We start from the raw sequence: 461,373 nt of genomic DNA on the forward strand, positions 1-461,373 counted from the left end.
ACAACGAGGTCGCCCGCATCACGAAGACGTGGGAGGGACTCGCCAAGACGATGTTCACGACCGCGGACAACTACGTCCTCCAGATCCACTACCAGCTGCCCGAGCCGCTCCTGAGCCTCGTCGTGGCGACCGCCCTCACGGTGGACACCGCCCTCAAGCAGGACGCGCGCGGCTTCGGCTGACCGGGCCGGCGTCCGGCGGGCGCCGGTTCACCGCGACGTGGGCTGCTCCAGGCCCGCCTGCTCGTCCGCCCCGGCCGTCGTCCCGTGCGCGGCGGGGACGCGCGGTCCGCCCGCCCGGCGCGCGGCCGGGACCAGCAGCGCCGCGAGCGCGGCGGCGAGGCACAGCGCCGCGAGCAGCGTGAAGCCGTGGGTGTACCCGGAGGCGTAGGGGAGTCCCGACGCCTGGAGGTGCCCCGTGACCAGGCTGCTCATCACGGCGGCGCCGATCGAGCCGCCGATGGTACGGATGTTGGCGTTCATGCCGGTGGCCGCGCCTGTCTGCGCCGCCGGGACGCTCTGCACGATCAGGTTCGCCATGGACGCGAACGCGAGCCCGATGCCGAGCCCGAACGCGCCTGCCGCGAGGGCGACTTGCCACTGCTCGGAGTGCCAGGCGGCAAGCATCGCGCAGGAGACCGCGCCCAGCGCGGCGCCGGTGGTGAGCAGCGCCTTCCCCCCGACGACGGGTTCGAGCCGGCCGCTGAGCACCCCGGCGAGGAACATCGCCACGAGCATGGGGAGCATCAGCAGCCCCGCGCCCGTCACGCTCGCCCCGAAGCCGTACCCGGCGGACGACGGTGTCTGGGCGAACCCGGGCAGGAACGACCACACCGCGTACATCCCCGCGCCGAAGAGCAGCGCGGTCGTGTTCGTCGTCCACACGGCGGGCAGCCGCATGACGCGCAGGTCGATCAGCGGGCTCGCGGAGCGCGCCTCGGCGAGCACCCATGCGGCGAAGAGGACGAGGGCGGCGGCCAGCAGACCGACGACCTTGATCGATGCCCAGCCCCAGGACGTGGCCTGGCTGATGGGCAGCAGCAGGGCGACGAGCCAGCCGGAGAGCAGCACGGAGCCGAGCCAGTTCACGCGTCCGGTGCCGCGCGTCGGCGACTCGGGAACGTAGCGGTACGCGATCAGCGCCGTCACCGCGACGACGGCCGCGGGCAGCCAGAACAGCCAGCGGTAGTCGAGCGCGCCCACGATCGGCCCGGCCGCGACGATGCCCACACCGCCGCCCGCCGCGATGACGGCGGACAGGTTGCTGATGCTGGGGCTGACCCGGTGGCCGGGGAACTCGTCGCGGATGATGCCGAACGACAGCGGGAAAAGCGCGCCGCCGATGCCCTGGACGACGCGGGCGACGATGAGCACGGCGATGCTCGGGGCGAGGGCCGCGAGCACACAGCCCGCGGTCAGCGCGACGAGCGCGGCGACCATGGTGCGCTTCTTGCCGACGAGGTCGCCGACCCGGCCGAGTATGGGCGTGAAGATCGAGGCGGACAGCAGATAGGCGGTCATCACCCAGGTCGAGGTGGCCTGGCTGGTGTGCAGCGCGTGCTGGACGGTGGGCAGGGCCGGGGCGACCAGCGACTGCATCATCGCGAACACGCCGGCACCCGTCGCGAGGACCGCGAAGGTGAGGCGGTTGGAGCTTCTGGGCGCCGGGCTCGGCGCCTTGGCATTCCGGGACATGAGATTCCGGGTCGTGCGAAGGGGCGTCGTGCGATTCCGGTTCAAGGCGGTGTCTCTCTGAACGGAAGGTGGCCGGGCACACCGGCGTGACCTGCGGCAAGGGCCGTGGTCCGCCGGGGCGCGCGAGCTGGGAGGATGGTGGGATCCGGCCGTTTCGGCCGGTCTGACCGCAGCACTGTGCGGCGGGGCAAGGGGTGTGCCGACTGCTAAAGTGGAGGCACCCCTCGACTTGGATAACAATAGCGGAGGGTTGCCTCCGGTACAACCTTGGCAGCCCGCGCTGCCTCACCCCGGGAGTGGCACGCATGACGGACAGGGAACTCGTCGGCGGGATCGTCGCGGCCCAGCGCCCACGGCGCGCGGACGCGCGCCGCAACTTCGACGCGCTCCTCGCCGCGGCCCGCGACGCGTTCGCCGAGAAGGGCGCGGAGGCGTCGCTCGAGGACATCGCCCGCAAGGCCGGCGTCGGCATCGGCACGCTGTACCGCAACTTCCCCACGCGCAGGCACCTCTTCGAGACGGTCTACGCGGAAGAGGTCGACGCCCTGTGCCGGCTCGCCGACGAACTCGCTGACGCCCCGCCGTGGGACGGGCTCGCCACCTGGCTGCGCCGCTTCGTGGACTACACCGTCACCAAGCGCGCCATCAGGGACGCGCTCAGCGGGGAGTCCGACATCTTCATCGCCTGCCGCCGCGCCATGCTCGACGCCGGCGAACCCCTGCTGCTGCGCGCGCAGGCCGCCGGAGAGGTCCGCGAGGACATGTCCTTCGACGACCTGCTCCGCCTGATCTCCGGCGTCACCGGCGCGGCCTACGTGGACACCGAGCAGCGCGACCGGGTCTTCGGCATCGCGCTCGACGGGATGAGGACGCGTCCCGCGCCTCGCAAGCCGTGACGCGGGACCCGTAAAGCGGATCGCGTCATGCGGATCGCTTCAGTGCCGATCGCGTAGTGCGGAGGCCGTGAAGGGGACGCCCTCGGGACGCCTGGAGTGCGCCCGGTGCCGGTTCCGGTTGGGGCGGGATCGACGGCAGGATGACCACCGTGCCCGGCAGTACGGGCATCGGGGGAAGGCTCTGCAGGTCCGGCAGCCCGGGCAGGCTCGCGACCGGGCTCGGCTCCGTCGCGCGGGGCGGCAGCTCGGGCCGCGGTTCGGCCGCCGTGAGCGACGGCCGCGGTCGCGCCTGCGGAGTCTCTTGGGTCTCCTGGTCCTCCTGGGTCTCCTGTGTATCCGGTGACGTGCGCGTGAGGAACAGGACGCCGCGGGCCGCGAGCGTCGCCCCCGCCGCCGCGAGCAGAATCCCCGTGATCCCGCCCTGGAGCCGCTCGCCGAGCAGCGTGACGCCGATGATCGCCGCGGCCACCGGGTTGGAGAGGGTGACCATCGCGAGCGGCGCGCCGAGGCCACCGCGGTAGGCGACCTGGGACAGGAGCAGGCCGCCCGCCGCGAACGCCGCGATGAGCAGCGCCACGACGATCACCTTGACGCTGAGCAGCGGCCCCGTCCGGTCGGTGACCGCGACGGTCACCGTCTGGGCGAGCGCCGAGGCGATGCCCGAGGCGAGACCGGAGGCCGTCGCGTGCCGCAGCCCCGGCTTCGCGCCGCGCCGCGACAGGAGACCGATCAGGGCGGCCGTCGCACCGGCGACGGCGAGCGCCTCGCCGAGGCTGAGCGTGTCGTCGGGGGCCGGGCCCGAGGCCGTGAGCAGGAGCGCGCCGAGCCCGGCGAGCGTGAGCGCGGTGCCGCGCCATTCGACGGACAGGACGTGCCGCCCGGCCAAGCGCGCCCCGAGCGGCACGGCCGCGACGAGCGTCAGCGCGCCGAGGGGCTGTACGAGGGTGAGGGGGCCGTACTTGAGGGCCGCCACATGCAGGAGCGCGGCGGACGCGTTGAGCAGGACCGACCCCCACCACGCGCCCGTGCCGAGCAGGCCGAGGACGCCCGAGTCGGCCCCCGCGGTGCGTGACGCGAGGCGTTCCTGGGCGACGGCGGCAGCGGCGTAGGCAACCGCCGAGACGAGGGAGAGTGTGACGGCGAGAAGGGTGGCGTTCACCGGTGTGCTCCTGACGCCGTGAGGACTGTGCGCCCCGGACGTGCCGCTCCCGAGGTGGCCGACGCGACCGGCGCGTCGACGGCGGACGCGGAGCCCGCCGTCACCGACACCGGGATGCGCGCGAGCACTTCGGACGCGGAGAGGGAGCCGCCGCGCTGATGCGCCGGGGTCCAGGGGGCGGGGATCGCCGCGCCCATGGTCTCCGCGGTCGCCGTGAGCGAGGCCGCGGCGCGCGGGGCGGGCAGCAGGTGCCGGCCGATGGACTGTCCGGGCTTCTCGGCCGGTGTGGTGCCGGGCAGCCGGATCACCGCGAGCGCGATGCCCAGGAGAGCCGTCGCCACGATCGCGTCCAGCCAGTAGTGGTTCGCCGTGCCGATGACGACGAACAGAGTGAGTGCCGGGTGCAGCAGCCACAGCCAACGTAGCCGGGAGCGGGTCGCGGCGATCAGGCCGACGGCGACCATCAGGGCCCAGCCGACGTGCAGGGACGGCATCGCGGCGAACTGGTTCGCCATCGAGTCGGTCTGCGGCGTCGCGCCGTAGACGGTCGGGCCGTACACCTGCCCGGTGTCCACGAGGTGCGCGGCGGCCAGCATCCGGGGCGGGGCCAGCGGGAAGGTGAGATGCAGCACAAGGGCCGCCGCGGTGAGGGCGGCCAGTACCCGGCGCGTCCCTATGTAGTGCCGGGGCCTGCGCAGATACAGCCAGATCAGAAAGGCGGCCGTCGCCGGGAAGTGCACCGTCGTGTAGTAGGTATTCGCGATGCGGACGAGGCCGTCGCTGTGCAGCAGGGCATGCTGCACGGCGCCCTCGCCCGGCAGATGGACAGCGCGTTCGAGGTCCCACACGCGGTGCGCGTTGTGGAACGCCTCGCCGGTGTGGCCATTGGCCAGTTGCCTGCCGAACTTGTAGACGAGGAACAGTCCGACGACCAGCAGGAGCTCCCGGACCAGGGGCGGGCGGGCGACGACATCCGGCTGGTGGCCGACGGCGTCCGTCTCGCGGCCGGCTGTGTCCGGCTCCGGTTCGGCAGGCTCGGTAAGGGAATTCATCCCCCGGCCCCTTTTCATGACGACTGGGTGGTGCGGTGATGCGGAGGTGAGCACGGCGTGAACCGCGCTCATCGATACGCCAGTGTACCGAAACGCTGGCGTACCGGTACACTGGCGTATCGATAGCGAAGATCGCGAGGAGAAGAGCCATGGAGTCCCAGGAGCAGGCAGGCACATCAGTGACCACTTCGCGCCGCTCCAAGATCACTCCGGAGCGCGAGCGGGAGTTCTACGGCGCGGTCCTCGACCAGCTCCGCGAGAACGGCTACGAGGCGCTCACCATGGAGGGCGTCGCGGCCCAGGCGTGCTGCAGCAAGTCCACGCTCTACCGGCAGTGGAAGACGAAGCCGCAGCTCGTGGCCGCCGCACTGCGGGCGGGACGCTGCGTGAAGTTCGCCAGTATCGACACGGGTACGTTCGCCGGGGACCTGCGCTCGGCCGCTCGCGCGGCGGCGCAGCAGGCCGGACGCGACACTCAGCTCGTCCAGGCCCTCGGCCATGCGGTCCTCAGTGACGAGGAACTCCAGGGGGCGCTGCGCGAGGCCCTGGTCGAGCCGGAGCTGGCCGCGCTCGGGGCGATGGTCGACCGGGCCGTGGCGCGCGGCGAGATCGCCGCGGACCATCCGGCCGTCGAGTTCCTGGCCGCCCAGCTGCTCGGGGTGCAGCGCTTCCGCCCGGTCCTCGAGGGCCGGTACGCGGACGCGGACTACCTCACCCGCTTCGTCGACGCCGTGGTGCTGCCCGCACTCGGCCTGAGCGAAGCCACCTGAACGGGAGGCCGCCGTCTGTCGGGATGACCGGACGGCGGTCTGCCCGCGCCGCACCGTGGGGACGGGCGCGGCGCGCACCCCCGGGCCGGACGGGTCCCTCCTTGAGCGGAGGGGGACCCGCCCGGCCCCTGGGCTTTCCCCTGTGGCGCCGACGGGTTGTTACGGGGGCCTACACGGGGCCTGCACGTGTTGTGTGGGGCCCTACACGTCCTGCCCGTTGCCGCCGCCCTCGGCGATCGCGGACTTCTTGATGCCCTTGGTGATCTTGTCCATCGAGGTCACGTCCGGCGCCTTGTCGTTCACGTCGATGCCGAAGCGGACGACGACCAGCGACTTGGGGTTGGCCGGCGCGGGGAAGACCAGCGACTCGACGTAGCCGTCGTCGCCCTTGGCCGTGACGACCTGCCAGCGCACCAGGTAGCCCTTCTGGCCGGCCACGGTGACGGCCTGGGACGCCAGTTCCTTGTGTGAGGTGATCTTCCCGTAGATCGCGCCGCCGTAGGACTCCTGCGCGTTCTTGGAGATGTCCTCCTTGGCCGCGGCCTCCGCGCCGGTCGCCTTGAGCTTCAGCGCCTCGGCCGACGCCGAGAACGCGCCGCCGCGCACACACTGCTGCTTCGTGTCGCCGGGGCAGGCGTACGGGCCGGTCGTCACCCCCGCGTTGCCGCCCTTCGTCGTGCCGCCGGTCCAGCCGTCGAGCACGGGCATCGACACCCCGTTGACGAGGTCGGCGGCGAAACCGTCGCCCGGACCCGGCGCCTGCGGAGCGCCACTCTCGCCACCGGAACCACCGGACCCGTCACCGCCCCCGCTCCCGCCAGGACCGTCCCCCGGCCCCTGAGGAAGTCGCGGAGAAGCAGAGGGACTTGACGAGGAGTCGGCCCGGTCGCTCTTGCCGTCGCCGTCCCCGGACGTCAGCGCGTACACCCCGCCGACGATGCCGCCGAGCACCACTACGGCGACACCGGCGGCGATGGCTATCTTGAGGCCGCGTCTCGGCTTCGGCTCCGGGTACGCGGGGTAGCCCGGGTATCCGGGATGGCCGAACTGCCCCTGCGGCTGGGAGGTCTGCGGATAGCCGTACGTCTGCGGATGCGCGCCGCGAGCCGCCGGCGCGTACGCGGGCGGGGCGGGCGCGGCGCCGGCCTCGGCGGCACGGGTCTGCTCCGTCCACACGCTGCCGTCCCACCAGCGTTCGGTGCGGGGGCCTTCGGGCTTCTGGCCGGGATCGGGGTACCAGCCGGGGGGAGTCACCTGGGTCATGTGCGCCACAGTATGAGGCGTGCGTGAAAGAGGCATGAGAGGGGGCAGGTCCGGTTCCGGAAGGGCACCTTCTCACTTACGGCGAAGACCTGCGCAGACCCCCACCCACAACCCCCAGGCTCCGGCTACTCTCGACGTCTGTACGTCGATTGAGCGACTTCGGGAGGGTACGGGATGACGCAGAGTCGGCCTGAAGGAGCCGCCTCGGCCGCCCTGTGGGAGCGGGACAAGGAGATCGCGGACGTCGAGCGGGCGCTCGGCGAACTCTGCGGGGACGCGGCGTCGTCGGGCAGCCTCGTCGTGTTCAGGGGCGAAGCGGGCATCGGCAAGACCGCCCTCCTCGAAGAGGTGCGCCGCATCGCGGCGGGACGGGCCACGGTCTGGTCGGCCCGCGGCGGCGAGACCGTCACCTCCGTCCCCTTCAACGTCGTGCGCCAGTTGCTGCAGCCCGCCCTCCTCGCGCTCTCGCAGGAGGAGGCCCGCGAGTACTTCGGCGACTGGTACGAGATCGCCGGCCCCGCCCTCGGCATAGCCGAACCGGGCGGCCGCCAGGCCGACCCGCAGGGTGTGCGCGACGGACTCGTCGCGGCCGTGTCCCGGCTCGCCCGGCTGCACTGGCCGCTCGTCCTGCTCGTCGACGACGCGCAATGGGCCGACGAGGAGACTCTCCACTGGCTCGCCGCGTTCGCCGAACGCCTCGACGACCTCCCTGTCCTCGTAGTCGTCGCCCACCGCGACGGCGAGGCGACCGCCGCCTCCACCGGCCACCTCGAAGCCGTCGGCGCCGCCGCCCGGCCCCGCACCACCCTGTACGCCCTCACCCCCGACGCCACCGCGGGCCTCACCCGCGCCAGCCTCGGCGAGCACGCCGACGCCCCCTTCTGCCGCGAGGTGTGGGCCGTCACCGGCGGCAACCCGTACGAGACAGTCGAGCTCCTGGCCAAGGTCCAGGACAGCGAACTCGAACCCGCGGAGGGCTCGGCCGGCGAGCTGCGCGCCCTGAACAAGTCGGCGCGCGGCCGCGGCCTCGTCGCTCGCCTCGAAGGCCTCGGCACCGACGCGACGCGCTTCGCCTGGGCCGCCGCCATCCTCGGCACCCGGATCGCCCACGACCTCGCGGCGCGCCTCGCCGGGATGACGCCGGGCGAGGCCGGCCGCTGTGCCGTGCTGCTGCGCGCCTCCCGCATCCTCACCGACGCGACGTACGAAGACGGCGCCGTGGGGCTGGAGTTCGTGCACCCGCTGATCGCCAGCGCCGTGTACCGCTCCATCCCGGCGGCCACCCGCACCGCCATGCACGGGCAGGCCGCCTGGGCCGTCACCGCCTCGGGCCACGGTGCCGCGGCCGCCTCCCGGCATCTGCTCCAGGTCCACCCGGACGACGACCCCGAACTCGTCGAGCAGCTGCGCGCGGCGGCCGGCGAACACCTCGCGGTCGGCGCCCCGGAGGCCGCCCGCCGCTGTCTGGAGCGTGCCCTCCAGGAACCGCCGCTGCCCGACGTACGGTCCGAACTGCTCTACGAGCTGGGCTGCGCCACCCTCCTCACCTCGCCCGCCGTCACCATCGGCTACCTGCGCCAGGCCCTCGACACCGACCCGGGCCTCGACGGGGACGCGCGCGTGGACGCCGTGTGCCGGCTGTCTCAGGCCCTCGTCCACAACAACCAGCTGGAAGAGGCGCTGCGCGAGATCGACGCGGAGGCCGCGCGGCTCGACCCGGGTCCGGCCCGCCTCCGCCTCCAGGCCATGCGCTACATGTGGGAGGGCATCCACGCGGGCGAGGAGGACTCCCCGGGCCGCTCCCGCAATCTCGCCGCGCTCGCGGGCTCCCTCACCGGCCGGGACAACCCCGAGCGGGTCCTGCTCGTCCTGCGCGCCTTCGACGCGATGACGCGCGGCGAGAACGCGGAGGAGGTGGTCGAACTCTGCGACCGCTCCCTCGTCAACGAACGCCTCGCGCCGGGCCTCGGCTGGACCGACCCCGAGTGGGGCTTCGAACTCCTCGCCATGCTCGGCAGCGCCTATCTCTTCGCCGACCGGCTCGACCGCGCGGAGAGCCTGTTCAGCGAGGCCGTACGCGCCTACGAGACCGCGGGCTGGAGCGGCGGCCATCTGGCGCTCGCGCACGCCTTCGTCGGTTACGTCCACCGCAGGCGCGGCCGCCTCACCGACGCCGAGGCCGTCCTGCGCGAGAGCCTGCGCCTGGCCGACCGCGTCGGCCGCGGCCTGCCCATGCACTGGGACGCCGCGTGCATGCTCATCGACACACTCGTGGCCCGCGGCCGGATCGGCGAGGCGATGGAGATCGCGGACCGCTACTCCTTCGGCCCGCCCTACCCCTCCACGATCGTCCTGCCCGACGCGCACTCCGTCCGCGGACGCCTGCTGATCGCCGCGGGCCGCACCGAGGAGGGCGTCAGCGAGCTGGAGGCGGCGGCCAAGGCGGCCACCGCCCGCGGCGGACACAACACGATCATGGCGCCCTGGGCCTGCGACCTGGCCCGCGCGCTCGCCACCGAGGACCCGAAGCGCTCCAGGGAACTGGCCGCCGACGCCCGGCTCCAGGCCGAGCGCTTCGGCACGGACACGGCGATCGGGGAGGCATTGCGCTGCGAAGCCGCCCTGGAGAGCGGCCAGCGCTCCCTGACGCTCTACGCGAAGTCGGTCACGTACCTCGAAGCGTCGCCCTGCGCGTACGAACACGCGGTGGCCCGCGTCGAGTACGGCATCGCCGCCCGCTCGGTCGCGGAACTCACCCGAGGCCTCACCCTTGCCAGGTCGTGCGGCGCCGAGGGCCTGGCCGCCCGCGCCCGCGAGGTCCTGGACACGGGACGCGGCCTGCGCTGACCGCCGGCGTGTGCGAGGGCTCAGCCTGCCGCCGGGCCCTCGCCGCTCTCCTCGGAGAGGACCCGCTGCGCCACCGCGAACGCCGAATTCGCCGCGGGGACACCGCAGTACACCGCGGACTGCAGCAGTACGGCGCCGATCTCGTCCGGCGTCAGGCCGTTGCGCAGCGCGGCGCGCACATGCATCGCCAGCTCGTCGTAGTGGCCGTGGGCCACCAGCGCCGTCATCGTGATCATGGAGCGTTCGCGGCGCGTCAGCGTCGGGTCGGTCCAGATCTCGCCCCACGCGTAGCGCGAGATGAAGTCCTGGAAGCGGGCCGTGAAGGGGCTCTGCCGGGCCTGCGCGCGGTCGACGTGCGTGTCGCCGAGCACCTGCCTGCGTACCTCCATCCCGCGTTTGACGCCCCCGCCGAGCTGGGCCCGCAGCGCCGTGATCACGGGTTCGGGGCACTGGGCGGGGGCGAGGTGCGAGGCACCCGCGATCTCGACGAGCGACGAGCCGGGCACCGCGTCGGCGATCTCCCGCAGATGCGCGGGCGGCGTCGCCGGGTCCTCGCGGCCCGCGATCAGCAGCGTGGGGGCCGTGATCGAGGCGAGCTCCTCGCGGATGTCGAACGCGGCGAGCGCGTCACAACAGGCCGCGTACGCCTCCGAGTCGGCGGTGCGGTGGTCCTCGATGAGGGCGGGCACCGTGAATCCGGGCGTGAACCAGCGCCGGTCGGCGGTCTCCGCGACCGGGCCGAGCCCCTCGTGGCGTACGAGCCGGGCCCGTTCCTCCCAGGGCTTCGAGCCGCCGAAGTGCGCCGACGAGCAGATCACCGCGAGGCTCGACACCCGCTGTGGGTGGTGGACCGCGAGGTGCAGGCCCACCGCGCCGCCGAGCGACACCCCCGCGTACGCGAAGCGCTCGATGCCGAGAGAGTCGGCGAGATCCAGGACGAGCCCGGCCAGATCGGCGACGGTCGCACCCGGGCCGATCAGGCCTGCCGGGGACTTTCCATGTCCCGGCAGGTCCCAGGGCACCACACGGTGGGTGACGGACAGTTCGGGCGCGACCAGGTCCCACAGGGCGGTGGAGGTGCCGAGCGAGGGGCCCAGGAGGAGCGGGGGAGCGGTGGCGGGGCCTTCGGCGCGGTGGTGAAGAAGGGTGCCGCGGTCGGGGGATGCAGTGCTCAACGTCGCTCCAGGGCACGGTCGGTGAGGGCTCCGGCGGAGCCGGTGTAACGAGCGGGGTCGGTGAGGTCGGCCAGGTCGACGCCCTTGAGGCCGGGCTCGTCGGCCAGGATCTCGGCCAGGGGCCTGTCCTCGGCGCGGGTGCGCCGTGCCGCCTCGGTGAGCAGGGACTTCGCGCGGGCGCGCCCGAGCAGGGGCGCCAGCTCGGCGGCCAGGCGCTCCGAGACGATCAACCCATGGGTGGCGAAGAGGTGTTCACGCATCACGTCCGCGTGGACCTGAAGCCCCTCGGCGAGCTCGGCCGCGTCGCGCGCCGCGCCGCCCACGAGCCGCAGGAGGTCGCGCAGCGGCTCCCACTCCGCGTGCCAGGCGCCGGCGGGGCGCTCGTCCTCGGCCGCCATCGACGCGTAGAGCGTCGCGGCGAGCGCGGGTGCGCGGCGGGCGGCCGCCGCGACGAGCGTGGCCCTGACCGGGTTCGCCTTGTGCGGCATCGCGGAGGAACCGCCGCCCGCCCCCTCCGACAGCTCGCCGATCTCCGTACGGGACAGCGTGAGCACGTCCGCCGTCGGCTTCGCGAGGGCCCCGGCCGTGAAGGCGAGCGCGCCCGCGAGGTCGGCGACCGGGGTGCGCAGGGTGTGCCACGGCAACACGGGTGCGACCAGGCCGAGTTCGGCCGCGTACGCCTCGGTCAGCTCACCGGCGTTCGTGGCGCCGAACACACCGAACGCCGCCAACGTGCCTGCCGCGCCGCCCAGTTGGACAGGAAGCGAAGCCCGCACGGTGTTCAGCCGGTCGCGTGCGTCGAGGACGAGCGAGCGCCAGCCTGCCGCCTTCAGGCCGAACGTCGTCGGCACGGCGTGCTGCGTGAGCGTACGGCCCGGCATGACGGTGTCGCGGTGCGCGGATGCGAGCCGGCCGAGCGCGCTCTGTGTGCGCGCCAGGTCGCCGAGCACCCCGTCCAGTGTCCGGGCCGCGACCAGCATGAGCGCCGTGTCCAGGATGTCCTGGCTGGTGGCGCCCCGGTGGACGTACGGGGCGTGCTCCCCGGCCACGGCGGCCGTCAGGTCGGCGACCAGCGGGATCACCGGGTTGCCCCCGGAGCGGGCACGCAGCGCGAGGTCACGGAGGTCGAAGCGCCCCTCGTCCGCGGCGGCGCGCGTCACCGCGTCCGCCGCGGCCACGGGCGAAAGGCCAAGGGCGGCCTGCGCCCGGGTGAGCCCCGCCTCCGCGTCGAGCAGGGCGCGCAGGACTGCCGCGTCCGAGGTGTCCGACTCGGCGGGTGAGCCCGCCCGGCCGGGGGAGAGCAGCCCGGCGTCGGGATCGGCGTCAGGATCGACGTGTGTCACTGGAACTCCAGGAAGACCGTTTCGCCTTCGCCCTGAAGGCGGATGTCGAAACGGTACGTGCGGTGCGCGTCTTCCTGCGGCTGCGCGAGCAGCGTCGCGCGCCGCTCGGCTGACAGTGAGTCGAGCAGCGGGTCCGCGCCGTCGGAGAGGTAGGCGCGGGTGAACAGGTGGTGCAGCAGACCGCGCGCGAACACGCACACGCTGACGTACGGCAGTCCCGCGTTGCCCGGCGGCAGTGTGAAGAGGGCGTAGTGCCCGTCGGCGTCCGTGGCGACCCGGCCGAATCCGGTGAAGTCCGTGCCGTTGCGGCCGAGATGACCGCCGGTCGTGGGGTCGCGGCGCAGTGAGCCGGGTGCCCCGTCGAGCGAGCCGTCGGGTCCGGCCTGCCAGAACTCCAGGATGGCGTCCGGCACCGGGGCGCCCTCGCCGTCGAGCACGTAGCCGTGCAGGGCGATCGTGTCGGGATGGCCCTTCGGCGCGACCTGCTCGCCCTCGGGGAACGGCAGGGCGTAGCCGTAGAACGGGCCGACGGTGTGCGACGGCGTGGGGAGGAGCTTCTCGGGCACGGAGGTCATCGGCCTTCCTCGATCCAGGTGGCGGAGGGACCGTCGAGGACGATGTCCCACTCGTAGCCGAGGGAGAACTCGGGCTGGGACAGGTCGTGGTTGTACGCCGCGACCAGGCGGTCGCGCGCATCGTCGTCCGTCACCGAGCGCAGGATCGGGTCGTAGCGGAACAGCGGGTCGTTCGGGAAGTACATCTGTGTCACGAGCCGCTGCGTGAACGCGTCCCCGAACAGGGAGAAATGGATGTGTGCGGGGCGCCACGCGTTGGTGTGGTTGCGCCACGGGTACGCGCCCGGCTTCACGGTGGTGAAGGAGTAGCGGCCCTGATCATCCGTCAGCGTGCGCCCCACGCCGGTGAAGTTGGGGTCGAGCGGCGCCGGGTGCTGGTCACGCAGATGCGCGTACCGGCCCGACGCGTTGGCCTGCCAGATCTCCACGAGCTGGCCGCGCACGGGGCGGCCGTCGCTGTCGAGCAGTCGTCCGGAGACGGTGATGCGCTCGCCGAGCGGCTCGCCCGCGTGCTGACGCGTCAGGTCCTGGTCGATGTCGGTGATGTCCGTGGCGCCGAAGACGGGCCCGGACAGCTCGACGGTCTCCGGGTCGCCGCCGTTCACGGCGACGAGCGGCTGCTTCGGGTGCCGCAGGAGCGAGCTGCGGTACGGCGCGTAGTCGCGCGCCGGGTGGTGCTGGGCGGGCGCGCCGCCCGCGCGCGCCTTGTCGTACGCGCTCTGGAGGTCCGCGACCTCGACGTCGATGTCCGACTGGGTGAGTGCCATGGTGGGTTCCTGAGTCCTTAGCGTTCGAGGACGAGGGCGAGGCCCTGTCCGACGCCGATGCAGAGGGTGGCGACGCCGGTGCCGGAACCGGCGGCCGTGAGCTGGTGCGCGACGGATCCGGCGAGCCGCGCGCCGGACGCGCCGAGCGGGTGGCCGATCGCGATGGCGCCGCCGCGCGGGTTGAGGATCGCGGGGTCGAACTCGGGCCACTCGGCCACACAGCCGAGGACCTGCGCGGCGAACGCCTCGTTCAGTTCGAGGGTGGTCAGGTCGCCGAACCCCTTGCCTGCCCTGGTAAGCGCGCGGTTGACCGCCTCGACGGGGCCGAGCCCGAAGTAGTGCGGGTCGATCGCGGCGACCCCGGAGGCCGTCACCCGGGCGAGCGGCTCGCGGCCGGTGGCCTTCAGACCCTCCTCGTCGACGAGCAGAAGCGCGGCGGCGCCGTCGTTGAGCGGCGACGCGTTGCCCGCGGTCACCGTCCCGTTCTCGCTGCGGAACGACGGCTTGAGCTTGGCCATGGCCTCGAGCGACGCGCTCTCGCGCACACACTCGTCACGCGCGACGACGAGCGGGTCGCCCTTGCGCTGCGGCACGGCCACCGGCACGATCTCGGCGTCGAACAGGCCGTTCTTCTGCGCGGCGGATGCCTTCTCGTGCGAGGCGAGCGCGTACGCGTCCTGCTGCTCACGCGTGATCCCGTGCTTGTCGGCGATCAGCTCGGCCGACTCGCCGAGCGGCACGGTCCACTGCGGCTCCATCCGGGGGTTGACCATGCGCCAGCCCAGGGTCGTGGAGTACAGCTCCATGTTGCCCGCGGGGAACGGCCGGTCGTTCTTGGGGAGCACGTAGGGAGCGCGCGTCATCGACTCGACGCCGCCGGCCACCGCGATGGAGATGTCGCCGAGCGCGATGGCCCGCGCGGCCTGGATGACGGCTTCGAGGCCGGAGGCGCACAGCCGGTTGACGGTGACGCCGGGCACGGAGGTGGGCAGCCCGGCGAGCAGCCCCGCCATGCGGCCGACGTTGCGGTTCTCCTCGCCCGCGCCGTTGGCGTTGCCGAAGTACACGTCGCCGATCAGCGCCGGGTCCAACTCCGGTGTACGCGTGAGCAGTTCACGGATGACATGCGCGCCGAGGTCGTCCGGGCGCACGGAGGCGAGGGAGCCGTTGTACCTGCCGACCGGCGTGCGGACGGCATCGACGACGTAGACGTCCTTCATCGGGCTTCCTCCGGGATGCGGACCTTGGCGGCAGTCCTCGCGGTGACGTCGTCGACGGTGACGCCGGGGGCCAGCTCGACGAGTTCGAGCCCGTCGGCGGTGACGTCGAGGACGCAGAGGTCGGTGATGACGCGGTTGACGCAGCCCTTGCCGGTCAGCGGCAGCGTGCAGTCCTCGACGATCTTGGGGGTGCCGTCCTTGGCGGTGTGGGTCATGGCGACGATGACCCTCCGCGCGCCGTGGACGAGGTCCATGGCCCCGCCGATCCCGGTGATCATCTTGCCGGGGACGGCCCAGTTGGCGAGGTCGCCGCGGGCGGAGACCTGCATCGCGCCGAGGACGGCGACGTCGATGTGGCCGCCGCGGATCATGCCGAAGGAGAGCGCCGAGTCGAAGTACGAGGCGCCGGGCAGGACGGTGACGGTCTCCTTGCCGGCGTTGATGAGATCGGGGTCGACCTCGTCGTCGGCCGGGTAGGGGCCGACGCCCAGGATGCCGTTCTCGGATTCGAGGACGACCTCGACGCCGGGCGGCAGGTGGTTCGGGATGAGCGTCGGCAGGCCGATGCCGAGGTTGACGTACTGGCCGTCGCGCAGCTCGCGGGCGGCGCGCGCGGCCATCTCTTCACGGGTCCAGGCCATCAGCTGCTCACCGTTCCTCGTGCCTCAGGCGCGGAGACGGTGCGCCGTTCGATCTGCTTGTCCGTGGCCTGCGCGGGCGTGAGGGGCACGACGCGCTGGACGAAGATGCCGGGCACGTGCACGGCGTCGGGGTCGATGTCGCCGGGTTCGACGAGTTCTTCCACCTCGGCGACGGTGACGCGTCCGGCCATCGCGGCGAGGGGGTTGAAATTGCGGGTGGACTTGTTGAACACGAGGTTCCCGTGGCGGTCGCCCTTGGCGGCGCGCACGAGGGCGAAGTCGGTGCGGATGCCGCGCTCGAGGACGTAGTCCGTGCCGTCGAAGGTGCGGACCTCCTTGGGCGGGGACGCCAGCGCGACGCCGCCCTGGCCGTCGTAGCGCCAGGGGAGTCCGCCCTCGGCGACCTGGGTGCCGACGCCGGCGGGCGTGTAGAACGCGGGGATGCCGGCGCCGCCGGCCCGCAGGCGCTCGGCGAGCGTGCCCTGCGGGATCATCTCGACCTCGACCTCGCCGGACAGGTACTGGCGGGCGAACTCCTTGTTGGCGCCGATGTACGACCCGGTGACCCGGGCGATCCGCCCGGCCGCGAGCAGCACGGCCAGGCCCGAGTCCAGCGCCCCGCAGTTGTTGGAGACCACGCTCAGGCCCGTGGTGCCGCGCTCGTGGAGCGCGCCGATGAGCACGTTCGGGACGCCGACCAGGCCGAACCCGCCGACTGCGAGGGACGCCCCGTCCCCCACGTCGGCGACCGCTTCCGCGGCCGTCGCCACCACCTTGTCCATCCGAGCCAGCCTCTCCACGAACTTGAAATGCTCAGCGCACTGAGCATTTATGTGACTGGCGCTTACGGTGCCACCGCATGCCCAAACCGTCAATAGTTCGGGGATACGACGGTGGGAAGCAGGGGAGTCGACTCGACACGGGCTGCCCTATGGTCGAGTATTGGTCAGTACACACCCGAAAAATTCCGGAGGTCCGCGATGGCCGCGGTGGATCTGACCACCCACCCGGGGCACCTGGCCCGGCGCCTCCAGCAGGCGCACTACCTGCTGTGGAACACGATGGTCTCCGAGGAGATCACCTCACCGCAGTTCGCCGTCCTGAACGCGCTCGTCGCCGAGCCCGGCCTCGACCAGCGCACCGTGGGCGAGCGCGTCGGCCTCGACCGCTCGACCATCGCCGAGGTCATCAGCCGCCTCAGCCGCCGTGGACTGATCGACAAGGTGCGCGACCCGCAGGACGGCCGCCGCTCCCTGCTGCGCCTCACCGGCGACGGGACGCGCGTCCACCGCAAACTGACCGTGCGCACGGCCCGGATGAATCAGATCTTCCTCGCGCCGCTGTCCGCCGACGAGCAGGCCGTGTTCTTCGACCTGATCCAGCGCGTCTCGGACGCGGCGGAGGGGCTTCGCCATCCGACGGAGCCGCTCGCGAAGGCCTGACGACGGTGTCCCGGTGCGAGCCGGGGCTCTCACCGCTCGGCGAAGAGGACCCACACCTGCCCGCGCGCGAACGTCATGCGCTTGCCGCCGCCCGCCGTCGTGAACTGTGTGCCGTCGGCCGCCGAGCGCCGCTCCCACCGGACGTCGTACGCCAGGCCGTCCCGCAGTACCGTCGCCTTGCCCGAACCCACGGTGTCGGAGAACGGTGACGTGTTCCCCGACCGGTCGTGGAACCGCGAGCTGCGGACATCGACGTACTGGACGACGACGGTCGAAGCGTTCAGCATCCCGCCGTCCGTGGTGCGTGCCCGGGTGCCGTCCATCGATACCTGCCAACTACCGGTCTGGGCCGACCAGTTGAAGGTGAAGCGCGCCGCCGGGAAGCGCACGGTGAGGGCGTTCTTCGCCTGCCCGCCCGGCGGGCGCGCCCCGAATGTGACCCCGGCCGCCGCCAGCGCGCCCGCCTGCGGCGTCACGCCCAGCTTGCCGGGTCGGAGGTAGAGGTTGTGCGGCGCAGGCTTGTCGCTGCCGCGGAAGTAGGCGGCGGCCGGGGCCTTGCCGGGCGGGAGCGCGTCGAGCGGGGCCTCGGCGATCAGCGGCAGCAGTTTCGACTGGGCGCCGGAGAACGCGAGCGTGGGGCGGTCGAACTGCCGCAGCAGTTCGAGATCGGTCTCGCGGGCGCTGCGCACCGGGCCGACCACGGGCGGCAGCCGGGTCGCGTACACGGCCATCAGCCGGCTCAGACCGCTCTCGACCTGCTCCGCGTAGATGATGTCGGCCCGGCCGATGCCGGTCTGCGGGCGGGCGGGACCCACGTTGTCGATCTTCACGGCGAGAACGGGGCCACGGCTTCCCCCTCCGGTGGGGCTCGCGGAGTGGCCGTCCGGCGGGTGTCCGTCGCCGACCGTGCACCCGGCGGCCGTAGCGGCCAGGACCGCCGCGACGATCGCGGCCCGCCGCACGCGCCTCACCCGCACCCGTCGTATTCGCACGTGTGGGTGATACCCGCCCGGCAGCGGATCGATCAGTTCCGGTCGAACGTGTTCGACATACTTGGCGGAGCTCACGTGAGCCGACGCTCATATCGGCACGGGGGTGTCCGGCCACGATCCGCCGGACACCCCCTAGCGCAGGACATCCGCCAGGTCGTACCGCACCGGCTCGTCCAGCTGCGCGTACGTGCAGCTCTCGGGCGTCCGGTCCGGGCGCCAGCGGCGGAAGCGGGCCGTGTGGCGAAAGCGTGCGCCGTTCTCCATGTGCTCGTACGCCACCTCGGCGACGAGCCGCGGTTCGAGGGGTACCCACGAAAGGTCCTTCTTGCCGGTCCAGCGGCTCGTCGCCCCGGGCAGGCGGGACTTCTCGTGCGCCGACTCCTCGGTCCACGCGGCCCACGGATGGTCCTGCGTCGACTCGAGGCGCAGCGGCTCAAGCTCCGCGATCAGCTCCGTACGCCGTTTCATTGTGAACGCCGCGCACACGCCCACATGCTGGAGGACGCCCTCGTCGTCGTACAGGCCGAGCAGCAGGGAGCCGACGACCGGGCCGCTCTTGTGGAAGCGGTAGCCCGCCACGACACAGTCCGCGGTCCGCTCATGCTTGATCTTGAACATCAGGCGTTCGTTCTCGCGATAGCGCAGGTCGAACGGCTTGGCGATCACCCCGTCGAGGCCCGCGCCCTCGTACTGCTCGAACCACGTCTGCGCCAGCTCGGCGTCGGTCGTCGACGGGGCCAGGTGGACGGGCGGCGTCGCGCCCGACAGCGCCTCGGCCAGGCGGGCCCGGCGGTCCACCATGGGCGTGTCCATCAGCGACTCGTCGCCGAGGGCCAGTACGTCGAACGCCACGAACGACGCCGGGGTCCGCTCCGCCAGCGTCCTCACCCGGGACGCGGCCGGGTGGATGCGTTCGGTGAGCGCGTCGAAGTCGAGCCGGCCGTCCCTGGCGATCACGATCTCGCCGTCCAGGACACAGCGCTGCGGCAGCCGGTCGAGGAGGGCGGCGACCAGCTCGGGGAAGTAGCGGGTCAGGGGTTTGCCCGTGCGGCTGCCGATCTCCAGGTCGGCGCCGTCCCGGAAGACGATCGCGCGGAAGCCGTCCCATTTCGCCTCGTAACTCATCCCCGGCGGGATCTTCGCGACGGACTTGGCGAGCATCGGCTTCACGGGCGGCATCACCGGCAGATCCATGACCATGAGCCGATTCTGTCGCGATACGCCGTCACCCGCCCGGTATGCGCACGGAGGCCGTTGCGCCTAGCGTGGCCCGCATGGGCAAGTCGAACGGTGCGGCCGTGGAGCTGGAGGCGGGGGAGCGGACGGTACGCCTGTCCAGCCCGGACCGGGTCATGTTCCCCGAGCCCGGATACACCAAGCTCGACCTCGCCCGCTACTTCCTCTCCGTCGGCCCCGGCATCGTGCGCGCCCTGCGCGACCGCCCCACCACCCTCCAGCGCTACCCCGAGGGCCTGGACGGCGAGTCCTTCTACCAGAAGCGCGCCGCCAGGAACCTGCCCGACTGGATCCCCACCGGCACCATCACCTTCCCCAGCGGGCGCCACGCGGACGAGATGTGCCCCACCGAGATCGCCGCCGTCATCTGGGCGGCCCAGTACGGCACCCTCACCTTCCACCCCTGGCCCGTCCGGCGCGCGCGCCCCGACCACCCCGACGAGCTGCGCATCGACCTCGACCCGCAGCCCGGCACCGACTACACCGACGCCGTCCGCGCCGCCCACGAGCTGCGCTCCGTCCTCCATGACTTCGGCGGGCTGCGCGGCTGGCCCAAGACGTCCGGCGGCCGCGGCATGCACGTCTTCGTGCCGATCGCCCCGCACTGGACGTTCGTCGAGGTGCGCCGCGCGGCCATCGCCTGCGGCCGCGAGCTGGAGCGCCGTATGCCCGACCGCGCCACCACGGCCTGGTGGAAGGAGGAGCGCGGCGAGCGCATCTTCGTCGACTTCAACCAGACCGCACGCGACCGCACCATCGCCTCCGCCTACTCGGTACGGCCACGGCCGAACGCCCCCGTCTCCGCGCCGCTGCGCTGGGACGAGGTCGACGACGCGCGCCCGGCCGACTTCGACATCGGGTCGATGCCGGCCCGCTACGCCGAACTCGGCGACGTCCACGAGGACATGGACGAGCACGCCTTCCGGCTTGACGCGCTCCTCGAACTCGCCGACCGGGACGAACGGGACCGCGGCCTCGGCGACATGCCGTACCCGCCCGAGTACCCGAAGATGCCGGGCGAGCCCAAGCGGGTACAGCCGAGCCGGGCCAGACACGAGGACTGACCCGGCTCGACTCGCTCAACTGCCTTACACATACTGCCTGTTACAGCTCCACGACCTGTTACAGCTCCATGGCCTGATTACAGCTCCTTGATGCGGATGTCCCGGTACGAGATGACGTCCGTCGTGCTGTGGACCTGGAGTCCGACATAGCCGGAGGAGTACCGCCGGCCATCCGTGCCCGGGTCGTCCCCGCGCGGCGGCTCGAAGACCTGACCGCCCGTGTTGTCGAACTCGTTGATCAGGACGCCGTTGCGCAGGACCGAGAAGTGCTGGCCGACCACACGGATCTCGTAGTCGTTCCACGTGCCCTTCTGGGTGACACCCGCGCCCGCGAGACCCACCCGGTCGAACCCGTAGATCGAACCGGTCTTGTACATGTCGCCGTCAGGCTTGTCGAGCACCTGCACCTCGTGCCCGTACTTGATGGCGACCCACTCGGGCCGCGACTCCTCCGGGTTGTCGTGGACCCACGGGAAGCGCACGAAGACACCGCCGTTGGCGTTGCCCGTGCCCGGCGCGTCGTCCCGCCACTGGAGCTTCAGCGAGAAGTCGCCGTACTTGCGCTGCGGGAACCACAGCATGCCCATGCCCTCGACCGTGGTGCTCGACGTGATCGAGCCGTCCGCGTTCAGGCCGAACTTGCCGCCGCCGACCTGCTCCCACTTGTCGAGCGAGCCCTGCGTGCCGTCGAAGATCTTGCGGTAGCCCTCGGTCTGGCCGGGCTTGCCGATCCCCGACTGCTTGGCGGCGCGGTTGATCTTGTTGTACTCGCGCTGGTCGATCACGCCTTCCTTGAGGAGCTTGTCGGTGACGGTCTTGACGTGCTTGAGGAAGAGGGCCTGCGAGGTCCACTCCCGCTCGTCCTCGATCAACTCGTTGATCCGGCACCGGTTGTTGGTGACCCGGTTCGGGATGCCCGTGTCGACCGTGCCGACAATCACCGTCAACCGCTCGTCGAACTCGGCGCAGTCGGGCGCCGGGACCCCGCCGCCCGTCGTGACCGTGAAGGCCTCCGACTTCGCCGCCGATGTGTTGCCGGCCTTGTCGCTCGCCCGGTACGCGACCGTGTGCGCGCCCGCCCGGTCCACCACGACCGGCGCGGTGTAGGCAAGGTAAGGGCCCGCGTCGAGCGAGTACTCGATCTTGTCGACCTCCGAGTCGGCGTCCGTCGCGGAGACGGTCACCTTGGCGCTCTTGAGGTACGCGCCGTCGGAGTTCTTCTCGCCGTCGACCTTGGCCGACACCTCGGGCGGCGTCTTGTCCTGCACGGGCGGCGCGACCACGGTGAAGTCGACCGACTTCTCCGCGGCCTGGTTCCCCGCCTTGTCCGCGGCGCGGTAGCGGACCGTGTGCGCGCCCACCTCGTGCACCATCACAGGGGAGGTGTACGGCTGCCAGGTGCCGTCCGAACCCACCGCGTACTCAATGGAGTTGACTCCAGAGCCGTTGTCGGAGGCCGTCACCGTGACCGTCGCCATCGAGAGGTACTCGCCCTTGTCGTTCTTCTCGCCGCTGACCGTCGCCGAGGTCTCGGGAGGTGTCTTGTCGTCCGTCGGCGGCGCGACCACGGTGAAGTCGACCGACTTCTCCGCCGCCACGTTCCCCGCCTTGTCGGACGCCCGGTAGCGGATCTTGTGCGTACCGACCTGGTCGACGACCACCGCGGTCGTGTACGGCTGCCACGCGCCGTCGGCGCCGACCGCGTACTCGACCTTGTCGACCCCGGAGCCCGTGTCCGTCGCCGTCACGCTGACCGACGCCGAACCGACGTACTCCCCTTGGGCGTTCTTCTGCCCGTCGACCTTGGCCGAGGTCTCCGGCGCGGCCGTGTCCTCGCCGCCGCCCTCGGTCACGACGAGGATGCCCTGCATGCCCTCGTGGCCGGGGATCGTGCAGTGGTAGCGGTAACGGCCCGGGGTCAGGGTGACCTCGACCGAGTGCTTGCCGCCCTCACCGTCGTTCGGGTTGGCCAGGATGTTCACCGACACGTCGTTGTTGTACTCGGGGTCCGACGTGTCGAACGTCAGCGTGTGCGGCATGCCCATGGTGTTGCCGGTCGCCGCGCTGTTCTCGAAGACGATCGTTGTCGCGCCCGCCACCGCCGTCGTCGGCGCCGAGGCGTACTTGGTGATGTCGTCGCTGCCGGTCCAGTTCAGGACCTGCTGGGCCGCGGCGACCGGGGCGTCCTGCCCGAACGCGACGGGGGAGCCGAGTCCGAGCATCAGCAGCACGGCGGCGAACAGCGCCGTCCACAGTCTTCGCCGGTTCTTGGTGCGCATCCTCATCACTGCGCCTTCCTGGCCAGGTCACCGGCCGCAGGGGTCGCCTCGCCGCCCGTGTAAGTCACCTTCCACAGGGCCGACTTGGCATCCGAGGTGAAGAAGCCACGGCCGTAGTCGAGGACGTAGAGCGCGCCGTCGGGGCCGAACTTCCAGTCCATGAGGTTCTTGATGCCGTCGTTGCCGACCGGCACGATCTTCTTGAGGTTCTCGGCGTGCACCGGGATGCCGCCGTCACCGGCCGTCTTCGGGTCGGTGATCACCGCGTGCCGCGGCTGCGTGGCGTCGTAGAAGTCGCCGACGAACCACTTGCCGTCCCAGTAGCTCGGCCATTTGTCCGCGTTCGGGATCGACGCGTCGTAGCGGTAGACGGGCCCGTCCATCGCGGCCTGCCCGCCGCCCTTCAGCCACGGCAGGAGGTACTTGGCCTCCTCCTTCTTGTACGAGGGGATGCCGTTGGCGTCGCGCGGGTAGTCCGGTGCCCCGCCCTGCGGCGAGTACCAGATGTTGTTGGCGGTCATCGGCGGCAGGTTGACGAGACCGTCGTTGTTCGGCGACTCGTTCTTCAGGTGGTCGCAGTCGTACCAGCCGAGCGGCTTCGTCGGGTCCGGCAGATTGCGGTCGCGGTAGGGCTGCTTGTTGCCCATGCAGTACGGCCAGCCGCGGTTGGACGCCTTGGTGATGACGGCGAACGTGTCGTACTTCGCCGGACCCCAGGTCGTCGACGGCTCACCGGCGTCCGGGCCGACCCAGCCCGCGTACAGCGTGTCGGTCTTCTTGTCGACGGAGATGCGCGCCGGGTTGCGGACACCCATCACATAGATCTCGCCGCGTGTCTTGCCGCCGCCCTCCGCGGCCTCCTTGCCCGTGAATAGGTTGCCCTCCGGCAGCGTGTACGTGCCGTCGGCCTCCGGGTGGATGCGCAGGATCTTGCCGTTGAGGTTGTTCGTGTTGCCGGCGGTGCGGCGCGCGTCGGCGAACGAGACGCCCTTGTAGTTGGGCTCGGGGTTATTGCCCGAGTAACCGTCGCTGAAGCGGCTGGAGTTGTTGTCACCGGTCGCGATGTACAGGTTGCCCTTGGAGTCCCAGGCCATCCCGCCGCCCGCGTGGCAGCAACTGTGGATCTGCACCGGCCACTTGAGCAGCACCTTCTCGCTGCCCATGTCCAGCTTGTTCGTGTCCAGGTCGAGCGTGAAGCGCGAGACGCGGCGCTCGGCCATCTGCTTGTCGCGGTCGATCTGCGAGTGCGGCGTGTAGTGCAGGTACACCCAGCCGTTCTGCTCGAACTTCGGGTCGAGCTCGATGCCGAGCAGGCCCTCCTCGACCTTGACGAGTTCGTCGCCGCCGCCCTTGTTGCCGAAGACGGTGAGCGCCCCGGCCTCGGTCACCTTCTTCGTCTTCGGGTCGTAGACGTGGATCTCGCCCTTGCCCTTGCCGACGTCGGGGTTGTTCCAGTCGGTGACCACCGGCTGCGAGGAGTCAGCGCCGCCGCGCCCGATGTACAGGACCCGCCCGTCGGGGGCGGTGACCAGGCCGTGCGGCTCACCGATCTGGTCGTTCTGACCGGGCTGGTTGGGCTGGGTGAGGCGCTCGGCCTTGTAGTTGGAGTCGATCGCGGCCTTGCAGTCGGCGCGCACGATGCGGCTCGTCCACAGCAGGGCGCCGCGCAGATGCGACTGGAAGTCGACCTCGTCGTAGCTGGAGGCCGTGCCGCCCATGCCCGTGTAGAAGGAGCGTCCGCCGTCGTAGTCGCGGCACCAGGACACCGGGTGGTCCGCACCGTTGGCGCTCGCGCCCGGCTGGTACGTCGACTCGCGGACCCGGGCCACGGTGTGCACCGAGCCGGACGGGTTCTTCACCCAGTTCAGCCACTGGTCGGGCCGCTTCCACTGCACGGGAAGGTCCTGGGTGGCCGGATGCTGTCGGTCACCGACCTCGACGGTGGCCCGCTGGACGTTCGCCGGGCTTGAGTCCGCCGGGCGCGCGCCGATCAGTCCGGTGAACCAGTCCGAGTACGGCTCGGCACGGGCCGCGTCGTGGATGCCTACGAATCCGCCGCCGGCCTCCATGTACGACTCGAGCCCCGCCTCCTGGTCCGGGTCGAGCACGTCGCCGCCGCCGGTCAGGAAGGCGACCGCGTTGAAACGGCCCAGCTTGGTGGCGTCGGTGAACACGGACGCGTCGTCCGTCGCCGTGATCTTGAAGCGCTGGGCGGCGGGGCCGCTCTGGCCGATCTTCTCGATGGCCGCGATGCCCGCGTTCACTACCGGTGACTCGTCACCACCCGCGGCGGAGCCGTAGTACACCAGGACGCGCACATTCGAGCCGCCGGGAGGCGACGGCAGGGACATCGTTGTCATGGATGGTTCGGGACCCGGACGCGCGCTGGCGGCGGGCCCGGTGAGGAGTCCGGCGGCGACCGCCCCGGACGCCAGGATCGCGGCGACTGCGCGGCGTCGTCTGCGTCTGTCTCTGTCCAACCCTCTTACGCCCAAGGGTTTTTGATGCGGCGTGGACCGCATGAGTTCACCCACCCCTCGTCGGTCACAGGTACGGCGCGGATGAAGCTAGACCTCTTTTCGCGGCTCGCCAATAGGTATGGCCGCAGTGGCGCGAACTTTGTCCTGAGTGTGGATAAACGAAGATCACCCGGTTACCGTCTCTCTGGTCGTCACGCGAGGCCCTGGTGCCACGTCCGCGTAAGTCCCGTACGAGAGTGGGGAGTTCGGCATGGACAGACGCAGCTTCAACCGACGGGTGCTGATGGGCGGGGCCGCCGCCGCGACGACGGCGACATCGTTGTCACTCATCGCGGCGACGGATGCCGCCCCGGCGGACGGCCCGGTGCGCACGGCTCCGGCCGGCGGTGAGGTCAAGCGCATCAAGATGTACGCCGAGAAGCTCGCGGACGGGCAGATGGGCTACGGGTTCGAGAAGGGCAAGGCGTCCGTACCCGGCCCTCTGATCGAGCTCAACGAGGGTGACACCCTGCACATCGAGTTCGAGAACACGATGGACGTGGCGGCCAGCCTGCACGTCCACGGCCTTGACTACGAGGTCTCCAGCGACGGCACCAAGCTCAACAGGAGCGACGTCGAGCCCGGCGGCAGGCGCACCTACACCTGGCGGACGCACGTCCCCGGCCGGCGCAAGGACGGCACGTGGCGCGCGGGCAGTGCGGGGTACTGGCACTACCACGACCACGTCGTCGGCACGGAACACGGCACCGGCGGCATCCGCAAGGGCCTGTACGGGCCGGTCATCGTCCGGCGCAAGGGCGACGTCCTGCCGGACGCCACGTTCACGATCGTCTTCAACGACATGACCATCAACAACAAGCTGGCGCACGAGGCCCCCGACTTCGAGGCCACGGTGGGCGATCGCGTCGAGATCGTCATGATCACGCACGGCGAGTACTACCACACCTTCCACATGCACGGTCATCGCTGGGCGGACAACCGCACGGGCATGCTGACCGGCCCGGACGACCCGAGCCAGGTCGTCGACAACAAGATCGTCGGCCCCGCGGACTCGTTCGGCTTCCAGATCATCGCGGGAGAGGGGGTCGGGGCGGGCGCCTGGATGTACCACTGCCATGTCCAGAGTCACTCCGACATGGGGATGGTGGGGCTCTTCCTGGTGAAGAAGGGGGACGGCACGATCCCGGGCTACGAGCCGCACCACTAGGTGGGCACAGCGCGCCGTGCCTACTGGTCCTGGCGGCGCTCCCCGGGCGGCAGCAGCAGCACCTCCAGGGCGCGGGCGCAGGTCCGTGCCCGGTCAAGGAACCACTCGGTGCGCCCGTCCGTGATCAGCTCGGGCGTCGCCCGGACCGCGAGGGCGAACCGGGCGTGCCCCGCACGGTCGAGAACCGGCACGGCCAGGGTGCGCACGCCGTGCGCCGACTCGCCGTCGTTGAGCGCGTACGCGTCGCGCCGCACGTGCTCCAACTCGGCTGCCAGCGCCGCCGGTTCGACGATCGTGCGGTCGGTGAAGGCGCGCAGCGGCGGCAGTGAGGCGAGGTCCGACTCCCCGGGCCGCCCCCAGGCGAGCAGCACCTTGCCCAGCGCCGTGGAGTGCAGCGGCCGGCGCAGGCCGACCTTCGGCGTGACCGAGCCGCCCGCCACGATCACTGCGTGCGGCCCGCTGCGCAGCGCCAGATCCGCGGTCGCGCCGGTGCGCTCGGCCAGATCGGCCAGTTCCGGAGCGGCGAGGTGCAGCCCGCGCTGGTGGTAGGAAAGCCGCCCGAGCTCCGTCACGGCCGGGCCGAGCCGGTAGCGCGCCGTACGGAAGTCCTGCTCGAGGAAGCCCGCGCCCAGGAGGGTGCGGGCGAGACGGTGTGCGGTGGAGACGGGCAGGGTGAGGCGGCGCGCCAGGTCGGACGCACTGAGGTCGGGCCCGTTGTCGTGGAAGCAGTGCAGGACGTCCAGAGCGCGCTGCACTGCCTGCGCGCCGCCGGGAGTACGGGGCGCGGTGGGGGCGGTCACGGTGGGGGCTCCCTATGGGTCGTACGTGCATGTGCTCGGGCTCTGGGTTCCCACATTACGGCAGCCTCGACGGGCCTCAACGGCGGCCATGGCGGACTCAAATTGCCATCTGAAACACTCCGTTCACACCCGTTCCCACAGGATGGGAAGCGGCTTGCCGGTCCGGCCGACGGCGTGCCACTGTGCACCCGTCACCACCGCGCCACGAGCACGGACCGCACGAACGCAGAGGGGAGCAGCGCCATGACCGGTAGCCTTCGCCGCGCCGCCGCGCTTGCCCCGCCCCTGGTCGCGTCCCTGTTCACGCTGCGCCGGCACATCGACCTGGCGCGCGTCTCCAGCGCCACCTGTCGCTGACACCACAGACCCTCACCGGCAGGCCCGCGAGCCTGCCTCCCCGCGCGGCACCCGCATGCCGCCGCGGCCCGCGTTCGCACTCCCCGCCGCCCCCATGCCTCTCCACCCCGGGAACCCGCCATGACGCATGCCCACGCCCGGACGACGACCGCCACGACCGCCGTCCCGGACACCCTCTGGTTCACCCGCTGTCCCGTGCCCACCGCGACCGGTATCGCCGCCGACCAGCAGTGGCTCACCGCCGAGTTCGCGCCGGACGGCATCGCCGTACGGTCCCTTCAGGACGCCGACCGGGACGTCGACCGCCGCACGCACTACACGCACGCGCTGCCCGGCCTCTTCCGCGAGGGCGGCAACGTCCCAGCCCTGTGGGCCCGTTCGCGCGGCGAGGAGACGCGGCTCGTCGGCCTCACCTGGATCGAGGAGCGCCAGACGATCCTGGTCGCGCCCGGCTCGGGCATCAGGGGCGCCGCCGCGCTGCGGGGCCTGCGCCTCGCCGCGCCCCGCCACCGCATCGCCATCGACTTCTGGCGGGCGATGGCCCTGCGCGGCTTCGAGGGCGCGCTCGCCTCGGCGGGGCTCGGCCTCGACGACGCCACCCTCGTAGACGTACCCGCCGAGGGGCACACCGGACAGTGGGCCGCGGAGCTCGCCGCCCTCCAGCGTGGCGACGTCGACGCCGTCTACGTCAAGGGAGCGCTCTCCGTCGAGGCGGCCCGCCGCATCGGAGCCGAAGTCGCCCTGGAACTTGACGAGTTGCCCGACCGCACGCAGCGCGTGAACAACGGCACACCGCGGCCCATCACCGTCCACCGCCGTCTCCTCGACGACCACCCGGACCTCGTCGACCGCTTCCTCGCCGTGCTCCTGCGCGCCGCCGACTGGGCCGCGGAACGGCCCGACGACGTGGCCCGCATCCTCGGTGCCGAGACCGGCGCGGGCGCCGAGGGCGTTGCCGGCGCCTATCGCTCCGACACCCACCGCACCCTGCACCCCGACCTCTCCGAGGGCCGCCTCGCCCTGCTCGCCCAGCAGTCGGCGGCCCTGCACGCCCACGGCTTCCTGCCCGAGCTCGTCGACGTACGGGACTGGGCCGACCCCGCTCCGCTGCACCGCGCCCGCCTCCTCCACCCCACCCCGCCCGCCTCCAACCGGCCCGCCCTCTAAGGATCCCGTCATGCGTATCCCGAAGACCCTGTCGGCGCTCGCCGCACTCGCCGCGCTCACGGCCGTCGCCGGCTGCGGCACGTCCGAGGCGGACTCCGGTTCCGGCGCTGCGGCCGAGGTCACCGTCCGCATCCCCGACCCCGGGAACTCCGGAGTCCTCGCCCTCGGCAAGAAGGACGGCTCTCTCGCCAAGGCGCTCGCCACGGTGCACACCAAGGTCGAATGGACGGGCAGCGCCGGCCCGTTCGCTCCCGCGGCCCAGGCGATGAACGCGAACCAGCTCGACATCGCGACCGGCTCGATCACCTCCGGCATCACCTCGCTCGCCCAGACCCCCGGCTTCAAGTTCTTCACCGCGACGGCCCCCGACCCGGTCGGCGAGGGCATCCTCGCCAAGAAGGGCTCCGGGATCGAGAAGATCGAGGACCTCGTCGGCAAGAAGGTCGCCGTCAACCAGGGCGGCACCGGCGAGTACCTGCTCCTCAAGGCCCTGGCCGACCACCACATCCCGGCCGGCAAGGTCGAGCGCGTCTACCTCCGCCCCGACCAGACCGCCGCCGTCTTCAACACCGGCAAGGTCGACGCCTGGGCGGTCTGGTCGACGTACGCGGTGGCCGAACTCGGCAGCGGAAAGGCGGAGTTCATCGCCGACGGCAAGAATATCGGCTCCGACAACTACAGCCTGAACGCCGTCCGTACTGGCTTCGCCGACGAGCACCCCGAGGTCGTCAAGGCGCTCTACGCCTACCTCCACGAGGGCAGCGTCAAGGAGAAGAAGGATCCGGCCGCCTATCTGAACGTGAACACCGACGCCGGCCCGCAGGCCGTCACCGGTGAGTCCCGGCGCATCCAGACCGGGTTCAACGCCGAGGGCGGCACCGTCGAGCCCATCACCGACGCCGACATCAAGCGCTTCGAGGAGGTCGCCCGGTTCTATGCCGATCAGAAAGTGACCAAGACGAAGGTCGATGTCGCGGCGCACCTCATCGATGTGGAGAAGCTGTCGTGACGCTCACCGACCGGCGGGCGCGGGGCACGGAACAGGCGGCGCCGCACGGTCTCGTCAGCCCGCGCCCGCCGTCCGGCCGACCCCGCCCCCGCGCCTACTCCGTCACCGTCCGGGCTCTCGGGCCTGTCGTCCTCCTCGTTTTGTGGTGGGTGGCGTCCGCGACGGGCCCGCTGACTCCCGACGTCCTTGCCTCACCGCCCCAAGTCGTCGATGCGCTCGGTGAGTTGTGGGGGAACGGCCAGTTGCCCGACGCGCTCACGACCTCCCTCACCCGCTCCGGACTCGGCCTCGCCCTCGGGCTCGTCACCGGCCTCACCCTCGGCATCACGACCGGCTTCACGCGGCTGGGGGACGAACTCCTCGACTCCTCCCTGCAGACCCTGCGCACCATCCCGTTCCTGTCCCTCGTGCCGCTGTTCATGGTCTGGTTCGGCATCAACGAGACCGCGAAGATCCTCCTCATCGCGGTCGCCACCACCTTCCCCATGTACGTCTCCACGTCCAGCGGCGTCCGCAACACCGACCGCAAACTCGTCGAGGCCATGCGCAGCTTCGGCATGAGCAGGCTCGGCATCGTCAGGGAGGTCGTCCTGCCCGGCGCCCTGCCGTCGCTGCTCGCGGGCCTGCGCCTGTCGATGACCCTCAGCGTCATCGCGCTCATCGCCGCCGAGGAGATCAACGCCACGGCCGGCATCGGCTACCTCATGTCCCAGGCGCAGAGCTACGCGCGCACCGACATCCTGGCCGTCTGCATCCTCGTCTACGGCCTGCTCGGCCTGATCGCCGACGGGGTCGTACGGCTCCTCGAACGCGGACTCATGCCGTGGCGCCGCGCCGTACAGGGGGCCGCACGATGAGCACAGCCGTAAGCATCACCGGCCTGCGCCGCGCCTTCGGTGACCGCGCCGTCCTCGACGGGCTCGATCTCACCATCCACCGGGGCGAGTTCGTCGCCCTGCTCGGCGCCAGCGGCAGCGGCAAGACGACACTCCTGCGCATCCTCGGCGCGCTCGACGGGGCCGACGGGGGAGAGGTCCTCGTCCCGGAGGCCCGCACGATCGTCTTCCAGGAACCGCGCCTCGTACCGTCCAAGAAGGTCCTCGCCAATGTGACGGTCGCGCTGCCGCGTGGGCAGTCCGCGCGCGGCCTCAAAGCCCTGTCCGAGGTCGGCCTCGAACGCCACGCGGACGCCTGGCCCGCCACGCTCTCCGGCGGCGAGGCCCAGCGCGTCGCGCTCGCCCGGGCCCTCGTGCGCGAACCCGAACTCCTCCTCCTGGATGAGCCGTTCGCCGCCCTGGACGCCCTGACCCGCCTCAAGATGCAGGACCTGGTCGGCGAGCTCTGCCGCGCGCACCGGCCGGCCGTCCTCCTCGTCACCCACGACGTCGACGAGGCCGTACGCCTCGCGGACCGCGTCTGCGTCCTGCGCGACGGGCGCCTCGTCACCGACGAACCCGTCGGCGTCGACCACCCCCGCGACCCCGGGGACCCCGCCTTCGCCGCCCTCCGCAGGCGCCTCCTCGCCGACCTCGGCGTCCACAGCCGCACCCCCGCAGAATCCGGAGTGATCTGAATGTCCGTCATCATTGGTGTCCACAACAGCAATCCGTCGCTCTACTACCTCTCGCGCCTGGACTACGCGCAGCAGGAACTGGCCGCCGTCGGTGAGAGCGCCGTCTTCCACTCCTACGTCAACGGCGTACGCACCGGCGAACTGCTGACCCAGGGCGTCATCGACTTCGGCGGCACCGGGTCGACCCCGCCCGTCACCGCCCAGGCCGCCGGCCACGACATCGTCTACACGGCCGTCTCGGCGCCCCGCCCCGACCACGGCGCGCTCCTCGTCCCGCAGGACAGCCCGGTCCGCACGGTCGCCGACCTCAAGGGCGGCACAGTCCACCTCGCCATCGGCTCGTGGCAGACCCACCTCATCGCCAAGGCCCTGGACGACGCGGGACTCTCGTACGCCTCGGACATCACCCCGGTCCGCGGCGACGGGAACAGCGAGAAGCTGCTGCGCTCCGGCGAGATCACCGCATGGGTCGCCCAGGGCGCCCAGCTCGTCGCCGCCCTGCGCACCGGAGGTGTCCGTGTCGTCGTCCGCACCGGCGACGTCATCTCCGACCGTTCCGTCTTCTTCACCCGCCGCGACCTGGCCGAGCGGCGCCCCGAGGTGATCGACGCCCTGACCCGCGCACTCCAGCGCGCCGACGACTGGGCGAAGGAGAACCCGCGCGAGGCCGCCGAGATCGCCGCCGAGCACCAGGGCGGCACCCCCGACGACTGGGAGACCGCGCTGCGCGCGCTGCCGTGGCGCATCGAGGCCGTCACGGACGAGTTCCTCGCCGAGCAGCAGCAGGGCGCGGACATCTTCCACCGCACCGGCTTCATCGAGCGCCCCGTCACGGTCGCCCACGCCGTGGCGCGAAAGGCGGCCTGAACGCCATGGCCGCCGCACCCGAAGTCCTCTGGTACATCATCCCGCGCGAGGGCGCCTACCCCTGGGAGCAGGAAGGCCGCAGGCAGGTCGACCTCGGCTACCTCAGCGGGCTCGCAGGAACCGTCGAACGCCTCGGCTTCTCCGGCGCGTTGCTCGCCACGGACCTGTACGACGTCTGGCCCCTGGGCAGCGCGCTCGCGGCCTCGACAAGCACCGCGTTCAAACCGCTCCTCGCGGTCCACCCCGGCCTGATCTCGCCGACGCTCCTCGCGAAGATGGCGCTCAGCTTCGACACGCTCTTCGGCGGCCGGCTGCGCTTCAACGTCGTCAACGGCTCGACGAAGTCCCTCCAGGAGTACGGCCTCCACGTCGAGCACGACGAGCGCTACGAACTGAGCGCCGAGTACTGGTCGATCGTGAAGCGCCTCACCGCCGGCGAGATCTTCGACCACAAGGGCCGCTTCTACGACCTCAAGGACGCCGGCGCCTCCTTCCGTGACCTGAAGCCCGTCCAGGACCCGCACGTTCCGCTGTGGTTCGGCGGCTCGTCCGCGCCGGGCATCGAGATGGCCGCCGAACACGTCGACGTCTACCTCACCTGGGGCGAACCTCCCCACCTGCTCAAGGAGAAACTCGACCGCGTCCGCGAGCGCGCCGCCGTCCACGGCCGCACCCTGCGCATCGGCCTGCGCCTCCACCTCATCGTCCGCGACACCGAGGACGAGGCATGGGCCGCCGCCGACCGGCTCCTCGACGTGACCTCCGAGGCCACGTACCGGCGGCAGCTCGGCGAGCGCGCGGGCGAGGACGGGGTCGGCTGGCAGCGGCAGTTCCGCCAGCACGGCGGCCGCGTCCCGGCCAGAGCGCGCGAGCTGGAGACCCATCCGAACCTCTGGCCCGGCATGAGTCTGTTCCGTCCGGGACCCGGCACGGCGGTCGTCGGCTCAGCGGCCCAGGTCGTCGAACGCCTCAAGGAGTACCAGGACCTGGGCGTCGACACGTTCATCCTGTCGGGTAACCCGCTCCTGGAGGAGGCGTACCGGGTGGCCGAGACGATCCTGCCTGCGTTGGGGGTGGTGAGGGGGTAGTGCGAAGGGCCTACCGAGGAGTACATCGCGGGTGTACACCTCCAGGGACGGCGGGGATCACTGCACAGCCCCAACCACCCACACCTGGAGTTGAGTTGAGCAAGGACAGCGAGTACGACTACGTCATCGTCGGTGCCGGGTCCGCCGGCTGCGTGCTGGCAGCGCGACTCTCCGAGGATCCGGCCGTGCGCGTCGCGCTCGTCGAGTCGGGCCCGCGCGACCGCAAACCCGAGATCCGCATCCCGGCGGCGTTCCCGAAGCTGTTCCGGACGCCGTACGACTGGGACTACTCGACGTCGAAGCAGTCCGCGCTCGACGGCCGCGAGCTGTACTGGCCGCGCGGCCACACACTCGGCGGCTCCTCCTCGATGAACGCCATGATGTGGGTGCGCGGCCACCGGGACGACTACGACGCGTGGGGCGAGGCGGCCGGCGAGGATTGGTCGTACGACCAGTTCGCGCGCTACTTCCAGCGCGCCGAACGCTGGGCGGGCACCCGGCGGGCCGACTCGCCGCACGGCACCCTGGGCCCGCTCTGGATCTCCCCGCCGCGCGACCCGAACGTGACGACGTCGGCGTTCCTCGACGCCTGCCGCGCCGCCGGTCTGCGCGAGCTGACGGAGCTGAACCACGAGGACCACGGCGGCTTCGCGCTCACCCCGCTCAACCAGCGCCGCGGCCGCCGGTGGAGCGCGGCCGACGGCTATCTGAAACCGGCCGCGCGCCGGCCCAACCTGCACATCCACACCGACGCCCGGGTCACGCGCCTCGACTTCGACGGCACCCGCGTGGCCGGCGTCGTCGCCGAGGGAGTCCCCGGCATCCTGCGCGCCCGCCGCGAGGTGATCCTCAGTGCGGGCGCCATCGGTTCACCGCAGCTGCTCCAGCAGGCGGGCGTCGGTGACCCCGGGCAGCTCGCCGAGGCGGGGATCGACGTCCGCGTCGCGTCCCCCGACGTGGGCCGTCACCTCCAGGACCATCTCTCCTTCGCCGTCACGATGCGCTGCCCCAGGCCCGTCACGCTCACCGGCGCGGACTCCCTGACCAATGTGGGCCGCTTCCTCCTCGCCGGGCGCGGACCGCTCACGTCGAACGTCGGCGAGGCGGTCGCCTTCATCAAGACCCGCCCCGAACTGACCTCCCCCGACATCGAGTTGATCTACGCTCCCGTGCCGTTCGTCAACCACGGGCTCACCCCGCCCGTCGAGCACGGCATCACGATCGGCGTCGTCCTGCTCCAGCCCGCGAGCGAGGGCCGCATCACCCCGGGCGGGGCGGACGCCTCGGCGCGGCCGCTGATCGACCCCGGCTATCTCGCCCGTGACGAGGACCTGCGCACGCTGATGGCCGGAGTGCGCCGCGCCGAGGAACTCCTCGCGGCCGAGCCGCTCGCCCCGTACACCGACGGGCCCCTCGCTCCGTACCCGGGGGCCGTCGGCGACGAGGAGCTCGCGCAGGTGATCCGCGCGGGCGCCGAGACGCTCTACCACCCCGTCGGCACCTGCCGCATGGGCGCCGACGAAGGATCGGTGACCGACCCGCGCCTGCGGGTCAGGGGCGTCGAGGCCCTGCGCGTCGTCGACGCCTCGGTGATGCCGCGCATCACCCGAGGCCACACCCACGCCCCGACCGTCGCCCTCGCGGAGAAGGCCGCGGAGCTCATCCGCGAGGACGCCGGGGCGTGAGTAGTCCGGGACCTACGATCCGACGCTTACCGTGAAGCGCCGCGGGTTGCCGTCGTGCGCCGCGCCGGACACGTCCGGCTGCCCGTCGGGGCGCACGTCGTCGTACGGGAAGGCGTACCCGATGGGCGAGTTGGCGTGCACGACCCGTGACCAGTGGTTGGTGACGCCGCCCTGGTAGTAGTCGGCCGTCGTGGTGCCGTTCGGCTGCTCGGGGTGGGTCAGCATGATGCTGCGGTTGAACCCGGCGGCGAGACGGGCGAGGAGGCCCTTCTTGTCGTCGGGGTCGCCGGGGTTGTTGGCGAACGGGCCGTGGTTGCAGGTGAAGATGTCCTTCGAGGAGGGCTTGGGGAAGCTGTGCCCGCCGTTGAAGGTGAGGGTGTCGCCGCTGACCCGGCCCGTGAACACGCCCCGGCCGCCCTGGAGATCGATCTTCAGGTCCGTCGTGCGGTACTTCTCCCAGACCTGGTCGACATAGCTGTCCCAGACGTCCCGGAACGGCATCTCGTCGGGGCGGTCGAAGTACGGGGCCATCAGGTTCTGCGGCGAGATGACGCGCAGGACCTTGCCGTCGCCTCCGCGGATGACGAGCTTGTCCCAGGGCTGCCCGTCCTTGGCGGTCTGGGCCGCGAGATCCGCGGCGATCCTGTCCACCGCGCCGTCCGGGAGCGGTGCGACGGTGTGCGTGGCATCGCCCTCCAGGGTCAGGCCGATGGGCAGGGCCGTCACCAGGTCGACGTAGCTGATGTTCGCGTACAACTGGTCCGAGTTGAAGGTGAATTCACAGAACGACCAGGTCTTCCCGTAGTTCGCGTCGGTGGAGGTCGCGAAGGCCGGCTCGACGAGCGCGGGGCCCGGATTGAGGAAGAAGTCGAGCGTGTCATCGCGTACGAAGTAGACGCGGGCGCCGTACATCTGAGGAAGCGTCAGGATCTTCGGGGCCGAACCGGCCGCGCCCAGCGGGATGGCGCAGTCGACGGGCAGCGGGGTCTGCGGGGCTGACGGCGAGTCGGGGTGGTAGACCCCGCCGTCGGGCTTGAGCAGCACCCAGCGGTCGGTGCCCTGCTCGTGGCCCGTGACATAGGCACGCACGGTGCCGGGCAACGACTTGTTCTGCAGGGCGAGTTCGCAGGTGGCGGGTGCTGCCTTGGCGTCCGGGCTGAGGGCGCTGCCCCAGGCCGGGTAGGTGAGTGCGGTGGCGGCCGTGGCGGCGCCGGTCAGGAACAGTCTGCGCGATATCACGGAGGACTCCTGAGGTGTGGGGGAGCACCACTGTTGCGAGTGCGGCGCGACGGGTCAAGACTTGTGACGGGGAGCGCTCCCATTTCCGTGGACCGTTCAACTCTTGGCGATGGCTTGGTGATGCTGGGCGTTGGCTGCACGGTGGCACGGTCGCGGCTGGTCGGCGGCTCATCGGCGGCCCATAGGCGACTCGGAGCCGGTCCGGTGCGGCGGCGCGTGGTGACGGGGCGTGGTGACGGCGCGTGGAACGGCCATTGTCAGTGCGCGGTGCCAGACTCGGTGAGGCAGACAACGGGACCCCTGCAAGGGGGGCACCCTCAACGAGGAGGGCACCATGCTCACCACCCGTTTCGTCGACGGCTCGCCGAACTGGCTGGATCTCGGAACCCCGGATCTCGACGCCGCCGTTTCCTTCTACAGCGGGCTCTTCGGCTGGCAGTTCCAGTCGGGCGGCCCCGAGGTCGGCGGTTACGGCCTGTTCCAGCTGGACGGCAAGACCGTCGCCGGCGGCATGACCGTCACACCCGACCAGGCGTCGCCGTCCTGGACCGTCTATTTCCAGACGCGGGACGCGGATGCGACGGTGAAGGCCGCAGAGCAGGCCGGCGGATCCGCGCCCTTCCGGCCCATGGACGTGACGGACCTGGGCCGCATGGCGATCATCGCCGACCCGGCGGGCGCGACTTTCGGCCTCTGGCAGCCCGGCCGGAACAAGGGCCTGGGCCTCGCCACCGACGACTTCTCGCTCAACTGGATCGAGCTGTACACCCCGGACGTCGCCGCGGCCAAGGACTTTTACCACTCGGTGCTCGACTGGGGCACCTTCGACGTGTCGTTCCCCGGCGGTACGTACACGACGGTGAACCCGATGGGCACCGGCGAGGACGACATGTTCGGCGGCATCGTCACGCTGGGCGACGACCCGGCGGAGTCCGACATCGGGGCGCACTGGTCGCCGTACTTCCATGTGCCGGACGTCGACGCGATCGCCGCCCGGGCGCAGGAGCTCGGCGGTAAGGTGCGCTTCGCGCCCACGAACCTGCCGGGCGTCGGCCGCATCGCCAAGCTCACCGACCGGCAGGGCGCCCGCTTCGCGGTGATCAAGGGAGACCCGAACCAGACCTGAGCCGGGTCCGGGCGCGCCCCGCAGGGGCCGGGCGGGTTCAGGCCGAATCCGCCCGGCGCGCCGCGTTGATCAGTCGTTGATCGTCTGTTTTTCGCCACGCGGCACGATCAGTGGCATGTACTCGAACCACACGCTGCGCCCCGTCACGAGCGCTCCCGGGGCCCCCGTCCCCTCATGGCAGGACGAGGCGCTGTGCGCCCAGACGGGCGCCGACTTCTTCTTTCCCGAGCCCGGCAGCTCGGTACGCGAGGCGAAGAGCATCTGCGGCCGGTGCGAGATGCGCTCCGCCTGCCTGGAGTACGCGCTCGCCAACGACGAGCGCTTCGGCGTCTGGGGCGGCCTCTCCGAGAAGGAGCGCCACCAGCTGCGCCGTGGCTGAGCGGGCCACACGCCCGTGACGCGGCACGCCCCGGGCGCGTGGCCCGGGGCGTGCTTGCGTGACGGGGGCGGCTCAGCCCGCGGCGCGGGCCGCCATGCGGGCCTTGCGGGCGGCGAGCTTCTCGTCGAACTTGGAGGCCTCGCTGTCCAGGCCGCCCATGTACAGGCCGAGCTCCTCCTGGGCCTTGAGACCCTCCGGGCCGAGCCCGTCGATGTCCAGGACCTTCAGGTAGCGCAGCACGGGCTGGATCACGTCGTCGTGGTGGATGCGCATGTTGTAGATCTCGCCGATGGCCATCTGGGCGGCGGCGCGCTCGAAGCCGGGCATGCCGTGTCCGGGCATCCGGAAGTTGACGACGACGTCGCGCACGGCCTGCATCGTGAGGTCGGGGGCGAGCTCGAAGGCCGCGCCGAGCAGGTTCCGGTAGAAGACCATGTGCAGGTTCTCGTCGGTGGCGATGCGCGCCAGCATGCGGTCGCAGACCGGGTCGCCCGACTGGTGGCCGGTGTTGCGGTGCGAGACGCGGGTCGCGAGCTCCTGGAAGGCGACGTACGCGACCGAGTGCAGCATCGAGTGCCGGTTGTCGGACTCGAAGCCCTCGGCCATGTGCGCCATGCGGAACTGCTCGAGCTGGTCCGGGTCGACGGCGCGCGACGCCAGCAGGTAGTCACGCATCACGATGCCGTGGCGTCCCTCCTCGGCGGTCCAGCGGTGCACCCAGGTGCCCCAGGCGCCGTCGCGGCCGAAGAGGGAGGCGATCTCGTGGTGGTAGCTGGGGAGGTTGTCCTCGGTGAGCAGGTTGACGACGAGCGCGATCCGGCCGATCTCGGTGACCTTGGACTGGTCCTTCGCCCAGGCCTCGCCGTCCTCGAAGAAGCCGGGGAAGTTACGGGCGTCGCCCCACGGCACGTACTCGTGCGGCATCCAGTCCTTGGCCACCTTGAGGTGCCGGTTCAGTTCCTTCTCGACCACTTCCTCCAGCGCGTACAGCAGCTGGGCGTCCGTCCAGGTGGAGGACGAGCTACCGAGGTGGGGAGAGGTGATGGTCACGAGGGCTCCAGGGGGGACGGGAGTAGTACGAGGAGACGAATCGCAGGCACGAGCGGTTGTACCTACGGTGTCGTAGGTTACGTTGCCGTAGGTTAAACCCTCTGTAAAGGGCCCCCCGGAACCGGCCCCTCCGGCCTCAATGGCCTCTATGGCTTCATTGCGCCTCAGGAGTGCAGCTCGCGGAGCCTGACTGAGAGGCACGTCACACAGCCCTCCAGCTTTTCGAACTCGCCGATGTCCACCAGAACCGGCTCCAGGCCGAGATCCGCGTACAGCTCCGCCGTCCTCGGCGCGCTCGCCGCCATCAGGAGCTTCCCGCCGCCCAGGAGCATCACATGCGCGCCGGCCTCTTCCGGGACGGGCAGGAAGCGCGGGAAGAGGGACGGCACGTCCACCATCGGCTCGTGCCCGACGACCGTGCCGTCGGGCAGGGCGGTCACGGCCGATTTCAGCTTGATCTTGCCAGGAACCCCGGGCGTTTACGCCCGGGAGCAATCGCATCCCGAGTGCAGCGGGCGGAGTCCCGCAGAGTCCGGTACGCTCGCGGTCGGAGACTGCGATGCGAAAGGCACGAACCACTCGCCGGTGGGGACACGGTTGCAGCTTGGACCAGCTCCTTGAGACTTGGGTCGCACACAGGCGACTCGCGGCGACTCCACCACCCCTGGGGTGCGTGGTAGCGGGGCGCAGTCAATCGCCCCTGTACGGAACCCCGTACTGGACGCAGCCATACCTGTCACAGCCAGTGATGGCTCGAGCAGCAAGCCCGGGAATTCATTCCGAATTCATTCCCGGGTAGTTGACATGCAGCACCTTGCTGGCCGTGCGCCCGGAGCGCCGCGACATAGGCCTCCCATTGCGAGAGCGCCAGCGCCGGGTCGACCGGGGTGCGCTCCACGTGCGTGACGAGGCCGTCTGCGAGGCGCGGCCCCGGGCGGCGGATCAAGGCCTTCCGGCTCGGCATGTGCGGCTCCTTGGGGCTGTCGTCCGGTCGGGGCTCACGGCGGGTGGACGGCGGTTCTTGGTCGGGTTTTTACGGCGGCCGGGCGCGAGGGCCCGGCGCGCACATCATGCACAGCCGGGCGCCTACGACGGAACCCCCTGCCCGGTGATGTCCCTCAGTTCCCCTCCTTCCATGAGCAGCGTCCGCGTGACCCCGATGGACTTCAGGAACGGCAGGTCGTGGCTGGCCACGAGCAGCGCGCCCTCGTAGGACTCCAGGGCCGTGGTCAGCTGCCGGACGCTCGCCAGGTCGAGGTTGTTCGTCGGCTCGTCGAGCATCAGCAGCTGGGGTGCCGGCTCGGCGAGCATCAGCGCCGCGAGGGTCGCCCTGAACCGCTCGCCGCCCGAGAGGGTCGCCGCCGGCTGATCGGCCCGTGCCCCCTTGAACAGGAAGTGCGCGAGCCGCGCCCTGACGCGGTTGTTCGTCACCCCGGGAGCGAACCGCGCCACGTTCTCGGCGACGGTCAGGTCCTCGTCGAGCACGTCGAGCCGCTGCGGCAGGAACCGCAGCGGAACATGCGCGACCACCTCACCCGCGACGGGTTCGAGATCCCCGGCGATCGTGCGCAGGAGCGTGGTCTTGCCCGAACCGTTGCGCCCCACGAGCGCGATCCGCTCAGGGCCGCGCACCTCGAACTCGCCCTCCACACGCGCCCCGTAGGCCATCCTCAGCCCGCACAGAGTGAACACGGAACGGCCGGGCGGCACCGCCGTGTGCGGCAGATCGACGCGGATCTCGTCGTCGTCGCGCACGGCCTCCACCGCCTCGTCGAGCCGCTCCTTCGCCTCGGCGAGCCGGCCCTCGTGCAGTTGGCGGTGCTTGCCCGCCGAGACCTGGGCCTGCCGCTTGCGCTGGGCCATGATCGCCTTCGGCTCGCGCTTGCTGTCCCACATCTTCTGTCCGTAGCGCTTGCGCCGGGCCAACTTGACCTGGGCGTCCGCCAGTTCGCGCTTCTGCTTCTTCAGGTCGGCGTCGGCGACCCGCAGCATGCGCTCCGCCGCCTCCTGCTCGGTCGCGAGCGCCTCCTCGTACGCCGAGAGGTTCCCGCCGAAGCGGACGAGGCCGCCCGCGCGCAGATCGGCGATCTGGTCGACCCGTTCGAGGAGTTCGCGATCGTGGCTGACCAGGACCATGACGCCCGGCCACGCCTCGACGGCCGCGTACAGGCGTCTGCGGGCGGCCAGATCCAGGTTGTTCGTCGGCTCGTCGAGCAGCAGGACGTCGGGGCGGCGCAGGAGCAGCGCGGCGAGGCGGATCAGTACGGACTCGCCTCCCGAGAGCTCGCCGACGGTGCGGTCGAGACTGATGCGGCCGAGACCGAGCCCGTCGAGGGTCGCGACGGCGCGCTCCTCGACGTCCCAGTCGTCGCCGACCGCCGCGAAGTGCTCGTCGCGTACGTCGCCCGCCTCGATGGCGTGCAGCGCGGCGCGGGCACCGGCGATGCCGAGGGCCTCGTCGACGCGCAGCGAGGTTTCGAGGGTGACGTTCTGCGGTAGACAGCCGATCTCGCCCGCCACCTTCACGGTGCCGTCCGCCGGTGAGAGTTCTCCGGAGATCAGCTTCAACAGCGTTGATTTTCCTGCGCCGTTGAGGCCGATGAGCCCGGTTCTGCCGGGGCCGAACACGGCCTGAAGACCGTCGAAGACCCGAGTGCCGTCGGGCCAGGCGTAGGTGAGGGAGGTGCAGGTGATGGAGGTGGGGGAGGTAGACATACGGCCTCGCGGTCGCTCGGTGGGAACGGTGGGCAGCGCATGGGGACACCGCGGGCGACCACAGCCGGAAGCAACGAGAGCGCACAGGGCGCGAAGGACAGTCCTGTGCCGGATTCAGGCGGGAGGACGGCTCGGTCATCCGAGGTCGCACACGCAGGAACACGTGGCGCACCGGTGGGGTGCGGCCGCGTGACGCGGTGTCTGAGAACCTCAGAAGAGCAACGTCCTACTCCGATCGACGACAACAGAATCAACGGGAACGCTGTCCACCGTACGAAGGTGGCTGTGGGCCGTCAACGAATTATCGTGAGCCCTCACGCCCTCGCCCCCACTCCGCAGGAGGAGACCCCCGTGCCCCACGGCTCGCTCTCGCTGCCCGCCCGGCTCCTGCTGCTGGGCTTCGACACGGAGAAGGGCAGGGTCTCCGGCGCCCCCGACATCGAGCTCGCCGTCCGCGCCGCCGCCCTCGTCGAACTGGCCCGGCGCCGCATCATCAGCGACGTGGACGGCGTCGTCACCCCGGTCTTCGACGCCCGTACCGGCGACCCCGTTCTCGACGAACTGATGGAGCTGGCCGAGGAGTCGAGGCCGCGCACCTGGCGCACTTGGATCGGCTACCGCGCCCGCGCCACCCTCGACACCGTGCGCCGTCAACTCGCCTCCGAGGGCTATCTGTCGGCCGAGCGCAAACGCGTCTTCGGGCTCTTCCCCGTGACCCGCTACGGCCTGGAGCGCGCCGGTTACGTCGAGGTGCTGCGGGCCGAGGTGCTCGGCGCGCTGGAGGGGGGCGAGCCGGTCGGCCGGGTGGACGAGGACGACGCGGTACTCGCGGTGCTCGCCGCCACGGGCAAGCTGCGCCGGCTGATCCCCGGCAAGGCCAGGCGCACGCACAAGGACCGCCTCGACCACCTCACGGCGCGCGCCGGCGGCATCTCCCCCGAACTGCAGCAGAGCCTGGGCGACATCCGCGCCGCGCTCGCCGCGGCCGTCAAGGCGGCGGAGGCGTCGCGGGCCTCGGCGGGCGGGGGCGGCGGGGGCTGAACAGGGGGTGCGCAGGGTTGAGCATGGGTCACACGTACGTGTCGGATTCCTGCCAGCCATACGCCGGAGCCGGGTGGTTGGCTGTACGGCATGACGAACCGTACGCACCTCAATGACCAGGCCCTGGCCCTCCGTTCGCAGCATGTCGCCGGCCGCCCGCTCGTCCTGCCCAACGCCTGGGACCTCGCGAGTGCCCGCATCGTCGCGGACGCCGGAGCCGCCGCCGTCGCCACCACCAGCGCCGGCCTGTCCTGGGACCTCGGCGCGGCGGACGGGGACCGGCTCGGCAGGGACGAGGCGCTGGACGCCGTCGCGCGGATCGCCGCGGCCGTGGTCGTGCCGGTGACGGCGGACATCGAGAGCGGCTACGCGGACGCGGCCCAGGACGTCGCCGTCACCGTGCGCGCCGTGCTCGACGCCGGAGCGGTCGGCGTCAACATCGAGGACGCCTGGCACGGCGGGAGCGCGCCGCTGCGGCCCGTCGAGGCACAGGCGGAGCGGATCGCGGTGGCCCGTGCCGCGGCGGACGCGGAGGGCGTGGCGCTGTTCGTGAACGCGCGTATCGACACGTATCTGATGGGTCCGGGGGAGCCGGAGGAGCGGCTCGCGGCGACGCTGGAGCGGGCCGCGGCCTACCTCGCGGCGGGTGCTGACGGGATCTTCGTGCCCGGGGCCGTCGACCCGGTGACCGTGAAGGCGCTCGTCGCCGGTATCGAGGGGCCGCTCAACGTGATGGCCTGGCCCGGGGCGCCGTCCGTGGCCGAGTTCGCCGCGCTCGGGGTCGCCCGGATCAGCGTCGGCGCGGGCATCGCGCAGGCCGCGCACGCCCTCGTCCGCAGGGCGGCCCGGGAGCTGCTCACCGAGGGAACGTACGAGAGTCTGGCCGGCGGGCTCGCATACGGAGAGCTCAACGCCCTGCTCGGTGAAGGGAGGTGAGCCCGGTGGAGGGGGCTCTGGTCAGTACGCGTCCCGCATCAGCTCCGCCAGATCGCCGTCCAGGTCCACGTGCAGATGCTCGTCGCCCACCGGCACCATCGCCGCCGTACTGCTGAGGAAGCGGCGCAGCTCGCCGGTCCGGATGTGCACGATCGCGGTGCCCTCGTGGGCGTGGAACTCCAGGACCGTGCGGTCGTAGCCGTACGGCCGTACCCGGACGTCGCCCGCACCGGCCTGCTCCCGCATCCCGGCCGAGAGCAGCTCGCGGGCGAACGTCCAGCTCACGTCGACGCCCTCGAGCGTGGCCGGCGCGGGGAACGACATGCGCACGGCGAAGGGGTCCTGCATGTCGTAGCGCAACGTCGCGGGGATGGTCGACATCCGCGGCGCGGCGGCGACGAGACGGGCCTCTACGGCTTGCTCGATGACGGTGGACAACGCCTGCTCCCTTGTGACGGCTGAACGGACGGCGGTTCGGGCAACAGCTCGGACGGCGGGTCGGTCGGCGAGTCGGACGACGGGTGGGACTCCCCGCCACTTGAAGAGACGGCGGAACGAGGGAATCCGTGCACCGAACGGCCGAGGAAAGGTGAGTGACCTCTGTCACCGGTCTCCGCTCCCTGCGGGGCGGGCCATCTGGACGGGGCCGGGGGAGTGGGCTAGCTTCGCCCGCCATGAGGGGCATGGGGAAGTCGCGACGCATGGTGTCCATGGGGCTGGCCGGGGCGGCGATCGCCCTCGCGTTCGCTCCGGCGGGTCCGGCGCAGGCCGCCGGTGCGCAGGCCGACGGAGGGCAGGCGCGGGCGCAGCCGCACTGGGCGCTGAAGGAATCCGGCACGGACGCGCGGTTCCGGGGACTTGCCGCCGTGAACCGCGACGCCGCCTGGGTGGCCGGGGCCAAGGGCACAGTCCTTCGCACCTCGGACGGGGGCGCCCACTGGCGGAACGTGTCGCCGCCCGGCGCGGGCGAGCTGGAGTTCCGCGACATAGAGGCCTTCGACAGCAGGCGCGCGGTCGTCCTCGCGATCGGTGAGGGCGACGCCTCGCGGGTGTTCCGCACGGACGACGGCGGGTCCACCTGGACCGAGTCATTCCGCAACCCCGACCCCAAGGCCTTCTACGACTGCCTGACATTCTTCGACGCGCGCCACGGCCTCGCGATGAGCGATCCCGTCGACGGCAAGTACCGGATCCTGTCCACGCGCGACGGAGGACGCTCCTGGAACGTCCTGCCCAGCGACAAAATGCCCGCGGCGCAGGAGGGCGAGGCCGGGTTCGCGGCGAGCGGCCAGTGCCTGGTCAGCTCCGGTCCGCGCGATGTGTGGCTGGCCACGGGCGGGGCCGCACGCGCCCGCGTCCTGCACTCGTCGGACCGTGGCCTGACCTGGCGGGCGACCGACGCCCAGATCCCGGCGGGCGACCCGGCGCGCGGCGTCTTCGGCCTTGCCTTCCGTGACCGTACGCACGGCCTCGCGGTCGGCGGCGACTACCGCGCGGACCAGACGTCCCCCCGGGCCTCGGCCACGACGCGCGACGGCGGCCGCACCTGGATGCCGTCCGCCGCGCCCGTCCCCGCCTACCGTTCGGGCGTCACCTGGCTCCCGCACAGCCGGACGAGCGCCCTCGCGGTCGGCCCGACGGGGACCGACCTCACCGTCGACGCGGGCCGCACCTGGCGCACCGTCGACACGGGCTCGTACGACACGGCGGACTGCACGCACGACGGCGCGTGCTGGGCCTCGGGCGAGAAGGGCCGCATCGCCCGGCTCGAACGGTGACCCGCGGCGGGGCCGTCTAGCCGGCCAACTGCTGCCGGAATCGCGCCATTTCGGGTGCCGTCTTCGTCGCGATGAACTCCGTGACGCGGTACGTGCACACGTCGCCGGTGACGAAGGGGTCGGCCGCCGTGATCTTCTCGATCTGCGTGCGGTCGTCCCCGACGGCGAGGATGATCCCGCCGTCGCGCGGGTTCTTGCGGCCGGAAGCGATGAAGACGCCGGCTTCGTACTGCTCGTCGAGCCAGGCGACGTGCGCTTCGAGCAGCGGGTCGACGTGCTCGACCGGGGCCGTGTAGGTCAGTTCGAGTACAAACATGATCGCCAGGCTACCCGTGGCCCGCCGGCGCCCCGGCCCTATGGTGGTCGCCATCATGAGCCACCAACAGATCCTTGCCGACTGGCCCACCGACGAGCGCGCCGCGCGCGCGGTCCAGGACGAACTGCGCGCCCGCGTCGTCCTCGACGAGCCGGGGCCCCCGCCCGGCACCGGACTCGTGACCGGTGTCGACGTGGCGTACGACGACGAGCGCGACCTCGTCGCGGCGGCGGCCGTCGTGCTCGACGCGGCGACCCTCGACGTCGTCGAGGAGTCCACGGCCGTCGGCCGGATCTCCTTCCCGTACGTGCCGGGCCTGCTGGCGTTCCGGGAGATCCCGACCGTGGTCGCCGCCCTGGAGGGCCTCAACTGCGGCCCCGGCCTTGTCGTCTGCGACGGGTACGGCCTCGCCCACCCGCGCCGTTTCGGCCTCGCCAGTCACCTCGGTGTCCTGACGGGGCTGCCCACGATCGGCGTCGCGAAGAACCCGTTCACCTTCACGCACGAGGAGCCGGCGGCGCCGCGCGGCAGCACGGCGCCCCTGCTGGACGGCGACGAGGAGGTCGGCCGGGCACTGCGCACCCGCGACGGCGTCAAGCCCGTCTACGTCTCGGTCGGCCACCGCACGAGCCTCGATACCGCGTGCGCCCACACCCTGAGCCTCACGCCGAACTACCGCCAGCCCGAAACGACGCGCAGGGCGGACGCCCTGTGCAGGCGAGCACTGGCGGAGGCCCAGGAGGGCGCCACGCGCGCGTAGCGACGTGCCGCGTCCCCAGCGCGCACCTACCCCTACCGCGCAGCCGCCACCCGGAACGTGATCCCCGCGTCCCGCAGGCGGGTCGTCAGGGCATCGCCCATCGCGACAGCCGTGGTGACCTGGCCCGAGGTTTCGGGCAGGTCGTCCAGGGCCAGGCACATGGCCGACTCGCCGAGCATCTTCGCCGTCTCGTCGTAGCCGGGGTCCCCGCCCGAGACCTCCGTGTACACGCGGCGGCCGCCGCCCTCGCCGACGAAGCGCACCGAGAACCAGCTGGCCGCGCGCCGCGCCTCGTCCGGGCCGTCGCCCGGCTTGAGCCGATCGGACAACCACCTGCGCGCGGGCGGCAGTTGGGCTGCGGCGAACAGTGCGCCCGTGGCCGCGACACCGCCGAACGCGACGGGCAGGTGCCGCACCGCCGCGTAGTGCCGGTATCGAAAGTCGGGACCGTAGCGCTCCAGGGCCCGCGCGGACCGCTGCACGATCTGCGGATCGATCGTCGGGAGCGGCAGCGCCCACGCGTCTACCTCCTTGGCGTAGCGGGGCGCGCCCGTCGGCGCGTACGCCCTGCGGCCGACGAGGCGTGGCTGGTGCCGCCGCCGGTCCTGCTGCGCGGCCAGCATCTGCCGGCCCCGCGAGAACTGCGTCAGCGCGGACGCGAACGTGCCGCCCGAGAACGTCGCGTTCGACCGCACGAACCCGTCAATGCGCAGCGGCACGTCCTCGGGGAGCTGACCCACCGTGAAGAGCACGCCCAGGTCGTGCGGGATCGAGTCGAAGCCGCACGCGTGGACGAGGCGCGCCCCGGTCTCCCGCGCGCGGGCGTCGTGCCGGACGTATGTGACGTCGACGAACTCGGGCTCGCCGCACAGGTCCGTGTAGTCGGTGCCCTCCTCGGCGCACGCCGCCACCAGGTCCTGGCCGTAGGTGACGTACGGGCCGACGGTCGTGGCCACCACGCGCGTGCGTGCGGCGAGGGCGCGCAGGGACGCCGGGTCGGCGACGTCCGCGCGGACCAGTGGCAGCACGGCGCACGCGGGGTCGATCGCGGTGAGGCGCTCGCGCAGCCGCTCCAGCTTCCCTGTGTCACGCCCCGCGACGGCCCAACGCAGCCCCTCGGGCGCGTGCGCCGCCAGATACTCGGCGGTGAGCGCGCCGGCGAACCCGGTCGCCCCGAAGAGCACGATGTCGTACTCGCGGCCCGCCCTGTCGGCCCTGCCGGGCCTGTCCCGCATGTCCCGGTCCTTGTCGTGCCCGCTGTCCTGCCTGGTCATGACACCCCTCAGCCCTGCGCCCCGCGCCGTTGTCGGTGGCCGAGGCTAGCGTGAGGGGTGAGCGGAGGTTCAGGGGCCCCGCCCGGAGCGGGAGGTCGTCGTGGCCGAGCCGAAGGACCCGTCGCAGCGGGCGCTCACGACGTGGGCGCGCGTACGGGAGTTCGCACGAACACCTTCTTGTTCACCTTCGCGACCGTCTCACCCCACGGGAAGTCCTCCGTGGCACCCGGCACCCCGAGCTCGTCGCCTGGACGCGCGATGAGCGCCGCCCCGGCCGGACGTGACGGCATCCCGGTTCAGGCGAGTTACCCCGAATCCGTACGTGCCTCCTGGCAACACCGCAGCTGTGCGTCGTAAATTACTAAGCGCTTGCTCGCCAGGGGTTGTGCTGAGTGGAACACGTTCTTAGCATCCCTGGTGTTACATCAGTTGTGTCACAGTGCTGGGGGCTCGATGGCAGTGGCAGGGATGACGGACAGCGGCCCGCTCGCCGGGGTGCGCGTGGTCGAACTGGCGGGCATCGGCCCGGGCCCGTTCGCCGCGATGCTCCTCGCCGACCTGGGCGCCGATGTCGTGCGCGTGGACCGCCCCGGAGGCGCCGGGCTCGCGATCAACCCTGAGTACGACATCACCAACCGCAACAAACGCTCCGTGATCATCGACCTCAAGGCGGACGACGGCCCCGCGCGCGTCCTCGACCTCGTCGCCAAGGCGGACGTCCTCATCGAGGGCTACCGTCCAGGCGTCGCCGAGCGCCTCGGCGTCGGCCCCGACGCCTGCCAGGCCCGCAACCCGCGCCTCGTCTACGGACGCATGACGGGCTGGGGCCAGGAAGGCCCCCTCGCGCAGCGCGCCGGACACGACATCGCGTACATCGCCCTCACCGGCACCCTCGGGATGATCGGCAAGCCGGACGAGCCGCCGACCGTCCCCGCGAACCTCGTCGGTGACTTCGCGGGTGGCTCGCTCTACCTCGTCGTCGGCATCCTCGCCGCCCTCCACCACGCACGTGACACCGGCGCGGGCCAGGTCGTGGACGCCGCGATCGTCGACGGCGCCTCGCATCTCGCCGCGATGATCCACGGCATGCTCGCGGCCGGCGGCTGGCAGGACCGGCGCGGCAGCAACCTCCTCGACGGCGGCTCCCCGTTCTACGGGACGTACGAGACCTCCGACGGCCAGTACATGGCGGTCGGCGCCCTTGAGCAGCAGTTCTACGACGAGTTCATCGCACTCCTCGGCATCGGGGACACGGCCCCCGCCCGCAAGGACCTCGCCCGCTGGGGCGAGCTGCGCGACGCTGTCGCCGCCCGCTTCAAGACCCGTACCCGCGAGGAGTGGACCGCCGTCTTCGAGGGGTCCGACGCTTGCGTGGCGCCGGTCCTGTCCCTGCGCGAGGCGCCCGGCCACCCCCACCTGGCGGCGCGCGGCACCTTCACCGACCACGGCGGCATCACCCAGCCCGCCCCCGCACCCCGCTTCTCCGCGACCCCCACCGCCGTCCGCAGCGGCCCCGCGCAGCCGGGCGCCGACACCGCCGGGGTGGCCCGCGACTGGGACGTACCGAGCCTGACGAAGGAAGAGAACTGATGGAGCTGTCCGCACCCCTCGCCTACGCAGCCGACCCCCGACAGGCGGCCGACGACGCCGCCGCGCTCGAGTCGGCGGGCCTCGACGCCGTCTGGGTCGCGGAGGCCTACGGCTTCGACTCGCCCACGATCATGGGCTATCTCGCCGCCCGCACCGAGCGCATGAAGATCGGCGCCGCGATCCTCAACGTCTACTCGCGCACCCCCGCCCTCATCGCCCAGACCGCCGCCGGACTCGACGCCGTCTCCGGCGGCCGCGCCATCATCGGCCTGGGCGCGTCGGGCCCGCAGGTCGTCGAGGGCTGGCACGGCAAGGCGTACGACAAGCCGCTCGGCCGCACCCGCGAGACCATCGAGCTGACCCGCCGCATCCTGCGCCGCGAGATCATCGACCACCACGGCATCACGGACATGCCGCTGCCCCCGGAGAAGGGCGGCAGGCTCGGCAAGCCCCTGAAGATCCTCTCCAAGCCGGTACGCCCCGAAGTGCCGTTGTACGTCGCCTCGTTGGGCCCGGCGAACGTGCGGATGACCGCCGAGACCGCCGACGGCTGGCTGCCCACGCTCTTCATTCCCGAGAAGGCCCACCAGGTGTGGGGCACCCCGCTCGCCGAGGGCGCTGCCGAGCGCGCGCCCGAGCTCGGGCCGCTCCAGGTCGTCGCGGGCGGACTGCTCGCCATCGGCGAGGACGCGGCGGCCGCCCGCGACCTCGCCCGCCCCAACATCGCCCTCTACGTGGGCGGCATGGGCGCGGTCGGCAAGAACTTCTACAACGACCTCGCCGTGGCCTACGGCTACGAGAAGGAGGCCAAGCTCATCCAGGAGCTCTACCTCTCGGGGAAGAAGAAGGAGGCCGAGGCCGCCGTCCCGGACGAGTTCTGCGAGCTCATGAGCCTGTGCGGACCCGAGAGCTATGTGCGTGAGCGTGTCGAGGCCTTCCGCGCCGCCGGCGTCACCATGCTGAACGTCATCCCGGTCGGGCCCGAGCCCGCCCGGCTGGTCGAGACCGTCAAGAACTGGCTGTAGGGGAGGGCACCACGATGGCAATGGAACGGCAGATCTTCACCGAGGAGCACGACGCGTTCCGCGAGACCGTCCGCACCTTCCTCGCCAAGGAGGTCACCCCGCACTACGAGCAGTGGGAGAAGGACGGCATCGTCTCGCGCGAGGCCTGGCTCGCGGCCGGCCGGCAGGGCCTCCTCGGGCTCGCCGTGCCCGAGGAGTTCGGGGGCGGCGGGAACGCCGACTTCCGCTACAGCGCCGTACTCGCCGAGGAGTTCACCCGCGCGGGAGCCGCCGGCCTCGCGATCGGACTCCACAACGACATCATCGGGCCGTATCTGACGTCGCTCGCCACGGACGAGCAGAAGCGCCGCTGGCTGCCCGGCTTCTGCGACGGCTCCCTGATCACGGCCATCGCGATGACCGAGCCGGGCGCCGGATCCGACCTCCAGGGCATCCGCACCACGGCCGAGGACCGCGGCGACCACTGGCTGCTCAACGGCTCCAAGACGTTCATCTCGAACGGGATCCTCGCCGACCTCGTGATCGTCGTCGCGAAGACGACGCCCGACGGCGGCGCCCACGGCCTGTCCCTCCTGGTCGTCGAGCGCGGCATGGAGGGCTTCGAGCGCGGCCGCAATCTCGACAAGATCGGCCAGAAGTCCCAGGACACGGCCGAGCTCTTCTTCAACGACGTACGCGTTCCGAAGGAGAATCTCCTCGGCGAGCTCAACGGCGCCTTCGTCCACCTGATGACGAACCTCGCGCAGGAGCGCATGGGCATCGCCGTCGCCGGGATCGCCGCCGCCGAGTACCTCCTGGAGATCACCACGACGTACGTCAAGGAGCGCGAGGCCTTCGGCCGCCCGCTTGCCAAGCTCCAGCACATCCGGTTCGAGATAGCCGAGATGGCCACCGAGTGCGCCGTCACCCGGACCTTCCTGGACCGCTGCATCGTCGACCACTCGAACGGCGAACTCGACGCGGTGCACGCCTCGATGGCCAAGTGGTGGGCCACCGAGCTCCAGAAGCGCGTAGCGGACCGCTGCCTCCAGCTCCATGGCGGCTACGGCTACATGACGGAGTACCGCGTCGCCAAGGCCTTCACCGACGGACGCATCCAGACTATCTACGGCGGCACGACCGAGATCATGAAGGAGATCATCGGGCGCTCCCTGCTCGGCTGACTCCCCACCGACCTCCCGGCCCGGCCCACCTCATCGCCCGGCCCACCCTCATCGAAAGGCAAGCGAGTGAGCACCGAAGCGTACGTGTACGACGCGATCCGCACCCCGCGCGGACGCGGCAAGGCGAACGGCGCCCTGCACGGCACCAAGCCGATCGACCTCGTCGTCGGACTGATCCACGAGGTCCAGCGGCGCTTCCCGGGCCTCGACCCCGCCGCCATCGACGACATCGTGCTCGGCGTCGTCGGCCCGGTCGGCGACCAGGGCTCCGACATCGCGCGGATCGCGGCCATCGCGGCCGGGCTCCCCGACACGGTGGCCGGAGTGCAGGAGAACCGCTTCTGTGCCTCGGGCCTCGAAGCGGTCAACCTGGCGGCCATGAAGGTCCGTTCCGGCTGGGAGGACCTCGTCCTCGCCGGCGGCGTCGAGTCGATGTCGCGCGTCCCGATGGCCTCGGACGGCGGCGCCTGGTTCGCCGACCCGATGACCAACTACGAGACGGGCTTCGTGCCGCAAGGCATCGGCGCGGACCTGATCGCCACCATCGAGGGCTTCTCCCGGCGCGACGTCGACGAGTACGCGGCGCTCTCGCAGGAGCGCGCGGCCGCCGCCGTGAAGGACGGCCGCTTCGCCCGCTCCGTCGTGCCCGTCACCGACCGCAGCGGCCTCACCGTCCTCGACCACGACGAGTTCCTGCGCCCCGGCACGACCGCCGACTCGCTCGCCAAGCTGAAGCCGTCGTTCGCGGACATCGGTGACCTCGGCGGCTTCGACGCCGTCGCGCTGCAGAAGTACCACTGGGTCGAGAAGATCGACCACGTCCACCACGCGGGCAACTCCTCCGGCATCGTCGACGGCGCGTCCCTCGTCGCCATCGGCACCAAGGAGGTCGGCGAGCGCCACGGCCTGACCCCGCGCGCGCGGATCGTCTCCGCGGCCGTCTCCGGCTCCGAGCCGACGATCATGCTCACCGGACCTGCACCGGCCACCCGTAAGGCCCTCGCCAAGGCGGGTCTGACCATCGATGACATCGACCTTGTCGAGATCAACGAGGCCTTCGCGGCGGTGGTGCTCCGCTTCGTGCGGGACATGGGGCTGTCCCTGGACAAGGTGAACGTGAACGGCGGGGCCATCGCGCTCGGGCATCCGCTGGGGGCGACCGGCGCGATGATCCTGGGCACCCTCGTCGACGAACTGGAGCGCCAGGACAAGCGCTACGGCCTCGCCACGCTGTGCGTCGGCGGCGGCATGGGCATTGCCACGATCGTGGAACGGGTCTCCGGCTAAGCGCCGTCGGGCTGCCTCGTCGTTGCCAGGTGCGGGTTGTCTGTGGCTGGTCACGCCACGCGGCGGAGTCGCAAATCGATACAGCCCCGCCCCCTGAAATGCACGCCGTCCGGGCGGCATTTCCCCGAGAGTGGCGGAGCCGCTCGCCTTCAGGGGCGCGGGGAACGGCGCGACCAGCCCCCACGCACCCGCACCCAGCGACGAAGCACTAGCCCACCCCCACCTCACCGCCCGCACAAGACTTCACGGAGTACACATGACCGCCAGCACCACAATCCGCTGGGAAGAAGACGAGACCGGCATCGTCACGCTCGTTCTCGACGACCCCGACCAGTCCGCGAACACCATGAACCAGGCGTTCAAGGACTCCATCGCCGCGATCGCCGACCGAGCCGAAGCCGAGCGCGAGCGAATCCGCGGCATCATCTACACCTCCGCCAAGAAGACGTTCTTCGCGGGCGGTGACCTGAAGGACATGATGAAGGTCGGCCCCGAGAACGCCCAGCAGGCGTTCGAGACCGGCACCGGCATCAAGAACTCCCTGCGCCGCATCGAGACGCTCGGCAAGCCCGTCGTCGCGGCGATCAACGGCGCGGCCCTGGGCGGCGGTTACGAGATCGCGCTCGCCTCCCACCACCGCATCGCCCTCGACGCCCCGGGCTCCAAGATCGGCCTCCCGGAGGTCACGCTCGGCCTGCTCCCCGCGGGCGGCGGCGTCACCCGCACCGTGCGCCTCATGGGCATCACCGACGCCCTGCTGAAGGTGCTCCTCCAGGGCACCCAGTACACCCCGAAGCGCGCCCTGGAGAACGGCCTCGTCCACGAAGTGGCGGCCACCCCCGAGGAGATGCTCGCCCAGGCGCGCGCCTTCATCGACGCCAACCCCGAGTCGCAGCAGCCCTGGGACAAGCCCGGCTACCGCATCCCGGGCGGCACCCCGGCCAACCCGAAGTTCGCGGCGAACCTGCCCGCCTTCCCCGCCAACCTGAAGAAGCAGACGAACGGCGCCCCCTACCCGGCCCCGCGTAACATCCTCGCCGCGGCCGTCGAGGGCTCCCAGGTCGACTTCGAGACGGCCATGACCATCGAGGCGCGCTACTTCACCGAGCTCGTGACCGGTCAGACCGCGAAGAACATGATCCAGGCGTTCTTCTTCGACCTCCAGGCCGTCAATTCCGGCGCGAACCGGCCGAAGGGCATCGACAAGCGCCCCGTCCGCAAGGTCGCCGTCCTCGGCGCCGGCATGATGGGCGCGGGCATCGCCTACTCGTGCGCCCGCGCCGGCATCGAGGTCGTCCTCAAGGACGTGACCGCCGACGCCGCCGCCAAGGGCAAGGGCTACTCCGAGAAGCTCTGCGCGAAGGCCGTCTCCCGCGGACGCACCACCCAGGAGAAGGCGGACGCGCTCCTCGCCCGGATCACGCCCACCGCCGAGCCGCAGGACCTCGCGGGCTGCGACGCCGTGATCGAGGCCGTCTTCGAGGACCCGGCGCTCAAGCACAAGGTGTTCAAGGAGATCCAGCACGTCATCGAGCCCGACGCGCTGCTGTGCTCCAACACCTCGACGCTGCCGATCACCCTCCTCGCCGAGGGCGTCGAGCGCCCCGAGGACTTCATCGGGCTGCACTTCTTCTCGCCCGTCGACAAGATGCCGCTCGTCGAGATCATCAAGGGCGAGCACAGCGGTGACGAGGCGCTCGCCCGCGCCTTCGACCTGGTCCGCCAGATCAACAAGACGCCGATCGTCGTGAACGACTCGCGCGGCTTCTTCACCTCGCGCGTCATCGGTCACTTCATCAACGAGGGCGTCGCGATGGTCGCCGAGGGCATCGAGCCCGCCTCCGTCGAGCAGGCCGCCGCCCAGGCGGGCTACCCGGCCAAGGTCCTGTCCCTGATGGACGAACTGACGCTGACGCTGCCCCGCAAGATCCGTAACGAGACCAAGCGCGCCGTCGAGGAAGCGGGCGGCACCTGGGCGGGCCACCCGTCGGACGTCGTCATCGACCGCATGGTCGAGGAGTTCGACCGTCCCGGACGCAGCGGCGGCGCGGGCTTCTACGAGTACGTCGACGGCAAGCGTGCCGGGCTGTGGCCGGGCCTGCGCGAGCACTTCACCAAGCCCGGGTACGAGATCCCGTTCGAGGACATGCAGGAGCGCATGCTCTTCTCCGAGGCGCTCGACACCGTGCGCCTCCTGGAGGAGGGCGTCCTGACCTCGGTCGCGGACGCCAACATCGGCTCCATCTTCGGCATCGGCTTCCCCGGCTGGACCGGCGGAGTCCTGCAGTACATCAACGGCTACGAGGGCGGTCTGCCCGGCTTCGTGGCCCGCTCGCGCGAACTGGCCGAGCGCTACGGCGAGCGCTTCCAGCCGACCGCGCTGCTCGTCGAGAAGGCCGGGAAGGGCGAGACCTTCACCGACGCCTGACGGTCACGGGGGTTCCGCGCCGGGGGTCAGCCCTCGGCGCGGAACGCCTCCCGCAGCTGCTCCTTCAGCGACCGCTGGAACGCCGTGACCAGCGCCTGCACCACCATCGGCTGCATATGGGCCGACAGGGACTTCATCGCCGCCACGTGCGCGGGATCCTCGGGGTTCGACTCGCGCTCCCGGTAGGGCCCCCACACCTCGTCGCGGAACAGCCGCGTCAGCTCCTGGGCGGCGTCCCTCGTGTGCTCCATGAGGACGGTGCGCGCCGCGAGGATCGTCTCGTGCGCGATCGGCACCCCGAGCAGCTCCACCCCGAGCCGCAGCAGACCGGGGTCCACGCGGAAGCTGTCGCTGTCCTCCAGGTACGCGACGACACCCATCGCGGCCAGCCGGTCCAGATCCTGCCCGGACAGGGCGCGCCCGGCCCGGCGCTCCAGCTCGGCCCGTGTGACGTCCTCCGCCGAGTCCGGGGCCCAGCTCGCCACCAGCGCGCGGTGGATCGCCAGGTCGTCCGCGCTGAGGTCAGCGGGCAGCTGCTCCAGATACCGCTCGATCGCGGAGAGCGTCATGCCCTGGTGCTGGAGCTCCTCGATGAGCGCGAGCCGGGAGAGGTGGTCACGGCCGTAGTGGCCGACGCGCCGCGGCCCGATCACGGGCGGCGGGAGCAGGCCCTTCGTGCTGTAGAAGCGGATCGTACGGACGGTGACGCCCGCGCGCGCGGCCAGTTCGTCGACCGTGAGCGTCGGCTCCCCGGTGTCCGTCGTCATGCTGCGCCTCGCTTCTCGGGTCCCGCGTCCTGCGTGCTCCGGTTCCGCACACCCGGCAGGTTCAACAGTATTGCTGAGACACCAAAGTTGTGAAAGCGCCGCGGGGTGGAAAGGGCGGGTGTGAAGGGGCTGTTGGGGCGTGAGCAAGCGCTTATACGCCTCGCGGAACCCGCTGTACAGAGGCTGATCATCATGTGAGAAGTGCCGCTATGTGATCTCCGCCACCGCGTGCTCCCTGCCTGGTGGGGGAAGGTGCACAGTCGGTCCGCGCCATGTCAGGAATGTCGCGGGCCGCAGCACATCCGGACCCCGGAGCAATCCGGGCACCACAGAGGGATCCCCCCACGTGAGTAAGGAAGCCGCCAACACGGCTCTGGACGCATCCCGCACAGATGCGTCCCAGGCGCCCGCCGACGCGGGTGACGCCGGCTACAGCAAGGACCTCAAGGCCCGCCACGTCAACATGATCGCGATCGGTGGCGCGATCGGTACCGGACTGTTCCTCGGAGCGGGCGGCCGCCTCCATTCGGCGGGCCCCGCACTCGCCGTCGCGTACCTCGTCTGCGGAGTCTTCGCGTACCTGGTCGTGCGCGCCCTCGGCGAGATGGTCGTGTACCGGCCGTCCTCGGGTTCCTTCGTGTCGTACGCGCGCGAGTTCCTCGGCGAGAAGGGCGCCTACGTCGCCGGCTGGATGTACTTCCTCAACTGGTCGATGACGGGCATCGCGGACATCACCGCGATCGCCCTCTACACCCAGTACTGGAGTGCCTTCACGACCATTCCGCAGTGGGTCCTCGCGCTGATCGCCCTCGCGGTCGTGCTCGGCGTGAACCTGATCTCGGTGAAGTACTTCGGCGAGATGGAGTTCTGGTTCGCGATCATCAAGGTGGCCACGCTCGTCGCCTTCCTGTTCGTGGGCGTCTTCCTGATCGCCACGCAGCACCCGATCGACGGCCAGACGCCGGGCCTGAGCATGATCACGGACCATGGCGGATTCATGCCGAGCGGCACGATGTCGGTGATCCTCGTCATGCAGGGTGTCGTCTTCGCGTACGCCGCCCTGGAGCTGGTGGGTGTCGCGGCGGGCGAGACCGCCGACCCGCAGAAGATCGTCCCGCGCGCGGTGAACTCGATCATGTGGCGCGTCGGCCTGTTCTACTGCGGCTCGGTGGTGCTGCTCGCACTGCTGCTGCCGACTTCGGTGTACTCGTCGGACGAGAGCCCGTTCGTCACCCTGTTCAGCAAGCTGGGCGTCGGCGGCATCGGCGACATCATGAACCTGGTCGTGCTCACCGCGGCCATGTCCAGCCTCAACTCGGGCCTCTACTCCACCGGCCGCATCCTGCGCTCGATGGCGATGTCGGGCTCCGCGCCCAAGTTCACCGCCCGCATGAACCGCAGCCAGGTGCCGTACGGCGGCATCCTGCTCACCGCGGGTGTCGGCGTCCTGGGCGTCGGCCTCAACTACCTCCTCCCGCACGACGCCTTCGAGATCGTCATCGAGGTCTCCTCGATCGGCATCATCGGCACCTGGGTCATGATCATGGTCGCCCACCTGGCGTTCGTCCGGCGGGCCAAGCAGGGCCTGATCAAGCGGCCGTCGTTCCGCCTGCCCTGGTCCCCGGTCACCGAGATCGTCACGATCGTCTTCCTGCTGCTCGTGCTCGGCCTCATGTGGAACGACCCGGACACGGGCCGCAAGACCCTGATGCTGATCCCGGTCATCGCGGTCATGCTCGTCGCCGGCTGGTTCGCCGCCCGCCGCCGCATCCAGCGTGAGTCGACCCAGGAACTGACCAAACTGACCGACGGCGAATAGCGCCGGCCCCCACTGTCAGTGGCAGCGCCTACGGTGGCGTCATGCCGGAAATCACGTATCTCCGGGGTGGCGCCACCTGTCCGTTGCGCATCCCGGCGACGGTGTACGGCCACGGGGACTGAGCCACACGTTGCGAGTGGCGGGTGGTCGGGTAGGTCCATGGCATGGCCCTCGTATCCCTGCCCCTGGAATTCCACCTCAAGGTGGGTCAACTCGGCGCATCCGTTGCCCTGTTCGCGGCGGGGGTCCTCGGCCGGGCGCGGCGGTGGGCCGGGGATCAGGAGGCACCCGCCCCGGGGAGCGAGCAACTGCCTCAGCCCTGCCAGTGCGCTCCCGTCCGGCCCCGCGCGGACCTCGCCGGCGGGCCGCGCGGCCCGGTCGCCGCCGCCGAGACGGACCTGCGCACCTGTGTCTCGGAGCTCGCGTCCGACCTGGCGTCCCGCTTGGGCAGTGAGTCGCAGGGCGGCGGCATGGCGCACCCCTGAGCCGCACCACAGGAACCCGGGGTCGCATACTGGATCACGTACACCCGGGAACCGCTGGGGAGCCGTATGAAGCAGCACGACCTCGATCCCGAGCCACCTGAGCCCGGCGGCATCCTGTGGGACATCGCCGGTGAGGTGCGCTCCCTGCTCGCCCTCCCCTCGGCGCTCACCCTGCAGGTCGCCCACCCGGCCGTCGGCGCGGGCGTCGACGAGCACTCCGTGTTCCGCACGGACCCCTGGGGCCGCGGCGAGCGCTCCCTGCGCTCCGTGATGCTGTGGGTCTACGGCGGTGAGGACGCCGCACAGGAGGGCCGCCGCCTGCGACATCTCCACCGGACCATCCGCGGCACCGACACTCGGGGCCGCAGCTACCACGCGCTCACTCCCGCGTACTACGCCTGGGTCCACGCCACCGGCTTCCCCGTGTACCGGCAGGCCCAGCGCTACCTCGGCCGCCGCCCCTTCACCGAGGCGCAGGAACGCCGGCTCTACGCGGAGTGGCTCCAGGTCGGCCGGATACTCGGCCTGCACGACCGTGACATGCCGCAGACCGTCGAGGAGTTCTGGCCCTACTACCGCAAGGTTCTGGCCGACGAGATCGAGCTGACGGCCGTCGTACGCGAACTCGTCGCCGTCGACGCACCGGTCCCGCCGCCCGACCGCGGGCCGCTGCCCGTCAGGCTCGCGCTGCGCGCACTGTGGCCGCTGCTGCTGCCCCCGCTCGCTCGCTTCCGCCGCTTCCTCACGATCGGACTGATGCCGCCCGACGCGCGGGAGGCCATCGGCCTGCCGTGGACCCCGGACCAGGAGCGCAGACTGCGACGGTTCGGCGCGGTCGTCCGGCGGGTGGTGCCGCTCCTGCCGGAGCGCCTGCGCTATCTGCCGATGGCACGACGGGCGCGAGCCGCCGAAACGGCCCGCGCCCGCTGACCTCAAAAGGCCACTGACCTCGAAAGGCCACTGACCTCGAAAGGCCACTGAGCCTCAGTGGTCGTGCACCGAGTTCGTCGCGGCGATCTGCTTCCACGACTTCGGCTTCGCCGGCGCCACCCCGGCCCGCGCGACCCGGTCCCGCTGCGCCGCGGCCGTGCCAGGCTTCGACGGCTGGTAGAGCCAGGTGTCGAAGAGCGCCGCCAGCGGCTTGCCCGAGACCTTCTCGGCGAACTTCACGAAGTCGCCGACCTTCGCGTTCCCGTACGCGTGCTCCTGCGGCCAGCCCTTGAGGATCTCGGCGAACTTCTTCTCGCCGACCTCGTTGCGCAGCGCCTGGATGGCCAGCGCCCCGCGGTCGTACACGGCGATGTCGAACTGGTTCTCCGCCCCCGGGTCACCGGGCTTGACCTGCCAGAACGCGTCGTCGGCCGGGTGCTGCGCGTATGTGTAGTCCGCGAGCTCCTGCGCCGTGCCCTCGCCCTCCTTCTCCGACCACAGCCACTGGCTGTAGCGGGCGAAGCCCTCGTTGATCCAGATGTCTTTCCAGCCGTCGACGGAGACGCTGTCGCCGTACCACTGGTGCGCCAGCTCGTGCACGATCACCGACACGTTGGAGCCGTTCGCGAACTGCGCGGGGGAGTAGAAGGGCCGCGTCTGCGTCTCGAGCGCGAAGTGCGACGGCACGTTCGGGACGTACCCGCCGAGCGCGTTGAACGGGTACTTCCCGAACTTCGTCTCCAGCCACTCGGCGACCTCGGTGGTCCGCTCGACGCTCGCGCGCGCCGCGCCGTAGTTGTCGCCCAGGTCCTTGCTGTACGCGTTCACGACCGGCAGGCCGTCAGCCGTCTTGTCCGTCGTGATGTCGAACTTGCCGACCGCGAGTGTGGCCAGATACGTCGCCTGCGGCTTGTTGGAGCGCCAGTTGAAGCGCGTCCAGCCGAGCTTCGACGACTGCGACTGGAGCACGCCGTTGGAGATCGCCTGAGTCCCGTCGGGCACGGCCACCGACACGTCGTACGTGGCCTTGTCGCGCGGGTGGTCGTTCGACGGGAACCACCAGGCCGCGGACTCCGGCTCGTTGGCGAAGACGGCGCCGTCCGGCGTGCGCTGCGGGGACGTGAAGCCGTACAGCTTCACGTCGGACGGCTTGCCCGCGTAGCGGACGACGACGGTGAACGTCGATCCCTTGGGCAGGCCCGCCGGAGGAGTGACCTCGAGCTCCTCCACGCCGGACGTGGTGAACTCGGCCTTCTTGCCGTTGACGAGGACCTCGCTGACCTTGAGGCCGAAGTCGAGGTCGAAGCGCGAGAGGTCCTGCGTGGACGTGGCGAGGATCGTCGCCGTGCCCTCCAGGAGGTCCGTCTTCGGCTGGTACTTGAGGCGCAGGTCGTAGTGGGAGACGTCGTAGCCGCCGTTCCCGTAGTCCGGGTAATAGGGGTCGCCGATGCCCGAAGCCCCGGGGACGAAGTCCGCCGCCGATGCCGGGATCGCCAGCATCAGAGCGGCCGCCAGTGCGCCCGGGGCGATGAGTCTGCGGTACACGAAAGCTCCAAGTCGTAGGGCCGTGAACGTTGTTGCCGACCCTATTCAGCCGCTCCCGCCCCGGTCATGTCCATGGCCTCACGTGTCACACGATCGCCATTCGGCCGACATGCGCCATAACGTCCCACGCACCTTTCACCGTCACGTACTGCCCTCTTTTGCACGGGAGTTGACCGGGGTACGTTCCGCCCCATGCCGATACCTGAGAGACGCACGCGTCCCCTGTGGAGGACGCTCGCGACAGCGGCCACCGCCGCACTCCTTGCCGTTCTCGTCTCTCCCGGGGCCGCCCAGAGCGCCGCGCCCCGTGAGTCGAAGCCCGTCTACTCGTACGACAAGGCCATCCGCGAATCCGTCTGGGTCGACACCCGGCTCGACGGCGACGGCGACGGGAAGACCGACCGGGTCGCCGTCGACATCGTCCGGCCGCGCGAACCCGCGCAGCAGGGCCGCAAGGTCCCCGTGATCATGGACGCGAGCCCGTACTACTCGTGCTGCGGCCGCGGTAACGAGAGTCAGAAGAAGACGTATGACGAGCACGGCAACGTCGTCCAGTTCCCGCTGTTCTACGACAACTACTTCGTGCCGCGCGGCTACGCCTTCGTCGCCGTCGACCTCGCCGGAACCAACCGCTCCGACGGCTGTGCCGACGTCGGCGGCCGCTCCGACATCCAGTCCGGCAAGGCCGTCGTCGACTGGCTGAACGGCCGCGGCAAGGGCTACACCAGCCGCACCGGCACCGAACGCGCCAAGGCCGGCTGGACCAACGGCAGAACCGGCATGATCGGCAAGAGCTACGACGCCACCATCGCCAACGGCGTCGCCGCCACCGGAGTCGAGGGCCTGAAGACGATCGTCCCGATCGGCGGCATCTCCTCCTGGTACGACTACTACTTCCAGCAGGGCGCGCCCCTGTACGACAGCGGCCCCGAGTGGCTGTCCGACTACGTCGAGAGCCCCGAGGCCCGCACCCGCTGCGCCGCCGTGCAGAAGCGACTTGTCGACGAAGCGCCCAGAACCGGCGACTGGACCGGCCTGTGGGACGAGCGGAACTATGTGCCCGACGCCGGCAAGGTCAAGGCCAGCGTCTTCGTCGTGCACGGCATGCAGGACCTGAACGTCCGCACCAAGCACTTCGGCCAGTGGTGGGACGCCCTCGCCAAGGCGGGCGTCGACCGCAAGATCTGGCTCGCGCAGACCGGTCACGTCGATCCCTTCGACTCCCGTCGCGCCGCCTGGGTCGACACCCTCCACCGCTGGTTCGACCATGAACTCCTCGGCTACGACAACGGCGTGGACCGCGAGCCGATGGCCGACATCGAGCGCACCCCCGACCACTGGACCACCGACCGCGTCTGGCCGCCCCGCACCACCGACTCCGTGCGCCTGAGCCCTGGCAAGGGCAGCGCGGCCGGCGTCGGCACGCTCGGCCTCAAGGGCGGCTCGGGCACCGAGGCGTTCACCGACGACCCGAAGCTGAGCGAGACCGACTGGGCCGCGCAGATCGACAAGTCGACGCCCGACAAGGCCGGGTTCATCACCGAGCCGCTCGGCAAGGACCTGCGCCTGTCCGGCTCGTCGAAGGTCACCGTCACCGCCACCCCCTCGACCACGACCGCCCACCTCTCGGCCGTACTCGTCGACCTCGGCCCGGCCACCATCCGTGACTACGCCGACGGCGGCGAGGGCATCACCACGCTCACCGACCGCACCTGCTGGGGCGCGAGCACGGCCGGCGACAGCTCCTGCTTCCTGCGGACCGAGGCCAAGACCGCCGACGTCGACCGGACCGTCTTCAGCCGCGGCTGGGCCGACCTCGGCACCTACGCCTCCGATCGCAAGGGCCTGCCGCTCACCCCGGGCAAGCCGTACACGATCACCCTCAGCCTGGCCGCGAGCGACCACGTCGTCCCGGCGGGCCACCGCCTCGCGCTGATCGTCGCGGGCACCGACAAGGACCTCATCGACCCGCCGTCCACCAAGCCCACGCTCACGATCGACCTGGCCAGGACCTCCGCGCACGTCCCGCTCGTCGGCGGCGCCGCCGCGTTCGCGTCCGCCACGGCAGGTACCCACGCCGCCGCGCCGCGCACGTCCGCACCCGACGACCTGGCCGACCCGCGTCCGCTCCGCCCCGTCCCGGGAGGCAGCACTCGATGACATCGCACTCGATGACACCCCGTATCCGTACCCTCGCCCTGGCCGCGACGGCGGCCGCCCTCGCCGCGCCCCTGCTCACTGCCCCGGCCCAGGCCACCTCCGCGCCGCCGCGGACCGGTTTCGAGCAGAGCGACGGCGCCCGCTGGACCGGTCAGCCCGAGGAGCAGGACTTCCTCGCGGCGGTCGACAAGGCGAGCGACCGCGTATCCGTCGAGAAGGCCGGCACCACCAAGCAGGGCAGGCCCGTCCAGCTCGTCCAGATCGGCGAGCACCGGACCCCGAACACCGTGCTGCTCATCTGCAGCCAGCACGGCAACGAACCGTCAGGCCGCGAGGCGTGTCTCACCACGATCCGTGACCTCGCCTACGCCAAGGACAAGAAGACGCAGGCCTTCCTGTCCCGCACCACCCTGCTCGTCGTGCCCACCGCCAACCCCGACGGCCGCGCCGCGAACACCCGCGGCAACTCCGACGGCATCGACATCAACCGCGACCACATCGCCCTGGAGACCGCCGAGGCGCGGGCCATGGCCGCCGTCATCCGCGACCGCAAGCCCGACGTGATCTACGACCTCCACGAGTACGGGGCCACACCCAAGTACTACGACAAGGACCTCTTCGACCTCTGGCCGCGCAACCTCAACACCGACACCCAGGTCCACGACGAGGCGGAGACCCTCTCCACGGCGTACGTCCGTCCTGCCGCCAACGCGGGCGGATACTCCACCGGCACGTACGGCATCTGGACCGACCCGGTGACCGGCGAGCCCGTCAAGCAGACCGCGGGGGACGGGCAGGAGCGCATCCTGCGCAACGTCTCCGGCGTGAAGCACGCGGTCGGACTGCTCATCGAGAGCCGCGTCGACCCCCAGACGGACGCGGAGAAGGCCGACCCGGCGCTCAACAACCGGCGCCGGGTGAAGAGTCAACTCTCCGCGCTCGGCGGCCTGTTCGCGTACACCGACCAGCATCGCGGCAGGATAGAGGCGGCCACCGGCGCCGCCCGCGTGGCCGGATACCGCGACCGCGGACCCGTCTACGTCGGCGGCGCGGACAACGACCCGGCCGAGCCCGCGGAGATCATCCAGAACCCGCCGTGCGGCTACCGCCTCGACCCGTCGCAGTACGCGTCCGTCACGGACAAGCTGGCGCTGCACGGGATCACCGTGCGCAAGGACCGGACAGGGGAAGGGGTGTTCGTGCCGCTGCGCCAGTCCGAACGGGCGCTCGTGACTCTGCTCCTCGACGCGCGTGCTCCGTACCACCTCACCGAGGGGGAGCCCGACACCACGTGCTGAAACCGGGGCGTTCACGTCGTTTGTGGTAGGTCCTGAGGGGTGAAGAACCCCGAAATCAAACCTGCCGCGGAGGCGACGGGGCGACGGAGTCCGGCGACCGACCGGGTGGTGTTCGGCGTGAGCGCCGCACTCACCGTGGCGTTCGTCATCTGGGGCTCCGTCGCCACCGACTCCCTTGAGGACGTCTCGACACGCCTCCTCAACGGGCTGATCCACAACGGCGGTTGGGCGTTCATGCTGGCCGCGTCCGGCTTCGTCGTCTTCGCGCTCTGGCTGGCGATCAGCCGGTACGGGAAGATCACGCTGGGCGACGAGGGCGAGACTCCCGAGTTCAGGACCGTCTCCTGGGTCGCCATGATGTTCAGCGCCGGCATGGGCATCGGCCTGATGTTCTACGGAGTCAGCGAGCCACTCGCCCACTACACCACACACCCGCCGGGCACCCAGCCCGTCGACTCGGCCCAGGCCATGGAGACCTCCATGGCCACGACCCTGTTCCACTGGACGCTGCACCCCTGGGCGATCTACGCCGTCGTCGGACTGGCCATCGCCTACAGCACGTTCAGGCGCCGCCGCCGGCAGACCATCAGCTCCGTCTTCGTACCGCTGATCGGCGAGCGGCACGCGCACGGCGCCTGGGGCCGCGTCATCGACATCGTCGCGATCTTCGCCACCCTCTTCGGCTCCGCCGCGTCCCTCGGCCTCGGCGCCCTGCAGATCGGCAGCGGATTCGAGGTGCTCAACTGGATGGACAAGGCGAGCACGGGCCTCCTCGTCACCATCATCGCGGTCCTCACCGTCGCCTTCGTCGCCTCGGCGGTGTCCGGGGTCGAGAAGGGCATCCAGTGGCTGTCCAACATCAACATGGTCCTCGCGCTGATCCTGGTCGTGTTCGTGTTCATCGCCGGGCCGACGATCCTGGTCCTCAACCTGCTGCCCACCTCGCTGGGCGCGTACCTCGGTGACCTGCCGCAGCTCGTCGGCAGGACCGAGGCGTCCAGCGGCAGGGGCGTCGCGGCCTGGCTGGGCAGCTGGACGGTCTTCTACTGGGCGTGGTGGATCTCCTGGACGCCGTTCGTCGGCATGTTCATCGCCCGTATCAGCAAGGGCCGCACGATCCGCCAGTTCGTCGGCGGCGTCATCCTCGTCCCCAGCACCGTCAGCCTCGTCTGGTTCGCGGTCTTCGGCGGCACGGCGATGAGCCTGAAGGAGGGCGGCGCACTCGGCAACGCCTCCACTCCCGACGCCCAACTCTTCGGTGTGCTCCACGAGTTCCCCCTCGCCACCGCGACGAGCCTGCTCGTGATGATCCTCGTCGGGATCTTCTTCGTGTCGGGCGCCGACGCGGCCTCCATCGTGATGGGCACGCTCTCGCAGAAGGGCGCCCTCGAACCCGGCCGCTTCGTGGTCATCTTCTGGGGCGTCGTCACCGGAGCCGTCGCCGCCGTGATGCTCCTCATCGGCAACGGCTCGGGCAACGCGCTGACGGGACTGCAGAACCTGACGATCCTCGTCGCCGCGCCGTTCACCCTCGTCATGATCGGGATGTGCGTGGCCCTCATGCGGGACCTGCGCCACGACCCGCTGATCGTCCGCAGCGACAGGGGCGACGAGGCCGTCGAGGCGGCGGTCATCGCCGGCCACGAGCAGTACGACGGCGACTTCGAGATCCGGATCGGGCCGGGCCAGGGCACGGAGCGTGAGGGCGACCCGATCGGCTGACCTGTTGTCGCGCGGTCGAACCGCTCAGGAGACGGCGAGCCCTGCCGCCTCCTGGGCGCAGCCCCACGCGACCGTCACCCCGGCCCCGCCGTGCCCGTAGTCCACGAGTTCAAGAGCCGTCGTCAGGCCGATGACCCCGCCGCCGACCACGATCACATCGCTGCTCGCGTCACTGTCCGCGAGCGGACCGTAGCGGAATCGGTCATGCCGTGCTCACATCAGGTCGCGGTGGGAATACTCAGGGCATGTCTGCCGAGTACGCGACCTTCGGCCTGGCACCGGCCATGCGCGCCGGTGGGGTTCTCACGAACGGGGACTACCAAGTCCACCGGGAGTTCCTGGACTTCATCGTGAACGGCTCGCCGCTGCTGTTCCAGCTCTCCGACCTCGACGCCGTCTCCCCGCTTGCCTCCGACATCCCGCCGGCGATCTTCACGGCCCACGTCCGCAGCCTGCTCCTCGAAGCGGACGCTCCGCTCCCCGACTGCCGGTACGTCATCTACGGGTGCCCGGAGTGCGAGGGCCTCGAATGCGGGGCCGTCACCGCGGTCATCGAGGCGGACGGGCCCGACGTCATCTGGCGGGACTTCGCCTGGCAGACCGGGGAGCAAGCCGACCTGGAGCTCAACGGCTACCGCGGCATAGGCCCCTTCCGCTTCCAGGGCGCCGCGTACCGCGAGGCCCTGCGGCCGCTGCTCGACGACGGCGCGGAGCCCGCGCCGGCCCGCCGCGTCCTGCTCATCGGGGCCCGCGTCGCCGTCCTCGCCAAGCTCGCCGCCGCGCTGCGCACCATCGGCATCGGCGCCGAGATCACGCAGGACGCGGCCGGTGTGCCGCCCGACGAACTGCGCACCTACGGCGCGGTCGCCTTCGGCCGCGCCGTCAGCGAGTCCGACCGGGCCGCGGTGCGCGAACAGTTCGAGCGGGCGGGCGCCGAGGCCGCCTACGTGGACGGGCTCGCCCCGATCGTCCCGCTCCTCGTCGCCCAGATAGAGAGCGCCCTGGACCGCCGCGCGGTCCCGCAGCGCCGCCTCACCCGTCTCGTCGCCGCCGACGGGGAGGCGGTCCTGGAGGTCACCTCCGCCTGCCGGGTCCGCCTCACCGCGTACCGCCTCGACCGGCTCTACCGCAGCCACGCCCAGGACGTCTTCGACGCCGTACTCGAACCGGGCCGTCACCGCATCGCCCTCGACCCGAAGGCGACCAGGGGGGAGTCGTTCGTCGTGGCCCGCACCACGGGCAGCGTGCTGGTGGCGCCGATGACCCGGTGAGGGGTGTCTTCCGCAGCCGGGGAGCGGCGGGCGTGGGCGGTCCGTCCGATCGCTAAAATCGGCGGTCTGATGACTGCCACTCTCGTAGCCAAGAACCTCGCCGCCGGGCACGGCGACCGGTCCCTGTTCTCCGGGCTCGACCTCGTGGTCGCGCCCGGGGACGTGATCGGGCTCGTCGGCGCCAACGGCGCCGGGAAGTCCACGCTCCTCAAGCTCCTCGCCGGCCTCGACACCCCCGAGCAGGGCGAGCTGCGGCTCTCGCCGCCCGGCGCGACCGTGGGGCACCTGCCCCAGGAGCCGGAGCGCCGCCCAGGCGAGACCGTGCGCGAGTTCCTCGCCCGGCGCACCGGCGTCGACGCCGCGCAGCGCGCCATGGACGAGGCCACCCAGGCACTCGTCGACGGGGCCCCGGGGGCCGACGACGCGTACTCCGTGAGCCTGGAGCGCTGGCTCGACCTCGGCGGCGCCGACCTCGACGAGCGCGCCGAGGAGATCACCGGCTCCCTCGGCCTCGGCGTCGGGCTCGACCAGGAGATGGCCTCGCTCTCCGGCGGCCAGGCCGCGCGCGCGGGCCTCGCCTCGCTGCTGCTGTCGCGCTACGACGTGTTCCTGCTCGACGAGCCGACCAACGACCTCGACCTGGACGGCCTGGAGCGCCTGGAGTCCTTCGTGCGCGGGCTGCGCGCGGGCACGGTCGTCGTCAGCCACGACCGGGAGTTTCTGACCCGCACCGTCACCAAGGTCCTGGAGCTCGACCTCGCCCAGCAGGAGATCAACCTCTACGGCGGCGGATACGAGGCCTACCTGGAGGAGCGCGAGGTCGCCCGCCGGCACGCGCGCGACGAGTTCGACGAGTACGCCGACAAAAAGTCCGCGCTCGAAGGCCGCGCCCAGATGCAGCGCGGCTGGATGGACAAGGGCGTCAAGAACGCCCGCCGCAAGGCCACGGACAATGACAAGATCGGCCGCAAGTTCCGCAGCGAGGCCAGCGAGAAGCAGGCGGCCAAGGCCCGGCAGACGCAGCGCATGATCGAGCGCCTCGACGTCGTGGACGAGCCGCGCAAGGAGTGGGAGCTGCGCATGGAGATCGCGGCGGCGCCGCGCTCCGGCGCCGTCGTCGCCACGCTGCGCGACGCGGAGGTGCGGCGCGGCGACTTCACGCTCGGTCCGGTCTCGCTCCAGATCGACTGGGCCGACCGCATCGCGATCACGGGGGCGAACGGCGCCGGGAAGTCGACGCTGCTCGGCGCGCTCCTCGGCCGGGTGCCGCTGGACGCGGGGCACGCGACGCTCGGCTCCGGTGTCGTCGTGGGCGAGGTCGACCAGGCGCGGGCCCTGTTCCACGGCTCGGAGTCGCTGCTCGACGCGTTCTGCGCGGCCGTGCCGGACACCGAGCCGGCCGAGGTGCGCACCCTGCTCGCGAAGTTCGGCCTGAAGGCCGATCACGTCCTGCGGTCGGCGGCCACGCTGTCGCCGGGCGAGCGCACCCGCGCCGCGCTGGCGCTGCTCCAGGGCCGGGGCGTCAACCTGCTCGTCCTGGACGAGCCGACCAACCACCTCGACCTGCCCGCCATCGAGCAGCTGGAGTCGGCGCTCGACTCGTACGAGGGCACGCTCCTGCTCGTCACCCATGACCGCCGCATGCTGGACGCCGTCAGGACGCAGCGCCGTCTAGAGGTCGCCGACGGCAAGGTGACGGAGCTGTCGGTCTGAGGTGCGCCGCGTGGGCTGACGGGTGCCGCGTGGGCTGACTGTGCCCCATGGCCTGATGACCCGTGCCGCATGGGCTGACCCGTGCCGAGTGGGCTGACCGGGGCCGCGTGGGCAGACGCGTGGCGCCGGGCTGACGTGTGCAGGCCGCGTTTGCACCGGCCGCCCGCGTTGACGTGCTGCCCGGGGCCGGTCACCTGCGTGGTGACCGGCCCCGGGTGCGTCAGCGCCTCTTCGGGTCGAGCAGGCCCGCGCGGCGCAGTGCCTCGGCCATCTCACTGTTCGCGGGCGCCGGCGCGGACGCGCCACCGCGCCGCTGCCCCTGGGACTGCTGCCGCTGGCCCTGGCCCTGGCCCTGGCCCTGTCCCTGGCGTCGGCCCTGGCTGCCCTGTGCCTGGCCGCCCGGTGCCTGGCCGGCCTGTCCCTGGCGCTGCTGCCCTCGCTGCTGCGGCGGGCGTCCGCCGCGCTCCCGGCGTCCGCCACCGGCACCAGCACCAGCACCCGCCCCGCCGGCGCCCGGCTCGCCCGTCGTCGGCTCGTCGTCGAGACGCAGCGTCAGCGAGATCCGCTTGCGCGGGATGTCCACGTCGAGGACCTTCACCTTGACGATGTCACCCGGCTTCGCGACGTCCCGCGGGTCCTTCACGAACGTCTTCGACATCGCGGACACATGCACGAGCCCGTCCTGGTGCACACCGACGTCCACGAACGCGCCGAACGCCGCCACATTCGTCACGACGCCCTCGAGCACCATCCCGGAGGCCAGGTCGGAGATCTTCTCGACACCGTCCTTGAAGGTCGCCGTCTTGAAGGCGGGACGCGGGTCGCGCCCCGGCTTCTCCAGCTCCTTCAGGATGTCCGAGACCGTCGGCAGACCGAACTTGTCGTCCACGAACTCGGCCGGCCGCAGCCCGCGCAGCGCCGCCGCGTTCCCGATCAGGGACGCGACCTCGCCTCCCGTCGTCTTCACCATGCGCCGGACCACGGGGTACGCCTCCGGGTGCACGGACGACGCGTCGAGCGGGTCGTCGCCGCCGCGGATCCGCAGGAAGCCCGCGCACTGCTCGTACGCCTTCGGGCCCAGCCTGGCCACGTCCTTGAGACCCTTGCGGGACGTGAACGGGCCGTTCGCGTCGCGGTGCGCCACGATGTTCTCCGCGAGGCCCGAGCCGATGCCGGACACGCGGGCGAGGAGGGGAGCGGACGCCGTGTTCACGTCCACGCCCACGCCGTTCACACAGTCCTCGACGACGGCGTCCAGGGAGCGCGACAGCTTCACCTCGGACAGGTCGTGCTGGTACTGGCCGACACCGATCGACCTCGGGTCGATCTTCACCAGCTCGGCCAGCGGGTCCTGGAGGCGGCGGGCGATCGACACGGCGCCGCGCAGCGACACGTCCATGTCGGGCAGCTCCTGCGAGGCGAAGGCCGACGCCGAGTACACCGACGCGCCCGCCTCCGACACCATCACCTTGGTGAGGTTCAACTCCGGGTGCTTGGTGATGAGTTCACCGGCGAGCTTGTCGGTCTCGCGCGACGCCGTGCCGTTCCCGATCGCGATCAGGTCGACCGAGTGCTGGGCCGCGAGGCGTGCCAGCTTGGCCAGCGCCTCGTCCCACCGGTTCGCGGGCACGTGCGGGTGGATGACGTCCGTCGCCACGACCTTGCCCGTCGCGTCGACTACCGCGACCTTCACGCCCGTACGGAAGCCGGGGTCGAGGCCCAGCGTCGCGCGCGTGCCCGCCGGGGCGGCGAGCAGCAGGTCCCGCAGATTCGCCGCGAAGACCTGCACGGCCTCGTCCTCGGCGGTGGTGCGCAGCCGCAGCCGCAGGTCAAGGCCGAGGTGCACCAGGATGCGGGTCCGCCAGGCCCAGCGCACCGTGTCGGACAGCCACTTGTCCCCGGGCCGCCCCTGGTTCCTGATCCCGAACCGGTCCGCGATGATCGGCTCGTACGAGGACGGGCCACCGGCGACGTCGCCCGGCTCCTCCGGCTCCAGGGTCAGGTCGAGGACGTCCTCCTTCTCGCCGCGGAGCATCGCGAGGATCCGGTGGGAGGGCAGCGCGGTGAACGGCTCCGAGAAGTCGAAGTAGTCGGCGAACTTGGCACCCGCCTCCTCCTTGCCGTCGCGGACCTTGGCGGCCAGCTGACCCCGGCCCCACATGCGCTCACGCAGCTCGCCGATCAGGTCGGCGTCCTCGGAGAAGCGCTCGGTGAGGATGGCGCGGGCGCCGTCGAGCGCGGCCTGCGCGTCCGCGACGCCCTTGTCGGCGTCGACGAACGCGGCCGCCGCGGCGGCCGGTTCCACCGTGGGGTCCCCGAGCAGCCCGTCCGCCAGCGGCTCAAGACCCGCCTCGCGCGCGATCTGCGCCTTGGTGCGGCGCTTCGGCTTGAACGGCAGATAGATGTCCTCGAGGCGCGCCTTGGTCTCGGCGGCCATGATCTGCGCCGCCAACTCGTCGGTCAGCTTGCCCTGTTCCCTGACCGAGTCGAGGACCGCCGCACGCCGCTCCTCCAGCTCCCGCAGATAGCGCAGCCGCTCCTCGAGCGTGCGCAGCTGCGCGTCGTCGAGCATCTCGGTCGCTTCCTTGCGGTAGCGCGCGATGAACGGGACCGTCGAACCGCCGTCGAGCAGCTCGACGGCGGCCTTCACCTGCCGCTCCCGTACGCCGAGCTCCTCGGCAATCCTGCCTTCGATGGACCCCGTGATGGGACCTGCGCTGGGTGTTGCCACGATGCCGTACCGCCTTCTCAACTGAGGGTGCGCGGCAATTGTGGCAGGTGGCGCCGACAACGGGGGGCAGCCCACCGGCCTGCCGGCGCCTGGTGGCCGTTCAGGCGGCCTTGCCGATCAGGTCGGCCGGGAACGCGCCCGCGCCCAGGGCGGTGCCCATGAAACCCGTCGCCAGCTCCGTGAGCCGGGCCACGCCCGCCTCGCCCAGGTGCGCGTACGGCTCCCGGTCGAGCCGGTCGGTCTGCGCTTCCAGGTCGCGGCGCAGCGCCACTCCGACGTCGGTCAACTCGCCCTGCGCGTCGAGCACCTTGCGCTCCCGGAGCCGGTCGGCGGCTGCGTCGAAGTCCTCGCGGGTCCAGCCGCGCGTGGCGAGCAGCCACTTCGGGGCCATGCCCTTGCCGGTTGCGACATGGCTCACCAGCGCCTCGACGGGGTCGAGGTCAGCGGCGAGCAGCGCGGCCAGGTGCCCGTCGCCGCGGTCCGGCTTATGAACAGCTCGCATGTCTCAGGCCCTCTCCTGTCTCACGAACTGCCAGGTGAGGACCCAGGGTGATGTACATCGGACCTCGGAGGTTGCTGTCTCAGACCATGCCGAGAACCGTAGCCCGTTCGTGACCTTCGAACCCGCTGCACGGCGCCGACCGTCTGGTGCGGGAGTCAACCTGTTCGGGTTTCGCGGAGTTGCGAACTTCCGCTCGCGCGCATGTCTCCGTCAACGATCAGGATTCAGCTCGGGGATTTCTGAGCGGTCGTTGATCCAAGAGAGGCCTCCGAGGTCGAGTCGTCGGCGTGTACGAGTGACGGCTACGTAGGCGAGGCGCGCTTCGCTGTCGCCAACCGGGGGTTGCGACTTGGCCGGAGCGCGGTCGGGCTCGTTCGGCGGTGGAGGGGGCTCGAAGTCCGAGGCGATCCTCACCGAAGCCCATTCCCTGCCCTTGGCCTTGTGGGCTGTCGACACGGTCACCTCGGCTACCCCTTCCGGGACCAAGCGGGCGACGGCCGACAGGATGGCGTCGGGGCCATGGGTGTCGACCAGGTCGACGAAGGGCTGCAGGTCGCGTGCAGGGCGACCACGACCGGGTCCTCGGGGTACGCCGCGACGAGTTCCTGGGACGGCTTGATGTACGGCCAGGTCGCGCCGACCGCCAGCGGGGTGAGGCCGGTCAGCCGGTACGCGTCCTCGATGTCGAGTTCGACTTGACACCTATATGACTCGCTCAGCACCCCACCCATGCCTGCCCACCAACCGAGTCAAGAAGAAATGGTGTGGGTGGGGTAGTCGGTGTAACCAGTTGCGCCGCCGGTGTAGAAGGTGTCGGGGTCGGGGGTGTTGAGGGGCGCGCCGGCGCGTATGCGCTCGACGAGGTCGGGGTTGGCGAGTGACAGGGAGCCGACGGTGATGACGTCGGCGAGGCCGTCTTCGATGTCCTTGGCGCGGGTGGGGATGTCGGTGCCGGCCCGGTTGAGGACGAGGGTGGTCGGCCACAGCTTGCGCAGGGTATGCAGGAGTTCCTCGTCGCCGCCGTGGGCGAGGACGTGCAGGTAGGCGAGGTTGAGGGGGGCGAGGGCGCGCACGAGTGCCTGGTAGAGCTCGTGGGTGTCGCTCTCCGTGATGTCGCCGAGGTTGAAGGGGTTGCCGGGGGAGATCCGGATGCCGGTGCGGCCGGCGCCGATCTCGTCGGCCACGGCGGTGGCGACCTCCACGGCGAAGCGGATGCGGTTGTCGATGGAGCCGCCGTAGCGGTCGGTGCGCTCGTTGGCGTTGGTGGAGAGGAACTGGTGCACCAGGTAGCCGTTGGCGCCGTGGATCTCGACACCGTCGGCGCCGGCGGCGATGGCGGCCGCGGCGGCGCGCCGGAAGTCGTCGACCGTGGCGGCGACTTCCTCGGTGGACAGTTCGCGGGGCTCCGGCATTTCCTGGAAGCCGGACGCGGTGAACGTGACGCCCTCCGGCTTGATCGCGGAGGGTGCTACGGGCTGTCGGCTGTGGGGGGTGTTGTCGGGGTGGGAGAGGCGTCCGACGTGCATGAGCTGGATGACGATGCGCCCGTCGGCCTTGTGTACGGCGTCGGTGACCTTCCGCCAGCCGGCGATGTGCTCATCGGTGTAGATGCCCGGGGTCACCGGGTAGCCCTGTCCGTCGGCGGAGGGCTGGGTGCCCTCGGTGATGATGAGGGCGTGCGAGGCGCGCTGGGCGTAGTACTCGGCGTTCAGCTCGGTCGGCACGCCTTCCGGGGTGGACCGGCTCCGCGTCAGGGGGGCCATCGCCACCCGGTGCGGCAGGGGGATGTCTCCGGCGGCGGTCGGGGTCCACAGGGCATTCAACATGGGCAATTCCTTAAGTAAGCATGGATTGATGGGGGTTGCGCGGGGGCCTACGGCCAACACCGCTTGCATGCGGCTCATCGGTCGGCCGGTGGGCTCCCGCAGGGCCAGCCGGAAGAGCGAGGCTCAGTTAATGGCGCGCCAAGGCGCCGCACCATGAACGCTCGCGTCACGCCGAGTCGCGGCCGTTTGAAGGGTCACGGGCAGCCAGATGCACAAGCTCCAGCACCTCGCCGTCTTCAATGAGAGCTCTCAGCCCTCATTGAATTATGACCGTAATGTTATGCGTTTGACCGATGGATCGCAAGCGACCTTCTCAGGCGGCGCCGGATCGCGTAGCGGGACACGGTGGAGAGCGCAAGCGAGCGACCCGATAGCAGATCGACGCTCAGGGCGTGAGGACCTGACGGATGCGCCATTCGGCAACCTCAAGGGCGACCCCCCGGTCGGCCTGGACGCGACCACCCCCCTGACCAACGCGGCCCGAGAGCACGCGGTCGGCCATGCAGCCCGTCCCACGGTCGCTCGCCATCGACTCGCCGGGACGACCCGCCCACCAGCTCGAACCGCCTCCAGGTGCGCCGCGCCCACCCTCCGATCTGCGACTCGACACCTAAACGCGTCACTGCTGTTGCAATATACCGAACTGTCGAAACGCACGTGATGCACTTAGCCATCAATGCTGCTACGCTCGAACTTAAGATTACGACCATAATCTAATGAGCTGGGAGCACATGATGGCAACAGCACGACCGGTGGCACTAGTAACGGGTGCCTCCTCCGGCATCGGAAAGGCAACGGCGCTCGCGCTCGTCAAGGAGGGCTTCGAGGTGATCGGGACGAGCCGGAAGGCGCCGGGGCCCGCCCGCCGCGATGGCATGACCTTCCTCACCCTCGACGTGACCAGCGACGATTCGGTCACTGCCGCGGTCGCGGAGGTAATCGAGCGATATGGACGGATCGACGTCCTGGTCAACAACGCCGGCATCGGCTCATCGGGCGCCGACGAGGAAAACTCCATCGTTCAGGCCCAGCGCGTCTTCGACATCAACGTCTTCGGCGTGATGCGCATGACGAAGGCCGTCCTGCCACACATGCGCGCCCAGAGGGAAGGACGCGTCATCAATATCTCGTCCATCCTCGGGTTCATCCCCCAGCCCTACATGGCCGCGTATTCGGCGTCCAAGCACGCGGTCGAGGGGTACTCCGAGTCGCTGGATCACGAGGTTCGCGGCCACGGCGTCCGGGTTCTGCTCGTCGAGCCCGCCGGCACCAACACCCCGTTCGATGCGAACGCCGTGGAGCCCGACATGCCGTTGCAGGTATACGCCGAGCAGCGGCGCATCGCCGACCAGGTAGCGGTGTCGTTCGGCAAGGACGGTGACGCCCCCGCCGTCGTCGTCAAGTCGATCGTCGCGGCGATCACCGACTCCAAGCCGCGGCTGCGGTACGCCGCCAGCCCGAACGCCCGCCGCATCAGCACGGCGCGCCGCCTCGTTCCTGCCCGGGCCTTCGACAAGCAGATCCGTAAGACCAACAAGCTGGCCAGCTGACACTCGTCGACCAGCCGTAAGGAGCGAGGCATCCGCCTCGTCCGCGCTCTTCAGCGTTCCCCCGCGCGACATCGCCGTGCCCGGCAAAGCACGCGCGGCCTCGAACACACCCCCACCAGCAAGAGAAGGACATCATGACCACTTATCTGGCAGACAAGGCCGAGGAACTCACCGTGGAGGGTCCCTCCGCGCGGTTCACCTACCGTCGAATGGGCCGGCAGGGCGGAGTCCCGCTGGTTCTGCTGCACCGTTTTCGCGCGACCATCGACTGGTGGGACCCTGAGTTCCTGGACTACCTGGCCGCCGACCATGACGTGATCGTCTTCGACAACATCGGAATCGGCTACACCACCGGCGAGCCGCGCGACTCTCTCGACGGATTTGCCGAGGGCGTCATCGAGTTCATCGAGGCACTCGGCCTTGCTCGGGCCGACCTGCTCGGCTGGTCCCTGGGCGGCTTCGTGGCCCAGCGCGTGGCCCTGCACCGCCCCGAACTGGTGCGCAAGCTCGTTGTGGCAGGCAGCAGTCCGACCGGCTGGGTTCCGGGTGCGCCGCCCATGAGCGAGAAGGTCCTGGGCATCATGTCCAAGCCCGACGGCGGCGACCTGGAGGACATGCTGTATCTGTTCTACCCCGAGACCGAGGCAGCCCGCGCCTCCGGGCTCACACACGTCGACCACGTCTCCACCCGACTCGCCGCCGGCGGCCCAGGCATCTCCGAAGCGGCGGCCAACGGCCTGCTCACCGCAGTGGGCAAGGTCCTGGAAGTCCCCTTCGAGCAGGTGCGCGCAGAGCTGAAAGCCATTAAGCACCCTGTCCTGTACGCCAACGGCGTCCACGACGTGATGCTCCCGGCCTTCGCCTCCTACGTTGCCGTCCAGCACCTCGACAACGCCACCTTGGTGCTGTACAGCGATGCGGGCCATGCGTTTCTCTTCCAGCACGCTAAGGCTTTCACCACTCAGGTGACCAACTTCCTCGCCGCCTGACGCACCGAACGGAGCGTCGGCGCAAAGGGGGAGGAGCGGCTGCGCCCGACGTCTCTCGACGCGGCCCCGCTCGCCCACCCGCCCTCCGGCGCCACCGTCGGCAGCCACCTTGACCCGCTCGGCGCGGTCCGGTCATCGCGCCCTGAACTGCCCGGTCAACCTGCTGCAGGGGCCCTCGCCGCGGGCAACACCGTGCCTCCCGGTCCCCGCCTCCGTGGCCGGCACCCAACTACCACGCAATGTCTCATATCTGAGCCCCGCCACTCATTGGATTATGCCCGTACTGTAATATGGGGAGCGCTGGTGACGGCGCGGACGGCAAGCAATGCCCACGGGGAGACGGAGAAGCGTGTGGCGCGATACGGGCAAGAGCACAAGGAGGCGACACGGCAACGGATCATTGAGACGGCCGGGCGCCGATTCAAGAAGGACGGCATCGACGGCTCGGGAATCTCGACGCTCATGGGAGACGCGGGGCTGACCAACGGCGCCTTCTACTCCCACTTCGCATCCAAGGACGACCTCGTCGCCACCGTTGTCGCCGACCAGCTGCAGACGCAGAGCGCGCACGTCTGCGCCCAGGCGCCCGGCCGCGCCGGACTTGAGCAGATCGTGCGTGAGTACCTCTCGGTGCGACATCGGGACAACCCGGAGGGCGGCTGCCCTTCCGCCGCCCTGCTCGACGAGATCGGCCGCTGCACAGACGCAACCAAGCAGGCGTACACCGAATGCGTGCTGCTTCTCATCGATGACATCGTCGCCCGTCTGCCCCAGGGCGATCCGCAGGCGGCACGCGTGGAGGCGCTCGGCCTCCTCGCCATGATGGCCGGGACGCTGCAGCTCTCCCGCGCCCTGTCCGACCGGCGGCTCTCGGACGAGCTTCTTGAGCAGGGCATTCGCAATGCCCTCGTCCTGCTGGGCACCGGCCAGCCCAGCTGACGTGCGCATCGTCATTTGTTTTTGGACGCGGTCTTTACGCGGACGGCCCGGTCCGTCCCGAGACGGTCAGCACTGACACTGGCTTCACCAACGCGGAAGCGCGATTCTGAAGGCGGCCGAGCGGGTGCTCGCCCAGGACCCCGGCGCGTCCATGGAGCAGATCGCCGAGGCCGCGGGCGTGGCCAGAACGACGGTGCACCGGCGGTTCGCCAGCCGCCAGGCCCTCAGCGAGGCACTCGCCGCCTCAGCTAAGCGGCAGCTCATGGAGGCCGTAGAGGACGCCCATATGGACACCGCACCGCCGCTCGTGGCGCTGCACCGCGTCACCACGAAACTCACTGCGGATCAAGAGCGTCTGGCGGTTCACACTCGGCCACCCCTTGGCCGATGCCCCGCTCACCGCAGTGATCTGGTCGGAGATCAACGCCGCCGCCCTCGAGTTTCTGGCCCGGGCGCAGAGCGAGGGCTCCTCGCCCCGGACGCGGACCTTATGTGGGCACGGCGGGTCTGCTACGCCCTCGTCGACGAGGCCCTGCACGGGGGCAGCGAGGACATGGACCCGGAGCAGGTCCGACAGAACGCGGACGCACTGGCCATGCTCGTCGTCGACACGTTTCTGCGCGGCGTGGGACCACAGGGCTGAACCAGATGCTGCCGGCGGACGCCAGGCCTCGTCTCGTCTTGCCCTCGGCCGCTCCTCGGACAATCGTGGAGAGTGCCTTGGCACAAGGCAGAAGGGCCAGGTGCACCATGCATCGCACCGGCGGGCCACCCAACCGACGCACAGATCAGCCGGACGAGGCCCAGCTCAACGAGTCCGTGACCATAGCCGTGACAGACGGGAACGGACGTGTGGCCTACTGGAGCCGCGAGGCCCAGGAGCTTCTGGGGTACGCCCCTGCAGAGATCATCGGCCGCCCCTTGGGCGATCTGTTCTCCCCCGACGGGGCGACGTTCCGGCATCGCGATGGCAGCCTGCTGCATACGAGGGCCCACCTGAGCCCGTTGCTCGGCACGACACACCAGCAGCACTTCCTCGTGACGACCGTGCCGTCACCGGAGACAGGAAAGCTGCAGGACCTCATGTGGTGGATGCTGGAGCAGCAGTCCCCATCTCTCTCGATCCACGACCGTGACGGGCGGCTGCTGTGGGCCAACGAGGCCACCCGGCGGGCGGTGGGCTTCGTCCAGAGTGAAGTACGCGGCAGACGTCTCAGCGAGTACCTCCCAGGATCCGCGTTCGAGGAGGCGGAGCGGCGGATCCTCCGGGTCGGCGAGACTGGCGAGCCGGAATACACCGAACTCTTCGTAGCACTCCCGCGTGAACCCAGGGCACATGCCTGGGCTGTGGACGTCTTCCCTCTCAAGGACGCGCACGGCCGGGTGCACGCGGTGGGCCTGGTGGTGAACGACTACTCCGAGCAGTACCGCGGCCGCGAGCGCATGGCCCTGCTGAGCGAGGCCAGGACCCGCATCGGCGCGAGCCTGGATGTGGCGGGCACCGCCCAGGAACTCGTCGACGTGACCGTGGCGGTGTCCCGCTTCGCCGACTTCGTCAGCGTCGATCTGCTGGACGACGTCTTCCGTGGTGAGTTGCCCGGCCCCGGTCCCCGTACGGGACCTGTCTCGCTGCGACGAGCGGCGCAGGGCGGCGCCCACCCTCTCCCGCCCGACGCGGCACGTGGCATCGGCGCGATCCACACCCATCCGCAATCGTCTCCCGTCGCCCGCTGCCAGGCCACTGGCCGTGCGGTGCTGGGCAACGTCAAGGACCCCGACATCGTTCGGTGGCTTGCCGAGGAACCCGTACAAGCGGCGTGCGCCCGCGCCTTCGGAACGCACTCCCTGCTCGCGGTGCCCATCCGGGCCCGTGGCGTGATCCTCGGGGCCGCCCTCTTCCTCAGGCACTCGGCCTCTCCCGACCCCTTCGGCCGCGATGACCTGACCGTCATCGAGGACCTGGTGGCCAAGGTCGGGATCTGCCTGGACAACGCCCGTCGGTTCACCCACGAGCGCGGCATCGCGCTGGCGCTCCAGCGGTCCCTGCTGCCCCAGGGGCCGACCGTCCACCCTGCCGTGGAGACGGCGTCCCGTTATGTGCCTGCGGGCGGCAACGCTGGGGTGGGCGGCGACTGGTTCGACGTGATCCCACTCCCCGGCGCGCGAGTCGGCCTCGTCGTCGGCGACGTCGTTGGGCACGGCATCAGTGCCTCAGCCACTATGGGTCGTTTGCGCACAGCGGTGCGCACCCTCGCCGACATCGACCTGGCACCTGACGAGCTCCTCACCCACCTCGACGACATCGTGACCCACTCCGGGCTCCCACAGGACATCTCCGACGCCGACGACGCCTCGGCGTCGGAGATCCCGGGAGACATTGGCGCCACCTGCCTGTACGCCGTCTACGACCCCGTCTCCGGCACCTGCTCACTGGCCCGCGCCGGCCACCCACCCCCTGTCGTGGTCGGACCGGACGGGACGGCCCATGTCGTGGATCTGCCGGCCGGCCCTCCCCTGGGGCTAGGCAGCCTGCCCTTCGAAGCGGCGGAGCTCACGGTGCCCGAAGGCAGCGTGCTGGCTCTGTTCACCGACGGCCTCATCGAAAGTCGCCATCACGACCTCGACGAAGGCAACCGCAGCCTGTGCCAGGCACTCGCCCGGCCGGAATCCTCGCTCGAAGCCCTCTGCGACACGGTCCTGAACACCCAACACCCCGCGGTCGACGGCGACGACGTCGCTCTGCTGCTGGTCCGTGCCCGGGCCCTCGGCCCGGAGAGCCTGGCTTCCTGGGATCTGCCCAGTGATCCTGCGATCGTGGCCGAGGCACGCAAACGCACCTGCGACCGTCTCACCGAGTGGGGGCTCGAGGAGGCCTCGTTCGTCACGGAGCTCGTCGTCAGCGAGTTGGTCACCAATGCCATCCGCTACGGCACCGGCCCGATCCGACTGCGACTGATCAAGGACCGGACACTCACGTGCGAGGTCTCCGACGGTAGCAGCACCAGCCCCCACCTGCGCAGGGCCCGGCTGAGCGACGAGGGCGGCCGCGGCCTGCTTCTGGTCGCCCAGCTCACCGAGCGATGGGGCACTCGCCATACGCGTACGGGCAAGACCATTTGGGCTGAACAGTTCATCCCCACCACCTGAGCGGCCTTCGGCCACGCCGCGTGACTATGGCTGGGAACGGGAACTGACACTCCCCGGTCGATGTTCGTTACGCCGGGACCGCGGCCTGCGGCTTGTCGTCGGCGGCGGCAACGCGGTGCAGCCCCTTGCGGTCGTACCAGCCCGTCACGCCGAAGCCGAAGAGTGCGGCCAGTAGGAGGCCGGCGGCCATCATGACCCAGCCGCGGGTCAGGCCGGCGTCGCCCTGGGCGTCGTAGTAGAGAATCGAGCGGACGCCGCCGGTGATCTGCCGCAGCGGCTCGAACTCCGCGAGGAGGCGGTAGAAGCCGGGCAGCGCCGCGATGGGGGTGGTGGCGCCGGCCGTCGGCACGGCCATCGCGATGAAGACCAGCGCGACGAGCAGCATGCCGGGTGTGCCGAAGACAGCGAGCAGGGCGAGCGCGCCGATCCCGACGACCGCGATCGCGCACACCGAGTACAGCCACAGCAGCGGCAGGTGGGAGGCGTCCATGCGCATGAGGCCGACTGCTCCTGCCAGCACCAGGCTGCCCATGAGTACCGAGAGGCCGACCATGATGGTGCTGCTGATGGCGAGGGTCTGCACCCGGCTCGCCCGGATCAGTGGGCGTTGTCTGCGAAGCGGCCCCGTCTCGTTGTGGGTGTAGCCGAGGGCGTGGTCGACCTGGCCGCTGATGACGTTGGCGGACAGCATGCCCAGGACCACGAGGACGAGCGCGTAGTAGAAGGCCGTCAGGCCGAAGCCGCTGTGCGAGTCGAGCGGATGGCCGTCCTGCACGTCGACGGCTGCCGGGTCGGCCAGCAGGAGGCGCGCCGCGGAGGTCAGTTTCGTCCCCTCGGCACCGGTCTGCGCGGACAACTGCCTGCCCACCTCGCGTGAGGCGTTCTCGGCTGCCTCCGTCGTCGCCACCCTCGCCAGATTGGATCCCAGGCTGCCGGCGGACTGGTTGGTCAGCACCGTGAGCGTCGGGCGAACCGGCGTCTCGGTAGACGCGGTGTCGGTCAGCGCGATGGCGGAGGAGGAGAAGTCAGCGGGCACGACGAGGGCGCCGAACAGCTTGCCCTGGCCGAGCTTCTCCTTCATCTCCTTCTCGTCCATCAACTGCCAGTCGACCTTGTCTCCACCGGTGGTGGATTGAGTGATCGACTGGGCAGTCTGCGCCCCGAGGTTGACCTGTTTCCCGCTGACGATCGCCCCCTTGTCGGCGTTGACCACGGCTACGGGAAGCTTGTGCAGGTGGCCGGCCGGATCGACGTTGGCGCCGACGTAGAGGACCGCGAACAATAGGGCCAGGACGCCGGCGATGGCGCCGTTGGCGATCCACAGTCCTCGGGCCCGCAGGACGCGAAAGGGATGAATCCCGTCCATGATGAGCGCTCACACCACCTTCACGAAGTCGAGGAACCGAGCGGCGTAGTCGGCGTCGCCGGAAATCCGCAGGTCCCGGTGGCGCCAGTCGGCCCGGTGGGTGGCCCATTCCGGAAAGTCGATGGCGCGTCCGGTGATGGTGGCCGCCGGCTTGTCCGACGGTCCGACGGTCACTACGCCGCCCGGGCCCACGGACCAGCTGCCTCCTCCCGGTCCTTCCAGCTCGATCGTGAGCGGCTGGGTGAACCAGGCCGGCCGCGCCGACCGCAGCTGATTTCTCAGGACGGCGAACATCCACTCGAGCACGGTGGCCATCCGGTTGGCGTCGGTGCCCGGAACCGGCCGCCCCAGAGCGGGAGCGATGTCGTGGCGAAGGTGGGTGTGATGGTCGAACGTCATCGCACCGGCGATCATCAGCCCGCCGGGGAACCAGCCGAGTTCAGCCATCGGCAGGCGCATCCAGTCGAGGGGCAGCCGCGCGGCCACTCCGATCATCCGGCTCCAGCGTTCGTACTCGGCGAGCGTCTGTGAGACCGGCTGGCCTCGGCGCTGGTCGACGAACACCTCGTTGGTCCGCTCGAGGTCCCTCATGCGCATCAGCGTCACCACGGAGGGGGTGAAGAAGGAGCGGCAGGTGGCGCCGATGTGCGCGACCACATCCTGGACGCTCCATCCGGCCGCGTTGCTCGCAGCGCTCCACTCCTTTTCGTCCAGTTCCCCGCAGAAGCGCAGCATCTCCGCGCGCTCGGTGCGGAAGGCTTCCGCTCGATCAGTTCTCATCGGTGGTCCCTTTCGCCGGCCCGGGGCCTGAACCCGCGAGAGGCTGGCGCCCGTCGTGTGCTGAGGTATCGGCTGGCCGGCTTGTCGTCGTGATGGATGTGAGGCTCAGCGCATCGAGCAGCCCCCGGCGGCTCGTTCCGCGCCGGTTCACGTGATCCGTCGCAGCACGCGGTCCTTGCGGCGGGTGTAGGGCGGGTAGGTGACGCGCAGGGTGTCCGGCTTGAGCGGCTTGTCGAGGACGGACTTGGTGTGGCTGAAGGTGTCTAGGGAGTACGAGCCGTGGTAGCGGCCCATACCGCTCTCGCCCACGCCACCGAAGGGCAGGCCGGGCACGGCGAGCTGGGCGGTCGGGACGCCGAAGGTCAGGCCGCCGGAGGAGGTCTCCGCGATCAGTCGCTGCTTGGAGCGTTTGGACGCGGTGAAGGCGTAGAGGGCCAGCGGCTTGTCCCGCCCGGTGATGAAGGAGATGGCCGCGTCCAGGTCGGGGACCCGGATGATGGGCAGGACGGGGCCGAAGATCTCGTCGCGCATCACGGCGGAGTCGGGCTCGACGTCTGCCAGTACGGTGGGGGCGATGTAGCGGTCGGAACGGTCGTGGTCGCCGCCGACGACGGTCCGGCCATCGTTCAGCAGGCCGGCCAGCCGGTCGAAGTGGCGCTCGTTGATGATGCGACCGTAGTCGCCGCTCCGGGCCGGATCGGTGCCGTACATCTCGCGGATCGCGTCGGTCAGGTGCGTCTCGATCTCATCACCCGCCGGGCCAATCGCGAGCACGTAGTCGGGCGCGACGCAGGTCTGGCCCGCGTTCATGAACTTGCCCCAGGCGATGCGGCGGGCGGCCGTCGCGAGATCGGAGCCGGGTTCGACGACGGCGGGGCTCTTGCCTCCGAGTTCCAGGGTGACCGGGGTGAGATGACGGGCCGCGGCGGCCATGACGATGCGCCCGACCGTGCCGTTGCCGGTGTAGAAGATGTGGTCGAACCGCTGGTCCAGCAGGGCGGTCGTCTCCGGTACGCCCCCCTCGACGACGGCCACGGCCTGCGGGTCCAGGACCCTGGGCAGCCAGTGTGCGAGCACCGCGGAGGTTGCGGGGGCGACCTCGCTGGGCTTGAGGACGACACAGTTCCCGGCGGCGAGTGCCCCGATGAGGGGGGCCAGCGCCAGATTCAGCGGGTAGTTCCAGGGACTGATGATCAGCACCGTGCCCAGCGGCTCACGCACGGTCCAGGCCCGGGCCGGCACGAGTGACAGGGGCACGGAGACCTTGCTCGGGCGCATCCATCGGTCGAGGTGGCGGAGGGTGTGGTCGATCTCCCTGACGAGGAAGCCGATCTCCATGACGTGCGACTCGGTCGCGCTCTTGCCGAGGTCGGTGTGCAGTGCCTCCGCGAAGACGTCCTGTTGCTCGGTCAGCAGACGTCGCAGCGCCTGTAGTTGCTGTTTCCGCCAGGCCAGGGGCTTGGTGCGACCCGTGTCAAAGGTGGCGCGCAGGCGTGTGACGGTTTCGGCTGCGTGCTCTGTCGTGGAGTCGATGTCCACGTGAGTGTTTGGCTTCATGCCCTGAAGCATATACGAAACGAAATCATTTCGTTTCGTATGAGTGTACGCTTTGCAATGTGACCCCTCCCACGCATCCCGCGCTCTTCAAACGCCTCAGCGCCCAGGCCCTCCGGCGCTTCGATACCCGTGCGTCCGTGCACGTCTCCGCGGGAGACGGCCGATGACCGGGCCGGCGGCACGCCGGGGACGTCCCCGCGATGCCGCCCGGGACCGTGCGCTGCTGGACGCGACTCTGGCCGTCCTGAGCGAGAGCGGGTACGGCGGACTGACGACCGCTGCCGTAGCGGCCCGCGCCGGAGTGTCTACCGCCACCCTCTACCGCCGCTGGCCGTCCAAGGAGGTCCTGGTGGTCGCCGCTGCGGCGGCGTACGCCCAGGAGCTCACGGCACCTGCGGACACCGGCACCCTCGAAGGCGACCTGCGCGCCCTCCTCCGGGACAAGGCGGCCTCGATGACAGGGAAGGAGGGAGGGGTGCTGAGGTCCTTGATCGCCGAGGCCGGGCACAACGCCCCCTTGGCTGAGGCGCTCACGAACACATTCGTGGCGCCTGTGCGCCGGCGTATGGAGGAGATAGCGCGAAGTGCGGTGGACCGGGGCGAAATCTCACCGGTCGAGCACGCCGATCTCCTCGGCGACCTGATCATCGGCCCCATGATGAGCAAGTTCTTCCTCACCCCCCTGCTCCCGGACGAGGTGGACACGGCCACCGCGGTGGCTACGGCCGACCGCCTGCTGCCCTTCCTTCTGCGCGCGATCGGAGGCAAGGAGAACGCTTGAGACGATTCCTTCCCCAATCGGTCAAGCGCCGACAGATGCCGCGGCGTGGGCTGCTCGCACCGAGATCTTGTCGATCTTGCCGACCGCGTTCTTGGGAATCTCCTCCACCACGAAGTATGCGGTCGGGCGCTTGTAGCCGCTGAGACTGCGCGCACACAGCGCTTCCAGCGCTGCCGTATCGACCGTCAGGCCCGGTCGCGGCTGCACGTAGGCGACGACGACCTCTCCCCACTTTTCGTCGGGTACGCCGATCACGGCCACCTCAAGGACCGACTCATCGCCCGCCAGGACATCCTCGATCTCCTTGGGGTAGATGTTCTCCCCACCGCGGATGATCATGTCCTTCGAGCGCCCGACCAGGGTCAGATAGCCCTCGGCGTCGAGGCGGCCGATGTCGCCCGTGTGCAACCAGCCGTCGACGACGGTCCTGGCGGTCTCGTCCGGACGGCCGAGATAGCCGCGCATGACATTGGCGCCCCGCACGAGGACCTGGCCGGCCTCCCCCGGCGCCAGCTCGGTGCCGCTCGCGTCGGCTATGCGGATCTCCTGCCCAGGGAACGGAAGCCCCACGGTCCCGGCGCGTCGAGGGCCGGCGAGGGGGTTGATGGTGCAGGCGCAGGACGTTTCGGAAAGCCCGTACCCCTCGATGAGCGGAAACCCGTACCGGGCCTCGAACCGGGTCAGCAACTCGGCGGGAGCGGGCGCCGAGCCGCAGATGCCGTAGCGCACGGACGACGTGTCAGGCCGGACAGCGTCCGGCAGGGCCGCGAGCATGTTGTAGATCGTGGGAACAGCGCTGAAGAAGGTGGGGCGCTCGCGCTCGATGGCATCGAAGAACGTGTGCGGATCGAACCGGTCGGCGATGACGACGCTGGCGCCCGCGAGCAGCGGCGTGAGCACGCTCACCACTGTGCCGTTGACGTGGAAGAGCGGCAGGATCAGCAGGCTCCGGTCGGTCGGCCCCAACTCGAGGGCCTTGCGGATCATGTCCGTCATGGCGTCGATGTTGGCGTGGTCAAGTACCACGCCCTTCGGTACTCCGGTCGTGCCGCTGGTGTAGATGAGCAGGGCTGGCGCTGACGGGTGCGACTGGGGTCTGGGGTCTCCCCCCGCCGTCTCTTCGTACACGTCTGCGACGGCGAGTGTGGTGATGCCGCCTTCAGCGGTCGTGCCGTCCTCGACCACGACCAGGCGTGCGCTGGAGTCCTTGAGTTGGCGCGCGACCTCGACCTCGGTCAGCTTCGGATTGACCGGTGTGACGGTGGCGCCGATCCGCCAGGACGCGAACAGCAGAAGAACGAACTCGACGCGGTTCGTCAGCTTGAGGGCCACGACGTCACCAGGCTCGATACCGAGGTCCTGAAGGTGACGTGCCGCCGCTCGGACGCGTTGCAGCAACTTGGCGTTGGTCAGCGACTGACGACCGTCGGAGACCGCGGGTCCGTGCGGGTCGAGTTCGGTGCGGCGGTCGGGCAGCGAGGCGAAATCCATGGCGAGCGTACCTGTTCTGTGTGGCGGGTGGTCAGGTCAAGAAGCCGCGGCGGCCGGAAGCGTACGCGGCCCGGGGCGTGCCAGAGCCGGAAACGGCAGTCCGGTCAAGTCGGTCTTCAGGAAGGTCGGTTGTCGGAAGCGGCCCGCTCACCTTCGCGGAGCAGGTACTTCTGGATCTTCCCGGTGGAGGTTCGGGGCAGCTCACCGAAGACGACCCGCTTGGGCGCCTTGAATCGCGCGATGCGGGATTTGACGTGGTCGATGATGTCCTGCTCGGTGGCGACCGCATCCGGCCGCAGCACGGTGTACGCGACGGGCACCTCGCCCCACTTGGTGTCCGGGGCTCCGACGACGGCGACCTCGAGGACTGCCGGGTGGCTGGCAATGGCCTGCTCGACCTCGATGGAAGTGATGTTCTCTCCGCCGGAGATGATGACGTCCTTGCTGCGGTCCCTCAGCTCGATGTATCCGTCGGAGTGACGGACGCCGAGGTCGCCGGTGCGGAACCAGCCGTCCGGTGCGGCCGCGGCGGTCGCGGCGTCGTCCTTGAAGTAACCGAGCATGAGGTTGTTGCCGCGCAACCGGATCTCACCGATCGTGGTGCCGTCCGCGGGGACGTCGTTTCCGCGGTCGACCACCCGGGCGGTCAGGCCGATGACGTTGGCCACGCCCTGACGGGCCCTGAGCCTGGACTGCTCCGCCACGTCGAGGCCGTTCCATTCGGGGTGCCAGTCGCACAACAGCGCCGGCCCGAACGTTTCGGTGAGTCCGTACAGATGTGTGACGTCGATACGCAGACCTTCCGCGGCGGCGAGCAGGGTGGGGCTCGGCGGCGCCCCACCGGTCAGGAAGCGGATGACACCGTCCGACTCCCGGCTGGCCTCGGGGGCATTCACCACCATGGACAACACTGCAGGCGCACCGCACAGATGGGTGATGCGTTCGCCCTGGATGTGCCGCCAGACCTCCGAAGCCTCCACCTTCGGCAGGCATACGTGTGTCCCGCCGGCGGCAGTGACCGCCCACGGGAAGGACCAGCCGTTGCAGTGGAACATCGGCAGGGTCCAGAGATAGGCGGAGGCCGCGTTCAGCTGGGTGTGCGTGACCATCGCGAGCGCCTGGAGGTAGGCGCCACGGTGGTGGTACATGACGCCCTTGGGACGGCCGGTCGTTCCGGAGGTGTAGTTGACGGACAGCAGCGCTCGCTCATCGGGCGACGGAACGGCTGCCGGCACGGCGGCCGCGAGGAGTTGTTCGTACGCGCCGTCGTCGCCCGGGCCCGCGCGCACGATCAGGGGCGGGTTGGGCATGCCGCTGATCGCCGTGGCCACGAGTTCGTCGAACTGCGGATCCTGCAGGAGCACCGCACTTTCCGAGTGCTCGAGGATGTAGCGGACCTCGGGGGCGGAGAGTCTGGTGTTGACGGTGACCAGGGGTGCACCGGCCCACGGGACGCCGTAGTGGGCCTCCAGCATGACGTGCGTGTTGGGTGCCAGTACGGCGACCGGGTGGCCGTTCGCGAGCGGGGCCAGGGCACCCGCGAGGCGACGGCATCGGTCGTGGAACTGGGCGTAGGTGAAGCGCCGGTCCCCGTCGATCACAGCCGTACGCTCGGGAAACACCGCGGCCGACCGGTCCAGGAAGGAGAGGGGACTCAATGGCTCGAATGACAGGGCGGGTGTCGCCGGGTTGAAGCTCATGGCATCGCTCCTTCACGCTCCGGCGACAGGGGCGCTCGCGCGCTAGATCCCTAGGTACACCGGATAATCGATCTCTGTACCGGACATCAGGTCGAAGGCACGCTCGACCACTTCGTTCCCCCCGAGGGCCACCTGCAAATCTCCCGACTGGACGGCGTCGACGGCTCGCGTGCCGCCGAAAATCAGCTTGAGGAAGGTCCGCACCCGGCAGGTGATTTCAAGGTCGGGGCGAACGGGTGCAGGACCGCTCCTTGTCAACATCCGGCCGTCGGCGATCTCGACATGAAATGTCTCTCTCCCCACGTGCATCTCGTAGATCTCCTTGAGGCCGACGAGCTTGTCCGGCGCGACAACGCTGGAAATGCTGAGGGCGATGAGGTCCACGCGGGTGGTCGCCGGATCGATTTCCGGAGACGGCGGAAGACCCAGGCCCCACCGGCCGAGCGCGACGAGCGGCTCACGAAGCCCCTCGCCCCTCTCGGTGAGCTCATACACGCCCACCCCCGCGGGAGGCGGAAGCGTGGTCCGGCGAACGACCCCGGCGTCTTCCAGACTGCGCAGGCGCGTGGTCAGGCGGTTCGGCCCCAGGGTCGGCAGTGCGTCGACGAGATCTTTGAACCGCTTGGGTCCGAGCAACAGTTCGCGCACGATCAGGAAGGTCCACCGCTCGCCGAGGACGTCCATGGAACGGGCGATCGGGCACATCTGGCCGTATGTTCTTGCGTTTGTCATGCTTCTACTGTACGGCTCGATAACTCCTCACTATATGTGTCGTACATTGCCGCCGATCCCGGTCCGTGCTCCGCCGTCATCGTCGTATGCCCACGGCGTCGGCGAAGGCTTCCAGCTCACGGCGGATGTCGCCGGCGGGTTGGAACACGATCTCGGTGACACCGTTCGCCGCCAGGTCCTGGACCTTGGTGAGGACGTCTCCGGCCGTGCCGGTGAGGGTGACATGCTCGACCAGCGTGTGGGCCCCAGCGTTCCAGGCGGCGGTGTCGGCGTCGTTCAGATGCAGCAGGTGCCCGTTGTGCACCGCGAGGTGGCGTTGGGCCTCCGGTGTGTCCTGCACGACGGCCAGCCATTCCGGACCTCCGGGCAGTGCTTTTACGGCTTCCTCGCCGCCGAGTTCGTAGGAGAAGTGGAACACCTGCGCAAGTCCGGGGCCTGCGGCCGTGCGCAGTCGCTCACTGCTGAGCGCTTCGCCGTCGTCGAGCACCGACCCGACAGCCAGGTACAAGACCTTCTCGAACGACTTGGCCCGGCCCGGGACGCCGCCTCCGGCGACGAACAACCCGTCCCCGAGTGATGCGGCGATCTCCATGCCCTTGGGACCGATCGCTCCGATGTAGACCGGGATACTGCCCGGTGTGCTCGGGAGAGACGCGGCCGTGTGCAGCATGCGCAGCGGGCTGCCCTCCCACTCGGCTGTCTCGCCCCTGAGAAGCGCGCGGAACGTCGCGACGTAGCGAGACAAGTACGCCCAGGAGACGGGCTGTTGCCCCATCGCACGGCGGCCGGTGTATCCGGTACCGAAGGCGACCGCGACGCGCCCGGGGGCCAGGCGCTCGAGAGCCGCCGCCCCGCTGGCGTTGACCATCGGATTACGCAGCGCCGGTACGAGAACGCCGGGCCCAAGTCCGATGCGATGGGTGCGTTCGGCGGCCAGCGCCAGACACATCCACACGTCGGGGCTCTGTTGCGGGGTGTCGTAGAGCCACGCACGCCGGAAGCCGAGCTCCTCGGCGATCCGGACGTGCTCCGGTGTATCCAGCGTGGTCGCGAACGCTGCCGATACGTCCAGGCCCGCCGAGCTGCGGCCGTGAGCGGCGGAAGGCGAAGAGGAGATGCTCATGACTGCCCCAGGGTGTTCGGGAGCCCTGTGACGGGGACGTTGGCCAGCCGCAGCTGGCCGCGGGCGATGAGCTTGCCGTTGTCGGCGCTGGTGAGGGTCACCTGCCACAGTTGCTGGCTGCGCCCCTGCTGGACCGCTTCGGCCAGTACCTCCACCGTCCCGGCGGTGAGCGGCCGGAGGAAGTCCGTACTGTTGGCCACTCCCACGGCGACCTCGCCGCGATCGGCCACCGCGGCCGACGCACCGACAGTGGCGGCGGATTCCACGGCGGTGGTGTAGACCCCGCCGTGCACCACTCCCCAGGGGGTGTGGTGCACGGCGCCAAGCCGTATCTCCCCCCGCACCCGTGTGTTGGTGACTTCGGTGAAGCGCAGACCGACGGCTTCCACGAACGCACTGCGGAACATGTCGAAGCCTGACGTGGGCGCTCCGTCCCGGCCGGCTGACGGGTCGATCCTGGACTGTGTCACTTGTCGCCCCCTACTCGCTCGCGTGGTTCGGGTCGTCCGAGGTCGCTTCGGCGGCGGGGTTTCCGAGGAGGCCGTGCGCGCCGTACCAGACAGGACCGATGTTGAGCCGGTCGGGATAGCGGGCGATGATCTCGTCGAAGAACTGCTGCGGGGTGGGCTTCTCGTCGAGAAGACGTTGCGCGTCACGCAAGTACTGGCGGGTCTGGTCGATGATGGCCGGATCGTCGGGCAGGTCACGGTTCTTGTGGCCGGCCACCACGGCACGGGGATTGAGCGACTCCAGGACGTCGAGTGCTGACAACCACGTCTCGAATCCGCCGTTGGGGGTTTCCAGCAGCATCTGGTGCACGCCGTTGTAGACGACGTCGCCTCCGACGATCAGGCCGATCGAGGGGACGTGAAGCACGGTCGTGTCGTCGGTGTCGGTGTGCCCGACCTCGATCGCCTCGATTCGGTGCCCCTCCAGTTCGAACCCGTCGGCGGGGATCTGCTGGTAGACGAGCGGGGCATCGGGGATCAGGCCGGGAAAGTCCGCGTCCCAGAACTGCTCGCGCCCTTCGACGTTGCGGCGCATGATCCCGATGGTGCCCTCGCTGGCATAGGGGATGGCTTCGGGAAAGCGCTCCAGCAACATGCCGGTGCCGAACCAGTGGTCGCCGTGGCCGTGCGTGGCATAGATGTAGGCGAGGCGCTTTCCGGAGCGCTCCACCCAGTCACCGATCGCCTGCGTCTGTTCGCGGGTGAACGGCGGGTCGACCAGCACGGCCTCCCGGTCTCCGAGGATCAATGTCGTGGCCAGCGGCGACGAAACGATCGGCCCGCCGTCGGGCAGCCGCTCGGGCCGGGCGCGGGGGACACCTTCGCAGACGTACACGTCATAGCTCAGCTCACTCATGTTCGGTGGGTTCCTTTCGGTGCCGTCAGGCGATCTGTCGTACGAGGCGTTCACTTGCCGGCGGCGCTAGCCGAGCGGTGCGAGAAATTCCTTGATCAGAGCCTCCACCTCGGAGGGCCTCTCCCGAGGAGCGAGGTGAGCGACGCGCGGCAGCACCACGAGTTGGGCGCCGACGATGCGGTCGGCCAGGTCATCGGAGTGAGGAGCCTGGGGCAGCGCCTTGTCCTCGGCTCCGGCGATCACCAGTGTGGGAGCGGTGATCCGGTGCAGGGCGTCGATCACCTCGCTGCGGTCTCCCAGCACCGACCGTGTGGCGAGCGCGAGGCCGGCGGTGTCGAGGTTGTTGACCGTTTCGGCGAACCGCGGGGCAAATCCGGTGTCGTGACGGCGGGAGTAGTCACTGAGCATGCCGCCCACGACCAGCCGGCCCAGGCCCCCTGGAACGCCGACCCGTATGAGGAGGGTGATCAGGCGGACTTTGAGGCGGTCGCCGAAGTTCACGCCGCGGGCGGTGGTGTTGGACAGGACAAGGGCGGTCACACGGTGCGGTGCGATGAGCGCGACCCGCAGCGCCATGATGCCGCCCCACGACAGTCCGAGAAACGCAGCCCGGTCGACGCCTGCGTCGTCGAGCACCTGAAGGGCCGCATCACCGCATTCCTCCATGGTGAACCGCCGCGAGGCCGGGGCGCTGCCGCCAGTACCGGGAGGGTCGACCAGCAGAGTCCGCCATCCGAGAGCGTGGAGGCCGGCAAGCTGTGCTCCCCAGCTGGTCTCGCCGTCGCTGTACAGGCTCGGCCACAGCAGTGCCACGGGGCCGTCGGCGGGCCCGGCATCCTGCACGTGGAGCGGGCCCAGCGTGGTCGACACGATCAGTGCGCCGGAGTGTGGTGTGCTCACAGGTGGCTACCCCACCAGGCGAGGGCGGCACGGCTGCCCGGCTCGTACCCGTCGAAGTAGATGCCGTAATGGTCGATGCCGGGAATGACCTGGTAGTCGACGACGCTGTCGGGAATCGTCTCCAGGACTTTCGCCGCGCGGCGTCCGTTGTCGGCGATGGGGAACAGTTCCTCCTCGCCGGCGTCGATGATCAGGGTGGGAATCCGCAGTCGGTCGACCTGCGCGAGCGGGTCGAAGTGCGCCAGCTTTGCCAGGTACGGGGTTCCCGCCATGCTCGGCCACGGATCGACACCCTGGGGAATCGCGTCGAAGTCGCCGCGAGCGGTGTCGATCGCACGCTTGCGGGCCGCTTCCGCCACGGGTCCACTCAGTGGGGCGATGGCGGCCACCTGCACGGCCAGCGCCTTGACACGGTTGTCGTTGGCGGCCAGATGCACGGCGATGCCTCCGCCGAAACTGGTGCCCCACAGCCCGATCCGGGCGGGATCGACATTGGGCTCACCTTCGATGAAATCCACGGCCGCGCGCAGGTTCGCCGTCCATGCGAAGGGATCCACGAGGTCGCGGATGAACCGCACCCGGGTGAGCGCCTCGTTGCCGTCATCGAGGTCGGGGGCGTCGCCGACCAGTTGCAGGGGGGATCCCGAGCCGAACCAGCTGCCCTGAGTAAAGGTCAGGGTGATCATGCCCGCTGAAGCGAACAGTGCCGCGTAGCGTTCCGCGGTGAGTTTGCTGCCGCCCCACCCATGGCACAGCACGACGGCCGGCAGGGCGGCGTCGGGGGCGACGTTCGTGGGTCGGTACAGGTCCGCGTCGAGTGCGATGCCATCGCTCCACACAGTGACCTGCTGCCGGCCGACGCCGTCGGGCATGACCAGCGGCGGATAGACCTTCTCAGCCATGGTTCGCCTCTTCCAGGGCCGATTCGATGGGCCAGGCCTCAGCGAGCCTGTCCTTGTCCGTCGCCGCTGAGTGGATGCCGACCACACGCCAGCCCTTGTCGGACTTGGCCACGCTGAACTGCACCGCCCAGCGCTCGATCTCGCTCTCGTCGGCGCGGCGCCTCGACCAGATCACCTCGACCGCGGCACCGACGGTGTTGTAGACGAGCACGCGCCGATCGGGCACCACGGTGTGGCTGTATCCCGACTCCCGCAGGGGCGCGTAATTGAGGTCCAGGAAGCCGAGCACGCTCGCGTCATCGAGGCACCAGAACGACTGTTCCAGCCCCGTGACGTGCAACGGAGTGCCCCAGTAGTTATGAATGAACTCGGGTCCCTCGTCGGACTTGCCCGAGGCCACGGAGACCCAGCGCGGCAAATAGTCCTCGAAGAACCATTCCGTCACCTCGGCGCGCGTGGCCGCGGTTCGAGTGTCAGACATATCGGCAAATTCCTTCCGAAAGGAGTTCAGTAGCCGGTCATTCCGAGAGCGGGACGGGGAAGTCCGTCTCGCGCCCCACCGCCGCACGAGCGTGGGCACGCTCCCCGGACTGGACGGGTGTGCACCAGCTGCGCGGCCAAGCCAGAAAAGGCGGTCTTCGACACGACTCGCATGAGTGGTGACCAGGAGGGACAGCCGCTCGCGAGTGGCGTGAGCACCCAGACTTGCGGGTCGGTCTGGGTGATTGCCCGCGGAGGTCGGCGTCTCGACGGCCGCCCGACGTCTCGGCGACCAGCACCCATGAGACGCACGATCACTCGCTGGTTCGGTGCCATGCCGGCACCGGCGATCATGGAACGCAATCCACCGAGTGACCTCCTCGCCACATGCCGGAAACGCTAGCAGCGACTATCTGGAATGTATAGCGTCAAGTGGGCGCGAGCTCAACGAGCACAGTCCACGAGCGGCGAGATGCGCCCCGGCATGCCGGATGCGCCGCCTCCTCACCCGCGCCGCCGCCGCGCACTGTCCGACCACCGGCGAGCTCCGCCGCCCCGGACGCCCCCCGTCGACGACCCCGCCTGCGCGAGACAAACGGGATGTCGCCGATACTTGACCTACAGGTCAAATATGCGCATGGTGGAGTCATGGCAAGGCCCAAGGAATTCGATCCGGACGCAGCGATCGAGCAGGCGATGAAGGTGTTCTGGCGCCAGGGATACGGCGCCACCACACCCCAGGGCCTGGCGGACACCCTTCGCATCGGCAAGGGCAGCCTCTACAACGCCTTCGGCGGCAAGCGCCAGTTGTTCGACCTGGCATTGCGCCGCTACCTGGACCTGCAGGTAGCGGCCGTGACGGCGTGGCTGGAGAGCTCCGGTCCAGCGAAGGAGCGGCTGCGCAACGCGCTGCACTTTCTCGTCGAATCCGACCTCGCCGATCCAGATCGCCGGGGCTGCCTGGCGACGAACAGTGCGGTGGAGTTCGGGCGTGCCGACGAAGCCGTGGCCGCACAGGTCCGAGGACTGTTCGACCGCACCGAGAGCACCTTCCAGGTCCTGATCGAGGAAGGTCAGTGCACCGGGGAAATCGACCCGGGGCGGGACGCGAAGGCGCTGGCCAGCATGTTGCTGAACACCATCACCGGCATGCACGTCCTGGCCCGCATCGAGCCTGGGCCTGGCCGTCTCCTCAGGGTGGTCGACGCGACCATCGACCTTCTCTGACCCGCGCCCCCGAGCCTCTGGGGCCGGGCCTGGCCGAGTAATGGCAATTTTGTACCTACAGGTCAAAAATCCCTGTTCCACGAAACGCCGAGCGGAGAAACAAGAAATGGCGAATGAACTGACTCTGAGCGTCTTTACCGTGCCCGCACGTTCGGTGAACGTGCCTCTCCCGGTCCCTGCGCCGCAGGGAGGCTGGACCTGGCCGCCGACGGCAGCGACGCTGATCGCCGGCGAGCGCGAAGCCGTCCTCGTCGACACGGTACCCACAGTGGAGGACGCGCTGAAGCTGGCGGACTGGATCGAGGCAAGCGGAAAGGAGCTGACCACCATCTACATCACGCACGGCCACTTCGATCATTTCCTTGGCTCGTCGACCCTGCTCGATCGATTCCCCCAGGCCCGGTTGGTGGCCACCGAAGGAACCGTGCGCGCGATCGAGGCGGAAGCCGCGTCCGGCAGTGATCGGAAGCTCTACGGCCAGATGTTCGTTGACAAAATCGGCTCGACCGTCGTCGTGCCGGAGGCTCTCACCGATCACCGCCTCGATCTGGAAGGACACGAGGTGATCGCGGTGGCAACCGGCCAATCCGATGTCAGCGACTCCGCGTACGTGTACGTACCCAGCCTCGCCGCTGTCATCGTCGGTGACATCGCGTACAACGACGTACACCCCACTCTCGTGACCAGTGATCACGAGTCACGGCTGGCATGGATCCAGACCGTCTCCCAGATCCAGGACCTGAAGCCGGACATCGTCGTGGCCGCCCATCGGCGCCCGGACGCACCGGACGACGCCCGGGTACTCGCCGACACGATTTCCTACCTCCAGGAAGCGGATCGGGTTCTTGCCGGGGAGCCGAGTGCGGCGCAGTTCATCGAGCACATGCTCAAGGCGCACCCCACCCGACTGAATGTCACCACTCTGCTCTACGGGGCGGCAGCCCTCGGACTGAAGCAGCCGTAGGAGGAATCCGGGCCTTGCCTGCAAGCGGAGCGCTAGCCCTCAGGGCTCGCGCCAGCAAGGCGGAGGGCGAAGTCGCCGTACTGCCAGACGATCGTGTCCTCGTTGAGTTCGCCGTCCTCGCGGTACCACGCCGCCACTCCCATACCGAGGTCGAGGATGGCGTAGGAAACCAGCCGCGCCGAGGCGACCTTGAAGCATCCCTCCGCGACGCCCGCGTGGACAATTCCGCGGAAGCCGGCTTCGTACTCGGCACGCAGGGCCAACACCCGACCTCGATGCGGCTCGACGAGACTGCGGATCTCGCGGTTTCCGACGAACGCCTCGAGCCGGTGCCGGGCGTGGTAACGCACGTGCGCCTCGGTGGCGCGACGAAGGCGTGCCACCGCGCCTTCGCTGCTGGCGACGGCTGCGCGGTGCGCGGTGAGGAGGTCCTCCATCGTGGCGATCATGATCTGGGCGAGCAGGTCCTGCTTGGACGCGACGTGCTTGTACAGACTCGGGCCGCGGATACCCACCGCGCGCCCGATATCGGCCATCGTGGTCGCCTCATAGCCGAGGCGCGTGAACAGCTCCAGCGCCCCGGCACGAATGTCGTTGGCTCGACTCACCTTCGCCTCCCCTTCAGGACTAACAGACGATAGCCGATCGAGAAAGCGACTGTGACATGCGCCATGGTGCATGTCACCAAGCGCCCGCTTAGAGTCCTGGCTAATACCCATTAGCCAGATTGGGAGGCGCCATGACAGTCGACCTCACCCAGGACCCCGTCGCCGCGGACCTCGCGCGCCGCACCGCCGACTTCGTCCGCGAAGTGGTGATCCCGGCCGAAGAACAGCACCGTGGCATCGCGCGCTCCGAGAACGTCCGGATCGGGCTGCAGCGAGCCGCGAAGGACGCGGGTGTCTTCGCGCCGCACGTCGGGGCGCAGTTCGGCGGGCACGGACTGGACATGCGGGGCAGGGCCGCCGTGTTCGAGGAGTCGGGGTACTCCCTGCTCGGTCCGCTGGCGATGAACATCGCCGCACCCGACGAGGGCAACATGCACATGCTGGAGGCCATCGCAACGGCCGAGCAGAAGGAGCGCTACCTGCGCCCGCTCGCGGCCGGCGACATCCGGTCCTGCTTCGCGATGACGGAGCCCGCGCCTGGTGCGGGCTCCGACCCGAGTGCACTGGCGACCCGCGCCGAACGCGTTCCGGGCGGCTGGCGTATCGACGGGCACAAGTGGTTCATCACCGGCGCCGACGGTGCGGGGTTCGCGATCTGCATGGCCAGGACCTCGGGTGAACCCGGTGACCAGGGCGGCGCGACCATGTTCCTGGTCGACGCCGACAACCCCGGCATGAAAACGGTTCGGCACATCGAAACGCTCGACGAGAGCCTCTACGGCGGCCACGTCGAGCTGAGCTTCGAGAATTGCGTCGTACCCGACGACGCGGTGCTCGGCGAAGTCGACCAGGGCTTCCGCTACGCGCAGGTGAGGCTGGGGCCCGCCCGAATGACCCACTGCATGCGGTGGCTGGGCATCGCCCGCCGCGCGCAGGACATCGCCGTCGCCCGGGCCGCCGACCGCCGGCTGTTCGGCTCACAGCTCGGCGATCTCGGCATGGTGCAGCAGATGATCGCCGACAACGAGATCGACATCGCGGCCGCCCGTGGACTGATCCTCCAGGCTTGCTGGGAGCTCGACCAGGGCGGCTCGGCCTCGCAGTCCACCTCGATCGCCAAGACCTTCTGCGCCGAAGCGATCTGGCGGGTCGTGGACCGGGCGCTGCAGATATGCGGCTCACTCGGTGTCTCCGGAGACATCCTGCTCGGTCGGTTCCTGCGCGAAGTCCGCCCCTTCCGGATCTACGACGGCCCGTCCGAAACCCACCGCTGGGCCATCGCCCGCCGCGTCCTGCGCCACCACGGCGAGGCGGCCACACGATGACCGCCCCGGATCGGACCACGGTGGACGGTCTCGACCTGCCCGCACTCGAGCGGTTCTTCGGCGAGCACGTGCCCGGGTTCCGCGGCGGACTCTCCGCCGAGCTGCTGCAGGGCGGACGGTCGAACCTGACCTATCTCGTCACCGACGGGCGGACACGATGGGTTGTTCGCCGTCCTCCGCTGGGCGGGCTCACCCCCTCCGCACACGACATGCAGCGCGAGTACCGGGTGGTCGCCGCGCTCGCTGCCAGTGACGTCCCCGTGGCCCGTGCCGTGGCCTTCGGGGGCGCCGAAGTCCTCGGGGTGCCTTTTGCGGTGGTCGAACACGTCGACGGCAGAGTGATCCGCACCGTCGAGCAGCTAGATGCCCTCCCGGACAGCGAGATCGCACGCTGCGCCTACGGCCTGGTCGACGTGCTCGCACGCCTCCACGCCGTCGATCCCGGCGCGGTCGGGCTCACCGGGTTCGGGCGCCCGCAGGGCTATCTGACGCGCCAGGTCCAGCGCTGGTACGACCAGTGGCAGCGCGTCCGGACCCGCGAACTCGCCGACATGGAGCGGCTGTACACCCGACTCTCCGCCGCCTGCCCGGCGGAGAGCGGCGCGTCGATCGTGCACGGCGACTACCGCATCGACAACGCCATCCTTGATGGCGTGGACGCGGGGATCGTTCGTGCGGTGGTCGACTGGGAAATGGCCACCCTCGGCGACCCCCTCGCCGACCTCGGTCTGCACCTCGTCTACACCGACCCGGCCTTCGCACCCGTACTCACCGGATCGGCCGCCTCCACCAGCGAACGCCTGCCCACTCCGGCCGACCTCGCCCAGCGCTACGCCGAGTCCAGCGGCCGGGACCTCGGCGAACTCGGCTTCTACCTCTCCCTGGGGTATTTCAAGATCGCCGTCATCGCCGAGGGAATCCACGCCCGCTTCCAGCAGGGCCTGACCCGCGGCACAGGATTCGACACCGTCGGGCAGGCCGTCGCGCCGCTCACGGCCGCCGGACTTCGAGCGCTGACACACCTGGAGCCGCAATGAGCAGCGTCCTCGACCTCTTCCGGCTCGATGGCAAGGTCGCCGTGGTCACCGGGGCCAGTTCCGGCCTCGGTGCCGGGTTCGCCCGAGCGCTCGCGGAGGCGGGCGCCGACATCGTCCTCGCCGCCCGCCGCGCCGACCGCCTGGCCGATGTGGCAAGTCAGGTGCGCGACACCGGCCGCCGTGCCCTCACGGTCGCCACCGATATCGGCGATCCGGAGCAGTGCGAGGCGCTGGCACGGGCGGCGATCGACGAGTTCGGCCACGTTGACATCCTGATCAACAACGCCGGCACAGGCACGGCGGTGCCTGCTCTGAAGGAAAGACCCGAGGAGTTCCGCCGCGTCGTCGACATCAATCTCAACGGCGCCTACTGGGCGGCGCAGGCGTGCGGCCGTGTCATGGAGCCCGGTTCCAGCATCGTCAACGTGGCCAGCGTGCTCGGGCTGATCAAGTCCTACGCCCCGCAGGCGGCCTACGCCGCCAGCAAGGCCGGCCTCATCGGCCTCACCCGCGACCTCGCCCAGCAATGGACGGGACGCCGTGGCATCCGGGTCAATGCCGTCGCACCGGGATACTTCGCCAGTGAGATGACCTCCGGGATCCCGGAGGAACAGCTTATGACGTTCATCCGGCAGACCAGCCCGATGGGCAGGCTGGGGCTGCAGCGTGAGCTCGATGCCGCGGTCGTCTTCCTGGCGAGCCCCGCCTCGTCCTACGTCACCGGCACCACGCTCGCCGTCGACGGCGGCATGTCCGGCCACTGACAGTGTGCCCGCCCCCCTTCGCCGGCAGTCCAGGCAGCCGCGAAGGGGGGCGGGCACACGGTCCTCTCACCGCCTTGAACCGCTCCTGGACGCGAGAGCGGGCAGCGCACGTACAGATGTCCCCGAGCGTTTCAGCCCACCATGGGCAGCCGCAGCGCCGCCGGGGCCGTCGCCGGGACGGCGGGGTTGTCCGGGGCCACGGGATTGAGGCGACGGTAGGGCTGCGACGGGGCAGGGCGCGGATCGGTGTCGCCCTTGTTGGGCCAGAACGAGAAGGCACGCTCCGCCTTGGCCGTGATGGTCAGGGACGGGTTCACCCCGAGGTTCGCGGTCAGCGCGGTTCCGTCCACGATGGACAGTCCGGGGTAGTTGAACACCCGGTGGTACGGGTCGATCACACCGTCCTCCGGCGAGGTCCCGATCGGCGCACCGCCGAAGAAGTGCGCGGTCATCGGCCTGTTGAAGATCTCTCCCCACCCCCCGCCCGGGACACCGCCGACGTGCTCGGCCGCGCGGAGGTTCGCCTCGTGCCCCGCGGGGATGAACGTCGGGTTCGGCACGCCGTGCCCCTGTTTCGAGGTGTATCTGCGGCGTCCGAACAGACCGCGCTTGGTGTACGTGGTGATCGAGTTGTCCAGGCTCTGCATCACCAGCAGGATCATCGACCGCTCGCTCCAGCGGTAGCCGTTGAACAACGTCATCGACCTGACCGGCTTCCGCGCGATCGTGCGTAGCATCTGAAGCCACCGCGGCATGGGCAGTGAACCGTCGGTAGCGGCGGTCTGCAGCAGGCCCATCGCGTTGCTTCCCTTGCCATAGCGCACCGCTTGGATGTGCGTGTCCTCGTCCGGGTGGATCGACGATGTGACCGACACGCCACGGGTGAAGTCGAACGCGGGGTCGACCGCGGGCCGGCTGACGCCGACGATCGCTTCCGAGTTCGTGCGCGTCAGCTCCCCCAACCGCGGTGAGAGCTCTGGCAGTACGCCGTTGTCCCGCATCCGGTGCAACAGATGTTGCGTACCCCAGGTGCCGGCGGCCAGCACGATGTGGGGCGCCGTCAGACTCCGCCGGAAGCGCCGCGACCGCTTGCCCGTCCTGTGGACGTCCACCACGAAGGATCCGTCGGACCGTGGTCGTACGGCGTCCACCGTGGTCATCGGCATGACCTTCGCACCGGCGCGCTCGGCGATGTAGAGGTAGTTCTTGACCAGGGTGTTCTTCGCGCCGACCCGGCACCCTGTCATGCAGGAGCCGCACTCGGTGCAACCCGTACGCTGTGGCCCGGCGCCGCCGAAGAATGGGTCGTCGGTGGACTTGCCGGGCTCGCCGAAGTGCACCGCAACTGGTGCCGGTTGGTAGGAGTCCGCCACACCCATGTCGGCCGCGACCTTGCGCATCACCTTGTCGCAGACGGTCTCGGTCGGGTTGGTGACCACCCCCAGCATGCGGCTGGCCTGGTCGTAGTAGGGCGCCAGCTCCGACTCCCAGTCGGTGATGTGCGCCCACTGCCGGTCCTCGTAGAACGGCTTGGGCGGCCGGTACAGCGCGTTGGCGTAGACGAGTGAACCGCCGCCAACACCGGCGCCCCCCATCACTATGACGTCCTTCAGCGGGTGGATGCGCTGGATGCCGAAGCAGCCGAGCGCGGGCGCCCACAGGTAGCGCCTGAGATCCCACGACGTCTTGGCGAACTCGTCGTCGGCGAACCGACGGCCCGCCTCGATCACGGCGACCCGGTAGCCCTTCTCCGTGAGGCGCAGGGCCGCGACACTGCCGCCGAAACCCGATCCGACCACGATCACGTCATAATCAATTTCACTGGCCGTGGGGATTGTCATGAGCGCTGCCCTCCAGTCTCCTCGCCGTTGTCCGTTTGCCGCGTCAGCTCAGCAGGAACGACGAGACCGAGCGCGGTGAACAGGTCAGCGAGCTTGCCGTCCAGCTCCACGCCGACCTCGGCGATCTCCGGATCGTCGAAACTCGAGAAGCGGGTGCTGGGCTGATCAACGGAGAACCGCAGCCGGCCGTCGTGGTCCTCGTAGATGGCGGTGCGCAGGGGCGCGTAGAGCATGACACCGGGGTTGTGGCGATACATGCGCTCGGCGATGGTGTGGTTACCCATGAGGTAGGCGGTGCAGCGGCGCTCGTGCCCGGCCATCCGCATCATCAGGTCGGTCTCGCCGCGCCAGTACAGCAGGAAATCGTGCGGGGCCTGCTGGTCGGTGATCCGGCGGATCGTAGCCCAGTCGGTGCGGCCGAAGGGGTCCGGGTCGAACGGAGGAACCGCCTGCTCGTAGCGCTCACGGAATTCCTCGAACGGCAGATCGACCGCGATTTCGAGCCGGCGCACCTGGTGGGTGACAACGCGCGCCTGACCGGTCATTGTTCGTCTCCCCGCATGATGGATCCGGACGGTGACCACTCGGAGGTGTCGATCATCGAGTAGTCCTCGCCGTGCTTGTCGAGACGTTGCATCCGGCGGCCGTCGAACCGCGCGAGGGTCTCACTGTCCAGCGGTGGGACGAACGCGTTGTTCACCACCGTGTACTCTGCGGCCAGCCGGCCGATCGGGGCAACGGCGCCGGTGTCGATCCGCCCGTTGGGCAGGTAGAGGTCATCGCGGATGTAGAACTGCACGACCCGCCCCACCACGAGGTGGTTGAATCCGTCCGGCGCGGCGACGATCTGTTCCACCACGCACTCGAACGCAATCGGCGCACCCTCGATACGAGGTGGCTTCACGGCGGAACTGGGCACCTTCTTCACCCTGACCATGTCGAACTCGTCCTCGTCGGGTTCGAATTCGCGCGCACTGAGGTGCAAAGGAAGTGCCTGCGGCAGTGTGGCCAGGTGGGTCACGAATTCGCCGGTGTCGCGCATATTCACAAAGCTGTCCTTGAGCGTGACGCCGTCGGACCGGGGCTGGATGGACAACGAAACCATGGGGGGCTTGCGGCCCACCACGGTGAAGAACGAGATCGGTGCCAAGTTTCCGATCCCGTCGGCCGACAGGGTGCTGACCCATGCAATGGGGCGCGGAATGACGCTCCCGATCAGCAATTTGTACGCTGCTTTGGCAGTGAGATTCTCGGCGTCGATGTACATTCAGTGATCCCTTCAGCGACTGGGCCGGCTGACGGCCCCGGCCCTGTTGCCATGAGTGCGGTAGATCGAGAAATCCGGTGGTTGGTTCGGGCGAGTTCTCTTCTTCGCCGTCACCGGTGGCGTCCCGCAGGCAGACGATGAGGATGCAGGCGGGCGGGCCGGCCGCCGGTGAATGAATAACAGCCTTCAGCAGCCTGTGAAGAGGAGTTCAAGGCAAGGAGTCCATATGCGGAGCCTGGCCTTCGATGTGAGTCCGCGCTGGGCACGGGGCGCGCCTGAGCAGAGCGGCCGGTGCCGCGACGCGATGCCCGTCAACGCCCGATCTCGCGTACGAGCCGGGCGACTTGATGCTCTGTCACCGAATTCAGCAGACGTCGGGCGCGGCGCCCGGGCATGGCCGCGGGGGTCCACTCCTCGACGCTCCGCATCGTTTGGCCGGTCGTCCACCGGACGGCACGCGCGCGGGACCAGCACGCGCACATGGCGCCCGAGTCCAGCGTACGCAGTCGGCCGTCCCTGACCACTTGCCTCGCGAACCTCGTGCGCACCGACCGCGCCGGGACCCAGGGCGGCCCCGTTGCCCAGCGAGTGCGGGCCCTTCAGCGACTCCTTCGTCATAAACAGAAACGCTAGCAGCGACTATCGGAAATGTATAGCTTGATGAGCTGCGCCAGCCCTCGTCGATCCCTGGCTGGCGCGGCCACTCGCCTCTCCGGCAGCCCGGCCACCGCACCGTGTACCTCGCCCCGGATGAGCTGACCGATCCCGCGCAGCGGGCGCGGGTGGGCAGGCTGCGGGACGGCTGACGATGGGTGCCTTCGATACTTCCCTGCTGCGGCTCTTCCGCGCTGTGCGCGAGCACTTCCCCCGACATGCGCTCCGGGGAGGGCTCGGACGAACTGTTCGGCGGCTACCGCTGGTTCCCCGCGCGGCTGCCGAAGCAGCAGCGTTTCCCTGGGAGGCGGTCCTGGGGCCGCGCCGACCTCCTCCCCGAGCCGGTACTGACCCGCCGCAAGAGCCCCTACCCGATGGTCCGCTCTCCTTCCCGTCCAGATCTCGGTCTCCCGCGGCAACGGAACGGCATTGTTGCCGCGCTGGCCGATGGCGAGGGAGCCTCGACGACCGAAGACGACGGCGGAGGCGCGAGGGAAGAATTGCGGGCGTAGCCGGCGCAGGTCCCAGGAACCGGTGAAGTCGACTTTGAGCGGATGGTCAGGGTCGGTCCCGTCTCCGGTATGAAGTCGGTCCAGTAGGGGCGGGTCCAGCACGGGGTTGGTCACGACGAAGGCGAACGAACCGTCTACGCATAGGTACTGCTGAACGGCTCGGGTAATGAATAGGCCCGACAGGTCCTGGTGCGTAGCGACCTCGAAGCCCTTCCGCAGGCCGCGGGCCTGCATCGTCGCCTTGAAGGTCTTCCATATCGCCCGGCATGTGCCGGTAGGAAAGCCAGGGCGGGTTGCCCACGAGGACATTGACGCAGTTCTCGGCTCCAGCCCGTGATCGCCTTCGATGACTGCACGGCGTCGCTTGTCCGCGTTCATGCTCTCGACCCGGAAGGTGCGGCGCCGGCCATCGAGCATCCCGCGCACCTTCATCCGCCGCAGGTCGATGTCATCGACGATGAACAGCTCCTCGCGGCGTCTCCACAGAGTCTTCGCCGCGGCCCGCACCTGTGCTGCACGCTCGGTGCGCCGGTACATGTCCAGCTCCCGCAGCGTCGGATCCTGGATCATCACCGAGCGGGGCAGGCCGAATTTCGCGATCGCTTGCAACTGGACCTCTGCCGGGGAAGCATCCCGTCGCGGTAGCCCGACCTCGATATCCAACAGACAGCTGAACTCCTGCAGCCGCATGCCCGTCGTGATGGACAGTTCGGGTGCTGCGCTGTCGCGCAGGGGCGAGCGCCCGCGAAACGTGCGATCAATGCGCCCGTCGGGCAGGTAGCCACGCAGCCCGACCTGCTTGAGGAAGTTCCACTGCCGCCACGTCAGATGCCGGACGTCGAGCTGTGTGGTGGCACCCCAGGACAGCACGTCACGGCCGTTGCGACGGCGGAAGTAGGGGCGCTTGTCGATCAGCTTCTCGTCGTGGGCCCAACCGTAGAAGTTGTTGATCATGGCCCGGCGCCGCTTCCAGGTCGCCGGCGCATCCGGCGACTCGCGGTGCTCGGTGCAGTCTTCCCGGTACGCCAACAGGTCTTCTTCGATGACCGACAACAGATCGACGGGCGGGTCGAGCTCGTCCTCCAGGAAGTCGGTCAAGTCGAGCGCGTCGTATGTGTAGTCCTGCAGCGACTTCGCCTTCAGCGTCTTGGCCATCTCCAGAAAGAAGGAGACCAACGGCTCCGCCGGGCGCATCTGTGAGTCGAAGAAGAACGGAGTTCCTTCCTTCAGCGCCCCCTTTCGCGACACGTACGCGAAGGCGTTGAGATCCACGCCGGGCGGCGCCTCGTAGAAGCGACGAACCGTGCTGCGTGACACAAAGAAGTAGTCCATCCCACACCACCGCGACCATGAGACATCCAGGCGGAGTGGAACCTAACAGCCGCACCTGGGGCCCCATGTCACTCGGGGATCACGACTGAGACATCTGGACTTCCTTTGCATAATGCTCGCGCAGGAGGGTGGCGGCGTGCCAGTACGCGAGGTGCGGCTCCTCGGGCACCGGCAGGTCGGCGTGGGCGGCGTACAGCGGCCGGGCGTGGCGGGTGCAGGCCTGCGTGGCCCGCAGCGCGAGAGCGGCGGCCTCGGCCATCTCCGGGGAGGCCACGATCTCGTCGCCCAGGAGCCTGCGCAGCGTCGAGTCGACGGCACGCGCGCGTGCCGCGAGGACGGTCTCGGGGGAGGCCGTTTCCCACACCGCGGGCACGTGTGCGGCGACGAGCTCGTGCTTGAAGTTGTAGAAGGTCGCCGTCACGGTCCCGGCACCGACGGCCCCCATCGCCGCCGCGCGGGCCGCGAAGTACGCCGCGCTGCGGTGCGTGATCCCGATGGCGCCCAGCTCCTTGCCCAGGTCGGGCGAGAAGTAGTGCGTCGAGTGGAACGGGTTGAGCATGTTGTGGCAGCGGCGGGCGGCGCGGGCGTCCGGGGAGGTCGTCGTCATGCGAGTACGTTACCGACTGGTTGGTACGGGCGGAACGTACGGGGCGCGGACCATTCGCCGGAAGGTTCGCCGAACCATTCACCGAACCGCTCCCACCACGTCAGGCGCGCGATGGCAGGAAAGGTGGGGTACTCGTCATTGCGGCCGTCCCGCCGTGCCCGAAGACTGGCTGTGTGGCCGCCCGCACCGTGCTCATCCTGTTGTTCGACGACGTCCAGAGCCTGGACGTGACCGGCCCGGCAGAGGTCTTCGCCGGAGCCGCCCTCTGCCGGGGCCCGCGCCCCGGGGACACGTACCGCATCCGCACGGCCTCCCTCGACGGCGGGCCCGTCCGCACCTCCAGCGGGCTCACGCTCGTCCCCGACCACGCACTCGCCGACGCGCCCGCCCCGCACACGCTCCTCGTCCCCGGCGGCCGGGGCACGCGCCGCCCGGATCCGCGCCTGACCGCCTGGCTCCGGGAGCACGGCCCGCGCGCGCAGCGCCTCGTCTCCGTCTGCACGGGCGCCATCCTGCTCGCCGAGGCGGGCCTGCTCGACGGCCGCCGGGTGACCACGCACTGGGCGTACTGCGACCGCCTCGCCCGCGACCATCCGGCCGTCGAGGTCGACCCGGACCCCATCTACGTACGCGACGGGAACGTGGCGACCTCGGCCGGCGTCACCGCGGGCATCGACCTCGCCCTCGCGCTCGTCGAGGAGGACCACGGCCGCGACACCGCGCTGACGGTCGCCCGCCACCTCGTGGTGTTCCTGCGACGCCCGGGAAACCAGGCCCAGTTCAGTGCCCAGCTCTGTGCCCAGACCGCGCGGCGCGAGCCGCTGCGCGAGGTCCAGCACTGGATCACCGAGCACCCCGACGACGACCTCTCCGTCGACTCGCTCGCCTCCCGCGCCCGCCTCTCGCCGCGCCACTTCGCCCGCGCCTTCCAGGCCGAGACGGGCATGACCCCGGGCCGGTACGTCGACCTGGTCCGCCTCGAACAGGCGCGCCGCCTCCTGGAGGACACCTCCGACGGCGTCGAGGAGATCTCCCGCTCCTGTGGCTACGGCACCCCCGAGGCGATGCGCCGCGCCTTCACCAGGGCGCTCGGCGCGTCCCCGGCCGAGTACCGCCGCCGCTTCTGCCCACCCGGAACCCCTACAACGGGCCGGCGCCCGTCCGAGCCCACCCGTTCCTGACCGAAAGGCACCCGATGAAGATCGCCATCGTCCTTTTCGACCGCTTCACCGCGCTCGACGCCGTCGGCCCCTACGAGACGCTCGGCAGGCTGCCTGACGCGGAACTCACCTTCGTCGCCGAGCGGACCGGGCCCGTGCGGTCGGACACCGGACGGCTCGCCCTCACTGCCGACAAGACGCTGTCGGAACTGACCGACCCGGACATCGTCATCGTCCCCGGCGGGCCGGGCCAGAGCGCGCAGATGGAGAACGAGGTCCTGCTCGACTGGCTGCGCGCCGCCGACGCCACCAGCACCTGGACGACCTCCGTGTGCACGGGGTCGCTGCTCCTCGCCGCCGCCGGTCTGCTGGACGGCCGGCGCGCGACGTCGCACTGGCTGGCGCTCGACGCCCTGAAGAAGCTCGGCGCCGAGCCGACGGGCGAAAGGGTCGTCGTCGACGGCAAGTACGTCACCGCCGCCGGGGTTTCCTCCGGCATCGACATGGGCCTGACCCTCGTCGGCACGATCGCGGGCGACGAGCACGCGCAGGCCGTACAGCTGCTCACCGAGTACGACCCGCAGCCGCCGTACGACGCGGGTTCGCCCCAGAAGGCCCCCGCGCACCTCGTGGAGAAGTTCCGCGCGGAGAGCCGCTTTCTCCAGGCGTAGTGCACAGAGCCGCCTCCTCCACGCGTAGGCCAGGAAAGCCGTTTCCTCCTGACGCGGTCGAGGCGGCCCGTTTCATCCCGACGTGGTCCATGTGAAGCGCGGCTTCCTGCGCTCCAGGAACGCGGCGACGCCCTCCGCGGTGTCGCCGCTCCCGCGCGCCTGCTCGGCCCAGTGCGCGGCCCGCTCCACGCGGCCGTCGGCGAACTCCTTCGCCGCGGCCTGCGTCAGCTGCGAGCGCTCACCGAGAATCCGAGCGAACTCGCCGACCCGCTTGTCCAGTTCGTCCCCGGCGAGCACCTCGTCCACGAGCCCGGTCCGCAGGGCACGCTCCGTACCGATCAACTCGCCCGAGAACAACAGGTACTTGGCCGTCGCGGGGCCCACCAGAGAGGCGAGGCGGCGCGTCGAGCCCGCCGGGTACACGATCCCCAGCTTCGACGGCGTGACCCCGAAGAGCGCGTCCTCGGCCGCGAACCGCAGGTCGCACGCCGCCGCCAGCTGGCAGCCGCCGCCCACGCAGTACCCGCGCACGGCGGCCAGCGTCGGCTTGGCGAAGGCCGCGAGCGCCTCCTCGGCGGCGACCGCGAGCTCCTGCGCCCGCGACCCCGAGCCGCCGAGCGTGGAGATGTCGGCGCCCGCGCAGAACGTCCCGCCCGCCCCGGTCAGCACCAGCACCCGCACCGCAGGATCGGCGTCGAGGGAAGCGAGCAGCGGCGGCAGCGAGCGCCACATGCCGTCCGTCATGGCGTTCCGTTTGGCGGCGTGGTCGATGACGACGGTGGCGATGCCGTCGGTGACCGAGTGCGTGAGCTGCGGCGGTGTGTGCGACATGCGCCGGATGCTATCCGCATGCCTCGAACGTACGATCAAGAAGGGGTGGCCGGCGAGGAGGCGTCATGGCGCGGTCCGGCCGACGCGTCGTAGGGCTCACGACGCCCGATGGCGCGTCCAAACCCGTACAACCTGAATAGCCTTGGAAGAGGGAACTAGAACGGCAGGATCAGTCGTACACCTGACGCTGTCATACGCCAATGGTCAAATTACGTCGATACTCGCTGACTTCTGGTCAGTCATTCGGTACGGACCAGTGGATTCCCAACACTCGACGTGTGGTGACAATCGAGCGCAAGGGCGGCGACCGGACGATGGGCGACCAGGGATGGGGGTCCCGCCCGAGTCCTCAAGACGCTGGGGGAGTGCCCCCCGACCAGCAACCGGGAAGTCCGCTGCCGTACGAGGGGGTCTGGCGCTTCACGGCGCAGGCCGTCGACGCGTCCGTGCCGCAGGCCCGGCACGCCGTGCGTGACCTGCTGGTCCGTCAGGGCGTACCCGCCTCCGACGACCTCGTTCAGGGACTGCTGCTCATCGTCTCCGAGCTGGTCACCAACGCCGTGCGGCACGCGGCCCTGCTCTCACCCGTCCTCGCGGTGGAGGTCGCCGTCGGCGCCGAGTGGGTGCGCGTCTCCGTGGAGGACGAGCACCCCTACCGCCCGACCGCCCTGGAGGCCACCGACGGGCAGACGGGCGGGCGCGGCCTCCTCCTCGTACGCGAGGTCACCCGCGAGGCGGGCGGTGTGTGCGACGTCGAGCACACGGCGAGCGGGGGCAAGGTGATCTGGGCCGCCCTGCCCCTCAAGCCCGTCGACGCCTGAGCGGCGGACTCACCAGCCGGCGGACGGGCCCGTCAGCTCCCGGATCGCCGGTCGCGCCGCGTCCAGCACGGTCATGAACCACGACGAGAACGGCCCCTGGGCGTGCCGCACGGCCAGCTCCTCCGCCGTCACGTACGCGGTCTCGCCCACCTCGGAGGGATCCGGCCGCAGCGGCGCCTGGACCATCCCCACGAACAGGTGGTTGAACTCCTGCTCCACCAGGCCCGAGTCCGGGTCCGGGTGGTTGTAGCGCACCGTCCCCGCCTCCGCGAGCAGCGAGGGCGAGACCCCCAGCTCCTCGAACGTCCTGCGAGCGGCCGCGGCGAACGGCGCCTCGCCCGGGTACGGGTGCCCGCAGCACGTGTTCGACCACACGCCGGGGGAGTGGTACTTGCCGAGCGCGCGCTGCTGGAGCAGCAGCCGGCCCTGTTCGTCGAAGAGGAACACGGAGAACGCTCTGTGCAGCCGTCCGGGCGCCTGATGCGCGGAGAGCTTCTCCGCCGTGCCGATCGTCCTGCCGTCCTCGTCCACGAGTTCCAGCAAGATCGCTTCTCCGGTGCCGTTCGACGAACTGTTCGCCGCGGTGGCAGGTGTGGTCGGCATACCCATCCTTCGCTTCGGTCCTCGAACCCCAAGTCTGCCGTACCGGGCAGACTGTCCCGGCACTTGGCAGCGCCCGCATGTCCCGCCCGGAGGTCCGGGCGGGACACACACAGGCTCAGACGCCGAAAGCGGCCGGGTAGGTGATCGTGCCTTGCGGCACCTGCCAGGAACTGTCCGCCGCGCCCAGGACGAGCGCCATCATCGCCTCGTCCGGCACCTCGAACCCGGGCCGGATGCCGTACCCGGAGGCGGGCGAGAAGCCGAACGTCGGGTAGTACTCCGGGTGCCCGAGTAATGCGGTGACCTCGCCGCCGGTCTCGGCGGCCAGGAGCAGCGCGGAGCGGCCGGGGCCGCAGCCGAGGTCGAGCACGCGCGGGCGCTCGGGCAGCGGTCCCACGAAGGAGAGGAGCCGCAGGGTGGTGGAGTGGGAGCCGGGGCCCTGCCGGGGAAGTCCGTGGTGCAGGGCGAAGAAGGCGTCACGTACGACGTCGTCGGAGTTGTCGGTCAATGGATTGAACCCTTGGGTGAGAGGGCCCCGCGAACGCGCACTCCTGCTGGGAAAGCGGGAAGGGTCAGGCGTGGGCCCGGAAGGCGGGGATGCACCTGTCGCTGCGCGGGGCAGCGTTCACCGCGACGACAGTCATCAACCCACCTCCTCAAAGATCCATGGCCAACGTAGCACGCAGTGTGCACAACTGCCCCTGGGTGATGGGCAGTCAGTGGCAGAGCTTCGCCTCATGCTCCGCGTGACCGACCGGCTCCAGCTGGAACGTGCAGTGCTCGACGTCGAAGTGGACACCGAGGCAGCCCTGGAGCTCGTGCAGCATCTTCTCGTGGCCGATGGCGTTGAGGGCCTCCGAGCTCACGACCACGTGTGCGGACAGGACGGGCATGCCCGACGTGATCGTCCAGGCGTGCAGGTCGTGGATGTCCAGGACGCCGGGGAGCTCCGTGATGTGGGCCCGCACCTCCGCCATGTCGACGCCCTTCGGTGCGGCTTCGAGCAGCACGTTCAGCGTCTCCCGCAGCAGCTTCACGGTCCGCGGGACGATCATGAGGCCGATCGCGATCGACGCGATCGGGTCGGCGGCCTGCCAGCCGGTGGCCAGGATGATCGTCGCCGAGATGATCACGGCGACCGAGCCCAGGGCGTCGGCGGCCACCTCGAGGAAGGCGCCGCGCACGTTGAGGCTCTCCTTCTGACCGCGCACCAGGATCGACAGCGAGATCATGTTCGCGACGAGACCGATCACGCCGAAGACGATCGTCAGCCCGCCCTCGGTCTCGGCCGGCTCCAGGAACCGCTGGATCGCCTCGACCAGCACATAGCCGCCGACGCCGAGCAGCAGCAGGCAGTTGGCGAGCGCGGCCAGGATCTCGGCGCGGGCGAAGCCGAACGTGCGCTGTTCACTCGCGGGGCGGTTGGCGAAGTGGATGGCGAGCAGCGCCATGCCGAGGCCGAGCGCGTCGGTCGCCATATGGGCGGCGTCCGCGATCAGGGCGAGCGAGTCGGCGAGGAGTCCGCCGACGATCTCGGTCACCATCACGGTCAGCGTGATGCCGAGCGCGATACGCAGCCGGCCCAGATGCGCGGCCGAGGCCGTGCCCGTGGGCGCATGGCTGTGCCCGTGATCGTGTCCGGCCCCCATGGAAACCGCCCTCCGTCCGCTCGTCGGCGCGCCTGGCCGGCCGCCCTCGCGATCACAGTGAACTACGGGTAGGGGGTATCTGCAAACACTGCACTGAACACCGTTGTCATGTGCCCTGACCTGCGGAAATGGCAGCAGCAGGTCAGGGAGTCGCCAGGGTCAGTTGGCGGTGGTCTCCGGATGCCGCAGCCGCCAGCCCGCCCACGCCGACTCGACCATCTCGCGCACCCCACGGCTCGTCGCCCAGCCGAGTTCCTTCGCCGCGAGTTCCGCGGAGGCCACCGCACGCGGGGAGTCGCCCGCGCGGCGCGGCTCGACCACTGCCGCCCGCGGGTCGCCGCTGACCTCGGAGATCAGATCGACCAGTTCGCGGACGGAGACGCCCTCGCCGGAGCCGATGTTCACCGTCAGATCGCCCGTCGCGCCCGGCTCGGTCAGCCGGCGCGCGGCCGCGAGATGGGCCTCGGCGAGATCGGCGACGTGCAGATAGTCACGTACGCACGTGCCGTCCGGCGTCGGGTAGTCGTCGCCGAAGATCCGGGGGGCCTCGCCGCGGCTCAGCCGGTCGAAGATCATCGGGATCACATTGAAGACGCCGGTGTCCGCGAGCTCGGGGGCGGCGGCGCCCGCCACGTTGAAGTAGCGCAGGCACACGGTCGCCATGCCGTGCGCCCGGCCGGCCGCCCGCACCAGCCACTCGCCCGCCAGCTTCGTCTCGCCGTAGGGGCTCATCGGCGCGCAGGGGGTGGACTCCGTGATGAGGTCCACATCCGGGTTGCCGTACACGGCAGCGGACGAGGAGAAGACGAAGCGCCGCACGCCGGCCTCGGCGACCGCGTCCAGGAGCACCGCCAGGCCGCCCACGTTGTCGCGGTAGTAGAGCTCGGGCCGCTCCACGGACTCGCCGACCTGTTTGCGGGCCGCGAGATGCACCACACCGGTCACGGAGTGCTCCGCGCACACCCGCTTCACCAGCTCGGCGTCCAGGGCCGAGCCCCTGACCAGCTCGATGTCCGACGGCAGCCGTTCGGTCACCCCGGTCGAGACGTCGTCGAGGACGACCACGTGCTCCCCGGCGGCGGCCATCGCCCGCGCCACATGTGCCCCGATATAACCCGCTCCACCTGTGATCAGCCATGTCATGGTCGACCACACTAGGCCGTGTCCCCATGTGCCCTCCCGGGCCCTCGCACGAGCGGCAGTTTGTGGGGCGGGGCCTTGATCGACAATGATGACGGGGCGGTCGCGCACACTCAGACCGCTCTTATCGGGCCATGAACGGGCGGTGAACGTCCGCTTCTCATCATCCGATAGCCTCTGCCGACGTGCCGCCCGGCCGCACTCGGCCCGGGGCGCCCCCATCACGCCTGTGCCCGCTGCGCCGGCGTGCAGGCAATCCAAGGAGTGAGTTCGTCTGTCGACCGCCATCGTCACCGGTCAGCCGGTACCCGGGTCGTCGCTCGAGGGCGAGCTGCGGGCACTCGGCTTCGACGTGCGGCTCGCCCCGGACGCCGCACAGGCAGGGACGGCGCTCGCCGCGGTCCCGGCAGGACAGCGGGTCGCGCTCGTCGACGCGGGCTTCGTGGGCCACACCCACGCCCTGCGCCTCGGCCTCACCGACCCCCGCTTCGCCGCCTCGGCCATCCCCGGAGCGCTCTCCGTACAGCCCGCGGCCCGCGAGGCGCTGACCGGCGCCCTGCGTGACTCCGCCCAAGGGCCTTCCCCGACGGACTTCGGTACGCGGGCCGGCACCCTGACCGGCGTGCTCGCCGACCGCGTCGCCGAGCGCCTCACCGCGTCCGGCACCGAGGTGCACCACCCCGAGCTCGGTGAGCTCGTCGCCGCCGTGCCCGCCGACCCGCAGGCCCGCAACGAGGCCCGACAGGCGGTCGCCGCCGTCGACGACGAGGCGATCCGGCTGCGTACGGCGGTCAAGGCGCGCGACGGTTTCTTCACGACCTACTGCATCAGCCCGTACTCCCGCTACATCGCCCGCTGGTGCGCCCGGCGCGGTCTCACCCCGAACCAGGTGACGACCGCCTCGCTGGTCACCGCGCTGATCGCGGCGGGCTGCGCGGCCACCGGCACCCGCCCCGGCTTTGTCGCCGCGGGCCTGCTGCTCCTCTTCTCCTTCGTCCTGGACTGCACGGACGGGCAGCTCGCCCGCTACTCCCTGCAGTACTCGACGCTCGGCGCCTGGCTCGACGCGACCTTCGACCGGGCCAAGGAGTACGCCTACTACGCGGGACTCGCGCTCGGCGCGGCCCGCGGCGGTGATGACGTGTGGGCGCTCGCGCTCGGCGCGATGGTCCTGCAGACCTGCCGGCATGTCGTGGACTTCTCCTTCAACGAGGCGAACCACGACGCGACGGCGAACACCAGCCCCACCGCGGCCCTCTCGGACAAGCTCGACAGCGTCGGGTGGACGGTCTGGCTGCGCCGGATGATAGTGCTGCCGATCGGCGAACGCTGGGCCCTGATCGCGGTACTCACCGCGCTGACGACGCCGCGCGTCACGTTCATCGTCCTGCTGATCGGCTGCGCCCTCGCCGCGGTGTACACCACGGCCGGCCGCGTCCTGCGCTCGCTGACCCGCCGGGCCACCCGCACGGACCGGGCCGCGCAGGCCCTCGCGGAACTCGCCGACAGCGGCCCGCTGAGCGAGCTCCTCCAGCGCGCGGTGCGCGGTGTGCCTCGTCACACGGCCCCGGCCGTCGCCGCGCTCGGCGCCCTGGTCCTCGTACTCGCCACAGCGCTGTCGGGCTACGGCAGCTGGTGGCCTGTCCTCGGCGCCGCCGTCTACGCGCTGACCTCCGCCGCGGCCGTCTCGCGTCCGCTCAAGGGCCCCCTCGACTGGCTGGTCCCGCCCGTCTTCCGCGCCGCCGAATACGGCACGATCCTGCTGATCGCAGCGAAAGCGGACGTAAACGGAGCGTTGCCGGCAGCTTTCGGACTGGTGGGCGCGGTCGCCTACCATCACTACGACACGGTGTACCGCATCCGCGGTGGCACCGGCGCGCCGCCGCACTGGCTGGTCCGGGCGATCGGCGGGCACGAGGGCAGGACGCTGGTGGTCACGGTGATCGCCGCACTGCTCACCGAAACAGGTTTCACCGTCGCGCTCACGGCGCTCGCCGGGTTCGTGGCACTCGTGGTGCTCGCCGAGAGCATCCGCTTCTGGGTCTCTGCTGGAGCACCCGCCGTACACGATGAAGGAGAACCCGCATGATCGGCCTCGTCCTGGCCGCCGGCGCAGGCAGCCGGCTCCGCCCCTACACCGAGACGCTCCCCAAGGCGCTCGTGCCCGTCGCGGGCGAGGGAACCGAGAACGAGCTCTCCGTCCTTGACCTCACCCTGAAGAACTTCGCCGAGATCGGCCTCACCGAGGTCGGCATCATCGTCGGCTACCGCAAGGAGGTCGTCTACGAGCGCCAGGCGGCGCTCGAGGCGAAGTACGGCCTGAAGCTGACGCTGATCGAGAACGACGTCGCCGAGAAGTGGAACAACGCCTACTCCCTGTGGTGCGGCCGTGACGCCATCAAGCACACGGTGATCCTCGCCAACGGCGACACCGTGCACCCGGTCTCCGTGGAGAAGACGCTGCTCGCCGCCCGCGGCAACGGCAAGAAGATCATCCTCGCCCTGGACACCGTCAAGGACCTGGGCGACGAGGAGATGAAGGTCGTCGTGGACCCCGAGAAGGGCGTCCAGAAGATTACGAAGCTGATGGAGCCGTCCGAGGCCACCGGCGAGTACATCGGCGTCACCCTCATCGAGGGCGAGGCCGCCGACGAGCTGGCCGACGCCCTGAAGGCCACGTACGAGCGTGACCCGCAGCTGTACTACGAGGACGGCTACCAGGAGCTCGTGAACCGCGGCTTCAAGGTCGACGTCGCCCCGATCGGCGACGTGAAGTGGGTCGAGATCGACAACCACGACGACCTCGCCAAGGCTCGGGAGATCGCGTGCCAGTACTGACCCGGCTCATGCCGAGTCCGGTCGTCGTCGACATCCGGGCCGGCGCGCTGGACGACCTCGCCACCATCCTCACCGACCAGCGCATCGCCCCCACCGGCAAGCTCGCCTTTGCGATCAGCAGTGGCGCTTCCGGCAAGCTCCTCAGGGAGCGGTTCGCACCGGCGTTCCCGGGCGCGGACTGGTTCGACGACGCGGACGGCACCATCGACGGCGCCGTCAAGCTCGCCGACTCGATAAAGAAGGCAGGCCGCTACGACGCGGTGGTCTCGCTCGGCGGTGGCAAGGTCGTCGACTGTGCGAAGTACGCGGCGGCCCGGGTGGGCCTGCCGCTGGTGGCCGTTGCCACGAACCTCGCGCACGACGGTCTGTGCTCGCCGGTCGCGACGCTGGACAACGACGCGGGCCGTGGCTCGTACGGTGTGCCGAGCCCGATCGGCGTGGTCATCGACCTCGACGTCATCCGGGACGCCCCCGCCCGGTTCGTCCGGGCCGGCATCGGCGATGTCATCTGCAAGATCTCCGCCGTCGCCGACTGGGAGCTCTCGCACGAGGTCAACGGCGAGCAGGTCGACGGCCTGGCCGCCGCCATGGCCCGCCAGGCCGCGCACGCGGTGCTGCGGCACCCGGGCGGCATCGGTGACGACGACTTCCTCAGCGTGCTCGCCGAGTCGCTGGTGATGTGCGGTCTCGCGATGTCCGTGGCCGGGGACTCGAGACCCGCCTCGGGCGCCTGCCACGAGATCTGCCACGCCTTCGACCTGCTCTTCCCCAAGCGCAACGCGCAGCACGGGGAGCAGTGCGGGTTCGGCGGGGCGTTCGCCACGTTCCTTCGCGGTGACCACGACACCGCGAAGGAGATGGTCGAGACGCTGCGCCGGCACGGCCTGCCGGTCCTCGCCAAGGAGATGGGCTACAGCGACCAGGACCTCGTGGACGCCGTGCTCTTCGCCCCGCAGACGCGCCCCGGCCGCTACACGATCCTCGAGCACCTCAACCTCAACGCCGACCAGATCAGGGACGCCTACGCCGACTATGCAAAAGCCATCGGTAGCTGAGCTCCGCCCGGTCGTTCACCCCGCGGGGGTGAAGGACCGGCGGAGCGGCGAGCACTGGGGCGGCCGGCTCTACATGCGCGAGATCTCGCTGCGCATCGACCGCCACCTCGTGAACACCAAGGTCAGCCCCAACCAGTTGACCTACCTGATGACCGTGTGCGGCGTCCTCGCGGCGCCCGCGCTGCTGGTCCCGGGTATCTGGGGCGCCGTCCTCGGCGTCGTCGCGGTCCAGCTGTACCTGCTGCTCGACTGCGTCGACGGCGAGATCGCCCGGTGGCGGGGGCAGTACTCGCTCGCCGGTGTCTGGATGGACCGCGTCGGCGCGTACCTGACCGACGCCGCGGTCCTCGTCGGCTTCGGTCTGCGCGCCGCCGACCTGTGGGGCAGCGGCCGGATCGACTGGCTGTGGGCCTTCCTCGGCACGCTCGCCGCGCTCGGCGCCATCCTGATCAAGGCCGAGACGGACCTGGTCGGCGTGGCCCGCCACCAGACCGGCAAGCCCCCGGTCCAGGAGTCCGCGTCCGAGATCCGCGCCTCCGGAATGGCGCTGGCCCGCAAGGCCGCCGCCGCGCTGAAGTTCCACCGCCTCATCCTCGGCATCGAGGCATCGCTGCTGATCCTGGTCCTCGCGATCGTCGACCAGATCCGGGGCGATCTGTTCTTCACGCGCCTGGGTGTCGCGGTCCTGGCCGGCATCGCGCTGCTCCAGACCGTGCTGCACCTGGTGTCCATCCTGGCGTCGAGCAGGCTGAAGTGAGTACGGCGATGAAGGTCGGCGCGGTGATCATCACCATGGGCAACCGCCCCGAGGAGCTGCGCGCCCTCCTCGACTCCGTCGCCAAGCAGGACGGCGACCGGGTCGACGTGGTCGTGGTCGGCAACGGCTCCCCGGTCCCTGACGTCCCCGCCGGTGTGCGCACCGTCGAACTGCCCGAGAACCTCGGCATCCCGGGCGGCCGCAACGTAGGCATCGAGGCCTTCGGGCCCTCGGGCTCCGACGTGGACGTGCTGCTCTTCCTCGACGACGACGGCCTCCTGCCGAAGACGGACACCGCTCAGCTGTGCCGCGAGGCCTTCGAGTCCGACCCGAAGCTGGGCATCGTCAGCTTCCGGATCGCCGACCCGGAGACCGGCGTCACCCAGCGTCGCCACGTCCCGCGCCTGCGCGCCGCCGACCCGATGCGCTCCTCGCGCGTCACCACGTTCCTCGGCGGCGCCAACGCGGTGCGCACCCGCGTGATCGCGGAGGTCGGCGGCCTGCCCGACGAGTTCTTCTACGCGCACGAGGAGACCGACCTCGCCTGGCGTGCCCTCGACGCGGGCTGGATGATCGACTACCGCGCGGACATGGTGCTGCACCACCCGACGACGGCCCCCTCGCGGCACGCGGTCTACCACCGCATGGTCGCCAGGAACCGGGTCTGGCTCGCGCGCCGCAATCTGCCCGCGCTCATCGTCCCTGTCTACCTCGGCGTCTGGCTGCTCCTCACGCTCGCCCGCCGACCCTCCGGACCTGCGCTGAAGGCCTGGTTCGGCGGGTTCAAGGAAGGCTGGACGAGCCCGTGCGGCCCCAGGCGTCCCATGAAGTGGCGTACGGTGTGGCGCCTGACCCGACTGGGCCGACCTCCCATTATCTGACAAGCTCGTGCCTGAGAGCATTCGGCCCGTACCCCGGTCCCTGGCTCATGCCTATGCCCGACCGGCAGCGCACTTTGAAGACGAAAGTTTCCACTAGTGAGTGAGACAACGCATGACGGCGGTGTCGCGGTGACCGCGCGTCCGTCGCCCGATGAGGGGCTCTCCCCGGCCGACCTGGCCGCCAAGTACGGTCTGACCGTCAGTGGCGCCAGGCCCGGCCTGTTCGAGTACGTCAGCCAGCTGTGGGGCCGGCGTCACTTCATCCTCGCCTTCTCACAGGCGAAGCTCACCGCCCAGTACAGCCAGGCCAAGCTCGGCCAGCTCTGGCAGGTGGCGACGCCGCTCCTGAACGCGGCCGTGTACTACCTCATCTTCGGCCTCATCCTGCACGCCAGCCGGGGCATGTCGATGGACGTGTACATCCCGTTCCTGGTCACGGGCGTCTTTGTCTTCACCTTCACGCAGAGCTCGGTGATGGCGGGCGTGCGGGCGATCTCGGGCAATCTGGGCCTGGTGCGCGCCCTGCACTTCCCCCGGGCCTCGCTGCCGATCTCGTTCGCGCTCCAGCAGCTCCAGCAGCTGCTGTTCTCGATGATCGTCCTGTTCATCGTCGCGGTCGGCTTCGGCAGCTACCCGGGGCTGTCCTGGCTGCTGATCATCCCGGTGCTCGCGCTCCAGTTCCTCTTCAACACCGGACTCGCGCTGATCATGGCGAGGCTGGGCTCGAAGACCCCGGACCTGGCGCAGCTCATGCCGTTCGTGATGCGTACGTGGATGTACGCGTCCGGCGTGATGTTCTCCATCCCGATCATGCTGGCCGACAAGCCCGCGTGGGTCGCCGACATCCTGCAGTGGAACCCGGCCGCCATCTACATGGACCTGATGCGCTTCGCGCTCATCGACGGATACGGCTCGGGTAATCTGCCGCCGCACGTGTGGGCGGTCGCGGCCGGCTGGTCGGTACTGGTCGCCGTCGGCGGCTTCGTCTACTTCTGGAAGTCCGAGGAGCGGTACGGCCGTGGCTGACGAAGACATCCTGGGCAGGAACGCGGGCAAGGGACACATCCCGACCGTCATCGCGGACGGGCTGCACATCGTGTACCGCGTCAACGGCGCCAAGACGGGCAAGGGCAGCGCGACCTCCGCGCTGAGCCGCATCGTCAAGCGCGGCGAGGAGCGCGGCGTCCGCAAGGTGCACGCCGTCAAGGGCGTCACCTTCACCGCGTACCGCGGCGAGGCCATCGGCCTGATCGGCTCGAACGGGTCCGGCAAGTCGACCCTGCTGCGCGCCATCGCCGGGCTCCTGCCGGCGGAGAAGGGCAAGGTCTTCACCGACGGCCAGCCCTCGCTCCTCGGTGTGAACGCGGCGCTCATGAACGACCTGACGGGCGAGCGGAACGTCATACTCGGCGGGCTCGCGATGGGTATGTCCCGCGAGCAGATCCGGGAGCGCTACCAGGAGATCGTCGACTTCTCGGGCATCAACGAGAAGGGCGACTTCATCACGCTCCCGATGCGTACCTACTCCTCCGGTATGGCGGCGCGGCTGCGCTTCTCCATCGCGGCCGCGAAGGACCACGACGTCCTCATGATCGACGAGGCCCTGGCCACGGGTGACCGCAAGTTCCAGAAGCGCTCCGAGGCCCGCATCCGGGAGCTGCGCAAGGAGGCCGGCACGGTCTTCCTCGTCAGTCACAACAACAAGTCGATCCGCGACACCTGCGACCGTGTGCTCTGGCTGGAGCGCGGCGAGCTGCGTATGGACGGACCGACAGCTGAGGTACTCAAGGAGTACGAGAAGTTCACGGGCAAGTAGTCCGGGCGCCCCCCGGGCAACCCTCCGCACCCGTTTTCGCGTCTCAAGGCCCCGCCGGGATATCTTCGGCGGGGCTTTGATGTGCATGTAGGTGGCAATTAATTCCCGCTGCGGTCAAGTGAAGGTCAACTTCCTTGCGTGCAGGGAATCTTGGAGCCAAACGGTGTGTTGTTGTGATCTGCGGGAAACCCGGTCGGGGCAGGGGCGGTTGTACAACGTAAGCTGTACCGGTGCCGATTCGCGGCAAAGGGGCGATAATGCGCGACACCTTGACTCGGGGGTCGGTATGCCGCGCGTAAGGATGGGCGGCGTGTCCGAAATAGGATGTTTTGGGTCAGCGGTGTAGAACGGGAGATGTGACGGCAATGGCTATGGAAACTCTCCAGCTCCACGATGCTTTCGCCGTCCTAGTACCGGGCAGCGCGTGGTGACGGGATCATCGGGAGCGCCCGCCGGGTCCGCGGCCGGAGCGACACTCGACAAGGCCGCCGACGAGAATTTTCCGGTGGCCCCCTTCTTTCTGCCCCGGGACTGGCGCGACGACCTCATGGCGGTCTACGGCTTCGCCCGCCTCGTCGACGACATCGGTGACGGCGACCTCGCTCCCGGCGGCGCCGACGCCCGACTCCTGGGTGTGTCACCCGAACGGGCCGATGACGACCGACTGGCTTTGCTCGACGCCTTCGAGGCCGACCTTCACCGGGTGTTCGATTCCACCCCCCGTCACCCCCTCCTGCGCGCTCTGCAGCCCCCCGTGCACCGCCGCGGCCTCACCCCCGAACCCTTCCTCGGCCTCATCCAGGCCAACCGCCAGGACCAACTCGTCACGCGCTACGAGACGTACGACGACCTGCTGGCCTACTGCGAGCTCTCCGCCAACCCGGTCGGCCGCCTCGTCCTCGCGATCACCGGCACCGCGACCCCCGAGCGCCTCCGCCTCTCGGACGCCGTGTGTACCGGCCTGCAGATCGTCGAACACCTTCAGGACGTCGGCGAGGACCTCCGGCAAGGGCGCATCTATCTGCCCGCCGAGGACATGAAACAGTTCCATGTCCAGGAGTCCGACCTTGCCGCTCCCACGGCGGGCGCGTCGGTGCGCGCCCTGGTCGCGTTCGAGGCCGAACGCGCCCTCGGTCTCCTGAATGAAGGCACCCCCCTCGTGGGTAGCGTCCACGGCAGGCTGAAGCTGCTGCTTGCCGGGTTCGTGGCAGGAGGGAAGGCGGCGGTCACCGCGATCGCCGCCGTTTCGTACGACGTACTTCCTGGACCGCCCAAGCCCACCAAGCTCCGGTTGCTGCGTGAGGTGGGAGCGACTCTGCGAGGAGAGGGGTGAGCCGGACCGTGGAGTCAGACCAGCACGTGTCGGCAGCGGTACTCGCCGCATACAGCTACTGCGAGACCGTGACCGGACAGCAGGCACGCAACTTCGCCTACGGCATCAGGCTGCTGCCGACGGCCAAGCGGCGGGCCATGTCGGCGGTGTACGCGTTCTCGCGCCGCGTCGACGACATCGGCGACGGAAGGCTGCCGCCGGACGTCAAGGCCGACCGGCTCGACGAGACCCGGGCACTGCTCGCCCGGGTCCGTGACGGCGATGTGGCGGAGGACGACACCGACCCGGTGGGCGTGGCCCTCGCGCATGCCGCGCACCGGTTCCCGATCCCGCTCGGCGGCCTCGACGAACTCATCGACGGTGTCCTGATGGACCTGCGTGGCGAGACGTACGAGACCTGGGACGACCTCAAGGTCTACTGCCGCTGCGTCGCCGGCGCCATCGGCCGGGTCTCGCTCGGCATCTTCGGCACCGAGCCGGGCGCGCGCGGCGCCGAGCGCGCCACCGAGTACGCGGACACGCTCGGGCTCGCGCTCCAGCTCACGAACATCCTGCGCGACGTGCGGGAGGACGCGGCGGACGGCCGCACCTACCTGCCGGTCGACGACCTCGCCAAGTTCGGCTGCTCGGCGGGCTTCGACGCCCCGACACCCCCGGCGGGCTCGGACTTCGCGGGCCTCGTGCACTTCGAGGTGCGCCGCGCCCGCGCCCTGTTCGCCGAGGGATACCGGCTGCTTCCGCTTCTCGACCGGCGCAGCGGCGCCTGCGTCGCCGCCATGGCCGGCATCTACCGTCGCCTGCTCGACCGCATCGAGCGCGAGCCCGAGGCCGTCCTGCGCGGCCGCGTCTCGCTCCCCGGACGCGAGAAGGCCTACGTCGCGGTGCGTGGCCTGTCCGGACTCGACGCCCGCAGCGTCTCCCGTCAGTCCTTCAGGAGGCGTGTCTGATGAGCACGTCCGGCAGAGCGGTCCGCACCGACGGGAAACGGCGGGCAACCCTCCACACCGACGCGGCGTCCATGACTTCAGCGGCCTGCCGTGCGTCTTTCAACGATCGCGCGCACACTGACGGAACGGCCGAAGGGGAGGGCGCATGAGCGACGGGAACATGCGGCCCGACGGGCCGGGCGCGAACGCCGCCGACGGCACCGGACGGCAGACCGCGGTCGTGGTCGGCGGAGGTCTCGCCGGGTCCACGGCCGCCCTCGCGCTCGCCGACGCGGGCCTCGACGTCACCCTGCTCGAAGGGCGCCCGAGACTGGGCGGCCTCGCGTTCTCCTTCAAGCGCGGTGACCTCACCGTCGACAACGGCCAGCACGTGTACCTGCGCTGCTGCGCCGCCTACCGCTGGTTCCTCGACCGTATCGACGGCACGGCCCTGTCGCCCCTGCAGGAACGTCTCGACGTACCCGTACTCGACGCCGACAGGAACCGGCTCGGCAGACTGCGCCGCACCGCGCTGCCCGTGCCGCTGCATCTCGCCGCGAGCCTCGCCACGTATCCGCATCTCTCGCTCACCGAGCGCGCCAACGTAGGGCGTGCCGCGCTGGCCCTCAAGGGGCTCGACCTGGGCGATCCGGCCCTGGACGAACGGGACTTCGGCAGCTGGCTGGCCGAGCACGGCCAGTCGCGGCGCGCCATCGAGGCCCTCTGGGACCTGGTGGGCGTCGCCACCCTGAACGCTGTCGCCGGCGAGTCCTCGCTCGGGCTCGCCGCCATGGTGTTCAAGACCGGGCTGCTGTCCGAACCGGGCGCGGCCGACATCGGCTGGGCGCGCGTCCCCCTCGGCGAACTCCACGACACTCTCGCCCGCAAGGCGCTCGACTCCGCGGGCGTACGCACCGAACTCCGAACACGCGTCACCTCCATCTCCCGTACCGAGAACGGACGTTGGAGCGTGGAGGTTCCCGGGGAGCGGATCACGGCGGACACCGTCGTCCTCGCCGTGCCCCAGCGCGAGACGTACGACCTGCTGCCCGACGGCGCGCTCGACGACGCCGAGCGGCTGCTCGCCATCGGGACCGCGCCGATCCTCAACCTGCACGTCGTCTACGACCGCAAGGTCCTCAAGCGACCCTTCTTCACGGCGCTCGGCTCGCCCGTGCAGTGGGTCTTCGACCGCACGGAAGCGTCCGGGCTCACCGAGGGGCAGTACCTCGCCGTGTCGCAGTCCGCCGCGCAGGACGAGATCGACGAGCCCGTCGCCGTGCTCCGCGAGCGCTACCTGCCCGAGTTCGAGCGGCTGCTGCCCGCCGCGCGCGGCGCGAAGGTACTCGACTTCTTCGTCACCCGGGAGCGCACGGCGACCTTCGCGCCGGCCCCCGGCGTCGGCGCGCTGCGGCCCACGGCCCGCACCAACGCCCCCGGCCTGTACCTGGCCGGCGCGTGGACCGCCACCGGGTGGCCCGCGACCATGGAAAGCGCGGTACGCAGCGGTGTCAGCGCCGCCGATGCCGCTCTCGCCGCACTCGACCGCCCACGCGGTCATCTGTTCCGGGAGGCGGCATGAAGCTCGATCTCCAGGGGGCGGACCATCCGGCCCCCGGCGACGCAACAAAAGGAGACCCTGTGCCCGCTGTGCCCTCGGCCGAACCGCCTGCCGACGCGGTGGACGTGACCGCGCTGCTCGAGCGCGGCCGGACCCTGGCCACCCCGGTGCTGCGGGCCGCCGTGGACCGCCTCGCACACCCGATGGACACCGTCGCCGCCTATCACTTCGGCTGGATCGACGCGCAGGGCAACCCGGCCGACGGCGACGGCGGCAAGGCCGTACGCCCCGCGCTCGCCGTGCTGTCCGCCCAGGTCCCGGGCGCGGCACCCGAGGTGGGCGTGCCCGGCGCGGTCGCCGTCGAGCTGGTGCACAACTTCTCGCTCCTGCACGACGACCTGATGGACGGCGACGAACAGCGCCGCCACCGGGACACCGTCTGGAAGGTGCACGGCCCGGCGCAGGCCATCCTCGTCGGCGACGCCCTCTTCGCCCTCGCCAACGAGGTGCTCCTCGAACTCGGCACCGCCGAGGCCGGCCGTGCCACGCGCCGCCTGACCTCCGCCTCGCGCGCCCTCATCGACGGGCAGGCGCAGGACATCAGCTACGAGCACCGCGAGCGGGTCACCGTCGAGGAGTGCCTGGAGATGGAGGGCAACAAGACCGGCGCCCTGCTGGCCTGCGCCTCCTCCATCGGCGCCGTGCTCGGCGGCGCCGACGACCGGACCGCGGACCAGCTGGAGAAGTACGGCTACCACCTCGGTCTCGCCTTCCAGGCCGTCGACGACCTGCTCGGCATCTGGGGCGACCCGGAGGCCACCGGCAAGCAGACCTGGAGCGATCTGCGCCAGCGCAAGAAGTCACTGCCCGTCGTCGCCGCGCTCGCCGCGGGCGGCCCCGCGTCCGAGCGGCTCGGTGAACTCCTCGCCGCCGACGCGAAGAGCACCGACTTCGACACCTTCTCCGAGGAGGAGTTCGCGGCCCGCGCCGCCCTCATCGAGGAGGCCGGCGGCCGCGACTGGACCGCCGAGGAGGCGCGCCGGCAGTACGCCGTCGCCATCGAGGCCCTGGACTCCGTCCAGATGCAGGACCACGTGCGGGCGCAGTTCGTCGCGCTCGCCGACTTCGTCGTCGTACGAAAGAGATGATCGCTATCGGCCTCATATGACTCGCAGTCGCCGGCCGGTGCCCATCCAGGGCATCGGCCGACGGCGGACCCAGCAGAGATCGAGCACTGCACGAAGGGGAAGCCATGACAGCGACGACCGACGGAAGCAGCGGAGCGGCAGCTCCCGGCGCGACCTCGGCCACCACTGCCCGATTGACCGACACGAGCCCCGGGGCGGCCGGGACGCACGACGCCGCCACCCGTTCCGTCCAGCGCGCCACGGACTTCCTGCTCGCCCGGCAGGACGCACAGGGCTGGTGGAAGGGGGACCTCGACACGAACGTCACGATGGACGCCGAGGACCTGCTGCTGCGCCAGTTCCTCGGGATCGGGGACGAGGCGACCACCCGCGCCGCCGGGCTCTTCATCCGCGGTGAACAGCGCGACGACGGCACCTGGGCCACGTTCTACGGCGGCCCGGGCGAACTCTCCACCACCATCGAGGCGTACGTAGCCCTGCGTCTGGCCGGGGACGCCCCCGACGCGCCGCACATGGCGAAGGCCTCCGCCTGGATCCGGGAGCGGGGCGGGATCGCCGCGAGCCGCGTCTTCACCCGCATCTGGCTGGCCCTGTTCGGCTGGTGGAAGTGGGACGACCTGCCCGAACTGCCCCCGGAACTCATCTACTTCCCGAAGTGGATGCCGCTCAACATCTACGACTTCGGCTGCTGGGCCCGCCAGACCATCGTGCCGCTCACGGTCGTCTCCGCGAAGCGCCCGGTACGGCCCGCGCCCTTCCCGCTCGACGAGCTCCACACCGACGCGCACAACCCCAACCCGGCCAAGCCCCTGGCTCCGCTGGCGAGTTGGGACGGTGCCTTCGAGCGGCTCGACAAGGCGATGCACCTGTACCACAGGGTCGCGCCGCGCCGGCTGCGCAAGGCGGCCATGAACTCGGCCGCCCGCTGGATCATCGAGCGCCAGGAGAACGACGGCTGCTGGGGCGGCATCCAGCCCCCGGCGGTGTACTCCGTCATCGCCCTCCATCTGCTCGGCTACGACCTCGAACACCCGGTGATGAAGGCGGGGCTGGAGTCCCTCGACCGGTTCGCCGTGTGGCGCGAGGACGGGGCCCGGATGATCGAGGCCTGCCAGTCGCCCGTGTGGGACACCTGTCTCGCCGTCATCGCCCTCGCCGACGCCGGCCTGCCCGCCGACCACCCCCGGCTCGTCAAGGCCGCCGACTGGATGCTCCAGGAGCAGATCGACCGGCCCGGGGACTGGTCCGTCCGCAGGCCCCAACTCGCCTCCGGCGGCTGGGCGTTCGAGTTCCACAACGACAACTACCCCGACATCGACGACACCGCCGAGGTCGTCCTCGCGCTGCGCCGCGTCCGGCATCCGGACAGGCCACGCATGGAGAAGGCCATCGAGCGGGGCGTGCGCTGGAACCTCGGCATGCAGTCGAAGAACGGCGCCTGGGCCGCCTTCGACGTCGACAACACCAGCCCGTTCCCGAACCGGCTGCCGTTCTGCGACTTCGGCGAGGTCATCGACCCCCCGTCCGCGGACGTCACCGGACACGTGGTGGAGATGCTCGCCGTCGAGGGCATGTCGCACGACCCGCGCACCCGGCGCGGCATCGAGTGGCTGCTTGCCGAACAGGAGCCGAACGGCGCCTGGTTCGGCCGCTGGGGCGTCAACTACGTATACGGAACAGGGTCGGTGCTGCCCGCCCTGACCGCCGCCGGGCTGCCCGCCTCGCACCCCGCCGTCCGCCGAGCCGTCGCCTGGCTCGAATCCGTCCAGAACGACGACGGCGGCTGGGGCGAGGACCTGCGCTCCTACCGCTACGAGGACTGGAAGGGCCACGGCGTCTCGACCGCCTCGCAGACCGGCTGGGCGCTGATGGCGCTCCTGTCGGCGGGGGAGCGGGACTCCAAGGCCGTCGAGCGAGGAGTCGCCTGGCTGACCGAGACCCAGCTGGAGGACGGCACCTGGGACGAGCCGTACTTCACCGGCACCGGCTTCCCGTGGGACTTCTCGATCAACTACCACCTCTACCGCCACGTCTTCCCGCTCACGGCACTGGGCCGGTACGTCCACGGGGAGCCGTTCGCCGATCAGGCGGCCTTGACGGGCAAGGGGAGCTGATGACCGGATCACCGGCGGCCCCGCGCCCGCCGGACGCCCCGCTGCTGGTCGCCTGCGCGCTCGGCATCGAGTACTTCGCCCTGCGCACCGGCGCCCGCACCGGAGCACCGGCCCAGGTCACCGTGCTGCGCACCGGCATGGGACCCAAGGCGGCCGAGCGGTCCGTGGCCAAGGCCCTCGAGGACCCCGCCCTGCACGACGCGGCCGTCGTCGCGACCGGCTTCTGCGCCGGCCTCGCCCCCGGCATGCACCCGGGCGACCTGGTCGTCGCCGAGGAGACCAGCGACCCGTACGGCTGCACGCCGTGCACCGGCACGGAACTCCTCGTCAAGGAGCTGGTCAGGGCGGTACCGGGACGGACCGTGCACACCGGTCCGCTCACCGGCTCCGACCATGTCGTGCGCGGTCACGAGCGCGGTGACCTGCTCGCCACGGGCGCGATCGCCGTGGACATGGAGTCCGCGGCCACGCTGCGCACGGCGGCCGCGCGGGGCCCGCGTCCGGTTGCGGCCGTACGGGTGGTCGTGGACGCTCCAGAACATGAACTCGTCCGTATCAGCACGGTACGCGGTGGAATATCGGCTTTCCGCGTTCTTCGTGCCGTGCTTCCCGCATTTTTCGAATGGCACCGTTCTTTGCTGCTCCCCCGGAGGTGAGCCAGATGGCCATGCCGCTTCGTCAGTCCATCAAGGTCGCGACGTACCTCTTTGAACAGAAGGTTCGCAGGCGCGACAAGTTCCCGCTCATTGTCGAACTGGAGCCGCTGTACGCCTGCAACCTCAAGTGCGAGGGCTGCGGAAAGATCCAGCACCCCGCCGGAGTGCTCAAGCAGCGGATGCCCGTGGCGCAGGCCGTGGGCGCCGTTCTGGAGTCCGGCGCGCCGATGGTGTCCATCGCCGGCGGCGAGCCGCTCATGCACCCGCATGTCGACGAGATCGTCCGGCAGCTGGTGGCGAAGAAGAAGTACGTCTTCCTCTGCACGAACGCGCTGCTCATGCGCAAGAAGATGGACAAGTTCACGCCCTCGCCGTACTTCGCCTTCACGGTGCACATCGACGGGATGCGCGAGCGTCACGACGAGTCCGTCGCCAAGGAAGGTGTCTTCGACGAGGCGGTGGAGGCGATCAAGGAGGCCAAGAAGCGGGGCTTCCGCGTCACCACGAACTCCACTTTCTTCAACACGGACACCCCGCAGAACATCATCGAGGTCCTGAACTACCTCAACGACGACCTCGAGGTCGACGAGATGATGCTCTCGCCCGCCTACGCCTACGAGAAGGCGCCCGACCAGGAGCACTTCCTGGGCGTCGACCAGACCCGGGAACTCTTCAAGAAGGCCTTCGCGGGCGGCAACAGGCGCCGCTGGCGCCTCAACCACTCGCCGCTGTTCCTCGACTTCCTCGAGGGCAAGGTCGACTTCCCGTGCACGGCGTGGGCGATCCCGAACTACTCGCTCTTCGGCTGGCAGAAGCCCTGCTATCTGATGGCGGACGGGTACGTGACCACGTACAAGGACCTCATCGAGAAGACCGACTGGGACGCCTACGGGCGTGGTAAGGACGAGCGCTGCAACAACTGCATGGCGCACTGCGGCTACGAGCCGACGGCCGTCCTCGCCACGATGGGCTCGCTCAAGGAGTCCATCCGCGCCGCCCGCGAGACCGTCTCCGGAAACCGCGGGTGACACCGTCATGACCTCCCCAGAGCCCGTCTCACTGGGGCTCCCTTCGCTGCCGGTCCGACCGATCGCCGACCGCAGAACGAGTCGGCAGATCCACGTCGGGCCGGTGGCAGTGGGGGGCGGAGCGCCGGTGTCCGTGCAGTCGATGACGACGACACGGACCTCGGACATCGGGGCCACGCTGCAGCAGATCGCCGAACTGACGGCGTCCGGCTGCCAGATCGTGCGGGTGGCCTGTCCCACGCAGGACGACGCCGACGCGCTCGCGACCATCGCGAGGAAGTCGCAGATCCCGGTCATCGCGGACATCCACTTCCAGCCGAAGTACGTCTTCGCCGCCATCGAGGCGGGCTGCGCCGCGGTCCGGGTGAACCCGGGCAACATCAAGCAGTTCGACGACAAGGTCAAGGAGATCGCGCAGGCGGCCAAGGACCACGGCACTCCCATCCGTATCGGGGTCAACGCCGGTTCCCTGGACGCCCGGCTGCTGAAGAAGTACGGCAAGGCCACCCCTGAGGCGCTCGTCGAGTCGGCGCTGTGGGAGGCGTCCCTCTTCGAGGAGCACGGCTTCAGCGACATCAAGATCTCGGTGAAGCACAACGACCCCGTGGTGATGGTGAACGCCTACCGGCAGCTCGCCGCTGCCAGTGACTATCCGCTGCATCTGGGCGTGACCGAGGCGGGCCCGGCGTTCCAGGGCACCATCAAGTCCGCCGTCGCTTTCGGCGCGCTGCTGAGTGAGGGGATCGGCGACACGATCCGCGTCTCGCTGTCCGCGCCGCCGGTCGAGGAGATCAAGGTCGGCATCCAGATCCTGGAGTCGCTGGGGCTGCGCGAGCGGCGCCTGGAGATCGTGTCGTGCCCGTCGTGCGGGCGGGCGCAGGTCGACGTCTACAAGCTGGCCGACGAGGTCTCCGCGGGCCTCGACGGGATGGAGGTGCCCCTTCGGGTCGCCGTCATGGGGTGTGTGGTGAACGGTCCCGGCGAGGCGCGCGAGGCGGATCTCGGCGTCGCGTCGGGCAACGGAAAGGGCCAGATCTTCGTCAAGGGCGAGGTCATCAAGACCGTCCCCGAGTCGAAGATCGTCGAGACCCTCATCGAAGAGGCGATGAAGATCGCCGAGCAGATGACGGACGCCGGGGTGGCCTCGGGCGCTCCCGACGTCGCCGTGAGCTGAGGACAACCGGAGAGGGGGCCCGAGCGTGACAATTCTGGAAAGCATCCGGGGGCCGCGCGATCTGAAGGCGCTGAGCGAGGAACAGCTCGTCGAACTGGCCGCGGAGATCAGGGAGTTCCTGATCCACGCGGTCGCGAGGACCGGCGGCCACCTGGGACCCAACCTCGGAGTGGTGGAGCTCTCGATGGCCCTGCACCGGGTCTTCGAATCGCCCGTCGACCGGATCCTATGGGACACCGGCCATCAGAGTTACGTACACAAGATGTTGACGGGACGTCAGGACTTCTCGAAGCTGCGCGGGAAGGGGGGCCTGTCCGGCTACCCCTCGCGAGAGGAGTCCGAGCACGACGTCATCGAGAACAGCCACGCGTCCACCGCGCTCGGCTGGGCGGACGGCCTCGCCAAGGCCAACCAGGTCCTGGGCGAGCGGGGCCACGTCGTCGCCGTCATAGGAGACGGGGCGCTCACCGGCGGCATGGCCTGGGAGGCGCTCAACAACATCGCGGCCGCCAAGGACCGCCCGCTGATCATCGTCGTCAACGACAACGAACGGTCGTACGCCCCGACCATAGGCGGACTCGCCAACCACCTGGCGGCCCTGCGCACCACCGACAGTTACGAGAAGGTCCTGGCCTGGGGCAAGGACGTCCTCCTGCGCACCCCGGTCATCGGACACACCGTGTACGAGTCCCTGCACGGCGCCAAGAAGGGGTTCAAGGACGCCTTCGCGCCTCAGGGCATGTTCGAGGATCTGGGGCTCAAGTACGTGGGGCCCATCGACGGGCACGACCTCGGCGCGGTGGAGTCCGCACTGCGGCGTGCGAAACGGTTCCACGGGCCCGTGCTCGTGCACTGCCTCACCGAGAAGGGCCGCGGCTACGAGCCGGCCCTCGCGGACGAGGCCGACCGGTTCCACACCGTCGGCGTGATGGACCCGCTCACCTGCGAGCCGCTCGCGCCGTCCAACGGCCCTTCCTGGACCTCGGTGTTCAGCGACGAGATCGCCCGCATCGGACGGGAGCGCGATGACGTCGTGGCCATCACCGCGGCGATGCTGCACCCGGTCGGACTCACCAAGTTCGCCGAGGAGTTTCCCGGCCGGGTGTGGGACGTGGGGATCGCCGAGCAGCACGCGGCGGTCTCGGCGGCCGGACTCGCCACAGGCGGCCTCCACCCGGTCGTCGCCGTCTACGCCACCTTCCTCAACCGCGCCTTCGACCAGCTCCTCATGGATGTGGCGCTGCACAACTGCGGCGTGACCTTCGTCCTCGACCGGGCGGGCGTGACCGGCGTCGACGGCGCCTCGCACAACGGCATGTGGGACATGTCCGTCCTCCAGGTCGTACCGGGCCTGCGCATCGCCGCACCCCGCGACGCCGAGCAACTGCGGGCCCAGCTGCGCGAAGCAGTCACCGTGGACGACGCCCCGACACTGATCCGCTTCCCGAAGGAGTCCGTCGGCCCCGAGATCCCGGCGGTCGACCGGATCGGCGGCCTCGACGTACTGCACCGGGCCGACGACCCCGACGTACTCCTCGTCTCCGTCGGCGTGATGGCGCCGGTGTGCCTCCAGGTCGCGGAACTCCTGGCAGCGCGCGGCATCAACTGCACCGTCGTGGACCCGCGTTGGGTCAAACCCGTCGATCCGGACCTCGCGCCGCTCGCCGCACGGCACCGGCTCGTCGCCGTCGTCGAGGACAACAGCAAGGCGGCCGGCGTCGGCTCCGCCGTGGCGCTCGCGCTCGGCGAGGCCGAAGTCGACGTACCCGTACGGCGGTTCGGGATCCCCGACCAGTTCCTCGCGCACGCCAAGCGCGGTGAAGTGCTCGCGGACATCGGGCTCACGCCCGTCGAGATCGCCGGGCGGATCGGCACCAGCATGGCCCGCAAGGCCGAGACGGCGGCCCTCGTGGCCGGCAAGGAGAGCGACGACGTATGAGCAAGGAGTTCGATCTCGCACGACTCCTGGCCGACCGCGGCGCCGAGCGCTACGAGCTGCACGCCAAGTACCTCAACCACCAGCTCCCGCGCATGCTGCGCACCATCGGCTTCGACAAGGTCTACGAGCGGGCGGATGGCGCCTACTTCTGGGACGAGGACGGCAACGACTACCTGGACATGCTCGCCGGGTTCGGTGTGATGGGCCTCGGCCGGCACCACCCCGTCGTCCGCAAGGCGCTGCACGACGTCCTCGACGCCTCGCTCGCCGACCTCACCCGCTTCGACTGCCAGCCGCTGCCGGGCCTGCTCGCCGAACGGCTCCTCGCGCACAGCCCGCACCTGGACCGGGTCTTCTTCGGCAACAGCGGCACGGAGGCCGTCGAGACGGCGCTGAAGTTCGCCCGGTACGCCACGGGCAGGCCCAGGGTCCTGTACTGCGGGCACGCCTTCCACGGGCTGACCACCGGGTCTCTGTCCGTGAACGGCGAGTCCGGATTCCGGGACGGCTTCGCGCCGCTCCTGCCGGACACCGCCGTGCCGCTCGGCGACCTCGACGCCCTGCGCGCGGAGCTCGCGAAGGGCGACGTGGCCGGGCTGATCGTCGAGCCCATCCAGGGCAAGGGCGTCCACGGGACGCCGCCCGGCTATCTGCGCGCCGCCCAGGAGATGCTCCACCAGCACAAGGCTCTGCTCATCGCGGACGAGGTGCAGAGCGGCCTCGGCAGGACGGGCGACTTCTACGCCTACCAGCACGACGAGGGCGTCGAACCCGACCTCGTATGCGTGGCGAAGGCGCTCTCCGGCGGCTATGTGCCCGTCGGCGCGACGCTCGGCAAGGACTGGATCTTCAAGAAGGTCTACTCGTCCATGGACCGGGTCCTCGTGCACTCCGCCAGCTTCGGCTCGAACGCGCAGGCCATGGCCGCGGGCCTTGCCGTGCTCTCCGTGATGGAGAACGAGGAGGTCGTCGCGAACGCCCGGGCGACCGGTGAGCTCCTGAAGTCCCGGCTCGCCGCCCTCGTCGACCGCTACGAGCTGCTGGGCGACGTACGCGGCCGCGGCCTGATGATCGGCATCGAGTTCGGGCGGCCGAAGTCGCTGAAGCTGCGCAGCCGCTGGACGATGCTCCAGGCCGCGCGCAAGGGCCTCTTCGCGCAGATGGTCGTCGTGCCGCTGCTCCAGAAGCACCGGATCCTCACGCAGGTCTCCGGCGACCATCTGGAGGTCATCAAGCTGATCCCGCCGCTGATCATCGGGGAGCGCGAGGTGGACCGCTTCGTCGAGGCATTCACCGCCGTCATGGACGACGCGCACTCGGGCGGCGGGCTGATGTGGGACTTCGGCAAGACGCTGGTGAAGCAGGCGGTCGCCAACCGCTGACCGTTTCGTAAGGGCGCTTCTTAAAGAAGGAAGCCGTTTGCCTCTGGGGCAAAAAATTTGCCCCAGAGGTACGGCTCTGGCTCAATCGACGGTATGAGCCCTGCCCCTCCGGAGCCGGCTCCGGAACCCACGGAGCTGCCGTCCGTCGCCCCGCAGCTGCGCGAACTACGGCGCCGCGCCGCCCTGACCCTGGAGGCCGCGGCCCGTGCCGCCGGGCTCTCGCCCGCGCACCTCTCCCGTCTGGAGACGGGCCGCCGTCAGCCCTCGCTCCCGATGCTGCTCGCCCTCGCCCGCACCTACGGTACGACGGTCTCCGAACTCCTGGGCGAGACGCCCGCCGACAGGGACGCGATCGTGCGCTCCTCAGACATGGAGGCCACCGAGGCGGGCGGCTGGATCTACCGGCAGGCGGGCGCCCCGGGGCGCGGCATGCAGGCGCTGCGCGTCCATGTGCCGTTCGGCGCCCAGGGCGACATCGTGCGCGTCCACCCCGGTGAGGAGTGGCTGTACGTCCTCGACGGGCGGCTGCGGCTGCGGCTCGGGGACACCGCGTACGCGCTCGCCCCGGGGGACAGCGCGCACTTCGACTCGCTCACCCCGCACCGGATCGCCGCCGCCGACCGCGACGGCGCCGAGCTCCTCTTCGTACACACCCTGCTGCAGAGCCCGTCCGCCGCGCTGTGCCTCGGCCCGGCGGCGGGCGGCGGCGAACGGCCCCAGGGAGGCCCTCAATGAGCGCAGAGCCCAACGACGCGACCGAGTCCGAGCGGCAGCCCGCCCGGCGTGACATCGAGGACAAGCTCCCGCGCGGCATCTGGGTGCGCCTGCTCGTCTACGTCTTCGCCGGGCACCTCGTCGCGGGCTTCATCTATCTGCTGTTCACGCTGGGGGCGTCACGCGGGTGACGCCCTTCACCCGGCCTGTCGGTCGGTGACGGTCTCAGTCGAGAAGGCGCTCGCGCAGCCGCTCGCGCTGTGCGGGGGACAGCTTGAGGCCCTCCTCCAGATAGCGGTCGGTGGAACCCCACGTCTGCGTCACCGTCTTGAAGGCGGCGGCCAGGTAGGTGGCGCGGGCGTCGAACAGGGGGCTCAGCAGTTCCATGACCTCGGGGGACATCGCGTCCTTCGAGGCGCTGCTGCGGTGCACCTTGTAGCGGCGGTGTGCCGCGTTCGACTCCAGGTAGTCCGCCTCGATGGCGTCGCGCTCCACACCCACGGCCAGGAGCGTGACCGCTATCGAGAGGCCCGCGCGGTCCTTGCCGGCCGCGCAGTGCATGAGCGCGGGCACGCTGTCCTCGGCGAGGGAGTGCAGCACCTGGCTGTGCTCGGCGGTGCGCTCCGCGATGATCGTCCGGTACGACGTGATCATGCGGTCCGCGGCCTGTCCCTCGGAGAGGGCGGCGCGCAGCTCGTCGAGATTGCCGTCGCGCACCATCTGCCAGAACTCGGCGCCGTCCGCGGGGTCGGTCAGCGGCAGGTTCACGTTCCGCACGCCGGGCAGCGTGACGTCAGGGCCTTCGAGGCGCTGGTCGGCGGCATTGCGGAAGTCGAAGATCGTGTGCAGCCCGAGCGAGGAGAGGAACGCGGCGTCCTCATCCGTGGCGTGCGCGAGGTGACCGCTGCGGAACAGCACGCCCTGCTTGACCCGACGGCCGTCCACGGTCGGCAGACCACCCACATCGCGGAAGTTGCGCACTCCGGCCAACTCGGGCTCGGTGGACGGGACCTGCTGCGTCACGGGGGCTCCTCCCGGTCGGCCGCGGCGCTGCTCGCCTGCGGGCGCCTTCGACGATACGACATGGCTGCCAGGGGCAACCATGTGAGAGACGTCAGGTGATTGCGTGTCTAATGCCCGAAATAAGGCGATAGGTGAGCATTCGCGCCTTACGCCATAACTAGCCCTGAAATGGGAGTAGATGGTCAGCAATGCGTGAGCAGGGTCATAGTCGTGACCGTCCGTGGCGGCCGGGCCGGATGCATTTCCAGTAGGTAGCGCAGTCGCAAAGATCGTAAATCGACGGAGCGTGACGGCTTTTTCCGGAAAAGGGCATTTAAGGATCAAGAACCAGAATATCCAAGGGAATTAGCGCCTTGTCCCCGCGCTCCGCGCTCGCTTACGTTCAGCGCAATCCGGACGGACCGCCTCATCCTGCCGCCGCCCGGAATCCGCACATCGATCCGTGCTCGGCAGGAGCGGGGGACCCAGGTAGACCGCCGTATCCGGCACACCGGCCACGGCTCGGGGTGAAGCCGTGCCCGAAAGGGGTGTGGCCGGGCAGCTCCAGCCCGAACCCGACAGCTCACCTCGCAGGCGACGGAGAGGAATCCCCCATGCCCGCGAAGGGTAAGCACCGCCGTCCCAAGTCCCAGCGCTTCGCGCGCTCGATCGCCGTCGCCGCAACGGGCGGCGTCGCGCTCGCGCTGCCGCTGATGGGTGCCGCCAACGCCGCGCCCCCCGCGGCCGCCCACTCGGTCGCGCAGACCGTCGCCGCTCCCGCCGCGGCCAAGACCTACGCCGTGAAGAGCGGGGACACCCTTGCGAAGATCGCCGACGAGCAGAACGTCAGCGGCGGCTGGAAGAAGCTCTACTCCGACAACCGCTCGGTCATCGGCGGCGACCCGTCCGTGATCCGCCCGGGCCTGAAGCTGACGATCGGCCAGAAGGCCGCGGCCCCCGCCACCCAGGCCGCCGCGCCCAAGGCCGCGGCGGCGACCACCACCGGTTCCAGCTACGCGCTGCCCGTCCAGGGCGCCTCCATCGGTACGGCGTACAAGACCGCGGGCGCCATGTGGTCCAGCGGTTACCACACCGGTGTCGACTTCGTGGTCCCGACGGGTACTCCGCTCAAGGCCATAGCCGCGGGCACCGTCGTGTCGGCCGGCCTTGACGGCGCGTACGGCAACGAGGTCGTCATCCAGCACGCCGACGGCAAGTACTCGCAGTACGCCCACATGTCGTCCCTCTCCGTCTCGTCCGGGCAGACCGTGACCGAGGGCCAGCAGATCGGCCTCTCCGGCGCGACCGGCAACGTCACGGGACCGCACCTGCACTTCGAGATCCGCACCACCCCGAGCTACGGCTCGGACGTGGACCCGGTCGCGTACCTCCGTGCGCACGGGGTCTCTCTCTGATCTCGATGGCGTGATGTGAGCGTGTGACGTGAGCTGTGAAGTGAAGCTGTCTCACTGACGCGTGACGTGAAGGGGCGGGTCCGGTTCCGGGCCCGCCCCTTGGTCGTGACCTCCGCCGCATCCCCGTCGTATTCCTGACATCGCGAAACTGACCGGGTGGGCTATATCACCACCCGTCAACCCCTTCCTACGGTCGCGTAGGTCACATCGCAGGGTGAAAGATGTGTGGTCGTGGCAAACGAATCGAGATCACTCAACGGCGGCACGATTCGGTCCTACGCGGCGGTGGGGGACAGCTTCACCGAAGGCGTCGGGGACCCCGGTCCCGACGGGGCCTTCGTGGGCTGGGCCGACCGTCTCGCCGTCCTCCTGGACGACCGGACCCCCGAGCACTCCTTCCGGTACGCGAACCTCGCCGTGCGCGGCAAGCTCCTCGACCAGATCGTGGAGGACCAGCTCCCGCGAGCCGTCGAACTCGCCCCGGACCTGGTGACCTTCGCCGCCGGCGGCAACGACATCATCCGTCCCGGCACCGACCCCGACGACGTCGCGGAGCGCTTCGAGAAGGCCGTGGCCCGGCTGACCTCCGCCGTCGGCACGGTCATGGTGACCACCGGCTTCGACACCCGGGACGTCCCGGTCCTCAAGCATCTGCGCGGCAAGATAGCGACGTACAACGGGCATGTGCGCGCGGTCGCCGACCGCTACGGCTGTCCGGTGCTCGACCTGTGGTCCCTCAAGACCGTTCAGGACCGCCGTGCCTGGGACGACGACCGGCTGCACCTCTCGCCCGAGGGCCATACGCGGGTCGCGCTGCGGGCGGGGCAGGCGCTCGGCGTCGAGGTGCCGGCGGACCCGGACCAGCCGTGGCCGGCGCAGCCGCCGCGCGGCACGCTGGAGGTCCGGCGCGACGACATCCACTGGGCGCGGGAGTTCCTGGTGCCGTGGATCGGCCGACGGCTGCGGGGCGAGTCGTCCGGGGATCATGTGGCAGCGAAGCGGCCGGACTTGCTGCCGCTCTGACGGGAACGGCGCGCGTGATGGGGGAGCTTGCCCTTGGGGACGGCTCCCCCGCGCCATTCCCCCGGGGCCACCCCGCGCTCGCTGGGGAGCCCGACGTCGCGCCGCCGTCAGCCTGACGTCGTAGTCGTAGTCGTAGTCGTAGCCGTCAGGTCCGCCCGCTCAAGTCCCAGCTCCCGGGCCAGCGCGTCGTCCACCCACTCCTGCATGCGCGCCCGCGAGACCGTCCCCGTGTACGCGGTCATCTGCACCGCGAGCCCGTCGAGGAGCGCCGTCAGGCGCAGCGCGGCGCCCGCCGGGTCCGGGCAGCGGAACTCGCCCGCCGCCACGCCCTCCGCGACGACCTCGCTGAGCGCCGCCTTCCACTGCTTGTCCAGGTCGCGGGTGACCGCCCGCAGCGCGGGCTCACGCAACGCCGCGGACCAGCCCTCGATCCACAGTCGCCACCCCTTGGCCTGCCCCGTCGGCGCGTACCAGCGCACGGCCGAGCGCAGCCGGCGCAGCGCCGTCGTGCGCTTGCCGAGCAGCTTGCGCAGATGCGCCAGGTCTCCCTCGGCGGCGTGCGCGAACGCGGCCGCGACGAGCTTTTCCTTCGTCGAGAAGTGGTACAGAACCAGCGCGTTGCTCACCCCGAGCGCCGCGGCGACGTCGGCGATGCGCACGGCTGCCACGCCCCGCGCCTCGATCTGTTCGATGGCGGCCCCCAGCAACTCTTCGCGCCGCTCGGCCACGCTCAACCGCACTCTTGCCACGCGGTAACCCTACACACGGGCACCGGCGTCGGGTGCCGGGCGACGAACCCGGTGTGAACGCCTCGTGCAGGACTCTTGACACTGCCCAGTGGTGCCCGTCACAGTCTCGCTTACTGACTGGCCGTTCAGTCAATAGGCCGTCTCAAGAACAACTGTCACGCCCGTGCCCAGCCGTGCAGCAGGAGTTTCCCCGTGACCCAAGCGCCGCCGATACCGCCGACCGAGCCGTCCGCCACGGGCGCGCCCGACCTGCCCGACCTGTCGCAGGGATGGAGTGAACAGCGTTCCAGGCTCAAGAAGGACCTGCGCAGGCTGGACGTGCTGTTCTTCCTGATCTGCACCCTGGTCGGCCTCGACACGATCGGCTCCGTGGCCGCGCAGGGTCCCCAGGGCCTGACCTGGATGGCGATCCTCGCCCTCGCCTTCTTCCTCCCGTACGGGCTGCTCGTGGCCGAACTCGGCTCGGCCTTCCCCGTGCAGGGCGGCCCCTACGTGTGGACGCGCCTGGCGTTCGGGCGGCTCGTCGCCGGTGTGAATCAGCTCCTGTACTGGATCTCCAACCCCGTCTGGGTGGGCGGCAGTCTGTGCATCATCGCGCTCACCACGTGGGAGGAGTTCTTCACCCCGCTGCCGGGATTGTGGAAGTACGCGGCCGGCCTCGTCTTCATCTGGGGCGGCGCACTGGCCGTCGTACAGTCCGTGCGGATCGGCAAGTGGGTGCCCATCGCGGGCGCCGTCGCCCGGATCGTGCTCCTCGGGTTCTTCCTGATCTCCGTGGTGGTGTTCGCCGTCCAGCACGGGGTACACGCGCTGCCCGCGGGGGAGTTCGTCCCGACGTACGCCGGTTTCGTGGCGCTGGTCCCGGTCCTGATCTTCAACTACGTCGGCTTCGAACTGCCCAGCTCCGCGGCCGAGGAGATGACGAACCCGCGGCGCGACATCCCCCTGTCGATCCTGCGCTCCGGCTTCGCGGCCGTCCTCCTCTACGGCGGCCCGATCCTCGGCATCCTCCTTGTGCTGCCCAGCCAGGAGATCGGCAGCCTCGGCGGTTTCATCGACGCCTGCAAGGCCGTTTTCACGGTCTACGGCGGTTCGATCGCGGCCGACGGCACGGTCACGCTCACGGGCCTCGGCTCCGTATTCGGCGGGGTCGCCGCGGCGGGCCTGATCATCGGCCTGCTCACCTCGGGCGTCACCTGGGCCATGGGCGCCCACCGCGCGCAGGCCGTCGCCTGTGCGGACGGCGCGGGTCCGGCGTGGCTCGGCCGCATCTCCGAGAAGCACGGGACGCCGGTGCGGGTGAACCTGCTCTCCGCGGTGCTCGGCTCGATCCTCTTCGTGGTCGCCCTCAACCTCACGGGCGGCAACGGCGAGAAGTACTTCGCGGCGGGCCTCGGCCTGACGATCTGCACCACCTTCATCTCGTACGTCATCACGTTCCCCAGCCTCGCCGTGCTGCGCCGCAAGTACCCGGACACGCCACGCCCGTACGCCGTCCCGGGCGGACGCGTGGGCGCGTGGGTCGTGAGCGTCCTCGCCACCGGGTTCGTGGCGTTCACCGTGATCGTGCTGATCTGGCCGGGCTTCGGGGTCGGCTGGTTCGGCTCGGCGGGCAGCGCGGCGGACTCACTGCCTGAGTCGTTCGCCGGTGAGCGCGCCCAGTACACACTGAGCCAGGTGCTGCCCCTGCTGCTCTTCGTCGGCATCGGGCTCGTCTTCTACGCGATGGGCGCGAGGACGCGCAGGCGCGTGAGCAAGTAGAGAGCGCGCTCGCGCGCAACGGAGGGCCTTCCCCGTGGCGGGGAAGGCCCTCCGGCGTGCCGGATCCCGACGGGCGATCTGTCGCGTCACACGCCCACGAACTGGTAGTCGCGCACGATGCGCCCGTCCTCCGCCACGACGACGAACTCCAGACCCCCGCCCGTCACTTCGCCGCTTCGCGTGAGAACCGATTCCCAGCGGAACGTGACGACGTCGTTCAACTGCTGCACGCGCGGCCGTAGCCCTGAACGTGTACGCGCCGCGCGCGTGCTGCTGCATCCGCGCGGCCTCGCGTCGCGGATCGTGAACCTGGACGAGTGGGCCTGGCATGTCATCGACGGACTGCACGACGAGTCCGTCCGCAATTCCAACCGAGCTCTTACGGAGCTGGTCGCCGAACTGGAGGACATGCTGCCGGACCGGCCCCGAAAGGCCGGTCCGGACTGTCTCGGCTTCGCCGTCCCGCTGCGGCTGCGTAGGAACGCGGTGAGCTGCGCCTACTGAGCACGCTCACCCACTTCGGGGCGGCGGTCGACGTCACGCTCGCCGAGCTGAAGCTGGAGGCGTTCCTACCGCTCGACCAGGAGACCGCCGCCCTCCTCGCCGACGCCATGGAAGGGCGTCGGTGAGGTGCCGGCCTGGTCGAGCACTCCGTGCGCGTCCAGAGCGATCGCGCCTCCCGGGTGCACGAGCAGCGGATTGACCTCCAGTTCGGCCAGTTCGGGATGGTCGACGGCGGCCCGCGCGACCGCGCACACGGCGGCGGCGGCCGCCTCCAGATGCGCTCCGGGCGCGCCGCGCCAGCCCGTCAGCAACGGTGCGTGCCGCAGCCGCAGGAGCAGGGCACGCGCGCGTGCGGGTGTCAGGGGTGCGAGGGCCAGTGCTGTGTCGGCGAGCAGTTCGGCGGTCACCCCTCCGACGCCGACCATGACGACGGGCCCGAACGACGGGTCGCGTCGCACGCCGACGATCAGTTCGTGTCCGTACGGCGGTGTGGCCATGGCCTCCACGGCGTAACGGTCAGCACCTGTCGTCGACTTCATACGCGTGAACGCGGCGCGCAGGGCGTCGGCGTCGGAAATCGACAGGGCGACCCCGCCGGCCTCGGTCTTGTGCGCGAGCCCCATCGCCTTGAGGACGAGCGGATACCCCGTACGGTGCTCCGCCGCCTCCACGGCTTCGTCCGTATCGGTCACGAACTCGGCTGCAGGGAAGGCGAGTTGATAAGAGGCGAGCAGCTCCCGCACGCTCTCGTAACCGGCGTCCGCCAGCCGGTACGTCGCCGTGGCCGGCGGATCCTCGCCCACGAGAGCAGGCTCTGTGAGGCGGGCCGCCGCCGCGACGGCGGTCGCGGCCTGCTCGATGCGCTCGTAGACGGGCACACCGCGCTGCCGGAGGACAGTCAGGGCCGGGGTGTCGCGGGCCATCGTGTGCACCACGAGGGCGCGCCCGGAGTCGACGGCGGCGTCCGCGAGGGCGTGTGCCACCTCGCATTCGCGTTCCGTCTGGGCCGGGTTGGCGGTCGCGTAGTCGCCGAAGTAGCCCGTGAGGACGACGGCGTCGGCGTCCCCCGAGTGCAGCAGGGTGCCCGCCACGCGCGCGTAGTTGCCGAGATCGGCCTCACCCGCGCCCGCCAGGTCCACAGGGTTGCCGCACCCGGCCCCGCCCGGGAGCTGCTCCGCCACCGCCTCGCGCGTGCCGTCCGCGAGGGCGGGCACGTCGATGCCTTGAGCGGCGAACGCGTCGGCGGCGAGGGCGCCTTGGCCGCCGCTGTCCCCGACCACGGCGACGCTGCGCAGCTGGGGCGGCGCACCGGCCACAGCGTGACCCGCACTCCGATGGCGTACGCCCTGTGCCAGCAAGTACACCGCCGCGTCCACCAGTTCGCCGGCCGTGTCGAGCAGCAGGGCGCCGGCGTCACGGCACACCGCCTCCACCGTGGCGCGCGCGCTCACCAGGGCGCCGGTGTGGGACGCGGCGGCGCGCCCGGACGCTGCGCTGCGCCCCACGGTCAGGAGCAGGACGGGCTTACCGGCGGCGTGCGCGGCCGCCAGGACCCGCGCGAGACGCCGGCCGTCGCGGAAGTCCTCGATGTACGCGGCGAGCGCTCTGGTGGGCTCGTGCGTGATCAGCGACTCCAGGGCGTCCGCCGCGTCGATGTCCCGCTGATTGCCCAGCGAGACGAACCGGGAGAAGCCCTGCCCGGCGCGCGCGAGGAGACGGCCGATCTCCAGGGCGAGGTTGCCGCTCTGGGACACGAGACCGAGGCCGCCCGAGGGGAACTCGCCCCAGCTGAGGCGCAGTTCGCTCGTCGTGTCCACCACGCCCATGCAGTTCGGGCCGAGCAGCCGCGCTCCCCGGGCCGTGACGAGCTCGGCGAGCGCCCGCTCCTCCTCGGCGGTGGCGCCGCCCGACGTGATCACGGTGAAGCACCGGGCGCCCGCCGCGAGCCCGTCCGTGACCACCGGCCGCACATGGCGGGGCGGCACGGCGACGACGACGTGCTCGGGCGGTACGGGCAGCGACGTGAGGTCCGGCAGGAACGGTTCACCGTCCAGGGTGCCGCCGCGGTGGTTGACGAGGTGGACGGACCGGCGGTCGCGGCCCGAGAGAGCTCCCGACGCCAGCCAGTAGCCCCACTTCTCCGGGTTGTCGGACGCCCCGACGACGGCGACCGACCGGGGGTCGAAGAGCGCGTCGAGGCCCACGCGCGCGTGCGCACCGGCGTCCGGCGGGGGAGGCGTCACCTGTACCACCCGAACCGCTCCGCGATCACCGGCAGCCGGTCCGCGACGATCGCGTGCGCGGCGGCACGCGGCGTCGTCCCGTCGGCCTCGGCACGCGCCAGCATCTGGTCGATCAGCGCGCGCATGGAGCGCCGCGTGTACGCGAACGCCTCGTCCGCGTCGGCCTCGATGTCCCCGAACAATGTCCACCACCACCAGGCGTTCGTACCGGAGTTGACGACGACGTCGGGCAGGACGGTGATGCCGCGCGGGGCGAGCAGTTCCTCCGCCTCGGGCAGTACGGGCATGTTGGCGGCTTCGACGATCCAGCGCGCCGAGATCAGTTCCTGGTTCGCTGCGTCCACCGCGTACGACACGGCGGCGGGGACGAGGACCTCGGCGTCGGCCGACAGCCAGGCGTCGCCCGGCAGTTCACGGTCGGCCTCGCGCAGCGCCGAGCGGTCCACCGTCCCGTAGGCGTCACGGGCGGTGAGGAGCGCCTCCACGTCCAGGCCTTCGGGGTTGGCGACGGTCCCCTTCACATCAGCGACCGCCACGACCCGCAGACCCGCGCGCGCCAGGAACCGGGCGGTCGCCCCGCCCATGGTGCCCAGGCCCTGCACGGACACCCGGGTGCCCTCGTACGGGACGCCCGCGCGGTCCAGGGCCGCGAGCACCGACTCGGCGACCCCGCAGCCGCCGACGAGCTCGTCGAGGCCGATGCCGTCGACGTCGACCGCGAAGGCGTCTGCGAGGCGCCGGCGCGCGGCCGACTCGTCGTCCAGCAGCGGGTAGACGGCCTGGATGGACGAGACGAGCCCGGCCTCCTCGGCCGCCTTGTCGACGAGGTCCTGGGTGAGCCCCAGGTCCTCGCCGGTCGTCCAGAAGGACTCGATGTAGGGCCGCATGGCGCGCAGATAGCGCACGAGGACGCCGTACGCCTCCGGGTCCTGCGGGTCGCAGTCGATGCCGCCCTTGGCACCGCCCAGGGGGATGTAGCGGCCCTGAGGGTTGTAGTGCAGGGCCTCCTTCATCGTCATCCCGCGCGCGAGGCCCGCGACCTCGTCGAGCGTGCAGCCCCGGCGCATCCGCAGCCCGCCGCTGGACACGCCGCGCACCAGCCGGTCGACGACGAGGTAGCCGTGCCTGCCGGTGACGTGGTCGGTCCAGGTGAGCGACATCAGGGGGGTGGCGGGCGCGGTCATGCGGTCTCCTCCTCGGGGACGGTGATCAGGGTGGGTCCGGGGGTGGCCAGGGCCTGGGTCAGGAGCGCGGCGAGTTCGCCGGGGGAGTGCGCGGGGGCGCCCCTGCCCCCGAAGGCCCGCGCGAGGCCGGGCAGGTCCACGCGCGCGTGGTCGACGGCGGCCGGTGTGTCGCCGCGCGCGGCCATCTCGTCGCGGATCTCGCCGTAACCGCCGTTGTCGAACACGACGACAGGGAGCGGGAGTTGGAGCTGTGCGGCCGTGGCCAGCTCCTGCACGGAGAACTGGAGCCCGCCGTCCCCGCTGATCGCGACCACCTGCCGGTCGGGGCAGGCGGTCTTCGCGCCGATCGCGGCGGGCAGCGCGTAGCCGAGCGTGCCGAACCCGGTGGGGTGCAGATAGCGCCCCTCGGGGCCGATCGGGAGGTGCGGGAGCGCGCCGTAGTAGCAGCACTGCGCACTGTCGGAGGTGAGCACGGCATCGGCCGCGAGGACGCTTCTGATCGCTTCGAGATACGGGACCCAACGGGCGTCACGCGCGCGTGTCTCGTCATTTCGGGAGGCGAGCACGGCGGCCGTGGTCCGTGCTGCCGCGTCCGTGGCCGCGGGTCCGGGCACCTTGGCGAGCCGCTCCTTCAGTGCCTGCACCGTGGCCTGCGCGTCGCCCGCCAGAGCCACGTCCGCGGGCACACCCGCGTACATCTGCGCCGGATCGACGTCCACGCGGATCAGCCGGCCGCCGAGCGCCGGCGGCGCGGACCACAGGTCCGACTCGGCGAGTTCCGTCCCGACGGCGAGCACGACGTCGCAGTCGGCCAGCCACTTCTGTACGGAGGCGCTGTGCAGGGACACTCCGAGGGCGAGCGGATGACGTTCGTCGACGATGCCCTTGCCGTTGGCCGTGGTCGCAACCGGAGCGCCCAACTGCTCGGCCAGAGCCCGGCATTGCTCGGCCGCACCCCGTGCGCCACCGCCAAGGACCAGGCCGGGCCTCACCGCACCGGCGAGCAGCGCGGCCGCCGCGTCGAGCGACGCACTGTCGGCCGCACGGGGCGCCAGCAGCGGAGCGCGCCGTACCGGCCCGGCGGGCTCCGTCGCCTCGAGGAGGTCGAGCGGCACCTCGATGTGCGCGGGCCGCGGCCTCTGCGTACGGAACAGGCTGAACGCCCGCGCCACCGCCGCCCCGATCTCCTCCACCGAGGACACCCGGTGGCTGAACGCCGCCACGTTCCGCAGCGCCTCCGTCTGGCTGCGCATCTCGTGCAACAGGCCCGTCGACTGGCGCGGATGGCGCAGCGGCATGCCCGGCGACACCACGAGCAGCGGCACGCTGTCCGAGTACGCCTGGCCCACTGCGGCCGCGATGTTCAGGAGAGCGGGACCCGTCGTCGTGATCGCCACCCCGGGATCGCCCGTCACGCGTGCGTAGGCGTCGGCCGCGTACCCGGCGCCCTGCTCGTGACGCGGCGCGACATGCGTGATGCCGTACGCCGCCAAGTGCCGGTAGATCTCCAGGTTGTGGGTCCCCGGTATGCCGAACGCGGTGGAGACCCCATGGGCGGCGAGTGCCCTGACGAGCGCCTCGCCGCCGGTCGACGTTCGCATCTGCTCAGTCACCGTCGCCTCAGTCACCGTCGCCTCAGTCCCCGTCTTCGCCGTCACAGCGACCTCGAAATGACCAGGCGCATGATGTCGGAGGTGCCTTCCTCGATCTCCTCGAGCTTGGCGTCCCGCATCCACTGCTCGACCGGGAACTCCCGTGAGTAGCCCCAGCCGCCGAGCGTCTGCACTGCCGCCCAGGTGCAGTACGCCGCCGTCTCCGACGCGGTCAGCTTGGCCATGGCCGCCTCGGCGGTCGCGTCAAGGCCGGCGTCCAGGCGCCGCGCGGCACGCCACGTCATCAGTCGGGACTGCTCGATCCGCGTCCGCATGTCCGCGAGGCGGAACGCTACGGCCTGGTGCTCGATGATCGGCTTGCCGAACTGCACGCGCGTGCGCGCGTAGTCACGGGCGTACTCGTACGCGGCCCGCGCCACACCCGTGGCGGCCGCGCCCAGAACGGCGCGCGAGATGTCGAACGTCCGCATGAGGCCGGCGAATCCCTGCCCCTCGTCGCCGAGACGGTCGGCGTCGGGCACGAACACGTCGGCGAAGAACACCTCACGGCACACGATCGCGCGCTGGCCCATCTTGCGCATCGGCTCACCGAACGTGAGCCCCTCGGCGCCCTTGCGCAGCAGGAACGCCGTGACACCGCGCGAGCGCTGCGACGGGTCCGTCTTGGCGAACACGACGTACTGCTCGGCCTCGCCCGCATTCGAGATCCAGGCCTTCTGGCCGTTCAGGAGGTAGCCGCCCGCCGTGCGCGTCGCGGTCGTCACGATCGACGCGGCGTCGGACCCGGAGCCCGGCTCGGTCGTCGCCAGCGAGGTCATCGGGGTGTCGGCACCTGCCAGCGGCGTCAGCCAGGCGCGCTTCTGCTCCTCGGTACCGAGCTCCATGACCGGGTCGGCGAAGAAGCCGTTCGAGCAGAGGAGATTGCCGATCCCCAGGTCGCCCACGCACAGCTCTTCCTGGACGAGGACCTGTGTGAACACGTCGGTGAACCCGCCACCCCCGTACTCCTCGGGCAGCATGAACCCGGTGATGCCGACTTTCGCGGCCGCGCGCCACAGATCCCAGGGCGTCTCCACGTCCGCCTCGTCCACGGCGCGCCCGCGCGGCCGGATCTCCTCACGCGCGAACGTCCTCGTGAGGTCCACGATGTCCCGCTGCTCCGGGGTGAGGGAGACCAGCTCGATGGGGAGCTCTGACACGGTGCCTCCAGAAACTGACGGATACCGACGAGGGGGTCACGACCGGCGCGGGTCACAGACCCGATTACTGAATCGCCAGTCAGTATCCGAGGCGGTGAAGACCAGTGTCAACGCAACGGCTACTGAATGATGGATCAGTTTTCTGACGCCACGGCGAAGACGCTTCCGCCCGCTCCGCGCGCGGGTGGTCCGAGCGCGATACGAGCCGGCTGCCGACCGTGACGCTGAGTGACGTCGGCGCCACGCAACCGGGGCGCGCGTTGGAATTCCTTGTGTTTCCGGCTCCCGGATCGGGCACTGTCAGCGGGGCCGCCCATAATGGAATCCCTGATCGACCCACCGGGAGGCGCTGTGTCACGTTCCCTGAGCTCCGGGCTCCGCCCGCTGCGGCCCGCCGCTTTCGGCGCGGACCCGGCGGGAGAGCGACTCGAGCGGATCCGGAGGTCGCCGAACTTCGCGGACGGCAGCTTCCAGAACCCGGTGGGCGCACGCACCAGGCCCGCGGGTTCCATGATCGAGTTCGCGAGGGTCTTCTTCGCCAAGGAGGGGCGCGTCCGCCGGGCGCCCACGGGCACCGTCCCCGTGCACTCCACGACGCTCGCCGACCTCGCGAAGCCCCCGGCGAGCGGCCTGCGGCTCACCTGGATGGGACACTCCAGCGTCCTCGCCGAGATCGACGGCAGCCGCGTGCTCTTCGACCCCGTCTGGGGCGAGCGCTGCTCGCCGTTCGACTTCGCGGGCCCCAAGCGACTGCACCCCGTACCGCTGCCGCTCGCCGCGCTCGGCCCGGTGGACGTGGTGGTGATCTCCCATGACCACTACGACCACCTCGACCTGCCCACGATCCGGGCGCTGGCCGACACGGACACGGTGTTCGCGGTGCCGCTCGGCGTCGGCGCGCACCTGGAGCACTGGGGCGTCCCCGCGGACCGCCTCCGCGAGCTCGACTGGAACGAGTCGACGAAGGTGGCGGGGCTGACCCTGACGGCCACGCCCGCGCGCCACTTCTGCGGCCGGGGCCTGCGCAACGAGCAGCACACCTTGTGGGCGTCCTGGGTCGTCGCCGGTCCCGAGCACCGCGTCTACCACAGCGGTGACACCGGCTATTTCCCCGGCTTCAAGGACATCGGCGCGGAGCACGGGCCGTTCGACGCGACGATGATCCAGATCGGCGCGTACAGCGACTTCTGGCCCGACATCCACATGCGTCCCGAGGAGGGCATGCGCGCCCACCTCGACCTCCAGGGAGGGTCCGGCGGCGGGCCCATGCTGCCGATCCACTGGGGCACGTTCAATCTGGCGCCGCACCCGTGGGCCGAGCCCGGCGAGGGCACGCTCGCGGCGGGACAGCGGGCCGGGGCCAAGGTCGCGCTCCCGTGCCCGGGCGAGCCCTTCGAACCCACGGCCGAGACGCTGCCCGCCCAGCCGTGGTGGCGCGGCATCGCCACGCAGCCGGCGGAAGGATGGCCCGAGGCGGAGCCGGCGGACCGGCCGGACCCCGGCACGGCAGCCGGCAACGGCGCGGGCGCCGGGGCCGGCTCCGGCGAGCAGGAGGCCGTACCGGCGGTCTGAGCATGTCCACGAGGTTCGGGCTCTTGGGCTCTCAGGCAAGCGTCCTTTGAAACCTCCCCCAGCTAAAGCAGGGGGATTCCTAGCTCACGTCGCCTGATCCCCGGCGGGGATGCAGGTCTTACACGATCAGCACTAGCCGGGACAGAGACCAGCCCGGACGAGCATCACACGGGCCGAGTTTTTGTCCCGAGGCCGGGACACCCCGCACGTGGTGCACGTATACGTTCGTTCTGAGAGAGGCAGCGCGTGCTTGGTTCTCGCTCCGCAGTCTGCGCAGTCCATCGTTGTGTGCGCCGGGTGCACCAGATGCACGGACCGGCCATGCTTACGGCCCATCTCGACCAGGGCTGTCTTGGTCGCGCCGATCGCCGCGTCAGCGGCCTTCTTGGCCATGGTGGACTTCGCGAGGAACTTCGGCCGGAAGTCCTCCACGGCCAGGGCGTCATGGTCACGGACGACCTTCTTGGCCCACTTGCGGGCGGTGTCCTGACGCTGCCGGGCCACCTTCTTGTGCAGCTTCGCCGCCTGCCGCTTCGCCTCGCGGTAGCCCTTCGATCCCGCATGTCCACGCTTCGGCTTACGCCGGGACATCATCCGCTGATAGTGCGCCAAGCGCTGGGCGGCGTTCTTCCCGTGCTGCGGGTGAGCAAGGTCGTGGTCGTCGCTGGTAGTGGTCGCGGTCTCCTTCACACCCCAGTCGATCCCGATCACCCGGCCGGTTCCCGGCAGCGTCTCGGTCATGCCCCGGGCGACGAACGACGCGTACCAAACTCCGGTGCTGTCGCGGTAGACGCGGACGCTGGAGGGCGGCTCGGGAAGAGCACACGACCACACGACCGTCACGACGATGCCGCCCGCCAGGTGCAGACGGCCGTCCTTGAGGCGAAAACCCCGCCGGGTGTAGTTCAGCGACGGGTCGTCCTGGTGCTTCTTCTTGTACTTGGGCATCCCGGCCCGCTGCCGCATCGGCACAGCGGCCTTGATGTCCTTCAGCGCCTTCGCCCGCGACTTCGCGAAATCGCGTATCACCTGCTGCTGAGGAACACTGGAGCCTTCACGCAGCCAGCCCATGCTGGTACGCGCCTCGGTCAGCATCTTGTCCAGCCGGGCCGGACCGCACTTCTCGTTCGCGGCGTGCGCCTTCTTCGAGCGGGCGCAGCACTCGTTCCACAGCCACCGGCACCGCGCCCATTCCGCTTCGAGGGCGCCAGTTGCGGTGGACGACACGCGAAGGCGGAAGGTGTAGCGGGCATGCCCGACACCTGCCGTTTCCTGCGCCGCGGTCGTCATGAACAGCAACCTATCCGGGAGGACTGACAGTTGAGAGCTCTGATCCAACGTGGGCTGCCTCACCACCACGGCGGGTGCACGCCGATCCGCCCCGCCGGCGAATCGGCTTCTCCTGCCCTGCTCCGCAGGAGTCCGATCCCTCCCCGGCCTGAAGGCCGGGGCATCCTCGGAGGAATCCGGTGAGAACCCGGACCTTTGCGCGTGAGAGCCCGGATCTCGACGGGCTGTCCTGGCCCGACTCCTCGAACATCGGGCGTGCCGCGGGCACCGGAACAGGACGCATTTTCGGTTAAAGGAACACCCGTACCCATGACCGGTCGGGCGTCCAGCCCTGTTATCGGTCTGTCGTACGAAGCCTCATACCAGAGCGGGATCTCGGCCGCCGGACTTTGGCAACTGCCCACCGCATGTGAGCCGTGCCCGACTACCGTGTGTGCTCGCTGAGCGACGCAGCGGCGGCATTCCCACCCGCTCCCGGCCGGGAGCGCGATGCCGCCTGCCCGCCTCGCGCCGACCCGCAGGAGCCCCCACGTACGAGGACGCCGAATGTCTCACCTTCGCCCGCCGGCCCCCCGCGCAGACCGCCGAGAGGGCGGTCGGCACGGCAGGCCGGGTGGCCGGTCCGTCCCCCCGCAGCCCGAGACCCACATACGGCCCCAGCTTCTGCGCCTTGGCGTACTGCCCCCGCTCGCCGTCGCGCTGAGCGCCAGCGCGGCCGTTCTCTTCACCATCCGCTCCACGGGTGCCCGCCCCGGGCTCGCCCTCTGGGCCGTCCTCGCCGGAGCGTGCCTCGTCACCCTGGCCGGCATCGTGATCGCCGCGGTGGCCGCCGATCGCGCCGCCAGGACCGTACGCGAACGGGTCGGCGTTTTGCGCCGTGCGAGCGCGCGTGGGCAGGGTGAACTGCGCGGTCTCGTGGAGCAGTTGCGTAAGGGTGAAGGGCCGCCGCCCCGTAGGCAGCCCCCCGTGGTCGCCCCGGACGGCGACGAGTTCGACGCGCTGGCCGCGGACATCACGCGTGCCCAGGACGTGGCCGTCACCGCCGTCGTCCAGGCCTCCCAGCTCTCCAGCCACGCGGGCAGCGAACAGAAGGTCGAGGTCTTCGTCAATCTGGCCCGGCGTCTGCAGTCCCTCGTGCACCGAGAGATCTCGGTCCTCGACGAGCTCGAGAACGACGTCGAGGACCCCGACCTGCTCAAGGGCCTGTTCCACGTCGACCACCTCGCCACCCGGATCCGCAGGCACGCCGAGAACCTGGCCGTGCTCGGCGGCGCCGTGTCCCGCCGCCAGTGGAGCTGCCCGGTCTCCATGACCGAGGTCATGCGGTCGGCCATAGCGGAGGTCGAGCAGTACTCACGGGTCAAGCTCGTCCCGCCGGTCGACGGCACCCTGCGCGGACACGCCGTCGCCGACTGCATCCACCTGCTCGCCGAACTCGTCGAGAACGCCACCGTGTTCTCGGCCCCGCACACCCAAGTCCTGCTGCGCGCCAACACCGTCACGTCCGGTCTCGCCATCGAGGTCGAGGACCGCGGCCTCGGCATGCCCGTAACCGAGCAGAACAAGATGAACACGCTGCTCGCCGACCCGGACCAGGTCAACGTCGCGAGCCTCCTCCAGGACGGGCGCATCGGCCTCTTCGTCGTCTCGCAGCTCGCCCGCCGGCACGGCATCACGGTCCGGCTCCAGAGCAATATCTACGGTGGTGTGCAGGCGGTCCTCGTCGTGCCGCAGAGCCTGCTCGGCGGCGACGAGAGCGAGCCCGCGCCGAGGCCACGGAGCGCCGCGGACGCGACGGACGACAGCGCGCAGACCATGCACCAGCGGCACCAGGCGCATGAACGGCGACTCTCGCAACACCAGAGCCAGCAGGGGCGGCAGCACCAGCTCGAACAGCCGCCCCAGCACCAGCCCCAGCCCCACCGCCCGCAACCGCAGCCCCAGCCACAGAACCAGCTCCACCGTCCCCCTCAGCCCGACCCCCAGCCATACGAGGCACCGCACCAACCCCCTGTGCCCCGCGAGCCCCCGCACGCAGGCGTGGCCGTCGTCCCGCGGCAGCCTCAGGGCGGCGCCTCCGACAGAGGGCATCCCGGCGCGAACGGGATCGCGCCGCCCCTCCCACTGCGTACGGCCAGGGACGAGCGGCGCACACCCGCCGACGCGCTGCCCGGCATCCGGGCCGAGGACCGGCAGGCCGCCGGGGAGCACACGCCCGTCCCCCCGACCCCGGTCAACGGCGCGGTGCGCGGCACCATGGGGCGGCCCCAACTCCCCAGGCGGCGCGTCCAGGAACACCTCGCGCCGCAGCTGAGGGGTGGCCCGGCGCAGCGGCAGGAGCGTCCCGAGAACGAGGCGCCCGTACTGCACGACCCGGGCCTGATGGCGGCGTTCCAGCGCGGCATCGGGCTCGCGGAGGCGGCCGAGACGCGGGACCCGGCCCTCGGCGTGCGCGACCTGCCTCAGGCCGGTCCAGAGCCGGCCGACGGGCCCGCCACCGGGTCACTCGCCGCCTACGAACCGGACTCACGGCACGACGGGGGCGACACCGCCGGATGACGTTCGCCCGCCGCCTGAGCACCGGCCGCCTGAGCACCGGCCGCCCGAGCACCGGCCGCCCGAGCTCCGGCCGCCTGAGCACCCGCCCCCTGAGCGCAGGCCCGCTGTGCACCCGCCACATGCCGCCACCAGTCCCGCACTTCCCACAGTCAACGCACCCCCAGCAGTCCACCAAGGAGTCGATCCCCCATGGCGAGCGATGTGCCGACGGGTCATGTGTCCGATCTCGACTGGCTGATGAGCGGCCTCGTCCAGCGTGTGCCGCACACCCGCAGCGCCGTCCTCCTCTCGTCCGACGGCCTGGTCAAGTCCGTCCACGGCCTCGACGCCGACAGCGCCGACCACATGGCGGCCCTGGCGTCGGGGCTCTACTCCCTCGGCCGTAGCGCCGGCGTCCGTTTCGGGGACGGGGGTGAGGTCCGGCAGGTCGTCGTCGAGCTGGACTCCACCCTGCTGTTCGTCTCGACGGCGGGCTCCGGCACGTGCCTCGCGGTGCTCGCCGGGCGTGAGGCCGACGCCGCGGTACTCGGCTACGAGATGGCCATGCTGGTCAAGAGCGTGCGCCCGTACCTGATGACCGCGCCCCGCCAGCACGCGGCCGAACCCACGGCGATGAGGAACTGAGCATGACGGCCCCGCAGGACGGGCCGTGGCTCGACGACGCGGCCGGCCGCCTCGTCCGCCCGTACACGGTGAGCAACGGGCGGACGCAGCCGACCACTTCGCTGGATCTCCTGTCGCTGGTGATGGCGACCGGGGCCACCCCTCTCGGCTACCTGGGGCCCGAACACAGTGAGGCGCTCAAACTGTGTGCCCACCCCACATCGGTCGCGGAGGTCGCGGCCCATCTGAAACTCCCCGCCGCCGTCACGAAGGTCCTGCTGTCCGACCTCGTCGACTGCGGGGCGATCACCACCAAGCCCCCCACGTTCCACGACAACCCCACTGACCGGTCCCTACTGGAGGCAGTGCTCGATGGACTACGACGACAGCTCTGACGCCTTCCCCACCGCGCTGAAGATCCTGGTCGCGGGTGGCTTCGGTGTCGGTAAGACGACCTTCGTCGGCGCGGTCAGCGAGATCGCCCCGCTCAGCACGGAGGAGCTGCTCACCACGGTCAGCGCCGAGACCGACGACCTCGAAGGCATCGAGAACAAGGTCGAGACGACGGTTGCGATGGACTTCGGGCGGATCACCCTGGATCCGGAACACGTGCTGTATCTGTTCGGCACGCCCGGACAGGAACGCTTCTGGTTCATGTGGGACGAGCTCTCCGAGGGGGCGCTCGGGGCGGTAATCCTCGCGGACACCCGCCGTCTCGAGGACTGCTTCGCCGCCGTCGACTTCTTCGAGGAGCGCGGCATGGGGTTCATCGTGGCCGTCAACGAGTTCGACGGCGCCTACCGTTACGACCCCGACGAGGTGCGGGCGGCCATCGACCTCGACCCGCAGGTGCCCGTCGTGCGGTGCGACGCGCGGATCTCCAGCTCGGGCATCCAGACCCTCCTCACCCTCGTCCGGCACCTCCTGGCGCACGCCCCCGCCCAGACGACGTACGGGGCCCACACATGACGGGGTCAGACGGTGACCGTCCCGCCGTCGGGGAACGTGATCCGCACCTGTCCGCCGTCCCCGGGGTCCGCCACGCATGAGATCGACTCGCGCAGGGCCTGTGGGTGCACGACGTCGCGCGTCAGGACAGTCAGCGTGACGTGCACGCTGGATCCTCCGGGGTGGCCGGCCGAACGGAGGTACGGCGTCGCCGAGTGCGGGCCGTAGGCGTTGGCCTCGACCTCCCGTGCGATGCCGGACTCCTCGTCCCAGCCGTGCAGCGCCACCACCGCGCTCGTCACCCCGGACTCCGTGCGCGTCAGCGACCAGCCTGGGCCTCGCTCGGCGTGGACGCTGGTCTCGTCGGCGACCGCGTAGCCGCCCTCGCGCACCGTCACGCCCGCGGGAGCCTGCACCCGGTGCACGCGGATCTCCCACGGCCCGTGCAGCACGGTCGTCGACTCGATCGGGAACTCCTCGTCGAATCCAGGCAGTTGGGCGTCATGGCGGGACGAGGCGACGCGCCCCTCGCAGGAGACCGGGTGGATCCGGCGGCGGCGCGACGGGGTGCCGTCCGGCGCGAGGAGCGCCACATGGTTGTCGACGGTCCGCTGCCAGGCGTGCGGGGCCGCCTCGGGCGCCGTAGCCGTGGAGTAGGCGAGCTTCGCGTAGTGCGGATCGTCCGTGGCGGGACCGTCGAGCGGGTTGTGATCGCTGCCGTGGTTGATCAGCCGCACGATCCCGTCGTGGGGGGTGCCGTGCAGGAGCCAGCCGGGCGCGGGCAGCGCGGTGTACTGGATGGCCCGCTCGGACTTCTCGACGGGCAGCTGCGCTTCGCGCTCGGTCCACACCGGATGGCCGGCGGGCAGCAGCAGTCCGAGAAATCCCTTGCTCGCCCAGTACGGCGAAGCGGGGCCCGAGTACGCCTGCGTCGTCGGCAGGAACGTCCCGTACCAGCCGAGCGGCAGCAGGCCCCGCTCGTCGGGGACGCCGCGCTCCACGAAGTGCCGCGCCGTGCCCGACGCGAGGCGCCGCGTGAGCCCCGGCTCGAGCGGGGTGCAGTCCGCGAGCGCGCCCATCCACACGGGCGTGGTGGCGGCGAAACGGTACGTCAGTGAGCGGCCCTGGTGCACAGGGGCGCCGTCCCCGCCGAAGAAGTGCGGGTAGGTGGTGAGGAACTGCGACAGACGCTCGCGGTAGACCTTCGCGCGGCCCCCGTCGCCGTCCGGGCCCGCCATCCGCGCCCACAGCAGCGGGTACAGATGCATGGCCCAGCCGATGTAGTAGTCGAAGTTGCGGCCGTCCCCGTCGGTGTACCAGCCGTCGCCGACATACCAGTCCTCGATACGGTCCAGGCCGCCGTCGATGTCGTCCTGACTGTGCGGGGCCCCGACCGAGGCCAGGAACTGCTCCGAAACCACCTGGAACAGACGCCAGTTGTTGTCCCACGTGCGGCCGCCGACGAAGCCGGAGAACCAGTCCACGATCCGCTCCTGCACCCGGGAGTCCAGCCTGTCCCAGATCCAGGGGCGGGTCTCGTGCAGCCCGATCGCGATGGACGCCGCCTCCACCATCTGCTGTGAGCAGTCGGTGAGTTCGGGCCACGCCTCGCCGTCGAGGCCCGTGCCGCGCCCGCGGTCCGTGCCGGTTGTCAGACCCTGCGCGTAGCGTTCTACGAGTCGGGTATCCACGTCCCCGCCCGCGCCCGCTATGCGGAAGGAGGCCAGCAGGAATGACCGCGCGAACCCCTCGAGCCCGTCCGACACAACCCCCGACCAGCTGGCCCGCCCCGGCAGCCGGTACTGCGCGAACCCAGGGGTCGCGTACGGGACGAGCGCCTCCAACTGCCGGTCGGCGAGCGCCTCCCAGTGCGCGCGCGTCCAGCCCGTGAGCGGGGACAGGACACGGTCGGTGGGCGGCAGCGAGAGGTGCGGTGCGGGCATGGGGGCGTGTCGCTCCTTGATCGGAAGTGGCGGGCCGGGGTGACCCTATGCGCGCCTGGGGCGCACGTCGACGGTCGGAACCGTCGGACAGGTACTCATGCCAGCTCGGCCGTGTGGCTGTGTCCGCGTGAACCCGCGACGTCGACCGTGAGAACGGGGCGGCGGCCCGGTGTGAGAGTGATCGTGTCGTCGGCGCGCGTCACCTTGTGTACGGGGAAGGGGAGTTCGACCGAGAGCGTCGTCCCGGTGCGGCCGGGGTCGGCCACGGCGACCGCGATGCCGTCGCCGTGCCGCCGCACCAGGACGGTGGCCGGACCGGACGACGTGAGTCCGGCGGCGCTCCCGGGACCCCAGAAGTGCGCGGCGAGGAGCCCGAGGCGGCGCGCCTCGACGGCCTGCACCGTGGCGTCGTTCGCCACGATCCGCACGGGGCGCGAGTACGCCCACACCCCGGTCGCCACGGCGCTCGCACCCGGCAGGAGCACATAGGCGTACGAGGAGTCGGTGGGGGAGGAGCCATGGTCGAACCACAGGGTGACGTAGCGACGCGTGACCGGGTCGGTGCCGCCGCCGGTGTCCGCACCGGAGTTGAGGGCGCCCCACGTGCCGGTGCGTTCCTCGCGCAGCGCGCGCAGCGGGACGCCACCGGGCGCGCGTCCCGGATGGTCGGGAAAGACGTAGCCACCCGTGCCCTCCAGATGCGCCCAGTCGGCGCCGGACAGCGAGGCGGACCAGCCCTGCTCGCCGGGTTGGCGCCGCCCGTCCACCAGGAGGCGCTGCGCCCCGCCAGTGCGGAGACTGCGGTTCTCGACGACGGTCTCGACCGTGCGGCCGTCGCTCGCGGTGATGCCCGCGCCGAGCGCGACGACCGCGTTGTCCAGGCAGAACCACGCCTTCCGCGCCTTCAGCGTGCTGCCGTCGGCGATGAGTTCCATCGCTGCCGCGCCGTACTGGTCCTGGAGGACGGCGCCGCCCGCCACCGCGTTCTTCGGGCGGTACGTGCCGGTGCCGGCGCCCGTGCCGACATCCGCACGCGCGCGCGTGTCCACGGTCGTGCCCGGCAGCCGGTACGGGTCGACGGTCGGCCAGAACCCGTCGCCGAACTGGCCGAGGTCGTCGCCGTCGTAGAGGTACGTCATGCCGTCGCCGGTGTACCAGCCGTGCAGGTTCTCGCCGTTACCCGCCTCGTACGCCGCGATGCGCTTCGAGGAGAGCGACAGGGCGAGCGCCCAGCCGGGGCGCCGGTGCACCACGCGGTCCATGTCGGCGAACGAGAAATGACCCGTGAGACGCTCCGCCGCCGGTATCGCGTGGTCGTCGAGGACGGTCTTCGCGCGCGCCAGAGCGGGGATGCCGACGAGGCCCGCGTACGGATGGGCCTTGTTGCGGCTGATCCACCCCTTGGCGAGCGCGCGCCAGCGCTCGGCGTACGGGGCCGGGGCGCCCGCGGCGAGCCGGAGGATGTAAGTGAGCGTCACGGCACCGTCGTTGTAGTCGCGGGCCCGCTCGCGCGAGATCGCCCGCCCGCGCAGCGCGTCCATCATCAGCCCGTCGAATATGACGGGCGAGAAGGACCGCTCCACCGCCTCGTACAGCACCGACACCTTCGGGTCGTTCACGGCCCACTCCGACCCGGCGAGCAGCGCGATCAGCTGCCCCGCGCTGCCGAGCAGCACACTGCCGTACGTCCCTGTGTAGGCGACGCTGTCGTGCTGGACGAACGACCCGTCCTCGTAGAAGCCGTCGCCCGAGGTGACGTAGGTGAACAGGCTGCGGCGCCCGCTGTCCCGTACGTCCGAAAGGCCGTCACGGGCCAGCGTGACCGTGGCCGCGTCCCGGGCGAGCAGCCCGCGCAGGGCCACGATGACGGCCTTGTCGGCGCGGTTCGCGCCGGTCTCGGAGAGGGAGGGCGAGTTGGTGCGCCGGTCCGGGTTCGGGCAGAACTTCGCGACGGTCGCGACGTGTCCGGCCAGGTCCGCAGCCGGCAGCTTCGACCGCAGGAGTACGCAGGTGTCCATCAGCGCCCGGGGCGCGCCGATCTCCCAGAACCACCAGTTGCCGGACTCGGCGCGGGCCGGGTTGTAGCCGGTGCCGCCCAGGAAGCTCAGCGCCGCGACGAGTGTGTCCGCGACCTCCGGGCTGCCGGTCAGCGAGGTGCCGGGGGTGGCCCAGGCGGTGGCGATTGTGCGCAGGCGCGGGTAGCTCTGGCCGAACATTGCGGGGTCCGACGCGGGGGAGAGGTCGGCCCACAGCGCTTCCCTGCCCGCACTCCGGTCGAGGTCCTTCCACCAGGCGGACGCCTGCGTGTCGAGGGCCTTGACTGCGGCCGCGAAGTCCGGATCGGCGGTGTCGAACGCGCCGCCGGTGAGCTGCTCCTCGGCGCGCGCCAGCAGTACGTCGAAGGCGTCGGCGGCAGGGGCGTCCGCCGCTTCCACGGCATCCGCCGCCGTCGCGACGCCCGTTGTCAGGGGGAGCGCCGCCGCGGCGGTCGCGCCCGCGAGGGTCAGGGTCTGTCTGCGAGTGAGGTCCATGTTCGGTGGGTCCCTTCCGGGCCAGTCAGGTCAGGGATGTCAGTCAGGTCGGGCAAGTCAGTCGGTCAGCGTGGCCGGTTCGACGGTCGGCCTCGGCAGCCGGAGGCGCTCCGTCTCTGCGGAGGGACGTGCGGTGAGCGGGACGGTGACTCCTATGGGGATCAACAGCATCGGAGTGACGTGCGGGCTGCGCGCCAGCATGAAAGCGGTTGCTATCCCGCCGCAAGAGGGCCCGGCAAGTTTCTTTCTGTTACTACGGCTTGAGGGAGGAATCCGATGAGCAGCGCCGGGCGGAAAGCCGTAGAACGCTGCCGGCGGAACGCCGGCCGGAGCCCGGCGGCTCACGCCCGGCGCCGCCGCACCCCACGCGGCGCCGCCACGGAATCGCGTACCACCAGATGCGTACCGAGGCGCAGCGTGCCCGTCGTCGGGGCCCGCCAGTCGTCCTCGTCTCCGCCCGCGAGGGCGACGCGGACGGCCTGGCGGCCCATCTCCTCCAGCGGGATGTGCACGGTGGTGAGGCGCGGCCGCAGCTCCTGCGCCACGGGCACGTCGTCGTAGCCGACCAGAGAGACGTCCTGCGGCACCCGCAGCCCGGCCTCCTCCAAGGCCTGGGCCGCGCCCGCCGCCACGATGTCGTTGGCCGCGAAGGCGGCGGTGAACTCCGGCCCGTCGCACAGCAGTTCCGTCATCCGGCGGTGGCCGAACTGGCGGCTGAACGCACCGGGCTGCACGAGCGCCGGATCACGCGGCAGCCCGCGCTGCTCCAGGGCGCGACGGTGGCCGGCGATCCGTTCCTTGGTGGTGGAGAGCCCCGGCGGCCCGCCCAGGTACAGGATCCGCTCGTGCCCCTTGGTCAGGAGGTGGTCGGTGATCGCGAAGGCGCCGCCCTCGTTGTCGTACTCCACCCCGACCGTGGGCGCGTCCTTGTCGAGCGAGGGCCGGCCGCACAGCACGAGCTTCGACCCGCCGGCGTCCAGTTCCCGGGCGCGGCGGGCGAGTTCCGTGCGGTAGCCCCGGTCGGCGACGCTGCCGCCGACGAGGATCACCGCGTCGGCGCGGCGCTCGTGCATCAGCTCGATGAACGCCAGCTCGCGCTGCGGGTCGCCCTGGGTGCTGCAGACCAGGCAGAGCCGGCCGCCCGCCGTCGCCTCGCGTTCCACGCCGCGCGCGATGTACGCGTAGAAGGGGTCGACCACGTCGCTGATGATGATCCCGACCGTGCGTCCCGAGACACCGGCCAGGGCGCGGGCATGGGCGTTGACCACATAACCCAGCTCGCGCATGGCGTCCTCGACGCGCTCGCGGGTGGCGGTCGCGACCGGGTAGTTGCGGTTCATCACGCGGGACACAGTCGCGGTCGACACGCCCGCGAGCCGCGCCACGTCCACGACGGTCGCGCGCCGTCCGTTCGCCGTCGAGCCCTGCCGGGGCATCCGGACCTCCCCCTGGTCGTCGTGCTTGTTCTGGTTTTCCTGACCGTCCTGGTCACCGGTCTGCGCGGCGGATGCCGCGACCCGTCCCGCGCCCTCTCCGTGCGCAGAGCCTATGACTTCCGCCGTGCGCCGGTTCACGCGATCCGCTCCAGTTCCTCCAGGAGTACGGGGTGGTTGAGCGGCACCCCGCGCGCGTAGCGGGCGAGTTCGTCGACCGCGAGGGCGCCGAGCCGTCCCACCTCGTTGCCCTGCGCCCCCGCCATGTGCGGGGTGATGAAGACGTTGGGCAGGTCCCACAGGGGGTGACCGGCGGGCAGCGGCTCGGGGTCCGTGACGTCGAGGACGGCGTCGATCCGGCCGCTGACCAGGTGCGCGGTCAGGGCCTCGGTGTCGACGAGCGGGCCGCGCGCCGTGTTGATGAGCAGGGCGCCCGGGCGCATCAGCGCGATGCGCCGCTCGTCGAGCAAGTGGTGCGTGAGGGGGGTGGACGGCGCGTGCAGGCTCACGACGTCGCTGGTGGCGACGAGGGTGTCGAGGTCGGTGCGGGTGACCCCGAGCAGCTCCGCCTCGGCGGCACTCACGAACGGGTCGTGGAGCAGCACGTCCGCGTCGATCGAGCGCAGCAGCTGGATGACCCGACGGCCGGTGCGTGAGGCGCCGACCACGCCGACGGTGATGCCGTGGGTGCCGAGCCAGTGATGGCGGTCGAGGTCGGCCGCGGTGCGGTGGGAGCGGCGGGAGCGGAAGAGGTGGGCGAGCGGGAAGGCCCGCTTGGCGCCCATGATGATCGCCGCGAGGGTGAACTCCGCGACGGGTACGGCGTTGGCGGCCGCGGCGGACGACACCGCGATGCCGCGCCCGTATGCCTCGGGGGTCAGGAACGTCTTGACCGTGCCCGCCGAGTGGATCACCGCGCGCAGCCGCGGTGCCCGGTCGAGCACGTCCGTTTCGATGGGCGGGCAGCCCCAGCCGGTCAGCAGGACCTCGCACTCGGCGTGGAGCCGGCGGAGTCGGCCTGGACCGGCGACTCGTCAGTGGTACGCACCCTGCCTCCGGACAGTAAACGTGTTCTATGAAGTCACCGCACGCTAGGGATCACGAGGGGTGAGCGTCAAGCGTGCCGACTCTGACCCTGGCTCGCCTCAGCGCGAGATAGCAACAAATACTCGTTACCAACAGGCAGTTGAAAACTCGGCCAACCCAGGTGTTGCCCAGACCGGTTGCCCAGACCTATTGACGCGAGGGGTAACCGCTTACTAACTTGCCGCCCCATGGCTGACACAATGCCCGTCCCGCCACGGGCAGTTCACCGGCTCTCGCTGGGGCAGCGGCTCAAGCGGGACAAGGTCATGCTGCTGCTGACCCTGCCGGGCCTGCTCTATTTCTGCGTGCCGTTCCGAATCCGAGGACGCCGCCCAGAAGGGAACCAAGTGACCCGCACCGTACGCGCCGCGATCGCCACCGTCGTGGCCGCCGCGACCCTCGCCGTGGCCGCGCCCGCACAGGCCCACCCGTTCGACCCGAAGCCCGGCGCGGACGGTGTCGGGGACCCGCTCTTCCCGACGCTCGGCAACGGCGGCTACGACGTCCGGCACTACGACCTGTCGTTCGACTTCACGCCGGTGACGTACGACTTCACCGGCACCATGAAGATCAGCGCGAAGGCCACCCAGGACCTCTCCTCCTTCAATCTCGACATCGACTCGCTCGCCATCGACGCGGTGAAGGTCAACGGCAAGGACGCGGCCTTCGCCGTATCGCTCGGCAAGAGCGGCCAGGAGCTGACGGTCACCCCCGCCGGCGGCCTGCACGACAACCGCCCCTTCGAGGTCGCCGTCACCTATCACGGCAACGGGAAGACGAAGCCGGTCGGCGTCCCGGGCTGGCGCTACATGAGCGACGGAGGGTTCGCCTCCGCGGCGCAGTCGTCCCGCGCCGACACGTTCGCCCCCGTCAACGACACCACGAGGGACAAGGCGAGCTGGACCTTCCACCTCACCGCCCCCGACGGCTGGACGCCCGGTGCCAACGGCACCGCGACCGGCATCCGCCCGGCGGGTGAGGGGAAGACCACCTCTGACTTCCGGCTCGACGCGCCCATGGCCTCCGAACTCCTCGGCATCTCCGTGGAGAAGCAGACCCTGCTGACCGGCAAGGGGCCGCACGGAGTGAAACTGCGCCACTACGTCCCCGACGACCAGCTCGCCACGTACCGGCCGATCGTCGAGCAGACGGGCGGCCAGATCGCGTGGCTGGAGAAGACCCTCGGCGTGGGCTTCCCGTTCGACACCTACGGGATGCAGATCGTCCGCGACGGCTACAGCGACGCGTTGGAAAACCAAACCCTGTCACTGTTCGGGCCGGGCTGGTTCAAGGACGCGTCCACGTCGACGACGTACACGAACGTCATGGTCCACGAGATGACTCACCAGTGGTTCGGCGACTCGGTCACGCCCACCACCTGGCAGAGCGCCTGGCTGAACGAGGGGCCCGCCGTCTACTACGCGGCCCTGTGGGCCGACCAGCAGGGCACCGCCTCCATGGAGGACAAGATGCGGACCGCGTACGGGAAGCTCGACACCGTACGCAAGACCGACGGGCCGCCCGGACTGCCCACCGAACTCGGCGGGTTCAACATCTACGACGGGGCCGCCGTCGTGCTGTACGCCCTCAACCAGCAGGTCGGCCAGGACGACTACGACGCGATCATGAAGTCCTGGCTCACGAAACACCGGCACGCCAACGCCGACTCCCAGGACTTCATCGACAACGCGGTACGGGTCACGCACGACCCGTCGCTGCGGCCCTTCCTGGAGGACTGGCTGTTCAGCAAGGACAACCCGCCCATGCCCGGCCACCCCGACTGGAGCTGACGCCGACCATGAACGGCACCCGCATCGCCGTCGCGCTCGCCGCCACGGCCGCCCTGCTGTCCACCGCCCCCGCCGCGCACGCCGAGCCGTCCGCCCGCGTCCTGCACGCCGCCCCCGACGGCTCCGGCACGGCCTGTACGCACAGCCGCCCCTGTACCCTGGAGGGCGCTCGCGACGCCGCCCGCACCGTCGAGGGACGCGACATACGCGTCGAACTCGCCGACGGTACTTACACGTTGAGCGGACCTCTGGAAGTCGGCGCGGCCGACTCCGGGCGCGACGGGCACACCGTCACCTGGACCGCCGCGCGAGGCGCACACCCCGTACTCTCCGGCGGCAGGCCCCTGAAGGGCTGGACTGACAACACCGACGGGACCTGGACCACGCACGTCACCGACGGCGTCACGCCCCGCCAGCTCTTCGTCGACGGGGTACGGGCCGTGCGCGCACGCGGCGCGTCGTGCGCCGCCTCCGTGTGCGACGCCACCAAGGCCGGCATGACCGGCGCGAAGGCCACCGGCATCGCTGCCTGGGCCCGCCCCACCGACGCCGAAGCCGTCATCAGCGTCCGCTGGCGCAGCTACCACTGCCGCATCGACTCCGTCACCGGCGACGTCATGACGTTCGCCCAGCCCTGTTGGACCAACTCCGTATCCGGCACCAACCGCACGGGCCCCGCCTGGGACTCCACCACGGTCGACTCCTCGCGCTACGCGAAGGTCAAGTACTTCGAGAACGCTCCCGAACTCCTCGACCAGCCAGGCGAGTTCGTCTGGAACTCGGACGCGCGCACCCTCACCTATCTGCCGCGCAAGGGCGAGGACATGCGCCGCGCCAAGGCCGTCACCCCGGCCACCGAGCGGCTCCTCGTCCTCGACGGAGCCCACGACGTGCGCGTCGAAGACATCGCGCTCCAGTACGCGGCCTGGCACCAGCCCTCCACCGACGAGGGCTACGCCGGCATGCAGGCGGGACTCGTCCTCACCGGCGCCACCGGCCCCGTCGACCACGCGGGCCGCTACTACACCAAGCCCTCCGCCGCCCTCACCGTGCGCGGCGGCAGGCATGTGACCGTGAACCAGGTGGAGTTCAGCCGGCTCGGCGGCGCCGGAGTCGTGTTCGAAGCCGGTACGCAGGACTCGAAGGTCACCCGGTCCCGCTTCACCGACCTGTCCTCCGGAGCCGCCTACATAGGGGACACGGAACCCATGCCGACTCCTGAACTCGTGGGTGCGCGCAACACGGTGGCGTACAACACCATCCGCCGCACCGGAGTGGAGTTCACCGACGCCGTCGGCCTCTGGGCCGGCTACGAGGCCGCCACCGTCATCGACCACAACACCCTCGACGACCTGCCCTACTCGGGCATCTCCGTCGGCTGGGGCTGGAACCAGCCCGAGGCGCAGAAGTCCGTCCTGCGCGACAACCGGATCACGAACAACCGGATCACGAACGTCATGCGCGTCGAGCACGACCAGCACGACGGGGGCGCCATCTACACGCAGGGCGCCCAGCCCGGCACTGTCATCTCCGGCAACTACATCAACCGCAGCGCCTTCGGCAACACCGAGCGCGACGGCAACGGCATCTACCTCGACGAACAGTCCAGCCACATCCGCGTCGAGGGCAACGTCCTCACCCGCCTCGGCTACAAGTGGGTCTCCAACTGGGCCGACTACGGCATCGACAACCATGCCACCGGCAACTGGACCGACACGGACGCACCCGCACTCGCCGGCACCGGCTCGGCCATGACCGACAACCACACCAAGCTCGACCGGCTCCCCGCCGACGCCCTGAAGGTCGCCGCCGCGGCGGGCGCCCAGGGCCACGCCCGGGTCGAACAGCTGCGCCCAGACCTCGCCCGCACGGGCACCGCCTCGCAGTCCTCCACGGACGGCACCGCCACCGCGGCCGCCGCGACCGACGGCGACACCTCCACCGACACCCGCACCCTGTCCGAGCCGGGCGCCTGGTGGCAGGTCGACCTCGGCTCCGTACAGGACGTCGGGCAGGTCGAGGTCTGGAACAACACGTCGATGACCACGACCGGCTTCGACGTCCAGCTGGCCCGCACCGCGGACTTCGCCGACGCCACGACCCTCCACGTCCCGGGCAAGGCCCTGCGGCCCACCGTCCTGGACACCGACAAGGGCACCCAGGCCCGCTACGTACGGATCGAGCTCACGGGAACGGGACGCGTGGCACTCGCCCACGTACTGGTCCACCCGTAGCCCGCACCAGTGGTGGCCTGAAGGAAACCTGCGGCGGCGCTTAAGAAATCCTCGATGGACCACGGGCGCCGCCGTACGGCAGATTTGCTTCCGTCGGCAGCAGGCGCCGCAGCCGCACCAAGGCGCCCGCCCGTGCCGTCACTTCACTCTTCCCCTCGCACGGCTGCCGGTCCCGGCATGCCGTGACGCGGGGTGCGACGACGGGAGCCGTGCGTTGAAGGCGCTGGTCAAGGAGAAGTCCGAGCCGGGACTGTGGCTGACGGACGTGCCCGAGCCGGGCATCGGCCACGGAGATGTGCTGATCAAGGTCCTCAGGACCGGGATCTGCGGCACCGACCTCCACATCCGCAACTGGGACGGCTGGGCGCAGCAGGCGATCAGCGCGCCGCTGATCGTCGGCCACGAGTTCGTCGGCGAGGTCGTCGAGACTGGCCGTGACGTGCCGGACATCGCCATCGGCGACCGCGTCAGCGGCGAGGGCCACCTCGTCTGCGGCAAGTGCCGCAATTGCCTCGCCGGGCGGCGCCACCTGTGCCGGTCCACGGTCGGCCTCGGCGTCGGCCGAGACGGCGCGTTCGCCGAGTACGTGGCTCTGCCCGCCGCCAACGTGTGGGTCCACCGCGTGCCCGTCGACCTCGACGTGGCCGCGATCTTCGACCCGTTCGGCAACGCCGTGCACACCGCCCTGTCGTTCCCGCTGGTCGGCGAGGACGTCCTGATCACCGGTGCCGGGCCCATCGGTCTGATGGCCGCGGCCGTCGCCCGGCACGCCGGCGCCCGCAATGTCGTCGTCACCGACGTCAGCGAGGAGCGGCTCGACCTGGCCCGCAAGATCGGCGTCAGCCTCGCCCTGAACGTCGCCGAGTCCACGATCTCCGAAGGACAGCGAACGCTCGGCCTGCGCGAGGGCTTCGACGTCGGCCTGGAGATGTCGGGCAACCCCGTCGCCCTGCGCGACATGCTCGCCAACATGACCCACGGCGGCAAGATCGCCATGCTCGGCCTGCCCGCCGAGGAGTTCGCCGTCGACTGGTCCCGGATCGTCACCTCGATGATCACGATCAAGGGCATCTACGGCCGCGAGATGTTCGAGACCTGGTACGCGATGTCGGTCCTCCTGGAGGGCGGCCTCGACCTCGCCCCCGTGATCACGGGCCGCTACAGCCACCGCGACTTCGAGGCGGCCTTCGACGACGCGGCCAGCGGCCGCGGCGGCAAGGTCATCCTCGACTGGACCCTCTGAGCACAGCCCGCCAAGCCCCGACCTCCTGACCGACCTCTTCTTTTAAAGGAAGTCACCATGTTCGACTCCGTACGCGACGGTCTCCAGGCCACCCTCGACGAGATCGCCGCCGCGGGCCTGCACAAGCCCGAGCGCGTCATCGGCACCCCGCAGTCCGCGACGGTCGCCGTCACCGCGGGCGGCCGCCCCGGCGAGGTCCTCAACTTCTGCGCGAACAACTACCTCGGCCTCGCCGACCACCCCGAGGTCATCGCCGCCGGCCACGAGGCGCTCGACCGCTGGGGCTACGGCATGGCCTCCGTCCGCTTCATCTGCGGCACCCAGGAGGTCCACAAGGAGCTCGAGGCGCGCCTGTCCGCGTTCCTCGGCCAGGAGGACACGATCCTCTACTCCTCCTGCTTCGACGCCAACGGCGGTGTGTTCGAGACGCTCCTGGGCGAGGAGGACGCCGTCATCTCCGACGCGCTGAACCACGCCTCGATCATCGACGGCATCCGCCTCTCCAAGGCCCGCCGCTTCCGCTACGCCAACCGCGATCTCGCGGACCTGGAGCGGCAGTTGAAGGAGGCGCAGTCCGCGCGCCGCCGCCTCATCGTCACCGACGGCGTCTTCTCCATGGACGGCTACGTGGCGCCGCTGCGCGAGATCTGCGACCTCGCCGACCGCTACGACGCCATGGTCATGGTCGATGACTCGCACGCCGTCGGCTTCGTCGGCCCCGGCGGCCGCGGCACCCCCGAGCTGCACGGCGTCATGGACCGCGTCGACATCATCACCGGCACTCTCGGTAAGGCGCTCGGCGGCGCCTCCGGCGGCTACGTCGCCGCCCGCGCCGAGATCGTCGCGCTGCTGCGCCAGCGCTCGCGCCCGTACCTCTTCTCCAACAGCCTCGCCCCGGTGATCGCGGCCGCCTCCCTCAAGGTCCTCGACCTCCTGGAGTCGGCCGGTGAGCTGCGCGAGCGGCTCGCCGCGAACACGGCGCTCTTCCGCACCCGCATGGGCCAGGAAGGCTTCGACATCCTGCCCGGCGACCACGCCATCGCGCCCGTCATGATCGGCGACGCGTCCGTCGCGGGCCGCATGGCCGAGCTGCTCCTGGAGCGTGGCGTGTACGTGATCGGCTTCTCGTACCCGGTCGTCCCGCAGGGCAAGGCCCGGATCCGTGTCCAGCTCTCCGCGGCGCACTCCACCGAGGACGTGAACCGGGCCGTGGACGCCTTCGTCGCGGCGCGCGCGGAGCTCGACGCGGAGTCCGCCGGGGCCGCGAGCTGACCGGGGGCCACCGGCCCCCGGTTCGGACATCGGCGGCACATTTGGGAGAATCGGTCGCATGATCGAAGCGCGGCGGCTGCACATCCTCCGGGCGGTGGCCGACCACCGCACCGTGACGGCGGCTGCCGCCGCGCTCTATCTGACCCCGTCGGCGGTCTCCCAGCAGCTGACCGCCCTGGAGCAGGAGACCGGCCACCGGCTCGTCGAGCGGGGCGCGAGAGGCGTCCGGCTCACCCCGGCGGGCGAGATCCTGCTCACGCACACGAACGTGGTCCTTGCCCAGCTGGAGCGGGCGGAGGCCGAGCTCGCCGCGTACAGCTCGGGGGCGGCCGGCACGGTCACCGTCGCCGCGTTCGCCACCGGGATCGGCCTGGTCGTCGGCCCGGCCCTGGCCCGCCTCGCGCGGACGGCGCCCGGCATCCGGATCCGCGTCCAGGACGCCGAGGGCGACGCGAGCCTGCCGATGGTCCTCGACCGGCAGGTCGACGTGGCGGTCGCCGTCGAGTACCGGGGCGCGCCGGGCGCGGACGACGCCCGCCTCACGCGCGTACCGCTGTACGCGGAGCCGTTCGACGCGGTGCTTCCCGCCGCGCACCGGCTCGCGGCGTCCGACCGGGTGCCGCTCGCCGAGCTGGCCAAGGACACCTGGATCGGCCCGTTCCCCGGCAACCCGTGCCACGACGTGGTGGTCCTGGCCTGCGAGCACGCCGGTTTCCAGCCGCGCGTCGAACACTCCTCGGACGACTTCCGCGCCGTCGTCGCCCTCGCCTCGGCGGGCGCGGGCGTCGCCCTCGTCCCGCGCTCGGCGCTGCGCGGCATGGACCTGTCCGACGCGGTCGTCCGCCCGGTCGACGGGGTGGCGCCGACCCGCAGGGTCTTCGCGGCGGTCCGCTGCGGAGCGGAGGAGCACCCCCTGATCAGGCCGGTCCTGGAAGCGCTGGGGGAAGCGGCCGAGTAGCCGGGGCATCCGCCTTCGGGTCGTCCCGGCGCCCCGTGCTCGCCCGTATCCGCACCTCACCCACGATCCGCTCCACCCGCGAGCGCGGCCCCCTCGGTTCGCGCAGCGCGAGATCGAGGGCGGCGCGGCCCATGCCCGTCAGGGGGAGGGCCACCGTCGTGAGGGGCGGGGTCAGCTCGCGGACCAGCGGGATGTCGTCGAAGCCTGCCAGTGCGATGTCCTGAGGGACGCGCAGTCCGTGGTCGCGGAACGCGGCGAGCGCCCCCACGGCCATCACATCCGTGACGGCGAAGACGCACGTGGGCCGCGGGCCCCGGCGCAGCAGCTCGCTCGCCGCCGCGTAACCGCCGTCGCGTGTGAAGGCGCCCTCGACCACGCACTCGTCCGCAAGGTGCACCCCCGCCTCGGCGAGACCCTGCCGGAATCCGGCCAGCCGGTCCGCGACGGTCGTCAGCCGCACGGGCCCGGCGAGCACCCCGAACTCCCGGTGCCCGAGGCCGAGCAGCGCGCGGGCGAGCGCCGCCGCCCCCGCCCGGTTCTCCGGCAGCACCGTGTCGACGCGCAGACTGCGGTGCCGGCTCACGACCGCGACCCGGCCCCCGCCGCGCAGATAGGGAGCGATCTCGGACTCCAGCGAACGCTCCCACGCAGGATCCTGGAAGCCCGAACCGATGAGCACAATCGCGCGGGTCCGCTGTGCTCGCAGCATGGAGATGTACGCGATCTCGCGCTCGGGTGCGCGGAACGTGCTGGACAGCATCACAAGGAGACCGCGCTCGGCGGCCCGCGCCATGATGCCGCTGGCGATCGCGGCGAAGTACGGGTCGCCCACGTCGTGGCAGATGACGCCGACCGTGTTGTTGGAGGCGCTGGCAAGGGCCTGCGCGTGGGCGTTCGGGATGTAGCCGAGTTCGTCGGCCGCGGCGCGGACCCGGCGTAACAGGTCGTCGCGGACGCGGGTGGTTCCGTTCAGGGCGCGGGACGCCGTCGCGGGGGAGACCCCCGCCGTGCGGGCCACCGCGTCGAGAGTTACGTGCGGTTCTTGCGGGTGCCCGTGCGGTTCGCTCACTCTGCCCCCTCGGATTCCGGTCGCGGCACCGGTCGCAGGAAACTTCGGAACGGCCTATTGACCCTGTGCTCCACGAGTCATTAGCGTGGCTGACATCGTACCAGAAAGCGCTTTCTGAAAGCGATTTCTCCTCTTCGTTACCGTCCCACCTGTTGTTCCGTTACCTCGCGAATTCTGTTACCTCAGCTCTCCTCAACTGCCTCCCGATTCCGTAGGAGTTCATCGTGAGTCAGAGCACACTGCCCGCAACTCCCGCCAAAACAGCGGGAGTCGCCGACCGGCAGGCGCCCAGTCTTGGCCGGCGTGCCGCGGACGTGGCCGAGCGGAGCTGGCGCCCGGTCGCGCTGCTCGTCGTCTGTTTCGTCGCCTGGTGGGTGATCGCCGCGGCGGAGCTGGTCGAGCCGTACCTGGTGCCGTCACCGGGCCGGACCCTCGACGTCATCCTCGACAAGCCGGACTACCTCTGGCAGCACACCTGGGTGACCACGTACGAGACGCTGCTCGGCTTCGTCATCGCCGTGGGCGTCGGGATCCTCTCCGCCGTGATCATGGTCTACTCGTCGACCGTCGAGAAGACGCTCTATCCGATCCTGCTCTTCGCCCAGGTCGTCCCGAAGATCGCGATCGCGCCGCTGTTCGTGGTCTGGCTCGGCTTCGGCATCGCGCCGAAGATCCTCATCGCCGTACTCATCGCGTTCTTCCCGGTCGTCATCTCGATGGTGACCGGACTCAAGGCCGTAGACCCGGAGATGCTCCAGCTCTCCGCGACGATGGGCGCGAGCCCCTGGCAGACCTTCCGGAAGATCCGCTTCCCGGCTTCCCTGCCGCACCTGTTCTCCGGCCTCAAGGTGGCCGTCACGCTCGCCGTCACCGGCGCCGTCGTCGGTGAATTCGTGGGCGCCAACGAGGGGTTGGGCTACGTCATCCTCCAGGCCAACGGCAACCTCGACACCCCGATGCTCTTCGCGGGACTGCTCGTCATGTCCTTGATCGGTGTCGTGCTGTTCGTCCTCGTCGAGATCGCCGAGAAGCTGCTCCTGCCGTGGCACGCGAGCCGCCGCGACGTCGCGGCGACCACGGCGTACTGAACACCGGCACCCCGGGAACCTCCCCGGACCACTCACCGACCGTCGCGAGAAGGGCCGCCCCATGCACGCGCGCAGACTCCTGACCGGACTCGTCCCCCTGACGCTCGTCGCCCTCACGGTGACGGCGTGCGGCGACGACTCCGGCGCCACGTCGACCAGCGACTCCGGCAAGAAGCTCGACAAGGTCACACTGACGCTCAACTGGTACCCGTACGGCGAGCACGCGCCGTTCTACTACGGCAAGAAGCAGAAGATCTTCGAGAAGCACGGCATCGACCTGGAGATCCGCGCGGGCCAGGGCTCGCAGAAGACCGTGCAGGCCACCGGCGCGGGCCAGACCGACTTCGGCTGGGCCGACACCCCCGCCGTGCTCGCGGGCGTGGACCAGGGCGTCAACGTGAAGAGCCTCGGTGTGTTCCTCCAGACGACGCCCGCCTCGGTGCAGTCCTTCGCGAGCCAGAACATCAAGTCCCCGGCGGACCTCAAGGGCAAGACCATCGCGGGGACGGCGGGCGACGCGCTCTCCAAGACGTTCCCCATCTTCCTCAAGAAGAACGGCCTCGCCGAGTCGGACGTCAAGGTCCAGAACACCGACCCCGCCGGCAAGATCGCCGCCGTCATCTCGGGCAAGACCGACGCCCTCCTCGGCTACGCGAGCGACCAGGGCCCCACCATGCAGGACAAGGCCAAGAAGGACGTCTCGTACCTCCGCTTCTCCGAGCACGGCCTGAACTTCTACTCGAACGGGCTCATCGCCGGCCCCAAGACCCTTCAGGGCAAGGGCGACCTGGCCAAGCGCATGGTCGAGGCCGTCAGCGAGTCCTGGGCCGCAGCGGAGAAGAGCCCCGAGCCCGCCGTCGCCTCCATGAAGGGCGCCTCCGAGCAACTCCCGCCGGAGACCGTGCTGTCCGAGCAGTTCAAGACGACCCTGACCCTCCTGCACACGGACGCGACGCAGGGCAAGGCGCCCGGCGCCAACACCGAGGCCGACTGGCAGCAGACCATCGACGTCTTCGCCCAGGCGGGCATGGTCAAGAGCCCGAAGCCGGTGGCGGACTACTGGGATTCGGCCAACGGGATCAAGGGCTGAGCACCCGTCCCGTACAGCCCACAAGGAGAGCTGCACCATGCCGAAGGACGCGACACTGAAGAAGGCCGGCACAGCGAGCGCACACGTCGGGCCCGCCGTGCGCGCGGCGGACGTCGACGTCCGCTTCCGTACGAAGAAGAAAGAGGTCACCGCCCTCACCGACGTCTCGCTCGACGTCGCGTCGGGCGAGTTCGTCGCCATCGTCGGACCGTCCGGCTGCGGCAAGTCCACGCTCCTCAAGCTCGTCGCGGGCCTCCTCACGCCGTCGTCGGGCGAAGTCCGCCTGCACGACGAGCTGGTGCGCGGCCCGCGCAAGGACATCGGGTACGTGTTCCAGCGCGCCGCCCTCCTGGAGTGGCGCTCGGCGCGCCGCAACATCCTGCTCCAGGCGGAGATGCGCGGCATGGCCACCGCCCAGGCACGCGCGCGTGCCGACGAACTGATCCGGATGACGGGGCTCACCGGCTTCGAGGACGCGTATCCGCACGAGCTGTCGGGCGGGATGCAGCAGCGCGTCGCCCTGTGCCGGGCCCTGCTGCACGAGCCGCCCGTCCTCCTCATGGACGAGCCGTTCGGCGCGCTCGACGCGCTCACGCGCGAGCAGATGAACGTCGAGATGAACCGCATCTGGCGCCAGACGCGTACGACCGTGCTCCTGGTGACCCACTCCATCCCGGAGGCCGTCTACCTCGCGGACCGCGTCGTCGTCATGAGCCCGCGCCCCGGCACCGTCACCGAGATCATCGACGTCGGCCTGCCGGCCGAGCGGGACTACGCACAGACGCTCGCGACCCCCGAGTTCCGCACGGCGACGGGCCGCATCCGCGAGCTCCTGGGGGCGGTCTCGGCGCACGACTGACCGCCCGCGCCCACGACAGGGACCCCCGTACCCCGAGACGACGCTCGGGGTACGGGGTCCCACCCACGTACCGCGTCAGTACCGCAGCGCCGCCAGATACTCGTAGCTGTTACGGGCCGTCGCGAACGGGTCCTTCGGGATGTCGTGCTCCACCAGCCACTGCCGGACACCTCCCGTGTCCGCGTCCTGGAACATGGCGGCGAAGTCCAGCGTCCCCGACCCCACGTCGGCGAAGCTCCCGTCGGGCGCCATGTCCTTCACGTGCAGGGCGGGGAAGCGGTGTGGGTGCCGCACGAAGTACGCGGCAGGATGGGCGCCGCCCTTCGACGCCCAGTACACGTCCAGTTCGAAGGCGACCAGATGCGGATCGGTCTCGCGCACGAGGATGTCGTACAGGTTCTCCCCGCCCACCACGTCGTGGTCGCCGTCGTGGTTGTGGAACAGGACCGGGCCGAGACCCGCCTCGCGTGACGCGGTCCCGATCCGGTTGAACTCCCTTGCCGCTTCCCGGTATCCGGCCGGGCTGTGCATCGAACCGGGCAGACTGGGCACCACCGGCCACCTGGCGCCCAGAGTGTGCAGATCCTCCAGCGCCTGCGGCAGGACGCTGCCGGTCAGCGTCGTATACGCGACATGCTCCAGGACCGCACGCAGGCCGGCGGTGTCGAGCATCCGCCGGATGTCCGCCGCCCCGTACCCGTGCCGCCCGCTCACACCGACCGTCGCGTACCCGATCTCCGCGAGCTGCTCCACGGTGCCGGCGAAGTCCGCCGCGAGGACGTCACGCATCGTGTAGAGGTGCATGCCGATGCCGCCGCGCGGGATGCGCCGCCGCTGCCCGGCCGACGCGGGCAGCGCCGTACCGACCGCCGCCGCGAGCCCCAACGACGTACCGAGAAAGGCCCTTCTACTGCTTCTCATGCCACTCCTCACCCCTCACTTCACCGTGATCCGGACCGAGCCGGTGGTCGTGTCGCCCTTGTCGTCGGTGACGGTCAGATGCGCCGTGTACGCGCCCGCGCGCGCGTACGCGTGCTGGGCGTCGGCACCCTCCGTACCGCCCGGCTTGACGTTGTCCCCGAAGTCCCAGTGGTACGAGGCCGCGGTACGGCCCTCCGGGAGCTTCACCGTGCCCTTGAGCGCGACGGTGAGCGGCGGGGCCCCGCTCTCCGGTGTTGCGGCCACCGTCACCTTGGCACCGGCGTGCTTCTCCACCCCCGGCCCGTTGAAGTGCAGCCAGTCGACCGCGAACAGGTCGGGCTTGTCGGCGCTCCACTGCGGGTTGGTGAAGACGGCGTACAGCGGGAACGTGCCGTCGTAGTCGGCGAGTTGGGTGGTGGGGGACACCATGTTGCCCCAGTCTCCCGTGTTCGGGACGGACACCTTGCCGAGCAGCTCGCCGGTCGGGGAGCCCGCGCGGAACTCGACGTCGCCGCCGATCCCGCCCGACGCGGCGCCCACGGTCACCGAGTCGACGCCCTTCAGATGCACGGGGTCGAAGGAGATCCAGTCCCCGTTCTCGATCTCGGTGAGCCGCTTGCCGCCCGACGCGTCCGCGCGGCTCGCGACCACGACGCCGTCGTGCGCGCCGCCCGTCTTCGTGTAGTGCTCGGCCTCACGGAACGACGTACGCAGCGAGAGCGACGCCGACCCCGTCAGCGCGGGCACACCGCCCGAACCGCCCTTGTCCTCGTACTGGGCGCTGATGCCGTAGTAGAGATTCTGGCCGGGACCGTGGCTGTCACCCGCGTCCGTCACGATCTCCCCCGCGCACCCTGTGTAGTTGTCCAGCGGATGCAGGTGGGAGTCGTGGCCGAGCTGCGACTGGGCGACGACGCGCGAACAGTCGATCGGACGCCCGTCCTCCCGGTCCGTCACCTTGATCTCGAACGGGATCGTGTCGCCGAAGCTGAACGTCCCGCCGTCCGGCGGCTGTTGGATCGTCACCTCGGGCCGCGTGTTCCCCACGGTGATGTCCTGAACGGCGCGTCCGGTGAGCCCCGTCGGTCCGGTTACCGTCAGCCGCGCCGTGAACACGCCGTTCTTCGTGTACGTGTACTTCGGGTTCGCGTCGGTCGAGTCGGTGGTGCCGTCCCCGTCGAAGTCCCAGGCGTACGTGACCGGTTTGTCGTCCGGCAGGCCCGAGCCCTCGCTGGAGAACGTGACGGCGAGCGGTGCCGAGCCGCTGTCCGGCGCCGCCGCGACCCGCGCGTCCGGGAGCCGGCTGTCGGCGACATAGTCGATCCGGTAGATGCCGGCGCCCTCGTTGCTGCCGCCGCGGCCCGTCCCGCTGCCGAGCCCGAAGTCGATGACGTACAGCGCCCCGTCGGGGCCGAAGTCCGCGTCGAAGGGCTGGTTCCACTTCATGTCGCCGAACACGGAGTTGATGGACTGCAGATCGCCGGCCTCGGCAGGCGCGAACCGCGGATCCGTGAACGTCTGGTCCTTCTCCTGGATCGAGAAGGTCTTGAACCACTGCCTGGTCAGCTCGTAGTTGAACCACTTCCCGTCGAAGTACTCGGGGAACTTGGTCTTGTTCGGGTTCGCGGGATCGTAGGCGTACACGGGGCCGCTCATCGGGCCACCGCCGCCGGTGCCGAGCTCCGGGAACTGCTCCGACGCGGAGTAGGCGTACCAGACCGACGCCGCGTGCGCGGGCGGTAGGTCACGCAGGCCGGTGTTGTTCGGCGAGTCGTTCACGAGGTGACCGCAGTCGAACTTCGCCCCGGACGTCTTCGACTCGAAGTCGTAGTCGTTGAACGGGGTGTTGTCGCCGATGCAGTACGGCCAGCCGTAGTTCCCCGCCTTGGTGATGCGGTTGAACTCGACGGTACCTTCGGGACCGCGGTCGGCCACCGCGCTGCGCGCGTCGGGACCGTAATCACCCACGAGTAGCGCGCCGCTGACCGGATCGGTCGTGATCCGGAACGGGTTGCGCAGGCCCATCGCGTAGATCTCCGGGCGCGTCTTGTCGGTGCCGGGCGCGAACAGGTTCCCCTCGGGGACGCCGTACGTCCCGTCGGTCTTCGGAGTGATTCGCAGCACCTTGCCGCGCAGGTCGTTCGTGTTGCCCGCGGTGCCCTGCGCGTCCCAGGCGCGACGGCCCTCGCGCTCGTCGATCGGGTTGAACCCGTCCGACGCGAAGGGGTCCGTGTTGTCGCCCGTCGCGATGTAGAGGTCACCCTTGTTGTCGAAGGCGATGGAGCCCGCCATATGGGAGTTGGCGCGCCCCTCGCCCCGCCAGGTCGGAAGGGTGAGCAGGCGTTTCTCCGACGCCGGGTCGACCTTGCCGCCCGACTCCGTGAACCGCGAGAGGTTGATCCGTTTCTCGGTCTTGTCGGAGTTCAGGAGATAGATCCAGTGGTTGTCCCGGAACTTCGGATCGAGCGCGAGCCCCAGCAGACCGTCCGACTGACTCGTCATCTCGGGCGTGTAGGCGAGGTCGAGAGCCGTGGTGACCTTCAGCGTCTCCTGGTCGATGATCTTCAGCTTGCCGGTCCGCTGGATGAAGAACACGCGCCGGTCCGGGGCGACGGCCAGCTCGAAGGGGTCGGCGAGATCGGCCGTCGCGAGCGGGGTCCGCTGGAAGCTGCCGGTCCTGGTCGCCGAGCAGTCCCCCGGCTTGTCGCCGGCCGCCCACTGGATGCCGCCGAGGATGTGCTGGAGGAAACCGGCTTCCTGGAAGGCCGTCTTGTCGTGTCCGCCCGCGGTGAACCAGGAGCGGCCGCCGTCGTAGTTCTGGCACCACGACCACGGGTGGTCGACGCCCTCGTCGAGGCCGGTGACCCCGTCACGCACCTTGATCTGTGCGAGCGTGTGCACCTTCCCGGTGGGGTTGGTGCGCCAGTTGTACCACTCCTCCGTACGCTCCCAGAGCTCCGGAAGCCCCTTCGTGGAGGGGTGCGCGTGGTCGAGGACCTTGATCCGGCCCGTCTGTACGGCGGGATGCTGGTCGAAGATGGCCCCGACGAGCCCCTCGTACCAGCCCCAGTCCCGCTCGCTGGCGGACGCGGCGTGCAGCCCGACCCAGCCGCCGCCCCCGCGGACGTACTTCTGGAGGGCCGCGCGCTGGGCGGCGTCGAGCAGATCGCCCTTCTCCGGCGTCGAGTTGGTGTTGTTGAAGACGATCGCCTTGAAGCGGGCGAGGTTCTCGTCGGTGAACGCGGCGGCGTCGTCGGCCGCCTCGACGTCGAAGCCGTTCTCACTGCCGAGCTTCTTGATCGCGTCGATGCCCGCCGGGATCGAGTCGTGGGCGTAGTTCGTGACCTTGGAGAAGACGAGTACGCGATACGAGGCGGCGGCCTCGGCGCGCGGCGGAGCCGCCAGACCGAGACCGACGACGAGGGCGATCAGCGCGAGGAGGACGGTCCATGGCGAGCACCTGCGCGGGCGCCGCGGACCGCGCGGGCTTCGCGCGGTGGAGGTGCTGGGCGCGGGAGGACCGTGTCTCCCAGACGGTACGGGTGTGGCGGAACTCGTAGAACTCATGGCGCTCCCTGGGCTGTTGGCCGGTGGGCCGACTCGGGCGTGCGGTGAGTGCTGCGGGAATGCCGGAGCGCCTGGAAGCCGAAGCTTAGAAAGCGCTTTCCCGATGGCGTCGTTCAGCGTAGGTTCCGGGCGGAGAGGGGTCAATGGGTCGGAACGGGCCGGGGGATTCGGAGAGGGCCAGGGGGTGCGGAGGGGGCGCAGCGATCGCCGGGGACCGGGGGCGGTTGCCTCGCGGGGCCCGGGTGACGGTCGCCGTTGAAACGGTGGAGCGGGTGGCTGCCGCCTTCGAGCCGGTGAAGTGGAGGGTCTCGTTCGCGGGGACGCGGGCCCGGTGGCGGGGGCTTGAGCGGGTGGGTCGGCCGGCCGTCGTTCGCCGGGGCCCGGTGCCGGTGGCGCCTGGTGCGTTGTGCGCGGAGACGGAGGCCCGGCGCCCGTCACGCCCGAACCAGTGGGCCGGCTGTCCCGCGTATGCGCTCCGACCGGCGGTTGTCAGTGGCCTTGGCTACGGTTTCTTCCATGCAAGACGCCGACGACGTACGTTCCATCGCCCTCGCCCTGCCGGAGGTGACGGAGAAGATCGCCTGGAGCATGCCGACGTTCCGGGTCGCGGGGAAGATGTTCGCCACGATGCCCGAGGAGGAGACCTCCGTCGCCGTGCGCTGCCCCAAGGTGGAGCGCGACGAACTGGTTCTCGCCGAGCCGAAGAAGTTCTGGATCGCGGACCATGAGGCGGGCTTCGCGTGGGTGCGGGTGAGGCTCGCCGCGCTCGACGACAGCGACGAGCTGCGCGACATCCTCACCGACTCCTGGCGCCAGGCGGCCCCCGGCCGACTCCTGGACGCCCACCCGGAGTTGGGCCCTCCGGAGCCGACAGACTGAAATTCCCGGGGCGATGTCAGTGCCGCGTGGCATCATCCGGCAGGGGTGGGGGACGCGGAGCCACTGGGGCCGCCGCGCCGCCGGGGAGGGTACGGGCAGGCATGGGCGGGTTGTCGAAGGAAGAGCCACGGGGGTCGGGGGAGGAGCGGGAGCGGGCCGGGGATTCGACTGGAGGGTCGAATACTGGTCCTGGTGAGCCCAGGCGGCCGCGGGATTCGGCTGGGGGGTCGATTCCTGGTCTCGGTGAATCGAGGCGCCCGCGCGGCGGTATCTGGTCGCGGGACTTCGGACTGTTCTTCTCGGCGCGTGCCGTGGCCAAGCTGGGGGACACCATGCTCCCGGTCGCGCTGGCCGCAGGCCTGCTCCAGCACGGGTACGGCGCGGGCGCCGTCGGCCTCGCGATGGCCGCCTCCGTGGCGTGCTTCGCGGGGCTCGTCGTCTTCGGCGGTGTCTTCGCGGACCGGTTCAGCACGCGACTGCTGATGATCGGCGCCGACGTCACGCGCCTCGTCACCCAGTCCCTCGCCGCGGTCATGTTCTTCTCCGGGCACGTGGTGCTCTGGGAGATCTGCGTGATCGGTGCGGTGAACGGCGCGGCGTCCGCCCTCTTCCAGCCCGGCGTCGCCAGCACTGTCCCGCGCCTCGCCGCCGACGTGCAGGCGGCGAACGGCGCGATACGCGTCGCCGAGTCCGTGGCGCAGCTCGCCGGCCCGGCCGTCGCCGGCCTGCTCGTCGCGTTCGCCTCGCCGGGCGTCGTCTTCGCGGCCCACGCGGGCACGTACGGGCTCAGCGCACTGTGCCTGCAGCTGCTCCGGCTGCCCGCGGCCCGGCCCGGCACCGAGGCGATTCGCGGCAGCGGGTTCCGGGCTGATCTCGTCGAGGGTTGGCGGGAGTTCAGGTCGCGCACCTGGCTCTGGGGCGTCATAGCGATCTGGTGCGTGCTGATGATTGCCGCCTGGGGCCCGGCCGTCCCGCTCATTGCCACCCAGGTCGTCCAGGAGCACGGCCCGCGCGTCTATGGCCTGGTCAACTCGGCGCTCGGCCTCGGCACCGTCATAGGCGGCGTGTTCGCCTTGCGGCTGCGCCCCCGCCGGATGCTGCGCGCCGGGGCTGTCGCCCTCTTCGGGTTCAGCCTGTTCCCGGCGACGGTGGGCGCCGGGTTCGGCGTGGAGTGGATGGCGGCGGGCGCGGTCGTCGCGGGTGCGGGGATGTCGTTCTGGGGCGTCATGTGGGCGACCAGCATCCAGACCCAGGTCCCGGGCGACGTCCTCAACCGTATACACGCCTACGACGTCGCGGGCTCCCTCGCGATGACACCGGTCGGCCAGGCCCTCGCGGGGCCCGCCGCCGGAGTCTTCGGCACCCGGCACGTGCTGCTCGCCGGTGGAGTGACGACCGTCCTCGTGGCGGCGGCCCTGCTCTCCGTCCCCGCGATCAGAGGTCTGATACGGGTCGACAGCACCGTGCCCGGCGGGAGCCCGCGCAAGGCGCCCGCTAGCCGCGAGCCCGCCCGCCGAGGAAGCCGCTGATCCGCTCCCGCAGGGACGCGGGGTCGAGGCCGTGCGCGGCCACATGCTCCTCGATCTGTCCGTACCGGCGCAGCTCACGGCGGCCCACACCGAGCCCCAGCACCCGGTGCGGCAGGTCGGCGAACGCTTCGTTGGCGGCTGCCGTCGACGTATCCGCCAGATACGGTTCGACGATCACCACATCGGCGACGTCGGCTGCGCCCGCGGCACGCCGCAGCGCCCCGGCGTCGAAGGGCCGCACTGTCGTCGCGTAGAGCACGGTCAGGTCGAGGCCCTCCGTCGCGGCGAGGACCGCGTCGAGCATCGACCCGACCGCGACCACGACGCCGCCCTGGCCTTCGCGGACGGTCAGGAATCGCTCCGCGTCGACGGCGAGTGCCTCCCTGTTCGACTGCTCCGAGAGGCGGACGTACACCCGGTCGTCACCGGCGCCGACCGCGTGCCGCAGCAGAGTCTCGGCCTCGTCCGGGTGGCCCGGCACATGCACGGTCCAGCCGTCGAGGGTGTCGAGCAGCGCCACGTCGCCCGGCGCCATGTGGGTGAAGCCGCCGGACGGCCAGTCGAAGGAGGCGGCGGCGCTCACCAGGACCCCGCCCACGTCCTGATGCCCGAGGTCGAGCTTCACCTGCTCGAAGGGGCGCTCCACCAGGAAGCTTGCGAAGGTGTGCATGACGGGCCGCAGTCCGGTCAGCGCGAGCCCCGCGCCCGTTCCGATGAGCAGCTGCTCCCTGATGCCCACGTTGATCACCCGGTCGGGGTGCCTGCGCTCCGCCTCCACGAAGCGGTCCCTGCCGATCTCCGCGAGGACGACGGCGACCCGGGGGTCCTCGTCGAGCAGCCGGGAGACGACAGGGGCGAATCGATCACGCATGGTGTCCATGACGCGGGTGTCCTTCCGGGGAAGAGAAAAGAGAACAGGAGAGAGGGGGGGCGGCGCGCGGCTCAGGCGCTCTTGGGCTCCACGCGGGCGACGACGACGCGAGGCCTTCCCGGGTGCGGCGCAGTGAAGGCTTCGTACAGGGCCTCGTGATCGCGGCCGTCGGCGGTCGCTGCGGACCAGCCGGCCGCCTCGAAGCGGGCGGCGATACCACCGGGCCTGGAGTGGCTGGCCGAGGAATTGTCGACGACGACGGTGTGCAGCCGGTCGAGGGCGGCCGGCCCGGCGAAGGCGATGGCCTCGTGGTTGCTGCCCTCGTCCAGCTCGGCGTCCCCGATCAGCGTCCAGACCGCCGGTTCCGCGAGGCCCTGCGCGCGGAGTCCGAGCGCGGTCCCGACGGCGATCGGCAGCCCGTGCCCCAGGGACCCGCTCGCGATCTCCACGCCGGGGACGAGTACCCGGTCCGGATGGTGCCCGAGCGGGGAGTCGTACGACCCGAAGCCGGGCAGCCACTCCTCCGGCACGAAGCCCTTCGCCGCGAGCACCGCGTAGTACGCCATGGGGCCATGGCCCTTCGACAGCAGGAACCGGTCACGTTCCGGATCCCGCATGCCGTCGGGCGTCACCCGCAGCACCCGGTCGTAGAGCACCCAGAGGACATCGAGGGTGGAGGTCGCCGCCGGGCCGTGCTTCTCGTCGCCGGTCATGCGTCCCATGAGGGCCGGAAGGTCTCCGTAGCCGTAGGAGCCCGCCGCTGTACGTGCCGCTGTCGTTGTCATGACAGGAGCGTGCAACCTCAAGCCAACTTGAGGTCAAGAGCGACCTGCCGCGCAGTGGCCACGGAAGAAAGGAGTGCGCGACCACCGCTCCGAGTGCGGTATGGTTTCCGTGCGCGTTCGGCCAGGGGAAAGCCCAGGTCAGACGAGCACCGGGACGTGGCGCAGCTTGGTAGCGCACTTGACTGGGGGTCAAGGGGTCGCAGGTTCAAATCCTGTCGTCCCGACAGTTCGAACGTATCGAACGTCGCAGGTGAAGGGCCGTTTTCATAACGGCCCTTTTTCTGTTTCCGGGCCCGCTCCCTGGGAGCAATGGGAGGGAGCACGCTCCCTCCCGGTCCCCTTAACGAATTGCTCCCATTCGAGCCGCTGCGCACATATTCGATTTCTTGCCCACGTGTTCACATTCGTGTCCGTTTTGTGACTGCTGGCTCCCCGTCGTTCGGGGGGTCTTATGGGTATGAGCTTCCGCTCTTCACGCAGGTCACACTCGCTCCCAGTGGGAGCAGGGCTGGGAGTGGCGTCCCCATAGCCGGAACGGACGGTATGGGGCCATGCGAAACCTTGGCCCCTTGTCCGATTTCGGCTGGGTAGTATGTCGGATTTCGTTGGTGGGCATTGCGGGCTGCATGGAGATGTTGAACGCAGGGATGGCCAGTTCGGCAACCTTCGGGGGCTTGGGTGGCTGGGGGCGCTGGTTGCAGTCGGAACGTGGCCATTGGCGCAGGCTCAGCGCGCTGAGCGGACGATGGCCCCAGTCCCGGACGTAAGTGCGGCATGGGTAGGGCGATGGCTGGACAAAGAAGGCACGGCACCTGGCAGGGCAACGATGAGCGCCGGGCTGCGCTGCTACTCCGTACGTCCCCTTGTGACCGGTCGTCCCCTTGTGGCCGGTGTGGATCTCTCGCGGATCTCCTTGATCAGGGCGTCGTCGACCGTCTGGCGTACCTCGTGGGCTTCCGTGCCGGCGAGTCGTCGGTAGTAGCCCGAGCGCGAGACCTGAAGCACCCGGCATGTCCGCCGCACCCTGAAGTCGACGCGGTTTGCAGGAGGTGAAGTCCCAGTCGCGGGGCATGCTCTCGTCTTCCTTGGCGAAATGCCGGGGTCGAAGATCTCCCGCTCGGGCGACCGTTCCTTCTCCGCCTCGCGCAGCCTGGCCAGCTCCTCACTCCGGCTCTCCACAGCTTCGTCGCTGCGGCTATGACTGCGGCCCGCCAGCTCGTCGGCCTGGTGTACCCAACTCTGCAACGTCTCGCCGGTCACCCCACATCCGCCGCGACCATTGCTTACGTGCTCGCTCTGCCTCTTCTCGAAGCGGGCGACGAGGTAGGCGACCGGCCTGGTGGCCCAGTTCCTTCGCGATAACGCCCCCCAAAAAAAGGTGCGTACGCAAGGCGATTGCGCTCATGCTCACTGCCTGAACGGCTACAACCGGGAAGCACTGGTGTGTAGTTGGGCAATGCAGATAGAGGGTGGCCAAACTGCTGTCACGGCACGGCCTGGCGCCGGACCCACCTTGTGAAGATTTCCAGCCCGCTGGCCAATATGTGACGTGACGTCAAGTAGCCGTTGACGGCGCAAGCTTCCCTTGGTGCAATGCCTTGTCTACGAAGACGCGAGGGTGGGGAACGGGCACGTGGCAGGGCTGGACAGTGCAAATCTCAAGACGCTTCTCGGTGACGTCGCCTCGGGAAGGCTTCAACTCCCCGACTTCCAGAGGGATTGGAAGTGGGACGACGACCGGATCAGGGCCATCATCGCGACCGTGACGCTCGACTACCCCCTGGGTGTCACGATGACGCTGGAGACCGGTGGCGCCTCCCGATTCCGTACCAGGCCGCTCACGGGTGCGGAGTCGGTCGCCGAGCGGGATCCCAGTCTCCTGCTGTTAGACGGTCAGCAGCGTCTGACGTCGCTTTTCCAAGCCCTGTACGTGGCCGATGCGCCGGTCCGGACCGTGGACACACGGGGTAAATCGGTCCGCCGCTGGTACTACGTCGACATAGCGAAGGCGACCGGTTCACCGTCCGACCGTGACGAGGCGATCGTCTCCGTGCCGGAGGACCGCATCCTGCGCAGGGACTTCGGGCGCAAGGTCGTGCACGACCTCAGCGACACCGCGGGTGAATGCGCTGCGGGGCTGTTCCCCCTGCGGATCGTCTTCGACACCCAGAGGGTCAACGCATGGCGTCGCGAGTACGAGAGGGCGGACGAGGCGCAGAACTTCGATCTGTGGATCAAGTTCGAGGACCAGGTGTTGCACCCCGTCAGGTCGTTCCAGGTGCCGATGATCAATCTGTCCTCGTCGACGTCGATGGACGCCGTCTGTGCTGTCTTCGAACGGGTCAACACCGGAGGCGTCCCGCTCAACGTCTTCGAATTGCTGACCGCGACCTATGCCGGGGATCGTGAGTACACGAGTCACACGGGCGATTACTACGACCTGCCCTCCGTATGGCGTTCGATCAAGGAGCATGTGGCGGAGCGGTACCCCGTGCTCGGCCGCCTGGAGGTGGATCTCGACGACGGTCTGACCAACAGCGACTTTCTCCAGGCAGTGGCCCTGGTGCGGACGTGGAACCGCAAGCTGCTCGATTCCACGGTGGGGGTCTCCTGCAAGCGGCGCGATCTACTGGAGCTCCCACTGGAGGACTTCCAGGAGCTCGCCCCCCGTCTTCGAGATGCTTTCGCATGGGTCGGGGATTTTCTGTTCACACAGTGCATCGTCCAGGCCGCGGACCTGCCGTACCGGACGCAGGTGGTTCCACTGGCCGCGGTTCGGGCGATTCTCGGTGCGGATCTCGATACCCCGGAGGCGACTCAGAAGGTCACCCAGTGGTATTGGTGTGGTGTCCTCGGTGAGATGTACGGCGGCTCGACCGAGACCCGTTTCACCCGTGACGTGGAGCAATTGATCGCGTGGATCCGTGACGACGGCGAAGTCCCCGATACGATCGCCGACTCCTTCTTCGACCCCCAGCGCCTGTTCACTCTCAAGACCCGCAACAGCGCCGCATACAAGGGCATTTTCGCGCTCCTGATCCGCCAGGGCGCTGTGGACTGGCATTACACCGAGAGCCCGATGGCCCCGGGCCGGTTGGTGGAGTACGGCGTCGACGTGCACCAGATCTTCCCGAAGAACTGGGTGCGCCGGAATCTCGACGAGCGCTACCCGGCCAGCTCCATCATCAACAAAACGCCCTTGTCACTCCGGGCGGCCCAGGCCCTCAGCGGTGCCCCGGCTGCGTACCTGGAGCCCCTTGCGGCGGCGGCCGACATGCGCTCCGAGTGGTTCGACGACGTGATCTCGACCCATTTCATCGATGCCAAGGCGCTGCGGGCCAACGACTACGTCGCGTTCTTCGAAGCGCGCGCCTCTGCGCTGGAGGACCTGGTCTTCCAGGCCATGGGCAAGCGCACCAAAGTCGTCCGCGGCGCTGCTGACGAAGAGGGGGAGCGCTGATGAAGAAGCCGACGACGGCAGAGCTGATCGCCCTCAAGGGGGCGGAACTCGCGCTGTCCGAGCTGCTGGCCCTCTACGAAGTGCGGGTGCGGCAGACCGGGATCATCCGGGAGATGAACGAGTCACTGGCAGCTGCCGGACTGACGACGCTTCCCGACTTCTCCTCCTGTCCGACCCTTGCCCGGGTGCGGCTCGTGCCGGTCGCGACCACCACGACTGTGGCACCAGAGGAAGATCTCGCCGTGCCGGCCGATCCGCTGCCGCCGGGAGCGCTGCCCCAGCGCCTGCTGCTGGGGGAACTGCCCTCGGCCGTGGTCGGCCTCAAGTGCGTCCCCCCTGGTGCCGAGCTGAGCCAGGCCACCTATCTCATGCGCTACGAGGGCTACAACCAGATCCCCGTGGTCAGCAACATGACCGAGCTCCACGGAGTGGTCACCTGGAAGTCGATCGCCCTCATGTACGAGAACGGCTGGGCGACGACGTTGGAGAACGCCATGCAGCGGGAGTCGCTGCCGGTGTTCGACAGCAGGGAGGACCTGTTCAGCTGCCTGCCCATGCTCGTGGATCACGGTTACGTGCTGGTACGGGGACAGGACGGCCGAATATCGGGCATCGTCACGTACCAGGAGATCGTCCGCCGGTTCCAGAACACCGCCCGGCCGTTCTTCCTTCTCGGTGAGATCGAGTCGCTGCTCCGCCGCTGGCTGGGAGCCCGTCTGGACGCAGAAGCGGTCATCGCCGTGCAGGCGACCAACCGTAAGCCGGAGCACCGTACCGGCAAGGTGGAGGACCTGATGTTCGGCGACTACGTCCTCCTCCTGGACGGCGCTCAGCGGAGGACCGCGCTGGCTCAGCGTGCCGACGCCAACTGGGTCGCGCTGGGCCGCCCGGCACTGGACCGCGGCCAGTTCGTCCACCATCTCCAGCGCGTGCAGGCCATCAGGAACAGGATCGCTCACTTCGACGACGATCCGCTGCCGCCGGAGGACATGAGGGACCTGACCTCGTTCGCCCGGCAGCTTCGGGACTGCGTACGGTGAGCAGTGGTCCGAAAGCGGGCGCCGTTCCTGGTCGGCTCCGCGTTCGCCGATGTCAGAGGCCGCGAACCCGATGACGGCACTCCGGCCGCAGCGATAGGGTGAACCTTCGGTGAAAGTGTGACGTGCCGGGACAGGTGGTCACGAGAGGGTGACGCGGCAGAGATGACTGAGGTGCCCGCGCAGATCGGCCGGTACACGGTTGAGCGCGAGCTGGGCGCGGGGGGCATGGGACAGGTCTATCTGGCCTACTCGCCCGGCGGCGACCCGGTCGCGGTGAAGGTGATCAGGAACGACAGACTCGATCAGGCGACCCGAGCGCGGTTCGAGAGGGAGGCGCTGATCGCCCGGACGGTCGTCGGAACCAACCGAGTGGCCCGTTTCCTCGACGCCGACCCTTACGCCGACGAGCCGTGGATGGCCGTCGAGTACGTGCCCGGACTGACCGTCCACGAGCAGGTGGAGAGGGCAGGAACCCTCCCGGTGCCGCTCGTCGCCAGCCTCGGCGCGCTGCTCGCCGAGGGACTGGAGGCGGTGCACGCCGTCGATCTGCTGCACCGCGACCTCAAGCCGCAGAACGTGATGCTCGGCGAGTACGGCCCGATCCTGATCGACTTCGGGCTGGGCGCGTTCCTGGACGCGGGCAAGGACACCCTCACGCACGACGGCATGATCATCGGCACGGTCCGCTGCATGCCGCCGGAGCAGGCACTCAGCCGCTCCCAGGTGAAGAAACCGGCTGACGTCTACGGTCTGGGCACGGTTCTGCTGTACGCGGCGACCGGCCACTACCCGTACGACGGACGCGGCTGGCCGGCGATCGTCGCTCAGGTGACCGACGAGACCCAGCCGCCGGACCTCGCAGGGCTGCCCAAGGCGCTCGTTCCGTTGGTCATGGCGATGCTCGCCCACGCTCCGGAGGACCGGCCCGTGCTCGCGGAGGTCACGGACCTGTGTGTCGCGCTGATGAAGGACGCGGGGTTCACCCCTGTCGAGGCGCGTTACGCACTGATCGACGTAGCTGTTCCCTTCGGCGGAGGGGACGGTCGTACCGGGCCCTCGCCATCGGTGTGGGAGCGCATCGCGGTCCAGTACGGCGATGCACCCGACGTGCACACCCAGGTCGTGGACGAGGACGGCGTCGACAGCCCGCTGGACCGCCCAGCCCGCCCCGACGCTGCAGAGGACGGGGCGGAATCCGAGCCCTCCGGTGCGGCAGGGGCGGACGCGACCCACACCGGGTCCGCGGTCGTACCGTCGGACGGCGGTGCGGATCGTGGAGACGCCGCCCGTCCCACGGAGCGGACGCCCGCCGATCCGCCCCGCAGGCCCGGCCGGAAACCGGCGTCGCAGAAGGTGGCCGAGGAACTGAGAGCCCGGTACGCGATGCAACCAGCCCTGTGACATGCGGTGTGCGGGCAGAGCGGTTCACAGGAGTGCCGAGGCGGTGCGTCAGCGCCGGCGGCGGGGCGAGAACACCGGAGAGCGGCAGTGGGAAACGGTATGCGGGACGACGAGGGAACGGAGCGGTTCGTGAGTGGTGCGGGGGCGAGCGACGGCACGACGGTGGCGGGACAGGGGACTTTCGATTCGGTAGACGGCTCGGTCCGTGAGCAGGCCGCACCGGACTCCCTGTCCGAGGCCGGGCCGCGCTCGCGCCGTCCCAGGTTCGCCCCTGGATCCCAGGTCGTGGTGCGTAACGAGCAGTGGCTGGTCAAAAAGGTCGCCGACACCACGTACGACGGCTGGATGGTCGAGGTCACCGGCGTCTCCTCCCTGGTGCGCGGCATGGACGCCGTCTTCTACGAGAAGCTGGACCACATCGAGCCGATCGACCCCGACAAGACCCGCCTGGTTCCCGACGCCTCGCCGAACCACCGCAAGGCGCGCCTCTACTTGGAGGCCGTCATCCGCAAGACCGCGCTGCCGCAGACCGAGCACGGGCTCGCGCTGGTCGGCAACTTCCTCATGGACCAGCAGACGCATCAGCTCCGCCCTGCCGAGCTGGCCCTGTCGAAGGACAACCCTCAGCCGCGCGTGCTCATCGCGGACGTGGTGGGTCTCGGCAAGACCCTGGAGATCGGCATTCTCCTCGCCGAGCTGATCCGCCGGGGCCGAGGCGAACGCATCCTCGTGGTCACCCCGGCGCACGTCCTGGAGCAGTTCCAGCGCGAGCTGTGGACCCGTTTCTCCATCCCGCTCGTCCGCCTCGACTCCACCGGCATCCAGCGCATCCAGCAGGACATCCCGGCCGGCCGGAACCCGTTCGCCTACTTCAAGCGGGCGATCATCTCCGTGGACACCCTCAAGAGCGACGTCTACGCCCACCACCTCGAAAACACCGAGTGGGACGCCGTCGTCATCGACGAGTCGCACAACCTGGTCAACCGGAACACGAAGAACAACGGCCTGGCCCGTCTCCTCGCCCGCCGCAGCGACGCCTTCGTGCTGGCATCCGCCACCCCCCACAACGGGGACGGCGAGTCGTTCGCCGAACTGATCGGCATGCTGGACGACGCGGCGATCGCCGACTCGTCGTCGTACGACGTGAAGGACCTCAAGCACCTGTACATCCGCCGGACCAAGACGGACCGCGAGGTGCGCGACTCCCTCAAGGGCGAATGGGCGGACCGCGGCCCGTCCAAGCCGGTGTTCGCCGAGGCGACCGAGAGGGAGGAGGCGGTCCTGACGGAGCTCGCCGCGCGCTGGATCCCGCGCGACCCGGCGGCCTCCTCCGTGTGCGTGGACTCGATGGTCGCCTACAACCTGCTGAAGGCGTTCCTCTCCTCGCACCGCGCCTTCCAGGTCTCCGTCGCCGCCCGGACCAAGACCCTTGAGAAGCCCCTGAAGGTCCGCAAGGGCCAGGACCCGGCTCAGTTGGAGGCGGCGCGGCAGATCGAGCGGAAGGCGATCGTCGACCTGGCGCGCCTCGCCGACGACCTCGGCGACGACGACTCGTCCAAGCTCGAAGCCCTGGTCGAGGTCCTGAAGGAGATCGGTGTCGGTCCCGGTTCGGACACCCGGGTCGTGGTCTTCTCCGAGCGCATTCCCACCCTGAAGTGGCTGGCCGAGACCGTCCCGGCCCGACTCGGATTCCCGCGGGTGAGGCAGTCGGACCCGGGCGAGAAGGAATCCAAGCCCTGGAAGGCGTACGGCGGGGTCGTCGAGGTCATGCACGGCGACGCCACCGGCGAGCAGGAGCAGCAGCGCATCGTCGAGGAGTTCGGCCTGGCCACGAAGCCCGTCCGGTTGCTGTTCACCGGCGACGTGGCCTCCGAGGGCGTCAACCTGCACCAGCAGTGCCACGAGCTGATCCACTACGACCTTCCCTGGTCGCTGATCCGCATCGAGCAGCGCAACGGCCGCATCGACCGCTATGGGCAGAAGAAGTGCCCCCGGTTCCGGGCCCTGGTGCTCACCAGTGATGTGGAGTGGCGCACCGACGACGCGACCGGTGAGCCCCTGCCGCTCGACGACCGCCTTGTCGGCGCGAAGCTGCTCGCCCGCGAGGAGGAGGCCCACCGCATCGAGGGCACCGCGGAGGCGGTCACCGGGATCTATAAGGCGAAGGAGGAGGAGGACAGGCTCACCCGCGACCTCATCGCCGGACGTACCGTCGAGGAGTCGATCGAGCAGTCGTCGTCGACGTCGGGCGGCGGAGCGAAGGCCATGCTGGCCAGGGCGATGGGCAACGTCGGAGCGAAGAAGCCGACGGACGACGTGCCGCGCGCCACCGTGCCCGGCCTGTTCGGCACGGTCGGCAGCGCCACCGCTACCTCCGACTACTTCGACGAGGCCCTCCGCCAGGTCTGCCACCCCAGCAGCCCCGAAAACGCCCTCAAGCTCCGGCGTGAAGGTGACGGCACCTTGGCCTTCCAGCCGCCGCCTGACCTTCTCCACCGTCTGAAGGCCCTGCCCAAGTCCTATCTGACCGAGCAGGAGATCCTCCCCACGGCGAACAAGGAGGGGCGCATCCGCCTCACCTTCGACAAGGGCCTCGCCGCCAAGCGCCTGAAGGTGGCCCGCGAGGAGTCCGACAGCCAGTGGCCGAACGTCAGTTACGTCTCTGACGTGCACCCCGTCCTGGACTGGGTCACCGACAAAGCGCTCGCGGCGCTGCGCCACGACGAGGCGTTCGTGCTCGCCTTCGACCCGGACCGTGACAAGGCGGCCGACATCGATCCGGAGCTGCCGGCCGCGCTCGACGGCCCGGTCTACCTCCTCCAGGGCATCTACTCGAACAAGGCCGGACGTCCCACCGTCGTCGAGTGGATGGCCGTCACCGGCCTGCCCGACGCCCCGCGCACCCACCGCATGGACGACGCTTTCCTCGCCGCCTGCCGGGTCGGCCCGAGCATGCCGGGGCGTAACGCTCCGGTGAACAAGGACGCGCTCCAGCGCTGGCTGCCGGCCGCGGTCGCCGAGGCGCGGCGCTTCCTGGAGGTACGTGAGGCCGCCTACGCACAGCAGATCGAGGCCGTGCTCGCACCGTTCGAGAAGCGTGTCACGGAGTGGAAGCAGGCCGCGCTGTTCACCGCGGAGGCCCGCCGCTCCCAGAAGAAGAAGAACGACGTGAACCTCACGGCCGACCGGCGCCGGACGCTGATCCGCTCCCTGCGCACTTCGGGCGCTCCGCTGCTGCGGCTCCTCGCCGTCCTGGAACCGCTGGCCGCCACCCCCGCACCGCACACCGGCGAGTCCGCCGCGACCGACCTGCCCGACGCCGGAGAGACGAGCGCCCGATGAGCACCGACTTCGACTCTTTCTCCAACCGCGGCGAGTACCTGTCCGCCCACTACTTCGCCGAGCAGCTCGCCGACGGCCTGAAGAAGGGCGTGTTCGCGGCCTGGACGGACCGCGAGTCCGACGACAACGACAAGCGCCCCACACCGCGGGTCGCACTGCGCGGCATGCGCTCCGTCTACCTCGACGAGAAGTTCCGGGGCTTCTTCGCCGAGCAGGCCAAGGCGGACGCGGAGGACGACGAGCACCCCGACAAGGAGGGCTTCGAGGAGCGCCTCAACACCTACGAGGACGAGGAGTGGTGCGGGCGCGTCGCCGAGTGGCACCGCAAGGTGCTCACCGCCCTCGGCTACGCGGGAGTCGACGCCGAGACCGATGGCCCCCGCGAACTGACCGTCCACCGCGCCGGACGCGACCACACGGTCGAGGTCGCCTGGCACGGAGACGGCATCGTCGCCGTCGACTGCGGCTGGTCCGCGAGCAACGACACCGCCCTGGACGCCGACGGCTACGGCCGTCTGCTTCACCCCCTGCGGACGGTGGGCAACGGCGAGACCTACGAGTCGGGTCATGCGCTCGCCACCTGGCTGTTCCAGAGCGAACTGGGCGGCGAGGGCGGCAGCACCCCGCGCTTCGTCCTGCTGTTCTGTGGCGGTGTGATCGTCCTCGCCGACCGGCAGGCATGGGGCGAGGGCCGCTACCTAGCCGCCAACCTCGACGCCGCCCTGGAACGCTACGACCGCCGCCAGACCGGCGAACTCGCCACCATCGCCGGTCTGTTCAGCCACGACGCGCTCGCCCCGGCCGAGGACGGCAAGGGCCCTGCCATCGACGCCCTGGTCAAGGCGTCCCGGGACAACGCGGTCGGGGTCTCGGGCGAGCTGCGCCAGGGGCTCCAGAAGTCCGTCGAGATCATCGCCAACGAGGTCCTGGCCCGGCTGGAGCAGGCCGGTCTCGAACCCCGCGACCTCGAAAGACCGGGGGAGCCCTTCGCCCGCCAACTCACCCGTGAGGCGCTGCGCTACCTCTACCGCATCCTGTTCCTCCTGTACGCGGAGGCCCGCCCCGAACTGGGCATTCTCCCGGCCGACGACGGCACGTACGAGGCCGGCTACTCGGTGGCCCGCCTGCGCGAGATCGTCGAGCGGGACGCCCAGCTCACGGACGAGACCGCCCGCAACGGCACCCACCTGCACGACTCCCTCGACCTCCTCTTCAACAAGGTCAACTACGGGCACCGCGAGTACGGCACCGAACCGTGGGACGAGCTGGACAGCGACGACGCCGAGACCCGGAAGAAGAAGGCCAAGCAGCGCAGCGAGGGGCGCGGCCTGCGCTTCGAACCGCTGCGGAGTGAACTCTTCGAACCGGCGGCGGTACGGCTCATCGGCCGCGGCACCCGCGACCCGCGCCACGACGAGGACAGCCCCGACGGCCCGGTCTGGCTCGACCTGTGCCTACGCAACAGCGCCCTGCACGAGGTGCTGCGCCTGCTCACCATGAAGAAGGCCAAGCGGCGCGGTGAGCGCGGTGGCTTCATCTCGTACCGCAACCTCGGCATCAACCAGCTCGGCGCGGTCTACGAGGGCCTGATGTCGTACACCGGCATCATCGCCGAGGAGGAACTGAGCGAGGTCGCGAAGGGCGGCGATCCGGAGAAGGGTTCCTGGCTCGTCCCCGCGCACCGGCTCAAAAAGGAGTACGACGAGAAGACCTGGGTCCTGTACGACGAGGGGGACCGCGAGGAGAAGGGCCTGCGCGGGCCGAAGAAGTACCCGGCGGGGACGTTCGTCTACCGCCTCGCCGGCCGTGACCGGGAGACCTCCGCCTCCTACTACACCCCCGAGTCGTTGACGAAGGTCACCGTCGAACTGGCCCTGAAGCACCGCCTGGACCAGGAGAGGGACGAGGCCGGAAACGTCGTCAAGACCCGTGCCTCCGAGCTGCTGAAGTACCGCATCTGTGAGCCGGCGCTCGGTTCCGGGGCGTTCCTCAACGAGGCGATCAACCAGGTCGCCGAGGAGTATCTGCGGCGGCGGCAGGACGAGTTGGGCCGCTCCATCCCGACCGCGCAGGCGTTGACGGAGAAGCAGAAGGTCAAGGCGTACATCGCGCTGCACAACGCGTACGGCGTGGACCTGAACCGGACAGGCGTCGAGTTGGCGGAAGTCTCGCTGTGGCTCAACACCATGCATCCGGGGATGCGGGCGCCGTGGTTTGGGCTGCACCTGCGGCGGGGTAACTCGCTGATCGGCGGGCGGCGGGCGGTGTACGCGGCGGGGGATGTCTCGCCGCACAAGGGCAAGCCACGCTGGCTGGTGGACAAGGACACCCTGGCCCCTACCCGGCTGCCGTTCCGCGACAACGAGGCAGGCGGGCAGGAACTGCCGCTGCCGGACGGTGCGGTGCACCAGTTCCTGCTCCCGACGCCGGGCTGGGCGGCGGTGACGCGGGCGGGCGGTGACGCGAAGAAGCTGCTCGGGCAGCTGGCCGGGGACGGCGTGGAGCAGCTGAAGGACTGGAAGAAGGGCGTCCTCCAGAAGCCGGAGCGGAAGTACACGCAGGCCGGTACGCCGAGGATCGACCGGAAGACCGGTGACGAGGCTGCCTCCCAGTACACGCGGCTGCGGGACGCGTCGCGGCGCGCGGAGTTCCTGTGGAAGCTCGTCGTCAAGCGGATGGAACTGTCGGAGCGGGAGATCGCCCGCAGCATCGACGTGTGGAAAGCCGACCCGAAGGACGAGGAGTTCGCGTTCCTGCGCCGGGCCGAGAACGGTGCCGGTGCGACGCGGCTGTCGAAGGAGAAGGTCTACGCGGATCTCTTCAACGCTGTGGACACGCCGTACTGGCGGCTGAAGCAGGTGATGGACGCCTGGTGCGCGCTGTGGTTCTGGCCGGTGGACAAGGTCAGTCTGCTCGACGGCACGGACGGGGAGTACACGGCGGAGTCCGTTGACGTGGAGGAGCTGCTGGGCGGGTTCGGCGAGCCGGAAACGCCTCAGGAGGCCCCGGAGGAGGCGCGGCCGAGCAGCGAAACTGCGCCTGCCCCTGTTCCTAGGGTGAGCGGGCCCGTGCCCCGGTTCGCTCAGGCGGGGTTGCTCTTCCAGATGGCCGGTGATCAGCCTTCCCTCGACGACGCGGGCATGGAGGCGGAGGGCGAGTATTTCTACGAGGTGCAGAAGGCTGGTGGCGTACCGAAGCAGCGCAAAAAGCCGACGGGCCCCGCTCCGACGCGCCGCCGCCCGGTCATCCCACTCAAGGACCTGAACGACTGGCTGGACTTCCTGGAGTCCATGCTCGGGGTGGGCCCGGTCCCTGAGGGCAGTATCGGATCCGACCTCGACGATCTCAAGGACTTGGGGGAGTACGAGAAGCTGCTCCTGGACGAGATGTGGATGGACCGCACCGACCCGGAGGCGCGCTACCCCTGGATGGGGGTGGTGAGGGAAATCGCGGAAGAACAGGGCTTTTTGCATTGGGAGCTGGACTTTGCACTGGCGTTCGCGGAGGGTGGGGGGTTCGACCTTCAGGTCGGGAATCCGCCGTGGGTTCGGCCGCAGTGGAAAGAGGACCCGGTGCTCGCCGAGTCCGATCCGTGGTTCATGCTCACCGAGAAGCCGCAGGCGGCCGAAAAGCAGCGGCGGCGCACGACTGAGATGGCCGAGGCGGAGGTGGCGGCGTACCTCCTGCAGGAGGTGACGGCCACGGTCACGATGGCCGACTATCTGGCAGCGGCACAGGCATATCCGCTGGTCGCTGGCAGCAAGCCAGACCTATACCGAGCCTTCATGTGCCAGGTGTGGGATCACACGGCGGCATTTGGTTGCGCGGGGTTGATCCACCCCGATACCCACTTCAATGGTGACACCGAGGCCAAGCTCCGGGAGGCGGCCTACCGTAGGTTGCGAATGCACGGCGACTTCGTGAACGCAGGTAACCGGTTCTTCCCTCCGCCAGTCGGCCGGTCCAGCCACTTCGGCGTGCATATTTACGGCACCCGTGGAGAGATTGATTTCCAGCACCTATCCTGGCTCTTCTCCGTCGATGCCCTGCGCCTCTCCTCGGTGCATGATGGCAAGGGTGACGCGCCAGGTGTCAAGTTTGATGGGGACTGGGATGAGCGTCCGCACCGAGAGCGAATCATTCACGTTACGCCGCAGACGTTGAATAGGTGGCGACAGCTCTCAGGGAGTTGGGACATTCCTGTGGAGCAGACCTGGATTTTGACGCCAGTCAGTAATCTCGAAGAGTCTGCTATTAGCGCACTCTCGGCCTACCCGGTGCGACTTGGTGCAGAAAAACATCAGATTAGTCCAGGATTCAGTGAAAGCGTAGTGAAGCAGCGAAAGTTCGGCCCGGCGGGGGATAGTGCGCTGATTGACTACAATAAAGGCAGTGAGGGGTTTCCAGACTACCGTGCGGACTCTTGGTCTGAGGTGATTCTTCAGGGGCCGCAAATCGGCGTGTCCAATCCTCTGTTCAAGCAACCTAGTCAGGGTGGTGGCGAGGTGCGTGGGGTTGACCACATGGTCATCCCTGTTGATTTTGTTCCGGAGTCTGAATTCGTTCGTACTGTGGATGATTCAACCTACAAGCAGCAGCAGGATCTCTGGGTGCATTTGGCTGGTGTCTCTGGTTCGGTAAGGAATCGGGAGGAGGTAGCTGACTCGCATACCGGACCTCTGGCAACATACTCGTCTTTCTATCGGCTCGCGTGGCGAGAGTGGATTGCCATGGATACGGAACGCAGTCTGTATGCTGCTATTATCCCTCCGGGGCCCACTCACTTGCTAACCGTTTTTAGTGCGACCTTGGTTGACAGGGAGTCCACTGCGTTGACTGTGGGATTCTGGTCATCCATTCCTCTCGACTACATGTTGAGAATCACTGGAACGAAACATCTACAGCCATCTCCTGCTCGGCGGATGCCAGTTCCTCGGGCTGACCATCCGCTAGCCCCCGCCCTCCTCCTCCGCACCCTCCGCCTCAACTGCCTCACGACCGCCTACGCCGACCTCTGGAAGGAACTCCACGACTCCACCTGGGCTGACAAGGAGCCCTGGGCGCGCTCCTGGCCCCTGATGTCCACGCGACTCAACGACACAACCCCCACCTGGCAGCGCGACACCCCCCTCCGCACGGAGTACGCCCGCCGCGCAGCCCTCGTCGAAATCGACGCCCTTGTGGCCGTATGGCTCGGCATCGACGCCGACACGCTCGTCACCATGTACCGGGCCCGCTTCCCGATCATGCAGGACTTCGACCGCGTGACCTGGTTTGACGCCACCGAGCGCAAAATCGCCGGTGACCGCTACACCTACGGCCACGGCCAGGACAAAGACCACTGGAAGCAGTTCGAGAAGTACCAGGCCGACCCCGCCAACAACCCTGCCCCCCAAACCCCCGCCCCCGACGGCTACACCGCCCCCTTCTACAAGGCCAACCGCGAGACCGAGATGCGGGAAGCTCACGCCTACTTCCGGAAGCGGCTGGACGAGGCCGTCGCCGCCGGTAAGTGGGACCCGGTGAAGCAGGAGGTGCCGAAGCCGTGAGGCCGACGCTCGAAGCCGAGGGGTTGAAGGAGAGCCTCCTTCAGTACCTCTCCACCACCTACGCGCTGACCGATGAGGGCGCGCGAAAGGCGCTGCACAGGTTCCTGGGGGACGACAACTCCGGCATGTTCCGGGGGCCATTCCTCCGGCTGCGCACGCCCTTCGTCCAAGCCGACGCGTCGTGGGAGGCGTACCTCGACTGGCGACGCACGGACGGCTGGACGCCGTACGCGCACCAGGCCGTGGCCTTCGAGCGGCTCTCCTCCGCGGGTGGTCGGACGCCGCGGCCGACCCTCGTCACCACCGGTACCGGATCCGGCAAGACGGAGTCCTTCCTCTACCCGGTGCTCGACCACTGCGCCCGCGAGCGGGCCGCCGGGCGCGGCGGCGTCAAAGCCGTGTTCCTGTACCCGATGAACGCCCTCGCCACCGACCAGGCGCAGCGCATCAACGGGTTGCTCACCGACCATCCGGAACTCAGCAAGGTCCGGGCCGGTCTCTACATCGGTGAGCGCGCGGCCACCCGGTACGGGCGGGTGTACACCGACCGGTACGACATGCAGGTCACGCCGCCGGACATCCTGATCACCAACTACAAGATGCTGGACCTCCTCCTCCAGCGTGCCGACGAAGCCGCGATGTGGGCGGGCTCCGACATCCGGTACGTCGTCGTCGACGAGTTCCACACCTACGACGGTGCCCAGGGCACGGACGTGGCGATGCTTCTGCGCCGGCTCGCCTCCGCCGTCGGGGCCTCGGAGAAGGGGCGGCCGCTCGGTCGTATCTGCCCGGTCGCCACCTCGGCGACCCTCGCCTCCGGGACGGACGCCGACGGAGCGCGGCAGTTGCTCGACGTGGCGACCCAGGTGTTCGGCACCGAGTTCACCGCCGACGCCATCGTCGGCGAACAGCGGCTGACCGTGGACGAGTTCGTGCCCGGCGGCGACTTCGATCCGATTCTGCCCGTGCCTACCCCCGACGAGCTGGCCGCCCTGCCCGACCCCACGCTCGGTGATGAGGAGTTCGCCGTTCTCGCCGAGGTCGTCACCGGCAGCCGGGACACCGATCCGTTCACGCTCGGCCGGGTGCTGAAGCGGCATCCGCTGACCGCCGCCGTGCTGCATGCCCTGGACGGGCAGGTGCGTTCCACGCCCGAGGTCCTCGACCTGATGTGGCGCCGTGGCGCCCAGGCGTGGGGCCGCACGATCACCCTGCGCCCCGAGGTGGCGGCGAAGGCACTCGCCCGCTTCGTCGCGCTGCTCTCGGTGGCACGTGCCCCGGCGTCCACGCCCGAGGAACCGCGTCCCTTCGTGCAGGTCGAGGTCCACCAGTGGGCCCGGTCAGTGTCCCGTCTCGTGCGGGGCGTACTGCCGTGGCCCAAGGCCGAGTTCGAGTGGGACACGGCCGGTGCGCCCGAGACCTCCGAGGAGGCGGCGGCGCGCACCGCGCCCGTCACCACGGCGACCGAGGGGCAGTCGGCGAACCTCTTCCTGCCCGCCGTGTACTGCCGTGACTGCGGGCGCTCCGGCTGGGCGGTCTTCACCCCGGAGTCCGACGACCTGGACGTCGAGGTCGACACGCACAAGATCCGGCGGGCTTCGGTCAGCCAGGACAAGATGCGGGTGCGCAATCTCATCGCCGCCACCGACGGCGAGGCCCGGGAAGGTTCCGGAACCGCACCCATGGAGGGGGCGGGCCACGCCGCCCAACGTGCCGACGCCAACGCGCTCAGTGTGGCCGGGGCGGGTCAGCTCCGCGTACTTGACGGGCCGAGGCGCAGGCTGCGGCTGCCCGACCCGGTGGCCGACTACGACCCAGAGACCGGGAGCCCCCGGCTGGCCGGCGCCGACTCGGCGTTCGTCCTCGTCTACCTGGGGGAGACTGCGACCACCGCCGCCGAGGAGGACTGGTGTCCGGCCTGCGGCTCGCGCAACACGATCCGCTTCCTCGGTACCGGCGCCGCCGCGCTCGCCGCCGCCTCCGTCACCCAGCTGTTCACGGGCGGGGAACTGGACGAGAAGCAGGGCGAGACGAAGACCCTGATGTTCAACGACTCGGTGCAGGACGCCGCGCACCGCGCCGGCTTCGTCGCCAGCCGCTCGTACACGTTCTCCCTGCGCGCCCTGTTCAAGAGCCACCTCTCCGAGGACGCCCCGACCGCGCTGAACGACCTGATCGCGGACGTGGTCGCCGCGACCACCGACCGCACGACGCTCGCTGCCGTCGTCCCCACGGACCTGCACGACATCAAGGGCGTCAAGAAGCTCCTCTCCGGTCAGGGCCGGGGAGGGGACTACAAGACCTGGCAGCTGATCGGGGAGCGGTTCGCGTTCGAGGCCCTGATGGAGTTCGGGTTCCGCTCCCGCAACGGCCGCACCCTGGAACTCACCCGTACTGCCGCCGCTCAGGTACGCATAGCCGACCCGACGGCCGCCGTCGACATCGTCCGCACCGCGCACACCGCCCCGTACGGCAAGGGCGGCCAACTGCCCGTACCCGACGCACTGGACGACGACCGGTACCTCGGGTTCCTGCGGATCTTCCTGGAGCGGCTGCGGACCCGCGGCGCCACGGGCCACCGCTGGCTGGACGGCTACCTGAAGGAAGCCGGCACCAGCCGCTACTTCATCTGGGGCAAGCGGCCCGTCGGCATGAGGGCCTTCCCCAAGGGCATCGCCGCGCCCGTCTTCCTGCTGAGCGCGCCGAAGTCGAGAAGCGAGTTCGACTTCGCCACCGGGCGTCTCTCCTGGTACGAGCGGTGGGCGCAGCGCAGCCTCGGCCTGCCCCGCGAGCAGGCCGCCGAGTTCTGGTCCCGACTGCTGCCCGAACTCGTCGCCGCCGGACTGCTCGCCGCACGCACGCCCGAGGACAGCAGCCTCAGGATCTACGGGCTCAAGCCGGGCGCCGTCGACGTACAGCTCCTGAAGGACGACGAGGTCAACGAGGCGTACGTTCGCTGCCCGTCCTGCTTCTGGGAGCAGACCGTCCACCCGTCCCTGCTCGGCCAGTGGGACGGCCAGAAGTGTCCCGCCTACCGCTGCCGCACCGGCCGTCTCGTCGCCGGCACCCGGCCGGAAGGGCTCGGCCGACACCAGCGCGACCGCGACTACCGCGAGGACTACTACCGCAGGCTGTACCGCAAGGCCGGCACCTACCAGGTGATCACAGCCGAGCACACCGGCATGCTCACCCGCCCGGAACGCGAACGGGTCGAGGCGGCGTTCCGGGACGGCAGCGGGTTCAAGGACCCCAACGTGCTGTCCTGCACGCCCACCCTGGAGATGGGCATCGACATCGGCGACCTGTCGGCCGTCGTGCTCGCCGCCCTGCCCCGCCGCGCCGCCAACTACGTCCAGCAGGTCGGCCGTGCGGGACGGCGTACCGGCAACGCCTTCCTCCTCACCATCCCCGACCGCAGTCGCCGGGACCTGTACTACCTCGACCAGCCCCGCGAGATGATCGCCGGGCAAATCGTGCCGCCGGGCAGCTACCTGTCGGCCATCGAGATCCTGCGCCGGCAGTACCTCGCCCACCTCCTCGACCTCGCCGCGCAGGGTCGGCTCAAGCGCGCCGACGGGCGGACGCTCGCCGCGATCCCCCGTGAAGCGCCCGCCCTCTTCGGCCCCACCGGATACCTCGAAGACCTCGTGGAGGCCGCCCTCGCCGGTGCCGCCGAACACGTGGAGGCCTTCCTCGGCCTCTTCCCCACCGGCGTCAGCCCCCAGGCCGCCGACGAACTGCGCACCTACGCCCAGCGCGAGCTGCGCGGCACCGTCGAGGAGGCCGCACGGCAGTGGAAGCGCGGGGAGGAGGAACTGCGGCGCAGACTCACCTTCATCGACGAGGCCGTCCGCGAACTGCACGAGGACGACGACGAGCAGCGCGTCCGAAAGGCCGAACTCGAGGCGGAGCACCGGGCCGTCGGCCGACGCCTGATGAAACGCGGCAACGTGACCGCCCAGCAGGCCCTCTGCGACCTCGGCCTGCTGCCGAACTACGCCCTCCTCGACGCCGTCACCACGCTCAACGCCACCCTGTACTGGTTCGACGGCCCCGACCCGAAGACCGGGCGAGAACGCTTCGACTCCAAGGTGCGCCCGTACGAGCGGCCCCAGCGCTACGCACTGTCCGAACTCGCCCCCGGCAACACGTTCTACGTCAACGGCTACAAGCACCAGATCACCGGCATCGAGATCGGCAGCTCCACCCGGCCCGACTGGACGCCCTGGCGGTTCTGCCGAGAGTGCGGCTACGTACGTACCGAGGACGCCGCCGAGGACCGCAGCCCGTGCCCGCGCTGTCACAGCACCGGCATCGCCGACGACGGCTCCTGCCTCCACCACGTGATCGAACCGACCGTCGTCACCTCCCGCGACAAGCGTGACGACGCTCGCATCGGAGACGACAAGGACGACCGCGAGCAGCGCTTCTACACCGTCATCGACGCGGTCGACTTCCCGGCGGAGCACATCCAGGCCAAAGCGTCCTGGCGGCACACCCGTGAGACCTTCGGCGTCGACTACTCCCGCAAGGCGGTCATCCGGAGGATCAACGTCGGCCCGATGCGGTTCGACGCCCGCGCCGAGGAGGAACTGGCCGGACACGACGTCCGGCTGGCGCCCTTCCACGTCTGCACCGCCTGCGGGGCGGCGAGTGCCGACGGCAAGCCCGTCTTCGACCACGAGACCGACGCCCTCGATACCTCCGCCGTACGCAACCCCGCCGTCAAGCACCACCAGCCCTGGTGCCCGCTGCGCCGGGGCAAGAGGGGGCCGGACGCGCCGAAGCAGGAACCGGTGCTCCTCGCCCACCAGCTCACCACCGAGGCCCTGCGCGTCCTGCTGCCGGCCGCGACCGTCCTCGTCGACGAGAAGGTCCACTCTTTCCGGGCCGCCCTGAGGCTGGGTGTCGACCGGCACTTCGGCGGCGACCCCGTCCACCTGGACACCACCCTCGCCACGATGCCCGACGCGGCCACCGGCGAGAGGCGGCACTTCCTCGTCCTGTACGACCGGCTGCCCGGAGGCACCGGCTACCTGGACCGGCTCAAGAAGCCCGACGCCTTCCGCGACACTCTCGCCGACGCACGACAGATGCTGATGGCATGCCCTTGCAAGGAAGAGGGGCGGCGGGCCTGCCACCGCTGTCTGCACCGCCACGCAGAGGAGCGGCACCAGGACGTGGTCTCACGCAAAGACGCGCTGGAGATCATCAACAGTCTGCTCGGTCCCGTCGACGAGGACGGACGTCCGCTCACCGACGACGAGGGAAACCCGGTCAGCCACTGGGCCACCAAGGAGATTCCGACGACCGCGGCGATCGGCCTCGACCGGCAGGTCGAGTCCGATCTGGAGGCCCGTTTCCTCGCCGCCCTGCGCAGCTGGAGCACCGGCCAGGACGACGCCGCCCTGGAGGAGAGTGGCGCGCACAGCGGCCTCCTGCGGTTCGCGGGGGCCACGGCATGGCGCATGACAGCCCAGCGCGACGAGGAGTTCACCCGGACCGACTTCACCTTCGAGCGGACCGACGGCACACCCCAGAAGGTGCACGTCTTCCTCGACGGCCACCGGTTCCACGCCACCCGCGCGCACAACCGGATCGCTTCCGACTGCAGGAAGCGGGACGAGCTGCGAGCCGGCGGAGCCCTCGTCTTCCAGGTCACCTGGGACGACCTCGAACTCTTCGAGAAGGGCGAACGCGCCAAGGCCCGCCCAGTATGGCCGCCTTACCGGCGCACCGGCCAGGACACCGCCAAGGACTGGTACGAGGAACTCGGCGGCGACCGCGCCGACCTCGCCGACGCCGTATTCGCCAACCCCATCGATACGCTCCTCGGCTACCTCCGCGACCCCTCCCGCGCCCGCTGGGGGCGCCGGGCCCAGGCGCTGGTCGGCGGACTCCTCAGCGCGCCCGAACCGCTGGCCCAGAACGTCAGCCCCACCCAGGCCCGCGCAACCCTGCGCAGCGCCCTGGGCTCCCTCGCGAAGGGCGGGAACCCGGCGGCCGACGTCGAACCCCTCACCGGGAACGGCGAGATCCTCGTCCTGTCCGCCACCGACGAACACGGCCTGCCGCTGCTCTACACCGTCGACCCGTCCGGCGGACCGGACGGCACCGCCGGGGTCGGCTGGGGCGCCCTCGCCGTACTCGACGACCAAGACGGCGACCAGCTCGGTACGGCCGCACACAAACTCCGGTGGCGATCCTGGCTCTACTGGTCCAACCTCCTCCAGTTCCTCGCCTTCACCGGCGGCGACGGCGTGCAACTCGCCGGCAGCCTGGCCGCCGACTTCGCCGTGGAGGCACTGCGGGTCGGAGGCGGCCCTGGTGAGCTGGAGACGCTCATCGCGCGGCTGCACCCCGAGACGGCCACGACGGGCCCATCGGCGGACGGTGCCAGGGCCGCGGCGGAGAGCACCGGGGCGGCAGCGGCGCCGGACCGGGCCTCGACCTCCTCCTCGCTGGAGCAGGCGGTGGAAGAGCTGCTCCGGGACGCGGCCTGGGACGAGGACATCCTCGAACTTCTCGAAGAGGACGAGCCCGACTCCGACCTCACCCGGCTGGCCAAGGCACTCGCCGCGCGGGGCAAGAAAGCCCCGGTCTTCGGCTATGAGCTGGGCGATCGCGGCTGGCAGGCCGACTTCGCCTGGCCCGGCGCCGCCAAGGTGGCGGTGTTCGTCGACTCCGACGCCCACGACAGCGAGGAACGCCAGAAGCGGGACGACGCCTACACCGGCGACGGCTGGACCGTGCGTACGGCAGCCGACTGGCTCGACCACCTAGACACCCTGCTCACCCTGCTCCCGGACACGGAAGGCGCCACCCACCGATGACCGCACGGCTCAGCCTGTACGAGAAGGCCGAACAGGAGCTGTACAAGCTCGACCGCTCGGTCAAGGGCAAGTTCTACGACTTCTGCCACCGCTTCCGGCAGAACCCCGACCACCCCGGTCTCGACCTCAAGCCGCTCAAGGGCGACGGCCGCGTCTACCGCGCCAAGATCGACCAGTCCTACCGCGCCCTCCTCGCCAAGATCGGCATCGACGGTGCCGGCCGCGAGAAGTGGCTGGTCGTCGCCGTCCGCCACCGCAAGCACGTCTACGAAGAACTCTCCGTCGCGATCAACCGCATCACCGGAGAGATCGAGTTCGTCGACCTCTCCGTGGTGGGCCAGAGCGTTCTGCAGCGGGCCGGGATGACGCTCACCCCGGCCGAGCAGCACGAAGCCGCGGACGAGCCGGAGACGTCCGCCCCCGAACCGGCCACCGCCGAACCCGCGGACGGCACGACCGCCGTTCCCCCGGCCGAGCGGCTCCTCGCCGACGTCACCGCCGAACACCTCCGTGACCTCGGCGTCGCCGAACAGCTCATCGACCTCGCCCTCGCGGTCACCGAGAGCACCGAACTCGACGCTCTCGTCTCCGGCGCCCCCCTCCTCACCAAGGACATCCTGTACGGCCTCGCCGCAGGCCTGTCCATCGCGGACGTGCGCAAGGAGATCACCGCTCCCGTCGACGTCGAGCTCGACGAATCCGAGCGGAACGACCTGGACGCGGCGCTCGCCCGCACCACGGTCACCACCATCGACGACGCTCTCAAGGACATCATCGAAGAGGGCGACTTCCGAGCCTGGAAGGTCTTCCTCCACCCCGCCCAGGCCAAGCTCGTCGACCGCCGCTACAGCGGCCCGTTCAGGGTGTCCGGCGGCCCCGGCACCGGCAAAACCATTGTCGCCCTCCACCGCGTCAAGCACCTCGCCGAACAGCTGCCCCCCGGCCACAACAAGCCGATCTTGCTCACCACCTTCACCAAGAACCTCACCACCGACCTGCGTGCCCGCCTTGCCTCCCTGCTCGAACCCGAGCAATTGGCCCGCGTCGACATCACGCACATCGACCAGCTCGCCGCTCGCGTCCTCAACGAGAACACCGTCGCTGGCGCTGGCAAGCAGCGCATCTACGACAGCGTCGCGCTGAACACGCTCCGCCAGGTCCTCCTCGAACTCGACGAGAAACGGTGGGACGCCGAATTCCTCTACGAGGAATGGGAGCAGGTGATACTCGGCCAGTCCCTCGGCACCCGCAAGGCGTACTTCGACGCGCGGCGAGCCGGACGGGGGCGGTCCGTCAACCGACCCGACCGGGCGCAGATCTGGAAGCTCCTGGAGCAGTTCACCACCCGTCTCGACAAGGAGGGCCGTGAGACGTGGGGTCAGGCCGCCGAGCGCGCCGCCCGATTCGAGATGCAGCGTGCTGCCAAGATCGAGCATCGTCATGAGTACAAAGACGAGATCGGCGGCAAGGACCTCATCCACCGCGATGACAGCTCCGGCATGTACTACCTGGGTCACCGTTACAAGCACGTCGTCGTCGACGAGGCGCAGGACCTCAGGCCCGCCCACTGGAAGATGCTTCGTGCCATGGTCGCGCCGGGCGAGGACGACATGTTCATCGCCGGCGACACCCACCAGCGCATCTACGACCAGCAGGTCACCCTGGGGACCGTCGGCGTCAACATCCGCGGTCGCGCGGCCCGCCTCACCCTCAGCTACCGCACCACCCGCGAGATCCTGAACCGGGCCATGGAGGTGGTGAGTCCCAAGAGCAGCCAGATCGCTTTCGACGACCTCGACGACGGCACGGACAACCTTGACGGCTACCGATCCGTTCTACGTGGCCCGGCCCCCGACTTCGTCCGCTGCGAGAGCTGGGACGACGAACTCGCCCAGCTCGCCGCCACGCTCCGGGTCTGGCGCCAGGAACTCGCTACCGGCGGAGCCGACGGCAAGGCCCGCGACCCTCGCGGCAACATCGCGGTGTGCGTCGCCGACCGTGAAGCCGTCAACCAGGTCATGTACTACCTGGCGACCGAGGCCGAACTAACCGTCGCCGAACTCACCAAGGAAGGTGCCAAGGGAGACGGCGACATCCACGTCGGCACCATGCACCGCTTCAAAGGCCTCGAATACCAGAGGCTCGCCATTGTCGGTGCCCGTGACGGTGTCATCCCTCGAGCCTCCGTCGTCCAGCGCTACCGCGACACGGACTCCCGGCGCCTCGCCCGGGAGGAACTGAAGGCCCGGTCACTGCTGTTCGTCGCGGCCACCCGCGCTCGCGACACCTTGCGCATCAGCTGGTACGGCAAGCCGAGCCCGTACCTGCCGAGGTAGGGATGTGCGAGAGCTCTGCCGCTCGCCAAGGGTTGCAGGGCTCTCGTGGCCATGCACGACAGTCATACCGGCCAACCCACACCCACGTCGACGAATGGATGATGGGTGTGCTCGCCCATCGTGAAGGTGTGAACCCCTGTCTGTTCTGACGGACCGGTTTGGACGTCAGCCGGACTCTGACTCGCCTCAGCCGAGGTCCGCCGTCTGCTGGATGCTCACCCGCGGTTCCGTCAGGGCCATGTCTGTGTGGGCCTGCGGCGCAGGCGACCCGATGCGTCACATGGATTCGCCTGCGCCAGCATGTCAGCGGCGATAGACGGATGCGGCGTTCGGGGTACGTGGATTGAAGACCCAGATTCCCTGCGAGTGCGTGGCCCCCGTTACTCGCCCGGCTGCGCGGAGCCAGGGGTTTGCCTTCTGGAACGGGGCGAAATTGTCGTTGGAGACGATGACCCCGCCCACCTCGGCTGCGATGCTGATCACGAGTGCGTCGCCGCGACCCTCGGTCCCGGCCGGAGGTTGTACGACGGTGCCCGCGGCGATGGCGGCTTCTACGTCGGGGCGCTCCTCGGCGGAGACGTCGTGTCGCAGGGTGGCGTCGAGACGACGTGGATGTCACGGTCGGGGTGCTTGAAGCGAAGCGACCTGATGGCTGCTTCGAGGGCGGCGAAACTCGGCTTGCCTCCGGCGGCACGAGGCGGCCGGCCGTTCCAGGCGAGATTTGATCCGTCCACGACGAGCGGCGTCGTCACCGCGGCGGCTGCGGGCGCAGACGCGTGAGAAGGCTGCCCGGGAACCGGCGCCGGCCGGTGGGCGGGAGGGGAAGAGCTGTTATCCGCCGTCCCACGGTTCTGGTGTGGATGTGTCGGCGTCGCTGCCGGGCGGGCAGTCGGAGTGAGAGCGTTGAGGCGGTCGAGCTCCTGCTTCACTTCCGGCAGGACGTTGCCGTCACCGAAGACCTTCACTTCTCCCTCAAGAACAGGTTCACCCGTCTTCTGTAGGGTCGCCTTGACGGTGAGGAGGCCCTCCTTGCTGTAGGTGTACTCCAGGTCGAAGACACCGTCCTCGGCCTTGGATCTTTGTGGATAGGTCAGAACAAGATCGGTCAGCTTGACGTTGTCCGGGTGGTCGATGGGGCGGTCCGGGTGCCCTTCCCATACCTCCACGGTGAGGTGGGAGACGTTGTCTCTGGTGGGTTCGTACGACTTGACTCGTTGCTGAGGCAGGCGTTGGTTCCGGTCGATCAGGGAGCTGAAGCGGCGCTTCCCGTCGCGGTCCTTGGTAACCGTGCCCAGCGCGTGGGTGTTGACCACACGGACGATGCTCGTCAGCTCACCGTCCATCGCCGCAGCGCAGATTGCTGCCCCCTCGGAGACGGCTGTCATGGGGTTGCACAGTGCGGTGTCGACGAGTTCGCAGTCGAGCGCCTCCGATACCGCGGCGCGCACCGCCGGGATCTGGCTGCTGCCGCCGATCATCAGCACTGCTGTGAGATCGTGCGGATCGATCCGGGCCTGTTCCAGGCATTGCTCTACCGGGTCGAGCGCACGGTTGATCAAGTCCTGGATGGCTTTGGAGAATTCGTCCTGACCGATCTCGACCACGACCGAATCGGGGGTGACGATACGGACCGATTCCTGCTGGGAGAGCAGGATTTTCGCCCGTTCGATGTCCAGATTGAACTGACGCTTCTCGGAGTCGCTCCACCGGCCCTGGGCGGGAGCCCGGTCAAGGACGATGCGCCGCAGTCGTGCGTCGATCTCGAGTCCGCCGAGACGGTTGACACCTCGGCTTGCCTTCTCGTCGAAGAACCCGCCTTCGTGTAGGAGCAGGGTGGCGTCCATGGTGCCGCCACCCCAGTCGAAGACCAGAAATTCGCCGTCGAGCTCCATCTCGTGTGCGTAGGCGATTGCGGCCGCTGTCGGTTCGTTGAGCAGTGTCCGGGCCTTGATGCCCGCGGCGCGGGCGGCCTCGCGCGTGCGGAAGCGGGCCGCTCCGGTCGCGTTGGCGGGCACGGTGATGACGGCCTCACGGATCTCGGTGGCAGCCTCCTCCTCAGCCGCGCCGACCATGGCGCGGAAGACCCCGGCCGCCGCGGTGGTGGCGGCGAACCTCTCACCGCCCAACGTCACGAACGGCTCCTCGCGCAGCATCCGCTTGCATGCCTCAACCGCGGTTTCGGAGCGGAGCTTGGCCTCCCAGCCGAACAAGGTGCCGGGCCGCAGGGAACTGGTGCCCACCACCGACGGGTAGAGCAGGTCGAAGCCCGGTCGGCGCCAGTCGGCGTCGAGCCCCTGGCCGCCGATCTCCAGTACCTCGACGTACTCGCCGTTCCACTGGGCCACCACCGAGTTGGTCGTACCGAAGTCAATGCCCGCCGCTGTCATGCTTCCTCCCCCGCCGCCATGCCCTTGGATGCGGACACTCGCCGCAGCTGTCCTGCCAGAATGACCTTTCCGGTCAACTCATCGACATACGCCGGACGCAAGAGCTCGAAGAGCTCGCCTTCCCCCTCGGTGACCACGAAGCGGTCGCTCTCCTCCGGCTCCGTCAGCCTCAGCAGTCGCAGTTCACGCAGGTGAGCTGTCATCGCGCCCTCAACCGTGTCGCCGCCGTGGGATTCCTGGGACCACAGCAGGGCGTCGATCTCGGCGAGCCGTCCGGCGAAGAGGGCGCGGGTGCGGAACTCATCCAGAACGGCCTTGCGCACCGCTGAGTTCAGCACGGAAGGCGGAGGGCAGTCGCCGAGTCTGACGCCTTCTATGGCTTCCGGTACGCGCGCTACGACCCCCTTGATGATCGTCACCGCGTCGATCGGCGGAGGGCTCGTCGGCGGTTCGGCGGTCTGCACGGCGGCTGGTGCCGTGGGAGCCTCCAACCGGTGCACCTTGCGGCCCTTTGCACCGCCTGGTTTGCGCGATGCGGCACTTGCCTGGGGACCGGGTTGGGTCTGGCCGCACTGCGGGCACGGCCGGTGCGGTCGCTGGCCCTTCGGGATCTTAGGGATCTTGGGGCCGCGCTTCGCGCGTGTGTTCTTCGGATTCATCAGGGTTCTGCCTTGTTGGATTCGATTGACCGGTCTGTGAACTGACGCATCACCGGGTGTGGCTGTGGCGGTCGAGATGCGGGGCCGTAGTGCGGAAGTCGTCCAGGAGTTCGACGGCGGCCCGTGCTCGGATGGCCTCGAGATCCGCGCCACTGGTCACCGAGGTACGACGCCGCAGGGCCTCCAATGGCGGCACCACGTTGCGGGGTACGACACAGGGCATGGCGTACTGGGATGAGTCGAGCGGAAGCTGGAAGAAGACGTCCCAACCCGCTTCACTGCGCAGCGCGTCCCGGATACGGTCCTCGGCTCGGTTCAGCCCTGCCTGGGCGACCGGATCACCCTCATGGTGCCGGAAGATCGCACGGCAACGCTCTTCCCAACTACCGTCACCATGGCCCAGCCCAATGTCCAGAAAAGGGTTGGTTACCGGACCGCGATTGTTCTTCGTCGTCCTCTTCCAGGCGCGGACAAGCGCAAGGTTACGTTCGGCGATATCCCCGCCCGTCGCCGCCGCCTTGCCGGCGTGCTCCTCGGCTGTGTCGAGATCGCCCATTGCCGCAGCCGAGTACGCCGCAATGGCATGCGCCTCCAGTACCAAACCAGTTGGGACTTTCCGAGTGCTGCCGCCCTCGCGGGTAAGAGACCGCGACTGATGAGCCGCCGCCTCCAGATCACCGGACTTCGCGAGGTCATACGCCCGGTTGAGGGCGACGAGCGCATAGAACGGGCTACGTCCGGCGTCGACGGGCTGCCGTGGTGTCCACAGTGCTGCCATCAGCAGCCACAACCCACGATCCGCGGTCATTTCGACGGGCCACTGGCCCGAGAGGGCCCCCGACTTGATATTGCGCAGCTCGATCTGCTGCACCCGGGGCAGCGCGGCGTCGAGCGCTCCGAGGGCCGACACATCGCCATCCATAGTCACGTCATACAGCAGGTCCCAGACGTCCTCGGGCTCTTGCCGCAGGAGCGTATGGCCCTTGAGGAAAGCGTGCCTGCGCAGGTAGAAGTGCCATTCGAGCTGCTCGGCCTGCTCCAGGGTGAGCGTTCCCGGGGCGAGGCGCGCTCGAAGGTACAGCCCTTCGTCGTCGTCACGCGCTTGCCACGGTTCGTCCTCGGGCACCAGGCCGCCGTGCTCGATTAGATCGTCGAGGACGGAGAGGGGAGCCCAGGAGAGGAGGGCCTCGAGGAAGCGGTTGGGTAGTGGGATCGCGCCGCGGGTGGCGGCGGTGGCGAACAGGGAGAAGGCGGCGCCGCCCGAGATGGTTTGCGAGCGCTTGCTGACGAGCTCCAGGCCCGGCGCGGTCGAGCACAGCACTCGGCACCGTTCCAGCCCTGTCTCGTTGAGCCAGTGCACGTTGGTGGCCCCACAGGGCGCGCAGGTGAGTCAGAACGGAGCCCGGCGGAAGAAGGCCCAGTCCAGTGCGGATTGCCGGAAACAAGGTCTCACGGTCAGGCGCGCCTTCCAGCGCTTGGGAGAGTGCGGCCCGCTGGGCCTCGGGCAGACCAGGGACGGATGTCACCTCCGTCAGCATGGCGAGAACCGCTTCGACAGCCTCACTGCCGCCGACCCCGAGCCATCGCCATTTGCGCTGTACAAAACCGCTTACCCCCGTAGGGCCCTGGCTTTGGCGGCGTTCCAGGGCGCGCGCCAGACGCTCTCGTTCTGCGGCCTTTGCCGCGCGCCGAGAGGCGGCTGGGTCCGTTATGTCGTACACCCCCATAGGCTATCTGCACGGTCGGACAATCCCCATGGCCTGGCGGATATCGTGAAGTTGAGATGAGTAGGCCATCGTCGGCGCATCTGACTGGTCGGCCTGGTTGGGGGTGCGACCCGGGGCGCGGAAGTCGACGGAGCGGATGTCGCCCGCCCATCCGGACAGGACCGATACCTGCGCCCCGCGGTTCGGTTGATCGCGCGTGAACGGAGATGCGGGCCTCGGAGCTGGTGTCTTCGGCTGGGCAGTGGCGGAGGCGCGTCATCGGCGGCTGGGTTCGGCGCCGACTTCGCCCCGGTTGGTGCCTCCTGCGTGAGGCGATATCCGTTGGCCATCATGGCGTGCGCCGCCTGCTGGAGGTCTCCGCGAGCCATTCCGCTAGGAAGCGGCCCCAGCCGCCGGCGGTGGGTTCGCAAGCGAGCGGCGGGTGGTATAGCCCCGTCGCCGGGACCGGCGTGGTGAGTTCAAGTTGGTGCACGGGTCCTTGGATTCGTCAGCACAGGGACGTCGCCTTCCCCCAGCGGCTTGACCGAGGATGCGGCGAACCTGATCGCTGCGGTGACCTCGTTAGAGTCGCCATGCTGCGTGGTCATTGTGAGTATGTGGCCACGTACTCACGCCCGTCCTGCTCGGGGCTCGTCATGTTGGGAATCCTCGCCGCCTCGCCCTACGCGGGGTTGCCCTCTGCACCCCCATCCGCCTCGAGACCAGGCGTGGCCGCGCTCCTGAAGCGGCATCACCTGTCATTGTGTCCGATCAGTTCGAGCAGAGCGGACGGTACCCGGTCACTGCTGACGTCGATGCCTCTTTTGCTCATCACTCGCTGTGCCCCAGCATTGGCCGCGAGTCTGGTTCGCATGAGCGACGTCATTTCCTTCGAAGTGGCAATGAGGAACGCGGCGCAAGTGTTACTTCGCGCCTTGGTCGTACGAGACTTCCTCCCTTCCCGGGTCGCCGCGCAACGCGCCCACGATCCGGGAGGGAAGTTGTCCGTCGACGACCGCGAAGCGCTGATTATCAAACAGCGGGACATCAGCATCGCCAACCGCATTTGCATGGCCCGCACCGATCACGGCCACCAGTACCGACCCCCAGGGCACGCCACGGTCGCCACGACCATCGACCGCGCAACCGAACTGATCATGCGAGAGCTCGGTCAGGAGCACGCTGCCTCGGATCGGACCCGTCGCGGCGACGCTCCCTCCAGCGCCGCTGGCGGGGACGGGAAGAAGAGTAAGAGCCGTCGTGGCGGAGAGGAGCGGCTCCCGGAGATGGCGTTCATGACCGTTCACGAAGTCGCCGTGGCAGTCTGGAAGGACATCGGAGTGCCCAGCATTGAGGCAGCTGAGATGCTCATCCGCGATGAGCACGCCCTGCGCATGGCCACATACGAGGGTAGGCCCGCTCGTGTTTGCCCTGTCACGGGCGCCAAGTGCCATCCCCTGATTGAGAGTGCGGAATGTCCCCGCTCGTGACGAAGGCACTCGTGCTGCTGTCGCGGGGCGCGGTTTCCAGCATCTGTTCGTCCGAAAACTGGGAGACGTGCCAGAGACGGGTGCGCGCAGCTGGCTGGAGGCCAGAGCGGTCATCACAGGCCTGCTGGTCAATCGGCTGGATCATGAGAATGAGAAGCACTCCCTGGTGGCCTCGACCGAGCTTGGACCGGCAGGTTTAGCAACATGCGGATCCTTCTCCTCGGTGGTACCTGGTTCCTGGGACGCGCCGTCGCCGACAACGCCACGGCCCGTGGCTTGGAGGACACCACCTTCAACCGCGGCCGCAGCGCCCCCGACCTGCCTGGCGTCGAGGCTGTCCACGGTGACCGGACGAACCCCGACGACCTCAGGCGGCTCGCGGCGCTGGGACAGTGGGACGCGGTGGTCGACACGTCTGCCTCTGAGATGGCTCCCCGCCAAGTTCTCGACGGCGCTGCCGTACTGGCCGCGGCCGCCGACAGGTATGTCTACGTCTCCACGGTCAATGCATACACGGGCTGGCCCCACGAACCCCTCACCGAGGACAGTGCTACTTACGACGCGCCGGCGGACGCCGACCGCGATTACGGCGCCGACGACGGCACCACGGTCCACTACGGCAAGCAGAAGGCTGGCAGCGAGGCCGCCGTCCTGGCCACTTCGCCGGGCGGGCGACGATCTTGCGGCCGGGAGTGATCCTTGGTCCCGCCGAATACGTGGGCCGCCTGCCCTGGTGGCTGAGCCGCTGCGAGCGCGGCGGCACGATCCTCGCCCCGGGCCGACCCGGCCAGCAGATCCAGCCCGCCGACGTCCGCGACGTGGCCGAGTTCACGCTGACCGCCCCACGCGGTACCTACAACGTCGCAGCGCCGCGCGGTCGTGACACCGTGAGCGACCTTTTGGCCGCCTGCCTGCATGTCACCGGTAACGGTGGCCATTTCGCGTGGGCGGGGGACGACCTCCTCAAGCGCCACGGGGTACGCGAGTGGACCGAACTCCCACTGTGGCGTACCACCAAGGGCACATGGGCCGTCGATTCGGCCCGCGCCCAAGAGGCGGGTCTTCAGTGCCGTCCTCTCGCGGACACCGTCGTGGACACATGGGCCTGGCTTGAGGCGGGGGATGGGCCGGTGGCCCATCCGCGCTGGGACGACCACGGCATCAGCCCCGCAAAAGGAACAGGAACTCCTGCGTCTCCTGCAGAGCTAGCCCGGACAATGCCCTTGTGGCCGGGCGGAGCACAACATGACCGATGACGAACTGTCATCAGGCAGCACCTCTTGGGCGCAAAGTCCGCGAGGGACGCTGGAGCGCATCGGCTCTATTACAAGATGGCCGATCGAGGCATGGCCTGGAAGGACGGCAAGACGCCGGACGAGCCCTGGGACAACTGGCCGGAAGACGACGACCTGATCGACTACAACAAGTGGCACTACGTCTGGTGGTCGGACAACCATGAGAGACACGGAAGGCCGACTATCCAGAATGGGTATGTACGTGGTGCTGTCGCTATGTTCATTCAGCTGGTGGACTGCACGATCGCAGCGGTGCAGCACCAACATGAGTGGTTCGACAAGCCCAGTCGTCTGCCTCGCCAGTGGTTCCGGCCGGTCATCAACGAGAACTCGCTGAACGATGCTTCGTTCTGGTTCGGCGAAACGCTCCATCGCGGCAGGTGAACCTAAGCTCAACCCTTCACCGCTCGACATCGGCTCGCCCCTAAGGGCTGAGCCATCTTCACATCGCCGCACCCGCGTCACCCTTGGCTCAAGGAGGTGAGCCCTCATGGCCGACGCCGTTACGGAGGCGGATCGCGAGGAAGTGCTCCGCCTGCACGGCGAAGGGCTGCCTCGCAGTGCCATTGCTCGGCAGATCGGCCGCAGCGCCTCCACTGTCTCCAAGATCGCACGACAGGAAGGGCTGCGCTACGACGGCGGCGCCCGGATGAGGGGCGCTGCGACGGAGGCCCGTCGCCAGGATTTGGCAGCGGTCCGCACTGAAGCCCAGCACCGCCTCTACGCCCGCGCGCTCGCGAACCTCGCCCGCGTGGAAGCCGACCACTACGTACGCACCGAGCTGCTGCCCAACGGCCACACCGTCCAGGTCGTCAGCGACGACGCTCCGGCCCAGAACGAACGACACCACTCCCAGGCCATCGTCTCCTACCTGGCCACCGCGCAGCGCCTTGCCGAGGTCGACGTCGGCCGACACGCGGACGGTGTGCGCTCCGCCCTGACTGAGCTCGGCGCTGGGATTCGGCGCCTGTTCGCCTCCGAGTTGAGCGACGACAATGTGCCTCGCAGTGGTGAGGAGGAGAGGAGCAACCGCGTACCGGAGTCGGAACGATGGGACGTCCGGGAGTCCGGGGAGGGCGACAGGTGAAGCTCGGTACGGACTCGTCGGACGATATCCGACGTCGGTATCCCAGGGGACCCGAGGTGCGTCGGGCTGGCGTGCGTCGCCGATGAATGCGCGCCGATGACCCGGAACGGGGCACGCGACGACAGACGCCCAGTGTCGGCGGTCGCCTGTCTCACCTCGGGTAGCGGCAGATCTGAGGGGGGTTTGAAGTTTTCAAGAGTGCGCCCAGCTGCGGGACTCCGTGGAGGTAAATGTCGGGGCCTTTAGCGCCGGGCAGGAGGCGACGGAGGGAACGGGTGGCAACGTCGGCGAGCGTTGCGCCTACATCGGTGCCGAGCGCAACGCTTAGCGTTCCGATGAGTTCGACTTCGTGATCGTCCCACTCGTCGACGTGGACGGTGAGGAAGTCGATGGGCGCAGACTCCCGCCTCGCGACGAGGAGCAGTTCGCAGATGTGCACGACGTTTGACAGGTCGTAGTGGAATTGAGCTGTGAGCCTTGATGCTCCGGGTTCTAGAGAGTCAAAGTGGATATCGAGGCTCTCAGCATCGTCGGGGCCGACCGTGAACCGCAACAGCGCGGTTCCGCGCCGGAGAGCGGTCTCGGCTGCTTGGAACTCGCAGGTGTCGTCTATGGCGATCGACCACCACGGGAGTGGGCCCCATGTGCCGTGAGTTGTCAGGTGGTCAGGCACGTAGCCGAAAACTTGGGACCTGTTCAGGAGGTACTTCTGGAAGGTAGTGAGGCAACCGTCTTGGAAGTGTTCGTCCTCGCTTCGCTCGCGAAGGAGGTCGAATTCGATGGCGCTCATGCCCTCTATGGCCAGCCCGATGTGATCCAATTGCTGCTGGAGCATCTCGGTGGCGCGGGTGATGACCCCGTGAAATTCATGACCCGGTGGCGTCTGGTCGCTCAGGCGATCGATGACTCGCAATCCTGCCGGGACCCTTGCGAGATCTCCACCGAGGTGCACCAAGTGGCGCGCCTTCAGAGTGCTCCACGGGCGCGTGGACATCCACCGGCTCCAGGCGCGGTCACCACTAGGCCGGCCGATCGCGAGGGAGCCGAGGTTGCCGACGCGCACGTCCGACTCAGCTGCCAGTTGTTCCCCTAGATCGGGGTACGTCTCCAGCGGAGCGGCTGGCAGGGACGAGAGTGCTGAAAGGACCTTCGGATCCATTGTGTCCCAGAGCTCGCTGAGCTCGTGTTGCACGCGCGAACGAGGCCTTGTGCGGCAGCGCTGGGCGGCCCAGTGCTCGATGAGCAGCATGTATGTACCCTCGGGGCTCCACGGGAGGAGCCCCAGGCCACCGCGGATCGCCATGGAGGTGGCGAGCCCGTCTCGTTCGAAGCCGAACCGGACTTTGCTCACGAGTGCTGTGAGTTCGGCGACATCCGGGACTGGCGTGGCAAAGACTCCACTCGAAGTGAGCAGTTGAACAATGTTCGACGTGGTCTCACCTTTGGCGAGATGCTGGGCGATGCGTGCAACCAGCAAAGAAGCAACGAGAGTTGGCTCACCGAGATCGCTGCGCAGTCGACCGGCGCCGAGCGCAGAAATGTCTTCCAAACCCCAGAGAAGTCCCTGTTGGATTTCGCGGAACCATTCTTCGCGTTCCGCCGCGAGCGTCGGCGGTGAGGGGCTCTTCGCTGCCCGGTTACGGAAGAGCGTGATGGTCTGACCCAGATTCCTGGCGCGCTGTTGCGGTATTGGAAGCCCTCGCGATTCCAATCGGCAGCGCACGTTCCGATAGAGCGAGTCCATGTCAAGTGGATCTGGGGCACCTGTAACCCCCTCGTTGATGACTTCCAGGAGTGCACCAGTGAACGAGGTAAATTCCGAATCCGCAGGAGCCCTAGCTGCCTGAGTCGCAGCCGAGGCCGTCATGACACAGGTGCCTACGATAGCGGTCTGGTCCGCGAACTCGTCAGGTACGCCCATGTAACCTTCCAGGGCGGCACCGCTGTAACAGCAGTCGAGGATCACTACCTTTTTCGGCGCGAGACAGTCGGCTACTTCGGCACGCAGATCGCTGTAGGCGATTGATTCGTACAGCTTCGTGCTGGGCTCGGAGTTCCGCAGCGCGAGGCGGAGAGTGCCGTCGGAGGTGGCACGCAGGCCGTGGCCGGCGAAGTACACAACCAACGTGTCCGTTGCCTCGCTCGCGGCGCGGTTCACCGCGTCGAGGGCGTCCTTGACTCCAACCGGGTTGAGTAGCGTGACGCAGTGATTGACAGAGAGGCTTCCGCTGAACTCAGCCCTAAAGAGTTCACCGAGCCTCTCGATGTTGTTTCGGACCGACGGCAAGCTCGGGAGGTTCTCGTACTCATCCGCCCCGATCAGAAGCACGCGACTGCCGCTGACATCAGGCAGAGCCATCAGGACCTCCGGTCGCCGATGACACCGAAGGCTGTTCTGCTCTGGTGTCCCTGTCGGTTTCGCTCGGGGGCGTGGTGGCCAAGAGATCCCTGACTCGGCGAAGGGTCTCGTCCGACGTGTCGTGGACGGTCACTGTCGTGTTCCCGCGGCTAAAGGTGACCTTTCGGGGTGGTGAAGGTCGAGCTGCTTGCCAGGCGACGACGATGTTCACCGCCAGGCTGGCGGCGGCGATGCTGTTGCTGACCACCATGTTGATGATCTCGCCTGTACTCATGCGTTCGGAGGTGCCAGAGGGCAACGCCAGATCCACGGTGGCGTGACGCCGGAGCTCACGATCTTGCCTGAGCCAGTCGTATAGAACGTGGGCCGCTCCATCGTCATCTGGTGCATCGACGGCGATGTGCATGTACACGATGTCTCCTCAATACGTTGGCGTCACCCAGTGCGCACCGCTCTTTGTGCGCAACACGATACGTCGTCAACTGGCGGAACCTGTCAAAGCAATCAAGGCAGGTAGATCGTTCTAACGCTGTGCTGGGATCAGTGGGCCGTCTGGTGCCGGCTGGTTGATCCAGGCCGTTGCGGGGACCTTCGGGGGCTCCGGTGGCTTGCGGACGAAGCGTTCGGGGTGCTTCGCGTAGACCGCCTGGAGGACGTCGGCACGCATCTCGCGGAGCTGCTCGGCGAGACCGAAGTGCACGTCGTAGGGCGTGTGCAGGCCGATCCCGGAGTGCCGATGCTCCTCGTTGTACCAGGTGAAGAACTGGGTGCACCACGCCCGGGCATCCTCGAGGGATCCGAAACGCTCGGGAAAGTCGTGCCGGTATTTCAGGGTCTTGTACTGGCTCTCGCTGTACGGGTTGTCGTTCGACGTCTTCGGCCGCGAATGCGACTTGGTGACGCCGAGACCGGCCATCATCTGGGCGACGTTCTGCGCGATCATCGGGGAACCGCGGTCCGAGTGGATCGTCAACTGCCCTGGTTCGATGCCGTACTTGGTGATCGTCTCGGACAGGAACCGCTCGGCGAGGTCCTTGTTCTCGTGGGCGGCGATCATCCAGCCGACCGTGTAGCGGCTGAAGATGTCGATGATCGTGTAGAGGCAGTAGTAGACGCCCTTGACCGGCCCCTTCAGCTTCGTGATGTCCCAGCTCCAGACCCGGTTCGGGCCCTCGGCGACCAGCTCGGGAACGGTCCGGGGTGGGTGGACGGCCTGGCGGCGGCGTTCACGGACCTCGCCGTGCCGTCGCAGGAGCCGGTACATCGTCGACTCCGAGCACAGGTAGACACCCCGGTCCAGGAGGACCGCGTAGATCTCGGCGGGCGCCATGTCGGCGAACTCCGGGGAATGGAGCACATCGAGGACCCGTATCTCCTCCTCGGGTGCGAGAGCGCGCGGATGTCGACGCCGTTCCCGCCGCGGCTTGGCCGGGGCGGGGCTTCGGCGGTGTTGGCGGTAGTAGGTGGCACGGCTCACGCCGAGCGCAGCGCATGCCTGGACGCGTCCGACCAGCCCGGTGAGCTCTTCAAGGGCCTGATTGCGGGCGGTGTTGAACGCCACGGCCGCGAACTGGGCCCCGGTCACTGGTTCTTCTCGCCGTTCCTGTTCGGGGCGCTGTCCGTGGCGAACTGGTCGAGCAGCGCGGAGAGTTTTCCCTGGACCTCGATGACGGTGCGGGCCTTCGCGAGGTCGGCTTCCAGGCGGGCCTTCTCCGCCTTCAGCTTCGCGATCTCCTTGTCCCTGGGGTCCGCCTTCGGCTGTCCGGCCGACGCGGCGAGCGCGTCCAGGGCGCCCTTGTCCCGCTGCTGCCGCCACGTCGTGATCAACGACGAGTACAGGCCCTCCCGCCGCAGCAGAGCGCCCTTGCCCTTCTTGTCCAACGTCTCGTACTCCGCGAGGATCCTCGCCTTGTACTCCGCGGTATACCGGCGCGGACCGGTCGAACGGGCTTCTACCTGCGGATCAGGGGTCCCGTGGTCATTCGTGCTGGCCACCCGGGCACTACTCCTTCTCCGCCCTCGACTCAATGAATCATCCAGTATGCCCGACTCGATCTACTTTGACAGAGAGGGTGGCGTGCAGTGACGTGGAATTCAGCAGTGGATCACGCTGTCCTTCAGGGGTGACACCAGGCAGCGGTGATGTGCCTGTTCGCCTGTGCCGCGTCACCTCGGCTGCGCCGGAGCCGAGAGTCTCCTTGGGGCACGGACCTCACCCTGTCAGGGCCCGAAGGAGAGGGCCGGAACTCTGGCCGAAACCGGCATGGACTTCTGTAACGGGGGTCTCAGCCGGCGCGCTCACTCGACGCCGGAGAGCGGGGCGACGTCGTGGGGAACGCGATCCACAGCTGCCCTCCCTACGCGTGCGTTCCTACCTCGGGGAAGGAGTGAGCCCGACTGGCCACAACCGATTCGCTACTACTGTCCCGCAAGCGCAGGGCTCGGGGGAGCATTCGGGCCAGGGCGGCGAGTAGCGCCCGGTCTGACCAGCCGGGCGTGGGCGCGGTGACCTGTCGGCGGAGAACCGCGAGCTCGTGGCGCGCGTTCTTGGCCGCAGAGGATCGGGACAGTAGGACGAGCCACGCGAAGATCCGCATGGTGATCAGGTAGGCAAGTCGTACCAGCACGAGCACTGATCATGCCGGAGAGATGGTTGCCACGCGCATTCCCCGAGGTCAGGGCCGGTGAACCCATTCTGGAGCGCTACGGAGGAGCAAGTATTCGGGCGGAGTGTTCGATGGACGAGAGGTCCGGTGCACCGTCGCGGAGCGGGGTCGGCACCGCGATGACCGCGACGTCGAACCCGGCCAGGTCGTTCGCGTTCGCGTTCGCGGTCGGGGTGTAGGTGCCGTTCGTCAGGGCGGCGGCGACCTGGCGGTCGGGGATGTCCGGGGACGGGGACTGAGCGGCCCGTAGGCGCTTCACTCGTATGTCGTCGGTGTCGAATCCCACCACGCGGTGGCCGGCGTCTGCGGCCCGGATGGCCAGGGGGAGGCCGACGTAGCCCTGGCCGAGTATGGCCGTGCGACATGGTCTTGCGGAGGCGGGGTCAGGAGCGGTCATGGGCGATCACTCTTGATCGGCTGGGGGAGGTCGATGGCCAGGAGTCGTTCGTGGAGTTCGCCGAGAGCCGTTCGGTTGCTGTCGAAGTGCAGTACTTCGTGTGCGGTGTCGTAGTCGCGCCACTCCAGGGCGGTGTGGTCGTGGGAGATCGCGGCCTCAATGCCGGTGAGGTCGATGGCGAAGGAGTACTCCGGGACGACGTAGGTTCCGGCCGGCCAGTGGACGCGGTCGGCGAAGAAGCGCGCCGGGACGCTGGCTGTGGTCTGCAGCGGATAGAGGGGGGTGGGGTGGTCGAGGCCGAGTTCCTCGGTGGCCTCGCGCAGTGCGGCCTGTTCGGGGGTCTCGTTGTCCTCGCCGCCGCCGGCCACGGCCTGCCATACGTTCAGGTCCTCGCGTCGGAGGACGGCGAATTCGAGTTGGTGGCCGACGTGGCGGAAGGGAACGACGAGGACCTGGAACGGAGCTCGGGGCATGTGGGTGTCCTTGGTCAGTGTGCGGTCGAAGCCGGGGGAGCGGGCGGGTGCTGGCGGTTGTCGTAGATCTTTTCCACGGCTCGTACGACGTCGGCGAGTTCGGTCGGATGGTCGAAGAGCATGCTGGATCCCGCGGCTTGCCCGAGGAGGGCCAGGGATGCGCACGCTGTGCGGGCCTCGGCGGCGGAGGTTCGGCAGGCGGAGTAGTCGCGGCTGGTGGGATCGGCATAGAGCGGTTCGTCGGGGCAGGCGGTGAGGGTCCGGACGGAGACAGGGATGCCTTCGGGCTGTTCGGATCCGTGGACACGACCCTGTTCAAGAAGTCCTCGACGAGGAGCCGAAGGAGCGACGGGGTGAGCTGGGGCCGATGGTCCTGGAGATCAAACGCCCACGTCTTCCTTCTCTGTGGTCGCTTCTCAGGAGGAAGCCCTCGTCCTGGACGCCCAGGGCATCGCCATCTTCAAGGAGCTGCTGGCTCTCGTCCGCCCCAAGCCTGACAAGGACGACGGCGAGGACGAGACGCCGCCGTCCGCGACGGAGATCCTGGACCACATCAAGGCCGCCCACCGGAGTCCGGGAAGTACACCACTCTGGCGGAGCGGATCAGGCTGTTACGGGACCGGATCATCCAGAACTCCCAGGACGCGCTTGAGTTCCTGTCTGAAGCACTCCGGATTGCGCGCGCCATCGTAGATGCCGAGGAGTACCCCGACCAAGCCGTCGTCGTGCTGGACGATGACCAGGTGGGTGACCTGTCGCGGATCACCCGCGACCTCGCACCGTCCGGCCTGGCAGTCACAGAGCGGAAGCTGGCCGAGGAGATCGATCGGGCGGTCACACGCGCTCTTGGCTGGTCATGGGACAACACTGACGCTCGCAACCGAGGCGCCCGCCGCGCCACCGTTGAGGTCTTCCGCCGGTACATGTTGAAGCCGGTGGGGGAGCCGTATGACTCCACCGTCGCCTACAGCGAAGCGCACTACCTCGTCGACTGACGAATGCACGGAGGCCCGGCAATCGGTGGCGGTTGCCGGGCCTTGTCAGCGTTGCACGGGCTCGCATCTATCCCCTGGGCCACACCTGACGGCAAGCTGGCACCCCAGTGAGAGATGCGGACGAGCCAGCTGGTCGTAGGCCTTTCGCGGTTTCGTCGTGTTGATGCCCGTAGGGCGGCCAGCCAGTGCGAGGAGCCAGCGGTTACGGACTGCAAGTTCAGTGGGAACGACGAGTTGTTCCACGAATGGTGAGAAGCCGCCAAATGGCGTCGGACTCCAGCGCTGACCGTGTCGGTGAGTGCGAGGGATGTGCCTGCCCAGAGCGGCGTTCAGAGCCCTCTGTCACCCAGCTGGCCTGCGGAATTGCGTGGGCCGTGCTGTCTCGTGTTGGTGGTTCCTGGACTTCCTGAAGGTTGAGATGCCAGCCGCTATCAGCCACTGCGCGTGCCTGAACCCGTGGAGGCTCTGCAGGGGATGTAGGGCCCGGATATCGTGCTCAGGTTGCATCTGTTACAGATGGGAACATCATGAAGCACCTCGGCGGGACTGGACGTATGCCGAGGGGCGGGCTCTACGGGGAGGGACAGATCGTGTCGGACGGCACGGGGGATGCGCCGCAGTCGGCAGTGGCCGGGATCGGCGCGGCGGCGGGGAGCTTGGCTGCGTCGGTTCTGGGGGCCGTCGGTGCGTCTGTGGCGCAGGCGATGCGGGTCGAGGGAGAGACGCTGACGGCGTTCAAACGCCGCGTCGACACTTTGCTGCGGGACTTGGAGAAGTCGCACGCGGCGCCTTCGAAGATCGCCGGAGGAACGCTCGGGGCGGGCCGACTGGGGGCGTTCGACGAGGCGGATCTCCTGCACTCCTCCTACACGCACGTGCACACTCAGCTGGAGAACCTGTCCAAGATGCTGGCGCTCCAGATCGAGGCGTTGGTCGTCACCGTGGATGCGTCGAAGACCGGCTACGACAACCTGGACGAGGACGTACGCGCACGACTGAACCGCATCCGCACTGATGCCGACGCCTTGGTCGACGGGGGGTCGGACACCAAGCAGGCTTCGGGCAAGGGTGGTTCGGACGGCGAAGAGCCCAGTGAGCCGCGCCCCCAGGCGACGGACACGGAAGCGGGCGGACTGTGATGCGGCGGGCGACTGATGCCGTAACTGCTGCAGCAGAGATCGCTCTGTTCAAGGGACGCAAAGACGAGGGCGGAGCATGAGCGACGGCCTGGGATCGCGCATGTGGGGCATGGTCAAGCAGTACCGCTTCGCCGTGCACACCCCTGAGGAACTGTGGACGATGGTCGAGCCGGCGGACGGCTCGAAGCCTGCAGATCTCGGCGTGTTGCTGACGGCGGCGGCAAAGACGATCAAGAGCATCGGCGACGACCTCAAGACGCACAGCACGGCGGTCGAGTGGGACGGAGAGGGCGGCGAGGCGTTCCGCAAGTGGGTCCATCAGGCCGCGCTCGCGACCCTGGGCCTGGGCGACTACAGCGAGTCCGCCGGCAAGTGGATGGCGCATGCGGCGGACACGCTGCACGAGGTCAAGCCGCAGCTGGAGATTCTGAAGAACTCCAGTGCCTCGGCACGCTCGATCCTGGACGCGCACGCGGCCAAGGCGACGGATGTCGGCAACCACGACGGCGGTTCGTCGGAGTCCTCCGTGAAGTCGGCCAAGTCGCAGTACGACAACGACCGTACTGCAGCAGCCCAGTTGATGATCAAACTGGCACAGTCGTACACGGCGTCGACGGAGCAGATCGATGCGCTGAAGGCCCCGAAGTTCCCGGAACTTCCCAAACAGTTCGTGCCGGAGAGTCGCGACGATCTCACCCACCGCCCGGGCGCGTCTTCCGATGATGCATCGAGCACTGGGACGGCGGCTGTGGCGAGCGGAGTGGGCGTTGCTGCAGTAGGGGCTGCAGCAGTTGGCGAAGCGGCGCGTGGTGCCGCACTGGCCGCAGGAGACCGCCACACAACCTCAACTGCCGTTCCGTCAAGAACAGTTCCGGATCTGTCCCCGGGCGAGGCGAACATCGCCCTCGACAGGGTCGGCACGCTCCCGCCTCCCACCGCTCCGACTGCAACACCCTCCGCGTCGCCGCCGTCCGCGTTGCCGGGCGGCACCTCAGGCATCGGGCCCCCGGTCCCGGGTATGTCACCGCCGGCGTTCGGAGGCACAGGCCGATCCGGTGCTCCGCAGCGCGGAGTGAGCGGCGGCCGTGTCTCTGCTGCCAACGGTCTCCGCGGACCGTTGGGCACACCGACGGCCCCGCGTGCCCCTGGTACTGCCCCTGGTACCCCCGGCGCGTCGCGGGCGGTTTTGCCGGGGCGCGGAGTTCCCGGGGTGACGGGCACGCCGAGCGGCTCCGCGTCGCGTGTACCAGGACCAGGTGGTGCGAGCCCGGGGCGTCCGTCCAACGGGATTGCAGGTGGGCGTCCGGTTGCACCGCAGACGGGCCGTGCGACAGGTGCGATTCCGCGGGGCACGGTGGTCGGCGGTTCCCCGACTCAGCAAGCACCAGGAGTCCGCGGTAATGCCCCCGTGGGGGCACGCGCCGGAGCAACACCGAGCCGCGGCGCTGTGCCTGGCATGGGACGTGAGAGCGGCGTGGCCGGTGCACGGATGCCCGCGCACTCCGATGGTGTCGTCGGTGGAAAGCCGCAACCCTCGAAGACGAGCCGGAACCCGCCGACCACGACCAGAGCGGCGGGTCCCGTACGCGGAACGGAGAGCCGTACAGCCCAGGTGCACAGTGGTGGACCCGCTGGAGGCTCCTCGCAGACGGCACGTAAGGATGGCACTCGGCCTGCTCCGGAGGAGCGCTCGCGTGACGAGCGGCCTGTGCGTGAGGAAGCAGAGACGGATCAGACCGAGCTACCACAGCCTCCGCTGCGGCTGCCAGGCCTGCCACCGACGACTCGGCGCGACAACGAAGGATGACGATGGGTTCCCGTACCAAGCAGGTACGCAGGCTCCGGCTGGCGTCGGCCCTGTCCGGCGTCGTGCTCGCGGGCGTTGCCGTGACACCCGCGCACGCCGAGACCGTCCGGGACCAGCAGTGGTACCTGGACGCCATGCGCGCCGAGCAGATGTGGAAGACCAGCACCGGTAAGGGCGTTACGGTGGCGGTCATCGACTCGGGCGTCGACCCCGATCTCGCCGACCTGCGTGGACAGGTACTGCCCGGCAAGGACTACTCCCGGCACCCTGGCGACGAGCACTCGGACTACGACGGGCACGGCACCCGCATGGCCGTACTGATCGCGGCCACCGGCGCGAAGGGCGACACGCAGGGCTCGTACGGGCTGGCTCCCGGAGCCAAGATCCTGCCGATCCGGGTGCCGGACTTCATCGAGAAGAGCCGCAAAGACGGTAACCCCGACGACTACCCCACCTATCTCTCCAAGGCCATCCGGTACGCCGCGGACTCCGATGCCCAGATCATCAACATCTCGCTGGGCAGTGAGGACCACGCACAGAAGCTGGACGACGCAGTCGCCTACGCGCTGTCGAAGAACAAGCTGGTCTTCGCGGCCGTGGGCAACACCGGTGCCGGAACGAATCGGGTGGAGTACCCGGCAGGGACACCTGGAGTGGTCGGCGTCGGTGCGATCGACAAGAATGTCAAGGCGACGAGGGAATCCCAGCACGGCCCGCAGGTCGACCTGGTTGCACCCGGTGCGGACATGGTCGCCGCCTGCAAGGGGGGCAGCGAGCTGTGCGATTCTCACGGTACGAGTGACGCCACCGCGCTCGCTTCCGCCTCCGCGGCGTTGATCTGGTCGAAGCATCCGGACTGGACGAACAACCAGGTCCTACGGGGCATGCTGAACACTGCGAGCGGAGCCGTGAGCGGGAAGAAGCGAACCGACTCCATCGGGTATGGCGCTGTGCGCCCCCGGATCGCACTCACCGAGCCCGGGGCCCCAGGCCAGGCCGACGACTACCCGTTGCCCGACTACAAAGACGGGGCCTCAGCGGCGGCACAGGGAGGCGCAACCGCTGAGCCGTCCGCGGGCGCCTCGACGTCCCCCTCCGCGGCGTCTTCTGATGACGAGTCGAGCGCACTGCCGTGGATCTTGGCGGGAGTGGGCGGGCTTGTGCTGGTCGGAGCTGGTGGCGGGGCCGTCGCCCTGCGCAGCCGCAAGCGCCGCCGCGAGGCATTGACCGCACCGCTGCCGCCGTCGCCGCAGCAGGGGTGGACGCAGCCGCCTCCCCCCGGCACGCAGTCGGGGCAAGGGCAGCCGTGGCCGTACCAGGACACCAACCACACGGGCACGCCATGACAGGACGAGGATCGAGCGGGGGCGAGATTCCATGACGGATACGACCGGGGAACAACACACGCCACACAGCGGGCCGGAAAACATGGTCGGTATGCGGCTGAACCATCTTCCCGACGACGCGCGGCCTGCCGGCGGCGGTCAGGAAGACCTGGCGTCGAGTCCGGCGGAGAAGAAGGCCGCCGCACGGGCCATTGAGGAGCACATCCAGCCGGATACCCGTAAGGCAGGCGACTGGGCGGACATCGACACCGGTGCAGCCGTTAAGGAGTTCCGCGATGGATGGCTCACGTCAGGGGCGTTAAAGAAGGCCCACAAGACCTGGGGCGAGCAGGTTCACAACCTGTTGAACCGCCTCTCGTCGGAGAAGGCGGCGTTGCGGGGTGCCAACAACACTCTGCAGGGCACCGATGGCGAGGTAGGTGCGCGTACGCGCTCTCTTTCGGCACTGGACGGCTTCTGACGCAGATGGGCAGAGCCCATTCCTGAACGTCACTTCGACCAGCAGGACGCCACAGCAGGACCACGGGGGAACCATGCCGACGTACCACGACATCATGACCGTCGACCTGTCCACACTCACCACGGCCGCGGACCGTTGGGACGGGATGGCGAAGGAGTTCCATAAGCAGGAAGTCGCCTACGACCGCGATGTTCACGGCATATCCATGGGGCAGGCCTGGACGGGGCTGAGCGCGGATGCCGCCAATCGACGGTTCGACATCACGCTGAAGGAATTTCAGAAAGCCCAGACGGAAGCCAAAGCGGTCGCTTCCCTGCTGCGGGACGCACACCACCAGTTCAGCGAGGTGCGCAAGAGACTCAGGTCCGCCCACGCGGACGCCATCAAGGCCCGCATGGCGGTCTCCGACGAGGGCGTGGTGTCCTTCGACACCACCGATCTCACCGAAGGTGAACGTAACGCCCTCCATCACGACCCCTCGTACCAGGAATCCGTGGGGACTGCTGTCACGGCGTGGCAGGACCACCTCGATCAGATCGTCAAGGACGCAGAGAAGACTGACCATTCCGTCCAGATGGCACTCAAAGCGGTGGTCATCGACTCCAACTGGAAGGACGGGACACTCGAGGGCTTCAACGGAGACGCCAAGGACCACCTGAAGGACTACAGGGCCGCAGGCAAGGGCGGCAAGAAGTCTGGCGGATGGAAGGGCGACGGGGACTTCAAGCTGGACTGGTGGTCCCCGTCCTTCAGCGCCTCGGCGGATCCCAAGTACGGGAAGGAGGGCTCGGTCAAGGCGGCTTTCGATCTCGTCCACATGACCGGAAAGGGCTCGCTGACCAATGGCGACTGGAAACTCTCCGGGATCGGCGACGCCTACGCCGGTGTTCGCTCTGGCGCGAACTACGGCTTCAGTGACAAGGGCATCTCGGGCAAGGCCGAGGTGTCCGCAGGCGCAAGAGCACTGATGGAAGGACGGGCCGAGTACGGCGACTGGGGCGGTGTCTATCTGCGCGGCGACGGCTTCGCCGGCGCCGAAGCCGGAATCTCGGGCAAGGTGAACAAGGACGAGGTCGGTGTCAGCGCCAAGGCCTTCTACGGTGCGAAGGCCTCGATCGGCGGCGGCGTCGAGGCGGCCGGGATCGGTATCGGCGGGAACTTCGAGGTCGGCGCCGGCGCGGGCGTCGAGGCCAAATTCGGCGTCAAGAAAGACGAGCACGGGTGTGTGGAAACTGAGCACCGGCGGTTTCGCAGCCGTAGCCGTGGGTGCAGGAGCAGGAACCGAGATCACCTTCGACCCCAACAAGTTCGGCAAGACCGTCGACAGTGCGGCTGACGCGGTCGGGCTTGGTGGCGCCGTGGACACAGTGGGCCACGGCCTCAAATCCACCAAGGACACCGTCGCCGGCTGGCTCGACTGACCAGCCCGATGAGAGGAGCAACTGAGTTGCCCAAGCTACTTCCGGTGGCAGTCGAGTTCCAGCTGCCTGACGGCTGGGCCCCGGCCTCACCTGAGACCATCGACACTTTCGGCGTGGCCTTCGCGGCCCTGCATCCCCACCCCGATGCCGGATTCGCCGCCAACATCACCATCGATGGAGAGATTCCGCCCGACGACGTATCACTGTCGGACCTTGCCGACGCGTCCGTGGAGCGCCTTGAGCAGGCCGCTGAGTCCGTGCAACTGGTGGACCGCCGCGAGGTCGGTCCCGACGACGCGCCCGCTCTCGTGCAGCGTTTTCTCCTGTCGGCCGCCGTTAACGACGAGCTCCGCGAGCTCGCCCAGGTCCAGGTGTACCTGCCCCTTGCCGACACCGTTGATCCGCACAAGTATGCGGTGATCAAGCTGGCACTGACCGCCACCACCGAACAGCTTCCCGAAGTCCTCAAAGAGTTCCAGGACTTCGTACGCACCGTGCGACCGAGTACCCCGGAAGGAAACTAGCAATGGGCCGCTTTCGCGATTGGCGGACGGGAACCCGATACCCGGACGAGGGTGCCGAGCCGTTGGCGCGCTCCCACGTGGAGGCGGCCTTGTTCGCGCTCAATGGCCCGGACAAGCCCTACCGCGTGCGCACCGCGCTTGCGGAGGAGAAGGCCGACGTGGTGGCAGAGTGGCACATGCTCGAGCCGGGCTGGGGCAGCGGGATGGGACGCCGGCAGGTGGAGCGGACGTTCAAGTTCCGTATGCGTCTGGACGGTGGGGCCCACGAGGTGCGGGTCTGCGCCGATGTCCGCGAGACGACGCGCGCCGGCGACCCGCCCACCCGCGTTGTGGCACGCAGGCACGGCAGGGGGCCTCGCACCCGAGTGAAGTCTTGGCGCGGAAGCTACAAGAAAGGCCCGGACGGTCGGCGCCAGCGCGTTGACGACTTCCGCTTCGACTCGAACGATCTGAGGGACCCGTTGCAGGAGGTCGTGCTTGCCTCGGGTTGGACGTGGCGAGGAACGCACAAACCGTGACTGTCCCGTACGACATTGAGCGGAAGCCGGTTCTCTGTGAACTCTGATCGCTGATCACCGTCGGCTTAGCATGCCGTTGTCGACGAATTGGAGGAACCTGCATGCCAGGACCACACAGCTGCGCACCTACACGGTCAAGGAGGGCCTCCTCGATGGGTGGGTAACGCGGTGGAGGGACGAAATCGTGGCGCTGCGTCTGGAGTTGGGCTTTGAGATCGGTGGAGCCTGGGTTGACCGGGAGCGGAATCAGTTCGTGTGGCTGATTGCCTACGAGGGTCCCGAGTCGTTCGCCGAGCGCAACGCCCTCTACTGGGCCTCGCCGCAGCGGAAGGCGATGGACCTTGACCCGGATGACTATCTGGTGTCCACCGATGACCGCACGGTCGAGCCCAAGCAACTCTGATCACGGGGCGGCAGGGAGCATGTGCTGGCGCCGCTCGTCGTCGTTGAGGATGCGGAAGACTCGGCCGCGGGCGGTCGCTTCCAAGTGGTCGAAATCGGGGCAGATGGGCCAGATCCGGGCGGGGCCGTCGAAGGAGGCGGTGAGCAGCTGCGTGCCGTCGGGGGACCAGGCGACGGAGGACACCTTGTCCTGATGGACACCCACGATGGCGACCTCCTCGAAAGTGGCCGTGGACCAGATGCGTACGGTGCAGTCGTCCGAGGCGGTGGCGATGCGACGACCGTCGGGGGACCACGCGATACCGCGCACACGGACCTCGTGTCCTTTGAGGATGTCGATGCGCCGTGAAGGGTGCCAATATTCGCGCACGGTTGCTGGCCTGCGGTGATTCGGTCGGCGTGTGATGGGTCGTCAGACTGCGCGGTGGTACTCGTTGATGAGTCCGCCGAGGATCTCGCGACGTCGGATCGTGCCGATCGGCAGGGGAGTGACGTTGGTTGCGTCGCAAGGCGCTCTCAGCTCCAGTGATCGGTGAGGTCTGCCCCTGTTGTAGTGCTCGGTGTACCGGTCCAGGACGGTGTGCAGGTGGCGTTCGCCGGCGATGAGCATGCGGTCGGTGCATTCGGCACGGACGGTGCGAACCCAGCGTTCCGCGAACGCGGTTGCCCGTGGGCAGCGTGGAGGGATCTTGACGACCTCCACGTCCTCTGCGGTGAACACGCCGTCGAAGGCGGCGGTGAACTTGCTGTCGCGGTCTCGGATGAGGAAGCGCAAGCTGCTGCCGGACCGGTCCTGGCGGGTCATTGGCGAGTACGGAACCCACGTTCGCGGGTGGGACCAGAGAGGCCTCGCCATACGCGCTGGAGCCGGTGGAACTGCCCCCTGACGGCCCGGCGGGTCAACCATGCAGCTGGGGGGAGTGGGCTGCCTCCTGACACCAACCGCCACGCCATCTCGCTCCGTCGTCCACAGCCCAACCAGGGCGAGACAAAGGGAGTCCCAACGGCCGGTTCGCCCATGTCGGTCATCCAGTCGAGAGCGGGAGTGCCGCGCAGGCTCACGGTGAGGACGGTGGAGGAGAGGGCATCCCCTGAGGAGGCCAGCCGAGGCCTAGGTCTCGCGGCGCCATTCGGCTCCGCTGCCGTCCGGGAAGCCGGTCAGGGCGCGGACGCCGGAAAGGACGAGGGCGGCGAGCGGGGTGTCGTCGTCGAGGGCGTGGGCGTCTGAAAGCGTGCCGGCGGCGAAGGCGGGCAGGGACACGGCGGGGTCGGCGGGCAGTGCCCGCAGGGCCGTCGTGGTGTCGGCGAGCAGGGCCTTCGCCGCGGGCCGGGTGCCGGCCAGGCGGCGCACGAGGCCCCTCGCAACCGGTCGGCCCAGTTGGCCAGTTCGCCCGGTATCCCTGGGCGGTGCGGTGCTCAAGGATCGCGCCAGGGGTGGGCAGCCATTGTCCGTCCCCACTGACGTTTCGCTCTTGGCCGCGTAGCCACTGAGTACGGCGACGACGGCGCCGACGGCAACTGCCGACCAGGCTGGACCCTTCAGAATCCCCCCGGCCCCTGCGCAGGTGAGTCCTGGGCTGAGCATAGGGCGAACTTCGCTCCGAGGATGCGCTGTCGCCGCCCGCGGAAAGCCCCGCGACGCCGTCGATTCGCCTTGGGTACCAGCCATCGATCGGTGGCCACGCGGAATGAGCCATTGAAGAACCGCTGTCCACCGTCCAGTTACAGCCTGTTGCTCCACAAGTACCCGCGATATTCTGCCCCGTGCCCTGTACGGCACAACCGGCGAAACACGAGGGGGATCGTGGACGGGCGCGACGTGCGCGGGCACTACGAGGGGTTGGCAGCCGAGTACGACGAGAACTGGGTCTACGGTCCGGACTACGTGCCCTGGATGTCCGGCCGGATCGTTGAGGCGCTGCGGCTCGGCCCTGCGGACCGGATCGCCGACATCGGCTCCGGTACGGGCCTCTTCACCAGGGAGGTGGCCCGGCAGCTCCAGCCCCGCAGTCCGATTCTGTGCGTCGATCCTTCCGAGGCGATGCTCAGCCAGCTAGAGACGCCGCCTCCGGCCGACTTGGCGCCCATTGTCGCCTCCGCCGAGGACGTCGCCGAAGGACGCACCCACCTGCCATACGAGCACCTCGACGCGATGTGGCTGAAGGAGTCGGTCCATCACGTCGCCGACCCGGCGCACACGCTTCGCGGCCTGGCCGACCGGCTGGCGCCCGGAGGCCGGCTGCTGGTGGTGATGCTCCCGGCCACCATCCAATACCCGCTGTTCGAGGCAGCCCTCGCGCGCTTCGAGGAGCTCCAGCCGGACCCGGCCGTCATCGAGGGACACCTGCGGGCTGCCGGGCTGGAGGCCGAGCTCAGCCATGTCGATCACGAGCTGCACATCGACCGAGACAGGTATCTCGGCATGGTGCGTGCCCGCTACATGTCCTTGCTCTCCACCTTCCGCGACAGCGAACTTGAGAAGGGCATCGAGGAGATGCGGGTCGCTCATCCGGAGCCGGTGCTGGTGTTTCCGGACCGGTTCGCGTTCGTCCTCGGCCGGCGAGGTGGGGAGTCTTCGTGAGCACCTTGGTCGATGAACGGCTGCGGCGCCTGCAGAGGGAACTCGACGATCACTCGCGGATCGCCGATCGGCTGGGGCTTGATCTGGAACGGCCGTTACGGTCCCTCAACGACGGCTATCCCGAGAACGCGGTTGCCCTGGTCGGGAAACTGACGGAGAAGCTACTCAAGGAGTTGTGGCGTCACCACGACGTCGAGGGCGACCCCTCGACGAAGGCTCTCAACGACCTGGTCAAGCGCTGCCGTCCGTACATCCGCAGTAGCACGGTCGTGGATGCGCTCGAGGACATTCGTCGGCTGCGCAACCGGTCCACGCACGATGGGTACGACATCAGTGACGAGGACGGGCTGCTGGCGGTCCGCAGGCTCGTGGAGGTGCTGGTCTGGTTCACCAACACCGGGAGCGCGGCGCTGCTCGGGGGCGAGCCCGACATGGCGCCCGAGGTGGCGCGCCGCTGTGAGTTCCTTGCCGGGCTGTACGTCACCCTCGGCTACCGGCAGGCGAAGCGGTTCGTCCTCAGCCCGGACACGGTGTACCAGCTGTTCTGCCGCGAGGTGGGGATGCGGCTGGAGTACGTGGAGTTGATGCTTTCCCGCGATGCCGACGACCTGAGGACCGTCCTGGCCGCCAGCGGTGGGGAGTTGCTGCGCACCCGGCTGCCCAAGCTCACCCGGTTCGTCGTCCTGGAGGACGACGGCGGTGCGGTGCCTGGCGCTCTCCACCCCATGTTGGGGCTGGACTTCCGAATCGTGCGTTACGACGGCTTCGTCGACACCCTCGTCAATCTCGACGGCCACCTCGCCGCTCTCACCTCCGCCGCCGACCCGGAGGAACCGAGGACCGCTGTCGCCGCCGCGGCCCTGACCACTGACCCGCGCACCGGCGAGTCGAAGATGGAGCAGTCCGGCGACGCAGCGGAGCTCCTGACGCGCCTGGCCCGCGGCAGTGCGAACATCCTGGTCACCGGTCGTCCGGGGAGCGGCAAGAGCACGCTGCTGCGCTCTCTGGCCGCCAACCCGGAGCTCCGCCGCTTCCGTTTCTACTTCGACCTCGGTCTCAAACTGAAGGACGAACCGTTCTCCGAGTACGCGGGCCGCCTGCTCGCGCCGGCCATGACGGCGGATCGCTCGCGAGCCTACGAACTCTTCCTCTACCTCATCCGCTCGGGGACAGCGCTGTGTGTGCTGGATGCCGTCGACGAGGGCGTTGACGAGGCAAGCCCGGCCGGTTTCCTGCGGCTCTTCGCCGATCTCGCGGCCGTACTGTCCGCCGAGTCGGCGGTGGTCATGAGTTCACGGGTGTCCTTCCTCGCGGACTCGCCGCAGATACGTCAGCTGCTCGACAGCGGTGCGGGCCGCTCCGAGCAGCTGGTCGAGCAGATGTACGCGAACGGCGTTGACCCGTCCCGCGTGCCGCATTTCCACGTCGTACGCCTGGTCGAACCCGAGGCAACCCCGCTCGAGACGCGCCTCACCACGGCGCTGAACCTTCCGGCGGGCAGGCCGCTCGCGGACATCCTCAGCACTGACATCACGCGCACGCTGGGCGAACGTGGCCAGCCCGAGCTTGAGCAGCGGCTGCCCGCCGCGTTCGGGCATGCCTTCCTCGCCGACCGCACTGTGTTCTCCCTCCTCGATATCCACCGGCAGCTTGGGGCCGACGCCTTCCCGGACGGGCGTCTCGATCTCGACGCGTGTGTGCTTGCTCCGCTGTTGCGGTCCGCCGGGCCCGATCATGTCGCCTTCGTGCACTCCGCGTACCAGGAACTACTGGCGGCCAGGTTCCTCGCCGAGCCGGCGAACCGGGACCTGGCGGCGAACCTGCCCGGCGGCGCCCTCCTCACCGAGCAGGTTCGCGCCTTCCTCGCTGGCATGCCCGGCGGTCGGGAGACGGACGACTGCGTGCTGCCCGCCGGGGCGTACCTGGTCGGTCCGGCCGACCGGCTGCTGATCCGCCGCGTCGAGCGTCCCGTACGTTTCGACCGTCATGCCGTGACCGTGGCGCGCTACCGCGGCTTCCTCGACGCCCTTGACGCGGACGGCACCTCGCAGTGGGACCACCCCGATCAGCCGGCCGACGTCACCCACCGCCCCTGGACCGACCGGCTGCGGCACCCCGACTACTACGAGAACCCGCGTTACGACGCCCACCCGGCCGTCTGCGTCAACTGGTGGAGTGCGTACGCCTTCGCCGCCTTCGGGGGCAAGCGGCTGCCGACCTCCCTGGAGTGGGAGGCCGCCGCCCGAGGCACCGACGGGCGCCTGTTCCCCTGGGGCGACACACCTGACAGCACCCGGGTCAACTGCGCTGACACATGGGTCGGCCGGCCTGTGGTGACGTACCAGGCGTGGTACCGGGACTTCGCAGGCGACGCCGTCCGGCGGGCCGGGGCGGCACCCGTCGACGAATGGCCGGGCAACCGCTCCCCGTTCGGCGTCCTCGACATGGTGGGCAACTGCTGGGAATGGACATCCACCAGCCTGGACGATCCCGGCGAGGCCGTCATCTGCGGTGGCAGCTACGACAACCCGATGCGCGCGGTGCAGACCAGCAGCAAGGGCATCTACCGCAAGCGCGGTGGGAGCAACGCGGTCGGGTTCCGATGCGTGCAGGACCTCGAGACACGAGAGATATCCGGGACAGAGGGGGCGACGGCATGAGCAGCGGCGGGCCGCGTCACGGAACCATCGTGGACCGGCGTCCCAGCGGCGGAGGGCTGAGCGGTGCGCTCGGCACCTATGTCGTCCGGGACGACGAGGACGAGTGCTACTACGGCTTCGACTACCGGCAGATCGTGACCGAGGGATTCCGCACCATCCGCACCGGCGAACGCGTCCGCTTCCATGTCAGCACCGAAAGCCCCGACCGGGCGGAGTTCGTCATCCGCCTCGACCAGCCCGACCCGACCGAGTACTACCGGTGACCGCCTCCGGAGCTCCGCTGCTCGAGGACGCCACGGGGGCACGCCAGGAGCTGACCCTCGTCCTGCCGGTGCGGCTGCTGCGCATCCCGAACTGGCCCGAAGGACCCTTCCCGTTCGAGCTGGGCAGTCGCCGCACCGACGCCCAGACCCGGTCCACCTACTTCGCCCCCGCCTCCGCCCGCGCACTGTACGGGGCACCCGGACGAGCGCGTCGCTGGCATCTGCCGCTGGACGTCAAGCAGGACGGGCTGCACCTGCTGGGCATGGAACTTCTCCGCGCGGCCACCGCCCGCAACCCCGAACACGCCCTCGTCGTCCTGCACTTGAGCGCGGAGAGACCGCTGCTGCCCATTCTGCGGGCCCTGGCCGGGCGGCGACCGAACTCCGCCGAAGAACTGCTCACCGGGCCCTTCGACCCGGCAGGACTTCTCGCCAACATCGCCGACGTCCGTACCGCCGATGCGCCCTTCGCCATAGCCCGCCCCTACACCATCGCCTTCATGACCCCCACGGCGTGGCACACCCCCGCCCTCCGCACCGGCGGCGAAGGGGCACTGCCCACCACAGCGGACCATTGGCTGTGGCAGCTGGCGTCACGCTCCACACCTCAGGACTTCCCGTTGCCGCCGGAGACCGCCGCCGAACAGCTCAAGGACGCCGTCAGAATCTCGGCAGACTGGAGCGCTTTGGTGCTGCGCCAAGGGGCCGCCTTCCTCGGCCACCGCCCCGACACCGGTGCGGGCGACTTCTTCGAGTTCGGCGCGCTGCACTCCCGTACCGTCTATCTCGACGCCCTGCTCCTCGGCTCGCTCCAGCGTGACCACATCGACGAGCTCACCGACGAACTCTCCGAGGTGTTCAACTCCTCACGGCTGGCCCGCCGCGTCGCTACCCTGGAGCGGAACATCGCCGTCTTCCGCAGCACCTACTGGCGACAGCACCTCACCGCACACGGCGCGGCCAACGATCTGCTCCTCGCCTTCCAGAACCAGCACCGGCTGCCCGCACGTTTCGGTGAAATCCTCGTGGAAGCAGCCGACTACAGCAGGCTTGTGCAGACTCAGGAAAGCCAGCAGATCAGCGGCGCCTTGGGCGTTCTCACCATTCTCGGCCTGCCACTCGGCACCGCCCTCAGCATCCTGCAGGTTCTCGACGACCACTCCACGGCCCACCTGCTCATCGCGCTCGCACTGTCGGTCGCCGCCACTGCCGGAGCCCTCACCACACGGTATGGGCGACTGGTTCTGTCGTCCTTGCGGGGCGGGAGCGGCAAGGCGTAGGACACCGCCGATCTGCGTGACTCCGCCGTCAGTGTTTGTGCGGAAGAACGGTGAACCGTACCGGCTCGGCGAGTGTGAGGCGGGCACCTTCCTCGTCCGCAGGGGGGACGACGGGGCGGACCGTGCACGCCGTCTGTGCACGGGCCGCCCCTGACTTAGGGCCGGACAGTGCCCGGCTCGGCGGCGAGATCCACGATCTTGCACCGCCGAAGATCCCGGATGAGCTGCCCGGCGACCGTCCACTGCAGCCGCGCGGAGTCGAGTTCGACGACCTCGCGGCGGTTCGGCACGATGCGCCCGCGCTCTATGGCGTAGTGGCGGCCGTAGACCGCGACCGGCTCGGACTCGCCCACCCGCACCACGACGTACCCGTCGACTAAGTGGGGGCAGGCGGTGACCGCCTCGCGGGCGTGCGGCAGGCAGATCGGCGGGTGCGTCGTCATCAGCTCGTTCGGCCAGTCTGGCCAGTCATTGCGGTTGTCTTCGAGCAGCCACAGCACGCCTCTGTCGTCCTGGTCGGCGGGCTGCCCGCACACCTGGCAGCCGAGATCGCGCATCGCCGCGAGCTGCCGCCGAGGATGGATGTTGCCGAACTCGGGCCGACCGACGCCGGGCGAGCTGCCGCGGCGGTTCCACAGCGCCCCGAACGCGCGGTCGTCGGGCTGCTCGTCGGTGTACGCGAGCACGCCGTGCAGGGTCGAGCAGACGAGGTACTGCGCCGGGGTCGCCTCGCTGCTCCATGGTGCGATGAACGGGACAGTCGACGTGAGGGCGAGCGAGGCGGTCATCGTGCACCCCCGAGAGGCGCGGGCACCGGGCCGTCGACGATGCCGGCGATCGTGGCGAACAGCCGCGAGGCGCCGCGGCCGCGTTCGAGGTAGTCGTCGATCTCTGCGCGGCAGGCGATCGGCGACAGCTCGTCGAGCCCGATGACGAGCAGTACGCCGCCGAGGTTCGCGAACACGCGGGCGAGGCGCGGCTGCCGTACGCGTAGCGCGGTCGTGCAGTGCGCGAAGTGCACGAGGACGTCGGTACCGACGCGACGTACCCATGATCCGTCGGCCTGCGGCGGCTCGTCGGGTAGACGAGCGCCAGCGGCCGCGACGAGTCCGCGCATCTGCTGCTCGACGAGCGCCGGGTCGGCGTCGTCGAACTGCGGGGCGCGGTAGGTGATCAGCAGCACCCCGAACACGTCGCCAGCGGCGGTCTGGTCGAGCCACGTGTGCGTGCCGAGCGAGGCGATCAGTCCGGGCGTGGGTGTGCAGGGCGCGGTACGCGCGGGTGCGTGCATCATGGCTGCACCTCCGCGGCGGCGCGGCTCGCGAGGGTTGCGGCGTAGCACTCGTACAGGTCATCGGCCCGAGTGGTGCGCGATTCGTTCGACGGCGCGACAAGCCACGACGTCGCCCGGATCGTCATTGGTGCGATCACCTGTGGGTCGGGAACGATGATGTGCGCGCCCTCGGCGAGTACTTCGCTGCCCGGTAGGTCCCATGCATCCGCCGATCCGGGGGCGACGAGAAACTCGACGCCCCGCGCCGTCAGCAGTACCGGTCCGAGCGGCTTGCCTTGGGCCTGTAGCGCCCGCAGTACCTGCCAGCCGGCACCCGTCGGGATGCGGACGGCGTCCCATGCGCGGCCGCAGGGCAACGAGGCGAGTTCGTGCTGTTCCCATGCCATGGTGACGGCGACCGTTGATGCGCCGGCTCGTTGCAGCCAGAGGTACGGAGGGAGTTGGCTCAAGGGGCGCATGCGATCACCTCACACACGTTTGTGAGACCGAGCAGGAAGGACAGTCGTTCGGCCGTGGCGGTCTCGTCGCCCCATACGCCGACCTCGTAACCGCCGTCGATGAGGTACGCGCCGTTCAGCACCTCGACAGCCTCGGATACGTGCGGATTCAGCGGGTTTATCACGCTTACTGTGCCGTCGTTTTGATCAGTGACGGACAGCCCGCGTGCCCGTAGCGTCTCGACCAAAATGGTCGGTGCGGTGTTCGCGTCCATAAAACGATCTCACCGCGGCGCGAGGCTGTGCGACATCTGACAAGCTATGACACGGAGTTGATCATGCCCCTAGCTGTGGCTATTACTGGCACCCGGGCGACGGGACACCGCGAAGCCTCATGGTTCGCCGAGCTGTTCGGCACCTATCTCGGGCCGTGGGCTACCGACTCGACGCAGTTCTACATCGGGGGAGCGAAGGGCATCGACAGCCTGTCGCTACTGTGGCTGGCCGGGCACTCGAAAGCTGCGATCACGGTTGTGGTGCCCGGCACGCTCGCACGGCAGCCCGCAGACGCCCGGCAGGCGGTGCAGCGCTGCCGCGACCGCGTCGCGGAAGTAGTCGAGTTGGGTGCGGCCGAGCTCCGCAGTCCGGCCTACCACGCGCGCAACCGATACATGGTCGACCGGGCCGACATGGTCATCGGGTTCCCTCTCGCCGACGGCGACGAATCGTCGGGAACCTGGCAGACGATCACGTACGGCGCTGAAAGGGGGAAACCTCGACTGATCGTACCCGTGTGAGCAGTTGAGCGGGCATCATGAGGTCATGACCGCGCACGACAGACTCGTCGGTGCCGCCACCCTGCACCGACTGAGGCAGTGCCGCGGCTTGTCCCTGCGAGGAACCGCTCGTGCTCTCGTCAAAACGGCGTCCCGACTTGGGCAGCCCCTCGACGCGAGCGTCGAGAGCGTGCAGCGGTCCGTCGCCCGCTGGGAAAGCGCCAAAACTCCTGTCCTTCCCGCCGAGCGATATCAACTGCTGCTCGCGCACCTGTACGCCCGCGGCGCCGACGGTCAAATGACCCTCGGTCCGGGCAGTGACTTTTCCGAACTGCTCGACGCGTTTGCCTACTTGGGAGAGAGCGAGCCTCGCCTCGCTGAGTTGCGCACCATTCTGGTACGCACCACGACCGACGCCGGCGACGGACTGCTCGCGTTGCTGGGGGCGAACGCGCAAGTCGCCCTTGCGGACGCTCTCACGGATCCCTCGCGGATCGACGAGGCGCTGCTCGTGTCGATGCGCGGGGCAGTGAGAGAGGTGAACGGGCAAGTCAGCAGTGTGCCGTTCGTGCGCCTGCAGCTCATGCTCGCGCCGCTCGTCGAGTCATGTCGCCGGCTACTCGACGTCGACGAGTCGGTGCCCGAGCCGTTCAAGCCAGGCCTGCAAGCTGTCGCCGCGCAGGCATTCACGCTCGCTGGCCGGTTCGCGTTCGAGACACGCGACGACGAGGCTTCGAGGGCGTTCTACGCGGCCGCCACACAATCGGCCGGGCAGATCGGCGACCCGTGGCGGCGCGCCACGGTGCATATGAGTCACGCCCTCGTCACGTTGTACTCGACGCCCGGTCTAGAGCCGGCGAAAGCGCTCGTCGACGCTGCTGTGCGCGACGCCCGAGCCGGTGAGAGCGTGACCGTGCGGGCGCGGGCACATGCTCTACAGGCTGAGATCGCAGCCCGCGCGGGGGCAGAGAAACACGCTCGTGCCGCCCTTGCGCTCGCGTGGTTCGACATGGAACGACAGGGCGACGGCGACCCCGCCCCGTCGAGCTTCTCGCCGGCTCATCTGCGCGGGTTCGAGGGCGTGACCGCGCTGTACGTCGGCGATGCCGCGGACGCGCACGACTACTTCGCAGGCTCGGCGGCATCCCTTAACGCGCCGCGCGAGCGAGTACAGCGTGTCATTGTGTCGACCGATCAGGCGCTAGCTCGTATCCGCCTCGACGCCCCCGAGGCGGCGACGGCTCTACTGCATGAGTGCGTTGATGCCGCTTCGGTGACGGGCGGCCGCGTCGCTGCGATCCGCCTGCGTGACGCCCGCCGTAAGCTGCGCCCATGGCGGCACGAGGACTTCGTCGCCGACCTCGATGATCACCTGATCGAGTCGCTCGGCGCGTGACTGGCCGTGGCGCATCACGCGGGCACTACTTGCCCTGCCTGCGCTCCATTTCATGGCCCAGAGGGCTGCTCCCACACACCGATCGTGAACAGATGCCCGTCGGACAACCGGTAGCCGAATAGCGCCGTCGCGTCGGTCACCCCACGCGCCCGCTTCCGCGAGCCGTCGAACCCGAGCACGATGCGATCGCCGGGCTGCACCTCGCGGCCGAGGTCGGACGACGCCCGCACCTCGGGCTCGGTGAGCCATGCGTCGGGCGCATGCGTGATCTGAGGTCGGGGTGATCGCTGCTGTCGCCGTACGCGTACCGCAGCCCGGCGACGAGCGACCGTTCGTCGGTCATGTCTGTCTCGGGCGGCGCCTCGCGGTGATCGGTCGCGGTACGTCGACCAGGTCACCGGGTCGGTGCTGCTCGCCGAGGCCCGCGGCGGGGGTTTCGGGCTGCTCGGACGGGTCGCCCCGAGCTGCAGACTGGGGCGCACGGGTCGATCATCGCCGTATGGCCTTCCATCGACCCGTGATCGTGAGCCCGCCGTCGACAAGCGGCGGCCGCCAGGTGCGCGTCGACGGCGAGATTCTCGGGCTCGCGCACAGCCTCGTCGACGTCGCCGAGTTCCTGCGCCGAGCCGGCCTCGAAGGGCTTGATGCGAGCGGCGTTGCCGAGTCCGAACTGATCGAATGGCGCGGCGGCGGCCCCGATGAATGGGGGCCGCCGCCTGTGTGAGGGTGCATCGCAGCTACATGGCGCCGTCGCCGTCCTTGAGCGTGAAACTCAGCACGCTGAGACCGGGCGAGTTCAACTGGTCGATGCAACACCGGCTTGTTGAAGCGAGCGTAGTTGCTCCTCGAAGATTTCAGCGGGCGTCTTCCACCCGAGGATCTTTCGTGGCCGGCTGTTGAGCGCGTGAGCGACGGCCTCGAGTTCGTCAGCGGACCAGCGCGACAGGTCGGTGCCTTTGGGGAAGTACTGCCGCAGCAGACCGTTAGTGTTCTCGTTCGTCGGGCGCTGCCACGGTGAGTGCGGGTCAGCGAAGAACACCCGCGTCCCGGTCTCCAGCGCGAACTGCGCGTGGCCCGAAAGCTCCTTCCCGCGATCCCACGTCAGGGTCTTGCGCAACTGGTCGGGCAACTTGGTCATCGACGCCGCGAGTGCGGCGTTCATCGCGACGGCCCCGTAGCCGCCGAGCGACGGCCCGTTCTTCACATACGGCTTCTCGCCCCAGCCCTCCATGCGTGGCAGGTGGACCAGGAGCGTTGAACGGCTGCTGCGCTCGACAAGCGTGCCGATCGCGGACCTGTCCGTCCCGATGATCAGGTCGCCTTCCCAATGCCCGGGCATGGCCCGGTCGTTGGCCTCGGCGGGGCGCTCGCTGAGGACGACATCGGCGGTGACATGCCCTTGGGGCTTGTTCCGTGACCTGGCCCTCGGCTCCCGCAACGCTCGCCCCGTTCGGAGACAAGTGACCAGTTCACGCTTGAGCGCACCACGCCCCTCGATGAACAGCGACTGGTAGATGGCCTCGTGGCTGATGCGCATGGACTCATCATCGGGGAAGTCGACCTTCAGCCGATGCGCGATCTGCTCTGGGCTCCATGCCGTCGACCACCGTCGGTCTTGGCGATGGGGCTTGTTCAACCCCTTCCACGGCGGTGTCCTGGGGCCCGGGACGATCGTGCCGTCATGCCTACGGACGTTCCCAGCGAGCCGGTCTTGCACGTACTCACGCAGCCGCTCGTTGCCCACCAGCTTCGCCGTCTTCGGACGCTTTGCGGCCCGCTGTGCCTTCCACTGCGCCACCACGGCGCGGTAGACCGGCTTCCCGCCCCTGGTCGCAGCGTTTCGGCGCAGTTCACGAGACACGGTCCCGGGGTCGCGGCCGATCGTGAGAGCGATCTCGCGCACGCCCTTCTCCTGGGCCTTGAGCAGCGCGATCTCCTCACGCTCGGCGAACGACAGGTACCGGCCAGTGGGCTCGTCCAGGCTCAGCGGGGTCATCCCGCCAGCGTGTCGAAACCATCGGATCCCGACCGGTGCCGACACGCCGACCCCCTCGGCGGCCTGGACCGTTGTGACCCCGGACGCGATCAGGCGCCAGAACTCCCGTTGCACAGCGCGCGACGGCTCCGGTCGGCCGGGCGAGCGCATCGGCGCCCGCATCGCCCGATCCGCGGCCCACTGCCGTCGCGCCCCGGCCGGCGCCTGCGGCATCGGCTTCTTCGCTCGTCCCATCCAACACCTCCGTCATCAAGGTGTTGCGACGACCAGTTGAATTCGCCCCGGCCACGAGCGTCACTATGAACGCTCCGCTGCCGGTCGCAGTGGCTGCGTACGTCGACAGGTTGCCGACGCTCGCCGCGAAGATTCCGCAGGCGAAGGCGACGTCACCGCAGCCGAGAATCAGCAGGGTGACGAGGATCGCCCTTGAAACCCTGGGTCTCGGCTGCGGGGCGTGGGTAATGTCCAACGTAGGGTCCGTTCTCGTTATGGCAGATCTGACCTGTTAGGGCTCGACGGCAAGCTGTGGTAGGTGCGCCGTCGGGCCCTTGTGCTTGGGTGAATCTTGGCGTCACTCGTCCCTCAAACGCCAACAAGAACTGGCTAGTTGAGAGCCATGTCTCACTCGCCCTATAGGTGGACAGATCGGGCATTTCTCTTCGAATTTGGGGACGGTCGTGGCTACTTTCCCCGAGCAGCCCGACGTATCCGCATGTCAGGGGCCGCTCGCCGCGATTGCCGTTGCTACAGGTCGTGACGTCGCCTCGACAAAAGTCGCAGCCACACGTACGGAAAATGGGACACCGGCAACGGCATTTAGACGCGCGCCGCGGCCTGTTGGCGGCGCTGCGCTGCTGCCCGCTTGCGTCGCCACTCGGACTTGTCGAGAGCGACTTGAAGGGCGGCGAGTTCCTCGGGCCGCGACCAGGTACGCCGCCCGCCCTCGACCATCACGGGCGCGGCGCAGCCGAGGCCAGTGTCGCAAGTGACCGTGTCCGGCTCGCCGCCGCGCGGTGCAGGACCAACTCGCCCTTGCAGTACGGACACGGGCGATCGTCGAGGGTGACGACGTACCGGTCGCCGACTCCGCCGATCGTCCGCTCGATCCTGCGGGCAGCCTCGCGGGCGACGAATGTGATCGAGGTGCGGTGCAGGCTCGTGATCGGCTTGCAGTACCCGAACCCGCCGTCGAGGCGGGCGAGCAGCCACTCGGCGGCGTGCACGGCGCTGCGGTCGCCCATGGAACGACCAGCGGTGCAGGCTCGCGGCGTCCTCGGCGGCGATCCCGTCGCGGCGCACACGGTCGTCGGCGCCGATCCGCGCCTCGCGGGCGCTGCGGTAGTCGGTCCGCTGGCCGATCGACGAGCCGACCGGCGGCAAGCCCGCGAGACAGCCTGCGGCCCCGCGCGGAGGCGGCTGGGAACGTCAGTCACCAGCAAAGGCCGTTGCCCAGGCCCCTCATCTGGTCGACGGTCACGGGACCGCAGGCCTCGTGAAGCCCCTTCACACATCCGGCGGGGCCGGGCATTACGCGGCCGAACTCCTGGCGGGTGGTGCCGAGGTAGTCGGAATCGACGGCAGCGCAACTCTGCTGAATCACGCGCGGGAGCGATTTCACGACATCCCTGGCAAGGGCTCACAGCGACTGACGGCAGGTCCGAGGACAGGGTTGACCTCTCGCTCGCCGGGGGCTCGTTGGCAGTCCACTACCAGCGCATGCCGCTGGAAACGTTCCTGAACGAGCTGCTGGCCGCCGGTTTCATGCTTGAAAGACTCGTCGAGCCTCGCCCGACGCCCGGCCTGCGAGAACTCGACGAAACGGCCTACAACAAGCTCCACCAGGCTCCGTGCTTCCTTGCTGCCAGGCTCCTTCGGCCCTCACAGCACGCAATCCCTGCCTTCCGGCGAACGCGCACAGTCACTGCCCCGTCTCCCAAGCGCCAGAACTGGCGACACTTGAATACGCGAGCCCACCAGTATTCAACGCCCGTGCCGCCCAAGCTATTGGTTCTTGGAAGACCTGGGTGAGGGGTGGTCCGCTCTTCGTAGATCCACGGTGTCGTGGTCGCGTCCCAACCGCGATCACCGTGGAGGTCTCAATCGTGGTCCCCCTTCTGGTTACCGCCATTTTGCTGTTGCCGTCCGTAGCGCTGGCGGGCCCCTTCGCCGTCGTCGAAGCGCGTACGTGCATGAGACCCGGTCCTGGCCGTCACCGCCGCATTACCCGAGGGCGGCATGCGGCGAGGGGAGGGCGGCGATGAACCGTCCGCACCTGCCCCGCCCCCGTCCTCCGTTCTCGAACCCCTGCGTCGTGTTGCGTTGGACCAGTTGCACTCCCAACGCGTCGGCGCAGGCCCGGGCGGCATTACGCCGGACCCTTGGCCAACTTGGCTTGCGCGGTGAGGCGATCAGCGACGCGGTGTTGGTCGTGTCCGAACTCGTGGCCAACGCAACCGAGCACGCGCCGGGACCGTACGAGATGAGGCTGCGGCTCACCACGGCTGAGTACGTCTGTGAGATCGAGGACAGAGATCCGCACGTCCCTGAGATTCCAGCATTTCCCTCGGATGCCCCCTTCGCTCCCGACCCCGAAGGGCGCGGAGGAGGGCTGGATGCCCTGCTGGATCTACTCGCCGAGCGAGGCCGAGGGCTCTCCATCGTGAACGAACTCACCCGAGGAGCCTGGGGTTTCAAGTGCACACGCACCACCAAGGTCGCGTGGGCGCGGTTCCCGGCAAACATGCCGCCGCTCCTCACAGAGATCGTCACGCGACCGGAAAACGGCGCTCGCGATGAGGCATCCGAATGCGCCGAGCGTGCCTACGATCTGGATCCTTGAGACAGAAGAGTTGGAGAGGGATTGTGAGGGCTGATCCACACGGTGTGCGCCCGACCCGGGAGGCCGGTCCCCACCGAGGCCCGGGTCGAGCCGGCCGTCCCCGCGGGCGTGGAGGTAGGCGCCCCGTCGCCCGGCTCCGAACTCGGGCCTCCCCGATGTTCGCAGTGTCTGCAGACGCGCCCTCTCCGAAGCACCCACGGCTGTTCTCCGGAGGCCGCCGTCCATCGGACTTTGAGGCGCTTTGCTCAGCGGTTTGACGGCATGGTCCGCAGGTGCGCTGCTGCGGCGGCGGACTCCACTGCCCGGCTCCAGGTTGATCGACACGTCTAATTCCGAACCCATGCAGGTGAATTGGCGTGACAGCGAGCAGTGAGATCGCCGGTTACTCGCACCGTAAGAGTGAACGGGACGCGAATCTTCTGGATCTTGTTTGTCTCGCCAGAATCCTGGGGCATGACGGTTGCAGCGGTGATGGTGACGAACGAACCACGTTGCGTAATGCGTAGCAGGTGGGAACGGGGGAGACGTGAGAGCAAATACTGTGAGCACGGGGGCGGTTGTGACCATCGCCGTAGTCTTGGCATGCGGGTTGGGGGCGTGCACTCACAGTGCGCGCGGTCCGGAGAGCGGGAAAGGTTCCCAAGCTTCGGAGCCTCGAGCCTCGGTGTCCCCCTCTGCGACCGGCGAGGCCGATGGTGAGGCCGTGGCTGCCTACAAAGCTATGTGGGAGGACGCCGCCGAAGCCTCCCGGACCTCGAACCCGAAACACCCACGCCTTGATGACCACGCGACAGGCAACGCTCTGAGCCTGTTGCGATACATGATGGAGCAGAACCAAAAGCGCGGTGTGACGGGTAAGGGCGCGGCGAGCGTTGGTCCTGTCGTGGTGAAGTCGAGCAAGACCAAGGTCGAGCTGCAGGACTGTGTTGATGGCTCGAAGTGGGTGCAGGCCAAACCGAGCGGCTCTTCCGCGGGCATTTCGGGCGGGCACTACCGCACTGAGGCAACGGTTGTTATGGCTTCGGGCAAGTGGTGGGTCTCCGAGTTGTACAACGGGGAGGCTGGGTCATGCATGGGCTGAGGCCCGGTCTCCCGGCGTTCCCTGGAGCGATGGTCGCGACGCTGGCGTTATCGCTTCTTGTGCTGTTACCCGGCATGAGTTGGGCTGACGACGGGGGCTCGTATATGGGTGTAACCACGGGGGTGAAGTGTCGGCAAGGAAAGTGTGGTGTCGGCGCGAGCAGCAACGCGCGTCCGGCACGTGCTGGGAAGCCGAAGCGGCCCTCTTCGCAAGGTCCTTCGGCAGGAGCAGGGCACGGCGGCGGTCCGAAGGGGCCACCGACGATTGAGTCGGATGGCTGGGAGTACGACCTCGGAAACGGGATGGGGATCCTCCCTAGATTCGACGGTGCCAAGGCGAAGCCGCGGGGACGCGATGTGGAGCCGAGGCCGGACCCTGCTGTGGTTGCGCAGCAGGTGATGCGCGAGTTGGTGTTGCCCGATCCGGTGATCCGGACCAGCCCCGATGAGAAGCATGCGCAGTTGGTGAGGGTGCCGACGTGGATGTGGTTGGACCGGGCGATGTGGAAGCCGGTGTCGAAAACCGCGAAGGTGCCGGGGGTTTCGGTGACGGCCACGGCGATACCGCGTTCGGCTACGTGGCGCATGGGCGACGGTGAGACAGAGGTGTGTGAGGGCTCTGGGACGCCGTACTCGCCGAAGTTCGCTGCGGATTCGAAGTCTCCGGACTGCGGGCATACGTACGTGCACTCGTCGGCGGGGCAGCGGGATGAACCGTTCCGGGTTCGATCGAGACTCTAGGCTGTGACTGTGACCTGGGGTTTCGTGGTTGCTCGGTAGTAGTTGTTCTCGTATTCGACGGGTGGGATGTGCCCGATCTCACCGTGGAGTCGGCGGTGGCAGTACCAGTCGACCCACTCAGCAGTGGCCAACTCGACCTCGGACAGCGTCTTCCAAGGTCGGCGGGGCTTGATCAGCTCGGTCTTGAAGAGTCCGATCGTGGACTCCATCAGGGAGTTGTCGTACGCGTCGCCGACCGATCCGATCGACGCGGCGATGCCGGCCTTCTCGAGGTGCTCGGCAAGTGCGAACGATGTGTACTGCGACCCGGCATCGGAGTGATGTATCAACTCGCCCTTCCGATAGGAGTGTTGGTCGCGATCACGTTGCCACAGGGCCATCTCGAGAGCGTCCAGGACGAGCCGTGTCTCCTTCGAGATGGCCGCTGACCAGCCGACGATACGGCGGGAGAAGGTGTCCACGACGAACGCGACGTAGACGACGCCGGCGAACGTGGCGACGTGGGTGAAGTCGGCGACCCAGCAACGGTTCGGGGCCGGGGCGACGAAGTCACGGTCCACGAGGTCCGGGGCCCGCTCCGCGCTCACGTCGGGAATCGTGGTGATCACCCGCTTGCCGCGGACCGCGCCGGTGATCCCGAGGTCACGCATGAGGCGTTCGACGGTGCAGCGGGCCACCGCGACATCCTGGCGGTTCAGGTGCCGCCAGATCTTCCGGGCACCGTAGACACGGTAGTTGGCCTCGTACGTCTGGGTGATCAGGTCCTTCAGCTCGGCGTCGCGGAGGGTGCGGGCCGCAGGCTTGGCCTGGCGTTTGTGGTGGGCGTAGTAGGTGGACGGGGCGATCTTGCAGTCGTGGTCGGTGAGGACCCGGCAGATCGGCTCGACGCCGCCGAAGCGGCCCTTGTACTCGTCGATGAACGCTACGAGCGTGTGTGTGGCCGGTCGAGCTCGGCCGCGAAGAAAGACGCCGCAGCCTTCAAGATCTCGTTCGCCCGCTTGAGTTCGGCGATCTCCTTCTTCATCGCCTTGACCTGCGCGGACTCCTCCGTCGTAGTGCCCGGACGGGCACCTGCATCGATCTGGTCCTGCCGCACCCACTTGCGCAGCGTCTCGGTCGTGCCGATGCCCAGTTTCTGGGCGACCGCTTTCATCGCGGCCCACTCGGTTTCATACTCGGGCCGCACCTCGGCGACCATCCGCACCGCACGACGGCGCAGCTCAAGCGGGTACTGGGAAGGACGTGCCATGACTCGATCCTCTCAAATGATCGAGTCCCTATCGAACCCGGAACGGTTCAGGATGACGCGTACACCGTGTCGGTGACGGTCACTTGGGATGTGGAGTGGCGCGGCGGCGGGCAGCAGGGCCTCATTCCTGGGCTGCAGACCCAGGCGCAGATGCCGCTGCGGGTGGCTGAGGCGCAGGCGTTGGTCGTGGCCTGATCGCCGAGCGGGGCGACGGTACCGGGGCCGGATCGGTGCCGGGCCTCATTTTCTTGAACGAGATCGAGTGGGGTGAAGTGTGGGTACCTCTTTGTCTTCTTCCAGGCCAGCGGGTGTCAACGGCGCGTGGGCGCGGATCAAGCCGCCACGGCAGTCGGCGGAGGGTCCGCCTGCGGGTGGCGGTCCGGTTGGGGCGCCGCGGCGGTGGCGGCCGGGGCTGGTAGCGCTCGGCCTTGCCGGGGCCATCGCGTGTGCGTGTGGTGCCGCGTGGGCGGTAGGCAGTGCGGGGGAGCGGCAGCCGGTGCTGTCCGTGGTGCGTCCGGTGGCTGCGGGTGAGGCGATCGAGGCGCGAGATGTGGGTGTCGTGCGACTTGGTGCGGACGACGCCACGCAGGTGGTGCCGGCGGGGCAGCGGGGCGCGGTGATCGGGCGGCGGGCCGTGGTGCCGCTGGTGTCCGGGCAGTTGCTCGCGCCCGGACAGCTTGGGGACGCGGCCGGGTTCCCGCCCGATGGGCTGGCCCTTGTCGTAGTGGGTGTGGAGCCGGGGATGCTGCCCGCTGGACTGGCGCAGGGGCAGCGGATTGCCGTGGTGCCCGGTGCTGCGTCGGGCCGGCGCGGGGCGGCTGATGAGGACGCGCAGGAGCCGGATCCGGTGCTCGGTGTGGTGAACGCGGTAGGGCGTGCGGAGTCGGCGTCCGGTAAGGGGGCTGTGACGGTGCTCGTGGATGCCGGGGCGGTGCGCCGGGTGGCGCAGATGAGTGACCCGAGGGTCGCGGTGCTGAGTTCGTCCGTGAAGGCGGTCTCCTGATGCGGCAGATCGTGGCGCTCGGTTCCCTCAAGGGAGCGGCCGGTTCGAGCACGCTGGCTCTGGCACTGGCCGCGGCATGGCCGCGCCCCGATGGAGTGCCGCCGGTGGTGGTGGAGGCCGATGCTTCCGGCGGCGATCTCGCTGTGCGGTTCGGGCTGTCGGACATGCAGGGCCTGCTCGCGTTGGCGGCCGGCGCACGTCAGATCGAGCAGGAACAGGACCTCGATGCCTGTACGCAGCCGGCTGCGGGAGGGCTGAAGGTCGTGGTGGCGCCCACGGGAGCGGACCAGGCCCTGCCGAGCGTCGCGGAGGTAGCGGCATGCCCCTCCGTGCTGCGCGGTGAGGATGGCAGCACGGGGGTGGTGCTGCTCGATCTCGGGCATCTTGGCTCGGCTCCGTCGCGGGAGCTGGCGCGGGCCGCGGATCGCTTGGTGCTGGTGGCCAGGGGTGGCGCGGACGCGCTGGCCCATGTGGCTGCCCGCCCCGAATGGCTGGAAGGGATCCGGCCGGACCTGGCCGTGGTGGGGAAGTGCCGTTACTCCGAGTCGGACATCGCCCAGGCGCTGGACATGGAGCGGGACCAGGTCCACTTGCTGCCCTGGGATGTTCGGTCCGCGGACGCCTTCGCCGGAGTGACGGGCGTGGCCGAGCGGCGGTGGCGCCGGTCGCCGCTGGCCAGGGCCTCCTTCGTCCTGGCACGACGGCTGACCGGGGCCGACAAGGGTGTATCGCGCGGCGGGCTGCGCGCCGAATTGGCTCAGTTGGGCGGGTGTGCTCTGCCCAGACCTCTGTCGGGGCGGCCGGGGGCGCTGCGATCCCTGGAGAAGGGCGGGACGCCATGACGGACCACGCCCGGGCCGCCGATATGTTGCGGGAGAACATCGCCGCGAACCTGACGGGCTTCGCGCACTCCCGCAGCGAGGCCGGACTGCCGGTGCAGAGCAGCGGTGAACGGCGCACTCTGGCCAGGAAGCTGCTCGCCGATGAGATCTCCTCCCACAATCAGGGCCGACTCCGCGTGGGCCAGCCGGCGTTGAGTGACGGTGAAAGGGAGGTACTCGAGCGCTCGGTGATGGAGGCACTGTTCGGTCTCGGTTCCCTCCAGGAACTGCTGGAAGACGATCGGATCGAGAACATCCAGATCAACGGAGCGGACCAGGTCTTCGTCCGCTACGCCGACGGAACCGAAGAACAGCGTGCCCCCGTGGCCGCCTCTGATGGTGCACTCGTTGATCTTGTACGGCAGATCGCGGCTCGCTCGGGCCTGGAGGAACGGCGCTTCGATCGTGGGTCGCCGAGCTTGAATGTGTGTCTGCCGGACGGTTCGCGCCTGTTCGCGGTGATGGCGCTGTCGCACCGGGTGGGGCTGACGATCCGCCGCCATCGCTTCAAGCGCGTGTCCCTGGACGATCTGGTCGATCGCCTCGGTGTGTGCGACCGGCCTCTGGCGGCGTTCTTGAGGGCGCTGGTGCGGGCTCGGAAGAACATCATCATCGGCGGCGGCACCAACGTCGGCAAGACCACCCTGGCCCGCGGACTGGCCTCGGTCATCCCTTCCTGCGAGCGGCTGGTGACCATCGAGGACACCTTCGAACTCGGGCTGCACCAGGACACGCTCGCGCACCCGAACGTCATGGCGTTGCAGGCCCGCGAGGCGAACCTGGAGGGCGAGGGAGCCGTCGACCAGGCGGAGCTGGTGCGCTGGGGACTGCGGATGTCCCCGGACCGGGTGATCGTCGGGGAGATCCGGGGGCCGGAGGTCGTGCCGATGTGCAATGCCATGAGCCAGGGCAACGACGGCTCGCTCTCCACGATCCACGCTTCCACCTCACGCGGGGTGTTCACGAAACTCGCCGCGTACGCCGCCCAGTCACCGGAGCGGCTGTCGCTGGAGGCGACGAACCTGTTGGTCGCCTCGGCCGTGCACTTCGTCGTGCATGTGGGCTGGGCCGCGGACGGGCGGCGCGTCATCGACTCGATCCGCGAGGTCGTGGACGCGGACGGCACACAGATCGTCTCCAACGAGGTCTACAAACCCGGCCCCGATGGGCGCGCCGTGCCAGGGGCACCTGTGCGCACCGAGACCCTTGACGAGTTGGTCGATGCCGGCCTGGATACGGCTCTCCTGCGCGGCGAGCGATGGAGGCGGACATGACCCACGGAGCGCTCATCGGGCTGTTGTGGGGAGCGGGGCTCGCGCTCTTCCTGTGGCTGACCGTGTACGGCGTCCTGCCACGCGAGCGTGGCCGGCGCACTGTGCGGCTATGGCGGCTGCCGCTCAAGGCAAGCGGGCGGCAGTGGCTGGCAGCGGTGGTGGCCGCCGCCCTGACCGTGGCGCTCACAGGTTGGCCGGTCGCCGGGCTCCTCGCGCTGGTGGGCGTGCTGACCCTGCCGCGGCTGCTGGGACGAGACCGCGATGCTGCGGCCCGCACGGCCCGGCTGGAAGCCGTCGCCATCTGGGCGGAGATGCTGCGCGACACCCTGTCCGCGGCCGCCGGACTGGAACAGGCAATCCTTGCCACAGCCCCCGTCGCCCCGCCCGCCCTGCGTGAGGAGACGGCCCGCCTGGCAGCACGCATCGACGACGGGCAGCCGCTGGGCCAGGCCCTGCGGGCCTTCGCCGACGATGTGGACGACGCAACCTGCGACATGGTCACGGCCGCACTCGTCATGGCCGCCGAACGCCAAGCACGCCAACTTGCAGGACTGCTCGGCCAGTTGGCTGCGGCGACTCGGGAACAGGTGACCATGCGGCTGAAGACCGAGGCCGGGCGCGGGCGGGTGCGGACCTCGGTGCGCGTCATCACGTCCACGACGCTGGGCATGGCCGCGGGACTGGTCGTCCTCAACCGCGCCTACCTGGATCCCTACGCGAGCGCCCAGGGACAGTTCGTCCTGGCGCTGGTGGGCGGCCTGTTCGCCGTCGCGTTCTGGTGGCTGATGAAGATCGCCACGGTGGAGGAGGAGCCCCGGGTCCTCAAAGGTGCGGCACGTACGACGGCGGGGGAGGCGGGGGTTTGATGACAGTGATTCTGCTCGGGCTCGGACTTGGCGGCTTCCTGGCGCTGACCGTGTACGGCATCAACCCGCCCCGCCCTTCACTCGCCGACACCCTCGCCCGCCTAGGCACGCCCATCACTGCATCGTCTCCGGCGTCCGCGGCGGGTAAGGGGGAGGGTTGGGCGTCACGGCTCGGGTGGCGGGCCGTGCCGGCACTGAAGGCCCTCGGTCTGCCCACCCGGAATCTGCGCGACGATCTGGAGGTCGCGGACGTGCCGGTCGAGCGTTTCCTGGCCGAGAAGACCGGTGCTTTCCTCGCCGGGCTCCTCGCGCCGAGCGTCGCCTCGCTCCTGCTGTGGGCACTGACCGGGAGTGGATTTGGTGTGCAGCCGACGGTCCTCGGCTCACTGCTGACCGGGACGGTGCTGTTCTTCACCCCGGACCTGTCGGTACGGGCCGAGGCCCAGCGGCGCCGCAAGGAACTACGCCACACCCTGTCCGTCTTCCTCAACCTCGTGGTCATCGCCCTGGCGGGCGGCGCCGGCATCCACCAGGCCCTCGTAGACGCAGGAGCCAACCCGCACGGATGGGGCGCCGCCCAACTACGCCGCGCCCTGACCGCCTCGGAGGTCGGGCGGACCAACGTATGGCACGAGCTGGGCGCACTCGGCGCCCGCACCGGGGTGCGGGAACTGGCGGAACTCGCGGCGACGGTCTCGCTCGCCGGCAGCGAAGGCGCCAAGATCCGCGTCTCGCTGGAGGCCAAGGCCGCCGCGATGCGCACCCGCAGCCTGGCCGAATCCGACGGCGCCGCGCAGTCGGCAACCGAACGGATGTCGCTGCCGGTCGTCGTCCTCTTCGCGGGATTCCTCGTCTTCATCGGCTACCCGGCCCTGCAAAACGTCCTCGCCGGGCTGTAGGCCGCAACCACCCACTACGGAACGGAGCTTGCCGTGAGCATGCGCCCGATCGTCATCCGCACCCGCACCTGGTGGCGGCGCGCCCAAAGAGGGATGGCCCAGGATGCCGGGTACTCCACCGAGACCGTCATCGTCACCGCTCTGCTCGTCATCATGACCCTCGCGGTCATCGGCGTCATCGCCGCCAAAGTGACCGCCAAGGCGGGCGGGATCGACCTTGGCTAAAAGAAGCCAACTACCGCGTACGAAACGGCCAGCGGACCGTGGGGCCGCGAGTACCGAGCTCGTGCTCGTGGTGCCGCAGCTGATGACCCTGCTGCTGTTCATCGTGCAGTTCGCTCTCGCCCTGCACGCCCAGCACATCGCCCAGACGGCCGCCTCCCGCGCCCTGGCCGCGGCCCGGGCCCAGGACTCCACTGCCGCGGCCGGCAACGCACGCGCAGCGGCCACACTGCGCCTACTGGGCGGGGCAGTACTCAAACACCCAACGGTGAAAGTCAGCCGCGGAACGCAGAGCGTGGCGGCACATGTGGAGGGCGAGGTCCTCGTCGTCGTACCGGGCCTGCATCTGCGGGTGGCCGGGAACGCCGCAGGGCCGACCGAGAGATGGGCCGCAGACCCTAGTGGGTTCGCGAATTCTGAAGTGCCGTGGCGCGCGAAGCGAAGTGTCGGTGCTGAGCAGTGAGCGCGCGAGGGGACTTGGGCTCAGGATACGTGCGTCGAGCGTGTTCGAGCCCTTGCCTGACAGGTTGCTCGTGCGGTGCGCCAGATGGCCTCGAACTCTTCGACGGTGAGGTCCTGCGGCTCGTGGGCGTCCCACTCTTGGACGGGAACCTCCGCCGTGCCACCGAACGTCGCTTCATAGTCTGCGAGGCTCCCGGTCTGCTGGGCCGCTTCCCATTCGGCCAACGAGGCTGCGGCAATGGGCCTCTCGAGAGGGCCTTGAAGTTCAACCTGGCGAGTGACACAACCGTCGGCGTCGACCTCAAAGTAGAACCAGGTGTCTTCCTCGGCCCAGTAGCTGCGAAACCAGCGCGTCATGACGTCATTGTCCTCGATGCCGTGACGGTCTCTTCACATGCCCTGCGTCCAGACCCCGACAGGGGCGTCCGTCGGGTGCAGCGACAGCCGGGTCGGCTTTCCGACACAGACAGGGTGACCGGATGCGCATGACCCAACAGTTACACCGGCCACGCGATAGCGGGTCGGCGACGACGGAACTCGTCTTGGTGACCCCCTTATTGATTTTGCTGGCGCTGGTCGCCGTCGCCTTCGGCAAGCTCGTCGGTGCGCGCCTTGACGCCGACGAGGCCGCCCACCAGGCCGCCCGCGCCGCCTCCCTGGCACGCTCCGCCGACGCCGCCAGGGCCGAGGCCAGCGGGGCGGCCACTCGCAGCCTGACCGGCGCGGGCTCCTCGTGCACGGGCCCCCGGGTCACTCCTGAACTGGGCGACTTCTCCCCCGGGGGTGTGGTGCGGGTGACGGTGACCTGCCGCGCCGTCCTCGACCTGCCGGGCATGCGCGGTGTGGACGTCACCACGTCGGCAGCTTCCGTAGTGGATCTGTATAGGGGAGTGGAGCCATGAGACGCAGAAACCGACGAGGTGCGCCGTGCGGCGACTCGGGGCAGGTCACCGCGGTCGTCGTCGTGTCAGTGGCCGGGCTGTTCCTCTTCGCGGGACTTGTCATCGACGGCGGCCTCGCCCTGGCCGGGAAGGTACGCGCCGCCGACACCGCGCAGGAAGCAGCACGCGCCGGATGCCAGCAAGTCGACCTCGACTACCTGCGTGCCACGCACCGCACGAGACTCAACGCACCCGAGGCCGGCGCGGTGGCACGCGCACGCGTGGCCGCCGTCGGTGACACCGCCCGCGTAACGGTGCGCGAGGACCAGGTGCAGGTCAGTGTCACTCACGTCCAAAGGAGCCAAGTCCTCTCACTGGTCGGCGTGGACCGGCTCACGACTACCGCGTCCGCCACCGCCCACATCGAACTCGGAACCAGCACCCCCTGGGGCGACGGAACGCAGGGAGGGCCCTGATGCCAAGACCAGCTTCGTCTCGCCACACCGCGCCGCGGTTGATCGCCGCCGTACGTCTCATCGCCTCCACTGGCACGCTCGCTGGCGCAGTGGCTGGCATCCCGTACGTTCTGCTCACGGCTGTCGGCGGGCCCTGGCCCAGTCAGGTCATTTCGCTGAATGACCTGCTCACGCGGATCGGACAACCGATCAGCGACCCCTTCGTCCTGCAGGCCCTCGCCCTCGTGGGGTGGGCCTGCTGGGCGTACTTCACCGCCACGGTGCTGCGTGAAGCGCTCTGGCTGCTGCGGCGCCTGCCCACGCTCATGCGGGACACGGCACTGCTGCGGCGCCGGACTGCGACGCTGCCCGCCCACCGGGCCGCCGCCGCACTCCTCGTTGGCACCCTGCTCATCGCCCTGATCGGCCTTTGGCGCCTGCCCGTCGCGCACGCCACAGCGCCTGCCATGAGCCCCGCCGCAGGGCCAGTTGCGGCTGTCGCGCCCCTGCAGGTGCCACCCGCGCGAGCCGACAATGCAGAGCCCGCCACGTACGTCGTGCAACCCGGCGACACACTGTGGGGCATCGCGGAACAGCACCTCGGCGACCCCCTCCACTGGCCCAAGATCTACCAACTGAGCTGCGCCATCCGGCAATCCGACGGCGAGCTGCTCTCCGACCCAGACCACATCCAACCGGGCTGGCGCCTGCACCTGCCCGTACACAACGCTCCCGCACCCCCTCCGCCCCAGCCGCCCGCCAAGCCGCCGCCCAGCACACCCACTCCGGCCCCCGCACCCCACGAGAGCCAGCCCCCCGGCCGCGGGGGTCACGGCGACGAGCAGCGGCACACAGACCGTCAGCAGCACGATCACCACCAGGCCCAGGAACGCCGCCCGGTGGCTATCGGGTTGGGCGCCGCCTCCACGATCGGTGTCACCACCGCAGCCGGGATCGCGGCAGCCATCGGCTTCGCCCGGTGGCACGCCACTCGCCGCCGCACTCCCCGCCTCGATGCCCTCTGCGAGCCGTTGGAGGACGACGACCTGCTGCTCGGCGAGGCCCTGCACCGCAGCAACCAAGCCCACCTGGCAAGCCGTGCCACCCGCCACCACAACCCCGACATCATGGCGCGGCGCACCGCCCCGGCCGAGGCCGGGCCGCCGGGCACGGTCACCATCGCGGAGCGCGCCGGACGGGAAGTCAGCATCGATGCCCTGACCGCACCCGGCGGCGTACACCTGGCGGGGCCGGGCGCCGAGGACACCGCACGCCACCTCCTGATCGCCATCGCCTCCGCGGCCCAGCGCCTTCGACCCGCCCCACCACGCGTACAGCTACTCGCCCACGAGGCAACCGTGAGCCGCCTGCTGCCCGGCATCGACGCACCCCTCCCGGCGTGGACGCTCACCGGCAACGCGGCCGAAGCGGGCCAGGCAGCCGAGCACGCGCTGCTGGAGCATTTCCGCCACGAACAGCGCCTGGACTCCGAAGCGTTGGTACAGGATGCGCCCGCCTTCCACGTGCTGCTCCTGGACGGCCAGAGTCCCGGGGAGGACGACGGCCGGCTGCGGGCCCTGGCCGCACGGACCGGCGCCGGCCAGCTCGCCGTCGTGACCCTCGGCGGTCAGCGCGACGTGGCACAGCACCAGCTCGCCATCGCCGCCGACGGCACCTCCACAGGCCCTCTCGCCGCCCTGGACGGCGCCACGATGTTTCTCCTCACCCCCGACACGGGCCACGAACTCGCCCAAGGGCTCCTGGCCGCCCACGGACACCACACCGCCCCACACGCCCCCACCGCCCCCACGGATACTCCGGGCCCCGACCCTGACCCCGCCCCACTCGAGGCCATCGATGCCCTCGCCCCCGAACCGGCCGGCGCCCCGGCGCCGCAGCGCCCCAATGACCCCCGCCCCAGCCCTGAGTCTCTGGCCCCGCCCGCCGCGCTGAAGACCGGGCCGCCTCGCCCGGTGCACCTGGCCCTCCTCGGAGGATTCAAACTCCTCGTCCACGGCGAAGAATGCACACTCGCCGACACCAGGAAAGAAGAGACCCGGGAATTTATCGCCCTCCTCGCGGCCCACCAAAGCGGTCTGCGCGGCGAAGAAATCGCCGAGAAAATGCAACTGGCCGACGACCCGACCGAAATGAAAGCGGAACTTGAAAACCTGCGGCGCGCCGCCCGGCGCGTCTTCCGCAGCGCCACCGGAAAGAAGGAGGTCGCCTTCGTCACCCTCAGCGGCCCTATCCACCGCCTCGACCCGCAATACATCTCCACGGACGTCACCGCGTTCACCGATGCCCTCACCCAGGCCACCCGCGCCGACTCCCCGTACGAACGCGCCACAGCCCTCCAACGCGCCACCACCCTCTACACCGGGCAGCTATGTGAAGGCGCCGACTACCTGTGGGCCCAGGGCTTCAGGATCGCCCTGCACCGACGCGCGCTGGACGCCCTGATGCTGCTCGCCGAACACACCGCACAACAGTCCGCCGACCCCGAACCCGCCCTCGCCCTGCTCAACCAGGCCGCCGACCTCGACCCGGAAAACGAACGCGTCTACCGGCGCATCATCCAGCTCCAGATCACCCTGGGCCGTGACGATGCCGCCCACCGCACCCTGGCCCTTCTCACGGACCGTCTCGCCTCCATCGACGAAGCCCCCGAAGCCGCCACCCTCGCACTCCTCAACCAGGCCCCACCCCTGCGCCGGGCGCCGGCAGGAGGCACACCCACCCGAAGGTGAAGTCCTCCCGCTCGTCCCGACCCCCGTCCTGCCACCGGGGTCCATCCCGCCGTCCCGCTTGCACAGGAGCACCCTGCGCGGGCATCCGCCCAGGCCACGGCCCGATCCGCCACCGCGGACCGGGCCAGCCTGCATATCGGTACGAGAAACTGTCCCGATCTGCAGGCACCGGCGGCCCACCCCCACTGCTTCCCCTATACGCAGCTCACTCATTGCCTGCACCTGTTCTCACCTGCTTCTTCCCATCACCCCACCCCTTCTCTCTTCCTTCCTTGTTTGAGGCAGTTCGCCGACCCCTCAGCCGGGTGAGGCGGGCGCCCAGGCGAAGCCGGAGGCGCCCGCCGTGCCGCCGGGGCCGTGCCGCCGGGGCCGTGCCGCCGGGGCCGTGCCGCCGGGGCCGTGCCGCCGGGGCCGTGCCGCCGGGGCCGTGCCGCCGGGGCCGTGCCGCCGGGGCCGTGCCGCCGGGGCCGTGCCGCCGGGGCCGTGCCGCCGGGGCCGTGCCGCCGGGGCCGTTCGAGCGCGCGCTCGATTTCCCGGTTCCGCCGGCGCCCGCAGGGGCCTTGATTTCGGTCGCCGGATCGCGGGGTCACGACAACAAGCGTCGCGACGCCCCGAATTTGCCATTATTCGCGTCGTGAATTCACGAGAATTCCAGCATTATCAAGCCTGAATGCCGACTTCACTGCACCCTCGAACCGAGCTATATTTAAATTGTTCCCGAAAGGGACGGAACGGGAAAGGCGAAAAGGGCCCGGCGGAGGATTCTTCGAATGGGCGGCCGAATGCAGAAAGGTGATTCGGGTGGGCGGCTATAAAGTGAATGCGGTAGAGCTGTGTCAGGCGGACGCGCTGAACTGGATCGAGTTCGAAACGCTCGTGTGTCATGACGAATGGGAAGAACTCGGTTTCGGCGAGTTCGGGACGCGAGTGAAGTTCGGCGGAACGCTGATGGCGGTCGAAAACGGGCACACCAAGGGCCGGGCCTGGTCCCGGGTCCGGGTGCGCGTCACCGCCCCCGCTACCGGCAAGCCCACCGAGATCACCTCGGTGCTCGGCAGCCACATCACCGTCACGCTGACCGACCGCGAAGGCTGACCCCGGACTCCCGGCACCGCGCCTCTGGACACACCACGTATTGCGGTGCCGCCCGGCGCTGACACTCAGCCCGGGACGGCGCCGCCACCCCCACCACACACGCGCCTCGGCACCTCGATGCCCAAATCACGCCACGGCCCTCATCACCGGCCCGCTGGCCGACCGGCCTGCCCGGTAGCCCTCGGTGACCGCTGAGCGAGCGAGGGCTGGCGCGAACCCCCACCGATTTCTCCTTAAGACAGTGAGAGGAAGGCTTCGCCATGGCCGCAAGTACCCCTGCCCCCTCGACCTCCGCGCCCGCCGCATCAGGCAAGTCCCGCCCTGGTGAACTGCGGGCCCGGATCGCCGGGATCCTGGCAACCAGCCCGCAGGGCCGCTACACGGTGACCGAACTGGCCAAGCAGCTGGGGCATTCGGGCGGCGCGGTCGGTAACGCCTGCGAAACCCTCGTCACCCGGGGTGAGGCGGAGCGGCTGGGTGACAAGCCCCGTACCTACCGGGCGACATCGACCACAGCCGCCGCAGCCCAGCACATCCCGGCCGCCTCACCCCCGAGCGCACCTAGGCCCCGTCAGGCGGGCGCGGTGCCCGCACCCGCACCGCCGCCGAGCGGGCGCCCCGGCCCAGTCACCCGTCCCAACGGGCAGCGCTACCACCCCAGGGCGCTGGCGAACCTGCCCGATGTGGAGGCGCTCCAGCGCCTGCGCGAGGCCAGCGTCCCGGTCCTCCTCTACGGGCCGCCGGGCACCGGGAAGACCTCCCTGATCGAGGCCGCCTTCGGGGACCTGATCACCGTGGCGGGGGACGGGGACACTACGGTCGGCGACCTGATCGGGGAATACACCCAGGACGACCAGGGCGGATACGAGTTCATCTACGGGCCGCTGGTCACGGCCATGCAGGAGGGCCGCGCCCTCCTGCTCGACGACGCGACCCTGATCTCCCCGAAGGTCCTGGCGGCCCTGTACCCGGCGATGGACGGGCGCAGGCAGATCCAGGTCAAGGCACACAAGGGCGAGACGATCACGGCGGCCGACGGGTTCTACGTGATCGCCGGGCACAACCCCGGCGTGCACGGCGCGGTCCTGACCGAGGCCCTGGCCTCCCGGTTCAGCATGCAGATCCAGGTCGGCTCCGACTACGACCTGGCCGCCTCCTTGAACATCAACCGCACGGCCGTGAGGGTCGCCCGCAACCTCGCCACCCGCCAGGAGGCCGGAGAAGTCGGCTGGGCCCCGCAACTGCGCGAGTTGATCGCCTTCCAGAAGATCGCCGACGTACTCGGCACCGCAGTGGCCTTCGCCAACCTGGTCGGCATCGCGCCCCTGGAAGACCGGGACACGGTCACCGAGATCGTCACCAAGGCCATCGGCAGCCCGGTCACCGCCCTCGCCCTGGGCCGCCAGCTCTAACTCGCCACCCTTGCCTGCCGGTTGCCGTACCGCCCCGGCGGTACGGCCCGGCCGCCCCCTCCGCGCAACAGCTTCGAAAGGACCCTGCGATGACCACGCTTGCCCCCGCCCACGTGCACCACCACCCGCCCGCCCCGACCGGGACGCAGGAGGCGCTCGCCCGCTGGGAGGACGACGGCGGCCCGCTGTATGACCCGGCGCCTCGCCCGGAGGCGGTCGAGTGGCTGCGGATCTCGGCGGAACTGACCGAGCGCCTGCCCGAACTCGCCGGACGCCAGGACATCCTGGTGACCTGCGCCCCGGGAACCCTTTCCGGCGCCCCGGCCGCGTTCTTCCCCGCCACCGCGAACCTCGAGATCGACGCGGCCTTGTTCACCCCGCATCGCCCCCGCACTCTGCACCCGCAGCGGGCAGGGGACGAAGAACGCTACCCGGTGGCCTGGGGCGCGATGATCCACGAAGCCGCGCACGCCGCCCACTCCCGGTGGCTCACCCCAACCGTGCCTAGCGGTACCGCTCAGCGTGCGGCGGCCGAAATGCTGGAGGAGTCCCGCGCCGAGGCCGCCCACCTCGCGCGCCGCCCCGACGACCGACGCTTCTTGCGGGCCACGGTGCACACGGTGGTGATGGCCGAGATGATGGACCAGGCCCCCGCCGACCGATGGCAGGCCGCCTTCGTCGCCGGACTCCTGCTCGCACGCCGCGATGCCGGAATCCTCGACCCCGACGAAAGCGAACCGGTCGAGCAGGCGGTCACCGCGATCCTCGGCCCCGACCTCCTCGCCCAGCTCTCCACGATCTGGACGGCCGCCCACGCCACAGCCGATGACGACACCGAGGCGATGCTCGGTCACGGCCAGGCCTGGTGCCAGGCGCTCGACCAAAAACCCCACGCCCCCGAGCCACCCCCGATCCCCGGCTCCTGCACCCCGCCACACGGCGCACCCGGTGCCCTGGCCGAGGCAGTTGGCCAGACGGTCCGCGCAGTGCGCCGCAACGAACAAGCCCAGACCCAGGCGCGCCAGCAGGCCGATGCCGCCCGCCAGGAACGAGCGCGGGCCAAAGCCGAACAGGCCCAGCAACAGCGGCAAGCCGCCCAGACCGCAAGCCAGGTGTTCACGCCCGGCGCCCGCCCGGTACTGCCCGGCAGGCGCCCGCACCCGCGCAGGAAACTGCGCTCACCGGTGACCGGCACCCGCACCCCCACCGGGCCGGAGAAGGCGGCAGCCGGACGCCTGGCCCGCGCCCTGCGGGCGGCCGCCTACCGCGAGCGCACCGCCACCATCACCGCCTCGGCGGCGCCGCCCGGCCGCTTGAACATGCGCCAGGCCCTGTCCCGCGACGCCCAGCAAGCCGCCGGAGCCGTACCCACCGCCACCCCCTGGATCCACACCCAGCGCAAACACACCCCCACCCCACCCCTCAGGGTCGCCATCGCGGTGGACGTGTCCGGCTCCATGGGCTCGGCAGCCGGACCCATCGCCTCGGCCGCTTGGATCCTGGCCCGGGCCACAGCCCTGACCGACCCCGACTCCCGCAGCGCCACCGTCGCCTACGACCGTGCCCTGACCGCGATCACTGCCCCCGGACGCACCCCGGCCCGGGTCACCGAGTTCGACGCGAGCGGCAGCGGCCACCGTCTGGCCGAAGCCATCGATGCCCTCACCGCCGGACTCAACCTGAACCACCCCGGAGCAGGCCGCCTCCTGGTGATCGCCTCCGACGGCCACTACTACCCCGAAGAAGCCGCCAACGCCGCCGCACGTATCACCGCCCTGCGCGCGACCGGCTGCGCAGTCCTCTGGCTCGCCTTCGCCCCCAACGCCCGCCCATTGGACGGCGCAACCTTCCTCGAACTGACCGACCCTGCCCAGGCCGCCGCCGCAATCGCAACAGCCGCGAGCGCCGCCCTGACCGCCGCCACCCGCACCTGACCACCCCCGGGCCGCACCACCCGCGGCCGCGCTACACCCCGAGCCCTGGGCCGCCCACCTGCCGGGCGGGCGGCCCCACACCGCTCACGGGACTAACTCACGCGAAGGAGCACCCCCGTCATGGCCTCGATCACCGAACGCGCCCACTCCGCAGCCGTGTTCATCCGCCACAACATGGCCGTCAGCCCGCACGGCCGCTACCGGGGCGAGGAACACGCCCGCACCGCGATCCGCCTGGCCGCCCTCCTCGGACTGGGCCTGGACCAGATCACCACCGAACCCGACTGGCTCCGTCGCCGCACCACACCCGGCGAACCGGTACTGGCCACCGCCACTTGCCCCGAAACCAACGAGACGTATCGCTTCCTGCTCCGCTACCCCGTCTACGAAGACGAGCCCTTCGAGCTGCTCGGGCCCTGCCCGGAATGCTTCGCCGACGTCCCGGCCGCGACGATCCGCCACCTCGCCGACCTCGGCGACTACCTGGCGCACGGCCCCCTCCAGATCGCGGACTGCGACCGGCAGGGTGGCACCCCCGACACCTTCGACCGCGACCAGGGCCACACCGACACCTGCCGCTACGGCGAACACCTCTAACGCCATCCCGCCCACCCCACGGCACGAAAGGGCAACCGGTCATGACCAACCCGCCCAGCCGCGTACGCGGCACAGCCAAGACCGCTCCGCACACCACGGGTTCAACGCCTGCCGCACCCCAGGGACCCGGCGAACAGGCCGTACACGACCTCCTCGGCCGGGACGCCAACCAGCGTCTGCGCATCCAGACCCAGGCCGACGGCCCTCACGCTGCCCTGGCCCAACTGGTCCTGGAATCAGCCCGGGAGGCCGACCGGCTCTACGAACGATTGCGCCTGCAAGCCGCGTACTCCCGCGACCGCCTCACCGAAGCCCTCGACGACCGCCGCACAACGGCCTTCATCCCGGTCAGCGGCCTGTTGGGTCCATGCGGGCACAGCACCGACCTGCTCGCAGCACGCTGCGCCCAACAGCTGAACCAACTCGGCCTCGTCCTCGACACCTACCGAACGGCCTACCAGACCACGCCCTGACAACCACTTCACGTCGCATCCCCGGCGCCCAGCCTCGGGTCCCGGGGGTGCACGGCTCGGCTGGTACTGGATCCTGTGGCGCAGACCGAGCCCCGGTGCTGCCCTCGTCCTCCCGGAAAGAATGCTACCCATGCTCCGAATACACCTGTCGTGCCACTGCGGCGGCTGCGGCCATGCGGGCTGCAGACGACGGCGATGGGCAGGCACCATCTCAGCGTTGGGCTTTAAGGTCTAAAGGGCCCGGATACCAAGTACCTCCCCGATACGTTCCTGCTGGCTGTTGTGCAGATCACGAGGGCGCCCAGGCGCAGGGCTCCCATCGTTCCGCGCGACAGGTTGGTCAAACCTCGAATCGGCTGGGGAAGGGGAAGTACGACTCGAGGAAGGTGTGGAGCTCGGCGGTGATGCGTTCCTGCTCGGATTCCGGGGTGCTGACGTCGTTGAGGCAGAAGAAGTCATAGCGCCGGGTGCGGGCGAGTTCAGCGAGTCCAGCTGTCGCGTCCGGTTGTGCCACGTCGATGTAGCGCAGGTTGTACTTGCCTGGCACGGCTCGGCCGGTGACGTAGGCGTGGTGGTGGTGCAGGGACGCCGTCATCGCGATGTCCGTCACGGAACGGAAGCGGGCACTGCTGGTGCGTGCCACGTCCTCGGCGAAGCGCTCCTCGAGCTCCTCCATCACCGCGCGGATCTGCGGTTGGGGAGTGTGCATGAACTTGTTCGTGGTGAATCGTCCGTGCGCGGCGAGCAGCAGTCTTCGTACGTTCTTGCCGGCCGAGTTGGGTGCGGGCTCGTCGGGGTGAGGTTCACCGAGGCCCAGTTGGAAGGGTGAGAAGGGGATCTTGGCCACGCCGTTGCCGTGGAAGAAGTGGCTGGCAGTTACGGGGCGGCCGAGGAAGAAGTCGTCGTTGAAGTACAGATAACGCTCAGACAGGCCAGTGATGTGGTGCAACTGTGCTTCGATGGCATGCGAGTTGAAGACCGGGAGTGTCGTGGGGTCGGCGAAGATCTCCTTGTGGTCGACGATGCGGATACCCAGGGCGTCGGGATCCAGCCAGGCAGGTGTCTGTCCGTCGGTGACGATGTAGACGTTGCGAACGAACGGGGCATACATGTCAAGCGATCGCAGGGAGTACTTCAGCTCGTCGTGACTGGTGTACCGGGAGGCGCCGGTCTCGCGGGCATGGATTCGCGGTGCGCCCACGCGATGTGACTCCCTCCTGGCCCGCAGATCGGGGTCGGAGCCATCTACCCAGGTGTATACGACGTCGATAGGGAAGTCGACCGCGTCCACACGTGGTTGGAGAAAGTCGGCGTAGGTGGGGTGCTCGCGCCCTTGTATCTCGCGTACGGCTGGTAACCGCGCGGCGGCGGGCAGCACGTCAGTGACGGAGTTGAGGCGCGGTGCGACCAGCGAGTCCACCAGTACCTGCTGCGGAGGTTGGGTTCGTAGGGTGACGGCCCGCTTGGAGCCCACGACTTTCGCACCGTCACGCCAGAATTCCACGTCACAGCCGAATCCCAGGTCGGCGAGCAACTGGCCGTCAGGGCCGAGCAGCAGCTCGCCGAAGCGGATCGTGTCTTGGCGCTTGAGGTCCTCCGGCAGCGCTCCGTCCGCGTACAGAACCGCGTCCTGGGGTATCGGATCGCTGCCCGGTCTCATCGCGTACATCGGGGTAGAGCCGTACATCTTTCGCAGTGCGTCCAGCAGTTGCTTGCGGTCGCTGTGGCGCATGCCCACGACGTGGCGGATGCGGGAACGGCCGGGGACAAGGAAGTACTCGACGCCAGCGTGCTCCAGCGCGTCGCTCACCAGACCCAGGTTATGGGCAGAGGCGCCGGCCGCAGTGAAGGTTCGTACTACTCGTCCGTAGAACGTGCGGCCCTCGACGGTCACCGTCCGCACATCGCCATCGGAGTCCAGCAGGGCACCTCGCCGCGCTGCGATCCGCTCCTGGCGCTTGCGTTCCGTGGCTGCGGCCTGAGCGGTGGCGCGTCGCCCGGCGCGCTCTCTTCGTATCCGAGCCGGCAGCATGCGCTCTGCGAGCGCTTGGACGCGTGAGGGCATGAATGCTCTACCTGATCTTTTGTCGGAAACATACTGGTTGTGCAACCGCGGGACGGATAGCGCGGGAGTCGGCTGAGGCCAAGACGGTCCGGCTGCCCGATGACGAGCTAGGTATTACGCGACCTGGGGTCGCGGCCGACCTTTGAGGCGCTCCTTTTGAGCCACTCCGCGACTGGAATGGCTGCAGCCTGCCGACTCGGGTGGGGGCGTCGAAAATCGGCCACCCGGCGACCGGAAAATCCTGGCCTACGCCTTTCTGTGAAACGTCTTGTGTCGATGGGGCGGGCGGAATTTCGAGGCGGATATTCGTCGCGCGTATTGGCGATTTTCGGTTCGCTGGATGAGTCGTTTCGCCTCACTCGGCTACGTCGCTGACGGTCGTGCGTGAGGGGCGGCAAACCGGCGAGCATGCCACACAAACCGCGAGGTCATCCAGCAGATGCTTCACGGAGTCTTCACGATCAACGCCTGTCGCGTCGAGGGTGATTCGTCACGGTTGCCGCTTATCTTCCCTCGCGGACTGGCCTGATGGAGGTGGACGGTGTCGAGGCTCCGAACTTCCTGGGTGTGCAAAGTAAAGGGACTATGAAGCACTGGCTGACCCTTCGTCAAGTTCCCGCCGTACAGGTTTGCCCGACTTGGCGATCATTTAACCGGAAGGCTCTAATCCGCTTCTTTGAGGGATTTGGGTTTGCGCTTGACATGCGAGTATGCCCTCCGGCTAGTTTTACGGCCGCTCGGCTGTGCGGGTGGGTGCGGATTCTTTAATTCGTGCTGCATGGACCTGAGCGGTGCGACAAAACGGAATATGAGGGGTGGGGTGGGGCACTCATGCTCAGACGCATGAGCGTGGCCGGAATGGCCGCAGGGGCGGCAATGGTTCTTGCGGCGACCGGGGGGCTGGTTTCGCTCGGGCACTCGGCGGCTGCGGCCGCCGCGTGCACGGGCGGAACCGCGACAGACTTCAACGGCGACGGCGTCACGGACACCGTCGTGGGTGATCCGAACGCGACCGTGAGCGGCGCATTGCGGGCCGGGTTGGTCAGGGTCGTGCTGGGTGGCGGCAAGGGGGTCTTCGAGATCTCCCAGGCCACCAGCGGGATGACCGCTACTCCGGAGCGTGGCGACCAGTTCGGGGCTTCGCGCACCGCGTACGACGCCGATGGTGACGGTTGCACGGACCTGGTGGTGGGTGCGCCGTTCGAGGACGTGACGAAGGACGGCGCTGACCTGCACGATGCCGGCGCGGTCTACGTCATCCACGGCACACCCACCGGCATCGGTGTCGGATCGGCCATCGAGACCTACACCCAGGCCCAGTTCGATCCGAACACAACCACAGAGGAATACGACCGCTTCGGCTTCGCCTTGCAGTCGGGCACCACCTCAACCAGCCTCCCGTACCTGGTCATCGGGGCGCCGGGAGAGAACGTCACCAGCGGTGGCAAGGACTACGCCGACGCCGGCTGCATCCACTACATGCAGGGCACGACCAAGACCACCGCCAACGAAGACGACGCCGGGGTCCCCGGAGTCGTCGAGGCCCATGACCGGTTCGGCTACTCGCTGACCGGGACGAACCGCTTCTTCGCGGTGGGCGCCCCGGGCGAGACCATCGGCACCGACGCCTCGTTCGCGGGTGCGGTCACCGTGTTCAACCACACCATCGCCGGTGGCGTGCCCACCGCGCTGGTGGGTCTGGATCAGGCGGATGCCGGCGTCGGCCTGGCTGGCACCGCGGAGCCCAACGACCAGTTCGGCACATCGATCGACATGACGAACTTCCGCCCCAGTGACCAGACGTACAACTCGGATGCCCTGCTGGCGGTCGGTACACCGACTGAGTCGGTCGGCTCGGTGACCGACTCCGGCGCCGTGTCGGTGATCCGGATCCAGCCCACGGGTGCCTACATAGAGCTGGCGGCGATCGATGCTTCCGCCGACGGGGTCGACGGGTTCCCGACGAAGGGCGACTTCTTCGGCCAGAGGGTGGCCATTGCCAACACCGACACCTCGGCAGTGAGCAGCGATGCCACCATCCGGCTTGCGGTGGGCATACCAGGACGCGATGTCGCGGGTGTGAAGGACGCCGGCGCAGTGCAGATCCTGCGCCCCCTGGACGTCTCGATCGGCGCCAACGACAAGATCATCACCCGGGCGGTGAGCGGCAGTGTTCTGCCTGGAACCGCGACCACACGCGACTACACCGGCATCAGCCTGACCGCGGGGAGCGCCAACCTCTATGTCGGCGTGCCTTACAGCAAGGCCTCCGACACCCCCAAGGGCGCTCTCTACAGCATCCCGTGGACGGACATCTCCGGGTCCACCACGGCGGGCACCACCACGTTCAAGCCGGGCGCAGGCGGAATTCCTGACGCAGGAACCTCCTTCGGCGTGGTCGGGTGACGGGCGACATGGCAAGAGAGAAGAACTCCAACATGAAGCGCCATGCCATAGGCAACGGCGGGCGGAGCCGCGCCGCCGTCATCGCCGCCACCCTCACCGCGCTCCTGGCCACCGGCCTCGGCGTCATCCCCGGCCTCGGCGCCGAGCCTCAACCGGCGGCCGCCGCGACACATGACCCGCAGACCGCCGCTGGAACGGCCGAAGCCCAGGCCAAGGCTGCCAAGTCCGGGAAGAAGGTGGAGGTACTCGCACTGCGCGACGAGCGCAGCACCACCGTCGCCAACCCGAATGGCACCTTCACGACCACCGAGTATGTCCAGCCCATCCGTACCCGCAAGGACGGCAAATGGACGGGCATCGACACCACGCTCGTCAAGCAGCGCAACGGCACCTTCACGCCGAAGGCGGCCCTGACGGCCATGACCTTCTCGGGCGGCGGTGACAAGACCTTCGCCGGGATCGAGAAGGACGGCCGTTCCCTGACCCTGGACTGGCCGCACAAACTGCCCAAGCCGAAGATCGACGGGGCCACCGCGACGTATGCGAACGTCCTGCATGGTGTCGACCTCCGAGTCACTGCCAGTGCCGAGGGCTTCTCGCACGTCCTGGTCGTCAAGAATGCGAAGGCCGCAGCGAACCCCGAACTTGCCCAGCTCGACTTCCCGGTGGACACCGGCTCCGTCAAGCTGAAGATGACGCAAGACGGCGGTCTCGAGGCACAGGACAGCGGCAGCGGGGGCACGGTCTTCGAGGCGCCCCAGCCGATGATGTGGGACTCCAGCCACACGAGCGAGGCTCCGGACTCGGCCACCCAGACACCCTCCGCATCCCCGTCAACTCCCACAGACGCCAGTACCGGGACGGACGGCACGGTGACGCCGCCGGACGGCGCCCAGGTCTCCGATGTCGCTGTGGACACGGCCCGGGACACGGTCACGTTGACCCCCGACGCTGCCCTCCTCAAGGGCAAGGACACGGTCTACCCGGTCTACATCGACCCCGTGTACAAGACCGCCAACCGCACCGGCTGGACCATGGTGTCCTCGTACTACTCCTCGTCGGAGTTCTGGAAGTTCAGCGACGACGAGGGCGTCGGCCGGTGCCCAGCGGACGTCTCCTATCGATGCACTAGCAGCAGCGATGTCAAGCGGCAGTTCTTTGCGATTCCCACGGGGACCTTCGAAGGCAAGGGCATCGTCTCTGCCGAGTTCGCGGTGACGATGGTGCACACCTACAGCACCTCCGCACGTGAGGTGCAGCTGGGTCGGGTCAACTCGAGTGGGGCGAGCGCGATCAGTTCCTCGACGAACTGGGGCAACCAGCCGTCTCTGAAGGACGCCATCACTTCGCAGTCACCCACTAATCCGGCGGGTTCCTGTACGTCCACGAACCAGAACGTGCGTTTCAACGTAAAGAGCACTGTTCAGAAGGCCGCGGACAGCGGCTGGGACACCACGACGTTCCGCCTCAAGGCCGGTGACGAAGGCGACTACTCCTACTGGAAGCGGTTCTGCGGCAACGCCCACCTCGAGGTCACCTACAACCGACCGCCCCTGCAGCCGGCCATGGATGACCTGAAGATGACGCCGGGCGCCGACTGCGAGTACGGCAACGCGGGGGAGCACTATGTGTCGGAGGCCCCCAGGCTGATCGCGTCCATCAAGGACCTGGACCACGGGGACGCGGGCAAGGGCAGCTCGGAGAGTCTGCAGGCAGAGTTCCACGTGTTCTGGACGGTCGGTAGCACGACGTACGACCACTACGCAACGACCGCGGCCCAAGGTACACACAACGCGTCCACGAGCGGCCAAACCGGCGTGGCCACCTTCTCCACGTACGTGGTGGGGTCGGATATCGCAGGCGATGGCCAGCCGGGCTTCACCATTCCGCAGAACGTGACCATCGGCTGGGCGGTACGTGGCAAGGATGATGGCCCCTCGACGACCAACACTGGCCCGTGGAGCCTGGAAGGCACACAGACACGCTGCGAGTTCATCTACGACGACAAAGCCCCCAAGGCGCCGGTGGTCACCTCGACGGCATACCCGAACGATGATGCGTATCACGCAGGCATGGGCGACTACGGTAGCTTCACCTTCGATTCAGTGACAGCAGACGTGAAGCAGTACAAGTACCGCTTCACGGGCGACTGTGCAGTCCCGACGACGGACTGTTGGAAGACCGTCGACGCCGAGTCCTTGGGCGGACCGGCCACTGTGCGCTGGATGCCACCAGACGAGGGGCCGATGTATGTAGAGGCCAAGGCGGTTGATAGCGCAGGTAATTCGCAGAAGACTCCGACCTCCTATGTCTTCCTGGTCAGCGACGGTAGGGCCCCCGCCGCGGGCTGGACGCTCGGTGACGCCAAGGGTTCGGCCACCGCGGCTGGAATGAGTGGTGCCCCCGCCGCAACTCCTGGCTCTGGTGTGGCATTCGGTGATGCGGGGCCTCTTGGCCCCACGGACACCGCCGCTGCCCTCGACGGCAGCGCGAACGCCTACCTGGACGCAGGCCAGCCCGCGGTCGACACCAGCGGCACGTTCTCGGTGAGTGCCTGGGTCAACCTGCCGGCGCGCCCCACGGACGACGTCACCATCGTGAGCCAGGACGGCACGGCCAACCCTGGCTTTGACCTCGGTTACGACGTGGACACGGAGTCGTGGACGTTCCGTACCCCGTTCAGCGACATGGAGTCGATGGGTTCATGGAAGGTGTCTGGTGCCACCGCGGTGCCGGGCAGCTGGACCCACCTGATCGGCGTGTACGACAACGAGCTGGGCACGCTCAGCCTCTTCGTCAACGGTGACCTGATCAAGGAAGACGTCCAGAAGCGCCGCACCACATGGAACGCGACAGGCAGCCTCCAGATCGGCCGCAAGCTCTCCCTCGACGGCTACACCAGCAACTTCAAGGGCAGCATCGCCGACGTCAAGGTCTACGACCGCGTGGTCCCAGAGGCCGAGGGCCAGGAGCTCGGCGGGGTCTCCGCGAGCCAGCTCGCCTACTGGCAGGTCGACAGCGCCACCAGCGGCGTCTCCCCGGAGGACGCCGCAGGCACCGGCCTGACCCTGGGTGGCGGCGCGGCGATCTACCTGCCGGACGACTCGTGCGACCCGGCGGTGGACCCGGACTGTGTCCCGCCCGCCGAACCCCTGTGGGGGGATGGGCACCTGGCGCTGAATGGCACCGACGCGTACGCGACCCGCGCGGCCGGACTCCTGGCCAAGGAGGACAGCTTCACCCTCACCGCCCGGGCCCGCCTCGCGTCTGCCGGGTCGACCAAGGACCAAACGGCCCTGTCCCTTGCCGGAACCAACGGCAGCGCTGTCACCGTGAAGTACCTGGCCTCCGCCAACCGCTGGCAGCTGGCGGTCACCGACAAGGACGCGGCCGGCTCGACCACATCGGCGATCAACGCCGGCGCTGTCGTGCCCAGCAGCGAGGGCGACGGCGATCACCTGGCCCTGGTCTACTCCGCGGTCTTCGGCGACGTGCTGCTGTACGTCAACGGCACCCTGGCCGCCCAGGAGCCGTGGGACAACACGTGGGACTTCACCACCGCCTCGCTGCAGGTCGGACGGAGTTTGACCGGCGCCGCCGCATCCGGCTACTTCGCCGGCGCCATCGACGAACTGCGGATGTACCGCGGGGCGCTGGACGCGAGCATCGTGCCCACGGTCACGGTGCTGCCCGCCGGCGCGAGTATCGAAGAGACCGTCACCTGACGGGCTGAGTCAGAGGCGGGCGCCCCGCAACGCGAGTCCACACGACTCGGGTCGCGGGGCGCCCGCCCTCTTCGCTTTCCACCAATCCACCTTTCCTCATTCACCATCTCTCCCTACGGAGTTGTCATGCGCTCGCCCTACCGGTCCCGGTGGCGCATCCCGGCCCGGAGCACTGTGCTCGGGCTAGGGGTCGCCCTGGCCGTCGGCCTGTTGCCGCAGTACGCGCCACAGGCCACGGCCAAAGATGGCGGTCTGACCAGACCCGCCACGCAGAAGAACCTGGACGATCCCGTCCACGGCAAGAACGCCAAGGCCCGCAAGTACGGCAAGTCGGACCCTGCCGAGAAGGCGGCGGTGAAGTCCGCGGCCACCAACCGGCACTGGCCCAAGGCCGCCGCCGACGAGGTCACCCTCGGCAAGAAGCCCGCCAAGGCCGACGGGCTCCCGGTCAAGGTCGCGGCTACCGGCAAGACCAGCCCCGCCTCCGTGCGCGTGGCCGTGCTCGACCAGAAGAAGGCCAAGGCCGCCAAGGTCGACGGCACCCTGCTCACCGTGGCCCGCGCCGACGGTGACACGAAGACCGGGCCGGTCCAAGTCACCCTCGACTACGCGGACTTCGCCGGCGCCTACGGTGGCAGTTACGGGTCCCGTTTGCGGCTGGTCCAGTACCCCGCGTGTGTCCTGACCACTCCGCACAAGAAGACCTGCTCCACGCCCAAGCCGCTGAAGGGCAGCAATGACGCGGCCGCGCAGACCCTGACCGCGAAGGTGTCCGCGGCCCCGGAGACCTCCGGCACGTCCACCCAGCTCGGCACGGAGACAGCCGGCGCGGACGAGGCGGCCTCGTCGGCCACGGTGTTTGCGGCCACCGCTGGAGCCTCCGGCGACCAGGGCAACTTCGGGGCCACGTCTCTGAAGGCCTCGTCTGAGTGGAGCGTGTCCAACTCCTCGGGTGCGTTCAACTGGTCATACCCGATCACCGCCCCGCCCGTGCCCGGCAGCCTGGCTCCCACTGTCTCCCTCGGCTACAGCTCGCAGTCCATCGACGGGCAGACCGCGACTACCAACAACCAGGGTTCCTGGGTCGGCCAGGGCTTCTCCTACGAGCCCGGCTACATCGAGCGCCGCTACAAGCCGTGCGCCGATGACGGCCAGGCCAGCAACCTGGGCGACCAGTGCTGGGGCACCGACAATGCCACCATCTCCCTGGCCGGCGGCGCCTCAGGCGAGCTGATCAAGGACGACACCACCGGCGAGTGGCGCGTCAGCTCCGACGACTTCAGCAAGGTCGAGAAGCTCACCGGCACTACCAATGGCGACAACAACGGAGAGCACTGGAAGGTCACTGCCACCGACGGCACCCAGTACTTCTTCGGCCTGAACCAGCTCCCCGGATACGCCACCGGTGATGAGCAGACCGACTCCACCTGGACCGTCCCGGTCTACGGCGACGACTCGGGCGAGCCCTGCTACGACGCGACGTTCGCGAGCGCCTTCTGCACCCAGGCATGGCGCTGGAACCTCGACTACGTCGTGGACGCCCATGGCAACGCGATGTCGTACTTCTACAACAAGGAGACCAACTACTACACGCAGGGCCTGAAGACCGAGGAGAACGGCAAGGCCTACATTCGCGGCGGCTACCTCAAGCGCATCGACTACGGCCAGCGCGCCGGCACGGTGTACGACACGAAGCCGTCCGCCCGTGTCAACTTCACCACGGCCGAACGTTGCATCGGCGCTCTGACCGACTGCTCCACCGGCGCACTCACCGACGCCACGGCCGCCGACTGGCCCGACGTCCCCTGGGACAGCAACTGCGCGGCCAGCACCAAGTGCCCGGGCAAGAACTCGCCGACGTTCTGGACCCGCAAGAAGCTCTCCAAGATCACCACGCAGATCCGGACCGGCGACGCCACGTACGACGACGTCGACTCCTGGACCCTGAAGCACGACTTCACCGACAACGGTGACGGCTCCAAGTCGCTGTGGCTCAACACCATCGACCACACCGGCCTCGTCGGCACCGACGTCGCCGTCCCCTCCGTGAAGCTGTACGGCAAGCAGCTGGCCAACCGCGTTGACGTGGCCGGCGACAACATCCAGCCCTTCATCCGCTTCCGGATGTCGGCCGTGGAGAGCGAGTCCGGCAGCGTCCTGTCCGTCAACTACGCCGCCACGGACTGCACCTCCACGAACCTGCCCACCCCCGGCAAATCCACGGCACGCTGCTACCCAGTCAAGTGGAACCCGCCCGGCGTGACCGACCCGATCACCGACTGGTTCCACAAATACGTCGTCTCCTCCGTGGTCGAGACCGACCTGGTCGGCGGGAGCCCCGACCAGGTCACCTCCTACACCTACCTCGGCGACGCGGGCTGGCGAAAGAACAGACCCGACGGACTCACCAAGACCGAGTACCTCACCTGGGGCGACTGGCGCGGCTACGGCAAGGTGCGCGTCGAGACCTCCGACGGCACCAACAACGCCTCCAACACCAAGACCGAGCACGTCTTCTTCCAAGGGCTTGACGGAGACGTCAACCCCGACGGCGGCACCAAGACGTCATCGGTAACCGACTCCAAGGGCGTCAGCTACCCCGACTCCGATTGGAAGTCCGGCTTCGAGCTCGAGACCACGACCTACGACGGCACCAAGGTCGTCCAGAAGTCCATCAACACGGTCTGGACCAAGGTTACATCGACCAACGCAGCGAGCTGGGGCACGGACTACGCCCGCTACGTCAGCCCCCTGCGCACGGACAACTACGAAGCACTCGCGGCTGGCGGCTGGCGCCAATCGGCGTCCGTGAACACCTACGATCCCACCACCGGACGTGTCACCCAGGTCGCGGACTACGGCCAGGCAGCCGTCGCCGACAACAAGTGCACAACTACTGAGTACGCGGACAACGCGACCAAGCACATGTACAGCTTCGTCTCCCGCGTGGAGACGGTCAAAGTGGACTGCGGTGGCACCGTTGACCGCTCCAAGGACGTCATCTCCGACGACCTGACCCTCTACGACGGTGCGACCGTCCTCGGAACCGCCCCCACCCTGGGTAACCCGACCACCATCAAGCGGCTCGCCTCCCACGACGGCCTGATCCCCACCTACCAGACGGTCTCGGACACCACCTACGACGAATTCGGCCGCCCCCGGTCGGTCAAGGACGCCGCCGGAACGCAAAAGACCATCGACTACACCGACACCTACGGCCTGGCGACCGCCAAGACTGAGACCAACACCCTCGGCTGGACCACCAAGACCGAATACGCCCCCCAGTGGGGCCAGGTCAACGCGCAGGTCGACGTGCACGGAAAGCGCACCGACCTCGCCTACGACGGCCTGGGCCGCCTCACCTCGGTCTGGCTCCCGGACCGCCCCAAGGCGTCCAACTTCTCGGCATCCCTGAAGTACGCGTACGGCATCCGCACCACCGCTCCCAACTACGTCCTCACCCAGAAGATCGAGAACAGCGGCACCACGTACGGCAGCGAGTACACGCTGTACGACGGTCTGCTGCGCCCGCGCCAGGTGCAGACCGACGGGCAGGGCGGCGGCCGCATGATCGCCGACACGTACTACGACGGCTCCGGCCGCATCGTGAAGACCAACGACACCTACTACGCCAGCGGCGCTCCGAGCTCCACGCTCTTCCAGCCGCTCAATGCCGACATCGACGCGCAGACGGTGACGGAGTTCGACGGCGACGGTCGCACCACGGCCTCAATCTTCAAGGTCGCGGGCACGGAGAAGTACCGCACCACCTACACCTACGGCGGCGACCGGGTCCACATGGATCCACCGGCCGGACAGACCGCCACGACGACGATCACTGACGTCCAGGACCGCACGGTCGAGCTGCGTCAGTACAAGGGCGACACCCCGCTGCCCGCGGGCACCGCCGCGGACTACGTCGCGACCAAGTACGGCTACACCCCCTCCGGCCAGCTCGCCAAGGTTACCGACAACAGCGGCAACATCTGGTCGTACGAGTACGACCAGCGCGGCCGCAAGACCAAGGCCGTCGACCCGGACACGGGCACATCGACCTTCGGCTACGACGACCTGGACCAGCAGACTTCCGTCACCGACTCGCGCTCCAACACCACGACCACCGTCTACGACAAGCTGGGCAGAGCGACCGCCACCTGGCAGGGCGCGGCTGACACAGGCACCAAGCTGTCCGTGACGAAGTACGACACGGCCGCCAAGGGCGAGCTGTACGGCGTCTACACCTACAAGGACGGTGCAGTCCACGACTCGGTGACCTATCCGGTCCTGGATGCGGACAACGACTACAAGCCGACCTCGACGAAGTACTACCTGTCCCCGACGGCCGAACCCGAGCTGGGCGGCACCTACGAGTTCAACACCCAGTACAACGCGGACGGCACCGTCCAGGGACAGAACTTCCCCGCGGCGGGTGGCCTTTCGGGCGAGGCAGTCTCGTACCAGTACGACTCGCTGCAGCGCCCGACGGCACTGAACAGCTCGCTCGGCGGCGGCAGTTACGTCTCCAAGACGGCCTACTCGCCGACCAACCAGCTTGAACAGCTGGAGCTCTCGACGGGTGGAGCCTCGGACAAGAAGACCTGGCTGACCTACAGCTACGAGCAGGGCACCAAGCAGCTCACTAACTCTCGCGTCGACGTCGAGGGGGCCTCGGCGGTCGCCTACGACGCCGACTACACCTATGACGCGGGCGGCAACGTCCAGTCCATCGTCGACAACCCCACCGGCGGCACGCGGGACACGCAGTGCTTCGCCTACGACAACCTGCGCCGCATGACGGACGACTGGACATCGTCGGTCACCCCCGACGGCGCCGTCGGCACGGGCAGCACGGACGCGGCCTGCAAGTCCGCCGCGTCGTCGACGACGGTCGGAGGAGTAGCCCCGTACTGGCACCAGTACGGCTATGACGCCACCGGTAACCGCACCTCCGAGACAGACCACGGTATCGACGGAACGGCGACCTCAACGAAGGCGTACACCTACGGTGAGAACGGCGAGGGCCCGCACCAGCTGACCAAGGTGGTCACCGACACGACGGCGACGCCCACGACGCCCGCGGTCACGTCCCAGGACACCTACAGCTACGACCCGGCCGGCAACACCGACACCCGGGTTCTGGGCGGCGATACCCAATCGTTGGTCTGGGACAAGCAGAACGACCTGACCAAGGTGACGAACGCGGACGGCAGCGAGTCGTCCTACGTCTACGACGCCGCGGGCAGCCGACTCCTGCGCAAGGCACCGTCCGAGACGACGTTCTACCTGCCCGGGATGGAGCTGCACCTCAACAAGTCCACGAAGGCCGTCACTGCCACCCGCTACTACTCCCTCGGCGGTCAGACCGTCGCGGTCCGCGACAGCGGCGGCGTGACATTCCTGGCCGGCGACAACCACGGCACCGCCCAGCTCGCCATCAACGCGGTCACCGGACAGACCCAGCGCCGTCGGCTCGACCCGTTCGGCGAGGGCCGCGATAGCGCATCGTCGGACAACTCGAAGTGGGTGGACGACAAGGGCTTCGTCGGCGGCTCGAACGACGAGACGTCGGGCCTGGTGAATCTGGGGGCCCGCGAATACGACGCGTCCACCGGACGCTTCATCTCCGCCGACCCCATCGTCGACTACACCGACCCGCAACAGGTCAACGGCTACGCCTACAGCTACAACAACCCGGTCACCTTCTCCGACCCCGACGGCCTCAAGCCGGCCGAGTGCGACGAGCCCGGCATGACCTGCAGGGTCAACGACGGGGGAGGCTTCGACCTCAATCCGACGGCCAATTGGTACAAGTGGAGCGGCGTGAAGGCGCCCACGGAGACGCCGGCCAGCTACAAGGCACGGCAGGAACGCAGGAAGGCCAACGCGGCCAAGGAACTCGCAATTGCGATCGCCAAGGAACTCGGCAAGATCGTCGCCGACGAACTGGGCATCACCGACGCACTGGACTGCTTCACCACCGGCAGCCTGGGCGCCTGCGGCGCCACCGCAGGCAACATCGTCTCTTCACTGATCGGCGGCGGCCCAGCCGCCAAGCTGGTCATGAAGTACTGGAACAAGATCGACAAGGCGTACGCGCTGGGCAAGCGCATCGTCGGACTCGGCAAGAGGCTCTGGGGGGCCTTCAAGGACTGGCGCAAGAGCAGCAAGGCGGCCAAGGCGGCAAAGTCCTGCAATAGTTTTACGCCCAGCGTCAGGGTACTGATGGCCGACGGTTCAACTCGGGCCATCAAAGACGTCGACATCGGAGACAAGGTCCTTGCCGCGGATCCGGAAACCGGTGCGACGAAGGCCGAGACAGTCACTGCCGAGATCAAGGGTCAAGGCCTGAAGCACCTGGTCAAGGTCACGATCGATGTCGACGGCAAGAAGGGCTCGAAGACGGCCTCGGTCACGGCGACCGAGGGGCACCCGTTCTGGGTTCCCGAGGTCGGCGAGTGGATTGACGCCACGAACCTGCGAGCAGGCGCCTGGCTGAGCACGAGGGCTGGACTGCGCGTACAGGTCGCCGCTGTTAAGCGGTGGACAGCACAAACAGCTGCAGTTCACAACTTGACCGTTGCCGAGCTTCATACGTACTACGTCCTCGTTGGTGCGGCGCCAGTACTGGTTCACAACGACCCGGTAGACGTCTGCATCTTGCCTTCCCACGGCATCGATGCGTCGAGATACCCTGAGACAGCGCAGCACGTCGAGGATGCGCAGGCAAATGGCAAACCGAGCCTGTTGACCATTGACCGTGCAGGCGCGAAGCAGAACCGTAAGGACTCTCTGCGAGGCATTAAGACGCAGAAAGGAAAGGATCGAGACGAATACCCGCCAGCAATGTTCAAAGAGGGCGGATCCGGGGCAAGCGTGCGTCATATCGACCAGAGTGACAATCGTGGAGCAGGATCCACAATGGGTAGAGCGCTCGGCGGATTCGTGGATGGGACAAAGGTGATTATTTATGCTGCACGCTGAGGGTGCAGTCACCCATTCGGGGGCGATCGACCGGTTGATTGAGATCGCTTCCCCTCCCATAGTGGAGGAAGGTGAGGAGGTTCACGAGCTCCTTTCAGAATTGCTTGGTCGGAAGAACGGATTCTACGCATTTCTGGGAGCCTTGCACGTCCTTCCTTCGGCTCCCAGTGAAGGCGAGTTTTCGCTAACTCAATGGAATTCGTCAGGGCTGTGGCGATCGCTTTACCCTCAAATTCCGACCAAATCTGTTGCGTTCGCCGAGGACGTTTTCGGTGGCCAATTCCTGATTTCCCATCAAGGGGTAAGTCTGCTTGACCCTGAAACTGGCGAGATCGAGGATGTGGCTGAGGATTTGGAAGGGTGGTGTCAAGAAATTCTGGACGACCCAGAAGTTCTCACCGGGTATCCTTTGGCGGAAGAATGGCAGAGGTTGAACGGGAGGATGCCCGTGGGGGAGCGGCTTGTTCCTGTGCGCCCGTTCGTCTTGGGCGGAGAGTACTCCTGTGAAAATTTGATGTCGATGACATCGAGGCGCGGACTCATGTATCGCGCTGAATTTATGGAGAAAATCCGAGGCGTTTCGGACGGTGGAAAACTCGTGATCAAGAACTACGACTCCGGACGGTAGCGCAGACGAGGTTTGCTCTAGGCTGGCGACACTCAGTCACCGGCCTAGAGCGACCTGACTAGGGTGGCGAACGCGGACCGCAGTGACCACCTAACATTCCAACTGCCGTCGATCGGCAGCACAACGAGCCCCGCCACGAGTAGCCCGGAGCTCCGTCGGACCTGCCGAGCCTAGGGTGAAGCTCTGGCATGCTTGGGCGGTAATGTACTGGCTTGGAAGTTCGTGGAGTACCCACCGCATCCTTTGGTGTGCAGAAGGAAGCCTCCCGGCGTGCGGCCTTGCGCGGGCGTCAGCGATAATGCCCTCGTGGCGACCAACCTTGAACTCTTTGCGGACTACTTCCAGATTCATATCCGAGATGAAGGCTCCAAAGCTGATCTCGGCGATGTATGGACGGAGCAATCCGTCCTGGATGGGCTCGGGGTAGCTGAAAGCGCCCTCGCCATCGGCACCGCCGACAACGGCATCGTGGCGGTCAGTGTCCATGTTGCTTCGTGCCCGCCGGGAGATGACAGTGACGATTTCGATCACGTCGTCGAGGCCAGCATCCAGGTGTCTTCGGGGCAGCTCGTCGTGCTGGGCAGTACGGACTACCTCCCCGATGCGGCACGATTCGGCATGCCGGCCGGTTGGGCCAGGGTCAGAGCTTCTCGCCGGAACCTCGCTGCTGCCGTCCTCCTCGACTCCGAGGAGGAGCCCGAGGGGCAAGAGGAGATTCGGCTGCAAGCCTGGTCTGCCCCGTTCTCGGAGCCTCGCATCATCAAGCGGTGGGCGCAGCCGGAGGCGTAGTTTCACTGGCGAGTTGATTCTCCGCCTCGAGTCGGTTGATCCGTGTGGTGCACGGGTCCGGGTCTGGTCGTGGCGATGGCGTGCGACGGCTTGGTAGCGGCGTCTCCACCTCGACCATCTCGGCGCGTGAACAGCCCCCTGCCGTTGAGATGTCGGTCGGGGATGGCGAGTTGCCGGCAGTGTCGGGATTTCCCCCTTGCGATGGCCGCGGTAGCCCGGCCGAGGTCATGCCCTTCGTGAGGAACTCGGTGTCGTCGATGATCGATATGCCATCCGACTGGCCGAGCTTCTCGACGAGTATCCCTGCAGCCCACCGCGGATCTCTTCGGGATCCCATCGGCCCCGGCCAGGAGCCGTTGCAGACTGTCCGGCGCGCTGTGGTGGGCGAAATTGGCGAGTTGTCAGCCGTTCTTACCCCCGGCAGGCTCCAGTGCCCACCGTTCCAAGATCCTTGATCACACCAGGACCCAGCGCACTCCGAGCGGCCGATCGGTTCAACCGGCTTACAGTGTCCAAGGAATGGAATTATGCGGCATGGTAGAGATTCGCGACATCCACGACCTCTCATCTTCAGAGTGGGGTGACCTTCCCTCTGATTTGGTCGGGCGGGTGGTTGACGTCAAAATTCTGTGCGTCCACTCCTTCGGGGTCGGAGTCGAATTCGCCGGGTTCGGCGCTTATGGCCATGTCAATTCTCCTCGTGTGACGGATGGTCGGTTCACGGTTGAGGAGTTGTCAGGGCATGTCGGTGAAATTCGGCGAGCGAAGGTACTCTCGGTAGTCCCCGGCCGTCAGGCGACTCTGACGCTTCGCTCGTCCGAATTCTCGACTGAATGATGTGCGTGCTGACCTGTTCTGAGATCAAGGTAGGTCAGCACGCTTCCGCCTGGGGCGCACGCCTACCGCCGTCGGCTCGTCGACTGGCTGCGATCGTGGCGCTCGCGGCCCGAGTGTCACGCCTGTCCAGACCGGTGCCAGCATCCGTAGTAGCCGGGACGGTGAACGCGGCCTTGCGGGTTTTCAGAGGCCAGCGGGAAAGTGGCTGCCGTCATGACGGTTTCATGGCGGAGTGTTCTTGGCCCCGTTGTGCAAGTGGCCTTTCCAAGTCGCCTCCGCCCACCGGGGCTTCGATGTGCCACCAGTCTTCCATCGCTTTCTCCATGGACGAGTTCGGGCTCAACCTCGAGCCCCACCCTGGCCGGCGATGGGCCGCACGCGGCGTCCGGCGCGAGGGTGGGGCCCCGTCGCGGCCTTGGGCCGCCGCCGGTCGTTCTACAGCCGCCCGCACGGGGCCCGGTTCGCTACGACCTGGCCAAGGGCCAAGTTCTACGAGCACGTCAAGAAGACGAAGGATATGGCGGTGTCCGCCGCCATTGTCGTCCGGCTGACAGGGGCGGCTGTGTGCCTTGCGAGTGCGGTCACGGTCTCTCGGCGGAGATGGAGGTGTGCGAGTAGAAGGCCGCCGTGACGCCGATGTGGTGTGGTCAAGCTGTTCCTTGACCACGACGAGTTCACGCAGGCTTCGTCGTCACCGTGATGAAATCACTCAAACCGGTGAAAGCATCCTCGTAGGTAATCAAGTCTGGCTGGCGGGTGAAAGACTCGCGGCGCCCCTCGCCCCAAGGGGGCTGAACCCGCAGGAAAGGGAGAGTTTGTTGCCCCACCGCTGATCGCCATGTCAGCCCCCGCAGTTGCTGCCTCGCCAGTGCATGCGCCTGGGGCAGCGGCGGCAGCCAAGAAGGACTTCTGTCGCATTAGGGCGTCGTCGGCCACGGTCCGCACCGAACCACGCATGAGCGCCGCGGCTGTCGGTACGGCGTATAGGGGCGACCCCTGCACAGGGCATGGCTGGGCCGGGGGTGACAGCACGTGGGTCAAGGTCACGATGAAGCGCACCGGTGTCACCGGATACGTGCGCTCCTCCCTGATTGCCTGGGGCAAGGAGGAGCTCACCCAGACCGGGTCGTGACTGTTCGGTGCCGTGAGGTCCGGCGGCGGGCACCCCTTCAAGGGGTGCCCGCCGCCGCGTTGGTGCTGGCCTCTACTCGGTAGCCGTTTCCGGGGTCGCCAGGCGGTAGGTGCGCGGTGCTTCGCTTACCTGCTCGGCGATGCCCTGACGGGCCAGGACGACCAGCGCGTTCGCGATGGCACCCGAGCTCCTTTCGATCACTCGGCTGATACGGGTCGCGGTGAACGCGTTGTCCGGGTGGGCCTGGAGGTGGTCGATGACCCTCTGCCGCAGCGCGCCCGGCGCCATCCGCATCTTCGGGGCAAGCACTGCCACCGGCTCAGTGGCTGCAGTGCGAGCGGGGGGCTCGGCCGAGCGCTTCGCATCTTCCGCGTCCGAGCACGCGTCGTCCGGGCCCGGAGCGCCCGTTTCCTTGTTCGTCTTGGGCACGCTGGGTGCTTCAACCCGTGCGGGGGTTTGCGCCGCCGCCCCTACGACGGGCTCATCGGCCGGGGTCGGGGAGGCGTTGGTTTCCGCGACTTCGTCGGTGCCTACGGAGGCCATGGCCGAGGCCTCGTCCGGGGTGGCGTTGACGCTGTTGTCGGTCACCTCCAGTTCGTCGCTTTCGGTGTCCTCGCTCTGCGCGGACCGCCAGCGGTCGGGGGTGCGGCGGGGGCCGGTTCGTTCGCCTTCCTCGCGGATGGCCAGGCCGTGCTCCTCGAGGGTGATGAGGGCCTTGCCGGCGGTGGAGCGGCCGATGCCTGCGGCCAGGGCGAGTTCGGCGACCGTTGCGCCGGGGGAGGTGATGAGTTCGGTGTAGATCGCGGCCGGTGCTCCTGTCAGGCCAGTCTGGGGTTCGGGAATGGGGACGGCGTGGAGGGTGCGGGTTTCGTTGGTGGTCTCGGTCATGTTGGGGCCTCGTTTCAGGGAGTTGATGGTGGGTGAGGTCCCCGGCCGGGGTGCAGCCACTGGGCGGTTGCGGGTTCGGCGAGCCGCGTGCGCAGCGCGGAGTTCTCCCGCCGGCCCGCCCGTCGGGTGTCCGAATTCGTGAATTCGTGGCCCGGTGGGCGGACCACCATGGACGCTCTGGCCCTGGTCGAAGTCAAGCCGCTTACCCCGCTCTCCGACCGAACTCAGAATTGCCGATCGGTGCTGGTCACGAGAGTGGTGGTGCACCATCGGTGCGCCGCTTGATGAGCTGGGTGTGGATCTGTTTGGCGCGATCCGGGCCGAGGTGCAGTTCGGAGCGCAGCCGCCATACGCTCACCGGCCCGCCGGTCGCGGTGCGCACGGCATCGTCGATCGTCACGGCGTGCGCCCACAGTGCCGCGTCGATCCCCCGAATGCTGCGGTCGGGGCCCGTGGGCGCGCCTGGGGGCGTGGGGGACGGACTGTTGGCGGCGTGGGGCCCAACGGCGGCCGCTCCCTCACCCGCGGCTTGCGCCGGTGATCCCAACGGTTGGGAGGGTGTGGCTGGTTCGTCGGATCGGAGGGGTCTGCTCGGATCGGCTTTGGGCGTGGGATCGGTGGCGGCGATCCGGTCGAGGAGTGGGGCGACGGTCCGGCGGTAGGCGGCGATGGTTTCGGTGAGAAGGATCAGGAGCACGGTCGGTACGCCGTGTAGGACCACGCCGGCGAGATCGGCGTGGATCGGTGTGCCGATCTGTCGGTTGGGCCAGATCGAGTCCCAGGTGTTCATCAGCGTGGCGGTGATGCCGGTGAACCAGCGCAGTGCTGCCGACCAGTGGGGTGGGCGGATGCCCCAGGCGGCGAGCCGGGCGTCCGCGTACAGGATCGCGGCGAGTGCCAGGGCCACCATTGGGTCGAGGAGGATGGCGATGGCGGGGGTGACGCCGCGGCTGGTGGCGAACAGAGTGACGTTCACAGCGGTGAAGATCACTGCGAGGACGGCGACTCCGGCCAGGGCGCGGGTGAGCGCGGTCAGCAGGGCCTGGGCCTCGGCCGGTGCGGGAGCGCTCATCGTGTACTTCCTTGGCCGGCGGGGCGGGTGGCGCCCTGGAAGTCGGCTCTGCTGGTGGGATCGAAGGCGCGTTCGCGGACGACGGCTCCGGGGTGGGGTGCGTCGATCATGCGGCCCGGTGCGCTGTAGATGCCGACGTGGGTGATGTGGGTGGGGCTGGTGCCGAAGAACAGCAAGTCGCCTGGTGCGAGAGGTGACTTGGCCGGGAGGTGGGGGCCGGCGGCGTACTGGGCCTGGGCCACGCGGGGGATACTGATTCCGGCCGTGTGGTAGGCGGCCTGGGTGAGGCCGGAGCAGTCGAAGCCGCCCTCGGTCGCTCCGTCGCCGCCCCAGACGTAGGGCTGGCCGAGCTGGGAGCGGGCGAAGCTGACGGCCTTCGCGGCGGCCGCAGTGGGTGCGGGGCCGGCGGCCTCGTACCGGGCTGCGATCTTCAGGACCTTGTCCACGTACCAGTCGGCATGGTTGTAGCTGAAGATCGCCGAGCGCAGGTTGCGGCCGTTCTTCGCGCCGTTGGCGCACAGCATCCTCGCTGCCGCGAACACGGCGTCGACCGGGTCCCACGGGGTGGGCGGGTTCTTCCCGCCGGGCGGGACCGGGTGCGAGTACTGCTTGAAGGTGGACGGCAGGAACTGCATCGGTCCCACCGCACCGACCGAGGAGATCATGGTCGGGTGCCGGCCGTGGTCGGTTTCGACCTTGCCGATTGCCGCCAGGATCGTCCAGGACAGCCCCGGGCATTCGGGCGCGGCCCGCTGATAGAGGGCCAGCATGGTCCGCGGGATGTCGGCGAGCGCGTGCTTGCTGGGCGAGGCGGCCGCGCCACTGGTGCCGGGGATCGCTGAGCTGATCAGCGCGGCGACGACGAGAGCGGCGAGCAGCGGCAGGGCGAGGACGGCGCAGCCCACCCCGGCGGCCGTTTTGGCGAGCGTGCCCACGGTCAGCTGCTGGGGGTCGGCGGCTGGGGCGGAACAGGATGCCACGGCAGGGCTGTGGGGCGGCCGGGCGAAGACAGAGCTGTCTCAGGTGTGAGCGCGGGGATGAGGCCCTGCCAGTGGGCGGCGAGCTGGGCGGGGGTGAGGCGCCCGGCCGGGGCGGGGCAGAGGGGGAGCCAGGCGGCGTCGGCTGGTTTGGCGAGCTGGGTGTTGCCGGTGGCGATGGGCAGTTCGAGGCGGTCCGCGCTCTCGGCGATGCGGTGGCGCAGGGCGGCCTCGCGGCGTGCGGTGGCGGTGTGGATGAGGAGTGGGGTGCGGGTGCCGGTGGTGGAGGCGAGGGCGGCGTAGCCGGGGAGTTTGGCTTCGACGCGGGCGAGGTTGTAGGACCCGGTGTCGTACTCCAGGAAGAACGGCAGGAGTTGATGGCCGGCGGTGGTGTGGTGGGCGTAGGCGTCGGGGCGGATCCAGTCGCCCCAGAGCCGTGTTGCCGAGCGCTCGGACAGCCACTCGGTCAGGCCTCCGGTGGTGGCGAGTTGGATAAGGAGGGTGTTGACGCCGAGGGTGTGGTCGAGGGTGGGGGAGAACGCGGTGCGGGCGCAGGTGTCCTTGCGCCAGCCGGTAGCTGCGAGGTCGGTGCCGGCGCGGGCGGCGAGGAGTTCGGCGCCGGCGCGGCCGAGGGTGTAGTGCTCGGGGGCGGAACCACGCTGGCGCAGGGGGCGGAACGAGTCGGTGACGCCCATGAAGTACAGCTCGCGCAGGCGGCGGTTGGCGGTGCGGTGGCCGGTGAAGGCGAGCGCGGTGATGTGGTGTGAGGTCAGCACTTTGTGTTCGTAGAGCATTTCGATGAGCCACACATCGCGTGGGGTGAGGCGGGTCGCGAGCTGCGAGAGGTCGGTGCGGGCCCGGGTGGGCTGGAGGGGTCGGCGCCGTCGGGAGGCGGCGCGGGGGACGTAGCCCGGGTTCGGACTGGTCGTGGGCATGACCTTCTCCTCGTAGAGAGCTCGGCGCGCGGGGGACCTCGGGTGGGGTTTTATAGGGGGAGATAGCGGGAGCGGCTGGTGGTGCCGCCGACCCGGGCGGCAGCGGCGGCCCGCAGCTCGGCGGATCGACCCGGCACAGGTGGACTCAGGGGCCGGGTGGTGAGGGTGAACGCCGAGGATTCCGCGCCATGGGCCAGCAGGTGGGCGGCGGCCTGGTAGGGGCCGAGGTGGGCGAGGTCGTGGGCGCCGAGGGTGGGCAGGGTGTGGCGCTCCAGGGCGCTGGCGTCCTCGGGGGAGGCGTTGAAGAAGACCTTGTTGCGGGCGTTGGCGGAGATGCCCTCGCGCAGGTCGCGGGGGAGTTGGGCGAGATGTTGATGGGCGAGGACCATGGACAGGCGGTAGCCGCGGGCCTCGGCGAGCATGTCCTCCAGCGGGTAGGGGAGGGTCAGGAAGTTGTGGGCCTCGTCGACGTAGAGGGAGGCGTCGATCCGGTCGCGTTCTGAGGTGCGGGCGCGGGCGGTGGTGGCCTGCCAGGTTTTGGCGACGATGAAGGAACCGAGCAGCCGGGTGGTCTCCTCGCCCAGAGCGCCCTTCGGTAGGCGGGCCAGGAGGATGCCGCCGTCCAGGACGTCGGCCAGGTCAAAGGTGGACTCGCCGGAGGCGATGGTCTGGCGGGCGAACGAGCGCAGCAGGAAGGCGCGCAGCTTGTTCATGATCGGTCCGACGACGGCGGCGCGGGAGGGCTCGGACAGCGACTCGTACCAGAGCCAGAAGCCTTTGAGGACGGGGTCCTTGATGGTGGGGATCATGCGGATGCGGTAGGCGGACTCGCCCAGGAGGCGGGGGATGTCGGCGAGGGTGACCAGGCGGTTGGTGGCCTGGGCGTGACGCAGCAGGGTGAGGCAGGCGGCGCGCATGATGTCGTCGGTGCGCGGTCCCCAGAAGGCACTGAAGATGCGGCGGAAGATGCCGGTGATGTTGTCGACGACGACGTCGATGTCCGCGCCGTCCAGGACATTGAGGCATGGCGGGGTGTGGGTGTCGTCGGGGTCGATGACCACGAGCTTGTCGGCGCATGAGGGCGGGAGGCGGTGAAGGAGGTCGGTGATCAGGTCGCCCTTGGGGTCGATGACGATCGCGCCACGGCCTGCGGTCACGTCGTCGAGGACGAGCTGGGCGACGAGAGTGGATTTGCCGGAGCCGGTGGCGCCCATGAGGTGGAGGTGGTGGCGGGCGTCGGGGACGGCCAAGCCGACACCACGGCGGGCCCCGGTGTCCGCTGTGCCGAGCGGTTTGACGCCGGAGCCTGGGGCGGGGATGGCCGGGGGCGGTGCGATGGACCGGGCGCCGGCCCGGGCCAGGCCGGGGGCGTCGGGATCCACGGGGAGGTGGGCGAGGGCGGCGAGTTCGGGCACTGACAGGAGGTCGCCGCGGTGAAGGAAGCGGCGGGTGCTCAGCGCCTCATGTGGTTCGCGCAGACGGTGGCGGGCCAGCCAGTTCCGTGCCGCGTAGAGGGAGAAGGAGGAGGCGATGGCGTGGGCGCGACCGTGCAGCCGGGCCTCGGCCTCCTGCGCTTTCGCCGGGAGGGCGATGGCGTAGCGGATCTGAACGTCCCATTGCGGGCCGGTGAGTTTGCCGACGCTCTGGCGCACCTCGACGCCGTGCGAGGGGTCGGCGGCTGCGGGCGAGGTGCGCTGTGGGGCATGGGTGAACAGCCGGAAGACGGAGGAGAGGCGGGGTGCGGTGTGCCCGGCTTTGAGCCGACGGGCCATGCGCTTGGCGCGGCGCAGTCGGGCGCCGGTCGCGGGCCGGGCCAGGACCTGCACCAAAGCGTGCTCGTCCTCCGCCATGCCTGTGGCCGCTTGGAGCAGTGCGCGCAGCGGATCGTCCTTGTGGTCCGTGCGCAGAGGCAGCGCCTCCATCCGCGCCAGGCGGAGGCGGCCCGACGTAGTCAAGTGACGTGAAGGGAAAGGTGGTTCGGCATCAGTGACAGTGGTGTGGGCCCCGGGCCAGGAGGCCTCGACAGCGCGGCGGACAAGGGTGGTGGGGATGGAGCCGGGAAGCCACAGTCGCACGGTCAGTCCGCCGGTGTTCCACTGGTACTCGAAGGCGATGTGCGGCTGGCCGTGCAGGAGGCGCCGGTACCAGGGGCGCAGCAGCCCGGAGAGCTGCGCCCACAGCACTTCACCGCCCTTGGCGGGCACGGTGGGCGGGGCGAGGATCGTGACCAGTCGGGCGCCCACGGCAAGAGAGCGCTGCCGCCCGCGATGCACCCGTGTGCGCAGACCCACGACGCCGACGCAGGCCAGCACGGCCATGGGCGCCAGCCACGGCCAGGCGCCGACGAGAAAGCGCCAGTTGGGCGCCAGCAGAGCGGGCCAGGAGTGGCTGGGATCCGTCAGGAACGTGCCCAGCGGCCCGCCGGGGGACGGGGCGGTCACAGCTCGATCCCGGTCAGGTCGGGGAGCCCGTACGGATCGTTCGCCTCGCCCTGCGCGGCGTTCTCGGCTTCGTAGAGTTCGACAGGGTCGGTGGTGATCAGCTCGTGCTCCGTGTCGGAGGCGATCGGGCTGAAGGAGATCTTGGTCCGGCCGGACAGCAGGAGGGCACATCCGCGGGGCGCGGCCAGCAGATGATGCCGTTCGCCGCGCGAGAGGCGGAACGCGGTGGCGATCTGGTCGATCGACTGCGGAGCCTGGCGCATCAGGAGCTGGGTGGCGGCATTTGCCACGATGGCCCGGCCGAGTTCGGACGCCAGGACGTCGTCGGCGTCCTGAGTGACCACTGCGAGCCCTGCCCAGTACTTCCGGGCTGCTTTGGCCATCTGGAACAGGAAGCGTGCACCGTGCGCTTCGCGCATCAGGCGCCAGGCCTCGTCGACGACGACCAGGCGTCTGCGCCGGTTGCCGGTGTGGGCGACCTGGCGCCAGATTGCGTCCAGTGCGAGGAGCATGCCCGCGGTTTTCAGTTCCTCGGGGATCTCGCGAAGTGAGAAGACAACCAGGTGGCCGGCGGGGCGGGTAGTGCTGGGACCGGCGAACAGCTGCCGGTGGGAGCCGGTGATGTAGGGCTCCAGGCGCGTCGCCAGTTCGCGGGCGGCCGGGTCCTGCATTGCGAGCAACTGGGCGGACAGGTCGGCGAGTAGTGGCGCGGGTCGGGACCACGTGGCCGGATCGGAGGTGATGCCCGCCTGTTCGTAGGCGGCGAGTACGGCCTTGTCCAGGACCGCACGTTCGGCCGTGGAGAGTTCCCCGCCGAGCAGCACGGTCAGGAAGGTGTGCAGGAAGAGGACGCGGCGCGTGAGGGCATCCGACTCCGTGCCGCTCTCGTGCGGCAGGTCGAAGGGGTTGAGCCGTACGGCGGGGTCGCCGAGACGGATGACGGTGCCGCCGACGGCTTCGGCGAGGCGGACGTATTCCTCTTCCGGGTCGATGACCATGGCTTCGGTGCCGGTGAACAGCAGTCGGAGAAGCTCGAGTTTGGTCAGGTACGACTTGCCGGCCCCGGAGCGGGCCAGGAGCACCGAGTTGTAGTTGTCCTGGGCGAAGCGGTCCCACAGGACCAGGGAGCCGCTGGCCGTGTTGACGCCGTACAGGACGCCGCCCGGGGCCATCGCCACGTCGGCCGGCAGGTCTGGGGAGGCGAAGGGGAAGCAGGCGGCCAACGCCTCGGTGTCGAAGGTGCGGCGCACGTTCAAGGTGTCGATGCCCAGCGGGAGGGTGGCCAGCCAGCCCGGGAGCGCCCGGTAGGTGGCGGGAGCGGTGGACACCAGCAGGGACTCGGCGATCGAGCGGACCAACGCCACTTCGTTGGCGAGGTGTTCCTCGCTCTCGCCGTAGACGGTCATGTACAGGCCGAGGCGGAAGAGTTTTCCCTCACCGCGCGCGATCCGGTAGGCCAGTTCGGCCGCATCCTGCGCGGCTGCCTCGGTGTCAGGGTCATCCAGCCGTCCCCGGTCCGATCCGGCGCGGCGGGAGGATTCCAGGCGGGCGCGCTGCTTCTTGAGCTGCTGCGCGGCGAGCGCGCTCGTGACGGGCTCGATGTGCAGGGCGACATCGAGGCGGCCGGGGTAGGTCAGCAACGGATCCAGCCACCCCGGCACCACCTCGGCGGGATACCCGGTCACGACGAGAGTGGCGGCAAGGAAATCGCCGACGGCGAGGGTTCGGGCGTGTACCTCGATGGCGTCGGGGCCGAGGTGAGCGAACTCTTCGCGCCCGTTGACCAACTCGTCGTGCGCAGCGGAGCGTTGCGGGAAGCGGAGCTTCATGCCCCTCCCATCGGTGTGGCGTCGGGGTCGGCTGCGAGCCGGAGCGTGTGGGCGGTGGCCTCTGCATCCAGCACGGTGACGGTGATCTCGGCACCCTCCAGGGCGCGTGTTGCTTCGGTGAGGCGGTGGCCGGCCCGTGCCCCGCCTGAGGGGGACGGTTCGCGGGCCACGAGCAGGACCTGGCGGGTGAGCAAGTCGCGTTCCGCGGCGAGTTGATCGAGGAAGCCGGCGTGGGCGAGCGCGGCTTGCTCGAGCGCCGGATGCGGAAGCTGCGGTGCCTCGTCGGTCAGTTCGTCGACGAGTGGGGCGACGTCCAGACGGTGGGCGCGCACCAGGATCTGGGTGGGGCCGGTCAGGGCGTTGAGCCAGCGGGCGAACGCCTCGGTCAGCGCCTGCTGTTCGCCTCCGGTGCGCAGGTGAAAGTTGATCGTGCTGCACACCGCGAGCGCGGACCGGCCCTCGTGACCGAGGTCCAGCACACCCGTGTCGCTGACCTCGCTGCACGGCATCCGCAGAGCGGCCGGTTCCCGGCCGGCCTGCGCACGCCACGCGCCGGGGACGAGGCCCGGCAGCCGCCGGACTCCCTCAGGGGCCGGTACACACCGTTTCGGCGTGCGATGGAAGCGGACCGCGGCCAGCAGCAGCCGGTCCATGCCGATGCCGTCCCGCCGACCCACCGCGACCACGGTCACTACGACGGCGACGGGTGCGACGAGGGCCAGGTAGGCGAGCGGTGCCATGAACGAGCGCGTTGCCCAGTACCCGGCGTACAGCAGAAGGCCAGCCACGGCCAGGATGGCGCTCTGACGCGCGGTGAGCGGGCCCAGCACCTGATCCGACTTGCTCACGTCGGCCGGGATACGAGCCGAGGCGACGTACTCGTCATCCAGATCGGTCACAGCGGATTCACCTCCGGGAGGCTGGGGGAGTGGGCGGTTCCAGGGGCAGGCGCAACTGCACTGGGCGTGCCGGGCGTTTGCGGACGCGGGCGGCCGGCACGGGCAGGGCCAACTGCTGCGGCCTCCGCCTCGGACTGGCCGTGGCGGCAGGCGCGGCGGCCACGCTCGGCTGCCCACCCGGCCGCACGATGGGCTGGACGCCCGGTCCGGAACTGCCCGTGCGGGGAACACCGCCAGGGAGAGCGCGTGCAGTGCGGGGAACACGCTGGGCTGCGATCGGCAGACGCAGCTGAGTCGGCCGCCCGGGACGAGCGGGGACACGTTTCGCGGGGATGGGCAGAGTCAACTGCCGCTTATGCCGCGCCTGCGCGGGGTGGATCACGGAGCGAGGGCCTCCTGCCGGTCGCGATGGCCCGGACGCGGCACCGCCGCGCCGAGCAGCAGCGCTCTGTGCGTTGGTCTGCCCTCCGGGTGCCGCACCGGAGCCAGAGGCGACCTGGGTGGCGCGTGCCCGGAGCCCGGTCAGCAGGGCCCTACCGCGGCGGACGGCGAACCCGGCGACGCCCCCTGGCCGCGGCGGGCCGCCCCCGCCGGGACCTCGGCCAGGTCGTCCGCCGCCTCCGCCACCGCGTGGCCCTCGAGGGGGCGGGCCACCGCCACGAGGGCGCCCACCGCCGCCTCCGCCCCAGCCGCCGCCTCGGCCGGCCCCGGCGGGACGCAGAGCGCCCAGTCCGGGCGCCGCACGGTTCAACAGCCGCCACATGGCGACGGACTGGAGCATCCGCAGCGGCGCAGGGGCATTGAGGCTTACGGGGGTGGAGCGCAGGACGGAGCGCAGACACCAGCCGGGAATCTTGAAAAGGATCCAGAACAGGGCCAGGCCGGCGAGCGTGGTACCCAGCTGGCTCGGCTTGGGAAAGCCCAGCAGGCTGGAACCCGGGGCGAAGAACAGCTTCAGCGCGACAACGAACGTCATCGACTGCGCCACCTGGATCGCTAAGCAGCCCGCGAGCCCCCGCCACCACATGCGCGCCAGCGGATCGGTGACCGGATGCGCATGACAGGACAGCGCGAGCGGCGCCGAAACGGCGAGGAGCGCGATCACGGCCACGCGCACGATGTATCCGATGAGGACAGCGACGATCAGCACGACCATGATGACGGTGAGCATCAGCAGGTAGAGCTGCAGCCCTGCGACGCCGAATATCGCGAACGGGATGACCCGTTCCACCAGCCCCTTGCCGGCGTCCGACAGGTCAGTGCCCATCACCACGTATGACAAGGCGTTCGCGAGGCTGATTGCTTTGCCCATCACGGTCAGCGACATGGAGGCGGCGATCATCCCGATCAGCAGCCGGGGAGCGATCTGCTTGAGGGCGTAGCGAGTCTGGACGGTCTCGTAGCCCATGACCGTGATCCCGCCCGCGGTCACGAAGAGCACGTAGATCCCGGCCGCGATCCCCAACGATCCGGTCCACAGGCGTTTGATGTCGGCCTGCCGGGTCACGTCCGGGGTGGCGAGCAGGGTGACGGCCAAGAGTTCGCGCACTGGTTTCATGACCTGCTCGACGAGCTTGCCGAGGAACGAGGTGACCGCGTTCACGATCATTCCGGGGACATCGAGGAGAGCGCCGAAGCCTTCGCCCGGAGTGCAGTCGGTGCCCTCCACCTCGCAAGCCGGCGGAATCAGACCAGGGGCAGGTTCGGGTGCGGAGGGCGGCTTGGGTTTGGGGTTGGCGCGTCCAGGGGCGGGCGAGGGACCAGGTGAGGGCGAAGGTTCAGGCTGCGCCGGCTCCAGAGGCGGATCGGGAGCAGGCCCGGGCGTGGGACGAGGCTCCGGATCGGCCAGCGTGACCGGCGCATGGCGCGGGGCCGCCACGACGTACGGGGAAGACAGCGGCCCGAGAGCGAACCCCAGGGAGACGAAGAGCAGCAGCAGGACGCCGGTGACGCGGCGCGAAGAGGTCATTGGCCGCCCCCGCCGCCAGCGCCGACGATGCCTTGAAGCGCGGTAACCAGGACGGGGGCCATGATGGCCAGCCCATATCCGATGGCCGCGGCCTTCAAAGCCCGCTTGGCCGACTCGACTTCGCCCGGGTCGCCACCGGCCATCAGGTAGCGCAGGCCGCCGAACGTGAGGAACAGCGTGGCAAGCCCGGCCAGGAGACCAACGATCCAGTTCCGCAGATTGTTGATCACCGTGGGGACGTCCGCGACAGCCCACGACGACGGCGGATCGGACACAAGCGTGACAAGCGCGAAGGCCACGACGAAGAGCAGCCGGGCCGCGATCACGCCCACACGGCGCCGCCGGGCATGTCGGCGGGCTCCGGCCCGCGGTGGGCGCAGACGTACGAGCACGTGCACACACCTCCTGGAGCGGCACAAGGGGAGAAGACAGGGGAAGGAGCGGGGGAGAAGTGGTGCCTCGTCCCCGGGGGCGGGCTGGCCCGCAACAGCGCTTCACCTCCTTCATGAGGGAAGGCGAGCTACTGGAACGCGGAGGGGCGGAGCCGAGTGTCAGCACGGGACGCCGTGCCCGAACCCCCAGGGACAGATGAGGCAGAAGGAGCCCTACGGAACGGGAGTTGCCGCAGGTGCCTTCACACTTCTAAGGAGGAAAACCGGACGCGATCGTGCCAGAGACCGGATTCAGAACTCCTCCGCGGCCAGCGCAGCGGCCAGACGCTGCTCAGCCGCGGACCGACGCCGGAAGGCAGCGCGCACACTCATGCCCACCTCGTTGGCGGCCTGCGCCATGAGCCGGCGCTCCAGCCGTGTCTGTGCGATGAGTTCGGCCTCCTCCTTCCCGAGAACCCCAGCACCCACGGCCCGCTCCAGGACCTCGAACACCTCCGCGTGACCGACGGTGGGAAGCGGCCGTGCGACGGTGTTCTCGTCCAGCGGCACGGGGGCCGTGCGCCGCGCCCGTTGCGCGGCGTACAGCAGGCGGTGCGCGGCCCGGTCCCCGGCCCGCAGCAGCCGCAGTCCGGCCTCCTCCGTCCCCACCGGCATGGCCGTGAGCTCGGTGGCCACCGCGGTCAGCACTTCCTGCTCCAGCTCGCATGCCTCGACCTCTGCCAGCCGGGGCAGCCGCGCCAGTGCTCGCCGCAGCCCGGGAATGGCGAGACCAACTGCCACGGTGCCCCACGGCTCACCGTGCGCCTGGCGGCGGCGCAGCACTTCCCGCCATACACGGGCACGGGCCTGAGCGGTGCAGCTGGGATGAGCCATCCGCGAGCGGACGCGGGTCACCGCCAGCGCCCCGGCCTCTGGATCGGGCAGCAGCGAGCCCGGCAGGGTAAGCGGAAACGGCGATGAGGCCAGAGCGAGGAACGCGGACTCGACCTCTTCCAGAGGGGAGACGGACACCAGACAGGCGGGGCGGAAGTTCGTACGTCGCATGACGAGGCTCCTTGCGGCGATGAGCTGCGAAGCGGACGCCGCCCATCCCGCCAGTCACCCCCGTCACGACCCCGCCATCACCGAGCCGTACTCGCGACCCCTCACCGCCACGGCCCCGCCACATCCCGGCCCCGCTATGGCAGATCTGCCACCGACCTGCTCCTTTGCCGCAGCAGACCGCCGAGAAGATTCGCTGAAGAAATACCCAGCCCGACCCTGACTCCACGGACACAGGGTGCCGCGTCGGTTCACCGCCCGGGGTGCCGCCGTAGTGGCAGATCACGCGCTGACCAGTACCTTCTTTGTCTACTGGCGGTATGAGAGATCATCTCGATTGGCGGATCGAGATGCAGGTGCCCTGGAGGGTTGAGACTCCGAGTACTGCTGTGACGATGCAGAGATGCGCGAGATCAATGAGTTGATCAACGTCCACGATCTCCCCTGGCCGTTCCTCCTTCTGTCACTCCCGGCCTTCCAGCCAGCAGCAGCTGGACCGCCTCCCATTCCGCGTCCATCATGTCGACGGATACCGCCGAACCCGTTCGGGATGATCGGTCGCGTTCTCCGAACCTGTGCGCGACTCAACCACAGGATGGATCAGCCGAGTTGCATGCCGCTGGGCGTGAGCGCGTAACGGTGGCGTCACCGCTTCACCCTGCCCCGGATCGCGAGAGCCGCGAGACCGAGCAAGACCGGCTCGGAGAAGCGGGATGCCATTTCGATGTACCCGCCGGCCGTCGTCAAGTCCTGTCCGCTGGACCGGAACACGACCGAGTTGAAGGTGATACTCAGCGCCTCGTCAAAGCGTTCGCCGGTGAAGTGGCTTCCGGTGGGGTTGCGTGGGTCTTCCTTGTCGATCTCGAAGGTGACCCTGCCCCCGCCGGGCGGCACCGTGCCCGTGGCTTCCTGCTTGGGGGAGTCCTGCGGCAGGCCGAACCCCATCATGAGCAGGATGGTGGTCATCATCGCGAGGGCGAGCCAGCACAACGCCCGTGAGGCGCGTAGCCCGTACCCGGACAGCAGCCAGTAGGCCCACAGGAGGCTCCGTTCGCTCCTTGGGATGTCATCAGCGTGGCGTCGCATCTCCATTTCGCCGTAGTAGAAGTCGGCTGCGCCAGGTTCGTGCTTGCCGTCTTCGAGGATCTTGCGTAACTGTCGATATACCGGCGCCAGCGTGATTGGCTCTAGTACCTCTACGCGTCTCGGTGCTGGCGTCCAGCCGTCTGCGGTCGGGCCGCGGCTTGCACGCCAATGCTGTTCTTCAGCCAGTGTCCGCCGGGGCGTCCAACGGACCGGTCGCCAGCCGTGCCAACGCGTTCCGGAGGGAACGAGAGGGAGGGAGTGTCGCCCCTCAAGCCGGAGCTGATCGAGGTGAACTGCGCCAGCGAAACGGCATTTGCAGAGGTCAACGTCAGTCACGGTAAGCATGGCGCAGTCGATTCCGCGAACTGATAGAAGACTTGCTTTGCCGAACCCTTTGAGTGAGATCGGCTGCTGAGGCACAGAGTTGGTAAGGTCCACTTCGGCGTCAGTGACGCGAAGAAGTGACGGCCACTCCCATCGAGCCCGAGTAAAGTCTGTCCCGTTGGCTACTACTTCTATGGTAATGGGCGCGCCGAATGAGGCCTCAATAAAAGAAACTCTCCCATCTGCCGAAAGGTCGAGTGATCGCGCGGTGTGAAAGCTTACCCTGGAGAAGATGATGTCATCCTCTGCGTGTGATCGGGACCAGTCAACATCGTTCTGGAATTCGCATCCCGAAAATTCAACCTTCTCTTCAGTGAAGTTTGTGCAATTGAAATCGGTCGGACCCGAGAAGGAATTGCCGAGAAATAGCGTCATTCCGATGAACTGAGCGCTCTCGAACGTGGTATAGTCATGGAATTCAACGTCAGAGAATACGGCGCCCTGATTAAATTTGGCGCCGGTAAAGAATGTACGCTTCTTGAATTGGCAGCCTCGAAAGTTTCCAGTAATGTGGAAATTTGCACTAGAGAACGTCGCGTCACCATTGAAGCAAGCGGGCTCGAATCTGGCCCACTCGAAGTCGGCGGCGTAGAAGTCCACCTCCCCGAAGGCTGCCACCCCGGTTGCTGGGTCACGGACTGCGTCGAGGAGTGCTTGAAGCAGATCGTCGCTGAAGTGGGTCTCGCAGTGGTTGACGGAGGACCCCGGATGTAGGGAGGAGAAGTACTGGGTGCGCTCTACTTCCGAAAGGTGCCACAAGCACTGCTGGAACCGGTCGACTTGATGCCCTTGGCATCCGAGTGGATCAACCTCTGGGCTTGCGCCATGGCCACAGTATGGCCAGTCCGGGGGGATCGGATTTGCTCTGTTCATGCCACAATCGATACCGCATCTGCCCCCGAAGGTCAGGGTGTTGAGGGAATCCCGTGAACTTGATCAGCTGTGCGGTCGTCTCCTGGCGTGCTCGAGCGGCAGGTCCGCGGAGGGCGAAGCCCTGGGGTGTCGTGAGGGTTGTGCCTATTTCACGAATCCCGGTTGTTTCGGGCGTGCCGGAGACCAAGTGAATCACGAAACGGTAACGGCGGGCGGGCAGGGGAGTACCCGCGTTCGGTCGGACCGTGGGTGCACATGCAACGGAACGGGGGAGCTGTCGGGCCCCGAACTCCTGCGCTTCGAGGGGGTTAGGGAAGGCACTCGTCCCCCGGGGTGTGTACGGCTGGTGAAGGTGCTTCCGAACCGCGAGCAGGGGGTCGGCGAGTTCCGTTGTTGGGTGGCCGTGGGGCCGCTCCACATGGATGCGGGCTCGGTCGATGACGGTGGCGAGGCCGTCGATCACGAGCGGCGGCATGGGTGTGAATATGTCTCCGATCTCCGGCACTCGCTGCGCGATCGACCGAATGGCTGGCACGATCGTCCACCGAAAACCTCCTTAATAGAGTGTCAGCACACCTCGGCGCCACGCCCGTTCAGCGCGCCCACCCATGACCCAGCCACGCACTCCGACGAACTCATTGCCGCTGCCGGCCACCGTCTGGATGCCCGGCCCCCGCGACACCGAGACCGCAGCCTCTGCCTCGTCCGTCTTGCCCTCTTGGGCCATCGATAAGATCCGCGCGGAGTTCACCCACCGACCGGGACGCACCCCCGCCCCGCTCCTGCGCCTGGCCATCAGTGACACCGATGCGGGCATGGACGCCCGTAGCTCCTGCACCCAGGACACCACCCCCGGCGACCCGTACAAGGCTTCACGTACTACGCCGGTGATCCTCGCGGAACTCCACCCCGCCGCCCTCCCCACGGCAGCCGTGCACAGCCACTACGGCAGCGATGAACAAGGCGCCATCGACGACGCCTGGCCCGGCTTCTTCCACCGCGCCCACCGACTCCTGCGCGGCAACGGCCTCCTGCTGCTCGCCACCCGCCAGCGCCGTGACGCCGAACGCCTGACCGACCCCCTCGGCCACCTCGTCGCGGGCGCCCGAACCGCCGGATTCCGCTACCTCCAGCACATCGTGATCGTCCACGGCCACCCGGTCGGTGACCGGATCGTGCCCGCCCCACCGGACGACAGCTCGCCCGGGCTCATGCACAGCGACCTGCTGGTCCTGCGTGCGCAGGGGAGCCGACCGTGAACCCGTGCCCGCTCTCGGTGTGGAACACCGCCCCCACCTCCGCCCCCGCCCAGCGCAAGGGCCGCTACGTGCCCGGCTCCGCGGCCCACCCGGCCAAGATGCTCCCCGCGATCGCCACCCATGCCATCACCACCTACACCCGGCCCGGCGGCCTGGTCCTCGACCCGATGTGCGGCATCGGCACCACCCTTGTCGAAGCCGTCCACCTCGGCCGCCACGCCCTGGGCACCGAATACGAACCACAGTGGGCCGACCTCGCCGACCGCAACCTGCGCCACGCCGACCTCCACGGCGCTACCGGCGCCGGGTCCGTCTACCGCGGCGACGCCCGCCGGCTCACCACACTGATCCCGGGCGCGTTCCACGGCCTGGTCGACCTCGTGCTCACCTCACCCCCGTACGGGGCGAGCGTCCACGGCCAGGTCCGCTCCACCCGGGAGAGCGGCGAACGCGGTGTCGTCAAGAAGGACTACCGCTACAGCCGAGACCCCGCGAACCTCGCCCACGTCGGCCTCGAAACCCTCCTTGAGGCGTTCACCGAGATCCTCACCCAGTGTCGCCACCTTCTCCGCCCCGGCGGACACGCCGTGATCACCACCCGCCCCTGGCGCGAACGCGGCGAACTCATCGACCTGCCCACCGCCGTCCTGGCAGCCGCCGAAAACGCCGGCCTCACCCCGGTCGAACGCTGCGTCGCCCTCCTCGCCGGCATCCGTGACGGCCAACTCATCACCCGCCCCTCCTTCTTCCAGATGAAGAACGTCCGCGACGCCCGTCGCCGTGGCCTGCCCGTCGCCGTCATCCAGCACGAAGACACTCTCGTCGTACGACGACCCACGCACCCCGCCCCCGCTCAGCGCACCGCACGCCCCGCGGGCGGTCCCCCTCACCCGGCGCATGACACGCACCGCCCACCTCTCGCCTGGGCGGGACGGTGACCTGGCCGATGGCTCACTGCGCCGCCCACCGTCACGAAGCCGGTCTGCGCATCGGCAGCCTCTGCTCCGGAATCGGCGGCCTGGATCTCGGCGTCCAGGCCGCCCTGGGCGGCGACATCGCCTGGCACGCGGAGAGGGACCCGCGGGCAGCCCAGATCCTTGCCCGGCACCGGCCCGACGTTCCCAATCACGGCGACATCACCACGGTCGCCTGGGCCACGGTCGAACCCGTCTGCGTCCTGACCGCCGGATTCCCCTGCCAGGACCTGTCGGTCGCCGGCCCCCGCACCGGCCTTGCCCCCGGCACCCGCTCCGGCCTGTGGCACACCGTCACTGAGGCCATCCGTGCCCTCAACCCCTGCCTGGTGGTGATCGAGAATGTCCGCGGCCTGCTCTCCACCCGAGCCGGAACCCACGCCCTTCGCCACGTGGAACCCTGCCCGCGGTGTATGGGAGACCCACCCGTACAACCCGACATGCGGGCACTGGGCCTGCTACTCGCAGACCTGGCCGACCTCGGGTACGACGCGACGTGGTGCTGCGTACACGCCTGCGACGTCGGCGCCCCGCACCGCCGGGCGAGAGTGTTCCTCGCCGCCTGGCCAGCAACCCCGGTGCCAGGAACGGCTGTTGAAGACGCCGACGGCGAACCTGGGCCGCAACGGCGGATCCCAGCACCCGGACAAACGCAAGGCCGGTGGCCACGGCCCCACCCTGGCCGACGAGGTCGAGCATCTGCTGCCCACCCCGCGAGCGAGCGACGGCGCCAAGGGCTCACCGAACCAGTGCTACAGGAACGGCAGCGCCACCCTGGCCTCCACCGCAGCCGCCCTTGCTGCCGCGACACCACGGGGCGGAACGTCGTGGCAACCGCAACCTGCTCCGCCACCCCTTGTCGGCACGCCGACGGCTCTCGGGCACGGTGTCGCCGCGGCGGTCGAGGAGGTCAAGTACCTGCTGCCCACCCCGACCTCGTCGGACGCACATGGCGGTGCGGGCACCACCCCGAAACGCAGGGGCGGCATGAATCTGCGGACGGCCGTCACTCGCCTGCCTGCTGGTGGGGCGAGTTCCTGCCCGCCATCCGCCGATGGGAGCACGTGAGCCGACGTGCCGCGCCCAGCCCCACCCAGCCCGGCACCCGCAGACTCTCCTCCGAATTCGTCGAGTGGATGATGGGCCTGCCCGCCGGCTGGGTCACGGAAACCGACACACTTTCCCGAGCCGCCCAACTCCACCTCTTGGGCAACAGCGTCGTTCCCCGCCAGGCCGCACACGCCCTCAACCTCCTGCTCCCCGACGGCATCCCGCCCCACACCCACCGCCTGTGAGGACGCGGGACCAGGCGGGAGGCGAGGAATGACGCGCCCGCCCCCCCCAATCACGGACTCCAGGGAACGGGCGTGACGACATCGCCGCACCGGAGCGTCCACGGTCGACGCACGGTTCGGCATCTCCACCGCCGCCACGCGTGCGCACAGCCGTCCACGATCCGGGGCCCTGAAAGGCACACGACCTTCCGGCCGGGGCCGGCGGGTGAACCGCGACGCGGCCCGACTGGCCAACTCTTCCCCGCATCCCGGGACCAGTGCCGCACGATCACGCAGAACGCCCCGACCCCCGATTCCCGCCCGTCACACATCGTGTGGACCTGTGCCGACGCCCTCGGCGCCGCGTGCCGACGCCCCGACCACGGCCCGTACTTCCAGGAGCGCGACATGAACTCCGAACCTGCCGAAGAACCGCCTCAGACCGACCGTACAGATGTGGACCTGACCTACCTGCTCGCACTGCCCCCGGACGAGGCCCCTGCTTCCCCGGACCGGCCCCCGCCGCCCACCAGCACCGCGGCTCGCGTCGAAGACCGCGCGACTACAAGGCCGAGGCAGGACCGGCGAGAGTCACAGCCCCCTCATCACGAGCGCACCGCCCAGACCGATCCGGCCAACACCGGGGCGGACGCCAACGACGGGGAGGTGCCGCGGCTGTTCACCGCAGAGCAGGCAGCGCGGGTGCTGCAGGTACCGCCGTCGTGGCTGCGGAAGAAAGCCGCGGCCGGCGCCATCCCACACACGCGCATCGGCCGCCATCTGCGCTTCAGCGCACATGACTTGCACCGTCTCATCGCGGCGGGGCAGCGCGGACCCACCGACGCCCGGCACGGGTGACAACCCGAACACGCGATCCGCTTCCCCTCCGGTAGCCGATGGAGCGTCGATGGTCCAGCGCCCGATGGCGCACATAACCGGGCACCCAACGTCGGGAGCGTCCGCATGTGGTGCACATGCAGACGCTCCCGGGCGCCCATCACACCTCAACCCTGGTGCGGCTACGTGCCGCTGGGGCTGAACGAGCAGTCAGGAGAATCCGATGGCCTGGGTCGAACGCCGTGGCAACCGCTATCGAGTGCGCTACTGGACACCGGACGGCCGTGCCGAAACCGCCGGGGTGTTCCCCACACATGACGCCGCCACCGAGCACGCCACGACCCTCGCCCCGGTGCCCCGAACCATCACCCCAGCGCCTGTCGCGCTGCCTGTCGCTCCGACGGTTGCAGAGGGGGCCGTACCCGGGGACTTCGGGGCCGTCCGATCCGATATTGCCAATCCGCTGGCCTACGCGGTTCTGCAGGTGCTCCAGCCGACGCAGCAGGCCCACGGTGCGCATACACCCGCCTCGTGGCCGCCGCAGATGCCCGTCCACAGTGTCGGCATCGCAGCCCACCCGAGCGACGCCGGCAATCCCACCCTGGAGCAGGGGAGCGCACCGACGGCCGCAGTAGTCAACATCCCACCGCGCGCCCTGCCACCCCACCCCGAGCTTGCTCGGACCACACGCGCCAGCCATCGGGATCTGTCACCGCTCGCCCTGCAGCGTCCCGCCGTCGCCCGCATCTCGCCAGCACCGCCGCTCACCGCGACGGCGGTGCTACCTGCGCGAACACCGTTCGAGCCAGTCGAGACACTGCTCACGGACTGGGTTCACCGTTGGTGGCTCACCATCGACGTCGGCCCCAACACCGCCTCCCACTACCGCAGCCTCCTCAAGAACCACATCCTGCCCCGCTGGGGATCCCTCCCCCTGCACCTCATCGCCCCCAGCGACGTCACCGTGTGGCTCAAGTCGCTCCAGCAGCGCTACGCCCGCTGCACCACCACTTCGATCGGCAAACTCCTCGCCCTGGTCATGGCCGCTGCCGTCACCGAACGCCTCATCCCTGACAACCCCGTCCGCATCCCCCGCCAGCGCGGCCGCGAACGCCAGGGAGAGGACCAACTATGGGCCACCGAACACGATGTCATTGCCCTGGCCCGACGTGTCACCCACCTCGCCGGCCCCACCCAGGGCCTCCTCGTGATCACCGCCGCCTACACCGGCATGCGCTGGGGCGAACTCGCCTCCCTGCGCCGCCCCGCCCACGACCCCCAGGCCGCGACGCTGACCATCCACCCCGACACCGGCAACCTCCTCGAAGTCGACGGCCGACACGGCTACGGCCCGCCCAAAACCGCGGCCTCCGTCCGCACCGTCACCCTCCCGCCCTTCCTCAACGCCCTCCTCCAGCAAGACCTCGCCCGCCACGACCGCGAACACCTCTTCACCAGCACCAAGGGCAAACTCCTGCGCCGCTCCACATTCGCCCGCCGAATCTGGGCACCAGCCTCCCGCGGCACCACCCTGCCCGACGGCACCACCTGGCCCGCGCTCAAACCCGGCCTCACCTTCCACAACCTCCGCCACACCCACAAAACCTGGCTCATCGAGGACAACATCCCCGAAGTCGCCCAGGCCCGCCGCCTCGGCCACACCCTCAAAGGCATCGCCGACGTCTACGCCCACGTAGCCGACAGCGTCGACGCCCGCCTCCTTGCCGCTCTGGAAGCCCGCTGGCAACGCTCCCTCACCCACCACGCCTTGGCGCCCGTCGCGGCTGCCCAGGACACATGACAATGAACCAGGGGTGATCGGGCCCGAGGAGTGGGCCACCGGTTCGGATGACGCCACGCACTTGACGCAGTCATATCTATCCCTCGCCGGAGTGATCATCGTCGAGGAGGCCGTTTCCACATGATCGGCATGTGGGTTAGGGCGATCATGCGAAATGTGATCAAGGCCGGTCTGACGGCCGCTTCCATTGTCTTGCTGCTCGCTCCCGTCTCCTCGGCGTCAGTGCCGATGAGTGGGGACGACACCGACGGGTCGGTTTCCATCTATGTCGAGGGGAAAGGACTGCACGTTGACCGTATTACTGTGTCGTCCGACAAGCAGCGCAACGGTGAGAAGTTCCGCGTGTACAAGCACACGGGCAGCTCGGCCAGCAGCTCTAACGTCACCCGCTGGAAGCTGGCCAAGTTCACCAGCGCCGGCATGACGAAGTTCGCCTCGGCCTCGTGGAAGATCAACCGGAAGTTCCCGAACGGGACGTGGCTGTGCGCTGTGGCCACCAAGTCGTCGGGGAACCCCTGTATCAAGGTGCACCGCTGACCGGTGCGGCCGCTCGCGGACGGGTATGAACCAGGCGGCCCGGGCGGATGTGATCCGCCCGGGCCGCCTGATACATGGACGGCGTCGTCCTGCGCTCGAAACCAGCCGAGTTTGGGCTCGCCAAAACGGGGATCAAAACCTGCCGCGAACATGACCACGCCCGGCTGCGGTCATATGTTCTCGACCCCGTGTTCTTCACAGTGCGATGTCACGAGAGGCGGGCCCTCTTCGCAGGCGTCGGGAACGGCGTCGGCGGAGACGGTTGTGTCCGCGCCCGTGGCGGCGAAGCCGGCGAGTATACGGGTGGTGGGGCATGCCGGTGGGGGCGTGTATGACGTGATGCTGAGGTACTACAAGAGCGGCTCTGCGCGTGTCGTGGAATCGGTCTTTGCCGGCAAGAACACGCGCAACAAGGCCGCGGTAGCTGCACGGTGGGTTTGTACACTGCGCCTGGCACGCGGATGCGTGTGGGGGCCGGCTGGCGTAAGCCGAGCGGCCGCTGGAGCGGGGACACCTGGCGAGGAGTGAAGCTGGGGTGCCAAGGGTCACAACGGTCCAAAGATCCCGGCGCACTCGCGACTGTGCACGCAGTTCAAGGGCTCTTCCACCCTGGCGTGCGTCAAGATGAATGACGCACCTGTTCGCCTCGAGGCGCGTGGGTGTAGGCCGACCTTGTCTGCCTACGCCCCGCGCTGCGCCGAGTCGCTGTGATCCTTCGCAGACCCACTCCATATCGGGTCATCTCGATAGGCGGGTGGTTCGTCGCACCGCCCAGCTGGTGGCACGCACGGTGCGGTGCGGCGATGCGGGTGTTTGTACGCGCTTCTTTGGGCACCAGCGCACCAGCGTTTCGTGGCTCCACTGACGTACCAAATTGATCTGGCCCGACCGGTATGACAGGGCAATTCATGCAGAGTTCCGGAGGGTCTGTGCACCGTGTCATCCGCATGATCAAATAGGGGGGGATGACTTCGTTCTGGACTGGTAAGCGGGTATGTCTGCGCGGTATCGAGCCCGAAGATTGGTCGGCGTTCATGGGCTTCGCCGTCGACGAGGAGCGGCTGGGAGACCTGCTGAACCCGCCCCGGTCTGCCGAGGGGTTCCGCGCCTGGGCGAATGAGCAGGCCGTCGCGAAGTCCGAGGGCGACTGCTTCGGGTTGGCCATCGAAGCCGTGGACACCGGGCAGATCGTCGGGGCTGTCAGCACGCGCCACGCAGATCCACATGCGGGACGGTTCGAGTACGGCGTCACGATGGGTGCTGGACACCGGCGCAAGGGCTACGCGGCAGAGGCTGTGGGGATGCTGCTGCGCTTTATGTTCGCAGAGCGGCGATACCACAAGTGCGAAGCGCGGATCTTCGCGCACAACGAGGCATCGTTGGCACTGCATCGTCGGCTCGGCTTCGCCGAGGAAGGCCGCCTGCGCGATCACATGTTCTTTGCTGGCCGTCACCATGATCTCGTCGTGATGGGCATACTCGCCGACGAGTTCGCGCAGATGCACTCGATCAGCGAGCTCGCGTGAGCGCTCCGCTCCTCCGCTCCTTGGGCCGCGGAACCACCCGATCGAAGTGGAGCCAAAACATCTTGGAACAAGGGGCGCACGAGGCAAGACGCACGCCCCCTACGACCCTGCGGGTGCCGATTAATCATCCGGCCTGCTCAGGCGGTATGTTGGTACTCGTGGAGGGTTCCGCCGAGTCGGTCTCGTCGGCGGACCTTCAGGTGCGTGATGTGCGCTGGTGCGTTGATCGGTTCGGGTGGTGGGCGAAGGGGCGCGGCTTGCTTCAGCGTTCGGTGCGGTCGATGCCAGTTGTAGAAGGATTCGAACTCGCGCAGCGCATCCAGAAGGTGGTTCTGGTTCCAGATCAAAGTGCGGTCCAGGTGCTCACGTCGGCAGGTCTGTATCCAGCGCTCCATGAGGGAGTTCATTCGCGGTATCTGGATGCCGGTGGTGACGACCTTCACCCCGGCGTCGGCCAGCAAGGCGTCGAAGGCGGTGGTGAACTTCGAGTCTCGGTCGCGGATCAGGAAGCTGGCACTGCTGCCTGCCTCCTCCAGGTTCATGAGGAGATTGCGGCCGAGCTGCACGATCCAGTCCGCAGTCGGGTGTGCGGTGGCGCCGAGGATCCGGACGCGCCGGGTGGAGTGCTCGATGACGGCGAACACGTACAGGCGTGCCCCGGTCAGGGTGCGGGTCTGGAAGAGATCGCAGGCGAGTAGTGCGGCGGCCTGGCTGCGCAGGAAGTCGGCCCAGGTCGTGCTCTGCCGTTCGGGGGCGGGTGGGATGCCGTGCTCGCGGAGGATCTCCCAATCGGTGGAGGCGGCGACCTTGATGCCGAGGGCTGCGAGCTCGCCGTGGATCCGGCGATATCCCCACGAGCTGTTCTCGCGGGCCAGGCGCAGCACCAGGGCGCGGATCGAGGGGACGGTGGGCGGGCGCCCACGACGCTTGGGCAGGCAGGCAGGCAGGCAGGCAGGCAGGCAGGCAGGCAGGTCGCGGCGTGGCGTCGCTTGAGCAGGTTGCGGTGCCTGTGCAGAAGTGTGTTCGGGGTGTACCAGCAGCAGGAGGTGCCGCAGCTTGTTGGTGGGGAGGTGGTGGAGCAGGCCGGCGAGGACAGCGCGGTCGGTGTCGGTGAGCGTGGGCTTGCCGGCTTGGCGTTGCACGACTAGTAGTTGGTGACGCAGTGCGAGGATCTCGATGTCTTTGTCTCGGTCACTCATCGGCAGCAGGCGCAGGAGCGCGAAGGTGTTGGTAGCGGCGAGGTAGGCCAGGCGCAGCAGCACGACAGATCATGATGCCGCCCGTTGCTGTCCACGTGAAGACAGCGGGGCGATCGGCGGGCACAGCCAGAGAACGCTGATCAAGACCGTCACCTGGGCAGATGATTTATCGGCACCCGCAGAGATCGCCCGCGTCGCCGGTAACCCCGCACTGGAGCCACTGCTCACTGTCTTCCGGACGCGTTCGCGGCGTCACCAGATCTTCACCCTGCCCGAAGGGCCGGAGATCAAGCGGGTCAGCGACGCGAGGCACCGGGAGATCGCCGGGGCGATCACCCAGCGTGACCCGGTGGCGGTCGCAGCCGCGGCATCCGCGCACATCGCGCATTCCGAGAAGTGGGTGCGCCATCTCCTGGAACTGGAGCGGGACTGAGATGCCAGGCGCAGTAACCGTCATCTACGACATGGACGTACGCGGCATCCCCATCCTCTGCGTCGAGGTGTGACGTCCTCCCCCTGGAACGGATGACGGCGTGTGATGTCGACCGGGAAAGGTCGTGGTCCGAGAGACCCTGCCGGAGGGTGAGATCCGGCAGGGCCCCTCGGACGTGGTGCATGACCGAGGGGCCGGGGCTCACTCCGCCCGGCGCAGGCGCAGCGTCACGATCTCGAACGGGCGCAGCGACAACGGCACCTCGCCCCGGCCGTCGCCCTGCTGGAGCGTCAACGGCTGCTGGGGCAACGGCCGTTCGAGCAGGTCCGTCACCGTTACGTCCGCCGTCGCGAAGCCCGTGCGCAGCGATCCGTTCGCGCGACCGCCCAGGGACTCGTACACCCGGACCACGACGTCGCCCGAGCCGTCGTCCGCCAGCTTCACGGCCTCCACCGTCAGCCCCTCGCCGACCGTCGAGACGACGGGGGGTACCGGAGGCGCCGTGGCCGTGCGCAGCGGCAGGTTCAGGGCGTAGCCCTCCGCGACCGCGTCCGCCACCGTCGCGCCCGGCAGGAGCGCGTAGGTGAAGCGGTGCCGGCCCTGGTCGGCCTCGGGATCGGGCACGCGCGGGGCGCGGACCAGGCTGAGCCGGACCGTCGTCGTCGTGCCGCCGTCCTCGCGGGTGGTGCGTGTGACGTCGTGGCCGTACGTCGAGTCGTTGAGCACCGCGACGCCGTAGCCCGGCTCGCCGACATGTACCCAGCGATGGCCGTACACCTCGAACCGCGCCGATTCCCAGCTGGTGTTGGTGTGTGTGGGCCGCTGGACGTGGCCGAACTGGACCTCCGCCGAGCTGTGCGGCGCGCGCACGTCCAGCGGGAAGCCGGCCTTGAGAATCTTCTCCGCCTCGTGCCAGTCGATATCGGTGGCGAAGTCGACGCGGCGGCTGCCCGCGCGGACCGTGATGGTTTGCGTGATGCGCGAGCCCTTGCCGAAGGCGCGGGTGACACGGATCGACGCAAGGAGCGGGCCCTCGTCGACCACATCCACCGACTCGGCGTCGAGGAGGTCCGTGTAGCGGTTCTTGTAGTGCTTGTCGATGTCCCAGGCGTCCCAGTAGTTGGGCAGGTCGCTGTGAAGACGCAGCAGGTTGCCCGCCGCGTCCGGCGCGATCACCTCGCGGTCGGCCGCCAGGTCCCGCACAGAGGCGAGGGTGCCGTCCTCGGCGACCTCGACCCGTACGAGGCCGTTGTCGATGACCCTGCCCGTCACTGTCACGGGCAGCGAGTCCTGAGCCGAACCGCCCGACCCGCCCAGCGCCGCCGCCCCGCCCGCGGGTACCGCGACGTGGACCGCGGTGTTGCCGTCGGACAGCTTCTGCCCCTCGGCCGCCGCGCCTGCGGGCACGGCCACGACCTCCGCGCGGTCACGCGGGCCGGTGTTGAAGACCGCGGCGCCCGATGCGGTGCCGAGCGCCGCGAGCGCCCCGGCCGTCAGGGTGTCGACCTCCGCCGCGACCCGCGCGTACTCGGCCTCCGCCTCCCGGTGCACCCAGGCGATCGACGAGCCCGGCAGGATGTCGTGGAACTGGTGCAGCAGCACCGTCTTCCACAGCCGGTCGAGATCCTCGTGCGGGTACGTGTATCCGGGGGCGTGCAGCGCGGCCGTCGTCGCCCACAACTCGGCCTCGCGCAACAGGTGTTCACTGCGTCGGTTGCCCTGCTTGGTGCGGGCCTGCGAGGTGTACGTCGCCCGGTGCAGCTCCAGGTACAGCTCGCCGGACCACACCTGGTCCTTCGGGATCTCCTTGCGGGCCGCGGCGAAGAATGCGTCCGGGTGCTCGACCTTCACCTTCGCTGAGCCCTCCAGGTCGGCGAGGCGGCGGGCGCGCTCCATCATCTCGCGGGTGGGCCCGCCCCCGCCGTCGCCGTGCCCGAACGGGGCCAGGGAGCGTGAACCGACGCCCTTGTCCCGGTAGTTGCGTACCGCGTGCGCCATCTCCTGGCCGGAGAACTCCGCGTTGTACGTGTCCACCGGCGGGAAGTGGGTGAAGATCCGGGTGCCGTCCAGGCCCTCCCACCAGAACGAGTGGTGGGGCAGCTTGTTCGTCTGGTTCCAGGAGAGCTTCTGCGTGAGGAACCAGTCGTTGCCCGCGAGCTTCGCCAGCTGTGGATACGCGGCGTTGTAGCCGAAGGAGTCGGGCAGCCACACGCCCTTCGTCTCGATGCCGAAGTGCTCGATGAAGAACCGTTTGCCGTGGATGAGCTGGCGGGCGAGGGCCTCGCCGCCGGGCAGGTTGCCGTCGGCCTCCACCCACATGCCGCCGACCGGTGCCCACTGCCCGGCCCGCACGGCCTCCTGGATGCGCGTCCACACATGCGGGTAGTGCTCGCGCACCCACGCGTACTGCTGGGCCTGGGAGCAGGCGAAGACGAACTCGTCGTACTCCTTGGCGAGCGCCGTGACGTTGGAGAAGGTGCGGCTCGTCTTGCGCTTGGTCTCGCGGATCGGCCAGAGCCACGCCGAGTCGATGTGTGCGTGCCCGGCCGCCGACAGGACGTGCGCGCTGGCGTGGGCGGGCTTGGCGAGGGCGGGGCGGAGCACGGCGCGGGCGTCGGCCGCCGTGCCGCTGATGTCGTCCAGGTCCAGGGCGTCGAGGGACCGGTCGAGCGCTACCATGATCTCGTGGCGGCGCGGGTCGGACTCGGCGAGCTCCCGCATCAGTTCGTGCAGCACCTGCACGTCGAGCGAGAGGTGGAAGACCTCTTCGTCGAGGATCGCCAGGTCCGCGCTCTTGAAGGTGTAGAGCGGCTTGTCGCCGGCCGTGAGGACGTCGCCGAGCGGAGTGGGGGCGGCGAAGTCGCCGGCGAGGATGTCCGGGTTGGAGGCTGCCTCCACCAGGTAGTGGATCTCCTCGCCGCCCGTCGCCGGGTTCGCGACCGGGACGTACTGGTTCTGCGGGTTGACCGCCTTCAAGGGCGCGCCGTCGGGCAGGTGGACCAGGGCCTCGGCCTGGTTGCCGGGCCAGTCGCCGACGAAGCCGAGGTCGATGACGGTCTCCACGCGGCGACCCGCCCACTCCCGTGGGACGCGCCCGCGCATACGGAACCTGTGGGGTTTCAGAAGTCGGCCTGGCTCTATGACCAGTAGCGATGGGTGGAACAGTACCTTCAGGGAATGATCTCGGCGTGTCGCTACGTTTGCTCTATCTGATCTTCAGCCGACTGCTCGGCTGGTTCGCATTGCTCGCCCGTTCCTCCGCGTCCAAGGACATCGAGCTGCTGGTCCTGCGCCACGAGGTCGCGGTGCTGCGCCGCACGAACCCCAAGCCGCGCTTTACCTGGACTGACCGCGCCTACCTCGCCGCCCTGATCCGACAGCTACCCAGGGTGCTGCGACAACACCGCCTGGTCACGCCCGACACGATTCTGCGGTGGCACCGCCGACTGGTGACGAAGAAATGGACCTACGCGAACCGGACCGGCCGACCTCCGATCGACCAGGCGATCGCCGCGCTCATCGAACAACTCGCCCTGGAAAACACCGCGTGGGGATACCAGCGTATCCAGGGTGAACTTCTCAAGCTCGGCCACCGCGTCGCTGCTTCGACCATCCGTAGAGTTCTCAAGCGCTTGAAGATACCCCCGGCACCCGAACGATGCACCGACACCACATGGCGGCAGTTTCTCCGCGCCCAGGCCCAGGCCATGCTCGCCGTCGACTTCTTTCACATCGACTGCGCGGTTACCCTGCGGCGGCTGTACGTGTTCTTCGCAATGGAGGTCGGCACCAGGTACGTGCATATCCTCGGCGTGACCAGCCATCCGGACGGACCCTGGACCACGCAGCAGGCCCGCAGTCTCCTGATGAAACTCGACCACCGAGCATCCGAGTTCACCTTCCTCGTGCGCGACCGGGCCGGCCAGTTCAGCAGGTCGTTCGACGCGGTCCTCGCCAGCCAGGACATCCAAGTCGTGAAGATCCCTCCGCGCTGTCCGCAAGCGAATGCGTACGCGGAGCGGTTCGTGCACACGGTCCGCTCGGAGGTCACCGACCGGATGCTCATCTTCGGTCAGCGCCACCTGCGCACTGTGCTGGACGAGTACGCCCAGCACTACAACGGGCGAAGACCGCATCGCGGACAACAGCTGCACCCGCCGCGGCCCGACCACCCCACCGCCGACCTCACCCACGAGAGGATCAAGCGCCGTCCAGTCCTCGGCGGACTCATCAACGAGTACGAAAGGGCAGCCTAGATCTGCAGGTCAGCACGATGCCCCTGTTCTGGAACCCCACAGGGGCCGGACTGCGTGGTACGGCGGTCGCGAGTGGGGGCTGAGCCGTGGTGATGCGCACTCCGCTGGTGGTCCGGCCCGGTGACCGGGTCCGGTTCGACGCCACGTCCGGCTGCACCTGGCGGCAGCTGCCGCCAGGCTTTGGCGCTACCTGGAGTACGGGGCGGCGGTACATGCTTCGCTAGACGCATGGAAGTCGTTGCCACGAGCGTCATAGCCGTGTTCGGAACGCTGCTTGGCTCAGCGGTGACCTACCTGTTTCAGCGGCGCACCGTGCTGACGCGTGCGCACAGCGGACGGACCTGCCCCTTCGGCCGAACGCGGGCCCCGCCAGGACCGAAAGCGCGGGTTCGGCCGGTGGAACGGCCACTCGGCCGAACAGGGCGGGGCTCACCGCGTCGCGTCGTACCAGTGCCCCACGCACTTGCGGGTCAGCCGACCGAAGGCGGTGAAGACGGCGACGCCGAGCAGGGATGCCACCAGGACCGCGGCAAAGAGTTCCGGGGACTGGGCGCGGGCCTGGTAGCGGCTGATGAGGGCGCCGATGCCGGGCTCGCCCTGGCGGAAGAAGAAGTCGGCGACGATCGCGCCGACCACCGCGAGGCCCGCCGAGATGAGCAGGCCCGCGAAGATGGCCGGCAGTGCGGCGCGGAGTTCGAGCTGGGTGAGCACCACCCAGCGGGATGCGCGCTGCAGGGCGAACAGTTCACGCTGGGCGCGCTCCACCGACCGTAGACCGAACAGGGTGTTGGAGACCATTGGGAACAGCGCGATCAGGACGCAGACGACGGTGCGGGCGAAGAAGTCGAAGCCGAACCAGAAGCCGACCAGCGGCACGAGGGCCAGCACCGGGATGCACTGCAGCATGACTGCGTACGGGAAGAGCGAGCGCTCCACCCAAGGGGCGTGGTTCATCGCGATGGCCCACAGCACGCCGATGACCGCCGCGACGGCGAGTCCGGTGAATGCCACCTGCGCCGTGCTCCACAGCCCGTCCCCGATCTCGCCGCGTACGGCGGCGTCGAAGAGGGCGTCGGTGACGACCTTGTGCGGGGCGGGCATCAGGAAGCGTCGGGCGGGATCGAGGACGGCGTACGTGATGAGGTACCAGACGCCGATGAGCACGGCGGCGACGAGGATCGGGGGGCCTGCGGAGCGGAGCGGGGCGCGTTTGGCTCCGCGGCGGGGCGTCGTCTGCGCCGCCGACTGGACGGCTGTCCTCGCAGTGCTCTGTGTGGACTTCTCGGTGGGCTTCTCGGTGGACTCCCGGGCGATGCTCATGCCGCGTATCCCTCCCTCAGTGCGCTGCTGATGCGCTGCGACAGCGCCCCGAATGCGGGCGTGAAGCGCAGTTCTGGCTCCCGTTCGACACCGAACGGCACGTCAACGGTGTCGATCACCCGGCCGGGGCGTCCCGACATGACGATCACCCGCGTCGAGAGGTAGAGCGCCTCGGTAACGGAATGGGTGACGAACACTCCGGCGAACCGCAGGTCTGCGAAGAGGCGCCGCACCTCCTCGCCGAGGCGCTGGCGGGTCAACTCGTCGAGGGCGCCGAAGGGTTCGTCGAAGAGGAATAGGTCCGGTTCGAGGGTGAGGGAGCGGGCGAGCGAGGCCCGCATGCGCATGCCGCCGGACAACTGGTGCGGCAGATGGTCCTCGAATCCGGCGAGCCCGACCGTGGCCAGGGCCGTGCGGGCCCGTTCGCGGCGCGCGGCCTTGGCCGCCCCGGCGAGCCGCGGGAAGAGCGCCACGTTGTCGAGCACGCTCAGCCAGGGCAGGAGAGTGGCCTCCTGGAAGACGTAGCCCACGCGCTGCGCGTCGATGAGCGCCTCGCCCTCGGTGGCCTCGCCGAGCCCGGCGGCGATGCGCAGGAGGGTCGACTTTCCGCAGCCGGAGGGGCCGACCACGGCGACGAACTCGCCGCGACCCACCTGGAGATCGACGGATTCGAGCGCGGTGGTGCCACCGGGGTAGGTGAGGGAGACGTCGCGGAAGTCCAGCATGAGATCGGACATCGTCATGTCACCCCTTGCCGTTCTCGTGGAGGCCGATCGACGGGTCGAGGAACGCGTTGGTCGCCACGTCCGCCGACTTGAGGTCGGGCGCGGGTGCGGTGTGGTTGCGGGTGAGGATGGGCTTGGTGATGTCCAGGATCTTCTGCACCCTGGCCCGGTCGAAGTCGCCGAGGGTGCGATTGCCGCCATTGCTGACGATGCCCTCGGCAAGCTGCCGCTTCGCGGAGTCGGCGGCCTGCCCCTTCGTGTAGACCCAGCCGGTGTCGAAGGCGTTGACGGCCTTGACGATGAGCTTGTTCACCGGGGCGGGGTCGGCAAAGTAGTCAACTGTTGACTGCTGCACGACGGGAATCAACTTCTTGAGACACTTCGACGATGCGTCAACATCCTTGCTGCGTACGGACAGTGCCACCGCGTACAGCGGATATCCGGTGTCGTTGATCAACTGGTGGGCGACCGGCTTGTGCCACTCCTTGAGGTCGTGCTGGTACAGGTACGGCTCCACGGTCGCGAAGCCCTGCTGGGCGTCCTTGCCGCCGGACGCGAGGAAGGCGGCGGGTGAGCCGTCGTAGCTGGCGTCCACTTGGCCGCGGCGCAGGATGTGCTTGCCGAGCAGGTAGTCCATCCACGTCGCGCCGTCGAAGTAGCGCACCTTCGCGTTGGTCCTGCCGAGGTCCTTGATGGTCTTGACCTTGGGGTACGTCGCAGGGTCCCACATGATCATCCATGGGGCCTTGTCGAAGGTGGCGAAGACCTGGGTGACCGGCTTGTCCGCGGAGTTCTGTACGGCCTCGTCGGTGTTGACCCAGCCCAGGAGGATGTCAGGGTCGGTGTACATCTGCACCGGCACCGGCTGGTTGCCGATCGCGGGACCGCCGGCCCGGATCTCGACGTCGACGCCGGTGTACGCGCCGTGTGCGAAGAGCGGCCCGCGGACCTGTTTCGCAGAGGCGTCGACGACGGGGTGGGGGCCCAGCAGCCGGTAGAGGCCGCCCTGTTCGGCCTGCGGGTTCCAGTCGGTCTGGATGACGACCTTCTTGGGGCAGACGTCGGACAGATCGGTGGGGCCGACCGTGTACTTGGCCGCGCTGCCGAGGTCGTCGGACCTGGCGCCCGCGCCGGAACCGCAGGCGGTGGCGGACAGCAGCAGCGCGGTCGCGACACCTGCCGCGCGCAGAGCGGGGCGGGCTTTCGTCGTACGGAGCATCCTGGTGACTCCTTCGAAGGGGCGGGTCACAGCGAGTCGAGCTCGGTGCGGTGGGCGGGCGGGTCCGTGTTGCCGTCGTTGGTGGTGGTGCTCAGGGCGAAGCGGTCGCGGGTGGTCACGTAGAAGCTCGCGCCGAACCGGCCCACCGGGTGGTAGTCGGCGAGCCGCACATGCCAGCGCTCCGGGTCGATCAGGCCTTCGCGGGCCCACAGATGCTCGATGCGGCCGAAGTAGATCTCCCGGCTCGCGGTCTGCAGCCGCTCGTGGAGGGTGCACTCGAGGGCGACCGGCGCCTCGGCGATCCGCGGTGCCGCGACCTGGGCGCTGGGGACGGCGGTCAGGCCGACCTGCCGCACCTCGTCCACTTCGGGCGGATGAGCGAACCCGCAGTCGTGCATCTGCTGGGCGATTGCCTCGTCGACAAGGTGGACGACGAATTCGCCGGTCGCGTCAATATTGACCGCCGTGTCCTTGCGTGTACCACCTGTCCGCCGGTCAAGACTGATCATCACCAGCGGCGGATCCTCGCCGACCATGGCGAACATGCTGAACGGGGCCGCATTGACCACACCGTCCACACTGACGGTGGTGACGAACGCGATCGGACGCGGGACGATCAGGCCGGCCATCAGTTTGTAGCGCTCGTAGGCGCTCAACTCGCCCATCACCACATGCGTTTCACCTGTCGCACCGCCCACAGGGGGAACGTGCGGGTGCGTGACCTGCTCAGCCATGGCTGGCCACCCACCAGGACAGCAGCACGTCACGCAGCGCCGCCGCGTCGTCGTCGCCGTAAAGATCCCGGCGGCGTACGGACTCCAGAGCGGCCAGCTCCCCCTTGCCGAGCTCGACGGCGACCTCGGCCGTCCGCACCGGCGTGCGCGGGAAGTCCTGCACGTACGACGGATCGCGCTCGAGTCGGCGCTCGGTGCGGATGTGCGGCTGCCGGAACTGGCGGGGCGTGCGCTGGGTGTCGTACGCCAGGACCTCGGGCACCGCGTCGACCTCGGCGCGCGTGGCCGTGGACAGGACGGCGAGCACCGGCGCGAGCGTGTAATTGCTGGTGCTCATGATGTCGTTGCCGCAGATGTTGGGGATGGCGAGAACGTCCATCAGGGCGAGCAGTTCGACGTGGTCGCCGGGTGCGGTCTGCTGGCGGACGATCTCGGGCATGCCGTCGACGACCCGGGTCGCCATGAAGAGATTGAACGAGTCGTGCACGTCGTCGGGGGTGAGCCCGTACTCGCGCTGGGCCTCTGCCTGGATGTCGGCACAGTTGGTGTGCAGGGCGAAACCGTGCAGCGAGTCGTACATGTTGGCGCTGCACCGCGGGAACAGCGTGTCGTTCAGTCCCGCCGTGTCGGTGAGCAGATACAGCATGGCGCGCTCGCGCGGCGGCGCCGACCACAGGAAGTCGCCCTGGCTCGGGTGGAGTCCGTGCAGGGTGCGCGTGCGGCCCACGTGCAGGGCCTCGCGATAGTCGTGCAGGTTAAAGGCGTTGAGGTCGACGCACTGGTTGCCGTCCACCTGCTCGACGCGCAGGACGTGTCCGGCCGGCACCTCGATGGCCTGACCGGTGCCCGGGGCGATCTCCCAGCGAGCCACTTCCTTGCGCTCGGCCAGGGGCTGCTCGGCGAGCGCGTCGTACCAGCGCCAGGGGCGTCCGGTGGTCCGGGGATGCGGGCGCCTGCGGACCTCGGTGGCCGACTCGGTCAGCGCGAGGCGCACCACGTCACCACGGGAGGCGGCCTCTGCGGCGGCCACCGAGGCGTCGACCAGTTCGAGCTGCTGGTCGGTCAGGGTGAGCACGACGTGCGGCATCCGGGCTCCTTGCTGTACGGGAACCGGCCCTCCGCGAGCCCGTTCGGTATACGGAAAAGCTTGATTTCCGTATACGAGCAGTGGGTCGTTGCCCCCGAGTCACCTCGTGATTTCAGCCGTGTTGCCAGCTCAACTCGTCGTATCCGCCCGTGCGTTCCGTATACCGAGACCCACAAGTCCCGTGCTTACAATCCCCGCATGCACCCGACACCCGACCGACCCGCCCAGCGGGCCGAAGCTGCCTTCGTGAGCCTGCGGACCGCCATCGTCGAGGCCGCGTTGCCGCCCGGCACCAAGCTCCCCGAGGACGCCCTCGCCGCGCAGTACGGAGTCAGCAGGACCCTGGTGCGCGCGGTACTCGCCCGCCTGGTCGCGGCCGGGCTCGTCGACTCGGGCAAGGCGAAGTCCGCGATGGTCGCGAACCCGGACGCCGAGGACGCCAAGGCGGTCTTCGAGATGCGCCGCTGCCTGGAGCAGGAGGCGATCCGCCGCCTCGCGGCCCACTGGGACCACACCGCCGCGGCGACCCTGCGCGCCCATGTCCGCGCCGAACGGGCGGCGGCCGACCAGCGCGACCACCGCCTGTCCGGCAGGCTCGCCGCCGAATTCCACGTCAAATTGGGCGAGTTCAGCGGCAACCCGCTCCTGGAGCGCTACCTGACCGAGGTCGTCTGGCGCGGCTCGCTGATCCTCGCGATCCACGGCCATGCACACGACCAGCTGCAGTCCATCGCCGAACACGAGGAACTCATCGACCTGTTGGACGCGGCTCGTGCCGAGAAGGCGGGCCACCTGGTGGGCCGCCACATCGGCGCGGTCGAGGCACGGGCACTGCAACGCACACCGGAGGCGGCGCCACCGGACCTCGGCGCGATTCTGAGCCGGTACTGATCTGCGCCGCCACTGAGGCCGGGGGCGGAGGGGCGGCCTGCTCGGGGCGTCGCTCGCTACCGCGACGAACCGAACCCGCAGCCCACGGGAGTCCGGCCATACCGCTCTGCCGGACTCCCGTCCCCCCAACGCCCAAAGGCGATCGGAATCGGACCTGCCGCCGCCCCGCCATCAGCCCTAGGTGCATGGCCAGCGACTCGGCCCAGGTGGTGGCGGCCCGGTCTGGCGCGGGGTCGATGCCCTCGGGGGTGAGGATTTCCCAGACGGTGGAGGCGGCGACTTGGTTGCCGAGGGTGGCGAGTTCGTCGTGCACCCTGCGGTAGCCCCAGGACGGATTGGGCGGAGGGTCAGCACGCGGATTGAGCGGACCGTGGGCGGCCGGCCCGGACTTTTCGGCCGGCCTGTGCGGGCATGGCGCCGCTTGATCAGGTCGCGGTGCCGGCGCAGGACGGTGTCTGGCCGGACCAGTAACCGGAGTGGGCGCAGGACCTGACGGGGTAGGGGTGCCAGTAGAGCGGCAAGGAATGCCCGGTCTTCCGCAGTGAGTTTCACCCGGTCCGCGCCGAGCTGCCGCTCCAAGACGGGGAGTTGGTGGCGCAGGGCGAGGATCTGCGCGTCCTTGTCGCGGTCGCTCATCGGCAGGAGCCTGTGCCGTTCGGAAACTCGTCGCTGCTGGTCAGGCTGCGTATCCGTACTCGTTGATGATGCCGCCGAGTACTCGGGTGCGGAGGAGTCGACGCGCGGCCAGGTTGGTCGGGGGCGCTGGGTGCTTGTGGGCGAGGGGTGGAAGCTGTCCTCGGGCCTGGTGCGGGCGATGACGGTTGTAGTGCCGGGCGTAGGCGTCCAGGGCCCGTCGGGCGCGGGCCTCGCTGCATATCAGCAGGTGGTCGAGGACCTCGCGCCGCAGGGTGCCGATGACCCGTTCGCAGTGCGCGTTCATCCGAGGAGCTCGCGGCGCGGTTTTCACGACCTCGATGTCGTCGGCCGCGAAGACTGCATCGAAGGACTCCGTGTACTTCGCGTCCCGGTCGCGGAGCAGGAAACGCAGTGATCAAGGCCGTCACCTGGGCGGATGATTTATCGGCACCCGCAGTGTTCCAGCCTGGGGCTTGCTCAGGCGCACGGCTCCGGGACCAGTGTCCTCATGCCTCCCACGAGCCGATCCCGTTCCAGACCCGCGCCACCACATCCAGCGCCCCCGGGGTCTGGCACAGCGCACTCGCCAACTTGGCCACCTCCCGCATCAGCGTCTTGCCTCCCTTGCGATCAAGTTCGTGCCCGAGCCGTCTGATTTCGACCTGGCTGTGGATCCACTCGTCGGCTGGCCGTCCGGAGCGCAACACTTCCTCCAAGTGGGGCCCCTTGAGCCACAGCCGCTGCTGCTCCCGCGTCAGCCGGGATTCCCATCGCTCACCTTCTCTCAGCAGGGTGAGCAGTCGCTGGGCATACCCGTCCACCTCTTCTTGCGACTCACCCGCGCTTGTCCGGCCGGGTTCTTCGAATACCGGGATCGGGATCGTGAAGCCGGCCCCGGAGAGGGGGTTGGTGGTGTCGTCGATCAGGCTGTCGTAGTAGGACCGGGGCGGGTCGATCCGATGCACGTCCGACAGCTGGTCGGGAGGCCACACGACCGGCCGGAGCGGCGGCCGCAGCACCTTCGCTAAGGCGAAGGGGACGCCCTCGGCATCGGTGCCGTAAACGACCTCGGTGTGGTCGTTCGTCCCGGCCCCGGTGTGCCGTTCGCTCACCAAGAGCGCGATGTCGGCCAGTTCTCGCCCGTCGCGGGCGCGGACGATGTGGGTGCGGTGCACCGGAACCTCGTTGATCAGGAGATCTGGGCTCGCCCCGAGCAGTGCGGTCCGCAGCCAGTCGTCTTCCATGACCGGGACCGGACCGCTGCGGACGAGGAACGCCGTCGAAACCGGTGTCTCCGGCATCACATGACCCCAAGGCCGTGTGCGACCGGTCGCCTTGGCCCACGTCATTCGTTGCCGGCAGTCCGGGCATGCGAGGGTGTCGAGACCGTAGGAGAGCGGCTTGTTGGCCCCGGCAGCCGTCCGGCACGGGCCGCAGAGGGTGAGCGCGCAGTTCACACACTGTGCGAATGCGGTCGACCCCATGTTTCCGCCCGGAGAGGTGCCGGCCAGAACGGTCGCGCCGAAGGCCAGCCAGCTCAGGCTGCGGCAACGCCCGCATTCGACACGGATCGGGTCGAACCGAGGGTCCTCGTAGTCCAGTTCGGTTGGCGGCTCAGGCGCTTTGAGCAGGTCTTCCCTGCTGGTCCAGAACACCAGACTCGCGAGCTTCAGTCCCAGGACGTGGTTGCGTGGCAGCACGTACCGGACGATGTCGAGGGCGCTGTGAAACCGGCCCTTCTTGCACTCTGCCTGGACCGCCGTGATCTCCTGGTCCCGCTCCTTCTCGCTCTCGTGCCCGGGTAGAGGGCCCTCCCTCAGCGCCCAGGGGTCGACCCCCGAGAACCGAGTGACATGCCCCGTTGACGGGAACACCTCGGCACGCGGCGCGCCGGGGACGGCGTCCAGCGCGAGGTGCGGGGACGCGTCCGTACCGACACTCAGAGACCTCAGGGCCTGCGCGTGCTCGGTCAAGCCGCGGTCATCGAGAACATCCGCGCCGAGGCCGAGCGCCTCGGCCCGGGTGCGGGCGTCCGTCCCGGAGAACAGGACGGCGGTGTTCACCGCATTCAGCGCTCCGTCCTCGTCGCCCTCCCGCCACAGGACGTGAGCCCTGGAAAGAGCGCGACGGGCGGAACGGTCTTCTCCCGATGCCGGTGGACGGTCGGGCTCCGTCCGCGCGGGCACCCCGAGGCGTCCGATTGCCTCCAGTACTGCCCAGAACGTCTGTATCCGTTGGTCCGGTTCGTACGCAAGGCATGACGCCAGGAAGCTCCGCACATCCTCGTCCGGCACGTGTGAGGCGAGGGGGTGGTCGCCGAACGAGAAGTCCAGGAAGAAGGATCGACCCGCCGGCGATCGGTAGAACTGTGCCTGATCGACGTCCTGGTCGCCGGGCAGCGATCCGGTCAGCATCTCCAGGGCGATGAGGCCGAAGGAGTACACGTCGCAGCTCTGGCTCACGTTGCCGGTCGCCAGGACGACCTCTGGGGCCTGGTATCCGAGTGTCCCGGTCGTGGCGGCAACCGAGGGGTACCGGACCCGTTCCACGCGTATCTTCCGCAGAAGTCCGAAGTCCGCCACTCTGGCGGCGGTGTCGACACTGGTGAAGAGGATGTTCTCGGGCTTCAGGTCGAGGTGCGCGACCTCGCCTGACCGGTTGGCGTGGGCCATCCCTTCCGCAATGTCCCGCAGCACCGGCAGAGCCATCTCTCGGGCCCAGGGGCTGCCGTGCAGTCTGTCGCGCAGCGTCCCCGCGTCCATGTACTCCAGGAACAGAAACGGCTGCTCACGCCTGTCCAGCTCCACCGCGACGACGGGCACCACGTTGCGGTGCCGGGGCAGGACCATCTGCCGCAGGACCTCACGTTCCAGGAACGCCGAAACGCCAGTCGTCGGAAACTTCAACGCGTAAGGCTCTCCGGTCGCGGTGTCGCGCACGCGGTACACCTTGCTGGACGCGCCGCAGCCGATGAACTGCTCGACCGTGTAGGTCCCGAAGAGGATCTCGCCAATCTTCGGTTCCCGCGCCGGATCGTCACTCACGAAGGCCCCCTGTGCCGCGTAGGTACGTTCAGTCGATGGATAGGGAGACACGCTCGGTCAGCTGCACCTCGTCACCGCTGCGCACGGGAGCACTGTCCCCTCGCTCCAGCCGGGCCACCGGAGCCCCGTCACGGACGATGGTGGACGCCCCTGCGGCGCTTCTGTGCACGTACGCCCAACCGTTGTTGTCCAATTCCAGTGCGCCGTGCGAACGGCTGATGTCCGGGCGGTCGATGTCGATGTCCCGGTGACTGCGGCCGACGGTCACGTAATCGCTGGCGGTCGTGTATGACGAGATCTCGGCTCCATCGACGGTCACCCGCAGGTCGAGGCAGTTCCGCAGCGTTCGGCGGGGGGTGTCCCGCGGACGCTCGTAGGTGATGTGCAGGGGCCCGGCGACATCAGTGCACAGGACGTCGCCGTTCTCCAGGAGGACGGACTGCTCGTGACTCCGCACCTCTCCGCCGGCCCGCTCCAGCACGACGGGGCCGGGAAGCGCCGGGAGCCAGAGATACCCCGGCCGGCCGTCGGTGTCGTCGGACCAGCGCAGTACGCCCGCGGCGCCGTCCCGGCCGGTCGTCCGCACGAGGAAGCAGTGGTCGGGGCCTGGCACGAGCGCCATATTGAGCGGACGGCCGACGAAAAGCGGCCGGGCGCCGGCAGTCCGCCCTTCATGGAGTACGAGCGTCGCCGGGGCCTGCGGCGCCGTGTCAGCCAGCAACGGCGCGTGTCCTGACCCCGGCCGGGGTGTCCGCCACGACCTCGGGCGCAGCCCTCTCGCAGTCCGCAGCTCGGCCCGCACCTCGACCCAGTCGCACGAGTTCGTGCGCCACGGAACAAGGAACCGGAACTCCTGACTGCCGGGCAGTTGTCTGCGCCGGCCGGAGACGGTCCACTCCAGGCGGCTGGTGCCGACGCCGGTCACATCGCGGACCAGTTCCTGCCCAGCGCGTGTGCGTCCCAATTCGCCGCGCACCTCGATCACGGCAGGTTTCAGGGAAACGGAACCGGACTTGGTGAGCTGCACATCGGTGTAGTCCGCAGACGGCGACGGCCGGCAGGCCACCGGGGGGTGATGTCCTCGGGGCGCGCACAGTTCGGCCGTCACCAGGAGAACGGCGTCCGTCCTGGGGGCTGGGAACCGCACAGACACCGGGACCGTGACTGCCAGGTAGGGCCGCGCCGCTTCCGCGCCTGACAGGCCAGCGGCTTCCAACGTGTGCTGTGAGGCCGCTTCGCAGGTGATCCGCCCAACCTCCGCCCAGGGCACCAGCGTTGTGTTTCCGGATACTCCGTCAGCTGTCGACACAGGATCAGTCTCGCGCATGCAACACCGGCAGACTCGGCCTTCGCACTTCTTCTGACCGCTTCTCCCTGCTTCACTGGTGCCGCCGCAGAGACCAGCCAGCTGATGGACTGCATGGCTGTCAGGCCGGGATGTTCCCCTCGAGGAAGGCCGCGGTGTCGTTCTGGAAGGTCTCGATCCACTGGCCACGTCCCTCGCGCAAGGGTGGCCAACCTTGGGGATTCCACGACGGCACAGGTCGCGCAGATCGAGTGCCGTGACATCGTCCCCGTACTGCAGTCCGCTGGCTGCCCGTCAAGTGTCTGACCTGCGACCTTTCCTGGATCTGCTGCCCGATCCCCGTGCGAGGCGGGGCCGCTGGTACTCGCTGACCGCGATCCTCCTCGCCTGTGCCTGCGCGGCCGTGTCCGGAGCGAGGAGCGTCGACGAGATCGCCGAGTGGGCTCAGCGGGCCTCGGACACTGTGCTGACCGCCGTCGGGGTGCGCCGGCATCCGCTGAAGTGGCGCCGTGCTCCCTCGCGGACCACGATCGGCCGCGTGCTGGTGGCCGTTGACTGTGACGCCCTGGACCGGGCGGTCGGCGCCTACCTCGCCAACCGGAACGAGGCGGGAACGGCTTCGGGACAACGGCAGGTGATCGCCGTCGACGGCAAGTCGCTGAAGGGATCGGCTCGCCTGTCCGCCGGCCGCAGGCACTTGCTCTCCGCGGTCACCCACCACCGGGCGGTGACCCTCGCCCAGGCGGAGGTCGGCGCGAAGACGAATGAGGCCGCGCACTTCCAGCCCTTGCTCCTTCGACGCGCTCCACTCGGTCCGGGCGAATGTAACCTGGCTGGTCGGGACGAAGAACGCCCACTACATTGCGATGATCAAGCGGTCAGCCGACCGCCTACCGGCAGCTCGCGGGCCTGCCCTGGCCGGACGTCGCCATCCAGCACACCGCCTCCTTCGCCGGACACGGCCGCCGTGAGTCCCGCTCCCTCAAGACCTGCGGCATCGCCGACGAACTCGGCGGGATTGCCTTTCCTCGCGCCCGCCTCGCCCTCCGTGTTCACCGACGCCGCTGGCAGACCGGCCGGCGCGAGAGCCGCGAGACCGATTACGCGGTCACCAGCCTCGACTCCCACCAGGCCACACCCGCCGAACTCGCCGTCGCCGTCCGCGGCCACTGGAGCATCGAGGCCCTGCACCACGTCAGAGACGTCACGTTCGCCGAGGACGCCTCCACCGTCCACACCGACACCGCACCTCGGGCCATGGCCACCCTCCGCAACCTCGCCATCGGCCTGCTCAAGACCCTCGGAGCCACCAACATCGCCAAGACCACCCGCGCAATCCGAGACCGAACGAGCCCTCCCACTCCTGGGCATCACCAACAACCCCGACCCTCACGGAACTTGATCAAGCCCTGCTTGGTAGGGGAGTTGCTCTATAGGCGCGTAGCGCCTCAGACGGACGGCAAGAAAGTCGAAGAGTCGCTGTCTGTGCTTTGCGGCCTCGAAGGGCTGAAGAAATCTCTCGAACGGCATTTACTGAACTACCATTTGAAGGCAGTGGCGCTCAACGGACAACACAACTCATGGGGAGCGACCCGCACTTGACTTGGGGGTCAAGGGGTCGCAGGTTCAAATCCTGTCGTCCCGACAGAGATGTCAGTTAAAGCCGCAGGTTAGGGGCCATCTTCGGATGACCCCTAACGCGCGTTCGGGAGCGGAGTGGGAGCGGCGTCAAGCGTGGGTTGACCCGAGTCGCCGAAATGCGGCATTCCCGCCGAAGGCGTTGGTGCTGGTAGAGGCGCGATTCTCGGTCAAGGGGTCGAGATCCACGACCCCTTGACGGATTTCTGGACAAGGGGTCGTCGAGAACACGACCCCTTGACTGCTTTCGATGACCCCTTGACCGGGCGGGCTCCGGGTCTCGGTGGCCAGTCCCTCCAGTTTTTGAACGCGGGGAGAGTCGTTCGGGCAGGTCACGCGCGAGGGCGAGGGGTTCTGTGGTGCTCCTTCGTGAGCACATGTCTGTTGGGAGCACGCAGTCGGGAGCCGTGGAGCGCTCTCGCACGCTCCTCGAGCTGCCACGAGCCCCCCTTCGCCAGGCTGTGCAGGCGGCCGCGGGTCGTTTCCATCCGGGCCGGAGCCGAGGTGTCCTCGCCTATTGCGCCGCGATTCTCTGCGCTCTCACTCCCCGCCCAGCTGTCGCCAGCACCGACAGGATCCGTCGACGTCCCTCACATCCGGGGATCACTGCGCGGCCGTTGACACTGGTCCGGGCCTGTCCTGAGATCCAGGCCTCGTGCAGGCCTGACCCTCACTCGTGGCGAAAGCGCGCGGGTGAGAGGTCTAGAAGATCGCGATGGGGTTGACGGGGGAGCCCACGGCCCCGGAGACCTTGATCCCGATTCCGGTCAGGAAGAACTCCCATGTGCCCAGGCGCGCGCACGTCTCGGACAGGTCTTCGAGGTTGAACATCTCGCCGAGGGTCATGCCCAGGTCTCGGATCAGGACCATGTGTACGGGTGCCAGCACGCCCTCGATTCCACTGGGCCTGACCTCGACGGCGAAGTTGTCCGCAGCGATCGCGGCCACCTGGTGTTCGTGCAGCCACGCGCACGTCGAGAAGCCCATCCCGGGTTCGTCGGGGCCGAGGAAGGTGTCGTGGTTGCCGTTCAGGAAGTGCTGGTACCAGCCGGTGCGCACGAGCAGGATGTCACCTGGCCGCACTTCCACCCCCTGGGCGCGTGCCGCCCTGTCGAGGTCGTCGGGGGTGATCTCGTCCCCGCCCTCCATGACGTCGACGCCCCTCAGCCGGGCGATGTCGAGCAGGACCCCGCGTCCGACGATCCGGTCCACCACACGGTCGAACGAATTCTTCGTCGCACCGTCGAGCGCGGTCATCGACGTGGCGGGGTAGCCGTTGTAGATCTCGCCGTCGTAGCCGACATGGGACAGCGCGTCCCACTGGGTGCCGGCCTGCAAGGGCATGCTGACGACGTCGTCGGCTGCCATGGCTCCTGCGGGAAATTCGACGTCGGTCAGGATCTGCGTCATCCGATGGATCGGATTGAAGCGTGCGCAGAACCCTCGGCCGTTGTGCGGTCCATTGGCGTCCAGTGGCATCCCGAGGTCGACGGTCTCCCCGGTCCTGATCATCTTGGCCGCTGCGGCCCGCACCTCCGGGGTGATGAAGTTGAGCGTGCCGATCTGGTCGTCTGCTCCCCACCGCCCCCAGTTGCTGAGCTTCGCCCCGATCTCCTTGAACTTATCGTCAACGGTCTTCGCTATCGACATGTCGCTCCTGAGAGTTGGTTGGGTGCAGCTGTGTTCAGACGTTGCCGCTGTGTTCGGGCAACTGCCTCGGGGCCGGCTGTATATGGGCCCTTCTGCGGGTCGCCCGGCGTACGAGCAGGTGGGTTACTGCGGAGAGGATCATCGCGCCGATCATGGCGACGAACGCCGGTGCGAAGGAGTCACCGCTGACCAGTACACCGATGACGATCGGGGCTGAGAAACCCGCGATCTGCGGAGCCATGTTGACCGCACCCATGTAGGTCCCGGCGCCCGAGGTCGGGACTGTGTCCAGCGGCAGGGAGAATGCCGGGCCCATGATCATGTAGGCGAAGAAGAGGCCGCAGATCAGGAACATCTCCGCGATGACGGTACTCTCGGCGATCCAGACACCCGCGACGCAGAGCCCGGCGGCCAGGAGTCCGGCGACAATGAATTCCGTGCGTCGCTCGGCGAGCACCCTGTTGCACAGGAACGAGCCGATGACCATGCCGAGGACGCCGGCGATGTAGGGAAGGCTGGAGTACGACGCCAGGGTCGACAGGTCGAGGTGCCGGTACGTGACGAGATAGGTGGGCAGCCAGGCGTTGAGGCCGTACAGCGTGAAGGCGAGGAAGAAGATTCCCGCGAACTGGCCGAGCAGATGAAGGGACATGAGGTTGCGCAGCTGAAAGCCCTTGTCGGACTGCACCGATCGCGCCGCGGCTTGCGGCGCGTCGACCCGGTCCCGTGAATCGCGCATCAGCAGCAGCACGAGAGCGCCGACGACGATTCCGGGCACCAGGGTCAGGTAGAAGACCCAGCGCCAGCCGGCGTCGCGGATGATAGGTGCCGCGATCAGGGGCGCCAGCGCAGGGCCGATCGCAGCGGACGTCAGCATCATGCCGAGGGCGAAGGTACGGCGGCCGTGCCCGAACCAGTTGGCGATGACGCGGTACCCGGTCGGCGGCGCGATTCCTTCGCCGACGCCCATCGCGAAGCGGACGAGCAGGAGCATCAGGAACATCTGCGCGACGAAGCCGCTCAGTGCACTGAACACGGACCACGATGCGATGCCGACGAGAAACCAGCGCCGCTGTCCGAACTTGTCGCCGAGCCATCCGCCCGGGATCTGGACCAGCGTGTAGCTCAGGAACACCGCCCCGCTGATCAATCCGATCTGGGTCGATGTGTAGCCCAGTTCGGTCGACATGAACGGCGCCACGAACGCCATGGCCTGCCGGTCGAAGAACGAGAGGATGTTCGCCAACCAGATCAGGCCGATGATCACCCAGGGATACCAGGCGCGCGTCGCCCATCGGTCGGTCCGGTGACTGGTGCGGTTCATGGTCACTCCCCTGCCGGCGTTGTCGCCGGGGTCGGGCCGTCGGTCCGGGAAAGCTGGCCCCTGGGCTCGGAGAGTTGTCTCCGGCGGCCGGACGTGTCGACGAAGAGGAGGTCGCGTCCGGCGTCGGCCGACGCGATGACGCGAGCGAGCCAGATCTGGTCAGCGGTAGTCTTCGGCACGGGCGGCAACTGTTCCTTCCGAGTGGTGGGTGGGAGGCGGTCATGGGGTGGCGACGAACTCCGGCCGACGGCACGGGATGTCCGCGTACTGCTCACGATGTGAGGCAGGTCCGGTGACGGGCGGCACCTCTTCCGGCCGCTCGGAGCGGATTGCGCGGCGCGGCCCCGGCGAATTGCCTTCCGGCGGCCCCCGGCGGGTCGCCTACCGGCGTCAATGGGGAGCGGAGAGGTGCCGGGCGAAGAACGAGGCCACGTCGCCGAATCCGAACACAGCGTCCTGGCTCTTGCCCGTCGCGCCGCCGTGGTGCCGCGCGGCAGCGGCGCCCTCTGCGGCCAGGCGCCCGCCGTCCAGCAGGGCGTCCGCCGCCAGATCGCCGCGCCGGGCGGCGTTGAGCGGTAGCCGTCGAGAAGGTACAGATCGCTTTCCGCGCCGGCTGCGACGAGTGCCGTGTGCAGGTTCCAGCTGTGGCACCACGAGACCAGGTCGTCGGCCGTGCCATGGCAGATCTGGAACGGTGGGGCGTCGGGCCGGAGATGGTGGAGCGGGCTTGCCGTTCGCGCGAGCTCCGGAAGCTCGTCGGGGGAACCTCCGAGGAAACGGTCCGTCCAGGAGGGGCCGTTGAGGCCCGGGAGGGTGGTCAGTTTCGGCGGGGGCGCAGACGTCGTCATGCCGGTGGGGGCGTACGCATCCGACACTGCGCGTACAGAGACGTCGCCGTGGAGATCGCCTTCGCCCGGCAGCTGTGCCCTGTGGCCCAACAGGCCTGCCAGTGCGGCGAGATGGCCGCCGGCCGATGCGCCCCAGAGGTCGAGTGCGTCGGGGGAGATGCCCAGGGTGGAGGCGTGGGTGCGCAGGTACCGGGTGGCGGCGCGGACGTCGAAGAGCTGGGCGGGGAACGTCGCCTCGTGGCTCAGGCGGTACTCGATGCTCGCCACCGCAATGCCCCGGGAGGCGAGGGCACCGTGTTGCTCCGGCATCTTCTTGCGGTCCCCGCGGACGAATGCGCCGCCGTGGATCCATACGACAACCGGGCACGGACCTGCTGCGTCGGCCGGGATGTACAGGTCGAGCATCAGGTCCCGGCCGGGATGCCGGGCGACGACCAGGTCCGGACGGACTTCGGTCCTGCCGTCGCCGTGATGCCGGTGAGAGCGCGTCATGTGAGCAGCGGGGTCAGGAGCGAGGTGACGAAGAGGACCAGGGTCCCTCCGACACGGTTCGCCACGGTGGCGAACGGCATGAGGTGCATGCGTTCGCTGGCGGAGAGGACGGCGACGTCGCCGGATCCGCCGGTGTCGGCCATGACCAGGCCGGGTGCGATGGCTGCCTCGATGAAGTAGAACTTGGCCAGCCATCCCAGTGCACCTGCCGTCATCCCGGCGAGCAGCACGGTGGCGACCGTGAGGACGACGAACCGGGGGTCGCTGAGGGAGGTCAGGATCTCGGAGATGCCGATGGTGGCGATCGAGATCCCGACAAGGAGGGGTGGTACGAACAGGGTGGTGGCCAGACTTCCCCAGGCGGCCGTCGCGTCCTCCAGGTCGGTCGGAAGCAGGCGGAAGATCTTGACGGTGACGGCGAGGAGGGTGGTCCAGGCGTAGGCGTGCAGGCCGGGGGCGAGGTGTTCGAGCATGGTGCCGGCGACGAGAAGGGTTCCCGCGATGAGCAGCCCCTGGCCCAGGGCGAGGAGGTTCGCCTGGGTGACGGACTTCGGCGGTGCGAACTTCTCGGAACCGTTCTCGATGCGGAGGAGCTTGCCGTCCCCGTTGAAGCCGACGAAGGGGCGGATCTTGCGCTTGCCCAGGCCGTTGAGGAGGGAGGCGCAGAGGATGCAGACGATGTTGGCCAGGAGGACGGTGGAGACCAGGCTGCCGAGCAGGCTGCTCGCTTCGACGCCGAGCCGTTCGCCGTACATCTCGCTCATGGGGAGGGCTCCGAGCGGCAGTCCACCGGCCATGATCGGCGCCGCGATCATCAGCATCGCGTCGGCGAAGCCGTAACCCATGGCCGCGCCGAGCAGGCCGATCACGATGAACACGACAGCGATGGTGCCGACGACCGGGACGGCGAAGCGCACACCGGCATTGATCAGCAACGCACGCGGCATGCCCAGAATGGCGCCGGTGATGACCGCGATGAGGACGAAGTCGGAGAACCCCTCCTTGTCCACGAACGTGGTTACCAGATCGACGACTTCCTTCGGCAGCACACCCGCGTACACCAGGAGGGCAGGCCCGAACACACAGAGCAGGATGGGCAGTCCGAAGTCCCGCAGCACGGGCACGCGGCCGCCGATCCAGGTCAGCAGCCATCCCATCGTCATGGTCACCACGAAACCGGAGACCATCCCGGGCGGCAGGCTGTCCGTGTACACAGCGGCGATCACCGCGGCGAGGATCGCCGCGAACACCCACACCGGCATCCCGCCGATACGGAGACGGCTCGTGCGTGACGTTCCTTGTCCGTCGTCCCCGTCGTCGGTCGGGGCGCTGCCCTCGGTAGGTGATTGATCGGCGAGGGCCCGTTTGCGGATGAGCATGATGGTTCTCCTGGGTGGGAGTCGGCCTGCGCGGGGGAGGGGGCGTGGATCAACGAGGCCCGGCGGCGGGGGCCGAGGAGTGGTCCGAGAGGCGGTCGAGGTCGGCCCGGGCCCTGGTCAGGTCACTGCGGTACGTGGCGACGTTGGCGACCTTGATCTGCTCGTAACCGCGTACCCGGTCGGGGAGTTCGGCCAGCTTGAGGATGGTGGCCAGGGTGTCCGGGTGCAGGTGGGGGAGGGCGTGCTCGATCGCGGTGCGGTATTCGGTGATGAGGTCGCGTTCCATGCGCCGTACCGGATGCCATCCGAAGACGTCGAGCTTTGTGCCGCGCAGCCGTCGGGCCGCGCGGAGTGCGGTGAAGACGGGGCGGGAGGCGGCGCCGAAGCCGATCTTCTTCTTCATGCCCAGGGCGCGCAGGATCGGCGGGTGGAGTTGTACGCGGTAGCGGGCGTCCACGCCGAACTCCTGCGAGACCGTCTCGTCGAGACCGGCCTGGAGGACGAGGCGCGCGACCTCGTACTCGTCCTTGTAGGCCATCAGCTTGTAAAGGTGGCGTGCCACCGCCTCGGTCACGGTCGTCGATCCCGGTACGGCCGCGCTCTCGCGGACCCGGACCTGCTCGACGAACTCGGCGTAACGGCGGGCGTATTCGATGTCGGAGTAGTCGATGAGGTCCGGTACGCGGATGTCGAGGAGGCGGGCGAGTTCGGTGCCGGGGACGGCGTTGACCAGTTCACGAACACCTGTCGCATCAGGCAATGCGGGGGAGGGCGCCTGTGGCCGCTGCGGACGTATGAGGTTCTCGACCGCTGCCGGGTCGCTGACCAGCTGGCGGCCGCGCCGGAAGGCCTGGATGTTGGTCTTCGCCGCGGCGCCGTTGAGCGAGATGGCGTGCTCCAGGGCCGTGGCGCTGACCGGGAGTTGGCCGAGCTGCCAGGCGACACCGACGAGCAGCATGTTGGCGTACTGCTCGTGACCGAAGAGCCGCTCGGCCATCTGAGCCGCGTCCACGCCGAGATGCCTGCGGGCGGCCGATGCCAGGGAGTCACGGACCTGGTCGACGTCCGGGAAGCGGATGCCGGTGTCGACGACCATGTGTCCGGTGGGAACCTCGGCAGTGGAGGCGACCACGGTGGTGCGCGTGGGATCGGCGACCTTGAGGTGCGTCGGGTCGGTTCCGACAAGGGAGTCACAGACCAGGTAGAGGTCGCAGCCGGATGCCGGGATCTTCGAGGCGACCTCGCGGTCGGTGATCCTGATGTCGGACACGACCGCACCGCCCTTCTGCGCGAGGCCGGTCTGGTCCAGGCTCCGTACGGAGCGTCCGTCGATGACGGCGGCCGTGGCGACGATCTGGGCGACGGTGACGACGCCCGTGCCGCCGATGCCGGTGATCCGCAGACTGAAGTCACCGCCGGTTTCCTGCACTTCGGGTACGGGGAGGCCGTCGGCCTCGATGTCGGCGGCCCTGGCCCGCCGGGGCTTCTGCTCGCCCACGGTGACCGTGACGAAGGAAGGGCAGTCGCCCTTCAGGCACGAGTAGTCGAGGTTGCACGAGGACTGGTGGATGCGGGTCTTACGGCCGTACTCCGTCTCCACCGGGTGCACCGACAGGCAATTGGACTTCTCGCCGCAGTCGCCGCAGCCCTCGCAGACCCGCTCGTTGATCATTACGCGAGTACGGGGCGTCTCCGCCTTTCCGCGCTTACGCTTGCGCCGCTTCTCCGCCGCGCACTCCTGGTCGTGGACGAGCACCGTGACGCCGGGCACCGCCGCCAACTCTTCCTGGATGACTACGATTTCGTCGCGGTCACGGATCTGCACCTGCGAGGGCAGGCCCTGGCGGCGAGTGCGTCGTACATCCTCGGACGTCACCACGACCTTGCTGACGCCCTCGGCGAGCAGCAGCCGGACAAGCCGGGGCAGCGAGAGCTCGCCGACCGGGTCCTGGCCGCCGGTCATCGCGACGGTGGAGTTGTAGAGGAGCTTGTAGGTGATGTTGGCGCCCGAGGCGACCGCCGCACGCAGGGCGAGGCTGCCGGAGTGGGTGAACGTCCCGTCGCCGATGTTCTGGATGAAGTGGTTCTCGGCGACGAACGGGGCGATGCCCAGCCACTGGGTGCCCTCGCCGCCCATCTGGGTCAGCCCGAGCACCTTGCCGGTCTGCTTGTCATCGGTGAGGAGCACCATGCCGTGGCAGCCGATGCCGGCACCGACGACGGAGTCGTCGGGGACCTTGGTGGAGCTGTTGTGCGGGCAGCCGGAGCAGAAGTACGGCGTCCGCGTGAGCAGGGGCAGTGCGGTACGCGTACGCGGGAGCTGTTCCTTCCAGGCCCGTACGGACTCGATGCCGTGGACGTCGCCCAGTCGGCGGGCGAGCGCCTTGGCCACCTGGTCGGCGTCCAATTCGCCGACCGGACTGACGAGTTCGTGCCCATGGTCGTCATGCTTGCCCAGGACCAGAGGGGAGTCGGGGAAGCCGTAGAGGAGGTTACGGACAGCGTCCTCCAGGAAGGGGCGCTTCTCCTCCACCACGATGATCTCTTGCAGGCCTTGCGCGAAGTCGCGGATCTCGGTGGGGTCGAGCGGCCAGATCATGCCGAGGCGGAGGAGGCGGATTCCCCGGCGTTCCAGCTCGTCCTGGTCGAGGCCGAGGCGGCCGAGCGCGTCGCAGACGTCGAGGTAGGTCTTGCCGGCGCAGACCAGACCGATGCGGTCGTCGGGTGTGTGTGTCACGACCCGGTTGAGTCGGTGGGCGGCAGCGTAGGCGAGTGCGCGCGGCAGGCGTTGGGAGATCTGGCTGCGCTCGAGGTTGATGAGGTTGGGGGCTGCGAGTATCGCGTCGGGGCGGTGGTCACCAGCCTCAAGGGTGGGGGGAGGTGGGGTGCGCACTGTCGCGGTGCATGCGCCGTCCGCCACCGCCGTGGTGATCTTCATGGCCGACCACAGGCCGGAGTGGCGCGACATCTCCACCGCGTGCCGCCCCATCTCGAGCACGTCCTGCGCGTCGGCCGGATACAGGGTCGGCATCTGCAGATCGGCCAGGGTGTACTCGGAGGCGCACGGCAGCGAGGAGGACTTGCCGGCCGGATCGTCCCCGGCCAGGGCGACGGCGCCGCCTCGCGGATGGGTGCCGACCAGGTTGGCGTGGCGCAGCGCGTCGGAGGCCCGGTCGAGACCGGGGGACTTGCCGTACCAGTAGCCCGTGACGCCGTCGACCTTCAGGCTGCCGGCCTGGTCGGCGAGCTGGGAGCCCATCACCGAGGTGGCCGCCAGCTCCTCGTTCACACCGGGGAGGTGGACGTGGTCGAGACCCTCGAACAGGGCTTTGCGGCGGGCGAGTTCCATGTCGTAACCGGCCAGCGGGGAGCCCTCGTAACCGGAGACGAGCGAGCCCGTACGCAGGCCGCGCTCCCGGTCGGCCAGGGCGTTGTCGCGCACCATCCGCACCAGGGCCTGGATACCGGTGAGGTACGCGGTTCCCTCGCGTACCGTGTAGCGATCGTCGAGTGAGAAGTCCATGGGTGCTCCCCGGGTCAGTCCGCTACGCGGGTCGTGCGCAGGGCGCGGACCAGCTCTTCGAGATCGGTGGCGGCGGCGATGGCCGCGGTCAGTTCTTCCTCGCCGGCATGGGCCGACAGGCACCGCTCGGCCACGGTGGGCACGAGCGCGTGGGGGACGATGCAGATGCCGTCGGCGTCGCCCACGATGTAGTCGCCCGGCCTGACCGGTCGGCCTGCGATGTTCACGACGTCATTGAGGGCGACCGCTTCCACCCGGTGGCGCGCCGCCAGGGGGCTGCTGTGCCGGCTCCAGACCGGGAGTCCGGATTCGACGATCGCGGTGGTGTCCCGGACCGCGCCGTCGACCAGACAGCCGGCGACACCGGCTTTCAGCGCCCACTGCGCGGAAAGCCCGCCCATGACGGCGGAGTTCGCGCCCCCGCAGTCCATGACGGCGACGTCGCCAGGCCGCGCGACGGCGTACAGGTCGCGGTCACCGGCGAGGACGGCGGCGCGGGCGGCTCGGTGGGTGGCGGGCTCGCCGTGCACACCGACATAGCGCACGGTCACGGCCGGTCCACACATCCGCATCCCGGGCGCCAGCGGCGCAAGGGCGTCGGTGCCGAGCACGGCGCCCGCCCCCACCTCGTCCAGCGCGTCCGCCACCAGCGAGCTCAAGCCGGGGAGCGCGGCCCAGGACTTCAACGGGCCCGGGTCATGGCGCGGCACCTCGGTCGTATGGATGCGCTCCGGATCGACCTGGCCGAAGAGCCGGCGCCGGATGCGTTCGGACTCGGAGGTTGTCGTGACGCTCATCGGGCGGCCCCGTCCGTCACACGCGGCATCGTGGGGCGCCGCCGCGACTCGAAGTCCGCGATCTCGTCGGCGTGTTCGAGGGTGAGGGCGATCTCGTCGAGGCCGTGCATGATCCGCTGCCGGAAGGGCTCGGGGTAGTCGAAGTCGTAACAGGACTCCCCGCAACGGACCGTCCGCTGCTCCAGGTCCACCTCGATGCGCGTGCCCGGTGCTTCCTCCAGCCGGTCCCACAGCTCTTCGATGTCCGCCTCGCTCATCTCGGCTGCGAGGAGGCCGTTCTCGACGGTGTTGCCCCGGAGGATGTCGGCGAAGCGTGGCGCGAGCACGACACGGAAGCCGTAGTCGACGAGCGCCCACACCGCCCATTCGCGTGAGGACCCGGTGCCGAAGTCGCGGCCGGCGACGAGGACCGAAGCTCCTTCGTATGCGGGGTTGTTGAGTACGAAGTCGGGGTCCTTGCGCCATTCGGCCATCAGCGCGTCGGCGTGGCCGGTCCGGGTGAGCGGGATGTTGAAGATGCGCTGGGAGGGATAGAGCTGGTCGGTGTCGACGTTGTCGCGTCGCAGGGGGACGGCGATGCCGGTGTGGGTGATCAGCGGTTCCATGGTCATCCTTGTCTTCGTCGTCATCCTCAGAGTTCGCTCGGTGCGGCGAGGCGGCCCGCGACGGCGGTGGCTGCCGCGACGGCGGGGGAGACGACGTGTGTCCGTACGCCTGGTCCCTGTCGGCCCTCGAAGTTGCGGTTGTTGGTGGAGGCGGCGCGCGTGCCGGGGGCGAGGACCTCGCCGTTGATCGCTACACACATCGAGCAGCCGGGGGCGCGCAGCGGGACTCCGGCCGCGGCGAAGATCTTGTCGAGACCCTCGTCAACCGCCTGTCGGCGTACCGCTTCCGAGCCCGGTGAGAGATGCACCCGGAGGCCGTCGGCCACCGTGCGCCCCCGCCAGATGTCCGCGACCTGGCGCAGGTCCTCGATCCGCCCGTTGGTGCAGGACCCGATGAAGACCGCGTCGACCGGGATCGATCCCATCGCAGTGCCCGGCTGGAGATCCATGTAGGCCAGGGCCCGTTCTGCCGCCGCCTGTTCGACCGGGTCGGTGAAGGAGTCGGGGGCAGGGACGGCGCTGGTCAGCGGGACGCTCTGGCCGGGGTTGGTGCCCCAGGTGACGCGTGGGCTGAGCGTGCAGGCGTCGAGATGGACCTCGCGGTCGAAGACGGCGTCCGGGTCGGAGACGAACTGCGCCCAGTGCTCCTTCTCCGCCTCGAAGGCCTCGCCCGCCGGGACGTGCCGGCGTCCGGCGAGGTAGGCGAACGTGACCTCGTCGGGGGCGACGAAACCGGCCCGGGCTCCCGCCTCGATGCTCATGTTGCACAGCGTCATCCGCTGTTCCATGGACATCGCCCGGATCGTCGAGCCCTGGTACTCGATGACGTGCCCCTGGCCCCCGGCCGTACCGATCTTCTCGATCAGAGCCAGGGCGACATCCTTGGCCGAGACACCGGCGGGCAGCTCGCCCTCGATGGTGACCCGCATGTTCTTCATCCGCGTCATCGGCAGGGTCTGGGTCGCCAGGACGTGCTCGACCTGGCTGGTCCCGATGCCGAAGGCGAGAGCCCCCAGGGCGCCGTGCGTCGAGGTGTGCGAGTCGCAGCACACGATGGTCGTCCCCGGCTGGGAGAGCCCGAGTTCGGGGCCGATGACGTGCACGATGCCCCGCGACGCGTGGCCGAGCTCGTACAGCTCGATCCCGAACTCCTTGCAGTTGCGGCGGATGTGCGCGACGAAGGGCTCCGCGATCGTGCCCGTCAGGTCCTGCGCGGTGTCGATGGTGGGGGTGACGTGGTCCTCGGTCCCCAGGGTGAGGTCGGTGCGGCGGACGGTGCGCTGCTTGGCGCGGAGGTTGTCGAAGGCGACCGGGGTGTTCGTCTCGTGGATCAGGTTCAGGTCGATGTACAGCAGGTCGCGGCCGGCGTCGTCGGTCCTGACGACGTGCGCGTCCCAGATCTTGTCGGCTGCGGTCTTCGGCACGTTGCCACTCACTCCTCATCGACAGGTGGCACCTCCGAGCACCGATCGGCTCAGAGATATATCTGTAATACTCTGGAGATGTGCGTGAACTATGCCGAGCGTCACACCAGGCGTCAAGAGAGATAACCTGGCCTTCCGAATTCCGGCCGCATACCGGGTCCCCTGGCCCGGGTCCATTGCGAGCGAAAGGCAGATCAGTGGCGCAGAGCGAGTCCGCCCTCCCGCCGCAGGCAGGTGGTGCACGCCAGTCCATGACGGAGCGCGTCTACGAGGCCCTCAAGCACGACATCCTCACCGCGCGCCGCCGCCCCGAGAGCCTGCTGCTCGAGCACGAACTGGCCACGGAGTACGGGGTGTCCAAGACCCCGGTCCGCGAAGCGCTGCGCCTCCTCGTGCACGAGGAGTGGGTCCTTGTGCTGCCCCGCAAGGGCTACATGGTGCAGCCGCTGCGCTTCGACGACGTCCGGGAGATCTACGCGATGCGTCAGCTGATCGAGCCGTATCTGGTGGTGGAGGCGGCGAAGCGGGCCATGCCCGAGGATTTCGACCGCCTTCAGGGCCTCGTGGACGTGCAGGAGGCGGCCACCGATGTGGATGCCGCCCTGGACGCTGCTGCCGCCTTTCACGTGGGCATCGCCGAGCTCGCGGGCAACCGGCGGGCGGCGCGAACGCTCAAGGGGTTCGTCGAGGAGGCGCGACGGATGTACCACCTGGCGCCCCATATGGACCGGCGCCTGCACGAGCAGGCCGAGTTGACCGACCACCGTGCGCTGGTCGAGGCGATGCGGCGGCAGGACACAGCGCAGGCGCATGCCGTGATGGAACGCCACTTGCAGGAATCGCTGCGTCAGAAGCTGGAGGGGCTGACCAACTTCTGACGGGCGGGGTGCGGGGTGCGGGTCGGTATCCCGTGGTTACTCGCCCTGCGGGAAGTCCGTCGACGCGGCCAGGGCATCCTGGGTGCGGAAGCCGGCCAGGCGGTGTTACAGGTGGTCGATGGTGCTGGTCAGGGCCTGGGAGCTGAGGACCATGCACAAGGGTGCGAGGTGCCGGTCGACGGTGCGCTTGCCGAAAACCTCATCCGCGCAGGTTAGGGCGTGTCCCGGTTTCCGTGTATGCCCCGCCTCAGAGTGCGTTGTGGACAATCACGCCGTCGGCCATGGCCAGGTGTCGCTTCTCGCCGAACAGTTCGGCAAGCATCATGCCGGGGTGCTCGATGGGGTCACCACGTCCCTCCAACGGCACTCGCGCCCGCCACACCGTTCCGTCGTGCTCGACAGTGATGTCGGCCCACTGTCGTGAAGGGGCTTCGATGGCGATTCCCCCCGGTAGGTAGACATCATGGACACTGGGCCTGAGGGTCCGGAGAGAGTGATGTCACCGATGGTGATGAAGGTTTACTCCTCGGAGTTCAAGGCGGATGCCGTGGCTCTGTACGCGTCGGACCCCGACCTCACGATCGCGCAGGTCGCCCGCGATCTCGGGGTGAACGCGGAGACCCTGCGGAACTGGATCCGCAAGGACCGCACGACCACCGCGGGCGGCCGCACGGCAAGGAAGAACATGACCACTACCACCGGGCCCGACGGGGCCGGCCGGAGCCTTGAGGAGCTCCAGGCCGAGAACGACGCCCTGCGGGCGGAACTGCGGGCGGCCCGGAAGGAGGCAGCCACGGCCACCGAGGAGAGGGACATCCTGCGCAAGGCGACGAAGTTTTTCGCGCAGGAGATGAGCTGGTGACCAGCCGCTACCAGTTCATCGAGGATCAACGCACCGACCATGAGGTCACGCGGCTGTGTCAGGTGCTCGGCGTGAACCGCTCGGGCTACTACAAGTGGGCCGGCGCCCACGAGGCCCGCGTTCTGCGCGAGCGTGAGGACGTCGAGCTCGCCGGGAAGATCAAGGAGATCCATGCCGCCTCCGGCGGCGCCTACGGATCTCCCAGGATCACCGCCGAGCTCCGCGAGGCCCCCGACGCCGGGATTGTCAACGAAAAGCGCGTCGCCCGGGTGATGCGCAAGTTCCGCATCGTGGGGACCCACCTGCGCAAGAAGATCCGCACCACCGTGCCCGAGCCGTCCGCGACCCCGGTGCCCGACCTGTTCCAGCGGGACTTCACCGCGACCGCACCGAACCTGAAATACATGGGCGACATCACCTATCTCCCCCTCGGCGACGGGAAGTTCCTCTACCTGGCCACCGTCATCGACTGCTTCAGCCGACGCGTCGCGGGTTGGTCAATCGCCGGCCACATGCGCGCCGAACTCGTCGAAGACGCACTGAAGATGGCTGCCGCTACCCGCGGCAACCTCGACGGGGCGATCTTCCACAGCGACAACGGCGCCCAATGCGCATCGAAGGACTTCGCCAAGCTCTGCCGGAAACTCGGCGTGAAACGCTCCCGCGGCGCGGTCGGCACCAGCGCGGACAAGCGCTTGTCCGCGCTGGTGCCGACTGATCCGATACTCGCCGCGAGGCCGGCGGCGTCGAGGTGTTCGGCCAGCTTGAACGACGTGTATTGACCGGATTCAACCGGTCGTTGCAACACCAACTTGTTGAAGCAACTGTAGCTGCTCGTTGAACGCCTCGGCGGGTGTCTTCCAACCGAGCGTCTTGCGGGGTCTGCTGTTGAGAGTGTGAGCGACGGCCTCGACTTCCTCGGCGGACCATCTCGAGAGATCGGTGCCTTTCGGGAAGTACTGGCGCAAGAGCCCGTTGGTGTTCTCGTTCGTGCCACGCTGCCACGGACTATGCGGATCGGCGAAGAAAACCGGAATGCCCGTCTCGACTCTGAATTGCGCATGGGCCGACATCTCCTTGCCGCGATCCCAGGTCAGCGACCGTGCCAGCTGTTCGGGCAGCGTCGACATCGTATTGGCGAGGGCGGTCTTCATCGTGATCGCCCCATAACCGGCCAGCGCAGGACCGTTCTTGACCGATTGCTTGTGCCGGTACCCTTCCTCGCGCGGCAGGTGAACCAGCATCGTGAATCGAGTTGACCGCTCAACGACAGTGCCGATCGCGGACCGCTCCAGCCCGATGATCAGGTCGCCTTCCCAGTGGCCAGGAACGGCACGGTCCTCGACTTCGGCAGGCCGTTCACTGATCAGCGCTTCGGGCGTCACATGCGCCCAGGTCTTGCGGCGCGAACGAGCGCGCGGGGCACGCAGTGCGCGGCCCGTGCGAAGACACAAGATCAACTCTCGCTTCAGCGCCCCACGGCCCTGAACGTAGAGAGCCTGGTAGATCGCCTCGTGGCTGATGCGCATGGACTCATCATCCGGGAAATCAACCTTGATCCGGTTCGCGATCTGTTCCGGACTCCACGCCTGCACCCACGCGCGGTCCTTGCGGTGCGGCTTGTTCCGCCCCGTCCACGCGCCTGTCGAAGGTCCTGCGATCGCCCTGCCGCCAGGCGTGCTGATCTCTCCGGACAGCCGCTCCTGGACGTATGCGTGCAACCGCGGATTGGCGACCAGCTTCGATGTCTTCGGGCGGCGGGCGGCCATGTCCGACTTCCATTGCGCGACCGAGGCCCGGTAATCGAGCTTCCCGCCCCTGGTGCCCGCGTTGCGCCGCAACTCGCGGGAAATCGTCCCCGGATCACGGCCGACTTGCGAAGCGATTTCACGAACGCCCATGCCTTGGGCGTTGAGGAGCGCGATCTCCTCCCGCTCAGAGAACGACAGGTACCTGCCCGAATTCGGCTTCGGATCGAACGGTCGCATGCCGCCACACTGCCGAAACCAGCGCGTGGCCACCGCCGGCGCCACGCCGATAACCCCGGCCGCTTCCTCCGCGAGGAGACCTTTGGCGATTTCATCCCAGAACGCTGCTTCGATATGACGCTGAAATTTCGGATGCCCCGGAGACCTCAACTTTGGCCGGATCGCCCGATCGGCTGCCTGCTGACGACGAACCATCCCACACCTCGCTGATCATGAGGTGTTGCGACGACCGATTGAATCCGCCTTGTGATCCCGCATCCGAGTGATGGATCAACTCCCCGCGCACATAGGGATGTTGATCGCGGTCGCGTTGCCACAGGGCCATCTCGAGTGCGTCCAGGACGAGTTGGGTCTCCTTCGTCATGGCCGCCGACCAGCCGACGATGCGGCGGGAGAAGGTGTCCACGACGAAGGCGACGTAGACAACGCCGGCCCAGGTGGTCACGTGAGTGAAGTCCGCGACCCAGGTGCGGTTCGGGGCGTCGGCGACGAAGTTGCGGTCGACGCGGTCCGGGGCCCGCTCGGCCTTCTCGTCCGGGATCGTTGTGATCACCCTCTTGCCGCGGACGGCGCCGGTGATGCCCAGCTCGCGCATGAGCCGTTCGACGGTGCAGCGGGCCACCGCGAGGCCCTGGCGGTTCAGCTCGCGCCAGATCTTTCTCGCCCCGTAGACACGGTAGTTGGACTGGTAGACCTCGTTGATCCTCTCCTTCAGCTCGGTGTCCCGCACGACCCGGGCCGACGGTGAGCTGCGGCGTTTGTGGTGGGCGTAGTAGGTGGAGGGGGCGATCTTGCAGTCGTGGTCGGTGAGGACCCGGCAGATCGGCTCGACGCCTGAAGGGTGTCAAAATCTCCAAACATGCTGTGAGCTGGGGTTTTCCTGCTGGGGAGTGATGGTTCATCAGGAGGCTCGGTGGTACTCGTTGAGGAGTCCGCCGAGGATCTTTCGGCGTCGGACGCGCCCTGCGGGGAAGGGGATGACGGTGGGGTCGTCGCCGGGAGCGCGAAGGTCCAGGCTTCGGTGGGCCCTTGCGGTGTTGTAGTGCGTCGCGTACTGGTCCAGCACGGTGCGCAGGTGGCGTTGACCGAAGATCAGTATCCGGTCGGTGCACTCGGCTCGGGCGGTGCGTATCCAGCGTTCCGCGAAGGCGTTCATCTTCGGTGCTTGTGGGGCGGCCTTGAGGACCTGGATGCCGTTGCCGGCGAACACCGCGTCGAAGGCCTGGGTGAACTTGGCGTCGCGGTCCCTGATCAGGAAGCGGAACGGGTGGGCGCGGTCCCCGAGTTGGAGGAGAAGGTTGCGGGCCTGCTGGGTGACCCAGTCGCCGGTTGGTTGCGTGGTAGCGCCGAGGACGTGGACGGTCCTGGTGCCGACCTCCATCACGAAGAAGACGTACAGGCGCTTCAGGTTGATCGCGCAGTCGACGTGGAAGAAGTCGGTCGCCGGCAGGGTGTCGGCCTGCGTGTGCAGGAACGCACGCCAGGTGTGCTCGGTCGCGCGGGTCGGCGCGGGTGGGATCTTGTTGCGGAGCAGCACTCGGCGGATGGTCGCGGTGGCCCAGGCGGCGCAGTTCTCCCTGGACCCGGACGTATCCCCAGGTCGGGTTGTCGTGGGCCAGACGGAGGATGAGTGCGGTGAGTTCCTCGGCCAGCGGCGGTCGGCCCGACTTGGCCGGTTGCTGTCGCCACTTGCGGCGTACCAGGCGGCGGTGCCAGGTCAGGAGCGTGCCGGGGGTGACCAGTCGATGGCGGCGGAGCAGGGCGGGCAGGCTTCGGGCCAGGGCGGACAGGATCGCGCGGTCGGCCACCCAGAGCGTGAAGACCTCCACCAATGTGCCCGTGACCAGCCAGGGAACCGATGCCGCCAAGAAGATCGTGGGCAGGAAGCGCGGCATCCTGACTGACACGCTCGGCCTCATCCTCGCTGTGACCGTCACCGCAGCCGGCCTCTCCGAGAACACCCTGGGAATACGCCTCCTCGACCAGGCGAAGGAGGCGTACCCGACCATCTCCAAGAGCTGGGTCGACACCGGGTTCAAGAACGCCGTCGTCGAGCACGGAGCCCAGCTCGGAATCGACGTCGAAGTCGTCAACAGAAACCCCGGAGTTCGTGGATTTCACGTCGTAAAGAGGCGCTGGGTAGTGGAGCGGAGTATCGGGTGGATCATGATGCATCGACGCCTCGCCCGCGACTACGAAACCCTCACAGCCAGCTCCGAAGCCATGATCCACGTCGCATCCATCGACAACATCGCCAAGCGCATAACGGACGAGACCACGCCAACCTGGCGAGGAACCTACTAGGACAGAAAGGGCAATCTGCCTAGATCAAACGCCCTCTGAGGGCTGTCGGCTGCCTGTCCTGCGGTCAGGACGAACGACAACGGACGGCACTTGCGGTCTGCTGCGAGATGAACCTTGCTCGTCAATCCGCCACGGGACCTGCCGAGCAGGGCTTCCTTCAAACGGAGCTTGCGCCGTCGCCTGATGTGCCGCCGCTCTTCCCGGCCAGGGTCGTCACTTCCGTCGTGTCCGTTCTGTTCCGGCGGGCCGCCCCCTTTTGCCGGGCCCGCTCCTGGTCGGCGGCGGCTTCCTCAAGGGCGTCCATGACCTCCTTGCCGATGCACATCCCGGCGGCGTCGTGGTGGGCGCGGGCGGTCGTGGAGTCCACGCTGACCAGGGACAAGTCCGTCTTCCCCTGCCGGGCGGCCTCGGCGATCACACCTTCCAGCAGTGTGGTGAACACGCCGGCGTCCCTCCAGACCCGGAAGCGACCGTAGACCGTCGGCCACGGGCCGAACTCGCCCGGCATCTCCCGCCACTGACTGCTGGTGCGGAACCGCCAGATCACCCCTTCGAACTGCTCCCGCAGCCGCTCGGGGTACGGGCCGTACTCGCCTATCGGCAGGAACGGCTCGATCAACTTCCATTGTCGGTCGGTGAGTTGCCTTCGCGTCACGACTGTCTTCCTACCGGATCCGCCTTCCAAGTGGATCCGGTTCGACAATGTTGATCACGACATCACACAGGCCCAAGTGCGGGCACCCCGCCGGGAGCGGCACCGGCTGCCGCACCCGCCCCAGCACTTCAGGAGGGAACCATGTCCTGCTGCACACCCGGCCGAGGGCAGGCCGCGCCCCAGGCGATCCAGACGGCTGTCGTCCTCACGGATCCGGCTGCGCTCCGGGTCGCCAGGCCGCTGATCGACCTGCCCGGCGGACGCTTCCTGATGGGCACCGACGACCCGGACGGCGTCCCCGCCGACGGCGAGGGCCCAGTCCGCGAAACGGAGATCGGTCCCTTTCGGATCGCCCCAACGACCGTGACAAACGCCCAGTTCGCCTCCTTTGTGAAGGCCACCGGCCACATCACCGAAGCCGAGGAGTTCGGCTTCTCCTACGTCGTCGACGTATTCCTCCCCGACCGGTTCGCCGCCACCTCACCACCGATACCTGGGACCCCGTGGTGGCGAGCAGTGTCCGGCGCGACCTGGCGCCATCCCTCAGGCCCCGGCTCGTCCTTCGAGTCCCGGCAGAACCACTCCGTCGTCCACGTCTCGTGGAACGACGCCCAGGCCTACTGCTCCTGGTCCGGCACCCGCCTGCCCACCGAGGCCGAGTGGGAGTTCGCCGCCCGCGGTGGCCTGGAGCAGCGTCGCTACCCCTGGGGCGACGAACTGGCGCCCGGCGGCCGGGATATGTGCAACATCTGGCAGGGCGAATTCCCCACCCGCAACACCGGGCCGCACGCCCGCTTCGGCACTGCCCCGGCGAAGTCGTACCGCCCCAACGGATACGGCCTGTACAACACGGTTGGCAACGTCTGGGAATGGTGCGCAGACTGGTTCAGCTCCGACTCCCACCGCACCGGCCTTCGCCAGGACCCGTCCGGCCCACCCACCGGCACGAGCCGCGTCATGCGCGGCGGCTCCCATATGTGCCACGACTCGTACTGCAACCGGTATCGCGTCGCGGCCCGCAGTTCCAACACCCCCGACAGCTCCACGGGCAACATCGGCTTTCGCGTGGCTCGGTGATCTTGTCAAGGGGCTCCGGGGTCGGGAGGTGCTTCAGGTACCGCCCGCCCTTGTGGCGTGAGGAGCAGCGGTCGGAGCCATGCCGAACAACTCCAGCTGCACCACCGGCCGCTGTTCGGCAGAGCCGCTTCGGACTCCACCGCCCATCGCACCCTGGCCGCTCTGGATGAAACCGCCCTGGACAAACTCGCGAAGGCCCGCCGGAAGGTGCGTCGGCATGTGTGGTCGCTGCTGCACCTCCGACCCGGCGGCTTCCCCTGGCTGAACGTGGCGGGCAAGCGCCTGACGGGCTGGATCGTCATCGACATGGACGCCACGCTCATCACGGTGGCCTCCAAGAAGACCGGGGCGGCCGTCACGTTCAAGAAGACCTTCGGCTTCCACCCGCTGGCGGCCTGGTGCGCGAACACGGGCGAATCGCTGGCGATGCAGCTGCGGGCGGGCAATGCCGGCGCGAACACGGTGGCCGACCATGTCCGGGTCCCGGCCGCCGCGCTGGCTCAGATACCGCACTCCTCCCAGGCCAAGATCCTCATCCGCGTCGACGGCGCCGGTGCCACCCATGGCCTGCTGGAACGCCTCGAAGCGTTGAACACCGCCCGTCGCCCGGTGCGTTACTCGGTGGGGTGGAAGATGACCGACGCTGACGAGAGGGCCATCGCGAAACTGCCCGTGGACATCTGGGAGACCTCGCTGAAGCACAAAGGAGATCTCCAAGAGGGCTACTTCGTCGCCGAGTTGAGTGATCTGAACACCCGCGACGGCTGGCCGGAGGGGATGCGACTGATCGTGCGCCGGGTCAGGCCGTCGGGGCGGCAGCTGGGGAAGCTGACCACCTTCGAGGAGAAGACCGGCTGGCGCTACAGCATCACCGCCACCAACATCTGCCACATGTGGGGCATCGCCGGCTCCCACCAGAGCCAGTTCCTCGACGTCCGGCACCGCTCGCATGCCGGGGTAGAAGATCGGGTGCGGACGAACAAGGCCATGGGCCTGCACAATCTCCCGTACAAGTCCTGGGAGATGAACCGCGGTTGGATGCTGGGCGCGAATCTCGCCGCAGATCTGGACGCCTGGGTCCGGCTGTTGGCCCTGCACGACATCGATGACCTCGCGGACGCCGAACCCGACACCATGCGTTTCCGCCTCTATCACCTGCCCGCACGCCTCACCACCCACGCGGCGCCGCTGGCTGCGAATCGATTCCACCTGGTCCTGGGCGACGACGTTCACCACCTGCTGGCAACGGCTCACCGACCTGCCGGCCGTCACCTGACGGCCAGACACCGCCCCGACGAAGTCCAGGAAGGAGGAAGACCAGCAGCACTCCGGGCCCGTGGAACCCGGCGCGCCCGCAGCGTCATTCGACGGCCCACCTCGAATGGCGCGAGGACATTACGGGCGAACCGCCGAGCCGATCAGCGACCGACCCCGCTGAAGAATCGAGGTTGACGTGATCACGCATCGCTTGATTGTCTTCCGGTATGTATCCGGGAGCATTTCTGACGGCGCGGCGCCATGTCGACTTTGTTCGACTTTCCGCCAGCCTGTGTAGGCCCTTGGTGGCCCGCGTGCGCACGTCATACACCCGGATCTCACGACGCACTTGCAGGTGAGCGCATGCGCCTCACCTCAGGCAGAGTCGCCCGAGACTCATGACGCGACGGTTGGCGCCCTTTCCCGGCGCATGACGATCGACGCGGCAGCCGACAAATAGGCGGCGCCCGCCTGGTGTTTCCGCTTTCGCCACGCTGAATTGAAGTGCGGAACCTGTCGGGCATGTGCCCGCTTTTTCATTCTGTCGAACCGTGACACCCGGCAGTCGATTTTCCACCAGCCCGTACTGCTGCCTGCCCATCCGGGCCGACACGGCCCGAGGGCTTATCCCGACCCCAGGAGACCTGTATGCCTTCCGCTGACCCCGGCCGTTCACGGCCGAGACGACTGCTCGTCACGGCCCTCACCGCGGGGGTGATCGCCGCCGCGGCAGCGGCCCCGGCGAGTGCCACCGGCTCGGTTTTCACACCGGTGCCGCCGCACAACCCCTACGCCGGCCCGGACGGCACGGCCACCATGCACGGGGACACCGGTTCGTCGGACACGACGCCTCTGCCCGGGCCGGGGGCCGGCACCCTCACCTCGAAGCGGGTGGCGCTCGCGTCGGCCTGCCCGACGGTGCTGGTCGGCTCGGACGGCTATCCGGTGGCACTGTGCACGTCCATCTTCGGGCAGGTCCCCACAGTCCATCTGCTGGACCCGGACGACGGCAGCTCGATCGCCGAACTCACCCTGACCAAGGGGTCGTTGCTCGGCGGGGTGTATGCGTACATCGATCAGGACGACCGGCTTGTCGTGGTGGACGGGAGCAGGTCGCTCCTGCGGATCGGCCATCACCAGGACGCGGACGGTGACTGGACCCTGACGGTAGATCAGAAACTGCCGTTGACTTCAGCGATACCCGAGGGCGACGCCGTGACCGGGCTGTCGCCGGACTGGCAGGGACGGGTGTGGTTCGCGACCGGCAACGGGCTGGTGGGCACCGCCGACGACCGCACCGGCACCGTACGCACCCTGCAACTGCCCGATGGGGAAAAGGTGGCGAACAGCATCTCCACCGCGCCCCAGGGCACGCTCGTTACCACGACCCAGGCGACCTACCTGCTGACCGCAGACGCTGACGGCATCCCACGTATCTCCTGGCGGCAGGCGTACGACCGCGGTTCGGCGCGCAAGCCGGGGCAGCTCAGCTGGGGCAGCGGCTCCACGCCCACCTTCTTCGGGCCCGGTGACGGGACGGACTACGTGGCCATCGTGGACAACGCGGACACCCAGGTGAAGCTCCAGGTGTACGAGACGTCGACCGGCCGGCGGATCTGCTCCACACCGGTGCTGCTGGCCGGTGGGGCGGGCAGCGAGAACTCCCCGATCGGCGCGGGCCGCAGCGTCTTCGTGGCCAGCACCTACGGCTACCCATACCCGGCGGTGCCGGACGGCGCCGGGGACAGCGTGCCCGCATCGGCTGACTTCACCGGCGGGCTGACCCGGGTGAACGTCCGCGCCGACGGCTTGGGCTGCGATCTCGTGTGGGACAACACACTGCGGTCGGCGGCCGTGCCCAAACTGTCGCTGGCGGACGGCAAGCTGCACACGGTGCTGCGCGACCCGCTGATCCCGGGCACGTCCGGCACCAGCCTCCTCGACCCATACCGCTATGCGGAGATCGATCCGGACACCGGAAAGGTCACCCGCAGTTCCCAGGTCGGCATCGGCTCCCTCTACGACACCCTCCAGATGGCCGGCACGGCGGCACCGGGTGGGGTCTACTACCAGGGGACGGTCACGGGCGTCCTGCGGATCACCGCCGAGTGACGAACACCGTCCAGTGATCGACACCGCCGGGTGACGGGCACCGTGAGGATCCTGGGAGGCCCCCGTCGAGGGCCTCCCGAGATCCTCGCCGTCCGTCGTCCGAGCAGGTCCCCGGCGCACACCTCCGCCGTGGGAGGCATGCCCCTCGAACGTCCGTCGTCCTCACCAGGGCCATCCCCTTTGAACAGGCCTGGCCGGAAAGGCATCCTTACTGCGGTGCGGATGGACCAGCTCGAATACGTCGCCGCGGTCACACGGCTGGGGTCGCTCCGGCGCGCCGCCGAGCAACTGCATGTGTCCCAGCCGGCGCTCAGCGAGACCGTCCGCAACCTGGAGCGCGAACTTGGCGTGGACCTGCTGGAGCGCAAGCGTTCCGGGGCGAAGATCAGCGACGAGGGCCGCGAACTGCTGCCGCACATCATGAGCGTGCTGGATGCCGTCGATCGGCTGCGCGGCGCGGCGGGCGACCAGCACCGCATCAGCCGTATGGTCCGGCTCGGCACGGTCAACACGGCGACCGTCCCCCTGCTCATCCCCACGGTCCGCGAGTTCCGCGCAGCCCATCCGGTGACGCAGGTCGAGGTGGTCGGTACGCAACAGACCGAGATCCACCGCGGACTGAAGGAGGGCGCCTTCGACCTGGGCCTGGTGAACTACCTCGAGGGCGACGACGTGCCGCCGGACTTCGAGACCATCGAACTCCTGCGAAGGCGCCCGGTGATGTGCGGTCCAGCCCCCGGCCCTGACGGCCGAAGGACGTTCTGCGGTACTGGAGTTGATGAACAGCGCCGAGTACGCTGAGCTGCCGCCCGCACAGATCTGGGCCCGCGAACTGGATGCCAGGCGCTATCACTGCTCCGTCTCGACGATGTACCGGATCCTGCGCGGTGCCGGAACTGGCCGCCACCGCGCCGTCGCAGGTGTTCACCTGGGACATCAACAAGGCGGCCGGGCCCGCCAAGGGCGCCTGGTATCACGCCTACGTCATCATCGACACCTTCAGCCGCTACATCGCCGGCCACACCGTGGAACGGGCCGAATCGGCCAAGCGGGCCGAGGAGTTGATCCGCGAGACCTTCGAACGCAACGGCATCGTGCCCGAGACCGTGCACGCCGACCACGGCACCTCGATGACCTCGAAGAGGGTCTCCCAGCTGCTGATCGACCTCGGTGTCACCAGGTTGCACTCGCCGGCCGAAGGTCAGCAATGACAACCCCTTCAGCGAGGCGAACTTCAAAACGATCAAGTACGCGGCGGACTACCCCGCCCGGTTCGACTTCCTCGCACTGCCCGGGAGTGGTTCGACGCCTTCATCGCGTACGAGCACCGGCATTCGGGCATCGGCCTCCACACACCTGCCAGCGTACACTTCGGCACCGCCGAAGAGGTCCGTGACCAGCGGGCCGTCACCCTCGCCGAGGCACATGCCCGGCATCCCGAACGCCTCGGACGCCGTCCCAGACCACCCGAGATACCGCAGACGGCATGGATCAACGACCCGGCCAAGCGCAAAGAGCCCGCACCACAGACCTCGTAGCATCACGACCTCTCACTGGACTTGAAATCTTCCGCGCCCACAGCCTGCGCCACTGCCGATACCACGACATCGCAAAGACCCACGTCCAGCATGTGCTCACCGCCGCCGGAATCAACATCATCCGCCTCAGCGCATGCCTCCCGCCCGGCACCACCCCACCGCGTCCAATCAGACCAGCCAGCCATTTTTTCGGCGCCTCTGCCGGAGCTTGGCCATCTGAAGATCACCAACAGCATCCAGAACGAGTGCCAGAGCCACGACTCAACGACAGGGCCGGCCAACAGGCGTCACACGGTGGCGAGGAAGTCGGCCGGGTCGATGTGCCGGCCGTCCTGCCCTTCCTCCAGGGCGAGCGCCACGGCGAAGGCGAGGTCCCCTTTGTGGGTGAGGGAGACCCGCACCTCCGTGATGCCCGCCGCTGCGGCCCGGTCGGCGGCTGCGCCCGTCAGACGGACGAGAGGTGCGCCCTCGTCCGTCCGCAGGACCGCCACCTGACAGGGGCGGACCCCGCCCGTCACCCCGGTGCCGAGCGCCTTCAGCACGGCCTCCTTGACGGCAAAGCGGCCAGCCAGGAACTCCCGGCCACGGTCTGGTCCGAAGCCGGCCGCAATCGCCAACTCCCCGTCCGCGTAGGCGAAGGCACGGAACCACGGGCGGGCCAGCAGCCGGTCGAGTTCGCCGAGGCGGAGCAGGTCGACGCCGATCCGCATCAGCCGGTGGCCGGCGCGGTGGTGAAGACCGCGTGGTGGCTGCGGCCGGTGCGCGGGTCGGTGTCGCGCAGGACGACCGTGCGGTAGCCGTGCTGCCACTCCTGCCAGTGCGAGGCCAGCTCCAGCCACACCCCCGTGCAGTAGGTGCCGGACGGCGCGAGGTGCACATCTGATGCTTCCGGTACGTCCCCCTCTGTCGAGCAGGGGCCGAGGACGTACAGGGTGCCGTCCCCGTCCGGCCCGTCGGGCAGGGGACCCGATCCCACCCGGGCCAGTCGCAGGCCTCCGGGGCCGGATGCCGCCCGCAGCACCAGGGCGGCGGCCGAGTCGGTCAGCCCCTTCTCCTGGACCAGGGGGACCTCGGTGGGCAGGGTGGTCTGCTCCAGTACGGCGAGCACCACCTCGGCGGCCCGGCCGGAGTGCGCGAAGGCTGCCGCGATGCGCAGCGCCGTGAACGGAGCCGCCAGCCCCTGCTGGGCGAGGGCGAAGTTGACCGCCTCACCGCCGAGGAGCTCGGTGAGATGGGGTGCCACGGCGGTGAACGGGACCACGTCCGGCAGGGCATGGGCGACGATCAGCAACTGGGGACGGGCGTCGCGCACACCCTCGGAGTCAGCCAACCGGTCAGCGAGTTGACGATGGGTCACATGTCGCCCAGTGGCGAGGAGTTCCTCGTCCGGCTTGGCGCCGAAGGGCCCGAGGAGGTCCTCGAAGAAGCCGAGATGGTCCTGGATGGCGCCGGCCCCTGGGCCCTCGGGCGAGCGCACGGAAGCGGTGGCTTGGAGTACGAGGCCGGTCATGGTCCCTCCTCTCCCGCGCTCAGCAGCCCCTCGACGTAGTCGGCGAAGGAGCGGACGGAGCGCAGGTGGTCGATGTCGAGGGTCTCGGGGTCGACGGCGACACCCGTGGAGTCCTCGACCAGGAGCAGGAGTTCGAGCACGGACGAGGAGTCGAGGCGGAGGTCGTCGAAGAGGCGGGTGTCCTCGGTGAGGTCGGTGATGTGCCGTTCGAGGACCTCACCGAGACCCTTCTCGATCGCCGAGATCACCTCCTGGCGGGCGGTCATGCCGCTGCCGCCTCCTTCCCGCGGGCGCGCTGGCTGCGATGGGTGATCACCATCGCCCCGAAGGTCGCGCCGAGGCCGACCGAGACAAGGACGTAGTGGGCGCCGTCGGTCAGCCGTCCCTCGTCGCGCAGGGTCGTGTAGTTGACGAAGACGTCGGAGGCGAAGGTGTGGCTGTAGCGGGGCACGTTGTCCAGGAAGACCATCTCCGCGGGCACGTCGAGGGCCTTGATGGTCTGGCGCCACGCCAGCATGTTGACGTTGTGCGGGATGATCAGGTCGATGTCGGCGAAGCTCAGGCCGGCCTCGTCCACCGCCCGGTGGATGACCTCGGCGATCCGGGTGCCGTACTGCTCGCCGAACTCGGTGTTCTGCTCGGGAGTCAGCTCCAGCCACTCGGCGTACTCGCCCAGGGTGCGGGTGACGAACGAGCGCACCCGGTCGCCGGTGCCGTCCAGGGTGACAAGGCAGGCGGCCGCGGCATCCGCCATGATCGCGGTGTTGGGGATGTGCTGGACGACCGGCGAGTAGGCGCGTTCGCCCGTGACCATCAGGGCGTACGCATTCTCGTCGCCGTCCGCGCGCAGGAGCTCGCCAACCACGTCGAGGGCGCCGAGGCTGGAGACGCACGCCTGGTGACTGAGCCCGAACGCCTCTGCATCTGTCAGTCCCAGGTCGTCGCGGACGACCTGGGCGACCTCCACATCGGGGGGTGCGACGGCCTGGGTGGTGTGGGCGTAGACCAAGTAGGCCACGCGTGCGCCCTCCGGGAGGGCGTCCAGGGCGCCGCGGGCGGCGGGCAGCAGCAGATCGAACAGGTTCAGCTCCGGATCGAAGCGCAGGGTGTCGAGTCCGTAGAACTTCCGGAAGACTCCCAACGCGGCGCGGCGCAGACCGAGATGCTCGCCGAGCTCCTCGATCCGCAGGCTCCGCTCGGGCAGATACGACTCGATGCGCTCGAGGGTGGTGTGTGTGGCCATCAGCTGGCCACGGTCTCGGCGCGGATCAGCCACAGACGGTTGGCGCCGCGCCGGCTTCTGGGCTGGACCTGGTAGGGCCAGCGGCCCTCGCCGGCGCCCGGCTCGCCGGGCTCCTTGAGGTCGGTGACCTTCCAGCCGTTCGCGGTGAGGAACTCCTCCGGCTCGTCGGTGCCGAAGATCCAGGGGGTGCCGTCCGCGGCCAGGGTGTCCAGGAAGCGCTTGGTGAAGGGGGAGCGCAGCAGGGCGCGGCCGAGGATGTCGAAGGCGAGGCGGCTGCCGGGCGCGGAGGCCGAGGCGAGCAGTTGCAGCAGTCCCGCCGCCTGCTCCTCGGTCAGGAAGAACGTCAGCGCCTCCGCGACCCACAGGGTGGGCTTCGTCGGGTCGAAGCCGGCCTGCTCCAGATCGGGCAGCCACTCACCGGTCAGGTCGGCGGAGACCTCCCGCCGGTCGGTGCGCGGGGTGGCGCCAAGGGCGTCGAGCCGGCGGCGCTTCTCTGCTATGAGCGGGCCGTGGTCCACCTCGAAGACCGTGATGCCGTCGGGCCAGTCCAGGCGCAAGGAACGGGTGTCCATGCCGGCGGCGATGAGCACGACCTGGGTGATCTCGCCCTCGGCGACGGTCGACTCGATGGACTCGTCCAGGTACTTGGTGCGGATCGAGATGAACGGCAGCAGTCCGCCGCCCTCGTAACGGTCGATGAGTTCGAAGCCCTTGGGCGCCGCGAGGTCACGGGCCAGCGGGTCGGTGTAGAGCGCGTCGTCGCGCTCGGACTCCAGGGCCCGGGCGGCGGCCATCCACTGGGCGGTGTACGAGACTGCATGCATCGTTCGTCCTCTTTCGGGGTCGTCGTCGATCAGGAACGCGGTCGGGAGCGCGGTCAGGCGAAGAAGGCCTCCTGGATGGTGGCCAGGGTCTGGAAGTCCTCGACGTCGATGGTGTCGAAGTCGATCTCCCTGCCGCTGGCGTCCTCGATCGCGTAGACCAGCTCGACGAAGGCGAGCGAGTCGACCAGGCGGTTCTCGATGATGTTGACGTCGTAGGCCAGCTCGGTGCGGTCCGGGTGGCGTCCGAGGATCCAGTCCCTGACCTTGTCGATACCGGTGGTGTCCACGGCGGAGCTCATGGTGTTTCCCTTCGGGCGGTGGTGGCTTGGGGGAGTGCTTGTGCGTGCTGTGGGGCGGGTGGGGTGGCGACGGCTGCCGCCACGGCGACGGCCCAGCCGGCGTCGTGGCTGATGCTGATGTCGATAGGTCCGAGGCCGGCCTGTTCGGAGAGTCGGGCGGCCCGGCCGGTGAGCCGGAGCATGGGCCGGCCGCCGGGGCCGGGAAGGATCTCGGTGGAGAGCCACGGGACCGGCCCCGAGGCCGCCCCGAAGAGCTTGAACACGGCTTCCTTGGCGGCCAGTCGGCCGGCCGCGCCAGCCTCGTCGGACAACTGCCGTTCCGCGGGCGTCAGCATGCGGTGCAGGGCCGGTCCCGACTGCGGCTCGAGCAGTTGCGGGATCCGGGAGAGGGGGACCAGGTCCACGCCTATACGCGGCCGAGCGGCAGCGGCGGGACCGGTCATGCTGATGGCGCTGGGCGTACGGCAGCGGCGGCGCCGCGTACGGCCTCGAGGGCGGCGGCCAGATCGGCGTTGTAGGCCTCGGAAAGGACGGCCAGCCAGCGCTCGAGGCCGAAGGCCACACAGGAGGTGAAGGCGTGCTCGCCCGCCGCGAGGCGGATGTCGCAGCGCTCGCCGAAGAAGTTGCGGTGCGTGTTGACCGAGGCGATGGCCAGGTCGCCGTACTGGAACTCGTACTTGACCGGGCTCAGCTTGGCCATCAGGGCGCGGGCGCCGTCGTTCTTGAAGAACGGGTCGCTGGCGGCCTCCCGGGTGAGGCCGAGGCCGAGTTTGCCGGCGAAGGCCTCGATGCGGTCGGTGAAGCGAGCGATGACCTGTTGGGTGTGCTCGTAGCTTCCGAGGGCGACGATCTCGCGCATCTGGAAGCTGGCCAGACGGCGCAGTCCGCCGTAGTGGTCCTCGTTGCGGAAGCAGCGGTTGACCAGCGTCACCAGGGTGTCGCCGGGCAGGCTCGTGCCCTCGTGGTAGAGATACGCGCCGTAGCAGGTGGCGTGCGGCAGGCCGTAGCGGACCTCGCGCACCGTGGACGGGGCGAATCCGCCGTCCACCGGCTTGACCTCGCCCTGGTCCAGGTCGAGTCCGCCCGCGACCCAGGCGAGCTGCGGGAAGTTGGCGTAGACGTCGAACTTCTCCAGGTCGGTCACGGGATACAGCGGCGGCGGGCTGATCTCCTCCGCGCCCGCCTCCACCCCCCAGCCGCCGAAGATCTGGTCGAGCTCGCGCACGAGCCGGGTCGCCTCCGGGCCGAGGATGGCCAGGGCGCGCTCGCCGGAGCTGCCGGTCAGCCGGTTCACCGGATGATTCCCGTCTTCTGGAGGAACTTGGCCGTCTTGCGGAAGGTCTGCTCCTCGGCCCGTTGCCGGGCGGGTGAGGCCAGCAGCGTGCGGCGTGCCTCGTGCGGGTTGTCCAGGCCCGCGTCGCGGTAGACCTGAGGGTGGTACATCGACTCGTAGCTGTGGGTCATATAGCGCTTCAAGTAGGCGGAGATCTCTTCCAGTTCGGCCTCGGTGGCGGTGGCCTTGACGTCCTGGAAGAGCAGCTGGACCAGTTCGCGGCCGAAGGCGATGTGCCGGGACTCGTCCTGGTGGTGGATGCGGTTGATGGCCCGGATGGTCTCGTGCAGGCGTCCGTCGGCCGCCATGGCGGAGTTGTAGTGGTCCACCAGCTCCTCGAAGATCATGATCCGGGCGAAGACCAGCAGGCTCTCCACCTTCGCCGAGGGGACCGCGCCACTGCCGCCGGCCGGCTGCCGGTAGATCTTCCCGTTTCCGTAGCGCAGGCAGAACTCGGCGAAGAACCACATGTGTTCGTTCTCCTCACCGATGAAGTGGTGGAAGAACTCCGAGGGCGCCTCGAAACCCTTGGTGTGAATGCGGTTGACCACTTCGACGAGGAGCTCCCGGATGCCGTGCACATTCAGGCTGTAGAAGTTGATGCTCTCGTAGCGGGAAAGCGCCTGAAGTTGCTTGACGCTCAGCGAATCGGCGAGTTCGGTGCCATGGGTGGTGGTGAGTTCGGGGCTCATCCACCACATGTCTTCCGGTAGTTGATCGGGCCACTCGAAAAGCCGGTACGGATTATAGTAATCGTCGATCGACTTCGCGCTCAGGCGGCCCAGTATTCCCTGGAACCGTTCACTGCGGTCGATGACCTCGCTGACCATGGAGTAATGGCCTCCGATCGGCTCGGGACTGTGTCGTCGACGAATGTAAGGCGGCGCTCGCGCGGGGCTCAACGGCCGGAAGCGGCCTGGCCTGGACCGGACAGTGCTCCCGATCCATGTCCAGGAGTGGTCTAGACCCGCTACCGTCGAGGGACGGCCGCTCCGTCGGCGTCGATGTGCGGCAGTGCTGAGGGATTCGCGCGAATTGATCCGGTCGAGTTCCGGACCGGACGGGATCTCAGGGAGGGACCAAGCCCCGTGAACGGTTCGATTTCCATGGGTCGAAAAATCCAGTCACTGCGCAGACGGGCCGGGTTGAGCCAGCGCGAGTTGGCGGCCAGAGCCGGTATGAGTGCCCGTGCGCTACGTGATATCGAGCGCGGTCGGGTGGCGCGCCCGCAGCTGCGGACCGTGCAACGGCTCGCGGCGGCATTGGAGTTGCCCGGGACGGAGGTCCTTGAATTGCATGCGGCGGCCCGGCAGGAACCGGTCAGGAGTTCCGCCAGATTCAGGGTGCACATTCTCGGGACGCTTTCGGTCCAGCGCGGCGACACCCAAATTCCGGTGACCCGGCCGATGCTCAGGCGGCTGCTCGGTCTGCTGGTGTTGCGGCATCCCCAATCCGCAACACATCAGGAGATCATGGATGTGCTGTGGCCATCGGGGCCGCCGCAATCCTCCCGGAGTTTGGTCCATACCTATGTCAGTCAGGTGCGTCAACTCCTGGAACCGGAAGGGGCTTTGGGAAACGCCGGTGACAACGCAGGTGGCGCGGCTCAGAGCGTGGAGCGCGTACCGGGCGGATATCGGCTGCGCGCCGAGGGCGGCCAGACGGATCTGGGCCGCTTCCAGGATCTGGTGGCGCGCGCGAAGCGGACGTACGGCACCGGCGACCTCGAGGTCGCCCACCAGTCGCTCGCGCTCGCCCTGCAGTGCTGGCGGGGACCGGTGCTCAGCGATGTGGATCCGCACTTCGGACAGCACCCGAGCGCGGTCCTCGCCACCGAGCGGCGGGTGGAAGCCGCACTCCTCTACGCCGATGTCTCCCTCACCCTGGGCTGTCCGGAGCCGGCCGTGCCCGTGCTGTGGGAACTGTCCGGCAGCGAACCCCTGCACGAGGGCGTGCACGCCCGGCTCGTACTCGCCCTGGCCGGGTCCGGCGAGCAGGCGGCGGCGCTCAATGTGTACGGGGCCTTCTGCGAGCGCCTGGACGACCAGCTGGGCATCAGACCGGGCCGGGAGCTGCAGGAGGTGCAGCTGCGAGTGCTGCGGCAGCAGATCCCGGGGACCCGGCGCTCGGGCCCCAGCCTCGTGACCGCCCCGTCCAGCGACCCCGGAACCGGTCCGGGCAAGCCCTCCCAACTGCCCGCCGGCACCTCCGCATACGTCGGCCGCGAACGCCAACTCCGGGAGCTGGACGGCCTGCTCGGCACCGGACCCTCGACCCACGCGCCCACCCACGCCACGGTGATGACGGTCGTCGGCCCGCCCGGTGTCGGCAAGACCGCCCTGGCCATCGAATGGGCCCAGCTGCGCCGGGACCACTTCGAGGACGGCCAGCTCTTCGTGGACCTGCGCGGTCACTCGCCGCTTCCGGCCCTGAGCCCCGCGGATGTCCTGGCCCGCTTCCTGCGCGCCCTCGGTGTGCCCCCGGACGGTGTGCCCACCGGTGAGGAGGAAGCCGCCGCGATGTACCGCACGCTGCTCGCCGGGCGGCGCATGCTCGTCGTCCTGGACAACGCCGGCGGTGTGGACCAGGTACGGCCCCTGCTGCCGGGCAGCAGCAGCTGCCGGGTGGTCATCACCAGCCGCAGCCAGCTCGCCGGCCTGGTCGCCACCGCAGGGGCCCAGCGCCTGGGCCTGGACGTCCTCAATCTCTCGGAGGCCCATACGCTGCTCGGCCGGATCCTCGGCGCGCAGCGCGCGGCCGCCGACCCGGACGGGGTGGTTCGCCTTGCCCAGCTGTGCGGCTGGCTGCCGCTGGCGCTGCGGATCGCCGCGGCCAACCTGATAGCCAACCCCACGCTGAGCGTCGCCGCCTACTGCCAGGAGCTGGCCGGCGGCAGCCTGATCGGCGGACTGCAGGTGGAAGGCGACGAACGCTCCACCGTCCGGGCCGCGTTCGACCTGTCCTACCTCGCGCTCCCGGAGGCCGCGCGCCGCACCTTCCGGCTGCTCAGCCTCGTGCCCGGCTCGGACGTCACGGTCCAGGGCGCCGCCGCGCTGATCGGCGTGGAGACCGCCCGGGCGGGCCGGCTGCTGCGCCAGCTCGCCCATTCCCATCTGGTCCAGGAGCCCACGCCGGGCCGGTTCGGGCTGCATGACCTGCTCCGGTCGTACGCCCGTGAACTGGCCGGCGACGAGGAGCCGGAGGCGGTCGGGCGCCTCCTCGACTGGTACCTGGCGCGCACCGAGGCCGCCGCGGAGCTGCTGTACCCGGACGATCTGGCGCACACCGATGCGGCCGGGCGGCGACGGATCGAGTCGGGCCCGGACGAACCGGCCGACGCCGCGCAGGCCGGCGAGTGGCTGACGACGGAGCGGGAGAACCTGGTCAGCACCGTCCGGTACGCTGCCGAGACCGGGCGGCACACGGTGGCCTGGCGCCTGGCCGAGGCCCTGCATGGCTTCCTCTCGCTCGGCATGCACACCGCCGACCGGCTCGCCGTCGCGGCGGCCAGCCTTGCCGCTGCGGTCGCGGACGGCGGGCCGCGGGCCGAGGCGGCCGCGCGGCTGCGCCTGGCCGACTGCCACTGGGTGCGGGGCCGCAACGCCGAGGCCGAGGAGGAGTACGCCCGCGCCCTGGACCTCGCCGAGCGGACAGGCTGGAGCGACGGACAGGCCATGGCGCTGAGGCGGATCGGGGCGGCGCACCAGGAGAACGGCGCGATGGGCAAGGCCTCGCAGTTCCTCTCCCTGGCCCGCGACCTCACCCCCCGCAGCACCGGGCACGGGGCCACCGAGGACCTGATGAACCTGGGCTTGATCTGCTGGAAGATGGGGCGGCTGTACGAGGCCGCGGAGCACTACACGCAGGCAGCCAGGCTCCGCGACGAGCTGGGCTCGGTCGGCGGAGCGGCGATCGCGCGCACCAATCTGGGAGTCGTCTACCGGGCGATGGGCCGCACTGCCGAGGCGATCGAGGTGCTGAACGGGGCGCTTGCCGTGCATGCCGAGGGCGGCAACAAGGCAAGCGCGACCGTGGCGCTGAGCTGTCTCTCAGCGGCCCATTCGGACCTGGGCGACCACGTCCGCGGACTGTGTCTCGCCCAGGACGCCGTCGCCTCCGCGCAGGCCCTGCAGGACCGGCGCCTGGAGGCGAACGCGTGGTTCGCGATGGGGGCCGCCCAGGAACGGGCCGGGGAACAGACGGCGGGGGACAGCTACCGCTTGACGCTGCATCTGGCCTCACTGGTCAACGACCGCTTCCCGCAGGCCGCCGGGCTGATCGGCCTGGCCGCCGTGGCGGTACGGCGCGATGAACCCGAGGAGGCCCTGGACGCCGCGGGCCAGGCGCTTGCGCTCGCCAGAGAGGCGGAGTTCCGGGTGCTCGAGGCCAGCGCCCTGCAAGTCGTCGCCCTGGCCCGGGTGCGGCTCGGCGACGCCGAGACGGCGATCGAGGAGGCGGGGCGGGCGCTCGCGATGCACCGGCAGACCGGCCACCGGCCCGGAGAGGGCCGCAGCCACCTGGTCCTCGCCGGCGCGTACGCGGCGCGGGGCGAGCAGGACCTCGCCTTCGGGCACCGACGCCAAGGGCTGCTGCTCTTCCGGGAGATGGGGATGCCCGGCTACCGGGACTTTGCCGCCCGCCTTGCCGACCACGCCGGTCCGGGGGTGCGGCGAGCTGCCGGGGGGAGGCGTTGAGTTTTCTGCCGCCACGCCCGGGCCGGCTCCGGGCGTGGCGGCGTTCGGGCAGGTCAGCGACGTAATGACAAGGCAGAAACGGCAGCCTCGTACCGCCTGCGCGTTATAGCCACACTGTGGCCGGGTGTCCAACAGCCCTCCGTACGCTCAAGGTTGATAGGTACAGACCATTCCGGAGAGGTACAGGCCACTGAAGGGGCGGGTCGCGTGGAGATCACCAGCGCCACACGGACGGGGAGAGGCATGGGTGTCAGCGAGGACCTTGTTGTCACCGGAGGCCACTTCGCCGTCCTGCTCGACGGAACCGGCCCCGCCCAGGACGGCTGCGGCCACGGCGGGCGCCGGCTGGTGCAGGAGCTCGGCAGCCGGCTGGCCCAGGATCTGATCCGGCACGAGGACGCGCCCCTTTCCCAGCTGCTGCGTGATGCGCTCGGCACCGTCCAGGACACCCACCGCCAGCAGTGCGAGCACTCTCCCGGCCCAGCTCCGGCCGTTGGCGCAGTGCGCGAACGCGGCGGATTCCTCGACCTGTTGATCCTCGGCGGCATGGCCGCCCTGGTCCAGTTCCCCGACCTGACCGTGAATGCCGTACGCGACGTCCGCCCGCTCGGCGGCGGCGCATCCGAGGCGGCGGCGAGCGCCGTCGTCGGCAGTCTGCCCGCCAAGGACGTCCACCAGGTCTGTCTGCTCACGCCAGGCGCGTACCGGCTGGCCGAACCGTACACGAAGAACTGGCCGCAACTCCTCGACCGGTTCGCCAGCGACGGCCCGGACGCCTTCCTCGCCGCGACACCGTACGACGATGCGTCCGTGGCGCTCTGCGTGCAGCAGCACTGACGTCATCCCCGCGGGAGCGGGCCCAGGTCCCCTTCCGAGTATCACGTCTGCCACATCCGCCACCCCATACGAGGTGACCCCTTGCCCCAGCTCACGGTGCCCTTCTCCGGTCTGTCCCGCCGCAGTGGACCGTTGTCCTTCGGGCACGCCAACATCGTGCGTGCCATCACCATCGACGACGACCCCACCCGCCTCAACCTCGCGATGGTCTTCGACGCGCCGCCCACCAGCGGCCTGGACCGGATCGCGGAGCTCGTGCGCACCCTGGTCGAACGGCATCAGTCGCTGCGTACCACCTATCGGTTCACCACGCCGCCCGAACAACAGGTAGCCGGTGAAGGGGAGTTCACCATCCAGGTAGTGGAGGTGGACGGCGACCCGCTGACCGCCGCCGAGCAGACCGCGCGCAGCCTGCGGGCCCGCGTCTTCGACCTCGTCGCCGAACTGCCGTTCAGGGCCGCCGTGGTGACCGAGGGCGGCACCCCGCGCCATCTGGTGTGGGTCGTCACACACGCCGCGATGGACGTCGCCGCCTGCGAGACGCTGCACAGCGAGTGGAGCGCACTGGCGGCGGGCCGGCCGCTGCCGCCGGCGGTGCTGCAACCCGTGGACGTGGTCGAGCTGGAGCGCAGCGCGAGCATCCGCAGGCTCGGCGAGGGCGCGCTGCGCTACTGGGAGACCCTGCTGCGCAAGGTGCCGCAGGCGATGTTCACGCCCTCGCACCATGCCCCGGCCAAGACGTCCTGGCTGCATGCGGGGCTGAGCATCCGCTCCCGTACCACCCCCGGCCATCTCGAGACGATCGCCGCGCGTACCGGTGCCAGCACCTCCGCGGTGGCACTCGCCGCACTCACCGCGCTGCTCGGGCACCGCACCGGGCACCGCACGGTGGTCACCACCTCCCTGTCCGGGAACCGGGTGGTGCGCAAGCTGCGCGGGTTCTTCGGCTCACTGGCCCAGGACGCGCTGCTTCCGGTCGAGTTCGACGGCCTGGAGAGCTTCGATGACGTCGTACGCAAGGTCCGGTCCGCGGCACTGCCGGCGTACCGCAGCAGCTGGTTCGACCCGACCGCGGTGTGGCAAGTGATCAATGGCGTCAGCGGCGAGCGTGGCATCAGCTTCGCCCGTGACCTGGTGTTCAACGATATGAGCGCGCTCGCCACCGCCGCCGAGTCGCCCGACCAGTCCGCGCGCGGCCGGCTGCCCGGGGTATGGATCCCCGGCCATCAGCCGCCGCCCGAGGGGGACGCGGAGCACGGCGACAGCAGCATCGGCTGGCTGCCCGCCGAGGACATCCCCTGTCGGTTCTTCGCCTGCCTGTACCGGATGGATCAGGAGTTCGAACTCGCCCTGTGGGTCGACCCACAGACCCTCGACAAGGCCGAGGCCGAGGAGTTCGGCCGGGCCCTGCTGAAGCTCCTCCACGTGGCGGCCGAGGGTGATCTGCCGCTGAAGGACCTGCCGTCGCTGACGACGCTGCCGCCCGTGGAGCGCGGCGAGGGCTGGATCCTGAGCGATCACTCGTGGATCGAGCTCGACGCCGTACAGGCACTGCTTTCGGACGTCATGGGGGACGACCCGCATCTGGTCACCGCCGCGCCCGACGAGGAGCTCGGCCATCGCCTGGTGTGCCATCTGGTCGCGCCGGCCGACCCGCGGGCCGTCCACGAGCGCACCCTGGTGGCGCTGCCCGGCCGGGTGACCGCGATCGCCCCGCACCACTACCTGGTCCACCCGACCGCACCGGACGGCGAAGGGTCGGACCCCGCGGCCTGGGCCGGACTGCCCGTGCTCGCCGAATCCACCGGACGCCTCCAGGAAGGTGACGCAAAGTGAGCGCCGAGACCGAACTCCGCACGGATGAGGCGGACGCGGTCGGCGGACCGCTGTGGACCACCAACTTCCGCCTGTACTTCGGCGCCCGCACCAGCTCGCTGCTCGGCGACGCGATGCTGCCGGTCGCACTCTCCGTCGGCCTCCTCGAAGCTGGCTACGGCAACGCGGGCGTCGGCTACGCGCTCGGTGCCTGGATGGGCGCACTAGCTCTGTGCATGCTGTTCGGAGGGGTCCTCGCCGACCGGTTCACGCCCCGCCGCATGATGGTGATCGCCGACCTGGTGCGCCTCGTCATCCAGGCCGTGATGGCCGTCATGTTCGTCACCGACCACATCTCGCTGTGGGCCGTGGTGGGGCTGCAGTTCCTCTCCGGCTGCGCCACCGCCCTCTTCCAGCCGGGCGTGGCGAGCATGGTCCCGCAGGTCGCCGGCGATGTGCAGCGGGCCAACGGAACCCTGCGCATCGCCGAGTCGACGGTCGGGGTGCTCGGCCCGGCGCTGGCCGGCGCCCTGGTCGGGTTTTCCGGAGCCGGCACCGTCTTCGCCCTCTACGCCGCCACCTATGCGATCAGCGGCGGCTGCCTGCTCGGCCTGCGCCTCAAGGTGACGCAGGCCGAGCGCGCAGAGTCCATGCTGCGCCAACTGGCAACCGGCTGGGCGGAGTTCCGCTCCCGCCCCTGGCTGTGGGGCGTTATCTCCACCTTCCTTCTGTACGGCTGCTTCGTCGCCGGTGTGTCCCTGCCGGTCGGCGCCGACCTGGTCGTCGACCATCTCGGCTCGACCGGCCTCGGCATCGGCATGGCCGCGCTCGGCGGCGGCGGTGTGATCGGAGGCATGGTGGCCATCAAGGTGCGCAGCAGCCGTCCGCTCGCCGCGGGCTCCGCCGGCTGGGCACTGTACGCGCTGTTCCCGGTGGTGACTGCGGTGCATCCGAACATCGTGGTGCTCTCGCTGGTATGGGCGGTGGCTGGTGCCGGGCTCGCGTTCTGGGCGGTCATCTGGACCACCACCGTGCAGACTCAGATCCCCGCCGACCTGCTCAACCGCGTCTACGCCTACGACGTGGCCGGCTCGCTGGTCTCCATGGCGCTTGGCCGTTCGCTGGCCGGCCCGCTCTCGTCCCTGGTCGGTGCACGCCCGCTGATGGTGCTTGCGACCGTGCTCGGCCTGCTCTGCAGCGGTCTGCTGCTCGCCGTACCCGCCATCCGGCAGTTGCGTGCCGCCGTATCCGACGGCCCGCGGACCGCCGGAGCCGACCGGAGGAAGTGACGTTGTACACCATTCCCGCACCGGATCCGGTGCCTGCGTCGGTCGACGCCTTCGCGGTGCAGGTCTACGAGTACCTCCTCGCCCAGGGCGGCGTCACCCGCGCCACCGTGGGGCGGGCCCTGGACGCTTCCCGGCAGCGTGTCGAGGAGGCCCTCGGTGTGCTCCGCGGACTGCAGCTGGTGAAGGAAAACGGGGCCGGCACCGGGGAGTTGGTGGCCGTCGATCTCGCGGCGGCCCAGAGTGAACTCCTGGTCCCGCTGGAGCTCGCAATCCATGACAACCGGCGCAGACTGGCCGGGGTCAAGGGGCAACTACAGTCCTTCATGAAGGCCTTCGAGGCCGGCCGGCGCGACCGGCCGCGCTGGGAGAGGGTGGTCGTCACCGACGACCCGGACGAGATCGAACTGCGACTCCTCGAGGCAGCGCAGCGCTGCACCCGGGAGATCCTGCTGATGCAGCCTTGTGTGGCGCAGGAGCACACCGAGCTGCGGCAGGCCCATCCGCTGGTTCTGGACGCGCTGCAACGGGGCGTGCAGGTGCGGGTGTTGTACCCGCACACGGCCCGCGGCGACGCCGGCACCCGCTCCCGAGTCTGTGACCTGGTCGCCGCGGGCGCGGCCGTACGTACCTCGCGCGAGGTGCACGGGCGGTCGCTGGTGTTTGACCGCAGCACCGCGTTCGTCCCGGCGGAGGGCGCCGGCGAGAGCGGCACGGGAGTCACCGTGGTGTTTGAGCCGACGGTGGCGAGGTTCCTCGGTGGTCTGCACGATCTGGTGTGGGAGTCCGCGTTCCCGATGGAGCGCGGCGCGGTCGGCTACGCGGGCGCCCGCGACGACCTGCGGGCCACCATCCTGGAGCTGCTCGCGGCGGGCATCAAGGACGAGGTGATCGCCCGCCGGATCGGTCTGTCCGAGCGGTCCTTCCGTCGCCATATCTCGGCGATCATGCAGGACTTGGCGGCGAGAAGCCGCTTCCAGGCCGGGGTCATGGCGGCGCAGACCGGGCTCGTCGGCTCGGGCCGGGCGGCCTTGCCGGGGGCCCTCGGAGCGGAGTTACCCGGTCCTCACGGAGCGGAAGTGCCGCGCCCTCGCGGAGCGGGTTTGCCGGCCTCTCGCGGAGCCGAGCAGACGGCGAGGCCCGCATGAGCCGCTACGCCCACCTCGCGTACACGCCGACGGTACGCGAGGTCCAGGCCGAGATGGGCAGCGCCCTTGCGGCGGGCCGCCGCCTGCGCGCCCCGGCCGACCGGTGCGATCCGCTCACCTCCGTCGAGGCGGGCTTCATCGCCGGCCTCGACGGGTTCCTGCTCGGCAGCGTGGGGGAGACCGGCTGGCCGTACATCCAGTTCCGCGGCGGCCCGCCCGGCTTTCTGCACGTCCTGGACGAGCGGACGGTCGCCTTCGCGGACGTCGGGGGCAACCGGCAGTACATCACCACCGGGAATCTCCGTGGTGATGACCGGGTTGCGCTCTTCCTCCTGGACCATGCGCGGGGTGCCCGGCTGAAGATGTACGGGCACGCCACCGTCACCGGCGCGGGCGAGCGGCCCGAACTGGCCGAGCGGTTGGGGTCGCCGCGGACCGAGGGCCGGGTGGAGCGTCTGGTCACCATCGCGGTCGAGGGCTGGGACTGGAACTGCCATCGTCACATCACCCCGCGGTTCAGCGAGCGGGAACTTGCCGATGCGCTGGCGCCCACGAGGGATCGACTGGACCGCCTTGAGCGGGAGAACGCCGAGTTGCGGGAGGAACTACGGGCGCTGCGGGGGAAGTTGTGAGCGACTGGCCGGGTGCGGAATGGCCGCGGCCCGGTGCGCAACGTGCGCGGCCTGCCGGAGGTGTGCTGCCTCCGGCGGGCGGGTCTGCGTGGGAGTTCAGGTGCTGTGGGCCAGGGGCCGTGGCAGGTGCTGGGCGTCAGGCACCGCGGCGCTGAGCGAGCAGCCAGTCGTAGACCTCGGGGTTGTCGTACGCCCGGGTCCACGAGTCGTGTCCGACGCCGGGATAGCGGGTGAACCGTGCCTGGTTGCCGCGCTCGTGAAGTGCGTCGACGATCTTCTCGGTGTGGCTGATGGGGATGTTGTGGTCCTCCTCGCCGTGGAAGGTCCACACCGGGAGCATGCCGATCCGGTCCGCGGCCTCGGGCATCCAGGATCCACAGATGGGCACGGCGGCGGCGAACCGCTCCGGGTAGCGCGCGGTGATCGCCCAGGTGCCCGCGCCGCCCATGCTCAGACCAGTCACGTACACCCGGTCCGGGTCGATGCGGTACTCCTCGGCGACCCGGTCGAGGAGGGCATACACCCCGGAGATCTCGGCTGCCCAGGTGCTGTAGCCGGGACACTGCGGGGCCAGGACGACGAAGGGCAGTTCGGCGCCCTGCGCCAGTTGCTTGACCGGGCCGTGCGCGGCGAGGTCGAGGGGATTGTCGCCCCGCTCCGAGGCGCCGTGCAGAAAGAGGAGCAGCGGCCAGCGGACCGTCTCGTCCTCGCCGTATTTCCGCGGTACGGAAAGGATATACGGAAGGTCGTTCCCGGCATGGTCAACTTTGAATGTGTGGGTTTGCAGATCGGCGGTCACAAGCACCTTCCCGGACAGTGGATGAAATGTGCGGGGCAAACATCCCGCTGCCGCATACGCGGTGTCAATGAACCTTCAGGAAACCGGAAGTAGTACCTCCGGCAACTCCCTCGAAATGTGCTGCCAAAACTGCCGTATGCGCGTGCCGCGTACCGGCAGAAATGCGCATGTGTGCAGTTCAGGCGACGCTTCAATGCAGTGATCGAGGCTGTAGAAATCTGTGGTTTCTCTATAGCTTTCCGCCTACCAGCTTCCGATACTGTTCCCCCATTCATTCGTCCCGGCGGAATCCGTGCAAGGGTTTCGTGGGTATTTTCGGAGCATGATCTGTGGAGGTTTCATACATGATCGCGCGCGCGGCAGGAAACCCGTTCGGAGTCCGGGAAACGGACGGTCTGGAAGTCGTCGTCTTCGACGGCGGACTCGGCGACCAATATGTCCTGGACACCGAGGACCGCTATCGCGCGGCATTCCCCGGGGCGCAGGTCACCCACACCGCCGTCGAGGACATCCAGGCCGTGCTCCGGCCCCGCTTCGACGACGGCACCCCGCCCGACCTGGTCGACAACACCGGCCCCGGCTCGCTCCCCACCGCGGCCCTTGCCGCGGCCGGCCAACTGACCGATCTGCGGCCGCTCCTCGACGCCCCCGCCCTCGACGATCCGCAGCGCACCGTCGGCGAGACGCTGATCCCGGGAGTGGCCGCGAAGGGCCGCTTCGGCGGCGAGCAGGTCTGGGCGCTCAACTACGCCTACACCGCCTTCGGCATCTGGTACTCGCAGCAACTCCTCGACAAGCACGGCTGGTCGTACCCGAAGACCTGGGACGAGATGCTGGCGCTGTGCGCCGAGGCGAAGAAGGAGGGGATAGCCGGGTGGACCTACCCCGGCGCGTACCCGTACTACCTCCAGTGGACGCTGTACCCCTTCATCGCCAAGATCGGCGGCACGGACGTACTGAAGTCGATCGACAACCTGGAACCCAACGCCTGGAAGCATCCGGCGGTGCGGCAGGCCTTCGAGGCGTACCACGAACTCACCGTCCGCGGATATGTGTTGCCCGGCACTCCGGAGCTCGACCACGTCCAGTCGCAGACGGCGTGGACGAAGGGCGAGGCGCTGTTCATTCCCAACGGCACCTGGGTGGAGAAGGAGACCGCGGGCGCCACCCCCGAGGGTTTCGGGATGACCGTCGCCCCGCCGTCCGGCCTCGACGCCTCGGACGCGCTGTCCTTCGCCACCGTGTGGGCCCAGGTCGGTGAGGCGTATGTGATACCGCGCGGCGCGCGAAACCCCAAGGGGGCCCTGGAACTGCTGCGCCTCATGCTCGGCCGGCAGTCCGCGCGGGACTTCGCGCTGCACTCCTCGTCCCTGACCACCGTGCGCGGCGCGCTGGAGGACATGGACCTGCCTTCCGGACTCGCCTCCGCGGACGCGATGCTGGCCGCCGCGGGCAGCAACATCATTGCGCCGCGCACCGACTGGTACCAGACGCTCAACCGGGAGGTGATCGCCGGTCTCATCGGTGAGATGATGGCGGACCGCATCAAGCCCGCCGAGACGATCGACCGGATCCAGCGAGCCGCGGACGACACGGCCCGGGACCCGGAGGTCACGAAGTACCGGCATCCGTGATGGTTTTCGGTCTCGCAGGCCAAGGCCGAGGCGCCTGCGGAGCTGATAGGAGCCGAAGGCGTGAAGCGCTTCCGCCAGGCGCATGTTGCGCGCGTAGGTTCGGAAGAGGGCGATTGGTTCTTCCCCGGGCGGCATCATGCGGCGCAGTGCTGATGCAACGTCAGGAGAGTAGGGGGCAGGGACTGGTGGGATGCGAACAGTCATGAGACCTCCCCATGGATGCTTCTGTTTTAGAAGCGCCTGGCGGGAGGGTACTGTTTCTGAATCCGAAGCGCCATCCCATGCAGATCGGCAGGCTTGATGACGGCAGCTCCAGTACCTCGACGCCCAGTCCGCGGCTCGTCCACGGGCCGTCCTCTCATGGCCGCCCTCGACCTGTTCGGGCGACGCTGGACCTTGCGCATCTTGTGGGAACTTCGAAGTGAGGCGCTTGGTTTCCGGCCGTTGCAGCAACGCTGCGACGGCATGTCATCCAGCGTGCTTCAGCAGCGTCTCACGGAACTGCAGGACACCCGCCTCGTCGAGCGCGCTGCTCAGGACGGCTACCGTCTGACGGCTCTCGGCAAGGATGCCTGCGCGCAGCTTCGAGGACTGCACCGCTGGTCCGAACGCTGGGCCGGTGAACTCGACCAGGAACCGTCTGGCGGTTCAGGTTCGTAGCCACAATCGGATCGAGGCGACAGTGACCGTGCGCCGTGGAAGATATAGGCGCGCTTGTCATACCGCGTTGCCACGGCACGGAAGCCCTTGAGCTGATTGATCGTTCGCTCGACTTCGTTCCTGCGGGCATACCGTGCCCGGTCGAATCCGGCAGGTCTGCCGCCCTTGCTGCCGCGGCGCTTGCGGTGGGCCCTCTGGTCCCGGCGCTCGGGAATGGTGTACCTGATCTGCCGGCGGCGCAGGTATCGGCGGTTGCGACGAGAGCTGTACGCTTTATCGCCACTGAGGTGATCCGGCCGTGTGCGCGGGTGCCCGCCTGCCAGGCGCGGGACGCGGACCCGCTCCAGGACCGGTATCAGTTGCGGCGCATCACCCCACTGGCCCGGCGTGACCAACAGGGCTAACGGCCGCAGCCCACCCTCACCAGCCACATGGATCTTCGTGCTCAACCCGCCGCGCGAACGGCCAAGGGCTTCATCGGCGCGATGCTCAACGGGCCGGGCACGTCTCCGAGGTTTCCGCGGCGCTTGCTTATGAGCGCCGCGGCGTGCTGGTGGGCGCGACACACCGTGAAGTCCGCACTCACCATGGACCAGTCGATCCGGCCCTCCATATCAGCGTCGGCTAGAAGGTCAGTGAAGATCTTGGTTGTTGGAGGGGCGTCCCGGCCGGGGCGCCCCTTGTTGCTATGCGGTGGTGGGGACGATGGTCCAGGTGGTGCCGGTGTGGGTGAGTCCGAGGTTGATCATTCGGCGGAGGCTGAGGGCGGCTGCTCGGGTGTGGAGCCAGGTGTTGTTGGTGATGGTGCCGCGGTAGCGGAGTCTGCGGTTGCCGCGGTGGACGATCCAGGCGACGGCCCGTTCGACCGGTGGTCTCCAGCGGCGGTAGTCGGCCTGCCAGCCGGAATCGGTGGCAGCCTGGCGGCGGGCGGCTGTCTGGAGGTCGTGGTGCGGCCGGATGGTCAGGATGCGGCCGGCTTTGGCTTTGCTGCACCGCTCGCGCAGGCGGCATCCGGTGCACAGACCTTTGAAGGCGGCCGTGCGCTGCTGGTGCTGTCCGCCGGGGCCGGAGAGGGCGACGGTGTGGCCGGCGGGGCAGGTCACGGTGGAGGCGGTGGTGTTGATGGTGAAGTCGTCGGGCCGCCCCCTTTTGCCGGGCCCGCTCCTGGTCGGCGGCGGCTTCCTCAAGGGCGTCCATGACCTCCTTGCCGATGCACATCCCGGCGGCGTCGTGGTGGGCGCGGGCGGTCGTGGAGTCCACGCTGACCAGGGACAAGTCCGTCTTCCCCTGCCGGGCGGCCTCGGCGATCACACCTTCCAGCAGTGTGGTGAACACGCCGGCGTCCCTCCAGACCCGGAAGCGACCGTAGACCGTCGGCCACGGGCCGAACTCGCCCGGCATCTCCCGCCACTGACTGCTGGTGCGGAACCGCCAGATCACCCCTTCGAACTGCTCCCGCAGCCGCTCGGGGTACGGGCCGTACTCGCCTATCGGCAGGAACGGCTCGATCAACTTCCATTGTCGGTCGGTGAGTTGCCTACGCGTCACGACTGTCTTCCTACCGGATCCGCCTTCCAAGTGGATCCGGTTCGACAATGTTGATCACGACATCGCACAGGCCCTAGCGGGATGGGCCGAGTACGGCTACTGCGCCAGTCACTCGCGGTTCTTCTGGGGACTGCGGCTGCACCTGGTGTGTACGCTGCACGGCCTGCCGGTCGCGTTCGCCCTGACTGGTGCCGAGGCCGACGAGCGCGAGACGCTACTGGGCCATGCTCGACGTCGAGCCCGCGCTGGTCACCAACCGCCCCGGACAGACGCTGATCGGCGACAAGACCTACTTTGGCCGGGACTTCGAGCACCGACTGACGGAGCTGGACATCCGGCTGCTGCGGCCCGCCCGCAAGGGCGAGGCCCCGCGGCCCGGACCGCAACTGTTCAAGCCGTTGCGACAGGCAGCCGGTGCAGCAGTGCCGCCAGAAACGCCCGGTCACTCGGGCTGAATCGCACCCCTTCCTTGCCGAGTTGGCGCTTCAGCACCGTGATCTGATGGCGCAGGGCGAGGATCTCGACGACCTTGTCCCGGTCGCTCTTCGGCAGCAGGCGCAGCATCGCGAACGCGTTCGTCACACCCAGATAGGCAAGTCGCAGCAGCACGGCGGACCATCATGCCGTGTTGATTACCAACTTCACCAGCACGTGATCCCGCCCGACCGCGATCAACTCGTGCACCCCCTCCCACCAGGGCGGATGAGTTTTCGGCACGGGCAACGTCCCGGACCGCCTCCAGCAACGCCGGCAGCAAATCAGCGCTGCACAACTCGTTGGGAGCGGCACCGAGTTGTTGGGCGCGCGTTGGCGGGCAAGTCGGACGGGATGACATGCGGGCACGACCTTCACGATCATGCTGACGGGAATCAGCGCGATCACGAACCGTCGCACCCTTCAACCTCGCTCTTTCGGTTGGGTCGATGAGGCGTCGCTGAGGGGCAACTGTCGGCTGGCCGAGGCGATTTCGGCGTTCGGATATGGCGGAGTCCCGGCGCGGTGGTCGGGTTCTCCAGGGTCCTTCGGGTCGTGGGTGGGCAGGGGATTGTTGGTCAGCTGGCGGGGCGGGGTAGGGCGGCGAGGCGGTGGAATGCTTCGGTGAGTTGATTTCTCCAGGGCCAGGTCGCCGATATCCGCAGGCGGAGGCGTCGGCCTCCGCGGGTGAGGCGGGCGGCGACGTGCAGGAGTCGGTATCGGAGCTTCTTCGGTTCGGCGTCGGCGAGTTCGCTGTCCAGCAGCAGGACGCGGGTCCAGGCGAGCAGGTCGATGGCGGCCAGGGATAGCTCGAGCCAGGTGGCGTTGACGTGGAACTGCCGGGAGGGGAAGCGGCCGAAGCCGGTGTCCTTGCCCGTGCGGATGTGGTCTTCGACGGTCGCGTGGCCGCGCTGGCGGACTTCCAGGAACTGGGCCGAACCGCCGCCCAGATAGGGGGTGTCGGTGAGGAAGACCTGGTGGCGCAGGCCCTCGTCCTGGTCGAACAGGGACAGCTGGGCGCCGGGGTGAGGGCGTTCGCGGCGCACGATGATGCGGGTGCCGGCCGGGTAGCCGGCCAGGTCGACCATGCCGGTCAGCTCGGTGACCTCGGCGCCGTCGCGGAGGGTGCCGTCCTGGTTCAGTGCCGGGTGCCAGAGCCGGTCGGGGACGGCCCGGATCGCGCGGCGGACCGGCTCGGTGACCGCGTATCCGACCGAGAAACGCAGGTCCAGGCCCTGCTCGCGGCGGTTGCGGATGTGGGTGAGGAAGGCTTTCGCGGATCCGGCGCTGTCGGCGCGGACGAGGAGAGCGGTGCCGTGCCGGTGAGCGTCGGGGATCTGCGCGAGTGCCTGGTCAAGCACCGTGATGTGATCGGTGGCGGTGTTCGCTCCGGCGTTGCCGGGACGCAGTCGGCCGGACAGTGCCTCGCCCGTGTTGGCCAGGAAGCACAACAGAGGGTGGAAGCCGAAGCCGCCCTTGTAGGTCGGGGCGGCCTGGTCCTTCTCGGAGTGGCAGGTGACCAGCGTGGCGTCGAGATCCAGGACCAGACCGGGAAGCTCATCTCCGCCGGCCCGGGCCGCGGGGATGCCCTCACCGTGCTCGGCGGCCTGCAGCCAGGCGACTTCCCGGGCCCGGGCGCGGGCCGACGCCAGCGAGAGGAGCACCCTCTCATCGGTGTCGGCGAGCAACCGCCAGGCTGTCGGTGTGGAGGCGACTGACCCGAACACCTCGCCCTGGTCCCGCAGTACGGCCAGGTCTGTGATGGTCTCACCGCCGTCAGCGAGCATCACCGCCAGATCGGTGGCGATCCGTCCCGGATCATGTCCGGTCCCCCGAGGCCGCAGCGGTTTGAGTGCGGTCGACTACGCCGTGGTCAGGCCCGTGGCCTCGGCGAGATCCGCGAGCAACCGTGCCCCGGCATGACCGACCACCCCCGAACCGTCCGCCGAGACATGGAGCCTGGGACGCGAACCGATAGCCTGCACGCAGAAAGTGCCTTCCGCTTGGACCGACAGAACCCCTCGACAAGGTTCATCGTCCCTGCTCAGAAGGCACTTTCGCGTCTACGGTATGGGTGACCGTCCCCGCCCCAGCGAAAAGCCGAGGTTAATGACCGACGCCGCGAACACTCCGTCCGCCACCCGCGCCTCCCGCGTGATCTCGATCGGCGCCGTCGTCATCGGCGTCGCCTACACAGGCTTATGGGCCTACTACTGCCTCGGCGCTCCCCTCGCCAAGATGGAGGCCGACCTCGCCCTGCGGGGCCCTCTTCGACGCGTTCCCCGACCTCGAACTCGCCGTGCTCCCAGGCGAGTTGAGGCCACAGGAGTCGTTCATCGTCAACGGTCATCAAGAACTTCCCGCCATCCCGGCAAAGCCCGCCCGTACGCCGAGCGCACCTGGGTAAAATCCCGATTCGCCGTCCAGCCGACCGACCTCACTCGGACACAGGGGACATTCCATGCCTGCCAGCATTTCCCGCTCTTCGCAGAATTTACGTCGGCAGCTTCCAGGGTGCGCATTCGGCTCGACAAAGGCTCGGCTGGCCGTGCCTGTCCTGGCTCTCATGGTGATCTTCGCAAGCGGGTGCGCAGGCGGCACGAGCACGCCGGCCCACTCACCGGCACCGGCTCCCCCACGCGCCTCGTTCCCGGCCAAGCCGCCCGCCTCCGCGAAGTGTTCAGGAAAAGTGCTGGATCACCGGGACATCAAACATCCCGACCTCGGAGAGGTCCGCGTATTCCTGGTCAGGCGAGCCGTCGCCCTGGACCCGAAAGGGTGCGTCGCAGCCGTCACCGGTAATGGTCACGCACTCAAGACAATCGACGTGGACATCTACGAGAACGAACTGCGCTTCGCCACACCCGAATCCGACACCACCAAGAACACCTTCGTGATCTACAACCCGGGCCGCTACGACGGGGTCCTGGTCCTGGTACCGAACAAGGAAGGGTTCGAGGACATCGGCTGGTCGAGCCCTGAGGATCACTACAGGAGCGCGAAGCTCGCCTACTACAGCGCGCGGCTCGTCGGCCCTGGTGGAGACGGCCGGTACACGATCGTCAAGTCCGAGAATTCCTGCGTCCCCAGCTGCGCCGAGGGCTCCACGACAAACGTCACGCTGCACTGGAACGGCCACGAATACCTGCCGGCCGCATGACGTTCGCCTGGCTGCGGTCACGGGTTGTCCGCCAGGGACGGATCAGGACCGAACTCGGGTACGGCGTCTTTCTCTCGTACAGCGGGGATCGCGACCGGCAATGGCTTCCGCACCTGCAACGGACCATCGAAAGGCAGTCCCGCCCCTGGTACAAGCCGCCTCGGATCAGAGTGTTCCTCGATGACAGCGGAGTATCGATCGGACCGCAGCTCTGGGGGAAGATCGAGGCCGGTCTTTCCCGCTCCGAATGGCTCGTGGTCATGGCGTCGCCGGAGGCGAAAGCATCGTCATGGGTCGACCGGGAAATAGAGTGGTGGCTGGAGAACCGGTCGGTCGACAGCATCCTTCTCGTCGTGTCCGACGGACAACTGGTGTGGGACGAGCAACGCGGCGACTGGAACCCGGAGTTGTCGACGGCACTCCCCACCCGATTGTCCGGACGGTTCGAGCAGCAACCGGTCTGGAAGACCGTGGACCTGCGCCACCCCAACGACGGCGCGGATCTGCTGCCCGATGTAGACGGCGTCGCCCTCGGCATCGCATCCGTCGTGCGTGGCCTTCCCGAGGGCGACCTCAAGTCGGAAGGCATGCGCGACACCCGGCGCAACCTGCGAACGGCCAGGATCACCGCCGCGATCTTGGGGTTACTCCTCCTGGTCACGAGCACGGTGTCGGTGATCGCGCTCGTCCAACGCGCCGAGGCCACCCGCCAGCGCGACCATGCCGTCGCACAGCAGCTGATCAGCCAGAGTTCCTTCCTCGCGACCCGTGACCCGCTCGGCGCCCGGCTGAAAGCGCTGGCAGCCTGGCAGATCGACCCCACTCCGGAATCCCATCTCGCGGTTCTCAACGCCGCCGTCAACCCGGAAACAGGTTTGCTCGCGCACTCCTGGCGCGTGGGATCGGTGGCCTACAGCCCGGACGGCAAGACCATCGCCTCCGGAGGCGGAGACGGCATCGTGCGGCTCTGGGACGCGGCCACACAGCAGAAGGTCGGTGCCCCGTTCATCGGGCACAACCAAGGCATTTCGTCGGTGGCCTTCGGACCGGGCGGGCGGACCCTGGCCAGCGCGAGCGCGGACGGCACTGTCCGGCTCTGGAACGTCGCCGACCGCAGACAGATCGGTGACGCGCTCAACCCCCGTTCCGGGGCGATCAATTCGGTGGCCTTCAGCCCTGACGGCGGGACTCTTGTCACCACTGGCGACCACGACTCCGGGGCGGCCGTACGCATGTGGGACGTGGCAGCACATCGCCAGATCGGCAAGCCACTCGGCGGTCGGGACTCCTTCGTCGACGGGGTGGCCTTCAGTCCCGACGGCAGAACGTTCGCCACCGCAGACGCTGACGGCGTACAACTCTGGGACGCCCGCTCCCGTGTGCCCCTCAGCAAGAAGATGGGCGTACACGGCATCAGCGTCACGTCGGTCGCCTTCAGCAAAGACGGCAGGACCATCGCCGCCTCCGATTACGACGGCAGCGTCCGGCTCTGGAACACCTCGACCCGAAAACCAGCTGGGAAGCCGTTCACGGCCAATGGCTGGTCGGCCAATGGCTGGTCGGCCGATTCGGTGGCCTTCAGCCCCGACGGCACGATGTTCGCCGCCGCCTACAGCAACGACAGCGTGCAACTCTGGAACGTCGCCCAGCACAGTCCGGTGGGAGCACCCTTCACCGGCCACACGGGTCCGATCGAGGACATGGCCTTCAGCCTGGACGGATCGACCCTGGCAACTGCCAGTAATGACACCACAGTTCGGCTGTGGAATATCCGCGCACAACGGCAGACCGGACCGTCGATCGATACGGGGGAGCTCAGTAAGACAGTTGTCAGCCCGGACGGGCGGACCCTGGCCGTTACTCGTTCCGACGTCGTGCGCTTCTGGAACGTCGCCACACGCCGCCAGATCGGTGGCCCCTTGGACTTGGGCCGGACGCCCACGGACCCCACGATCGCTTTCAGCCCCGACAGCAGGGTGATCGCGACCGCCAACACGTATGGAACAGAGTCCGGGGTGAGGCTCTGGGACCTCAAAACCCGACGTCAGACAGGCAAGTTGCCAAACGACGGCCGCACCAGTGCCGATTACGCCCTGGCCTTCAGCCCCGATGGCAAAACCCTTGCCACCTCCACCAGGGACTCCATACGCATATGGAATCTGGCGACACATCGTCAGATCGGTACGGTGCCCGGTGTCACCGGATGGACGCTCACGTTCAGCCCTGACGGTCACACCATCGCCGCCAACACCCAAGACGACACAGTGGCGCTCTGGGACGTCGCCACACGTCGCCGCATCGGCGAGACGGCGCCCGGCCACACGGCAGACATCATGGCCGTGGCGTTCAGCCCCGACGGCAAGGTGATCGCCACCGCGGACCGCGACAACACCATCCGGCTCTGGAGCGTGGCCACGCGCAAGCAGGTCGGGGAACCGTTGACCGGACATCTCAGGGGCGTGAACTCCGTGGCGTTCAGCCCCAACGGGAAGGTGCTGGTCAGCGGCGGTATGGATCAGACGGTCAGGCTCTGGGACGTAGGTACCCGGCGCCAGATCGGCGAGCCGCTTCAAGGGCACAGCGGTGCCGTCGCCGGCGCGGTCTTCGATCCCAGTGGCAGGACGGTCATCAGTTGGGGCGAGGACAAGACGGTGCGGCTGTGGGGTGTCGATGCGACGGTGGATCCGGTGCGCTCGCTGTGCTCATGGGCACGGGGTGCGTTCACCGCCGGCCGATGGCGCGCCTACGTACCCGCAGGCCCCGCCTACCGGCCGCTCTGTCCGAAGTCCGGAGCAAAGTGAAGTGGCGCCCTCACGAGGTGACGTGAGTGGTGCCCGGCGTCAGCCGGTCGCCGTGGCGGTACCAGACCGTGGTGGCGTCGCCGGTCGGGCAGCAGTGCGGGTCGTTCGTGCGGTACCACTTCTCGTGGGCCACGATCCGGCCCGTCGAGAAGTCCAGTCGCACGAGTGCCGTGCCGTACACCGCGGACTTCTTGCGCGGGGTGATCGTGCCGATCACGGCGAGGTTCTTGCCCGCGTGCGTGTAGACCGCGTACGCCGCCAGGATCTGGCCGTTCTGGGTGACGCCGTCACCGCAGCCGAGGTATACGGCGGCCTCGTCACGGTGGTCGCCGTCGGTGTCGCCGTACAGGACCGTTCGTCCGCGCATGAGGCTCACCTTTCCCCAGACGGTGGACTTGGCCGTGGCCTGCCCTTGCGCGTCGAATCGGACGAGGTCCGGCACACCGCAGAACGCTGCGCTTGCCGGAAACCTCATCCATCGAGGTCAGGCGGCGTGGTGGTACTCGTGGAGGATGCCGCCCAGGCGATCGCGTCTTCGTATGTCGAGGCGATTGAGCTCCTCCGGATCGGCGACCGTAACGGGCAGGGGACGTAGCGGGCGGGCGTTCGCAATGCCCTGATGAGGCCGATGGGAGTTGTAGAACTGTTCGAACTCGTGCAAGGCGTGGAGCAGATGCCGCTGATTCCAGATCAACGTGCGGTCCAGCAGCTCGCGCCGGCAGGTCTGCACCCACCTCTCCATGACCGAGTTCATCCGCGGCATCCGGACGCCGCTGAGGACGCTCTCGATCCCCGCATCTCGCAGGACGGCGTCGAACAGCTCGGGGAACTTGCCGTCCCGGTCTCGGATCAGGAACTTGGCCTTGAATCTGGCGTCTTCGAGGTCCATGACCAGGTTCTTTGCGGCCTGCGTCACCTAGAGAGCGGTCGGGTGTGCAGTCGCGCCCAGGATCCGGATCCGTCGGGTGCTGTGCTCGATCACCGCGAACACGTACATCCGCGCCCCGGACAGGGTGACCGTCTCGAAGTAAGTCGCACGCCAGCACGGCCTCGGCCTGGGAGCGCAGGAAGTCTGCCCAGGTACTGGAGTTCCGTTCGGGCGCTGGGTTGATCCCGGCCTCCTTGAGGATCTCCCATACGGTGGAGGCAGCCACCTTTACGCCGAGGATTAGCAGTTCGCCGTGGAGGCGCCGGTAGCCCCAGTTGGGATTCTCCCGGGCCAGGCGCACGACCAGAGCGCGGATGGAGTGCACGGTGCGAGGCCGGCCTGGTCGCTTCGGGCGCGACGCGGCAGCGAGGCGGCGTGTGGCCAGGTCGCGGTGCCAGCGCAGCAGCGTGTCCGGCCGGACCAGCAGTCGCAGCCTGTGCAGCGCATCCCGCGGAGGCCCTGAAACGGCACATGGTCGCGCGGCTTGTCGTATGTCGTGCTCGCCGCGTGATGAAGCATTGCATCGGAAGGACGCGGTGTGAGGGGGAAGAAATTTTCCCCGGCACGCAATGCACCGGGGATCCGGTTGATCCCTCAGTGAGAAGGAAAAGCGCAGAACGGCGAAGCAAAAGCACGGGGGCGCTGCATTCATTATGGGAGCGCAGGGCTCAGCCCTCGGAGGCGTTCCACAGCTCGCTGAGTTCTGCCCAGTCCGGAGCCGGGCTCTGCAACGCGGTGGGCCCATCGGTGGTCGACGTGCGCAGTCCGGCGAGGATCAGGTCCAGGTACCGCAGGTGGAGCGTGGTGGCGCGTTCGTCGGTGACGGGGATCCGCGCGGTGAGGTGTTCTAGCAGCAAGGGGACGTCGGCGGAAGTGAAGTCGGCGCGCAGTACGCCCGCGCGGTGCGCGCCGTCCACCAGGTCGTCGAGGGCGGCCCGGAGCCGGCTGGAGGCGGCCACGATCTCATCGGTGGCCGGCAGTCGGCCGCCCATCAGCGGGAGCAGCGGACCGACTGCACCCTGGGCCGAGAGCGCGTTCCGCAGGAAGCGGGCGAAGGCCGCCCAAGGGTCCGGCTCCTCGGCGAGGGCTGTGCGGGCCTGGGCGACGAGCTGTTCCATCCCCATGACGCGCATCCGCTGGGCCAGCAGCTCCTTGCTGGGATAGCGGCGGTAGAGGCTGCCCATGCCGATGCCGGCCCGGCGGGCGATCTCCGAGACGGGGGCGTCCCAGCCAAGCTCGGCGAAGACTTCGCGCGCAGCCTGCATGAGGCGGGCGTCGTTGCGGTCCGCCTCCCGCCGGCGGCCGCGCGGTCTGCCGGTCTGCGTGTCACCCATGGACAGGTATTTTCCCCTACCGGCGTGCCACGCCGTACCCACCGTCGACGGTGAGCACCTCGCCGGTGACGAAGTCGGCGTCCTCGCCGACGAGCATCGCGATCGCCCGGGCCACGTCCTCCGGCTCCGCGACCCGCCCCAGGGGCGTGTTCTCCGCCAGCCGCCGCTGGAACTCCTGCGGCATGCGCGCGCTGCTCTCGGTGCGGACGTAACCCGGCGCCACGACGTTGACGTTGATGCCGAGCGGACCGGCCTCGTAGGCGACGAAGCGCGCGAAGGTGTTCAGGGCGGCCTTGGCGGTGCCATGGGCGGCCATGCCCGGGGCGGGCGGACCGTCGGCCACGGCGCTGGAGACATACACGATGCGGCCCTGTCCCCGGGCGCCCATGAGTGTCAGCGCTTGCTGGGTGAGGGTGTAGACGGAAGCCAGTTCGTCCGTCACCTTCGTCCTGAAGTCGTCCCAGGCGAGGGCTTGAACCGGGGTGGGAATGAAGCGGGCGCCGGCGTTGCAGACAAGAACATCCAAGCGCCCGTCGACCGCGGAGCGCTCCAGCAGTTCGGCAGCCTGGGTGGGGTCGTGCACGTCGGCCTGCACGGCGAAGGCTTCCCCGCCGTCGGCCTCGATGAGCTTGACCACCTGGTCGGCGGACTCGCGGCGGGAGAAGTAGTTGACGGCTACGCGGTAGCCGCGAGCCGCCAGTTCCCGTGACGTGGCAGCGCCGATTCCCCGGCTGCCGCCGGTCACCAGGGCCGTGGGCTTGGTCATGGCGTTCATATGTCCTCCCGCGTCGGGTGATCGACTGCCCAACTTATCGGAGCGGAGCGCTCCGTTCAAAAAAGTGACCGCGATGGGGAATCGGGCCTTCCGGCACCGCGTTGTCCCCTGACATGAGCGAAGTAGTAGTAGCGCGTGCTTACGGTGGTCCCGAGGTGCTGTCGGTGATCGATGTCGCCGTAGCGGAGCCCGGGCCGGGTCAGGTGCGCATCGAGGTCCGCGCCGTCGGCGTCAACCCTTTCGACCACAAGATGTACAGCGGTGCCTTCGGAACCGATCCGGCGAACCTGCCGATGCGGCTCGGTGCCGAAGCGGCAGGTGTGGTGACCGCTGTCGGTGCCGACGCGACCGGCCCCGCCGGTCCGATCCAGATCGGCGACGAGGTGATCGCGTACCGGGCGCCCGGCGCGTACGCCGCCGAACTCATCGTCCCGGCCTCGTCGGTGGTGCCCAAGCCCGCCGCTCTCTCCTGGGAGCAGGCCGGAGGACTGATGGTCACGGGCGTCACCGCTGTGCACGTTCTCGAAGCGATCGGCCTACGTGAGAACGACTCGGTGCTGGTCCACGGCGCGGCGGGTGGCGTCGGCCTGATGGCCGTGCAACTGGCCGTCGAGCGCGGAGCCAGGGTGCTGGGAACGGCGAGCCCGGCCAAGCACGACGTACTGCGCGACCTGGGGGCGATTCCGATCGCGTACGGGCCGGGTCTGGCGGACCGGGTGCGCGCGGCAGCACCGCAGGGAGTCCACGCGGCTGCCGACCTGGTGGGCACCGACGAGGCGGTGGACGTCTCGGTGGAGTTGGTGGCGGACCGGTCCCGCATCGCGACCGTCGCGGCGTTCGAACGCGGGGCCCGAGCCGGCATCAGGCTCCTTGGCGGCGGGCCCGGCGCGGACCCCGGCACGGAAGTCCGCGCCGCTGCGCGCCTACAGCTCACCGAAGCCGCGGGGGCCGGGCGACTGCGCGTCCTGATCGCCGCCAGCCATCCGTTGCGCGAAGCCGCCGCCGCGCATCGGCAGATCATGACCGGGCATACGACGGGGAAGATCGTCCTCGTCCCGTGCCCCGGCCCCTGACTGCACCGGCAACTTCGTTCGGATGGCCGTGGCCGGCCGACGCACGAGTCCTGATGCTGGTGTACCCGTGACGTCATGACGCAGTGAGAAGAGAGGAGGGAGCGTCCGAGGCGAAAGCGGAGGGCGAAGAAGCTCTACCCCGTTGCTCGCGGTGGTGGGGACCGCTGGAAGCTGCGGCACCCACCTGCTTGAGGCGGCAGGGCGCGCCGTTCAGGATCCGTTCCGCCCTGCACGGATTGACCGTGCGTGGACGAGATCGCCGTGCCGATGTCGACCTTGAGGCGAGGGCGGTGGACTGGTCCTCGAGCGAGTGGTCGCTGCTTTCGCTGCGGGCTGAGCGGTGCCGCGGTCGGCTGGAACCCCGCTGGCGGCGGCATACGATGCGCCGAGACCGCCGGGGGAGCGGGCGGTGTGCGCCGTGCCTGGGCCACCGACGCGCCAGCCTGTCCTTGACCGGCCGACGAGCTCAGGCGTTGCGCACCGTCTTGCTCACCTGGTCGAGCAGCGTCCGTAGCTGCGCGCTCTGGTCCGGTCCCAGGCCCTCGGTGATGTGACGCTCTACGTCGGCGATCACCTGGTCGGCCGCGCGCAGCGCCTCCCGCCCGGCGTCGGTGAGGTGCAGTTCCTGCACGTGCCGGTGGCGCGGGTGCTCGCGCCTCTCCAACTGGCCGCGGCCCTCCAGGCGTGCCACGAGGGAGGCGACGGCCTGAGGGGTGACGTTGAGGCGGCGGGCCAACTCGGCGCCGGCCAGCCCTGGTTCGCTGTGCACCGACATCAGCAGGGTGTAGTGCGCGGCGGCCATGCCCAGCGGGCGTAGCCGCTGTTCCTTGAGCGTCTGCACCGCCAGTTCCGCGCGCCGCAATGCCCAGGTCACCCGGTCAAGCGCGCCGAGCCCCACAGGCTCCTCATCATCACGTATCACCTGCCAAGGGTACGACACTTCATAACCATCAAGCGTTTGACGCTAAGCTAACGGTTGAGGCATGCTCGGCGTATGACTCGCACGATCGCTCTCATCACCGGAGCCTCCTCCGGCATCGGCGCCGAATACGCCCGTCTGCTGGCGGATGACCACGACCTCGTCCTGGTGGCGCGCCGCGCGGACCGGCTCGGCGACTTCGCAGAGGAGCTCCGCGCCTGGGGCGCCGCCGTGGAGGTACTGCCCGCCGATCTCGGCACCCACGAGGGCATCACCGCTGTCACCGGCCGTCTCGCCGCGGGGGACGTGCGCCTGCTGGTCAGCAACGCCGGCGCCGGCGGCTACGCCCCGCTCGTCGACGTCGACCCCGCCGACATCGACCGCCTGCTCACCCTCAACGCCGTGGCCCCCATTCAGCTGGTCCGCGCCGCGCTTCCCGGAATGCTCGCCGCCGGAGAAGGCGCGATCATCACGGTGGCCTCGCTGCTGGCCTTCAGCTCCGGCCTCAACGATCCCCGCGCACCACGACGCACTCTCTACGCGGCGACGAAGGCCGCCACCGTCGCCTTCACCCGGACCCTCACAGGTGAGCTCGCGGACACGCCCATCCGTACGCAGCTGCTCCTGCCCGGCGTCGTGGCCACGGAGTGGAACGAAGGCGTCGGCCGCGACATCCCCTGGGCGATGACCCCGCAGGACGTCGCCTCGGCCAGCCTTGCCGGCCTGCGCCTGGGGGAGACCGTGTGCACACCCGGTCTGGAGAACCAGGCCGCAGCCCTTGACGCCCTGCTGGCTGCGGAGTCCGCTCTGCTCACCGGCGGCAACCAGCCCACCCCCGCGGCTCGCTACCGCAACCCGCACGCGTAGCAGCGGGCGCCTCCTCGGCGCCGCCCCCGACCCGGCCGCGGTCGCCCTCCGGCGGCTGCGCCACAATCCGCCCGCCGAGAGCGCTTCCGGATATGCGGCCACCCGTGCCCAACTGCCAGACGTTCGGCATGGCACACGTTCTCAATGATCTCGTCCGTGCGGTGCTCATGTCGGCCCGCGCCGACCGCAGTCCAGCGGCCATTCGTGCCGAAGACCACGTCCGCCACCTGCCCTTACCCACGGGTGCGCCTCACGCGGGCGGACGTAAGAAGGACAGGGGAAGACCCATGACCGACAACATCCCGACGATCACACGTGACGGTGTCATCGGATACGACGCGACCGAGATCGTCACCATCGACCAGGCCACCGGAGCCGAGTTCGCGCGATACCCCGTGGCCGGCAAGGAAGAGGCGGCCGCGGCCGTCGCCGCCGCACGCTCGGTCACCGGGGCCTGGTGGGACCTCGGCTTCGAGGGCCGCGCGGAGCGACTGCGCGCGTGGCGGCGGCAGATAGCTTTGAGCGGTGAGGAGGGCGCCGCACTCATTCACGCCGAGAACGGCAAGCCCCTCGACGACGCCCGCGTGGAGGTGCTCGGGACTCTCGAGCACCTGCAGTACGCCGCCGACAACGCCGCGCGCGTCCTGGACCGCCGGGAGGTTCCGGCCAGCCCCACCACGCCCAACCAGCGTGCGTGGGTCGAGTACCAGCCCTACGGCGTGGTCGGCGTCATCGGCCCGTGGAACTTCCCCCTGCTCACTCCCGCGGCCATCCTCGTCGACGCGCTCGCGGCCGGGAACGCCGTGGTCCTCAAGCCCAGCCAGATCACGCCCGGCGTCGCTGAATGGCTCGTCCGAACCTGGCAGCGTGCCGTTCCGGAGCTGCCGGCCGTCCTGCAGAACCTGAACGGATACGGGGCCACGGGTCAGGCGCTCATCGAGGCCGGCCTCGACAAGCTCGCGTTCACGGGCAGCGTCGCCACAGGCCGGACGGTGGCCGCCCAATGCGCGCAGACCCTGACCCCCGTTCTGCTGGAACTCGGCGGAAAAGACGGCGTCATCGTCGCCGAGGACGCCGATCTGGACGAAGCCGCCGCTCACATCGTGTGGGGCGCCATGCAGAACACCGGACACGGTTGCATCAGTCTCGAAGTGGCCTACGTAGTCGAGTCGGTGCACGACGAGTTCGTCGAGAAGATCAGCGAGCTCGCCGGGCAGGTACGCGTCGGCAGCGACGAGGACGCGGAGATCGGGCCGGTTCCGCTGCCGAGCCAGACCTCGATCATCCGGGAACACATTCAAGACGCCCTGGAGCGCGGCGCGACAGCCACCGTCGGTGGCCTCGACGCGGTGGGCGACCGCTATGCCGCGCCCACCATCCTGGTCGGAGTGGCCCCCGACGCCCTCGCGGCGACGGAGGAGACGTTCGGGCCGACGCTGGCGGTCGTCAAGGTCGCCGACGCCGATGAGGCCGTCGCTCACATCAACGCCGGCCGGTACGGGCTGGGCAGCGCCGTCTTCAGCCGCGACCGCGGCGAAGCCATCGCTCGTCGCCTCCGCGTGGGAATGACCAGCATCAACGATGCTCTGGTGTTCTCCATGAACCCCGCCGTGCCGTTCGGCGGTCGGGGCGACAGCGGTTACGGGCGCAAGCAGGGGGAGGAGGGACTGCGGGAGTTCGCCTACGCGCACTCCTTCACCGCCAAGACCGGCCCCGCCCGGTTCTCCGCCTCGACCTTCGGCAGGCCGCAGGGAGCCATGGAGGGAGCCCTCGCCGGCGCCCGTAACAGGATCCTGGCCGAGAGCGGCGAGAAGTCGGACTGATTCAACTCACGGGCGCCCACGGACGTTCCGGACCGAGCTAGGCCCGCCGTACGTGCCCTCACAAGGCGGGCCATCGGCCTGCCCAGCACCCGGGTTCGAGACGCTGCACCGTCTTGGACCCGGGTCCCGGACGCCGCGCCGATGTCGGGGCGCATGGGAGAGCTGCGGTGCGCCGGCCGCGGGTGCGAGCGGTGAGCGATGGATGGCCGCCGGGCATGCGGCCGCCTGGCGATGGTACGGAGCGCTGGACCGGACATCGGAGGATGCCGGGCCCAAGGCAGCGTCGACTCCCATCAGGCGGGGCCCCCGCCATTTCGCCTGAACCTCGACGCCTGACCCCCTTCGGTCCGGGCCTGAGCCCGCTCACCCGCGGGTCAGGCCCAACTCGCCCGCGCGCACCCCGGCCTGGAAACGTGAGCCCGCGTCCAGGGCGACGAGGAGTTCGGCGACTCTGCGGCGGTAGGTGCGCAGCGACATGCCCAGTTCGCGGGAGGCTGACACGTCGGTCACTCCGGAGCCCAGTGCGTTACAGCACCTCGCGGGCTCGCGCGTCGATCCGGGGCCGGTCGGGGTCGAAGAAGGCCGCCAGTTCGGTGGCCGTCTCCCACGCTGCTTCGAACAGCGCGTACGCCCCGCTCACCAGGGCGGGTTCGGCACTCATCCCGGCGGCCAGCAGTGGGAAGACATTGCCGGCAGCGAGGACCAGGTCGAAGTCCGCCGCGATGCCGAGCAGGGCCGGATCGAACTCGGCGAGATCGGCCCGGAACGGGCGGGCTGCTGGTCGCGGGCTTCGGCCTCGACGCCGCCCACCTGCCCGTGCCGCCCGGCATCACGTTGCCGGAGTACGACGCGAGTTGTACTGCGGCGGGCCTCGCCCTCGTCGACCGGTTTGCCGCCTGGGACGCCGACGCCTACGACGGCGGTGGCTACGCCGTCAGTATCCATCGCGCCAGCCCCTGACCCGGTCGTTCAGGTCCATGACCACCGGGGTGAGCGCCAGGCCCGCTGCGGCGGAGTTCTCAGGGCTGAGAAGAAGCCAGCGCCCCCTGCTGGGGGTCAAGGGGTCGCAGGTTCAAATCCTGTCGTCCCGACTTGTGTTGGCGCAGGTCGGAGGCCGTTCTCTCGTGATGGAGAGGGCGGCCTTTTGTGTTTCCGGGGGCGTGGTGGTCGCAGTGTGGTCGCACACCTTGGGTGCGGCTGGTTCACGGCGGTGCTGAAGGCGGGCGGGGCAGGCTTCCGCAGCCGGCGGAGGGCTTCGCGGAGGCTGCGGATGTGGTCGCGTGGTGATCACGGCAGGGTCGGCCGGTTGGTTCGAAGGCTGGTGGTCTCGGCCTGGGTGAGGGTGTGGTCGATGGTGTCGACGGCTTCGCGTGCGGCCTGTTGGGTGAGGTGGCTGTAGAGGTTCGCGGTGGTGGACAGGGTGGAGTGTCGCAGGGTCTTGGAGACCACCGTGAGGGGGACTCCGGCGGTGATGGTGATGGTGGCGGCCAGGTGTCGCAGGTCGTGAACCGTGACTCTGGGGACGCCGGCTTCGTCGGAGAGACGGTGGAACCGGTCGAGCACGAGTTGTGGTCCGAGGGGGCGGCCGTCGGGCCGACAGAAGACCAGTCCGGCGAACGGATCGGCAGCATCGCTGTGGGTGCGAGGAACCGTACGTGCCCGATGTCGCAGCGCTGCGGCGACGCGGGGCGAGATGGCGACCCAGCTGCGGCTCGATCGGGTCTTCGGGCTGGTGAGGGCGAGGTGGTTGTTGTCGATGGCGGAGAGTGTGGAGCGTACGTAGAGGACGCACTCGTCGAGGTGGACGTCGTCCCAGTGCAGGCCGAGGGCTTCGCCCTTGCGCATGCCGGTGCCGATGAGGAACTCGAACAGGTCGGCCATGTCGGGGTCGGCCTGGTGGCAGTAGGAGAGGAAGAGGGCGGCCTCCTCTGGGGTCCAGATCCGCCGCTCCGGTGAGGGCGGTCGGCGCACGATCGGGGGACTGGCGGGGTTGTGGGGGAGGCGGTGCTGGCGGACGGCGTCGCCCAGCGCGCTGGAGAGGGTGGCCAGACACCTGGAGAGGGTGACTTTGCCGCGGCCGGCGGCGAGTTGGCTGGTGGCGAAGGCGGCGATGTGCCGGTGCCCGAGCTACTCGAGCTTGAGGGTGCCGAAGCCGGGGATGAGGTCGTTGCGGACGTAGTCCCGGTAGCGGGCCATGGTGGTCGGCTTGAGCACCAATGCTTTCGCGGTGAGCCAGGCATTGAGGTAGTCGGCGACCGTCTGGTTGGGATCGGCGTCGAACCCGCCCGCCTCGCCCTCGAGGAATCTGAGGAGCGCAGTCTCGGCGCTGTCCTGGCTGGGGAAGCCTCCGCGGCGGATGGTCGTGCGACGGTGATCCGGGGTGGGGGTGTCGACGGCGAAGGTCCACGTCCCGTGTTCGCTGTCCGTGACCAGATGTGGGCAGTGTGCGCCGAGCTGGTGACGGCGAATGTCTCGGCAGCCGCAGCGGCGGTAGACACGACCGCGGCCGGCGGTGGTGGTTGTGCGCATGGGGATCGCCTCCAGCGTGCGGCAGGGTATGCCACACATCCAGCCTCCGTCCGATGCGACCACCAGGCGACCATCATGTCCTCGGCGTGGACTCTGACCTGGTCATATCCCTTGATTGGGCGAAAGGTGAAGTAGTTCGGCGGTGAGGGGCCCTCCGCCCACTTCCGGCGAGAACCCGGTGTGTGCAGTTACCGGCGCGGAGTACTTGTCAACTTCTCCGACGGCTCGCTGGCGAGGGGTTGGATTCGGTCAATCCTCGTCAGGCGCAAGGATGCGCGCGCAATGTGGCGTTTGTGATCTAGTGGTCTGCGCCGTTCACGATAAGGATGCCCCGACGTATCGGAGAACGGGGGCGGCTGTATGGGGATGGGATGGGGGCTGCGTGTCCGGGGGCGGGAGGGCACAGAGATGGGTGGGCTCCCAGGAATACCAATCCAGGCGGGACCGGGATCGGCCAGCGTCGGTGGTGACGATCAGGCGGATCCCACCTCGTCAGAGGTGACCAGGCTGTTGTGTCAGGGCGTCTACGCCCGCCCTGACCGGGTGAAGCCGGTCAATGCGTGGTGGCGCAAGATTTGCGGCAAAGGCGGGAAGGCTGACAGGCCCCGGCGCAGCGCACGAAGGCGTATCTACTTGGATGGCAGCGACGACTGCCCGCCCCTGGGCGAGCCGATGGCGCAATGGGTCGTCGACCATGTGCTGCACGGGCCGCCGCTGCCTGTTCCGTCATACGGATTCGATGTTGTGCCGGTGGTCGCGCACGGTCTTCGTGCCCGGCGCCGTCGATGGGCGCGGCGCACTGCGATGTTCCTGATGGCCGCGGCCATCGCGTATGTGGCTCCTTGGGCGGCCGGGGTGTGGGGTGGTGCTGTCTTTCTGGCTCTGGTGATGCGTTGGGCCGCGGCCCGGGCAGCGCGCCGGCTCAAGAAGTCGCGGCTGGCCTCTTCGCCGCGTGTCGCGTACCTGGTTCTGTGTATTCCGTGGTTGTTGGCCGTCATTCCCTATGCGCCCATTGACAGTGAAATGGTCAGCCTACGGGCCGAGTTGATCCTGCTGCCGTTCGCGCTGCTCGCCGGCGGCGCGGTCGCGTTCGCTATAGACCGGCTCGCGGCCCGGGCATCTCTGGACCGGCTCGTCAAAGGAGAGGTCGCGGCGGGCCGACTGCCTTGGACGGCGGCGAGGGGAGAGCGCCGGATGGCCATCCTGAGTGAGAGGCAGACGCGAGCCGAGCTACCCTACGACGATCCGGAGCGGTTCGTCGGTGCCGGACGCTACGTGTGGGGCATCGCGGACATGAATGTCCCGCTGAAGCCCAAGGACATGGAGGTGTCGGTCAAGCCGTTCGAGGACCAGGAGTTGCTGCGCCGGATGGGTGCGGCATTGTGGGACCTGGGGCGAGGTGCGCGAGAGATCACTGAACCGCTGCCGGGCTTCTCGGTGGTTCAGGTGAAGGGCCTGCCGTCGGCGTTGTGGCTTCGCCGTACGCGTGCGGCGAAGCTGGAGGACCCCGATCTTCGTGGCCGCGGCAGACGATCGCCTTCGAGCGTTCCCGATCGGCTGTATCTGCGCGCACAGTGCGTGAGTTGGGACGGCCAGGTCGTTGTCAGCGTTTTCGTCCATGCGGCCTTGGAGGCGGGGGAGCTTCATCTGACAGTGCGACCCCATGTCATGACGCCGCTGTACAACGAGCTGCGAGTGACTGACGCGTCGTTGGCCCGCCGCGGTACCCGGCTCCTCGGCTGGCTCATCGTGCAGACGCTGCTGGATGCCGCAGCGGGGCCACTGGCTCTGTGGCGGTTCGTGGCCCGGCTGGGGCGCGGACTCGCAGAGCAGCAGAGTGAGGATGGCGACGGCCGGGGTGAGGAGAAGGACCCGGTGAGCGTGCGTGACCGCTACTCCACCGAGGAGGTCACCGACATGCACCAGAGCGACGACGCCAAGAGGCATGTCGTCCTCATGCAGACCTGCATCTTTAGGGCCGTCGCCGAGTATCTCGAGGAACTGGGCGTCGACACCGCACCGTACGAACAACAGGTGGCCGCCGTGATCACCAACATCCAGGTGTACGGCGACAATAACGCCCCGATCCAAAGCGTCGCGGGCAACAACATCAGCGGCGTGGGGCAGAGCAATGCGCCCCAAGGAGGCAAATGATGATCGGCGGACGACGGCGGCCTGAGCCGGACCCCGGACACGGCTCGGGCATCAGCATCGGCGGCAACAACAACGCCCCGAATCAGAACGTCGTGGGGCAGAATATCTCCCACGTGCACCAGTCGGCATCGGTTCAGAGCACGCCCGACATTGAGGATGTACGGAGCCTACTCACCGCGTTCCGCGCCGACCTGGACCGGAATCAGAGTGGCCTCGCCACTACGCCGGTGCTCCGTAGCATGACGGACACGATCGATACGTCGCTTGCTGCGCAGGCCCCTGACACGGGTGCGCTGCGGCAGATCGCTCAGGCCCTGCCCGCGCTGGTCGTGGGGACTGTGGTCCAGCAGGGTGGGGAGGCACTCGCCAATGCCCTTACCGGGTGGCTTGGTTGATGTAGCGGGAGCGAGTTGTCCGTCGGTAGTTCGCCGGGGGGCACCGTTTGTCGACCACGGTTGCTGCCGTTGGATTGAGGGCGTAGTTTCCGTTCGCCCCTGTCCAGACAGCCGCCCGCCTCCGCGAACCACGCTATGGGCCACCTGTCGGTCCTGGACGTTGGGTGGCAAGCAGTCCCTTCGTGGGGAGCTGATGGGGAGAAAGACTCGGCCATCGTTAACAGGAGGTGATGGACGGCCTACACCTCTGGGCGATCGCTTGGCACAATGCACAAATGGATCTAGGGGGAACAGCTTCAATCGCCGCTGCAGTGGCTGTAGTTGGCGCGGGTCTGGGTGCCTTCGGGGCCGTCCGTGCTGCCAGGGATGCAGGTAGTTCACAGCGGCGCTCACAGCATGAGCACTGGCGTCGGCAGACTCGGGCCGATGCCTACACCCAGTTCGCCGGTGCGGTAGAGGAACTGGCGCCGGCGGTTTCTGTGCTCACCCGCGCTGGGGATTCAGTACTTCCGGACATCGAGGAAAGGGTCTCTGAAGCGCGACGGCTCATGTCAGCGCTCTCGAAGGCCGAGAGCGCAGTGGGGCTGGCGGGACCTGACCGTGTGGCTACGGAAGCCAAGTCAGTGGCGCGGGGGTACGGGTTCATCCTGCGTAGCGCCCTCGTGGGGCTGGGGTTTGAACCAGCCAGACGAGGCGACCCGCCATCGTTCACGCCTGCGCATTGGCCGAACCTGAATCATTTCCGGGAGCTGGCCCGATCCGCCCTGGACGATCCGGACGGCGCCCTCGAACGCCAGTGACGGGTGTTGAGCCGCAGCAGCAGCGCAGGCGGGGGCGTCGGCGACTCGAGCGCGCCGGATCCTGCGTCGCGAGGACCTCGAACAGCAGCAGTGCGCCTGCCGAAAAGTCCATCCACGCAGTTCAGGCGGCATGTTGGTATTCGTGGAGGACTCCGCCGAGGCGGTCTTTTCGGTGTACGTCGAGGTGGGGGATCTGTGCAGGGGTGAGCGGTTCGGGGACGGCACGCAGGGTGTCCCGCTCGAAAATACGATTCTCGGCTGTGGCCTGCACGTTTGTTGATCCCGGCGACGCGGCGTCGACTGCCCTGCGACGATCTGCAGATGTCGCTGTCGGTCGTCGCCGCGCTGGTCCGGAATCTGATCGCGGTGCCCGCTGCCGTGCTGCGCAGCCGCATGGCCAAAGATGCGGAAGTGTTGGCGCTACAGCATGAGAACGCGGTGTTGCGCCGTCAGATCGCCCGGGTCCGCTACCAGCCGGCCGACCGGATCTGGCTCGCCGCACTTTCTCGGTTGATCCCTCGTGGCCGTTGGCGCCAAGTCTTCGCGGTCACCCCCACCACACTTCTGCGCTGGCACCATCAACTCATTATCCAAAAATGGACGTTCGGACAGACGTGCCGTCCAGGCAGACCCTGTGGGGCTCGAAAAGTCATCGCTGCAGTTCAAGCGGCATGTCGGTACTCGTTGATTGCTCCGCTGAGGATCCGGGTGCGCAAGAGCTTGCGGGGCTCGAAACCATCCAGGACTGCTGGCTGTTCCTGGGCCTCGGGCGGTCGTTGATCGCGGGATCGGTGCGGCCGATGTCTGTTGTAGTGGTCCTGGTACTCGGCGAGGACCTGCCGGGCGTGGGCCTCGTTCAGGAGCAGAACGTGGTCGAGTGCCTCGCGGCGGATCGTGCCGATCACGCGCTCGCAGTGGGCGTTCCTGCGCGGTGCCTGGGGTGCGCTGAGCAGCACGTCCATGCCTTCGGCTTCGAAGACGGCGTCGAAGGAGCCGGTGTACTTGCTGTCGCGGTCGCGGAGCACGAAGCGCAGCGACTCGACGCGGCTGCCCAGGTCATCGGCGAGATTGCGCGCCTGCTGGGTCGCCCACTGTGCGGTGGGGTGGGCGGTGACGCCGGTGATGTGGAGTCTGCGGGTGCCGTGTTCGAGGAACGCCAGCGTGTACAGCCGGCTGCCGGTGATCGTGTCGACGTGGAAGAAGTCCGCCGCGATGATCCCCTCGGCCTGCGCGGTGAGGAACTCGCGCCAGCTCGGGCCGGTGCGGCGCGGGGCGGGGTTGATGCCGGCCTTGTGCGGGATCTCCCAGACCGTGGACGGCGCGATCGGGTGCCCCAGTCGGGCCAGTTCGCCCTGGATCCGCCGGTGGCCCCACCGCGGATTCTCCTGCGCCAGGCGCAGCACCAGCTTCTTGAGCGCGGCCGCCGTGGGTGGACGCCCGGTGCGTCGGCGTCGGTCGGAGTAGTCCCACTTCTTGGCGATCAGCCTGCGGTGCCAGGCCAGTAGCGTCTCCGGCGTGACCGGGAAGACGCTGCTCCAGCAGCGGCGCGGTATCAGCGACGACAGCGCGGCCAGCCAGAACCGGTCCGCGGGCTCGTAGCGGACCGGGCCGTTGAGTTGTCGTCGCAGCACCGAGTTTTCGTGCTGCAGCACCAGCAGTTCGGCGTCCTTGGCCGTGTCCCGGCGCAGCAGGACCGCGGGTATGGACAGCAGCGCCCGGGTGGCCCGGTACAGCATCGAGATGATCACACGCGCAGCATCCCAGCCACCGCGGAGGGCCTGGCGCGTAGGCTCCCACCTGCAGCGATGACTTTACGAGCCCCACAAGATACACAGCCTGACCAGCAGCGACGAGTTTTCGAGCCCCACAGGATGATTTGTCGGCACCCGCAATGTTCTTCCATTGCCGATTTGCCCGCGATTTCTGGTGCTCAGGGTGACAAGAGTCGTGTAACGGGAGACTGTTACGCACGGTTCTGTGGTAGCCGGAGGGGAAGTTCCCTCCGGCTACCCGACCGTCACGTCATCAAGGAGGCTGTCGAGCACCGCTTCCTCCTCCACACGGACGCCGAATCGGCCGATCTCGACGGCGAGTTCCGGATCCCACGGAGAGTCGGCCGGCGTGCCGCTCAGGGGAAGCGTCGCGTGGGGAGCGGCCGCTCGATAGTCCGCGGCGGTGTAACGCCAGGGCTCCCAGGGGACATGGGTGCGCAAGGCGGTGGCGATGCGCAGGCCGCCCCAGTCGAAGTCGCCGTGGTAGCGCAGCCGGGTGCCCCGGCCCGCGAGGTGGCGAAGGAGGGCGAGGGCGGCAGCCGAGGGCTGGCCTTGTCCGCAGATCAGCGGCGGGGCGGCGGGGTCTCGCGCATCAGCGGCAGCGGTGAGGACGGCCGGGTTCTCGCAGACGTAGGCGAGGGCCGGAGCGGCGATCGCGACAGCGGGTGCGGCAAGTTGGCGTAGCGTCAGGATCGCCGGTTCGCCCTGGTCGGCATACCAGTCCAGGGCCGGGTTGCCGCGCAGCCCCAACGTCAGGACGGTGGAGGAGACTTCGTCGCGCAGCAGGCCTGCCGCGGCCCACGCGGCACGTCGCCAGGCCGCGCCACTGCCGTCGGAGTGCCCGGTGAGAGCGCGCACGCCGGACAGGATGAGCGTGGCGGTCGGGGTGCCGTCGTCCAGGGCGTGGGCGGAGCCCAGGGCGCGGGCGGCGAAGGTCGGCAGGGAGACGGGCGGGTCGGCGGGGAGCGCGGCGAGGGCGTGTGCCGACTGTTCGGCCAGGGTGCGGGCGGCGTCGGGGGTGCGGGCGAGACGGCGCAACCGGCCTTCGGTGCGGACGCGTTCGGCCCAGGCGGCGAGCGGTGCGGGGAGTCCGTCGAGCGGGGCGTGCGCGTGGGCCCATGCCAGGTCCTCGGCCTCGCGGGTGGCGCGGCGCGGGGTGACGGGTCCGGTCAGCGCGGTCACCGCCGCGGCCAGGCCGTCCGGGCTCGCGCCGCTGGTGCGCAGGATCGCGTCGACCGCGTCGAGGCGGACAGCGAGGGTGGCGCCGGTCGGGCGGGCGCTGGGGCGACGGCCCAACAGGCGTTCGGCAGCGCGGCGTTGTAGGTCCGTGGGCTGAGCGAGGGTGAGGGTACCGGTGAGCGGTTCCTCGCGTTCCATGCGTCGTCGTACGCGCTGCACCAGCCAGTCGAGTTCGGGGCCGCCGATGAGGCGCCGTACGCGGTCCAGTTCCAGCGGAGTGGTTGCGGTCATCGTGCCTCCAGGGCGGGGGCCGGGCGCTGGGGGCGGATCCTTGCGGCGCCGTCCCACTCCCAGCGGGTGACGAGGACGGCGGCGATGTCGTCGACGCGGGAGAGCTGGGCGATGGCGATGCCGGGGACCTCCGGGTAGCAGGCCCATTCGCGTTCGCTGGTCATGACGACGTCCAGGTCGAAGGCCGAGAGCAGGCCGAGGCACTTGGCGCGGGAGTCGTCGTCGACGCCCGCGAACGCCTCGTCGAGGGTGACCAGGCGCGGGGCGTACGGGTTCGTGGCGGTGGCGTAGTGCGAGGACGCGGCGGCGAACAGGGGGACGGACACGGCGAGAACGCGTTCGCCGCCGGAGGCCGGTCCGGTCGCGGGCACCCAGGCGCCGTGCTGGTGGCGTTCGATGCCGAACTCGTGCCAGGCCCTGTAGTCGAGCGCGGCAGTGAGGTGCTCCAGCCAGCTGCCGGAGTCGTCGGCACTCTGCTGCTGCGCGATCTGCTCCTGGAGGAACACGCCGACCGCTGCCCGGTCCTCGGTGCTCCAGGCGTCGGCGGACTGCAGAAGCAGCTTGCGGATCCGGGCGAGCCCGGTGGGAGCGCGCTTACGCGAAGGCCGCCAGACGAGCCGGAGGCGCATTCCCGTGGACGTGGGACGCTGCTCCAACTCCAAGTTCATCGCAGCGACGTGATGCTCGGCCTGACCGATGAGCTCCTGTAGAGTGCCCGCCACCTCGGTGATCAGATGGGTTTCGAGGATCTCGCGTTCGTGGGCGGAGAGGATGCGGGTCAGTTCGGCGACCTCGGTGGCCAGCGCCTCGGCGAGTTCGGGTACGGCTCGCGGGCGGGCCTGGTAGACGATATCGACGACCATGCCGTCCTCGACCATGCGGGCGGTGGCCGAATGACCGTGCCGGGACAGGGCGTTCTGGAGGGCTGTGAGCTCTTCGCTGAGCCGCTTCTGGACACGTTCCCAGGCCGCGTCCGTGTCGTCGGTTCCGGACAGGGCCACCTCGGCGGCGCGGGCGAGGGCGATGGCCGGGGTGGTGGCCCAGGGGCCGGATTCCAGGGGCGGTACGTCGAGGTCGGGGGCGGCGACCGCGAGCAGGCCTGTGCCGGTGAAGCGCTGGAGGGCGGCGATGGCGTCGGCGCGGCGCTCGGTGGCGCTGGCCACGTCCGCCTCCAGTTGCTCGATACGTCCGGTGGCGCGGCCCGCGGCGTCGATCGCCGTGCGGATCTCGGTGTCCGCACGGTCCTGCTCGGCGTCGCACTCCGTGAGGGCGCGGGCGGTGTCGGCGAGGCGGCGTTCGAGTTCGGCGACGGCCGAGCCCACGGTGTCGCGCAGGGTGGTGTGCCGTTCATCGGCGGCCACCGCGCGGCGGACGGCCTCAGCTGCGCGCGCGGAGAGCTCGGCGACCTGCCTCCCGGCATGGTCGGCTTCCTCGCCTTCGCGCCCCAACGTCCGTTCGGCTTCGGACAGTTCACGACGTACGGGCCACAGCGCGGCCAGCGCCGCCCCCAGGACTGCGAGCGCGTCACGGACGGCGGCCAGGCCCGGCCGGTCGGCGGGCAGGCCGACGGCGTCGGCGCTCTCGGTGAGTTCGACGCGGGCCTCAGCGGCGTGGGCAGCGGCCTCGGCCGCCTGCTCGGCGCGCTCCTGGTGCCGTTCGCTCGCGCGGACCATGGCGCGGGCGGCGCCGGTCACGCGGGTGTGCTCGGCGCGCAGCGGGGCGTCGTCGGGAACGGCGGCGAGTTCGGCATCGAGGGTGCGGCGCCGGCCGTCGACGGCCTCGACGCCTAGCTGCAACTCACCCAACTCGCCCTTGATGGCAGTGAGTTCGGTGGCGACGGCCGTCATGCGCTGATGCCGGGCCGCCTCCCGGGCGCCCGCGCCGATGTACTCGGCGGCGGGCTTGGCCCAGCGCCCGGTGAGGACGCCCACGCGGAAACGGCCGTCGGCGGCGATCCAGGTCCCGTAGGCAGGCAGGCCACCATCGGCGGACGCCGCGTATCCGATCGCCTCAAGGATCTCCAGGACGCGCAACTCGTCCACCGCGCGCGCACGTTCGTCCCCGGGATCGACTGCGGGCCGCGCCACGCTGTCCAGGCAGGGGCCTGCCGGGCGGGGTGACGAGGCCGGGTCGAGGACGGTGTCGTGGCGGCCGGGGCCGAGGAGGGCACCTCCGGGGGTGACCCAGGCGTCGAGCAGTCCGGAGGCCTCCAAGGCCGCCTCGACACCGGCACGGGTAGCTGCCTCGGCGTCGTCGCGGAAGTCGATGAGACGCCACAGGGGCGCACCGGGAGTCGCCTGACGCACGGAGGGATTCCGGGTGTGCGGCGGGCGCGGGGCGTGCACCTGTCCCTGCTCCAACTCCTGCCACTCCAGCCGCAGTTCATCACGGCGGCCGGTGAGGACCTGGGCGCGCTGGGTGAGGTGGGCGCGAGTGTCGGCGAGGTCGGAGGAGCAGGCGGCGTGCGCGGCACCGGCCTGCGCGCGAACCGGGTAGGGACCCGACAGGGTCCGGGTCCACTCCTGCAGCGAGTCCAGCAGTGCCTCGGGCGCGGTCCAGGTCAACTCGCGGCAGATTCCTGCCTGTTCGCGTACGGCATCGAGCAGGGCGCGGGCTGAGTCGGCCCGCGTGTCCTCGGCCCGTGCCTGGTCGTCCTGCGCGTGGGCGAGGTCGGCGGCCGCCTCGTCGGCGCGGCGGGCGGCCTCCCGCCGGGCGCTGTCGCGGCGTTCGGCCTCGTCGGCCAGGGCGGTGACGTGGTCGAGGGTGCGGCGGCGGCGCGCCACGGCCTCAGCGGCCTCTTCGGTCTGCGGCGGGTCGGGCAGTACGACCCGGGCGGCACCAGCTGCTTCCCGTACCGCGTCCTCGGCCTGCGTGGCACGGGTGCGGGCACTCTCCTCGGTGCGCTCGGCGGCGGTGCGGCGGCTCAGGAGGCGGGTGTGCCGTTGGGCCGCCTGGTCGCGGTCGGACTCGGCGCGGGTCTGGTCGCCGGCGGTGCGGCGTGCGCCTTCGGCGGCCTGTTCGAGGGCGCGGGCGTCGCGCATCTCGGGACCCTCGCGCAGTGCGGCGTCCTGGGCGCGGAGCCTGGCCTCGTGTTCGCCGAGGGCGACGAGCCGGGCCTGTGCGGCCTCCCGCCGCTGAAGCTGCTCGGCGCGTTCGTGCTGCGCCTGGGCGAGGTCGCGGTGCAGGGACTCGTACTGGGAGTGCTCGGCGCGGGGCAGCCGCGCCCGGCGTCGGGCGGCGACACGGGCGTAGCGACGGTAGTACTCCAGGAACCGGTTCGCGGCCCTCTCCGCCTCGGTGGCCGCCCGCAGCTCCTCCTGCTCGTCGTCCAGGGACCGGAACGCCTCGGCGGCGTCGGTGACGACAGCCTGGTCCATGGGCGGCAGCGCCTCGGTGAGCGCCTTGGACAGGGCCGCCTCGCTGGGGCGCTTGGACAGCTGCGGCTGGCGCAACTGGATCAGCAGGTCGACGAGGGCCGCGTAGCGCTGCTCGCCGAGTCCGAACAGCGCCTCGTCGACGGCGCGCCGGTACACCTTGGCCTGGTCGTACACCGCGCCGTGCCCGGCGACCGCCTCCGCGAGCCGGTCGCGGGAGAGGGCGGTTCCGGTGGCGTCGAGGAAGCCGAATCCGGCCCCGACGCGCTGGTCCGTGACGGCGTACCAGTGGCGGGCGATGCCGCGCCCCGCCACCGCCTTGAGGCCGCAGGCGAGCGTACGGAAGTGCTCCTCGCCGGTGGCGTCGTCGCGGCGGCCGAACTCGATCCAGGTGTAGCCGAGCCGCTCGGGGTGCGGGTGCTGCCCGCCGAGCAACAGGTTCCACTCCATCCGCTTGCCGGGGTCGCCGTCGGGTTCGACGCGCCGCGGGTGCAGATCACCGTCGAGGAGGAACGGCAGGGTCAGAGCGAGGACCTTGGACTTGCCAGTGCCGTTGTTGCCGCGCAGCAGCAGCCGCCCGTCCCGGAAGGCGAACTCCTCGGTGTCGTAGTGGAACAGGTCGACGAGCCCGATACGCAAAGGCTGCCAGCGGGACCTGTGGGGGCGCGGGAGGCCATCGGCCATCGGGGGGCTTCCTCTCGTACGTGCTGCGGTGCAGGCGCCTTCTTGGCGCCGGGCTCGGTGATGACGGCCTCGCCCACGGCGTACCGGCCAAGGGCGGGCCTTGCCCGTACTCCGCCCGGCGTGCGCTCGGCCAGCGACAGCGCGACCAGACGGGCAAGCGCCTGCTCGACGAGCTCACCCTCCGCCCCGGGTTCGCGGGCGGTCTTGGACCAGAAACCACCATGAATATCGGCCAGTTCACGGACGCGAGTCTTCAGGTCGTCGATACTCAGCTCGCCCCCGGCTCCGGCGAGATGCTCGGCGAGCAGGAGCGTGATGTGGCCGTGCGTGCCCTGCTCGGGCATACGTAGGTCAGTGAGATCGTCGTCAGGGTCGACCATGGCGATGCCCTCGGCCCTGACCTCCGGTACGAGGCCGGTGAGTTCGGTGATGCGGGCGGTGAGGAAGGCGCGCTGCCGGGTGAGGTAGCCCAGTTCGGCATCGGTGAGCGTGTCGTAGTACAGGACCGGGTCATCGAGGAGGCGCCGGGTGAGGCCGCGGCGCATGGCGCGGAAGCGCAACTCCTCACTGTCGAGGGAAGTTTCGGCGCTCAGGGCGGCCGAGCGTTCCTCGAATGAGGTCACGGTGATGAGGGAGGGACCGTGGCGGGCGGCGAGCAGTCCGGCGAGGACGCGCCGGTCGACGTCGTAGAGCGCGTCGCCGGTTCCGCCGACGTAGGCTTCCTCGTCGCCCGCGACGCGGCGGAGCACTCCGTACGCCAGCAGGAGGCGTACGACGGCCGCGAGGTCGAGGCGTTCGTCGCGCCGTTCCAGGGTGAACTCCACTCCTGCCGCGGCGAGTTCGGGATCGGCCGCGTCGAGGAGAACCTGTTCGGCAAGCCGCCCCAGGGCTATCTGTGCCTCGCCCCGCTCAAGCGCTGCGAGGGCCAGGCAGAGCAGGACGTAGCGGCGGCGGGTGAAGGGGGCACCGGATCGGGCGGCCTCGCGCGCCGGGTGGGTGGCGTCGTCTAGCGTGCCGGGGGCCTTGACCAGGCGCGCGGACTGGGCGTCCACGCGCAGCGCCCACCCCGTGTTCCGATCGAACCACTCCCGCAGTTCACTGCTATGGCGCCGCACGAGGCGGAACGCGTCGCCGTACGGACCCGAGGCGAGCAGCAGCGGGCGGGCGAGCAGAGCGCGTGCGGCCCGCCGCACTTCGGCGGCGTGCTCGCCGTCGAGGACGTGGGCTCGGGCGTCGGGCACTGCGGCGCGGGCGTCGGCGGGTTCGGGCGTCATCGGGCCTCCAGATCGACGATCTCGATCAGATGGTCGGGCCCCTGGAACACGCCACCTGGGGTGCGCACCCGCGCCCGCGATCCGTCGTCCAGCGCGGTCAGCCGGATCTCCATCGAGCCGTCGTTGCTGGTGGCGGTTGTGGTGGTGAGGCCGGGCCGCCAGGTGGCGAGGGCATCGCCCAGCAACTGCAGGAACAACGAGAAGGCGAGCGGGTCGAGTTCACTGAGGTCGCTGAGGCGGGTCGAGCCGTGGGTGGCGAGGCGAGCGCGGGCGGCGGCGGTCTCGGCGGCCTGCTTCTGCGCGATCTCGGCGAGCCGGCGCAGCCTCTCGGAACGGTCCTGGACCCGGCGGGGCTTGCCGCGCCGCTCATAGCTGCCGGTGCGCCGCAGCTGCGGGCTGATGCGCAGCGGCTCGGCCTGCGCCCAGGGCGTGGCGGCGGGCACGGGATGCCGTTCGCGCGCGGTGAGCGTGTCGGCGTCGACCGTGAGATGACGGGCCGGGTACAGGCCGAAGGCGCTGCGCCAGAGCCGGTGCCGGGCGTCATCGTCGGGCGCCTGCGCGAACCAGCGTGCCAGCGTACGGAAGTCGGCCGAGCGGTCACTGCGTCCAGCGCGACGCTCCGTCAACGACCGTACAACAGCGAGGAGTTGCGGGATCGCGCCCAGCGCGCGGGCGCGCAGCAGCCGCGCCTGCGACACTCGTCCGTCCACGCCCTGCCCGCTGACGAACCACGCGGCGAGCCCCGCCCAGCGCGCCTCCCACCGCGCATACGCCGCCGCTTCGGCCTCCGCGACCTCGTCCGGCGCCGCGTCGGCGGCCTCACGGGCGGCGGCGACGGCCAGCAGCGGCCGCACCAGACCGCCGCCCCTACTGCCGCCCTTCACGTCCTCCAACTCCGCGATCAGCGCGGCGATCCGCCCGCCGAGCGTGATCAGGTCCTGGATGAACCGCTCCAGGTACTGGATGAGCCGGTCCTTGTACGCGAGGAAGGCCTCCTCGGAGACGTCATGCAGGTCGATGGTGCGCTGCAGCGACCCCATGAACGCCCGCGCATTGTCCGCGAGCGCCGTGAACCGGCTGGCCAGCGCGTCAAGCGCCAGATGTACCTTGGCCGGGTCGGGCTTGTCATCGGCGGCGATCACGAGCAGCGCCCGCAGCTGCGTGACGATGTCGTGCAGTGCGACGGCCTGCAGCGCACCGCGCCGCCCGAGCGCCTCGTCGTACGTGGACAGCGCCTGCTCGGCGGCCTCGCCGGCCTGCGTCAGCTGATACACGAACCGCTTGCGGTAGAAGTCCTCGACCGCGGTGACACGTGCCGTGTCCGGATCTGCCCGCAGATTCCCCCAGCCGCTCTGCGCGAGCGCGTCCATCGACGAGGCCACCTCGTCCACGGACGCGGGCCGCACCCCGGCCGGCAGGGCCGCGAACACGTCGTCGGGCCGCAGATGCACCGCGTACCGCTCCTTGGCGGCGACGAACGCGCCCATCACCTGCCGGTGCAGCTCGGCGCGCGGCGTGGTGAGATGCGCGAAAGGGCCGTAGGCGGGCGTTCCGGGCTCGGCGGGTGGGCTGGGGTGCGGCGTGCTCATCGGGTTCATTGTCCCTGATAGGACGGTGTGCCCGAAGGGACTTTCGGCAGGTTGCCGCCGATAGGCGAGAGTGCCCGCGACCGCCCTGCCACCGCAGGCCCGTCGCATCAGACCTGCACGGGAACGAGACACTACCGAGTGTGCACTCGGCGGGGGTGACGGTAAGCGTGCCGAGCCGGAGCGGATCGGCTGCCGCACGATCGTGCGGCAGCATTCGGTCCTCGGCAGGCTGAGCCGGCGGACCGTGGTTCTGCCGGACGTTCACTCGGATGAAGCGACCCTCCGTCTCGTAACGCTTTGTCATCAACTCCTCGCCACACCGGCGCAAATCCCCTGCTCGCCCGCCGCGGCCCAGGCCTACGTTGCGGTCCCGTCCTGCCGGAATCCGGATCGGTCCCGGCAGGACGCCGGCCGGGAATCCGGCACATCATGGAGGCACACGGAGGAATCACTGGGTGAGCGGGGGAGCCCCAGCACCGGCCGTGCGCCGGGACGTTTTCGCTCGCATCCCACTGGCCTCCGCCTTCAGCGCTCTCGCAAGGACGGCGGAGGAACTCGGACGCCCCGGGACCGTTGGCTGGGCCCTGGATGTGATGCGCGCTGCCGTGTGTGACCGCCCCGCGCTCGTCACCGAACTGATCACCTGCCTGCGCGCGGCCGATCTCCGTGCAGAGGCTTGGGGGACGGCGGTGGAGCATCTCGACGATCTGTCGATGTACACCCTCCAGACGCTCGTGGAGGAGCGGCGCGGCACTCATCCGGGCAGCACCGTCCTCCCCTATCGGAAGCTGGTCGACCTCTACCTCACCGACACCGGCAACAAATACCGCTACCGGCACGCCGTACGTCACCTCAAGGCACTCCGTGACATCCACCGCGGCCTGGGGACCGAGCCCGAGTTCCTGCTGTACCTGGAGGAGCTGCGCGCCCCGCACCGTCGCAAGACCAGCTTTCTCACCCTCCCCGACAAGGCCGGTCTCGGCGGAACACACCCGGAGTGACGTCGACCCTCGTGATCCCTTGCACACGATCCGGAACGAGTGGAGCGGATCCGGGACAGTCGCGTCCGTCAGTGGAACCCCATAGCCATCTGCACGACGGCCTTGTTGTATATCATTGAAGACATGACCGAGGTGACGATCTTCCAGCAGCTCAGCGACCACGCCGACCTCCTGAATACCCGCGACGCGGGCTTCAGCGGTGCCGAGATCTCCCGCGGCCAGGTGGTCATGATGATGAGCCCGTCCGGAATGCACGGCCTCACCGCGACCCGAATCCGCCAGCAGCTCGACCCGCAGGTCACCGCGAACGCCCCCGATCACGTCGTCGGCCTCGACATCGAGGTCGAGAACCCCGGCATCGGCGTACGCCGCACACCCGACATCATCGTCATCACCGAAGACGCCCTCGAAACCATGGACCGCCCCGACCCCCAAGGCGCACTCCTGGCCGTCGAGGTCGTCTCCCCCTCCAACCCGGACAACGACTACGTCGGCAAGCTCCGCGACTACCCCGCCATGGGCATCGACCGCTACCTGATCGTCGACCCCCGCGATGGAACCGTGCACCACCACTGGAACATCAAAGGCCACGGCGACGGCGCCACGTACGCCAACCACACCGAGCATGCCTTCGGCGAAAGCGTCGACCTCGGCGACCATTTCACGCTCGACACGTCCGTCCTCAAGCGCTACCCGCAGTCGTGATCGGCACACAGGTCGCCGCGCTGCGCGCCGCCCGCGGCTGGACACAGGCCCAGCTCGCCGAGGCCGCCGGTACGACACAGGCGCAGGTCTCGCGGATCGAGCAGGGTGCCGTCACCCCGACCCTGCCCGTCCTGCGACGCCTCGCCGCAGCACTCGGCGCACGCCTCGACGTCGTCCTCACCCCGGTCGAGTAGGCCCCGCACGCCGGCTGTGTGCGGCGCCCGGCTTGTCGCCCGCGGGCAAGAGACCGGGTGGCCCAGTCCTCTGCGCGCTCGGGCCAGTGCCTGTGGGGCTCGAAAAGTCATCGCTGCAGTTCAAGCGGCATGTCGGTACTCGTTGATTGCTCCGCTGAGGATCCGGGTGCGCAAGAGCTTGCGGGGCTCGAAACCATCCAGGACTGCTGGCTGTTCCTGGGCCTCGGGCGGTCGTTGATCGCGGGATCGGTGCGGCCGATGTCTGTTGTAGTGGTCCTGGTACTCGGCGAGGACCTGCCGGGCGTGGGCCTCGTTCAGGAGCAGAACGTGGTCGAGTGCCTCGCGGCGGATCGTGCCGATCACGCGCTCGCAGTGGGCGTTCCTGCGCGGTGCCTGGGGTGCGCTGAGCAGCACGTCCATGCCTTCGGCTTCGAAGACGGCGTCGAAGGAGCCGGTGTACTTGCTGTCGCGGTCGCGGAGCACGAAGCGCAGCGACTCGACGCGTCTGCCCAGGTCATCGGCGAGATTGCGCGCCTGCTGGGTCGCCCACTGTGCGGTGGGGTGGGCGGTGACGCCGGTGATGTGGAGTCTGCGGGTGCCGTGTTCGAGGAACGCCAGCGTGTACAGCCGGCTGCCGGTGATCGTGTCGACGTGGAAGAAGTCCGCCGCGATGATCCCCTCGGCCTGCGCGGTGAGGAACTCGCGCCAGCTCGGGCCGGTGCGGCGCGGGGCGGGGTTGATGCCGGCCTTGTGCGGGATCTCCCAGACCGTGGACGGCGCGATCGGGTGCCCCAGTCGGGCCAGTTCGCCCTGGATCCGCCGGTGGCCCCACCGCGGATTCTCCTGCGCCAGGCGCAGCACCAGCTTCTTGAGCGCGGCCGCCGTGGGTGGACGCCCGGTGCGTCGGCGTCGGTCGGAGTAGTCCCACTTCTTGGCGATCAGCCTGCGGTGCCAGGCCAGTAGCGTCTCCGGCGTGACCGGGAAGACGCTGCTCCAGCAGCGGCGCGGTATCAGCGACGACAGCGCGGCCAGCCAGAACCGGTCCGCGGGCTCGTAGCGGACCGGGCCGTTGAGTTGTCGTCGCAGCACCGAGTTTTCGTGCTGCAGCACCAGCAGTTCGGCGTCCTTGGCCGTGTCCCGGCGCAGCAGGACCGCGGGTATGGACAGCAGCGCCCGGGTGGCCCGGTACAGCATCGAGATGATCACACGCGCAGCATCCCAGCCACCGCGGAGGGCCTGGCACGTAGGCTCCCACCTGCAGCGATGACTTTACGAGCCCCACACGACTCGGCGGCATCCTTCACGAGTACACAAACGCGGCCTGATCTGCTCGGACGTAATAATCGGCACTCACAGGATCACCACCCCGTTCAACTCCGGCGTCAACGAAGGCCGCATCACGGACCTGAAGCTCCACAAGAGGATTATGGCCGGCCGCGCCGGGGTTCCGCTCCTCCGGCACCGAGTCATCCTCATGGCCAGACTCCGGCGCCACTATCGTGGCAGAGCGTCACCGGCGCATGGTGGCACACCCCCGCTTCAGGAAAATCTTGCCAGGGCCAGCTTAGGCCGTACGCCGACACGAGTACCGACGTGCCGCCTAAACCGGCCGGATGTTTCATCGGCACCCGCAGCGTCAGCCCACGGTGAGCACCATCCGGAAGCGGGCCTTGCCGGCGAGCATCTTCTGGTAGGCCTCATCCGCACGGTCCAGTGGCACGGTCTCGGTCATCGGTCGGATGCCGTGCAGGGCGCTGAACGCCATGGTGTCCTCGACGTCCTGCGAGGTGCCGGCCGGGTGGCCGCGGACGATGTAGCCGCTCATGAGCAGCTGGGCCGGGCTGATGCCAAGCGGCTCGGTGTCCGCGCCGATAACCACGAGCTCCCCGCGGGGGGCCAGGCCGTCCACGGTGGCCGTGATGGCTGCGGAGTTCCCGGCGGTGGCCAGGACGACCTTGGCGCCGCCGAGGGACTGCAGGGCTTCGGCGACCGGGGTGTCGGAGGTGCTGTCGACGTAGTGATGGGCGCCGAGTTGTTTGGCGAAGTCGGCCTTCTCGGCACCGCGTGCGATAGCCACGGTCTCGAAGCCCATCGCGATCGCGTACTGCACCCCAAGGTGTCCGAGGCCGCCGAGTCCGAGCACCGCGATGAGATCGCCGGGCCGGGCGGAGCTGCGCCGCAGCCCGTTGAAGACGGTCACGCCCGCGCAGGCCATCGGCCCCGCGTCGATCGCCGACACCGCGTCGGGGATCCGGGCCAGCGCGTCGACGGGCGCGATCACCTTCTCGGCGAATCCTCCGTCGTATGCCCATCCGGGGACCTTCAGATTCGGGCAGACGATGAAGTCGCCCTCCCGGCAGGATTTGCAGTGGCCACAGCTGCCGCCGAACCAGCCGACCGCGACCCGGTCACCGACCTGCCATCCACGGTCCTGAGCGCCTTCGCCCAGTTCCTCGATGCGCCCGGCGATCTCATGCCCGGGTACCTCGGGGAACGACACCCCTGGTAGTCCAGCGCTCACGAAAAGTGCGTCGGAGTGGCAGACACCGCATGCCTCCACGGCGATCCTGACCTGGCCGGAACCCGGCTGTGCCACCTCTCGCTCGGCGAGTTCGAACGTGCCGTTGGGTTCGTTCACCTGCGCGACTCGGTAGGTACTCATCGTCAGCGCTCCTCGGGGAAGTTGTCTCCGTACATCGGTAGGCCGCTCAGGGATTGTTTTCGGGAGGCTTCCTCCTCGATCACATCCCAGTGCTCCGCCAGGATGCCGTCCTCCATGCGGAGGAAGTCTGCGGCGATCCACGGGGCGGGCTGCACGTGCCCCGAGAAGCGCCCGCGCACCATGACCGTGTCCCCTCCCGGCCGGGCTCGATGTGAGCGCTGTGCTGGATGTAGTCGGGGGACCAGAACCGCTCGGCAGTGGCGTAGTCCCGCTTGTTGAACAGAGCGTCGAAAGCTTCACGGACGATGGCCTTGTTCCTGTCTTCGACGGTGCTCATGAGGTAATCACCTTCTGTCTGCCGCTTGCAGAAATGGGCGCAAGCACCCTGAAAGACCGGCCGGTCAAGCCGCGCACCGCCGACCGGATGTCGCCTGAGCTTGGGATTTGCTCCGATCAGTCGGGTATTCAGTCCCTGCCGAGGAGCTTCCTCGCGGTCCGTACGATCTCCTGGTTGGTGTAGGCGTGCGCGCCGATGCCCCAGCCGCAAGGAACGGTCACGGTCAGTGATACCCAGGTGCGCTCTGCGAGGGAAGCGTCTCCGGCGGCCTTGGCGATGAGCGCGGAGATGTCTTTCACCAGTCTGAGTTGCTGCTCGCGATTGTGCACGCCCGCGTTGGTGGTCACGTGGACGCGCACGCTGTTGCTGCCGCCCCCGGCGGTGGAGAACGCCTCCGGCTCCAATTCGTGGATGAAGGCGGCGGCCGTTGTCGGTGAAGAAGGGAATCGATGGCACCTTCCCCCAACTTATGATGGTCTCCGCGAGCTCCTTGGCCAGAGCGTGCTAGTAGGACTCCGTTAGGTCGCTCTGGATCTTGGGTTCTGGCTGGTGGTGGGTGTTCTGGGCAGGGGGCGGTGGCAGGTGGTGCAGGTGCCGGTCCAGCAGTTCAGCAGGTCTTGGATGGTGTCGAGGATCTGGTAGAGGGTGAGTCCGGTGTATCGGCTTTTGGGGCCAGGCGTTGTTCGGTGAGGAACGCGTGGGCGGCGGTGACCAGGGTGACGTGGTGGTGCCAGCCCATCCAGGAGCGTCCCTCGAAGTGGTCCAGGCCGAGGCCGTGTTTGAGTTCCCGGTAGTCGTGCTCGATGCGCCAGCGGAGCTTGGCGAGGCGGACCAGTTCGGCGAGGGGGACCGTGTCGGGCAGGTTGGACAGCCAGTAGTCGGTGGGTGCTTCGGCTGTGGCGGGCCATTCGACCAGCAGCGTGACCTTGGGCAGGACACCGTCCCAGAAGCCCTCCTGCGCGGTGGCGGCGGCCTGGGCCAGGCGGCGGGCCCGGACTCCGGCGGGCCGCACCCGCAGCGCCAGGAAGTGCGAGCGCATCGGTCCGCGGGATCCTTCCCGCCAGGTCACCTCGGTGAAGGCCTGCCGCCCGTGGCCGGTCGCCAGCGCGGCCACCGAGGACGCCTTGTCGCGGTAGCGGGGCTGCGGCTTGCAGCCGTTGCCGGACCACGCCGGGGCGGTGGGCTGCGCGTCGTGCGGATGGACGGTCACGTCCGAACGGACCGCCACGACATATTTGATGCCCCGCTCGCTCAGGCAGTCGCGGAAGTCGGCGTTGGCCTTGCCGAAATTGTCATCCGTGCACGTCATGCGGCGTGTTCGTACTCGTGGAGGATGCCGCCGAGACGCTTGCGTCGTCGTATGTCGAGGCGGGTGATCTGTCCCGGATCGGTGATCGTTTGGGGGAGTGGGCGCATCGGGCGGGCATTGGCGATGCCCTGATGCGGCCTGTGCCCGTTGTAGAACTGTTCGAACTCCCGTAGGGCATAGGAGAGATGGCGTTGGTTCCAGATCAGCGTGCGGTCCAGGAGTTCGCGCCGGCAGGTCTGCACCCACCTCTCCATGATGGAGTTCATTCTCGGCATCTGAATGCCGCTGAGTACGACCTCGATGCCGGCGGCGTGGAGGATGGCGTCGAACAGGGCGGGGAACTTCCCGTCACGGTCCCGGAGTAGGAACCGAGCCCGGCAGCCGGCGTCTTCGAGGTCCATGACGAGATTCTTCGCCGTCTGTGTCACCCAGGATGCCGTCGGGTGGGCGGTGGCTCCCAGGATCCGGATACGCCGGTTGGCGTGCTCGATCATCGCGAACACGTACATCCGCGTCCCCGACAACGTGACGGTTTCCAAGAAGTCGCAGGCCAGTAGCGCGTCGGCCTGGGAGCGCAGGAAGTCCGGCCACGTGCTGGAGCCGCGCTCGGGTGCAGGGTCGATCCCGGCGTCCTTCAAGATCTCCCACACCGCGGACGCAGCTACTTTCACGCCCAGGACGAGCAGCTCGCCGTGAATCCTGCGATACCCCCAGCAGGGGTTCTCCCTCGCCAAGCGCACCACCAGCGCCCGAACGGAGTGGACCGTCCGTGGGCGCCCCGGGCGTTTCGGCCGGGAGGCGACAGTATGGCGGCGAGCGACCAGATCGCGGTGCCAGCGCAGCACCGTGTCCGGTCGCACCAGCAGCCGCAGACTGCGCAGCACATCGAAGGGCAGGCGGTGCAGCAGCGAAGCCAGGAACGCCCTGTCGCTCGCAGTGAACCGCGCTCTGTTGTTGCCGAGTTGACGTTCCAGCACAGTGATCTGATGGCGCAGGGCGAGGATCTCCGCGTCTTTGTCCCGATCGCTCATCGGCAGCAGGCGCAGTACCGCGAACGCGTTCGTCACACCCAGGTAAGCCAGTCGAAGCAGCACGGTTGATCATCATGCCGCGGCGACCTCCAACTGCGCGAGAGTGCAGACTCCAGCAACCGATGTCGACATCGGCGAAACCGGGCACACTCGCTCTCACCAGGGCGGATGAGGTTTTCGGTAGGCGCACGTCCGGTGCGGCTGCGGCGTGCGCTGTAGTCCCACTTTGCCGCTATGAACTTGCGGTGCCAGGCCAGTAGCGTGCCCGGAGTGACGGTCAAGGCCCCTCAGTCGTACTGCCACTGCTTGTTCTCTCGGTCCAGGTCGGGGATGGGGCCCAGGAGGGTCCAGCCGGGGCCGAGGGAGCGGGTGGTGCGAAAGCCGCGGGCGTCCGCGTACGACTCGGTATCGGTGTCGGCGGGGGCGTGCATGAGGGTGTAGATCGGGGGGTCGTTTCCGTAGAAGCGGAAGAAGACGCGGTTCTTGTCGTGTGACTGGTGCAGGATCACGTCGGTGCCCCAGAGGGCTTCGTACGTGGCCTTGTCCTTCGGAGTCGTCGGATCGCACTCCTCGGGACGTCCGGGGTCACGGACGCAGATGCGGGCCTGGATCCAGGTGATCACTTCGGCCTTCGGGTGGGCAGCCGCCAGCTGTCGCATGCGGGCGTCGGCCTTGGCGAAGGCGGACTGCCGGTGGTCGATCTGCTGCTCCAGCTTATCGAAGCGCCGCTCGTCGAAGCCGCTGCCGAAGTGCCACCCCAGCATGGCGAAGACGGCGACCCGCCAGGCCAGGACTACCGCCGCCACGACGATCAGCGTGACGAGCAGGATCCGGCCCGGCGAGCGCCGCCGAAGGCGGCGACGCTCCAGCTCGAGAGCGTCAGAACGAACCACTGATGGGCACCTCGACGTCTGCCTGGGCGATCGGCGGGGTGTACTTCCCGTCGAACCGGTCGTAGTGCTGCAGCGTAAACCAGTCGATGAAGCCGTACTGGGTGATCTCGTCGTCCGGGTCGAGACCGAAGTGGTCGTAGGAATGGAAGAGCAGTGTCCCGGAGAACGTGTTCCCGCTGACCGTGTAGTCCTTCAGCTGGATCGTGTGCCCGTGGAACTGGTGGATGGCGATGGACAGCGCCCGCTGGTTGTCGTCGGTGGCGGAGAAGTCGTACACCGGGTACTTCAGGCCCGTGCGGTTGAACTCCTGGTACAGCAGGTTCTGGTCGAGCTTGTCGTTGACCGTGAACGGCGCCGTGTCACCACGGTTCTCCTGGAGGAGCCGGGTGATGATCCCCTCGGCCTTCTCGAGGTACTGCTGCTCTTGAGGCGATGCCGCGACCGCCCGGGACAGGGCGGTGCCGGAGCCGACCGTCTGGAAGCGGGCCGGGTCGAAGTTGTCGTCCACCGTGACGGTGCCCGCGCTCTGGCCGTCGCGGCCGTAGCGGAATCCGTTGTACAGGTCGACGACCGCCTGCTGGTGGTCGTAGTCCGCTCCCGCCTTTCCGGCGTTCATGATGCTGTTGAATTCGCCCCACATCCAGGACTCCGGGGTGAACGAAGCGACGTAGAACTGCCAGCTGAGATCCGTCAGCTCGTCGTAGGTGTAGTCGTTGAACGTCAGGTCGTCCGCCACCAGCGGGTTCAGTGGCACCTTGACGTCACTCGGGTCGGCCTCCTTGCGGTGCCCCTCCCGGTTCGCGGACTGGTGGATCAGCATGTCCGTCGGCACGACCACCATGGGCTGCTTGTCGGCGCCGTCGCGCTTCCCGTCGCCGTCCGTGTCCCGCTTCAGCGGATTCGAGGCGAGCTTCGCGTAGACCTGGTCCGCCGCCCCGTTCAGCTTTCCGGTGACGACCTGGATCTCCTTGCCGTCCACGACCGAGTCGCCGTCCGAGTCCGGGTTGTCGGGGTCCAGCTTTCCGACGGGCAGCCCATTGCCCGTCAGGATGCGGCCGTCCCGGATCTGCCGCTCGTCGTAGTCGCTGATCCCGTCGTTGTCGGAGTCCTTCGACTGCTGGGCGTCCTGGGTGGCATGGGTGCGGGAGCCCTGCTCGACCGCCTTGTCGAAGGCCCGGCTGTCGAGCACGACGTACTTGGCCGGGTCGCCGGCCGTGGCCGTGATGGTGTTTCCGTCGAGCCGCTGGGCCGCCACCTTGACCAGACGCTGGGACTCTTCGTCGTAGCGGTAGACGGCCGGCTTGATACCGGGACCGGTCCGCTTCGGGTCGATCGCGAAGGAAACCTTCGCCCGGCCGGATGTCCCGTCGGCCGAGAGCTGGTAGCCGTTGCCCAGATAGCCCGGCGTGGACTTCGGGAACTGCTTCTGGTCGGCCGGGAGCTTGGTGATGTCGAAGGCCTGCACCTGATCGGGACGCAGGCCCTCGACCGCAGCGGAGGCCTCGGTGACGCCGCCGTCCGCCGTGCGCGTCACGTCGAAGGCGGACTCGGCGGTGCGCGGGTCGGAGCCGATACGGTCCTCAGCGCCGTCCTCCACGCCGTCGCCGTCGGTGTCGGCCTTGACCGGATCGGTGTGCTGGGCGAGCTCCTTGCCGTCCGCCAGGCCGTCCGCGTCGGTGTCCGGGTTGCCTGCGGCGGTCTTGAGCCGCAGCTCACGCAGGTTGGTGATCGTGTCCCCGTCGGGGTCCTCCTGGCCGTCGGGGACGCCGTCGCCGTCGGTGTCGCGCTTGAGCGCGTCGCTGCGGTTACCGAGTTCGACGAAGTCGGTCAGGCCGTCGCCGTCGGTGTCCTTGGCCTTCGGGTCGAGCTTGGCGCGCTGCTCGATGTCGTCCGTGAGGCCGTCGCCGTCCGTGTCCTTCGTCGGACTCGCGCCGTCCTTGGCGAAGTTCGCCCAGGTCGGGGTGTGCGCGCTGCCGTCGGGCCGGGCGCTGTACCAGAGCGTGGAGGTCTCGCCCGGCTCGATCACCTTGTTCGCCGGGGTGCTCTGGAAGGTGGCACGGTCGCCCTGCCCGGAGTCCAGCCGTACCGCGTCGGTGGCGGTGATCCGGTCGGGTAACTCGAAGGTCAGGGACCAGTCGTTGATCTCGTGCTGGGAGAGGTTCTCGACCTGGAACTGCGCGAGGTAGGAGCCCTTGGGCGTCTTCTCGCGGAACGTCGGCGGCACCTTGCTCTGCAGCGGGTCGCCGGCGTCGAGCATCCGGTAGGAGATCTTGACCTCGGTGTCGCGGTAGAGCGTTTTCCCTGAAGGTGAGCCGCCGCCGTCGGCGATGACCGACGGTGTTGCGGCCCCAAGCAGAAGTAACACGGCGCTGAGTGGAATCGTGACGCGTCTGAACATGGTGCCTCCCACGTATGGAAAGTTACCTGTCGTCGCGAAGTAGCCCCCGTTTCACGGCACTTCACCGGTCTGACGGAGCAGCCTACACAGCTGTGAGTGACGGACATCCGATGGTCCGGAGGGGATATTGGGGAGGAAGTTATGACTCCGTTTAGGTCGGTTCGCGACCGGTCGGCGGCCTGTGCCCAGGCCGCAGGGGAACCTTGCCCTTGCCGAATATCTCGTCCGCCCTGGTGGGAGCGGGTGTGCCAGGGTTTGGCGGATGACGGCCGCGGTCGCTGGAGGCGGCGCTCTCGCGCAGCTGTCGACCACGCGGCAGGATGATCGACCGTGCTGCTGCGACGACTGACCTACCTGGGTGTGGCGAACGCGTTCGCCACGCTGCGCCTGCTGCCGATGAGCAACCGGGAGAAGGAATTAGAGATCCTCGCCCTGCGTCATCAGATCACGGTGCTGCGGCGCCAACTCGGCAAGGAAAGGGTGCAGTTCATCCCGAGTGATCGGGCATTCCTGGCGGCGCTACTGCACCGGCTGCCACGGCAGGTAATCCGCAGAATACGGCTGCTGGTGCGCCCTGAAGGGTGCCAATATTCGCGCACGGTTGCTGGCCTGCGGTGATTTGGTCGGCGTGTGATGGGTCGTCAGGCTGCGCGGTGGTACTCGTTGATGAGTCCGCCGAGGATCTCGCGACGTCGGATCGTGCCGATCGGCAGGGGAGTGACGTTGGTTGCGTCGCAAGGCGCTCTCAGCTCCAGTGATCGGTGAGGTCTGCCCCTGTTGTAGTGCTCGGTGTACCGGTCCAGGACGGTGTGCAGGTGGCGTTCGCCGGCGATGAGCATGCGGTCGGTGCATTCGGCACGGACTGTGCGAACCCAGCGTTCCGCGAGCGCGTTTGCCCGTGGGCAGCGTGGAGGGATCTTGACGACCTCCACGTCCTCTGCGGTGAACACGCAGTCGAAGGCCGCGGTGAACTTGCTGTCGCGGTCTCGGATGAGGAAGCGCAAGCTGCTGCCGGACCGGTCCTGGAGGGTCATCATGAGGTTCCGGGCGAGCTGCGTGACCTAAGCCCCGGTGGGGTGCGCGGTGACGCCGAGGACGTGGACGTAGCGGGCCCCGACCTCCATCACGAAGAACACGTATAGCCGTTGGAGGGTGACCGCGCAGTCGACGTGGAAGAAGTCGCAGGCGAGCAGGGTGTCGGCGTGGGCGCACAGGAAGGTCCGCCAGGACGTGTCGGCACGCTGAGGGGCGGGCGGGATCCGATGCCGATGCAGGATCCGGCGGATCGTGCTCGCCCCGACGCGGTGGCCCAACCGGCGCAGCTCGCCCTGGATGCGAATGTAGCCCCAGGTGGGATTGTCACGAGCGAGTTGTTGGATCACGACCCTGAGCGCGGCGTCCAGTGGTGGCCGTCCTGGCCCTTGTTGGGGGTATGTCCATTTGCGGGAAACCAGCTTGCGGTGCCAGGACAGCAGGGTGGCCGGGGTGACGATCCGGTGCCGGCGCAGCTCGTGGGGGAGTTGCCGGGTTAGAGCGGCGATCAGCGCCCGGTCCGCCCACGACAGTCTCGGTCGCTTTACCTGCCGTCGCAGTACCGCGAGCTCGTGGCGGAGTACGAGTATCTCCGCCTCCTTCGAGGCCGCACTTCGTAGCAGGAGGGCAAGCCCGCCGAGGAGTCGCCGGAAGAGCCAGTACAGCAGTCTCAACGCCATGAGAAGGGATCACGGCTCACCTGGGGAGCGAGTGAACCAGCAGGTCAAGACAATGCGCGAATAATGGCACCCTTCACGCTGCCCAGCGCGTGAAGGCAGTACGGACCACCTTTGCCCAGGCCAGGGATGTCAGATGAGCCGGCGAAATCAGCAGCGCCATCCAACTGCGGGTTTTCGCGAGTCCTTGGGACGTGTTCCCGATGACTCACCATGCGGAGCGCGTTGCCACCCCGGCTCCTCGGGTGGCTGCTGACTTCCGTGCCCGACCTCGATGCTCGCGGGGCCGCGACCGGAACCGGGGACCGTGCTGCCGGGGCTCAGGCGTCGATGATGACGGGGATGATGAGGGGCTTGCGGCGGTGGGTGCGGAACGCCCAGTTCGCCACAGCGCGGGCGAGGAGCTGTTCGAGTTGGCGCGCGTCCCCGACGCCTTCCTCAGCAGCGGTGGACAGGGTCTTCTCGATGACGGGGACGACCGACTCGAAGGTGGTGTCGTCGTGGACGAAGCCGCGGGCCAGGAAGTCGGGGGCCTCGGCGAGGGCGCCGGTGTCTGCGTCGACGATCGCCACCACCGTGACCACGCCTTCGGCGGCGAGGGTGAGGCGGTCCTTGAGGGACGCTTCGGTGGCGCCGCCGACTTCCATGCCGTCCACGTAGACGTTGCCGGCGGGGACCTTGCCGGTGATGGACGCGCGCCCGTCGACGAGGTCGACGACGACGCCGTCCTCGGCGATGACGACCCGGTCTGGGTCGACACCGGTACGGATGGCGAGGTCGCCGTTGGCCCGCAGGTGGCGCCATTCGCCGTGCACGGGCATGACATTGCGGGGTTTGACGATGTTGTAGCAGTAGACGAGTTCGCCAGCGCTGGCGTGCCCGGAGACGTGGACCTTGGCGTTGCCCTTGTGGACCACGTGGGCGCCCCACCGGGTAAGTCCGTTGATGACGCGGTAGATGGCGCTCTCGTTGCCGGGGATGAGGGAGCTGGCGAGCAGGACGGTGTCGCCCTTGCCGATGCGGATCTGGTGGTCGCGGTTGGCCATCCGTGACAGCGCGGCCATTGGTTCGCCCTGGGAGCCGGTGCACACCAGAGTGATCTTGTGGTCCGGGAGCTTCTCCAGCTCCTTCGTGCTAAGGACCAGACCGGACGGGACCTTCAAATAGCCCAGTTCACGGGCGATGCCCATGTTGCGGACCATCGACCGGCCGACGAAGGCGACCTTGCGGCCGTGCTGGTGGGCGGCGTCCAGGACCTGTTGGATGCGGTGCACATGGCTGGCGAAGCTGGAGACGATGACCCGGCGCGGCGCGGTGCGCATCACCTGCTCGATCGCCGGGTTCAGCTCACGCTCGGAGGTGGTGAAGCCGGGTACTTCGGCGTTGGTGGAGTCGGTGAGGAACAGGTCCACGCCCTCCTCGCCGAGGCGGGCGAAGGCGCGCAGATCGGTGATGCGGTCGTCGAGAGGGAACTGGTCCATCTTGAAGTCGCCGGTGTGCAGCACCATCCCGGCGCCGGTGCGGATCGCGACCGCGAGGCTGTCCGGGATGGAGTGGTTGACCGCAACGAACTCGCAGTCGAAGGACCCGAAGCCGCGCCGGTCGCCCTCCTGCACCCGCACCGTGCGCGGCCGGATGCCGTGTTCCTTGAGCTTGGCCTCCAGGAATGCCAGCGTCAGCTTGGAGCCGACGACGGGAATGTCGGACCGCTCGCGCAGCAGGTACGGCACGCCGCCGATGTGGTCCTCGTGGCCGTGGGTGAGTACCACGGCCACGATGTCGTCCAGCCGGTCCCGGATCGAGGTGAAGTCCGGCAGGATTACGTCCACGCCGGGCTGGGTCTCCTCGGGAAACAGCACGCCGCAGTCGACGATGAGCAGCTTGTCGGCGTGTTCGAAGACGGTCATATTGCGGCCGATCTCACCTAGGCCGCCCAGGGCGATGACCCGCAGCCCTCCTTCGGGAAGGGGCGGGGCGGCTTTCAGCTCGGGGTGCGGATGACTCATACCTTGACGTTACCCGGAGAGTGGGACGGGGTGATCCACTGCCTGTGTGATCTCTTCTTCCCGACGGAGCGGGGCACCCGCAGCGGCTGCCGTGGGTCAATCGGATTACGCCGGCGGCCGGCACAGGGGGCAGTGAAGGCGGCACTACCGGGCGAGCTCCAGTGCCCTGACCCTGCGTTCATAGTCGCCTGACTCCCGGTGCGGCTTACTCCCCGTGCGACCTCTGGATGCTAAGTCACTGGTGGGCTGGGGGTTGGCCTCCGCGCGGGCAATGGAGCGTTTGCTCCACGCAGCACCCTGGACGACATCGCCTCGTTGAGTGCGGGTACGGGATTGATTTACCTGTGCCCATGACATCTTGCCTGGGTAGACAGCTGCGACGGTGTAGTTGGCGGTGTCCCATTGCAGGGTGACGCGCATCCTGCGGGCGAGGGCAGCGCGGTCTGCGTGCAGCTTCGCGAAGGCTCTGTCCGCGGCGGCGGAATGCCGCTTGCGCAACCGAAACTCCACGACCAGATCGCCCTGTCGAAAGGTCAGTAGACATGCGCCGTCGGCTAGCGACTCGAGAACGGCGCTCTGAGCTCCGTTGACTGTCTTGGGGCGGTGTTGGAGGACGCGGCGGAAGAAGGCACGGCGTCCAGTCTCGTTAAGCATCATCCCCAGTAAACGTCTCGTGCCGCCTTCCGCGCAGAGATTCCAGCCTCGCGCAGGCGTCCGCGCCATCTGACTAACCGAGGGCGGTTCGGTTCGGATCACGGGCGAGAACCTGAGGAAGGTGAGGTTGGGCTGTCGGTCGTGGGTGACAAGGCCCGGGTGAGCGCGCCGTTTTGGCTGCACTGGCCCTCCTCCAGGACGAAGTTGCCGTCCTGGACCGCGATGGGGTTCTTCTGTACGCGGATGACGGAGGCCGGCAGGTTGGGCGTGCGGACGTAAGGAGGGACGGTGCCGATGCCGGCACGACCACGATTTGTTCGTCGAGCGCGGTGAAGACGTCGGCGACGAGACGTTCGGCCATCCTGGGTGCCTTGGGGCGGATCAGGCTGACCAGGGCGTCGTCGTCCGCGCTTCCTCAACTGGCCTGGTGAGCCGTACTGTTCGAGCATCAGCAGCACGGCCGGGTGGCGGATGCGCGGCCCCAGGACGCGTTCCAGCGAGGGATGGATCTGGGTGAGTAGACCGTGCAGCCGATGGGCGATGCGGGTGGTTTCGCCGGTCAGGTCGTCGTCGAACCCGACGATCATCTCCAGTTCGGCGATGGTCTCGTCCTCTAGCTCGATGGACCGCAGGGTGTGGAGCATCGAGCGGGCGGCGTCGGCGATGATGAACGCGTCCCTGGCGTCGGTCTTGGCCTCACCGGGATAGAGATCGGCGATCCGCCGCATCGTTAATCCGGGCAGGTAGACACCTCAGGCACTCAACGTGTCAAGCGGCAGCGGCGAGTTCGGTGGGGAACGCGGTCTGCTCTTCGAACAACTCGTGGTGCTGGAGGCAGTAGTAGAGATGGCCGAGCATGCGGTTGAAGAGGTTGCGTTGGGCGGCCGCGTGCCAGTCTCCGTGCTCGTCCCGGCGCCGCCGGTAGTGGGCCTTGGCGCCCGGCGAGGCGGTGATCGAGGCGAAGGCCCAGAGGTAGCCGGCAGCGTTGAGGCGGTCGTTCTTGACCCACCGGCGAGTGATGCTCGACTTCTTGCCGGAGGCCCTGGTGATGGGCGAGGCACCGGCATAGGCCTTCAGGCCGCGGGCGTCCGCGAAGCGGGTCTTGTCGTCCCCGATCTCGGCCAGCACCCAGGCGCCGAGCTGGAGGCCGAGACCGGGGAAGCTGAGGATGATCTCAGGATTCTTTGTCGGGAGCGATCCTAAGTGGTGGTGCGATCGCGGCGGCGTCGCGTGAACACATGAGGATGCGTCATGACGCAACGCTCAGAAGAGGGCCGTGGCGAAGCGGTGCGCCCCATCGCGAGGACCGTCCGGGTGCCACAGCCGCACGGGTGCGCGGGGTCGGTCGCCGACTTCCTCGCGACGCTGACGTGCTCGGAAGCCAGTTGACCGATGCCGGTACGCTCCTTCACCACAGCAAGATCGGTACGGAGAAGGGAAGTGGGATGGGGCGTAAGGCGTGGTTATCCATAGCAGCAGCCTTCCTGCTGGGTGTGGGAACCGCAGTGACGGTGTCCGAGCTGGTCGAACCGTCGGGCGTGACGGTCAGCAGCAGACCGCCGGCCGATGAGATCCCTCGCACGCGGCAGGCTCTGGTCGCGAAGTGGGAGAAGTCGCTGGCCGACGCTGGCCTGAAGCTTCCCGAGGGCTGGGAGAAGATGTCGACGGTCCAGATCCGGACCGAGTACATGAGCCAGGAACTGGCCAACGCGGGCCCGCCGCCTACGGGCGCCGCGCTCGACCCCGACTTCGGCGGCCCGGACGACTGACTGACGTCAAAGAGGCGGGCACCAGCCCGAGTTCGGCTGGTGCCCGCTTTCTGCTGTCGTGCGCGTGCTGCTAGCTGAACGTGCCGATCCGGTTGATCACGTCGATCGCGTTGTCGGCGTGCGCCGAGCTGTACAGGACCGGTTCGACGATGTTGCCCGCTCCGTCGTCGATACCGTGCGAGTTGGCGCCGACGATCTGACCCTCCGGGGTGGACATCGGGCCGCCCGAGGCGCCGTGGCCCATGTCGCAGTCGAACTTCAGCCGGTCGTCCACGGGGAAGAACGGGGTGGCGTCCTCCGCGTTGCCCGTGCAGTAGAACTGCGTGTAGCCGTCCATGTCGGTGCGCTGGTAGCCGTCACCGGGGAAGCCGGAGTCGATGATGTCCGGCCAGTCCGGGCCCGAGCCGAACTTGTAGCCGAAGGCGCCGACGGAGTCGGTCAGGTTCGTGTAGCCGGTCGGGGGAGTGACCGTGAAGGCCGCCATGTCGCCCCAGAAATAGTCCTCGTCCGCGGTCCAGGCGGTGGGCGCGACCTTCGCGTTGGCGGCCCACTCGCCCCACGGGGCGTCATAGCCCTTGGGGGCCATGTCGTTCTTCTTGTAGCCGGGGATGAAGAGGATGTTCTTGTAGAAGCCCTCCGGGCCCGTGCCGTCACCGGGGTGGATGCAGTGGCCCGCGGTCCACACGGTGTTCTTGTTGGCGGTGACGATGGACGATCCGCTGCAGCCGTGCGTGGTGCCGTCCTTAGCGGTGAACAGGATCTTCCCGACCAGGACGGCGGGCTGCGACTGCGGGAACGGGACCGGCTGGGCGTGCGGCATCTCCGGCACGACCGAGGCGGTGGTGAGAGGCGCGAGCGTCTTGCCGGTGACCGCGGGCGCGGACTTCGCCGGCAAGGTCTGCTTGACAGCCTTGCGCTCGCCGCCCTGGGTCGCGGCCGATGCCTTCTTGTCGAAGGCGGCCTGGTCCTTCTTCTCGTTGGCGACGGCACTGCTGACGCGCTCGGCGGTCCAGTAGTCCCGCACCTTCTGCGGGTCGGTGGTCTGCTTGCCGATGGTCAGCTTCGGCTTGGGTAACGGCGTCTCGGCCTGTGCAACGGTGGCGGTGGCGAGGGTGGCGGGGAGGAGCGCAAGGGAAAGCAGCGCGGCTGCGGTTGCTCGTCGGGTCGCACGTATGTTCACTGTCTACCCATCTGGTCGAGATGTTGATCTTGAGCTGAGAGTGAAGCACGCAGATGAGGAGGGCCGGTGAAGCCCGCGTGAGGGAATCTCCCTGCTTCAAGAGCGGAGTGAGGACGATCGTGCGGCACTCTTCCCAGCTATCAACTGCCGCTGGAACCACGGAAGTTATGGTCGGACGTCACCCGTTCGTGAGGAGAGCGAATCGAGCGTGCTCGCGCCCGCCGGGCGAGGGGACCGCGCGCGTACGCCCGGACGGAAGCCCAGAAGTCTGACACCAACCGCTCACGCCACCAAGAAGAGTTCGGTCGTATCTCCGCTGAGCTGGAGCGACGCAGGCGGGGCCTGTGCCGCTCGAAAATACGATTCGGTGCTGTGAGCTGCGGCGAAGGGGCCGTTCGGTCAGGCGGTTCTCTCGTACTGGTTGATCAGGCATCCGAGGAGGCGTTGTCGCCGGATCTGGTGGGCCTGGAGGTTGGTGACGGTGGCCGGGGTGGCTGGTTCGGCGCTGTCCGGGGGCAGTTGCTGTCGGGACTGGTGGGGGCGGTGCCCGTTGTAGTGCCTGATGTATTCGGCCAGGACTGCGCGGGCATGGGCCTCGTTGTAGATCAGCATGCGGTCGAGGAGCTCGCGGCGGAGGGTGCCCACGACTCTCTCGCAGATCGCGTTCGCTTTGGGCGCCTGCGGTGGGCTGAGCAGGATCTCCACGTCGTTGGCGGCGTCGAAGGTGCGGGTGTACTTGCTGTTCCGGTCCCGGAGGAGGAAGCGCAGCGAGTCCAATCGGCGCCCCTGCGTTATGGCAAGGTTCCTGGCCTGCTGAACGGTCCACGCGGCGGTGGGGTGGGCGGTGACGCCGGCGAGGTGGACGCGGCGGGTGCCGTGTTCGATCAAGATCAGGGCGTACAGGCGCTTGAGCGAGATGGTGTCCAGGTACGGGAAGTCGGCGGCGATGATGCCGTGGCCTGGGTGGTCGTGAACTGTCGCCAGGTCGGGCCGGAGCGTGCGGCGCGGGGGCGATGCCGGCTGCGTGGAGGATCTCCCAGACTGTGGACGGGGCGATCGGGTAGCCGAGGCGGGCGAGTTCGCTCTGTATCCGGAGGTGGCCCCAGCTGCTGTTCTCCTGGGCCAGGCGCAGGATGAGCTGTTTAACGGCGGGCGCGGTGGAGGGTCTGCCGGGGCGGCGGTGCCGCGTGAACATCCGTTTTCTGACGATGAGTTGGCGGTGCCAGGCCAGCAGTGTGGTGGGGGCCGGGGTGATCGTGAAGGTCTGGCGCCAGCGCTCGCGTGGGACGCACCGCGAGAGTGCGGCGAGCCAGATCCGGTCTGCGGGCTCGTAGCAGACGCGGGCGTTCTGACGGTGCAGCACCGTGTTCTCATGCCGTAACGCGAGGACTTCTGCGTCCTTGGCCACGCGGCTGCGGAGTACGGCAGAGGGTACCTTGATCAGATTCCGGACCAGCATGGTGACGATCGACAGCGACATCGAAGGGTCATCCCAGGCGCCATTGAGGCTGTTGCCCCGCGTGGAGAAGCTGCAGGCCAGAGCCGGAATCGTATTTCCGAGCGGGACAGGATGAGTTATCGGCAAGGGCAGCGGCCAGCCAGAACCGGTCCGCGGGCTCGTGGCGGACCGGGCCGGCGATCTGACGGCGTAGCACCGCATTCTCATGGCGGAGGACAAGCAACTCGGCGGCCTTGGTGCTGTCGCGACGCAACAGCACCCTGGGGACGGACAGCAGCTCGCGGGCGACTTTATACAGCAATGAGACGATCACGCCGGCATGGTTTCAGTTCAGACCGCGCGATGGTTGCGACCTGCAGCGATGATTTTCCGAGCCCCACAGGATTCAGGGAGCGTTCTCGTCGTTGTGGGTGCCGAAAAGGTCATCCGAGCTGGTCAGGCTGCATGGTGGTATTCGTGGAGCGTTCTGCTGAGCCCGGATCCACCGGCTTGTTTTGAGAGTGATCGTTTCGGGGGTGTTCGGGCTGGTCCGAGGTTGATCTGCGGGTTCGGGCATGGAATGGCCGCTGGTCTGCCCAGCTCTTCCACATGTCCGTAGGTCTCGGGCCCTTTCGGGCGGGTCGGTCAGGGCGTGTCAGGCCGTGGACGGTGGCGCGTGCAAGACGGTGATCAGCTGCATGAAGTCGCCTCGCCAGGGCCAGCGTTCGGGTAGATGGAGGGTGAGGCGGCGGGCTGTGCGGGCCAGGCGGGCGGGCACGTTGATGAGGTGGTCGCGGATCGTGGCGGTGGTCGCTCTGGCGTGGAAGGTTCCGGCCAGAGTTCCGGCGGCACGGGTCAGGTTGTGCGCCACGGCGGCCAGGGTGAGCCAGGCGGCGTTCGCCTGGAAGTAGCCGGAGGGGGCGTGCGCGAAGGCGCTGTTCTTGACGTCCGCGATCACTTGTTCCACGACAGCGTGCCGCCTGTGATCACGCTCGGCGTCCACCAGCGAGAGCGGGGAGTTGGTGAACGCGGCGTGGTAGCGCCAGGTATCGAAGAGCGTGCCCTGACCGGCGGGGACGGTATCGGGGGCCAGACGCTTGACCCGCCGCACGATCAAGCGGGCGATGACCTGCTGCTGCTTCGGCTTGGAGGTGAAGGCCGTGTAGTCGATCTCGGCTATCTCCGCGTCCGAGATCCAGCACTGGCCCTCCTCGTCCCAGGTCGCTTTGGGGTACTTGATCGCCGTCCAGGCGTTCTCGTCGATGCGCGCGATGGCGGCCTTGATGGAGGCGTTCATCCGCACCGTGATCGAGAAGCGGGCGTCCAGGGTCCGGCAGGCGTTCACGACATCGGCGCCGTAGAACGCGGAGTCGGCCCGCACGACCAGCAGGCCGCTCGCGCCGCAGGCGCGGGCGGTGCGGATGGTCTCGGTCACGAACGCGGCTGCCCCGCGCGCGGAGTTGGACGGTCCCTTGCGCAGCCGGGTGGCGGCGATTACCGGGGCGGCAAGGGGTGTGGAGACGATCCCCAGCAGCGCATTGAGCCCCTTGACCTTGCTGTATCCGTATCCGGCGCCCTGCTTGGCGTAGCCGTAGGTGCGGCGGATCGTGTCGTCGATGTCCACATAGGCGACCTGATCCGCGCCGGGCAGCAGCGGGGTGTGCGCTGCGAGGCGGGGCAACAACCGGCGGGCCACGGCGTGCAGTTGCTTCACATGCCCGTGGGTAAAGGAGCGCAGGAAGTTGCCCAGCGTGGACGGGGCCCGCACCCCCGAAAACAAACGACCGAGTCCGCCGTGCCGCAGCCGGTCCATGTCCTCGATGCTGTCCGCACCCGCGACCATACCGCCCACCAGCGACATCAGCTTCGCCGCGGGGAAGGCCCCGGTGCCGTCCTTCGACTTCGGAAGCCGGATGAGCTCATCGGCCAGCGTGGGCAGGCCGCATCGCTCGGCCAGGCGCACCACTGGCTCAAGCCCGCCGTACGCGATCAGATTCGGGTCATCGAACGCGGACGAGACCGCCGTGGCGGCATGGGAAGATTGCATCTCGGAAGTGCCTTGCCGATCGTGCCTGATGTGGTCCTAGAGAAACCCCATCATCGCAGGTCACAAGGCACTTCCTCGTTTCCGGAAGAACTATCCACAGGCGGCAAGCCGGTGGATCCGGGCTGAGGCGGTCGCGTCTGCGTATGTTCAGGTGGGCGATCTGGCCGGGATTGGTGACCGGCTCGGGGTGTGAGCGTAGAGGTGATGCTTGGCCGAGTGCACGATGCGGGCGGTGGTTGTTGTAGTGGTCTTCGAACTCTCGAAGGGCGCAGAGGAGATGGTGCGGGTTCCAGATCAGTGTGCGGTCGAGTAGTTCGCGGCGGCAGGTGCGTACCCAACGTTCCATGATCGCGTTCATCCGGGGCATGCGGATGCCGGTGAGCACCACTTTGATTCCGGTATCCGCGAGGATCGAGTCGAACAGTTGGGGATACTTGCCGTCCCGGTCGGGGATCAGGAATCGTGCATGATGACCGGCGTCCTCCAGGTCTATGACGAGGTTTCGTGCGGCTTGCGTGACCCGGGCGGCGGTCGGGTGCGCGGTGGCGCCCAGGATCCGGATCCGGCGACTGGCGTGCTCGATCACCGCGAGCACATGCAGCCGGGTACCGGTAAGCGTGACGGTCTCGAAGAAGTCGCACGCGAGGAGAGCATCTGCCTGTGTGTGCAGGAAGTCAGCCCAGGTTGTGGTGGAGCGCTGCGGAGCCGGATTGATTCCGGCGGCGCGCAGGATCTCCCAGACGGTGGAAGCCGCGATCTTGATGCCGAGCATGGCGAGTTCGCCGTGGTTCCGTCGGTAACCCCAGTTCGGGTTCTCTTTCGCGAAGCGCAATACCAGTTGCCGGATGGAGCGCACGGTCCTTGGCCGGCCGGTGCGCTTAAGGGCGTGAGCGGGCTGCGTGCCGACACTTTGTCAGGTCGCGGTGCCAGCGCAGCACCGTGTCCGGCCGAACCAGCAGCCGCAGCCTGCTCAGGGCATGTCTGGGCAGACGATGGAGCAGGGCGGCGAGGAACGCACGGTCCTCGGGAGCGAAGTTCGGTCGGGCTGTACCGAGCTGCCGTTCAAGGACTGCGAGCTGGTGCCGCAGAGCGAGGATCTCCACGTCCTTGTCCCGATCGCTCAACGGCAACAGCCGCAGCGCGGCGAAAGCGTTCGTGACGGCCAGATAGGCCAGGCGTAGTAACACGATCGAACATCATGCCGGAGCTGAGCTGGCGGGAACGGTCGATCAGCCCTCCGGACCCGATTGTCCAGCCAGGCCCTTTCACCAGCGCGGATGGACTTATCGGCACGCACAACGTGCTGCGTGAGTTCGAGCGGCACTATAACGAACACCGGCCACACCGGGCCCTTGGCCAGGCCGCTCCGCTGCATGCACTGCCCGCACCGGTCACCGAGCCGGACCGGATCACCCGCCTCGATGTTCGCCGACGCGACCGGCTCGGCGGCACCCTCCACGAGTACCGACATGCCGCGTGACCTGTCCGGATGATTTATCGGCACCCGCACGGTGGCCGCGTCAGCGCGGTGCGGCGGCGGTGCGGGCTGCGACCAGAGCGGCGACGGGGTCGGCTGTGGCGGGGGCACAGGGCCACCATGCGGCATTGCGGCCTTCGCGGGTGTAGGGATGCCATCGGTTGTCGGGGCCGAAGCGGATCTGGACGCCCTCGTCGTCGGCGGTGAGGCGGTTGCGCCAGGCACGCAGCCGTGCGGTGCGGGCGGTGTCGTCCGCGGTGTCGGGGTCGGTGAGGGCGGTGCGGGCGGCGGCCATGGCTGCGGGGTCGGGGACGAGGGGTGCGCGGGCGACGGCGATGCCCGCGGGGCCGCCGTGGCGAAGGGCGCGGACCAGGAGGGCGAAGTCGAGCGCGGGCACGCCGGCGGCGCGTACGAGCTGGTGGAACCAGTCCTCGCCGATGCCGGTCGCGGCGAGGCGCACGGCGTCCTCCAGCGGGGCGCTGGTGAGGGATGCGGTGTGCCCGGCGGCGAGGTGGCGGGCGCGCTGAGCGGTGTCGCGGGTGAGCGCTTCGAGGTCGTCAAGGGTGAAGGGGGCGCCGGGCGGGGGCGCGGTGGTGACGGGAGAGGGGGCTGTGTCGGCTTCGCCGTGCGTACTCCCGGCCGGCTCGCGGGCCGGCGGGGTGAAGCTGCCGTTCCAGGAGGCGAACGCCTCGCGGGCGGGCACGCCCCGGCCGCGGGCCGTCTCGCCGGTCTCGGGCGCGGTGTCGGTGAGGGCCTGGCGGCGGGTGCGCAGCGCGGCGAGGACGGCGTCCTTGGTACGGCCGCGGAGGGTGAAGAGCCAGAAGGGATCGTCGTCGAGATGGGCGGCGGTGGCATAGCACAGGGCGGCGGCGTGCTTGCAGGGATAGCCCCAGTCGGGGCAGGAGCACTCCGGGTCGAGTTCGCTCGCCTCGGGCAGCAGGGGGACACCGGCGGCGCGCGCGTCGTCGACGAGGTCGGCGGGCATCTCCCCGTCGAGGAGGGCAGCGGTGCGGCCGGCTTGCGCGGCGATGGCGCCGAGGAGGGTCTCCCACTGGGCGCCGGTGAGGACGCGCAGGTGCAGCGCTGCGTCGTACGGCCAGGGGGCGCTGCCCTCGACCTCGGCGCGCAGCAGGCCGGGGGTGGTGGTAACCGGGCCGACCATGCCCTTGCGGGCGTAGGTGCGGCCGCGGGAGAGGCGGCCGGCGTCGAGGGTAGAGGCTTCCAGGGCGTCCACCCAGGCCTGGCCCCACCAGGTGGCGGCGAAGGCGCGGCTGCCGGTGCGCGGCGCTTTGCGGGAGGGGGTCATGCCTCGAACTCCTTGGACAGTGCGACGAGTTCGGCGAGGTCGGCGTCGGTCAGTTCGGTCAGGGCGGCCTCGCCGGAGGCGATGATCTGGTCCGCGAGGGCGCGCTTGGCCCCGAGCAGGCGGGCGACCTTGTCCTCGACGGTGCCCTGCGTGGTGAGCCGGTGGACCTGGACGGGGCGGTCCTGGCCGATGCGGTAGGCGCGGTCGGTGGCCTGGTCCTCGACGGCGGGGTTCCACCACCGGTCGTAGTGGATGACATGGGTGGCGCGGGTGAGGTTGAGGCCGGTGCCGGCGGCCTTAAGGGAGAGCAGGAAGATGGGGAACTCGCCCTGCTGGAAGGCGGCGACCATCTCCTCGCGCCGGGGGACGGGGGTGGCGCCATGCAGGTAGCGGGCGCGGATGCCGCGGTCGGCGAAGTGCCGCTCCAGGAGTCGGCCCATCTGCGTGTACTGGGTGAAGACCAGGGCGCCCTCGTCCTCGGCGACCAGGGTGTCGAGGAGTTCGTCGAGGAGGTCCAGCTTGCCCGAGCGGCTGGGCAGCGGGCCGGTCTCGCGCAGGTAGTGGGCGGGGTGGTTGCAGATCTGCTTGAGTGCGGTGAGGAGTTTGAGCACCAGGCCGCGGCGGGCGATGCCGTCCGCCTTCTCGATGAGGATCATGGTCTCGCGCACCTGCGCCTCGTACAGGGCGGCCTGCTCACGGGTGAGGGTGACGGGGTGGTCGGTCTCCGTCTTGGCCGGGAGCTCAGGGGCGATGCCCGGATCGGACTTGCGGCGGCGCAGCAGGAACGGGCGGGTGAGCCGGGTGAGTTGCTCGGCGGCCCGCCGGGCCTGCTCGGCGGTCTCCTCGTCGCCGTCCGCGCCCAGCGCGCCGCGCTCGATGGCCTTCGCGAAGCGGTCGCGGAAGGCGGACAGCGGGCCGAGCAGACCGGGGGTGGTCCAGTCAAGCAGCGCCCACAGCTCGGAGAGGTTGTTCTCCACCGGGGTGCCGGTGAGCGCGACGCGGGCGCGGGCGGGCAGCGCGCGCAGCTCGCGGGCGGTCGTGGCGTACGGGTTCTTGACGTGCTGGGCCTCGTCGGCGGCCACCAGCGACCACTTGACGGCGGCCAGCCGCTCACGGTCCCGGCGCAGCACCCCGTAGGTGACCAGGACGAGTTCGTCACCGGCGAGGTGATCGAGGGTGCGTTCGCCGCCGTGGTAGCGGCGCACCGGGACGGCGGGAGCGAAGCGGGCCGCCTCGCGCTGCCAGTTGCCGAGCAGCGAGGCCGGGCAGACCACGAGGGCGGGGCCTGCGGTGTCGGGCTGCTCCTGGCGGTGCAGGTGGAGGGCGAGCAGGGTGACGGTCTTGCCGAGGCCCATGTCGTCGGCGAGGATCCCGCCGAGCGTCAGGCGGGTCATGTCCGACAGCCAGGCCAGTCCGCGCTTCTGGTAGTCGCGCAGGGTGGCCGTCAGGCCCCGAGGCACGCGGACGGCGGCGCGGCCCTCGCCGGCGCGCAGCCGGTCGACCAGTTCGCCGAAGGCGCCGGCCGTCTCCACCGCGACGCGTTCGCCGTCCCATTCCACCTCACCGGTCAGCGCCGCCTGGAGTGCCTCCAGCGGGGCGAGTTCGCGGCTGCGCTGCCGCTTGAGGCGGGCCACCAGCTTCGGGTCGGCGACCACCCACTGGTCGCGCAGCTTGACCAGCGGGCGGCGGGCCTCGGCGAGCAGGTCGAGTTCGGCCTCGGTGAGCTGCTCGCCGCCGAGCGCGACCTGCCAGGAGAAGTCGAGCAGGGCGTCCCTGCCCAGCAGGGTGTCCACGGTCGCGCCGGGCGCGGTGGCCGCCCCGATCTCCGCCCGCATGTCGAGGGCCTTGACCAGCTCGCGCGGCCAGTGCACGCGCACGCCCGCCGAGCGCAGCGCGTCGGTGGCGTCCCCCAGCAGCTGCATGGCCTCCTCGTCGTCGAGCCGCAGCGCGCTCGGTGTGGCTTCGGCGAGCAGGCGGGTCAGGGGCTGCCAGGCCCGTGCGCCGCGGCGCAGCGCCAGCAGCGTCTCGGCCTCGGCGTGCGGGCCGAGCAGACGCTGCGCGAGGTGCGGGTCGGCCCACAGCTCGGCAGCGTCCAGGACCAAGGACGGGTCGGCCGCGGTCCGTAGCTGCAGCACCGCGTGGAAGACGCGGCGCCGTCCGGCCGGGGGCTCGACCCGCAGCTCCACACCGACCTGCGCGGCCCGCTCGGCTGCGGCTTCGGCCGCCCACTGGGCCAGGCGCGGGTGCAGGGCGGTCGCGCGGTCGGCGTACGGGTTGCCGGGCGCGGCCCAGCCGGCGGCCGGGGTGCGCGGCAGGGTGTCCGCGATCGCGTCACAGAACTCCCGTACCAGGGCTGCCGGTTCGGCGATCCGTACGGCCTTGTCGTCTGCCGGGGGCGCGGGCAGATTGTGGGCGTACGGGGGCAGAGCGGCGGCCAGCGCGTCCAGGTCCCGCTTGCCCCGCTGGCCGGGCGGCCCGAAGCGCCAGGTGGTGTACGTGTCGGAGGTCAGCGCCGGATACAGACGCCCCTCGCCGAGCAGCTGCAGGGCGTGGCGGGCGACGGACGCCCAGGCGGCGAGCGACCGATGGATGCCCGTCTCGGGCAGGTCGAGCAGGAGGGCGAGCGCGTCGCCGGTGCCGAGCGCCCAACCGTCGACGCCGCGGGTGCGCACCCCGGCGCCGTGCGGCAGGACCAGCTCCAGCCGGACCCGCTCCACCGTCTGACGTGCGGCGGCCGCGGCGGGTACGCGGCGGGCACCGGCGGTGGGCCGGTAGAACACCAGGCGGCCGAGCCGGGCCGGCTGCCCCGGCTCGGCCGGCGCGAACACGGCGGCCCAGCCGTCCGCGGCCAGGTGCTCGCGCGCCCAGGCGATGGCAGCAGGGTCGGCGAGCGGCGCGGCCTCGGCAGTGAGCTCCCTGAAAACTCGGCTCATTTGGCGTTTCCCGCCTTGAACGCGGCCTTCCGCAGCCGTTTGGCCAGGGCCTTGTCGAGGGGCCTGACGGCGTCGGCCAGCGCGCCGAGCACCTCGCCGGTGTGCGGGTGGCCGGCGCGCCACAGTTCGTCGGCGCCCTCGGCGAGCTGATCGAGCGGACGCCTCCCGTCCCCGGGACCCGCCAGCAGCCTGTCGCGCAGTGCCTGTTCGCCTGCCGCGGCGAACGGCAGCGCACCGTCCACCAGCATCCACTCCAGGCCCCAGGCTGCCTCCCCCTCGGCGGGCTCGTCGATCCGGCGCAGCATGGAAGCCGCCGCGTGCGCGCAGCCGGTGATCTGGGAGACGGCGGCCTTGCGCAGCACCGTCTTCGCCCTCCCGGTGAGGTCCGCATCCAGTACGGCGGCCAGTACGCGCGGGGCCTCAAGGCGGCGCAGCGCGTCGGCCGGCTCCGTACCGTCGCAGGCGTCCACCACCTGCACCGCCGCGTCCGCCGCGGAGCGCGCCGCGAGCCAGGCCGCCACCTCCGCCGCCGCATCCGCCTCGGCGGGGTACGAGGGGAGTGCGGCCAGCAGTTCGCGGGCGTCCGCCCTGGCGAGCGAGCCGATCACCGGCGCCGGGATACCTGCCGTCACCAGCAGCGCGCGCAGGCCGGAGCGGCCCAGCGCCGTGAGCCGGAAGCGGTCGGCGGGCAGCATGCCCTGCCCGCCGCCGTCGAACAGCAGGGTGAGGACGGCGGCGTCCGCCCGCGGGTCCTGGCCGTCGCGCTCGGCGGCGCCGAACAGCTCCAGCGTCCCGGCGATGTCGTGGTACTGGTCGGCGAGGAGCGCCGACACCAACTGTCGGGCCGGGCCCTCGGCCAGTCCTGACAGGCCGTCGGTGAGGAAGTCGGCGACATCCACCCACTCCCCGTCGGGCAGCCCGTACGCCGCGAGCAGCATCAGGAACACCAGCGGCGGGGCCGCGTCGGTCAGCTCCTGCAGCGGTGCCAGCTCGCCCAGCGGCCCGTCCAACGCGGGGAAGATGAGCGCGAGTTCGGTCACCGCGCCCGCCACCGCCTCCTGCCAGGCGGCCAGCAGCGCTGCGTCGTCGTCCTCGTTCGGCAGCTCGGCGCCGGCGTGCGCGCGGTTGCCGTCCACGTCAATGAAGCCGCAGTTCAGCGCCCATTCCCAGGGCAGGTCCACCGGCTCCATATCGGCCGCGCTGCGGATCTTCGCCAGCTGCGCGGCCCGCTGCTCGGGATCACCCCATTCCTCGGAGTCGAGGCGCCACAGCTCGGCCTCCTCCACTGCCTGCCGGGCGAGCTTCGGCCGCAGCAGCCCCTTCGGAGTCAGCTCCCGCCCGCCGCCGCACCAGTGCCCGAGCCGCACCGCCGCCATGAAGGCGGGCACCTCGCGCACGGTGTGGGCCAACTCCGCCGCGCCGGGCAGCCGTACGGCCGGGAGCCGGACGTCCGCGGCGTCGAAGAGACCGGCTGGCGACGCCTCTTCGCCCATACCGTCGTCGTCGGCGAGCGGGACCGCGCCGCCGGGCAGCGAGTGGAACTCGCCGCACTCGCAGCGGTACGTCCCCTGCGGGGCCTTGCGTTCGGCTCGCTTGCCACGCCGCCCGGCTCGTGTGACCGCCGCCCGCCGCATCGGCACCTGTGCGAGGGATCGGGTGAGCTCGGCAGGGTCGAAGGCAGCCGGGTCGAAGCCCTCCTCGTACAGGCCCGCCAGCACCTCGTCGTGCAGGCCCTCGTGCCCCACCCACTTCTCACCACCGCGCCGGACGGGAGTGGGGCTCGGGTGCTCCCCGTCCGCGTACCGCTCCAGCAGCTCGGCCAGCCCCCATCCGCCGCCGAGGTCCTCGGCGGGCGGCATGGCCCGCCGCCCGCCCGTGCACACCGCACGCTCCCCTTCGCCTCCTTCGGCGGGGCGCACCCCCTCCACCGTGATCCGGTGCAGCCAGTCGTCGCCGAAGTCGTAGGTGTAGTCCATACGGTCGCCGGTGCGCGGCAGGACGTCCGCGAGGACGGCCTCCTCCTCGTCGAAGACCGGGATGTCGAGGTCCTCCGGCGGGGCGTACCGCCCGCCCATGCGGTCCTCGAAAGCGTGCAGGTGTATGTCCTGCCATCCGAACGCCATCTGGATCACGTCGTGTAGCGAGCCCAGCGTGACGTCCGAGGGAACCACCAGACGTCGCCACACCGGCGGTTTCATCCCCTCCAGACCGACCTTGAGCTGGTGGACGGAAGGGAGGTGCACGGCGGAGCTGCGCTGGGCGGTCATGGTTGAGGGCTTCCCACTGGTCGGAGGCATACGCGTCGGGCACGCCGCGAGCCCGTCGCCGTACGCCGAACGGCTGACCCGGCCATTCTCGCAGCCCGAAGCAGTCGGCCAGGTCGTTCGGCTCAATCCCCCTGATCCTCGCGGTTCATCGAGCACCGGCAGGCCGGCAACCAATCCGTGCCGGCCGGCCACTGCACGGTATGGAGGCGGTGGCGGGTTCTCCCGGCGCCGTGACGATCTGGAGGTAGAGATGTCGGTAGGCAGGTGTCGCAGCGCAGCCGCAGCAGCCGCCCTGAGGGCGGCTGTTGTCGCGTTGGTCTCCCCGGGTTCAGGGGCCACCCCTGCCCCGGCTGTCGATGCTGCGGTGGCGTTCGACGGACAGTCAAAGGCGGCGGAGGGCCGTCACGTGTCTGGAGTGGTCCTGAACCGCCGCGCGGAGCGTAGCGCCGCCGTCAGTGCCCTGCCACATCGCAGAACGGCTGGGGGTCAAGGGGTCGCAGGTTCAAATCCTGTCGTCCCGACTTGTGTTGGCGCAGGTCGGAGGCCGTTCTCTCGTGATGGAGAGGGCGGCCTTTCGTGTGTTCCGGGGCGTGGTGGTCGCAGTGTGGTCGCACGCCTTGGGTGCGGCTGGTTCACGGCGGTGCTGAAGGCGGGCGGGGCAGGCTTGCGCAGCCGGCGGAAGGCTTCGCGGAGGCTGCGGATGTGGTCGCGTGGTGGTCTCGGCCTGGGTGAGGGTGCGGTCGATGGTGTCGACGGCTTCGCGTGCGGCCTGTTGGGTGAGGTGGCTGTAGAGGTTCGCGGTGGTGGACAGGGTGGAGTGTCGCAGGGTCTTGGAGACCACCGTGAGGGGGACTCCGGCGGTGATGGTGATGGTGGCGGCCAGGTGTCGCAGGTCGTGAACCGTGACTCTGGGGACGCCGGCTTCGTCGGAGAGACGGTGGAACCGGTCGAGCACGAGTTGTGGTCCGAGGGGGCGGCCGTCGGGCCGACAGAAGACCAGTCCGGCGAACGGATCGGCAGCATCGCTGTGGGTGCGAGGAACCGTACGTGCCCGATGCTGCAGCGCTGCGGCGACGCGGGGCGAGATGGCGACCCAGCTGCGGCTCGATCGGGTCTTCGGGCTGGTGAGGGCGAGGTGGTTGTTGTCGATGGCGGAGAGTGTGGAGCGTACGTAGAGGACGCACTCGTCGAGGTGGACGTCGTCCCAGTGCAGGCCGAGGGCTTCGCCCTTGCGCATGCCGGTGCCGATGAGGAACTCGAACAGGTCGGCCATGTCGGGGTCGGCCTGGTGGCAGTAGGAGAGGAAGAGGGCGGCCTCCTCTGGGGTCCAGATCCGCCGCTCCGGTGAGGGCGGTCGGCGCACGATCGGGGGACTGGCGGGGTTGTGGGGGAGGCGGTGCTGGCGGACGGCGTCGCCCAGCGCGCTGGAGAGGGTGGCCAGACACCTGGAGAGGGTGACTTTGCCGCGGCCGGCGGCGAGTTGGCTGGTGGCGAAGGCGGCGATGTGCCGGTGCCCGAGCTGGTCGAGCTTGAGGGTGCCGAAGCCGGGGATGAGGTCGTTGCGGACGTAGTCCCGGTAGCGGGCCATGGTGGTCGGCTTCAGCACAAGTGCTTTCGCGGTGAGCCAGGCGTTGAGGTGGTCGGCGACTGGCTGGTTGGGATCGGCGTCGAACCCGCCCGCCTCGCCCTCGAGGAATCTGCGGAGCGCAGTCTCTGCGCTGTCCTGGCTTGGGAAGCCGCCGCGGCGGATGGTCGTACGGTGGTGATCCGGGGTGGGGGTGTCGACGGCGAAGGTGCACGTGCCGTGTTCGCTGTCCGTGACCAGATGTGGACAGTGTGCACCGAGCTGGTGGCGATGAAGGTCTCGGCAGCCGCAGCGGCGGTAGACACGACCGCGGCCGGCGGGGGCGGTTGTAGGCATGGGGATCGCCTCCAGCATGCGGCAGGGTACGCCGACACATCCAGCCTCCGTCCACTGCGACCGCCAGGCGACCACCACGGCCTCGGCATGGTCTCTGACCTGGTTATACCCCTTGAGAGGGCGTCGTCCGGCGGTGAGAATGACCCCGCCGCCGACTTTCCGGAAATATCCCAGTTGGGCAGCTAGCGGCGCAGAGCACTTGTCAACTTCTCCGACGGCCTGCAGGCGAGGGGCTGGATTCGGTCAATCCTCGTCAAGCGCAGGGATGCGCGCGCAATGTCGTGTTTGTGATCTAGTGGCCTGCGCCATTCACGATAAGGATGCCCCGACGTATCGGAAAACGGGGGCGGCGGTATGGGAATGGGATGGGGGCTGCGTGTCCGGGGGCGTGAGGGCACGGAGATGTGAGGGGCCTCGCATTTTCCGGACAGGCGTCTGACTGCCTATTTCACGCGGCGATTCGCAACTTCTCGTATTCGGCGTGAACTTCGCGCGGAGGGCGGTAACCCACTGCCGAGTGGAGGCGTTTGTGATTGTACCAGAATTCGATGTACCGAGTGATGTCCTGGCGGGCAGCCGCGCGCGTCAGGTAAGTCACCCTGGATACACGCTCGTTCTTCAGGGTACCGAAGAACGATTCGGCCATGGCGTTGTCGAAACAGATCCCGGTGCGGCCGGAAGATCTGCGGAGCCCGAACCGGTCGAGCGTCTTCCCGAACTCGGCTGACATGTAGTTACTTCCACGGTCGGAGTGAAATATCGCGCCAGCGGAGAGGTTCCTGTTCCGCGCTGCGTTGCGGATCGCTCTGGATATCAGTGGGGTTTGATAGTTATCGTCCATCGCGTAGCCGATGACTTCCTTCGTGCAGCAGTCGATGACCGTTGCGAGGTACAGCCAGCCTTCCCCTGTCGCGATGTAGGTAATGTCACCGACGAGTTTTTCGCCGGGTGCGTCAGCGGTGAAATTGCGGCCGACAAGGTCCGGCACCTGGCCGGCCGTGGCCTGGGTGAGGCTGAACCTCTTCGGCTGCGGCTGGCAGGGCTCAAGGCCCAGATCACGCATGAATTGGCGGACCAGTTCCAGTCCGGCGGTGACACCCCAGCGGTCCAGCTGGGCCTGGATGCGCCGGTGGCCGTAGGTGCCGTCGGACATGTCGAAGGCCTTCTCGATGAGCAGTTTCAGTTCTTCGCGCCGCCGGGCCGTCGCGGATTCCGGGCGGGATCGCCAGTCGTAGTAGCCGGATCTGGAGACGCCGAGCCGGCCACACATGAACTCGACGCTGTACGCGTACTTCTCGGTGTCGAGCCGCATCTCGTCGATGAACTCGTACTTGCTTGCTACCGGGGATCCTTCGCGAAGTACGCTGCGGCTTTTTTCAGGAAGGTAACTTCCATCTCCAGCTCACGGTTACGTCGTTCCAGTTCCTTCAGACGCGCCCGCTCGTTCACTGTCAGTTCCGCGTCGGGAGCCGGTTCCTGCTGCTTCTGGTGCTTTTTCACCCAACCCCGGAGCGTCTCTGGGTTCAGCTCAAGATCCCGGGCGACTTCAGAGATCGTCTTGCTTGATGTCAACGCGATCTGGACGGCTTCCTCGCGGAACTCCGGCGAGTACTTACTGGGTGGCGCCACTTCTTCCTCGTTTCCTGTTCAGGACAACCCTATTGGATCCCTGTCCGGAAACTTCGTGACCCCTCACATGTCGCGGCGTGACGATGTTTTAGGAAGTTGCGGTGCCAGCGCAGGATGGTGTCCGGGCGCACCAGCAGGTGGAGCCGTCGAAGCTTGTCCATCGGCAGGTGGTGGAGCGGCCCGGCGAGCAGGAACCGGTCGCCCGGCGTAAATGCTGGTTTCTCGACCTGGCGTTGCAGGACGGTGAGTTGGCGCCGCAGCACCAGGATCTCGATCTTCTTGTCGCGGTCGCTCATCGGCAGCAGGCGTATGAGCGAGAAGGTGTTCGTCATGGCGTGGTAGGCCAGGCGCAGCAGCACGGCAGACCATGGTGCCGCCGTCCACCATGTGCTGGAACAGCGCAGTCGTGGGCGGCGTGACCGCCCACGCCTGTGCTCGACGATCAGGGCCTTCACCTGCGCGGATGATTTATCGGCACCCGCGCTGTCCATCGACGGCTGCCTCGTCACCGCGCTCGACGGCGAGTCGGACGAGATGAAGCGCTGCCTCGACGACCACGTCCTGGACGCGGTCCCGGTGAACACCACGGTCGTGTACCCCGGCGACTCCCTCTTCGCCAAGCCCGTCCCGCTCCTCCTGGGGAAGACCCGCCTGATCCTGGAGTCCGGCTCGGCCCCATCATCGCGGTCTACGCCGACGTCTCCAACGCCGACCGCTACCTTTTCAAGAGCGGCCTGCTGAGCCCCGGCCAGCTGTGGTGCGTCCTTCCGGGCCTGCCCGGCTGCAACCCCATGGCGAACCCGCGCCAGATGGTCGACGGCCTCCTCCGCTTCGCGTCCCTCATCTACGACACCGACCCCGGAGCCACCATCCTCGTCTGCGCGGCCGGCTGCGCCTCCATCTACCTCGCCACGGTCGCGGCAGCGCTCGGGCTGCACATCCGGGTCGGCATGGAGGACACGGTCTGGAAGTACCCGCACAAGCAGGAGAAGCTGACATCGAACCTGGAGGCGTTCCGGGGGGCGAAGCAGCTGGCGGAGGTGCTGGGGCGGGAGGTGGCGACGCCGAGCGACCGTCGGCGGATCACGGGGCTCGGCGACGCCTGAACGCCAGTTACCGAGGCCGCGCTGGTGCTTCAGCAGGATCTCGCCCCACTCCCGGCCTTGGGCGAACACCCGGGTCGGACGGTGAGATCCTGCTGAAGCACTGAGGATGCCGGCAACGTCGGGCCGGCGCGTCACCCGCCGACGACGGCGCGCAGTGTCACGTACAGCAGGGACGGACCGAGCAGACAGCCGACGCCGGTGTAGAAGGTTGCTGTCATCGCGCCGTAGGGCACGAGTCGCTTGTCGGTCGCCGCGAGGCCGCCGGCCACGCCGGACGTCGTGCCGAGCAGCCCGCCGAACGCCATGGCGGACTTAGGGTTGTTGAGGCCGATCAGCGGGGCCACGAGCGGCGTGCCCACCATCACCACCACGGACTTGACCAGCCCGGCCGCCACCGACAGGGCGATCACGTCGGAGCTCGCGCCCACCGCGGTGCCGGTCACGGGTCCGACGATGTACGTGGCCGCGCCGGCACCGATCGTCGCCATCGACGCGGCGTCCGTGTAGCCGAACAGCGCGGCGACGACGGACCCGACGAAGAACGACACCAGCACGCCCAGCAGGATCGACAGCACGCCGGTGAGCCCGGCCTGCTTGATCTCGCGCAGGTCGACTCCGTACGCGGTGGAGACGATCGCGAAGTCCCGCAGCATGGCGCCGCCCATCAGGCTCAGGCCCGACAGCGCAGTGAAGTCGGCGAGGCCACCCTCGCCGCCCGTCGCCTGCCCGCCGACATAGGCCAGCACCAGGCCCAGCATGATGGCGATGGCGGAGCCCTGCAGACGGCCGCGGGTCAGGACCTTGGACAGCCACGCGGACAGCAGCATCAGCCCACCGATGAGGGCGAACGCCACGATCAGGCCGTTGTCCTTGCAGACGGAGATGAGTACGTCGACGTCCATGTCAGGCCCCCTGCTGCTGCGTGGCGGTGTCGGTCGCCGCGGCGATCTCCTCGCCGTCGGCGGTCAGCGGCGGGAGCGGCTGCGCCGGCTCTCCGATCCGTGTGAGGACGGGCACCAGGGCGCCCGTCGCGACGACCGCGCCGAGGCCGGCCAGGAGCGCCATCGGGCCCCCGGTGACGGCCTTGGCCACGTTCTGAGTGGAGGCCATGGCGATGACGATCGGTATGTACATCGCGCTCCAGAAGAGCACGCCCTGCTCGGAGGCCTTGGGGAACTTGTCTTTCCGGCGCAGCCAATGGGTGACGAGCACCAGCATGATCATGGCGAAGCCGACTCCGCCGATGTTCGCGTCGACGCCGAGGGCGTCGCCGAGCAGTTCACCGACGAGCGTGCCTGCGAGCATGCACGCAGCCAGTGCTGCCACTCCATAGAGGACCATCGTCTACTCCACACTGAGAGACTTGGGGACTTGGGGACTTGGGGACATGAGCAATGCGGGGGGTGGCGGGAGAGCCGGGGAGAGCCGGGCGAGGGAGGTTACGCGTCCACCGCGGTGAACAACTCGTTGTACTGCTTGCGCAGTTCGGCCTTCTGGACCTTGCCCATGACGTTGCGCGGCAGGGCCTCGACGATCCGTATGGCGCGCGGGTGCTTGAACCGGGCGAGGTCTCCGGCGATGGAGGCGAGAAGCTCGTCGGCCTCGGGCTCCTGGCCCGGCTGCCGGACGACGACGGCGACGACGGTCTCGCCGAAGTCCGGGTGGGGCACGCCGATGACGGCGGACTCCAGGACCTTCGGGTGGGCGTCGAGCAGTTCCTCGATCTCCTTCGGGTAGATGTTGAAGCCGCCGGAGATGATCAGGTCCTTGCCGCGGCCGGAGATACAGAGGTAGCCGTCCTCGTCGATCCGGCCGAGGTCACCGGTGATGAAGAACCCGTCCGCGCGGAACTCCGACGCGGTCTTCTCGGGCATCCGCCAGTAGCCGGTGAAGACGTTCGGGCCGCGGACCTCGATGCTGCCGACCTGGCCCTCGGGCATCACCTCGCCCGTCTCGGGGTCGACCACGCGGATCTCGGTGCCGGGCAGGGGCATGCCGACGGTGCCGGGCTTGCGGGGGCCGCCTTCGTAAGGGTTGGTGGTGTTCATGCCGGTCTCGGTCATCCCGTAGCGCTCCAGGATGGCGTGGCCGGTGCGTGCTTCGAACGCCTCGTGGTCGGCGGCGAGCAGTGGGGCCGAGCCGGAGACGAAGAGGCGCATCGAGGCGCAGGTCTCCGGGGTGAGGCGGTCGCTCTTGAGCAGGCGGGTGTAGAAGGTCGGCACGCCCATGAGCACGGTAGCCTCGGGCAGCAGGTCGGGGATCTTCTCCGCGTCGAACTTCGCCAGGTAGTACATGGAGGCGCCCGCCGTCAGCGTCATGTTGGCGGCGACGAACAGGCCGTGCACATGGAAGACCGGCAGGGCGTGGATGAGCCGGTCGTCCTCGGTGAAGCGCCAGGCCTCCAGCAGGGCACGGCAGTTGGAGGCGAGGTTGCCGTGGGTGAGCACGGCGCCCTTGGAACGGCCGGTGGTGCCGGAGGTGTAGAGGATGGCGGCCGGTTCGTCGGCCGTCGCCTCGTACAGGTCGTCGTGGTGGTCCTCGCCTTCCAGCAGGGTGCCGTCCCCGTCCGTGCCGAGGGTCTCGACGACGAGACCGGTGCCCTCGCGGTGGGCGTGCTCGGCATGGCGCTGCGGGGAGCAGACCAGGACGCGCGGTTCGGCGTCGCCGATGAAATACTCCATCTCGGCGCCGGTGTAGGCGGTGTTGAGCGGCAGGAACACCCCGCCGACGCGCAGCGTCGCCAGATACAGGGCGATCGCCTCGGGCGACTTGTCGACCTGCATGGCGACCCGGTCACCGGGGACCACCCCGTCGGCGACGAGCCGGGCGGCGATCCGTGCCACGACACGGTCGGTCTCCCGGTAGCTGATGGACCGCCCGTCGGGCAGCTCGAAGAGCGCCTTGTCCGGGTGCCGTGCCACCTGCTCGGCGAAGGCCCGGTGAATCGTCGGGAAGGGTGCCGTCGGGGTTCCCATCGGGGTCGTTCCTCTCTCGTTCTTTCCTGTTCGCAGCGCCTGCGTCGCGCGCATGGGGCCGTCCACGGCGACGGTGCGGTGCCGGACGAAGTCCTCGTGGCGGCGCTCCAGCAGCTCCGGCTCGTAGCGGTAGTTGATCATTGCGCCGTAGGACTGGCGCCAGGCCTCGGGCGTGTTGTTGGCAGGCCAGTTCAGGCGCCAGGCCGCGGCGCCGTTGCCCAGGTGGAAGCGGGCGACCGGGTCCAGGGGGCGGCCGTCGTCGCGGCGCTCGACCGTGATGTAGCGGGTCAGCGCGGCGAAGAGCCGGGGGCGGATACGGTCCGCCCGCGCGGCGCCGACGTCCGGCACAGCCGCGTCAAAGACTGCCAACTCCGTGGCCAGGGTCTGCAGTTCGGGATCGCGCCCGGCCTGATCCTCCAGCCAGCGTCGGAATCCGGGGATGGGCGAGAGTGTGGCGAACTGCGTCAGATGCGGAAGCTGCTCGCCGACTTGCTCGATGACTTGCTTGATGAGGAAGCTGCCGAAGGAGACCCCGGCGAGACCGTCCAGGGCATTGTTGATGGAGTAGAGCGCAGCCGTGTCGGCCAGGGCCGGATCGAGCGCCGGTCCTGGTTCGAGCAGCGGGGCCATGCTGTCCGGCAGTCCGCGGACCAGGGCGACCTCCACGAAGATCAGCGGGACGTCGCCGGTGGCCGGATGGAAGAAGGCGTAGACGCGGCGGTCCTCCGGCTCCAGGCGGCGGCGCAGTTCCCCGCGGTCGGCCATGGGGTGGACCTGTTCACCGCGCAGCACATGTGCGTGGAGTTCCTCGGGGGCGTCCCAGGTGACCTCGGCCATGCGCAGGAAGCCTCGGTTGAACCAGGATGTCAGCAGGTGCTGGAAGTCGTGGTCCAGGGGCCGCAGTTCGGGGGTGTGGCGCATCAGACGACGCAGGTCCGCGCGCATGCCGACGAGGGCGAGCGTGGCGTCCGGCGCGTGGTTCATCCGGCGCAGCAACTGCTGGCGTGCCGGTTCGACGGCGTCGAAGAGGCGGACCAGCTCCGATGCGCCCCGGGTGTTGGACTCGCGGGCCGCCTCCCAGCTGCGGTACGCGGTGCGGACCTGGTCGGCATCGGCGTCGTAGGTCCGGGTGATGTGCCTGAAGAAGGCGCCCTTGGCCTTGTCGTCGAGCGGGTCGTAGGCGGCGAGTGCCTGGGCGGCGACCGCGCGCATCGAGGCCTCGCCGACGTCGCTCATCAGGACTTCACACGCGGAGAGCAGTCGGCCCAGCGGGCTGTCGGGGCCGGCGCCGTCGGCCGTCGCGTCGTCGAGGGCTCGCTGCCCCAGCGCCTGTCGCAGATCGGACAGCAGCCAGCCGTCGCCGCGTTCCGGGGCGCACCCCGGACGCTGCCGCGGATGACGTTCCATCTCCGCTCCCTCCCGGCACCGGGATCACGAAACAAATATGCATCGTGGTCCGTGATGTATATAACAGTGCACCGTAGATCACAGACGTGCGGTGCACCACCCCTTGGAGGTGCCGGATAATCTGACCGTTCGGAGGTGCACATGGCTCGAGTCCCGGAAGCCCGGCGCGTGCGGGACGCGTTGGAGAACGCGGTGGTGGACGGTCGCTACCGCCCCGGCGAGCGCCTGGACCCGGCGCAGCTGGAGCGGGAGTTCGGCTGCTCGCGCACACCCGTCCGCGAGGCGCTGCAGGCCCTGGAGCGCTCGGGCCTCGTCCAGATCCGGCCCAAGCAGGGCACGTACGTGACCGAGCTGAGCGTCCATGAACTGGCCGAGCGGTTCGAGGTCATGGCGGAGCTGGAGGGGATGGCGGCACGCCTGTCCGCCCGCCGCATCGAGCGCTCGGCGCTCGACGAGTTGGAAGACGCCCTCAAGGAGTGCGCGCAGCACGCGCGCGCGGGCGACGCCGATCCCTACTACTACGCCAACGCGCGCTTCCACGGCATCGTCTACGACGCCTGCGGCAACGCCTACCTGTCCGACCAGGCACACGCCCTCAAACGGGCCCTCCAGCCGTACCGGCGACTGCAGTTGAGGGTGCCGGACCGGATGCGGCGCTCACTGGCCGAACACCGTGAGATCGCCGACGCCATCGCCACGGGTGATGCGGAGCGCGCCGAGAACGCGGCCCGCGACCATGTCCTCGTCCAGGTCAAGGAGTTCAGTCAACTCGTGCGCACGTGGCGGCACTTGACCGAGCAGCCTCCGGTCGGAACCGGCTGACCTCGTACCGCGGACAGCAGCGGGCACGATCGCGGGGATCGCTGATTAGAGCAGGAGCTCCCGCTTCAGCCGGCGAACCTCGGCTTTTCCGAGTCCGAACGCCCCCTTCTCGTACGCAGTGAAGGACCCGAACGTGTCCCGGACCTCGTCGAACCCGACGTTGAGGTATTCGACTCCGAGTCCTTCGTGACGTCACGCCGCAGCAGCAACGCGGGCAGCGACTGCAGGCGGCGCGTGACGGCGTACACCATGGACAGGATCACGAAACATGATCCCAGACTCGGCAGAGCCGCTGCTCAGGGTCCTGTGCTCCCGGTTCTTTGCGGCGACGGGCTTCAAAGCGGGACGACGATTCGTGTTTTTGAGCCTCACAGGGTGCCGACGCAACGCCGACGGCACCTCACGGTAGGCCCCGGCCGCCGCCTCGTGCGTGCGGGACGCGGCCTCCGACTGCGAGAACCATGACGTCTGCGCCCTCGAGTGGGGCGCGCTGCTACGTCTGGTCGATCGGACCGCGCCGGACTGCAAGGACGGCGGCCTCCCGTCCGCGGCCGCGCGAAAAGATCGGATCTATTGCTTCAAGACCCCTTGTGGCTAAGAGGTGTTGACTGCATCATTCCCGGGACGCGGGTTCACCTCCGAGTATGGGAGTCACTTATATGAACGAGAGGCATATCTCGGCCGCACCCTCCCGCCCCTCCCGGCGGACCGCTCTCACTCTGGCCACCGGAGTGGGCGCAGTCACGCTTCTCCCGCAGACCGCCTCCGCCTGGGCCGCTTCTGCCGCCACCGTGGGGGCGAGCGCGCATTCCACCGATGTCTCGCCCCATGAACGGGTCGCGCGCGACGCCTCGTTGCGTTGGCGCACGCTGCCCGCCGACTGGAAGGACGGCGCACTGCTCGGCAACGGGCTGCTGGGCGCCGTCGTCTCCAAGGGCGCCGCCGCGAACACCCTCCAGGTGATGCTCAGCCACACCAAGGTGCAGGACCAGCGCGGGCAGTGGCGTGCGGCCATCGGCTACTCCCGGCTGCCGATCGGCTGTCTCACCCTCAGCCTCTCCGGCGAGATCACCGCCGTCGACTGGACCCTCGACCTGTACGACGCCGAACTGCGCGGCACCATCACCACGGCCCGGGGCAGTGTCGCGTTCAGCATCCTGGTGCACAACTCCCGTGACGCGCTGGTGGCGTTCACCGAGCCGAGCCCGGGGGAAGAGGACGCGGCCTGGTCCTTCACCTGGATGCCCGCCACCACGTCGCGCACAAAGGACAAGCCCGCCGACTACGTGGGCAACCCGGACCCCGCGACCGGCACTGCCGAGGGCACCTCCTATGTCGAGCAGCCGCTGATAGCGGGCGGCGGCTGGACCACGGCCTGGCGCGAGCGCCGCGACGGCACCCGCCGGGTGCTGGCCGCCCATGTCGTCTACCGGCACCCGGAGGAGCTGAGCGGCACCACGCGCCTCGCCCTCGCCGCGGTCGACCGCACCCTCGCCGCCTCCACCGCGGGCCTGCTGAGCGAACACCGATCCTGGTGCCACCGCTACTACCGCCGCAGCTTCGTCTCCGTACCCGAAAAGCGAATCCAGGACTTCTACTGGATTCAGCTGTACAAGCTCGCCAGCGCCACCCGCGCGAACGGGCCGTCCCTGTCCGAGTGGGGGCCGTGGTATCCGGAGACCGGCGGCAGCTGGACCGCCGTCTGGTGGAACCTGAACGTGCAGATCGCCAGCTGGCTGCTGCAGGGCTCCAACCATCCCGAACTCGACTCCGTCACCTCGACGTTCAAGGCCTTCGAGGCAGAACTCCCCACCTCCGTCCCCGCGGAGTACCGTGACGGCGATACTTACGCTCTCGCGCACCCCTCGGACTGGATGCTGCGCACCGGCGGCAAGACGGTCGGCGTCCCCGGCACCGCCTCCAAGACCGACAACACCGGCAACCTGCTGTGGGCGCTGCACAACATCTGGCTCAGCTACCGCCACTCCATGGACCTGGCGATCGTCCGCGACGTGCTCTACCCGATCCTCACCCGCGCGGTGAACTTCTACGACCACTTCCTGTACGAGGGTTCAGACGGCGCCCTGCATCTGCCGCTGACCCGCTCACCGGAGTGGGCCGACGCCGAGGACTGCACCTACGACCTGTCCCTGGTGCGCTGGGGCTGCACCACCCTCCTGCAGTGCCTGAAGCTGCTGCGCACGACGCACCCCAAGGCGGCCCGCTGGCAGGAGATCCTGGACCGGCTCACTCCCTACCCGCAGGACGCGACCGGGGTGATGGTCGGCGCGAACAAGCCGCTCACCGAGTCGCACCGGCACTTCTCGCACATGCTCTGGCTCTTTCCGCTCGCCGAGTACGACCGCGCGCGCCCCGCCGACCGTGCCCTGATTGACACCACCTTCGACCACTGGGTCAAGGACCGTACGCAGTGGGCGGGTTACAGCTTCGCCGCCGCGTCCTCGATGGCCGCCCGTATCGGCCGTCCCGAGCAGGCCCTCGACCTGCTGACGTACTTCACCGATGGCAACGTGTTCCGCAACTCCCGGATGACCGAGAACACCATGTACGTCGAGGGCGGCAACCTCGCCGTCGAATCCCCGCTCACCGCAGGCCAGTCCGTGCTCGACATGATGATCCAGAGCCACTCCGGGCCGGTGCGGGTCTTCCCCGGTGTGTCGGCGAGCTGGCCCGACGCCAGTGTCCAGGGCCTGCGCGCCCAGGGCGCCTTCCTCATCGACGCCGACCGGGCCGACGGCGCCACCCGATGGGTACGGGTGCACAGCGAGGCCGGCGCGCCGCTCGACCTGGAGCACGGGATCAGCGGGGACATCGACGTACGGGACGAGCAGGGGCGACGTTTGCCGTACCGCACGACGGGTGTCGGGCGCGCTGTGATCCAACTCCCGAAGGGCGCCGTGGTGTTGGTGACCCCTGCTGGCAAGAGGATCACCGGTCCCGCACCGCGGGACGTGCCCGCACTGTCGGCGCGGCGCCCCTGGGGACTGCCGGACTGAACGCGGAGTCAGTGCACCGGCGCGGCGGACTCGGAAGTGATGTTCTTGTTGAAGCGGAGCAGGTTCTCAGGGTCCCAGGCGGCCTTGACGGCGCCCAGCCGTCCGTGCTTGGCCTCACTGCCGTGAACGGTCCGGCGCCACTGCGGCCCTGGTCGTCGGTGAGGTTGGTGTAGCCGTTCGTCAGTGAGTGAGGGCGCATCGCCTCGTCCATCGCCGTCGCCCACTGCTCGTACAGAGCGTCGTGCTCGGACGTGTCCCACATGCTGACCGCCTCCCACAGCCAGGCGGCGCCCTCACGGGAGAAGGCCATGGCGTCCTCGGCTGTGTCATCGGAGATGGCGCCGCCCATGCACCAGATGTTGATGGTGGTGGCGCCGGGGTTCGCGGGTGCGGCGGCGTTCGCCAGCACGGTGGTGATGGCGTCGGTGTCGAGCGCCGGCAGATAGCCGCCGCGCAGGTTCATGCGCTTGCCGTAGGGCGCGACGGCGTCGAGCATGCTGTTCGCCTGCAGCCAGGGCATGGCGGTGACCAGGTCCGCCACCGGGCGGCCGAGCGTGGCGAGCGGGTCGATGTCCCGGCGGGCGGTGGCGACCTCGCCGTTGTCCACCGGGGACGAGGACAAGCACCGGTCGGCCGTGGGCCTGCGCGGGCGGGGACGGCAGCGCGGGGGCCCCGGCGACGGCGGCGAGCAGGCCCAGCTCGCGCGGGGCGGCGGCCACCACCGCGGGCAGTCCGGCGAGCACGTCGGCGGCCTGCTCGATCGGGAAGATCAGCTGCCCGGCCACCACGTCGGGGCCCACCGGGTGCGCACGCACCATCTACCGGCACTTCCCGAACAAGGCCGTCCTGGTGGAGCGCATCGCGATCCATGCGATGCAGGAGAGCCTGGCGCAGGTGCGCCGCGCCCTGGCCGCGGAGCCGGGTTCCTGGAGCGCATTCACTGGGTGGTGCGCCACATGATGGGGCTGCGCAGCAGTCAGCTCTTCCCAGTGTCACGGGGGGCGTGCCACTGAGTCGGTGCCCGAACTGGTCGCGATCCGTACAGAACTCCTCGATGCACTACAGGAGTTGGTGACTGCCACGCAGCGGTCGGGGCGCGAGGACGCTGCGTTGGCTGGGCTCCTTGGCTGAGCAAGGACATGCCTTCGCCCTGTGGTCGGTAAGGAGAGGGCGCGGTTCACTACGAGCGATCGGGCGTTCCTGGCGGCGCTGCTGCACCGGCTGCCACGGGACGTGCTCCGTAGAGTGCGGCTGCTGGTGCGCCCGGATGCACTGCGCTGGTGCCTGGAACCTGAGAGGCGTGGGGACCTGGCAGTGCTCAACCCGGCCGCCGAGCTGCTTGAGCTGGGCCGCAGCCCGTCCACCATCAGCCGGGAGATCCGCCGCGACCGCCACCCGGTCAACGGCCACTACCGCCCGCACGCGGCCCAGGCCCGTGCCGATGCCCGCCGGCCCCGTCCGAAGCCCGGAAAGATCGGCCAGAACCCGCAGCTGCGGGACTTCATCCAGGACCACCTGGACATACGGTGGAGCCCGGAGCAGATCTGCCAGGCTCTGCGGGCCCAGTTCCCCCGGCAGCCGGAGATGTTGCCGAGAATGTTGATCTGGTCGCCGGTCACCGACTCGAAGACCACGGAGAACGCGCCGTACACGCCGTTGTAAACGTACGCCCATAGCTGCGCGGAGACGACGGTGATCACCGCCCAGGGCAGCAGGAGCAGGGCCATCATCCAGCCGCGGGCGCTGGTGAGGCGCTCCAGGACGAGGGCGATGAGGGTGCCGAGGACGACTTCCACGACGACTGTGCCGAGGGTGTACAGGACGGTGAACAGGAGGGCCTGGCGCCAGCGGTCGGAGGCGAGGAGTTCGGCGTAGTTGTCGCCGGTGAACGCGCCGAGCCGGAAGCCGGATCCGGTGCGCCGGTCCGACGACCGGTACTGGACGCGACGCGGGAGTTGGTCCTGCGCCTGGCCGATCCCGGGGGCATCGGCGCGTCCAGGGGGAGCTGGCCCCGGCTGGGCCTGATCGTCTCGGCGGCTGTGGTCCGGGTGGTGCCGCGCCAGGGCAAGGTCCCGCCGACGCCCCAGCGAGCGGGCGTCACATGGTCCTCCTTCTTGCGTGCTCACGTGTCCGGCCTGTTGACCTGCGAACTTTCCATGCGTGCACCGAGTCCTGCAGGAAGTCCCGAACGTGTTGGAACGGTCCAGTCGCGCTGACCGCGCGGGCGGCGCACCCCTCTGCCTCCGGGCAAGGCCGCACGATCCGGCCGTCGGAGTATCCTGAAATGAGCTTTCGATGGTGAGCGGCGATGACTGTTGTCGATGCCCAGGTTCACTCCCGCCCTGGTCACGGGCCATGCTGAGAGCGGCCCCCGGGTGAGTCGGGCCGCTTCGGGCCCCCGTCCGGGAAGGAAGTGATCCCGGTGCCGGACATCTGGGGTGACCGAGACGCCATGGCCCGCAACCGCGAGCGGGTCTTCGCCGGCGAGCCGACCGTGACGAGCCTGCGGGGCCCCATCCTGAACTCATGGCGGCGCTGCCAGTCCCTGGGCCTGTCACCGGATCTGATCGAGCCCCCCTACCAGGTGGAGCTCGACTTGGCGGGCCGCCTGTTCAGGGCGGCCGCGCCGGTGCTGGAGCGGCTGGAGTCCGAGGCGGCGGGCACGCATGTGGGCGTGGTCCTCGCCGACCGGAACGGCGTGATCCTGCACAGCCGTGCCGGGGACAAGACGCTGTACAAGCACCTCGAGGCGGTCCGGCTGGCACCGGGATTTACCTACACGGAGCAGTACGTCGGCACCCACGGCATCGGCACGACGCTCGAGGAGCGATGCGATGTCCGCGTCTTCGGTGCCGAACATTTCGCCACCGCCCTGCAGCCGTTCATGTCCGTGGGTGCCGCCGTCCGGGACCCGCTCAGCGGATCCCTTGAAGGCGTGGTCGGTCTCACGTCCTGGTGCACCGATGCGAATCCGGCCATGGCGGCCATCGCCCACAAGGCTGCCGAGGCCATCGCCGGGCGGCTGTTGGAGCAGCACACGGAGGGGGAACGCGCCCTGTACCGGTGTGCTCTGCAGGTCGAGCGCAGTGTGCAGGGAGCGATGACGGATGTGGAACAGGGTCTGGCCGGCTCGGTCGACACCGTTCTCACGGACAGCGACCGGCTCACACTGCGGGAGAAAGCCACAGAACTGATCTCCGCAGCCCGCAGCACCGCCGTGCAGGTACCGCTGGCCGGGGGGCGGCTGGCGACTCTTGTATGTCGGCCGGTGGCGGCTGACACAGGCGAGGACGGTGTGGCCGTCACGGTCAGCCTCGCCAGCGACGCACGGCAGCATCGCGTGGGGCCCGTGCCTCCCGGGCGCACCAGCGTCCAGCCGGACGGAGCGCAGATCGCGACGCCCCCGGGCATACCTCGCGCGGCATCTCCCGCCCCGCCCCCGGAGACGGCCGCCTCAACGGCCGGAGAGCCGGAACCGGAAGGCGCGGGGACGGTGGGGGACACCGACAAGTCCGCGGTGACAGATACCCCCGACGAGTGGCTGCTGTCGGTGGGGCACCCCGAGATGGGGCAACTCGCGATGGCCGCGCGGGAGCGTCTTGAACTGCTGTACGACGCAGGGATCCGGATCGGCACCACCTTGGACGTCACGCGCACTGCGGAGGAGCTGGCCGAGATGGTCGTGCCGCGGTTCGCCGACGTCGTCACGATCGACCTGCTCGAACCTGTGCTGCGCGGAGACGAACCGCTTGCCCTGGACGTCCCGTTGCAACGGGCAGCGATGAGCGCCCCGCACGGCGACTCGCCGTTCTGCCCGGTCGGCGGGCGGATCAGCTTCGCCTCCTCTGCGCCGCAGGCCAAGTGCCTAGCCAACGGACGGGCGGTCCTCGAGCCGGATATGGGCGCGGTTCCCGAATGGGCGGCCCAAGATCCCGACCGCGTCGGTCAGTTGTTGCAGTACGGCATCCGCTCCCTCATCTCCGTTCCGTTCAGCGCCCGCGGGGTCACTCTCGGCCTGGCCACCTTCTACCGCTCCCAGGAGTCCAGGCCCTTCGAGGAGGACGACCTGCAGCTGGCGGAGGAGCTCATCGCCCGCGTTGTCATGTGCATTGACAACGCCCGCCGCTTCACCCGCGAGCAGACCATTGCCCTCACCCTGCAGCGCAGCCTGCTGCCGGGCGTCCTCCCGGAACAGAACGCCGTCGAGGTCGCCCACCGCTACCTGCCCGCCCAGGCGGGTGTGGGCGGCGTGGGCGGAGACTGGTTCGACATCATCCCGCTGTCCGGAACGCGCGTGGCGCTGGTTGTCGGCGACGTCGTCGGCCACGGCCTGCATGCTGCCGTCACCATGGGCCGGCTCCGGACCGCGGTGCACAATTTCGCCGCCCTGGACCTGTCCCCAGACGAGCTCCTCGGACGCCTCGACGACCTGGTCATCACCCTCGACCAGGAGGAGGCCTTCCGGCCCGGCGGAGGCGACATCATCGGTGCCACCTGTCTGTACGCCGTCTACGACCCGGTCTCCCAGCGCTGTACGGCGGCCCGGGCCGGCCATCCCCTGCCCGCAGTCGTCGACCCCGATGGCGCCGTGCACTTCCCGGACCTGCCGGCCGGCCCTCCGCTCGGCCTGGGCGACCTGCCCTTCGAGACCGCCGAACTGGACCTGCCCGAAGGGAGTCAGCTGGTGCTCTACACCGATGGGCTCATCGAGGACCGCCAGTGGGATGTCGACTACGGGCTCGAGCGGCTGCAGCGCGCCCTGGCCTACCCCGGGCGACACCCCGAACTCACCTGTGAAGCGGTTCTGCAGGCATTGCCGGGCCAGCGGGTCAGCGACGACGTCACGCTGCTCGTCGCCCGCACCCGGGCCTTGAGCGCCGACCAGACGGCATCTTGGGATGTGCCCTGCGACCCGGCAGCGGTCTCCGGCCTACGAGCGGCCGCCGCCCAGAAGCTGAGTGAGTGGGGGCTGGACGCCTGCGCCTTCACCGCCGAGCTCGTTCTGAGCGAGCTGGTCACCAACGCCATCCGGCACGCCAGCGGCCCCGTCCAAGTGCGCCTGCTGCGCGACCGCACGCTGATCTGCGAGGTCTCCGACGGCAGCAGCACCTCCCCCCACCTGCGCCGTGCCGCCGACACCGACGAGGGCGGGCGCGGTCTGTTCCTCATCGCCCAGCTCGCCCAGCGCTGGGGTACCCGATACACCCCCAGGGGCAAGGTCATCTGGGCCGAGCAACCCCTGAGCCCGACGACCACTCTGGAACTGCATTCCTGGTAACCCTTTTTGGTACGGACACACCAGGGGATCCACGACAGCAAGAGGTGATCACATGCAGGCCGAGGAGCGCCAGCGACAGATCGTGGCTCTGGCACGCCAGGAAGGACACGCGAGCGTGGACCGGCTGGCCGCGGCGTTCTCGGAGACGCAGGAGACAATCCGGCAGGACCTGGACCTGCTGGAACGTCAGGGCCTCCTGCGCCGGGTGCAGGGGGGAGCCATCCCGCTCGTCCGGCTCGGCTTCGAGCCGGACCTGCCCACCCGTGGCGGCGTCATGGAGGAAGAGAAGAAGAGGATCGCCGAAGCCGCGCTGGCGGAGGTGCCCGACGAGGGGGCGATCCTGCTCGACGCCGGGTCCACCACCTCCCACTTGGCCGAACTGCTGCCCGGCGGCCGCGAGCTGACGGTGATCACCAACAGCCTACCGATCGCCCAGCTGCTCGCGGGGCAGCCGGGGCTTACGGTCATCACCCTGGGCGGCCGCGTACGGGCCCGTACGCTCGCGGAAGTCGACGTGATCGCCATCCGCACCCTGAGCACCTTCCTCATCGACGTGACCTTCCTGGCGACCAACGGGGTTTCGGTCGAACACGGCCTCACCACCCCGGACCTGGCAGAAGCGGAGGTCAAGCGGACGATGTGCCAACGAGGGCGGCGGCGGGTCCTGCTCACCGACAGCAGCAAGATCGGGAACGACACCTTCTGCCGGTTCGCCGACGTCCGCGACTTCGACGTCGTGGTCACCGACACCGGGATGGAGGAGGAGACCGCCGCGGACTTCGCCGCGATGGGACCGCGCGTCGTCCGCGTCTGACTGGGGTCAAGGGGTCGCAGGTTCAAATCCTGTCGTCCCGACAGAGATGTCGGCCAGACCACGGCTGCCACGGCTCAGCTGGACCCTTGGCCGCCCAGAGCGTGTCGCTGCATCAGCCGGGATATGTCCTTCGCGGTGACGATCCCCGCCAGATGGCCCGCGTCCACCACGAGGATGGGCATGCCGGTACCTGGGCCAAGTCCGTCGAGGACCTCGCTCAGAAGATCGTTCGGCGCGGCAGCCGCGTACTGGGCCGACGGCGTCGCCACCTCGCATACGCGCAGCCCCTCCCGGCGTGCTCCCGGGATCGCCGTCAGCCGACGCACCTGCACGATTCCGCTGGGACGGCCCTCGAAGTCGAGCAGCGGCAGGGCGGAATGCCGGGATTTCACCGCCACTTCGTCGATGAAACGCTGGACAGTCAGCCAGTCGGGACCAGTGGTCACCGGGCTGGACATGGCATCGGCCACGCGCACACCCTGTATGGCCGTCTGGAGAACAGCGCGCTGCCGTTCCGCGCCGGCGACGACCGCGATGAAGCCGCCGACGAGGACGAGCCACAGCCCGCCCGGCGTCCCGCGGAGGAAGGCAATCCATCCGACGGCCGCCAGCAGCACTCCCATGACCTGACCGCTGCGGGATGCCGCCCGGTCCGCACGCTGCCGGTCCCCGGTGCTCCACCACAGCAGCGCCTGCAGCACCCGTCCGCCGTCGAGCGGAGCAGCAGGCAGCAGGTTGAACACGCCCAGGAACAGGTTCGCCCAGCCGAGCCACACCAGGACGGCTGCGGGCACCGCCCAGCCGAGCAGCGCGTACAGCCCGATTCCGGCTCCGAGCGCCACGCCTCCGATGGCCAGGCTGGTGAGCGGCCCGCTGACCGCCACCGCCAAGGCGGCCGCGGCGGTCTGCGGTCGCCCCATCCTGGTCATCCCGCCCAAGGCCCACAGCGTGACGTCCTGTACCGAGATCTCCCTCCTGCGGGCGGTCGCGGCGTGTGCCGTCTCGTGGAGCAGCAGGCTGCCCATGAGCAGCATGGCCCCCACGACACTCGCGAAGGCATACACGGCATCCGAGCGTCCCGGAGCCAATGCGGGGAGGGCCTGGAGGCCGAGCCCGTACGCGAGCAGCACCGCCAGCAGCGGAACGCTCCAGTGCATGCGCAGCGGTACCCCGACAACACGTCCGACACGGACGGAGCCGTTCATCGTCGTCTCCTGCCGGCTCGGCAGCCGGTCCATCCGGGCAGGACCTGCGACCTGTGCTCCGTGAACGACCGGCACGGCACTCACCCCCATTGTCACTCTCGGAATCTCCGACGGTCGGCCGGTGCGGCCTGGGGCGTGACCGCAGCGGTCAGACGCGAGGTGGTGACCGCCACCGGCTGGGTGGATGCTCGCGGGCTTGGTGGGTCGCGTCGTTGGCGCTGAATCCCCGAACCCGTCACCGGTACTCCAGCTGTGCTGCCAGTTTTTCGGGGAGGGCGTGCCGGTTCGCATGCGTCACGACGATGAGTTCGATGCCGGCGCGCTGTTTCAGGGCGTCGGTGAACGGGTCGCTGTGCGCATGAACGGTCGCGACCACATCGATGTCGGCCTCGAAAACGGACCGGACGGCCGCCCTGAACGAGGCGGAGGCCAACTCCATCCGGCCGAGCTCGTCGATGAGCGCAAGCTGACCGGGAACAGGATCCGCCGAAGCTGCCGTCAGCGCCGGTAGCGCCACCCGGTCCATGACGCCCAGGTCGACTCCGTACCGCCCGACCTTCGGCGGCCCCGGGAAATCGACGTGGGCGAGCACGGCGCGGTGTCCCGCCGCCGTCTCCAGGGCGAAACCGACCCGGGTCCCGTCCTGCCGGATCTCCTCCGTGGTGAAGCCGACGATGCCGCGGCCGTGCAGCAGCGAGGCCAGCCGGCGGATGACGGTCGTCTTGCCGACGCCGGGGCGTCCCTCCAGCAGGATCCTCGTCGGCATCTCGTACTCCGTTCCGGGTCGGCAGCCCTCCACCAGGTTCTCAGCGAAGAGGGTCGTCGCAGTTCCGACTCGGCCGATCGGGTGCTTGCAGCGCTCGCTCGGTGATGTTCATCGCGTTCACCGGGTACAGCGCCGTCCATGACCGCAATTGAGCTCAGCAGCACGGCGTTCGGCGACCATCAGGCGATCCCACGCCATCACAGTGGGGAGGGCGACGACGTCTCGCCCCCCTTGACCTGGTCGGCGGCACCGGAGGGTGCGGCCGAGCTGGTTTTGGTCTGCGAAGACCCCGACGCACCGGGAGGGGCGTTCCTCCACTGGCTCGTCACCGGTATCGACCCGGGGAGCTCCGGCGTGGACGAGGCCGAGACACCTCGCGGCGGCCGCGCGTGGCCCAACGACTTCGGGCGCGTGGGCTGGGGTGGGCCCATGCCTCCCCCCGGGCACGGGAAGCACCGCTACTTCTTCCGCCTGTACGCCGTGTCCGAGCCGCTCCCGCTCCACGGCCGAGCGGGCTCCGACGCGGTGCACCGGGCCCTGAAGGGCAGGGGCCTGGCCAGTGGCACCCTGGTCGGCACGTATCAGCGCTGACCGTGTCCAGGGGCGCCGTGCAGCCGGACGAAGCAGGCTGACACGACCGTCCCGCTGTGTACGAGGTCGTGGCGTTGCTGACTCGGCCGAGGTGTAGAAGACGGCCTCATTGGGGGAGTCCAGCCGGCCCAGCTCCTCGGCCAGCAGCCCGAACGCCGCCTCCCAGCCGATTGCCTCGTAGTGGTCCGAGCCGGGCCGCTCGACCATGGGCACTCCTGCCCGGTGTCGGCACGTTCCACCCGCCGCGCGAGCCGGAACCGCGGTATGCGTCCGCGTCAGGTCGGCGTCCCGAGGTCGGTGTACCGCAGCAGCGCGCCCACACCCTCGTACAGCCTCAGCTCGCTCTCCGATACGACGACCAGTTCGGCACCGGTGCCGACGAGGGTCCGCACCAGGGCCTCGTCGGCACGCTCCTCGCGGGGTGCCCGCACGCCGAAGGAGGCCAGCTCCGCCTCGGTCAGGGCGAGCTGGGTGGGCTGTGGGCCCACCCAGAACCGCAGGGAGGGCGCGGGCGGGTGGTGGAGGAGCAGCGCCGCGACCTGACCGCGCTGAAGGGCAGCGACGGTGGCGGACAGCCCCTCCGTCGCGGCCAAGTGCAGTGCCCGCCGGCCGATGAAGATGTCCACGAGCGCCCGGTCGTGCGCGGCCATGCGGCCGCGGAAGGCGGTGTTCAGCTGCGGCTCCAGAAGGGCGCGCCGGGTGTCGGTCGGCGTGGGACCCCCTACGCGTACGACCCTGTCCCGCAGGGCGTGCGGGAGACGGCGAATCAGTACGTTGGACGCCCATTCGTCCCCGCCTATGACGACGGCGTCGGCGCCGACGCGCCGCGCCCATTCGTACAGCCGGTGGCCCAGCCGGACCGCGGTGTGATGCCAGGTCGCCACCGTGACCCTGCGGTGCAGCCGCTCACCCGGGTGACATTGGACGTCGGCCAGGTCCCGGTCTCCGCGTCCAGCGTCACCCACCCGTGAGTCTCGGCGGTCGGCAGCCCGCCGTAGTGCACGGTCACGGCCAGGTAGGGGATCTCCGGGATGTGCTGGGTGACGAGGGGCATCGCATCCGGCAGCGTGCCGTAGCGCGCGCAGTCGTGCGCAGGAGGCCTGGGCAGCTCCCCGTCCAGTACGAGCGCTCCGTGCGCGGCGAAAACGGCCTGCCCGTGGATCCCCGGTACCTCCGTGTCGGCGCCGACCACCTCCTCCATCACCTTGAGCAGCGCCCGGTCCGCGCCCTGACGGGTCAGTTTGTCGCGCAGCCGCCGCCAGCGCAGCGCGATCGCCCGCTCCGGATGCTCGACGTCACGCGAGGTGTCCAGGTACACGGAGGCGAACGGGCCGGGCTCCACGTACAGGGGCGCCAGGAACGACAGCTTCATCGCCACTCCTCGTAGGAGGTCTCCCTACGTTCGATGATGCGCGTGTGCCGCTCGAAAACTCATCACTGCTGGTCAAGCGGCAATCGCCGCGCAGCGTATGAGGCTCAGGCGACTTGCTGATAATCGGCGAACGGGAAGGCGTCCTGTGTCGCGTCACGCGCCGCACCGGGCGATTCGAGTACCGGGCTGCTGCCCACCGAGGTGAAGGCCGAGGACGTGCATGCCACCCTTGAATCAAGGGCTGAACCACCGCTCCCACAGGGGCACGATCGACGGGTGCGGACGGCTGATCCTCGATCCGCACCCACGCGACCGCGTGGGTGACCAGCCGAACGGGGTCCGCACAACCCCTTCGACGCCAAGCTGTACTTTGTGGCAGGAACACGCCGACCATGATCTCTGGATGGCCATGACCACCGGGCCCGGGCGTTCGCTGCGCGGTCATCGCACTGTTCCGCACACCGGTGATCTGCGTGTCGAGGCCTGGGCACCGACACGCGAGGAGTGCATCGCCGAGGCAGTGCGAGGCATGGTCGGCAGCTTCGCCGAACTGCCCGCGGAGGCCTCCTGCGTGGCGCGGGAGTGTGTGGTGGCGGTCGGAGACGACGGCCGGCTCCTGGTCGCCGTGCTTGAGGAAGTCATCTACCGCATGGATGCGTCGGACGAACTCCCTGTGGACGTCACGGTGACGCCGGAGCCGTGTGGCGTACGCGTGCAATTCACGATGGCCGACAGCGCGACAGCCATGCAGACCGGGGCCGTACCCAAGGCCGTCGCGCTGCACGGCCTGCGACTGGCCCATGACGCGCACGGGTGGGCGTGCCGAGTGACGCTCGATGTGTGACCCCGTCCCGGCGTCTCGCGCCGGAACGCCTCGCAGAGGAGGCCGAACCGAGATGGATATCCGGCTTGTGGCAGACGGACCCTGGCGGTTCCGCATCGAACAGACCGGCGCCATGCGCGTACCCGGAGTCGTCCTCGCCCCACGGGAGCTGCTACCGGACGAGCCCGGCGACCAGGCCCTTCAGCAGGTGGCCCATGTGGCTACGCTCCCCGGCATCGTCCGTGCCTCGTACGCCATGCCCGACATCCACTGGGGCTACGGCTTCCCCATCGGCGGCGTGGCCGCCACCGAAGTCGCTGACGGCGGCGTCATTTCGCCGGGCGGGGTGGGCTTCGACATCTCCTGCGGGGTACGCCTCCTCACCGCGCACGTCGACCGCACCACCCTGCTGCACAGGCTGCCCGCGCTGATGGACCGGCTGGACGGACTGATCCCACGCGGGCTCGGGCCCGGCGGACTGTGGCACCTGACGGGCCGGGCACAGCTGCACGAGATCCTGAGCGGCGGATCCCGGTACGCGGTCGAGCAGGGCCACGGCGTGCCACGCGACCTGGAGCGGTGCGAGGACTGCGGAGCCGTCGGCGACGCCGATCCCACCCAGGTCGGCGAACGCGCGCTGGACCGCGGCGCCAGGCAGGTCGGCAGCCTGGGCTCGGCCAACCACTTCCTGGAGATCCAGGCGGTCGACACCGTCTACGACGAGACATGCGCGCGGGCATTCGGCCTGCGCCCAGGCCTGGTGTGCGTCATGATCCACTGCGGCTCACGCGGCCTGGGTCACCAGATCTGCTCCGACCACGTACGGGCCATGGACACCGTGATGCGGCGCTACGGCATCGACGTACCCGACCCGCAAATGGCCTGCGCACCCGTCGACTCGGCCGAAGGCCGCGCCTACCTCGGCGCGATGGCCGCCGCAGCGAACTACGCCCGCGCCAACCGCCAGCTGCTCGCCGACGCCGCCCGCAGTGCATTCCTGCAGCTGACCGGCTCGGGCCTGGATCTGCTGTACGACGTCTCGCACAACCTGGCCAAGCTGGAAACCCACCCCCACCATGACGGCGCCCGGGCGCTGCTGTGCGTCCACCGCAAAGGCGCCACCCGGGCCCTGCCGCCGGGCCACGCCGATCTGCCGGACGCCCTGCGCCGCTTCGGCCAGCCGGTGTTCGTGCCCGGCACGATGGGCACGGCCTCGTATGTCATGACCGGCAGCACCAGCAACCGGGCGTATGACTCCTGCTGCCACGGCGCGGGCCGCGTCTGGAGCCGACACCGCGCCCACCGCGAGACATCCGCCCGGCAGCTGCGCCACGAGCTGGCCGACGCGGGGGTCGCGGTGCGCCCCGCATCCTGGCGCAGCGTGATCGAGGAAGTGCCCGAGGCGTACAAGGACGTCGACGCTGTCGTAAGGGCAAGCGAACACAACGACCTGGGCCGCCTTGTAGCGCGCCTGGTGCCGCTGGGTGTCCTCAAGGGCTAGCAGGGGGCCAGGGCTGATGTGTTCTCAGGTTGTGAGACGAAGCAGCTCGCACGCTTGGGCAGGGCGTAACCGGTAGTGGTCACGTGGACCGAACCGTACGAAGACGTGTCAGCCACCGTGTACGAAGCCGGGCCAGAGCGCCCGGGTGGGTTGTGCTCACCCGTTGGCTGTGGCCGTGCCGGATAATCGGGGCGATCTCCGACCGCTCGGGAAACGAACCTGGCCTGAGGCTGAGTTCCCTGGATGAATAAGTCCGATGTCTGATCTGGTGGTTCTTGAACTTCCCGTGCGGCGGTCTGTGATCCTGGAGGGACTACGACGGAGGGAACTGCGCGTATGTCGTCCGGGTATGGCTTTCACCCGTTGTCTCTCGGTGTGAGGTTCGTGTTGGAGCTGGTGGCTCTGGTGTGCTTCGGGCTCTGGGCATGGGCTGTGGTGCCTGGTTTCCTGCGGTATGTCTGCGTGGTTGCCGTTCCCCTGATCGTGGCCGTGCTGTGGGGAGTCTTCGCCACCCCGGACGATGCATCCCGGTCCGGGGGCACGGTGATTGCGACACCTGGTCCGCTGCGGTTCCTGCTGGAGCTGGCTGTGTTCTTCGGCGGTGCGGCCTCGTTGTACGCGGCGGGATCCCGCACTCTCGCCGTGGTGCTCGCCGGCGTGCTGGTCGTGTACCACCTTCTGTCGTGGGACCGGGTCTTGTGGCTGGTCAGGCATTGAGTCCGCCCCAGCCCACCCTCGCGGTCGCGCAGGCGCTGCTCGGCGTGCATCCCGAGGCGCGCTGGTTGCGGTACGCGCACACGCACTTGGCCGCGATGTTCCCGTACCTGCCGCAGCAGTCCGGGTACAACAAGCGCCTCAAGGCGGCATTGCCGGGCACAACCCCCAGGGAGGACCTTGCTACCGGCTGTCGGCCGCCACGCGGAAGCCGATGTTGGCCGTCGAGCTGTCGGGGGTGTTACGGCTGCGGGCCGCGACGCGGTAGCGGTTGCAGTACGAGTCGTGGCACAGGTAGGAGCCGCCGCGCATGACGCGGGAGATGTCCGGGACGAACCAGTCGGCCGTCCACTCCCAGACGTTTCCCACGGTGTTGTAGAGGCCGTAGCCGTTGGGGCGGTAGGACTTCGCGGGTACGGTGCCGGGTCCGCCGGGACCCGTGTAACGGGCGGGGAAGTCGCCCTGCCAGATGTTGAGCATCGTCCTCCCGCGCGGGGCCAGTTCGTCACCCCACGGGAAACGGCGCCGTTCGAGTCCGCCGCGGGCCGCGTACTCCCACTCGGCCTCGGTGGGCAGGCGTGTGCCGGACCACTCGCAGAAGGCCTGGGCGTCGTTCCAGGAGATGTGGACGACGGGGTGATTCTGGCGCGATTCGATGGATGACCCCGGGCCTTCGGGATGCCGCCAGGTCGCGCCGGCCACCGCCCGCCACCACGGCACTTCGGCAACGGGCTCCGCCGTGTCCGCGAGTTCCTCGGGGAGGAGGCCGCAGAAGACGAAGGAGGAGTTGAAGCTCTCGGCCTCAGTGGCGTAGCCGGTCGCCTTGACGAAGCTCGCGAACTGGGCGTTGGTCACGGTCGTGGGGGCGATCCGGAAGGGGGCGACCTCGACCTCGCGGACCGGGCCCTCGTGGTCGGCCGCGATGCCGTCGGGGTCGTCACCGCCCATGAGGAACCGGCCGCCGGGGAGGCCGATCAGCTGCTTGGCGATCCGGAGTGCCGTCTCGGAGCGGGGCGGTGCGGTGGACGCGTCCGGCGCGATCGTGAGAGTGGCCCGGCCGGGTGTGCAGCAGGAGGAGGACATGACATCTCCGAGGTTCGATGGTGAGGTCGGCCGGGTGCCCGTGAGAGACGGGCACCCGGCCGGATGGTGCGGACCGGCCGGCGCCGGGCCGGCCGGCGCGGCCAGTACGGCTAGCTCACGCGGTCGGCGGCGAGCTGGTCCCTCAGGGCCGGGATGCCCAGAGCCTGCTCGTCCGCGGAGGTCGCCCCGTAGAGCTTGTTGGTGAGTTGGTACGGGTCGTTCGTGAGGTCGTAGTACTCGCGGAACGTCACCTCACCGGTGCCGACCACATTGCCGTTGGTGTCGGTGTGGAGCTTGTAGTACTCCGTGTACTGCTTGTCCTTGGCGACGTACGAGGACCACGTGTGCGGGCTCCCCGTCTGGTGGACGCCCTGCTCCCACCACTCGACCAGCAGGTGGTCACGGCTGTAGGTGCCGAGCAGCGACTTGCCGTCCTGCGGGGTGTTCGCGGTGATCCCGGCCGCGTCGAGGATGGTGGGTGCGATGTCGATGTTGGCGACGATGCGGTTGTCCGTGGTACCGGCGCCAAGGCCGCCGGCCGGCCAGGACAGGTAGAACGGCACCTCGTGGGACGGGGAGTAGGGCACCGACTTCTTGGACCATCCGTGGTCGGCCCAGGTGTAGCCGTTGTCGCCGAGGTAGATGACGAGGGTGTTGTCGAGCTGGCCCAGGGACACCAGCCTGTCCTTGAACGCCTGCACAGCGTCGTCGACAGACAGCAGGGTGCGCAGCTGCCGCTGCCGCAGCGCCTGGCCGTCGGCGAGGGTCTGGCTGGCGTTCTGGATGTAGTCGGGCTTGTCGCTCTTGTCGGTCTCGAAGACGGACGGGCGGCCGTTCCACTCCGGCACCACGGTGTTGGCGTACTGCGTCTCCGGGGTGTTGGGCTCGTGCGAGGCCTTGGGGGTGACGACCGCGAACCAGGGCCGGGTGTCGGTCGCGGCCTTGTCCAGGAAGGCCAGGGTCTTGTTCTTGATGATCGTGGTGCTGTAGCCGGCGATCGTGTGGACGGTCCCGTTGTCGTTGTACGTGCCGTCGTTGTAGACGACCGGGTCCTCCAGCACCCACTCCTCGAAGTGCGGCGGGTTGTCACTGACGTTCCAGGCGTTGAGGTACTTGCCGAACAAGCCGGTGCGGTAGCCGGCCCGCTTCAGGTAGCGCTGCACCGTGGTGTTCTGGTCGAGCTTGTACGGGTGGCCGTTGTCGAGCACGCCGTGGTTGTGGGCGTAGCGGCCGGAGAAGACGGAGGAGCGGGAGGGGGCGCACAGCGGCGTGGCGACGTGGCCGTCGGTGAACTTCACGCCCTGACCGACGAGCCAGTTGATGGTCTTCGAGGTCGCCCAGTCAGTGTGCTTGGGCTGGTCGTCCGTGACGATCAGCAGGATGTTCGGGCGGGTGGCCGCCGCGGCCGGAGTGCCGGTGGCCAGCTGGGCGGCCGCGGGGACGGCGACCGCCGCGGCAACCGCGGCCGAGCTCGCGAGGAAGCCGCGTCTGCTTACCTTCGACTGCTCGTGCTCACTCATTTGGTTTTCCCTTTTCTGTTTTGGGCGGGGTGAATTCCACTCGCCAAGTGAATGAAAAAGGCGCGCAGAATTCCCGGAGTCCTCGTTTGGGATATACGGGGATTTGCGAATGAGGAACGGGAGGCGGGAAACTGTGGCCCAGTCGAGGCGCGATCGGCCGCGGCTGGTCGGAGCCCGATGTCCCGTTGAATGATGAGGCGTTGACCGGCTGCTCAGGGCCCGGACGAGCGGCGTCCGAGCCCGGCGGTCACGCCGCGGCGGCCTTACAGAGCGTACTCGCCAGCCGTCCGAAGTCGACGTGCCGACGAGCAGCGAGAATCACTGCTGCCATGGCTGTGAGAGTAAAGGGGCGAGTGAGGTCTGGGCAATGGGGTCAGGATGAATATTTTAGAACCCGGCCCTATTGTTGCGGGGATATTGCTGGTGCAGACCTGAGCGTTGTCCCCTAATCGCTGGTCATGCGTCGCCAAACTCCACATGCCCAGCGAGACGGCTGTCCGCAACGGGGTGTTCGAGCTGGAGGCCGGCGGGGGATCCCCTGCCGGTGGGTCGGGTCAGAAGGCCCGGCGGAGGACGACGGCCTGCCGAAGAGCTGGACCCGGATCTGGTGCCCGCCCTGCTTGGCCTGGTTGAGCTGGATGAGCGCGGTGATCCGATGTCGCCGCTGCGGTGGACGACCAAGTCGCTGCGCAACCTGGGAGAGATGGCCTCGCACGGACCCGAATCGCCATGTTGATTCCTTACGGCCTGGCTACGCGAGGAACTTGCTGAGCCAGGTTCCCAAGTCCGCCCAGCCCTGGGTGGCCACGCTGCTGCGGACCGTGTTCGAACAGCCCGACGCCGACGCGGTAACGGCACAGATGCGGCACGTCCTGGACGCTTTGGAGGCCAAGTTCCCCAAAGCTGCAGCCCGCTTGGACACCGCGCAGCACGATCTGCTGGCCCTCGCCGCCTTCCCGCGGGAGATCTGGCGGCAGTCTGGTCGAACTGTGAGGCTTGCTGGGCAACGCTCTCGTGTCGTGGTCTGGCCCGTGGTCTAACTGGCAGTGCTGCCTACGGCCCTGGCCCGCCTCTGCCGACGGATCTCTGGCGCAGGAGGCTAACGCAAGAGTCCCCGTACGGCGTCGAACGCCGCTGCCACCGTCGCCGGATCCGCCCCCGGGCGGGCCAGCGCGCTCATGGGGATCGGGGTGACCGGGGGCAGCCCCCCGTAGGGGGTCAGGCCGTCCGGTGCCGGGCCGACCGCGGCGAGCAGGGCCACGCCCTGGCCCGTGCGGGCGATGTCGAGGACGCCGGCCAGATATCCCGCGTCGCCGACGACCGTGGCCTGCACCCCGTGCGCGGCAAGCGTCGCTATGGCCCGGCGGCGGATCGCGCAGGGGTCCTCGATGGCGACCAGCGGCACGGGAGCCGGCGCGGTCGGCGGCTCCCAGCCGGGCGTTGCGTGCCAGAGCAGGGGAAGGCCGCCGACCGGCGTGCCCTCGGTGGCCGCGGCCTCCGTTACGTACACCGCGACATCCACGCTCCCCCGCTCCACGGCCTCGACCAGCCGCGCCGAGCGGTCGATGCGGAACCGCACCCGGCAGCCGGGCCGCACCTCCTGGACGGCCGCGGTGAGGCGTGGCAGGAACTGGTCGGCGGCGTGCTCGGTGGAACCGATCGTGACGGTGTCGCCGTCCACGTCGAGCAGGGCGCGCACCGCCTCGTCGTGGACGGCGAGGATGCGCCGAGCCTGCTCGACGAGAAGGCGCCCCTGAGGGGTGAACCGCATGCCCCGGCCCTCACGTTCGACGACCGGGCCCCCGAGCGTCTTCTCCAGCCGGCGTACGTGCTGGCTGACCGCGGACTGGCTGAGCGCGAGGGAGCGGGCCGCGCGGTGGAAGCCGCCGCAGTCGGCTATCGCGGTCAGGCTGCGCAGGGCCACGATGTCGAGGACAGGTTGGGGCATACGGCGACCGTAGCCCGTATCCGGCATCGATCGCGATTGCTGATCGGTTTCGATGCGGAATCGTCGTTGGACGTGGTCCGTCCCGGCCGGTCATGATGAGCGCATGGTTCCCGCGACCGCTTCCGCTGCCCTTCTGACGCAGCGCCGAGTCATCGACTTCGGCGTGGCGTGCAGCGCGCGCTGTCGTTGATCTCCGCCGCGTACCGGCGTTCCCGTTCTCCACACCGGCGCTCTCGCCGGGCCTGAGCTGATCACGTCTCCTTTGTTCTGACACGTGTCGGCGGGCCCTCCTGCTCTTCACGTGTCCATTCCCCCTGCCCCGAAACAGGAGTTGCTTCCCCATGCCCTCCTCTCTTTCCCCCTCTCCTTCCTCCTCCTGGGACGAACCCGAAGACCTCGCTGCGCGCGGCACGCTCATCGTGCTGGCCGGACGGGGCGAGCACGGGGGCGTGTACGAGCGGTTCGGCCGCCGTCTTGCCTTCGACGCCTACCGGGTGCGCGCCCTCGGCGACGCCTCCGCGGATCCCTCCGCGCTCGACGAGGCGGCCAAGCTCCTCGCCGACGAGTCGCTGCCCGGCCCCAAGGTGCTCGTCGGTTCGGACACGGGCGCCCGGTATGCCGCTCGGCTCGCCGCCGAGCAGATCGCGGGCGTCGACGCGCTGATCCTGGCGGGTCTGCCCACCGGCCCCTGGGTGTCCGGAAGTTGGGAGAACGAGGTCGAGGCACGTACCGCCTGCCCCACCCACCAGGGACGCCTCACGAACGACCCACGCTTCCGGCGCGGCGCTCTCGACGAGCCCCCCGTTCTGCCAGAACTGCGACTGGATCTCGCAGGCGTACCCGTGCTGGCCCTGCACGGCACGGACGACGCGGTGAGCCCGCTCGACCGGGCGCTCAGCGCCTACGAGGGCCACCCGGGCATACGGGTCGTGACCTTCAACGGCGGTCGGCACGACGTCCTCAACGACGCGCTGCACCGCACAGCCGCCGCCACGGTCGTGCTCTTCCTGGAGCGGCTGCGCCTCTCGCCCGAGCTGCCCGCGATCGCGGAGGGTCTCGTATGAGCGCCCGTGTGACGACAACGGTCACTGAGCTGCGCGAGCTGCTCGTTTCGGACCGGCCGCCGGTGGTGCTCGACGTCCGCTGGGCGCTCGGTGACCCGCACGGCCGCGATCACTATGCCCATGGGCACATCCCGGGCGCGGTGTACGTCGACCTGGACACCGAACTCGCCGCGCCACCGAGCCCGCAAGCGGGCCGCCATCCGCTGCCGGGCCTCACCGAGTTGCAGACCGCGGCCCGCCGGTGGGGCCTTCGTGACGGTCAACCGGTCGTCGTCTACGACGACGTGGGCAACACGGCGGCGGCCCGCGCCTGGTGGCTCCTGCGGTACGCCGGAGCGACTGACGTGACGTTGCTGGACGGGGCGTTGGGGGCCTGGCGGGCGGCGGGACTGCCGCTGGAGGCCGGAGTGCCGACCGCTCCCGCGCCGGGTGACGTCGTGCTGAAGCCGGGCGGACTGCCGGTCACCGATGCCGACGGCGCATCCGAACTCGCCAGTGACGGCCTGCTGTTGGATGCCCGTGCCGCCGAGCGGTACCGGGGCGAGGTGGAGCCCGTGGACCCGCGGGCGGGGCACATCCCGGGGGCGATCTCGGCGCCGACCGGGGAGAACCTCGCGGCGGACGGGACGTTCCTGCCGCCCGAGGTGCTGCGCAAGCGGTTCGAGGAGCGCGGCGCAGGTGCCGGGTCCCGTATCGGCGTGTACTGCGGTTCCGGCGTCACCGCCGCCCACCAGATCGCCGCGCTCGCCCTCGCCGGTTTCGAGGCGACGCTCTTCCCCGGCTCCTGGTCCGCCTGGTCCGCCGATCCCGCCCGTCCGGCCGCGACCGGTCCGCTGCCGTCCTGAGGCGACGAGAGAGGAATCCCCGCACATGACGACGAATCCGCTCGACGCGGCGGCCACCCCGGCCCTGCCACGCCCCCACTCCCTGACCGACAAGGCGCCGCCGGCTGCCCGGGTTACCATCCGGGGCACCGCCCGCACCACCCGCCGCTTCCGGATGCCCCGCTCCGTACGCCGGACGGCCGGACCCGTGGGCCTGGTCCTCCTCTGGTTCCTGACCTCGGCCACCGGTGTGCTCCCCGAATCGGTCCTCGCGTCCCCCGTGGACGTCGTGAAGCAGGCCGTCGAGCTGACCAGGAACGGCGACCTCCCCAGCGCCATAGCCGCGTCGGGGCGCCGGGCGGCCATCGGCTTCCTCATCGGGTCGACAGTCGCCCTGAGCCTCTCCCTGCTGGCCGGGCTGTTCCGGCTCGGCGAGGACGTCATCGACTCCTCGATGGGCATGTTCCGGGCGATCCCCTGGGTGGGTCTGATCCCGCTGTTCATCGTGTGGTTCGGCATCGAGGAGACCCCGAAGATCGCGCTGGTCGCGCTCGGGGTCACCTATCCGCTGTACTTCAACATCTACGGCGGCATCCGCTCCGCCGACTCCCAACTCATCGAAGCCGCACGGATGATGGGGCTCGGCCGACTGGGCCTGATCCGGTACGTCATCCTGCCGAGCGCGCTGCCCGGGGCGCTCGTGGGGCTCCGGTACGCCCTCTCCACCGCCTGGCTCGCCCTCGTCTTCGCCGAGCAGATCAACGCGGACGCGGGCCTCGGCTATCTGATGAGCAACGCGCAGCAATACTTCCGCACGGACATCATCGTGCTCTGCCTCGCCGTCTACGCGCTGCTCGGCCTCGCCTGCGACTTCGCCGTACGCATCCTGTCGCGCCGTCTGCTGACCTGGCGGGCCAACTTCGAGGGTGAGGCATAGGAACATGACCAACAGTGTGGAAATCCGCGGGCTTTCACGGGCCTTCGACGGCAACACCGTCCTGCACGACCTCGATCTCGACATCCGGGAGGGCGAGTTCGTGGCCCTGCTCGGGCACAGCGGCTGCGGCAAGTCGACGCTGCTGCGGATCCTCGCCGGGCTGGACGACGAGATCGGCGGCGAGGTCACCGTACCCGCGCGCCGCAGCGCGGCCTTCCAGTCGCCGCGGCTGCTGCCCTGGCTGAAGGTATGGCGCAATGTGGTCCTCGGGCTGCCCGGCCGTCCCGACCGGTCGCGCGCCGAGAGGGCGCTGGACGAGGTCGGCATCGCGGACCGTGCCACGGTCTGGCCCAAGACCCTCTCCGGCGGCCAGGCCCAGCGTGTCTCGCTGGCCCGCGCCCTGGTCCGCGAGCCCGAACTCTTGCTCCTGGACGAGCCGTTCGGCGCTCTCGACGCCCTCACCCGGGGCAGGGTGCAGCAGCTGGTCGCCGAACTGTGGCAGCGGCACGGCTGCGCGATCCTCCTCGTCACCCACGACGTGGAGGAGGCGCTGCTGCTCGCCGACCGCGTACTGGTGATGGACGAGGGCCGGATCGCCCACGACCTGACCGTCGGCCTGCCGCGCCCCCGCGACCTCACCGCCCCCGAGTTCGTCACCCTGCGCGCCCGGCTCCTCGGCTGGCTCGGCGTCACCCCCACCCACACCCCGGCCGATGCCAAGGCCCTTGAAGGGACCCTCTCGTGATACGCACCATCGCCGCCGCAGGCCTCAGCCTCTCCGCCCTCCTGGCGCTGACGGCGTGTGGCGCCGACTCCTCCGCGGACACCGCCAGGAGCCAGGACGAGGTCACCCTCACCATCGGCGACCAGGCCAAGACCCTCCAGACGATCGTCGCCGCCTCCGGCGCGCTGAAGGGCGCCGAGTACAAGGTGAAGTGGGCGGAGTTCGAGGGTGCGGCCCCGCTCTACCAGGCCGTACAGGCGGGCGCCGCCGACACCGGGTACTCCGCCGACCTGCCGGCCCTCCAGGCGCTCAGCGGCGGGGTGAAGTTCAAGAACGTGGCCGCGCTCAAGAACGACGGCAAGCACGTCGGGATCGTCGTGCGCAAGGACTCCGGCATCGACAGCGTCAAGGACCTCAAGGGTCAGAAGGTCGTGGTGTCCTCGGCGAAGGGCAGTGTCGCCGAGTACCTGCTCGCGAACGCCCTGAAGCAGAACGGCCTCACGTACTCGGACGTGAAGGTCCAGTACCTGCTGCCGACCGACGCACAGGCCGCGTTCGCCTCGGGGAAGGTCAAGATCTGGGCGACCTTCGGCGTCTACCAGGCCGTCGGTCTGGAGCAGGGCGGCAAACTCCTCGTCGACGGCGCCGACGGGCGCGTCAGCGGCTACGGCTTCATCGGCGCCTCCGACAAGGCCCTGGCGGACAGGCAGAAGAAGACCGCCCTCGGTGACTTCCTACGTCGCCTCGGTACGGCCCTGAAGTGGACGAGCACGCACCAGGCCGCGTACGCCAAGGCCATCGAGCAGCGCAACGGCGCCGACGCCCCCGTGGCGAAGACGCTCGCCTCGGCCGCGTACAGCCAGGTTCTGCCGATCGACTCCGACGTGAACAGGACCGTCCAGGGTGTGGCCGACCTCATGAACGGCATCGGTGTCCTGGAGCCCAATGTCGACGTGGCCAAGTCCGCCGACGCTTCCGTCCTCAAGTGACGTACGCAGAACTCAACTGACGTTCCGAGAAAGGGAGTTCATCATGCCCGTAGAGTTCATCAGCGCCGTCCACACCGACTCCGGGGCCTCGGGCCCGGCCGCGGCGAGCCGGACCGGCTTCGACCCCGACTACCTGCGCAAGTACGCCCGTGCCCTGGACGACGGCGGCTTCGACCACACTCTGGTCGCCTATCACTCTGCCTCGCCGGACGCTTTCCAGGTCGCCCAGTTCGTCGCCACCCACACCGAACGCGTCCGCCCGATCCTGGCGCACCGGCCCGGCGTCGTCTTCCCCACGCACGCGGCCCGCGCCCTCGCGACCCTAGATCAGATCAGCGACGGCCGTCTGTCGCTGCACATCATCTCCGGCGGTAGTGACGAGGAGCAGCACCGGGAGGGCGACTACCTCAACAAGACCGAGCGGTATGAGCGTTCGGATGAGTACATCCA

The 461,373-nt window shown here is 69.3% G+C and carries 361 protein-coding genes, 1 tRNA gene, 36 pseudogenes and 1 riboswitch (2 of these 399 only partly in view); of the genes and pseudogenes, 205 read left to right on the forward strand and 193 right to left on the reverse strand.

The features are described from left to right. On the forward strand, positions 1-182 hold the 3' portion of the coding sequence (locus tag ACY0PA_RS34135; protein ID WP_473081301.1) for an LURP-one-related family protein. Its footprint begins 766 nt before the window's first position; only the last 182 of its 948 coding nucleotides appear in the window; its start codon lies off the left edge, out of view; the stop codon is at positions 180-182. 27 nt (positions 183-209) lie between these two features. Here ACY0PA_RS34135 and ACY0PA_RS34140 read toward each other — a convergent pair whose 3' ends face one another. Further along, positions 210-1,694 carry an MFS transporter gene (locus ACY0PA_RS34140; protein ID WP_473081302.1) on the reverse strand — a complete coding sequence of 495 codons (1,485 nt, stop codon included), beginning with the start codon at positions 1,692-1,694 and terminating at the stop codon, positions 210-212. 305 nt (positions 1,695-1,999) lie between these two features. Here ACY0PA_RS34140 and ACY0PA_RS34145 point away from each other — a divergent pair, with 305 nt between their 5' ends. Continuing rightward, positions 2,000-2,590, forward strand: a complete 591-nt coding sequence (locus ACY0PA_RS34145) for a TetR/AcrR family transcriptional regulator (protein ID WP_473081303.1) — start codon at positions 2,000-2,002, stop codon at positions 2,588-2,590. Positions 2,591-2,615: 25 nt separating this feature from the next. On the opposite strand, the gene ACY0PA_RS34150 is transcribed toward ACY0PA_RS34145, so the two are convergent. Together ACY0PA_RS34150 and ACY0PA_RS34155 are read right to left on the reverse strand one after the other, a co-directional pair. After that, positions 2,616-3,749 carry a DMT family protein gene (locus ACY0PA_RS34150; protein ID WP_473081304.1) on the reverse strand — a complete coding sequence of 378 codons (1,134 nt, stop codon included), beginning with the start codon at positions 3,747-3,749 and terminating at the stop codon, positions 2,616-2,618. Beyond that, positions 3,746-4,801, reverse strand: a complete 1,056-nt coding sequence (locus ACY0PA_RS34155; protein WP_473081305.1) for a phosphatase PAP2 family protein — start codon at positions 4,799-4,801, stop codon at positions 3,746-3,748. The genes ACY0PA_RS34150 and ACY0PA_RS34155 overlap by 4 nt, the downstream gene beginning before the upstream one ends. 149 nt (positions 4,802-4,950) lie before the next feature. On the opposite strand from ACY0PA_RS34155, the gene ACY0PA_RS34160 reads away from it, so the two are divergent. Next, on the forward strand, positions 4,951-5,571 hold the full coding sequence (locus tag ACY0PA_RS34160; RefSeq protein ID WP_473081306.1) for a TetR/AcrR family transcriptional regulator: 621 nt from the start codon (positions 4,951-4,953) through the stop codon (positions 5,569-5,571). A 201-nt stretch (positions 5,572-5,772) separates the two neighbouring features. Here ACY0PA_RS34160 and ACY0PA_RS34165 read toward each other — a convergent pair whose 3' ends face one another. Further along, a complete protein-coding gene (locus ACY0PA_RS34165) occupies positions 5,773-6,834 on the reverse strand; it encodes a DUF2510 domain-containing protein (protein ID WP_473081307.1) in 1,062 nt (353 codons plus the stop codon). Between the two features lie 174 nt (positions 6,835-7,008). Between ACY0PA_RS34165 and ACY0PA_RS34170 the strand changes: the two genes are divergently transcribed. Further along, positions 7,009-9,681, forward strand: a complete 2,673-nt coding sequence (locus tag ACY0PA_RS34170; protein WP_473081308.1) for an ATP-binding protein — start codon at positions 7,009-7,011, stop codon at positions 9,679-9,681. Positions 9,682-9,701: 20 nt separating this feature from the next. On the opposite strand, the gene pcaDC is transcribed toward ACY0PA_RS34170, so the two are convergent. The 7 genes from pcaDC to ACY0PA_RS34205 are packed head-to-tail and all read right to left on the reverse strand — an operon-like array spanning position 9,702 to position 16,184. Continuing rightward, positions 9,702-10,856: a bifunctional 3-oxoadipate enol-lactonase/4-carboxymuconolactone decarboxylase PcaDC gene (pcaDC, locus tag ACY0PA_RS34175; protein ID WP_473081309.1), complete on the reverse strand. Its 1,155-nt coding sequence runs from the start codon at positions 10,854-10,856 to the stop codon at positions 9,702-9,704. Continuing rightward, entirely contained in the window at positions 10,853-12,199 is a 1,347-nt protein-coding gene (gene pcaB, locus ACY0PA_RS34180) for a 3-carboxy-cis,cis-muconate cycloisomerase (protein ID WP_473081310.1), read from the reverse strand. The genes pcaDC and pcaB overlap by 4 nt, the downstream gene beginning before the upstream one ends. Next, positions 12,196-12,774, reverse strand: a complete 579-nt coding sequence (gene pcaG, locus ACY0PA_RS34185) for a protocatechuate 3,4-dioxygenase subunit alpha (protein ID WP_473081311.1) — start codon at positions 12,772-12,774, stop codon at positions 12,196-12,198. The genes pcaB and pcaG overlap by 4 nt, the downstream gene beginning before the upstream one ends. Further along, positions 12,771-13,541, reverse strand: coding sequence for a protocatechuate 3,4-dioxygenase subunit beta (pcaH, locus tag ACY0PA_RS34190; RefSeq protein WP_473081312.1), 771 nt, complete (start codon positions 13,539-13,541; stop codon positions 12,771-12,773). Before pcaH ends, pcaG begins: the two co-directional genes overlap by 4 nt. 17 nt (positions 13,542-13,558) lie before the next feature. Further along, positions 13,559-14,761 carry a thiolase family protein gene (locus ACY0PA_RS34195; RefSeq protein WP_473081313.1) on the reverse strand — a complete coding sequence of 401 codons (1,203 nt, stop codon included), beginning with the start codon at positions 14,759-14,761 and terminating at the stop codon, positions 13,559-13,561. Continuing rightward, positions 14,758-15,402, reverse strand: a complete 645-nt coding sequence (locus tag ACY0PA_RS34200; protein WP_473081314.1) for a CoA transferase subunit B — start codon at positions 15,400-15,402, stop codon at positions 14,758-14,760. The genes ACY0PA_RS34195 and ACY0PA_RS34200 overlap by 4 nt, the downstream gene beginning before the upstream one ends. Then, a complete protein-coding gene (locus ACY0PA_RS34205; RefSeq protein WP_473081315.1) occupies positions 15,402-16,184 on the reverse strand; it encodes a CoA transferase subunit A in 783 nt (260 codons plus the stop codon). Before ACY0PA_RS34205 ends, ACY0PA_RS34200 begins: the two co-directional genes overlap by 1 nt. A 198-nt stretch (positions 16,185-16,382) precedes the next feature. On the opposite strand from ACY0PA_RS34205, the gene ACY0PA_RS34210 reads away from it, so the two are divergent. Beyond that, positions 16,383-16,844 (forward strand): MarR family winged helix-turn-helix transcriptional regulator, encoded by a 462-nt coding sequence (locus tag ACY0PA_RS34210; RefSeq protein ID WP_454396339.1) that lies wholly within the window; start codon positions 16,383-16,385, stop codon positions 16,842-16,844. Between the two features lie 29 nt (positions 16,845-16,873). Here ACY0PA_RS34210 and ACY0PA_RS34215 read toward each other — a convergent pair whose 3' ends face one another. Together ACY0PA_RS34215 and ACY0PA_RS34220 are read right to left on the reverse strand one after the other, a co-directional pair. After that, on the reverse strand, positions 16,874-17,836 hold the full coding sequence (locus ACY0PA_RS34215; protein ID WP_473081316.1) for a DUF3048 domain-containing protein: 963 nt from the start codon (positions 17,834-17,836) through the stop codon (positions 16,874-16,876). 132 nt (positions 17,837-17,968) lie between these two features. Beyond that, positions 17,969-19,030 (reverse strand): ATP-dependent DNA ligase, encoded by a 1,062-nt coding sequence (locus tag ACY0PA_RS34220; RefSeq protein ID WP_473086519.1) that lies wholly within the window; start codon positions 19,028-19,030, stop codon positions 17,969-17,971. 80 nt (positions 19,031-19,110) lie between these two features. Between ACY0PA_RS34220 and ligD the strand changes: the two genes are divergently transcribed. Next, positions 19,111-20,136 carry a non-homologous end-joining DNA ligase gene (gene ligD, locus ACY0PA_RS34225; RefSeq protein ID WP_473081317.1) on the forward strand — a complete coding sequence of 342 codons (1,026 nt, stop codon included), beginning with the start codon at positions 19,111-19,113 and terminating at the stop codon, positions 20,134-20,136. A 77-nt stretch (positions 20,137-20,213) separates the two neighbouring features. Here ligD and ACY0PA_RS34230 read toward each other — a convergent pair whose 3' ends face one another. Continuing rightward, a complete protein-coding gene (locus tag ACY0PA_RS34230) occupies positions 20,214-22,415 on the reverse strand; it encodes an OmpL47-type beta-barrel domain-containing protein (RefSeq protein WP_473081318.1) in 2,202 nt (733 codons plus the stop codon). 5 nt (positions 22,416-22,420) lie between these two features. Next, positions 22,421-24,937 (reverse strand): ThuA domain-containing protein, encoded by a 2,517-nt coding sequence (locus tag ACY0PA_RS34235; protein WP_473081319.1) that lies wholly within the window; start codon positions 24,935-24,937, stop codon positions 22,421-22,423. Positions 24,938-25,145: 208 nt separating this feature from the next. Here ACY0PA_RS34235 and ACY0PA_RS34240 point away from each other — a divergent pair, with 208 nt between their 5' ends. Then, positions 25,146-26,102, forward strand: a complete 957-nt coding sequence (locus ACY0PA_RS34240) for a multicopper oxidase domain-containing protein (RefSeq protein WP_473081320.1) — start codon at positions 25,146-25,148, stop codon at positions 26,100-26,102. 20 nt (positions 26,103-26,122) lie between these two features. Here the strand turns inward: ACY0PA_RS34240 and ACY0PA_RS34245 are convergent, their stop codons facing one another. Next, positions 26,123-26,902, reverse strand: a complete 780-nt coding sequence (locus tag ACY0PA_RS34245; protein ID WP_473081321.1) for an IclR family transcriptional regulator — start codon at positions 26,900-26,902, stop codon at positions 26,123-26,125. 243 nt (positions 26,903-27,145) lie between these two features. Between ACY0PA_RS34245 and ACY0PA_RS34250 the strand changes: the two genes are divergently transcribed. From ACY0PA_RS34250 to ACY0PA_RS34285, 8 genes are all read left to right on the forward strand, one after another. Continuing rightward, on the forward strand, positions 27,146-27,259 hold the full coding sequence (locus tag ACY0PA_RS34250) for a putative leader peptide (RefSeq protein WP_473081322.1): 114 nt from the start codon (positions 27,146-27,148) through the stop codon (positions 27,257-27,259). Between the two features lie 120 nt (positions 27,260-27,379). After that, on the forward strand, positions 27,380-28,426 hold the full coding sequence (locus ACY0PA_RS34255; RefSeq protein WP_473081323.1) for an ABC transporter substrate-binding protein: 1,047 nt from the start codon (positions 27,380-27,382) through the stop codon (positions 28,424-28,426). Positions 28,427-28,436: 10 nt separating this feature from the next. Then, positions 28,437-29,435, forward strand: a complete 999-nt coding sequence (locus ACY0PA_RS34260; RefSeq protein ID WP_473081324.1) for an NrtA/SsuA/CpmA family ABC transporter substrate-binding protein — start codon at positions 28,437-28,439, stop codon at positions 29,433-29,435. Then, positions 29,432-30,292 carry an ABC transporter permease gene (locus tag ACY0PA_RS34265; protein WP_473081325.1) on the forward strand — a complete coding sequence of 287 codons (861 nt, stop codon included), beginning with the start codon at positions 29,432-29,434 and terminating at the stop codon, positions 30,290-30,292. Before ACY0PA_RS34260 ends, ACY0PA_RS34265 begins: the two co-directional genes overlap by 4 nt. Beyond that, positions 30,289-31,008, forward strand: a complete 720-nt coding sequence (locus tag ACY0PA_RS34270) for an ABC transporter ATP-binding protein (protein WP_266557756.1) — start codon at positions 30,289-30,291, stop codon at positions 31,006-31,008. The genes ACY0PA_RS34265 and ACY0PA_RS34270 overlap by 4 nt, the downstream gene beginning before the upstream one ends. Then, complete coding sequence (locus ACY0PA_RS34275) at positions 31,009-31,875, forward strand: ABC transporter substrate-binding protein (RefSeq protein WP_473081326.1); 867 nt, start codon at positions 31,009-31,011, stop codon at positions 31,873-31,875. Between the two features lie 5 nt (positions 31,876-31,880). Further along, positions 31,881-32,963 (forward strand): LLM class flavin-dependent oxidoreductase, encoded by a 1,083-nt coding sequence (locus ACY0PA_RS34280; protein WP_473081327.1) that lies wholly within the window; start codon positions 31,881-31,883, stop codon positions 32,961-32,963. Positions 32,964-33,058: 95 nt separating this feature from the next. Continuing rightward, positions 33,059-34,648, forward strand: a complete 1,590-nt coding sequence (locus tag ACY0PA_RS34285; protein WP_473081328.1) for a GMC family oxidoreductase — start codon at positions 33,059-33,061, stop codon at positions 34,646-34,648. A gap of 12 nt (positions 34,649-34,660) precedes the next feature. Here ACY0PA_RS34285 and ACY0PA_RS34290 read toward each other — a convergent pair whose 3' ends face one another. Beyond that, a complete protein-coding gene (locus tag ACY0PA_RS34290; protein ID WP_473081329.1) occupies positions 34,661-35,887 on the reverse strand; it encodes a glycoside hydrolase family 64 protein in 1,227 nt (408 codons plus the stop codon). 334 nt (positions 35,888-36,221) lie between these two features. On the opposite strand from ACY0PA_RS34290, the gene ACY0PA_RS34295 reads away from it, so the two are divergent. Beyond that, on the forward strand, positions 36,222-37,013 hold the full coding sequence (locus ACY0PA_RS34295) for a VOC family protein (RefSeq protein WP_473081330.1): 792 nt from the start codon (positions 36,222-36,224) through the stop codon (positions 37,011-37,013). A 115-nt stretch (positions 37,014-37,128) separates the two neighbouring features. After that, positions 37,129-37,392 (forward strand): WhiB family transcriptional regulator, encoded by a 264-nt coding sequence (locus ACY0PA_RS34300; RefSeq protein ID WP_473081331.1) that lies wholly within the window; start codon positions 37,129-37,131, stop codon positions 37,390-37,392. Positions 37,393-37,464: 72 nt separating this feature from the next. On the opposite strand, the gene ACY0PA_RS34305 is transcribed toward ACY0PA_RS34300, so the two are convergent. From ACY0PA_RS34305 to ACY0PA_RS34320, 4 genes and pseudogenes are all read right to left on the reverse strand, one after another. Continuing rightward, the gene (locus ACY0PA_RS34305) at positions 37,465-38,442 is read right to left on the reverse strand and encodes an acyl-ACP desaturase (RefSeq protein WP_473081332.1); all 978 of its coding nucleotides are present in this window, start codon (positions 38,440-38,442) and stop codon (positions 37,465-37,467) included. A 164-nt stretch (positions 38,443-38,606) separates the two neighbouring features. Further along, positions 38,607-38,897: pseudogene (locus tag ACY0PA_RS34310) on the reverse strand (N(G),N(G)-dimethylarginine dimethylaminohydrolase); the annotation flags it as partial. 365 nt (positions 38,898-39,262) lie between these two features. After that, positions 39,263-39,406: pseudogene (locus tag ACY0PA_RS34315) on the reverse strand (N(G),N(G)-dimethylarginine dimethylaminohydrolase); the annotation flags it as partial. A 122-nt stretch (positions 39,407-39,528) separates the two neighbouring features. Further along, entirely contained in the window at positions 39,529-41,157 is a 1,629-nt protein-coding gene (locus ACY0PA_RS34320; protein ID WP_473081333.1) for an ABC-F family ATP-binding cassette domain-containing protein, read from the reverse strand. 306 nt (positions 41,158-41,463) lie between these two features. On the opposite strand from ACY0PA_RS34320, the gene ACY0PA_RS34325 reads away from it, so the two are divergent. Beyond that, complete coding sequence (locus ACY0PA_RS34325; protein ID WP_473081334.1) at positions 41,464-42,198, forward strand: GOLPH3/VPS74 family protein; 735 nt, start codon at positions 41,464-41,466, stop codon at positions 42,196-42,198. A gap of 90 nt (positions 42,199-42,288) precedes the next feature. Beyond that, the gene (locus ACY0PA_RS34330; RefSeq protein WP_473081335.1) at positions 42,289-43,134 is read left to right on the forward strand and encodes an isocitrate lyase/PEP mutase family protein; all 846 of its coding nucleotides are present in this window, start codon (positions 42,289-42,291) and stop codon (positions 43,132-43,134) included. A gap of 21 nt (positions 43,135-43,155) precedes the next feature. Here the strand turns inward: ACY0PA_RS34330 and ssgD are convergent, their stop codons facing one another. Further along, positions 43,156-43,572: a spore wall synthesis regulator SsgD gene (ssgD, locus tag ACY0PA_RS34335; protein ID WP_473081336.1), complete on the reverse strand. Its 417-nt coding sequence runs from the start codon at positions 43,570-43,572 to the stop codon at positions 43,156-43,158. Positions 43,573-43,817: 245 nt separating this feature from the next. On the opposite strand from ssgD, the gene ACY0PA_RS34340 reads away from it, so the two are divergent. After that, complete coding sequence (locus tag ACY0PA_RS34340; protein ID WP_473081337.1) at positions 43,818-44,912, forward strand: WD40/YVTN/BNR-like repeat-containing protein; 1,095 nt, start codon at positions 43,818-43,820, stop codon at positions 44,910-44,912. A 16-nt stretch (positions 44,913-44,928) separates the two neighbouring features. Here the strand turns inward: ACY0PA_RS34340 and ACY0PA_RS34345 are convergent, their stop codons facing one another. After that, positions 44,929-45,228 carry a YciI family protein gene (locus ACY0PA_RS34345; RefSeq protein WP_473081338.1) on the reverse strand — a complete coding sequence of 100 codons (300 nt, stop codon included), beginning with the start codon at positions 45,226-45,228 and terminating at the stop codon, positions 44,929-44,931. Between the two features lie 55 nt (positions 45,229-45,283). Between ACY0PA_RS34345 and ACY0PA_RS34350 the strand changes: the two genes are divergently transcribed. Further along, complete coding sequence (locus ACY0PA_RS34350; protein WP_473081339.1) at positions 45,284-45,988, forward strand: endonuclease V; 705 nt, start codon at positions 45,284-45,286, stop codon at positions 45,986-45,988. Between the two features lie 32 nt (positions 45,989-46,020). Here the strand turns inward: ACY0PA_RS34350 and ACY0PA_RS34355 are convergent, their stop codons facing one another. Further along, on the reverse strand, positions 46,021-47,223 hold the full coding sequence (locus ACY0PA_RS34355) for a saccharopine dehydrogenase family protein (RefSeq protein WP_473086520.1): 1,203 nt from the start codon (positions 47,221-47,223) through the stop codon (positions 46,021-46,023). Between the two features lie 203 nt (positions 47,224-47,426). Further along, positions 47,427-47,552, reverse strand: a pseudogene (locus ACY0PA_RS34360) (MmcQ/YjbR family DNA-binding protein); the annotation flags it as partial. A 163-nt stretch (positions 47,553-47,715) separates the two neighbouring features. Between ACY0PA_RS34360 and ACY0PA_RS34365 the strand changes: the two are divergent. From ACY0PA_RS34365 to ACY0PA_RS34385, 5 genes are all read left to right on the forward strand, one after another. Continuing rightward, entirely contained in the window at positions 47,716-48,852 is a 1,137-nt protein-coding gene (locus ACY0PA_RS34365; protein ID WP_473081340.1) for a CaiB/BaiF CoA transferase family protein, read from the forward strand. Continuing rightward, a complete protein-coding gene (locus ACY0PA_RS34370; protein WP_473081341.1) occupies positions 48,852-49,877 on the forward strand; it encodes an LLM class F420-dependent oxidoreductase in 1,026 nt (341 codons plus the stop codon). Before ACY0PA_RS34365 ends, ACY0PA_RS34370 begins: the two co-directional genes overlap by 1 nt. A 20-nt stretch (positions 49,878-49,897) precedes the next feature. Beyond that, complete coding sequence (locus ACY0PA_RS34375) at positions 49,898-51,040, forward strand: acyl-CoA dehydrogenase family protein (protein ID WP_473086521.1); 1,143 nt, start codon at positions 49,898-49,900, stop codon at positions 51,038-51,040. Positions 51,041-51,106: 66 nt separating this feature from the next. Then, complete coding sequence (locus ACY0PA_RS34380; protein ID WP_473081342.1) at positions 51,107-52,327, forward strand: acetyl-CoA C-acetyltransferase; 1,221 nt, start codon at positions 51,107-51,109, stop codon at positions 52,325-52,327. 256 nt (positions 52,328-52,583) lie between these two features. Next, the gene (locus ACY0PA_RS34385; RefSeq protein WP_473081343.1) at positions 52,584-54,755 is read left to right on the forward strand and encodes a 3-hydroxyacyl-CoA dehydrogenase NAD-binding domain-containing protein; all 2,172 of its coding nucleotides are present in this window, start codon (positions 52,584-52,586) and stop codon (positions 54,753-54,755) included. A gap of 26 nt (positions 54,756-54,781) precedes the next feature. Here ACY0PA_RS34385 and ACY0PA_RS34390 read toward each other — a convergent pair whose 3' ends face one another. Next, positions 54,782-55,522, reverse strand: coding sequence for a MerR family transcriptional regulator (locus ACY0PA_RS34390; protein WP_473081344.1), 741 nt, complete (start codon positions 55,520-55,522; stop codon positions 54,782-54,784). 346 nt (positions 55,523-55,868) lie between these two features. Between ACY0PA_RS34390 and ACY0PA_RS34395 the strand changes: the two genes are divergently transcribed. From ACY0PA_RS34395 to ACY0PA_RS34405, 3 genes are all read left to right on the forward strand, one after another. Next, a complete protein-coding gene (locus ACY0PA_RS34395) occupies positions 55,869-57,341 on the forward strand; it encodes an amino acid permease (RefSeq protein ID WP_473081345.1) in 1,473 nt (490 codons plus the stop codon). A gap of 164 nt (positions 57,342-57,505) precedes the next feature. Next, entirely contained in the window at positions 57,506-57,826 is a 321-nt protein-coding gene (locus ACY0PA_RS34400) for a hypothetical protein (protein WP_473081346.1), read from the forward strand. A 66-nt stretch (positions 57,827-57,892) separates the two neighbouring features. Beyond that, positions 57,893-58,756, forward strand: a complete 864-nt coding sequence (locus ACY0PA_RS34405) for an oxygenase MpaB family protein (protein ID WP_473081347.1) — start codon at positions 57,893-57,895, stop codon at positions 58,754-58,756. Positions 58,757-58,810: 54 nt separating this feature from the next. Here the strand turns inward: ACY0PA_RS34405 and ACY0PA_RS34410 are convergent, their stop codons facing one another. Further along, on the reverse strand, positions 58,811-60,301 hold the full coding sequence (locus ACY0PA_RS34410) for a M1 family metallopeptidase (protein ID WP_473081348.1): 1,491 nt from the start codon (positions 60,299-60,301) through the stop codon (positions 58,811-58,813). Between the two features lie 192 nt (positions 60,302-60,493). Between ACY0PA_RS34410 and ACY0PA_RS34415 the strand changes: the two genes are divergently transcribed. From ACY0PA_RS34415 to ACY0PA_RS34425, 3 genes are all read left to right on the forward strand, one after another. Continuing rightward, positions 60,494-62,461 (forward strand): Xaa-Pro dipeptidyl-peptidase, encoded by a 1,968-nt coding sequence (locus ACY0PA_RS34415; RefSeq protein ID WP_473081349.1) that lies wholly within the window; start codon positions 60,494-60,496, stop codon positions 62,459-62,461. 11 nt (positions 62,462-62,472) lie between these two features. Then, complete coding sequence (locus ACY0PA_RS34420) at positions 62,473-63,759, forward strand: M14 family metallopeptidase (protein ID WP_473086522.1); 1,287 nt, start codon at positions 62,473-62,475, stop codon at positions 63,757-63,759. 108 nt (positions 63,760-63,867) lie between these two features. Then, positions 63,868-65,481 carry a BCCT family transporter gene (locus ACY0PA_RS34425; RefSeq protein WP_473086523.1) on the forward strand — a complete coding sequence of 538 codons (1,614 nt, stop codon included), beginning with the start codon at positions 63,868-63,870 and terminating at the stop codon, positions 65,479-65,481. Positions 65,482-65,505: 24 nt separating this feature from the next. Here ACY0PA_RS34425 and ACY0PA_RS34430 read toward each other — a convergent pair whose 3' ends face one another. Beyond that, positions 65,506-65,637, reverse strand: coding sequence for a hypothetical protein (locus ACY0PA_RS34430; RefSeq protein ID WP_473086623.1), 132 nt, complete (start codon positions 65,635-65,637; stop codon positions 65,506-65,508). Between the two features lie 89 nt (positions 65,638-65,726). Here ACY0PA_RS34430 and ACY0PA_RS34435 point away from each other — a divergent pair, with 89 nt between their 5' ends. Together ACY0PA_RS34435 and ACY0PA_RS34440 are read left to right on the forward strand one after the other, a co-directional pair. Further along, positions 65,727-66,752, forward strand: coding sequence for an oxidoreductase (locus tag ACY0PA_RS34435; RefSeq protein WP_473081350.1), 1,026 nt, complete (start codon positions 65,727-65,729; stop codon positions 66,750-66,752). Positions 66,753-66,821: 69 nt separating this feature from the next. Continuing rightward, entirely contained in the window at positions 66,822-68,465 is a 1,644-nt protein-coding gene (locus ACY0PA_RS34440) for an ABC-F family ATP-binding cassette domain-containing protein (RefSeq protein ID WP_473081351.1), read from the forward strand. 220 nt (positions 68,466-68,685) lie between these two features. Here ACY0PA_RS34440 and ACY0PA_RS34445 read toward each other — a convergent pair whose 3' ends face one another. The 5 genes and pseudogenes from ACY0PA_RS34445 to ACY0PA_RS34465 all read right to left on the reverse strand — a co-directional run bounded on the left by ACY0PA_RS34445 (position 68,686) and on the right by ACY0PA_RS34465 (position 73,524). Next, positions 68,686-71,196, reverse strand: coding sequence for a Tex family protein (locus ACY0PA_RS34445; protein WP_473081352.1), 2,511 nt, complete (start codon positions 71,194-71,196; stop codon positions 68,686-68,688). Positions 71,197-71,296: 100 nt separating this feature from the next. Beyond that, positions 71,297-71,674, reverse strand: a pseudogene (locus tag ACY0PA_RS34450) (SCO6745 family protein); the annotation flags it as partial. A gap of 234 nt (positions 71,675-71,908) precedes the next feature. Further along, a pseudogene (locus ACY0PA_RS34455) lies at positions 71,909-72,256 on the reverse strand (3'-5' exonuclease); the annotation flags it as partial. Next, on the reverse strand, positions 72,166-72,429 hold the full coding sequence (locus ACY0PA_RS34460; protein WP_473086624.1) for a hypothetical protein: 264 nt from the start codon (positions 72,427-72,429) through the stop codon (positions 72,166-72,168). The gene ACY0PA_RS34460 and the pseudogene ACY0PA_RS34455, both read right to left, overlap by 91 nt. 18 nt (positions 72,430-72,447) lie before the next feature. Beyond that, positions 72,448-73,524, reverse strand: a complete 1,077-nt coding sequence (locus ACY0PA_RS34465) for an alkene reductase (protein ID WP_473081353.1) — start codon at positions 73,522-73,524, stop codon at positions 72,448-72,450. Positions 73,525-74,258: 734 nt separating this feature from the next. Here ACY0PA_RS34465 and ACY0PA_RS34470 point away from each other — a divergent pair. From ACY0PA_RS34470 to ACY0PA_RS34490, 5 genes are all read left to right on the forward strand, one after another. Continuing rightward, positions 74,259-75,074: an oxidoreductase gene (locus tag ACY0PA_RS34470; RefSeq protein ID WP_473086524.1), complete on the forward strand. Its 816-nt coding sequence runs from the start codon at positions 74,259-74,261 to the stop codon at positions 75,072-75,074. A 134-nt stretch (positions 75,075-75,208) separates the two neighbouring features. Beyond that, positions 75,209-76,063 carry an alpha/beta fold hydrolase gene (locus ACY0PA_RS34475; RefSeq protein WP_473081354.1) on the forward strand — a complete coding sequence of 285 codons (855 nt, stop codon included), beginning with the start codon at positions 75,209-75,211 and terminating at the stop codon, positions 76,061-76,063. 351 nt (positions 76,064-76,414) lie between these two features. Next, entirely contained in the window at positions 76,415-77,002 is a 588-nt protein-coding gene (locus ACY0PA_RS34480) for a TetR/AcrR family transcriptional regulator (protein ID WP_473081355.1), read from the forward strand. Positions 77,003-77,108: 106 nt separating this feature from the next. Beyond that, on the forward strand, positions 77,109-77,645 hold the full coding sequence (locus tag ACY0PA_RS34485) for a TetR/AcrR family transcriptional regulator (RefSeq protein ID WP_473086525.1): 537 nt from the start codon (positions 77,109-77,111) through the stop codon (positions 77,643-77,645). A 107-nt stretch (positions 77,646-77,752) separates the two neighbouring features. Beyond that, positions 77,753-80,149 carry a SpoIIE family protein phosphatase gene (locus ACY0PA_RS34490; RefSeq protein WP_473081356.1) on the forward strand — a complete coding sequence of 799 codons (2,397 nt, stop codon included), beginning with the start codon at positions 77,753-77,755 and terminating at the stop codon, positions 80,147-80,149. Positions 80,150-80,216: 67 nt separating this feature from the next. Here ACY0PA_RS34490 and ACY0PA_RS34495 read toward each other — a convergent pair whose 3' ends face one another. The 3 genes from ACY0PA_RS34495 to ACY0PA_RS34505 all read right to left on the reverse strand — a co-directional run bounded on the left by ACY0PA_RS34495 (position 80,217) and on the right by ACY0PA_RS34505 (position 83,852). Next, entirely contained in the window at positions 80,217-81,515 is a 1,299-nt protein-coding gene (locus ACY0PA_RS34495) for a YhgE/Pip family protein (protein ID WP_473081357.1), read from the reverse strand. A gap of 9 nt (positions 81,516-81,524) precedes the next feature. After that, complete coding sequence (locus ACY0PA_RS34500; protein ID WP_411088892.1) at positions 81,525-82,295, reverse strand: maleylpyruvate isomerase family mycothiol-dependent enzyme; 771 nt, start codon at positions 82,293-82,295, stop codon at positions 81,525-81,527. Between the two features lie 147 nt (positions 82,296-82,442). Then, a complete protein-coding gene (locus ACY0PA_RS34505) occupies positions 82,443-83,852 on the reverse strand; it encodes an aldehyde dehydrogenase family protein (protein WP_411088893.1) in 1,410 nt (469 codons plus the stop codon). A 163-nt stretch (positions 83,853-84,015) separates the two neighbouring features. Between ACY0PA_RS34505 and ACY0PA_RS34510 the strand changes: the two genes are divergently transcribed. Then, positions 84,016-84,633, forward strand: coding sequence for a TetR/AcrR family transcriptional regulator (locus ACY0PA_RS34510; protein ID WP_411088894.1), 618 nt, complete (start codon positions 84,016-84,018; stop codon positions 84,631-84,633). A 21-nt stretch (positions 84,634-84,654) separates the two neighbouring features. On the opposite strand, the gene ACY0PA_RS34515 is transcribed toward ACY0PA_RS34510, so the two are convergent. The 9 genes from ACY0PA_RS34515 to ACY0PA_RS34555 all read right to left on the reverse strand — a co-directional run bounded on the left by ACY0PA_RS34515 (position 84,655) and on the right by ACY0PA_RS34555 (position 93,327). After that, a complete protein-coding gene (locus ACY0PA_RS34515; RefSeq protein WP_473081358.1) occupies positions 84,655-86,124 on the reverse strand; it encodes a class I adenylate-forming enzyme family protein in 1,470 nt (489 codons plus the stop codon). 116 nt (positions 86,125-86,240) lie between these two features. After that, entirely contained in the window at positions 86,241-87,824 is a 1,584-nt protein-coding gene (locus ACY0PA_RS34520) for an AMP-binding protein (protein WP_473081359.1), read from the reverse strand. A 42-nt stretch (positions 87,825-87,866) separates the two neighbouring features. Next, entirely contained in the window at positions 87,867-88,556 is a 690-nt protein-coding gene (locus tag ACY0PA_RS34525) for a winged helix-turn-helix transcriptional regulator (protein WP_473081360.1), read from the reverse strand. 76 nt (positions 88,557-88,632) lie between these two features. Then, a complete protein-coding gene (locus ACY0PA_RS34530; protein WP_473081361.1) occupies positions 88,633-89,679 on the reverse strand; it encodes an LLM class flavin-dependent oxidoreductase in 1,047 nt (348 codons plus the stop codon). Further along, positions 89,676-90,149, reverse strand: a complete 474-nt coding sequence (locus ACY0PA_RS34535; RefSeq protein WP_473081362.1) for a PaaI family thioesterase — start codon at positions 90,147-90,149, stop codon at positions 89,676-89,678. Before ACY0PA_RS34535 ends, ACY0PA_RS34530 begins: the two co-directional genes overlap by 4 nt. Before the next feature lie 10 nt (positions 90,150-90,159). Continuing rightward, positions 90,160-91,044, reverse strand: a complete 885-nt coding sequence (locus tag ACY0PA_RS34540) for an MBL fold metallo-hydrolase (RefSeq protein WP_473081363.1) — start codon at positions 91,042-91,044, stop codon at positions 90,160-90,162. Between the two features lie 66 nt (positions 91,045-91,110). Continuing rightward, entirely contained in the window at positions 91,111-91,944 is an 834-nt protein-coding gene (locus ACY0PA_RS34545) for an alpha/beta fold hydrolase (protein ID WP_473081364.1), read from the reverse strand. Next, the gene (locus tag ACY0PA_RS34550) at positions 91,941-92,846 is read right to left on the reverse strand and encodes an alpha/beta hydrolase (protein ID WP_411088902.1); all 906 of its coding nucleotides are present in this window, start codon (positions 92,844-92,846) and stop codon (positions 91,941-91,943) included. Before ACY0PA_RS34550 ends, ACY0PA_RS34545 begins: the two co-directional genes overlap by 4 nt. Then, positions 92,839-93,327, reverse strand: coding sequence for a DUF6841 family protein (locus ACY0PA_RS34555; RefSeq protein WP_411088903.1), 489 nt, complete (start codon positions 93,325-93,327; stop codon positions 92,839-92,841). Before ACY0PA_RS34555 ends, ACY0PA_RS34550 begins: the two co-directional genes overlap by 8 nt. 647 nt (positions 93,328-93,974) lie before the next feature. On the opposite strand from ACY0PA_RS34555, the gene ACY0PA_RS34560 reads away from it, so the two are divergent. Together ACY0PA_RS34560 and ACY0PA_RS34565 are read left to right on the forward strand one after the other, a co-directional pair. Next, positions 93,975-94,553, forward strand: coding sequence for a TetR/AcrR family transcriptional regulator (locus ACY0PA_RS34560; RefSeq protein WP_473081365.1), 579 nt, complete (start codon positions 93,975-93,977; stop codon positions 94,551-94,553). Between the two features lie 40 nt (positions 94,554-94,593). Further along, entirely contained in the window at positions 94,594-95,517 is a 924-nt protein-coding gene (locus ACY0PA_RS34565) for an MBL fold metallo-hydrolase (protein WP_473081366.1), read from the forward strand. Between the two features lie 32 nt (positions 95,518-95,549). On the opposite strand, the gene ACY0PA_RS34570 is transcribed toward ACY0PA_RS34565, so the two are convergent. Then, positions 95,550-96,125 (reverse strand): TetR/AcrR family transcriptional regulator, encoded by a 576-nt coding sequence (locus tag ACY0PA_RS34570; protein ID WP_411088906.1) that lies wholly within the window; start codon positions 96,123-96,125, stop codon positions 95,550-95,552. 131 nt (positions 96,126-96,256) lie between these two features. On the opposite strand from ACY0PA_RS34570, the gene ACY0PA_RS34575 reads away from it, so the two are divergent. The 3 genes from ACY0PA_RS34575 to ACY0PA_RS34585 are packed head-to-tail and all read left to right on the forward strand — an operon-like array spanning position 96,257 to position 99,251. Next, positions 96,257-97,450: an acyl-CoA dehydrogenase family protein gene (locus tag ACY0PA_RS34575; protein ID WP_473081367.1), complete on the forward strand. Its 1,194-nt coding sequence runs from the start codon at positions 96,257-96,259 to the stop codon at positions 97,448-97,450. Further along, positions 97,447-98,487 (forward strand): phosphotransferase family protein, encoded by a 1,041-nt coding sequence (locus ACY0PA_RS34580; protein WP_411088908.1) that lies wholly within the window; start codon positions 97,447-97,449, stop codon positions 98,485-98,487. Before ACY0PA_RS34575 ends, ACY0PA_RS34580 begins: the two co-directional genes overlap by 4 nt. Beyond that, positions 98,484-99,251 (forward strand): SDR family NAD(P)-dependent oxidoreductase, encoded by a 768-nt coding sequence (locus ACY0PA_RS34585; RefSeq protein ID WP_411088909.1) that lies wholly within the window; start codon positions 98,484-98,486, stop codon positions 99,249-99,251. Before ACY0PA_RS34580 ends, ACY0PA_RS34585 begins: the two co-directional genes overlap by 4 nt. Positions 99,252-99,382: 131 nt before the next feature. Here ACY0PA_RS34585 and ACY0PA_RS34590 read toward each other — a convergent pair whose 3' ends face one another. From ACY0PA_RS34590 to ACY0PA_RS34610, 5 genes and pseudogenes are all read right to left on the reverse strand, one after another. After that, positions 99,383-101,092, reverse strand: coding sequence for a GMC family oxidoreductase N-terminal domain-containing protein (locus ACY0PA_RS34590; protein ID WP_473081368.1), 1,710 nt, complete (start codon positions 101,090-101,092; stop codon positions 99,383-99,385). Continuing rightward, positions 101,089-101,637, reverse strand: coding sequence for a DUF302 domain-containing protein (locus ACY0PA_RS34595; RefSeq protein ID WP_411088911.1), 549 nt, complete (start codon positions 101,635-101,637; stop codon positions 101,089-101,091). Before ACY0PA_RS34595 ends, ACY0PA_RS34590 begins: the two co-directional genes overlap by 4 nt. Continuing rightward, positions 101,634-102,359 carry a flavin reductase family protein gene (locus tag ACY0PA_RS34600; protein WP_473081369.1) on the reverse strand — a complete coding sequence of 242 codons (726 nt, stop codon included), beginning with the start codon at positions 102,357-102,359 and terminating at the stop codon, positions 101,634-101,636. Before ACY0PA_RS34600 ends, ACY0PA_RS34595 begins: the two co-directional genes overlap by 4 nt. A gap of 629 nt (positions 102,360-102,988) precedes the next feature. Next, entirely contained in the window at positions 102,989-104,857 is a 1,869-nt protein-coding gene (locus tag ACY0PA_RS34605) for a hypothetical protein (RefSeq protein WP_473081370.1), read from the reverse strand. Between the two features lie 112 nt (positions 104,858-104,969). Further along, positions 104,970-105,464, reverse strand: a pseudogene (locus ACY0PA_RS34610) (SCO6745 family protein); the annotation flags it as partial. 173 nt (positions 105,465-105,637) lie between these two features. On the opposite strand from ACY0PA_RS34610, the gene ACY0PA_RS34615 reads away from it, so the two are divergent. After that, positions 105,638-106,645: a GlxA family transcriptional regulator gene (locus tag ACY0PA_RS34615; protein WP_473081371.1), complete on the forward strand. Its 1,008-nt coding sequence runs from the start codon at positions 105,638-105,640 to the stop codon at positions 106,643-106,645. A gap of 14 nt (positions 106,646-106,659) precedes the next feature. Then, positions 106,660-107,295: a DJ-1/PfpI family protein gene (locus ACY0PA_RS34620; RefSeq protein ID WP_473081372.1), complete on the forward strand. Its 636-nt coding sequence runs from the start codon at positions 106,660-106,662 to the stop codon at positions 107,293-107,295. Between the two features lie 72 nt (positions 107,296-107,367). On the opposite strand, the gene ACY0PA_RS34625 is transcribed toward ACY0PA_RS34620, so the two are convergent. Next, positions 107,368-108,126 carry an enoyl-CoA hydratase/isomerase family protein gene (locus tag ACY0PA_RS34625; protein WP_473081373.1) on the reverse strand — a complete coding sequence of 253 codons (759 nt, stop codon included), beginning with the start codon at positions 108,124-108,126 and terminating at the stop codon, positions 107,368-107,370. Positions 108,127-108,440: 314 nt separating this feature from the next. Between ACY0PA_RS34625 and ACY0PA_RS34630 the strand changes: the two genes are divergently transcribed. Beyond that, the gene (locus ACY0PA_RS34630; protein WP_473086526.1) at positions 108,441-108,947 is read left to right on the forward strand and encodes an ATP-binding protein; all 507 of its coding nucleotides are present in this window, start codon (positions 108,441-108,443) and stop codon (positions 108,945-108,947) included. Between the two features lie 9 nt (positions 108,948-108,956). Here the strand turns inward: ACY0PA_RS34630 and idi are convergent, their stop codons facing one another. The 4 genes and pseudogenes from idi to galE all read right to left on the reverse strand — a co-directional run bounded on the left by idi (position 108,957) and on the right by galE (position 112,342). Continuing rightward, positions 108,957-109,550 (reverse strand): isopentenyl-diphosphate Delta-isomerase, encoded by a 594-nt coding sequence (idi, locus tag ACY0PA_RS34635; RefSeq protein WP_473081374.1) that lies wholly within the window; start codon positions 109,548-109,550, stop codon positions 108,957-108,959. A gap of 288 nt (positions 109,551-109,838) precedes the next feature. Next, positions 109,839-110,058 (reverse strand): annotated as a pseudogene (locus tag ACY0PA_RS34640) (class I SAM-dependent methyltransferase); the annotation flags it as partial. A 208-nt stretch (positions 110,059-110,266) separates the two neighbouring features. Then, entirely contained in the window at positions 110,267-111,199 is a 933-nt protein-coding gene (locus tag ACY0PA_RS34645) for a cation diffusion facilitator family transporter (RefSeq protein ID WP_473081375.1), read from the reverse strand. Positions 111,200-111,358: 159 nt separating this feature from the next. Continuing rightward, a complete protein-coding gene (gene galE, locus ACY0PA_RS34650; RefSeq protein WP_473081376.1) occupies positions 111,359-112,342 on the reverse strand; it encodes a UDP-glucose 4-epimerase GalE in 984 nt (327 codons plus the stop codon). Between the two features lie 271 nt (positions 112,343-112,613). On the opposite strand from galE, the gene ACY0PA_RS34655 reads away from it, so the two are divergent. From ACY0PA_RS34655 to ACY0PA_RS34750, 20 genes are all read left to right on the forward strand, one after another. Then, positions 112,614-114,428 (forward strand): DUF5941 domain-containing protein, encoded by a 1,815-nt coding sequence (locus ACY0PA_RS34655; RefSeq protein WP_473086527.1) that lies wholly within the window; start codon positions 112,614-112,616, stop codon positions 114,426-114,428. Then, on the forward strand, positions 114,425-115,177 hold the full coding sequence (locus ACY0PA_RS34660; RefSeq protein ID WP_384670890.1) for a phosphocholine cytidylyltransferase family protein: 753 nt from the start codon (positions 114,425-114,427) through the stop codon (positions 115,175-115,177). The genes ACY0PA_RS34655 and ACY0PA_RS34660 overlap by 4 nt, the downstream gene beginning before the upstream one ends. Then, entirely contained in the window at positions 115,165-116,232 is a 1,068-nt protein-coding gene (locus ACY0PA_RS34665; protein ID WP_473081377.1) for an iron-containing alcohol dehydrogenase family protein, read from the forward strand. Before ACY0PA_RS34660 ends, ACY0PA_RS34665 begins: the two co-directional genes overlap by 13 nt. Next, a complete protein-coding gene (locus tag ACY0PA_RS34670) occupies positions 116,210-116,989 on the forward strand; it encodes a CDP-alcohol phosphatidyltransferase family protein (protein WP_473081378.1) in 780 nt (259 codons plus the stop codon). The genes ACY0PA_RS34665 and ACY0PA_RS34670 overlap by 23 nt, the downstream gene beginning before the upstream one ends. A gap of 8 nt (positions 116,990-116,997) precedes the next feature. After that, complete coding sequence (locus tag ACY0PA_RS34675) at positions 116,998-117,870, forward strand: glycosyltransferase family 2 protein (protein WP_383081764.1); 873 nt, start codon at positions 116,998-117,000, stop codon at positions 117,868-117,870. A gap of 96 nt (positions 117,871-117,966) precedes the next feature. Further along, positions 117,967-118,896 (forward strand): ABC transporter permease, encoded by a 930-nt coding sequence (locus tag ACY0PA_RS34680; RefSeq protein WP_473081379.1) that lies wholly within the window; start codon positions 117,967-117,969, stop codon positions 118,894-118,896. After that, on the forward strand, positions 118,889-119,686 hold the full coding sequence (locus ACY0PA_RS34685; protein WP_356271473.1) for an ABC transporter ATP-binding protein: 798 nt from the start codon (positions 118,889-118,891) through the stop codon (positions 119,684-119,686). The genes ACY0PA_RS34680 and ACY0PA_RS34685 overlap by 8 nt, the downstream gene beginning before the upstream one ends. Positions 119,687-120,113: 427 nt before the next feature. Beyond that, complete coding sequence (gene hpnC, locus ACY0PA_RS34690) at positions 120,114-121,019, forward strand: squalene synthase HpnC (protein WP_473086528.1); 906 nt, start codon at positions 120,114-120,116, stop codon at positions 121,017-121,019. Beyond that, entirely contained in the window at positions 121,016-121,966 is a 951-nt protein-coding gene (gene hpnD, locus ACY0PA_RS34695; RefSeq protein WP_473081380.1) for a presqualene diphosphate synthase HpnD, read from the forward strand. Before hpnC ends, hpnD begins: the two co-directional genes overlap by 4 nt. Beyond that, on the forward strand, positions 121,966-122,115 hold the full coding sequence (locus ACY0PA_RS34700) for a DUF6380 family protein (protein ID WP_473081381.1): 150 nt from the start codon (positions 121,966-121,968) through the stop codon (positions 122,113-122,115). The genes hpnD and ACY0PA_RS34700 overlap by 1 nt, the downstream gene beginning before the upstream one ends. After that, a complete protein-coding gene (hpnE, locus tag ACY0PA_RS34705; protein ID WP_473081382.1) occupies positions 122,112-123,527 on the forward strand; it encodes a hydroxysqualene dehydroxylase HpnE in 1,416 nt (471 codons plus the stop codon). The genes ACY0PA_RS34700 and hpnE overlap by 4 nt, the downstream gene beginning before the upstream one ends. Further along, positions 123,524-124,654: a polyprenyl synthetase family protein gene (locus ACY0PA_RS34710; RefSeq protein ID WP_473081383.1), complete on the forward strand. Its 1,131-nt coding sequence runs from the start codon at positions 123,524-123,526 to the stop codon at positions 124,652-124,654. Before hpnE ends, ACY0PA_RS34710 begins: the two co-directional genes overlap by 4 nt. Before the next feature lie 104 nt (positions 124,655-124,758). Further along, a complete protein-coding gene (gene shc, locus ACY0PA_RS34715; protein ID WP_473081384.1) occupies positions 124,759-126,768 on the forward strand; it encodes a squalene--hopene cyclase in 2,010 nt (669 codons plus the stop codon). Continuing rightward, positions 126,768-127,424: a phosphorylase family protein gene (locus tag ACY0PA_RS34720; protein ID WP_473081385.1), complete on the forward strand. Its 657-nt coding sequence runs from the start codon at positions 126,768-126,770 to the stop codon at positions 127,422-127,424. Before shc ends, ACY0PA_RS34720 begins: the two co-directional genes overlap by 1 nt. 5 nt (positions 127,425-127,429) lie before the next feature. Continuing rightward, positions 127,430-128,452, forward strand: a complete 1,023-nt coding sequence (gene hpnH / locus ACY0PA_RS34725; protein ID WP_473081386.1) for an adenosyl-hopene transferase HpnH — start codon at positions 127,430-127,432, stop codon at positions 128,450-128,452. A gap of 7 nt (positions 128,453-128,459) precedes the next feature. Continuing rightward, entirely contained in the window at positions 128,460-129,626 is a 1,167-nt protein-coding gene (gene ispG, locus ACY0PA_RS34730) for a flavodoxin-dependent (E)-4-hydroxy-3-methylbut-2-enyl-diphosphate synthase (protein WP_473081387.1), read from the forward strand. A gap of 25 nt (positions 129,627-129,651) precedes the next feature. Next, the gene (dxs, locus tag ACY0PA_RS34735; RefSeq protein WP_473081388.1) at positions 129,652-131,565 is read left to right on the forward strand and encodes a 1-deoxy-D-xylulose-5-phosphate synthase; all 1,914 of its coding nucleotides are present in this window, start codon (positions 129,652-129,654) and stop codon (positions 131,563-131,565) included. Then, on the forward strand, positions 131,562-132,947 hold the full coding sequence (locus ACY0PA_RS34740) for an aspartate aminotransferase family protein (protein WP_473081389.1): 1,386 nt from the start codon (positions 131,562-131,564) through the stop codon (positions 132,945-132,947). The genes dxs and ACY0PA_RS34740 overlap by 4 nt, the downstream gene beginning before the upstream one ends. Positions 132,948-133,040: 93 nt before the next feature. After that, positions 133,041-133,682, forward strand: a complete 642-nt coding sequence (locus ACY0PA_RS34745) for a helix-turn-helix domain-containing protein (protein WP_473081390.1) — start codon at positions 133,041-133,043, stop codon at positions 133,680-133,682. Continuing rightward, on the forward strand, positions 133,679-133,852 hold the full coding sequence (locus tag ACY0PA_RS34750; RefSeq protein WP_473081391.1) for a DUF6126 family protein: 174 nt from the start codon (positions 133,679-133,681) through the stop codon (positions 133,850-133,852). Before ACY0PA_RS34745 ends, ACY0PA_RS34750 begins: the two co-directional genes overlap by 4 nt. Before the next feature lie 34 nt (positions 133,853-133,886). Here ACY0PA_RS34750 and ACY0PA_RS34755 read toward each other — a convergent pair whose 3' ends face one another. Beyond that, positions 133,887-134,684 carry a tyrosine-protein phosphatase gene (locus ACY0PA_RS34755; RefSeq protein ID WP_473081392.1) on the reverse strand — a complete coding sequence of 266 codons (798 nt, stop codon included), beginning with the start codon at positions 134,682-134,684 and terminating at the stop codon, positions 133,887-133,889. 408 nt (positions 134,685-135,092) lie between these two features. After that, a riboswitch (cyclic di-AMP (ydaO/yuaA leader) is annotated at positions 135,093-135,273 on the forward strand. A 4-nt stretch (positions 135,274-135,277) separates the two neighbouring features. On the opposite strand from ACY0PA_RS34755, the gene ACY0PA_RS34760 reads away from it, so the two are divergent. After that, positions 135,278-136,078, forward strand: coding sequence for a LysM peptidoglycan-binding domain-containing M23 family metallopeptidase (locus ACY0PA_RS34760; protein WP_473081393.1), 801 nt, complete (start codon positions 135,278-135,280; stop codon positions 136,076-136,078). 231 nt (positions 136,079-136,309) lie between these two features. Further along, on the forward strand, positions 136,310-137,101 hold the full coding sequence (locus tag ACY0PA_RS34765) for an SGNH/GDSL hydrolase family protein (RefSeq protein WP_473081394.1): 792 nt from the start codon (positions 136,310-136,312) through the stop codon (positions 137,099-137,101). A 107-nt stretch (positions 137,102-137,208) separates the two neighbouring features. Here ACY0PA_RS34765 and ACY0PA_RS34770 read toward each other — a convergent pair whose 3' ends face one another. Then, positions 137,209-137,850, reverse strand: a complete 642-nt coding sequence (locus ACY0PA_RS34770) for a TetR/AcrR family transcriptional regulator (RefSeq protein ID WP_473081395.1) — start codon at positions 137,848-137,850, stop codon at positions 137,209-137,211. A 192-nt stretch (positions 137,851-138,042) separates the two neighbouring features. On the opposite strand from ACY0PA_RS34770, the gene ACY0PA_RS34775 reads away from it, so the two are divergent. Beyond that, positions 138,043-139,611, forward strand: coding sequence for an APC family permease (locus ACY0PA_RS34775; RefSeq protein ID WP_473081396.1), 1,569 nt, complete (start codon positions 138,043-138,045; stop codon positions 139,609-139,611). An 86-nt stretch (positions 139,612-139,697) separates the two neighbouring features. On the opposite strand, the gene ACY0PA_RS34780 is transcribed toward ACY0PA_RS34775, so the two are convergent. After that, positions 139,698-139,841 carry a hypothetical protein gene (locus ACY0PA_RS34780; protein ID WP_473081397.1) on the reverse strand — a complete coding sequence of 48 codons (144 nt, stop codon included), beginning with the start codon at positions 139,839-139,841 and terminating at the stop codon, positions 139,698-139,700. 37 nt (positions 139,842-139,878) lie between these two features. Between ACY0PA_RS34780 and ACY0PA_RS34785 the strand changes: the two genes are divergently transcribed. Next, entirely contained in the window at positions 139,879-140,115 is a 237-nt protein-coding gene (locus tag ACY0PA_RS34785) for a hypothetical protein (protein ID WP_473081398.1), read from the forward strand. Between the two features lie 65 nt (positions 140,116-140,180). Here ACY0PA_RS34785 and ACY0PA_RS34790 read toward each other — a convergent pair whose 3' ends face one another. Genes ACY0PA_RS34790 through ACY0PA_RS34805 form a run of 4 tightly spaced genes read right to left on the reverse strand, consistent with a single transcriptional unit; the run spans position 140,181 to position 146,354 of the window. Then, positions 140,181-142,358, reverse strand: coding sequence for an acetate--CoA ligase family protein (locus ACY0PA_RS34790; protein WP_473081399.1), 2,178 nt, complete (start codon positions 142,356-142,358; stop codon positions 140,181-140,183). Beyond that, positions 142,355-143,542 (reverse strand): glutamate dehydrogenase, encoded by a 1,188-nt coding sequence (locus ACY0PA_RS34795; RefSeq protein ID WP_473081400.1) that lies wholly within the window; start codon positions 143,540-143,542, stop codon positions 142,355-142,357. The genes ACY0PA_RS34790 and ACY0PA_RS34795 overlap by 4 nt, the downstream gene beginning before the upstream one ends. Beyond that, positions 143,539-145,143: a 5-guanidino-2-oxopentanoate decarboxylase gene (locus ACY0PA_RS34800; RefSeq protein WP_473081401.1), complete on the reverse strand. Its 1,605-nt coding sequence runs from the start codon at positions 145,141-145,143 to the stop codon at positions 143,539-143,541. The genes ACY0PA_RS34795 and ACY0PA_RS34800 overlap by 4 nt, the downstream gene beginning before the upstream one ends. A 53-nt stretch (positions 145,144-145,196) precedes the next feature. Next, complete coding sequence (locus ACY0PA_RS34805; RefSeq protein WP_473081402.1) at positions 145,197-146,354, reverse strand: acyl-CoA dehydrogenase family protein; 1,158 nt, start codon at positions 146,352-146,354, stop codon at positions 145,197-145,199. A 318-nt stretch (positions 146,355-146,672) separates the two neighbouring features. Here ACY0PA_RS34805 and ACY0PA_RS34810 point away from each other — a divergent pair, with 318 nt between their 5' ends. Then, a complete protein-coding gene (locus tag ACY0PA_RS34810; protein WP_473081403.1) occupies positions 146,673-147,926 on the forward strand; it encodes an MBL fold metallo-hydrolase in 1,254 nt (417 codons plus the stop codon). 62 nt (positions 147,927-147,988) lie between these two features. Here ACY0PA_RS34810 and ACY0PA_RS34815 read toward each other — a convergent pair. Beyond that, positions 147,989-149,216: pseudogene (locus tag ACY0PA_RS34815) on the reverse strand (RNA-guided endonuclease InsQ/TnpB family protein). Between the two features lie 546 nt (positions 149,217-149,762). Here ACY0PA_RS34815 and ACY0PA_RS34820 point away from each other — a divergent pair. The 4 genes from ACY0PA_RS34820 to ACY0PA_RS34835 all read left to right on the forward strand — a co-directional run bounded on the left by ACY0PA_RS34820 (position 149,763) and on the right by ACY0PA_RS34835 (position 153,347). Beyond that, positions 149,763-151,775, forward strand: coding sequence for a sensor histidine kinase (locus ACY0PA_RS34820; RefSeq protein WP_473081404.1), 2,013 nt, complete (start codon positions 149,763-149,765; stop codon positions 151,773-151,775). A 189-nt stretch (positions 151,776-151,964) separates the two neighbouring features. Next, positions 151,965-152,399 (forward strand): roadblock/LC7 domain-containing protein, encoded by a 435-nt coding sequence (locus tag ACY0PA_RS34825; protein ID WP_100591713.1) that lies wholly within the window; start codon positions 151,965-151,967, stop codon positions 152,397-152,399. Positions 152,400-152,401: 2 nt separating this feature from the next. Beyond that, positions 152,402-152,773 carry a DUF742 domain-containing protein gene (locus tag ACY0PA_RS34830; protein ID WP_473081405.1) on the forward strand — a complete coding sequence of 124 codons (372 nt, stop codon included), beginning with the start codon at positions 152,402-152,404 and terminating at the stop codon, positions 152,771-152,773. Beyond that, entirely contained in the window at positions 152,751-153,347 is a 597-nt protein-coding gene (locus ACY0PA_RS34835; RefSeq protein WP_100591715.1) for a GTP-binding protein, read from the forward strand. Before ACY0PA_RS34830 ends, ACY0PA_RS34835 begins: the two co-directional genes overlap by 23 nt. A gap of 5 nt (positions 153,348-153,352) precedes the next feature. Here ACY0PA_RS34835 and ACY0PA_RS34840 read toward each other — a convergent pair whose 3' ends face one another. From ACY0PA_RS34840 to ACY0PA_RS34860, 5 genes are all read right to left on the reverse strand, one after another. Continuing rightward, a complete protein-coding gene (locus ACY0PA_RS34840) occupies positions 153,353-155,269 on the reverse strand; it encodes a DUF2264 domain-containing protein (protein ID WP_473081406.1) in 1,917 nt (638 codons plus the stop codon). A gap of 95 nt (positions 155,270-155,364) precedes the next feature. Continuing rightward, positions 155,365-157,800: a polysaccharide lyase 8 family protein gene (locus ACY0PA_RS34845; protein ID WP_473081407.1), complete on the reverse strand. Its 2,436-nt coding sequence runs from the start codon at positions 157,798-157,800 to the stop codon at positions 155,365-155,367. Between the two features lie 57 nt (positions 157,801-157,857). Further along, positions 157,858-158,001: a hypothetical protein gene (locus ACY0PA_RS34850; RefSeq protein WP_473081408.1), complete on the reverse strand. Its 144-nt coding sequence runs from the start codon at positions 157,999-158,001 to the stop codon at positions 157,858-157,860. Between the two features lie 140 nt (positions 158,002-158,141). Beyond that, positions 158,142-159,236, reverse strand: coding sequence for a LacI family DNA-binding transcriptional regulator (locus ACY0PA_RS34855; RefSeq protein ID WP_473086529.1), 1,095 nt, complete (start codon positions 159,234-159,236; stop codon positions 158,142-158,144). Between the two features lie 134 nt (positions 159,237-159,370). After that, positions 159,371-160,177: a hydroxyacid dehydrogenase gene (locus ACY0PA_RS34860; protein WP_473081409.1), complete on the reverse strand. Its 807-nt coding sequence runs from the start codon at positions 160,175-160,177 to the stop codon at positions 159,371-159,373. Between the two features lie 330 nt (positions 160,178-160,507). On the opposite strand from ACY0PA_RS34860, the gene ACY0PA_RS34865 reads away from it, so the two are divergent. The 5 genes from ACY0PA_RS34865 (at position 160,508) to ACY0PA_RS34885 (ending at position 167,816) form a co-directional block, all read left to right on the forward strand. Continuing rightward, complete coding sequence (locus ACY0PA_RS34865; RefSeq protein ID WP_473081410.1) at positions 160,508-162,109, forward strand: M1 family metallopeptidase; 1,602 nt, start codon at positions 160,508-160,510, stop codon at positions 162,107-162,109. Between the two features lie 8 nt (positions 162,110-162,117). Continuing rightward, complete coding sequence (locus ACY0PA_RS34870) at positions 162,118-164,343, forward strand: right-handed parallel beta-helix repeat-containing protein (RefSeq protein ID WP_473081411.1); 2,226 nt, start codon at positions 162,118-162,120, stop codon at positions 164,341-164,343. Between the two features lie 214 nt (positions 164,344-164,557). Then, positions 164,558-165,586 carry an L-threonine 3-dehydrogenase gene (tdh, locus tag ACY0PA_RS34875; protein ID WP_473081412.1) on the forward strand — a complete coding sequence of 343 codons (1,029 nt, stop codon included), beginning with the start codon at positions 164,558-164,560 and terminating at the stop codon, positions 165,584-165,586. 57 nt (positions 165,587-165,643) lie between these two features. After that, positions 165,644-166,858 (forward strand): glycine C-acetyltransferase, encoded by a 1,215-nt coding sequence (locus ACY0PA_RS34880; RefSeq protein ID WP_473081413.1) that lies wholly within the window; start codon positions 165,644-165,646, stop codon positions 166,856-166,858. A 58-nt stretch (positions 166,859-166,916) separates the two neighbouring features. Next, entirely contained in the window at positions 166,917-167,816 is a 900-nt protein-coding gene (locus ACY0PA_RS34885; RefSeq protein ID WP_473081414.1) for a LysR family transcriptional regulator, read from the forward strand. On the opposite strand, the gene ACY0PA_RS34890 is transcribed toward ACY0PA_RS34885, so the two are convergent. Next, positions 167,776-168,885 carry a LacI family DNA-binding transcriptional regulator gene (locus ACY0PA_RS34890; protein WP_473081415.1) on the reverse strand — a complete coding sequence of 370 codons (1,110 nt, stop codon included), beginning with the start codon at positions 168,883-168,885 and terminating at the stop codon, positions 167,776-167,778. The genes ACY0PA_RS34885 and ACY0PA_RS34890 overlap by 41 nt on opposite strands. Positions 168,886-169,109: 224 nt before the next feature. Here ACY0PA_RS34890 and ACY0PA_RS34895 point away from each other — a divergent pair, with 224 nt between their 5' ends. The 3 genes from ACY0PA_RS34895 (at position 169,110) to ACY0PA_RS34905 (ending at position 171,922) form a co-directional block, all read left to right on the forward strand. After that, positions 169,110-169,973: an ABC transporter permease gene (locus ACY0PA_RS34895; RefSeq protein ID WP_473081416.1), complete on the forward strand. Its 864-nt coding sequence runs from the start codon at positions 169,110-169,112 to the stop codon at positions 169,971-169,973. A gap of 61 nt (positions 169,974-170,034) precedes the next feature. Further along, positions 170,035-171,063 (forward strand): ABC transporter substrate-binding protein, encoded by a 1,029-nt coding sequence (locus ACY0PA_RS34900; protein WP_473081417.1) that lies wholly within the window; start codon positions 170,035-170,037, stop codon positions 171,061-171,063. A gap of 37 nt (positions 171,064-171,100) precedes the next feature. Next, a complete protein-coding gene (locus ACY0PA_RS34905) occupies positions 171,101-171,922 on the forward strand; it encodes an ABC transporter ATP-binding protein (RefSeq protein WP_473081418.1) in 822 nt (273 codons plus the stop codon). Between the two features lie 75 nt (positions 171,923-171,997). On the opposite strand, the gene ACY0PA_RS34910 is transcribed toward ACY0PA_RS34905, so the two are convergent. Both ACY0PA_RS34910 and ACY0PA_RS34915 read right to left on the reverse strand, forming a co-directional pair. Next, positions 171,998-172,843, reverse strand: coding sequence for a sugar phosphate isomerase/epimerase family protein (locus ACY0PA_RS34910; RefSeq protein WP_473081419.1), 846 nt, complete (start codon positions 172,841-172,843; stop codon positions 171,998-172,000). 15 nt (positions 172,844-172,858) lie between these two features. Next, a complete protein-coding gene (locus ACY0PA_RS34915; RefSeq protein WP_473081420.1) occupies positions 172,859-176,410 on the reverse strand; it encodes a ThuA domain-containing protein in 3,552 nt (1,183 codons plus the stop codon). Positions 176,411-176,926: 516 nt separating this feature from the next. On the opposite strand from ACY0PA_RS34915, the gene ACY0PA_RS34920 reads away from it, so the two are divergent. Then, positions 176,927-177,289: an MmcQ/YjbR family DNA-binding protein gene (locus ACY0PA_RS34920; protein WP_473081421.1), complete on the forward strand. Its 363-nt coding sequence runs from the start codon at positions 176,927-176,929 to the stop codon at positions 177,287-177,289. Positions 177,290-177,390: 101 nt separating this feature from the next. Then, entirely contained in the window at positions 177,391-178,818 is a 1,428-nt protein-coding gene (locus ACY0PA_RS34925; RefSeq protein ID WP_473081422.1) for an MFS transporter, read from the forward strand. Here the strand turns inward: ACY0PA_RS34925 and ACY0PA_RS34930 are convergent. Next, positions 178,784-179,698: a transketolase family protein gene (locus ACY0PA_RS34930; RefSeq protein WP_473081423.1), complete on the reverse strand. Its 915-nt coding sequence runs from the start codon at positions 179,696-179,698 to the stop codon at positions 178,784-178,786. The two genes, ACY0PA_RS34925 and ACY0PA_RS34930, sit on opposite strands and share 35 nt — an antisense overlap. A gap of 62 nt (positions 179,699-179,760) precedes the next feature. Further along, positions 179,761-180,474 (reverse strand): transketolase, encoded by a 714-nt coding sequence (locus ACY0PA_RS34935; protein ID WP_473081424.1) that lies wholly within the window; start codon positions 180,472-180,474, stop codon positions 179,761-179,763. 150 nt (positions 180,475-180,624) lie between these two features. Between ACY0PA_RS34935 and ACY0PA_RS34940 the strand changes: the two genes are divergently transcribed. Beyond that, positions 180,625-180,698 (forward strand) — tRNA-Pro (locus tag ACY0PA_RS34940). Positions 180,699-181,320: 622 nt separating this feature from the next. Here the strand turns inward: ACY0PA_RS34940 and ACY0PA_RS34945 are convergent. After that, positions 181,321-181,734 carry a hypothetical protein gene (locus ACY0PA_RS34945; RefSeq protein WP_473081425.1) on the reverse strand — a complete coding sequence of 138 codons (414 nt, stop codon included), beginning with the start codon at positions 181,732-181,734 and terminating at the stop codon, positions 181,321-181,323. Between the two features lie 373 nt (positions 181,735-182,107). On the opposite strand from ACY0PA_RS34945, the gene ACY0PA_RS34950 reads away from it, so the two are divergent. The 7 genes from ACY0PA_RS34950 to ACY0PA_RS34980 all read left to right on the forward strand — a co-directional run bounded on the left by ACY0PA_RS34950 (position 182,108) and on the right by ACY0PA_RS34980 (position 204,435). After that, positions 182,108-183,934 (forward strand): GmrSD restriction endonuclease domain-containing protein, encoded by a 1,827-nt coding sequence (locus tag ACY0PA_RS34950; RefSeq protein ID WP_473081426.1) that lies wholly within the window; start codon positions 182,108-182,110, stop codon positions 183,932-183,934. Next, positions 183,934-184,974 (forward strand): CBS domain-containing protein, encoded by a 1,041-nt coding sequence (locus tag ACY0PA_RS34955; RefSeq protein ID WP_473081427.1) that lies wholly within the window; start codon positions 183,934-183,936, stop codon positions 184,972-184,974. The genes ACY0PA_RS34950 and ACY0PA_RS34955 overlap by 1 nt, the downstream gene beginning before the upstream one ends. Before the next feature lie 162 nt (positions 184,975-185,136). Further along, positions 185,137-186,375, forward strand: a complete 1,239-nt coding sequence (locus tag ACY0PA_RS34960; protein ID WP_473081428.1) for a serine/threonine-protein kinase — start codon at positions 185,137-185,139, stop codon at positions 186,373-186,375. Between the two features lie 99 nt (positions 186,376-186,474). Beyond that, positions 186,475-189,717, forward strand: a complete 3,243-nt coding sequence (locus ACY0PA_RS34965) for an SNF2-related protein (protein WP_473081429.1) — start codon at positions 186,475-186,477, stop codon at positions 189,715-189,717. Next, a complete protein-coding gene (locus ACY0PA_RS34970; RefSeq protein WP_473081430.1) occupies positions 189,714-195,266 on the forward strand; it encodes a hypothetical protein in 5,553 nt (1,850 codons plus the stop codon). Before ACY0PA_RS34965 ends, ACY0PA_RS34970 begins: the two co-directional genes overlap by 4 nt. Then, positions 195,263-202,099, forward strand: a complete 6,837-nt coding sequence (locus tag ACY0PA_RS34975) for a DEAD/DEAH box helicase (RefSeq protein ID WP_473081431.1) — start codon at positions 195,263-195,265, stop codon at positions 202,097-202,099. The genes ACY0PA_RS34970 and ACY0PA_RS34975 overlap by 4 nt, the downstream gene beginning before the upstream one ends. Then, positions 202,096-204,435, forward strand: a complete 2,340-nt coding sequence (locus tag ACY0PA_RS34980; protein ID WP_473081432.1) for a UvrD-helicase domain-containing protein — start codon at positions 202,096-202,098, stop codon at positions 204,433-204,435. Before ACY0PA_RS34975 ends, ACY0PA_RS34980 begins: the two co-directional genes overlap by 4 nt. 551 nt (positions 204,436-204,986) lie before the next feature. Here the strand turns inward: ACY0PA_RS34980 and ACY0PA_RS34985 are convergent. The 3 genes from ACY0PA_RS34985 to ACY0PA_RS34995 are packed head-to-tail and all read right to left on the reverse strand — an operon-like array spanning position 204,987 to position 208,841. Next, on the reverse strand, positions 204,987-206,822 hold the full coding sequence (locus ACY0PA_RS34985; protein WP_473081433.1) for an Hsp70 family protein: 1,836 nt from the start codon (positions 206,820-206,822) through the stop codon (positions 204,987-204,989). Next, entirely contained in the window at positions 206,819-207,481 is a 663-nt protein-coding gene (locus ACY0PA_RS34990) for a hypothetical protein (RefSeq protein ID WP_473081434.1), read from the reverse strand. The genes ACY0PA_RS34985 and ACY0PA_RS34990 overlap by 4 nt, the downstream gene beginning before the upstream one ends. Before the next feature lie 49 nt (positions 207,482-207,530). After that, on the reverse strand, positions 207,531-208,841 hold the full coding sequence (locus ACY0PA_RS34995) for a hypothetical protein (RefSeq protein WP_473081435.1): 1,311 nt from the start codon (positions 208,839-208,841) through the stop codon (positions 207,531-207,533). Between the two features lie 1,218 nt (positions 208,842-210,059). Here ACY0PA_RS34995 and ACY0PA_RS35000 point away from each other — a divergent pair. The 5 genes from ACY0PA_RS35000 (at position 210,060) to ACY0PA_RS35020 (ending at position 213,059) form a co-directional block, all read left to right on the forward strand. Further along, positions 210,060-210,677 carry a hypothetical protein gene (locus ACY0PA_RS35000; protein WP_473081436.1) on the forward strand — a complete coding sequence of 206 codons (618 nt, stop codon included), beginning with the start codon at positions 210,060-210,062 and terminating at the stop codon, positions 210,675-210,677. A 204-nt stretch (positions 210,678-210,881) separates the two neighbouring features. Further along, positions 210,882-211,373, forward strand: a complete 492-nt coding sequence (locus ACY0PA_RS35005; RefSeq protein ID WP_473081437.1) for an NAD-dependent epimerase/dehydratase family protein — start codon at positions 210,882-210,884, stop codon at positions 211,371-211,373. Continuing rightward, on the forward strand, positions 211,370-211,933 hold the full coding sequence (locus ACY0PA_RS35010) for a hypothetical protein (RefSeq protein ID WP_473081438.1): 564 nt from the start codon (positions 211,370-211,372) through the stop codon (positions 211,931-211,933). The genes ACY0PA_RS35005 and ACY0PA_RS35010 overlap by 4 nt, the downstream gene beginning before the upstream one ends. 90 nt (positions 211,934-212,023) lie before the next feature. Next, positions 212,024-212,356, forward strand: a complete 333-nt coding sequence (locus ACY0PA_RS35015; RefSeq protein ID WP_473081439.1) for a hypothetical protein — start codon at positions 212,024-212,026, stop codon at positions 212,354-212,356. 106 nt (positions 212,357-212,462) lie between these two features. After that, positions 212,463-213,059, forward strand: coding sequence for a helix-turn-helix domain-containing protein (locus tag ACY0PA_RS35020; protein WP_473081440.1), 597 nt, complete (start codon positions 212,463-212,465; stop codon positions 213,057-213,059). 151 nt (positions 213,060-213,210) lie between these two features. Here the strand turns inward: ACY0PA_RS35020 and ACY0PA_RS35025 are convergent, their stop codons facing one another. The 5 genes and pseudogenes from ACY0PA_RS35025 to ACY0PA_RS35045 form a co-directional block, all read right to left on the reverse strand. After that, positions 213,211-215,418, reverse strand: coding sequence for a caspase family protein (locus ACY0PA_RS35025; RefSeq protein WP_473081441.1), 2,208 nt, complete (start codon positions 215,416-215,418; stop codon positions 213,211-213,213). After that, positions 215,405-215,824, reverse strand: a complete 420-nt coding sequence (locus tag ACY0PA_RS35030; protein WP_473086530.1) for an effector-associated constant component EACC1 — start codon at positions 215,822-215,824, stop codon at positions 215,405-215,407. Before ACY0PA_RS35030 ends, ACY0PA_RS35025 begins: the two co-directional genes overlap by 14 nt. 117 nt (positions 215,825-215,941) lie before the next feature. Next, positions 215,942-217,413, reverse strand: a pseudogene (locus ACY0PA_RS35035) (IS3 family transposase). A gap of 708 nt (positions 217,414-218,121) precedes the next feature. Further along, positions 218,122-218,481 (reverse strand): hypothetical protein, encoded by a 360-nt coding sequence (locus ACY0PA_RS35040; protein ID WP_473081442.1) that lies wholly within the window; start codon positions 218,479-218,481, stop codon positions 218,122-218,124. Continuing rightward, entirely contained in the window at positions 218,478-218,954 is a 477-nt protein-coding gene (locus ACY0PA_RS35045; RefSeq protein WP_473081443.1) for an NUDIX hydrolase, read from the reverse strand. The genes ACY0PA_RS35040 and ACY0PA_RS35045 overlap by 4 nt, the downstream gene beginning before the upstream one ends. Positions 218,955-219,679: 725 nt before the next feature. Between ACY0PA_RS35045 and ACY0PA_RS35050 the strand changes: the two genes are divergently transcribed. The 8 genes from ACY0PA_RS35050 to ACY0PA_RS35085 all read left to right on the forward strand — a co-directional run bounded on the left by ACY0PA_RS35050 (position 219,680) and on the right by ACY0PA_RS35085 (position 227,567). Further along, positions 219,680-219,949, forward strand: coding sequence for a hypothetical protein (locus tag ACY0PA_RS35050; RefSeq protein WP_473081444.1), 270 nt, complete (start codon positions 219,680-219,682; stop codon positions 219,947-219,949). 590 nt (positions 219,950-220,539) lie between these two features. Beyond that, the gene (locus ACY0PA_RS35055) at positions 220,540-221,088 is read left to right on the forward strand and encodes a hypothetical protein (protein WP_473081445.1); all 549 of its coding nucleotides are present in this window, start codon (positions 220,540-220,542) and stop codon (positions 221,086-221,088) included. Between the two features lie 1,809 nt (positions 221,089-222,897). Then, entirely contained in the window at positions 222,898-224,241 is a 1,344-nt protein-coding gene (gene mycP, locus ACY0PA_RS35060; protein WP_473081446.1) for a type VII secretion-associated serine protease mycosin, read from the forward strand. A 31-nt stretch (positions 224,242-224,272) separates the two neighbouring features. After that, positions 224,273-224,701 carry a hypothetical protein gene (locus ACY0PA_RS35065; RefSeq protein WP_473081447.1) on the forward strand — a complete coding sequence of 143 codons (429 nt, stop codon included), beginning with the start codon at positions 224,273-224,275 and terminating at the stop codon, positions 224,699-224,701. 94 nt (positions 224,702-224,795) lie between these two features. Continuing rightward, on the forward strand, positions 224,796-226,037 hold the full coding sequence (locus ACY0PA_RS35070; RefSeq protein ID WP_473081448.1) for a hypothetical protein: 1,242 nt from the start codon (positions 224,796-224,798) through the stop codon (positions 226,035-226,037). 129 nt (positions 226,038-226,166) lie between these two features. After that, positions 226,167-226,646 carry a hypothetical protein gene (locus ACY0PA_RS35075; protein ID WP_473081449.1) on the forward strand — a complete coding sequence of 160 codons (480 nt, stop codon included), beginning with the start codon at positions 226,167-226,169 and terminating at the stop codon, positions 226,644-226,646. Positions 226,647-226,648: 2 nt separating this feature from the next. Next, the gene (locus ACY0PA_RS35080) at positions 226,649-227,164 is read left to right on the forward strand and encodes a hypothetical protein (protein ID WP_385881098.1); all 516 of its coding nucleotides are present in this window, start codon (positions 226,649-226,651) and stop codon (positions 227,162-227,164) included. A 70-nt stretch (positions 227,165-227,234) separates the two neighbouring features. Then, positions 227,235-227,567 (forward strand): NIPSNAP family protein, encoded by a 333-nt coding sequence (locus tag ACY0PA_RS35085; protein ID WP_473081450.1) that lies wholly within the window; start codon positions 227,235-227,237, stop codon positions 227,565-227,567. Here ACY0PA_RS35085 and ACY0PA_RS35090 read toward each other — a convergent pair whose 3' ends face one another. The 3 genes from ACY0PA_RS35090 to ACY0PA_RS35100 form a co-directional block, all read right to left on the reverse strand. Further along, positions 227,568-227,936 (reverse strand): WD40 repeat domain-containing protein, encoded by a 369-nt coding sequence (locus ACY0PA_RS35090; RefSeq protein ID WP_473081451.1) that lies wholly within the window; start codon positions 227,934-227,936, stop codon positions 227,568-227,570. It lies immediately after the preceding gene. Positions 227,937-227,978: 42 nt separating this feature from the next. Further along, positions 227,979-228,371 (reverse strand): integrase core domain-containing protein, encoded by a 393-nt coding sequence (locus tag ACY0PA_RS35095; protein ID WP_473081452.1) that lies wholly within the window; start codon positions 228,369-228,371, stop codon positions 227,979-227,981. A gap of 306 nt (positions 228,372-228,677) precedes the next feature. After that, on the reverse strand, positions 228,678-228,917 hold the full coding sequence (locus tag ACY0PA_RS35100; protein ID WP_473081453.1) for a TIGR02679 domain-containing protein: 240 nt from the start codon (positions 228,915-228,917) through the stop codon (positions 228,678-228,680). 453 nt (positions 228,918-229,370) lie between these two features. Between ACY0PA_RS35100 and ACY0PA_RS35105 the strand changes: the two genes are divergently transcribed. The 4 genes from ACY0PA_RS35105 to ACY0PA_RS35120 are packed head-to-tail and all read left to right on the forward strand — an operon-like array spanning position 229,371 to position 234,350. Then, on the forward strand, positions 229,371-230,147 hold the full coding sequence (locus tag ACY0PA_RS35105) for a class I SAM-dependent methyltransferase (RefSeq protein WP_473081454.1): 777 nt from the start codon (positions 229,371-229,373) through the stop codon (positions 230,145-230,147). Further along, positions 230,144-232,807: an SUMF1/EgtB/PvdO family nonheme iron enzyme gene (locus ACY0PA_RS35110; protein ID WP_385883324.1), complete on the forward strand. Its 2,664-nt coding sequence runs from the start codon at positions 230,144-230,146 to the stop codon at positions 232,805-232,807. The genes ACY0PA_RS35105 and ACY0PA_RS35110 overlap by 4 nt, the downstream gene beginning before the upstream one ends. Continuing rightward, positions 232,804-233,070 carry a hypothetical protein gene (locus ACY0PA_RS35115; protein WP_385883323.1) on the forward strand — a complete coding sequence of 89 codons (267 nt, stop codon included), beginning with the start codon at positions 232,804-232,806 and terminating at the stop codon, positions 233,068-233,070. Before ACY0PA_RS35110 ends, ACY0PA_RS35115 begins: the two co-directional genes overlap by 4 nt. Then, positions 233,067-234,350 carry a hypothetical protein gene (locus ACY0PA_RS35120; protein ID WP_473081455.1) on the forward strand — a complete coding sequence of 428 codons (1,284 nt, stop codon included), beginning with the start codon at positions 233,067-233,069 and terminating at the stop codon, positions 234,348-234,350. The genes ACY0PA_RS35115 and ACY0PA_RS35120 overlap by 4 nt, the downstream gene beginning before the upstream one ends. Before the next feature lie 155 nt (positions 234,351-234,505). On the opposite strand, the gene ACY0PA_RS35125 is transcribed toward ACY0PA_RS35120, so the two are convergent. From ACY0PA_RS35125 to ACY0PA_RS35140, 4 genes are read right to left on the reverse strand one after another with little or no spacing between them, the layout of a single operon-like run. Continuing rightward, complete coding sequence (locus ACY0PA_RS35125) at positions 234,506-235,138, reverse strand: hypothetical protein (RefSeq protein WP_473081456.1); 633 nt, start codon at positions 235,136-235,138, stop codon at positions 234,506-234,508. After that, positions 235,135-235,644, reverse strand: a complete 510-nt coding sequence (locus ACY0PA_RS35130; RefSeq protein ID WP_385883320.1) for a hypothetical protein — start codon at positions 235,642-235,644, stop codon at positions 235,135-235,137. Before ACY0PA_RS35130 ends, ACY0PA_RS35125 begins: the two co-directional genes overlap by 4 nt. Continuing rightward, a complete protein-coding gene (locus ACY0PA_RS35135; RefSeq protein ID WP_473081457.1) occupies positions 235,641-236,102 on the reverse strand; it encodes a hypothetical protein in 462 nt (153 codons plus the stop codon). Before ACY0PA_RS35135 ends, ACY0PA_RS35130 begins: the two co-directional genes overlap by 4 nt. Continuing rightward, entirely contained in the window at positions 236,090-236,356 is a 267-nt protein-coding gene (locus ACY0PA_RS35140; RefSeq protein ID WP_385883318.1) for a hypothetical protein, read from the reverse strand. The genes ACY0PA_RS35135 and ACY0PA_RS35140 overlap by 13 nt, the downstream gene beginning before the upstream one ends. 63 nt (positions 236,357-236,419) lie before the next feature. Between ACY0PA_RS35140 and ACY0PA_RS35145 the strand changes: the two genes are divergently transcribed. Together ACY0PA_RS35145 and ACY0PA_RS35150 are read left to right on the forward strand one after the other, a co-directional pair. Beyond that, positions 236,420-236,878, forward strand: coding sequence for a DNA-processing protein DprA (locus ACY0PA_RS35145; protein ID WP_385883317.1), 459 nt, complete (start codon positions 236,420-236,422; stop codon positions 236,876-236,878). Positions 236,879-236,903: 25 nt separating this feature from the next. Beyond that, entirely contained in the window at positions 236,904-238,253 is a 1,350-nt protein-coding gene (locus tag ACY0PA_RS35150) for a hypothetical protein (RefSeq protein WP_473081458.1), read from the forward strand. A 50-nt stretch (positions 238,254-238,303) separates the two neighbouring features. On the opposite strand, the gene ACY0PA_RS35155 is transcribed toward ACY0PA_RS35150, so the two are convergent. Further along, positions 238,304-238,483 carry a hypothetical protein gene (locus ACY0PA_RS35155; protein WP_473081459.1) on the reverse strand — a complete coding sequence of 60 codons (180 nt, stop codon included), beginning with the start codon at positions 238,481-238,483 and terminating at the stop codon, positions 238,304-238,306. Between the two features lie 269 nt (positions 238,484-238,752). Here ACY0PA_RS35155 and ACY0PA_RS35160 point away from each other — a divergent pair, with 269 nt between their 5' ends. After that, a complete protein-coding gene (locus ACY0PA_RS35160) occupies positions 238,753-238,977 on the forward strand; it encodes a hypothetical protein (RefSeq protein ID WP_473081460.1) in 225 nt (74 codons plus the stop codon). A 72-nt stretch (positions 238,978-239,049) separates the two neighbouring features. On the opposite strand, the gene ACY0PA_RS35165 is transcribed toward ACY0PA_RS35160, so the two are convergent. Together ACY0PA_RS35165 and ACY0PA_RS35170 are read right to left on the reverse strand one after the other, a co-directional pair. After that, entirely contained in the window at positions 239,050-240,462 is a 1,413-nt protein-coding gene (locus ACY0PA_RS35165) for an IS30 family transposase (RefSeq protein ID WP_473086531.1), read from the reverse strand. A 737-nt stretch (positions 240,463-241,199) separates the two neighbouring features. Continuing rightward, positions 241,200-241,490: a hypothetical protein gene (locus ACY0PA_RS35170; protein ID WP_473081461.1), complete on the reverse strand. Its 291-nt coding sequence runs from the start codon at positions 241,488-241,490 to the stop codon at positions 241,200-241,202. Between the two features lie 1,016 nt (positions 241,491-242,506). Here ACY0PA_RS35170 and ACY0PA_RS35175 point away from each other — a divergent pair. Both ACY0PA_RS35175 and ACY0PA_RS35180 read left to right on the forward strand, forming a co-directional pair. Then, positions 242,507-243,088, forward strand: a complete 582-nt coding sequence (locus tag ACY0PA_RS35175; RefSeq protein WP_385883311.1) for an ATP-binding protein — start codon at positions 242,507-242,509, stop codon at positions 243,086-243,088. A gap of 703 nt (positions 243,089-243,791) precedes the next feature. Next, a complete protein-coding gene (locus tag ACY0PA_RS35180; RefSeq protein WP_376691228.1) occupies positions 243,792-244,169 on the forward strand; it encodes a hypothetical protein in 378 nt (125 codons plus the stop codon). Between the two features lie 736 nt (positions 244,170-244,905). Here the strand turns inward: ACY0PA_RS35180 and ACY0PA_RS35185 are convergent. Further along, positions 244,906-246,158, reverse strand: a protein-coding gene (locus ACY0PA_RS35185; RefSeq protein ID WP_473081462.1) for an IS3 family transposase whose coding sequence is annotated in 2 segments (ribosomal slippage) — positions 244,906-245,876 and positions 245,876-246,158 — 1,254 coding nt in all. Because the reading frame shifts where the segments join, the coding sequence is not laid out codon by codon here. A gap of 72 nt (positions 246,159-246,230) precedes the next feature. Here ACY0PA_RS35185 and ACY0PA_RS35190 point away from each other — a divergent pair. From ACY0PA_RS35190 to ACY0PA_RS35225, 8 genes are all read left to right on the forward strand, one after another. Beyond that, entirely contained in the window at positions 246,231-246,353 is a 123-nt protein-coding gene (locus ACY0PA_RS35190) for a hypothetical protein (RefSeq protein ID WP_473081463.1), read from the forward strand. Between the two features lie 301 nt (positions 246,354-246,654). Continuing rightward, the gene (locus ACY0PA_RS35195; RefSeq protein WP_473081464.1) at positions 246,655-247,161 is read left to right on the forward strand and encodes an SAF domain-containing protein; all 507 of its coding nucleotides are present in this window, start codon (positions 246,655-246,657) and stop codon (positions 247,159-247,161) included. Beyond that, the gene (locus tag ACY0PA_RS35200; protein ID WP_473081465.1) at positions 247,161-248,003 is read left to right on the forward strand and encodes a MinD/ParA family ATP-binding protein; all 843 of its coding nucleotides are present in this window, start codon (positions 247,161-247,163) and stop codon (positions 248,001-248,003) included. The genes ACY0PA_RS35195 and ACY0PA_RS35200 overlap by 1 nt, the downstream gene beginning before the upstream one ends. Beyond that, the gene (locus tag ACY0PA_RS35205) at positions 248,000-249,316 is read left to right on the forward strand and encodes a CpaF family protein (RefSeq protein WP_473081466.1); all 1,317 of its coding nucleotides are present in this window, start codon (positions 248,000-248,002) and stop codon (positions 249,314-249,316) included. The genes ACY0PA_RS35200 and ACY0PA_RS35205 overlap by 4 nt, the downstream gene beginning before the upstream one ends. Next, positions 249,313-250,182, forward strand: coding sequence for a type II secretion system F family protein (locus ACY0PA_RS35210; RefSeq protein ID WP_473081467.1), 870 nt, complete (start codon positions 249,313-249,315; stop codon positions 250,180-250,182). The genes ACY0PA_RS35205 and ACY0PA_RS35210 overlap by 4 nt, the downstream gene beginning before the upstream one ends. Continuing rightward, positions 250,182-251,081, forward strand: coding sequence for a type II secretion system F family protein (locus tag ACY0PA_RS35215; RefSeq protein WP_473081468.1), 900 nt, complete (start codon positions 250,182-250,184; stop codon positions 251,079-251,081). Before ACY0PA_RS35210 ends, ACY0PA_RS35215 begins: the two co-directional genes overlap by 1 nt. 39 nt (positions 251,082-251,120) lie before the next feature. Next, the gene (locus tag ACY0PA_RS35220; RefSeq protein ID WP_470001665.1) at positions 251,121-251,306 is read left to right on the forward strand and encodes a hypothetical protein; all 186 of its coding nucleotides are present in this window, start codon (positions 251,121-251,123) and stop codon (positions 251,304-251,306) included. Next, complete coding sequence (locus tag ACY0PA_RS35225; protein WP_473081469.1) at positions 251,299-251,766, forward strand: TadE family protein; 468 nt, start codon at positions 251,299-251,301, stop codon at positions 251,764-251,766. Before ACY0PA_RS35220 ends, ACY0PA_RS35225 begins: the two co-directional genes overlap by 8 nt. Positions 251,767-251,786: 20 nt before the next feature. On the opposite strand, the gene ACY0PA_RS35230 is transcribed toward ACY0PA_RS35225, so the two are convergent. Then, a complete protein-coding gene (locus ACY0PA_RS35230) occupies positions 251,787-252,122 on the reverse strand; it encodes a hypothetical protein (RefSeq protein WP_473081470.1) in 336 nt (111 codons plus the stop codon). Positions 252,123-252,250: 128 nt separating this feature from the next. On the opposite strand from ACY0PA_RS35230, the gene ACY0PA_RS35235 reads away from it, so the two are divergent. The 8 genes from ACY0PA_RS35235 to ACY0PA_RS35270 all read left to right on the forward strand — a co-directional run bounded on the left by ACY0PA_RS35235 (position 252,251) and on the right by ACY0PA_RS35270 (position 261,362). Then, positions 252,251-252,667 (forward strand): TadE/TadG family type IV pilus assembly protein, encoded by a 417-nt coding sequence (locus ACY0PA_RS35235; RefSeq protein WP_473081471.1) that lies wholly within the window; start codon positions 252,251-252,253, stop codon positions 252,665-252,667. Further along, positions 252,664-253,122, forward strand: a complete 459-nt coding sequence (locus tag ACY0PA_RS35240; protein WP_473081472.1) for a pilus assembly protein TadG-related protein — start codon at positions 252,664-252,666, stop codon at positions 253,120-253,122. The genes ACY0PA_RS35235 and ACY0PA_RS35240 overlap by 4 nt, the downstream gene beginning before the upstream one ends. An 89-nt stretch (positions 253,123-253,211) precedes the next feature. Continuing rightward, positions 253,212-255,851 (forward strand): BTAD domain-containing putative transcriptional regulator, encoded by a 2,640-nt coding sequence (locus ACY0PA_RS35245; protein WP_473081473.1) that lies wholly within the window; start codon positions 253,212-253,214, stop codon positions 255,849-255,851. Positions 255,852-256,652: 801 nt separating this feature from the next. Continuing rightward, the gene (locus tag ACY0PA_RS35250; protein WP_473081474.1) at positions 256,653-256,946 is read left to right on the forward strand and encodes a hypothetical protein; all 294 of its coding nucleotides are present in this window, start codon (positions 256,653-256,655) and stop codon (positions 256,944-256,946) included. Positions 256,947-257,287: 341 nt separating this feature from the next. Then, positions 257,288-258,358, forward strand: a complete 1,071-nt coding sequence (locus ACY0PA_RS35255) for an AAA family ATPase (protein ID WP_473086532.1) — start codon at positions 257,288-257,290, stop codon at positions 258,356-258,358. 89 nt (positions 258,359-258,447) lie between these two features. Further along, the gene (locus tag ACY0PA_RS35260) at positions 258,448-260,292 is read left to right on the forward strand and encodes a vWA domain-containing protein (RefSeq protein WP_473081475.1); all 1,845 of its coding nucleotides are present in this window, start codon (positions 258,448-258,450) and stop codon (positions 260,290-260,292) included. A gap of 120 nt (positions 260,293-260,412) precedes the next feature. Beyond that, positions 260,413-260,889 carry a hypothetical protein gene (locus ACY0PA_RS35265; protein WP_473081476.1) on the forward strand — a complete coding sequence of 159 codons (477 nt, stop codon included), beginning with the start codon at positions 260,413-260,415 and terminating at the stop codon, positions 260,887-260,889. Positions 260,890-260,930: 41 nt separating this feature from the next. Continuing rightward, positions 260,931-261,362, forward strand: coding sequence for a hypothetical protein (locus ACY0PA_RS35270; RefSeq protein ID WP_473081477.1), 432 nt, complete (start codon positions 260,931-260,933; stop codon positions 261,360-261,362). A 340-nt stretch (positions 261,363-261,702) separates the two neighbouring features. Here ACY0PA_RS35270 and ACY0PA_RS35275 read toward each other — a convergent pair whose 3' ends face one another. Continuing rightward, positions 261,703-263,427, reverse strand: a complete 1,725-nt coding sequence (locus ACY0PA_RS35275; RefSeq protein ID WP_473081478.1) for a stealth family protein — start codon at positions 263,425-263,427, stop codon at positions 261,703-261,705. An 843-nt stretch (positions 263,428-264,270) separates the two neighbouring features. Between ACY0PA_RS35275 and ACY0PA_RS35280 the strand changes: the two genes are divergently transcribed. The 6 genes from ACY0PA_RS35280 (at position 264,271) to ACY0PA_RS35305 (ending at position 279,925) form a co-directional block, all read left to right on the forward strand. After that, positions 264,271-265,833 carry a VCBS repeat-containing protein gene (locus tag ACY0PA_RS35280; RefSeq protein ID WP_473081479.1) on the forward strand — a complete coding sequence of 521 codons (1,563 nt, stop codon included), beginning with the start codon at positions 264,271-264,273 and terminating at the stop codon, positions 265,831-265,833. 8 nt (positions 265,834-265,841) lie between these two features. Then, the gene (locus ACY0PA_RS35285; protein ID WP_473081480.1) at positions 265,842-269,558 is read left to right on the forward strand and encodes a LamG-like jellyroll fold domain-containing protein; all 3,717 of its coding nucleotides are present in this window, start codon (positions 265,842-265,844) and stop codon (positions 269,556-269,558) included. 126 nt (positions 269,559-269,684) lie between these two features. Further along, on the forward strand, positions 269,685-276,539 hold the full coding sequence (locus ACY0PA_RS35290) for a polymorphic toxin-type HINT domain-containing protein (RefSeq protein ID WP_473081481.1): 6,855 nt from the start codon (positions 269,685-269,687) through the stop codon (positions 276,537-276,539). Continuing rightward, positions 276,526-277,167: a hypothetical protein gene (locus ACY0PA_RS35295; protein WP_473081482.1), complete on the forward strand. Its 642-nt coding sequence runs from the start codon at positions 276,526-276,528 to the stop codon at positions 277,165-277,167. Before ACY0PA_RS35290 ends, ACY0PA_RS35295 begins: the two co-directional genes overlap by 14 nt. Before the next feature lie 306 nt (positions 277,168-277,473). Continuing rightward, positions 277,474-277,956 carry a hypothetical protein gene (locus ACY0PA_RS35300; RefSeq protein WP_473081483.1) on the forward strand — a complete coding sequence of 161 codons (483 nt, stop codon included), beginning with the start codon at positions 277,474-277,476 and terminating at the stop codon, positions 277,954-277,956. A 1,675-nt stretch (positions 277,957-279,631) separates the two neighbouring features. Continuing rightward, the gene (locus ACY0PA_RS35305; protein ID WP_473081484.1) at positions 279,632-279,925 is read left to right on the forward strand and encodes an SH3 domain-containing protein; all 294 of its coding nucleotides are present in this window, start codon (positions 279,632-279,634) and stop codon (positions 279,923-279,925) included. 72 nt (positions 279,926-279,997) lie between these two features. Here the strand turns inward: ACY0PA_RS35305 and ACY0PA_RS35310 are convergent, their stop codons facing one another. The 11 genes from ACY0PA_RS35310 to ACY0PA_RS35360 all read right to left on the reverse strand — a co-directional run bounded on the left by ACY0PA_RS35310 (position 279,998) and on the right by ACY0PA_RS35360 (position 294,438). Further along, positions 279,998-280,813, reverse strand: a complete 816-nt coding sequence (locus ACY0PA_RS35310; protein WP_473081485.1) for a helix-turn-helix domain-containing protein — start codon at positions 280,811-280,813, stop codon at positions 279,998-280,000. Positions 280,814-281,060: 247 nt separating this feature from the next. Continuing rightward, positions 281,061-281,885: an extensin gene (locus ACY0PA_RS35315; RefSeq protein WP_473081486.1), complete on the reverse strand. Its 825-nt coding sequence runs from the start codon at positions 281,883-281,885 to the stop codon at positions 281,061-281,063. Continuing rightward, on the reverse strand, positions 281,882-282,865 hold the full coding sequence (locus ACY0PA_RS35320) for a C40 family peptidase (protein ID WP_473081487.1): 984 nt from the start codon (positions 282,863-282,865) through the stop codon (positions 281,882-281,884). Before ACY0PA_RS35320 ends, ACY0PA_RS35315 begins: the two co-directional genes overlap by 4 nt. Further along, complete coding sequence (locus tag ACY0PA_RS35325; RefSeq protein WP_473081488.1) at positions 282,823-283,797, reverse strand: replication-relaxation family protein; 975 nt, start codon at positions 283,795-283,797, stop codon at positions 282,823-282,825. Before ACY0PA_RS35325 ends, ACY0PA_RS35320 begins: the two co-directional genes overlap by 43 nt. A gap of 50 nt (positions 283,798-283,847) precedes the next feature. Next, positions 283,848-286,238, reverse strand: coding sequence for a DUF8128 domain-containing protein (locus ACY0PA_RS35330; RefSeq protein ID WP_473081489.1), 2,391 nt, complete (start codon positions 286,236-286,238; stop codon positions 283,848-283,850). After that, positions 286,235-288,067: a VirB4 family type IV secretion system protein gene (locus tag ACY0PA_RS35335; RefSeq protein ID WP_473081490.1), complete on the reverse strand. Its 1,833-nt coding sequence runs from the start codon at positions 288,065-288,067 to the stop codon at positions 286,235-286,237. The genes ACY0PA_RS35330 and ACY0PA_RS35335 overlap by 4 nt, the downstream gene beginning before the upstream one ends. Then, positions 288,064-288,966 carry a PrgI family protein gene (locus tag ACY0PA_RS35340; RefSeq protein WP_473081491.1) on the reverse strand — a complete coding sequence of 301 codons (903 nt, stop codon included), beginning with the start codon at positions 288,964-288,966 and terminating at the stop codon, positions 288,064-288,066. Before ACY0PA_RS35340 ends, ACY0PA_RS35335 begins: the two co-directional genes overlap by 4 nt. Positions 288,967-288,973: 7 nt before the next feature. Beyond that, the gene (locus ACY0PA_RS35345; RefSeq protein WP_473081492.1) at positions 288,974-290,635 is read right to left on the reverse strand and encodes a TrbL/VirB6 family protein; all 1,662 of its coding nucleotides are present in this window, start codon (positions 290,633-290,635) and stop codon (positions 288,974-288,976) included. A 296-nt stretch (positions 290,636-290,931) separates the two neighbouring features. After that, entirely contained in the window at positions 290,932-291,267 is a 336-nt protein-coding gene (locus tag ACY0PA_RS35350) for a pilin (RefSeq protein ID WP_473081493.1), read from the reverse strand. A 351-nt stretch (positions 291,268-291,618) separates the two neighbouring features. Continuing rightward, the gene (locus ACY0PA_RS35355) at positions 291,619-292,371 is read right to left on the reverse strand and encodes a hypothetical protein (RefSeq protein ID WP_473081494.1); all 753 of its coding nucleotides are present in this window, start codon (positions 292,369-292,371) and stop codon (positions 291,619-291,621) included. Positions 292,372-293,013: 642 nt separating this feature from the next. Next, positions 293,014-294,438, reverse strand: a complete 1,425-nt coding sequence (locus ACY0PA_RS35360) for a pentapeptide repeat-containing protein (protein WP_473081495.1) — start codon at positions 294,436-294,438, stop codon at positions 293,014-293,016. Positions 294,439-295,319: 881 nt separating this feature from the next. Between ACY0PA_RS35360 and ACY0PA_RS35365 the strand changes: the two genes are divergently transcribed. The 9 genes and pseudogenes from ACY0PA_RS35365 (at position 295,320) to ACY0PA_RS35405 (ending at position 302,919) form a co-directional block, all read left to right on the forward strand. Further along, positions 295,320-295,970: a hypothetical protein gene (locus tag ACY0PA_RS35365; RefSeq protein ID WP_473081496.1), complete on the forward strand. Its 651-nt coding sequence runs from the start codon at positions 295,320-295,322 to the stop codon at positions 295,968-295,970. Then, positions 295,967-296,908, forward strand: coding sequence for a TRM11 family SAM-dependent methyltransferase (locus ACY0PA_RS35370; RefSeq protein ID WP_473081497.1), 942 nt, complete (start codon positions 295,967-295,969; stop codon positions 296,906-296,908). The genes ACY0PA_RS35365 and ACY0PA_RS35370 overlap by 4 nt, the downstream gene beginning before the upstream one ends. A gap of 8 nt (positions 296,909-296,916) precedes the next feature. Beyond that, positions 296,917-297,447: pseudogene (locus ACY0PA_RS35375) on the forward strand (DNA cytosine methyltransferase); the annotation flags it as partial. A gap of 91 nt (positions 297,448-297,538) precedes the next feature. Beyond that, positions 297,539-298,012 carry a hypothetical protein gene (locus ACY0PA_RS35380; RefSeq protein ID WP_473081498.1) on the forward strand — a complete coding sequence of 158 codons (474 nt, stop codon included), beginning with the start codon at positions 297,539-297,541 and terminating at the stop codon, positions 298,010-298,012. Beyond that, the gene (locus tag ACY0PA_RS35385) at positions 298,009-298,239 is read left to right on the forward strand and encodes a hypothetical protein (protein WP_473086625.1); all 231 of its coding nucleotides are present in this window, start codon (positions 298,009-298,011) and stop codon (positions 298,237-298,239) included. The genes ACY0PA_RS35380 and ACY0PA_RS35385 overlap by 4 nt, the downstream gene beginning before the upstream one ends. Positions 298,240-298,626: 387 nt before the next feature. After that, positions 298,627-299,076, forward strand: coding sequence for a helix-turn-helix domain-containing protein (locus ACY0PA_RS35390; RefSeq protein WP_473081499.1), 450 nt, complete (start codon positions 298,627-298,629; stop codon positions 299,074-299,076). 202 nt (positions 299,077-299,278) lie between these two features. Beyond that, positions 299,279-300,856 (forward strand): tyrosine-type recombinase/integrase, encoded by a 1,578-nt coding sequence (locus tag ACY0PA_RS35395; protein WP_473081500.1) that lies wholly within the window; start codon positions 299,279-299,281, stop codon positions 300,854-300,856. Between the two features lie 120 nt (positions 300,857-300,976). Next, on the forward strand, positions 300,977-301,393 hold the full coding sequence (locus ACY0PA_RS35400) for a hypothetical protein (RefSeq protein ID WP_473081501.1): 417 nt from the start codon (positions 300,977-300,979) through the stop codon (positions 301,391-301,393). Positions 301,394-302,358: 965 nt separating this feature from the next. Next, positions 302,359-302,919, forward strand: a complete 561-nt coding sequence (locus tag ACY0PA_RS35405) for a GNAT family N-acetyltransferase (protein ID WP_473081502.1) — start codon at positions 302,359-302,361, stop codon at positions 302,917-302,919. A gap of 137 nt (positions 302,920-303,056) precedes the next feature. Here ACY0PA_RS35405 and ACY0PA_RS35410 read toward each other — a convergent pair. Further along, positions 303,057-304,181 (reverse strand): annotated as a pseudogene (locus tag ACY0PA_RS35410) (integrase core domain-containing protein). 121 nt (positions 304,182-304,302) lie between these two features. Between ACY0PA_RS35410 and ACY0PA_RS35415 the strand changes: the two are divergent. Continuing rightward, positions 304,303-304,551: an FCD domain-containing protein gene (locus ACY0PA_RS35415; protein WP_473086533.1), complete on the forward strand. Its 249-nt coding sequence runs from the start codon at positions 304,303-304,305 to the stop codon at positions 304,549-304,551. A 201-nt stretch (positions 304,552-304,752) separates the two neighbouring features. On the opposite strand, the gene ACY0PA_RS35420 is transcribed toward ACY0PA_RS35415, so the two are convergent. Further along, positions 304,753-307,653: an alpha-mannosidase gene (locus ACY0PA_RS35420; protein ID WP_473081503.1), complete on the reverse strand. Its 2,901-nt coding sequence runs from the start codon at positions 307,651-307,653 to the stop codon at positions 304,753-304,755. An 86-nt stretch (positions 307,654-307,739) separates the two neighbouring features. On the opposite strand from ACY0PA_RS35420, the gene ACY0PA_RS35425 reads away from it, so the two are divergent. After that, positions 307,740-308,807, forward strand: a complete 1,068-nt coding sequence (locus ACY0PA_RS35425; RefSeq protein WP_473081504.1) for an integrase core domain-containing protein — start codon at positions 307,740-307,742, stop codon at positions 308,805-308,807. Positions 308,808-308,920: 113 nt separating this feature from the next. Beyond that, positions 308,921-309,016: pseudogene (locus ACY0PA_RS35430) on the forward strand (IS5/IS1182 family transposase); the annotation flags it as partial. 220 nt (positions 309,017-309,236) lie between these two features. Here the strand turns inward: ACY0PA_RS35430 and ACY0PA_RS35435 are convergent. From ACY0PA_RS35435 to ACY0PA_RS35455, 5 genes are read right to left on the reverse strand one after another with little or no spacing between them, the layout of a single operon-like run. After that, complete coding sequence (locus ACY0PA_RS35435; protein WP_473081505.1) at positions 309,237-310,127, reverse strand: ABC transporter permease; 891 nt, start codon at positions 310,125-310,127, stop codon at positions 309,237-309,239. Continuing rightward, the gene (locus ACY0PA_RS35440; protein ID WP_473081506.1) at positions 310,124-310,870 is read right to left on the reverse strand and encodes an ABC transporter ATP-binding protein; all 747 of its coding nucleotides are present in this window, start codon (positions 310,868-310,870) and stop codon (positions 310,124-310,126) included. Before ACY0PA_RS35440 ends, ACY0PA_RS35435 begins: the two co-directional genes overlap by 4 nt. A gap of 1 nt (position 310,871) precedes the next feature. Beyond that, complete coding sequence (locus ACY0PA_RS35445; protein ID WP_473081507.1) at positions 310,872-312,071, reverse strand: substrate-binding domain-containing protein; 1,200 nt, start codon at positions 312,069-312,071, stop codon at positions 310,872-310,874. A 26-nt stretch (positions 312,072-312,097) separates the two neighbouring features. Further along, positions 312,098-312,805 carry a flavin reductase family protein gene (locus ACY0PA_RS35450; protein ID WP_473081508.1) on the reverse strand — a complete coding sequence of 236 codons (708 nt, stop codon included), beginning with the start codon at positions 312,803-312,805 and terminating at the stop codon, positions 312,098-312,100. Further along, positions 312,798-313,892: a DUF1989 domain-containing protein gene (locus tag ACY0PA_RS35455; RefSeq protein ID WP_473081509.1), complete on the reverse strand. Its 1,095-nt coding sequence runs from the start codon at positions 313,890-313,892 to the stop codon at positions 312,798-312,800. The genes ACY0PA_RS35450 and ACY0PA_RS35455 overlap by 8 nt, the downstream gene beginning before the upstream one ends. A 198-nt stretch (positions 313,893-314,090) precedes the next feature. On the opposite strand from ACY0PA_RS35455, the gene ACY0PA_RS35460 reads away from it, so the two are divergent. Further along, positions 314,091-314,783, forward strand: a complete 693-nt coding sequence (locus tag ACY0PA_RS35460; protein WP_473081510.1) for a GntR family transcriptional regulator — start codon at positions 314,091-314,093, stop codon at positions 314,781-314,783. Positions 314,784-314,973: 190 nt separating this feature from the next. Here ACY0PA_RS35460 and ACY0PA_RS35465 read toward each other — a convergent pair. From ACY0PA_RS35465 to ACY0PA_RS35480, 4 genes and pseudogenes are all read right to left on the reverse strand, one after another. Beyond that, positions 314,974-315,419 (reverse strand): annotated as a pseudogene (locus ACY0PA_RS35465) (integrase); the annotation flags it as partial. A 40-nt stretch (positions 315,420-315,459) separates the two neighbouring features. Further along, positions 315,460-315,834, reverse strand: a pseudogene (locus ACY0PA_RS35470) (integrase core domain-containing protein); the annotation flags it as partial. Between the two features lie 91 nt (positions 315,835-315,925). Then, complete coding sequence (locus tag ACY0PA_RS35475; protein WP_473081511.1) at positions 315,926-318,463, reverse strand: serine/threonine-protein kinase; 2,538 nt, start codon at positions 318,461-318,463, stop codon at positions 315,926-315,928. 28 nt (positions 318,464-318,491) lie between these two features. After that, positions 318,492-319,427, reverse strand: a complete 936-nt coding sequence (locus tag ACY0PA_RS35480; RefSeq protein WP_473081512.1) for an FHA domain-containing protein — start codon at positions 319,425-319,427, stop codon at positions 318,492-318,494. 640 nt (positions 319,428-320,067) lie between these two features. On the opposite strand from ACY0PA_RS35480, the pseudogene ACY0PA_RS35485 reads away from it, so the two are divergent. Further along, positions 320,068-320,346, forward strand: a pseudogene (locus ACY0PA_RS35485) (transposase family protein); the annotation flags it as partial. Between the two features lie 293 nt (positions 320,347-320,639). Here ACY0PA_RS35485 and ACY0PA_RS35490 read toward each other — a convergent pair. The 9 genes from ACY0PA_RS35490 to leuC all read right to left on the reverse strand — a co-directional run bounded on the left by ACY0PA_RS35490 (position 320,640) and on the right by leuC (position 333,449). Further along, on the reverse strand, positions 320,640-321,005 hold the full coding sequence (locus ACY0PA_RS35490; protein ID WP_473086626.1) for a hypothetical protein: 366 nt from the start codon (positions 321,003-321,005) through the stop codon (positions 320,640-320,642). Positions 321,006-322,109: 1,104 nt separating this feature from the next. After that, a complete protein-coding gene (locus tag ACY0PA_RS35495) occupies positions 322,110-323,057 on the reverse strand; it encodes a cyclase family protein (protein WP_473081513.1) in 948 nt (315 codons plus the stop codon). Positions 323,058-323,091: 34 nt separating this feature from the next. Continuing rightward, positions 323,092-324,381 (reverse strand): MFS transporter, encoded by a 1,290-nt coding sequence (locus ACY0PA_RS35500; protein WP_473081514.1) that lies wholly within the window; start codon positions 324,379-324,381, stop codon positions 323,092-323,094. A gap of 2 nt (positions 324,382-324,383) precedes the next feature. Beyond that, entirely contained in the window at positions 324,384-325,721 is a 1,338-nt protein-coding gene (locus ACY0PA_RS35505) for an alpha/beta hydrolase fold domain-containing protein (RefSeq protein WP_473081515.1), read from the reverse strand. Next, positions 325,718-327,100: a 2-hydroxycarboxylate transporter family protein gene (locus ACY0PA_RS35510; protein WP_473081516.1), complete on the reverse strand. Its 1,383-nt coding sequence runs from the start codon at positions 327,098-327,100 to the stop codon at positions 325,718-325,720. Before ACY0PA_RS35510 ends, ACY0PA_RS35505 begins: the two co-directional genes overlap by 4 nt. Before the next feature lie 49 nt (positions 327,101-327,149). Then, positions 327,150-330,623, reverse strand: a complete 3,474-nt coding sequence (locus tag ACY0PA_RS35515) for an indolepyruvate ferredoxin oxidoreductase family protein (RefSeq protein WP_473081517.1) — start codon at positions 330,621-330,623, stop codon at positions 327,150-327,152. A 14-nt stretch (positions 330,624-330,637) separates the two neighbouring features. Beyond that, positions 330,638-331,420, reverse strand: a complete 783-nt coding sequence (locus tag ACY0PA_RS35520; RefSeq protein WP_473081518.1) for an RraA family protein — start codon at positions 331,418-331,420, stop codon at positions 330,638-330,640. Beyond that, the gene (gene leuD / locus ACY0PA_RS35525) at positions 331,417-332,025 is read right to left on the reverse strand and encodes a 3-isopropylmalate dehydratase small subunit (protein WP_473086534.1); all 609 of its coding nucleotides are present in this window, start codon (positions 332,023-332,025) and stop codon (positions 331,417-331,419) included. The genes ACY0PA_RS35520 and leuD overlap by 4 nt, the downstream gene beginning before the upstream one ends. Positions 332,026-332,051: 26 nt before the next feature. Then, entirely contained in the window at positions 332,052-333,449 is a 1,398-nt protein-coding gene (gene leuC, locus ACY0PA_RS35530; RefSeq protein WP_473081519.1) for a 3-isopropylmalate dehydratase large subunit, read from the reverse strand. Positions 333,450-333,700: 251 nt separating this feature from the next. Between leuC and ACY0PA_RS35535 the strand changes: the two genes are divergently transcribed. Then, positions 333,701-334,327, forward strand: a complete 627-nt coding sequence (locus ACY0PA_RS35535; protein WP_473081520.1) for a GntR family transcriptional regulator — start codon at positions 333,701-333,703, stop codon at positions 334,325-334,327. A 505-nt stretch (positions 334,328-334,832) separates the two neighbouring features. Next, positions 334,833-335,878, forward strand: a pseudogene (locus tag ACY0PA_RS35540) (IS3 family transposase); the annotation flags it as partial. 99 nt (positions 335,879-335,977) lie between these two features. Here ACY0PA_RS35540 and ACY0PA_RS35545 read toward each other — a convergent pair. From ACY0PA_RS35545 to ACY0PA_RS35555, 3 genes are all read right to left on the reverse strand, one after another. Continuing rightward, entirely contained in the window at positions 335,978-337,372 is a 1,395-nt protein-coding gene (locus ACY0PA_RS35545) for an IS30 family transposase (RefSeq protein ID WP_473081521.1), read from the reverse strand. After that, entirely contained in the window at positions 337,269-338,000 is a 732-nt protein-coding gene (locus tag ACY0PA_RS35550; protein ID WP_473086535.1) for an IS3 family transposase, read from the reverse strand. The genes ACY0PA_RS35545 and ACY0PA_RS35550 overlap by 104 nt, the downstream gene beginning before the upstream one ends. 78 nt (positions 338,001-338,078) lie before the next feature. Beyond that, on the reverse strand, positions 338,079-338,714 hold the full coding sequence (locus ACY0PA_RS35555) for an integrase core domain-containing protein (protein WP_473081522.1): 636 nt from the start codon (positions 338,712-338,714) through the stop codon (positions 338,079-338,081). A 269-nt stretch (positions 338,715-338,983) separates the two neighbouring features. On the opposite strand from ACY0PA_RS35555, the pseudogene ACY0PA_RS35560 reads away from it, so the two are divergent. Then, positions 338,984-339,481: pseudogene (locus ACY0PA_RS35560) on the forward strand (transposase); the annotation flags it as partial. A gap of 35 nt (positions 339,482-339,516) precedes the next feature. Here ACY0PA_RS35560 and ACY0PA_RS35565 read toward each other — a convergent pair. Then, positions 339,517-340,136, reverse strand: a pseudogene (locus ACY0PA_RS35565) (transposase); the annotation flags it as partial. A 141-nt stretch (positions 340,137-340,277) separates the two neighbouring features. Between ACY0PA_RS35565 and ACY0PA_RS35570 the strand changes: the two are divergent. The 5 genes and pseudogenes from ACY0PA_RS35570 (at position 340,278) to ACY0PA_RS35590 (ending at position 345,793) form a co-directional block, all read left to right on the forward strand. Beyond that, positions 340,278-341,213: a formylglycine-generating enzyme family protein gene (locus ACY0PA_RS35570; protein ID WP_473081523.1), complete on the forward strand. Its 936-nt coding sequence runs from the start codon at positions 340,278-340,280 to the stop codon at positions 341,211-341,213. A gap of 57 nt (positions 341,214-341,270) precedes the next feature. After that, entirely contained in the window at positions 341,271-342,665 is a 1,395-nt protein-coding gene (locus ACY0PA_RS35575) for an IS1380 family transposase (RefSeq protein WP_473081524.1), read from the forward strand. A gap of 453 nt (positions 342,666-343,118) precedes the next feature. Beyond that, positions 343,119-344,582 carry an NHL repeat-containing protein gene (locus ACY0PA_RS35580; RefSeq protein WP_473081525.1) on the forward strand — a complete coding sequence of 488 codons (1,464 nt, stop codon included), beginning with the start codon at positions 343,119-343,121 and terminating at the stop codon, positions 344,580-344,582. 216 nt (positions 344,583-344,798) lie between these two features. Continuing rightward, positions 344,799-345,308, forward strand: a pseudogene (locus tag ACY0PA_RS35585) (LysR family transcriptional regulator); the annotation flags it as partial. 161 nt (positions 345,309-345,469) lie between these two features. After that, a complete protein-coding gene (locus ACY0PA_RS35590) occupies positions 345,470-345,793 on the forward strand; it encodes an integrase catalytic domain-containing protein (protein WP_473081526.1) in 324 nt (107 codons plus the stop codon). Positions 345,794-346,407: 614 nt separating this feature from the next. Here the strand turns inward: ACY0PA_RS35590 and ACY0PA_RS35595 are convergent. Genes ACY0PA_RS35595 through ACY0PA_RS35635 form a run of 9 tightly spaced genes read right to left on the reverse strand, consistent with a single transcriptional unit; the run spans position 346,408 to position 352,159 of the window. After that, the gene (locus ACY0PA_RS35595; protein ID WP_473081527.1) at positions 346,408-346,830 is read right to left on the reverse strand and encodes a holo-ACP synthase; all 423 of its coding nucleotides are present in this window, start codon (positions 346,828-346,830) and stop codon (positions 346,408-346,410) included. Beyond that, entirely contained in the window at positions 346,830-347,630 is an 801-nt protein-coding gene (locus ACY0PA_RS35600; RefSeq protein WP_473081528.1) for a hypothetical protein, read from the reverse strand. The genes ACY0PA_RS35595 and ACY0PA_RS35600 overlap by 1 nt, the downstream gene beginning before the upstream one ends. Further along, entirely contained in the window at positions 347,627-347,896 is a 270-nt protein-coding gene (locus tag ACY0PA_RS35605) for a phosphopantetheine-binding protein (RefSeq protein ID WP_473081529.1), read from the reverse strand. Before ACY0PA_RS35605 ends, ACY0PA_RS35600 begins: the two co-directional genes overlap by 4 nt. Beyond that, the gene (locus tag ACY0PA_RS35610; protein ID WP_473081530.1) at positions 347,893-348,873 is read right to left on the reverse strand and encodes a 3-oxoacyl-[acyl-carrier-protein] synthase III C-terminal domain-containing protein; all 981 of its coding nucleotides are present in this window, start codon (positions 348,871-348,873) and stop codon (positions 347,893-347,895) included. The genes ACY0PA_RS35605 and ACY0PA_RS35610 overlap by 4 nt, the downstream gene beginning before the upstream one ends. Continuing rightward, the gene (locus ACY0PA_RS35615) at positions 348,873-349,697 is read right to left on the reverse strand and encodes a class I SAM-dependent methyltransferase (RefSeq protein ID WP_473081531.1); all 825 of its coding nucleotides are present in this window, start codon (positions 349,695-349,697) and stop codon (positions 348,873-348,875) included. Before ACY0PA_RS35615 ends, ACY0PA_RS35610 begins: the two co-directional genes overlap by 1 nt. 53 nt (positions 349,698-349,750) lie before the next feature. Then, positions 349,751-349,996, reverse strand: coding sequence for an acyl carrier protein (locus tag ACY0PA_RS35620; RefSeq protein ID WP_473081532.1), 246 nt, complete (start codon positions 349,994-349,996; stop codon positions 349,751-349,753). Beyond that, positions 349,993-350,439: a holo-ACP synthase gene (locus tag ACY0PA_RS35625; protein ID WP_473081533.1), complete on the reverse strand. Its 447-nt coding sequence runs from the start codon at positions 350,437-350,439 to the stop codon at positions 349,993-349,995. Before ACY0PA_RS35625 ends, ACY0PA_RS35620 begins: the two co-directional genes overlap by 4 nt. After that, positions 350,436-351,290, reverse strand: coding sequence for a class-II aminoacyl-tRNA synthetase family protein (locus tag ACY0PA_RS35630; RefSeq protein WP_473081534.1), 855 nt, complete (start codon positions 351,288-351,290; stop codon positions 350,436-350,438). The genes ACY0PA_RS35625 and ACY0PA_RS35630 overlap by 4 nt, the downstream gene beginning before the upstream one ends. Further along, positions 351,287-352,159, reverse strand: a complete 873-nt coding sequence (locus tag ACY0PA_RS35635) for a diiron oxygenase (protein ID WP_473081535.1) — start codon at positions 352,157-352,159, stop codon at positions 351,287-351,289. The genes ACY0PA_RS35630 and ACY0PA_RS35635 overlap by 4 nt, the downstream gene beginning before the upstream one ends. A 276-nt stretch (positions 352,160-352,435) precedes the next feature. Here ACY0PA_RS35635 and ACY0PA_RS35640 point away from each other — a divergent pair. The 7 genes and pseudogenes from ACY0PA_RS35640 to ACY0PA_RS35670 all read left to right on the forward strand — a co-directional run. Then, positions 352,436-352,564: pseudogene (locus ACY0PA_RS35640) on the forward strand (helix-turn-helix domain-containing protein); the annotation flags it as partial. A 378-nt stretch (positions 352,565-352,942) separates the two neighbouring features. After that, positions 352,943-356,023 carry an ATP-binding protein gene (locus ACY0PA_RS35645; protein ID WP_473086536.1) on the forward strand — a complete coding sequence of 1,027 codons (3,081 nt, stop codon included), beginning with the start codon at positions 352,943-352,945 and terminating at the stop codon, positions 356,021-356,023. A 243-nt stretch (positions 356,024-356,266) separates the two neighbouring features. Continuing rightward, positions 356,267-356,860: a hypothetical protein gene (locus ACY0PA_RS35650; RefSeq protein WP_473081536.1), complete on the forward strand. Its 594-nt coding sequence runs from the start codon at positions 356,267-356,269 to the stop codon at positions 356,858-356,860. An 81-nt stretch (positions 356,861-356,941) separates the two neighbouring features. Beyond that, entirely contained in the window at positions 356,942-358,696 is a 1,755-nt protein-coding gene (locus ACY0PA_RS35655; protein WP_473081537.1) for a condensation domain-containing protein, read from the forward strand. Next, positions 358,693-359,964 carry an MFS transporter gene (locus ACY0PA_RS35660; RefSeq protein WP_473081538.1) on the forward strand — a complete coding sequence of 424 codons (1,272 nt, stop codon included), beginning with the start codon at positions 358,693-358,695 and terminating at the stop codon, positions 359,962-359,964. The genes ACY0PA_RS35655 and ACY0PA_RS35660 overlap by 4 nt, the downstream gene beginning before the upstream one ends. A 2-nt stretch (positions 359,965-359,966) precedes the next feature. After that, positions 359,967-361,109 (forward strand): LuxR C-terminal-related transcriptional regulator, encoded by a 1,143-nt coding sequence (locus ACY0PA_RS35665; protein WP_473081539.1) that lies wholly within the window; start codon positions 359,967-359,969, stop codon positions 361,107-361,109. After that, positions 361,106-361,741, forward strand: a complete 636-nt coding sequence (locus tag ACY0PA_RS35670; RefSeq protein ID WP_473081540.1) for a pyridoxamine 5'-phosphate oxidase family protein — start codon at positions 361,106-361,108, stop codon at positions 361,739-361,741. The genes ACY0PA_RS35665 and ACY0PA_RS35670 overlap by 4 nt, the downstream gene beginning before the upstream one ends. A 136-nt stretch (positions 361,742-361,877) precedes the next feature. Here ACY0PA_RS35670 and ACY0PA_RS35675 read toward each other — a convergent pair whose 3' ends face one another. After that, complete coding sequence (locus tag ACY0PA_RS35675; protein WP_473081541.1) at positions 361,878-362,540, reverse strand: carboxylesterase family protein; 663 nt, start codon at positions 362,538-362,540, stop codon at positions 361,878-361,880. 344 nt (positions 362,541-362,884) lie between these two features. On the opposite strand from ACY0PA_RS35675, the gene ngcE reads away from it, so the two are divergent. Beyond that, positions 362,885-364,174, forward strand: a complete 1,290-nt coding sequence (gene ngcE, locus ACY0PA_RS35680) for an N-acetylglucosamine/diacetylchitobiose ABC transporter substrate-binding protein (protein WP_473081542.1) — start codon at positions 362,885-362,887, stop codon at positions 364,172-364,174. 360 nt (positions 364,175-364,534) lie between these two features. Continuing rightward, a complete protein-coding gene (locus ACY0PA_RS35685) occupies positions 364,535-364,834 on the forward strand; it encodes a winged helix-turn-helix transcriptional regulator (protein WP_473081543.1) in 300 nt (99 codons plus the stop codon). Here the strand turns inward: ACY0PA_RS35685 and ACY0PA_RS35690 are convergent. From ACY0PA_RS35690 to ACY0PA_RS35700, 3 genes and pseudogenes are all read right to left on the reverse strand, one after another. Next, a pseudogene (locus tag ACY0PA_RS35690) lies at positions 364,823-365,462 on the reverse strand (IS5 family transposase); the annotation flags it as partial. The gene ACY0PA_RS35685 and the pseudogene ACY0PA_RS35690 overlap by 12 nt on opposite strands. Before the next feature lie 58 nt (positions 365,463-365,520). After that, a complete protein-coding gene (locus ACY0PA_RS35695) occupies positions 365,521-365,937 on the reverse strand; it encodes a transposase (protein WP_473086537.1) in 417 nt (138 codons plus the stop codon). Beyond that, positions 365,909-366,382, reverse strand: a pseudogene (locus ACY0PA_RS35700) (transposase); the annotation flags it as partial. The gene ACY0PA_RS35695 and the pseudogene ACY0PA_RS35700, both read right to left, overlap by 29 nt. Positions 366,383-366,455: 73 nt before the next feature. Here ACY0PA_RS35700 and ACY0PA_RS35705 point away from each other — a divergent pair. Further along, positions 366,456-366,789 (forward strand): annotated as a pseudogene (locus ACY0PA_RS35705) (transposase); the annotation flags it as partial. Here ACY0PA_RS35705 and ACY0PA_RS35710 read toward each other — a convergent pair. Both ACY0PA_RS35710 and ACY0PA_RS35715 read right to left on the reverse strand, forming a co-directional pair. Further along, positions 366,773-366,991: a hypothetical protein gene (locus ACY0PA_RS35710; protein WP_473081544.1), complete on the reverse strand. Its 219-nt coding sequence runs from the start codon at positions 366,989-366,991 to the stop codon at positions 366,773-366,775. The pseudogene ACY0PA_RS35705 and the gene ACY0PA_RS35710 sit on opposite strands and share 17 nt — an antisense overlap. A 443-nt stretch (positions 366,992-367,434) precedes the next feature. Continuing rightward, positions 367,435-368,841: pseudogene (locus ACY0PA_RS35715) on the reverse strand (IS1380 family transposase). 704 nt (positions 368,842-369,545) lie between these two features. Here ACY0PA_RS35715 and ACY0PA_RS35720 point away from each other — a divergent pair. Both ACY0PA_RS35720 and ACY0PA_RS35725 read left to right on the forward strand, forming a co-directional pair. Then, positions 369,546-370,016 (forward strand): hypothetical protein, encoded by a 471-nt coding sequence (locus tag ACY0PA_RS35720; RefSeq protein ID WP_473081545.1) that lies wholly within the window; start codon positions 369,546-369,548, stop codon positions 370,014-370,016. Beyond that, entirely contained in the window at positions 370,013-372,817 is a 2,805-nt protein-coding gene (locus ACY0PA_RS35725; RefSeq protein WP_473081546.1) for a toll/interleukin-1 receptor domain-containing protein, read from the forward strand. Before ACY0PA_RS35720 ends, ACY0PA_RS35725 begins: the two co-directional genes overlap by 4 nt. Before the next feature lie 10 nt (positions 372,818-372,827). On the opposite strand, the gene ACY0PA_RS35730 is transcribed toward ACY0PA_RS35725, so the two are convergent. From ACY0PA_RS35730 to ACY0PA_RS35745, 4 genes and pseudogenes are all read right to left on the reverse strand, one after another. After that, positions 372,828-373,184, reverse strand: coding sequence for a hypothetical protein (locus tag ACY0PA_RS35730; protein WP_473081547.1), 357 nt, complete (start codon positions 373,182-373,184; stop codon positions 372,828-372,830). A gap of 117 nt (positions 373,185-373,301) precedes the next feature. Further along, a pseudogene (locus tag ACY0PA_RS35735) lies at positions 373,302-374,238 on the reverse strand (integrase core domain-containing protein). Positions 374,239-374,413: 175 nt separating this feature from the next. Next, positions 374,414-375,079: a TetR/AcrR family transcriptional regulator gene (locus ACY0PA_RS35740; RefSeq protein ID WP_473081548.1), complete on the reverse strand. Its 666-nt coding sequence runs from the start codon at positions 375,077-375,079 to the stop codon at positions 374,414-374,416. Positions 375,080-375,095: 16 nt separating this feature from the next. After that, positions 375,096-375,845 (reverse strand): SDR family oxidoreductase, encoded by a 750-nt coding sequence (locus ACY0PA_RS35745; protein ID WP_473081549.1) that lies wholly within the window; start codon positions 375,843-375,845, stop codon positions 375,096-375,098. Between the two features lie 122 nt (positions 375,846-375,967). Here ACY0PA_RS35745 and ACY0PA_RS35750 point away from each other — a divergent pair, with 122 nt between their 5' ends. After that, positions 375,968-376,927, forward strand: coding sequence for a quinone oxidoreductase family protein (locus ACY0PA_RS35750; RefSeq protein WP_473081550.1), 960 nt, complete (start codon positions 375,968-375,970; stop codon positions 376,925-376,927). Between the two features lie 466 nt (positions 376,928-377,393). On the opposite strand, the gene ACY0PA_RS35755 is transcribed toward ACY0PA_RS35750, so the two are convergent. Next, positions 377,394-377,849 (reverse strand): MarR family winged helix-turn-helix transcriptional regulator, encoded by a 456-nt coding sequence (locus tag ACY0PA_RS35755; protein WP_116507027.1) that lies wholly within the window; start codon positions 377,847-377,849, stop codon positions 377,394-377,396. Between the two features lie 72 nt (positions 377,850-377,921). Between ACY0PA_RS35755 and ACY0PA_RS35760 the strand changes: the two genes are divergently transcribed. Continuing rightward, positions 377,922-378,713 (forward strand): SDR family NAD(P)-dependent oxidoreductase, encoded by a 792-nt coding sequence (locus ACY0PA_RS35760; RefSeq protein WP_473081551.1) that lies wholly within the window; start codon positions 377,922-377,924, stop codon positions 378,711-378,713. A 287-nt stretch (positions 378,714-379,000) separates the two neighbouring features. Further along, positions 379,001-380,536, forward strand: coding sequence for an aldehyde dehydrogenase family protein (locus ACY0PA_RS35765; protein WP_473081552.1), 1,536 nt, complete (start codon positions 379,001-379,003; stop codon positions 380,534-380,536). Between the two features lie 363 nt (positions 380,537-380,899). Here the strand turns inward: ACY0PA_RS35765 and ACY0PA_RS35770 are convergent. Further along, positions 380,900-381,302: pseudogene (locus tag ACY0PA_RS35770) on the reverse strand (hypothetical protein); the annotation flags it as partial. Positions 381,303-381,304: 2 nt separating this feature from the next. Between ACY0PA_RS35770 and ACY0PA_RS35775 the strand changes: the two are divergent. Beyond that, positions 381,305-381,496, forward strand: a pseudogene (locus tag ACY0PA_RS35775) (SAM-dependent methyltransferase); the annotation flags it as partial. Between the two features lie 327 nt (positions 381,497-381,823). Here ACY0PA_RS35775 and ACY0PA_RS35780 read toward each other — a convergent pair. After that, complete coding sequence (locus ACY0PA_RS35780; protein ID WP_473081553.1) at positions 381,824-382,507, reverse strand: tyrosine-type recombinase/integrase; 684 nt, start codon at positions 382,505-382,507, stop codon at positions 381,824-381,826. 156 nt (positions 382,508-382,663) lie between these two features. Further along, positions 382,664-383,065: a tyrosine-type recombinase/integrase gene (locus ACY0PA_RS35785; RefSeq protein WP_473081554.1), complete on the reverse strand. Its 402-nt coding sequence runs from the start codon at positions 383,063-383,065 to the stop codon at positions 382,664-382,666. A gap of 498 nt (positions 383,066-383,563) precedes the next feature. On the opposite strand from ACY0PA_RS35785, the gene ACY0PA_RS35790 reads away from it, so the two are divergent. Then, positions 383,564-385,219, forward strand: a complete 1,656-nt coding sequence (locus tag ACY0PA_RS35790) for a hypothetical protein (protein ID WP_473081555.1) — start codon at positions 383,564-383,566, stop codon at positions 385,217-385,219. Next, the gene (locus ACY0PA_RS35795) at positions 385,216-385,614 is read left to right on the forward strand and encodes a hypothetical protein (RefSeq protein ID WP_473081556.1); all 399 of its coding nucleotides are present in this window, start codon (positions 385,216-385,218) and stop codon (positions 385,612-385,614) included. Before ACY0PA_RS35790 ends, ACY0PA_RS35795 begins: the two co-directional genes overlap by 4 nt. A gap of 1,462 nt (positions 385,615-387,076) precedes the next feature. Here the strand turns inward: ACY0PA_RS35795 and ACY0PA_RS35800 are convergent. From ACY0PA_RS35800 to ACY0PA_RS35820, 5 genes are all read right to left on the reverse strand, one after another. Beyond that, positions 387,077-388,162, reverse strand: a complete 1,086-nt coding sequence (locus ACY0PA_RS35800; protein ID WP_473081557.1) for an integrase core domain-containing protein — start codon at positions 388,160-388,162, stop codon at positions 387,077-387,079. A 258-nt stretch (positions 388,163-388,420) separates the two neighbouring features. Further along, complete coding sequence (locus ACY0PA_RS35805; protein ID WP_473081558.1) at positions 388,421-389,656, reverse strand: TIGR02679 family protein; 1,236 nt, start codon at positions 389,654-389,656, stop codon at positions 388,421-388,423. Further along, positions 389,653-393,669: a TIGR02680 family protein gene (locus tag ACY0PA_RS35810; RefSeq protein ID WP_473086538.1), complete on the reverse strand. Its 4,017-nt coding sequence runs from the start codon at positions 393,667-393,669 to the stop codon at positions 389,653-389,655. Before ACY0PA_RS35810 ends, ACY0PA_RS35805 begins: the two co-directional genes overlap by 4 nt. Beyond that, positions 393,552-394,988 (reverse strand): TIGR02678 family protein, encoded by a 1,437-nt coding sequence (locus ACY0PA_RS35815; RefSeq protein ID WP_473081559.1) that lies wholly within the window; start codon positions 394,986-394,988, stop codon positions 393,552-393,554. Before ACY0PA_RS35815 ends, ACY0PA_RS35810 begins: the two co-directional genes overlap by 118 nt. Further along, positions 394,985-396,577: a TIGR02677 family protein gene (locus tag ACY0PA_RS35820; protein WP_406102946.1), complete on the reverse strand. Its 1,593-nt coding sequence runs from the start codon at positions 396,575-396,577 to the stop codon at positions 394,985-394,987. The genes ACY0PA_RS35815 and ACY0PA_RS35820 overlap by 4 nt, the downstream gene beginning before the upstream one ends. 593 nt (positions 396,578-397,170) lie before the next feature. On the opposite strand from ACY0PA_RS35820, the gene ACY0PA_RS35825 reads away from it, so the two are divergent. From ACY0PA_RS35825 to ACY0PA_RS35835, 3 genes are all read left to right on the forward strand, one after another. Continuing rightward, the gene (locus ACY0PA_RS35825) at positions 397,171-397,578 is read left to right on the forward strand and encodes a DUF6880 family protein (RefSeq protein WP_473081560.1); all 408 of its coding nucleotides are present in this window, start codon (positions 397,171-397,173) and stop codon (positions 397,576-397,578) included. 123 nt (positions 397,579-397,701) lie between these two features. Further along, positions 397,702-398,283: a Uma2 family endonuclease gene (locus tag ACY0PA_RS35830; protein ID WP_116507148.1), complete on the forward strand. Its 582-nt coding sequence runs from the start codon at positions 397,702-397,704 to the stop codon at positions 398,281-398,283. Further along, a complete protein-coding gene (locus ACY0PA_RS35835; RefSeq protein WP_116507145.1) occupies positions 398,280-398,477 on the forward strand; it encodes a helix-turn-helix domain-containing protein in 198 nt (65 codons plus the stop codon). Before ACY0PA_RS35830 ends, ACY0PA_RS35835 begins: the two co-directional genes overlap by 4 nt. Positions 398,478-398,597: 120 nt before the next feature. Here the strand turns inward: ACY0PA_RS35835 and ACY0PA_RS35840 are convergent, their stop codons facing one another. The 8 genes and pseudogenes from ACY0PA_RS35840 to ACY0PA_RS35875 form a co-directional block, all read right to left on the reverse strand. Then, complete coding sequence (locus tag ACY0PA_RS35840; RefSeq protein WP_473081561.1) at positions 398,598-399,683, reverse strand: integrase core domain-containing protein; 1,086 nt, start codon at positions 399,681-399,683, stop codon at positions 398,598-398,600. Positions 399,684-400,113: 430 nt separating this feature from the next. Then, on the reverse strand, positions 400,114-401,139 hold the full coding sequence (locus ACY0PA_RS35845; protein WP_473081562.1) for an alcohol dehydrogenase: 1,026 nt from the start codon (positions 401,137-401,139) through the stop codon (positions 400,114-400,116). A gap of 2 nt (positions 401,140-401,141) precedes the next feature. After that, positions 401,142-401,321 carry a hypothetical protein gene (locus ACY0PA_RS35850; protein ID WP_473081563.1) on the reverse strand — a complete coding sequence of 60 codons (180 nt, stop codon included), beginning with the start codon at positions 401,319-401,321 and terminating at the stop codon, positions 401,142-401,144. A 283-nt stretch (positions 401,322-401,604) separates the two neighbouring features. Beyond that, positions 401,605-401,880, reverse strand: a complete 276-nt coding sequence (locus ACY0PA_RS35855) for a hypothetical protein (RefSeq protein WP_473081564.1) — start codon at positions 401,878-401,880, stop codon at positions 401,605-401,607. Between the two features lie 203 nt (positions 401,881-402,083). Then, a pseudogene (locus tag ACY0PA_RS35860) lies at positions 402,084-402,752 on the reverse strand (IS701 family transposase); the annotation flags it as partial. A 29-nt stretch (positions 402,753-402,781) separates the two neighbouring features. Then, on the reverse strand, positions 402,782-403,879 hold the full coding sequence (locus tag ACY0PA_RS35865) for an integrase core domain-containing protein (RefSeq protein ID WP_473081565.1): 1,098 nt from the start codon (positions 403,877-403,879) through the stop codon (positions 402,782-402,784). Between the two features lie 224 nt (positions 403,880-404,103). Beyond that, entirely contained in the window at positions 404,104-404,709 is a 606-nt protein-coding gene (locus ACY0PA_RS35870) for a hypothetical protein (RefSeq protein ID WP_473081566.1), read from the reverse strand. Further along, on the reverse strand, positions 404,696-407,074 hold the full coding sequence (locus ACY0PA_RS35875) for a DUF3289 family protein (RefSeq protein ID WP_473081567.1): 2,379 nt from the start codon (positions 407,072-407,074) through the stop codon (positions 404,696-404,698). The genes ACY0PA_RS35870 and ACY0PA_RS35875 overlap by 14 nt, the downstream gene beginning before the upstream one ends. 363 nt (positions 407,075-407,437) lie before the next feature. On the opposite strand from ACY0PA_RS35875, the gene ACY0PA_RS35880 reads away from it, so the two are divergent. Beyond that, positions 407,438-407,725 (forward strand): hypothetical protein, encoded by a 288-nt coding sequence (locus ACY0PA_RS35880; protein WP_473081568.1) that lies wholly within the window; start codon positions 407,438-407,440, stop codon positions 407,723-407,725. 23 nt (positions 407,726-407,748) lie between these two features. Here ACY0PA_RS35880 and ACY0PA_RS35885 read toward each other — a convergent pair whose 3' ends face one another. From ACY0PA_RS35885 to ACY0PA_RS35905, 5 genes and pseudogenes are all read right to left on the reverse strand, one after another. Next, positions 407,749-408,144: an integrase core domain-containing protein gene (locus tag ACY0PA_RS35885; RefSeq protein ID WP_473081569.1), complete on the reverse strand. Its 396-nt coding sequence runs from the start codon at positions 408,142-408,144 to the stop codon at positions 407,749-407,751. 24 nt (positions 408,145-408,168) lie between these two features. Continuing rightward, a complete protein-coding gene (locus ACY0PA_RS35890; protein WP_473081570.1) occupies positions 408,169-408,819 on the reverse strand; it encodes an IS3 family transposase in 651 nt (216 codons plus the stop codon). Between the two features lie 317 nt (positions 408,820-409,136). Continuing rightward, positions 409,137-410,822, reverse strand: coding sequence for a ribonuclease J (locus ACY0PA_RS35895; protein ID WP_473081571.1), 1,686 nt, complete (start codon positions 410,820-410,822; stop codon positions 409,137-409,139). A gap of 943 nt (positions 410,823-411,765) precedes the next feature. Further along, positions 411,766-412,222, reverse strand: a pseudogene (locus ACY0PA_RS35900) (IS110 family transposase); the annotation flags it as partial. 22 nt (positions 412,223-412,244) lie between these two features. Further along, positions 412,245-412,652, reverse strand: a pseudogene (locus tag ACY0PA_RS35905) (IS110 family transposase); the annotation flags it as partial. Between the two features lie 317 nt (positions 412,653-412,969). Between ACY0PA_RS35905 and ACY0PA_RS35910 the strand changes: the two are divergent. Beyond that, positions 412,970-413,245 (forward strand): hypothetical protein, encoded by a 276-nt coding sequence (locus ACY0PA_RS35910; RefSeq protein ID WP_473081572.1) that lies wholly within the window; start codon positions 412,970-412,972, stop codon positions 413,243-413,245. Between the two features lie 70 nt (positions 413,246-413,315). On the opposite strand, the gene ACY0PA_RS35915 is transcribed toward ACY0PA_RS35910, so the two are convergent. The 5 genes and pseudogenes from ACY0PA_RS35915 to ACY0PA_RS35935 all read right to left on the reverse strand — a co-directional run. Beyond that, a complete protein-coding gene (locus ACY0PA_RS35915; protein ID WP_473081573.1) occupies positions 413,316-414,425 on the reverse strand; it encodes a trypsin-like serine peptidase in 1,110 nt (369 codons plus the stop codon). A gap of 399 nt (positions 414,426-414,824) precedes the next feature. Further along, positions 414,825-415,905: pseudogene (locus ACY0PA_RS35920) on the reverse strand (integrase core domain-containing protein). Positions 415,906-415,912: 7 nt separating this feature from the next. Continuing rightward, positions 415,913-416,197 (reverse strand): hypothetical protein, encoded by a 285-nt coding sequence (locus tag ACY0PA_RS35925; protein ID WP_473081574.1) that lies wholly within the window; start codon positions 416,195-416,197, stop codon positions 415,913-415,915. Positions 416,198-416,518: 321 nt separating this feature from the next. Beyond that, entirely contained in the window at positions 416,519-417,910 is a 1,392-nt protein-coding gene (locus ACY0PA_RS35930; RefSeq protein WP_473081058.1) for an IS1380 family transposase, read from the reverse strand. Positions 417,911-418,034: 124 nt separating this feature from the next. Next, positions 418,035-418,911: pseudogene (locus ACY0PA_RS35935) on the reverse strand (integrase core domain-containing protein); the annotation flags it as partial. Between ACY0PA_RS35935 and ACY0PA_RS35940 the strand changes: the two are divergent. Together ACY0PA_RS35940 and ACY0PA_RS35945 are read left to right on the forward strand one after the other, a co-directional pair. Next, positions 418,888-419,091, forward strand: a complete 204-nt coding sequence (locus tag ACY0PA_RS35940) for a hypothetical protein (protein WP_473086627.1) — start codon at positions 418,888-418,890, stop codon at positions 419,089-419,091. The pseudogene ACY0PA_RS35935 and the gene ACY0PA_RS35940 sit on opposite strands and share 24 nt — an antisense overlap. A gap of 17 nt (positions 419,092-419,108) precedes the next feature. Then, positions 419,109-419,390: a hypothetical protein gene (locus tag ACY0PA_RS35945; RefSeq protein WP_473081575.1), complete on the forward strand. Its 282-nt coding sequence runs from the start codon at positions 419,109-419,111 to the stop codon at positions 419,388-419,390. Positions 419,391-419,430: 40 nt separating this feature from the next. On the opposite strand, the gene ACY0PA_RS35950 is transcribed toward ACY0PA_RS35945, so the two are convergent. The 6 genes from ACY0PA_RS35950 to ACY0PA_RS35975 form a co-directional block, all read right to left on the reverse strand. Further along, entirely contained in the window at positions 419,431-420,693 is a 1,263-nt protein-coding gene (locus tag ACY0PA_RS35950) for an SWIM zinc finger family protein (protein WP_473081576.1), read from the reverse strand. Beyond that, positions 420,690-423,626, reverse strand: a complete 2,937-nt coding sequence (locus ACY0PA_RS35955) for a DEAD/DEAH box helicase (RefSeq protein WP_473081577.1) — start codon at positions 423,624-423,626, stop codon at positions 420,690-420,692. The genes ACY0PA_RS35950 and ACY0PA_RS35955 overlap by 4 nt, the downstream gene beginning before the upstream one ends. Beyond that, positions 423,623-425,893 carry an IS1096 element passenger TnpR family protein gene (locus tag ACY0PA_RS35960; protein WP_473081578.1) on the reverse strand — a complete coding sequence of 757 codons (2,271 nt, stop codon included), beginning with the start codon at positions 425,891-425,893 and terminating at the stop codon, positions 423,623-423,625. The genes ACY0PA_RS35955 and ACY0PA_RS35960 overlap by 4 nt, the downstream gene beginning before the upstream one ends. Before the next feature lie 502 nt (positions 425,894-426,395). Continuing rightward, a complete protein-coding gene (locus tag ACY0PA_RS35965) occupies positions 426,396-427,814 on the reverse strand; it encodes a tyrosine-type recombinase/integrase (RefSeq protein ID WP_473081579.1) in 1,419 nt (472 codons plus the stop codon). 448 nt (positions 427,815-428,262) lie between these two features. Further along, positions 428,263-429,443, reverse strand: a protein-coding gene (locus ACY0PA_RS35970; RefSeq protein ID WP_473081580.1) for an IS3 family transposase whose coding sequence is annotated in 2 segments (ribosomal slippage) — positions 428,263-429,179 and positions 429,179-429,443 — 1,182 coding nt in all. Because the reading frame shifts where the segments join, the coding sequence is not laid out codon by codon here. 29 nt (positions 429,444-429,472) lie between these two features. Continuing rightward, positions 429,473-430,063: a hypothetical protein gene (locus ACY0PA_RS35975; protein ID WP_473081581.1), complete on the reverse strand. Its 591-nt coding sequence runs from the start codon at positions 430,061-430,063 to the stop codon at positions 429,473-429,475. Between the two features lie 60 nt (positions 430,064-430,123). On the opposite strand from ACY0PA_RS35975, the gene ACY0PA_RS35980 reads away from it, so the two are divergent. Continuing rightward, the gene (locus ACY0PA_RS35980; protein WP_473086539.1) at positions 430,124-430,549 is read left to right on the forward strand and encodes a 3-keto-5-aminohexanoate cleavage protein; all 426 of its coding nucleotides are present in this window, start codon (positions 430,124-430,126) and stop codon (positions 430,547-430,549) included. A gap of 131 nt (positions 430,550-430,680) precedes the next feature. Here ACY0PA_RS35980 and madM read toward each other — a convergent pair whose 3' ends face one another. The 3 genes from madM to ACY0PA_RS35995 all read right to left on the reverse strand — a co-directional run bounded on the left by madM (position 430,681) and on the right by ACY0PA_RS35995 (position 434,931). Beyond that, the gene (gene madM / locus ACY0PA_RS35985) at positions 430,681-431,451 is read right to left on the reverse strand and encodes a malonate transporter subunit MadM (protein WP_473081582.1); all 771 of its coding nucleotides are present in this window, start codon (positions 431,449-431,451) and stop codon (positions 430,681-430,683) included. Position 431,452: 1 nt separating this feature from the next. Then, complete coding sequence (madL, locus tag ACY0PA_RS35990; protein ID WP_473081583.1) at positions 431,453-431,890, reverse strand: malonate transporter subunit MadL; 438 nt, start codon at positions 431,888-431,890, stop codon at positions 431,453-431,455. A gap of 98 nt (positions 431,891-431,988) precedes the next feature. Then, the gene (locus ACY0PA_RS35995; RefSeq protein WP_473081584.1) at positions 431,989-434,931 is read right to left on the reverse strand and encodes an AMP-binding protein; all 2,943 of its coding nucleotides are present in this window, start codon (positions 434,929-434,931) and stop codon (positions 431,989-431,991) included. Positions 434,932-435,072: 141 nt separating this feature from the next. Between ACY0PA_RS35995 and ACY0PA_RS36000 the strand changes: the two genes are divergently transcribed. Next, positions 435,073-435,753, forward strand: a complete 681-nt coding sequence (locus ACY0PA_RS36000) for a GntR family transcriptional regulator (RefSeq protein ID WP_473081585.1) — start codon at positions 435,073-435,075, stop codon at positions 435,751-435,753. A gap of 659 nt (positions 435,754-436,412) precedes the next feature. Then, complete coding sequence (locus tag ACY0PA_RS36005) at positions 436,413-438,770, forward strand: glycosyl hydrolase family 95 catalytic domain-containing protein (RefSeq protein ID WP_473081586.1); 2,358 nt, start codon at positions 436,413-436,415, stop codon at positions 438,768-438,770. Here ACY0PA_RS36005 and ACY0PA_RS36010 read toward each other — a convergent pair. Further along, positions 438,703-439,377 (reverse strand): hypothetical protein, encoded by a 675-nt coding sequence (locus tag ACY0PA_RS36010; RefSeq protein WP_473081587.1) that lies wholly within the window; start codon positions 439,375-439,377, stop codon positions 438,703-438,705. The two genes, ACY0PA_RS36005 and ACY0PA_RS36010, sit on opposite strands and share 68 nt — an antisense overlap. 545 nt (positions 439,378-439,922) lie before the next feature. On the opposite strand from ACY0PA_RS36010, the pseudogene ACY0PA_RS36015 reads away from it, so the two are divergent. From ACY0PA_RS36015 to ACY0PA_RS36025, 3 genes and pseudogenes are all read left to right on the forward strand, one after another. Beyond that, a pseudogene (locus ACY0PA_RS36015) lies at positions 439,923-440,357 on the forward strand (hypothetical protein); the annotation flags it as partial. A gap of 826 nt (positions 440,358-441,183) precedes the next feature. Then, the gene (locus tag ACY0PA_RS36020) at positions 441,184-444,048 is read left to right on the forward strand and encodes an ATP-binding SpoIIE family protein phosphatase (protein WP_473081588.1); all 2,865 of its coding nucleotides are present in this window, start codon (positions 441,184-441,186) and stop codon (positions 444,046-444,048) included. 52 nt (positions 444,049-444,100) lie between these two features. Then, positions 444,101-444,862, forward strand: a complete 762-nt coding sequence (locus ACY0PA_RS36025; RefSeq protein ID WP_473081589.1) for a DeoR/GlpR family DNA-binding transcription regulator — start codon at positions 444,101-444,103, stop codon at positions 444,860-444,862. Positions 444,863-444,936: 74 nt separating this feature from the next. Here ACY0PA_RS36025 and ACY0PA_RS36030 read toward each other — a convergent pair whose 3' ends face one another. Continuing rightward, positions 444,937-446,067: a site-2 protease family protein gene (locus tag ACY0PA_RS36030; RefSeq protein ID WP_473081590.1), complete on the reverse strand. Its 1,131-nt coding sequence runs from the start codon at positions 446,065-446,067 to the stop codon at positions 444,937-444,939. A gap of 235 nt (positions 446,068-446,302) precedes the next feature. After that, positions 446,303-446,833, reverse strand: coding sequence for an NTPase (locus ACY0PA_RS36035; RefSeq protein ID WP_473081591.1), 531 nt, complete (start codon positions 446,831-446,833; stop codon positions 446,303-446,305). A gap of 138 nt (positions 446,834-446,971) precedes the next feature. Between ACY0PA_RS36035 and ACY0PA_RS36040 the strand changes: the two genes are divergently transcribed. After that, on the forward strand, positions 446,972-447,424 hold the full coding sequence (locus ACY0PA_RS36040; protein WP_473081592.1) for a YbhB/YbcL family Raf kinase inhibitor-like protein: 453 nt from the start codon (positions 446,972-446,974) through the stop codon (positions 447,422-447,424). A 275-nt stretch (positions 447,425-447,699) separates the two neighbouring features. On the opposite strand, the gene ACY0PA_RS36045 is transcribed toward ACY0PA_RS36040, so the two are convergent. Beyond that, complete coding sequence (locus ACY0PA_RS36045; protein WP_473081593.1) at positions 447,700-448,389, reverse strand: baeRF2 domain-containing protein; 690 nt, start codon at positions 448,387-448,389, stop codon at positions 447,700-447,702. An 810-nt stretch (positions 448,390-449,199) separates the two neighbouring features. Between ACY0PA_RS36045 and ACY0PA_RS36050 the strand changes: the two genes are divergently transcribed. The 4 genes and pseudogenes from ACY0PA_RS36050 to ACY0PA_RS36065 all read left to right on the forward strand — a co-directional run. Further along, complete coding sequence (locus ACY0PA_RS36050; RefSeq protein ID WP_473081594.1) at positions 449,200-449,640, forward strand: archease; 441 nt, start codon at positions 449,200-449,202, stop codon at positions 449,638-449,640. 67 nt (positions 449,641-449,707) lie between these two features. Then, positions 449,708-451,120: an RtcB family protein gene (locus ACY0PA_RS36055; RefSeq protein WP_473081595.1), complete on the forward strand. Its 1,413-nt coding sequence runs from the start codon at positions 449,708-449,710 to the stop codon at positions 451,118-451,120. A gap of 336 nt (positions 451,121-451,456) precedes the next feature. Then, entirely contained in the window at positions 451,457-451,837 is a 381-nt protein-coding gene (locus ACY0PA_RS36060; protein ID WP_473081596.1) for a YrdB family protein, read from the forward strand. After that, a pseudogene (locus ACY0PA_RS36065) lies at positions 451,747-451,992 on the forward strand (hypothetical protein); the annotation flags it as partial. The gene ACY0PA_RS36060 and the pseudogene ACY0PA_RS36065, both read left to right, overlap by 91 nt. A 25-nt stretch (positions 451,993-452,017) precedes the next feature. On the opposite strand, the gene ACY0PA_RS36070 reads toward ACY0PA_RS36065, so the two are convergent. Both ACY0PA_RS36070 and ACY0PA_RS36075 read right to left on the reverse strand, forming a co-directional pair. Then, positions 452,018-452,917 carry a formylglycine-generating enzyme family protein gene (locus tag ACY0PA_RS36070; RefSeq protein WP_473081597.1) on the reverse strand — a complete coding sequence of 300 codons (900 nt, stop codon included), beginning with the start codon at positions 452,915-452,917 and terminating at the stop codon, positions 452,018-452,020. Positions 452,918-453,027: 110 nt separating this feature from the next. Beyond that, a complete protein-coding gene (locus ACY0PA_RS36075) occupies positions 453,028-454,437 on the reverse strand; it encodes a sulfatase family protein (protein ID WP_473081598.1) in 1,410 nt (469 codons plus the stop codon). A gap of 483 nt (positions 454,438-454,920) precedes the next feature. Here ACY0PA_RS36075 and ACY0PA_RS36080 point away from each other — a divergent pair. Together ACY0PA_RS36080 and ACY0PA_RS36085 are read left to right on the forward strand one after the other, a co-directional pair. Then, positions 454,921-455,140, forward strand: a pseudogene (locus ACY0PA_RS36080) (ISAzo13 family transposase); the annotation flags it as partial. Between the two features lie 40 nt (positions 455,141-455,180). Next, positions 455,181-455,414, forward strand: a pseudogene (locus ACY0PA_RS36085) (transposase); the annotation flags it as partial. A gap of 122 nt (positions 455,415-455,536) precedes the next feature. Here the strand turns inward: ACY0PA_RS36085 and ACY0PA_RS36090 are convergent. Further along, entirely contained in the window at positions 455,537-456,385 is an 849-nt protein-coding gene (locus ACY0PA_RS36090; protein WP_473081599.1) for a LysR family transcriptional regulator, read from the reverse strand. A 341-nt stretch (positions 456,386-456,726) separates the two neighbouring features. On the opposite strand from ACY0PA_RS36090, the gene ACY0PA_RS36095 reads away from it, so the two are divergent. The 6 genes in view from ACY0PA_RS36095 to ACY0PA_RS36120 are tightly spaced (at most 43 nt apart) and all read left to right on the forward strand, a layout consistent with a single transcriptional unit that may run on beyond the window. Then, positions 456,727-457,449, forward strand: coding sequence for an alpha/beta hydrolase (locus ACY0PA_RS36095; protein WP_473081600.1), 723 nt, complete (start codon positions 456,727-456,729; stop codon positions 457,447-457,449). Further along, the gene (locus ACY0PA_RS36100) at positions 457,446-458,294 is read left to right on the forward strand and encodes a sulfurtransferase (protein WP_473081601.1); all 849 of its coding nucleotides are present in this window, start codon (positions 457,446-457,448) and stop codon (positions 458,292-458,294) included. Before ACY0PA_RS36095 ends, ACY0PA_RS36100 begins: the two co-directional genes overlap by 4 nt. 25 nt (positions 458,295-458,319) lie before the next feature. Further along, positions 458,320-459,210: an ABC transporter permease gene (locus ACY0PA_RS36105; RefSeq protein ID WP_473081602.1), complete on the forward strand. Its 891-nt coding sequence runs from the start codon at positions 458,320-458,322 to the stop codon at positions 459,208-459,210. A gap of 4 nt (positions 459,211-459,214) precedes the next feature. After that, on the forward strand, positions 459,215-459,955 hold the full coding sequence (locus ACY0PA_RS36110) for an ABC transporter ATP-binding protein (protein ID WP_473081603.1): 741 nt from the start codon (positions 459,215-459,217) through the stop codon (positions 459,953-459,955). Beyond that, complete coding sequence (locus tag ACY0PA_RS36115) at positions 459,952-460,923, forward strand: ABC transporter substrate-binding protein (RefSeq protein ID WP_473081604.1); 972 nt, start codon at positions 459,952-459,954, stop codon at positions 460,921-460,923. The genes ACY0PA_RS36110 and ACY0PA_RS36115 overlap by 4 nt, the downstream gene beginning before the upstream one ends. 43 nt (positions 460,924-460,966) lie before the next feature. Next, a protein-coding gene (locus ACY0PA_RS36120; protein WP_473081605.1) for an LLM class flavin-dependent oxidoreductase crosses the window boundary here: on the forward strand, positions 460,967-461,373 show its 5' portion. Its footprint extends 694 nt past the window's final position; only the first 407 of its 1,101 coding nucleotides appear in the window; the start codon lies at positions 460,967-460,969; its stop codon lies off the right edge, out of view.

It is taken from the genome of Streptomyces sp. DS1-CR2 (assembly GCF_055760475.1).

Coding starts and splice junctions, on each gene's coding strand:
- ACY0PA_RS34140 (WP_473081302.1), bottom strand. CDS start 1,694: ATGTCCCGGAATGCCAAGGCGCCGAGCCCGGCGCCCAGAAGCTCCAAC.
- ACY0PA_RS34145 (WP_473081303.1), top strand. CDS start 2,000: ATGACGGACAGGGAACTCGTCGGCGGGATCGTCGCGGCCCAGCGCCCA.
- ACY0PA_RS34155 (WP_473081305.1), bottom strand. CDS start 4,801: ATGAATTCCCTTACCGAGCCTGCCGAACCGGAGCCGGACACAGCCGGC.
- ACY0PA_RS34160 (WP_473081306.1), top strand. CDS start 4,951: ATGGAGTCCCAGGAGCAGGCAGGCACATCAGTGACCACTTCGCGCCGC.
- ACY0PA_RS34165 (WP_473081307.1), bottom strand. CDS start 6,834: ATGACCCAGGTGACTCCCCCCGGCTGGTACCCCGATCCCGGCCAGAAG.
- ACY0PA_RS34170 (WP_473081308.1), top strand. CDS start 7,009: ATGACGCAGAGTCGGCCTGAAGGAGCCGCCTCGGCCGCCCTGTGGGAG.
- pcaG (WP_473081311.1), bottom strand. CDS start 12,774: ATGACCTCCGTGCCCGAGAAGCTCCTCCCCACGCCGTCGCACACCGTC.
- pcaH (WP_473081312.1), bottom strand. CDS start 13,541: ATGGCACTCACCCAGTCGGACATCGACGTCGAGGTCGCGGACCTCCAG.
- ACY0PA_RS34195 (WP_473081313.1), bottom strand. CDS start 14,761: ATGAAGGACGTCTACGTCGTCGATGCCGTCCGCACGCCGGTCGGCAGG.
- ACY0PA_RS34200 (WP_473081314.1), bottom strand. CDS start 15,402: ATGGCCTGGACCCGTGAAGAGATGGCCGCGCGCGCCGCCCGCGAGCTG.
- ACY0PA_RS34205 (WP_473081315.1), bottom strand. CDS start 16,184: ATGGACAAGGTGGTGGCGACGGCCGCGGAAGCGGTCGCCGACGTGGGG.
- ACY0PA_RS34210 (WP_454396339.1), top strand. CDS start 16,383: ATGGCCGCGGTGGATCTGACCACCCACCCGGGGCACCTGGCCCGGCGC.
- ACY0PA_RS34220 (WP_473086519.1), bottom strand. CDS start 19,030: ATGGATCTGCCGGTGATGCCGCCCGTGAAGCCGATGCTCGCCAAGTCC.
- ligD (WP_473081317.1), top strand. CDS start 19,111: ATGGGCAAGTCGAACGGTGCGGCCGTGGAGCTGGAGGCGGGGGAGCGG.
- ACY0PA_RS34230 (WP_473081318.1), bottom strand. CDS start 22,415: ATGCGCACCAAGAACCGGCGAAGACTGTGGACGGCGCTGTTCGCCGCC.
- ACY0PA_RS34235 (WP_473081319.1), bottom strand. CDS start 24,937: ATGCGGTCCACGCCGCATCAAAAACCCTTGGGCGTAAGAGGGTTGGAC.
- ACY0PA_RS34240 (WP_473081320.1), top strand. CDS start 25,146: ATGGACAGACGCAGCTTCAACCGACGGGTGCTGATGGGCGGGGCCGCC.
- ACY0PA_RS34250 (WP_473081322.1), top strand. CDS start 27,146: ATGACCGGTAGCCTTCGCCGCGCCGCCGCGCTTGCCCCGCCCCTGGTC.
- ACY0PA_RS34255 (WP_473081323.1), top strand. CDS start 27,380: ATGACGCATGCCCACGCCCGGACGACGACCGCCACGACCGCCGTCCCG.
- ACY0PA_RS34260 (WP_473081324.1), top strand. CDS start 28,437: ATGCGTATCCCGAAGACCCTGTCGGCGCTCGCCGCACTCGCCGCGCTC.
- ACY0PA_RS34270 (WP_266557756.1), top strand. CDS start 30,289: ATGAGCACAGCCGTAAGCATCACCGGCCTGCGCCGCGCCTTCGGTGAC.
- ACY0PA_RS34275 (WP_473081326.1), top strand. CDS start 31,009: ATGTCCGTCATCATTGGTGTCCACAACAGCAATCCGTCGCTCTACTAC.
- ACY0PA_RS34280 (WP_473081327.1), top strand. CDS start 31,881: ATGGCCGCCGCACCCGAAGTCCTCTGGTACATCATCCCGCGCGAGGGC.
- ACY0PA_RS34295 (WP_473081330.1), top strand. CDS start 36,222: ATGCTCACCACCCGTTTCGTCGACGGCTCGCCGAACTGGCTGGATCTC.
- ACY0PA_RS34300 (WP_473081331.1), top strand. CDS start 37,129: ATGTACTCGAACCACACGCTGCGCCCCGTCACGAGCGCTCCCGGGGCC.
- ACY0PA_RS34320 (WP_473081333.1), bottom strand. CDS start 41,157: ATGTCTACCTCCCCCACCTCCATCACCTGCACCTCCCTCACCTACGCC.
- ACY0PA_RS34330 (WP_473081335.1), top strand. CDS start 42,289: ATGACGAACCGTACGCACCTCAATGACCAGGCCCTGGCCCTCCGTTCG.
- ACY0PA_RS34340 (WP_473081337.1), top strand. CDS start 43,818: ATGGGGAAGTCGCGACGCATGGTGTCCATGGGGCTGGCCGGGGCGGCG.
- ACY0PA_RS34345 (WP_473081338.1), bottom strand. CDS start 45,228: ATGTTTGTACTCGAACTGACCTACACGGCCCCGGTCGAGCACGTCGAC.
- ACY0PA_RS34350 (WP_473081339.1), top strand. CDS start 45,284: ATGAGCCACCAACAGATCCTTGCCGACTGGCCCACCGACGAGCGCGCC.
- ACY0PA_RS34355 (WP_473086520.1), bottom strand. CDS start 47,223: ATGCGGGACAGGCCCGGCAGGGCCGACAGGGCGGGCCGCGAGTACGAC.
- ACY0PA_RS34365 (WP_473081340.1), top strand. CDS start 47,716: ATGGCAGTGGCAGGGATGACGGACAGCGGCCCGCTCGCCGGGGTGCGC.
- ACY0PA_RS34370 (WP_473081341.1), top strand. CDS start 48,852: ATGGAGCTGTCCGCACCCCTCGCCTACGCAGCCGACCCCCGACAGGCG.
- ACY0PA_RS34375 (WP_473086521.1), top strand. CDS start 49,898: ATGGAACGGCAGATCTTCACCGAGGAGCACGACGCGTTCCGCGAGACC.
- ACY0PA_RS34385 (WP_473081343.1), top strand. CDS start 52,584: ATGACCGCCAGCACCACAATCCGCTGGGAAGAAGACGAGACCGGCATC.
- ACY0PA_RS34390 (WP_473081344.1), bottom strand. CDS start 55,522: ATGACGACGGACACCGGGGAGCCGACGCTCACGGTCGACGAACTGGCC.
- ACY0PA_RS34400 (WP_473081346.1), top strand. CDS start 57,506: ATGGCCCTCGTATCCCTGCCCCTGGAATTCCACCTCAAGGTGGGTCAA.
- ACY0PA_RS34405 (WP_473081347.1), top strand. CDS start 57,893: ATGAAGCAGCACGACCTCGATCCCGAGCCACCTGAGCCCGGCGGCATC.
- ACY0PA_RS34415 (WP_473081349.1), top strand. CDS start 60,494: ATGCCGATACCTGAGAGACGCACGCGTCCCCTGTGGAGGACGCTCGCG.
- ACY0PA_RS34420 (WP_473086522.1), top strand. CDS start 62,473: ATGACACCCCGTATCCGTACCCTCGCCCTGGCCGCGACGGCGGCCGCC.
- ACY0PA_RS34435 (WP_473081350.1), top strand. CDS start 65,727: ATGTCTGCCGAGTACGCGACCTTCGGCCTGGCACCGGCCATGCGCGCC.
- ACY0PA_RS34440 (WP_473081351.1), top strand. CDS start 66,822: ATGACTGCCACTCTCGTAGCCAAGAACCTCGCCGCCGGGCACGGCGAC.
- ACY0PA_RS34460 (WP_473086624.1), bottom strand. CDS start 72,429: ATGGGTGGGGTGCTGAGCGAGTCATATAGGTGTCAAGTCGAACTCGAC.
- ACY0PA_RS34465 (WP_473081353.1), bottom strand. CDS start 73,524: ATGTTGAATGCCCTGTGGACCCCGACCGCCGCCGGAGACATCCCCCTG.
- ACY0PA_RS34470 (WP_473086524.1), top strand. CDS start 74,259: ATGGCAACAGCACGACCGGTGGCACTAGTAACGGGTGCCTCCTCCGGC.
- ACY0PA_RS34475 (WP_473081354.1), top strand. CDS start 75,209: ATGACCACTTATCTGGCAGACAAGGCCGAGGAACTCACCGTGGAGGGT.
- ACY0PA_RS34490 (WP_473081356.1), top strand. CDS start 77,753: ATGCATCGCACCGGCGGGCCACCCAACCGACGCACAGATCAGCCGGAC.
- ACY0PA_RS34495 (WP_473081357.1), bottom strand. CDS start 81,515: ATGGACGGGATTCATCCCTTTCGCGTCCTGCGGGCCCGAGGACTGTGG.
- ACY0PA_RS34500 (WP_411088892.1), bottom strand. CDS start 82,295: ATGAGAACTGATCGAGCGGAAGCCTTCCGCACCGAGCGCGCGGAGATG.
- ACY0PA_RS34505 (WP_411088893.1), bottom strand. CDS start 83,852: ATGAAGCCAAACACTCACGTGGACATCGACTCCACGACAGAGCACGCA.
- ACY0PA_RS34510 (WP_411088894.1), top strand. CDS start 84,016: ATGACCGGGCCGGCGGCACGCCGGGGACGTCCCCGCGATGCCGCCCGG.
- ACY0PA_RS34515 (WP_473081358.1), bottom strand. CDS start 86,124: ATGGATTTCGCCTCGCTGCCCGACCGCCGCACCGAACTCGACCCGCAC.
- ACY0PA_RS34520 (WP_473081359.1), bottom strand. CDS start 87,824: ATGAGCTTCAACCCGGCGACACCCGCCCTGTCATTCGAGCCATTGAGT.
- ACY0PA_RS34525 (WP_473081360.1), bottom strand. CDS start 88,556: ATGACAAACGCAAGAACATACGGCCAGATGTGCCCGATCGCCCGTTCC.
- ACY0PA_RS34530 (WP_473081361.1), bottom strand. CDS start 89,679: ATGAGCATCTCCTCTTCGCCTTCCGCCGCTCACGGCCGCAGCTCGGCG.
- ACY0PA_RS34540 (WP_473081363.1), bottom strand. CDS start 91,044: ATGAGTGAGCTGAGCTATGACGTGTACGTCTGCGAAGGTGTCCCCCGC.
- ACY0PA_RS34550 (WP_411088902.1), bottom strand. CDS start 92,846: ATGGCTGAGAAGGTCTATCCGCCGCTGGTCATGCCCGACGGCGTCGGC.
- ACY0PA_RS34555 (WP_411088903.1), bottom strand. CDS start 93,327: ATGTCTGACACTCGAACCGCGGCCACGCGCGCCGAGGTGACGGAATGG.
- ACY0PA_RS34560 (WP_473081365.1), top strand. CDS start 93,975: ATGGCAAGGCCCAAGGAATTCGATCCGGACGCAGCGATCGAGCAGGCG.
- ACY0PA_RS34565 (WP_473081366.1), top strand. CDS start 94,594: ATGGCAATTTTGTACCTACAGGTCAAAAATCCCTGTTCCACGAAACGC.
- ACY0PA_RS34575 (WP_473081367.1), top strand. CDS start 96,257: ATGACAGTCGACCTCACCCAGGACCCCGTCGCCGCGGACCTCGCGCGC.
- ACY0PA_RS34580 (WP_411088908.1), top strand. CDS start 97,447: ATGACCGCCCCGGATCGGACCACGGTGGACGGTCTCGACCTGCCCGCA.
- ACY0PA_RS34585 (WP_411088909.1), top strand. CDS start 98,484: ATGAGCAGCGTCCTCGACCTCTTCCGGCTCGATGGCAAGGTCGCCGTG.
- ACY0PA_RS34590 (WP_473081368.1), bottom strand. CDS start 101,092: ATGACAATCCCCACGGCCAGTGAAATTGATTATGACGTGATCGTGGTC.
- ACY0PA_RS34595 (WP_411088911.1), bottom strand. CDS start 101,637: ATGACCGGTCAGGCGCGCGTTGTCACCCACCAGGTGCGCCGGCTCGAA.
- ACY0PA_RS34600 (WP_473081369.1), bottom strand. CDS start 102,359: ATGTACATCGACGCCGAGAATCTCACTGCCAAAGCAGCGTACAAATTG.
- ACY0PA_RS34605 (WP_473081370.1), bottom strand. CDS start 104,857: ATGGACTACTTCTTTGTGTCACGCAGCACGGTTCGTCGCTTCTACGAG.
- ACY0PA_RS34620 (WP_473081372.1), top strand. CDS start 106,660: ATGAAGATCGCCATCGTCCTTTTCGACCGCTTCACCGCGCTCGACGCC.
- ACY0PA_RS34625 (WP_473081373.1), bottom strand. CDS start 108,126: ATGTCGCACACACCGCCGCAGCTCACGCACTCGGTCACCGACGGCATC.
- ACY0PA_RS34630 (WP_473086526.1), top strand. CDS start 108,441: ATGGGCGACCAGGGATGGGGGTCCCGCCCGAGTCCTCAAGACGCTGGG.
- idi (WP_473081374.1), bottom strand. CDS start 109,550: ATGCCGACCACACCTGCCACCGCGGCGAACAGTTCGTCGAACGGCACC.
- ACY0PA_RS34645 (WP_473081375.1), bottom strand. CDS start 111,199: ATGGGGGCCGGACACGATCACGGGCACAGCCATGCGCCCACGGGCACG.
- galE (WP_473081376.1), bottom strand. CDS start 112,342: ATGACATGGCTGATCACAGGTGGAGCGGGTTATATCGGGGCACATGTG.
- ACY0PA_RS34660 (WP_384670890.1), top strand. CDS start 114,425: ATGATCGGCCTCGTCCTGGCCGCCGGCGCAGGCAGCCGGCTCCGCCCC.
- ACY0PA_RS34670 (WP_473081378.1), top strand. CDS start 116,210: ATGCAAAAGCCATCGGTAGCTGAGCTCCGCCCGGTCGTTCACCCCGCG.
- ACY0PA_RS34675 (WP_383081764.1), top strand. CDS start 116,998: ATGAAGGTCGGCGCGGTGATCATCACCATGGGCAACCGCCCCGAGGAG.
- ACY0PA_RS34700 (WP_473081381.1), top strand. CDS start 121,966: ATGAGCACGTCCGGCAGAGCGGTCCGCACCGACGGGAAACGGCGGGCA.
- hpnE (WP_473081382.1), top strand. CDS start 122,112: ATGAGCGACGGGAACATGCGGCCCGACGGGCCGGGCGCGAACGCCGCC.
- ACY0PA_RS34710 (WP_473081383.1), top strand. CDS start 123,524: ATGAAGCTCGATCTCCAGGGGGCGGACCATCCGGCCCCCGGCGACGCA.
- shc (WP_473081384.1), top strand. CDS start 124,759: ATGACAGCGACGACCGACGGAAGCAGCGGAGCGGCAGCTCCCGGCGCG.
- ACY0PA_RS34720 (WP_473081385.1), top strand. CDS start 126,768: ATGACCGGATCACCGGCGGCCCCGCGCCCGCCGGACGCCCCGCTGCTG.
- hpnH (WP_473081386.1), top strand. CDS start 127,430: ATGGCCATGCCGCTTCGTCAGTCCATCAAGGTCGCGACGTACCTCTTT.
- ispG (WP_473081387.1), top strand. CDS start 128,460: ATGACCTCCCCAGAGCCCGTCTCACTGGGGCTCCCTTCGCTGCCGGTC.
- ACY0PA_RS34740 (WP_473081389.1), top strand. CDS start 131,562: ATGAGCAAGGAGTTCGATCTCGCACGACTCCTGGCCGACCGCGGCGCC.
- ACY0PA_RS34745 (WP_473081390.1), top strand. CDS start 133,041: ATGAGCCCTGCCCCTCCGGAGCCGGCTCCGGAACCCACGGAGCTGCCG.
- ACY0PA_RS34750 (WP_473081391.1), top strand. CDS start 133,679: ATGAGCGCAGAGCCCAACGACGCGACCGAGTCCGAGCGGCAGCCCGCC.
- ACY0PA_RS34760 (WP_473081393.1), top strand. CDS start 135,278: ATGCCCGCGAAGGGTAAGCACCGCCGTCCCAAGTCCCAGCGCTTCGCG.
- ACY0PA_RS34795 (WP_473081400.1), bottom strand. CDS start 143,542: ATGACCGCGCCCGCCACCCCCCTGATGTCGCTCACCTGGACCGACCAC.
- ACY0PA_RS34800 (WP_473081401.1), bottom strand. CDS start 145,143: ATGCGAACGTCGACCGGCGGCGAGGCGCTCGTCAGGGCACTCGCCGCC.
- ACY0PA_RS34810 (WP_473081403.1), top strand. CDS start 146,673: ATGGAATCCCTGATCGACCCACCGGGAGGCGCTGTGTCACGTTCCCTG.
- ACY0PA_RS34820 (WP_473081404.1), top strand. CDS start 149,763: ATGTCTCACCTTCGCCCGCCGGCCCCCCGCGCAGACCGCCGAGAGGGC.
- ACY0PA_RS34825 (WP_100591713.1), top strand. CDS start 151,965: ATGGCGAGCGATGTGCCGACGGGTCATGTGTCCGATCTCGACTGGCTG.
- ACY0PA_RS34830 (WP_473081405.1), top strand. CDS start 152,402: ATGACGGCCCCGCAGGACGGGCCGTGGCTCGACGACGCGGCCGGCCGC.
- ACY0PA_RS34835 (WP_100591715.1), top strand. CDS start 152,751: ATGGACTACGACGACAGCTCTGACGCCTTCCCCACCGCGCTGAAGATC.
- ACY0PA_RS34840 (WP_473081406.1), bottom strand. CDS start 155,269: ATGCCCGCACCGCACCTCTCGCTGCCGCCCACCGACCGTGTCCTGTCC.
- ACY0PA_RS34845 (WP_473081407.1), bottom strand. CDS start 157,800: ATGGACCTCACTCGCAGACAGACCCTGACCCTCGCGGGCGCGACCGCC.
- ACY0PA_RS34850 (WP_473081408.1), bottom strand. CDS start 158,001: ATGCTGGCGCGCAGCCCGCACGTCACTCCGATGCTGTTGATCCCCATA.
- ACY0PA_RS34855 (WP_473086529.1), bottom strand. CDS start 159,236: ATGCCCCGGCAGGGCTCGACGGCGAACGGACGGCGCGCGACCGTCGTG.
- ACY0PA_RS34865 (WP_473081410.1), top strand. CDS start 160,508: ATGGCTGACACAATGCCCGTCCCGCCACGGGCAGTTCACCGGCTCTCG.
- ACY0PA_RS34870 (WP_473081411.1), top strand. CDS start 162,118: ATGAACGGCACCCGCATCGCCGTCGCGCTCGCCGCCACGGCCGCCCTG.
- ACY0PA_RS34880 (WP_473081413.1), top strand. CDS start 165,644: ATGTTCGACTCCGTACGCGACGGTCTCCAGGCCACCCTCGACGAGATC.
- ACY0PA_RS34885 (WP_473081414.1), top strand. CDS start 166,917: ATGATCGAAGCGCGGCGGCTGCACATCCTCCGGGCGGTGGCCGACCAC.
- ACY0PA_RS34900 (WP_473081417.1), top strand. CDS start 170,035: ATGCACGCGCGCAGACTCCTGACCGGACTCGTCCCCCTGACGCTCGTC.
- ACY0PA_RS34905 (WP_473081418.1), top strand. CDS start 171,101: ATGCCGAAGGACGCGACACTGAAGAAGGCCGGCACAGCGAGCGCACAC.
- ACY0PA_RS34910 (WP_473081419.1), bottom strand. CDS start 172,843: ATGAGAAGCAGTAGAAGGGCCTTTCTCGGTACGTCGTTGGGGCTCGCG.
- ACY0PA_RS34915 (WP_473081420.1), bottom strand. CDS start 176,410: ATGAGTTCTACGAGTTCCGCCACACCCGTACCGTCTGGGAGACACGGT.
- ACY0PA_RS34920 (WP_473081421.1), top strand. CDS start 176,927: ATGCAAGACGCCGACGACGTACGTTCCATCGCCCTCGCCCTGCCGGAG.
- ACY0PA_RS34925 (WP_473081422.1), top strand. CDS start 177,391: ATGGGCGGGTTGTCGAAGGAAGAGCCACGGGGGTCGGGGGAGGAGCGG.
- ACY0PA_RS34930 (WP_473081423.1), bottom strand. CDS start 179,698: ATGGACACCATGCGTGATCGATTCGCCCCTGTCGTCTCCCGGCTGCTC.
- ACY0PA_RS34935 (WP_473081424.1), bottom strand. CDS start 180,474: ATGACAACGACAGCGGCACGTACAGCGGCGGGCTCCTACGGCTACGGA.
- ACY0PA_RS34955 (WP_473081427.1), top strand. CDS start 183,934: ATGAAGAAGCCGACGACGGCAGAGCTGATCGCCCTCAAGGGGGCGGAA.
- ACY0PA_RS34960 (WP_473081428.1), top strand. CDS start 185,137: ATGACTGAGGTGCCCGCGCAGATCGGCCGGTACACGGTTGAGCGCGAG.
- ACY0PA_RS34965 (WP_473081429.1), top strand. CDS start 186,475: ATGCGGGACGACGAGGGAACGGAGCGGTTCGTGAGTGGTGCGGGGGCG.
- ACY0PA_RS34970 (WP_473081430.1), top strand. CDS start 189,714: ATGAGCACCGACTTCGACTCTTTCTCCAACCGCGGCGAGTACCTGTCC.
- ACY0PA_RS34980 (WP_473081432.1), top strand. CDS start 202,096: ATGACCGCACGGCTCAGCCTGTACGAGAAGGCCGAACAGGAGCTGTAC.
- ACY0PA_RS34985 (WP_473081433.1), bottom strand. CDS start 206,822: ATGACAGCGGCGGGCATTGACTTCGGTACGACCAACTCGGTGGTGGCC.
- ACY0PA_RS34990 (WP_473081434.1), bottom strand. CDS start 207,481: ATGAATCCGAAGAACACACGCGCGAAGCGCGGCCCCAAGATCCCTAAG.
- ACY0PA_RS35000 (WP_473081436.1), top strand. CDS start 210,060: ATGAGCGACGTCATTTCCTTCGAAGTGGCAATGAGGAACGCGGCGCAA.
- ACY0PA_RS35005 (WP_473081437.1), top strand. CDS start 210,882: ATGCGGATCCTTCTCCTCGGTGGTACCTGGTTCCTGGGACGCGCCGTC.
- ACY0PA_RS35015 (WP_473081439.1), top strand. CDS start 212,024: ATGGCCTGGAAGGACGGCAAGACGCCGGACGAGCCCTGGGACAACTGG.
- ACY0PA_RS35020 (WP_473081440.1), top strand. CDS start 212,463: ATGGCCGACGCCGTTACGGAGGCGGATCGCGAGGAAGTGCTCCGCCTG.
- ACY0PA_RS35025 (WP_473081441.1), bottom strand. CDS start 215,418: ATGGCTCTGCCTGATGTCAGCGGCAGTCGCGTGCTTCTGATCGGGGCG.
- ACY0PA_RS35030 (WP_473086530.1), bottom strand. CDS start 215,824: ATGCACATCGCCGTCGATGCACCAGATGACGATGGAGCGGCCCACGTT.
- ACY0PA_RS35040 (WP_473081442.1), bottom strand. CDS start 218,481: ATGACCGCTCCTGACCCCGCCTCCGCAAGACCATGTCGCACGGCCATA.
- ACY0PA_RS35045 (WP_473081443.1), bottom strand. CDS start 218,954: ATGCCCCGAGCTCCGTTCCAGGTCCTCGTCGTTCCCTTCCGCCACGTC.
- mycP (WP_473081446.1), top strand. CDS start 222,898: ATGGGTTCCCGTACCAAGCAGGTACGCAGGCTCCGGCTGGCGTCGGCC.
- ACY0PA_RS35065 (WP_473081447.1), top strand. CDS start 224,273: ATGACGGATACGACCGGGGAACAACACACGCCACACAGCGGGCCGGAA.
- ACY0PA_RS35070 (WP_473081448.1), top strand. CDS start 224,796: ATGACCGTCGACCTGTCCACACTCACCACGGCCGCGGACCGTTGGGAC.
- ACY0PA_RS35080 (WP_385881098.1), top strand. CDS start 226,649: ATGGGCCGCTTTCGCGATTGGCGGACGGGAACCCGATACCCGGACGAG.
- ACY0PA_RS35085 (WP_473081450.1), top strand. CDS start 227,235: ATGCCGTTGTCGACGAATTGGAGGAACCTGCATGCCAGGACCACACAG.
- ACY0PA_RS35095 (WP_473081452.1), bottom strand. CDS start 228,371: ATGACCCGCCAGGACCGGTCCGGCAGCAGCTTGCGCTTCCTCATCCGA.
- ACY0PA_RS35115 (WP_385883323.1), top strand. CDS start 232,804: ATGAGCAGCGGCGGGCCGCGTCACGGAACCATCGTGGACCGGCGTCCC.
- ACY0PA_RS35125 (WP_473081456.1), bottom strand. CDS start 235,138: ATGACCGCCTCGCTCGCCCTCACGTCGACTGTCCCGTTCATCGCACCA.
- ACY0PA_RS35130 (WP_385883320.1), bottom strand. CDS start 235,644: ATGATGCACGCACCCGCGCGTACCGCGCCCTGCACACCCACGCCCGGA.
- ACY0PA_RS35135 (WP_473081457.1), bottom strand. CDS start 236,102: ATGCGCCCCTTGAGCCAACTCCCTCCGTACCTCTGGCTGCAACGAGCC.
- ACY0PA_RS35140 (WP_385883318.1), bottom strand. CDS start 236,356: ATGGACGCGAACACCGCACCGACCATTTTGGTCGAGACGCTACGGGCA.
- ACY0PA_RS35145 (WP_385883317.1), top strand. CDS start 236,420: ATGCCCCTAGCTGTGGCTATTACTGGCACCCGGGCGACGGGACACCGC.
- ACY0PA_RS35150 (WP_473081458.1), top strand. CDS start 236,904: ATGACCGCGCACGACAGACTCGTCGGTGCCGCCACCCTGCACCGACTG.
- ACY0PA_RS35160 (WP_473081460.1), top strand. CDS start 238,753: ATGGCCTTCCATCGACCCGTGATCGTGAGCCCGCCGTCGACAAGCGGC.
- ACY0PA_RS35165 (WP_473086531.1), bottom strand. CDS start 240,462: ATGCCGCAGGCGCCGGCCGGGGCGCGACGGCAGTGGGCCGCGGATCGG.
- ACY0PA_RS35170 (WP_473081461.1), bottom strand. CDS start 241,490: ATGGGCGACCGCAGCGCCGTGCACGCCGCCGAGTGGCTGCTCGCCCGC.
- ACY0PA_RS35175 (WP_385883311.1), top strand. CDS start 242,507: ATGAACCGTCCGCACCTGCCCCGCCCCCGTCCTCCGTTCTCGAACCCC.
- ACY0PA_RS35200 (WP_473081465.1), top strand. CDS start 247,161: ATGCGGCAGATCGTGGCGCTCGGTTCCCTCAAGGGAGCGGCCGGTTCG.
- ACY0PA_RS35205 (WP_473081466.1), top strand. CDS start 248,000: ATGACGGACCACGCCCGGGCCGCCGATATGTTGCGGGAGAACATCGCC.
- ACY0PA_RS35210 (WP_473081467.1), top strand. CDS start 249,313: ATGACCCACGGAGCGCTCATCGGGCTGTTGTGGGGAGCGGGGCTCGCG.
- ACY0PA_RS35215 (WP_473081468.1), top strand. CDS start 250,182: ATGACAGTGATTCTGCTCGGGCTCGGACTTGGCGGCTTCCTGGCGCTG.
- ACY0PA_RS35220 (WP_470001665.1), top strand. CDS start 251,121: ATGCGCCCGATCGTCATCCGCACCCGCACCTGGTGGCGGCGCGCCCAA.
- ACY0PA_RS35230 (WP_473081470.1), bottom strand. CDS start 252,122: ATGACGCGCTGGTTTCGCAGCTACTGGGCCGAGGAAGACACCTGGTTC.
- ACY0PA_RS35235 (WP_473081471.1), top strand. CDS start 252,251: ATGACCCAACAGTTACACCGGCCACGCGATAGCGGGTCGGCGACGACG.
- ACY0PA_RS35240 (WP_473081472.1), top strand. CDS start 252,664: ATGAGACGCAGAAACCGACGAGGTGCGCCGTGCGGCGACTCGGGGCAG.
- ACY0PA_RS35260 (WP_473081475.1), top strand. CDS start 258,448: ATGACCACGCTTGCCCCCGCCCACGTGCACCACCACCCGCCCGCCCCG.
- ACY0PA_RS35265 (WP_473081476.1), top strand. CDS start 260,413: ATGGCCTCGATCACCGAACGCGCCCACTCCGCAGCCGTGTTCATCCGC.
- ACY0PA_RS35270 (WP_473081477.1), top strand. CDS start 260,931: ATGACCAACCCGCCCAGCCGCGTACGCGGCACAGCCAAGACCGCTCCG.
- ACY0PA_RS35275 (WP_473081478.1), bottom strand. CDS start 263,427: ATGCCCTCACGCGTCCAAGCGCTCGCAGAGCGCATGCTGCCGGCTCGG.
- ACY0PA_RS35280 (WP_473081479.1), top strand. CDS start 264,271: ATGAGCGTGGCCGGAATGGCCGCAGGGGCGGCAATGGTTCTTGCGGCG.
- ACY0PA_RS35285 (WP_473081480.1), top strand. CDS start 265,842: ATGGCAAGAGAGAAGAACTCCAACATGAAGCGCCATGCCATAGGCAAC.
- ACY0PA_RS35290 (WP_473081481.1), top strand. CDS start 269,685: ATGCGCTCGCCCTACCGGTCCCGGTGGCGCATCCCGGCCCGGAGCACT.
- ACY0PA_RS35295 (WP_473081482.1), top strand. CDS start 276,526: ATGCTGCACGCTGAGGGTGCAGTCACCCATTCGGGGGCGATCGACCGG.
- ACY0PA_RS35305 (WP_473081484.1), top strand. CDS start 279,632: ATGTCAGCCCCCGCAGTTGCTGCCTCGCCAGTGCATGCGCCTGGGGCA.
- ACY0PA_RS35310 (WP_473081485.1), bottom strand. CDS start 280,813: ATGACCGAGACCACCAACGAAACCCGCACCCTCCACGCCGTCCCCATT.
- ACY0PA_RS35315 (WP_473081486.1), bottom strand. CDS start 281,885: ATGAGCGCTCCCGCACCGGCCGAGGCCCAGGCCCTGCTGACCGCGCTC.
- ACY0PA_RS35325 (WP_473081488.1), bottom strand. CDS start 283,797: ATGCCCACGACCAGTCCGAACCCGGGCTACGTCCCCCGCGCCGCCTCC.
- ACY0PA_RS35335 (WP_473081490.1), bottom strand. CDS start 288,067: ATGAAGCTCCGCTTCCCGCAACGCTCCGCTGCGCACGACGAGTTGGTC.
- ACY0PA_RS35355 (WP_473081494.1), bottom strand. CDS start 292,371: ATGCGACGTACGAACTTCCGCCCCGCCTGTCTGGTGTCCGTCTCCCCT.
- ACY0PA_RS35365 (WP_473081496.1), top strand. CDS start 295,320: ATGACCCAGCCACGCACTCCGACGAACTCATTGCCGCTGCCGGCCACC.
- ACY0PA_RS35390 (WP_473081499.1), top strand. CDS start 298,627: ATGAACTCCGAACCTGCCGAAGAACCGCCTCAGACCGACCGTACAGAT.
- ACY0PA_RS35395 (WP_473081500.1), top strand. CDS start 299,279: ATGGCCTGGGTCGAACGCCGTGGCAACCGCTATCGAGTGCGCTACTGG.
- ACY0PA_RS35400 (WP_473081501.1), top strand. CDS start 300,977: ATGATCGGCATGTGGGTTAGGGCGATCATGCGAAATGTGATCAAGGCC.
- ACY0PA_RS35405 (WP_473081502.1), top strand. CDS start 302,359: ATGACTTCGTTCTGGACTGGTAAGCGGGTATGTCTGCGCGGTATCGAG.
- ACY0PA_RS35420 (WP_473081503.1), bottom strand. CDS start 307,653: ATGCGCGGGCGCGTCCCACGGGAGTGGGCGGGTCGCCGCGTGGAGACC.
- ACY0PA_RS35435 (WP_473081505.1), bottom strand. CDS start 310,127: ATGAGCATCGCCCGGGAGTCCACCGAGAAGCCCACCGAGAAGTCCACA.
- ACY0PA_RS35440 (WP_473081506.1), bottom strand. CDS start 310,870: ATGACGATGTCCGATCTCATGCTGGACTTCCGCGACGTCTCCCTCACC.
- ACY0PA_RS35445 (WP_473081507.1), bottom strand. CDS start 312,071: ATGCTCCGTACGACGAAAGCCCGCCCCGCTCTGCGCGCGGCAGGTGTC.
- ACY0PA_RS35450 (WP_473081508.1), bottom strand. CDS start 312,805: ATGGCTGAGCAGGTCACGCACCCGCACGTTCCCCCTGTGGGCGGTGCG.
- ACY0PA_RS35455 (WP_473081509.1), bottom strand. CDS start 313,892: ATGCCGCACGTCGTGCTCACCCTGACCGACCAGCAGCTCGAACTGGTC.
- ACY0PA_RS35460 (WP_473081510.1), top strand. CDS start 314,091: ATGCACCCGACACCCGACCGACCCGCCCAGCGGGCCGAAGCTGCCTTC.
- ACY0PA_RS35495 (WP_473081513.1), bottom strand. CDS start 323,057: ATGTCGATAGCGAAGACCGTTGACGATAAGTTCAAGGAGATCGGGGCG.
- ACY0PA_RS35500 (WP_473081514.1), bottom strand. CDS start 324,381: ATGAACCGCACCAGTCACCGGACCGACCGATGGGCGACGCGCGCCTGG.
- ACY0PA_RS35505 (WP_473081515.1), bottom strand. CDS start 325,721: ATGACGCGCTCTCACCGGCATCACGGCGACGGCAGGACCGAAGTCCGT.
- ACY0PA_RS35510 (WP_473081516.1), bottom strand. CDS start 327,100: ATGCTCATCCGCAAACGGGCCCTCGCCGATCAATCACCTACCGAGGGC.
- ACY0PA_RS35515 (WP_473081517.1), bottom strand. CDS start 330,623: ATGGACTTCTCACTCGACGATCGCTACACGGTACGCGAGGGAACCGCG.
- ACY0PA_RS35520 (WP_473081518.1), bottom strand. CDS start 331,420: ATGAGCGTCACGACAACCTCCGAGTCCGAACGCATCCGGCGCCGGCTC.
- leuD (WP_473086534.1), bottom strand. CDS start 332,025: ATGGAACCGCTGATCACCCACACCGGCATCGCCGTCCCCCTGCGACGC.
- ACY0PA_RS35535 (WP_473081520.1), top strand. CDS start 333,701: ATGACGGAGCGCGTCTACGAGGCCCTCAAGCACGACATCCTCACCGCG.
- ACY0PA_RS35545 (WP_473081521.1), bottom strand. CDS start 337,372: ATGGTTCGTCGTCAGCAGGCAGCCGATCGGGCGATCCGGCCAAAGTTG.
- ACY0PA_RS35570 (WP_473081523.1), top strand. CDS start 340,278: ATGTCCTGCTGCACACCCGGCCGAGGGCAGGCCGCGCCCCAGGCGATC.
- ACY0PA_RS35580 (WP_473081525.1), top strand. CDS start 343,119: ATGCCTTCCGCTGACCCCGGCCGTTCACGGCCGAGACGACTGCTCGTC.
- ACY0PA_RS35595 (WP_473081527.1), bottom strand. CDS start 346,830: ATGCGGATCGGCGTCGACCTGCTCCGCCTCGGCGAACTCGACCGGCTG.
- ACY0PA_RS35600 (WP_473081528.1), bottom strand. CDS start 347,630: ATGACCGGCCTCGTACTCCAAGCCACCGCTTCCGTGCGCTCGCCCGAG.
- ACY0PA_RS35605 (WP_473081529.1), bottom strand. CDS start 347,896: ATGACCGCCCGCCAGGAGGTGATCTCGGCGATCGAGAAGGGTCTCGGT.
- ACY0PA_RS35610 (WP_473081530.1), bottom strand. CDS start 348,873: ATGGCCACACACACCACCCTCGAGCGCATCGAGTCGTATCTGCCCGAG.
- ACY0PA_RS35615 (WP_473081531.1), bottom strand. CDS start 349,697: ATGCATGCAGTCTCGTACACCGCCCAGTGGATGGCCGCCGCCCGGGCC.
- ACY0PA_RS35620 (WP_473081532.1), bottom strand. CDS start 349,996: ATGAGCTCCGCCGTGGACACCACCGGTATCGACAAGGTCAGGGACTGG.
- ACY0PA_RS35625 (WP_473081533.1), bottom strand. CDS start 350,439: ATGACCGGTCCCGCCGCTGCCGCTCGGCCGCGTATAGGCGTGGACCTG.
- ACY0PA_RS35635 (WP_473081535.1), bottom strand. CDS start 352,159: ATGGTCAGCGAGGTCATCGACCGCAGTGAACGGTTCCAGGGAATACTG.
- ACY0PA_RS35650 (WP_473081536.1), top strand. CDS start 356,267: ATGGGTGTCAGCGAGGACCTTGTTGTCACCGGAGGCCACTTCGCCGTC.
- ACY0PA_RS35670 (WP_473081540.1), top strand. CDS start 361,106: ATGAGCCGCTACGCCCACCTCGCGTACACGCCGACGGTACGCGAGGTC.
- ngcE (WP_473081542.1), top strand. CDS start 362,885: ATGATCGCGCGCGCGGCAGGAAACCCGTTCGGAGTCCGGGAAACGGAC.
- ACY0PA_RS35685 (WP_473081543.1), top strand. CDS start 364,535: ATGGCCGCCCTCGACCTGTTCGGGCGACGCTGGACCTTGCGCATCTTG.
- ACY0PA_RS35725 (WP_473081546.1), top strand. CDS start 370,013: ATGACGTTCGCCTGGCTGCGGTCACGGGTTGTCCGCCAGGGACGGATC.
- ACY0PA_RS35730 (WP_473081547.1), bottom strand. CDS start 373,184: ATGCGCGGACGAACGGTCCTGTACGGCGACACCGACGGCGACCACCGT.
- ACY0PA_RS35740 (WP_473081548.1), bottom strand. CDS start 375,079: ATGGGTGACACGCAGACCGGCAGACCGCGCGGCCGCCGGCGGGAGGCG.
- ACY0PA_RS35745 (WP_473081549.1), bottom strand. CDS start 375,845: ATGACCAAGCCCACGGCCCTGGTGACCGGCGGCAGCCGGGGAATCGGC.
- ACY0PA_RS35750 (WP_473081550.1), top strand. CDS start 375,968: ATGAGCGAAGTAGTAGTAGCGCGTGCTTACGGTGGTCCCGAGGTGCTG.
- ACY0PA_RS35760 (WP_473081551.1), top strand. CDS start 377,922: ATGACTCGCACGATCGCTCTCATCACCGGAGCCTCCTCCGGCATCGGC.
- ACY0PA_RS35765 (WP_473081552.1), top strand. CDS start 379,001: ATGACCGACAACATCCCGACGATCACACGTGACGGTGTCATCGGATAC.
- ACY0PA_RS35785 (WP_473081554.1), bottom strand. CDS start 383,065: ATGCGCACAACCACCACCGCCGGCCGCGGTCGTGTCTACCGCCGCTGC.
- ACY0PA_RS35795 (WP_473081556.1), top strand. CDS start 385,216: ATGATGATCGGCGGACGACGGCGGCCTGAGCCGGACCCCGGACACGGC.
- ACY0PA_RS35805 (WP_473081558.1), bottom strand. CDS start 389,656: ATGACCGCAACCACTCCGCTGGAACTGGACCGCGTACGGCGCCTCATC.
- ACY0PA_RS35815 (WP_473081559.1), bottom strand. CDS start 394,988: ATGACGCCCGAACCCGCCGACGCCCGCGCCGCAGTGCCCGACGCCCGA.
- ACY0PA_RS35820 (WP_406102946.1), bottom strand. CDS start 396,577: ATGAGCACGCCGCACCCCAGCCCACCCGCCGAGCCCGGAACGCCCGCC.
- ACY0PA_RS35825 (WP_473081560.1), top strand. CDS start 397,171: ATGCGCGCTGCCGTGTGTGACCGCCCCGCGCTCGTCACCGAACTGATC.
- ACY0PA_RS35830 (WP_116507148.1), top strand. CDS start 397,702: ATGACCGAGGTGACGATCTTCCAGCAGCTCAGCGACCACGCCGACCTC.
- ACY0PA_RS35845 (WP_473081562.1), bottom strand. CDS start 401,139: ATGAGTACCTACCGAGTCGCGCAGGTGAACGAACCCAACGGCACGTTC.
- ACY0PA_RS35850 (WP_473081563.1), bottom strand. CDS start 401,321: ATGGTGCGCGGGCGCTTCTCGGGGCACGTGCAGCCCGCCCCGTGGATC.
- ACY0PA_RS35885 (WP_473081569.1), bottom strand. CDS start 408,144: ATGATGACCCTCCAGGACCGGTCCGGCAGCAGCTTGCGCTTCCTCATC.
- ACY0PA_RS35890 (WP_473081570.1), bottom strand. CDS start 408,819: ATGGCGTTGAGACTGCTGTACTGGCTCTTCCGGCGACTCCTCGGCGGG.
- ACY0PA_RS35895 (WP_473081571.1), bottom strand. CDS start 410,822: ATGAGTCATCCGCACCCCGAGCTGAAAGCCGCCCCGCCCCTTCCCGAA.
- ACY0PA_RS35930 (WP_473081058.1), bottom strand. CDS start 417,910: ATGCAATCTTCCCATGCCGCCACGGCGGTCTCGTCCGCGTTCGATGAC.
- ACY0PA_RS35940 (WP_473086627.1), top strand. CDS start 418,888: ATGTCTGGGCAGACGATGGAGCAGGGCGGCGAGGAACGCACGGTCCTC.
- ACY0PA_RS35945 (WP_473081575.1), top strand. CDS start 419,109: ATGCCGGAGCTGAGCTGGCGGGAACGGTCGATCAGCCCTCCGGACCCG.
- ACY0PA_RS35950 (WP_473081576.1), bottom strand. CDS start 420,693: ATGACCCCCTCCCGCAAAGCGCCGCGCACCGGCAGCCGCGCCTTCGCC.
- ACY0PA_RS35955 (WP_473081577.1), bottom strand. CDS start 423,626: ATGAGCCGAGTTTTCAGGGAGCTCACTGCCGAGGCCGCGCCGCTCGCC.
- ACY0PA_RS35960 (WP_473081578.1), bottom strand. CDS start 425,893: ATGACCGCCCAGCGCAGCTCCGCCGTGCACCTCCCTTCCGTCCACCAG.
- ACY0PA_RS35965 (WP_473081579.1), bottom strand. CDS start 427,814: ATGCCTACAACCGCCCCCGCCGGCCGCGGTCGTGTCTACCGCCGCTGC.
- madM (WP_473081582.1), bottom strand. CDS start 431,451: ATGGACGTCGACGTACTCATCTCCGTCTGCAAGGACAACGGCCTGATC.
- madL (WP_473081583.1), bottom strand. CDS start 431,890: ATGGTCCTCTATGGAGTGGCAGCACTGGCTGCGTGCATGCTCGCAGGC.
- ACY0PA_RS35995 (WP_473081584.1), bottom strand. CDS start 434,931: ATGGAACGTCATCCGCGGCAGCGTCCGGGGTGCGCCCCGGAACGCGGC.
- ACY0PA_RS36000 (WP_473081585.1), top strand. CDS start 435,073: ATGGCTCGAGTCCCGGAAGCCCGGCGCGTGCGGGACGCGTTGGAGAAC.
- ACY0PA_RS36005 (WP_473081586.1), top strand. CDS start 436,413: ATGAACGAGAGGCATATCTCGGCCGCACCCTCCCGCCCCTCCCGGCGG.
- ACY0PA_RS36025 (WP_473081589.1), top strand. CDS start 444,101: ATGCAGGCCGAGGAGCGCCAGCGACAGATCGTGGCTCTGGCACGCCAG.
- ACY0PA_RS36030 (WP_473081590.1), bottom strand. CDS start 446,067: ATGAACGGCTCCGTCCGTGTCGGACGTGTTGTCGGGGTACCGCTGCGC.
- ACY0PA_RS36035 (WP_473081591.1), bottom strand. CDS start 446,833: ATGCCGACGAGGATCCTGCTGGAGGGACGCCCCGGCGTCGGCAAGACG.
- ACY0PA_RS36040 (WP_473081592.1), top strand. CDS start 446,972: ATGACCGCAATTGAGCTCAGCAGCACGGCGTTCGGCGACCATCAGGCG.
- ACY0PA_RS36050 (WP_473081594.1), top strand. CDS start 449,200: ATGGCCATGACCACCGGGCCCGGGCGTTCGCTGCGCGGTCATCGCACT.
- ACY0PA_RS36060 (WP_473081596.1), top strand. CDS start 451,457: ATGTCGTCCGGGTATGGCTTTCACCCGTTGTCTCTCGGTGTGAGGTTC.
- ACY0PA_RS36070 (WP_473081597.1), bottom strand. CDS start 452,917: ATGTCCTCCTCCTGCTGCACACCCGGCCGGGCCACTCTCACGATCGCG.
- ACY0PA_RS36075 (WP_473081598.1), bottom strand. CDS start 454,437: ATGAGTGAGCACGAGCAGTCGAAGGTAAGCAGACGCGGCTTCCTCGCG.
- ACY0PA_RS36090 (WP_473081599.1), bottom strand. CDS start 456,385: ATGCCCCAACCTGTCCTCGACATCGTGGCCCTGCGCAGCCTGACCGCG.
- ACY0PA_RS36095 (WP_473081600.1), top strand. CDS start 456,727: ATGCCCTCCTCTCTTTCCCCCTCTCCTTCCTCCTCCTGGGACGAACCC.
- ACY0PA_RS36100 (WP_473081601.1), top strand. CDS start 457,446: ATGAGCGCCCGTGTGACGACAACGGTCACTGAGCTGCGCGAGCTGCTC.
- ACY0PA_RS36105 (WP_473081602.1), top strand. CDS start 458,320: ATGACGACGAATCCGCTCGACGCGGCGGCCACCCCGGCCCTGCCACGC.
- ACY0PA_RS36110 (WP_473081603.1), top strand. CDS start 459,215: ATGACCAACAGTGTGGAAATCCGCGGGCTTTCACGGGCCTTCGACGGC.